Below are 461373 nucleotides of genomic sequence, written 5' to 3' on the forward strand. Positions count from 1 at the left end.
AGGAGGTTGGCTTAGAAGCAGCCATCCTTTAAAGAAAGCGTAATAGCTCACTGGTCGAGTCGGCCTGCGCGGAAGATTTAACGGGGCTAAACTAGTCACCGAAGCTGCGGATGTGCACTTATGTGTACGTGGTAGGGGAGCGTTCTGTAGGCCGATGAAGGTAGATTGAGAAGTCTGCTGGAGGTATCAGAAGTGCGAATGCTGATATGAGTAACGATAATGAGGGTGAAAAACCCTCACGCCGGAAGTCCCAGGTTTCCTGCACGACGTTAATCGGAGCAGGGTGAGTCGGCCCCTAAGGCGAGGCTGAAGAGCGTAGTCGATGGGAACCAGGTTAATATTCCTGGACTTTTTATAAGTGGTGATGTGGGGACGGAGAAGGCTAGATGAGCCGGGCGTTGGTTGTCCCGGTATGTGTATGTAGGCGGGGAGACTTGGCAAATCCGGTTTCCTATTAAACGCAGAGGTACGACATGGTTCTGACATTTCGGTGTACAGAGAAGTCATTAATGCCAGGCTTCCAGGAAAAGCTGCTAGCCATAACTTATAGAGAACCGTACCGGAAACCGACACAGGTGGACAGGTAGAGAATACTGAGGCGCTTGAGAGAACTCGGGTGAAGGAACTAGGCAAAATGGTACCGTAACTTCGGGAGAAGGTACGCCCTTGCTGGTTAGTTGCCTGCGCAACAAAGCTGGTGAGGGCCGCAGAGACCAGGTGGCTGCGACTGTTTATTAAAAACACAGCACTCTGCAAATTCGTAAGAAGACGTATAGGGTGTGACGCCTGCCCGGTGCCGGAAGGTTAATTGATGGGGTCATCTTCGGAGAAGCTCTTGATCGAAGCCCCGGTAAACGGCGGCCGTAACTATAACGGTCCTAAGGTAGCGAAATTCCTTGTCGGGTAAGTTCCGACCTGCACGAATGGCGTAACGATGGCCACACTGTCTCCACCCGAGACTCAGTGAAATTGAAATCGCTGTGAAGATGCAGTGTACCCGCGGCTAGACGGAAAGACCCCGTGAACCTTTACTATAGTTTTGCACTGGACTTTGATGATAACTGTGTAGGATAGGTGGGAGGCTATGAAGTGAGGACGCTAGTTCTGATGGAGCCACCCTTGAAATACCACCCTGTTGTTATTGAGGTTCTAACTTGGTCCCATTATCTGGGATGAGGACAGTGTATGATGGGTAGTTTGACTGGGGCGGTCTCCTCCCAAAGAGTAACGGAGGAGCACAAAGGTACCCTCGGTACGGTCGGACATCGTACCAAGAGTGTAAAGGCATAAGGGTGCTTGACTGCGAGAGTGACGGCTCGAGCAGGTACGAAAGTAGGTCTTAGTGATCCGGTGGTTCTGTATGGAAGGGCCATCGCTCAACGGATAAAAGGTACTCCGGGGATAACAGGCTGATACCGCCCAAGAGTTCATATCGACGGCGGTGTTTGGCACCTCGATGTCGGCTCATCACATCCTGGGGCTGAAGCAGGTCCCAAGGGTATGGCTGTTCGCCATTTAAAGTGGTACGCGAGCTGGGTTTAGAACGTCGTGAGACAGTTCGGTCCCTATCTGCCGTGGGCGTAGGAAAATTGAGAGGAGCTGCTCCTAGTACGAGAGGACCGGAGTGGACGAACCTCTGGTGTACCGGTTGTCACGCCAGTGGCATCGCCGGGTAGCTAAGTTCGGAAGGGATAACCGCTGAAAGCATCTAAGCGGGAAGCCTCCCTCAAGATGAGTTTTCCCATGAAGCCCGTTGAAGACTACGACGTTGATAGGCAAGGTGTGGAAGCGCAGTAATGTGTGAAGCTAACTTGTACTAATTGGCTGATTGTCTTGACCATATAATCTGAGTTACTTTGGGTTATGTACCGTAAGTATAAAGAGATAGAGAGAATAGTTTGTGTTACCTCAAGATTTACCAGACCTTTTGGCTTGGTGTGATTTATTAATCCCCCCTTACCAAACGGTATAACAGTTTTCCTGGCGACAATAGCGGTTTGGAACCACCTGATCCCTTCTCGAACTCAGAAGTGAAACGAACATGCGCCGATGATAGTGTGAGGTCTCCTCATGTGAAAGTAGGTCATCGCCAGGGTTTAATTAGTGGCTGGATACTGAAATAAATCAGTATCTTAGTTACGAAAGTAGTTTTACAACAATAAGTAAAAACAAAAATGCTGGCGTAGCTCAGTTGGTAGAGCAACTGACTTGTAATCAGTAGGTCCCGGGTTCGATTCCTGGTGCCAGCACCATCTAAGTAGAAGTGGTCGTTAACTAAGTAGTTGACTTTCCTTTGATCTTAAAAGACAATAGCGTTCTTTTTGGAGGGGTTCCCGAGCGGTCAAAGGGATCAGACTGTAAATCTGACGGCTCTGCCTTCGAAGGTTCGAATCCTTCCCCCTCCACCAGTTAAAAGAAAAAGATAAAAGCGGGTGTAGTTCAATGGTAGAACTTCAGCCTTCCAAGCTGATAGCGTGGGTTCGATTCCCATCACCCGCTCCAATAATGTAGTATAAATATTTGCTTGTTCATCGTGAGTTAGCAAGCTGATATGTTAAGCCCACATAGCTCAGGCGGTAGAGCACTTCCTTGGTAAGGAAGAGGTCGTTGGTTCGAGTCCAGTTGTGGGCACCATGTAAATATCAATTAGCAACGGGGAGAAATTCCGATGGCGAAGGAAAAGTTTGAACGTAAAAAGCCCCACGTAAATGTGGGTACAATTGGTCACGTAGATCATGGGAAAACGACACTAACAGCTGCGATTACAACGATCATGGCGAAGAAATTTGGTGGCACTGCAAAAGCGTATGATCAAATTGACGCAGCACCAGAAGAGCGTGAGCGTGGTATTACTATTTCTACAGCACACGTTGAATATGAATCTTCAAATAGACACTACGCGCACGTAGATTGCCCAGGACATGCTGACTATGTTAAAAACATGATCACGGGTGCTGCACAAATGGACGGGGCGATATTAGTTGTATCAGCTGCTGATGGTCCGATGCCTCAAACTAGAGAGCATATTCTATTATCACGGCAAGTAGGCGTACCTTATATTGTTGTGTACATGAATAAAGCGGACATGGTTGATGATGCTGAGTTGCTTGAATTAGTAGAAATGGAAGTTCGTGATCTGCTGAGCAGCTATGATTTTCCAGGTGATGATATTCCTATTATTGTTGGATCTGCGCTGAAAGCGTTGGAAGGAGACACGAGTGAAATTGGTGTCCCTTCAATTGAGAAACTGGTTGAAACATTGGATTCTTACATACCTGAGCCGGTTCGTAATATTGACAAACCATTTTTGTTACCAATAGAAGACGTGTTTTCTATCTCTGGCCGTGGAACAGTTGTTACTGGTCGTGTAGAAAGTGGAATAGTTAAAGTTGGCGAAGAAGTTGAGATTGTAGGAATTCACGACACTCAAAAGACGATTTGCACAGGCGTTGAGATGTTCCGTAAATTGCTTGATGAAGGTCGTGCTGGAGATAACGTAGGTGTGTTACTGCGTGGAACCAAACGTGATGAGGTTGAGCGTGGTCAGGTATTAGCTAAACCAGGCACAATTAAACCGCACACTAAGTTTGAAGCAGAAGTGTATGTGTTGTCTAAAGAAGAAGGTGGTCGTCATACGCCATTCTTTAATGGATATCGTCCTCAGTTCTATTTCAGAACAACAGACGTAACAGGTACTTGTGACCTACCATCTGGAATTGAAATGGTAATGCCAGGAGATAACGTACAATTAGTTATTAATTTGCATGCACCAATCGCGATGACTGAAGGTTTACGTTTCGCAATTCGGGAAGGTGGCCGTACTGTAGGCGCCGGTGTTGTTGCGAAAATAATAGAGTAAAGGGTAGCTGTGTTGGCATAAATTGTTATTTTATGCCAATGAAATTTAGGCCAGTAGCTCAATTGGCAGAGTGGCGGTCTCCAAAACCGCAGGTTGGGGGTTCGATTCCCTCCTGGCCTGCCAACTTACCAAGTAAATATGAATAGTTCAAACGATAACCAAAGTAACATAAAAGATATATTGTCATGGCTGGCAGTAATTATAATTACTGTGGCAGCCTTTTTCTGTACCTATTATTACGCTTTTTCAGGTCCAATTCAGGCTATGATATGGCTTGGCTGGTTTGTTTTAACTTTATTCTTTGGCTACTTGACTACTAAAGGTAAGCAAGTATTTTTATTTGCCCAGGAAGCAAAAGTTGAGATGCTAAAGGTTGTTTGGCCTACACGGCAAGAAACAATTCAAACAACAACTATAGTAATGGTAATGGTTACATTGACAGGATTTATACTCTGGGGAGTTGATTCCATGATGATGTGGGCTATTGCTAAAATAACACATTTAGGGTGAATACGGTGGACGAACTCAAATCTAAACAGTGGTACGTTGTTCATGCCTATTCAGGATATGAGAATTTTGTAATGCGTGAAATAACTTCACGCGCACTTCATCATAGTTTACAAGATAAAATTGGTGAGGTAGTCGTGCCGTCTGAAGAAGTTGTGGAAATGCGTTCAGGTCAGAAGCGCAAAAGTACACGCAAATTTTTTCCGGGATATGTATTGGTCAACATGATAATGGATGATCAAACTTGGCATATGGTAAGAGCAATACCCAGAGTATTGGGTTTTATTGGTGGCACAAGCCAAACGCCATCACCAATTACAGATAAAGAAGCCCAAGCTATTATGCAACGAGTTGAGGATGGCGTAACTAAACCAAGACCAAAAGTACTTTTCGAACCTGGCGAAGTTGTCAGAGTAAAAGAAGGGCCATTTGTTGACTTTAATGGTGTTGTTGAAGAAGTAAATTACGAGAAGAGTAGATTAAGAGTCGCTGTTCTTATTTTCGGACGTTCGACACCTGTAGAGCTTGAATTTAGTCAAGTAGAAAAATCATAACTAAAAAATAGATAACAGCAGTTTATAAAAACGGGGAGCCGGTTTTTTATACGATAGATACTCTAGTTATCGCTATAAGCTGGTGCATGACCCATAAGGAGTAGAAATGGCAAAAAAAGTAGAAGCATATATTAAGTTACAAATTCCAGCAGGAAAAGCTAATCCAAGTCCGCCAGTTGGTCCAGCTTTGGGTCAGCGTGGTGTAAATATTATGGAATTTTGTAAAGCATTTAATGCGGCGACACAACAAATGGAACAAGGGTTACCTACACCAGTTGTGATTACTGTATATACCGATCGTAGTTTTACCTTCGTTACTAAAACACCTCCTGCCTCAGTATTATTGAAAAAGGCTGCAGGTATTCAAAGTGGCAGCGGTACACCTAATACTAAAAAAGTAGCTAAGCTAAACGTCAGTCAACTCGAAGAGATTGCAAAGACCAAAAAACCTGATTTAACTGCGGCAGATCTTTCAGCAGCAGTTAGAAGTATTGCAGGTACGGCGCGTAGCATGGGTATTGACGTTGAAGGTTTGGAATAAGGGGTTACCATGTCAAAGTTATCTAAAAAGCAAAAAAAAATTGTAGAAACGGTTAAACTGAATCATTTATACAACGTGCAAGATGCAGTAGTGCTTTTAAAGCAATTTGCTTCAACCAAGTTTCGTGAGAGTTTGGATATTAGCGTCAACCTAGGTGTAGATCCACGTAAATCGGATCAAGTTGTGCGCTCTTCAACTAATCTCCCAAAAGGTACAGGAAAAGTTGTACGAGTAGCTGTTTTCGCTCAAGGTGATAACGCTACTAAAGCAAAAAATGCTGGCGCTGATATAGTGGGTTTTGAAGATTTAGCAGAGCAGATAAAAAGTGGCAACATGGACTTTGATGTTGTTATAGCAACACCTGATGCAATGCGTATCGTTGGTCAACTAGGACAAATATTAGGCCCAAGAGGTTTAATGCCTAACCCTAAAGTTGGTACTGTAACTACAAACGTTGAAGCTGCTGTCAACGATGCAAAATCAGGACAGGTTCGCTATAGAACAGATAAAAATGGTATCATTCATTGTTCAGTTGGCAAAGCAGATTTTCCTGCAGATGATGTACTGGAAAATATAACTGCATTAGTCAATGATCTTAAAAAAGCAAAGCCTGCTTCTTCTAAAGGTCAGTATCTGAAAAAAATATCATTGTCGACAACTATGGGCCCGGGAATACCTATTGATATTTCATCAATACCTGTGTAATATGTCCACCCATTTCGAGAATTCACGGCATAGATTTGGTTCCATGCCGTCGAAGACCGCAGGTGCTAAAGCTTAATTTCCTGCGCAGACGGTGAACCGGCTCCGAATATAATCTGAGACGGCCACCATAACTGTCAAATCCTTGTGATTTGTACAAATTAGGAGGTCAGTAACGTGACATTAAATTTAGCTGCAAAAAAAGCCGTTGTTGAGGAAGTGACTGCTGTCGCCTCTAAGGCTATTTCAGCAGTGGTTGCTGATTATCGCGGTTTAACTGTTAATCAAATGACGCAGTTACGTAGTGAAGCACGAAAATCAGGTGTTTATCTTCGGGTTGTACGAAATACTTTAACAAGAAGAGCTTTTAAGAACACTGAATTTGAATGCTTAAGTGACTTACTTGTAGGTCCACTGTTCATTGCTTTATCACTAGAAGCACCAAGTGATGCAGCGAGACTACTTAAAGACTTCATCAAAACATTTGATAAACTTGAGATTAAAGCCTTATCTGTAGGTGGTAAAGTATACAACGCAAATCAAATTGATGTTGTTGCAAGCTTGCCAACTCGTGATGAAGCAATAGCCAAGTTAATGTATGTGATGAAAGCGCCAGTTGAGAAATTTGTCCGTACTCTTGCAGAGCCACATGCTAAACTAGTGAGAACTCTGGCAGCAGTAAAAGATAAGAAAGCAGGATAACCCCGCTTAATCATTAATTTATTTTATAATTAGGAGCTAGTAATGGCTGTGTCAAAAAATGAAATTCTAGAAACAATATCAAACATGTCTGTTATGGAAGTTGTAGAATTAATCGAAGCAATGGAAGAAAAATTTAACGTATCTGCTGCTGCTGCTGCTGCCGTAGCTGTTGCTGCACCAAGTGCCGCTGCCGCTGCTGCTGAAGAGCAAACAGAATTCAATGTTGTAATGACAAGCTTTGGTGCTAATAAAGTTGGCGTTATTAAAGTAATTCGTAGCTTAACTGGTCTTGGCTTAAAAGAAGCGAAAGACTTGGTAGAAGGTGCTCCTTCAACTGTTAAAGAAGGTGTATCAAAAGACGAAGCTGCTAGCATAAAGAAAGAGCTTGAAGAGGCTGGTGCTACAGTAGAAGTTAAATAATTAAGATATAAAAGTACTATTTGACCCAGTCATGTTTACATGGCTGGGTTTACGCGTTTGAAGTCATCAATAATTTACAGAGGAAACACCATGGCCGTTGCAGAAGCTAAACCTCAATATTCACATGCTGAGAAAAAACGATTTCGCAAAAGCTTTGGTAAGCAGACTGATAAAATGGCAATACCAAATCTGCTTGAAATTCAACTTAAATCCTATAGGGATTTTCTCCAGGCTGATAGTAAGTTAAGTGAACATCTTAATACCGGGCTGCATGCAGCATTCTCATCTGTGTTTCCTATTGAAAGTTTTTCTGGTAATGCAAGGCTTGAATATGTTGGTTACAAACTAGGTGAACCAGCATTTGATGTGCGTGAGTGTAAATTACGAGGTTTAACCTATTCAGCACCATTACGGGTTAAAATAAGACTTGTTGTTCTTGATAAAGAAGCAAGCGATGATCCTAAACCAGTTAAAGATATTAGAGAGCAAGATGTATTTATGGGTGAAATCCCCCTAATGACAGATGTAGGTACATTTGTTGTAAATGGAACTGAGAGAGTAGTTGTTTCACAATTACACCGTTCTCCAGGGGTTATATTCGAACATGATAAAGGTAAGACCCACTCATCGGGAAAACTCCTTTATTCCGCGCGCATTATACCTTATCGCGGCTCATGGTTGGATTTTGAATTTGATCCCAAAGATTGTGTTTATGTTCGTATTGATAGAAGACGAAAATTACCCGTTAGTATTTTGCTAAGGGCTTTAGGATATGAAACAGAAGATATTCTCGGCGAATTTTTTGAGGTAACCAGCTGTCATCTCAAAAATGGCGAGTATCATATTGATTTAATTCCACAAAGGCTGCGTGGTGAGATTGCATCGTTTGATATCCTTGTTCCTGAAACTGGTGAATTAATAGTAGAGCAAGGTCGAAGAATTACTGCGCGACATATTAAGCAGATGGAAAAATGTCAAATGCAAGACTTGGTTGTACCACGTGATTATTTAATTGGTAAAACTTTAGCTAAGAATGTTGTTGATACGCTAACCGGTGAATTTGTCGCTAACGCTAACGACGAAATTACCGAAGAATTATTAGATACAATGGCCAGCAACGGAATACTTCAAGTTGACATGATTTACACTAATGATCTGGATCATGGATCATACATCTCTGATACTCTAAAAATTGATCCTACTTCAAGCCAATTGGAAGCCCTGGTTGAAATCTATCGTATGATGCGTCCTGGTGAGCCACCAACCAAAGAAGCTGCTGAAGCATTATTCAAAAACTTGTTCTTTGTTGATGATCGATATGATTTATCTGCTGTCGGTCGAATGAAATTCAACCGACGTGTCGGAAGAAAAAATGATGACGGCCCAGGTACTTTAACGAAAGAAGATATAATGGCTGTTATTAAGACACTAATCGACATCAGGAACGGTATCGGGATGGTTGATGACATTGACCATTTAGGGAACCGTAGAGTTCGAAGTGTCGGTGAAATGGCTGAAAATCAATTTAGGGTTGGTTTAGTCCGAGTAGAACGTGCTGTTAAGGAACGACTCAGTCTTGTTGAATCTGAGAATTTAATGCCACAGGATTTAATTAATGCTAAACCTGTATCTGCGGCTGTTAAAGAATTTTTTGGCTCCAGTCAGCTGTCTCAGTTTATGGATCAGGTTAACCCCTTATCTGGTGTAACACATAAACGAAGAGTATCAGCATTAGGCCCAGGCGGTTTAACACGTGAGCGAGCAGGATTTGAGGTTCGAGACGTTCATACAACTCACTATGGTCGAGTCTGCCCTATTGAAACTCCAGAGGGTCCAAACATTGGATTAATTAATTCTTTGTCTGTTTATGCCAGAACAAACGATTATGGATTTATTGAAACACCATGTCGTAAGGTGGTTAATGGGCGTGTTACAGATGATATTGAGTATTTGTCCGCTATTGAAGAAGTTGACCAATATATCGCCCAGTCAAGCGTTGCGCTTGATGAACAAGGTAATATTTTGGCAGACCTGGTTCCTTGTAGGCACCAAAATGAATTTTCTTTAACGACTCCAGATAAAATTAATTATATGGACGTATCTCCTAAGCAAATCGTTTCTGTAGCTGCTTCATTAATTCCCTTCCTTGAACATGATGATGCGAACAGAGCTTTGATGGGATCGAACATGCAGCGTCAGGCAGTTCCCACCTTACGTTCAGAAAAACCATTAGTAGGAACAGGAATGGAGCGTATTGTCGCTTCGGATTCAGGCGTTTCCGTTGTTGCTAAACGCGGTGGAATAATTGATTTGGTAGATGCTTCACGTATAGTTGTTCGAGTAAATGATGACGAAACAACAGCAGGTGAAACAGGGGTAGATATCTATAACCTTACAAAATACTTCCGCTCAAATCAGGATACATGTATTAACCAGCGCCCAATTGTCTCTACAGGTGACTACATCCAACGCGGTGATGTTCTCGCAGATGGTCCATGTACAGATATGGGTGAGCTGGCGTTGGGGCAAAATTTATTAGTCGCATTTATGCCTTGGAATGGTTATAACTTTGAGGATTCGATTTTAATATCGGAACGAATAGTTCAAGAAGACAGATTTACAACCATTCATATCGAGGAGTTAACCTGTATCGCGCGTGATACCAAGCTGGGTACTGAAGAAATTACTGCAGATATTCCTAATGTTGGCGAGTCTGCATTATCTAATCTGGATGAATCTGGTGTTGTTTATATAGGTGCAGAAGTAAACGCTGGCGACATATTAGTAGGTAAAGTAACCCCTAAAGGTGAAACACAGCTCACACCAGAAGAAAAATTGCTACGCGCAATATTCGGTGAAAAAGCCTCTGACGTAAAAGACTCGTCCCTTCGTGTGCCATCTGGAATGAACGGGACAGTTATTGATGTACAGGTATTCACCCGAGATGGGCTCGATAAAGACGCTCGGGCAAAAAGCATTGAAGAAGAGCATTTAGCTCGAGTACGCAAAGACTTAATTGATGAGAGACGTATCCGTGAAGAAGATATTTATCATCGTGTATCTAATTTGCTCTTAGATAAAGTTGCTAACGGTGGCCCCAATAATCTAAAGCCAGATTCAAAAATTACTGAAGTTTACTTACAAAAATTAGACAGAGAAAAATGGTTTGATATTCGACTGGATAATGATGAGGTCAGCCAACAGCTAGAGCAATTGGCAAAACAGCTGGAACTCTTATCAAAAGAAATGGAAAAGCGTTTTAATGATAGTCGTAAGAAGATTATTCAGGGCGATGATTTGGCTCCTGGCGTATTAAAAATTGTTAAAGTTTATTTGGCAGTCAAACGACGAATTCAGCCCGGTGATAAAATGGCTGGTCGACACGGTAACAAAGGCGTGATTTCAATTGTTGTTCCAGTTGAAGATATGCCCCATATGGAAGATGGAACTGCAGTTGATATAGTTCTCAATCCATTAGGCGTACCTTCACGTATGAATATTGGACAGGTATTGGAAACTCACCTTGGATTGGCAGCGAAAGGGCTAGGTATCAAAGTGTCGCAAATGCTCGATAGTAAAAAAACAGCAGAAGATATTAAGTCATTCCTGCATCAAATTTACAATCATGATGAAATTAAAAGAGTAAATCTTGATTGTCTGAATGAAAAAGAGTTATTCCGTTTAGCTGATAATTTACGGGCTGGCGTTCCTATGGCTACACCGGTATTTGACGGTGCATCAGAGGATGAAATCAAGAGAATGTTGCAATTAGCGGATTTACCTTCTGATGGAAAGACTACCCTGATAGATGGAAGAACTGGTAACAAATTTGATAATCCGGTTACTGTAGGATATATGTACATGCTGAAACTAAATCACCTGGTTGATGATAAGATGCATGCTCGTTCCACTGGTTCATATAGTTTGGTAACCCAGCAACCGCTAGGTGGTAAAGCCCAGTTTGGTGGACAGCGATTCGGAGAAATGGAAGTTTGGGCATTAGAAGCTTATGGTGCAGCATATACCTTACAGGAAATGTTGACCGTGAAATCAGATGACGTTGGAGGTAGGACAAAGATCTATAAAAATATAGTCGATGGAGACCATCGTATGGACCCAGGCATGCCTGAATCGTTCAATGTATTGTTGAAAGAAATTAGGGCGTTGGGAATTGATATCGAATTAGATCACGATTAACTGTTCAGCGATACATACTGACTAACCATTTTTTGGAGGCATAGACTTTGGCTACTCTAAGCAACAACGACCCAATGAGAAAAGCACCTGTAATGAGTGACCTATTAGGCATCCTCAAACAACAAGGGCAAAGTGAAGAATTTGATGCTATTAAAATCGCATTGGCTTCTCCCGAGCTAATACGATCCTGGTCTTATGGTGAAGTAAAAAAACCGGAAACCATTAATTATCGCACCTTTAAGCCAGAGCGAGATGGTTTGTTTTGTGCTAAAACATTCGGACCCGTAAAAGACTACGAATGTTTGTGTGGAAAATACAAAAGGCTAAAACATCGTGGCGTTATTTGTGAGAAATGCGGTGTTGAGCTGGCATTAGCAAAGGTTAGACGTGAGCGCATGGGTCATATTGAGCTTGCCAGTCCAGTAGCTCATATATGGTTCTTAAAGTCTCTTCCATCCAGAATAGGCTTGCTCCTTGATATGACTTTAAGAGATATTGAGCGCGTTCTCTATTTTGAAGCCTTTGTTGTTGTTGATCCTGGAATGACTGAACTAGAGCGTGGTCAATTACTAAATGATGAAGTCTACCTTGATGCAATGGAACAATATGGTGATGAGTTCGATGCACGCATGGGCGCAGAAGCTATCCGTGACTTGTTACGTCAAATTGATTTAGAAGATGAGATAAAAAACTTACGTGAAGAATTACCTACAACTAATTCTGAAACCAAGATTAAAAAAATTACTAAACGATTAAAGCTTCTTGAGGCATTCTATGAGTCGGGCAATAAACCCGAATGGATGATTATGGATGTCTTGCCGGTCCTTCCACCCGATTTAAGGCCATTAGTACCCTTAGATGGAGGAAGATTTGCCACTTCAGATCTTAATGATTTGTATCGCAGGGTTATTAATCGTAACAATCGTTTGAAGCGGCTGCTTGACTTAAACGCTCCAGATATTATTGTTCGAAACGAAAAAAGAATGTTACAAGAATCTGTCGATGCGTTGCTTGATAATGGACGCCGTGGACGTGCTATTACCGGAACTAACAAACGTCCGCTTAAATCTTTAGCCGATATGATTAAAGGCAAGCAAGGACGTTTTCGTCAGAATCTGCTTGGTAAACGAGTGGATTATTCAGGACGTTCCGTTATTGTTGTGGGACCTACTTTAAGATTACATCAATGCGGTTTACCAAAGAAAATGGCTCTCGAATTGTTTAAGCCATTTATATTTAGTAAGTTGGAGTTCAGGGGCTTAGCAACTACTATCAAAGCAGCAAAAAAAATGGTAGAGCGTGAAGAATCAGTTGTCTGGGATATTCTTGATGATGTTATTCGTGAACATCCTATCTTATTAAATCGTGCTCCTACACTGCACAGGTTAGGTATTCAGGCATTTGAGCCGGTATTGATCGAAGGTAAAGCGATTCAGTTACATCCATTAGTATGTACTGCATATAATGCAGACTTTGACGGAGACCAAATGGCGGTGCATGTGCCACTAACCTTAGAGGCGCAGCTCGAAGCACGTTCGTTAATGATGTCGACAAATAATATTCTGTCTCCAGCAAGTGGTGAGCCAATTATTGTCCCTAGTCAGGACGTGGTGCTTGGTCTTTATTACTTAACTCGAGAGAAAGTAAATGCTTTAGGCGAAGGCAAAATATATGTAAGTGCTCAGGAAGCGCAGAATTTTTATGAATCAGGACATCTTGATATTCACGCTAAAATTAAAATTCGCATGCTTAAAGAAGAGGAAGATTCAACAGAGCATCATCTGGTTGAAACTACGGTAGGTCGTGCGATACTTGCTGAGATATTACCTAAAGGAATGCCCTTTGCTAATATTAACCGTACGATGACCAAAAAGGTTATATCCAAGGTAATCGATAATTGCTATAGAAACTTTGGTCTTAAAGAGACCGTTATTTTTGCTGACCAGCTGATGTATACTGGTTTTAAGTATGCAACTCGCTCAGGTATATCTATTGGAATAGAAGATATGGAAATACCTGAAGATAAGGCAACTATTATTGAACATGCCGATAACGAAGTTAGAGAAATTGAGTCTCAATTCCGTTCAGGTTTAGTAACTAATGGTGAGCGATATAATAAGGTTATCGATATCTGGTCACGAACTAATGAGTTAGTTGCTAAATCGATGATGACCAAGATTGCCACAGAAGAGGTAATTAACGCTAAAGGTGAAAAAGTTCGACAAGAATCATTTAACCCCATCTTCATGATGGCTGATTCCGGTGCCAGGGGTTCTGCAGCGCAGATACGACAACTGGCTGGAATGCGCGGATTGATGGCGGCGCCTGATGGCTCGATTATTGAAACTCCAATTACAGCTAATTTCCGTGAAGGATTAAATGTATTCCAGTACTTTATTTCGACTCATGGAGCAAGGAAAGGTTTGGCAGATACCGCGTTAAAAACAGCGAACTCTGGATATCTGACAAGACGTTTGGTTGACGTAGCTCAAGACGTTGTGATTACAGAAGATGATTGTGGTGTAGATACAGGTATATTAATGCAACCTTTGATTGAGGGTGGCGACATAGTTGAACCATTACACGAACGAGTTTTAGGGCGAGTAGTAGCAGCAGATGTCTTTATCCCAAACCAAAGTGAACCTGTTGTAAAAGCAGGTACTTTATTAGACGAAGAGTGGGTTGAGCGTTTAGAAAAACAAGGCGTTGACCAGATTATGGTGCGCTCACCAATTACATGTCAAACCCGTTTTGGTTTATGTGCGGCCTGTTATGGTCGTGATTTGGCAAGAGGACATAAGGTAAATACCGGTGAAGCTGTAGGTATTATAGCTGCTCAGTCAATAGGCGAGCCTGGAACTCAGTTAACGATGCGTACCTTCCATATCGGGGGAGCTGCATCGAGAGCCACTGCTGCGAATAATATTCAGATTAAAACCAAAGGGGTTATTCGTTTACATAATATTAAAACGGTAACTCACGAGAATAAAAATCTGGTAGCCGTATCCCGTTCGGGTGAAGTAACCATCGTTGATGAGTTTGGTCGTGAGCGCGAACGTTATAAACTTCCATACGGTGCTGTAATATCCGCCCAAGATAATTCTGCTGTTGAAGCCGGGCAAGTAATTGCTACATGGGATCCACATACTCATCCAGTAATTTCGGAAGTGGCTGGTAATTTGAAGTTTGTCGACTTAATTGATGGTATGACCATGAACAGACAAACAGACGAGTTAACGGGCTTAAGTAACATTGTAATCATTGATGCGAAGCAACGTGGTACTGCTGGTCGTGATTTAAGACCGATGGTAAAGTTAGTTACAGATACGGGCGAAGACATATTCCTAGCCGGTACCAATGTGCCTGCACAGTATTATTTGCCTGTTGACGCTATTGTTAATTTTGAAGATGGTGGTTTAGTTGGTATAGGCGATGTTATTGCCCGTATTCCACAAGAAAGATCTAAGACACGTGATATTACAGGGGGGCTGCCAAGAGTAGCGGATCTCTTTGAAGCACGTAAACCTAAAGATTCAGCGGTTATGGCTGAAGTTTCAGGATTAGTTAACTTTGGTAAGGAAACTAAAGGTAAGAGAAGATTGATTATTAATGTCTCAGAAGATCAATGTCATGAAGAATTGATTCCAAAATGGCGTCATATATCAGTTTTCGAAGGAGAACATGTTGAGCGCGGAGAGTTAATTGCTGAAGGTGCACTTAATCCTCATGATATTTTGCGTTTGCTTGGCGTGGGTGCATTAGCTAATTACATCGTAAACGAAGTACAAGACGTATATCGCCTACAAGGTGTAAAAATTAATGACAAGCACATAGAAACAATTGTCAGGCAAATGCTACGTAAACGGGTTATTACATTTGCAGGTGATTCAAAGTTCCTCGTTGGAGAGCAGATAGAAGAAAGTGTGATGCTTGAGGAAAATGACAGACTTATTGCAGAAGGAAAGCAAGTTGCCAGAGGAACACCAATTTTATTAGGTATTACCAAAGCATCTTTGGCTACAGAATCATTTATTTCTGCAGCATCTTTCCAGGAAACAACAAGAGTTCTGACTGAAGCTGCTGTAAGTGGTAAAGTCGATGATTTACGTGGTTTAAAAGAAAATGTGATGGTTGGTCGCTTGATTCCGGCAGGAACAGGTTATACCTATCATCAGAGCCGAAAGGCAAAAAGAGCAAGGGCTGCAGCAGGTGGTGACCATGCAACGCATACAGTTACTGCAAGTGATGTTGAGCACGCGTTAAGTGAAGCACTGAACGCGGATAATCATGATCATTAATCTGGATTCAAATTCGGCAGGTTTAAACTTGACAAATCTGCCGTACCTATATAGAATCCGGCCTCCTTATGCATTCGAAATATTCACAAGAGACAGATCGGAGTTAAGTACAAATGGCTACTATTAATCAGTTAGTAAGAAAGCCTCGTGTGGACGTAAAGAAAAAAAGTAACGTACCAGCACTAGAGTCATGTCCACAAAGACGCGGAGTATGTACACGCGTTTATACTACTACACCTAAAAAACCTAACTCAGCTATGCGTAAGGTTGCCCGTGTACGGTTAACTAATGGATTTGAAGTTTCATCATATATTGGTGGCGAAGGCCATAACCTACAGGAACACTCTGTTGTTCTAATTAGGGGAGGTCGTGTTAAAGACTTACCTGGTGTGCGTTATCACACAGTTAGGGGTAGTTTGGATACATCAGGAGTTAACGATCGTAAACAAGGTCGTTCTAAGTATGGTACAAAAAAACCTAAAGATAAAAAATAACTGATTGTAGGAAATTGAGATGCCAAGAAGAAGAGAAGTTCCCAAACGTGAAATTTTGCCAGATCCAAAGCATCATAGTGAATTGTTAGCAAAATTTATTAACGTATTAATGGTCAGTGGTAAAAAATCAACTGCTGAGAAAATTATTTATGGTGCTTTGTCTGTAATGGAAGAGCGCGTAAAGAAAACTAAAAAATCTGATGAAGAAGGTGATTCAGGTACTGGAAGTAATTCTGGTTCCGTTCTTCGCTATTTTGAAGATGCCTTAGATAATGTACGTCCCAGCGTGGAAGTTCGTTCACGTCGAGTTGGTGGTGCAACATATCAGGTGCCTGTTGAAGTTAGAAATGACCGTAGCATTGCATTGGGAATGCGTTGGATAGTTCAAGCAGCCCGCGGACGTGGTGAGAAAGGTATGATGCTACGTTTGGCCGGAGAACTGATGGATGCGTTCGAAAGTAAAGGCTCTGCAGTGAAGAAACGTGAAGACACACATAAAATGGCAAAAGCTAACCAAGCGTTTGCACATTTTAGATGGAACTAAGAGAGAGAACCGCCGTGCCAACTACTCCATTAAAACTGTATCGAAACATAGGAATTGCAGCTCACGTTGATGCTGGAAAAACCACAACAACTGAGCGTGTACTTTATTACACCGGTATGTCTCATAAGATTGGTGAGGTTCACGACGGAGCTGCAACTATGGACTGGATGGTTCAGGAGCAGGAGCGCGGCATTACCATTACCTCAGCTGCAACAACTTGTTACTGGTCTGGTATGGACAAGCAGTTTGAATTACATAGAATTAACATCATTGATACCCCTGGGCACGTTGACTTCATGATTGAAGTTGAGCGTTCATTACGTGTTCTTGATGGAGCCGTAGTTGTGTTTGACTCAGTATCCGGGGTAGAGCCTCAATCTGAAACAGTATGGCGTCAAGCAAATAAGTATGGCGTTCCAAGAATAGTATTTGTTAATAAAATGGATCGAATGGGTGCAAATTTCCATCGGGTTGTTACTCAGATTAAGCAACGTTTAGGTTCCACTCCTGTTGTAGTACAAATTCCTATTGGCGCAGAGGAAGAATTTAAAGGTGTTATAGACATCATCAAAATGAAAGCCATTCATTGGGATGAAGACAACAAAGGGATGACATTCAAGTACGTAGAAATCCCAAACGAATTAAAAGCGGAGTGTGAAGAATATCGTTCTCTTGCTATCGAGGCGGCTGCAGAGGCTTCAGAAGACCTGATGGGTAAATATCTTGAAGGTGAAGTGTTCTCTGAACAAGAAATTAAGCAAGGCTTACGGGAACTTACTGTTACCAATAAAATCGTTCCGGTATTTTGCGGATCTGCCTTTAAAAATAAAGGCGTTCAGGCTGTTTTGGATGGTGTAATTGAATATTTACCTTCTCCTATTGATATCCCTGATATCCAGGGAATAGATGAAGATGGTGAGGAAACTCATCGTGCAACCAGCTACGATGCACCATTCTCAGCCTTGGCATTTAAGATTGCAACTGACCCGTTTGTTGGAACACTAACCTATTTCAGAGCTTATTCAGGAGTATTAAAATGTGGTGATACCATTTTAAACTCTGTAAAGGGTAAAAAGGAGCGTATTGGCCGTCTACTTCAAATGCATGCCAATTCGCGTGAGGAAATAAAAGAGGTAAGGGCTGGTGATATCGCAGCGGCAGTAGGTTTGAAAACTGTAATGACGGGAGATACTCTTTCCGATGTAAACAATCCGGTTATATTAGAAAGAATGGATTTTCCAGATCCGGTGATTGCAGTAGCAGTTGAGCCTAGAACTAAGGCAGACCAGGAAAAAATGGGTATCGCTTTAGGTAAATTGGCTCAGGAAGATCCTTCTTTTAGAGTTCATACTGATGAAGAATCAGGCCAAACAATTATTGAGGGTATGGGTGAACTCCATCTTGAGATTATTGTCGATCGCATGAGAAGAGAGTTTAATGTTGAAGCTAACGTGGGTAAACCCCAAGTGGCTTATCGTGAAACATTGAAACAAGCAGTAGAGCAAGAAGGTAAGTTTGTAAGGCAATCAGGTGGTCGTGGTCAATACGGTCACGTATGGTTGAAAATTGAGCCGCAAGAATCAGGTAAAGGCTACGAATTTATCAATGCGATTGTAGGTGGTGTGATTCCTAAAGAATACATTCCCGCAGTAGATAAAGGAGTTCAGGAGCAATTACAAAATGGTGTTATTGCTGGCTACCCGGTAGTTGATGTTAAAGTCACTCTGTTTGATGGTTCATTCCATGAAGTAGATTCTAGTGAAATGGCATTCAAAATTGCAGGTTCTCAGTGCTTCAGGCAAGGTGCGTTAAAAGCTAAACCAGTCCTGCTTGAGCCTATTATGGCTGTAGAAGTTGTTACTCCCGAGGACTACATGGGGGATGTTATGGGTGACCTTAACAGACGCCGTGGTTTAGTACAAGGTATGGAAGATTCACCAGCTGGTAAAATTGTTAGAGCAGAAGTGCCACTTGCAGAGATGTTTGGTTATTCAACCGATTTACGTTCTGCTACTCAAGGAAGAGCAACATACACGATGGAATTTTCTAAGTACGCTGAAGCACCAAACAATATTGCTGAAGCAATTATCAAGAAACAATAAAAGTTAATGAGGTTATTGAAATGGCGAAGGAAAAGTTTGAACGTAAAAAGCCCCACGTAAATGTGGGTACAATTGGTCACGTAGATCATGGGAAAACGACACTAACAGCTGCGATTACAACGATCATGGCGAAGAAATTTGGTGGCACTGCAAAAGCGTATGATCAAATTGACGCAGCACCAGAAGAGCGTGAGCGTGGTATTACTATTTCTACAGCACACGTTGAATATGAATCTTCAAATAGACACTACGCGCACGTAGATTGCCCAGGACATGCTGACTATGTTAAAAACATGATCACGGGTGCTGCACAAATGGACGGGGCGATATTAGTTGTATCAGCTGCTGATGGTCCGATGCCTCAAACTAGAGAGCATATTCTATTATCACGGCAAGTAGGCGTACCTTATATTGTTGTGTACATGAATAAAGCGGACATGGTTGATGATGCTGAGTTGCTTGAATTAGTAGAAATGGAAGTTCGTGATCTGCTGAGCAGCTATGATTTTCCAGGTGATGATATTCCTATTATTGTTGGATCTGCGCTGAAAGCGTTGGAAGGAGACACGAGTGAAATTGGTGTCCCTTCAATTGAGAAACTGGTTGAAACATTGGATTCTTACATACCTGAGCCGGTTCGTAATATTGACAAACCATTTTTGTTACCAATAGAAGACGTGTTTTCTATCTCTGGCCGTGGAACAGTTGTTACTGGTCGTGTAGAAAGTGGAATAGTTAAAGTTGGCGAAGAAGTTGAGATTGTAGGAATTCACGACACTCAAAAGACGATTTGCACAGGCGTTGAGATGTTCCGTAAATTGCTTGATGAAGGTCGTGCTGGAGATAACGTAGGTGTGTTACTGCGTGGAACCAAACGTGATGAGGTTGAGCGTGGTCAGGTATTAGCTAAACCAGGCACAATTAAACCGCACACTAAGTTTGAAGCAGAAGTGTATGTGTTGTCTAAAGAAGAAGGTGGTCGTCATACGCCATTCTTTAATGGATATCGTCCTCAGTTCTATTTCAGAACAACAGACGTAACAGGTACTTGTGACCTACCATCTGGAATTGAAATGGTAATGCCAGGAGATAACGTACAATTAGTTATTAATTTGCATGCACCAATCGCGATGACTGAAGGTTTACGTTTCGCAATTCGGGAAGGTGGCCGTACTGTAGGCGCCGGTGTTGTCGCTAAAATAATCGAGTAATTATAATGAGTAGCAATCAAAACATTAAAATAAGATTAAAATCCTTTGATCATCGGTTGATAGACATATCAACCGCTGAAATCGTTGAGACAGCAAAGCGTACTGGTGCACAAATTCGTGGACCAATACCGTTGCCTATCCGCAAGGAAAAATTTACTGTATTAACCTCACCGCATGTAAACAAAGATGCGCGAGATCAATACGAATTACGTACTCATAAACGCCTGATCGTTATTGTTCATCCAACTGAGAAAACAGTAGATGCATTGATGAAGTTGGATCTGGCTGCTGGGGTTGATGTTCAGATAAGCCTTGATGACTAAACATTAAGGTGAAGGATATTAAAGAGGTGCTACAATGATCGGTTTATTAGGCCGTAAAATCGGTATGACACGTGTCTTCACGCCAGAGGGAATTTCTGTTCCTGTATCGGTGGTTGAAGTGCATCCAAATCGTATTTCTCAGATAAAAACTGAAGAAGTTGATGGTTATTCTGCTGTTCAATTAACAGGCGGAATCAAAAAAGCAAGTAAGGTGAGCAAACCTATGACAGGTCACTTTGCTAAAGCAGAGATAGAAGCAGGTGATATGCAAGTTGAATTTCATCTTGATTCTGAAGATGCTTTCAAATTAGGACAAGTAATTTCTGTAGCGGATATATTCACTGCAGGACAGCATGTTGATGTATCTGGCGTCAGTAAAGGTAAAGGATTTGCGGGTACTGTGAAAAGATATAATTTTAGAACTCAGGATGCAACTCACGGTAATTCGAGATCGCACCGTGTTCCAGGTTCTATCGGTCAAAACCAGACCCCAGGGCGTGTGTTCAAGGGTAAAAAAATGGCTGGACACATGGGTAATGCTCGTTGTACGGTTCAAAGCCTTGAACTTGTGCGAGTTGATGCTGAAAGGAACTTATTACTTATTAAAGGTGCAATTCCTGGTGCCCCTGGTACTCGAGTAGAAGTTAAGCCTGCAGTAAAAAAGCAAGCAAGAGGTGAGTGATGGAAATTACTACTATAGATACAAACAGCCAACTACAACTTAATCAAGATGTATTTGCTTATGCTTACAACGAAGGTTTGGTTCACCAAGCTGTTGTAACATACATGAATAATGCGCGAAGTGGTAATAGTGCGCAAAAATCCCGCTCTGAAGTCAGAGGTGGGGGTAAAAAACCTTGGAATCAAAAAGGTACTGGTCGAGCAAGAGCAGGTACTATTCGTAGTCCTCTGTGGAGAAGCGGTGGAGTAACCTTTGCGTCTAAGAAACGAGATTATTCACAAAAACTTAATAAAAAAATGTACAAACGTGCATTACGTAGTATAATCTCCGAACTTTGTCGTACCGGGAACTTAGTTGTCGTGAGTGATTTTCAATGTGAAACCCACAAGACAAAAGACTTTATCAGCAAGATGAATCAGTTGAACATTAAAAATGCACTGATTATTATGAACGAAGTTGGTGAAAGTGAGTACTTAGGTTCAAGAAACTTAATTGACTATGATATCTGTGATGTTACAACTATAGATCCTGTTTCGTTACTCAGATTTGAAAAAGTTGTTGTTACAGAAGCTGCAATTAAAAAAATTGAGGAACAGTTACAATGAATGCTGAGAGATTGATGATGGTTCTGCGTGAGCCACATACTTCTGAAAAGGCTACTGTCATGGCCGATAAGTTTAAACAGTTCACTTTCAAAGTACTGAAAAATGCAACTAAAACTGAAATTAAAATGGCTGTAGAGCATATATTTAACGTTAAAGTTAGAAATGTATCTGTAATTAATGTGAAGGGAAAATCAAAACGTTTTAAACAAACTTCTGGAAAACGTAGTGATTGGAAAAAAGCTTTTGTATCTCTTCATGCTGATCAAGATATAGACTTTACAGTTACCGAATAAGGCAGATTAAGATGGCACTATTAAAATCTAAACCGACTTCGCCTGGAAAACGTGGCGAGATTCGCGTTGTACATCACCATATCCATAAAGGTAAGCCACATGCTGCCTTAGTTGAAAAACTAAAGAAATCAGGTGGACGGAATAATCAGGGCCGAATTACTGTAAGGCATATAGGTGGCGGTCAGCGCCAGAAATACAGACTCGTTGATTTCAAGCGTGATAAAGATGGTATCGCAGCTAAAGTAGAACGTATTGAATATGATCCGAACAGAACCGCTCTTATAGCACTGATAAGTTATATAGATGGTGAAAAAAGATATATAATTGCACCTGCTAATTTAGAGGTCGGTGCTACTGTCATTAGTGGTGCAGATTCACCTATAAGTGTTGGTAATTGTTTGCCATTAAAAAACATACCGGTTGGTACAACCATACACTGTGTTGAGATGAAACCTGGTAAAGGTGCCCAGATGTTACGAAGCGCCGGATGTAGTGGACAAATTGTTGCCAAAGAAGGAATTTATGCAACGTTGAGATTGCGTTCAGGTGAAATGCGTAAAATTCTAGTGTTGTGTCGTGCTGTAATTGGCGAAGTTAGTAATAGTGAACACAGTTTACGTTCACTAGGAAAAGCGGGAGCCAAACGCTGGAGAGGAATTCGTCCAACTGTTCGTGGTGTTGCAATGAACCCTGTTGATCACCCACATGGTGGTGGTGAAGGTCGTACTTCTGGCGGGCGTCATCCTGTCTCACCATGGGGTATGCCAACTAAGGGATATAAAACCCGAAGTAATAAACGCACTGATAGCTTCATTGTCAGACGGCGAAAAAAGAAATAATTATTGAGAGGATATCAAGTGTCTCGTTCTATAAGAAAAGGTCCATTTATCGACCAACATTTGATCAGCAAAGTTGAAGCTGCTATCGAATCTAAATCAAAAAAACCAATTAAAACCTGGTCTAGACGTTCGACAATCGTTCCTGAAATGATTGATTTAACGATAGCTGTGCATAACGGTAAAGACCACATTCCTGTTTACATTACAGATAATATGGTTGGTCACAAACTAGGTGAGTTTGCCATGACTCGTACATTCAAAGGCCACTCTGGTGACAGAAAGGCTAAAGGCAAGTAAGAGGATATGATGGAAGTTACAGCTAAGTTAAAAGGCGCTCCTTTATCCGCTCAAAAGGGCAGATTGGTGGCCGATATGATACGAAATAAAAAAGTATCTGGTGCGCTTGATATTCTCAAGTTTACGCCAAAAAAAGGTGCTCAATTAATGCTTAAATTGTTAGAATCAGCCATTGCTAATGCTGAAAATAATAATGGAGCTGATATTGATGATCTTAAAGTAGGTATGGTCTGCGTTGATGAAGCAACAACTTTAAAACGTATTAGTCCCAGAGCTAAGGGTCGTGCAAATAGAATTTGTAAACGTACCTGCCATATCATGATTAAAGTTTCTGACGAGGAATAGCAATGGGACAAAAAGTTAACCCAATAGGCATACGCCTTGGAATTATCAAAGACTGGAACTCTAAATGGTTTGCAGGTAAACGTTATGCTGAGTTTTTGATTCAAGACATTAAATTACGAACTGAACTAAAGAAGAAACTAATGGCAGCTGCTGTTAGTAAGATTCTAATAGAGCGGCCGGCAAATAATGCTGTAGTAACCATACTCTCAGCTAGACCTGGTGTGATTATTGGAAAAAAAGGTGGCGGCATTGAAACTTTGCGTAAGGAAATTTCTGCTAAGTTAGGTGTTCCAGTTCACTTAAATATAGAAGAGATAAAAAAGCCTGAATTAGACTCTACTCTTGTTGCTGAAGGTATTGCTCAACAGCTGGAACAACGCGTGATGTTTAGAAGAGCTATGAAGCGCGCAGTAACTTCAGCTATGAAATCAGGGGCAAAAGGAATAAAAATTTGTGTAAGTGGTCGTCTTGGTGGAGCTGAGATAGCCCGAAGCGAGTGGTATAGAGAAGGTCGCGTACCATTACATACATTTAGAGCTGATATCGATTACGGTACTGCAGAGTCTAAAACTACCTACGGAATTATTGGTGTTAAAGTCTGGATCTTCAAGGGCGAAATTCTCCCTCAAAAGAAAAGATTGTCAGACAGCGCCCAGTGAGTGAGGATTAAGAATCATGTTACAACCAAAGCGTACTAAATACCGAAAACAGATGAAAGGCCGAAACAGAGGTTTAGCTTTAAGAGGCAGCAAAATTAGTTTTGGTGAATTTGGTCTGAAGGCACTAGAGCGTGGTCGTCTAACCGCGAGACAAATAGAAGCAGCACGACGAGCTATGACACGTCACATTAAGCGTGGTGGTAAAATTTGGATTAGAGTATTTCCAGATAAACCTATCACACAAAAGCCTTTAGAAGTGAGACAAGGTAAAGGTAAAGGTAGTGTTGAATATTGGGTGGCTCAAATTCAACCAGGTAAGGTTTTATTTGAAATGGAAGGCGTAACAAGAGAACTGGCTATTGAAGCGTTTGATCTTGCCAAAGCAAAACTTCCTTTCAAAGTAATATTTGAAGAACGGACGGTAATGTAATGAAAAAAACAGATGAATTGCGCAATTTATCAATTGAAGAATTGCAAACTGAATTGCTTTCATTACGTAAAGAACAATTTAATTTACGAATGAAAAAAGCAAGTGGCTCACTAGATAAAACACATCTCATTACTATGGTGCGTAAATCAGTGGCAAAAGTAAAAACAATGTTGACTGAAAAGGCAGGTAAGTGACATGTCTACTAATGAATCAAACGCCAGAACAATGGTTGGAAAAGTAGTTAGCGACAAAATGGACAAGACTATAGTTGTGATGATTGAACGAACTGTGAAACATCCCAAGTATGGAAAAATCATGAAACGTAGAACAAAAATTCACGCTCATGATGAAGAACAAGTATGCCAGATTGGTAATACTGTGAAAGTCCGTGAGTCAAGACCACTCTCTAAAACGAAAAGCTGGGTATTAGTCGAAGTAATTTCTTAATCAACTGAGTTGATTTACTTTTAAAACCCTAAAAGGCCTGATATAATCAGCAACCTTTTTCTGGTCGAAATTAGAGCTGGAGAATAAAATGATCCAAATGCAGACAGTGCTCGAAGTGGCTGACAACAGCGGAGCACGAAAGGTAATGTGTATAAAAGTACTTGGTGGCTCACATAGGCGGTATGCCCGCGTAGGTGATGTAATTAAAGTAAGTATTAAAGACGCAATACCAAGAAGTAAAGTAAAAAAAGGTGCTGTAATGAAGGCCGTTGTAGTACGTACTGCTCAAGGTGTTAGAAGAGACGATGGTTCGCTAATCCGCTTTGACGGTAATGCAGCTGTACTTTTAAACAACCAAAACGAGCCAATTGGTACTCGTATATTTGGCCCCGTTACTCGCGAGCTACGAGAGAGATTTATGAAAATAATATCTCTGGCTGAAGAAGTTTTGTGAGAAGGATTAGATATGAAACGTATTAGAACGGGTGATGAGGTGATTGTCATCGCTGGTAAAAGCAAAGGTCATGTGGGCAAAGTTCTGCGGGTACTTGTTGATAGCGTAGTGGTAGAGGGTGGTAACTTAATTAAGAAACACGTTAAGCCTAATCCTCAAAAACCTGAAAATAAAGGTGGAATAATCACTCGTGAGGCTCCACTACACGTTTCAAACGTTGCTCATTACAACCCCATAACTAAAAAAGCAGATAAAGTCGGCTTTAAGTATCTTGAGGATGACGGCGTTAGTAAAAAAGTTAGATATTTTAAATCTAACGATGAAATAATTGACCGCGTTTAACTAGGTGATTGAAATGGCGAGACTTAAAGAATTTTACAAGAAAGACGTCGTCTCTATGATGATGAAACGGTTCAACTATTCCAGCGTTATGGAAGTCCCTAGAGTACTTAAAATTACTCTAAATATGGGGGTTGGTGAGGCTGTAGGCGATAAAAAAGTGATGAATCACGCTGTTGAAGACATGACTCTGATTTCTGGACAAAAGCCAGTTGTTACCAAAGCCAAGAAATCAATTGCCGGATTCAAAATTAGAGAAGGTTGGCCTATAGGATGTAAAGTAACGCTTAGGCGCGAACGGATGTATGAGTTTTTAGATAGATTAATTTCTGTAACTTTACCTCGTGTAAGAGATTTTCGTGGTTTAAATCCAAAATCTTTTGATGGAACGGGTAACTACAGCATGGGAATACATGAACAAATCGTATTTCCAGAAATTGATTATGATAAAACTGATGGTATACGAGGTTTAGACATTTGTATTACTACAAGTGCTAAAACAAACGAAGAAGCAAAAGCTTTATTAGAAGCGTTTAATCTTCCATTGAAAGATAGAGATAGAAAATAAAAGGGTGAAATTGTGGCTAAAAAATCAATGCTTGTGCGAGAGTTAAAGCGTGGAAAACTTGTAGAAAAATACAGAAAACGCAGAAACGAATTAAAACAATTGATTAAATCATCTGATGATTTCCAAGTTATTATGGACAGTCAGGCAAAACTAGCAAAATTACCAGTTAATTCAAATCCTGTTCGTCATAGTACTCGATGCCAGCAATGTGGAAGACCACACGCAGTTTATCGCAAGTTTAGTCTTTGCAGAATTTGTTTAAGACAACAGCTTATGGTTGGCAATGTACCTGGCGGTAGAAAGTCAAGCTGGTAAATTTTTTTGATTGGAGAACGATTGTGAGTATGCATGATCCAGTTGCTGATATGCTGACCAGAATAAGAAATGGTCAACAAGCTAAACATCAGCAGATAACATTAGTTTCTTCTAAGTTAAAAGAAGAAATTGCACGTGTTTTAAAAGAAGAAGGATATATTGAGAATTTCTTTGTGGAAACTTTAGATAATAATCTTAAGTCGATCACTGTAAAACTTAAATATTATCACGGAAAGCCAGTTATTGAGCTAATTAAACGAATTAGCCGACCTGGTTTAAGAGTGTATAAGTCATACAAAGATTTATCCTCTATTCCCGGTTGTGGTGTGGCAATATTATCTACATCAAAAGGTATAATGACTCATATATCTGCAAAATTAAAAGGTGTTGGTGGCGAAGTCATTTGTGAAGTGGCTTAATACTTGCGAGGAATGATATGTCTAGAGTAGCAAAAGCCCCAGTTGTTCATTCGGCAAATGTTGAAATAACTATTGTTGAAGGTTCGATTACTGTAAAAGGGCCTAAAGGAACACTAACCCAAAAAATTAATAGGTTAGTTAGTATAACTAAGAGTAAAGAGGCTAACCAATTAGAGTTTGCCCCTGCAGTTAATGAACCAAAAGCCTGGGCTCAGGCAGGTACTGCACGAGCATTGGTCAATAATATGGTTCATGGTGTTACTGAAGGTTTTATAGTAACTCTGGAACTGGTTGGTGTAGGTTATAGGGCGCAGGCTAAAGATAAATCTATTACCTTATCTCTCGGATTTTCGCACCCAATTGAGTACGTTTTACCAAATGGTGTTACTGTTGAAACTCCAAGTAATACTACAATAGTGTTGAAGGGTGTTGATAAGCAAATTTTAGGGCAAGTTGCTTCTGAAATTAGAGCTTTTAGACCCCCAGAACCTTATAAAGGTAAAGGAGTTAGGTACGCCGGTGAAGTAATTGTTCGTAAAGAAGCGAAAAAGAAATAAGGTATAAGTTATGAATAAGCAAAACTCACGAGATAGACGTGGATTAAAGGCTAAAGCTTTAATTCGTAAATCGGGTAGATCCAGATTAGTTGTTTATAGAAGCGGAGTACATATCTATTCTCAAATAGTTAAGTCGGACCAACTCGGTGATAAGGTATTAGTAGTCTGTTCAACTAATGATAAAGAATTAAGAGGCAGCTTGTCTGGAAAATGCAAAGTAGAACAAGCCAGTCAGGTTGGCAAGTTACTTGGTAAGCGCGCTAAAGAGCAAGGCATTACCCAGGTTGCATTTGATCGTGCTGGTTATAGATATCATGGCCGAGTGAAAGCCCTTGCTGAAGGTGCACGCGAAGCTGGATTAGATTTTTAAGGAACGATTATGGCATTCGAAGATTCTCCTAAGTCAGATGGATATCAAGAAAAGTTGGTATCAGTAAATCGTACCGCTAAAGTAGTTAAAGGCGGACGTGTTTTTGGCTTTGCTGTTTTGGTCGTTGTTGGTGACGGAAAAGGTAAAGTTGGTTTTGGAAGAGGTAAAGCACGTGAGGTTCCAATCGCAATTCAAAAGGCGATGGATCAGGCTAAGAAAAATATGGTTTATATTCCCCTTTCCGGTACAACTATATTCCATGAGATTACCTGGAATTATGGTGCTTCTAAAGTATTTATGAAGCCTGCTAGTGAAGGTACTGGAATCATTGCCGGTGGTGCCATGAGAGCCGTGCTGGAAGTATTAGGTGTACACAATATTTTAGCTAAAAGTATTGGTTCTACTAATCCAAGTAATATTGTTCGTGCAACTATCGGTGCACTAACTAACATCGGTACTCCTGATTACGTAGCAGCCAAACGTGGTAAAACTGTTGATGAAGTAATGGCGGGCTAATTATGGAAAAGAAAATAAAGATAACTTTGGTTAAAAGTCTAATAGGTAGAAAACCAAAACATGTTACTATAGCGAAGCAATTGGGATTAGGTAAAACAAACTCAAGTGTATCTCATAATGATACACCTGCAATTCGTGGACTAGTTAATATGATTAATTATCTATTGCTAGTTGAGGAGACTGTATAATGAATTTAAATTCACTATCACCAGATCCCGGCTCAAGACCACCTAAGAAACGTTTAGGTCGGGGTATAGGCTCGGGACTAGGTAAAACTAGTGGTAAAGGGCACAAAGGACAAAAAGCCAGAGCTGGAGGATATCATAAAATTAACTTTGAAGGCGGTCAAATGCCAATCCAAAGACGTCTTCCTAAAATGGGTTTTAAGTCTCGTATAGGCAGAACTGTTGATCAAATCTGTTTAAGTGAGCTGGTCAATCTAAAGGCAGAAGTTATTGACCTCCAGGTTCTTCGTGATGCTGGTTTAATTAACAGCTCAATTAAGCATGTTAAAGTCATTCTTTCTGGTGAATTAACCGGTGCTGTAAAGCTTAAAGGTTTAAGAGTCACTAAAGGGGCACGTTCAGCCATTGAAGGTTTGGGCGGCAGCATAGAAGAGTGACTATGAAAAACCAAAAACATAATGGAAGTCAATCACGTGGTGGATTGGCGGAGTTAAAATCCAGGTTATTATTTGTGATCATTGGAATTTTAGTCTATCGTTTGGGGGCTCACATACCAGTACCTGGTTTGGATCCCACCAAACTGGCTAACTTCTTTAATGAACAGCAAAATACAATCTTTGGGTTGTTTAATATGTTTTCTGGTGGTGCTTTATCGCGTGTAACGGTATTTGCAATTGGTATCATGCCCTATATTTCAGCATCGATTATAATCCAGTTATTTTCAGTTGTTTCTCCGAAATTAGAGCAACTTAAAAAAGAAGGAGAGGCTGGCCGTAGGAAAATAAATCAGTACACAAGATATTTAACCCTCTTGTTGTCGGTATTTCAATCTTTAGGAATGGCACGGTGGTTGGCTGGACAACAAATTGCTCTGCAGCCGGACTTTTCTTTCTATTTCACAGCAGTTGTTACCTTAGTAACTGGTACTATGTTTTTAATGTGGCTAGGTGAACAAATCACTGAGAAGGGGATTGGAAACGGTATATCTCTGATTATTTTCTCAGGTATTGTTTCAAGTATGCCTAGTGCTATAGCTTCTGTACTTCAGCAGGTAAAGGAAGGGCAGATGCAGGCCTTAACCTTGATTATAGTGGCTGTTGTTGTGGTTGTAGTTACGGGTTTTGTTGTGTTTATGGAACGAGCACAACGGCGCATAAGAGTTAATTATGCACAAAGAACCCAAGGCAGGAAAGTATATGCTGCCCAGACAAGTCATTTACCTTTAAAGATAAATATGTCTGGAGTAATACCACCAATATTTGCATCCAGTATCATATTGCTGCCCGCAACTTTAGCTCAGTTCTTTTCACATACTAAAGGAATGGGCTGGTTGTCTGACGTTGGAATGGCGTTATCACCTGGCCAACCTTTGTATTTAATTGTTTACGCACTGGCTATACTGTTTTTTGCTTTCTTTTACGCGGCATTAGTGTTTAATCCTAAAGATACTGCAGAAAATCTAAAAAAATCTGGAGCGTATATTCCAGGAATTAGACCGGGAGAGCAAACAACTAAATATATTGATTCAGTAATGACTCGTTTAACTTTGGTTGGCGCACTATATCTAGTTCTAGTTTGCCTGTTGCCCCAGATTTTAATGTATACATGGCATGTTCCCTTTTATTTCGGTGGAACATCATTGCTGATTATCGTTGTAGTCGTGATGGATTTTGTAGCTCAAATACAAGCTCATTTAATGACTCAACAATATGATTCTTTAATGAAAAAGGCTAATTTTAAAGGTACAAAACTACCTGGTCTACTATGATTTTTATCGGAGTTTAGTAATGAAAGTGAGAGCATCAGTAAAACGAATTTGTCGCAATTGCAAAATTATTAAAAGAAGTGGCACTATACGAGTAATTTGTAAGGATGCCCGACATAAACAAAAGCAGGGTTAATATCTGCTTGATTTTATTTTATAAAAATAGTATTCTTCTGTCCCTTTCGACAGAACAAAATAACGTTCGGAGAAGCTAATGGCTCGTATTGCGGGAGTGAACATACCTGATCACAAACATGTGGTGATTGCTTTAACAGCTCTATATGGTATTGGTAAAACTACATCATTAAAATTATGTGCAGCAGTTGACATTGATCCTGCTGCCAAAGTTTCACAGTTAACGGATGCTCAATTAGAGTCATTAAGAACTGAAATTGCAAAAATAACTGTGGAAGGTGATTTGCGTCGCGTAGTTACAATGAATATTAAGCGACTGATGGACTTAGGCTGTTATCGTGGGCTAAGACATAGAAGAGGATTACCCTTGCGCGGACAACGTACCAAGACTAATGCTCGTACGAGAAAAGGCCGTAGAAAAGGCACAAGTAATTGATTTTTCATGTAGGAAAATAAGATGGCAATAACTAAGTCAAAGCAGCAAAAAGTAAGAAAAAAGGTAAAACGTGTCGTATCTGATGGTATAGTTCATGTTCATGCTTCTTTTAATAATACTATTGTTACCTTTACTGATAGACAAGGTAATGCATTATGTTGGGCAACATCAGGTGGATCAGGCTTTAGAGGTTCTAGAAAAAGTACCCCTTATGCAGCTCAAGTTGCAACTGAACGTGCTGCGACTGTTGCAAAAGAATATGGTATGAAATCTGTTGCAGTATTTGTTCATGGTCCTGGTCCTGGTAGAGAGTCCACTATTCGTGAATTAATAACCCAGGATTTTAAAATTGTTGAAATAACCGATGTTACTGGCATACCCCATAATGGATGTAAGCCACCTAAAAAACGTCGTGTGTAAGACTCAGGAGTAATTAATGGCTAGATATCTTGGTCCAAAATGTAAATTATCACGTCGTGAAGGTTGTGATTTATTACTTAAAAGTGGCGTTCGTGATCATAAGTCCAAGTGTAAATCTGAAAAATTGCCAGGACAACATGGTGATAAAAAACCACGGTTAAGTGGCTATGGAATTCAGCTTAGAGAGAAACAAAAAATTAGAAGGCTGTATGGTGTTCTCGAAAAGCAATTCAGAAACTACTACAAAATGGCTGCTCGTCAAAAAGGTTCGACAGGTGAAAATCTGATGTCCCTATTAGAAAGGCGCCTGGATAATGTTGTTTTTCGTATGGGTTTTGCAAGTACACGTGCTGAAGCCAGACAATTAGTAACCCACAAGGCAATACTTGTTAATGATAAAATTGTTAACGTTCCCTCTTTTTTAGTTAATCCAGGGGACACTATATCTGTTCGTCAAAAAGCTAAAAGTCAAGGTCGTGTTGGCGCCGCTTTAGCATTGTCCGAACAAAGAGCTCCATGTGATTGGATTACTGTAGATTCTGCTTCCTTTAAAGGTACGTTCTCTACAGCTCCAACGTTAACGGACTTATCTTCAGACTACAACGTGAATCTAGTTGTAGAACTTTACTCTAAGTAAGCTCGGAGAAATAGCTGAATGTATACTGAAATCAATGAAATGCTGACGCCCAAAGTGCTCAAAGTACAGGCTGAGTCACCTTATAAAGCTAGAATAGTTCTAGAGCCCTTGGAGCGAGGTTTTGGTCACACTCTCGGCAATGCTTTGAGACGTATATTATTGTCATCTATGCCCGGAAGTGCGATTACTGAAGCATCAATAGATGGTGTTCTTCACGAATACAGTACTATTGAAGGTGTTCAGGAAGATGTGGTTGACTTATTGCTAAACCTCAAATTGGTTGCCATCAAACTCAATGTTGGGGAAGAAGCACTAATTAGCCTGGATAAACAAGGTCCTTGTCAAGTGACAGCTGGAGATATTCAATTAACTCATGGTCAGGAAATTATTAATCCTGAGCTGGTTATTGCCAACTTGAATGAAAAAGGCAAATTGAATATGACTCTTAAAGTTGAGAGAGGAATAGGTTTTCATAATACTGATTCTTTTATTAGACATCTAGACGATGAAATTGAAAAGAAGTCAGTAGGTAAACTCAAGATTGATAATAGTTTTTCTCCCGTTAAAAAAGTTGCCTATTTTGTTGATAGTGCAAGGGTAGAAAATCGTACTGACCTTGATAAGTTAACGATAGAATTAGAAACAAATGGAACAATTGATGCTGAAGAAGCGATTCGCATTTCTGCAAGTATTCTTCAAAGACAGCTTCATTCTTTTGTTGATATGAAGTTTGAAGAATCACGTGCTGATAATAAAGAGCGCAATGACTTTGATCCTGTTCTGTTACGTTCTGTTGATGATTTAGAGTTAACTGTTCGTTCTGCTAATTGTTTAAAAGCAGAAAACATTCATTATATAGGCGATCTAGTTCAAAGAACTGAAAATGAACTGTTAAAAACACCTAATCTAGGTAAGAAATCTTTAACTGAGATTAAAGATGTTTTAGCATCTCGTTCATTATCGCTGGGAATGAAACTTGAGAATTGGCCGCCGGCAAGTCTTGGCGAGTAATATTTAGGAGTCTTTGTTATGCGTCACCGTAATTCTGGCCGTAGTTTTAGCCGCACAAGTAGTCACCGTAAAGCCATGTTTTCTAACATGTGCTGTTCTTTAATTGAGCATGAGTTAATAAAAACTACTCTGCCTAAAGCTAAAGATCTACGTCGCTACATAGAGCCTTTAATTACTGTTAGTAAAGCTGATTCAGTTGCATCACGGCGTCAGGCTTTTGATGTTTTACGTTCAAAATCCGCTGTGGGAAAGCTGTTCTCTGATTTAGGCCCACGCTTCGTTGAGCGACCAGGAGGATATGTTCGTATTATTAAATGTGGCTTTAGAGCAGGCGATAATGCGCCTATGGCTATTGTTGAATTACTCGATAGACCAGCCGCTAATAGTGCAACAGAAGAATAATCAGTCTCGTTTAAAAGGCCCGCTTTATAAGCGGGTTTTTTTTATCTTTATTTGAGCTCAGATTGACTTAGCTTGTTTTGGGTCTCAATTTTCATTTTACATAAATAAAAAAGCCCATTAGGTTATGGGCTTAAAACCAAATAATCAATACGTCACTCATGCATTTTCTTAGAATGGGATATCGTCATCTAATTGATCAAACGCATCTTGGGCTGTTGTTGATGGTTGTTGTTTGCTTGCATTTTGGCGTTGTTGTGGTTCTGTAAACTGTTGCGCTTGCGGCATCTCATCATAATTAGATGAGCCGCCGTTGCCTTTGCTGTCAAGCATCTGGATATCAGCGGCAATTATTTCAGTTGTATATTTGTCTTGACCCTGTTGATCTTGCCATTTTCGTGTTCGTAAGCTGCCTTCAACATATAATTTTGAACCTTTACGTACATATTCTCCTGCTATTTCACCTAAGCGATTAAAACAAACAACGCGGTGCCACTCAGTTCGCTCTTGTTTTTCACCTGATACTTTATCTTTCCATGACTCACTAGTTGCTATTGATAGTGTGGTTACTGCATTGCCGTTTGGTAGATATCGAACATCAGGATCCACACCTACGTTACCAACCAATATGACCTTATTAATTCCTCTAGCCACTTATTATCTCCTGTGCAAAGTTAGACAGAGATTATACCTAATTTATATAATATTGCGTAGCAACTGTACTAAATTAAATATAACTATCTCTTAAATTCTCGTCGTAGCGCCTGTTCTGCGCCACCAGTTTGGTAATGTTCTTCATCTACACGCAAGAATAACGTGTTTTCGTCTTTTATCAGTGCGACCTCTTTAACTCCAGGAACTTTTAGAAGTGTCTGAATAATGACCGAATCTTCTAAATCAGAAGCAGTATTATTTATAATCAAAGAAGAAAGGGAAACATTTGGCTTCATAAAGCAGGCCACTACAAACCAAATAGTCCCAATAAATGCATTAGCTATAAAAATACCATAGCTACTGCTCCATTGGTAAATAATGCCGGCAAGTGAGCCACCTGCAAAAATTCCCAAAAACTGTCCCGTGGAATAAATCCCCATTGCGGTGCCTTTATTATTGGGATTTGCTTGTTTTGAAATCAATGAGGGTAAAGATGCTTCGAGTATATTGAATGCAACAAAATACATAAACATGAGCAGGCAAAGACTTAACCAATATAGGTGAATAAATGCCAGCGCTCCCTGAGCGACAGTAGTTACAAGTACTGAAGCAAGAAATACGGATTTCATCCGTTTTTTCTTTTCAGCTAATATTATAAACGGGATCATAAAAATAAAAGAACCTACCATTAACGGTAAATAAAAGTGCCACTGTTGCGCTAAGTTCCCAGCCCTAACCTGTTGACTCAAAATCATGGGGATTGCAAAAAACGTCGCGGTTAAGATAAAGTGTTGGCAGAAAATTCCCAGATTTAATCGTTGTAAATGAAGATTATTGATAACTGATTTAAATAAGACGGGATTGGTTTCACTGTCTGCGTGAAATCGTTCTTTTAGCGGATTTGGAATAACCAGGTGTAGTATAAGTATACCCAAGATGGCTAAAACAGTTGTTAAATAAAAAATACCAGCCAGCCCAAAACGATGAGAAAGAGCAGGACTAATAATCATTGCCAGGCTAAAGGATGTGCCGATAGTCATGCCGATGACTGCCATTGCTTTGGTACGATGTCTATCAGAGGTTAAATCAGCAAGTAAGGCAATAAGTACCGAGCCTATTGCTCCCGTACCCTGCAGTGTTCTAGCTAATATCATTCCATATATTGAATCGGTGAGTGCTCCGATTAAACTTCCAGCAGCAAAAAGTAATAAGCCCAGGGTAATGATCGGTTTTCTACCCACTTTGTCTGACAACATTCCAAAAGGTATCTGCAGTAAACCTTGGGTTAATCCATAACCACCTAATGCAACACCAATCAAAGTGGGTGTTGCACCCTGAAGGTGAGCCGCATAAATCGTGAATACGGGGATAAGGAGAAATAATCCCAGCATACGAAAAGAGAAAATTGCGGCAATAGGGAAAACAGTTTTAGACCATGAATAAGTCATTACTTCTGTATATTAATATGAGGGTGTGCAGATGGTACAAAGTTTGGGCTGCGGAAACAAGACAATTTGAAAAATAGCAAGTAGTGGCACAGTCACTTAACGTATTGATTTAGAATTTTTGGGACTTGAAGTATTGGTTTATGAATGGGATACCTCCAAAATGTGAGATGCAAGTCGCTTAAAACCCCCTGGTTAAATAAATACTCCTGCGCCAGTTTAATATTGATTGGGGTATACCTATATAGAAAGAAGAGTACTTATAATATCATTGACAGGTTAACATAATCACGGTAGTTTGATGCCTTTTTATACTAAAGGATTACTCTATGAGTTTGATTTTTGCAGGTAAAGTAGGATTAATTACCGGAGGCGCGCGTGGCATAGGCAGGGCTACAGCGCTGAAATTAGCACAAGCAGGATGTGACATTGCGATTGTCTATTATAATAGTTCTGATCAAGCGAAAAATCTGGTTCAAGAAGTTCAGGATATGGGACGCAAGGCAGTTGCTCTGCAGGCGAATGTTGCTGATCATCAATCTGTAAAAGAGATGTTTACTCAGTTTCGAGAATATTTTACCCACCTTAATTTTCTAATTAGTAATGCTGCAAGTGGGGTGTTAAAGCCAGCATTAAAGATGTCTACCAAACATTGGCGCTGGTGTATGGAGACGAATGCTCTGGCCTTAAATCACCTGGTTGCAGAAGGGTACGAGATGATGCCCAAGAATAGCCGAGTAATAGCTTTATCCAGTTTAGGTGCCTCCAGAGCGATACCTAACTACGCGTTTATAGGCGCTTCAAAAGCGGCATTAGAAGCTTTGGTCCGATCTTTAAGTCTTGAATTAGCCGTTCATGGCATTACGGTGAATACCGTTTCAGCCGGCGTAGTTGATACGGATGCACTCAAACATTTTCCTAATAGGGAGCAATTACTAGACGAGTATCAGGCCCATGCTTTGGCGGATAGACCCTTGAACCCTCAAGATGTTGCTAATGCCGTTTATCTGCTTTGTCTACCTGAAGCATCAATGATTAACGCACATACTTTATTTGTTGATGCGGGATATAGTCGGGTTGGATAGGTTAAATATTATCCTTTTTTCCGTTTTAGATGATTAAAGAAATTTTTATGATATAATCGGTAGCTTTGTAATCTAGGTGAGCTCTGAGGACGAATTATGAATGTGGCTGGTGTTTACCCTAAAGTTAGGGAAATTATTGCTGATGTATTAGTGATTGATGAAGAGGAAGTATCGTTAAACAGCCGTTTAATTACGGATTTAGGTGCAGAATCCATTGATTTTCTTGATTTGGTTTTTCAACTGGAAAAAGAATTTAAAATTAAAATCCCCCGTGGTCAATTAGAAAAAAATGCGCGTGGTGATTTGGCAGAAGATGAATTTGAAAAAGGTGGTTCATTGACTCCAGCAGGTCTTGAGGCATTAAAGGATTATTTAAGCGAAGTTCCAGCGGATCAGTTTAAACCCAATATGAAAGTTAATGAAATTCCTATGTTATTTACTGTGGAAACATTTTGCAAATTAGTAATCGCTGCAGTGACTCAACAACAATCTTTGGAAACTGTTGCCTAATGCGGTTTTTATTTGTTGATAGAATTGTTCAGCTATCCCCGGGTGAGTGGATCCGGGGATTGAAGCATGTGACCAGGGACGATGTTTATTTAACTGTTGATGCGCATGGTAAGCTCTGCTTTATTCCTTCTTTAATTGGTGAAACCCTCGGGCAATTAGCCGCCTGGAATGTGATGCAGCATAATGGATTTACTTCAAGGCCTGTTGCTGGAGTTGTTAGCTGTTCAAAATTAAATCGACCTGCTTATGTGGGGGAAACCTTATTGCTTGAGTCCTATATAGATGTAGTTGATGACAGAGCAGTTCAGTACCACAGTGTGGCCAAGGTGGGAGAGGAGCTGATATTTAGTATCGAGGGGGCATTGGGCCCGCTACTGCCAATGGCTGATTTTATCAGTTTTGAAGAAGTCAAACGTCAATTTAGTGAAATCTATAATCCTGGTGATTGGTCCACAATAAACACCTTGAATGCAGAACCTATGAGTTTTGAACTTGAACATCGACCTGCGTCAACGGTAGCGCCTATGATGTTTGATAGAATTCTTTCTTGTGAACCAGGCGTAAATCTGGTCGCTGAAAAGCGGGTCACTAAAGCGGCTGCGTATTTTCCCGATCATTTTCCAAATAAGCCAGTTTTACCCATGACGGTTTTATTGGAATGTAAATTAAATTTAGCACAAGATTTTGTTGCACGGGGGGGGTATGCATCTAATTTCCAAGTCAGTGAGTTACGTAGAATAAAAATGAATGAATTTATTTTGCCGGGTGATGTAATCGTTTGCCATGTAAAAGTAAAGCAACAGACTGATGAAGAATTAATTTTGACTTATCGTAGTGAGGTTGAGGGTAAGCGAGTATGTATTGTAGACGTAGTGCTTACCTCTAAAGGTAAATAACATGAAGAAAAGACGAGTAGCAATTACAGGATTAGGAGCAGTTTCAGCAATAGGTCATGATGTCCAATCGATTTGGAACAATTTGATCGAAGGGAAATCGGGAGTTGCGGAAATTACACATTTTGATGCCAGCGCTTTTCCCACGTTTATTGCTGCTGAGGTCAAAAATTTTAGTCCAAGCCCTTTGATAAAAAATAAACACACGCGCTTTGCGATGTCGTTTACTTATTATGCCTTGGAGGCAGCACGCCAAGCATTTGATGATGCAGGAATTTTACCTACACAGCAAACCTCATCACGATGGGGCGTTGTAACTGGGAGCGGTATGATGACCGCTGAATTTGAGTATCTAAATAGATTTCAACAAGCTTGTGCTCTAAACGGTGAGACAGATTGGGGACAATTAAAAGCCAATACCAGAGAATTTTATAAACTGGTTGATTTTGGTAAAACCACCTCAAATTCGGGTTTGTCTTTGTTAATTCAACAATTTGGTATTACAGGATATGCCTCTTCGGTTCACACTGCTTGTGCCTCTGGTGGTCAAGCTCTTGGATTGGCTATGCAAGTCATACGGCGTGGTGAAGCTGATTTCATGCTGGCAGGAGGATTTGATTCCATGATTAATCCTTTGGGTCTATCCAGTTTCTGTTTGTTAGGCGCATTGTCTACTTATAACGATACTCCAGAAACAGCTAGTCGTCCTTTTGATGCAACACGTAACGGTTTTGTATTGGGTGAAGGTGCTGCATTTTTAATCCTGGAGGAATGGGATAAAGCAAAGGCTAGAGGTGCTCATATCTATGCTGAGTTGGCTGGTGAGGGAAATTCTTTAAGTTCTTATCGAATCACTGACTCACATCCAAATGGTGATGGAGCGATTCAAGCAATAGAGCGTGCACTTCATGATGCAGGAGTGACGCCCAGAGATGTGGATTATATTAATGCTCATGGCACGTCAACAAAGATGAATGATTTGAGTGAAACTAATGCGATTAAAGCGGTTTTTGGCGATACAGTTGCCAATTTGCCGTCCAGCTCGACTAAAAGTCAAACCGGACATTTAATTGCTGCGGCCGGGGCGCTTGAGGCGGTGCTCTCGGTTAAATCTATAGAGCACGCCCAAATTCCCAAGACAGCGAATTTAACGACACCGGATCCTGAGTGTGATTTGGATTATGTCATCGATGGACCTCGTGAAAAATCCTTGGGCGTGGTTTTATCAAATTCTTTTGGATTTGGCGGCTCAAATAGCTGTTTGTTATTTAAGCATCCCGAATTTGAAGGAGCAGATAAATGAGCAGTTTCAATAGAGTATTTATTACCGGTCGTAGTGCATTAACCGCTTCTGGACCTACGGCGGATGAGACTTGGAAGGCTGTACTTGCTGGCGAAAGCGGCATTGATGAGATTAAACAATGGGATTTGTCGCAGTGGTCTCACCGCCTGGGAGGCGAATTAAAAGATTTTCAACCGGCTAAAATGCTACCTGACCGCAAATTAATCAAAGTCATTTCCCGCCAGGATGTAATCGGTTTGAATGCAGCTATCCAGGCTGTTGAGCACAGCCAAATGATCCCTTATCGAGATGCTCTTGATTGCCCGGATCTATTTAATGAGCAAACAGCTATTTATGTTGGTTCACCAGGCAATAAATATTTTCAACAATACGATTTTTTGCCTTTACTAGCGAAAACACAGGGTGATATGCGGGGTTTCGCCAATCACTTATTTGATGAAGTACATCCCATGTGGTTATTACGTATTTTACCTAATAATGTTCTTGCTTATACCGGCATCACTTATGGTTTCAAAGGGCCAAATCACAATGTGACTAATCATGCGGTGGGTGGAACCCAGGCTATTTTAGAAGCTTATCATGCAATTCGTACAGGTCAGGCAGACCGAGCCGTTGTAGTAGCTTACGATATAGGTTTAGAGCCCCAGGCTTTATTTTACTATACCCAATTGGGTGTAGTGAGTGAGCGTCATTTAAAACCTTTTGATAGAGAGCATGATGGCACCCTCTTGGCCGATGGTGCAGCTGCGTTAGTTTTGGAAAGTGAAGCCAGCGTCCGGGCGAGATCAGCGGCTTGTTATGGCGAGCTTCTTGGTGGCTTAGCTGCCAGCGAAGCAGCAGGTTTGTTCTCCATTGAGTCTGATGGCCAGCATTTGACTAGTTTAATTGATCGTACACTTAGTATTGCCGGGTTATGTAAGGACGATATAGGTTTAATCGTACCCCATGGTAATGGAAACAGTAAATCTGACGACAGTGAAGCACAAGCAATTAGAACGGTATTTGGCCAAAATGAAGTTCCAATTACCGGATTTAAATGGTCAGTGGGTCACACATTGTGTGCCTCTGGTGTCTTGGATGCCGTAATGACTACCTATGCTCTTGAAACACAGTGTGCACCCGGTATTGCTAATTTACAGCAAATTGCCTCAGCGTGTGAACCCTTATCTGTCAGTGCAAATCATCAGAAAGTTAATGCCAATAGCGCGGCGTTGATGATTAACAGGGGTTTTTCAAGTATGAATGCCTGTTTGGTGATTAAATCCTGTGACTAAGATAGCACAACAAATTAAAGCCTTACCTGTCAGTTTCGCAGGTCGCTTTTTATATCATTTTCTGCCCTACCGGCGACGCCTAATCCTGGCTAACATCAACCAGGTTTTTGGTAATCAACTGGATGATAGGCAAAAAGAATACTTGGCTAAATCTTATTACTCGCATTTGATAAAGTCCGTCAAGGAAACCTTGCAATTACGATTTATGAGTGAAAAAAAATTACGTGATTGTGTTGAGGTTAAAGGTCATGAGCAGATGTTATCTGTAGTGGCCCAGCAAAAGGGGGTTCTAGTTGTCACGGGTCACTTTGGTAATTGGGAGTTTGCTCCCTTGGGTGGTGTTCTGAGCTTCAAAGAGTTCAAGGGACAATTTCATTTTATCCGGCGTACATTAAGATTCAAAACCCTTGAGCGAATCATGTTCAAAAACTATTATCAAGCAGGTTTAAACGTGATTCCCAAAAAAAACTCATTAGAGCAGGTTTGCGTTGCTTTAGAAAAAAATCATGCGGTAATTTTCGTATTGGATCAGCATGCCTCGCTGGTTAATCGCGATGGTATCGCCGTAGAGTTTTTTGGAAAAAAAGCAGGAACATATCGCAGTTTAGCAACTTTAGCCCGGTATACAGGGGTTCCTGTTGTACCGGCTGCTGGTTATAGACTACCCAATGGCAAGCATGTTTTGGAGTTCTATGAGCCTATTCCCTGGCAAGACTGTGGCAATACGCATGAATCTCTTTACCAGAATACTTTAGCCTACAATCAGGCATTGGAACGTATCATTTTGGCTCATCCAGAGCAGTGGAACTGGATGCACAAGCGTTGGAAACTATAAGTGTAGAATAAACGTTTAAAAACCACTTTATATCCTTTGCAGAAGAGCATTACAAGACGCTTTAAGTTTTTTACAGGTCTGTCTATAAATAATGTTGAACAGGGTAATAATTTACTCAGAGGTCATATTTTGTTCATTTCTTAAATTTTTTAGTACCAACAACAGCTTATCCCTCTCCTCGTCCTTTTTGAAAATCAGGACCATGGTGTATTCCTCTTCTTTTAAAATTTCATAGCTAATATTCATTAAGAAGTTATGGATCGTTAATTCCAGTAGCCTATGTTTTGTTAGATACTGATTTTTTTTATTAAAACACCGGTTGCTGATATATCAATAACATCTAAAGTGTTCTCAGCTACTTTAGCAAGTATTTTTAATCCTGAAAAACTGCCTATTTTCTTCCATTAACTTACCAGCAACAAAAAGTTGATTGTTTGATTGTAGGTTCATTTTTAAAGAAACATCAAGGAAGAGTCTTCCATTGATGTGATAGGGATTTGAACCATCACTTCTCTGGATGGTTCAATTTGATTTGGTTTTCCATTCAAGTTGTAAGCAGCCTTTTTGATATTAAACAACCAATTCCGTCGTACCGGTTTCCTTGGAAGAACTCTGGGTTAAAGGACTACTGTGGGGATTAAAAAAAGTTCCCAGTCCGTCTTTAGCCCAATTTATTGCACTGTATGCCAACTCCGAAGTGGTTTCTAAAAGAGTTGACTCAATAACCGGCGGAATAGTCAGTGTTGTAGTTTTTTCCTCTTGCTGCTCAGGGAAGACATCGGTCAGTTCAAGAGTAATGTGTTGGAAGTGAGACGAATCTTCATTGATTTTTGTTAATAAAGAGGCAACTGCTGATTGAGGGCCGTTGATCAACGTTAATTCTAATAAGCGATAGCAATTAACAGTCACATGATGTTGATTATTAATTATCCAGTCAGTAATTTCTCTGTTTTTTTTGTTGTTACTAATCAGCTTATGAAACAAAACCTGTACTTTTTGTCTAATCTCAAGCTCATTATTTGATTTTTCTTTTAATGAAAAAAGATTAAGCGCTTCTATTAATTCATCGAGACTTTCTAGTGTTAATGGTGATCTCATTTCGTTTAATAAACGCTGTAAATTCGGTTCGGTTTTATAGGGCAATGATTGCACAGCCTGGTTGGTTTCAGCAACTTGATTTTGTCCGCCATGCGATGACACTGGAGCAACGTAAACAGGTAAGTTGGGGGAAAAAAAACCGCTCCACCCTGAGACCCAGCATCGCTTTAAATGCATGAATAAAGATGCAAAAAAACCATTACCTTCATTGAAGCTTAGTTCAAGCCTGGCTTCGGAGCGAGCAGTTGCTGCCATATTTATAATTTCCCGATGCTTATCAGGGTCTAATTTGCTTAGTGCCAAAGTGCATAAATCTATTACTTGGGTATAGTTCTGCTTCCCACCTTTCAGGCCAAAGTATTGAATGATTCGTTTGGCATCAAATAAAAATAAAGTCAAACTGATTTGCTCATCATATAAGTTAGGGTAACGTAAAAAAGAAATGAAGATCTCCTCTCTAATCGTATGCTCCAGATCAGATCTACCTATTAAATCAGCAAGCGGATATAAAGATTGATATCGACTTACTTTACCTTGTTCATGTACAAAATAGCTTAAGTAAGCATGAATTAGTTTAGTGATTCTAGAATAATCACCATTAAAATGGATTAAAAAATAAACAATAGCGATTGTATGTTTTTTACGCTCAGCAAGTTGTTCAATCAAAGGATGTTCGGGAATAATAGGGAGAACTGCTTGTTCAGTGACCTTGTCAGGTTGATTAGCACTTAATAAGTTAGCAAAAAAACCTTTTGCTGGAAGTGCTGCTTTAGGAGTCCAAGCTTTTAAATGGATCCGTTTCGTCATGGCATCGATATTTATTCGAGCAGACTGGTAAAATAATTCTGTTTCTCCAGCTTGGGCATTTGTCCTTAAATAGTGATTTATTAAACAGGTGGTTTTATTGGTTAACTCAGTAAACTCTTGTTTGCCATGCAGGGAAAGTAATCCCTGAATGGCTGGTAAGGAAAATTGATGATTTTGAAGTACTAGTTTATTAGCTAACCGATGAATATAAGTTACATAAGTTTTATTCTGATGACCATTAAGGAAAAGGCGAATTGCCAAAATGAGATGTATTTCTTCATTTTGCTCGTATAATATTTTAGGGACAGGATCAAATAACTCCAAATGCTTTATCATGTTTGTAATAATAGCCTCTCTTTTAATATTGTTCATTTTGGTTAATTGGGTGCTGATATGAGTATCAGCCACTTTGAGCAAATGAGCGAGAGTGAAAGAGGCATTAGGCATAGAGGAGTAATGATTTAACCAATAAAGAATTACCTGAGGATAGGGGTATTTTTTAATTAAGTTGTTGACCTGCTCTTCGCTTAACTGGTGAAAATGGGGAACCGAGCAAAGAATACTCACTGCTGTTTCGGGGGGTAATTTATCAATTACCGTTTCAGACAATATTGTTATGTCTAATTGATGAACTAAGGCATTTAAGCGTGAAGGGATGAACCTCTCGGCGTTGGCCAATCGAGCTAAAACCGACTCTCCCTTTAAGCTCGTCAGATATTCTTGTTGACTTAATAAATGAATAATTAATAACGATCGAACCTGTTCATTTCGGGTGAGCGTCATAAGCTCAAGTATCTGTTGACAGGTTAACTTATTGTTGCCCAGCATAATAAGGAAGTCTAATTGATTTTTTTCATCCTCAATAATATTTCTTAGATAAACTTTATTTCCCATTGCTGCTTTTAGTAATTCAAAATCCTGCAGTGAACCTTTTGTCATAGAATTCTCCAGCCAGCTAAAGTTAATAAGGGGGAAAACAGGTCTGGCAGGGAGTTACTCTCTTGTTTGATATTGGATAAACAAAATTAATCACGTGATCCTCCTTGACCATGACTTAGCAGAAGTTCTTATCTACTCTTCATCCTGAAAAGTTTTTTACCCCTGCACTTATTTTTTAGTTGTCTCGTTATAAGTCTACTGTCGAACAAGGAAAAAAAATAAGAATTAGCTGTAATCAGAATAACGGTTTGAAAAAAAAACTCAATAGTTGTTTTAATTTTGTCAAACAGCTATAAAAGCAGAGTTCCTTCATAAACAAAGGTGGCAGGTCCGGTTAATCTGATTGAACCATTGATTTCTGGCCAATCAATGACTAGATCACCACCCGGTAAGCTTACGGTAATTTTATTGGCGAGGCGGTGGTATAAATGACCGATTGCAGCAGCTGCAACAGCACCGCTTCCACAAGCCAGTGTCTCTCCACACCCTCGTTCGTAGACACGTAGTTTGATTTGATGACTATTAATTATTTGCATGAAACCAGTATTGGTTTGTTCGGGAAATCGGGGGTGGCGACTAATTTGTGGCCCCCAAACGTCCACTGGTGCTGTGGTTATATCGGATACTAATAATACAGCATGTGGGTTACCTACACTGATGGCGTGCATTGAAACGGTTTTACCAGCAGGTAGTTCGAGAACATATTCTGGTAGTCGCTTTTCTGCCAGAAAAGGAATATTTACTGGCTGTAGCTCAGGAGTACCCATATCTACACTTACGCTGTTATTGTTATTAATCTTTAAATCCATCTGAGTGGTTTTAGTGGCAATAGTTAATTGATTTTTTGTGGTTAAGCCATAATGTTTGACAAATAATGCCAAACAACGAGCCCCGTTTCCACATTGGCCAACTTCCTGGCCGTCTGCATTAAAGATTCGGTAATTAAAATCAATCTCGCCTTTAACACTGCGCTCAATGAGCAGGCATTGATCAAAGCCAATTCCAGTGTTGCGTTTGGCAAGATGAGCTATTTTCTCCGAGGTTAGGTTTATATTTTGGTTAATGCCGTCAACAACCATAAAGTCATTACCTAAACCATGCATTTTTGTAAATCGTATGTTCATCTTTGCTCTCTCTTCCTATTCACTATTCATACCAGTAATAAATATTATGGTGCTTTGGCAGGGACGGTTTTTCCAGGTGAAGGAAGATATAAAGGGCCTTTTTGGCCACATGAAGATAAAAATAAAAAAGTTAAAGAGGCAAGAAAAACGCAGCAAACAGATTTCATTAAGATTAGCCAAGGGTTAAAATTTAATTATATGAAATTTAATCTGGAAAAAGCAATTCTTAGCTGTATTAATACAGCTAAGAATTGCCCGGCAATTGAGATAAACTTTATGGCTTGATGCGCATTAAATTGTTGGCATTATGCTCATCAGCATCCATTTCAGTAGATGAAGCTATGTCCCCTGCTTCTCGTAACAGGGCAATGGATTGATGCATGCTTTTGGTAAGACGGAAGTGAGATTGTGGGTTAATGAAAAAGACTTCGTTATGTTTTTCATATTCCCCATTTAAATCACATTCAATCCAGTCAAGAGTGTAAACCAGAGAGTCCGGAATTAAACGTTCTTCACTGTAGATTGGTTGCACATGAATATGGATTTGATCCGTTATTTCGTCCATGAGTTTGTCTTTGATAAATAGCTCAATTGCTTCAAGGGTATTATAATTTGCTTCAGCAGTAGAAGGGATCAAATTAATAACTTCTTGCTCAGGGTCTTTAGTAAGAATGTCCTGCGGTTCGGCAAGAAAATGAGCAATGAGATGTGCCCAATGTTTAAAACGGCTGTGAGCGGGAATAATGGCTATTCCATGTGCTCTGAATACATCTGCAGCACTAGCACCTGCTACTGCGCGTTGCGTTTGTCTTCTCACCATCCCAGAGCGCTCGAGAATAGATTCCAGGTTTGCAATATATTTTACAGGTTCAGCTCTGCCAATTCGTAATCGAGGGAGGTTTTCAGCAATCTGCTCTTGTGATACGTCTTGAATATTCACTCTACATTTGATCGGGGTCAAGTGTGTAAATAAAGTGCACCGAGCTGTTGTGAAAACAGGTCTTACTTTAGTTCCACCAGGAGTCTGCTTGACAATAGGATAACCTCTTTCTGGAGTTGCTGGAGATAAGGGGGGGACAACTCTGACTCCGGTGGCCTCGAGTTTATCTTCTAAATCAAGATTTTTAGTAAGGCTTTGGAAAATTAAGGGATTGACACCGAAATCCTCTCTGTAGGGATGGAAAACTCGTTTACTAGATATTTCCTTATCTTCAGGATGTTTTCTTTTGCTTTTACGAGCAGGCTGCTCCCTACTTAAGGCGGCGTTTAAATTGTCAACGCTGGTTTTTTTAATAGCACTTAATGTGGATAGAAAAAAACTCTGAGTAACATGTGCTCTGTGTTGTTGTTCGAATCGGGTAATTAGTGTATTCCATTGGGCTCTTGAAATGGATAAGCTGTCCAAGTCCATGTTTTTGAAAATCTGGTGTTGTTGAAAATCATTGATTTTTAATGTGGTGGTTCCTTGTGCTTTTTGAAGGCGGGTATGTATTTGTTCTTGTTCTGCACGGGATAAAAAATTATTATTTAGCGAAGCAAAAGCTGCCTGAACTTGTACAATGGGTACCCCGCTGTGAGCAGAAAGAGCTCTAATAAAGACAGTACGTTTTAACTCATCAGGTTCTTTCGCGAAAGCATGGCTTAATTTATGCCACTCAGCCTTGTCAATCTCTGTGAAACAGTTTTGTAGGGCAAGGTCTTTAATGATGTCATCTAGCATGGGTAAAAACTCATAAGGCTAAGGTATATGGTCAATAGGATTGAATGCTTTTTTGAAAAATACTCAAACCATTATTACTAAATACCCAAGTGTGTTAGTGCTTAAGAGAGAGATTATACCATAATTTTGTTATTTTTAATAATCAACCCGATAAGAATTAAGACAATAAACTGCGCATTTGTTTGGTTGGCGTTATTCGTGAGCACTGTATAACGTATACTAAAGTGCAGAGTAATTATGCTTTTAGATTTATTTAATCATTACGACAAAAATTTACTAAATGTTTCGATACGAAACTTGCACTGCTCTCTCGCATTGGCGATAATTTGTTTTTTTTTGTGGAGACCCAGCCTTGAGCGTTTATATGAAAGAACCACAAGAGCAGGCACAAGCATGCGTTATCTGGATGCATGGATTAGGTGCTGATGCTTCTGATATGGCCGGCTTAGCCGATCAATTGATGGTCAATGATGTAACTTTACGACATGTATTTATTGATGCCCCATCACGACCTGTTACCTTAAACGGAGGAATGGTCATGCCTGCATGGTATGATATTTCAGGAATGGAATTGGTAGACAGGGAAGATAAACAAGGAATAGAGCAATCGGAAGTATTAATTCGCCAAGTGATTGAATCTCAATTAAATGATGGCTTTGGATTGGAGCAAATTATTCTGGCAGGATTTTCTCAGGGAGGGGCTATGGCTATTCATACAGGCCTTCATACGCAAGGCCGATTGGGCGGTGTGATTGCTTTGTCTGGTTATTTACCCCTTGCAGGTGAGACTACTCCTGTTTTAGATACCAAAACGCCATTTTTTATAGGTGCTGGACAATTTGATCCACTTGTTCTGCCGAAGTGGACGCAACAGAGCAAGGATTGGTTATTAGACAGGGGATATGAGTATTTATCCTACCATCAATATCCAATGGAACATTCCATTTGTTTTGAAGAAATAAAAGATCTTGGTCTTTGGCTCAGTACGCAGGTTCTGGGAGTTATGCAATGACTATAGTAAAACGATCACGAATTGTAACATATTCATGTGAGCAAATGTATGGTTTAGTGAATGAAGTTGAACACTATGCTGAATTCTTACCCTATTGCTCTGAAAGTAAAGTGCATCATAGAAATGGAGATGAAGTTCAGGCTACTCTGGTCATTGGAGCTGCCGGCATGTGCAAATCCTTTACTACTCGTAATTTGCTCCAGGCGAATAAAATGATCGAAATTCGCCTGGTTGATGGTCCATTTAGTCATTTGGAAGGATTTTGGCGTTTTGATGAAGTGGGTGGAGGATGTAAGATTTCTTTTGACCTGGAGTTCGAGTTTGCTGGAAAAATATTTTCTATGCTTCTGGGGCCTGTGTTTGATCAGGTAACAGATAAAATGGTTGATGCATTTTGTGATAGGGCTGTAACTGTATATGGTAAAAATTGAACTAGTCTATGTACCCAAGCATGGAACCACCTTGCAAGTCAGGATGGATTTAAAACAGGGCTCAACAGTTTCCGAGGCATTAATTCAATCAGGAATATACGATTTATATCCTGAAACCAAAAAGCTTTCGGTCGGTATTTACGCAAAGCAAGTGTCCTTGGATACCGTACTCAAAGAAGGAGATAGAGTTGAGATATATCGATTTCTGGTCTTGGATCCTAAAGAGAAAAGGCGTCAACGAGCCCGTTTAAAGCGATAATCTGCCACCAATTTCATACCGATCTTCAATGCGATTGATTTCATATCTAATCCTTGTTAGATGATGTCCCAATCAGTAGACCGCTTCGCTAAATTATAATTTTTTATAAGAGTAGGAGCATTAATGCTAAGTACAACCGCTCTGGTCGCTACGGTGATTGGTATAGCAATGTCACAAGAACAATATGATCTTGGAACTAGCTCTGTAGAAGAGACACTAGTAACTGCCGGCGTTGCTAGTCACAGTTATAGGTTATGGATTATATGACTTTTTTATACCAGGTCAGCACCTAAAACTCAAAGAGAATCAGAAGTAGTGCAGGATCTCTCTGCTCATTTGTCAGAAAAAGAATTTATTTAGTGAGTCCTAGCAGATAAACCGCCAGGAAAACAGTTTGACTTGTTTTATCTCGTAAGGTTAATCAATTAATGATAAACGTAAATTAACCTTACGAAATATAATATTAGTTAGGGGTTATGTTCTATACGTGCTAAAGAACCTCTAACAAAATATAAACTGGCGTTGCGGATTTCCATAGGCCCGCTTCCCCTGCGCCATGTGTAAGCATAATCCCAGCGGTCGTTATTGAATGTCGGACTCATAATGCTGCTACCCATTAAGATTGCTGCGTCTTCTTTACTCATTCCGACTTTTAAACGCGCAGTTTTTTCTTGGGTTAGTAAATTTCCTTGTTGAGCGATTCGTCTCGAAAAATCATAAGAAACGCATTGAGTTAATGTTAATGTTATGATGATACTTAAAAGCAGGGTAATTATTCGCATTGTTTTGCCTACAGTGAAAAATTTCGCCATAATAACATGCCATTTATTGAAAGACACCTGCAAGCAGGTCAAATTCATTTCTGTTAAGGAGTGTCCAGTGGAAGAAAGTAAGCAGTTAAAAAATGCCGGATTAAAAATTACTTTACCACGACTTAAGGTTTTGCAAATTTTAGAACAGTCCCCTAATCACCATTTAAGTGCGGAGGGTGTTTATAAATCATTATTGGAAACTGGTGAGGATGTAGGTTTAGCTACCGTTTATCGAGTACTGACTCAATTTGAAGCGGCAGGATTAGTTTCACGCCATAACTTTGAAGGCGGTCACTCCGTTTTCGAGTTGAGTCAAGGCGAGCATCATGACCATTTGGTGTGTGTCAAATGCGGGCGTGTTGAAGAGTTCGTTGATGAGATAATCGAGTTAAGACAAAAAATAATTGCAGAGCGTGCGCATTTTAAAATGACAGATCACGCGCTAAATATTTATGGCATTTGTCCAAATTGCATTTAAATATATCGTTCAGGCGAGTTGTGATTTTTGGATTATACTTAACATATTTGGTTTACAAGGATATTACTCATGTATGACGACCTGCGTATTCCCTACCATGTAGGTAGTTTTCCCTCTTTATTAGTCGGTGGAATTATAGTCAAAGATCAGTTGATTGCCGATGCACCTGTTAATTTGGTTTTAAAGTCGTTCAATAGACATGGCTTGATTGCTGGAGCTACAGGTAGTGGTAAAACAAAAACCATCCAGGTTTTAAGCGAACAACTTTCATTAGCGGGTGTACCTAGTTTAGTCATGGATATTAAAGGGGATGTATCAGGGTTGGCCATGCCAGGCGAGGCAAATGAAGCAATCGAGGCACGAGCTAAATCTTTAAATCTGACTTTTAGCCCTCGAAGTTTTCCTGTTGAATTTCTAACTTTAAATGACGCTCATCCTGGAGTGCCTCTTCGCTCCACCGTATTTGCTTTTGGCTCGATATTATTTTCGCGTATGTTAGGGCTAAATGAGACTCAGGAGGGAGCTATAACAGTCCTTTTTGAATACGCAAAAGAAACTAAATTACCTTTAATTACTTTGACCGATGTCAGGAGTTTATTACAGTATCTGCAAACTGATGAGGGAAAAGAGAAAATAGAAGCTCGATTTGGTAGTTTGGCATCCTCTTCTGTTGGCACAATCATGCGTAAAATTTTAGAGTTGGAAGCTCAAGGCGGAGATGAGTTTTTTGGAGAGCCGGCGTTTGACGTAATGGATTTAATAAAAATTAATAGCCAGGGGCTGGGGGTTATTTCTATTTTGCGATTATTAGATATGCAGGATAAGCCTAAATTATTTTCTACGTTCATGTTGAAATTATTATCTGATCTTTTTGCAAAAATGCCAGAGTCAGGCGATCCTGAAAAGCCGAAATTGGTTCTATTTATCGATGAAGCCCATTTGATTTTTTCTAATGCGAGCAAGGCTTTATTGGGGTTATTGGATACTATGGTAAAATTGATTCGTTCTAAGGGTATTGGCTTAATTTTTTGTACACAAACCCCTAATGATATTCCTGAGAATATTCTTAGTCAGTTAGGATTAAAAATACAACATGCCTTACGTGCGTTTACGGCAAAAGACCGAAAGGCCATGAAACTGGTGGCTCAGAACTTCCCACCATCGACTCATTATCAAACAGAACAATTATTAACCGCTCTAGGTATAGGCGAGGCTTTAGTCAGTGGATTAGATGGTAAAGGACAACCTACTCCTTTAATCCAATGCATGATAAGGGCGCCGGAATCAAGAATGGGTGTTTTGACAGAACAGGAGTTAGCGCAAGTTATTGGCTCATCTGCTCTTTATCCACGCTATAGTCAAAGACAGGAACGCCCTTCTGCCAAAGACGTTTTAGCTGCTCAAAAATCTGCTAAAGCGGAATCACAGCCATCAACCAAGGCAAATCAAAAGAGCTCAAATGAGCCCTCTATAATTAGTGTCGTGACTAAAAACACTTTGTTCCGCCAAATTGTGCGGCAAGTGATCCGAGACATGACACGTGCAGTGATGTCTGCTTTGGGAATTAAGAGGCGTTAGCTCTTGCCCTGCGGATCTTAACAGAATAGGTCAGCACCTTAGTTTGACGGCACTAATGTCGACCTGATGAATATCCGTTTCATCAGGTGCTGTTTTTTTAGAGAAAAATGAAGCCATCCCCTTTTTTGTGGGTTTTTTTAATGGTGCGACATGAGTGGTTGCTTTCGAGGGAGGGGTTAAGCAATGAGCGATAGTATCTTTCAACGCAGATAAATCCTGCCTCAATAATTTAGTCTCTTCGTCCTTTTTTCTGACTTCGGTTTCTAACAAAAATACTTTTGAGCTAAGTTCTTCAATTTGTTTTGCATTTAGGGATGATTCCTCCAAAAGACCTGAGTTTTGCCTCGTTACTCTGTTCATGGCAATTGATGCACAGACTACTAGATGCTCCGTTTTGGCCATTGTTTGACGAATAGTTTTAGTACCCTCATGTACACTGGTTTTAAGTGATGGTTGAGCATTGTGTAATCTGGATTTTCGGGTGGAAATTTCACAAGATATCTCTTTGCTAGCTATTTCTTTTAATGCCGCAAGAAAAGTCGTAATTTTATCGTCAACAGGATTATCCCTGCACTCATATATTTTACCTTTAATTGATAAGTCATATATTTGATTGCTATACAGGGTTGCTGTGGATTTAATATTTTTAACATCCCAGGTTTGAATGTCCACCTGATAACGTAGCGTTAGGGATCGAGCAAATAATTCAGCCGCTTTTTTGGCATGATCTGGATTTTGGATTACTTCTAAAAGGTGTTCCGCTTTTTTATTTTCAAAATACCCTATAACGGCTCCACCTGCTTCTTTTAAGGCGAAAGAGGTAATGGTATCGAGTAACGGTCCAGCAAACGGTACGCTCCCCAAAAGGCCGCCTATTAGAGAAGAGGAAAGCTCCACCGTTTTATCCGCAAAACCTGCCTTTTTTTCAACCAATCCACTAAATACTGATAGAAATCCAGTTACTTTTGCCCAAAAGACGGTATAGCTCGTATTATAAAATAACCTGGTTTTCTCATCGCCTTGAATTTTTTTAAGCTCAGCCAGCTTTTTTGTTTTGCCTTCCAAATATTCCTGGGTTAATTCATCCTGAAGAGGCATTCTTTCTTCTAGTTCAGCATGTAATGTCTCTTGCTCTTTCTGGATAATTTCAGTGAATTTTACTTCAAGCTCGCTGGTTAAGTTCGAAAAAACGTCTCCGTCCAACAGTTGATTAAAGAGCTCAAATATATTTTCTTGAACCAGCAGGGTTTTTTCATTAACTTGTTTTTCTATTTCGACAGAAATCTCTCCAGTTTGTTGTTGTAAGCAAAGCTCCAACTCTTTCATCTTAAGATGCAGAAAATTAATTTCGGGAGTTTCTGCTATTGTGATGGCACATGACTCTAATGCATCTGTATAGAGTAGGGTCTGCTCTTCTTTTGCAGCTGTTTTATTCAACCAATCAGCTAAGGAAGAGTTCTCATTTTGCAAGAGGATATTATTTTTTTGGAGGAGGGTGACATTTGTATTTAACAGCTGCTTACTTTCTTCTGTTAAAGTAAGTTGTTCTTTTATTAATTTAAGTTGCTGTCTCAAAACAGAGTTACTGATGTTTAATTGCTCATTATCTCTTTTTAATAATTCAATTTCTTTTTGAAGACATGCATTGACCTCAAGCTCTATTGACTCAGGGGTGTCAAAAACTGAATCATACGTAGGTGGTTCGTCCAGTAATTCATTAATTGCTTCATCGGACAGCATACAACAATCTCCCTTTGTTGAGTACGAATTAAATCATAATAAATAAAGGGCAAAAAATATATAGTCATCAAATGATACGGATTTTAGATTTCAGAGGAGCAAAACTGCAGAGGCAAATTAGGACGTCAAGGAGTAATTGTTGGGCTTTCGCCCAACTAAATATGTTAGCGACCTGCAAGAACTTTGTTGCAGATTAAATCTTAATCCATGTTTATAGAATAAGAATAGCTGCCAAGGCCATCGTAGGTGGTATTGACATAACGCATACCGTTACAAGAAGCACTAACAGATGGGTGGTTCATAAAAGGGCCGTCCTTAATATCCAGTACGCACCAATGTTCTTGGTCATAAGCAACTGTAACATGAGCATAACCTGAGCGGCAGAAATAGGAATCTCTTATAATGAAACTACGTGGTCCTACTATTTGTAAAATAACATCCTGCTCACTAAAACCACTAACAACATAAATACCTGGGTGTGACTGATCACTTAAATGGAAGTAGTCTTTATAATCACAATACATTTTATTATCATTGGCATACGCATTCATTATAAAAACACTGCTTGCTGCCAGCAATATCCATTTTTTCATTTGAGAGTACCTTATTATTGTTAGAGTCAGGAGAGAATTATAGGCAAACATTGTCTACGAAACAATCGCTGCCAGCCAAGGAAGCGAGGAACGAGCGAGGCTGGTAGTCCCTGGTAGCCTTAGAGCCGGATGTTTTGCCGCAGGCAAAATATAAGGCATCCGAAAAGGCGTCAGTCATTGGGGTAGCGTTGTTTTTGAACCCCGAATGGGGTGAAAAAACAAGCGGACACAGGACGGCCAGGGCCGCCGGAGGCATACTTGTCGCGTTTGCGAGTCGATTTCAGCCATGGATGGCTAAAATCAATCACGAGCTTAGCGACACTATCGCATGTTGTTCCTTTTATTTCTGTTTTTTTTATAAGTCTTCTTGCTTCTATTTATTTTGCTAAATGGATTGCTCAGAAAAATGGGTTTAGCAAAACTTGATTTTTATTCCTAATCGCACTACAACCGCAATGGTATTAAATTCTGGAGACTAATAATGAGCATTAATGATGATTTTTATAAACTGATGCTGGAAATGGGAGAGCACTTTAAAGCGATGGGGTTGGAGTTGGAAATGCCGCCGAATTCTATTAATCCTCATGGCACTGTAGACACCTATCAAGCCATGCGGGAACAAATCGAACAAATTCAAAAACATGATAATTTTAACGAAAATTACGTACTCTTAATGATGAAAAGACAAGGATTGCATCAGAAATTAAACAATTAAATAAAAGATGCTAATTTTAAAAAGGGACAAGAAATCACTATTAAATTGAAAGAAAAAGATTAAGCAAGCAACGACTAGCGATATAAAAAAATTATGTAAATCAGGGCTCCTCAATCCATCACGTCTGGAAAAAGTTGCTACTGCCATTTTTCCTTTAAGAGTCATAATCGATTCATCCTCTCTTTAATGACCAAATTAAGAAGACATATTTTTGTCTGCTTAATAAGCAGTTTGATATAATGACCATTCCTGCCGATGAATTTCGGATTTGATTATGGACAATGAGTTAAAACAATTATTAACTGCGACTTTGGTAATGATATTGCTTTTTTGTTCTCTGGATAAAATGGGGATAAATAGGGGTTATTGTGTGTGATTATTAATGCAGTACCAATCTATGTTTTTCTTCGGATACGTGATCAGGAGTAGTCTGCATCCGCTGAATAAAGACGAGCATATTTTTTCGGCTTTTGGTATCCCCTTCGTTGGCAAGATTTCTATTTGCTTTCATCTCAATTTGATCAGTATTAGTTTCAATGTCTGGCTCTTTAGTATCTACTTCAAGCAGGGGGAGCTCCTCAGTAGTACTTGAGGCTGCAAATAAACCAAAGCGTTTGGTGAGCTCATTAATTTTAGGCTCATTATTTACTGCGCTCCTCAAGCTGTTAAAAAGGGCTTTTCGTGTAGGCGTATAGAGGTGAAGGATTTCTAATAAAGAAATAAAACACTGTTTGAGGTAAATGAAACTAAAATAATTTTCTTGTTTATAAGCCAGTACTATTCTTTCAAAGTTAGGGTTTCTAACGTGAACTATTATTTGTTTGAAACGCTCATCAATGCTTAGTTTTTCGTTATTTGCAATGGTAATCAGGTTATTTATATATTCTGATTTTCTTTCCAAAGTCGCTTCGTTTTCAAAGACAGACTTCTTATTTTCAATGGCTGAATTAGAGAGACTAAAGTAGTTTTTAAATTGGGCTAAAGCAACGCGTACTGTGTCGAGGTGATAATGTTGAGCAAAGTTATCTTTTTCAAACAGGCTAATTTTTTCTTTCAGTAAATTTCTGATTGTGAGATTAATATCTTCAGCAGTTCTTGAGTCATTGATGATCTTGTCTTTGAAGGTTAGTAAATAACGTTCAAGCTTCTTGCAATATTCCTTATCAGTATATTGTAAGCCTATATGACGGTTACATAATGCGTCGAGGTGCTTATTAAATGACTTCTGGGTATAGTTCTCTACAAAAAGAGGATTATAAAATTTCTCTTGTTTTTCTTTTAGCTTGTTGAGATACGTTAACTTTTCCGTACCAGTATTTAACTGCATTTGATAAGTGGCGTTTATTCCTAAATAATAATGATGGCTTGCGGTTACCAAGGTTTTTATTTGAGTTAATTTTGGCTCATATTCAGAGATTCCTGAATTGAATAAGTCATCTAATTGGTGGTCAGTGACTTTTTTACTTGCTTGTATGTCCATTTTTTTTTGTAGTCTAACTAATTTGGGTAAGGCTTTTTTATAAGTTTCGAGCAAATCGTCCTGGGTTAGAGCTAAAATTAAGGGGGATGAAGGAATCAGGCCTCCTTTAAAATTTTCATATTTGGAGATGAGCTCATATAAGTTTTCTACATGTTTATAATTTTTTTCCAATTTAGCAATGTGTTGGACTGCACTATCAATCTTTTTATTAGTTATGTCTATTCTTTTTTCTATGGGGGCTTTATCACAAACCAGTGCAATATGAGTTGCAGAATTCAAACTAAGAGAATCGAGTAATCCTTCATAATAATCATCGGTCATTTGCTTTAGGGGCTTAGATAAAGTGCCTGGTTTTAATCCTAATTTATCTTCCCATAAATCAGCTTCAAGAAGCATTGGCGTAATAAATTCAGCTCTGAACTTATCTAAATTATCCATCATTGTATCATGAGAGGTACTGATGAATTCATTGAGTTTATTGGTGAGGTCTCGGTATAACCGATACATATTCGGTGTTTGTAGGAACAATTTAAAATAGGAGTTTGAGCTACTAATTATTTTTTCTATTCTTACAGCCGAGTTTTTAGCACTCACATGTAACGCATCAAGTTCCTCTGTAGTAAGATAATTACTATTGTTTAAGGCTCTAATATGTTTGGGAATGATAAAGAATGCGTTAAGTGCATACCACAAGCCACTATATTGTACGGTTCCCTCAGTAGGTACTTCATCAGGTGAAACCTGATAGGGATCACTGTGCTCCTGGATAGTAGCAAAAATAGTTTGTGTTTTTTCCAATAGCTCACGGCCTATGAGTCCAAAATGAGGGTCAGCAGCAAGTTCCTCAGTTAATTCCTTGATCTCATTAATATGTCCATAGGCTTTTAATAAATGATAGACATAAACACTTTCATATTGACGATTAGTCAGTTCTTCTAATTCACGAACTATGCCTTCAACATGATAAAGAGCATTGTATATTCTTTTTATTGCTACAACCTGCTTACTTTGAGTCAATGTCTGGTTTTTATCTTCTAATTCAGGAAAGGGTATGGTATTGATCTCATCGTTAATAAATTTATTAAACGCTTCAATCAGCTCCTCAACAGGAGTTGCAGGCTTTGGATAAAGAGGTATATTTTGCTTGGGGGTTAACTCTGTTCGCATTGCTTCGTTAAATGTTGCTGTCTTCTCAAACAGTGTGGTTCTGAATTTTTTGATAAATTTAGAGTATTTAGTATGGGGAATTAAATGGTATGCTCTATTTTCCGTATTGGTTTCAGATTCTAGTGGAGACGCTTGATTTTCACTTTCAAATTTTTCTCTCGCACATCTTAAGTAAGATCGACTTTTTTTATTCCAATTTATATCAATCTGAGTAAAATACACTTGAAAATGTTCATTCATTTCCACAAACAGATTCACGGGAGGAGCAGTAGTAGAGAAAGCTTTATTCGACAAGGAGTGAACCAGATAGCTATCAAAACTTAACGCGCAAGCGCGACGTTCTTCGGGCATTCCATTAATGAAATAAGGTTGGAAGAGGTTATATAAGTTGCGACATTTAGCTTTTACCGCGTCATCAAGATGATTAATATGAAGAACATCACTCTGAGTTTGCGGATGTTGCCTTAACAAGGCAATAAATTCATTATAAGCATTTCGTGCGATCATAAATTTACTGTGTTTATTTCGATACCATTGGTATAAATCAAGGGCGTGATCAGCACGTAACTGTTCTGGATTACTCAGTAAATTATGTCCTTCTTCTTTTTTAAATTGCAATAAAGAGGTAGGCTCATTGGCTATTTTTTCAGAGATTAAATCCTGTAAATTATTTTTTTGTTCTAAAATATAACTGACATGGTCTGCAGGAAGTTTGGTTTTCGTCCACGACCAGGTTTTGGAGAGAAAAAAAACCCAGCTTTCTTGTTTAAATAAAATCTGATTGATCAATTTATTGAGATTTGGATCAATCTGGATAATATAAGGCTCAAGAACTTCAAAATGCTTAATAAGTTGCTCGTTTGTTCCCGGAGGCAAGTTATAAATTGTCTCGGTTCTATACTGAGGATCATTGAGTATCAGATAAAAGGCAGCCAAAGCTTCTTGTGCTTTTTTATGTTGGAGCAGAGGTTTAAAATTTAGCGCGGTTGATTCATCAAGAGTAAAGACATTTGTTTTTTCACTGTAAGGGAATAAAACTAAATTGGTTTGTTTTTGAACCGAATCAATCAAATCCTTATTCAAGGCAATATGAAATTCCTGAGTTGCTCTTTTTTGGGAGATTAAATTCTGTACTGCATTTTTCTTTTCTAAAACAAAACTGACATGGTTTGCAGGAAGTTCCCCTTTTAACCAACGCCATTGTGCCGATAGAAAAGAGGTGATATTTTCCTCTCCAAGTCCCTGGAGACTTCGGAGGATAAGACTATTAAAATCCCCATCAATTTGCATCATATAAGGTTTAATCAGCTTATAAAGTTTAATCAGTTGATCTATGGTTTCCTGAGGGAGTTGATGAAGCGCCATATCCCTGAACTGGGGATCATCAAGGATTAAATAAAAATCAGTTAAGGCGTCTTGGGCTTTGTTGATTTTAAACAGGGCGTTATTGGATTTATCAATTCGTTTGAACGTGTCTTCTAATCTTAAAGCAAGAAAACGAGAGTCTTCTATACTGAGTAATTCTTCGCCTTTTTCCTGAAAATTAACCGGCTTGGATGCATAATAGATCAATAATTTATAAAGAGGTTTGATTTTCTCCATTAAGGGAGTAGAAAATGTGCCAGGTCTTAGCATGGCATTGTCTTCAATTTTATCGACCAGACCAAATAATGCAGGTAATACAGAATATTTTAACTGAGCTAAATTATCACGAATGACATCTTGAGAGGAGTCACTTAAATTCCCCATTTGTTCCAGGGAACTCATGGATAAAGTAATAATATTGCGAATGATGTGAATGTAATTTAAAACTTTAAATGAGAGGAACAGTCTGTTGCCCTTTAAATTTTCCAAATCATTTAATAACTTAAACGCTGCATCTTGCAGCTCTTCTATTTTTTCTTTACTAAGTGGTTCTTTCTCTATGATTTGAGAGGAGTATTTGGAGATGTATTGGGTTAATTTGTCTATATGCCCAGGTAAATCAGCGCTGAACTGAGTCAGAAAATTATAATCCAAATCCCCGCTATTGAGTTGCATTTGTTCTATAGCAATTCCGGTAACTTCTCCGGCTTTATAGCTTAAAGGGTAAACTTTAGATTTTTCGGCCATTTCTTTGGGAGTAACTGAATTTTTCTTTGCGAACGCTTTAAGCTTATGAATATACTTACTAATGAGAGACTCTTCATTAGACATGTCTTCAATATCAACATCTACCAGTGTCTCAGCGATTTCTTGTGTCGTCGCCGACTGCCTTTTTACAAAGGCGTGAAAGTGATTAATATGAGGAACAATGAGGGCAAGTTCTTCGCTAAACATGTCTTTAATATCAACGTCTAAATGGGTTAATAAATAACTTGCTTCATAAGCCTCATGGATTGTTTTGCCATAGAGCAATTTCAAATCAGCACTAGTACGTGAAGGGTTTCTTAAATCTACATGCTCTAAGTCTAAAAAAGTTAATCGAGCATGATATAAAGCATTGATGATCTTTTTTATTTGAGAAATATTAACCGGATCAAGTCCAAAATCAGTAAAGGGAACCCCTTCTTTATTTCTATTTTTGAAATATGGCGCAATTCGAGGATTAAATTTAGGGCTGTCCAGGGTTTCTAATATTTTTGCGTTAATTGTTTCAATTATCTTGGAGATCTGATTTTTCTTAAATGATTCAACCAGCTCTATATATTCGGAAACATAGCCGGATTCTAATATGTATTCTAGAATATGTTTTGAAAAGATTTCTGAAATCATCAAATTACCGAAAGCATGAAGTGCTGATTATTCTAATAGAACTTAATTAAGTTAATATTAACATATTAGTTTTAATAAGCTAATTGTTAAAATATTTTTTAAAGTGTCGAGATTTTGAGTGTTTTGGGTTAATTCCTGATTTGCCTCCACTTCAATTCCCAGGTATTGTTCGCTTGTATAGACCTTTCTCATCATGCTAGTGAAACCATCACTCACCCCTCGATAGGGGTAATTCATTCTAATTTTGTATATCGGAGTTTGGGTGTGGATTTCTTTTTTCCACTGACTGGCCAGAGTTTTTTCTGGAGAGCGTTGCGGATCATACAGTAATCCTATATCTGTATTGCGGACAATGTTATGTAAAACAGGAGTAAAGCTATGAATGGACAAATGCCACACTTGTGAGCCCAGATCAATATTTTTTTTAATCAAGGCCATGACCTGTTGGCGAAACGGCCAATAATACAGGTCCATAATTTTTTGTTTTTCTTCAGGCGATAAATCTCGGGTAATCTCAGAGAAACAACGGGGGTGATTCATACTTTTGTTGCAATCGACAAGAAGTCTTGTGGTCGTCGCCTGAATAAAATCACAGGAAAGCTTTTTTGATAGATGCTCTGCTATGGCTAAGGCACCAAAGTCAACACCTCGATGACTGGCTAAAAGGTTTTTAAACGGAGCAAATAAAGTATGGTACGGTTCTGGTACGATATCAACAGCATGCTCACAACTGATTATTAAAGCTATTTTTTTCATCATGGCATAAATTGCTGATTGGAAATAAGGCAGTGAGTCAGTTGATAATATATTTTTTGTAACAAGTTTTTATCCATATCGTTACCAATAGCACGCAGAATACGCTCGCTTAAACTCCCTTGACTTAATATCAGCTCAAGAGCTAACTGTTGTTTGTGTTCTAATTCAGAACAGATTTTTTCTATCAATTGTGACCATATCTCTCTAAGAGTCAGAGCACGATGAGGTAATTGCCACTGAGTCATTAGTTCTCTGTCATCAACTTTTACCGCCAGTCCTTTTGTTATGCTTTGATCAAATACCTGTTTTAAACGCTCAGTGTCACAAGGATTATCGAGATAGTATCCAGAGGAGGCTTGCCAATACTTTAAGATAGCATTGATGGCCGTTGCTATGGCAATATCAGCATCTACACATTCCTGGCTGTCCAAAATACGAATTTCTATGGCTTTATGATCAAATTTTGGAATTGCTGCCCGTGAATTTAACCATTGGTGTTGTAATATCTTGTTTGGATCATGCGGGTTAATATCTTGATACATCGGAGCAAGAATTTTTTGATGGTATTCCTCTTCTGTACGAATAAATTCAGGAATAATGTCCCCACTTATGGAGGGAATGCGTCTTTGGTTTCGACAATAGAAATACAGCCTTGAGTCCAATAATCCGGTAGCTTTTCCGTCAAGTAAAGGAGAGCTCGCTGCAAGGGCCGGCAATAAGGGTAGGAGAAGGCGAATAATATTATGCAATTGACAAAATTCCTCCTGATTGGAGTAGGGAAGGTTAACATGCATGCTTTGTAAATTCGCCCAGCCGTGGCCTTGACAGTCAAATATAGTGTCAAATTGATTATAAATAGCGTGACTACCATGTGGCCAGCGCACTGTTTCAGAATGTGGGTTCATCCAGGGATGGGTTCCAGTAGGTAATAGTAACAGGTTATGTTGCTCAAGAAGAGGTTGTAATCTCAAAATGGTATTTTGAAAGGATTCGGCAATGGGTGTATCAGGGGATTTGGGACCATTATTTTTTAGTTCTAATACATGCATCACCAATTCATTACTAATAGCAATGTCGCCTAACTCTACTTGATTGACCAGCTCCCCAGCTAAAGCACTTAAAATCAAATCGCTTTTAGGTTGAACATTTAAAGTGTCTCTATCAACTAACATATACTCTATTTCTATACCCAATACAGAAAAAATAGGGAAGTTAGACATAACCGTGTTTCCTGCGAATACGTTGTAAAAAGACGTTCATAATTTGGTGGTATATATTTTCACCCAAAATTTGATCTTCAAGACCGTTGTCTATATTGGGATTGTCATTGACCTCTATGACGTAATGCTTATTACCATGACTTTTGATATCTACGCCGTATAAGCCATTTCCAATTAAGCGTGTACTTTTTAAAGCGATTTTAAGAATTGCCTCTGGTACTGCATGGATGGGAAGTGTTTCATGATCCCCCTCCTTTTGTTCCTGTGTACCGTGCCAATCATAGATCTGCCAATGCCCTTTGGCCATAAAATAACGGCAGGCAAAAAGAGGTTTATTATCCAGAATACCAATTCGCCAATCGAATTCAGTAGGAATAAACGGTTGGATTACAACTAAATCTGATGTTTTGAAAAATTGGCCTAGTGATTTTTGTAAAGATTTTTCATCGTCAATTTTAACGACTCCATGGGAAAAGGCGCTGTCTGGTTTTTTTAAAACACAGGGGAATTCTATTTTTGGCAATTGTTCATCATATTTACTAATAAACAGGGTGTCAGGGGTCATGATTTGGTGGCTGCTTAACAGTTCAGCAAGATATACTTTATTGGAACATTTGATGATCGATTGGGGATCATCAATAACCACCAGATTTTCCTGTGCAGCACGGCGTGATAAGCGATAAGTATAGTGGTTTACCGAGGTGGTTGCTCTTATAAATAAGGCATCATATTCTGCAATCGACTTACTTTCATTTTTATCAATAATATCAACGTTTAATCCTAACTCTTCACCACAAGAAGTAAAGAATTCCAATGCTTTTTTATTTGAGGGGGCATTGGGTTCTGTTGGATCTACAAGGATAGCCAGATCGTGAAAGCGTTGTTTTTTGCGCCATTGGTGGACTCTTTTTTTCGATAGATAATTTTCAGCAGCTTCACGCATAAATTCCAAATGTTGTACTGGAACATCGGATAGAGATAACGGCGTTAATGATTTAATTTTCCATTGTTTTTTCTTTTCCAGTGTAAAGCGAATCAAGGGCAATGGAAATAGACCATGTAATTGTTTGGCTAGAGTGGCGTATTTTTTGGCCATATTTTGACCAAAATACAAACTTAAGGTAAATTCATTACCCTTAAGATCGTGTAAACTATGCTGAATTTCTTCATGAGTATCTTGCGAGATTAATTTGGATAGACTGACATTTAAAACATCCTGAATGCTGTGAACAGAAGGCAAAGCTTTATGATCATGGGCCTGTGCCAACAGCGATACGTAATAACCTATAGTTTGATAATTATACGATTGGCAAAGATTAATGACTCGAAAAGATTTACTCTGGTGGTATTCATCGCCACTAAGGTAGTCTCTGGCATGTACTATAGGAGCAAGTTCACTTAAAAAAGACCAACTTTTAAGATTATCAGTAACTATAACTGTTTGCATTTATCTCTCTTTGGGTTCAATGATGAGTAAATTGGCATCGTAAGTTAGTACACCAAGCATTATCGAGTTAATCAAGCGATTTATACTTACTTTATAATAATTATTATGAAAAAGTGGGTTTTTTGCATGAGGGTCAGCAATCACTACAAGTCGTTTTTTTTGATCGTACCCACAAAGCACTACAAAATGTCCACACGGCGTGCCACGAATGTCATCGTAAACTGATTTACCTTCCGGAGTAAAGTATTCCCGTGAACTACGATATAAGTATGTGGCACTTAGAGCAGTTAAAATGGGGATACCTTTTTTAAAGTATTTTTTTAATAAATCCACATTGAGTGAGTTCATGCTAATTTTGCCGTCCAACTTTAAATAATCAAGGTAGGCCAGGGTTTCTTCTTTCATGTAGGGATCAGTTTTGTATTCCATTTGGGTGCCAAGTTTTTCTATTAAAAATTGATTATCGGCCTGGCCGTGGTGAAACCAGGTGGGATCAAAAAGATTTAAATTATAAATATAAATACGGGTTTGAAAGCCATTTAGTAAGGCATGCTTTGCTAACATGGGTGTTAATGTGCCACCAGAAAGGGAGCGATCAGTGCCGTGAATAATTTCGTCCAAGGGTATATTGACACCATAAAATTTATAGATAGCATGCAAGCTTGTTGGACCACAACTCTCATCATCAGGTTGGGTTTGGATTATAAGATCTATCATATATTCCGGCCTCAAGGAGGTGAAAATAAAATTTCACCATGATTTTAAATTAGACTTGCTTGGATATTTTGTCAAATTCAGTAATGCGGCGGAGTACGTGTTATTTTTTTAGCGTCAGGATAAATTCATTGTATTACTTTAAGTGAAAGCTCCAGAGTAAAATTGGCGACCTCTTCTGGTTGATTGTAATAATTAATATAGGCTTTGATGTCAATTGGTTTATTGACTCGTTCTCCTGAAACCTGAGATTCTGCTATCATATTTTTGACTGTTTCTCCGGCAGTGCAGACGAAATAAACATCAGACTCCGGTCGGCGCAAAAATTGGGCTTGAAATGATTTAAAGGCTAAAGATACTTTGCACTTTGCCAGATCAGCATAATAAAATCCATGTAATCCAGCAGCTAAATCAGCACCTACAGCCAAAGCACCAAAATACATTGAATTTAAATGATTACGGCTACGTTTTCTTAATGGGATGCGCAGTACTAATTCGTTATCCGATAACTTAATTAAACGGGGTTTTAAATAACCGATTAGGGCTATTTTGAAGTGGCCAAAATACCATAAGAACAATTTAAAACGAGTCAAGAGTTTCATTTATTATCCTTAATTTCTAAAAGGGTAATGATTTTCTTGACCCCCCGTATTGCATTGACTCGTTTTATAATAAAGGTAACCGATTGAGCACGGATAACATTCCCAGATAACGTCACTACGCCATTGGTTGTTGTTGCGTTAATTCCTACCAGAGGGATGGATTCATCGTCCAATACTTTGGCCTTGAGTACCGCAGTTTCAACCTTTGCGGTAATGAAAGCATCGGTAAATGCAGTATTAACTTTTTTGATATACAAAGTATTGGCGCGAACTGATTTCACCCCTTGAGTGGTTTTAGCTATACGCAATGCCTCAACAAATGCTTGCCTGTCTTTGACATGGCCACGTAACCGAACCACTCCCTGCGATGTTGATACCGAAACCTTTAATGGATTGATGTTTTTATTTTCGGTAAATTGGGCAGTAATTTTAGTAGTAATTAAAGAGTCACTTAGGTCTTGTTCTATTTTTTTAAGATTATTGGCTTGAGTCTGACTTATAAAGGAAAGTAACGTGAGAGAAATAAAACAATAAAGGATATAACGCATTGTGCTCTCCACTTAATATTCGTTCGTTCGTTCGTTCAGATTTCAGATTAGTATACTCGTATAGTTACTTATACCCAATGCCCATTTAACGAGAGTGACCAAAAAATTAAGCATTGTCTGTAATTGTTAATAGTCACTTTTTATAATATCCATGCTTTGAATAACATAGGGTTCCTCACTATCGGCACTTCTTAAAAGAACTATGATTGAGAAAAAAAGCTCTATTTTTAATTCGGGCAATACCACTGCTTGATTAACGCGCCAGAAATGGATGCCTGATGATAACCCTTGGCCAACTACGATGGGCTCGTCTTTTAAATAAGGATGTACAATGAGTTGCTGCTTGCGTGAGGTATCGATATAGTTACTCAGAAATCCGAGCAGGGCATTCCAGGAGTCGTAGGAATAATTATTACGAATTGGTGCCAAGTTATCTTGTTTTTGCTCAAAATATATTGAGAGAGTATCTGACAGAGTTTGCTTTACCCATTCACCTACATCGGGATTTGGATTGGCATGTGAAAAAGATGAATACACCAGGAGAGTTATACTAATTGCACGCAAAAGAAATTTCATCTTTAAATTCCTTTTTTCAGTAGAATGACCGTTTGTCTTATTAGTATAGCAGAGCTATACTTGTTTCTTTTTAAATCAAAATATGAACTATATGCATACTATCAGTATTCGGGGCGCAAGAACTCACAATCTTAAAAATCTGGACCTGGATCTCCCGAGAGATAAATTAATTGTAATTACTGGCTTGTCTGGATCTGGAAAATCTTCCTTGGCTTTTGATACCTTATACGCTGAAGGACAGCGACGTTATGTAGAATCTTTATCTGCTTATGCAAGACAATTTTTATCCATGATGGAAAAACCAGATGTAGATTCTATTGAAGGTTTATCTCCTGCTATTTCTATTGAACAAAAAGCAACCTCACATAATCCTCGTTCTACGGTGGGAACAATCACTGAAATTTATGATTATTTACGCTTGCTTTATGCTCGAGTTGGTGAGCCGCGCTGTCCAACTCATCACATAAGTCTGCATGCTCAAACTATTAGTCAGATGGTCGATCAGGTTTTAACTTTACCCGCTGACAGCAAGGTAATGATTTTAGCCCCTGTAGTGCGCGATCGCAAAGGAGAACATGTGCAATTAATCCAACAATTGCAAGCTCAGGGTTATGTTCGTGCCCGGATCGACGGTGAGCTTTGCGAATTAGATTCCCCGCCCAAACTGGGTTTGCGCACCAATCATACTGTTGAGGTTGTTGTAGATAGATTTAAAGTGAGACAGGACATTGCTCAGCGCTTAAGTGAGTCTTTTGAAAATGCGTTGAATTTAGCAGACGGTATAGCCATCGTTTCCTCAATGGATGCTGAGTTTGGAGACCTGCTTTACTCCTCCAAGTTTGCCTGTTCCGAATGTGGTTACAGTTTAAGTGAACTAGAGCCGAGGTTGTTTTCTTTTAATAATCCTATGGGAGCCTGCTCTGCCTGTGATGGTCTGGGTGTGGATCAGTTTTTTGATCCTGGGCGAGTGGTTCATAATGAAACCGCCAGTTTAGCGGAGGGAGCCATTCGAGGATGGGATAAGAAAACCAATTACTATTTTAGTATGCTTGAATCACTTGCTACTCATTATGAATTTGATATCAATACAGCTTTTTGTGATTTATCTGCAGATACGCAGCAAATTATTCTTTATGGAAGTGGTCGAGAAGTAATTGAGTTTAATTATCACAGGCCTAATGGTGGTTACATGGTGAAAAGGCATGCTTTTGAAGGAATAATCCCAAATATGCAGCGTCGTTACCGTGAATCAGATTCCAGCATGATAAGGGAAGATCTTGCGAAATACTTGTCGTCGCGGCCTTGTCAATCTTGCTATGGTGCAAGATTGCGTGAAGAAGCTAGAAATGTTTTTATTGATAATAAAAATTTACCTGAAATTTCCGCCTATTCTATAGAAAAAGCGCATGAATTTTTCAAAAACTTACAGTTAACCGGTTATAGAGGCGAAATTGCGGCAAAAATAAATAAAGAAATTATTGAGCGTTTAGGTTTTTTGGTGAATGTCGGTCTAGATTACCTTTCATTAACTCGAAGTGCTGAAACATTATCAGGAGGTGAGGCGCAACGCATTCGTTTAGCCAGTCAAATAGGCTCTGGATTGGTTGGGGTGATGTATATTTTGGATGAGCCCTCAATTGGTTTACACCAACGCGATAATGATCGATTACTGCAAACACTCATGCATTTACGCAACCAGGGCAATACCGTCATTGTCGTAGAGCATGATGAAGATGCAATTCGTAGTGCCGATTTTGTGCTCGATATAGGCCCCGGAGCTGGCGTGCATGGGGGAGAAATCGTCGCCAGCGGCACTCCAGGGGAGGTGATGCAAAATCCAGCGTCGTTAACCGGGCAATATTTATCTGGCAAGCAAGCCATAGTAATTCCTGATACACGCTTAGCGATTAATCCAGAGAAGATGATCCATTTGAAAGGGGTTACATGTAATAATTTGCAGGAAGTTAATGTTAGTATTCCCTTAGGAGTATTGACTTGTATTACCGGGGTTTCAGGGTCGGGTAAATCCAGTTTAATCAACGATACCTTATACCCCTTAGCTGCGAATACGCTTAATCGAGCCAGTTTATTTATGCCTGGTGCGGTAAAAGAAATTTCAGGTTTGAATTTATGCGACAAAGTAATAGACATTAATCAAAGCCCAATTGGGCGCACACCACGTTCAAATCCCGCAACTTATACCGGCTTATTTACCTTTATAAGAGAGTTATTTTCCGGGACACCTGAGTCTCGGGCTCGTGGTTATCAGCCTGGACGATTTAGTTTTAATGTGAGAGGGGGGCGTTGTGAGGCCTGTCAGGGTGATGGTCTTATTAAGGTAGAAATGCATTTTTTACCTGATATTTATGTTTCCTGTGATGTATGTCACGGTAAGCGTTACAACCGGGAAACTTTGGAAATTCAGTATAAAGGTAAAAACATCCATGAAATTTTAGAAATGACGGTGGAAGATGCTAATGCTTTTTTTGCCGCGATACCCTCACTTGCTAAAAAATGCAAAACGCTGATGGATGTTGGGTTGTCCTATATAAAATTGGGACAAAGTGCTACAACGCTGTCCGGGGGCGAAGCTCAACGGATTAAACTAGCTAAGGAATTATCGAAAAGGGACACTGGAAGCACTTTATATATTCTTGATGAACCAACAACCGGGTTACATTTCCATGATACCAAGCAGTTATTAGCAGTGCTGTTTCGGTTACGCGAACAGGGTAATACGATTGTGATCATTGAGCATAATCTGGATGTGATTAAAACTGCTGACTGGATTATTGATTTGGGTCCTGAAGGTGGAAGTAAAGGGGGGCTTGTTATTGCAACTGGAACTCCTGAAGATGTTGTTCAATGCAAACAGTCTTATACCGGACAGTTTTTAAAGCCAATTCTGGCTTCTTGCCATAAACAACTTCAGTTTTTATAAAATACATTTTATTAATTTAATGGCCATTATATTTCCCGGTTACAGCGCTAGTTTTCTACCGGGCTAGATGACGATCCAGCAGGCTAGTTGCACAGAGCGTCAACTTCCAGTCGTTTTTCTTAGCAAGAATAGTTTTATTATTGCCCGCTGTCATTTTTATTAATTTCAAGCTATAACTTAATTAGGAAATCTTTGCATAGGATAAAAAAATGGGTACATTTTTTATAGCTATTTTAGTACTGGTCGCGCTGTTATTTATCTGGGCTATTAGTATTTATAACACCTTAATTGCTTTAATAGAGGCGATAAATAACAACAAAAAACAAATTGATATACAGCTGGATCGCCGATTTAAAGTATTTGAATCTTTGATTGCGGCAGTTAACCAATATATGGATTATGAAAAAACCACTTTAAAAGATGTAGTGGCTTTACGTAATCAGGCACAGGCAGCCAAAGCCTTAGGGGATGAACAAGGACGGATCGCTGCAGAAAATGGAATCTCTCAGATTGCATCGGGTTTAAATGTTGTTTTTGAGCAATATCCTGATCTAAAAGCCAATCAAAACGTGTTGCAATTACAAGAAGAAATAGTGAACACGGAAAATAAGTTAGCTTATTCCAAACAGGCTTATAACGATGGTATTGAGCGTTATAATGCCAAGAAAAAATCTTTTTTTGAGTCCATTATTGTGTCTCTTTTTGCTTCTTCGTTGGACAAGGAATTTGTTTATTGGGGGCTTCCAGAAGATCAAATTCAAGCTAAGGAAGATTATACGGTTAAATTCTGAGTATAAACTATGGCCATCGCAGAATATCACGCCTCAGCAGGGGATTGGCGTGAACAATTAAAAAAAAATGAGCGTAAGACTCGAGGGGTCATTGCGCTCTTTTTTTTAGTTTATTTGCTTGTTGGTCTGGTGGCTGATACTTTTATTTTACAGTCTGCTTATCCTCAAGCACATCTTTCTCTGGAACAATGTTTTCTTGCTTTAGTTACCTTTAAGGTGGTTCCTTACGCCACATTGCTCATGGTGGGGTTGGCTGTGATTTCTTTATGGATTACCTATGCTTTCTATGACCGGATTATGCTACTAGGCACCGAATATCACGAAGTCACCCCTGAAAAAGCTCAGTCATTGCAAGAAAAGCAACTGTATAATGTCGTTGAAGAGATGAAAGTTGCAGCGGGATTGCAGTATATGCCCAAAATATTTATTATCGAAGCAGATTATATGAATGCTTTTGCCAGTGGCTATAGTGAAAAATCAGCTATGGTAGCGATTACCCGTGGTTTAATGAAAAAATTAGACAGACCAGAACTCCAGGCGGTAATGGCTCATGAGTTAAGCCATATCCGTCACCATGATATTAAATTAACCTTAATGGTGGCTGTACTAAGTAATATTTTATTGATAGTTATAGATATCTTGTTTTATTCAGTAATTTTTCGCCGTGATAAACGTGGGGATAATCGATTAGCCATGGTAATCATTGTCCTACGTTATGTTTTACCCATTATAACAGTATTATTAACCCTGTTTTTGAGTCGAACCCGAGAGTATATGGCGGATTCGGGATGTGTTGAGTTAATGCGTGATAATGAACCCATGGCTCGGGCTTTGCTTAAAATCAACGATGATCATCAACAAAATGCAGAAGAATATGCGCAGCAATACGGTAATACAGCTCACGAGCAAGTAAGGCAGGCTTCTTATTTGTTTGATCCTTCCGGAATTGATCCCGTAAAGTCTTTAAGTAGTGCCTTTTCTACCCATCCATCAATCGATCAACGTTTAGCCGCTCTGGGGTTTAAGCCAAAATAAGGTTCCTGATAGTAAAAACCAGTAAAATAATAAACTATTATTCACGCAGTCCGACTCCTTTTTTCAACAAAATCATATTAAGCACGGTTAGAGCGACAAACATGAGGCAAATAATACTCATAGCCAACGTCATATTTACCTCCTCTTGACCTATCATGGCATGCCTTAAGGCATTCACCATGTATAAAATTGGATTTAAAAAAGAAATTTTCTGCCAAAATACAGGGAGCATACTCGTACTGTAAAATACTCCGCCCAAATAGGTGAGTGGTGTCAAAACAAAGGTTGGGATTAGCATAATCTCATCAAAATTACGAGCCAGCATTGCGTTGGTAAATCCCGCCAGGGAAAATACCGCAGAGACGAGTAAAACCACCAGTAAGGTCATGGGTAAATGATCTAACTCCAGCGTCAAGAAAAAGCTTGCGATAAAGAAAACGAGGATGGCAACAATTAACCCCCTAAAAACCCCCCCCAAAACATAACCCAGTAATAACAAACCATTATGCATGGGGCTTATCAGCATTTCTTCTATACTCTTTTGAAAGCGCACACTAAACAGTGATGTGGAAACATTACCATATGAGTTTACGATAACCGACATCATGATTAAGCCTGGTGCGATAAACATCGGGTAGCTTACCCCCTGTATCGTGCCAATCCGAGGCCCGATCAGACTCCCAAAAATTAAAAAATAGAGTGTGGTGGTAATCACGGGAGGTAAAAATACTTGACTGGCAATACGAACCATACGAACCAGCTCGCGTCTGACCAGAGTATAAAGGGCTATGAGTTGTTGTTTAATGACCATTTTTGATGAGATCCAGAAAAAGCTCTTCCAAGCGGTTGGTTTTATTACGCATACTGTGAACATTAATTTTGTGTTGTGTTAATACTGAAAATACTTCATTTAAGCTTAGATTATTATCAATTCGTAATTCAAAGGTATTTGCGTCAATAAGAATGGTTTTGAATGGGCTCAAATCAGGTAATACTTCTATAGGTTGCTCGGTATTAAAAATAAAAGTCTGGTGATGTAAGGTCTGTAATAATGAACTCATCGACGTATTTTTAATGATTTGTCCTCGATCAATGATGGCAATATTTTTACAAAGTTGCTCGGCTTCCTCCAGATAATGAGTGGTTAGAATAATAGTCGTTCCCTCCTCATTGGTGCGAGTTAAGAATTGCCACATGCTACGCCTGATTTCTATATCAACTCCGGCAGTAGGTTCATCAAGGATGAGTACTTTCGGTTGATGGATCAAAGCTCTTGCTATCATGAGCCGACGCTTCATACCACCGGACAGGTGGCGTACTATAGAGTGTCGTTTGTCCCAAAGTCCCAATTGCTCCAGTAATGATTCAGCTCTGGCTAGGGCTAGTTTTCGAGAAACGCCGTAATAACCGGCTTGGCTCAACAAAATCTGGATGCAATTTTCAAAAATATTGAGGTTTACCTCTTGAGGAACAAGACCCAGACAGGATTTGGCCTTTTCTGGTTCATTATCTAAATCATAGCCATGAATACAGATGCTACCGGACGTTTTATTGACCAAAGTAGTAATTAGGCCAATAGTAGTCGATTTTCCGGCACCATTCGCACCTAACAAAGCAAAAAAATCCCCTGTTTTCACTTTTAAATCAATGCTTTTCACGGCATCAACTCCATTGGCATAAGTTTTAGATAATTGTTTAATGTCTAAGGCATACATAAAGGCTTTTATGAAATAAAAATATCATTATACACGATAATATTTATTCTTCAGCTGAATAAGATATTGAAAAGGCAATCCGGAGCCTACTCCAGTAAGAGAGTTCCTCCCAAAGCTAATCGTCTATGGCTGCGCAAAACAGACGAACGCAGTTTTTTAGGATCTGAATCTAGTCAAAGTTATTTCGTATCATGGTATATTAATAATATCCAGCTGATATTTCAGGATATTGTAGTGTCTCTAACTCATAAAAGTAACACCGATTTATTTAACCCCACTCAATTAGGTGACCTGACACTTTCTAATCGAATTGTTATGGGACCTTTGACTCGCTCCCGTGCTGGAAAAGGAGATGTCCAAGGCCCAATGAACGCAGAATATTATAACCAGCGAGCCTCCGCTGGATTAATTATTTCAGAAGCCACTCAAATTTCCCAACAGGGTAAAGGGTATGCATTCACCCCGGGCATTTATAATGAGCAGCAAACTTTAGGTTGGAAGCTGTCTACAGATGCAGTTCACGCAAAAGGCGGGATTATTTTTGCTCAATTGTGGCATGTGGGTCGAATCTCGCATCCTGATTTGCAAGTAGATAATCAGCCTCCGGTAGCCCCCTCTGCTATTCGCCCAATAGGAAAAGCTTATACTGAGACAGGTTTTCAAGACTATGTCACTCCTCGGGCATTGGCGATCAGCGAAATTCCTAATATTATTGAGCAATATGTTCACGCCAGTGAGTGTGCCAAACGAGCAGGTTTTGATGGTATAGAAATTCATGCGGCAAATGGGTACTTGATTCACCAGTTTCTAAGTGATAAAACCAACAAACGCAAGGATACCTATGGAGGCAGTATTGCTAATCGAGCGCGTTTTCTATTGGAATTGGTCGAGGCATTAATTGCGGTATGGCCAGCAGAACGTATTGGTATTCGGCTCTCACCAGTTACTCATTCAAACGATATTGATGATCATGATCCTATGGCCACTTTTTCTTATGTTGTGAACCAATTAAATCATTTTGGTTTGTCTTATATTCATTGGGTGGAAGGTGAGACCATGGGTCCTCGTACTATTCCTGCTCATTTTAGTTTTGCTGCATTGCGGAAGTTGTTTAATGGTATTTACATAGCAAATAATGGTTATGACTTGCAGTTAGCAGTCAAAGCACGTGAAAATAATTTAGCCGACTTAATTTGCTTCGGTCGTCCTTATATTGCAAATCCTGACTTGGTAGCATGTTTAGAAGCCGGAATAGAATTAATACAGGCACCAAAAGAAACCTGGTATGGTAACGGCACCAAGGGGTATACAGATTGGCCTGCACGCTGCTCGAGATGATCGCAGACTTGGAGCAATACTATAGAACCATCTCAGACATAGAGCGAGTTTTCATCCACCCTGCAATACTGTATCGTGGTTGATGGGTTAAGCACACCTCGTGAGGTAATTCACTCTTAAAACAGATAAAGCGGTTTGCCAGTGGGGAAACTTTTTGTATAAGTTGCTGTTCTTTATCATAGAGAGTCAGTTCACCCCCAAACTCTTCCCGCCAGTCTTCATTAAGATAATAGACACATGAAATTTTTCTGGTTTTTTTCGTTGCAAACTGGTCAATATGTTTTTTATAAAAAGCGCCGGATTGATAGGCTGCGAAATGTGTTTCAAATTCAATCAAACCCAAAAATAGAAATTGATTTAGGATGTTTGCAACTTGGGTCGTTTGTTTTAAATAGGCATGCACTGAAGGTTCCACCGAACCTTCATCCAACCAATAAATTTCATCAGTTCTAATCGTTTTATCATGTTGAACATGAACTAAAGGACCTACTCTAGCGCTTTTAAATAAACCCTGATGATGCATTTCTTTAGCTAGTTTGTGTAATGACCGGCAGTGTTGTACTTCAAGAAAATCATCAATGATGTGAAATCCATGCATATGGAGATTATGGGTCATGAGATCGCTATCAATCAATGTAAGTACCTGATAGAAAAATGAGTCAAGAATGTTACACTAAGACGAAATTCTTGCAAGCGGTTGTTTGGTAGAGAGTCTCACCACGCGATGAAACTCATTTGATTAACTAGCGTAAATTTCTAATCATTTCAGATGTAGCCAGAGCTTTAGGGGGTGGTGCATCCATAATTGGAAATGAATGATGGTGGGTTTGCTCCAGTAAGCGATTTGTCCATGCTATGGCTAAAGCTGAAATGATTAGAGTTAGATGAATGATCACTTGCCACATGACGGAATAGTTGCTTAGTTTAGTAGGGTCAATAAAAGTTTGTAATAAATGAATGGATGAGATACCTATCAAGGAAAGGGCTAGTTTGATTTTCATCGCCCCAGCATCTAAATGATCCAGCCATTCAGGGTTGTCGGGATGTGAGCCTAAATCCAGATGCGATACAAAGGTTTCATATCCCCCCATAACTACCATAATAAGCAGGTTAGCTATCATGACCACATCAATAAGATCCAGAACCCCAAGCATAATATGTGTGTCATCAAACCCATTTAGATGAATAATCAAGGAAAATAACTCACCGATAAATCGATATACATAGGCTGCAAGTATTAGAATAAGGCCTAAATATAAGGGGAGTTGAAGCCATCTTCCCATAAAAATTACTCTGCTGATGTTTTTTCTTACGTTGTTCATTTTATCCTCAGTAAGATATTATGAGAGCGGGAATAGTAACCCTTCTTCATCCAATTGTTAATGCCTGGTTGGCCACTGTTACCAATTTGTGATCATTTAATTGAGATTTTATTCCAAATGCTTCTCATCTCCACAACGTTAATTTTTTTAAATTTTGAAAATAACTCATATTTTGTTATAAAGGTGAGACTCGTGAAGTACGGATAGTAATACTTATTACTTAAAATGTTTATAACGAAGGATTTAAAGATGGGATGGAGAGATCGATTGTGGTCAGCTTATGGTGTGGTTGTCGATACAACTATTGAATCCGTGTCAAATACATTTAATGCAACGGGCTCGCTTGCTTGCATTGCAGGAGGGGCTGTATTTGCTATTTCATTTAAAATAGATGAAGCATTAAACGCATCGTATTATGGAGCTGTCCATGCGATGGGCACAGTTATACTCAGTGCTGAATTTAACGAGTTTAACTACAGAGTAAACGAAACCATACCCTTTGAGGATTCTTTGCAAAAGAGTGGTGGAGTTGCTTATTTAATGAGCGATTATCTTCATAAAGATGTTGTATACACTACAAGTGCTCTTCTTATTTCTTCTGGAACCGTTTTAAGGGCCTTAGGTGCCAATATAAAACAATGGCAGCAGGGAAGGACTGATAAAGCTTATTATAACACTCATCATGGAGTTATGATTTCAAGTCCTGCGGTACAAGAATTTTTATACACCAATGCCGAGTCCTTGTCTGGCTCTTTAGCTTATACCTGTTTAAGTGCGGCTATCGCGGGTACTTTTATTAGTTCTCAAGTAATTAGCCCACGTCAGAGTCTTACTTATCCTTGCGAGGGAGAGTTTCTGGTAAATGAAACAGATTATAATGGCCCTGTAACTGGGGTATCAATCCCGTTGGCATTTATGGTTACTCGTAATATAACGCTTGATTTGTTGGGAGTGGCTTTGATTAAGGCTCAAGTCGAAGGATTGGCTAACGCCACTTATGGCGGGGGGTTGTTCCTTAAACCTGCTGACAAGCCTTCCGACAATGCTTCGGAACCGCCGAGCACGCTTCCTGCAGTGATAGGCGTTAGTGCTTATCTGGCGAATAGTTTTTTTACAAAGAAATTAGTGCACTTACGTGATGAGAGGATTATGCAAGAAACTAATTATAATCAAATTAGTATTAATATCAGTTGAGGCTAAGGGTTATTCGCAATTTATTTTCTTGAGTGTTTGCCCTCAAGTAGATATTGATACTCTCGCCATTGCGGCATAAATTGAGTCATTAAAGTATAAAAGCGTTTATTGTGGCTTGCTTCTACTAGGTGAACTAACTCGTGAACCAGAACATATTCAAGACAGAGCACAGGTTTTTTGATTAGGTTCAGGTTTAGCCAAATCCGACGTGCACGAGTATTGCATGAACCCCAACGAGTTTTCATTTTCTTAATACCCCATTGAGCTACGGTAACACCTATAACTGTTTCCCACTGCTTAATTAATTCAGGTATTAATGACTCCATTTCTCGCCTGTACCAGCGTTCAATAAGCATTTGTATTTGCATTGGGGATGGATTTTGTTGGATATAACAATGAATGAGTTCGTCTTTGACTTTAATGTGGGAAGGGCCATTGTGTTCTTCAATAAGTAACAAATAGCTTTGTCCTTTAAATTTTATCGTAGCCCCTGTTTGGAATACTTCTTCCTGATAAGAGGAGCGCTCTCGAATACGATTGCGTTGGTTGCGAATCCAGTCATTTTTTTCCTGCAAATACTGTCGGATGAATTGTTCACTAAAGCTCAAGGGTGCACTAACCTTGACCAACCCGTTTGGGGGGTAAATACGTAAATTCATATTTTTAATTGGTTTTTTTATAATTTCTATGGAGATGCCATCAATTTCAATAATCATAATAAGGGGGAGTATTGGGCAATTAGCCCGATTATATAGGACAAAATGTTTGGGATATAGGGTTTTACCGCATATCCAGCCAAACTGGCAATGGGCTAAATATGCTTCAGAAAATGTTATCTCAGCTGGACACTCGATTCTTCAACTATTTTATTTCCAGTATCTTGGGGATCAGTATTTAAATTTCCAAATAATGTTTTTTCAATTCCTGTAATAGTTGCCTCAACGACTTCAAAAGATTTAAATCCAAGGGTATATTTTGTGATATTTTTAATACCCCGATGGTCTTGTTCAATCCTATTGTTCCAATATTTTATGCACCTCTCTTCAATCAATAAATGCCATAATCCGCGAATAAAAAGTAAGGTTTTAATTCGCTCGAGAGCTGCGGGATTGGAGCCGGATTTATCAATATTCACCTTCTCTGAAAGCCCACTAGAACCAATGGCTTTTTTGAAAAACTTCAAGACAGCAGGGCGGTCTCCCCTATCTGAAAGCATAAAATCAATGGTCTGACCTTCTCTATCTACTGCCCGATAAAGATAAACCCACTTACCATTCACTTTGATATACGTTTCATCCATTTTCCAACTGCTGATGTAGCCTTAAACCACCACAACCACGGTGAGGTTATTATTCATTTTGGTCTAATGCCGGAATGATTGTAACTATGATATCAATTTCATAGTGTTATTCTCCAGACCAGAAGATAACCGAATGGGTCGATACCCCAAATAGTGTCCATAGGTTATAATTCCGAATCGCTAATAACGGATTGGTTTTACAAAACGGCATTTTACAAATTCAACTAACATACGCGACAACAACGCGGCAGAGGGAAGATTTCAATGAAAATTATTCATGATGGTGACGCGGCATTTGATGATGTTACAGCATTATGTCTTTTACTATGTAGTAAAAACGTAAGTGTAGAAGCGATTACTGTGTCAAATACTGGTGAAGCACATGGGCTTAACGGAGCAGAAAACATGGCAAAGGTATGCTTCCTGCTTGGAATACCAGAGATTCCAATTGCTTATGGTAGTGAAGAGTCATGTGATTCCTCAGGAAAACCCTTTCCAGAGTATATTCGAACAGAGGCTGATAATCTTTTTTTAGGGATCGAACTCCCAAAACATCCTAATCCTAACATAACTAATTCTGCGGTTGATTTGTTGGTTAAAACCCTTGAGGATAGTAATGAAAGAATAGCTATTCTAGCCACAGGACCGCTGACGAACATTGCTGAACTTATTAAAAAATATCCTCAGCTTGCAAAAGAGAAAATTGAAAAAATTGTTATTATGGGTGGAGCTGTACACATTGAAGGAAATATAAAAGCGCTTGATACCAAATCGAATAATACCGTTGCTGAATGGAATATTTATGCCGATCCAAAAGCCGCAGATATTGTTTTCTCATCAACTATACCAATTACGCTTGTACCGCTTGATGCGACGAACCAGGTGCCTATGACAAAAGAATTTTTTGATTCGTTAATCCATAAACAACAACCGGCTTTGAAGCTTATATATCAAATGCTTAAAAAATTGATTGATGATTTGAGTATGGAGACCTTTCTTCAGCAATTTTGTTTATGGGATCCACTAGCAGCTATGATTTGTATCGATCCTCAAATAGCGATTACCGAGCGAATGTTACTGGCCGTGGATCTTGAAACGGCTCAGACCAAACATGTAAGTGGAAATGAAAAAAACTCTTCAACCATAGACGTTGCAATTAAAATTCCAGACGCTGATTTGATTTTAAGAAAACTTATAGACCAAATTATAGACTATTCTTTACATGCTCGACCGAACATAGCGGATACGAATTTCTTTAGAAAATCAGTCAAAGAACGTGTTTTTATGCGAGATGATGGGCTTCAGAATCTATACAATTAAAATTAGCTGAATTTTAAGTTTGTGATGGATAAGGTACCGACCTGTTGTAAAAGATGCTAACGCTTTACACAACATGTAAAAAATGATCTAATTCCGCTAATTTCAATTGATAACTATTTTTGGTGCATTAAAGATGCATACAAATCGTTTCTATTGGAAACAAGCTGACAGGTGAAACGTCAACTTCATCAAGTAAGCCCAGACAAAAAACTAATTATCATTTTAGACAATGGTTCCATACATAAAAGCAGAAAAGTACGGGTTTTTGTTAAGAAACAAGGATGGGGAGAGTTGTTTTTTCTACCACCATACTCACCAGATTATAATTCTATTGAGCGTTTCTGGCTTTGATTAAAACAGAACGTTTATGGCTGTAAATCATTTAAAAAAATGGAAGATCTGATCCAACGATTACGAAAATAAATATGGCATTTTCATGAGGGGACGACTGTTTCGACAATCAGTTTTAATTATGATGCTTATGCTACATTGTTATAGATACTTAATGAGGTCTGATTATTTCCATATCAGGGATTAGCGTTCAGCCCCTTCACATGGACTATCAACATATTCCCCATTAATATCCAACACCATATTCACACTGGCACGTTGATAACGAGTTAAAACATCGTATTGTTTTTTTGTGATATAGCCATAGGAGTTCCCGCAATAAACCAGGGATGAAGCCGACGGCTTTGCTCTTACCTGGACTGGAATATCGCAGTCCCAACGGAACTTACTTAAGTCGCAGTTTGCAAAAACCATAGTGATCGGTAAAAGAAATAAGATCAAGGTGATATGCCATTTATTATTCATTTTATTCTCCACCTGTTTTTTTTATTTATTTTAAGTATAGGATAACAATTAAGGAGATGATGATGTTTCACGTGAAATAAATTCCAATAAGATTTATAGTATGATTTATGATATAAATTAGACAGTTAGATTCCAGAAAGGAATTGATATGCTCTCTTCCACTAAAGAATACGTGCAAGCTCTTCGTGAAGGAAAATATCTTCTTTTTTTAGAGTGGCCCCAATTTATCGCAGAGCTTTATAAAGACGGTGATAATCCTCAAGATGCCGACGACACTATAAATTTATTGGTTTTTGAATGGTTAAATAATGGTTTTTGTTATGAGGATGCAAAAAAAATAGCCCTTTTATTCGCAGTCTCTGATCATTCATCAAGACCGTTAAAAAACAATTTATCTTATGCCATAACTGCTATAGCAATAGCTGTTTTTCAGTGCATGCTCTACCAAGACAATAACTTACAAGGCCATTTTCTGTCTAATGAAGAAAAGAGCAGAGCAGAGATAATAAAATTGATGAATAGTCCCATAGCATATTCGCATGAATCAACTTTAGTTAATTTGGATGATTTAACTTTTCAGCATTTATTAGCAAAGCAACAAGCTATTTTTTTTAGCTGGGTTGAGAGCATGCCAAGCAAAGAGATAGAAGTTGCTCGTAGCTTAATCAGCTCTCTGGCAAATTTGAGGTATCTTGTTGAGGAATACAGTACTCAATTAGAATTAAGTGAAATTTGTGATGAGCTTAAGTCTTCTCGGCTGAGCGTGGCAAAAAGACTTGCTCAGTATTTAAATGGACAATCAGAGCTAAGCGCCACAGTTACAGCAGAAATTAAACTTTATGTAGATAAAATAATGAATATGCAACCTACTGATTTTGAGAAACAATATTTACTGACCCTCTCACCCCAGTCGTTTGACAAAACCTGGCGAATGATAACCAGCATAGGGATAAGTTTTTTTAAAATAATACAACCAATGTCTCCAACTATCATACCGATTGAGTCAGCTCGATTATAAATACATTGCTAATGTATTTTTTTATGCAATCAGCTAAACCTCTTAATGTATAGTGGACCCCAAAAATGAGACAGTGGTGTAAAATAGAAACCATTGTTAAACGGGGTACCAAGTGGCTAAAAAAAAATTTACATCTGACTTCAAAGCAAAGGTAGCAATTGAGGCATTAAAAAGTCACAAGACGACCAATGAATTGGCATCTGAATTTGAGGTGCATGCAACACAAATCAATCTGTGGAAAAAACAATTACTGGATGGAAGCAAGCAATTGTTTAGCGGCAAGCATGACAAAGACATGGACTCCATCATACAAGAACGAGATCGATTATACACGCAAATAGGCCAGCTAGCGGTTGAGTTAGACTGGCTTAAAAAAAAGACCGGTCATCTAAGTTGAGCGTGCGGGAGAAGCGAGCCATGATTGATGTCAATCACCCTACACTCAGCATCGTACGCCAATGTGCATTGGTTAATTTGTCACGCGCTAGCTACTATCGCACTGCTGGCGAAGGAATATGTACCGAGAGCCCAGAGAATCTGGCTTTGATGGTCTTGATTGATGAGGAATACATGCGCCATCCTTTCTATGGAAGCAGAAAGATGCGTTCTTATTTACGTCGCCTTGGCCATGACGTTAACCGTAAGAGAGTGCAGCGTTTGATGCGGATCATGGGTCTGGTTTCAGTGGCACCAAAGCCGAATACGAGTAAAAAGAACAAGGAACAAAAGGTTTATCCCTACTTGCTACGTGGTTTAGTGATTGATCGACCCAATCAGGTTTGGTGCACCGATATTACCTACGTTAGGATGCAAGGAGGCTTTGTATATTTGGTGGCAATAATGGACTGGTATAGCCGCAAGGTGCTCTCTTGGAAGGTATCAAACAGCATGGATGATGACTTTTGTGTAAGCGCGTTGGAGAGCGCCATCAGGCTCCACGGCAGGCCTGATATTTTTAATACGGATCAAGGCTCCCAGTTTACCAGTAAGGCGTTTACCGATGTTTTAAAAGACCATGACATCAAAATTAGCATGGACGGGAAAGGTCGATGGATGGATAATGTGTTCATTGAACGGCTATGGCGTTCAGTCAAATATGAAGATATTTACATAAAAGAATACGGAACAGTTTTAGCACTACGAAATGGTTTAAGGGTGTATTTCAAGTTTTATAACGACGAAAGACCTCATCAATCATTTGGAATATACACGCCGTCAGAGGTTTATGCTGGCCTATATGAGGCTGCAGCGTAATGGAATGCCTGTGGATATGTGGACGCGTCCTGCGGATCAGCCATCGCCCTTCGGGACATGTGGACAAGCCATGGATAACAAAAAGACGTTATCCACCGCTTGACCACACTCGATGGCTTCGCGCCCACATACCCACAGGCTCAATAACAGGTGTTTCATTAACTGCTATTGTGGTTGACTCGTGTGCTACGCACCCTCGTCAACGAAAGAAAGTAGAATTAAAGTTATATCTTAAATTAAACGGATCGCTGTCTTGACAATGGGGTCCACTGTAATGCTTTATGCAGTAACATCTTAATTTTCGTAGCGCAATTATTATATTTGTGCTTCATGAGTAAGCAATGATTCTTTATAGAATAGGGCTTGAGGATTTCCCATATATCCACCTAAATCATTTTGTCCCACCACTCGATGGCAGGGAATAAATAAAGCTAAAGGATTGCGTTTGCAGGCTTGTCCGATAGCTCTCGGGCTGCTTTGCAGTTTTAGAGCCAGCTCCCCATAGGTTAAAGTTCGTCCTACAGGAATTACTAATAAAGCACTCCATACCTTTTGCTGGTAAGCACTGCCTTGCGGCTTTAATGGTAATTGAAAGCGGTGATGTGGATCTGCAAAGTAAGTATTTAATTCGTAGGTAATTAACTGAGTGAGGCTATTTGGAGAAGATTTGACTGCTTTTTTAGTAAAGGAAGAATTATAAATAAAGTGCTCATCATGTACTATCTCAAGCATACCAAAAGGGGTAGTAAAAATAGACACGATGAGCTTTTCTTTCAAGAGTTAGTCGCCTTTTTTCCCAGCTAATTTTTCTTTAATTCGAGCCGCACGTCCAGCCAGGTTACGCAAGTAATACAGTTTGGCACGACGAACATCCCCACGTCTTTTAACAGTGATGCTATCAACAATCGGGCTATAGGTTTGGAAAACACGCTCAACGCCAACGTTGTGGGAAATTTTACGTACAGTAAATGCTGAGTTTAGGCCACGATTACGTTTTGCAATAACAATACCCTCAAAGGCTTGCAAACGCTCACGGGTACCTTCAATTACTTTTACTTGAACCAGAACAGTGTCGCCTGGATTAAATTCAGGAATTTCCTTGCCTTGCATCTGCTCGGCATTTAATTGGTCAATTATATTCGTCATGGACTACTCCTCAAATTGGTTTATCCTCAACAGGAATCACCGTGTTCGCATTTAAACTCAACAAGCAATTGCCTGTCTGTTTCACTTAACTGTATGTGTTCAAGTAAATCCGGGCGTTTAAGCCAGGTTTTACCAAGAGATTGTTTTCTGCGCCATCTCTCAATATCCTTATGGTTCCCTCCTAACAAAACGGGGGGGACTTCCAGCCCTTTGATGGTTGCAGGTCGGGTATAATGAGGGCAGTCGAGCAAGCCATTCATAAACGAATCCTGCTCTGCTGAACCAAGATGCCCAAGACTACCCGGTATTAAGCGAATGATCGCATCAACAAATACCATAGCAGCCAATTCACCACCGCTTAAAACAAAATCTCCTAACGACCATTCTTCATCCACATGATGGCTAATGATACGTTCATCAATTCCTTCATATCGCCCTGCAATAAATAGCAAGGACTGTTTTTCATTCGCCACTTTACTTAGGTCATGCTGGCGAATTACCTTGCCCTGAGGACTTAGGTAAATCGTTTTGCAGCTGCTGGGCAATTGACTTCGTGCATGCTCTATAGCTGTATGCAATGGCTCATACAGCATAACCATTCCTGGTCCACCACCATAAGGCTTATCATCGACCTGTCTGTAAGGTCTTAATGCCCAGTCTCGTGGATTCCAACAATCAATTTTAGCTAAGCCTTGCTCAATTGCCCTGCCTGTTATACCAAAATTTAAACTTTCCAGTATTTCGGGAATTAAGCTGATTACTCCAAAACGCAGCACCACTAAAAATCCAAATCCCAGTCAACGGTAATTATTTGTTGGCTGTCGTTAATATCAATAATAAACTGGCCAGGTAAATAGGGAATTAAATGTCTCTTTTCACCTTGCACTACCAGCACATCATTTGCACCAGTAGGCATGACTTCAACAACGGCTCCAAAAGAGTCTCCTTTTTGGTTAACCACGTTCATGCCAATGAGCTGATGCCAGTAATATTCACCGGTTTCAAGTTCAGCAAGCTGATCTTTTTGTACGGCGATTTCAGTGTTAGTCAAGCGAGCTACTAATTCACGATCCGGGTATCCTTCAATCTGAGCTACAATAGCCTTATTGTGGACTTCGATACTTAATATCTTTACAGGTTGCCATGAACTGCTTAAAAAGGCATGCCAGTCAGTATAACGCAAGATATTATCACGAGGCTCTGTAAAGGAATGAACCGTTACAAATCCTTTGATACCATGAGGTCGGCCAAAACGGCCGATTACTATCCAGTTCGCTTGATTACTCACGTGCTTAAGCAGCTGACTCAGCTTTATTAAATTCTTTAACTAATGCATTAACACGATCGGATAATTGTGCACCAACATTTTGCCAATGGCTCAATTTTTCCAATTCAACGTGAAGACGCACTTCTTGTCCACGTGCTACAGGGTTAAAATAACCAATACGCTCAATGTAACTACCATCGCGACGCTTGCGGCTGTCAGTAACAACCATGTGATAAAAAGGACGCTTTTTTGCGCCGGCTCGTGATAAACGTATAACGACCATTGTTTTCCTCTACTTTAGAGTGGTTACATAAAAATGCCGTGTATTGTACGAAAATTAACTCGACATGTGAAGTAATTCTTGCGAATTATTTTACTAACTATTCAGCACACCCATTTGAACGCCTATACTGGGTACTTCCTGAGAGGTTGTTATGCATAAAAAAGCCTACATTACAAACTGGTTACGCAACATCTCTTAGTCTGCACTCAAATCTGAACGTTCATCAGGACTTTATATTCGTGATGAATAAATACTATTTTAAATCATCTGGAAACATACCCTTCATCCCAGCCATACCGCCAAGTCCTCGCATCATTTTTTGCATTCCGCCAGGCTTGGTAAACTTTTTCATCATCTTTTGCATTTGCTCAAATTGTTTTAATAATCTATTCACATCCTGGATTTGAGTTCCTGATCCGAGAGCGATACGCTTTTTACGTGAGCCAACAATTATTTTAGGAATACGTCTTTCTTTCGGTGTCATTGAGTTGATAATAGCTACAGTTTGAGCCAATGCTTTGTCATTTACCTGTTGCATTGCCTGTTGCGGCATTTGGCTTATACCAGGCAATTTACTCATCATGCCAGCAACTCCTCCCATGTTATTCATTTGCAGGAGTTGTTGTTTAAAATCTTCCAGATCAAAGCCCTTACCTTTTTTTAATTTGTTAGCTAATTTTTCACTGGCCTGTTTATCAGCCTTGCGCTCAACTTCTTCAATGAGAGTGAGAATATCGCCCATACCAAGTATTCTAGAGGCGATACGCTCCGGATGAAAAGGCTCTAAAGCTTCTACTTTCTCACCGCTACCTATAAATTTAATCGGTTGACCTGTAATTTGTCTTACGGAAAGAGCTGCTCCACCCCGAGCATCACCATCGGTTTTCGTAAGAATTACTCCAGTTAAAGGTAAGGCTTCGTGGAAGGCTTTAGCGGTATTCGCTGCATCTTGCCCTGTCATGCTATCTACAATAAACAGAGTTTCAATTGGATTTACTTCATGATGCAGTGCTTTAATTTCATCCATCATGTCTGAGTCGATGTGCATGCGGCCTGCAGTATCGATGATTAGTATGTCCATATACTGCTTTTTGGCACTGTCTAATGCTTTTTGCGCAATAGTTATGGGCTGTTCACTGGACTCTGCCGGGAAGAACGCTACATCAATCTGATCGGCCAGTACTTTAAGTTGCTGGATGGCGGCTGGTCGATAAACGTCAACACTGACCAGCATTACTTTCTTGTTCTCGGTTTCTTTTAAATAGCGGGCAAGTTTCGCGGTGCTGGTTGTTTTACCCGAGCCTTGTAAGCCCGCCATCAAAAATACAGCGGGCGGCTGTGTTTTAAAATTAAGCTCGGCGCGTTCGTCACCCATCACATGGATTAATTCATCATGGACTGTTTTAATAAATGCCTGATCAGGATTTAAGCTGGTTAGGACATCTTTCCCCAGGGCTTTTTGTTTAACTTGTTCAATAAATTCTTTAATAACAGGGAGCGCTACATCTGCCTCAATTAGCGACAGTCTTACTTCGCGCAAGGCTTGTTGGATATTTTCTTCTGTTAAACGACCCAGCCCTCGGAGGTTTTTAAAGGTGCGGGTCAAACGTTCGGTTAAGTTGTCAAACATAAATAGTACCCGAAAAAAATAGGCACTATAGCACAGAGAGATAAAGTTATGCCACTTAATGGGATTGGGAAATAATACTTTAAATTGATAAGATGAACTTTTTAATACAGGTAGCTTGAATAAGCGTTACTTGGTGAGGTTATGTACAACTTAGACCTGTAGATTTATCTTGATTGAAAAGCTGAAGAGATGAGGGGTATTTGATGGTGAGGGTGTTAATCCATTTTTTTTGTCGTTATTTTGGTTTATCCTAGGCCTCAGGCTGATAAATGTCATGGGTTTATTTTTTAAGGAAGAGTGATGAACAAAACAATGAATTGTTTCTTCTTTTCTATTGCCTTCTTGGTTAGTACCAAAGGCGTTACAACGAGTGAGCCATTTAAAAAATGGATGTTAACCAGTTATGAGTTATTTCCTGGTAAAGCACTCATGCTGAGGAACTCGCTACCTAACACCATTACCTCACTATGTCATATGAATGTTGTTTCAAGCCAGAGTCATAATATTTTAATCAAAGTCCTAAGTGGGAGCGGTCAAATCAATGGCACCAGTGTAGCTAAAGGGCAAACTTTAGTGCAGACGGTTCAGAATATGCAGGTTATTCCTGTTACTGCCAATTCAGGAGCAAAAGCTGAGTTGACTAATCTGGGACCATATACAGTAACTGCTTCTTGCGGCTAAAATTAAAAAATACAGAGTATCGGCGTTATCGATTAAATAATCTTATACTCAGGTTTGCTATGAATTGTATGCGAGCGATCAGACATGAATGTTATTCTGCTTTATCTTTTGGGAATTTATATAACATTCATTTTAACTCTGCTTCGGATAATGCCAGCTAAACCCCCAGCTCCCGACGCATTGACTCATGATGCAATCACCACCATTTTAAAAAGTTTGGGACATCCAGAGTTTGAGGGAGTGTGTTATGGTTTTACTCTTAATTGGGCACTGGCAGCTGCCACTCATAAGGAAAAATTATTTTATCGTCAAATCCACCTTCTCAGAGTCCATCAAACAAATCTTCCTGCTGCCATAAAGCGAGTGCAAGATAAAAAACTACATAATAAATTTTTGACAGCAGACGAGAAAATCATCGAAACCCTGCCTGCATTATGTAAACGCATCTGTGTTGCCCAAGAGCCGTTAGATTATAAAAAAAAATATCGCAAACTCGTTTGGCAATCTGATGTATCGACTATTTTGGCCACAATCAGTTCCGCACCAGCCAGGCCCAAACAAATTTTCTATAAAACCCATACATTTGCTTCCAGGAAGGAGGCAGAGGCTTATTTCAATCTATTGAAAAACATAGGAATTAATAGCAAGATAGCCGTGATGATTAGCTCGGATGATCATGCCATGGGATTTAGGCGTTCCGGCAATTTATGGCGATTTATCAATATCAATGATTTATATGAACAACAGGTCAAACAACCTTATTTTATGTTCACCTCAAAACAATTGGTGAATGAACTGTATCGGGTGAGTACTTCAGAGCCAGCAATACAAAGACTTACGGTGAGTACCGATTTTATTGCCTTAAAATATGATGGTCAATTGTTCCAATTATTACTCAACGTATTTCCATCCTATCCCGTGAAGTCTAGGATTTCCTACCCTGAAAAAATATCGTTTTTTACGATGGCCGCTTTACAAGGTGATGTTTCAACCGTGAAAAAATGTCTGAATGCTGGTTGGTCGATTTCTTTAAATTGCAAGATAAGCGATCACTCACCTCTATTGACTGCTGTACAGCATGGCCGACGGGAAGTAGTTAAGGAAATGATTTCATTAACTCATTACCGCATTAATCAACGGCGCAAAAAAGATGGGGCTACCTTGCTTCACATAGTCTGTAAATTCGGAGGTACAGATATGGTGGAAGATGTGTTGAAGATTAAGGAGATTGATATTAACTCCCGGGATAAGAAGGGAAGAACTCCTCTAATGATTATCTGTAAATCAACAATTATTACTAGTGAATCCAAACTGTTTGAACTATTGCTGGGCAAAGGTGCCTCACTTCGTATTAGAGATAAAGAAGGGCGTACTGCTTTGGAGCATGCTGTTAAGTACAACAATAAGGTTGCCATCAAAGCGATCCAGACTCAACTTAAAGAGAAAATAAGCGTTTCCAAAGCAGCTTTTTTTAATCAAATGCATCAAAAATTCTCCGTTACCAACTCTATTGGGCACCATCCGAATGAACAGGACTATGATCAAAATGGCTGTTGTACACCTGCTAAAAACATCAGTTTGATGCATTTAGCTTCCTCTAGGAACCTGATATGATGCCGATGAATAATTTTATTAGATAAGGATCTCTATGGAAATACAATCTAACACTCTATTGAAGGACTAATAATGACTAGGCCCGCACGATTCTCTTATTCCTTTCTATTGCGCAAGCCTCTGTAGATTTTAAGTTTGGCCTTATTTGCAATCTAGTATGCCTACCTCACTATGTGGGCAAAGTATAGGCCGATAAGTTTTAAAAGCTGATTAAGAATAATGTAGTATTTGCCTATTTTTTATGCGATTATTAAGATTTACTTAAGCTTGTTTCTATATAATAAGCATTTGATCTGATAAAGACTGTATTGAAGGAATGAAATGAGTAATAAAAAACACTCACTTACAATTTTTAGCTTGACTATGATTACAGTCGGTTCTGTGGACAGTATCCGTAATTTGCCCGCCACGGCTTTATTTGGTAGCCAATTAATATTTTATTTTGTTTTAGGCGCCTTATTTTTCTTAATTCCTACGGCTTTAGTCTCAGCCGAGCTGGCTTCAGGTTGGGCAAAGCAAGGTGGTATCTATATTTGGGTAAAAGAAGCTTTCGGGAAGAAATCTGGTTTTTTAGCCATTTGGCTGCAATGGATTGAAAATGTGATTTGGTATCCGACAATATTATCTTTTGTTGCTGGAACAATTGGTTATTTGATAAATCCTGCTTTAACCAGTAACCCCTATTTTCTTTGGGCTGTTATTGTCAGTTGTTTTTGGGGGGCAACCGCTCTTAATTTACGTGGTATGAGTTCTTCAGCCCTCTTTAGCAATGTCTGTTCTTTAGCCGGTTTATTATTGCCTATGTCCCTGATTATTGGTTTAGGCGTGGCATGGATTACCCAGGGTAATCCCTTGCAAATTCAATTTGACATCCCAAGCATTGTTCCCCACTTGGCCGATAAATCGGTGTGGGTGTCGTTAACTGCAATTATCATGTCTTTTTGTGGAATAGAAATAGCTACGGTACATGCTAATGATGTCAAAAATCCTCAGCATGCTTTTCCAAGGGCCTTAATTTATTCTGTAGGTATTATTTTAAGTACCTTGATTCTTGGTTCTTTGGCCATTGCTGTGGTTTTACCCGGAAAAGATATCAATTTAGTCGCGGGAATTATGCAGGCTTTTGAAGCATTTTTTACTAGTTACCACATGCATTGGATGATGCCCGTTGTGGCTGTAATGTTGGTATTAGGGGGGCTTGGAGGGGTGAGTAACTGGATTATTGCTCCTACAAAGGGGTTATTAGTCGCGGCTGAAGATGGTAATTTACCTGAGGTTTTCCAGCGTACAAATGCTAAAGGCGCACCGGTGATGATGTTGGTAACCCAAGCAATGATTGTTACCATATTGTCAGCTTTATTTTTATTTATGCCCAGTGTTAATGGATCGTATTGGTTATTAACTGCTTTAGCAGCGCAATTGTATATGCTGATGTATTTTATTATGTTTATTGCGGCAATTAAATTGCGACTAAGCCAACCCAATCATATCCGGGCATTTAAAATTCCTGGAGGAATGCCAGGCATGTTATTTGTAGCGGGCATCGGTATTGTGGGTGTGGTTTCTACTTTAGCAGTTAGTTTTATTCCACCAGAAGGTATTAATGTAGGAAGCACTGCTCGTTATGAATTGACTTTAATTGTAGGCTTAATATTGATGTGCTCCCCTCCATTTATCAGTGCCTGGTTAAAATCAAGAAATACTGCTCTGGAACCCGCGACTTAATATATTAATTCAACAGACAGGGCTGTCAACAACTCATGAATGACCTATGAATTACATTAATGAACAGTTAGCGGAGTTAACTTCGCGCTTACCAGAACTGGAATGGAAAATCAGTGGATTAAGTTCATTAATCTCAAGGCAGAGTGTACCTAGAGGTTTATTTCGTTCGAGTAATGAGCTAACTGCCACCGTCTGTGTTGATGAAATTAAAACGGATATTAATGCATTAGCTCACCAGAAAAATGAGCGTAGCGCCCATTATCTTGCCAATCGTATCAAACAAAAGGTAAATGTTTTAGTAGCTCTATGTCAAATAGAAAGTCGAAAAAATAAGGTAGGGGATAAGCCACATTTTGGCGTAAAAATGCTTAGTACACGGCAGCAATGGATAGAAACCCTTGAAAGGGAGGTGTCTGTTCTGGAGAATCAGCAACAAGCAATTGCAAAAGCTTTATCTCAGATGAAACAGGGCAGTAATGCTGCGGCAATTTTAAGTGTACAGGGTGAGTTGGGTGAAGTTCAAAGACGATTAACATTAGCAAAAGAGGCATTAAATCAAGCCATTTGCTAAGAGACGGAAAGAAAGAGCAAACAAAAGCCTGCTCATTCACCAATTGTCCTTTTGTAGAATATAATAATACGTTAAATTAACGTGAGTTATGGATAAGGAACTCAGATTTTACCATGCTCCGTTCGGCCTGAGGAGGGCTTTAGCCCGTCTCGAAGGCTAGGCACTGGGCCAAAACCCTTCGAGACGTCGCTAAAGCGACTCCTCAGGGCGAACGGATCGAGGTAGTGACTGGGTTTAATAAGCTTCTTATCCATAACTGAAGTTAAATTAGGAACGCTAATTTCATTAATCAACAAGGAGCTTACGTTATGTCAGATAAATTTTCTCATATCACCAAGGATATAAGTACCCAATTAGCTAAAATGCGCAAGGAAATGCCCGAGGTTATGGCTGGTTTTTCTGCTTTATCACAAGCGGTAAACAAAGAGGGAGCATTAGATAAAAAAACCAAAGAGCTTATTGCTATGGCTTTAGCTGTTTCTAAACAATGCCCTGGCTGTATCGGCTTTCATTCCCAAGCTCTGATTAAATTACAAGCGACAAGAGAAGAACTACTGGAAACATTAGGTATGGCTGTGTATATGGGGGGTGGTCCTTCTTTGATGTATGCAGCAGAAGCTTTGGAAGCTTTTGAAGAGTTCAGTAAGTAGTTGGTTGGTGGTAAAACGTCAGTTAATAGGAGTAATCTCGCAGTCTTGGTTTAAGCGAGCCCAAGACTGCCGAATAAGATGAGATATTTATTTACCTAATAAGGAGCTGACATGAGCTACTTGATTGCTGCTATTTTGACATGAATATCGTTTACTGACTCCCAACCAGGCTATTTGGGACACCGTCATTTTATCTTTATCACTTTGCTGACTGGAGATTTCTTTGTAGGTTTGTTGAATCAACTCATTTAGGTTCGCCGAATTCAGCTGCGTTCCCGCTGGCAAACAAAAAATGGGCTTTCCTAGGCTTTTGGCAGTTTCGTTAGCTTGTATCATTGTCTCTGCAATGCTTTCGCAGGTTATTGTAAGCACATGATGAGCTGATCTGGCCCATGCTTGAGCTTGTGGATCCGCTTTGATCTCCATTTGTGGAATATTATTCGCGATACTCATGTAATTATTAATGGTATCGGCATGCAGAAAGCTACAAAATGAAATTAAACTGAGCAATAACAAGCGCATAATGAATCCTTAAAGTCTCAAATGGATACTTAAAAATAATATTGAGCAGGGTTATCAGGACAAGTATATGGTCCACATAATATGAATGTACTGACTCCATTCACAAGAATCAAGAAAAGAAATAAAGCAACTAATCCCTTGAACCAAGTATTTTGGATTTTATATTCAATATTAAAATCCTAATAGATGTAGTCTTCCTTGTTTGTTCATAGATTTACCAAATGACTGTGACAGTTGAACTGTAAAGAGAAAAAACAAGGCAATAAGGAATTGCAATGGGATGGTTTTACTGGGCTTAAAAATTATTTGTAAGCCAATCATAAAACAAAACAACATTTATACACTCATTAACATGTATGCTCCCTTTCCTTTAGGAATTGAAAATCCCAACCATGGTTGGTTGTATCCATTTTTTTCATGCTCATCAGTTCAGCAGACTATTAAATCCCATGAGGCTGAATCAGTCCTAATTTAAACGCAATAAATAAAAAAATAAATAAACTCAGTGAAATAGTTATTCTTATAGTTAATGCTTTAACCGTTCGTTTTGAGTTTCCCGTATCTCGAACAAGAAAAAACAAGCCACTTGCCAGGGAGCCTGCGATAATAATCATGATAAAAATGATGAACAGCTTAGTGATCATTTGTTATACTCCTCAAATTGCTACCCTCAGTCAGGAGCTAGCTAACTTACAGAGCAATGAATAGACGATGCCTAGTTTAACTTGTTTTAATTTTCGTTTCACCCCAAATTGGTTAATGATTATACTCACAGGGGTATTTATTTCGTTATTTATACGCCTGGGTTTTTGGCAAATACAACGAGCTGATGAAAAAACAAAGATGGTTGTGGCTGAGAAGGCTCTCGCCAAGAAACAGCCTCTAGTTTGGAAACCAAATCAAAAATTACCAATGCAATACCAAAGGATCACATTACAAGGTACTTATTTGTCATCAATTTTTTTGCTTGATAATCAGCATCATCAACACCAGTTTGGTTATGATGTATTGTCACCGTTGCTCCTTGCAGAGGGCTCAGTTGTTATGGTTGATCGGGGGTGGATACCTGGAGATACCACAAGGCAATCTTTTCCTGCAATTCAAAGACCGAGTGGACTAGTGCAATTGAAGGGTAGTGCTTATTTTCCCAGCAAAAAACAATGGGTTTTAGGGCCGGGGCTTGAAGAAAAAGAAAATGGGATTACTATTCTTGAGCTTTTGGACACAAAAATGATAAGCCAAATTTTGCAAAAAAAGGTCTATCCGTTTATTATTCGTCTCGGTAAGCAAGACGCATATGGATTTGTGCGTGAATGGGCGATAGTATCCATGCCACCGCAACGTCATTTAGCCTATGCGCTACAATGGTTTGCAATGGCATTGGTTATTTTGATTATATTCGTTGCATTAAATCTGAAGAAAAAAACATGAAGAAACAAGTATCTAAATATTATATTTTATTGCTCTTGGCTACAATGTTCGCCGCCCCTGGAGTGGCTGCTTACTTATTATACCAACACCCAACCTGGATAGGTGCTACCAAAGTAAATAAAGGGACTTTGCTCACCCCACCAGTTCCGTTAATCTCTATGAGTAATAAAACAAAATGGCAGCTCGTACTTTGGAGTCCGGGTGCATGTAACCAGAGTTGCCAGAAGCAACTTGATATGTTGGCAAGAGTACGCCTGGCTTTGGGGCGTAAATTGTATCAGGTTGATCAACAGTTGATTCTAGGTGATGAGCTTAATTCAATAACCGATAAAATGAAGTCAGTGTTCCAAGAGCGAGATTTCAATGTAGTTCAATTATCAGCAGACGATATGAAGAAGTTAAATACCATATCCCCTGGCACAAAAATTTTTATTGCGAATCCCGATAATTACCTGATTCTAAGTTATCAGTCGCAGGTCAATCCAGATGACATATATAAAGATCTGAAGCTTTTACTAAGTACAACTGAAAAGAAGAGTGGTTAAATTGATGCAGAACAATTCAATACGTAGAGCGGCAACGATTGCCATTCTATTGGCTTTATTTGTAGTGATGCTTGGAGCTTATACTCGTTTAACTGACGCAGGTCTAGGTTGTCCCGATTGGCCTGGCTGTTATGGAAAAATGGTACTCCCGGGTGCTCATACTGGTCTGCAGGAAGCTCAATCAAAATTTCCCCAGATTCCTATTGAATCGCGAAAAGCATGGACAGAAATGGCGCATCGTTATGCCGCAGGTACTTTAGGACTCTTAATTTTTTTTATTGGTTTTAGTGTACTACGAAAAGGTTTTCAAGGGGTTCAGCTACCTTGGCATTTGCCTGTAGCTTTATTGATACTAGTGGTTTTTCAGGCTGCTTTAGGAATGTGGACGGTAACTTTAAAACTGTTACCAGTGGTGGTGATGGGACATCTTTTAGGGGGAATATTAATTTTCGCCTGCTTAAGTCGATTCCGTTTACAACTGAGCAATATTTTAGGACAGAACTTACCTCAGTGGCGGCCATGGCTAAGATTAGGTGTCCTTATTGTTTTCTTTCAAATTGCATTAGGTGGTTGGGTAAGCTCAAATTATGCCGGCATCTCTTGCATTGGATTTCCTTTGTGTAATGGCGTTTGGTTTCCCGAACTGCAGTTTACCAAGGGGTTTAATCTATTTTCATCAGTTGGTGCCAATTATCAAGGTGGATTGCTGGATAATGAAGTTCGGGTCACTATTCAATTCATCCATCGCATTGGAGCAGTTTTGACTGCATGCTACGTTCTGACCCTTTCCTCGCTCATTGTATTGAAAGCACACTCAAAATATTTAAGAGCAGCAGCTTGGTTATTAGCTCTATTAGCGGTGGTGCAATTTATATTAGGCGTGATGAATGTGATTTATTTATTACCCATAAAAGTGGCCGTCGCTCACAATGGAATAGCGGCGCTCTTACTAGCTGTCATTTTCAGCATGTTGCATTTTACTCGAGGAGAGCAGAAGCATGCCTATTGAAATGGTTTCGCGCTTACCGGTTGACTGGCGCGATTATATAGAGCTTTGTAAACCTCGAGTTGTTTTGCTGATGCTATTGACTGTAGTAGTTGGAATGTATTTAGCAACATCAGGCTGGATAGATTTATCTCTAATTAGTTTTACATTGATAGGTATAGGATTATGTGCCGGGAGTGCCGCGGCAATTAATCATTTAGTTGATAGACACATCGATTCTATTATGGCCCGAACTAAAAAAAGGCCAGTGGCTCATGGTAGAGTTTCAGTTATCCAAGCTCTATGGTTCGCCCTGATATTAGGGATTATAGGTTTAACGATCTTGGTTGTTTTCGTAAACAAACTGACAGCTTTGCTTACTTTTGTCACTTTAATCGGATATGCTGGTGTTTATACCGGGTATTTAAAGCGAGCTACGTCACAAAATATTGTCATCGGTGGATTAGCAGGTGCCGCTCCACCATTATTAGGTTGGACTGCAGTTACCAATCATTTGGATCCCCAGGCTTTACTCCTGGTATTGATTATTTTTACCTGGACACCACCTCATTTTTGGGCCTTGGCGATTTATCGTTTTGAAGAGTACCAGCATGCACAAATTCCCATGTTACCTGTGACCCATGGCATCCAATATACGAAATTAAATGTTTATTTATACACTATTTTATTGATAGTAGTTAGCGCTCTGCCATTTACTGTTGGTATGAGTGGCTGGTTTTATCTGGCCGGTGCTTTAGGACTGGGTTTCAGATTTTTGTTTTGGGCACATAAACTATATCATACAGATAAACCGGTAATTGCCATGCGAACTTTTAGATTTTCAATTGTGTATCTGATGTTATTATTTGTATTCCTGTTAGTAGATCATTATTTGTAAGGAGATTTAGAATGAGTATAAAAATAAAGGGTGTTACTTTAACCGTTACCATTTTATTGGCCCTTGCTGGATTATTTGCGGGTATTTTTTTGTCACAACATCTTCATTTTAAGAAAAAAATAGACCCCGCAGTATTTCATGGGACATATCTTGAAAATCCTCGGACGGTAAATCAATTCAGTTTGACGGGTATCGATCAAAAACCATTTGATAACTCCAGCTTACAAGGCCGCTGGACTTTAGTCTTTTTCGGGTTTACAAATTGTGGCTATTTATGTCCTACTACTATGGCGGAAATAGGTAAGATGTATCGCATTCTTGATGAGAAAGGGCTTAAAAATTTACCCCGTGTGGTAATGATATCTATCGATCCGGATCGAGATAGCCTGGAGAAATTAGATCATTATGTTACTTCCTTCCATCCTGCTTTTTATGGAGCCAGCGGCGAAGAAGATGCAATTAAGTTAATGACCCGAGAAATGGGTATCGCTTATGGGAAGGTAGCTAATAAAGACAGTACAGATCCCCAAAACTATGATGTTCAGCATAGTGGTGCTTTAATGTTATTTAATCCACAAGGTGAATTAAATGCGTTCTTTACTACCCCGCACCATGCTGATTTATTGGCTAAGGACTATTTGTTACTGGTTTCTTAGCTTCGTTCATCACGACTTTATTTAGATTGATTCATCAGTAAAGTTGGGTACGCTTATAATTCTTTACATGCTTTGTTATTAAACTCCTTTATTTCGATAAAGTGGGATGAGATTTTATACTTTTTAAACTAGGCTTTACTTAGAGATAGAAATAATAATTGAGGAACTATTCATTCATGAAAATTGCAATATTAGCCACTAACCCACATTTGTATTCGCATAAGCGTCTGAAAGCCGAAGGGGAAGCGGCTGGCTATGAGGTTAAAATTATTAACCCTTTGTATTGTTATATGAATGTCGCCGCTTCCAATCCCAAGGTTCATTACCGGGGAGGTGCTCCTTTGCCTTATTTTGATGCAGTGATACCAAGAATTGGCGCCTCAACTACCTACTATGGCACCGCTGTATTGCGTCATATGGAAACCATGGGGATTTATACTGTAAACGAGTCTATTGCTATATCGCGCTCAAGGGATAAATTTCGTTCGTTACAACTGTTGGCGCGCAAAGGCATCCCTATGCCTTTAACCAGTTTTGCCCAATCTCCGGATGATACAGAAGATTTGATTCATATGGTTGGCGGGGCACCGTTGGTGATAAAACTTTTGGAAGGAACCCAAGGGAAAGGGGTGATTCTTGCAGACAGCCATCAATCTGCTGTTAGCATTATTAATGCCTTTAAAGAAATGCATGCTAATATTTTAGTTCAAGAATTTATTGAGGAATCAAGAGGAACTGATATTCGTTGTTTTGTAATTGGTGACAAAGTTATTGCGGCAGTGAAACGCCAGGCAAAAGATGGCGAGTTCCGGGCCAACGTTCATCAAGGTGGTAAAGCAATGAAAGTAAAACTGTCGCCTCAAGAACGAGCTATTGCTATTAGTGCTGCTAAAACCATGGGATTAAAAGTTGCTGGAGTGGATTTGATTCGATCAAATCATGGTCCCTTAGTTTTAGAGATTAACTCTTCACCGGGCCTTGAGGGTATAGAAAAGGCAACGGGTATTAATATAGCTGGAAAAATTATTGAATATATTAAAAAAAATGCAAAACCGATTAGTCTCAATCATCGCTTTCACGGATAACGCTTTAGTGGGCATCTGATTTAGAGTCCGTTTTACCTAATAACCAATCAGCATTAACCTCTAACTCCTGAGCTAAAACAGTTAATAATGTCGCATCCGGAGTAGTGCTGCCATTAAGTAGCGCTTCTGCTTTAAATTTAGGGACTTTAATGAGCTTTGAAAGAACCTCTATTCGTTCTGCAGTGGTTTCTGGAGCCCCGATGCTATCCAGTTCTTTATTTAGTCGTTCTGAAAACCGTTTATTAAGCATCTGTTGCTCCTAAAATGATCTTGAGTTTAAGGTCATAACGAAATAAATACATATTATTTGATATAGCATAAAAATGGAGTTTTGCAATGTTCCTTTTTTGGTAACTGTTACGGGAGAGCATAAGGTTAATATGCTGCAGTGATGTTATGGTATTGAGTATGGATAAGATGAACGATAAAAGAACTTAAAGTAATAAATACCCCTAAACCTAAGCTCAGATAGAGAGAATGGAGATAATTTATGTTGTTTAGTTCACCAATTCTCGAAGGAAGTATCGATTCGTCTATACGGCTAAGAAGATAGGCGATAATAACCAGACCATAGAAATAGGGTGAGTAGATGGTTAATTTGTATATAATCGAATGCATGGAACTACTTTCAATATAACCAAGAGGAAAATTAATAAGAAATAAAGAAAGTACCCATGGCAACACCACGTTATTTGATCTTAATTTGTCGTGATTAAATGACTGCCAGATTATGGTAAGGGGCATGATCAGCAATGAAAAATAGTAAAGCCACCCTAGTGGGCTCATTAGTAACATCATGACCAGCGTCAGGCAAAATGCGCGATGATCTGATTGAGGATTGGATTTTGTTGTTTTTCTAAAGAAATTTATCGTATAACCATACCAAATAGATAAAATAATAAAAAAGAGAAGAAAAATTATCTTGATCATCTCCAAATTCTGATACGACTTAATATTTACAAAAAGACGAAATATAAATCCATAAAGAGATCCATTCCAATTATCCCCAAACCATAACATACGAGTCAGCATGTTAAAATAAAGAGAGTAAAGTTCGGGCCTATCGAACAATGGCAAAAGAGATGCCAATACAGAACAGATGGCGGTGATAAAAAAAACCAGGTATCTTTTTTGACTCAGCATAAATATAAAAAGTAACGCGGGGAATAATTTTATTGCAATAATAACGCCCCAAAATATCCCCGTAATGCAATCCTGTTTTTGCAGGTAAAAATAATAACCGGCCATGACAAAAAACAATAAAAAACCGCCGATTTGTCCAATACCAGTATTCATCACAGTGGAATACATCCCTAAATAAACAAATACTAAGAATAGTCGGTTTTTTTTGAAGAACTCCTCAGAACAAGACAGCTTGAAACACAATAACGCTCCTATATTGCCGAAAATAAGAGAGCAGAGGAACCAAAGTGAAGAGGCCCATTTAAAATTCAGGTATGTAAAAGGACTAAATAGTTGCAAGAAGAAGGGGGGATTTAAATTTGCAGGCAATTTAATCGGTATTAGAAAATAGGAGGCTACTATTGAGTGATAAGGATTAGTTCCTTGGGTATATGCTAGAGCAGAGGCATAAAAAGAAGAAAAGTCCATTCTAAGCTGTGCTGTCAATAAAAAATAAAAAAGTAAACCATACATCGATAAAAATATAACTGACAAGATTATTTTTTTTGCAACGTTATTCATGATTTTAGACTTACAGAAGAGATTAGGTTGGTAATATACAAGGGCTCACCTAGTACTGCAGACATGAAGTACTTTTGAAAAAAAGCCGGAGACTTTAAGGCGCATTCATCTGCCAATGAGTATAAAAACAGCGGCAGCTAAAGCAACGATACCAATAACTGCAGAGGGTATAAGTGCACCCAGGGCAATAAATGCTACCAGAACTAAGTAGACTGCAAGAAGTATAAAACCAATGTTATTAATTACTCTCATCTAATCATCCTTGAAAAACTCTAAATTTATTGGTTCTATAAGAGCAATTATTATGCGCTATAGTATGATACCTTACCTTGTTTTGAAAAAATGAGCAAAATAAAATATTGGATATCTATGAGGTATGACAAATAAGAATCATTTAGCCAAATAAAAAACTTGTTTGAAATTTTTGTTGAAATTTGTAAATTTGATTGACGCTTAATTAGGGTCATGTAAAATCGAAACAGTTTTGTTATAAAATGTTTTTTTTCATATTAATAATGTTGTTTTCAGGGCGCTCAAAAACACAGTAATTAAGGTTGGAGTTAACGGAACAAAGAATGTTTAGGATAAAACATGCTCGAAAAAGCAGTCTCCAAATATCCCTGTGATATTATCTTGTTCGGCACTTTGGGTGATCTATCCTGTCGTAAATTATTGCCCGCGCTATATCAATTGGAATATGCTCAACTTCTGCATCAAGATACCCGAGTTATTGGATGTGCTCGAGAAGATTTAACTCAATTTGCCTTTCTTGATTTGCTTCAATCTAAAGTTCAAAGTTTTTTATCAGAGCCGATTGATGAAACCGTTTGGTTACGTTTTATCGCTAAAGTGACCTACCGCCAATTGGATTTGACTCAGTTTGATGATTATCAAAAATTAGCTGAGTATGCTAATCCTGCTGAGCGGATAGTGATTTCTTATTTTGCAATTCCTGCTTTTTTATATGCTCAGGTTTGTCTGGGTATTTCTCAGGTGGGTTTAAATAAGCAACCTGCCCGTGTTGTTTTGGAGAAACCTATTGGTCATGATCTGGCATCTTCAAAAGAAATTAATAATCAGGTGGCACATTTTTATTCTGAAGATCAGATCTATCGTATTGATCATTATCTTGGCAAAGAAACGGTATTGAATCTTTTAGTACTTCGCTTTGCTAATTTAATCTTTTCCTCAAATTGGGATAACCAATTTATTGATAAGGTAAAGATAACTGTTGCTGAAGAAATTGGTGTTGAAGGACGTTGGAATTACTATGATCAATCGGGTCAAGTCAGAGATATGCTGCAAAATCATTTATTACAAATCCTGTCTCTAGTTGCGATGGAGCCTCCGTTGGATCTCTCTGCAGAAAGCATCCGTAGTGAAAAGTTAAAAGTACTCAAATCATTGCGTATGATTAGTAAGGCTAATATTCAGGATCACGCGGTGCGCGCTCAATATGCAGGTAACGTAATAAAAGGTAAGATAATTCCCGGATATTTGGAAGAAAAGGGAGCGAATCAAGGTTCAAAGACCGAAACTTTTGTTGCCATTAAAGCATATATCGATAATTGGCGGTGGTCTGGCGTTCCCTTTTATTTATTAACCGGTAAAAGACTGGAAAAAAAGCAGAGCGAAGTGGTGATTTATTTTAAATCACAGCCTCATAATATTTTTGCTCACATCAAAAAAGAATTATCTCCCAATCAATTAATTATTCGCTTACAACCCGATGAGGGACTTGGAGTAAAAATTATCAATAAAACTCCAGGACTAGGTGAACGAATGGAGTTGCGGGAATCTAAGTTAGATTTGAATTTTAATCACCTGTCTCATGCCTTGAGAAGTCCTGATGCCTATGAGCGATTACTTTTAGAAATCATGTTAGGAAACCAGTATTTATTTGTAAGTCGAGATGAAATAGAGCAGGCATGGACATGGATCGACAGTATAAAAACTGCATGGGAAGTTGAGCAATCCCCTCTGTACACTTATGAGTCTGGAGCATGGGGGCCAGTGGAAGCCCTTCGTTTATTGAGTGAGGAGGAATATGCAGGGGATGAGCAAAATGCAATTTCATAGCTTTGGTGATGCCCAGATATTAAACAGTATTTTGGCTGAACAAATTAAAGAAATTTTAGAAAAAGCCGTGAACCAGCGAGGGCAGGCATATCTGGTGGTATCGGGAGGAAAAACTCCTGTTGATTTATTTGGAATTTTAGCAAAAAAAAAGCTGCCGTGGGATAAAGTTACAATTACCGTAGCTGATGAGCGTTGTGTTGGTGCTGACGATATCGACCGGAACGAACTTTTGGTTAAGCATTTTTTATTACAACATGAAGCAAAAGGGGCAAAATTTCTTAGCTTGTATGACGAGCACACACACCCTGCCGATAGTCTAAAAAAGACAGCCGGTGTCATAGCTTCGTTACCTATTTTTGATGCAGTAATTTTAGGGATGGGAGAAGATGGTCATACCGCTTCATTATTTCCCTGTAGTAATGAGTTAGCTCAAGGTCTGGATGATAACAGCGAGGCGGTGCTTTACGTTACTCCCCAAACGGCTCTTCATCAACGAGTGAGCTTATCAAAAAAACGACTACTTGATAGTCGTATTATTTTTTTACATCTGGTCGGTCAGAAAAAACGTTCTGTTTTTAATCAAGCATTGGCAGAGGGTAATCCGATGTTCATGCCCGTGAGTGCCATTTTAAATAATCAGAATACAAATGTGCAGGTGATGTATGCACCATCGTGAGGAATAAGTATGCACCCAGTTGTAGCCCAGGTTACAGATAATATCAGTAACCGCAGTAAGGAAAACAGATTATTATATTTAGAACATCTTGCGAAAGCGCGAGTGAAAGGCCCTCAGCGGGGTAGTCTTCATTGCGGTAATCTGGCTCATGGATTTGCAGCGTGTACCAAACAGGATAAACTCAATTTACGTGGTGAAGTCAAAGCAAATATCGCTATTATTTCTGCTTATAACGAGATGTTATCAGCACATCAACCTTATCTCGCCTTTCCGGAGTTGATCAAAGAAGCAATATATAAAGCTGGAGGTGTTGCCCAATTTGCTGCTGGTGTTCCAGCTATGTGCGATGGTATTACTCAGGGTCAACCTGGGATGGAGTTAAGTTTATTAAGTCGTGATGTCATTGCTATGTCAGTGGCTATTGGTTTGTCTCATAATATGTTTGATGGCGGCTTGATGCTTGGTATTTGTGATAAAATCGTTCCCGGTTTACTAATGGCGGCACTGAGTTTTGGCCATTTGCCCTTCATTTTTGTTCCAGCAGGTCCTATGCCTTCAGGCATATCCAATCAAGAAAAAGCTCGAGTTCGTCAATTGTATGCCGAAGGTAAAGTTGATAAAAACGCATTATTAGATGTAGAGGCTGCATCGTATCACTCTGCAGGAACTTGTACCTTTTATGGTACAGCAAATTCAAATCAATTAATAATTGAAATCATGGGATTACAATTACCAGGTTCTTCCTTTATTAATCCCAATACCTCCCTTCGGGATGAGTTAACCAAAGCTGCCGCACGCCAGGTTCTTTCTTTAACTGATTTAACCAGCGGTTATATGCCAATTGGTCAGATGATTGAGGCAAAAAGTATTGTGAACGGTATTGTTGGTCTCCTGGCGTCAGGAGGATCAACCAATCACACGATGCATCTTATCGCTATAGCAGCCAGAGCCGGATACTCTGTTAATTGGGATGATTTCTCCCAATTATCAGCAGTAACCCCGTTGATTACTAAAATTTATCCCAATGGACAGGCTGATATTAACTATTTCCAAAGAGCTGGCGGTATGGCCTATTTTATTCGAACCCTATTGGAAGCAGGATTATTACATCAGGATGTGAATACTGTTATGGGCTTTGGTTTGGATAAATACACGCAGCAACCCCTGTTAGATAATAATAACCTGGTCTGGGTTGAGGGGCCTGTTGCCTCTAGTAATCCAGATGTTTTAACCTCAGTTTTGACCCCCTTTAAACAGCAGGGGGGATTGCAAGTATTAAGCGGTAATATTGGTCGAGCGGTAATTAAAACTTCTGGACTTGCTGCGGGCAAAGATGTGATTGAAGCACCAGCCGTTGTCTGTGCCAGCCAGACTGAGTTTGAACAGATGTTCCAAGCGGGATTGCTGGATAAGAATTGTGTTGTTGTTGTTCGTTTTCAGGGACCGAAGGCCTGTGGTATGCCCGAGCTTCATCAATTAACCCCCAAAATTGGGGTGCTTATGGACAGAGGATATCAAGTTGCTTTGGTAACGGATGGTCGCATGTCTGGCGCATCAGGAAAAATTCCTGCTGCAATTCATGTTACCCCAGAAGCATTAGATGGTGGTTTAATTGCCAAAATTGAACAAGACGATATGATTTTAATAGACAGTGTTCGAGGCATTCTACAGGTTTTAGTTTCCGAGGATGAATTGGCAAAACGTAACTGTGCAACAATTCAGAGTGTGGTCCATGGGTATGGAATGGGGCGTGAACTTTTTAGTAGTTTAAGAACTCACTTCAGTGGGGCAGAACAGGGCGCATGTAGTTTATTTATGGGGAAAGAGTCTTATTATGATGGATTATAAGATGCCGCACTATGCCATTGTCGCTGACATTGGAGGAACTTTTGCTCGTTTTAGTCGTGTGAACCTGGACAATTTACACTTGGATAAAATTGAAATTTATCCCTGCTCGGAGTTTATTAGTCTTGAATCTGTTTTAATGACCTATCAAACGCAGCATTTGTTGCAAGATGTCAGACAAGTTGCCATTGCTATCGCTTGTCCTGTGATTAATGATGTTGTTTGTATGACTAACTGCCACTGGCGTTTTTCTATTCAAGCGTTACAGCATCGCCTTGGCTTATCTAAATTAGCAGTTATTAATGACTTTACAGCAATTGCCATGAGTCTGCCTGCTTTGGAAAATCATGAAGTGATTCAAATAGGAAATGGACACGCAGATGTAAGTAAAACCAAGGTTGTTTTAGGTGCTGGAACTGGTTTGGGTGTGGCTTATCTCCTTCCGGAAAAGCAAGGTTACAAATCTTATGCGGGAGAAGGGGGGCATGCAGATTGGGGCGCGAAAACAGAACAAGAGTGGTTTATTTATTCTTATTTAAAAACTACATACGATCATATCTCCCATGAAAGGCTACTCTCAGGGCAGGGATTAGAAAATTTATATCAGGCAATAGCGGCCTTTCACAAGAAGGGAGTAGACCCATTATCCGCAGCACAGATTATTTCTTTAGCAAAGCAACAATGCCCTATTGCCCAAGCCAGCATAGGACAATTTTTTGCAAGTTTAGGGGCTTATGCAGGTGATTTAGCGTTAACCTTAGGCGCATTTGGAGGTATTTATATTGCTGGGGGCATTGTGCCACGCTTACTTTCTCTTATTCAACAAAGTGATTTTAGAGCTCGATTTGAGAGTAAAGGACGTTTTAGTGATTTTAATAGATTGATTCCAACTTATGTCGTTACAGCAAAGCAGCCTGGAATACTAGGTGCTGCGGTATATTTAAAACAATCCTTGGTGGGAGAATTTGATGTCGTTTCCTGATTGGAGCTTGCAACCTGCGACAGTTTTTTCTACTTCGCCTGTAATACCAGTTATTGTGATAAAGGATTTGGCGCATACCATACCCTTAGCTACAGCTCTATTGGCTGGTGGAATCAACGTTCTTGAAGTAACTCTGAGAACAGCTATAGCTTTAGATGCTGTAAAATTACTTACTCGAACATTTCCTCAAGCATTAGTTGGGGTGGGTACCGTGTCAACTCCTGACCAATTACAACAGGCTATTGATGTTGGGGCAAAATTTGCAATTAGTCCTGGCCAAACTAATGCTTTATTAAAAGCAGGACTTGAAGGAGACATTCCTCTGATCCCAGGAATAGCCAGCGTTTCAGAGTTGATGGCGGGTTTGAGTTTAGGTTATACCCATTTTAAATTTTTTCCGGCTGCAGCAGCTGGTGGAGTGCAGATGTTAAGGGCAATGTACGGCCCTTTTCCCCAAGCAAGATTTTGTCCAACTGGCGGTATTAATGAAGAAAATTATAGGGATTATTTAGCATTACCAAATGTATCTTGTGTTGGGGGATCATGGATAGTTCCTGATGAAGCACTAAATAAAGAAAATTGGCCATTAATCTCAACATTAAGTCAGTCGGTACAAAAAGAATTACCCAATATTCGGTAGTTGAATTAATTGAGAAGTAAAAGTAGAGCGATTCTAATCAAGGAGTGAGCCATGGCATGGATAGTAGCGATAATTGGGTCTGTCGCAGGGTTTTTATTTGGTTACGATGAAGGCATTATTGCAGGCTCATTAGATCTGGTTAAAAATCATTTCGATCTGACGGCAACCCATATTGGAGTTATGGCATCTGCTTTACCTTTCGGTGCTTTATTTGGCTCTATGCTGATTGGGGCATTTATGGCCTCACACGGTGTTAAACGTTTTGGCCGAAGATCATTATTGTCCTTTGCAGGCTTTCTATTTTTCTTTGGGGCATTAGGTGCCGGTTTTGCTGACTCAATACTAATATTGATCGCATCAAGGCTAATTCTTGGTCTTGCTATTGGGATGGCCTCGGTGCTAACTCCCTTGTACTTAGCTGAAACAGCAACTATCGAAGCTCGAGGAGCTGTAGTTGCTATTTATCAATTGGCAATGACTATAGGTATCGTTTGCTCTTATTCAATGAACTATCTTCTTATTGAGCATCATGCCTGGCGGACTATGTTTGCTTCGAGCGCATTGCCTGCGTTGATTTTAAGTATTGGCATTTTATTAATGCCTGAATCACCAAGATGGTTATGCAGCATCGGGCGACATGATGAGGCAGTTAAATCGTTAAAAAAATTACGTAAGAGTCAGTCGGTGGAACATGAATTGCAGGATATTGAAATGACCTTGGCTAATGAACCTAAGAAAGGTAGTTGGCTCTTGTTATTCAAAAAACCCTTATTGCCAGTACTGATGCTTGGAATGGCATTGTTTTGCCTACAACAATTAAGCGGGATAAATGTGACAGGGCTATGCAGTTGACTAACCCAACCACTATATATAGTATTCGGCCACATGAATATCTACCCCAAAAATGTGGTTGAACTGATGGATCTTTTTCCAACTGAAGAAGCTTGTTTAGAATATTTAAGCCTTATTCGTTGGCCTGATGGCTATGTGTGCATGCGTTGCGATGGAAAGGATGTTTGTAAAATGAGCAGCGGGTTATACCGTTGCCAAACGTGTCGGTATGCCGGATCAGTCATTTCTGGAACGCTTTTTCAAGATACACACAAACCTCTTCGGCTATGGTTTCAAGCCATCTGGTATGTAGTGAGCCAAAAAAACGGCGTTAGTGCACTTGGGCTGCAGAAGGCACTTGGACTGGGTAGTTATCACACGGCTTGGGAGTGGTTACATAAACTTCGTAGAGCTATGGTGCGGCCTGGTCGTGATAAGTTGAGTGGTATTGTTGAAGTAAATGAAACCATGATTGGTGGCGAGCACGCAGGCACACGGGGTCGTGGTGCGGGCGGTAAAACATTAGTGTTGATAGCAGCAGAAGACACAGGCGGTGGCATTGGACGCATTAGGCTTTCTACTATCAGTGATGCATCCGGTGGCGTATTGACCGACACTATTCAGAAAATGGTTTCACTAGGCAGTACAATCCGAACAGATGGCTGGAGTGGATACAGTGGTTTGAGCAGTAACGGGTATACACATTTGTCGATTAGTAATAATAACGTGAAAGAGACCGATGCAATTCAGATTGCTCATCGTGTTGCGTCGTTACTTAAACGCTGGTTGGTTGGCACACACCATGGTGCTATTAACCACAAGAATTTACCCTACTACCTTGATGAATTTACGTTTCGATTTAATCGAAGGACATCCACATCAAGAGGTAAGCTTTTTTTGCGATTAATACAGCAGGCGCTTGAAATTGATCCAGTGCCAGCAAAATCGCTAAACACTATATGTAGTGGTTAGGTTAGTAAACTGCATAGCCCTGAAATGTGATTATATATTTTGCTCCTGAAATTTTTAAAAATTTAGGATTAGATAGCACTACGGGCCAAATATTGGCAACAATGGGAATTGGTCTGGTTAATTTATTGGTGACTGTGATTGCCATTTTGTGTGTTGATAAAGTAGGTCGTCGTAAATTATTACTTTTGGGCTTTTCCGGGACTTGTTTAAGCTTATTCGCTTTGTGTTTATTCTCATTAAATCATGTGCCGTGGCTACCCATTTTATCGGTAATTTGCTTAACCGTATATATATTCTCCTTTGCAATAAGTGTCGGTCTAATATAGGCGCGGTTTTCTGGACACAAAAAAAGGTTTTTTAAGAGCTATTCTTCTTAATACAAAGAGGAGAATAAAATGTCTAAAAAGCGAGCTTATTATACGGCGGCCAAGAAGGCAAAAATAACGCTAGCTGCGATTGAGGGGAAACTCACACAAGCGCAAATTACCAGTGAATACGGTGTTCACGCAACGCAGGTAAAAACTTGGAAGCAATCGGCCATCAAAGCCATTAACGATTTATTCTCTGGGGCTAATGAAAAAGAAGCCAAGTCCCAAGAGCAGCTTGTTGAGGCATTATATCAAGAAATTGGTCGACTTCAAGCGCAGCTATCTTGGCTAAAAAAAAAGCATGAACTTTAGTCTGGATGAAAAGCGCGTCATGATTGATCCTCTTGCCGAGCTCACCATTCGTGAACAATGCTTGCTATTAGACTTGCCTGTTTCAAGTTATTATTATAGTGCCAAGCCCATTTCTGTCGAAGATGAAGCGCTTATGGCGCTACTTGATGAGCACTATCTGCAGTATCCATGTGAAGGTAAAATTAAGCGGGCAAGATGGCTGTCAAAAGAAGTAGGCTATCCTGTTGGTAAACGTCGAGTAAAAAAGTTGATGGAAATGATGGGGTTATCGACTGTTTACCCAAAGCCAAATACAAGCGTTCCCAATAAGGAGCATGAGGTGTTCCCTTATTTATTAAAAGAGGTGGATATCACCAAACCAAATCAGGTTTGGGCCGCAGATATCACCTACATCCGCATGAAAGGAAAGCATGTGTATTTAGTAGCTATTATGGACTGGTATAGTCGTTATGTGATTGGATGGGCTATTTCACCTACTATGGAGGCTGAATTTTGTATTGAGGCGCTTAGAAACGCTTTGCTGCATTCGCGTTGTGAGATCTTTAACACGGATCAGGGTTCTCAATTTACCTCAAAAGATTGGATAAATACGCTAAAATCTCACCACATTTCTATCAGCATGGATGGGCGAGGACGTTATTTAGATAATATATTTATCGAGCGATTGTGGCGTAGTGTTAAGCAAGAAAAAATCTACCGGTATGATTTTGATACAATTGAAGAGGTTGAGCTGGCCTTAACGGAGTATTTTGAGTATTATAATAACCGAAGGCTTCACCAGTCCTTTAATTATTTAACGCCCGCAGAGGTGTATTATGGCCGGAAAAGACCATAAACCCTAAATGAGAGCGTCATGACTTACCCACAAGGCCCACAGGCCTATACGAGAAAGTGAAGCTCTCCTGACCTGTGGACTTGTGGATAAGTCATTCTGATAGAGTTGTGGTAAAATGACCTAAGACAATTCGTAGTAGCAATCACTATTCATACGGTATTGAGTAGGTTTAAATAGGTTAATTTGAGTGAATTTTTAACTATAAATGATGGATGAATAGCTCTTATTTTTCCTTAATTTTGTTCCAGACATGCGGACCCATATCAGTCCTATTCCTCATATTTCAATGGCAGAAATTTTCCCGCTCCATGTTCGTGGAGCAGGAATGGGTTTATCCTCCATGAGTAATTGGACTTTCAATACAGTAGTAATCTTTAGCTTTCCTTTATTACAGAGTTCGATGGGAATCGAGTATACTTTTGCCTTATATGCTGCAATCTGCTTTGTAGGTTTAATTTACACTTATTTTTATATGCCAGAGACAAAAAATATTAGTTTGGAGCAGATTGAAAATTATGTGATGTCCGGTAAACCATTGAGGTTTTTAGGTCGTGAGCGAGAGAGTATGGTGACCGGTAGTGTTAAACCGGATTCATCATTAGTGCCTTCAATTAACTAATAAAATTAGGGCTTCTACTGAACGCATCAATTATTACAAACCTGGGTGGAGCGAGCTGCAATACGAGAGAAACATGAAAATTCCATCGTGTTCTAATATTACGAGCGGGCCGCAGCAATCCAGTCTGGTTTTTTGTTAAAAATCGTACTTGAATTGCTTCGACATATTGGCAACGGCAGTTAGCCGCTTTCTTATGGCTGATGTCTGCCGTATTTTGCATATCCATCTTAGCTTAATTTTTCCGTGTACCCCTGCCTTGATGCTGTTCTTGGTAACCCAATTTCTTTTCCAGCTTCTCTCTTATATCTATTGCTTGCAACAAAGATACATAACTCCATGTTAGTGATGCTGCACCCTGCTGGATGCCTGTGTTTAAATTAATCTGCTCGCTTAAATGCATTTTAGGAGCATATTTTTTAATGAGTTTCAGATAATTATCACCCAAGTACAGGTATTTCATTATAAGAGGCTTATTTTCTGTAGTTAAGGCTAATTTTTCAGCTACTGTGAAATAATATTCAGCCATAGTTGCAGTTAAGATAAACCAGGGATTACCCAAACCATCATTGCGATATCCATCATAGGTATCCCCTGGATAACGACCAAACAAGATTGCACCGGGGTTATTTTTATTAATAGGAAACATTAAATTGAACTGTTGATGTAAGGCGTTCACTGTATTTTTAACCAAGATATTTTGAGGTGAAAAGAGGCCATCGGCTTGTTGATTAATCAATATTCCCAAGATGACTGATGAGTCAAGCTCCAATGTTTTTTGTGGACCCGCATGAGGGGGTAAAGTTGCTTGGATCAAATTATGAATGGGATCAATATGCTGTTTTAATCGGTTATTAATCAAGTCCGCTTGAGTTATATAAAAAACAGCGGCTTTATGATCATTAAGACGACGTGCAAGAATTGCCCCCTCAGTTAATGCCTTCGCTTGGGCCATCGCGGTAAAAAAGTGATGGCCAAATACTTCTTCCCAAAGATCGTAATTTTCATCTTGCCAATGGTGTGCTGTATATTCCAAATCCATTTTTATGGCACCCATAGTGTTGGGGTTCATATCACCGTTATAAAGATGGTTGTGAACGTAATCATCCTCATGATGGTCTAATAGTTGATGAGCAAAGCGAATTAACACCGAAGCACGCAGAGCTGGCCCATCATTTTGAGGTCTGCCCCATGCTCCATCAAATGGATATCCATCGACATAAAACTTAGGTTCCCCCAAAATATCCTGTCCTGGAAGAGGATTATTTTGATGTTGGATCTGTTCTGTCCAGGAGACATAATGAGACAAACTATTTTTATAGTGAATTGATTGGGTGGATTCATACCAGGCTTCTACTAATCTCATCGCTATGGCTGAATCACGTATCCAGTCATAATAATAATTAGGATTTTGTTTTGAAGGAGAGGCGACTATGGCTCCATTAGAGAGAACATTGGCAAAAAATTGTTGTTTTAAAAGAGTCACGTCTTTATGATTGAACACCGAACTCGTTGCTTGCGATACCATAAAAATCATTAAAAAAAAGATCCGTTTCAACATGGCCTCCATAGGATTAAAAGTGATAAAAAACAAAAAGATTCATAGTACAGCAAATAAAAACAGCAAACCATAGTGTCTGAATAGCAACTAGAGCGCACCTTGGGAGATAAATAATGCCTTTTATACTTGATGACTGACTCGCCAAAGAGCCAATCAATCGGGCTAAATGCTCTCTAGCTCACAATAATTGCGTTCCGATCATTCTTTAATAATGGTTGTAATTGCTTTTACCCACAATGGGTGAGCATTTAAACAAGGAATCATGGTGAGTTGTTCCCCACCAAGCTTTTCCCATTGCTCTCTGGCGCGTATTCCGATTTCTTCCAGGGTTTCTAGACAGTCGGCAACAAAGGATGGACATGAAATGATCAGTCTCTTAATTCCCTTTGTGGCCAGTTCAGTAAGCACTTCTTCGGTGTAGGGCTTTATCCACGGTGTTTTACCAAGTCTGGATTGAAATGAAGTACTGTATTGGTTAGAACTCAATTTTAATTCGGTCGCCAATAATAAGGAGGTTTGGTGGCATTGTGCTTTATAGCAGCCTTGATTATGCTCAGATATTGGTGGGCATATTGATGAGCATACCTTCTCACATCCTGCTTTTTGGATTTGGCGCTCTGGTATTCCATGATAACTAAATAAAAGATGATCGTGTTCATTAAGATGCGTTTTTATAATTTGTGCTTGTGAGGAGATATAAGCTGGAAAGTGGTAGAAATCTCTAATGATATGAAGAGAAGGAATAACCTCTTGAGCAGCTATTATCCGCATTACTTCGTCTATTGAGGAGCCAGTAGCTGCTGAAGAATATTGTGGATATAGAGGAAGAATAGTAATGGATTCACAATCTTTTAAATCATGAATAGCACTGGCTAAAGAGGGATTCCCATAACGCATGCCCAAGACAATTTTATATTCTGCACCAATAGCCTCTTGAAGATGCCTCACCAAATTTTTACTATGGACTAATAAGGGAGAGCCTTCCTCAGTCCATATCGCCTTATATGCATGAGCCGATTTTTTTGATCTAAAGGGTACAATCAAGGTATAAACCAATAAGTAGCGCATGAGGGCCGGGATATCGATAACTCGTTTGTCGCTAAGGAATTCGCGCAAAAAAAGGCGTACATCAGACACATCCGTGCTATTAGGAGTGCCAAGGTTAATGAGTAATAAACCGCGTTTCATCAATAAGGCCGATAAATTAAAAATACCATTATATCTGAAGAAAGCATGCGCAGCAGCACAATTATTTATTGGGATGCTGCGTATAATAGCGTATTACCATATTTTGATTAAGCCGTTTCCGCTTCGGCGACCTCGGTAAGAGAAACTACGTTAGAGGCATGAAGTCCTCTTTCGCCATTTTCCACATCATAAGTGACCGCTTGCCCTGGAGTTAGTGTTTTGTACCCAGTGCCGTGAATGGATGAGAAGTGAACAAAAATATCTTCACCACCACCCTCTGGAATGATAAACCCCCAACCTTTGGCGTTGTTAAACCATTTGACTTCGCCTGTAGCCATGACTCCTCCTTTTGCTAAAGCTTATCAATCGTCGACTGGTATCTACTACCAGCAGATCAATTGCATTCGTCCTTAAATGACAATTGTTAATTCCTATTTTATAATAGGATATTCAACATAACGCAAAATAGGTTCATTACTCAATAGGTTTATTAAAATTTATCCAATAGGAACTTAAATATCAATTCAACGGTTACATTTACAGTAAACTGAGAATGATGAGTATGACTTGTTCACTACAATTGATTGACGAATTTAAATTTAATAAAAGTTAATTTTGTTACACCACTGTAATATATTATTTTGGGGTCTGTTTTGTTTTGTATTGATGAACGAATTCAATCCACGTGTTTTTCTCTTGGTGATTGGCCTTTGTCCCGAGTTTTGCTAAAGAATGAGGGCTGTTATCCTTGGTTTATACTGGTTCCCAGAAAGGAGAACATTCAGGAACTATATCAGCTGGATAAACCAGACAGACATAGGTTGATAGAAGAAATCAGTCATTTGTCTCTTTTGGTGAATACCTATTTTAAACCAGATAAGCTAAATATAGGGGCACTAGGTAATGTGGTTCCGCAATTGCATGTGCATGTGGTTGCGCGATTTAAACATGATGATTTATGGCCACAAGGGCTTTGGCAAAAGTCCCTGCAAACAACTCCATATGATAAAAAAATAGATGATTTACTACCGATTTTACGAGATTTAGTCCTATCTAAGGAGCCAGATATCAAGCTAAGACAGGCTTAGGTACCCATTGCTTTATTCAGAATGAAAGCCTTACTTTCTGTTCAATATACTAAAAAGTGATTGGATTTTATGCTTGGTGAAATCGCCCTGATAAATAAATAAATTGTTTATTCTTAATAATTCCTTAAGTTGGGTATGTTATCGTGATTATATAGAAGTTTCGTAAGGGGTTCAGATGACTATTCATAGTAGTTACTCGAAAATGTTACCAAGAATGGATGGAAACAGTAACTCTAAAATGACTGATAAAGTTGACACGATCACCCCTGAGACTGAGACTGAGACTGAGACTGAGACAAAGGAGCACTTGCCAAGAGAGTTTACTAAACCTCAATTAACTCCTTCTATGGAAATGGGAAATCTTCTTACAAAAATTCTTGGACCTTCTGCTTCAAAAAAACATTCTCCGATGGATTAATGTTCGGCCCTGAATCGGATACAACTCTAATTTTTGTTAAAAGTATTCAAGAATCTCAGGTGCTAAAGGTGGTTTTTAGGTATATACTTTTTTTATGAACATTTTTTGCTAAAGGTTTGGATATGGCTGGAGAATTTGCCTCGACAGCGCATTGGCGTGATTCGGCTCGAAGTGCTCGCTTTTTTATCGTTGATGCTCGAGCTGCTTTTCCGATTTTTTTATTTTTAATGCACATAAGAATATGGACTGGAGTGTTGGTTATAGTGTCAGCTATATTTTTTGGCATTATTGAGCATTATGGCTTTACGGTGCCTGTCTTTTTACGTTGGATCAGAAGTTTTTTAGCAGGATCTGTCAAGTCTTCGCAACCGTGGTGGAGATAAATGGAACGAGATATAAGTAAATGCATGATAACAATTGCAAACAATATGAATGCCAAATTTTATCTCAATGATAGATTTGTTAGTTTTGAAGAGGTTTTCGTAGATACAGGATTGTTGCCTGCTATAGCGAAACGAGCCGATCAATTGTGTTCCTTGTGCCTGGGTTATGGATTAGGGGCAACATTCGATGAAGCTGAGGGGGCATTATTAGGTATACGAGTTGTATTTGATGAGGTAACTCCAAATGTTTTGCGCTTATTGTGTATGACTGATGTTTTGAATGAATTAATTCAGGGTGGTCCCAGTAAAGATTATACTCCCCTGGATGAATTAATGTATGACTAGGTACTTTTTAAGTTTATTGTAAAGAAATCGAAAGATATGCAAAAGTTTAATCAACTGGTGATTTAATTTGTTACACTTGTTAAAATAAAATAACAATGTTTTGGAGTTGTAAATATGTCAAGATCTGGTGATGATAGTGCTTCAAATAGATATGGTTTTCTAAAGCCCGCAGGCCAGTCTACCCTGAATCACCCAGGTGTTAATTCAGAGTTTGCTCATCAAATACATGATCGCGTAAAGAGTTTAGTAAACAGTATAGTAACTGTTCAAAAATCTGGTACTAGATATGACGCAACTGAAAAATCTGATTCGATGAAGGCACAACTTGAAATTCTAAAATCTGAATCTACCGATCCTAAACAGGAAGCTCGTGAGGTTTTAAAGGAATGTCTCTTAAAGATAGAAGAAGTAAACAATACAAACCATAAATTGACACTCTAAGGTTTATAAAATATAACCAATTTCTGACGTCGCTTTTGATAAATACTGTTATACTTTCTATATATCCTTCTTAATTTGGGGTACTGTACCCTATGACTATAAAGTATTAATGTTATGAAAGATCAACTCTCTGATGAACAAAATGAGGCTATTTTAAAAGCATTAAACGATGCTATAGAACAAGGACCATGGGAGAAGTCAACTTTTCTAAAGGTAATTGGTAAGAATTTAATTGAAATACGTGATGATTTCTTAAAGCAATTAGGTGCCAGCAGTAAAGCCCAATTAAAGGCTGAGTCTCATTTGGCTAATCGAATTGCCTTAAGGAGCGGTCAGCAAGAAGTATTTATTTCCTTGTATTCATCAGATGGAAGTAATATGCAGTCCTGGGAGCGAATCGTTGCCAATTTGCCAAGACAAATGATTTCCCGACCCATTTATGCAGATGAAGAAGACGTAAAAGCAATATTGAAAACTAAAGAAAACAAACAAAATGAAGCTTATGTCGCCATCTATATCAATCAATTGGATATTCTGCCTCTCTCGCAGGATAAAGCCTCAGTAGATAAATTAGGTAAAGTGCTGCTAAGTTTAAAAGATAAATCGTTGAATTTGGATAATATCAGTCGTTTTGTGCATTCAAGCGGTGTTTATCGCTATGCCAGCGGACGGTTAAATAAAAACTGATCCTATTTTTTCTTTGTGACTCGGATCTTAATAATTGCTCAAAATGTTTTATTATTTAAGAATTCCTGGCGAAAATATCGCAAAAAGACATCAGAGCAGTATATACTTGAATTAATTAATCTTATTAAAAGTTTTTTACGATGGCTCAGCAACAGCAGGCACAAGGTTCAGATAATGGGATGGCTCCGGTATGGATTATCATCCTGTTATTCTTTACTGGATATATTATTTGGGTGACTGGCCATCAACATATCGTGAAATTTGTTTTTTTTATTAATATCTGGCAAGCCAAGTTTCTTAATTTATTTCTAAACAACCAAGTGTTAAGCAATCAAATTAATTTGATGCAAACCATAGATCCCAGAGCCGTGGGATGGAATGATTTAGTGGATGTGACTCGAAGTGTTGGTGATTTCATGCGCTATCCTGTGGTGGTTGTCATGGTCATTTTGGCTGTAGTTCTTTATAAATCTAATATAACTCTAAAATTTCGTAAAGCTCATGACATGAAAAGTTTAAGAGCCCAGGAGCAATTCAACTGGCCTGCCATCATGCCTATTGTTAAAGAGGATTTAGTGAGCCAGGATGTGAATAAAGGCCCTTGGGCTATGGCTTTAACACCCATGGAGTTTGCTCGTAAGTATAAACTGTTAAAAAAAGATGATGTCTTACTGGACAATCCCGTACCTGGCCAGGAGATGACTGCTGGAGTGAGGCGTGGGGATGCAAAACGTGTTTTTACCATGCAATTAGGACCCTATTGGGATGGGTTTGAGCATTTGTCACCTCAGGCTTATGCATTGGCTTCTGTCTTTATGGCGCGAATGAACAGGGACAGGGATGCGGCAAATAATATTTTAAAAGTATTGGATCAAACCTTTGTGACTGGCAAACCTGATTTTTCCGTAGCTAAACCCACAATGAAAAAATATCAAAACAGTGAGTTGGTGCAAGAAGTAGTGGCTAAACATGCTTATGTACTAACCGTAATGGGCTCCTTACTCGTGGCTGCTCGTAATGACGGGGTTGTTCCCAGCTCGGAATTTTTATGGTTAAAGCCCATAGACAGGCGATTATGGTATATGCTTAATTGTATGGGGAGACAAACTCCTTATGCAGAAGTTGGCGGACCTTTTGCTCATTGGCGCGCGGAGAAAGAAATGGGACGACGATGTTTGGTGCCCATGATAGATGAAGCAATCAGGGCTTTAGAAGTTGCTATTAAAGAGATTAAATTAACACCACGTCAGATGGAGGAGTTAGAGCCATGATGCGCGGTATTGATACTCGTCATGAATTAGATCCAACCCTTCTTTTAAGGGATACGAGAAGCATGACTCAAAGGATGGCAGATTTTTTTGCTGATCCTACTAATATTTCGATTATGCTGTTTACCCTGGCAGCCGTTGCTTATTACTTTTCTGAATCCGCTACAACACTCATGATTCTCGGCTGTTTGTTTTTTGCGTACAGTTTTACTCGCAAGCAAAAACTCCCTTTTCGTCTTCCGCAAATTGCGCGGGTTAAAGATTATAATGATTTAAAGCCTGGCATCAATAAACCTAATATCGCTCGAGGTATTGCTTTTTTTGGTAATGATCGCAAGAGTGGAGAAGAATTGTGGTTCGCAAATGATGATATGCGTACCCATGCGCTAATCTTTGGTTCTACCGGTAGTGGTAAAACAGAAGCACTGGTATCGCTGGCCTATAATGCATTGGTTCAGGGAAGCGGGTTTATTTATGTGGATGGAAAAGGAGATAATTCGCTGTATGCTAAAGTCTTTTCTCTAGTAAGAAGCATGGGGCGTGAAGATGATTTATTGTTAATCAATTTTATGACTGGTGCACGAGATATAGTTGGGCCTCAGGAAAAAAGATTATCGAATACGTTGAATCCTTTTTGCCAGGGTTCTTCCAGTATGTTAACGCAGCTCGTTGTAAGCTTGATGGGTTCTTCTCAAGGTGGCGGCGATGGAGATATGTGGAAAGGCAGAGCCATTGCATTCGTTGAAGCATTAATGCGCTTGTTAGTATATATGCGAGATGATGGAGCTATTCTTCTTGATGCAAACTCCATTCGAAATTATTTTGATTTGCAGCGATTGGAATCAATCGTTATTGATAAAGTATTTCCACGTGACGATATGGAAAGTATCAACATAGAGCAGGTCCCTAAACTGGTAACAGACCCATTAAGGAATTACCTTAATACCTTACCCGGATATAACAAAGAGAAAAAAGGAAAGCAAGTATCGCAAGTTTTAGAACAGCACGGTTTTATCACGATGCAACTTGTAAGAAGTTTCTCATCACTTGCTGATACTTACGGCCATATTATTCGTACAAATTTAGCAGAAGTAGATTTTAAAGATGTCGTATTGAACAGAAGAATTTTAGTGGTTTTATTACCGGCATTGGAAAAATCCCCTGATGAATTGTCTAATCTGGGCAAGATTATTGTTTCTTCATTAAAAGCGATGATGGCTGCAGGTCTTGGTGAGGAAGTTGAAGGAGATTACCGCGACGTAATTTTGAGAAAACCAACAAATGCACCAACACCGTATATGTGTATTCTTGATGAGTACGGATATTATGCAGTTCAAGGCTTTGCTGTTGTTCCTGCTCAAGCAAGGTCTCTAGGATTCTCCGCTATATTTGCCGGACAAGATTTGCCGGCATTCCAAAAAGCATCAAAAGAGGAAGCTGCTTCTATTGGCGCCAATACAAACATCAAGATTTGTATGAAATTGGAGGACCCTACTGAAACATGGGACTTCTTTACGAAAACGGCCGGTGAAGCATATGTGACCAAGGTGGATTCATTCCAAACAAAAGAAGGGGGTATTTCAAATAATTATATGGATACCAAAAGCTCTTCTTTTGAAAAAAGAGCTCGTGTAGATCTTCTTGATTTAAAAGAGCAAACGGAAGGCGAAGCTCATATCTTTTTCAAGTCAAAAATTGTCCGCGCTCGGATGTTTTATGCAAATCCCAAGCCCGTCAAACAATTGAAAATTAATCAATTCTTGAAGGTAGAGCCACCTCCGGATGATTATCTAATGAAGTTACAAAAACAATTGGCCTCATTCCAGAGGATACTCGATAGTGGTGATTTAAGCATCAATAAAGTGGTGGAAAATGAAGAAATCACTCTAATTACCAAGGTATTGCATGAAACAAATATAGAAGAGCCTATTGAGCGGGGAGTAGCTGCTTTAATCGCATTTCATGGGCATAATGCCCCTGAGCCTGTTGAGGATTTAATTGAAGAAGAGGTTGAAGGTGCGTTAACTATATTCAGTGCACTCCGAATGACTGCTAATTCTCCGCCAATTTTAGCTACAGACAAAGCAGCATTTGCTGAGTCCCTGCTACCAATTAATGAAACTAGAAATCAGATGATGATGATCGAGCGATTAGCTGGAGCCAAAGATAAGTATGCCGGAACCGTGGCAAATGAATTGATTAAAGACTTCCAAATGGCAACGAGCTATCCTCCGGAGGAAAGAGATGCAATCGCTCCTCAAGAGTTGACTGATATAGTAACAAGTTTATCAGCAAAAATTGCAGCAGAACGTGAGAAAGCAATAAAAAAAAGCGAAGAGCAATTGACGTAATGTGAATATTAGTTGCGCTTCAATTTATTTCCCCTCTGAACTACTGTTAGAGCAATATCAAACATTTGAGAAAATTGTTCTAAAATTCAATAGGGTAGTCAGACCTGTCAGTTACAACCCCTCCATTAATGTGGTTAGACTCTGAGCACACCCCATAAATAATTATTTTAAAAAAATAGCAATTTTGTTAAATTCATTGTAACGTAATGATTTGTATGTTTTTATTATTGAATCAATTAAAGATAGTTAGACAGCGATAAAGCAAAAAGTCTATTTTTGGTATATGGGGATGACGGTTGAGATCAGTGCTTATTAACTACATAATCGCAATAAGCCGTATTCTGGGTTTAATTGCTTTACTTCAGGTCAGTGCTTGTCATCGTGGTAATGAGTACATCCCTGAAAAAGAATATCCTAAATTACCGTGCAAGGTACGTGGTGCTTGTGACGCCACCGTAATGAAATATCTAAAAAAATTCAACAAAAGAGGTATAAGAGTAGTCACCATTGGACAAGATTATCTAATAAGTATTCCAGCCAGTGCATTATTTGAAGATCAAACGCCCCATTTAAAATGGGCTTCTTATGGTTTGTTAAATGAAATAGTAATATTTCTTAAGCAATTTCGTAAAGTTGCAATAAATGTAACGAGTTACAGTAATAAATATATATCAGTACATCGAGAACGCGCATTAACATTAGCAAGGTCGAGGGTGGTTGGTGAATATCTATGGTCACAAGGGATTGATAGCCGTTTTGTCTTTACACAAGGATTAGGTAGTGATAAACCTATAGTAAGTTTTACTCAGGGCGGTGATACGTCACCAAATGCTCGAATAGAAATTACATTTAGAGATGCTGTTGCATAATAGAGGAAGAAATGAGTCGTGAAACCTGGGCTTTAATTAAACATAAAAAAAACTTCAATGTCCATGTTTATAGGCGCGGATTGTTTTTGGTTATGATTTCTCTTTCATTGAGTAGTATCATTGGTCTATTGATGTTTTATATCTATATAAATGAACCTGAAAGAGATTATTATGCGACTAGTGGGATAACACCCCCAATTAAGCTTAAACCCATGTTGGCACCTAATGCATCATCAAATGCATTGCTTCCTCCTGATCCACCAACGGATGATGTACAAAGGTTTATTCCGCAATAATTAGAGGATACTATGGCTGAAGATGCCTTAACTGTTGTTGCCTTACGAAATAAATTTTATAAAGATAGTCAGCGTAAGGTTATATTCGCGCTTTTGATCGCTATTGTGGTTAACCTGGTTTTGGGTTCGATGTTGGTTTACATAATTACTCATCCACCAGCACCCAAATATTTTGCGACGAGCATTAATGGGCGCATTACACCGTTATTTCCATTGGATCAGCCTAATCAATCTGATTCAGCTGTGTTGCAATGGGCTAATCAGGCAGCTATAGCTTCATTTACCTATAACTTTGTTAATTACAGAGATGAATTACAGGCTTCATCCGGATTTTTCACTCCAGAGGGTTGGGATCAATTCCTTAGTGCATTGCAACAATCTAATAATCTCGATGCTGTGAAGGCCAAGAAATTAATTGTTTCAGCCGTAGCAACACGTGCTCCGATTATCCTCCAAAAAGGAGTCTTAAATGGTAATTTTTCCTGGCGGGTGCAAATGCCTATTCTGGTAACTTATCAAAGTGCCAGTGAGTTTACTCAGCAGAATAATGTGGTTACCATGTTGATTACTCGAGTTTCAACTTTAAATTCACCTAGAGGAATAGGTATATCACAATTTGTAGTTGGACCTGCCAGTGGTGGGGTAAGCTGATGATGCGTTGTAACTTATTTAAATGGTGCCAGTTTTTTGCATTGGTTTCTTTAATAGCAGGTAATGCCTATGCGGCAAATCAGGCAGATGATGCCCAACAAGCATTACAGCAATTACGATTACTGCAACAACGTCTTTCTCAGAATCAAGGCCCAGACTCACAATCTCCCAACGATGCAAATGCAGCTGGAGCAGGTTCAACTGGGCCTGGCAAATCTCCGGCACCTGCACAGCCCACTCAAAATACTTCCAATTATCAAGGTTCTTCTGGTAACGAAGAGCAAGTAGTCAGTCAAAATGATGCGGAAGTTATTGATAACAAATCATTTAAAGATATGATCCGTAGTTTATACCCGCTAACCCCTGAGCAAATTGTACGTTTAAAACAAATCTATCAAACCAATGAATATGCTCAGGCTTCCACCCCGGGCACACCACCAAAGCCAACCGCTACGTCGCAATTTGTTAATCTCTCACCTGGATCTACACCTCCAGTGATTCGTTTATCTCAAGGATTTGTTTCTTCTTTGGTTTTTCTTGATTCTACAGGTGCTCCCTGGCCCATTGCTGCATATGATTTAGGTGATCCTGCGGCATTTAATATTCAATGGGATAAAACCAGCAATACATTAATGATTCAAGCGATGAAATTATATAATTATGGCAATTTGGCTGTCCGGTTAAGAGGTTTGAATACACCAGTCATGTTAACTTTAATACCTGGACAAAAAGCAGTGGACTATCGAGTGGATTTAAGGGTTCAAGGATATGGTCCAAATGCTAAAAGTATGCCTCTGGAAGAAGGAATCCCCCCCTCGGCGAATGATTTGCTTCTTCATGTTTTAGATGGAGTGCCACCTCCAGGAAGTCAACGCTTGATAGTGAGTGGTGGAGATGCTCGTGCCTGGCTTTTTGGTGAAAAAATGTACGTGAGAACCGGTCTTACTATATTATCACCAGGCTGGTTAGGCAGTATGACCAGTGCAGACGGAACGCATGCGTATGAAATGCAAAAGTCGCCGGTGCTCTTAGTGTCCTGGCATGGTAAAGTGATGCAACTCAAGGTAGAAGGTTTATAAACAATGGCAAGCAAAAAAGAAAATATAAAGTCACTGTTTTCCAATACTCGAACGCGAGTAATTATCATTTTTACAATGATACTTTTAATAGTTGCGGTAGTAATTGGATATGTAAAACTGCGAAGTGTTTCTGAAGGCCCTGAGGGAACCTCTCAGCTTCCTCAAGGCCCTACCGGGATTCAGTCCATTCCAGGGGTGCTTGATCCCACAGCTCAGTATGCAAAACTACAAGAGCAGCAAAATATTAGTCAGGCAAAACAAGCAGAAACCACAGGCGGTAGTGCCATTCCTACAATTATAAGAACTCAGGCATTAGGGGAAGGAGTAGGTGTTGTTGGCTCTAAAGATGGTCAGAGTGGCATAGGATTTACAGCCCTTGCGCGTGAGGAAGAAGAAGGTAGTCAAAACAGTTTATGGATTCAAGCTTTAAAAGATGGGAGTTGCAGTAAAAGTATAGTTGCTCAGGTTGTAAGCCAGGGAGCTCAATTAAGTGATTTAAAAGCAGGCTGCACCTGCGTTCAATTAAAGGATAATGGCTATACACTTCAGGATTTGGACCAAATATGTCAATGCAAGGAATTAAGAGCGGCTGGCTATAATGCCAGGCAGTTAAAGGATGCCGGGTATTCCGCAGGTCGATTAAGAGAGTGCGGCTTTGATGCATGCGAACTACGCAATGCAGGTTTTACCGCTCAGCAGATGAAAGATGGTGGATTCTCTGATGGTGAATTAAAAGGTGCAGGATTTTCTGATGCTGAAATAGCAAAGGCAAGTGGTTTACCAGATGGCATTACTGCGGCAGATGTTAGAAATGCAGGGTGTAGTGCCGCAGCATTAACCAAGCTTCGTAATGCAGGAGTAAGTGCTTCAGCAATAAGACGCATTAGTGGGTGTAGTGCAGAGCAATTAAAAGCAGCAGGCTTTACGGCTGCGGAATTGAAGGATGCAGGTTTTAGTGCTGCAGATTTAAGAAAGGCAGGTTTTACCCCGGAAGAGTTAAAAGCAGCAGGTTATAGTGCAAGAGATTTGTTGAATGCAGGCTTTAGCCCTGCGGATCTGGCTAAAGCAGGCTTTACAGCTGCACAGATTAAAGCGGCTCAAATGGAGCTCCCACCGGGTATTACTCCCGCTGATGTAAAAAATGCTGGTTGTGATGTTGATGTATTAAAAAAAGAAAGAGCTGCAGGGGTTAGTGCGGCACTTATCAGGCGATACGCTGGCTGTAGTGCCCAAGCTTTGAAAGCAGCAGGTTTTAGCGATGCAGATTTAGCTAATGCTGGCTTTACTCAACCGCAAATTAGTGCTGCAACTCCTCTTTCAGATGATGATATTAAAGCAGCAGGTTGCGATCCTGATAAACTAAGAAAACTAATGGCTTCTGGTGTTTCAGCCAAACGAATTAAGGACTTAAACGGTTGTAGTGCTCAAGCCCTTAAAGATGCAGGATTTGATGCACAATCATTATTGGACGCAGGATTCACACCTGCACAATTACTGGCGGCGGGCTTTACCCCTAAACAATTAGAAAATGCAGGTTTAAATCCAGCGGCAATAATTGCCGCTGGACGTGTTACTGATTGCAGTGTGGATTCATTAAAAAGAGCCCGGGCAGCTGGTATGTCCGCTTTAACTATTAAACAAACCTTGGGTTGTTCTGCACAAGCTTTAAAAGATGCAGGTTATAGTGCTAAAGAATTAAAAGATGCAGGTTTTACCGCCGCAGAATTAAAAGCAGCAGGCTTTAGTGCGAATGATTTAAAAAACGCCGGCTTTACTGCAAAAGAATTACATGATGCAGGATTTAGCGCCGCAGAGTTAAAAGCGGCAGGCTTCAGCGCCAAAGATTTAAAGGATGCCGGTTTTTCAGCAGCGGAATTAAAAGCGGCTGGCTTCAGCGCAGCGCAACTCAAGGCGGCTGGTTTTAGTGCAAAAGACTTGAAAGATGCCGGCTTTTCAGCTGCTGATTTAAAAGCTGCAGGATTTGATGCCAAAGATCTTAAGGATGCCGGTTTTTCGGCTGCTGACTTGAAGGCTGCAGGATTTAGTGCCAAAGATCTTAAAGACGCAGGTTTTTCTGCGGGCGAGTTAAAAGCTGCCGGATATAGTGCCAAGGATTTGAAGGATGCTGGATATAGTGCACAGCAGCTAAAAGATGCTGGATTTACTGCAAATCAACTTCTTAATGCAGGATTCTCTCCACAGGATTCTGCTGTAGCTGGATTACAAGGTCCTAATCTGCAGCAAGATGGATCAAGTCTTAGTGGAGTGCCCAGTTTACCAAGTGGAACCCAACCTACAGGCGCTTCACTAGCGGCTGCAAATAATGACAAATTACAAGCAATTTTGAATAAACAAAATGACCAAATGGCCGAGCAAAAATATCAACAAAAAATTCAGCAAAGAACAGCTGATATGTTATCTGCAGCTAACCAATCGGTCCAAGCATGGAAACAAGTATCAACTCAGGTTTATACGGAAGGTAATGCCGAGACAGTAGCGGCAGGTGCTGCTGTTCAGGGAGTAAGTTCTGCTACGATGAATAATCAAAGTGGAGCGGTTACAGATGCTACTCAGAAAGGAAATATGATAAAAACAGGGGATATCGTTTTTGCTGTAATGGATACCTCCGTTAATAGCGATGAACCGGGCCCCATTTTAGCGACTGTAGTTTCCGGTAGATTGAAGGGCTCCAAGTTAATTGGAAGTTTCAATTTGCCGTCTACAGCAGACAAAATGATTATTACTTTTAATACCATGTCTATTCCAGGCGCCGCAAAAACAATATCGATATCCGCATTTGCTATTGATCCAAATACAGCCAGAACAGCATTGTCCAGCCGTACTGATCATCATTACCTGATGCGATATGGCTCTTTATTTGCTTCCTCTTTTCTACAAGGCTTTGGTAATGCGTTTCAATCAGCAAATACTACTGTAACAATTGGGGGAACTGGTGGTGGCAATAATATTACAGTTTCAAATGGTATTGGTCGTTCCGCTCTTGAAAATGCTGTAATCGGGTTAGCACAAGTCGGTCAAAACTGGAGTCAACAAGCACAGCAATTGTTTAATACACCAACTACAGTTGAAGTGTATTCCGGCACAGGAATCGGTGTTTTATTTACACAAGACGTTCAATCTATTTAATTTGATGGCAGATAATGATGGCAGACAATGATCAAAATAATGATGAGTATCAATTCGCAGAATTAGATGCTCTTGATAATGAATCCATGCAAGATGAATCCAGCTTAAACAGCGCAACATCTTCAACTCAAGGTCGTTATTCTGAAAGTAAGAATGTTAAGCGTAATGCACTCATCGCTGTTGGTGTACTTGTCTTGGCGATGGTTATTTACAAAATAGTAGGTTGGATTTATTCCGGAAAAACTGATGTTGATTCCAGTCAAACTACAGTTACGCCTATAGCCCAGGTAACACCTCAGCCCGTCCAAACCACTATTACTCCTACACCTGTCCCAACTATTCAACAGCCACAACCTGTCGTAACTAAAAGCGATACTGAATTAAGACAGAAAGTATCTGCCATTGAATTATCGCAACAAACCGTTAGAGCGGAAGTAAGTTCTGTCGGTCAGCAAGTCGGAACCGTCAATAACAATATAAATAATTTAAATGCGCAAATTGCTAATTTGAACCAGGTCATTGGAAATCTATCAACTCAAGTAGCTGAACAATCAGCAGAAATCAACATGCTAATGTCTCGTTATAAGCCCAAACCTGTTAAACGAGTAACTCCACATATAAGAGTTCAACGCATTGTTTATTATATCCAGGCAGTAATACCCGGTAGGGCATGGCTAATTGGTTCAAATGGTTCTACACTTACAGTAAGAGAAGGGACGAAAATTGCAGGGTATGGGACAGTTAAATTAATAGACTCCATGCAAGGTCGAGTATTAACTAGTTCCGGGCAAGTGATAAGATTTAGTCAAGAAGATAGTTGAGGTAATTATGGCTGCTGGAACTTGTACGGGTGGTACAGTCGCATGTTGGATAGCTAGTCAGGCGAATCTATTAACAAATATAAGTAATTCTTTAGCTCCTGTACAACGTCTGATTACAGGCGGAGCTTATCTGATTGGTTGTGCTTTTATATTTAAAGCAATTTATAGTTTGAAAGTCTATGGGGAAGCTAGAACCATGATGTCCAATAGTGCTAGCGTTAAAGAGCCTATTGTGTACTTAATGGTGGGTGCTTTGTTGATATATTTTCCTACTGGCTTTGCAATACTGATGCAAACAACTTTTGGTTATCAAAATATACTTCAATATGCTCCAGTGAATAGTGGCAATGCGGCTCTGGATACACTTTTTGGTTCAGGTAGCGTCGTAGGTAAGCCTTTAATGATGTTAATTCGTGTTATTGGTTTAATTGCATTTGTCCGGGGTTGGGTCTTAATTGCTCGTTCTGCTTCACAAGGACAACCTCCCGGAGGTACAGGGAAAGGATTGATGCATGTTTTTGGAGGAATATTAGCAATCAATATTGTAGGTACTCTCAATATGATTAATAATACTTTATACGGTACGTAGTGAAAAGAAATTAAAGTAGGAGAAATAAGTGAAAGGCACTATTAATATTAACAAAGATTATAAATCCTGGCTCATTTTTGCAGCATCGGCTAGTTTAATTGCGTTGGTGAGTCAAGACGCGTCGGCTGGAGCCCTCACATTGGGGGGAATGGCATCCTCAATTACCAAGTCATTTACTAACTTGGCTAAATTAATCACAGCCGGTTCTTATTTGGCAGGTTTGGGATTCTCTATAGGTGCTATTATGAAATTTAAGCAGCACAAAGATAATCCAACCCAAATACCCATAGGTACTCCTATTGCTTTGGTTTTTATAGCGGCAGCTTTATTGTTCCTGCCAACAATTTTAGGAGTAACAGGACAAACTATGTTCGGTGGAGCTGGGAAAACAGCTGGTCCTACAGGAAGCGTTTTCCAATAATAGTTTCACTTTAAAGGTCGATGGATCGACTCAAATGCTGCAGATTCTAATGGGAGAAGGTATTTAGCTCATAAAATGTCGATTGGCACATCAATAAAAAATATTTTATGGGCTGGATACTTAAATCCAGGATTATAGGTAATATTGGACTAATGTATTAGTATCAGGAGAGTACAGTGAACTATAAAAGCTTCAATCAATCGGATAAATTCTGGCTGATTTGTGTTGCTTGCATTGGCTTTCTTGCTATTGTGTGTCAAGAAACGGCAGCGAGTCCCTCCGTGGGAAAAATGGCCTCTTCTATTACTAGTTCTTTTACCAACGTGGCTAAATTAATAACTGCAGGTTCCTATCTGGCTGGTTTAGGATTTTCTATTGGTGCCATTATGAAATTCAAACAGCACAAAGACAATCCAACCCAAGTTCCTGTTGGTACTCCAATAGCCTTGGTTTTCATAGCGGCGGCCTTATTATTCCTACCTACTATTTTAGGAGTAACCGGTATGACTATGTTTGGCGAGGCAGGTAAAACTGCAGGTCCTAGTGGATCTGCCTATACGTCAGGTTAGTTTTATTTTGTAATAGATGTTTTTTGTTGCGCAGTTTGATTAAGGAAAATTGACGATTTTAGCTATGATTTTAAAAAATATTGAATGTTTTTTAATCTATTTAAGTGTACTGATTGGAGCTATTTTTTGTGTAAATAATGGAACAGCATCAGTTAAGGAGAGATATGGTGAATAATAACTTTATGAGTAAATCTGATTATAAATCATGGTTAATCAGTGTGGCTTGCATCAGCTTAATAGCTCTGGTAAGCCAGGATGCGGCCGCGAGTAAAAGTTTAGGAAATATGGCCTCGGCAATGACTGGTTCATTTACGAATGTTGCCAAATTAGTAACAGCTGGTTCGTACTTGGCGGGTTTAGGGTTTTCAATAGGTGCCATTATGAAATTCAAACAGCACAAAGACAATCCGACTCAAGTCCCTATTGGAACACCCATAGCGCTCGTTTTCATAGCGGCAGCTTTATTATTCCTACCCACTATTTTAGGGGTGACCGGTACGACTATGTTTGGTGAAGCAGGAAAAACAGCAGGTCCTACAGGAAGTGTTTTTCAATAGTTATTGTTTGTTGCTAATGTTGATGGTGATGGTAGAGTTTTTCTTGCTTTACCATCACCATTATTTTATGGTTCAAACTGACTGATGAGAAATATAATAGTATCATAGTAAATAGATGGATTTGATGTTGTTGGGTCTATTGAGATAGATTTATTATGAGACAATGCCCCAATTAATCAGGTTAGAGTGAGCCAAGAATATGGCGGAAAATCAAGAACATTGTAAGTTGAAATTAAATGCTACACCGGGTTCCTGGCGTCTGTATTCATCCAGGAAGGTTGATGAGCGATTTAGATCATATGAACAGAAAATATTTCATAGGGATAGGTACACCTGCCAATTTTGTGGTTTTCAAGCCCGTTTATTTCAAGAAATAGTTAATCTTGATAATGATTATACAAATAATCGATTGTCAAATTTAGCAACAGCATGTTGTTTTTGTGCTCAATGTTTTTTTATCGAGTCAGTGGGCGTTGGTGGTTATGGCGGAGGAACATTAGTCTATCTTCCCGAAATGACTCAATCAGAATTGAATAGTTTATGTCATGTATTATTTTGTGCAATAACTAATGATACGGGTTATAAATCAAGTGCTCAAAACATCTACAGATCATTTAAATTTCGGTCACAAGTAGTTGAAGAGAAATTTGGAGAAGGAACCAGTGACCCTGCAATATTTGGTCAATTAATGATTGATGCAGGTATTAACAAAGAAGAAACCCGAGTGCAGCTGTTCAAGAATATACGTTTGTTGCCTTCAAGAGCTAAATTCCGCAAGCAAATCGAGAAATGGGCTGCCAGTGCATTAGAAGAAATTGCAGATTGAATAAAATTAAGATACATCATTCAGATTGAGGATATGGGATGGCAAAATGGTCAGAATCGTTTTTTGAAGGTATAGATACCTTCTTTGCCTGGTTAAGTACGTCTTTGCGACAAACGACAGAGTCTTATATTGATTTGGAAACAGCCGATAGCCCTACTGTATTAGTTAACCATGATGGAAGTTTAATATCGATATTAAAAATAGAGGGGATAACTGCCCTTGCTGGCTCAGATGAATTCGATCATCTGGTTGAGGGATTAAATAATTCATTTCAAGCTGCTATGGGTAGGCCAGGACACGCCTTACAAGTGTATTTCAGTCACGATAAACAAAATATTAAAAAACTGATTCAGGATATCTATTCCCCAGCAGAGGCATCAGCTGAACGTCTGGAACTTAAATTGGGGGATTTGTTTGAAGAGCGAGTTAATTATTTGTCACAATATTGCGCGGAGGAGCGCTTGTATTTTGTATTAATTACTCGACCATTCAATTTAACCAGCGATCAATTAAAGGCTGCTAATAAAGCTAAATTGAAGATGTTGAAGGATAACAAAGCCCCTCCATTTAAAAACAGTCAGACAATTTTTGCAGCGGTTCCTGAATTACGAGATACGCATGATGCTTATGTGCGCGCCATTATTAATGATATAGACTCATTGAGTATTTTTGGCAGGTTACTGGATGTTCATGAAGCAGTTCATGCAATACGGATGACTGCAGACCCTGATTATACTGCGGATGATTGGAGGGCAACCCTGCCTGGAGATAAGTTGCCTGTACGTGAGATAAACAGTTTTGAGGGGGATGCTTCTGACTTGCTATGGCCGTCACTGGCAAAACAGGTGATACCCAGAGATGCTGAAGCCATAGATTTGCGTACAGTAAGAGTCGGGGATAAGATTTATTCCTCAACTTACATTGATTTATTTCCCAAAGATGTCAGACCTTTTATTAATTTGTTTTCACGCATTCTCCCTTCCCATATACCATGGAAAATTTCTTTTCTAATAGAAAGTGAAGGGCTTAGTACGATAAAACTCAAAGGGCTGTTAGCGGCAATTTTGAGCTTTAGTTCGGCACAAAATCGTTTAATAAGTGATTCAGTAAATTTATTAAAGTATTTACAGCTAAATACCGATGAAGCGATAGTTCGTTTGCGTGTAGTTGCTGCAACTTGGGCTCCTGAAGGCAATCTACCCTTACTCAGACGCAGGAGTTCTGAATTAGTTAAAGCAATTCAAGGTTGGGGATCGACCGATGTGTCTGAAATTTGTGGTGATCCATTTGCAGGTTTTGTTTCAACGATGCTGGCTACAACGCTTAACAGTGCAGGAGTACCCAGTGTTGCACCACTGACTTCAGTTATTTCGATGTTACCTATTACACGTCCAGCATCACCATGGAAGACAGGAGCGTTACTTTTTAGATCTCCGGATGGTAAACCTTGGCCATTTCAACCTGGTTCAACAGAACAAACAACCTGGATTGATTTGGTCTATGCGCGCCCAGGTTCTGGTAAATCAGTATTATCCAACGCTATAAATCTGGCTTTATGTTTATCAGGCGGATTAATACGCTTACCACGTATCGCAATTATTGATATAGGACCATCCAGTAGCGGTTTAATTTCACTATTAAAAGAAGCATTACCTGCTTCCAAGCGCCATTTAGTGGCATATCATCGCTTAAGAATGACTCCTGAATATTCAATAAATCCTTTTGACACTCAATTAGGATGTCGTTATCCAACTGCTCTGGAACGATCCTTTCTAGTTAATTTTATGACTTTATTAACTACTCCATTAGGTGCAGAAAAACCTTACGATGGTATGCCTGATTTGGCCGGTATGGTGGTAGATGAACTGTATAAAAGTATGGCTGATGAGTTTAATCCTACTCCTTATGCTCCTGGAATAGAGGAGTTTATTGATGGCATTTTGGAAGAAATAGGCTTTGTTCGTGATTCAAAGTCTACTTGGTGGGAAGTTACTGACTCTCTTTATTCTGCAGGGTTTATCCATGAAGCATTGCTGGCACAGAGATATGCTATGCCCCTGTTGGCCGATGCGGCCTCAATTTGTAGAACTCCCTCTATTGAGGATCTTTATGAAAAAGTGACCGCACCCACCGGAGAGTCATTGATCAATGCATTTTCAAGAATGATTTCCGCAGCGGTTCGAGAATATCCTATATTGTCGCGCGTCAGTAGTTTTGATATTGGTGATGCCAGAGTAGTTTCGCTGGATCTTGATGAAGTAGCTAAGAGTGGTGGTGATGCTGCGGACAGACAAACCGCTGTTATGTATATGCTTGCTCGCTATGTCCTGGCCAGACATTATTATTTAACTGATGAAAGCTTGAGCAGTATTCCAGAACAATACAAAGAATATCATAAAGAAAGAATTATGCAGATTAGAGAAGATCATAAACGTATTGTATATGACGAATTCCATCGTACTTCCAAATCCATGGCAGTCCGTGAACAAGTCATTATCGACATGCGAGAAGGGCGTAAATGGAAAGTGCAAATTGCGTTGCTGTCCCAATCAGTAGATGACTTTGATCCTGTGATGATAGATTTTGCAACTGCTATTTACATTATGGATGCAGGCCCATCCCAAGCAATTGATAAAACAACAGCGATTTTCGGACTTTCTGAGACTGCAAAAGTAGCCTTACGAACCAGAGTACATGGTCCCCGGCAGGGGGGAGCAACATTCCTGGCGCAATTTTCTACTAAAACAGGGGTGAACGTTCAATTATTAACTTTGACCTTAGGCCCTGTAGAATTATGGGCATTTAGTACAACCGCTGAAGATGCGACCGTACGAAATCATCTATACAGACATCTTGGCCCATCTGAAGCAAGACGTCTCTTAGCCGCGTTGTTTCCTAATGGTTCCATAGCCAAGGTAATAGAAACTCGTTTATCCGGGATGAAAGAGAAAGGTGGCTTGATTGAAGAGGAAGACAAAGAGGGGATTATTGATCAGTTGGTTAACGACATTCTGGAAGCCTACTCTAAAGATCCTAATATTAAAAGTTTACCTGTAAAAGTTTAACTATTATTCCCCGCGGCTTGCCACGGGGTTGTGCTTGAGGTAGGTTCCAGGGGGTGTCAGCCCCTAAAATAAATTTCTTCTTCAGTGAAAGCCACAACAACAACTTGGGCAACTACCTATATTATCTATGAATAAAGCAATATTTTCTAATTTTGTTCCGTCCTTAACTACAGGTGCGTACTTAGCATCCAATTCATGTGCTGTATAAGTTAAAGTATTCGCTTTTTTGTCATAAATTGGATTACTAAGTACCATCACCACACTAATTGGTTGACTACGTGAAAATGCATTTAATTTTATACCTTCTATTCCTACATTAGGCGCATCTTTTTTAAATCCGCTCGTTACATTACTCTGCCACTCTTTTAAAAAATTATCGATAGACATCAAACCTGTGATTCGATTTGGACGGTCTGAAAAGTAAGTTACATAGGGTTGTACATTGGTTAGTATTAGTTGGTAAATACCCTGCTTTTTAGTTGATTTTAGTATCCCTAATTTTGCGTTTTGCAAAAACATATAGTTAGGAGGTACAGAAACATCTCTATGTTTGCTACTAGCGAATGCAGTGCAACTAATTAAGAAAAAGACTAAAACAACACTATTAATAAGCAAACGTTTATAATATAAAATCGACATAAGTTTTCCTTTCTAAAACTATTAGTTATAAACCATCAAAAATGAAGAGTATTAAACGAATGGTTGTTGGGTATCAGTTTCTACTTCGGTTGTGATAGGCAAGGTACTCGCCTTTCCGCTCGAATAGCTAAACACAGGAGAGTTGCTTGCTGTACTCGTTATTAAACGAGACATTTCTGGTTTGTTACAGCAATTACTGGTTATTGTATCAACCATTGTGGCTACTACAGGACCCACTAGTACAGCAGAAATGACAGCTGCCGCATAATCATGGCTTAATAATTGTTTTGCCTCTATAGCTAATCCACCAATATAGAGGATATTTCCAATAAAGCGTGTATGCATACTGATAGTATCCCAGTTTTGTTTGACGGTATTCATCATTGATATAGCCGTATCCCTATCATACCCTTCCTCTGCTTGGGATTTGATTATCGACGGAATTATTATCCGAGCCATGCCAGCAATTACCCCTACTGTTGCCTCTAAGATTAACATGTATGGACCAAAAGTTTCATAAGAGGGAGGATCCATATTCATTTTCAGCAAACGATCAATTTGGGCTATGAAACCGGCTGCCGTAACACCGGAAATCATACCATTAGCCACATCCCGACGTGTAATCATTGTTAATGGATTCACCTCACTTTTTGTTCCTAAATGCGTTAGAACTCCATTAATTAATGAGACTGCAAAAATACTACCAATGAGACTGAGCATTGCAGCATTATCTGGCAACCTAGGGGCAAAATCGCCCAGAGTCTTAAAACAAAGCAACATAGTATAACTACAAACCGGAGCACCATTAGGTGATTTAAGAAAATCAACAAAGGATTTAAAACTACAATATTTTTGAGAGTCGGTGTTCTTGTTGCTATAATTTTGCCATGCAGTAATGAGCGAGTTAGCTAGTGATGCTGCCAGCGCAGAAGAGGCACTGGCTGATAGACGATCCTGGGGGGATACAAACTCTGGGAAAATACTTGTTGAAGTATTCACAGGCACCAGACAAGCAATGGAACTGTTGGTATTATTTTCAAACTTTCCCAATATGTCTATTAGTTTTTCATAAATTCTGCTTGCATTTTCTAATTGCATACTGGTCAAGTCTTCATTAGTCTCTTCGTTTGACTGTATCAATGGAGTTGATTCGGTGGGGGCTGGGGTTGATATAGGCATAAAGCTTCTCTCTATAATTATTTTAGAATTAATATGATAAATAGGTTAAAATTTTACCATTTAAAGCTTAAATAAATATTAAGGTTTGAATCAGGCACAAAACCCTTCTTTTTGCCGGACAAAAAATGGGAATAGAAAAGAAGGAATAGAAATAACTCGCTGATTTACAATGTATTTTATATGCCCAGATTAGTATCCTGTCAGAATCGCCGGGTAAGTGTCTGCCACTGAGCCCGGACTAATCCGAGCCGCGCGCGTCAGCAAGCGGAATTATCTCGAGATGCTTATGTGGTGCATGGAACCTGCCGCACTTTAAGTAAGATTAATTCAGCCAATGATGGCATTTCAAATTTTTTAGTCACCCTATCGTAAATATACTGATAAACGTTAACTTTCAGTTTTCTGGCCGTCTGTACAATCGTGGCAAACGTATCCTTTGATTTGGTGCCATTTTGGGAGACCGTTTGGAGATTGATGTCGCGTATCCTTGCTTGAAACCGTGTCCCTAATTCAGAGGCATTGTTGTGCAATGGCAGAAATGGATGGTCTAACACCAATAATAACGCTTGTTTTTTAGCACGTGTCTTTGCAATGCGTTGATCTAAAACATCATAGCCTGTCGTGGTTGCGAACAAAGTATCAAATTGCATTGATAGTTGTTGGGCCATTGATTGAGATGGAGCCGTCTTGTAAGTCAATAATGCATGGTAGAAATCCCATAATTGCTCAAGAAATACAGCCAATATATTCTGATTCATATCTGAGAATGGAGTGAGTTTTTTATAATGACGACCTTCATGGATCCAGCACAGCGCATGATGTAGGGCCAATTTATTAAACTGAGGCGCATCATCTGTCATTAAATAATGGATGAAGTATTTCGAGTGCTGATAATAGGCAAGAGCTGCTGACTCAAGAATTATGCGTCGATTCGTGCTGTGTTTTTTTGGATTTGGAAAAAGTGTTCCCATCAAACTATCGATTGATTCACGTGTGAGGGGTTGTGCATGCAGCATTGGTTTAATTTGATCCAACCATTTTTTTGCGAGACCAAACTCATCCATTAACTCATAAGCCTCCTGATTAAACATAAACTTTAATTGGTCTCGACACAGCAACTCCAATAAGGTCAAGCGATCTTTTTTACGACGAGTGAAGTATGCTGTAAAAAAGTCATTACATAAAACATGGGTGTAGTGATTTTTGCCGTTAACACGACTGCCTGTGTCATCCATCTGCTGGTACAAGCCTGCGTTGCTACCGGCATCGACAATATCTTCTTTTTCCTGATGAAAAATATCATTGCCTTCTGTCAGCATGGAAGCAATTTTACCATGTGATATTTGAATACCACATGTTTTTAAAAAGCGCTCAATGGCGCTCTCCGTCATCCCTGCATCACGGTATAATGTGATGACCAGCGCTTTAACCCCAGGACCAAATTCACTGCCCTTATATTCGCCAGGAATCGGCGCAATAAAGGTTTTTTTCAAAGATGGTGAGTAATACGTTTCCAGCTTGAATTCAACATTATCCGTGATGATTTTTAGATCCTGGATGATTCGAATCTCAAAACCCTTGAACTTGGCGTCATCTGGCAGCGTTGCTTTGTCCAGAGCAATCGTAACACGTCTATCAATACGTACGTTTTTTTTGTCTTTGCCTGTGTTTTTATTGTTCCCTTTACCACGTTTATTGCGATCTCCTTCAGATGAATGATTGGAATTGCCTGTATTATCGCCATTGCTACCTTTGGATTGACCGCGAATATTAGGTTTGCCCTGTTCACCCTTAAGGCGGTTTATCTCATCACGTAATACTTGGTTTTCCTCTCTGAGCAAAGCATTTTCTTCGGCAAGCATTTCGACCAAATTAACCAATACCTTAATGATAGTCACGGCCTTTTTGTCGGCAAGACTATCGATATCTTTTGTTAACTCATCTAAAACTTGTTTGATTTCTTGGCGTTTCATCATCTACCACTGCGTTACTAATGCTGATACGGCAATCATAACATGACTTTTTTTGAACGCATTTTTCGAGTTTTAACGCCACTAAGGGCTAAGAAAAAATCTGACCTCAGGAGGGAGATGTTTTATTAGTGAAAGGGGCTACATTGTGATCTTGGGGATCTTAGGGCATGCATATTGCATGACTTACGTTTGATATGGAAAAACATCAGTTTTACAGAAAAACCGTGTCAATAGGTATTTTGAATATTTTTAAAGAATTCCGCTTGCTGACGCGCGCGGCTCGGATTAATCCGGACTCAGTGGCAGACACTTACCCGGCGATTCTGACAGGATACCCAGATTAGATCAAAAAAGGAGCATGTGTGAAGTATATCAGCGAGTTAAGTGGGATTTTAAGCCGGCAATTAAATTGGCACAAGTCACGAATAGACTGTTTTGCACAAATGTTGTTGGCTTTATTTATAGTAAGAAGTGTTAATTTAAGTGAAGTCGCGGTTGCGATGGATGGTAATAAAGCAAGCATCGATTCAGGTTGTAAAAGAGTGTATCGTAAAGGTGGACTGAATAAATAACCTAGAACCATGATGACATGGGTACGCTTGTAAATATAGAATTAAATCATAATCATCAGCGACACAAGTTAAATCTAATGATTTTGCCATTGCAATGCTTGCTCTAGCCATCGCTGCTGTTTTGGAACCTGATTTATCAATGTTAACTTTTTGAGGCAGCCCGCAGGATCCGATGCCTTTTTTGAAAACTTCAATACAGCAGGGCGATCCCGTTTATCTGACAACATGAACTCAATGGTATATCCTCCTTTGTCTACAGCTCTGTTTTCTAAAAGTATTTTCAAGGTAAGGGGCATAATGAATAACCCATTTTTGTATGGTTGAATAGTCTAGCGTAGCACCACGTGCTTCCATTAGTTCTTCTATGTTTTGATAGCTCAGTGGATAAGAAAGCATCCATCTCACCGACATGAATATCATGTCTTTGGGAAAATGCCGGTCTTTAAAACTGATCATTACTCAACCTTGATTCTTATTTTTGGCTGCACAGTATAAATCACGTCTTCTATTTTCGACAGAGCCTAGAGCACTACACGGTCATAGATAATGAAACTGGAGTATCCTTAGATTCTGTATTCAGTTGATTTATTTCTTTCTCCATTGTTTTGATTTTTCTACTGCAGAAAAAAGATGTCCCCATGCCACAACCCACCGTACCAATTACAGTACTCATACCAATACAGACTCCATTAGCTCCTAAATAGTTAGCAAGTGGAAATATAGACATTGTGGAAGGTAGAGCTACTGCAAGAGTGAGCAATACTCCTAAATTAAGAGCTTTGTCCTCATTAGTAGTAGCGCATTGATTTAAACACAGATTATCGTCTAAACATTTTTCTTTAAATTTATAAGTAATAGTATTTTTCAGTTCCAAAAGTCTTCTTTCTTTCGTGGTGATTAAATCTAATTTTTTGATGATTTCAGAATACGTTCCTGGTATTGTCTCTTCTACACCATTTTTTTTTGAAAAAATGAGCTCATACTTACTAACATTACGTTTTACAATACTATTCATTTTGCTACTAACTTGGGCTAAATTAGCAATTCCTTTCAAATCAAGATGTGAAACGACTCCAGAAATTAAAGGTTCGGGAAGGTGACTTAACTTATCTAACTTATTACGCGATATTTCGTTTGATTTCATCCTGAAAGTCCATATTTTCTATCCAGTTAAGATAATACCATATATTACAATCATACTACGGCCTCATTTAAAGTGAACCCATTTAAGATCCCCGGGGTAAAGGGATTAATCTGGTTATTGGTTTTTAATAAGTATCGACCGGAGTTACTATTTACTTCAAATAGGATTTGTAAACTGGAACTGTCTTGTTCATCTACCAAAACATTAACCTTCTCAAGTAGTTTAAATAGAGCCCAAGTGCCTTGTTCGGCGAGCTCGTAGTGGTTTCCCTCAATAGAATTCAGGGACAATCTGGCATTGTTTTGTGGCCAGGTAAAACGAATAAATGAATCGCTTCCTTGGGTATCAGTCAATTTTTTCTCGCCAATCTCAAGATTTAAACTGGCGACAACAGGATCAAGGCTTATTTTTTGTAAGCTGAAATCAATCTTACTTTTATCACCATGATCTGGAAAAAACATATTGGTTATAATATTGGCACGTATAATTTCATCAAGCGTTTCTGTCGAGATAGGCAAAACAAAATCATTAACAGCTTTAGGCTTCCATTCGGCACTTGAAACATCCAGGAAGGGTTTTATATAGTGTTCACTAAACGTATTTAATACGCCATGGGTTGCAAAAAAACGGTTGAAATCAACGATCGAAATTTCTTCTTGCTTAGATGAGTCAAAAGGATAGCGTTTGGCTATGGTGTTTTGGAATTCCCGGTAAACTGTCTGTTGCCATTGTTGGTTGATATACTGGCGGCTGTCTTTAATCAGAATAATCCAGGTATCCCCTGCTATTTGTTTAGTCCATGAGCTTAAAGGCTCTGGTAACTGGCGTGCCTGGCCGAAGAGTAAACTGAGCGGATCAGAAGAATTTTCATTAATAAATCGTGATTTGGTAATGGTAAATGCTGTTTTCCCTCCATCATTGATTACAGATAATGTGGAAATAAACTGCTCCAATTCTGCCATTTTGATGCTTAACTCTCTAGTGCTGGATTGACTCATAAGATTTAAATCAGTAAATTTATTTGCAATAAACTGATTAAAGGTAGAGAGGTTGTCGCTTAAATCGGGCTTTGTTTCCTGCTGTATTAAATTCACTAATATATTGATAGCGTTGGATTGTTGCAGCAGCTGAGTTACTTGTTTTCCTTGCTGATAGTCTTGATAATGTACCGGCTGTGACTTGCGCATAAAAGTTTGCCACCAGGTTACATAATCAAAACAGTACGCCTGGGTTAACATATTTTGTAATTGCGATAAGTCCTGGCGAGCAAGTACCCAATTTTCTGTTTGTAAGGTGCTGCTGATTTTAGGAATATCCTGCATGACTTCTAGAAAGCCAGTTTTTGTAAAATAAACAGGTAATTCATCAGTTGCCAGATTAAATCCTTGAATAGTAATTTTTTGTTTATTTAAAGGAAAGAATTCTTTCGCTATGGAATAATATAGGTAACTGGTGGGGAGTGCATTTAAATAATTTCTGGCATCGCTAATTATTTGTTGTTTAACAAGTACACCTTGTAAAGGTTTGCTTAAGGCATGTGTTAGCAGAGTCAGTTGGTTTTGGGAGCGATTAGCTGGCTCTCCTTTCCATTGATTTGTAAACCAATTCTGAACTTCCGTTGCAACCAAATGCTCAGGCTGAGCAAGCATCAAGTATATTTTAAGCGCTTTATAGCGAACTATAGGAGTATTACTGGGATTAGTAATGGCTTGTTCCAACTCATTCGTTAAAGAAGGTATAAATTCACCTTGTAAACGATTCTGGGTGTTATGTTGGAGATTTAATTTTAATTGATGAACGGTAGGAAGTGATATGGAGTTACTCGAAATGTGGTCAACTTTATTTGCAGCTTTTGATAAATGATAGAGGGCTTGAGCTCTACTGTTCCCCTGACTATTCAGTGCATCATAAACAAGTAACTCTTTGCTTGCTTCGTCCAATAAATGAGCTGTTTTGTAATGATTATAACTTAGAACGAGCAAACTAACTCCTGCGATGCTTGCGACAATTGCAATTAGCGGTTTTTGAGAAAATTTTCTTAGCTGAGGCACCTGGCTGCATTGTTCTTGTATTTTTTTTAAAGCACCTTCAACAAAGTATGCTCTAAAGTTAGTTGCTTGAGGAAATGTGTCCTGCACGACTAGCGCATATTCATGCTGAATTTTCTTATTCAATCGGTCAATACTTACTCCACCTTGCTCAGCGCTGGTAAAATAAATGGAGTGCAGATGAAACAGTTTTGTAGAAACACCTTGAATCAAAGCTTGAACTGGTGCACGTAAACTGGCTAATTGAAGAGGAAATTCGCGTATTAAACTGCGCTTAATAGTGGATCGTGCGGGATGCATTTTATTAATGACCTGCTGGGCGAGAACTTCGATTAACTGATTAAATTGAACCTTGTATGCTTCAATTTTTTTGTGTGACTGATTCATGCAATCCAAAGAAAACCCCAGAGGTTTAGATAAATCGGTAACATGATCCATTTGACAAAACTCAGTAAAACCTGCCAAAGTATCCATTTTAGTAAATACAATTGCTAACTCAGCTTGATAGCCCAAATTAGAGCCTAAACGATCCAGTAATTGTAAATGAGCCTTTTTTTGTTCTGTAAACTGGGTGGGTTCAGATATCAACAGATCATTTACATCCATACACAAGATGAGTCCGGTGATTTGGAGGTGGCGGTTGCATCGATTTAGTTGTTTTAGCGTATTCTGTAATAATGTTTTGCTGTTAGTAAGCCAGGTTTCACCAAGTTCGACAAGGATACCTTGCTGATTAAAATAAATTTTTGCATGTTGCTCACTAAAGACAGGCATCTCTTCCATGTTACTCTGTTTTAAAAGAGCTGATTTACCCTGTTCATTTTTACCTGTAACTACAATAAACGACAGCTGATTCACCTGGGGCTTTAGTTGAGATAGTATTTTTTTAATAGCATCACATAATGCCCGTAAAGAATTGTCCATTAGTTATCCAGCATTGCAAGTTGGGTATGTCCAAATAAAACGGATTTAGCTTTATTTTCCAATAATATCTGACTGGTCAAGAAAGCACAAACTACGATACTCGCAGCGATCATTGTACACACTATGGCTGCTTTATAATTTTTCTTAATTGTTTTAGGTATGGGGTTTTCGTTAAATAACCGATGGGGTTTATTAAAACGATATTGCTGGATTATTTGATATAAATCTTCAATAGTATTGTCAAGAACCTGTCGCCCATCCGCCTTCAAATGATATTCCCCTTCAAAGCCTGCAATAAGACAAAAATAGATTAGTTCTATTAAATCAAGGGACTGATTAGGTCTTTCTCTAAGGTAATTAAGAATTTCAAAAAAACGCTGTTGGGGTTGAGCCCCATCACTGGTTAAGGGAGTAAAGGATTTAAATTCTGCAGCCAGGTTATATATACGCAGATAGCTTTTTCCAAGTATTTCATCGATGGTCGCAGAGAGAATATAGTGAGCAATGCTCGTCAGATCTGCGGGATATTTAGAGGCCGCGAGTTTACTGTGAAAAGCCCTCAGTTCATGGTCAATGTTCTCCCTTATGTTTTCAATGGGAGGTAACGATGGACTCAAACAGAGCCTTTCTAATAAAGACAACAATGGTCCTGCTGCTGCGACCAGGGTATTTGTTGTAAAAGGGGTAATGAATAATTTGGAACGATAGTATCCTTGCGGTGCTAATGGAGTACCGGAAATAGCAAGACGACTGACAAGTGAGGTCGAATAGTGTTCAGTTGTCATTTATTTGCTCCAAATGATTTTTTATTGCGCACAACTGCATTGACAAAAGCTTTAAATTAAAAAGAAGATGATATGTTATATACCGCTTTTTGTTCAAGTGAGTCAAGTCCTCATTTCGTATCAATTCAGAGCATAATTGAGGCTAGTGTTTAAAATGACGCGTACCAGTGAATACCATGACCAGACCATGTTCTTCCGCACATGCAATTATTTGTTCGTCCCGGATTGAACCTCCTGGCTGGATAATGGCTGTAATACCTGCTTGTGCTGCGATTTCAATTGTATCAGTAAACGGAATAAAGGCATCGGAAGCCATCGCCGCATCCGTAGGGCTAAATCCCATTTGCTGCATTTGCAAAAGGCCAATACGTGCACTCATCACCCTGCTGGTTTGACCCCCACCGATTCCGATAGTCGCGGAATCTTTAGCATAAACGATAGCGTTAGATTTCACATGTTTTGCTGCTACCCAGGCAAAGATTAGATCATTCATTTGTTGTTCTGAGGGTTTTTTTGAGGTAACAGTTTTTAAGTCGCATGTGACAAGAGAAAGAGAGTCGTGTTCCTGGACCAATAAACCTCCGTCTACTTTTCTCATATTTAATCTAAATACGTTATCTTGTTGCCAGACTCCTGTACTCAGTACACGAATGTTTTCTTTATTAGCAAGAATTTTTTTTGCTTCTTCGCTAATGCCTGGGGCTATAATGACTTCGACAAATTGTTTTTCAAGTATGGTACTGGCTGTATCTGCCTGTAACGTTTGATTAAAGGCAATAATTCCTCCATAAGCGGATGCAGGATCACTTTGAAAAGCCTTTAGGTAAGCATTTAAAGTTGTGTCACTCAAGGCTATCCCACAGGGATTGGCATGTTTTACAATGACGCAAACGGGTGTATTGTTTGGATAGGATTTAACACAATCAAGTGCAGCATCCGCATCCAAAATATTGTTGTATGACAAGTGCTTGCCCTGAACTAAATGGGCCGAACCCAGAGAGCCGGGTGCATTATTTTTATCAGCATAAAAAATGGCCTGTTGATGTGGATTTTCTCCATAGCGAAGATCACTTATTTTAATGAATTGGCATGTAAGCACATCAGGGAACCCACTTGGGGTATAATCATCATCCAGAGTGGTCAGATAATTGGCTATTGCTGCGTCATAAGCTGCAATCTGGACAAACGCTTTTTTTGCCAGGGTAAATTTCCAGTCAGAGGGTGCTTTTTTAGTTTGCAGATATTGCATGAGTTCGGAATAATCATCAGGAGTAACCACAACATAGGTATGGGCATAATTTTTTGCTGCCGAGCGGACCATGGCTGGGCCACCAATATCAATATTCTCAATGGCATTGTTGAAGTCACAGTCGGGTTTACTTATAACTTGTTCAAAGGGATATAAGTTTACTATGAGTAAATCAATAGGCTGTATGGCATGTTGTTCCAAGGTTTTGCTGTCATGTTGCCCTCGAGCTAACAACCCTGCGTGAATCGCTGGGTGAAGTGTTTTGACCCGACCATCCATCATTTCAGGAAAACCAGTACATTCGCTGACATCGGTTACAGGTAGTCCGTGTTCTTTAAGTAAGGCTGCAGTATTACCTGTTGCAATTAACTCTACACCCTGTTGATGCAGAGCTTGGGCAAGTTTGTTGATGCCCCTTTTATCGGACACGCTAAGTAATGCTCTTCGTGGCTTAAAAGAAACCAGTTGTTTAGCCATAATAATATGCCTTAGTAAAGATAATTACGCTCGTATAAAAACTAATAGAGCCCACCCATCACGAATTTCAGTAGAAATGGGGGTGAATGTCGTTTGGTAAGCATCGATAAGGAATGGGGCTTGTTCTTCGAGTAAGCCGGATACGACCAAGTATGCATCGTTATAGAGCAATTGGTGAAAACGATCTTTTAATGAGATTAATGGAGCTAATAAGATATTGGCGATAATTAAGTCTACAGGATCCTGTAAAGATTCGGGCATGCTTATAAACAACTGCTTATTAATATTGTTTGTGATAGCATTGTTTTGGGTGGCTAATAACGCTTGATTATCAATATCCACTGAATGAACACCTTTGGCACCTAATTTTAATGCCGCCAAAGAGAGAATTCCCGATCCACAGCCATAATCAATAACTGATTTATTATGGAGATCTGCTTGTTCCAGCCAGGTTAAACATAATGAGGTTGTTGGGTGCGTTCCCGTACCAAAAGCTAATCCAGGATCCAGCATTAAGTTCACGGCCTCAGGTTCGGGGGGAGTCGACCATGTAGGACATATCCAAAGCCGTTTGCCAAAGCGTTGTGGTTTAAAGTCATCCATCCAGGCTCTTTCCCAATCCTTGTCAGCCAGGATTTCCAAATTAAATTCTAATTGCGGCCTGGTTAGAGCTAATTGTGTTTTAGTGTGCTGGGCTTGTGGAGCTTGTGCAAACAAGGCGTGAATGATGACCTCTGGCCATAAGGGAGTAGTACCGGGTTCTGGTTCAAGAACAGGATTGTCATTTCTATCAGTAAGCATGATAGATAATGCACCAAACTCCTCCAATTCTTCGCTAATTGGTTCTACCTCTTCACTTGGACAATGTTCTATTTTTAATTGAAACCACACAGTATTAATCCTTCAGGATTTTTTCTAAATAATGGATATTAGTACCGCCGTCGATAAAGGATTTGTCATGGAGAATGCGTTGATGTAGTTCAATATTGGTTTTTATACCATCAATAATAATTTCATCGAGGGCATTTCGCATTCTGGCAATAGCCTCAGCACGATTTTCGCCATAACTAATGAGTTTGCCTATCATTGAATCATAATTTGGGGGGACGGTATAACTGCTGTAAATATGAGAATCAAAACGGATCCCTGGCCCGCCTGGTTGATGTAACAATTTTATCGTTCCTGGAGAAGGCATAAATGTTTTTGCATCTTCTGCATTAATTCTACATTCAATGGCATGTCCGCGAAATGTGATGTGATCCTGAGTTAATCCAAGAGGAATATCACTGGCAATTTTGATTTGTTCTTTAATCAAATCGAGACCGGTAATCATTTCCGTTACAGGATGCTCCACCTGAATACGCGTATTCATCTCAATGAAATAAAAACAACCGTCCTGATACAAGAACTCAAAGGTTCCCGCTCCACGGTATTGCAAATCGCTACAGGCTTTGATTACAGAGTCACCAATTTTATTTCTTAATTCAGCGGTAATTCCTGGCGCTGGAGCTTCTTCTACAACTTTTTGATGGCGTCTTTGCATGGAGCAATCACGCTCACCTAAATGGATGGCATGACCTTTGCCATCTCCAAGCACTTGAAATTCAATGTGCCTTGGGTTTTCCAGGAATTTCTCCATGTACACAATTGGGTTATTAAACGCAGCTTTAGCTTCACTTCGAGTAAGTGCTATGGAACTCAACAAATTAGATTCGGTGTGTACCACACGCATACCACGCCCACCGCCGCCACCAGCCGCTTTGATAATGACCGGGTAACCAACTTTACGGCCTATTTCCAGATTGAGACTGTCATCATCACCTAAAGGGCCGTCTGAGCCAGGAACACATGGCACACCTGCTTGTTTCATTGCAGCTATGGCAGATACCTTATCACCCATCAGGCGGATGGTGTCGCCTCTTGGACCGATAAATCGAAAGCCACTTTGTTCTACTATGTCTGCAAAGTCAGCATTTTCGGATAGGAACCCATAACCAGGATGAATGGCTACAGCATCTGTAATTTCAGCAGCAGAAATAATGGCGGGGATATTGAGATAACTTTTTTGTGCAGGGGCTGGTCCTATGCAAACGGTTTCATCAGCTAGACGAACATGCAACAAATCTTTGTCGATATCAGAATGAACAGCGACAGTCTGAATGCCGAGTTCCTTACAAGCACGTAATATACGCAGTGCTATTTCACCTCTATTTGCAATAACAATTTTACTGAGCATAGACACTTATCCCTATTCTATAATAAATAAAATTTGGTCATACTCAACAGGCTCGCCATTTTTAACTAATATATCTATGACTTTACCTGCACGATCGGATTCAATTTCATTGAACATTTTCATGGCTTCAACGATACACAAGGTATCGCCAACTTTAACTGATTGACCAATGGTTACAAATGCAGGCGTCTCAGGAGATGGCGAAGTATACATCGTTCCAACCATAGGGGAGCGAATTTTATGCCCTGAAGCTATAGGCACCGCTGGCTTATTCTCATGATGGGCAGGGATCGTATTGTTGGGTTCAGGATTAGATGCAGGTTGTTGCGCAGGCGCAGATACATAACGAATTTGTGGTGCTTCCATCGAAACACTACTATGGCGACTTAATCTTAGTGATTCCTCACCTTCTTTAATTTCAATTTCAGAAATGCCGGTTTCTTCCAACAGTTCTATTAGTTTTCTAATTTTTCTGATATCCATTGTTTATTCTCTCTACTTGAATTCTTCAATAATTGCCTGTAATGCTAATAAATACCCTTGGACACCAAGACCACTGATTATGCCTTTGGCAATATCAGAAAAGTAGGATTGGTGGCGAAAGGATTCACGGGAATAAATATTGCTGATATGTACTTCGATAAATGGGATTGCAACAGCAGACAACGCATCACGTATTGCAATACTGGTATGAGTGAATGCTGCAGGGTTCAGTATAATATAATGAACTTTATCAATACTTGCCTGATGAATCGTCTGAATTAAATCACTTTCTGAATTACTTTGGTAGCATGTTAACTGTATTCCTGCTTGGTTGGCTTCTTTTGCTAAATTTGTATTAATTTGAGTTAAGGACGAAGAGCCGTATATGGATGGCTCACGCGCACCTAAGAGGTTTAAATTTGGACCATGTATTACGAGAATTTTTTTCATTAAACTGGTGTTTATTAGGATTTTTGCAGATTTTGCCTCATCTTAAAGAATATGTCCATATATCTGCGAGGATATCGGCAAGATCAGGACAATTTAGCTTCACAGTTTCAGAATTGAGAGTCACTGGATGCCGTCCCTTGCCAATAAAAATGAACTACCCCACAATCTAGAAGATCAATTACAGGTTTGAATGATTCGGATTTGCATAACAACTACCTACAGTGCTGTGGACAAGTCAACGAACGCAGGTATAGGATTATAAAAAAATCCGGATAAAGTATGAATAAACAAAATCCATGGGTGTCCAGTGGTTTGGATTATGATATTGTTTTCAGATACAAAAAATCAGGGATAGCTTTATGGTAAAAACTCTTATAACGGATGTTACTCTGCGTGATGCTCATCAATGTTTGATCGCTACTCGATTACGAACAGAAGATATGTTACCCATATGCAAACAAATGGATGAAGTTGGCTTTTGGGCTATGGAAGTATGGGGTGGGGCGACTTTCGATTCTTGTTTGCGTTTTTTGAAGGAAGATCCCTGGAGTCGACTCCGTCAACTCCGCCATGCTTTGCCTAATACACCTTTATCCATGTTACTTCGCGGTCAGAATTTACTGGGTTATCGGCATTATGCCGATGATGTGGTGAAGACATTTATTCAGCTGGCAGCAAATAATGGCGTAGATGTGTTCCGAGTGTTTGATGCGTTGAATGATGCACGAAATATCAAGGTTGCCATAGAGGCGGTTAAAGCAAATGAAAAACATGCACAAGGTGCAATTTGCTATACCACAAGCCCAGTGCATACTTTAGAGGGTTTCCTGGATTTGGGAAGAACGTTGGCCGATATGGGTTGTGATAGTCTGGCAATTAAAGACATGGCAGGCTTATTAACTCCTGCAGTGACTGTTGAATTATTCACCGGTCTTTCTAAAGCAACAAATTTACCCATTCACTTACATAGTCATGCTACCTCTGGTTTGGCTAATATTTGTCATTATCAGGCAGTTCTTGCTGGATGCCATCATATCGATACGGCCATTTCGTCATTTTCTGGCGGCGCCTCTCACCCGCCCACTGAAGCCTTAGTTGCAGCTCTTGCCGGTAGTGAATATGACACAGAGCTGGATTTGAATTTATTATTGCAAATAGATGACTATTTTAAAACTATTCGTAAAAAGTATTATCAGTTTGAAAGCGAGGCGCGCGATATCGATCCCCGTGTTCAATTCTATCAAGTTCCTGGAGGGATGATATCCAATTTATACAATCAACTTAAAGAACAAAACGCATTGGATAAAATTAATGCAGTCCATCAAGAAATTCCTCGTGTTCGTAAGGATTTGGGATATCCTCCTTTAGTAACCCCCACTTCTCAGATAGTGGGAACGCAAGCCGTAATAAATGTGTTAACCGGGGAGCGCTACAAGACTATAACAAACGAGGTAAAACTTTATTGCCAGGGCAAGTATGGCGCGGCTCCTGGTAAGATAAGTCCTGGCCTGCGTAAAAAAGCAATTGGTCATATCGATGCGATAGAGGTAAGACCTGCTGATTTGTTACCTCATGAATTGAAGCAATTGCAGCAAGAAATTGGTGCACTTGCCTTAAGTGAGGAAGATGTACTTATTTATAGTATGTTTCCTGAAATTGGTCGTCAATTCCTGGAGCAACGTCAAGACGATTCTTTGATCCCTGAACTGTTACTACCTGAAACTACTTCAACGGAAAATAGTGCTCTATCAGAATATGAAATTACGCTTCATGGGGAACATTACCGTGTGAAAGTCGCAGGATTCGGCACTCCTGAACATGGAAAACAATCTTGTTTCTTATGGGTTGATGGCGTTCCAGAAGAGGTCGTGGTTCATCGAGCTGAATTTGAAGACTCTTCCCCCATAGTCGCAGCCAGATCCAGGGGCCCTGGTGATATATCGGTCTCTATGCCAGGAACGGTTATAAAAATTGATGTCACTGTTGGTGAACGGGTAAAGAAAGGACAGACATTATTGGTTCTTGAGGCAATGAAAATGGAAACCGAAATACCAGCACCTGCAGACGGAGTGGTGGGGGAAATAGGGTGTAACAAAGGAGATAAAGTGACGTCAGAGCAAGTATTGATTCGACTCGATTTAAATAATAAAGAAAAACAATGATGGAATTATTAATTTCAAAAAAATTAAAACTATGCTAATTTTGTATGGTTTTAAAAAGATCTATTTGTATTTTATACACTAAAAAATTGGTTCTGTGCCTATATGCAGTTAGAATAATACGATTTCATCGTACTATTTATTAAAACGGGCTGGTACTCAGTGTGGGGATACTTATATTGAGACTAAGCTAAATTTTGGATTGTCCTTAATTCGAAAGCTGATATGGTAGTATTCATTCAGGGTCGTTAAAAATTAATGGATAATATAACACTATGGACACTCCAGGAAGAGTCGTCTCATGCGAATTACGTCTAAGGAGTTACTATCAATGCATCCAAATTATTATCTGTCACCTTTAGCTTTAGCTTTAGCTTTAGGATTAGCATCACCAGTAAAAGCAGCAGCACCTGTGTTTTTACAAAAAGCATCCTTTGCTGAATTAACGCAAAAATTTCAATTGTCTCTACCTGGTGTTATGAAGAGCGCTACTTTTTCTAAGGATAGTTTGCAATTCTTAAGACAACATACAGATAGCAATAAAGTAACTCACGTTCGCATGCAGCAACAATATGCTGGTTTTCCTGTTTTTGGTGGTTATGCCATTATGCACAGTAAACATAGTGCAAAATTGCTTGCTACGGCCCGCGCTGATGTCCAGATGAACGGTATAGTTTATGAGGGCTTAGACGCAGAGTTAGGGCAACCCCAAGCTTCCTTTGTAAATAACGCCGATGTTGCTTTGCAACAGTTTAAAGAAAAATATGCCAATAAACGGGTTAGCGAAGAACAAGTAATGCCCATGGTTTATATAGATGATAAGCATCAAGCACACTGGGCTTATAAAGTCAGCGTATTTGTAAGTCATGATGATAAAATTCCTGAACGCCCAACAGCGATTATTGATGCGCAAACTCATAAGGCCTTTGTTCAATGGAATGATGTGAAAACCGAAAAAGCAGTAGTGAAAGGAACTGGATTTGGCGGAAACGATAAAACAGGCGAATTTCAGTATGGTAAAGAACTGCCTTTACTGGATTTAACTCGGGATACTGATAAGCAAATGTGTTTCATGGAAAACACCGATGTTAAGGTAGTGGACATGTTACATAGATACAGTTCAAAAAATGCTGCAATGAAGTTTTCTTGCAAAACCACCCCTGATAATCAGTCTGACACTACTTTTTATACCGGATACTCTTCAGACGGTTACGATAGGGAAAATGGCGCCTCTTCCCCGACTAACGATGCCTTATATGCTGGTTACGTGATTAAACATATGTATCATGATTGGTATGGCCTAGAGGTTTTAACCAAATCTGATGGGTCACCAATGAAATTGGTAATGCGCGTCCATTATGGTGAGGGTTATGAAAATGCTTATTGGGATGGAAAGCAAATGACTTTTGGTGACGGTGATACCATGATGTATCCATTAGTTTCTCTTGGGGTTGGCGGTCATGAAATCAGCCATGGCTTTACTGAGCAGCATTCTGGTTTGGAGTATTTTGGTCAATCTGGCGGAATAAATGAAGCGTTCTCGGATATGGCGGCTCAAGCGGCTGAATTCTATTCAGCCGGAAAAAGTAGCTGGCAAATCGGCTCTGAGATTATGAAAGAAGATAGTGGTTATGATGCTTTGCGCTACATGGACAAACCCAGTCGTGATGGTGAGTCTATTGACACAGCTGATGATTATTATGGTGGTTTGGATGTACATTATTCCAGTGGGGTTTATAACCATTTATTTTACATACTATCCAATCAGCCTGATTGGAGTATCCGGAAGTCATTTGATGTAATGGTAAAAGCCAATATGGATTATTGGACTCCTTATGCCAGCTTTGATGAAGCAGGTTGTGGCGTACTTAGTGCAGCCAAAGATCTGGGATACTCGCTTGATGATGTTAAAAAATCTTTAAGTGATGTAGCAATAGATTATCAAACCTGTCTTATTGATATTAACAGTTAGTTATAACGAAAGATAAAAATCAGTCAGGAGTTTGCAAACAACTTCTGGCTGCTCCATATGAATATGATGCCCCCCATCCAAATGCTTGATTTTCAAATGATCAATCGCTTTTATTCGTCCTTGCATAAGTTTTGAGTTAAATGAAAATCCTTTGCTTGCCCATATTAACAAGGTTGGAGCACTAATTTGCTCTAGGCAAGAAATAATTTGCCTTTCTGTCATACGTAAAGGGGAGGGTACTAATAATCTCCGATCATGTCGCCAGTAAAAAGAACCCTGTTTTTCTATGAGACCTCTTTCGCATAATATTTTAGCAATATCCAGAGAGACGTACCCTTTTAAAGAGCGTGCAAGTGCGGCACTTTCAAATTGACTATACCCTTTGGCCTTTTTAGTATTTGTTTGGGTAAGGTGTTTTAAATAGGCAGATAACTGTTTGCATGCAGTTTTTTCAGGATGAGAAAATGGACCTAAACCTTCAATCAAACTAAGGGATAAAAAACGATCCGGGGCTATTCCGCCTATGATACTTGCTAAGCAGGCCCCCATGGAATGGCCTAATAAATGAACTTTATCTAGTTTTAAGGCATCAATAATTTGAACTACAGTCAATATTCCGTCAATGAAATGGTAATTACTACTTTGAGGGATATGGGAGGAGTGGCCATGACCTGGCCAGTCTACTGCGATAAAATAATAATTATTTTCTAAAAATGGTGCAAGCGGAGCAAAGCTGTTTGCATTATCCAGCCAGCCATGAAGTGCAATAATGGGTGGGTTCTCAGGATGCCCCCAAACTTTGCAGGCAATGGATAAACCAGAGATGTTTAATTCTTTTGTGCTCATTTTAGTGGTGACTGTAGTGAAGACGGTTACTTATTAGCGCATGTGTAGTTAGATAAATCCAGTTATTTAATTGATTTTGTTAGGTAAAAACGCTACTTAATTAGGGTGATGTGTTAATAATAAATCAGGTTAATGCTATGCTTAACAGACACCTGGTAAAGGTACAAAGAAAATGCATAAAGCTGTGAACAGCATATCGCTGATAACATACAACATCCATAAAGGATTTGGTGTGGGCGCAGTGCGTTTTTTACTTCCCGAAATGCGTGCTGCCATTACCGGATTAAATCCAGATTTTGTTTTTTTACAAGAAGTGCAGGGGAAACATAGGAGAAGAGCAAAACGAATAGACTCCTGGCCGGAAGCTCCTCAATTTGAATATATTGCTGAAAACATATGGCCGCATTATATTTACGCCAAAAATGCGGTATATCAATCTGGACATCATGGAAATGCTATTTTAAGTAAATATCCTTTTGACAGTTTTGAGAATATAAATCTATCAAATATTAACAGAGCTTCCAGAGGAATATTACACAGCCAGTTGAAAATAGATAACGCCACAATTCATTTATTATGTGTGCATCTGGGGCTTTTTAAGGCAGAGCGTGCTGAACAATGTAAAGCATTAATGAAACGCATCAAAGATGTGGTTCCTCAAGATGAGCCGTTGTTAATGGCTGGTGACTTTAACGATTGGCGTACAATTATTTCCAAAACTCTGGCTGATGATTTGAATATAGAAGAAGCTTTTGTCACGGTTGAGGGACAGCATGCCCGTTCTTTTCCGGCAATCAGACCTGCATTATGTGTCGATCGAGTCTATTTCCGGGGGATGAAAGTACAAGCGGTTGCCTGTTTGCATGGTAAACCCTGGCGTATGTTATCCGATCATTTACCTTTATATGCCCGTTTTGAGTTGCTATAATGTTCGCAAGCCTCTCGTCAGTTTTCAATCCAGCTCAAATCATGGTTCACAATAACACCTATCCCGTTGTCTCTATGAAGATGTTCTGTCAGTAATCGATATGACGTATGTTCATCAAGCTCATTCATGGATTTATCTAAAGTAAGAAAATGTGGACTACACATCATTCCGGAACCATCTGATTGTGCTATAATAAGTCATTATGTTGATAATTAGAGCATAGATTGTCTTTAATGCTTAAAAAATTATATAAAAATAAATTTTTTAGAAAGATACTTGCATGGAGGGCACTTTTTTATTTTGTTGAAAAATCACCGAATGAAATCAACACGATAAAGTATCTGTACTTTTTGTCAGACTCTAACAAAATAAGAAAAAATAAAATGGTATCCTCTATGAAAGCCGATGAGCATTGTCGCGCGTTAATTGATGGGCGCAGAAGGCTGGAATGTTTTTCGGATACAACTCAATTAAAAAATTGCAATGAAAATACACTTGGATTTTTATACGCAAAACATCTGGAAGAAAATAACATAATTGAAGTAGTTCCAATGAATCAAAGGATATTCAGCGATTATCAATATATTGTGCATCCTATTATTACTACGCATGATATTTACCATGTCGTGCTGGGGAGAGGTGTAAGCTTTAATGATGAAGGCGCGGTAGCTGCTTTCACGGTGGCCCAGATACCACACTATATGCCAGCAAACTTCCACATTGCAGCTGGCATTTTAAGAGTGGTCTGTAAGGAAGATTTCGATTTATCCGTGTCTTACAGTGTCATGTATGATGCTGTGATGCAGGGCAGAAAAGCCAAGCAGCTATTTTCAGTGAACTGGGATGAATGGATAAATACAGATATTATGGAGCTGCGTGCATTTTTAAATATTGATAGGTTTGATTGATAGCCATCGTTTCAATCAATTTTTAAATCCGGTTCTAAGAATAAACAAGTCAAAACATGGTAACATCTCATGCGCAATTTTCTTGTGAGGAAGTGGGCGCAGAGAATTAAGGATATGTGTTAACTATGGGGCCTGTTAGATATAGGCCTGCCCTATAGGAGCAGGCCATTAATTTGGGATTTATTCCAGAGTGCTCTCATAGTCACCAAAACATGCCATGCTGTTTAGGCGAGCACGTTTTAGTAATGCATCTTGAGCGCGGCTATTATTTTCTTTCTTCCCACCCCAAGCTTTTAAACAATCTTCTTGCAAGGCTCTGCCAAAAGAAAAACTTAATAACCAGGGTTGATCTCCAATAGTATTCATGGCATTGAGATTAGCTGTGGCTTGTTGTGGCGATTGTCCGCCAGACAAGAAATTAATGGTTGGAACAGATGCAGGTACATTATTGCGGAATACGCTAATAGTGTAGTCGGCTACTTCATCTGGCTCGCTAAAAGGTGTTGTCTCTTTGCCGCAAGTCACCATGCTTGGCTTTAGTATAATATGTTCTAGCTCAACCTGATGGATAAATAAAGCATGGAATAATTCGTGTAAGATCATTTCACTTACTTCAGCACATAGTTCCAGACTGTGGTTACCATCCATCAGAACTTCGGGTTCAACTATAGGAACGATACCTACAGACTGGCATGTTGCGGCATAGCGAGCGAGATTTTCAGCCCCCGCTTTAATCGCTGTGATACTGGGAGCATGTTCTGATATAGAATAGACATTACGCCATTTGGCAAATTTTGCCCCTAGTTTTTTGTATTGAAGCAGGCGATCAGTTAAGCCATCCAAACCTTGAGTGACCTTCTCTTGTTCTGTGTTGGGTAAATCAACTAATCCCTTGTCTACTTTAATCCCAGGAATGATCCCTTTTTTGGCAAATAATTCTGCGATAGGAACTCCATGGTCATCTGTTTGATGGAATGTTTCTTCAAACAAAATGACTCCATTGATATACTGCTCCAGATCAGGCGTGGTAGCGAGCAATAATCTGTAGTCTCTGCGATTTTGTTCCGTGTTTTCAGTACCAATTGTTTCAAATCGTTTGCCTATAGTGCCATTGCTTTCATCTGCAGCTAAAATTCCTTTCCCATTTTCCAGCATATGTTCCATAATTTCTGATAATTCTTCGTAATGCATGATTTGTTGCTCTCCTAATTTAGATTCGGCTGTTATCGGGAAATATATTTTTCACGGATAATTTGTTGCATAGCAAAACCCTGGTCTTTTAAATAGTTAAATGAGTCATCGATCATACCTGGATTCCCACATAAATAAACAACATCTTTTTCAGGATTAAGATTAAGTTCAGGGAATGAGTGCTGAACGTATCCACAGTATTCATTAGCGTGTAACTCATGTGGTAACTCACGACTTAAATGGGCTCTAAAACTTACCTGAGGGTATTTTTGAGCAAAGGCACTGAATTCCTTGGCGTATAGAATTTCATCTCTTTTTTGTACTCCTTGAAGAATGACTACCTCCAGATGTGGATTCTGCTCGATACGCATAGCTAATTCGTTGAGCATCGCTTTGTAAGGTGTTATTCCCGTACTGGTGGCGACTAAAATATAACGTCCCGGAATTTCGTCTTTAAAAATTAATCGACCAAATGGACCGTTAATATAGATTGTATCACCTGGTTTTAAATTAAAGAGTAGTTCGGTACCAGGACCGTTTTCAAAATATCCTGCTGCGAATTCAATTCGATTATCCAGTTTCGGTTCGTTAGCTATACTATAACTACGCTTTAAAGTTTTACCATTGTGTTCAAAATGAATAGTAATAAATTGACCTGGTAAAAAATTAAAGACAGGGGATAATTGGCAACTAAAAACAAAATGTTTCACTTTGGGAGAAATCATGAAAGATTCTATTAAGGTGATAGGAAAGGTATTTACGAGCATGACGAATATCAACTTTTATTATAAAGTGCCTAATATAGGGGAAATATTAGGCATTGCAAGTGCTGAGATAATATAATTAATATATGACTACGATTGATTTTGTAACAATTATAGGCAATGTAAGCCAATCTTTATATCCCATACAAAAACTAATATCGGGAGTCGCTTATCTATTGGGGATTTTATTTTTTTTAACTGCCATTGGCAAATTAAGAAAAATAGGTGATAAAAGAGCCCAATCTTCTTCTCAAGAAAAAATGTTCACGCCCCTGATGTATATGCTGATGGGGGCTATGTTACTCTATTTACCTTCAGTCCTCCATATCATGGCTAACACGGCTTTTGGCGTAGGCAATGTTATATCCTATACCACCTATAATCCAACTGATATTTATAGCTCTATGGGCCTCTTGATTCGAACTGCGGGCATCCTGTGGTTTGTGAGGGGATGTGTTTTGGTTGCCCATGCTAGTGAACCCGGAACTCAGGAAGGACCTAAGGGGTTGGCTTTTATCTTTGCGGGTATCCTGGCCATGAATTTCGATAATACTATTTCAGTAGTCAATTATATTATGAACTCTCTGGTTACTTGGACTGAGGCGATAAAAACCAGTCAAGGATATTAGTAACTATGGGGAGGTTTTGTGTTGTAAAAGATATCAATGAACTATTCTTCCTCACCGCAAATCCTAAGATTGTTCGTTTTAGCAAAATCCAGGATGGATTGATATACTTGAGGGCTTGATTCTTTGAGTTTGGGGTCGAGTAATACGCAATGATATCCTTCACTATTCACGCTAGGTTGAAGTAGTGGAGAGTAATAAATTCGGCTGTTTTTAAAGCTCGCTAGGGAACCACTCATGCGTTCCGCCCAGTCGCGAGGCCTGAATGTTTTACCTTGGGCGGTTATTCCTTCAATAACGATTGTTTTACGGGTGATTGTTTTATTTTCTGGTTCAGACATAATTCCATGCATTTTAAATACAGTATGACAATTATAGCATCATCATGGTCCCTCTGTATGGAGATTTAGCAATTTTGGAGTAATATATTTATAATATACGGTTAAAACTGGTTTTCAATAGTAGTTTTTGTTGCGATTATGTTAGCATATCGATGAATTAGATATTGTGAGGCTTGATAGCGAATGGAAAAAGAAAGTCATTCTGGGATTTATTTGTTGCCCAATTTATTAACAACTGCCAGTTTGTTCGCAGCGTTTTATTCTTTGGTTGCCTCCATGAAGGGGCAATATGAGGCTGCTGTTGTAGCAATGTTCATAGGCATGATAGCTGATGGTTTGGATGGACGAATCGCTCGGCTGACAAATACACAAACTGAGTTTGGCGCCCAATATGATAGTTTGTCAGATATGGTTACATTTGGTGTAGCGCCCTCATTATTGCTCTATAATTTAACTCTAAGCTCTCTAGGGAAGTTGGGCTGGTTAGTTGCGTTTGTTTATACAGCCGCAGTTGCATTACGTCTTGCACGTTTTAACACTCAGCTCGAAACAGCTGACAAAAGATTTTTTCAAGGACTTCCTTGTCCGCCTGCAGCAGCAATAATGGCTTCTTTTGCCTGGCTATGTTATCAAAATGAATGGCAGAATATGTTTGTTTCCATATTAACAGCCGGTTTGGCTTTATGTGGCGCGGTCTTAATGGTCAGTAATTTACGCTATTACAGCTTTAAAGAAATAGACTTCAAAGGAAAGGTACCGTTTTTATATGTATTAGTTATGATCATTTTATTTGTAGCCATAGCTGCAAACCCGGCTATCGTTTTGTTTGCAGGTTTTATTCTGTATGCCTTATCTGGGCCAATACTCACTTTAGTTTATTTACATAAGATGAAAAGAGGACGGGGCAAGAAATAGTTCTACAAAGGCGTAACTACTCACCTTCACCAAAGAAGTTATTGATTAATTGTACTAAAGCCTCATTCATAGCTTCTTCATCTGGCCCGTCAATCTCCAGGGTGAGGTCACTTCCTTTATTGGCCGCAAGCATCATCACACCCATAATGCTTTTTCCATTAACGGTTTGCGAGTCTTTGGTTACATCAATATGACTTTGAAATTTTGCTGCGGTTGAGACAAATTTCGCAGAGGCACGTGCGTGTAAACCTAATTTATTTATTATCTTAATTTGAGTCTTTATCATAACCCGTACAATGTATCACGACTCCTGGGTAAGGTATAGAGGTATTGTGCTTAAAAGGTGGTATTCATCGCTGCATAAGCTGCGATGAATACGGTAAAGAATAACTAATTATTGCCTGTCGTCATCTCGAAGTGCAAGAAGCTTTTCTTTATGCTTTATGAGTTGTCGATTGAGTTTATCAACTAAAGAATCTATAGCCGCATACATATCTTCTGATTCAGAACTTGCGTGTAGTTCTCCTTTAGCAACTAAGACAGTTGCTTCTGCAATTTGTCTTATTTTTTCAACATCAAAGACTACATTAATAGCAGTGATGTGATCAAAATGACGCTCAAGTCTATCGAATTTTTCTTCGGTAAATGCTCTGAGTGCAGGAGTAACATCCAAACGATGTCCAGTGATGTTGATTTGCATAAGGCTCTCCTTTATTGCTAATTAATAATTAATTTCGAATAGCTTTTCGCTCGTTAGATGGGGCAATTCCCAAGCCTTCGCGATATTTTGCTACCGTACGTCTGGCTACTTTAATCCCTTGCGCAGCAATCAACTCGGCAATTTTGCTATCACTCAAGGGTTTCTTTCTATTTTCCGCTAAAATTAACTTTTTTATTACAGCACGGATTGCGGTTGAAGAGCATTCACCCCCGGTATCGGTATTAACATGGCTGGAGAAAAAATATTTGAGTTCAAATACGCCACGAGGTGTATGCATAAATTTTTGGGTAGTCACCCGGGAGATTGTTGATTCATGCATATCCAGTGCAGTAGCTACATCATTTAAAATTAAGGGTTTCATGGCCTCTTCCCCAAACTCAAGGAATCCTTGCTGATATTCGACGATGCATGTAGCTACTTTGAGTAACGTTTCTTGTCGACTTTGAATGCTTTTTAAAAACCAGCGCGCTTCTTGCAGGTTATTTTTTAAGAATTGATTATCAATACTGTTATCTGCACGTTGAATTAGTGCTGCGTACTGGTTATTGATACTTAAATTGGGAAGTACACTTTGATTCAGATAAACCTTCCATTGATTATCTGTTTTTTTTACAGTGATATCGGGAATAATATATTGTGTTATGTCTTGGTGAATCAAATTGCCTGGCTTGGGATTAAGTCCTTGAATAATTTGAAGGATGTCATCAACTGTTTTTTCATTAATTTGATGATTTTTCATTAATTGTCGATAGTTATGTTGTCCTAACAAATCAATATCTTCAATAATGATTTTTTTGGCTATTGCCAAATGAGCAGTGTTTAAAGGAAGTTGTTCCAGTTGAACGAGAAGTGTTTCTGCCAAGTTTGCAGAGCCACAACCAACAGGATCAAAAAGCTGTAGTCTATGTCTTACTGCCTCTATCTCTTCCAGGTCGAGGGGGAAATCCTCGCTGTTTAAGCTTGTGTATAATTCACTTACAGGTATGGTGAGAAAGCCATCATCATTAATGGCATCTATAATTGTAGTGGCGATTACTCTATCTATATCGCTCATAGGCGAGAGATCAAGCTGCCAGTGTAAGTGGTCTTGTAAGTTAGTGGTGGTGCAGTGTAAATTATCAAAATTATAATCGTTATCTTCATAATTATTGCGTTTGCTCAGATTATTATAGAGTTGTGACCATTGAAAATCAGCAAACTCGTCATTATGTTGCTGTTGACTTTCAGTTGGATGTTCTTCTTTATCTTCACTGGGTGTTGCTTCAAGCATAGGATTAGATTCAACCAGCAGTTGAATTTCCTGCTGTAAGTCTATGGTTGATAACTGCAAGAGTCTTATTGCTTGCTGTAGCTGTGGGGTTAGCGTTAAATGTTGACCAATACTGAGCTGCAATGATGGTTTCATTCAAATCCTCTTTGTTTTCACTGCTATTATTTATCAGTTTAAACGATCCATGAGGATTATCCAGTATTTACAAGGGTAAATTTGAATTTAACAGAGAGTAAATTTTTATTTTTTAACAAGAATAAGGGGTTGAAGTATTGAATAGGAACGAAGTCTTTATTTTAGCTAAATATGAAGAAATAAGCCCCAAATTATTTAGGGCTTATTTAATTATTTTACTTTTTTCTCTTTAAAAAGCACATGCTTACGTACTCTTGGATCGTACATCATAAGCTCCATCTTTTCAGGATGGTTACGTGGGTTTTTAGTAGTGGTTTTATAGTATCCAGTTCCTGCTGTGGATTCCATTTTCACTTTTACAGTAACAGCTGCCATGGCTTATCCCCTTGAATTATACTTTTTCGCCGTTAGCTCTGATTTTATCCAGAACTGCTTTTATGCCTAATTTGTCTATAATACGCATACCTTTGGTAGTGAGTTTCAATGTGACAAATCGGTTTTCTTCTTCAACCCAGAACTTATGGTTCTGAATGTTAGGCAGAAAGCGTCTTTTAGTTTTATTGTTAGCGTGCGACACTTTATTACCAGTCATGGGTCGCTTGCCAGTTACCTGACATACTCTAGACATTGTGTTACTCCAAAATAAGTTTTATATCGTGTTCGTCTTTGTAAAAATTCGGGGCTTTCGTTAAACAAAATAGCCGGATGTGTAATACAAGAGCGGTTTTATAACAAAAAAACTCAAATATTGCAATATTTTTACGTTGCTTTCCTAAGAAAGATGCTCATCAAGGAAAAATAAGAAATACCGAAAGGCATAATTTATCAAATAATTGCTCCATATGGAAGCTTGGGTATGATAATAAACCGGAACGGGTGGCGGGTTTTAGTTAAAGACAATAATGACAGCAAAATAGCCTATCAATTTTTATCCTTTAAAGGTATATCGGCAGTTATACATTGAGAACATTGTTATTTTACAGCGATCTATTAATTTCGTTCTGGGTTTTCGTAAGTCCTGCGTTAATGTGCTTATAAATAGACTTGCTCCATCAAGAAGCAAGTCTATATCCATGTAGTGCTAAACAGTAAAGCGAATCCCCCGACACCCATGTTGTAGTGTTGATCCCCTAACTTTGCATTCCAACTGCTAGTTGGTACGTGAGTCGGATAAACTGTAGAGCCATCGATATTCGGCAAAGAGACTTAAATGTTCACTAAAGGCAAAATTCAATCCAACCTTAGTTGGAGCAGCAAAAGTGGCTACCGTATCATTGGGATTACTATTATAGTGATTCATATTTGCTTCAAACGGAGCCGTTTGTAATAAATCTGCATTTGAGATGGATAAAACAGCTGCACCAATTAATTCAATAGCAGGTGACAAACTGGTTTGATCATTGAGTGCGTTTAAAACATACCTCCCATTGATAACCAACGTGTCCACCAATAATTCCAACATTTCGACTGTTTGAATGGCCAAAGGCATTTACGGCTAAAGGACCACCACTTTCTTCGGGAGGAAAAGCGGTGCCATACTGGCTAATGTTTAGTTGGTTGGATGATCCCCCCCGCCAAAAATACTGAAGTAAACCTTTTCAGTGGCTGTGACTTGAGCCGGTCCCATTGCACTCGCCCGTATTTGAGCACTAATTAAAGCTAATAAAGCACCTAAAAGTGAAGCAGAGTAATTTGTACTATTTAATTTCATTCAAGATCTCCTTTTGATAATTTTAACCCCAGTAAAACCTACAGAATTGCTCTATCAAAGCGCAACGATTTTATCTACAGGACTTACCAATTTTTATCACTTCATAAATCAGCTTAACTTGGTCAGTAATTTATTTTGTTGATGGGTATGTGTTTTGCTCCATATGGGCATTACCTCTTCGTTAGTCCTGTATCCTTTAGTCATAAAAGCTCGATGACAAAGTACATCCTGGACTAGTACTTCATAAGAATGTGACAAATTTGTCAGCAAATAGGGCGCTAAAAAAAATTCATTATCCATTACACAGTTCTTTAGTAGAAACTTTAAGCAAAACCAGTATAATTTAGGGCTTTGAAATTTGAGTAATTATCATGCAACGTCGGATTAAAAGTTATGTTTTACGTGCCGGGCGAGTGAGTAACCGACAGCAGCAAGGGTTAGATCTTTGGCTTAAGGATTATGAATTGGTGATCTGTGATGAGCCTTGGTCTTTTTTAAAGGAATTTGGTCGCACTGCTGAAACAGTGGTTGAAATCGGTTTTGGTATGGGGACTTCTTTGTTACGCATGGCTAAAGACAATCCGCAACTGAACTACATTGGTATTGAAGTTCACCAGGCAGGGGTGGGAAGTCTGGTAGCTGATTTGCGTGAGTATCAGTTATCTAACGTACGGATAGTGGCTCATGACGCTGTGGAAGTATTTCAAACTCAACTGGAGGATAACTCCTTAGGGGGAGTGCAGATTTTTTTCCCCGATCCCTGGCATAAAAAACGTCATCATAAAAGACGTTTGATTCAACCTGATTTTATCCACTTACTAGTTAAAAAAATCAAGCAAGGTGGTTTTATTCACTGTGCTACTGACTGGCAAGGATATGCTGAGCATATGTTAGAAGTATTATCTGAAGAACAGGCTTTAGATAATCAACAATTAACTGGGGGCTATTCACCAAGACCTGAGTCAAGACCCCTTACCAAATTTGAACAGCGCGGGGAACGCTTAGGGCATGGCGTATGGGATTTAATTTTCATTAAAAAATAGAAAAAAGGACTGATTAGAACAGTATCCTTAAGAATATTTATTCGGTAAATTAATACCGGACGTAACCCAAAAGGAAGTAATATCATGGATTTTACAACTGAGATGAATGAAGCAATAAACAGGGGATTAGAGGGTTTTAAACTTTTTATTCGCGATAAAATTAATGAGAATTCAGACTATCTGAGCCAATTTTTTTGGTCACCTCCAGATGGCCTACAAATGACCGTTATCAATTTTTTGGTTTCTGCTCATCATGAGCAAGATGAAGATGCACCAACGAATGAATCTAGGAACGATTTAACTGCATTCATTGATTGTGTATTAGAGTTATCTGAGGATAAAAATGTTGGCGAGCCGTTACATCAAGCAATTTTAGCTGGAAAACTGCAATTAGCATTACATTTGTTAGGTATTGAACGAGGTGTGGAAGAAAAAACCAGCTTCGATGTGGTTACTTTATCAGAACCAGTTAGTACAAAAATTAAAGTCAGTAAATATAATATGGATAGACGAGATAACGAAGGCCGTACCTTATTAGCAATAATTCTAAATATAAAAAACATAGAATTATTAAGAGCAATATTAATGATTAAACCTAACGTTCATGCAACAACCTCCATGACTGATTTTCGGGTGATGTTTCAACCCATACACCAGGCGGTAGTAATGGATTTTGCTGAAGGGGTAAGAATGTTGGCTGCTCAAGGAGCTCAATTGGCTAACCCTCTGGGGCCAATGAAAGATACGCCATTAATCTTGGCTGCTCGTTTAGGTAAAATCACTGCTATGGAGGCTTTGTTAGATTTTCCTGGAGAAAATCTGCTGCTGGAAGCGACAAACAATAATTTCCTCGAAGATACAAAGACTGGTCATACTGCTCTGGAGGAGCTGTGTAATCGTATAGCCAATAGTAAGGAGAAGGTTGACGCAATCCGCGGAGTAGCAATGTTATTGTGCCAAGGAGCAGAACCTCCTGTTGGAGAGGAAATGCGTGAATTATTAAGCAGGAATCGTATTGCTTTATTAAAAGCGATTGATAGTTATCTGGAAAAAAAAACTGAGCTTGTCGATGCTTTTGTAAATCGTTGCCATGTTACTGAAAGCCCTTTGCACAATATAGTCTATGCCGATCATTCATGGGGTAGTTCTATTCGTCATCTATTTGGCAAGCCTAGCGATGCGGCTTTTCTTATTGAAAATATGGTAACTAGAAAATATAACAGGCCATATGTTGAACATTCACATGGAACTCCTCTGTCGTCTGCAACAGCCGAGAGTTTATTAGGAGAAAAAAATTATCTTAAATTATATGCTGAGTTTGTCAGACGCTATACTCAGGCATATGATAGCCAAATATTTACTAACCGTTGGAGTACGATGAGATGGATGATCGCTGAAGGTCGTTGCGATTGGGTAACGGTTGTCAATTATGCGAGAAATCACCCCACAAGTCGCACACGAATTATCTGGGGCGAAATGTTCCACCCCATGCCTAAGCTCCATGAAGATATTGAGGACCGAGTGGATGAAACTTTTGAAGACACCCGTCCTGAAGGCTCTCAAAGGCAATCTGCAATGAACTGATTTCCATAACCCCTTGTGAAATTAGAGAACAAGGGGTGTTTTCTTATTCCAATTAATTTGCATAGTTAAACCTCAAAGCAGTATCTACTTGCTTAAACTCAATATACCCCATAGAATTCTAGCTTTCTTAGAAATTATCAGGAGTAGTAGATGGGGTGGAATGAGCCGGAAAAAGGCAAAGATCCTTGGAAGGGTAAGAATCAGCCTCCAGATTTAGACGAAGCTTTTAAACGTATCCAGGAAAAATTGAAAAAAGCTTTTGGTGGCGGAACTGGGCAATCAGGTAACAAATCATCCAGCAGTTCCAATGGTGGTTTGTTAGCTGGAATGGTGGTTTTAGCCGCATTCGTTATTTGGGTTCTGTCAGGTATCTTTATTGTTGACCCTGCAGAACAAGCCGCGATATTGCGTTTTGGCAAATATGCAGAAACGGTTGGACCAGGCCCCCATTGGATACCTCGATTTATTTCCTCCAAAATAGTAATGAATGTGGATAGGGTTTTAGATTACTCCTACTCAGCTCAGATGCTTACTCGTGATGAAAATTTAGTAGCTGTTTCATTAGCAGTACAATATCGCATTAATGATTTGCAACAATATTTATTTAACGTAGCGAATCCTGAAGAAAGTCTCCAGCAGGCAACTTCCAGCGCATTGAGACAAATTGTAGGTACCACCACGCTGGATCAAATCATTACTGAAGGACGTGAAGTCTGGGGTAACAGTGTACAAGATTCTCTTATAAAAATCCTGGGTATGTATAAAACGGGTATTTTAATTGTCAATGTATCGCCCCAGCCCGCACGTGCACCCGAGAGTGTGCAGGATGCTTTTGATGATGCAATTAAAGCTCAGGAAGATGAAAAGCGCTTTAAAGAACAAGCATATGCCTATGCTGCTAGAGTAGTGCCTATTGCCGAAGGAAATGCAAGCAGGATAAAACAAGAGGCAGAAGCGTTTTCTAAACAAGTAGTTCTGCGTGCACAGGGTGAAGTTGCTGAATTTTTGGCATTGCTTCCTCAATACATGATCGCACCAAAAATTATGGTTGAACGTATGTATCTGGAAACTATGGAAAAAGTATTAAACAGTACCAGTAAAATCATCGTTGACGGTAAAGCAGGAAATTTGCTGTATTTGCCGTTAGATAAATTATCCATGAACCAGCAAGATTCTCAAAGTGATTCAACGGTGAAAAAAGACAGTGCTGCTGATAACAACGATGGAGATAATGGGACATTAATTGGACGTGATCTCACCAGACCTATTTATCGTCAAGGGAGGGATTAAGAATGAATGCGACTAAAACAACCCTGAGTATCATCACCTTTTTTATATTATTGCTGTTTTTTTCCAGTGTCTTTACAGTGACACAAGGACAGCAAGGTATTATTTTGCGTTTAGGGCGATTAATAACTGAAGGTGAAACCCAACAGGTTAAAGTGTTAAATCCTGGATTGCACTTTAAAACTCCGTTTATAGAAAGTGTCCGTATTTTTGATACCCGTATTCAAACGATGGATATCAAATCAACGCGTATTGTTACTAAAGAAAAAAAGGATGTTATGGTTGATTATTACGTTAAATGGCAAATTGCTGATTTAGCGCAATATTTTAAATCTACAGGTGGCAATGAGTTTAAGGCGGAAACATTGCTTGAGCAGCAGTTAAATACTTTGTTGCGTGCTCAATTTGGTAAACGGACTATTTCCGAGGCAGTTTCAGGCGGCCGTGATGATGTGATGGAGATATTACGTAATGCGGCAGAAAAGCAAGCCAGTGAGCTGGGGATTAATGTAGTTGATGTGCGTCTTAAAGGCATAGAGTTACCAGCAAATACCAGTAATGCAATTTATCAGCGTATGAGAGCTGATATGCAAAAAATTGCTAATAGACATAGAGCTGACGGGCAGGCCGCTGCAGAGGAAATTCAGGCCAAGGCAGATGCTGATGTTATGGTATTATTAGCTAAAACCAAAAGTCAGGCACAGCGTGTGCGAGCCGTAGGACAAGCAGAAGCAGCAACCATTTATGCCAAAGCGTATAGTCAAAATAAAGATTTTTTTGCTTTATATCGCAGTTTAATTGCTTATGAAAATAGCTTTCATAGTAGAAAAGATATTTTTGTTTTAGACCAAAGCAGTGCTTTTTTTGATTATTTCAAACAACCCACACCAAAAAATGATGGTGTGGTTTTGAAAAAGTAATTATAATATTCGATTTTGCTGAAATTGGGTTCAAATTCAATCAGCACTTCGCAAATTAAAGAGTGGATCATGGGTAAGAATGTTGTTGTTATAGGTACACAATGGGGTGATGAAGGCAAAGGTAAAATTGTCGATTTGCTAACTCAGGATGCGCAAGTTGTTGTCCGTTATCAAGGCGGTCATAATGCTGGGCATACTTTGAAAATTAAAGGGGTAAAAACTGTACTTCGTTTAATTCCTTCAGGTATGCTTAGGCCTCATGTGACCTGCTACATTGCTAATGGTGTAGTGCTTTCGCCGCAGGCTCTACTTTCCGAAATAAAAGAACTTGAAGAAAAAGCCATCAGCGTTAGGGACCGTTTACGTATTAGTTTGGCTTGCCCCCTGATTCTTCCCCATCATGTGGCTTTAGACAAAGCACGAGAAGGGCACATGGGAAATTCTGCTATTGGAACGACAGGGCGTGGTATTGGTCCGGCTTATGAAGATAAAATTGCCAGACGTGCCCTAAAGGTTAGTGACTTGTTTCATCCTAAACGTTTTGCTAAAAAATTGACTGATCTTTTGGACTACCATAATTTTGTTTTAACGCAGTATTATAGACAACCCGCTGTAGAGCTACAGCCTATACTGGATGAAGCATTACTTTGGGCTGAAGAGTTGAAGCCTATGGTTTACGATGTATCTGCATGCCTCCACGAGCATAGAGAAAAAGGCGATAATATCTTATTTGAAGGTGCTCAGGGTGTATATCTTGATATCGATCATGGAACTTACCCTTTTGTAACTTCATCGAATACCTGTGTAGGTTCTGTAATTAACGGTGCAGGGTTTGGTCCTAAATATCTTGACTACGTTTTAGGTATTACCAAGGCCTATACCACACGCGTAGGCGGTGGTCCTTTTCCGACAGAGCTCACTGATGAGATTGGGGAAAAAATCGCGGAGCGTGGCCAGGAGTTTGGGGCTGTTACGGGTAGAGCCAGACGATGTGGTTGGTTTGATGCGGCTCTATTGAAGCGCTCAATTGAGCTGAATAGCATTACGGGGCTTTGTATCACCAAATTAGATGTACTGGACGGTTTGGATGTTCTTCGCATTGCGATAGCTTACAAAGATAGCGAAGGTAATCTTTTATCTCGCCCTCCTCAGGCTGCGGATGATTTCGCAGGTTTGGTCCCGATTTATGAAGAAATGCCAGGATGGCAGGAAGATACAGCTGATGTTACTGTGATGAGTGACTTGCCTGCTAATGCTATAGCGTACTTAAAGCGAATCGAGCAATTACTGGGTATTCCTATTGATATGTTGTCAACAGGACCAGAAAGAGATTCAACTATCATCTTACGTGATCCCTTTACCGCTTAGGGTTTCTTTTTGTTAATTCAATTACTTGCGTGGGGCTGTACAGATCAGCCCTTACCAAAATATATTCAATGGCTTTCTGCAGGGCGCTACTCATTCTCAACTAAGGTAAATTGGTCACTAAGAGCGCAGCGAATTGATCCATGAAGACGTGTCTTTGATTTTACAATTACGAGAATGGATACATCACCAGCATAACCATAAAGGATTTTCATGTCAATTAGTATAAAAAAAGAACAATTAATATCTCATTCTGTGACCACTCAATCAGTTGAAATGACCATGCAAAAGATTGCAGCCAGGATAAAAAAGCAAGGTGATAAACCCCACGCAACAGTAACTCTTCAATTAAAACTGCTTGAACAACTCGGTGAATTTGCGTTTGGTCGCTATTTAATTCTTAATCAGGGAATCAATGGTTACTGGACCCATTATATGTTAACTCATCCTTGGTATGGCCGAAAAACCGGACAGAGCACCTCTGGTGCCCCTCTGAAAGAACTAGAGATTTTTCTTCTTGATAAGGCGCCATTGATTCTTGCCACACAACAACGTTTTGGTATTTTTCTTCAAAAAAATCAGGAGGTAGTTAAAAATGACGCTCTTCTCGCTTGTATTCCTTGTGGCATGATGGGGGAGCTTTTGTATCTTGGTTTCGAAGACATTACCAATATTAAATTAATGGGATTAGATTATGATCCGGCTACTTTAGAAGAGGCTAAAGAACTTGCAAAAAAACAAGGGTTGTCTCATTTTGTAGAATTGAACCAAGGTAATGCATGGAAACTGGATGTAGATAGGCAATTTGATTTGATTTCCAGTAACGGGCTGACTATATATGAACCAAATGAAAAGAAAGTTACGGAACTTTATCAGCTATTTTATAATGCTTTAAAACCTGGCGGAAGATTAGTTAGCAGCTTTATTACTCCACCACCTTCTTTAACCATTAAATGCGAATGGGATATGGAACAGCTCAATCAAAATGATTTACTGCTCCAAAAAATTATATTTACAGATATTCTTGAAGCAAAATTTCAATGTTATCGATCGACATCACAAAGCAAACAGCAACTGGAGTCGGTAGGTTTCAAGGACTTTGAATTTATTTACGATAAGGCCAGATTATTTCCTACCGTTATTGCCTATAGATAATCTAGGGTTTGATTGCCTTTGAGCGCAACCAAAATAATCGTTTTTTATTTAATAATTTGCTCAGCCATGTTCTTCTGACATACCATTGCATGAAGTTTACAATGCATCCTCATAGAGCCAGACTAGTTAAGAATTCTGTGATAGCCTTAATCCCCTTGCTTTATTCAGCTGTTTTTCTTGACCTGGCACAACGCCATTAACAGTACTGCAAGCCCTTACCGTATGAAGTTACTTATATGTATTAAAACTACGTCGTAATGTTTTCCTGTCAATCTGGTTCTATCAATTCCTGGGGCTTCTAGTTTTTTAAAAGGTGTCAGTAAGTCTGCTTGCATGTTGCCTCTATAAAAAAACATTTGATCCTGTCTGCTTTAATTGGTCTCCTACATAATGGTTGATGCTTTTTCACAAGAAAATTGATTTATAAATGGTTTAACGGATTAGAATATTCAGGCAGTTGAGATGAATTAGAACAAGCCGCATATTGTTAGGTCTCTTACCCATTCATCGCACCATAGCAATAGTTTTCCATGTATTTTTAAAAAAATTTTCATGAGTCCTCCTGAATAAACAAAGAATCAATTCCTGCGTCCAAGAGCGGAGAACTGATTAGACTTTGATGATTTCGATAATTCTATGGAAAAATCGATGTTTATAAGCATATATCAAGGTTTTTTTTGCAGCGGCTCTTAACTTTGACTATCCTTAGTGGTGTGCTAATATTAATTAAATTGGTCTATAATTGTTACGTCTGGAGTTCACGAGGACTTGATTAAATGGGTATTTACAGTCAAACAGAGCTCCATTTAGGGAGTGGCTATGATAGATTTAGAGCTTTTAGCACTACATGAAATCGATAGAAATGGAATGAGCGTACACTTAAAGCCTAATACAACGGCGATGATGACGCCCAAACTAGTTGACGAAATAAGGGCACTTCAAGATTCTCTCGCTAAAAAATACATGAATCAATCTTTCGATAATTATTATGTCATCTGGTATCTTAATAAAAATATAAATTTTTCCTGCTGTGGTCTCGATTTTCGATTTGTTCATGATTGCTTTAAATACAACAAAGAGCACGATCTGGAGCATTATATCGATCGAATTTTTAATATAATTTTTCTTAATTACATTGGCTTGGGGCTTCCTATTATTAACTGTTCCATATTGACGAAATATTTATCCGGACTCTCAAAAGAATTTTTTTTAATGAGCAAGATATGTTTTATCTATCAAAGAAAATATAAGGGATTAAGTAAAATAGAGATCTGTAACGAAATAGCTAATTTGACCTTTAAAAAAGAGCATTATTGTAAAAATGACTATTATTTTTATAACCCAATCCATATTGGACAAATGAAAGAAATTATAGAAAATACAGTCTATGAAATTCCAACTAAGCTCACTATTGAGGCAGCGAAAATTGAGTTTGATGCCTTTAAAGAATTAATGCTTTTAAGACTTTATAAAATTGCATCGAGAGATATTAAAATTTTAGACCGCTTTGCCCGTAATGATATAAAACGGATGTTTCACTGATATTCTTTAGCTGATGCCTGGTGCAAGAAAGGATCTATTTTAGATGGATGGATCGCTATCTTTTTTGATTAATCAAGGAGTCATAATGGGTATAAAAACTGAGTCAATTGCTGCTGACCAGTACAAGCTCTCTAACAGAGTGATCTTGTACTGTTTAACCTGAGGGTATGGAACCAAAACCAACCTATATTTTTAAGCTGCATTTTATATCAAGACAAGTTGCTAGCTGTATCGATTTTCAAAGGAAATTAATTTTCGCTCCAAATTCCATTGCAGTGTCGCCTTTTCGTTATTGTTAATAAAGTGCTTACAGCTATTACTATTTAAATCCTTGCACTCTTGAATAAGTTGGCCCTTGTTTGCATCTGCCCATATACTTTTTCCAGGAAGAAATGAATACGTTAAGGTATTTCTGTTGACTTGCTTTAACTCTGCGTAGTCTAAACCGTGTCCGATAACCGCCTCAACATACTGACGGGTTAGGTTTGTTCTCAATACCCCTTCATCATCGGTAGATAAAACTACTGGAACATGATGAGAAAGATAGGACTTAAGAGGGTGATTGCGACCTGAAAGATTAAGTATCTTTAAGTTGCTGATGAGATTAATTTCAACGGGTAAATGATGTTCTTCCATGTACTTTAAGGTGTCATCAGCTTTTTTTTCATGGGCTATAGCAGCACCATGTCCGATTCGCTGAGCATGGCCGGTAAATAGGGCATCACGAATATGATAGCCTAAATCTTTAGCTACAACTTTACCTGGCTCCAGTTCTCCTGCGTGCAGCGCAATGTTTACATTAGGATATGCTTGGTGAAGATACTGAAAAATAAGCATTTGTTGGTGGTAATCACGTAAAGAAATAATACCATCTTCTGGTTGCACTAAATTAACACCTACCAAACTTCCTTTTGAGCGTGAAACAGCTTCAAATGCATTGAGTGTTTGGGCAAAAAGGTTATCATTTGATTGTTCACGAAGGGAGTAGTAAAGAAATTTTATGGTCACTTTGCAGCGTTCAGCCTGAGGAGTAATATGACATCCTAAATGCAGGCGGGCTTGGTTAATTATTCGATCACTTTCTTCAACGGTCTTGGTGATATTGTTTTGAAAATCCTTATTAGCCAATAATATCTGCCTCTTTTGGGCATAAGACGAAATATTGTTTATTAAGGTTCCAAAGCGTGTTGATTGAGCATTATCAGGGATATCCATAACTTCCAGATACTGTTCCTGTTGTGCTGCAGCTCTTTGGATAACATTTGCCAGCAATTCTGGTCGATAATCAAACACGATAGGCATATATTTCATAAATCCATTGAAAAAATGATCGTGGCCTGATTCTTTTCCGGGAATAAAATCCTTCATGGACCAGTCTTTTATAATTTGAGAATAAAGTTCTGGTTGATTCACGATGTCTTTAGATTTAACCCCATTGCAATTGGGGGAGCTGGGACTCAATACCAAGGTTTTTTTATTTAAACAATAGTCGCCCTTGGACGCTAGCAATAACATAGTTTCTGGGTAAGGGCCTCCTGCTAAATGATAATGCAACTCTCCTCCTTTAGGCATTATTTTAAAAAATGCATAAAGTGCCTTGGGATCCTTTTTTATTTCATTAAAATACGCAGTGACATTTGCTTGCAATGAAGAAATAAAGAAAACACAGAACAGAGATAAAAATGGTCTAATAAAGATCATAGTGGCCTGTTGTCTATCATCAAAAAAGAAATTATCGCATAATCTGTACGGATTCCCAACAGTTTTGAGTATTAAATTACGCTTATATCCCGATTATTTACGAAAAACAACAAATGGTGCATTGATAATGTATAGAAAAGCGATGAATAGTTATAATCGGTTCCTATATCTAATAATGATTGTATTTATAAACTATTCATAGCAGAATATTTATCATGTTTATTACTCTGGTGAAAGTAAATATGATACGAATACTGCTAAAATCTGCCCCGACATTCTCCAGTTTTATTTTATCACTCTGGTTAACTGGTTTACATGCTGCTGGCCATGATAAAACGATGGATAAAGACCAGGTTGATATCAATATCGGGATTTATGCCCCGTTTTCTAATCAGCATGCCTTTATTGGCCGGAATATATTAGGCGCTATGGAGATGGCACGCGATCAGTTAAAGCCTTCGAGAGTCAAGTACTCGTTTTATACCTTGGATAAAGTACCTGAAAATCGTAATCCAGTCAGTACTCTGCAAAAATTTATCAAGGCGCATAAGATTAAAGTACTTCTAACCGAAGGTTCGGTAAATGGAAGATTATTAGCCTCATTTGCAAAAAAAAATAATCTTATTCATTTTAGCATGGCTAGTGATCCAAAAATTGCTGACGGTAAGAATAATTTTCTTGTCTGGAGTCCAGCTTACGAACAAGCCTCTGTTTTAGTAAAAACTCTCAAACAAAAAAAAATTAACCAGTTAGGCATCATCACCACAAATCACCCATCGGATAGAGTGTTGACCCAAACTGTTATGAAGCAATTAAAAACTGATTCGTCAATAAAAATTGCTGCCTATGAGAAATACGAAGTTGGGACCAAGGATTTTTCTGGCATGATTGATAAAATTAAAGGGAAAAACTCGGATCTGTATTTTATTATGGCTTCTCCTGAAGATATTGAGCTAATCCAATCGGAAATGAAGAAGGCTCATATTAATAAACCGGTTACAAGTATTGTAGAACGAGTAACTCCTAAGGTGATGCAGGTTTTTAATGGCCAATGGTACATAGATACTCATGAAATGAAACCTGAGTTTGTAAATCAATATCAAGAGACCAATTTAAATTATCCAGTCACTGAAGCAGGCTACGCATTCGATGTGTTTCATCTACTGAATCAAAGTGTCATCATGGCAGCTAAAGTCAGATCTAACTTCACCAGTCAGGATCTTGCAGAGCAAATTAATAGTTTGGCATTCGGCACAGGGGTAATGGGGCCGTTCAATCTGGATAAAAATGGAGTTTTATACACTCAATCTCAGGTGAAGCAGGTAAACAAAGGGGTGATACATACCGCCTGATAGTGACCTAGTTCATATCATAAAGTCAGCAGTTCAGTGAACTGCTGACTTTAATAAGCAGCACTATCATTATCTGTTTGCCAAAGCCATTCCTTCCAATACAGTTAATGCCGCGTAGAGCTGATAATCCTCATGGATTAAGTCTGTAGTTTTAAAATTTGACTTTTTAAGGATTGTACTCTCAGGGTTGTTTTTGTTAAGTAAATGTCCGCTAAGTTCGGCTTCACTGAATCCTGTTACATCCACTTTTTTGTTGGCATCTTTAGGCACATCCAACTCTTCTACCACGATATCAGGAATAATTCCCTTAGCCTGAATAGAGGTTCCAGAGGGGGTGTAGTAGAGAGCAGTAGTTAGCTTGATCCCTGTTTTACTATCCAAAGGCAAGACAGTTTGAACAGAACCTTTGCCAAAGCTTTTCGTTCCCAATATGATGGCTCTTTTATTATCTTTAAGGGCCCCAGCAACTATTTCGGAGGCGGAAGCGGAACCATTATTGATTAAAACGACTATAGGAGCACTGTCTACTGCATCTATAGGGTGAGGTTTAGCCAAAGCTGTAAATTTTGATCCAGGCTGACGTCCTTCGGTATACACGATCATTTCTGGTTTGCCTGATTTGTCATTACCAAGAAAGGCATCAGAAACTTGAATGGCGGAATCAAGTAGACCTCCTGGGTTATTTCTTAGATCTAATACCAGTCCTTTTAATTTTCCATTTGACTGTTGCTTTAATTGCTCAATTGCCTGGATCATATCTTTGCCAGTTAAAGCCTGAAATTGAGTCAGGCGAATGTATCCATAGCCATCACTGAGCATTTTACTTTGCACACTTTTAATTTGAATGACTTCACGTATTAGGTCAAAAGTTAGCGGTTTGCTTACTCCCTTGCGTAAAACAGTCAGCTCAATAGTGGAGCCTGCTTTACCACGCATTAAATTAACTGCATCTTTAAGAGAAAGACCTTGCACAGACTCCTTTCCCAATTTAATGATGTAATCACCGGATTTTATTCCAGCTTTGAAAGCCGGAGTATCAACCAGAGGAGTAATGACCTTTACTACGCCATCTTCCATAGTGACCTCTATACCCAGTCCACCAAATTCACCACTGGTTGACGTTTGCAGTTCTTTAAATTCTTCTTCGCTCAGAAAGCTTGAATGAGGATCCAGACCGCTTAACATACCACGAATGGCATTATCAAATAGTTCTTTGTCATCGATGGGTTTTACATAATATTTTTTTATCTCACCGATAGCATTAGAAAATCTTTGTACGTCTTCCAATGGAATTCGCTTTGTATTAGAGTTACTAGTATTCGTTTCATCAGCTGAAAAAGCAGTTAAAGGAAGCATTAAACTAAATGCATAAACAACTGCTAAAGTGCGTGGAAATATTTTCTGAATAACCATAGCGATCTCCTCGGATGCAAGGCCACAAAATCAGCCGCTTCTTTTTTGTTTTTGTTAAATATTGAAATGCAATTTGAGTGCCAGAGGCAAAACCTAAGACAACCAGCCTAGCGGGGATACCGCTTTTCCTCTAAGTCTTATTTCAAAGTATAGACCGTTTTGTTTAATTCCACCGCTATGACCTACACTGGCGATTTGCTCTCTTTGGTGAACCATTTGTCCTTTACGTTTAAAGAGTGATTGATTGTGAGCGTATAACGTCATAAATCCCTGCCCATGGTCAATGATAAGCAGTAAACCATAACCTTTTAACCAGTCACTAAACACCACTTTACCAGGATAGACGGCAGTAACTACCGTTCCTTCATCGGCAAAAAATGTCACCCCTTGATTCATCTTCTGCAGGGATCTGTGTTCAGTTTGTATTGGTAACGGCAATTTTTTGCGCATTTGGGCAAAGGGTTTGCTGCTTTGGACAACACTTTGTTGTGTTAATGACTTTAATAAGCGCGATAAATTGTCTTTATCTTTTTGAAAGTCTCTTAAGGTGAGTTGATTTGTTTGAATCTCATGATTTAGGGAATCAATTAAAGTAGTATGATAGCTTTTACTTTGCTGCAGTTGTTGTTGATGCTGTGTCAGTTGTTCTTGTAAGTGTTGATTTTTAGCTAATTCGTTATGGAGCTTATCTTTATTTTCATTGATTTTTTTACGTGTTTCATCAATTTGATCGATTAATTGCTGACGGGATTTAATCAGATATTGATAATAGGTCAAAATCCGGCTGACTTTGTAGGGATTATCCTGATTCAATAGCCATTTAAGCGGTTGATACTCACCCATTTGGTAACGTGCTCGTACATGGCTAGCCAATAACTGTTGCTGTGTCACTAACTGCTGATTCAAAGTAATAACTGAAGCTTGCAATTCGGTAATTTTACGCTCTTTAGAACTCATATCATGCTGGATTAAGCGAAGTTTCTGTACACATTCTCCAATTTGCTTCTCTGTTTCGGATAATTCTTTGTTTAATACGCCACGTTTATCATGAGCAGAGTTCAAAGTTTGTCGAAGATTATGAATTTTAGTATCTAACTGTTTAAGTTTGCTCTGAGTCTGAATCATGGGGGATGTTGCTTTTGCCTCAAGACAAAAATAAAACATCATACTTAGTATTATTCCATAGAGGTAAATGACATGCCTGTTTGAAATGAGATAATTTTTACTACGCAAGGACATGGTTTTTTTCCAATAGAACATGGCCAGTCATATCTTTTGGTGGGGAAATTCCTATGAGGGCAAGCAAGGTTGGTGCTATATCGATTAAACTTCCTGCTAATTGAGTAAAATGCCAATCACCGCCCACGAAGACAAAGGGGACTGGTTCGCTCGTATGTGCTGTATGAGCTTGATGAGTAATGTTGTCGAACATTTCTTCGGCATTGCCGTGATCGGCTGTAATTAATAACATACCCCCCTGCATAGTGAGCGTTTGCCAAACTTGGCTCATGCATTGGTCTAAACATTCAATGGCCTTTACTGTGGCTGCAAAATTACCACTGTGGCCGACCATATCGGCATTAGCATAATTACAGATTATGACATCGTAAGACTGGCTGTTTATGGCTTCTATTAAGGCAGTTGTTAATTCAGGGGCGCTCATCTCTGGTTGTAAGTCATAGGTTGCAACTTTGGGTGACTGGATCATGATCCTTTGCTCATTAGGAAAAACAAGTTCGTTTCCACCGTTAAAGAAAAAAGTAACGTGAGCATACTTTTCTGTTTCTGCAATACGAAGCTGTCTTAGACCATGCGCTGATAATATTTCTCCCAAGGTATTATTGAGAAGAAGAGGAGGAAATGCATTGATGGCAGGCAAATTTTTATCGTATTGAGTCATAGTAACAAAGCAAGACAATTGAGGGCAAACTGTCCGTTTAAATCCATTAAATGAGGGATCAAGAAATGCTGAGGTTAATTGTCGTGCTCGGTCAGCACGAAAATTAAAGAATAAAACAGCATCCCCATGTTCAATTGGTTTCGTATCTCCTATTCGTGTTGGGGGAATAAATTCATCCGACAGGTTTTGCTGATAACAGAGTCTTATTGCGGTTTGTGCATCAGTTGCATGATCTTTACTTTGGCCTTGGGTTAATAAGGTATAAACAGGTTCCACTCGTTCCCATCGTCTATCCCTATCCATTGCATAATAACGGCCACTAATTGAGCATATTTTACCTACTGGATGGGTTTGGAGTACTTTATTTAAACGCTCAATGCTTTCAAGAGCGCTTTGTGGAGGGGTGTCTCTACCATCGAGAAATAAGTGCAAACAAACTGAGTTAAATTGTTTGTTATCGCAAAGAGCCAGGAAGGCAAATAAATGTTGTTCATGACTATGAACGCCACCCGGGGATAATAAACCCATAATATGTAGCGATTTACCTGTTTTTTTTAAATTATCCAACATGCCATGGAATACAGGATTATTAGAAAATTCGTTTTTGACTATAGCTTGATTAATTCGGGTAAAGTCTTGTTGGATGACTCTTCCTGCACCGATGTGCATATGCCCTACTTCTGAATTACCCATTTGTGTATCCGGTAAGCCAACGGGCAATCCTGAAGCTTGCAAAAGAATATGAGGGACATTCTCCCACCATTCATCCCATTGCGGGGTATGAGCCTGAGCAATGGCATTGTGCGTGTTAGTTTCATTAAAGCCCCAGCCATCAAGAATCATGAGCACCAGGGGGGCATTTTTTGTCATGGAAGATAATCCTAAATGTATCAATAGATTGGCTTTTCAAGATTATACCTATGCTGATCAAAGAGGTATATAGTTCCCGCCCACTCAATCACAAGTTTGAGTGGTAATGCAATTGCCATTGGGGTTACATTGTTGGATTTGGCAATTATCATTATCATTTGCTGGCTCTACTACAACGGTTGGTGATCCCCAACCGCTTCCTGGTACGTAGTTGCCAATATTTGGAGCGGTATAATAATTAAGCTCATCAGTGCTTTGATGATAGCCGTAATTTGGACGGTATCCACCATTATGATTGTATCCGCTACTCAGATGGTTACCTGCATCTTGATGATATCCACCAGCACGTTCGGCAAAACATACCGAGCTGCTAGAGAAAATTAGTGCAAGAAAAAAAAGGCGGTATTTTGGATAACTCAATTTTGATGTATTCATAATCACTCCGTTTAACATGTCCAAAGACTATCCTTTTTAAAAGTATATTCTTTGATAATTAGTTTATTTAAAGGTTGGTTATTTTTCTGACTAAGTCGTGGTTAATAAATGTTTTGAATTGCTGGCCATTCATTAATAAAATGTTTTCTCCCAAGGGTAGTGAGATAGCTCCTAATAGCGGAGCTGGGGCATAAGATAACGAAGCAAAGACTAAACTATCGGGCTGTTATCAAACTCTTCAGGTTTAAATTGTGACAGGTATTTAGTTAAACTGAGTTGTATGGTTGAGGTAATTCCATAGTGGTTTTTTAATAAAACCAAAGTACTCCAACCCCACCAGCTGCTCGTAACTTTTTTATCATAAGGATTGGACAGATCTGTTCTTCTATAGAGTTGTTTATTCACATCGTCCCAGAAAAACATCGGCGTAATGTCTAAATTATTTTCATCAGTCAACAGATCGACTTGAGGGAGCATTTCTAACACTCTGCTCTGCTCTGGTATTGCTCCAGAATTATAAGCATCAAATACTTCATCAGCTGATTGTTGCAAAGTTTTTAATAGCATTTGTTGGTTTAATTGATTCATTGGGTTGAAATAGGAAAAATCACCATAGACTATCCAGTGGTCGCCCAAGGCATTGTGTACGTGTAAACCGTATTTATTTTCTTCGTTATGCATGTAGCTGGCTAACAAAGATCCGAGTACTGCAGGACTCACCTTATTTTTTAATTCTCCTCTAGGGGTTCTTAAATGTCCTGCTGCAAAATGATCTGATAAATAATGAGCAGCAAAAGCTTCCATTGCATAAGCAATCTCCAAGTCAGAACGGTCCCCTGTTTTTTGAGCTTTTAAAGCCTGTTGCAGGGCAACTTGATGTCCAGCTTTATAGGCATTAATATCATTGGGCGAAAAGTGATCGTAATTTTCCATTGCCAAGAGTAAATATCGACCTGGATAGAGCCACCATCCATAGGTTGTGCATCCTCCGCCAGTAATACAGTTCACTTGTCGACCGATTTCGTTTCCTAATCGCTTATATATTTCTTCAGCAGTTTCACCTTTTTCGATACTTGCTTCAATTTCACGTATTTCGTTCTGGATTACCAAAGTGAGTTCCGTAACTTCACCGACGGCAGCAAAGCTTTTTGCAAATGTTTTAAAGGCCTCTTTAAATCGTAATTTTTTTTCATTTTTATCAAGACCATAACTGATGGGTTTTCCCAAAACTCCATAAAGATCCCCTAAGCTGATAATGTCGCCAAAGGTCAGGATTAAACCATTTTTTAAATGTAAGGGAATTGCCACTTGAGATGGTTGGGTTACATCAAATTTAAGTGCTATTTGTTGTCCTATAGCCCAATGTTCTGATAATGCAAAGCCTGATGAAGAGTAGGCATGAGTTATTGGGGAAGAGCATAATCCCCAGCAAAGTAACAAAATGGAGTTGAAAGTTGCAGCCAAGGATAAATATGTTCTCATCGTGTGCCTCATTAGAAATAAGATAAAAATTGAACCAGTTTTTTTACCTTGCTGGAAAACAGCTTGGGTGTATAAAACTGACTGGCTACTCGTTTACTTAGTTCACTTAACGTTGGGTAAGCAGCAGTGGTGTCAGTAAACGTTCTTAACGTTTTCCCTTCTCGAATGGCTATTACCCATGGAAACAATAACTCTCCTGCCCCATGACCAACTATGGTGACCCCAAGTATTCTACCTTTGGGAGTGGCAATGACTTTAATAAAGCCTGTGGTGTTTTGATCAGTTTGTGCTCTGTCATTACTCGAGTAATCTGACTTTAATACGATATGACTGATACCGGTTGCAGTGCACAATGACAGACTTTTACCTACATGTGCCAGTTCTGGCTCCGTGTATGTTACCCAGGGGATTGCTGTTTCGTCCATCTTTGCGGGGAGCTTAAATGCTATATTGCGCAATACAACACCCGCATGACTATTAGCTACATGAGTAAATTGAAACGCTCCGGCAACATCCCCAATGGCATAGATTTGTTTATTTGTAGTACGTAATCGCCGATCAACGATGACTCCTTTTTTATTGAGCTCTATCCCTGCCCGTTCGCAATGAAGCAATTCTGTATTCGGTTTTCTGCCGGTTACAACAAGCAAGTGAGTTCCTTTGAAATTCAGTTGTGTTCCTTCCCGGTTAGCATGGATCATAATGTGACCCTCGCCATCAGAGCTAATCTGATTTACAGTGACCAACTCATTAAGATGAACGCCAGTTTGAATTAACGCCTCTCGGACAATTTCCACAGCCTCAGGATCATCATTCCCTAAAATACTGAGCTCTTCAACTAAAGTGACTTTAGAACCCAGCATAGCAAATGCCTGTGCCAACTCGCAACCTATAGGTCCACCACCTAAAATGAGTAGATGAGACGGCAGAGCATTGATACTAAAAATGGTTTCATTGGTGTAAAAGCTAATTTCTTTTAACCCGGGAATAGATGGAATATTTGCAGACGAGCCAGTAGCAATGACAAAGTGTTTTGCTTTAATTTCTTTTGTTCCTGCCCTCAAGGTAGTCTGATCGATAAATTGACCTGTTTCTTGAATTACCTGGACGCCAAGATTTTCAAATCGTTTAACAGAGTCATGAATGGCAATAGTGGCGATGACTCCTTTGACATGTTGCATCACTATTTTGAAATCAACGGAAGTATCAGGTGGCGATATGCCAAAAGTCTTGCTATGGCGGACTTGCCAATTTGCTTTGGCTGCTGCGAGTAATGATTTTGAGGGAATACAACCGTAATTCAAGCAGTCACCCCCCATTAACCCTTTTTCAACCAAGACTACATTAAGACCTAATTGTGAAGCACCTGACGCCAGGCTCAAGCCCCCTGAGCCGGCGCCAATAATTGCCAGATCACACCGAATTAATTGTTTCATGTTGAACCCTTGATTTTTTTATAGAGTACTGGTGACAGGGAAAGTAGTGCCAATCCAAGCAAGGGTAAAAATAGTTCCGGTGAAAAAATAATTTTTAAATCGGGTGTTTGTCCCCTTTCGAACAGGTAATTTAAACTCCCTCCAACAGATGAGTAAATCAAAGAACCAGGGATGATACCAAGGAAGGTAGCAAGGATAAAAATTTTTGTTTCAATACCGAGTAAGGCGGGTACTATGTTTACTACCCAAAAGGGAAAGAGAGGAATTAAACGTAATATGAGCAGGTAAGAAAAAGCATGATGTTTAAAACCACGACGCATTCTATTTATCCATTTAGTTGCTCGTTTCGCAACCCAGTCGCTAAAAGCGAATTTCACCATAAGAAATACAAGGGTTGAACCGATAGTCGCACTAATGACTACGTATACAGTCCCCCAAATCGGCCCGAATAGAAGGCCGCCAGTCAGGGTGAGAAAGAGGGCGCCGGGTATAGAGGCTGCAATACAAAGGATGTAGCCAACCATAAATATCAGAACTGCATAGAAATAGTGGTTATTCGTCCAGGAGATTAATTGTTTGTGATGTAATTTTAAACTCGAGAAGTTTAGATATTGATTTACTCTGAAATAATAGAAAATAAATATTATCAAAGGTAATAGCAGCAATGGCCAAATACGGCGTAGGACACTAAAGGTCATTAGTTTATCTCCCTGACGCTATTTATTGACGAGCAGTGATCAATCATTTTGATAATGATTAGCTACCAATAATGGAGTTTTTAAACACCAAGGTCAATCGATTTATTAGCAGCACTTAAATTTTAGTATTAAAAGGGGTAGACTATGGACCATTTTTGAATGTTGGAAGAGTAGTCTTGGATCATAAATTACCTCAGCATATTGCCATAGTTATGGATGGCAATGGACGTTGGGCTGAAAATCGTGGTTTGGCGCGCATTGAAGGGCACAAAGCAGGTGTTGAGTCAGTTAAAAAAATGATTAGTTGTTGTTTGGAAAAAAAAATCCCCTGCCTAAGTTTGTTTGCTTTTAGTTCTGAAAATTGGTCGAGACCTGCTGATGAGGTTAGCTTTCTAATGGAACTATTTTTAGAGGCGTTGAAGAACGAGTTGGCAGAGTTAAATCAGCACGGTATCCGAATGTATTTTACAGGAGATAGAAGTCTGTTATCTGCCTTACTGCAAAAACAAATGCATGAAGCGGAGAAATTGACTCAGAACAATCAGCAATTAATTTTGAATGTGGTAGTTAATTATGGTGGGAAGTGGGATATAGTTACTGCTGCAAAAAAAATGACTCAAGCTGTAGTTAACGGTCAGCTTACTATGGATGATATTAACGAAGAAGTTTTTGCTCAATTCCTGGATACCAGGGTTTTGCCAGAACCTGATCTCTTTATACGAACCAGCGGCGAATTACGAATTAGTAATTTTTTTCTTTGGCAACTAGCTTATACGGAGCTTTATTTTACAGAAGTACATTGGCCAGACTTTAGTGAACATGAACTTGGTTTGGCATTAGCATCTTTTAGTAAACGGAAAAGACGTTTTGGCCACATTTCTTTATCTAAATAGCAAGGGTACGCTTATGTTTATGCAACGTTTAATCACCTCACTTGTTCTCGTACCCTTGGTCTTGTTACTTCTTTTTTTTGCTCCCGCCTGGTTTTTAGGGGGAGTTACCCTCGTTATTCTTTTGGCTGCTGGCAGAGAATGCTGGGGTTTAATACCGTTAAATACACTGGCTGTTCAAATCGGTTATCTCGTTCTTATCATAGTGGGTTTGTGGGTTTGCGGTTCTCTGTTTCCTTATTGGTTGATTCTGGGATTAGTGGTTTGGGTTTTCAATTGTATTGCCATATTAACCTTTCCCAATTCACAGCGTTATTGGGGCAATCCCGCTGTAGTGGCCGGGGTTTGTTTCCTGCTATTACCTTTGTTTCTTCAAACTCTTATTCATCTCTATTATCTACCTCAAGGTAAAACCTTGCTTGTTTACTTGCTTTTTTTAATTTGGGCTTCCGATATAGGTGCCTATCTCACTGGAAAGCGTTTTGGAACACATAAATTAATTCCGCAAGTTAGTCCTGGCAAATCATGGGAAGGAGTGTTAGGGGGCTTTATTTTAGCGATGGTTGTTGCGGTAATCGGTCTTATTTATTTTAAACCGAACTGTATTGTTTGTTGGCTTGGCTTAGCGATGGTGACCGTGGTCATTTCGATTTTTGGTGATTTATTCATCAGTATATTAAAACGCCGTTGTCACTTAAAAGATACAGGGACTCTTATCCCGGGCCATGGAGGTATCCTTGATCGTTTGGACAGTTTGATTGCTGCTCTGCCTTTATTCTATTTTGGATTAACTTATATACCGTTAGGAGTCTAGTCTCTTGTGTATTAACTTTGGATAGTATGATGCTTATAACCCTTTTGTATTTTCTATTAGCTTTATTATTGCTGGTTATTGTGCATGAGTATGGCCATTTTCAGGTTGCACGTTGGTGTGGTGTCAAAGTATTACGTTTTTCTTTTGGCTTTGGAAAGATAATTGCTCGCTGGCACGATAAAAGAGGAACTGAGTATGCCTGGTCGCTGATTCCCTTGGGTGGCTATGTTAAAATGCTTGATGAATCTGAAGGGGAAGTCGATGAGAAAGAAAAGCATTTGGCATTTAATAATCAATCCGTATGGGTGCGCATCGCCATTGTATTGGCAGGTCCTTTGTTTAATTTTATTTTTGCTTTTATCGCATTGTGGTTGGTTCTAGTTATTGGAATGCACTCTTTAGCGCCGATGATTGAGTCGGTGAAGCCCAATAGCATTGCTGCAAAAGCTGGTTTGACACCAAAAGAAGAAATTATTGCGCTTAACGATGTCAAGATAAACAGTTGGCGAGACTTTCAGTATGCAATGATGCCTTTAGTTGGTTCTCGGGAAACAGTTCGTTTAACGGTTAAGTCTTTAGTCGATGGGCATCAAACGACAGTCTCTCTTCCTTTAGTTAACTGGAAATTGGATGATAAACGACCTGATCCCCTTAACAGTTTGGGAATAGAACCATTTATTCCAAGTGTCCCCCCGGTGGTTGGTGAAGTAGTACGTGACTCCCCAGCTGAAAAAGCCGGATTGCAGGTTGCTGATAAAATTTTAAGCGTTGATGGTAAGTCTTTTGATGATTGGCTGTTTTTAGTTGATTATGTTCGACAACGTCCTAATACCCTGTTAACTCTTCTAATCAAAAGAAATGGAGCTGACCAGACCATTAAATTACTTACTGGCAGTCAACAAAATAAAGGTAAGCATGAGGGGTTTATTGGGGTTCGTTCACAGAAAGTAGATTGGCCAGCCCACTGGTTACGTTTAGAGCGCCAGGGCCCCATGGAAGCGATTGGTACCGCTTTTAAGCAAACCATCCATCTTACAGGAACAACATTTACTCTAATGGGTCGACTGGTAACTGGGAAATTGGGTTTAAACAGTATTAGTGGTCCAGTAGGGATAGCTCAGGGAGCAGGTGATTCAGGCCGTGGTGGATTAGTATCATATCTGTTTTTCCTGGCTTTAGTAAGTATCAGCCTGGGAGCTTTGAATTTATTGCCCATTCCTATGCTGGATGGAGGACATCTGTTGTATTATGCGTTCGAAATTATCAGACGCAAACCGTTATCTGATGGAGTAAAATCCATAGGTATTTATATTGGTATATTTCTCTTGGTCGCCTTAATGTTTGTAGCACTTACTAACGATATCTCGAGATTAACGGGTTAGGACTCTGGAAAGAATGAAATGACTTGAGTTTTTTTTGCCCTTTTGGCTGTAAGTTACTCGTTTTTGATTGAGTAATAATGGGACATTTATTGGCTTATTGACCTGTTGCAATTGAAGCGCGTGTCAAGGTCGCAACTGGGTTTGGAATAAGGGTAATAAGGTGATTAAAATAGCATATTAGGGATAGAGAAACTTGACAGCTGTTTCTACTTCCTATAAAAGGGTTTCAATTTTTGGCGTGACTGAATCGATTTTCAATTCAGGAATGCACGTAGTACTGGACGTAAAATAATAATGAAAAAAGTTGGTAATAAATTAATTTTAGGTGTTTGTTGTTCTACTCTTTTAGCATGGTCTGCACAGACTATAGCTGAAGGTGGATTTATTGTTCGTGGTATCAAAGTTACCGGCTTGCAAAGAGTATCCACCGGAACAGTATTAAATTACATCCCTGTTCAGGTTGGTGAGGAAATTAGCCCAGGCTCAACTGGACAGATCATCAGAACTTTATACGATACAGGCTTTTTTCAATCTGTGACGCTGGAACGGCAAGGCAACGTATTAATTGTTAATGTGGTAGAAAGGGCGACTATCGGAAGTATCACCGTAGTGGGAAATAAAGAAATTCCCGCTGATAAAATGAAAGCTTTTCTCAAAGAAATGGGATTAGCTAAAGGTCGAGTATTTCAAAAGTCTTCTTTAGAGCGTCTGGAGAAAGAGCTAAAGCAAGCTTATACCGCCAGAGGAAAATACAATTCACGTATTGAAACCAGAGTGAACTCTTTAACTGACAATAGAGTAGGTATAACGGTTACTGTTTCAGAAGGAAGAGTCTCGCGAATTAGAGAGATAAAAATAATTGGTAATCACGATTTTTCAACTAACGAACTACTTCCTGAATTTGCATTAACAACGAGCAATGTCTTTACGTATTTCACTAAAAAAGATCAATATTCCAAAGCAGGGATGGATGCTTCTTTGGAAGCTTTGCGTTCCTTCTATTTGGATAGAGGCTATTTAAAATTTAATGTGGTTTCATCACAGGTATTATTGTCTCCGGACAGAAAAGACGTTTATATCAATATCCATATTGAAGAAGGACCTCAATACCGTTTTTCGGGCTATGCATCAGCGGGTAAAACGATATTGTCCAAAGAAAAAATAGACTCTTTAGTTCAGGTTAAAAAAGGGGATGTATTTTCCCGTAAAAAAGTGACTGAATCAATTTCAGCGATTGGTCTGGCTTTGGGAGACGTAGGCTATGGTTTCCCAGCAATAAGTGCTGATCCTCGAATAGATGAGGACAATAAAACAGTATTTATCACGTTCATGGTAGAGCCGGGTCGTCATGTTTATGTTCGTCGAATTAATTTTCATGGTAATACCAAAACGGGTGACTTTGTTTTACGGAGTATGATTCGTCAGGATGAGGGTGGATTATTATCATTACATAATATTAAAGAATCAGAACGACAATTACGTTTACTGGGTTATATAAAAAATATTGATGTTAAAACAAGTCCTGTAGCCGGAACGAACAATCAGGTTGACCTGGATGTACAGGTAGAAGAGGCACCTTCTGCCGAGGCCAGCGCCTCGATAGGATATGGTACTAATGGTTACCAATTTAACACATCAGTGACTCAACATAATTTCATGGGTTCAGGTCGCTCCATGGGGGCTTCTTTTAATGCCACCAAGTGGGGACAGGATTATTCTTTGAATTACTATAATCCCTTTTATACAGAAACCGGCATTGGTCGCGGGGCAAGTCTGTATTACTCTAAGATTGATCCTCAAAACCTTAATGTGAGTACATTTAGTTCTGATCGTTATGGTTTTGATGTCAGTTATAATTTTCCTCTTGGAGAAGCAAGTAGTTTTCAATTAGGTTATGGATATCAGGATGTAAATATCAAAACAGTCGGTCCTGTAATCCCCATTCAAAATTTTGTTAATTTATTTGGTTCGCATTTTCAAGAGGTTCGCTTGACTTCTGGTTGGAGTAGAAACAGCTATGATCAACTACCTTACCCAAACCGAGGTATAAATCAGCAAGCGATTGCAGTTGTTGCCTTGCCTGCAGCATCACAATCATTAACTTATTATAAAGGTTCTTATCAAGCACACGCTTATTATCCTTTGGGTCGCGGATGGATATTTTCTATTTTAGGGAACATAGGTTATGGAAATACATTCGAAAGTAACGGCCTTCCATTTTTTGAAAACTACTATGCGGGTGGAACGGCGACACCGGGTCAGGTTCGCGGCTATGACAGCTTCTCTTTGGGTCCAATAGATAATTTTGGGAATGCTATTGGTGGTAACTTCCTGGTTAATGGAAGTGCGGGTCTTATTCTACCTTTTCCATTAAGCCGAGATAATATAAGGACTACAATTTTTGCGGATGCGGGTAACGTCTTTTCCAGAGCGACTCCTGCAGCTTTAACTGGAGTTTTCGAAGGTCCATTACGATATTCAGCGGGTGTATCGCTAGAGTGGCGCTCTCCCTTTGGACCACTGGCATTTAGCATTGCCAAGGCCTTAAATCCACAGCCTTTAGATAAAACTCAATATTTCCAATTTGCCTTATCTTCAGGATTTTAGAAGCGCTAAAGAGGTTTCTGAAAACAACTGCTTCATCCTGAGGCAAGAGAATCTGCAAAAGCTCATTTGCTTATTTTATAATCAGCTTTTGCAGATATATTTTTTTTAAGGTGCTTGTCAACAGAACCAATATAAGCAACATTATTCACAAATAATTTACAGTTTTTGGTAAGTTTTAGGGAATTGTTGAAAACTAACGCTGTACATATCGCAACCTTTTTCGAATTGTGCTAGCATCACGATCTTTACATTAGGAGATAATTATGAAGCGTATTAGTGCGGTCTTAGTCGCATTGGTTATTAGTTTATTTGGCACAAGTTTATTTGCTGATTGGGCAAAAATAGGCGTGGTTGATTTACAAAAAATCATGCAGACTTCTACCCAAATGAAGGCTATTCAACAAAAGCTGGAAAAAGAATTTAAGCCTCGTCGTGACAAATTGGTTGCAGTGGAAACAAGCCTGAAAAGCGATATGGAGAAATTCAAGCGCGACAGCACTATTATGAGTGCTACTCAAAAGAAAGAGCTGGAAAAGAAAATAGTTGCCTCACAACAACAATTTGAACGAGATGGACAACAGTATCAGCAAGAATTAAGTACTGCTCATAATGAAGCAATGGAAGGTTTGTATTCCAAAGTTCGCGGTGCGATCGGTAAAATTGCCAAAGATGAAAAATACGACATTATTGTTCAGAAAGATGCTGCTCCATTTAGCTCTGAAGCTCTTGATGTTACTGATAAAGTTATCAAAGCAATTAACTAGTCTGGCGAAGATGAGTTGCTGACTTTAACGCAATTAGCAGATTATCTGGGGGGCGTGTGGCATGGCAGTGCCAATCACGCCATTTTCAGTTTATCCTCCTTGAGCCGTGCCACCTCTAAAGATGTTGCTTATTTCGATAATCTAATATTACAAAAGACGTTAGAAACTACTGCAGCAGGTGTAGTTTTATTAAAATTGGAACATAAATTTTTGTGCCCTGTGAATTCCATAATCGTACCCAATCCGCTAATGGCAATGAATGAAGCAGCAAAGTATTTAACCTGTGCTAAAAAAAATAGTTCGGAAATACATCATAGTGCTCAAATTCATCACTCCGTACAATTAGGTCAGCGAGTTTCCATAGGTGCGAATACTGTGATAGAGGAGCAGGTTGAACTGGATGATGACGTTTGCATCGGTTCTAATACTGTTGTTGAATCTTATGTTCGTATTGGAAGAAACAGTCAAATCGGTCATGGGGTGACCATTCACTCAGGTAGTCGAGTTGGACAAGATGCATTATTCAATGATGGATGTATCATTGGTGCTTCACCTTTTAATTACTCAAAATGCCATGGTACTTGGCGACAAGGAGCAGCTGTAGGGGGGGTGGTTATTTCGCATGGCGTTCATATTGGTGCGAATACGGTCATTGACAGGGGGGCATACAGCGACACTTATATGGCTGAAGGAGTTTGTATCGATAATCTCGTCCAAATTGCCCATGATGTGGTTATAGGATCGAATACTGCAATAGCAGGTTGTGTGGCTATTGGTGCTCATGCTCAGATTGGTTCTGATTGCATTATTGGTGGTGCAAGTTGTATAGCAGCAAATGTTCAGTTATCCGATGATGTAGTGATTACCGGAATGTCTACCGTTAGTAAATCAATTGCAAAGTCAGGGATTTATTCTTCAGGAACTTTAGCCCATGAACATCAACGCTGGCGTCGCAATGCGGCACGTTTCAGACGTTTAGATGATTTCATAACAAGGCTTGGAGTATTGGAGAGGAAAATAGAGACTTCCTAGCTCCATAAAAATTGTGTACTTCGTTATTTGTATTATATTATTGTTGACATAGCTCGATTCTAAATAACGATGATGTGATAAATTTTGAAATTTACGATTGATTAGAGCTGATGAAAACAAGATAATGCTCTTTCTTTAAAGAAATTGATGATTAAATGAGAAACAGTGTATGAGTGAACTTATAGATATAAATCAGATTTTCAAATTGTTGCCACACCGTTATCCATTTATTCTGGTTGATAGAGTGCTGGAATATAAAACATTGGATTATTTGACAGCAATTAAAAACGTTACCATCAATGAGAATTTTTTTACAGGTCATTTTCCAGGTAACCCAATAATGCCTGGAGTACTAATGCTTGAAGCTCTGGCCCAAGCCTGTGCTATTCTATCCAGTTTATCTCGTGAACCTACAGAAGGACACGATGTGTTGCATTTTTTTGCTGGCATTGATAATGCGCGATTTAAACATGTCGTTACTCCGGGCGATCAATTACGCCTGGAAGTGAAGTTGACCGGAAGAAAAAGAGATTTTTGGCGTATGCATGGCGAGGCTTACGTAGGTGATAAACTAGCGTGTTCCGCAGACTTATTAAGCGCAGCAAAGGAAATTAAAAAGTGATAGATGAAAGAGCGATGATTCACCCATCTGCAAAATTGGCAAAAGGGGTATCAGTAGGCCCTGGAACAGTAATAGGTGCGGACGTTGAGATTGGTGAAAATACCTGGATAGGTCCCCATGTAGTAATCGAAGGTCCTACCACCATTGGTAAAAACAATAAAATTTTTCAATTTGCTTCAGTAGGCGATGAGCCTCAGGATATTACCTATAAAGGAGAGCCAACACGACTTGAAATTGGCGATAATAATGTGATACGTGAGTATTGCATGATAAGTCGTGGCACCGTGAAAGGCGGAGGAGTCACTCGGGTTGGTAATGGTAATTTTTTAATGGCTTACTCGCACATAGGACATGATTGCATGGTTGGCGACCAAATTATTATGGTAAATTATGCAGCTTTGTCAGGCCATGTAACTGTTGATGATTATGCAATTATTGGTCCTTACGCCGCGATTCATCAATTTTGTCATGTGGGGGTTTATGCTTTTATTGCAAGAGCTACTTATGTGACTAAAGACGTTTTGCCTTATGTAATGATCGCAGGGCACACAACTTCCGCGTGTGGTATTAATACCGTAGGTTTACGAAGAAGAGGATTTTCGTCTTCAGCAATCGATTGCTTGCGACGCGCCTATAAAATAATTTTCCGTAAGGGACTGACAGTACAACAAGCCGTTACTGAGCTGGAGTTGATGCAGCAGGAATGTCCTGAAGTAATTCCTATGATTGATGCATTAAACAAATCCACCCGCGGCATAGTGAGATAAGCAATGATTGCCACCTATCTGGCGGTAGCCCTTGGTGGATCTATCGGGGCAACGGCACGATATTCCGTAGTGATTTTTGCACAGAAGGTATGGGGTTTACAATTCCCGTATGGTACTTTAATAGTCAATACAGCAGGATCTTTGCTGGCGGGTTTTTTTCTTACTTTATTCGTTGGACGTTTTAATGCAGAAATTTATTGGCGCTTATTCTTTTTTACCGGTTTTCTGGGTGCTTTCACTACTTTTTCCAGTTTTGCAGCTGAAACCTTGGTGCTGTTTGAGCAAGGACAATGGCTGAAGTTGCTTGTGAATATATTAGTAAATAATGTTGGTTCATTAGCGATGGTGTTGATAGGAGCTGGATTGGCACGCTATTTAGTTTTAGCTTATTTGGATCAATTTTAATTATTTGAGTGGTAGCATAATGTTAGATAGTCAATTACTACGAGACAAGACAGAATTTGTAGCATCTCAATTACTAAAACGTGGTTTTAAATTAGATGTTACTGCCTATACTTCTTTAGAAGAAAGACGTAAAGCCTTACAGGTGGCCACCCAGGCACTTCAAAATGAACGAAATATGCGTTCAAAATCTATAGGCGAAGCAAAATCCCGGGGTGAAAATATAGAGCCTATGCGCGAAGAGGTAAACCGTCTTGCTATTGAGCTTGAGAAGAATAAAACAGCATTAGATTTAGTACTCCAACAAATTGAAGCTATAGCATTAACTATGCCTAATATTCCACATGAATCGGTACCTGTGGGTAAAGATGAACAGGATAATAAGGAGATAAGAAGCTGGGGAGAGATCCCTGTCTTTGATTTTCAGGCCAGATCTCATGATGAATTAGGTGAATCTTCAGGACAAATGGATTTTGCCCTGGCAGCAAAGATTACCGGCAGTCGTTTTGTAGTGATGAAAAATCAATTAGCCAGGCTACATCGTGCCTTAATTCAATTTATGCTGGATATTCATACGCAAGAGCATGGTTATCAGGAAATATACGTACCTTACATAGTCAATGCTGACAGTCTGTATGGAACTGGACAACTGCCCAAATTTGAAGATGATTTATTTAAATTGACTGGCGATAATGCTTATTATTTAACGTCAACGGCGGAAATTCCAGTAACTAATACGGTGCGTGATACTATTCTGGCAGCAGAAACACTTCCTGTTCGTTATACGTGTCATTCACCTTGTTTCCGCAGCGAAGCCGGTTCTTATGGCAAAGATACCAAAGGAATGATCAGACAGCATCAATTTGAAAAAGTGGAGTTAGTCTGGATCACCAAACCACAAGATTCATATGCCGCTTTAGAGCAATTAACTGCTCATGCTGAAACGATTTTACAGCGTCTGGAATTACCTTATCGAGTACTTACCCTTTGTACAGGTGATATGGGGGCTAGCTCTGCCAAGACCTACGATCTGGAAGTATGGCTACCCAGTCAGAATACCTATAGAGAAATTTCATCTTGCTCTAATATGGAAGCCTTCCAGGCACGTCGCATGAAAGCTCGCTACCGAAATCTGGAAACGAATGAGATAGAGCTGGTTCATACTTTAAATGGCTCTGGATTGGCCGTAGGTAGAACCTTGGTGGCTATTATGGAAAATTATCAAGACAAAGACGGTACTATTCGTATACCTGAGGTCTTAAAACCGTATTTACCGGGCATGGGAGTAGTTTCAAATTCTTTAGGTATAGGTCCGACATCTTAATCAAATTCTTGATAGCTACCATTCCCTGACCGTTCATAGGTTCTGCTACTTGCCATATGCATTCAATGCAGACCGGGTGTCGTGAAACCTATCCCGGGATCAGATTGCTTGGGTTGGAGTCCCTCTTTTCTTTACACCGAAGCCTCTGGCGAGATCCTTCGTTCGCTGGTTGCAAACTCTTCGATCTTTACCTAAGATTTAGGTGGGATAGTATAAAAGCCCTCTTACTGTTGACAAGGAACAACATGCGGGTACCAAAAATTTATGCTTTTATAACAAATAATCACAAATTTGTAAGGACTATTTTTATTGCCCTGGCGATCATAATACCTTTGCTGGTTTATATATTTATCCCCCGAATTCCACAATGGAGCAGTTATCATCAATTCGTTGATGTACGTAAAACATGGGGAATCCCAAATTTTTGGAATGTTGTTTCGAATATACCTTTCTTTTTAGTCAGTATTCTGGGGCTCATATCAGTACAGCAGCAATGGAAAAATAATAATTTAACAATAAAAGAAATCATTGTTTTTTTAATATTATTTATGGGTATCTTACTTATCAGCATTGGATCATCTTATTATCATTGGTCGCCAGATAATAATAGATTAGTATGGGATAGAATTCCGATAACGATTGTTTTTATGTCTCTGTTGGCTTTGACTATCATGGAGCGAGTCAATTTTCACTTGGGGCTTTGGCTTTTAATTCCACTTATAGCCTTGGGAATTTACTCTGTTTTATATTGGCATTGGACTGAACTATCAGGACAAGGTGATATAAGACTTTATGGTTTAGTGCAGTTTTATTCGATTTTTTTAATTTTGTTTATTCTACTTCTCTTTCCTAAACCTTATCCTCCATTATATCTCTATATATGGATGTTTATTTTCTATGTCCTGGCAAAATTATTTGAATACCTTGATCCGATAATGGATGGATTGCTAAGCGGACATACTTTAAAACATCTTTGTGCCGCAATAAGCACATATTTTATAGTGGTCATGGTAAATGTTCATCAGAGAGACAAAACAGGAAGTTACCGGGTTAATTAATCTTAAGTTTTATTTGGAGTACTGAGCTACTGTTATTAAATAGATTAAATCAATCAACCGGAAAAGAAAAATAATCTTCACTAACCTATGGAACACTGATACATTGATCTTATCTCATTTCCTGGGGCTGTGAATAGTTGATTTTGAAATCCCGACTGTACGGGGTAGACCCAACACTCGTACAAAATAGAATCATTGGGCTCGATGAGAGTGAAGATCTCTCGAACAAGTCGCGGGACATCGAAGATTAATTATCAATAGACCTGGAAGGATGAGTGATAAAGTAAGTAAATTAAATTAGATAAGGATTATTTAATTAATATTTTCAATGGAAGCTGTCTATGACATGCTCAGGGCGACACAATAAAAACACCTGGTTTTGGAAGCCATTCTGCTGGTTGACGACGCTAATCAAATTTCTCTTTAAACTGGGCCTCATCGTATGGGCTGGTTTGGCCATTTATTATTCCAATCTGCCATGGATTGCTGTGCGGTTTAGCCTATCGATAACGTTTACTCTATTTGGAATTTGGACTTTATGGTTTGCAGACAAACCACGTATGCTTATGATTTATATGGCATTATACATGGGGTTGCTTGTATGGTGGAGCACTATCTTGCCTTCCCATGATCGTATATGGCGCCCTGAAGTTGCCGTAATGCCAAGAGCTATCATCACTGGAGATAAGGTACGATTTACTGGTTTTCGTAACTTTGACTATCGAAGCAGAGATGATTTCACGGTCAGATATGAAGAGCGTGAGGTATCTCTGTCGCACTTAATTGGACTGGATCTCTATATTTCTTATTGGACCCCAGGGCCTGTAGGACACACATTCCTGAGCTTTATCTTTGATAATGCAGCACCTGTTAGTATTTCAATCGAAACAAGGCCAGAAGTCGGCGAAGGGTTCTCGCCAATCGGCTCGCTTTTCAAGCAATTTGAACTGATTTACGTAGTAGGAGACGAGCGTGACCTGGTTCGTGTTCGTACGAATTTCCGGGGTGAGAAGACCTACCTCTACCACATCAAGATCTCATCCGAAAATCTTCGTAAACTCTTTATGGTCTACCTCAAGCGGATCAATGAACTTGCTGATAAACCGGAGTTCTACAATTTGCTAAGTAACAGTTGTACTATAAATATACTACGTTATGCAAACAAGGCGGGAAGGGTTGGACGCGTAGACATCCGCCATTATTTAAACGGCTGGATCGACACATATCTCTATGCTAAAGGATGGCTGAAAACCACAATATTTTTTGAAGAGTTACGTCAACGCTCTCTGATTAACAGGGCCGCTAGAGCCGCTAATAAAAGTGTGAGGTTTTCTCAACGTATTCGCGCTTCGCTGCCACTAAATGATTAATGCTGTTTTCTTTAAATTTGCAGTCAGACCAATGAAGTGGCACCTAAAAATATGAAGCAAATATTTTTTTTTTATTGCTATGGGGTATTATTATAATTTAACAGATTTTCCTCCGTTTAAAATTTATTGAGGACAAAAATTTGAAACAGTGATACATAGCTTTGTTTTGCGCTTAAAATTAGTAAAAAAAAGTTAATTAGATTCCTGAAAATTAACTTGACGGCGCCCTTACTTAGGATTGAATTAGGTTCTACACTAATATTATAAAAATATATGTATCCTGTCAGAATCGCCGGGTAAGTGTCTGCCACTGAGCCCGGACTAATCCGAGCCGCGCGCGTCAGCAAGCGGAATTATCTCGAGATGCTTATGTGGTGCATGGAACCTGCCGCACTTTAAGTAAGATTAATTCAGCCAATGATGGCATTTCAAATTTTTTAGTCACCCTATCGTAAATATACTGATAAACGTTAACTTTCAGTTTTCTGGCCGTCTGTACAATCGTGGCAAACGTATCCTTTGATTTGGTGCCATTTTGGGAGACCGTTTGGAGATTGATGTCGCGTATCCTTGCTTGAAACCGTGTCCCTAATTCAGAGGCATTGTTGTGCAATGGCAGAAATGGATGGTCTAACACCAATAATAACGCTTGTTTTTTAGCACGTGTCTTTGCAATGCGTTGATCTAAAACATCATAGCCTGTCGTGGTTGCGAACAAAGTATCAAATTGCATTGATAGTTGTTGGGCCATTGATTGAGATGGAGCCGTCTTGTAAGTCAATAATGCATGGTAGAAATCCCATAATTGCTCAAGAAATACAGCCAATATATTCTGATTCATATCTGAGAATGGAGTGAGTTTTTTATAATGACGACCTTCATGGATCCAGCACAGCGCATGATGTAGGGCCAATTTATTAAACTGAGGCGCATCATCTGTCATTAAATAATGGATGAAGTATTTCGAGTGCTGATAATAGGCAAGAGCTGCTGACTCAAGAATTATGCGTCGATTCGTGCTGTGTTTTTTTGGATTTGGAAAAAGTGTTCCCATCAAACTATCGATTGATTCACGTGTGAGGGGTTGTGCATGCAGCATTGGTTTAATTTGATCCAACCATTTTTTTGCGAGACCAAACTCATCCATTAACTCATAAGCCTCCTGATTAAACATAAACTTTAATTGGTCTCGACACAGCAACTCCAATAAGGTCAAGCGATCTTTTTTACGACGAGTGAAGTATGCTGTAAAAAAGTCATTACATAAAACATGGGTGTAGTGATTTTTGCCGTTAACACGACTGCCTGTGTCATCCATCTGCTGGTACAAGCCTGCGTTGCTACCGGCATCGACAATATCTTCTTTTTCCTGATGAAAAATATCATTGCCTTCTGTCAGCATGGAAGCAATTTTACCATGTGATATTTGAATACCACATGTTTTTAAAAAGCGCTCAATGGCGCTCTCCGTCATCCCTGCATCACGGTATAATGTGATGACCAGCGCTTTAACCCCAGGACCAAATTCACTGCCCTTATATTCGCCAGGAATCGGCGCAATAAAGGTTTTTTTCAAAGATGGTGAGTAATACGTTTCCAGCTTGAATTCAACATTATCCGTGATGATTTTTAGATCCTGGATGATTCGAATCTCAAAACCCTTGAACTTGGCGTCATCTGGCAGCGTTGCTTTGTCCAGAGCAATCGTAACACGTCTATCAATACGTACGTTTTTTTTGTCTTTGCCTGTGTTTTTATTGTTCCCTTTACCACGTTTATTGCGATCTCCTTCAGATGAATGATTGGAATTGCCTGTATTATCGCCATTGCTACCTTTGGATTGACCGCGAATATTAGGTTTGCCCTGTTCACCCTTAAGGCGGTTTATCTCATCACGTAATACTTGGTTTTCCTCTCTGAGCAAAGCATTTTCTTCGGCAAGCATTTCGACCAAATTAACCAATACCTTAATGATAGTCACGGCCTTTTTGTCGGCAAGACTATCGATATCTTTTGTTAACTCATCTAAAACTTGTTTGATTTCTTGGCGTTTCATCATCTACCACTGCGTTACTAATGCTGATACGGCAATCATAACATGACTTTTTTTGAACGCATTTTTCGAGTTTTAACGCCACTAAGGGCTAAGAAAAAATCTGACCTCAGGAGGGAGATGTTTTATTAGTGAAAGGGGCTACATTGTGATCTTGGGGATCTTAGGGCATGCATATTGCATGACTTACGTTTGATATGGAAAAACATCAGTTTTACAGAAAAACCGTGTCAATAGGTATTTTGAATATTTTTAAAGAATTCCGCTTGCTGACGCGCGCGGCTCGGATTAATCCGGACTCAGTGGCAGACACTTACCCGGCGATTCTGACAGGATACAAATATATTTACCTTGTAGTGGAAGTAATTAGATTAGGTTAGCTGATATGGACTAATTTAAAGGACTAAAATATGAAACCCATTCTTTTCCTCCTCTTCGTGCTCACGGTTTCTCAATGCTATGCACATACGTTACACGTAGGCACTACCGGTCAATTCCCACCGTTTAGCTATAACGCGAATAAAGAAAGTAACTTATTTGGTTTTGATGCAGAACTAATAGAAGAAATATGTAAACGGTTAAACACAAGGTGTATATTCGTTATAATTCCTTATAATGATCTATTCACTCAATTAAAGAATGGAAAAATTGATCTTGCTGTTTCCGCTATTATCAGCACCCCGGATAAAGAGAAACAATTTCTCTTTAGTATCCCTTATTTAAAGAGTCATGGAAGATTTTTGACAACCAAGAAGTCAAATATTAAAACAATTAAAGATATAGGTTCTAAAAAGGTGGGGACTCGTATAGGTACTCCTTTTGAAGATGCAGTTCTTCAGTTATTCCATAATAAAGTACAGGTTCAAGTGTATCCTATGTTATTTGATCTGTTAGATGCACTCAAACAAAAGACTGTCGATGTTGTTTTTATCAACAATGAAGCAGCAGAATATTGGCATGCTAACGGTGGTGATCTGTTTATACTGCTCGGGAATGAGATACCAGTTGGCAATGGTTATGTCATAGTGGGCAATAAGACACAAAAAGGACTGATGCAAAAAGTTAATGAAGCCATTCGCAGCATCACTGCGGATGGAACATTTTTGAAAATTTACAAACGCCATATTAAATAAATCCATTGATTTATATGGTCGGAGTGACAGGAATTGAACCTGCGACCCCTGCCTCCCGAAGGCAGTGCTCTACCAGGCTGAGCTACACTCCGTTGTGTGATGGTAGTTTTCGCTGTTATATAAAAACTTTCTCTAAATATTTAGCCAAAATTCAAAGACAGGTGATTTTTTCGTTTTCTAGCGAGTTATATTAATAACTCCTTTCCAATGCAAAATTAGCCAGATCGATTAAGGCATTTTTGTATTCAGACTCAGGAAGTATGGCCAGCGAAGTTAAGGCAGAGTCAATTTCCTGAGCGGCAGTTCTTTTAGTAAATTCAATCGCTTTTGTTTCTTCAAGTGCTACAAGAATTTCCGGTAAAAAAATCAGACTGCCTAATTGTAAGCTTTCCTTGATTTGCATTTTTTGCTTTTCGCTGCCGTTCTGCAAAGCGTGGATAAGAGGAAGAGTAGCTTTTCCATCGGCCAAGTCATCGCCTATATTCTTACCTATGGTTTTTGCATCGGAACAATAATCCAAGGCATCATCGATAAGTTGAAAAGCATTGCCTAAGTGTAAACCATAAGCATACAGGCTGTGTTGTATTTCCAGTGATGAGTTACTAAGAATGGGTCCGATACAGGCTGCCGCAGCAAATAAAAGGGCAGTTTTAGCGCGAATGACATCAAAATAGTCATCAAAATTCAAGGCAGGATTATGCCGGTTAGCCAGTTGTTTTACTTCACCACAACTGATTTGATGAGAGGTCCTGGCCAAGAGGTTAAGAATCTCCGTAATACCCACTTCTACCATTAATTGCACGGATTGAGTAAAGAGATAATCGCCAACGAGAACACTGGCTTTTGAACCCCAAATACTGTTGGCAGTTTGTCGACCTCGTCTTAAGGTAGATTCGTCTACTACATCATCATGTAATAAGGTCGCGGTATGAAAAAACTCAACCATGGCCGCCAGGGAAATATGATCTCTGCCTTTATAGCCACATGCATTACTTGCCAGAAGAACAAGTAAAGGGCGTAATCGTTTTCCCCCGCTTTCAACTATATGTTGGGATAAATCGTGAATTAAACCCACTTCAGATTGGATTTTATCAATAATTAAATTATTAACCGCGTCAAAATCTTCACTTACCAGAGCGCGTATACGGTCAATAGTCATTCGATGTCCTCTCTATTTAATCTACGAATGCTAAGGTGGGTCATGCTAATTGTCAAGGGGAAGCTAGGAACTTGTTGGCTAGCGAGGGGGCCTACTTAGTTTTGCTGATTAATCTGGTATTTCAATTTTTTATTTTTATACATGGCTTCATCAGCGATTTTTAATAATTCATCCGAATACGCAGCATCTGATGGATAATTTGCTTTACCCACGCTGATAGTACATTGTATTTCCAAGTCTTTTATAATAAAAGGCTGCATAAATTCACTTTCTATCCTCTTAGTTAAATCCTCGGCTATAGAATCGTGCGGTTTATGGTTAATTACGGCAGTAAATTCATCCCCACCAAGTCGTGCAATAAAGTCATTTTCTCGAAAACACGATTGGAGGCGTTTGCTTGTTTTCAATAAAAGACTATCACCAATTTCATGTCCGTATATATCGTTAATTTTTTTAAATCCATCCAAATCCATAAAATAAAGGGTGATTGTGTTTTTTGTCGTGTTAGTCGAATCCAGGACGCTTTGTAAGTAGTGATTAAAATAGGCACGATTAGGTAAATTGGTTAAAGAGTCATGATTTGACAGATAGTGAAACTTTTGTTTGTCAGCATAAAGTAAATAGTTCTGTTCAGTTAAAAGTGTTTCATACAGTTTATTTTGGGTTAAGAGATTATATAGGGTGGTAAAAATGAGCAGAAATATAAAAATATAATTGAAGCTATTTATAATCCACAAGTAATTTTCTGGAAGAAAGTAAATTGTATCCTGTCAGAATCGCCGGGTAAGTGTCTGCCACTGAGCCCGGACTAATCCGAGCCGCGCGCGTCAGCAAGCGGAATTATCTCGAGATGCTTATGTGGTGCATGGAACCTGCCGCACTTTAAGTAAGATTAATTCAGCCAATGATGGCATTTCAAATTTTTTAGTCACCCTATCGTAAATATACTGATAAACGTTAACTTTCAGTTTTCTGGCCGTCTGTACAATCGTGGCAAACGTATCCTTTGATTTGGTGCCATTTTGGGAGACCGTTTGGAGATTGATGTCGCGTATCCTTGCTTGAAACCGTGTCCCTAATTCAGAGGCATTGTTGTGCAATGGCAGAAATGGATGGTCTAACACCAATAATAACGCTTGTTTTTTAGCACGTGTCTTTGCAATGCGTTGATCTAAAACATCATAGCCTGTCGTGGTTGCGAACAAAGTATCAAATTGCATTGATAGTTGTTGGGCCATTGATTGAGATGGAGCCGTCTTGTAAGTCAATAATGCATGGTAGAAATCCCATAATTGCTCAAGAAATACAGCCAATATATTCTGATTCATATCTGAGAATGGAGTGAGTTTTTTATAATGACGACCTTCATGGATCCAGCACAGCGCATGATGTAGGGCCAATTTATTAAACTGAGGCGCATCATCTGTCATTAAATAATGGATGAAGTATTTCGAGTGCTGATAATAGGCAAGAGCTGCTGACTCAAGAATTATGCGTCGATTCGTGCTGTGTTTTTTTGGATTTGGAAAAAGTGTTCCCATCAAACTATCGATTGATTCACGTGTGAGGGGTTGTGCATGCAGCATTGGTTTAATTTGATCCAACCATTTTTTTGCGAGACCAAACTCATCCATTAACTCATAAGCCTCCTGATTAAACATAAACTTTAATTGGTCTCGACACAGCAACTCCAATAAGGTCAAGCGATCTTTTTTACGACGAGTGAAGTATGCTGTAAAAAAGTCATTACATAAAACATGGGTGTAGTGATTTTTGCCGTTAACACGACTGCCTGTGTCATCCATCTGCTGGTACAAGCCTGCGTTGCTACCGGCATCGACAATATCTTCTTTTTCCTGATGAAAAATATCATTGCCTTCTGTCAGCATGGAAGCAATTTTACCATGTGATATTTGAATACCACATGTTTTTAAAAAGCGCTCAATGGCGCTCTCCGTCATCCCTGCATCACGGTATAATGTGATGACCAGCGCTTTAACCCCAGGACCAAATTCACTGCCCTTATATTCGCCAGGAATCGGCGCAATAAAGGTTTTTTTCAAAGATGGTGAGTAATACGTTTCCAGCTTGAATTCAACATTATCCGTGATGATTTTTAGATCCTGGATGATTCGAATCTCAAAACCCTTGAACTTGGCGTCATCTGGCAGCGTTGCTTTGTCCAGAGCAATCGTAACACGTCTATCAATACGTACGTTTTTTTTGTCTTTGCCTGTGTTTTTATTGTTCCCTTTACCACGTTTATTGCGATCTCCTTCAGATGAATGATTGGAATTGCCTGTATTATCGCCATTGCTACCTTTGGATTGACCGCGAATATTAGGTTTGCCCTGTTCACCCTTAAGGCGGTTTATCTCATCACGTAATACTTGGTTTTCCTCTCTGAGCAAAGCATTTTCTTCGGCAAGCATTTCGACCAAATTAACCAATACCTTAATGATAGTCACGGCCTTTTTGTCGGCAAGACTATCGATATCTTTTGTTAACTCATCTAAAACTTGTTTGATTTCTTGGCGTTTCATCATCTACCACTGCGTTACTAATGCTGATACGGCAATCATAACATGACTTTTTTTGAACGCATTTTTCGAGTTTTAACGCCACTAAGGGCTAAGAAAAAATCTGACCTCAGGAGGGAGATGTTTTATTAGTGAAAGGGGCTACATTGTGATCTTGGGGATCTTAGGGCATGCATATTGCATGACTTACGTTTGATATGGAAAAACATCAGTTTTACAGAAAAACCGTGTCAATAGGTATTTTGAATATTTTTAAAGAATTCCGCTTGCTGACGCGCGCGGCTCGGATTAATCCGGACTCAGTGGCAGACACTTACCCGGCGATTCTGACAGGATACAGTAAATTGGAGTTAAATAACCTGAAATAAAAAAAGCAAGAAATGTTGCGGAGAGAATGCTGTAAATAATCAGTCCGTGTAAACCAATAGTCGTTGCGGCAAGGATTGGCGAGACATAAAACCATCCTACATAAGAATTTGCTATTCCGCCTAACCATAAATTTCCTAAAAAAATAATTGATAAAGCAAGTAAGTTAATGATATGTCCACAGAGCAAGAAATTGTAATTTTTTTTTAGGAGGATTAAATTTATTGACGCAATAATAAGTCCAATAATTAATAAACTGGATATAAACCAAAAATGCAGATAAATATGCACACACACAAGTATGGTGCCCAAGATAAGTAGTTCAAAAGTAATTGTGTTGATCAATTCACGTTTTCTATTCTGTTTATCAGAAGATAACAGGTGTTCATGTCCCCATGCCCAGAGCTTTTTAAATAGTGACATTTTATACCTCAATGTTATCTTGGATGAGAGGTTTTAATTGGCTCATAATAGTTGAATTATAGAATAAAAATGAACCAAAAATATTTTTATAACGCAAAATATATCTTATAGTAAATTCGCTGTGAATCTGAGAGGGGCGATAGTATACCCTGATGGGGTTCATGCAGTACTAACTTGAGAATAGTACCTCTCCAGTTAGCACAATAAGAATTTGTGGATGTAAGAGATAGACTTGAGCAAGACGTGTTACACGTTAAAACGAAAATGCATTACATCTCCATCACATACGATGTATTCTTTACCTTCAAGGCGTAATTTTCCTGCTTCCTTGGCTCCTTGTTCACCGTGGCAATTGATAAATGCTTCATAAGCTATGACTTCTGCACGAATAAAACCTTTTTCAAAATCGGTATGAATAACCCCAGCAGCTTGAGGTGCCGTTGCCCCTTTGTGAACAGTCCAGGCTCGGACCTCTTTCACTCCAGCGGTAAAATAGGTTTGTAAGCCTAAAAGCTCATAGCCCGCTCTGATAACTTTGTGAAGTCCGGGTTCGCTTAAGCCCAGATCCGCCATAAACTCCAGCCGATCATCATCTTCTAATTCAACAAGCTCCGCCTCTGTTGCCGCACATAGGGCAACGATGCTTGCATTCTCTTTTACTGCAAGAGTCTGTACTTTCTCGAGAAGAGGATTGTTTTCGTAACCATCATCATCCACATTGGCGATATAAAGTACGGGTTTTGCTGTAAGTAAAAAAAGGCGACGGGAAACTTGCGTTTCTTCAGGGGAAAGTTCCAAAGTACGTACTGGGTGCCCTCCATCAAGATGAAGTTTAATTTTCTCCAAGGTTTTCATTTCAAAAATGGCCTCTTTATTACCACTTCTACTGTTTTTTCCAGCTTTGAGCATTGCCTTGTCTAAAGTATCCATATCGGCTAAGGCCAGCTCAGTATTAATGACCTCAATATCGCTGATGGGATCTACTTTACCTTCCACATGAATGACATCTGTGTTTTCAAAACAACGGACAACGTGAGCAATAGCATCTGTTTCACGAATATTCGCTAAAAATTGATTACCCAAACCCTCCCCGCTAGACGCTCCCTTGACTAAACCAGCAATATCCACAAACTGCATGGTGGCGGGAAGCACTTGCTGTGGTTTTACTATTTCGCTTAAGGCAACCAGACGTGGATCGGGAACGGTAACTATTCCTACATTGGGCTCAATGGTACAAAAGGGATAATTGGCTGCTTCTATACCGGCTTTAGTCAATGCATTGAATAATGTTGACTTACCTACATTGGGCAAGCCCACGATTCCGCATTTAAATCCCATGAGTAATACCTCTGTTAAGTGTTTAATTGATTCATTGCCCTGGCAATATCACCGGACAATATGAAAGGCATTACTGCTATGCCTCTGTCTATAGCGTCATAAATCTGCTGTCTGTCATACACTGCGGGCTTTGTTAGTACGTATTGATGCACTAAGTCCCTATGTCCCGGATGACCTATGCCAACGCGTAAACGGTGGAATTCAGCGCTTCCCAATTGAGTCGTAATATCGCGTAAGCCGTTATGACCTCCATGCCCACCACCTGTTTTCAGTTTGATACGTCCGACCGCTAAATCCAGTTCATCATGAACTACTAACAGTTCTTCTGGTTGAATTCGGTAAAATTGGCTAATTGCTCTGGTGGGTTGGCCACTATGATTCATAAAGGTTAATGGCAAGGCTAATTTGCACGCATTATGATCAGCTAATTCTGCCTGCATTTTCTTATCGACTTTGAAATGAGCGCCATGTCGTTGTGCTAAAGCAATAACTAGCCATCCACCTGCATTATGCCTGGTTTGTTCGTAGGCTGAACCGGGATTACGTAAACCAATGATTAGTTTAATGGTCATGGACTGTCAATTCTTTGTTTTAGATTAAATTGTTTGCGATAAACCAGACATATCTATCGGGATATTGTAACTGTTATTCACATTTACCCAAGGTACAATCCCGGCTGCATGCAGCCGGGTTATAGCCTGAAAATTTAAAGGGGAAATTTATTCCTCGCTCTTCTCTTCAGTGGCAGGGACATCTGATGCTGGAACAGTTTCGGTTACTTCTTCTACTGCTCCGAGTTTAGGTGCATGAATACTAACTACAGGAGCGTCATGACTACCATCTGCCACATCAACGGTCAGGTGAACGCCTTTGGGTAATTTCAAATTAGATAAATGAACTATATCATTCATACCTACTTTAGCCATATCCACTTCAATAAATTCAGGTAAATCTTTAGCTTGGCAACGAATTTCCACCTGAGTCATTGTATGGTTAATCAGGCCACCTGCTTTCACTCCAACAGATTGCTGTTCATTGGTGAAATGAAGAGGCACTAATTTAGTCAGGATGTCTTTTGCAGAAACACGTTGTAAGTCCATGTGCATTACAATTGGCTTGAAAGGATGACGTTGTAACGCTTTTAAGATGACATGCTCAGTTTTTCCATCTACAGAAATATCAAAAACACTGGAATATATACTTTCTGTTTCCAAAGCTTTAACAACTTTATTATGTAAAAAATGGATAGACTTAGGTTTTTTATCTCCGCCGTAAATAACTGCAGGTACTTTATTTTCAAGACGACGTAGGCGGCGGCTCGCACCTTTCCCCATATCCGTTCTTGATTCGGCTTCTAAAAGAATAGTTGACATGATAATAAACTCCAAAAATTTAAGGATCCCTTATTTAATCCGCGACCAGATTAAACACCCGAAAGGCATAAAAAAATCGGGAAAGGGTGGCGAAGTATACAATATTTTAAAATGAACTTGAAGTCATAGCCATAATTTCATAGAATATGGCACTTTGTTGCAATTGTAATAGCCAATCAGGCGAGTTGGAGAAGATTTATGTATGCGGTAATTAAAACAGGCGGTAAGCAATATACCGTAAAAGAAGGTGATGTGCTCAAGATTGAATTGCTGCCTGAAGATGTTGGCAACGTAATCGAATTTGCAGAGGTGTTGATGTTGGCAGATGGTGATAAAGTCGTTTGTGGCACACCCTTTGTAGCTAAAGCACTGGTTAAGGCTGAAGTGCTGGATCATGGACGTCACAAGAAAGTTAAAATTATCAAGTTCCGTCGTCGTAAGCACCACATGAAACAAATGGGGCATAGACAATATTATTCGCAAGTTAAAATTACTGCGATTAGCAAGTAAGAGGAGATAGCAATGGCTCATAAGAAAGCAGGTGGTAGTACTCGTAACGGCCGCGATTCGAATCCAAAGTTTCTTGGTGTAAAACGTTTTGGTGGTCAATTTGTTAATGCTGGTGAAATTATTGTAAGGCAACGTGGTACACGTTTCCATCCTGGAACTGGTGTTGGCTGCGGTCGCGATCATACTTTGTTTGCCTTGGTTGAAGGTTTGGTTCAATTTACTGTTAAAGGTGCAAAGAATCGTAAATATGTAACAATAGTTGCAGAGCAAAAAGAAGAATCTGCAAGCTAATTTGATTGTTATTAAGTAGTTAACCCCGGTAACGGGGTTTTTTTTTAGGTTTAAGGTTTGTTATGAGATTCGTCGATGAAGCAATTATTAAGATAGATGCCGGTAATGGTGGAAATGGTTGCTGTAGCTTTAGGCGTGAAAAATTTATCCCTCGGGGAGGTCCTGATGGCGGTGATGGTGGTGATGGCGGCAGTATCTACTTTGAAGCGTCCAGCGATCTAAACACTCTGGTTGATTTTCGATATATGCGTCATTACAAGGCTCAGAATGGTCAACAGGGTATGGGTAGCAATTGCAGCGGGAAAAAAGGCGAAGATTTAATTCTTAAAGTTCCAGTCGGTACAATGGTTTACGATGTCGACACTGGGGAGTTACTTGGAGATATAAATAAGCCTGGTGAGCCGGTGCTTATTGCTCAAGGTGGATTTCATGGCTTGGGAAATACCCGTTATAAAAGCAGTGTTAATCGCTCTCCCCGACAAACTAGTCAGGGAAGCCCTGGCGAATCAAGGCATTTGCGTTTGGAGCTTCGTGTATTGGCTGATGTTGGCTTACTTGGACTTCCTAATGCTGGAAAATCCACTCTGATTCGGGCGGTGTCGAGTTCAAAGGCTAAAGTAGCCGATTATCCTTTTACAACCTTGCACCCAGGTTTAGGGGTGGTTAGTGTTTCATCCCATAAGAGTTTTGTGATGGCTGACATACCTGGCCTGATTGAAGGGGCTGCTATGGGGGCTGGACTCGGCCATCGGTTTTTAAAACACTTATCACGTACTTGTGTTTTATTGCATGTGATTGATGTGGCTCCATTAGACGATAGTGATCCGGTTGCTAATGCAAAAGCAATTATTAATGAGCTTGCTGAGTACAGTCCTGAGCTGCTAAGTAAACCAAGATGGCTGGTCTTGAATAAAATAGATATGTTACCTGATGAAAAAACCAGGGAAGATAGAATTCAAGCGATAGTGAAAGGCTTGAAATGGAAGGATAAAGTGTTCGCCATTTCAGCTATAAGTGGCCAGGGAACCCAGCAGTTATCCTACTCATTGATGCAGTTGATTGATGAGATGAAAGAGTCTGAAGCTTAGCCATTCAACAGCATGAAATAAAACAGAGGGGCTGCGATAGGGGATCAAGTGAGTCTCTCTACCTTGCTTGATGTGATTATTGAACTGGATAGTTAATTGTGTCTGAGCTTTTACCGGTTGTTGAGACCAGTATTCTGCCAAACCACTAAGATGAAAAGATAAGGTTGACTTGTTAGTGGAGTGAAAATTTAAAAGATGGTGGACCTCTGGTCTTGTGAGAGTATATTGTAACAAGCCTCCGGTGGCCTCATCGATAATGCTTATGGGCTCATTAGAACTTAACACAAGATCACGTAATTTATCAGAAGCTTTCTTTTCTGTTGTAGCAATAACATGAGGCGCTAAAATAGGATCTACAATAGTTCTTGCCTCTTCAACTAAATCGCTGGTACAACGTACTTTAAACTCAATATAAGGCGTATCCAGTCTGTATCCTGTTTGGCAGTCCAGCTTGGCCAGGGCATTCTCTAGAGTTTGTCCTATTTCACTTTCTGCAACACCAAAAATTCGCCATTTGAGAATTTGTTTATTACTGTGTTGGGTGTTTTGGAGTAAAGGAAGTACGTAATTATTAAACATGGGCAGGCATTCACGAGGAGGGCCGGGTAATAATATAAATAATTTATCATGCCAATGGTAGTAACAACCCATTGCTGTACCATTAGGATTTGGTAACAGTGTTGCCTGGTCTGGAAAAAGACATTGTTGCAGGTTGCCTTGGTTTATTATCACTTGTGCGTTATACAGACGATTTTGAATGTGAGTTAACGCCTCTGCATGCTCAACCAAAGTTGCCCCAATAAATTGAGCTAAAGCGAAACGGGTGAGGTCATCGGTTGTTGGCCCAAGCCCACCAATCAATATGATGATGTTGTGCTTCTCAGCTAAAAAGTGTAAACAATCGATGATGTCTTTTTCTTTATCGCTGCAGGATAACTGAAACCCTAGTGATAAACCTTCAGAGCTGAGGGCATGGGCAATTTCATGGCTATTTGTATTAAGGGTATCACCATGTACTATCTCATCACCCGTCGCTAAAATGGCTATTGTCATTTTTGATTTTCCTATAATTAGGTTTATGAACTGAATTCTATAGCAGAATTTGAAAAATCAGTAATAATTAATATAGTGAATATTGACATTTAGTACGTCGTTGGGTAATTACTTGAACTAAATTTTATTATCCGATATGCCAACTTTTGATTTATTTGAGTGAGGGGAGTTTTATGCAATTTTCTAGTAGTTATGTAGCACATGTACCCGACACTCAAGGATTTGTTAATTATTCAACAGAAGAAAACAGAGTCTGGACTATTTTATTCGAAAGACAGATGAACCTATTACCTGATAGAGCCTGTGATGAATTTATATCCGGCTTGCAGACCTTGGGTATTACGGCGGATGCTATTCCCCAACTACCTGTGTTGAGTCAACGTTTAATAGAACGGACTGGGTGGCAGGTAGCGCCAGTGGAGGCTTTAATTTCCGCTCGAGAATTTTTTGAATTACTGGCTAAAAAACACTTTCCGGCTGCTACCTTTATTCGTCGAGAGGAAGAGTTGAACTATGTTAAAGAACCCGATATTTTTCATGAGCTATTTGGCCATTGTCCGATGTTAACTGACAAGGTCTATGCAAATTTCGTTCATGATTTTGCATCTAAAGTATTAACCTTTCCTGAGTCAGATTGGGCATTGTTACAAAGAATGTTTTGGTTTACGGTAGAGTTTGGTTTAGTTAATACCCCCAATGGATTAAGAGCTTATGGTGGTGGGATATTATCTTCTATTAGCGAAACAGTATATTCCGTAGAAAGTGATATTCCTGTGCGCATAATATTCAATCCTGTTACAGTATTCCGAATGCCTTATCGAATTGATAAGTTACAACCTGTATATTTTGTTATAGATGACTATCAGACGTTATATAATTTTGTACTTTCTAATATAGAGGATTTACTAAAAAGAGCACGTGAGATTGGTGAGTTGCCTCCATTTTTCGCGGTTGATCCTGATAACCCCAATATTCACATCAGAGCATGTTAATGTAGAAAACTGCATTAATCGACAATAGTAGAGCATTTTAGGTCTAGTGGGAGGTACCATGTATTGTAAAGACAGACGACTCTTGTTAACATCGACCAATGCGCTTTGTTCATTGGCTGTTAGGTCAAGGAGCATCATTTGATTAAAGTATTAATTGTTGATGACCATGCATTGGTTAGAATGGGTATTCGACGATTGCTTGAAGATATGTCGGACGTAGATGTTGTTGCTGATGCTGAAAGTGGTGAGCAAGCTTTACTATTAGTAAAAACACATGCACCTGATGTAGTCCTTTTAGATATGAAAATGCCTGGTATTGATGGATGGGAAGTCACTCGTCGATTAAAAAAGTCAAACCCGCACATTAAAGTAATTGCCGTTACAGCAATGTCCTCTGACCCTCTCCCAACTCGTGTTTTGCAATTAGGTGCCATGGGCTACCTGACAAAAGAATCAGGGGCTGAGGAGATGGCTGCTGCAATACGAAAAGTAGCTAAAGGTGAAAAGTACCTCAGTGCTGAAATTGCCCAAAAAATGGCAATTAACAGTTTACAAGAAGCCCAGGACTCCCCTTTTGATATGTTGTCAGAGCGAGAGATGCAAGTCATGCTAATGATTACAAGTGGCATGAATGTTCAGGATATTGCAGATAGACTGTTTTTAAGTAGTAAGACAATTAATGGATACAGATACAGGATGTTTGAGAAGTTAGGAATTAAAAATGATGTCGAACTTACTTATTTAGCGATGAAACATCGCATCATAGAGCGGCCTTCAGATTTAACGCAAGACGAGTAATTTTTTATTCCATGAATAATCAATATCCTTCTGTTGAATTAGCTTTATTTCTTTCCAAACTCCCCAGTGAGCCTGGTATTTATCGCATGTTGGATGAGGAAGGAATTGTTCTTTATGTTGGCAAGGCTTCTAACTTAAAAAAAAGAGTAACCAGTTATTTCAATAAACAAAACACCGGTGCTAAAACCCGTTCTTTAGTCAATCAAATTGCCTCCATTGAAATATCAGTTACCAGAAGCGAGACTGAGGCTTTACTTTTAGAAAGTAATCTGATTAAAGCCTTAAGACCAAAATATAATATTTTACTAAGAGATGATAAATCTTATCCTTATATTCATCTTTCCAATCATCCAGAGTTTCCTCGCGTTGAACTTTATCGAAGTAAGAAAAAACCCCTCTCTGGAGATTTTTTTGGTCCATATCCCAGCAGCATGGCAGTTAAAGAAACCATAGTGACTATTCAAAAGGTGTTCAAAATCCGAAATTGCCGTGATAGTTATTTTAATGCACGATCACGTCCTTGTTTGCAATATCAAATAAAACGATGTACCGCACCCTGTGTGAACTATATTACCCCTAAGGATTATCGGCAATCCATAGATGATGCAATGCGTTTTTTACAAGGTAAGTGTCAGGCAATTCTGGATGAATTAACCCAGCGCATGGAGACGGCGGTCAGGCAATTAAATTTTGAAGACGCTGCAATATTACGTGATCAGATCAAAAATTTACGATTAGTGCAAGAACAACAAGCTGTAGTACAGTTACGGGGTGATGCCGATGTAATAGCTATAGATGTACGTCCGGGTTTTGCATGTATTCAATGTGTCACTATTCGAGAGGGACAAGTATTAGCCAGCCAAAGTTTTTTCCCTACGGTTCCTAATCAAGGACTTGAAGCTCCTGAAGTTGAAGAGTTATGGCAACAAACGTTTGAAGCATTCATTGGATTTTATTATCTAGATACTCCCGAAAGGATACCAGCTTTGATAATTACTAATCAATCGCTGATGGACCATCACACCTTAGAGGCGGCTTTGTCGCAGCAGCGTGCAAAATCATCTAAAATTCAGGTTAATCCTCGTGGAATAAAGTCACGCTGGATGGATTTTGCTCTAAATAATTTACGTATTTCCGTAGCGGAGCATGTAAGCAAACATGCAACCATCAGGGCTCGTTATCAGGCATTAGAAAACGTATTATCCCTTCCTAAAAGCATAAAGCGGATGGAGTGTTTTGATATTAGTCATACCCAAGGAGAGGCGACAATAGCCTCTTGTGTTGTGTTTGATGATCAAGGACCTTGTGCTGGTGAATACAGGCGTTTTAATATTGAAGGCATTACTCCAGGAGATGATTATGCTGCCATGGAACAGGCGATAACACGGCGATTTAAACGTTTGGTAGAGGTTCAATCTCTTCCTGATGTATTGATTATTGACGGTGGGAAAGGTCAGGTAACCGTAGCACAAAGAGTTCTTGCCTCTTTAAATGTTTCTGATGTGACCCTCTTGGGAGTCGCAAAAGGGCCTGCGCGTAAAGCAGGTTGGGAAAAGCTGATCCTGGTAAATGAAGCCCGGGAGTTTACCTTACCGGAGGATTCAAAAGCGCTGCATCTATTACAACACATTCGCGATGAAGCCCATCGATTTGCTATTACAGCCCATCGTAAAAAACGGCAGAAGGTACGCCTTGATTCTACCCTTGAAAGTATTGAAGGGGTAGGAGCAAAGCGAAGACAGGCATTACTACATCGTTTTGGTGGGTTACGTGAGCTGGCAAAAGCTTCAATGGAAGAAATTGCAAAAGTTCCAGGAGTTAGTGATAGTTTAGCGCAACGTATCCATCAGCATTTCCATAGATTATAATTGAATCTCTATTCGGATATATCGCTGCTTTATAATCAGATGAAACTCTGAAGTTAGTTAGGGAGCTCATTTTAAAATAAATCAGTGAGATTTTTCGCTTTGATAGTTAATCCAACCTGCAGATTGAACTTCTTTGCCAGCTTTAAATTGTGAATGAACTGTTGGTGTCCCTAGGTATAATGCTCCATTTTTGCCAACCACGTACATATAAAGTTTATCAGGAAGCAATTTATTGGAGTTAATATAGCTATTTCCGGGTTGAATCGTTCACCCTTTTTTGCAGTAAAGTGGCGGAGAAATATAAAGACAGGCAAAAATTAGTCGAAAATGTCATAAAATAACCGCTATGTGTTATTTTAAGGTATTAGTCGTTTCAAGTGATCATTCCATTATTTGACCTAAAGAAAATGCAATGTATTTTGTGCAAAATTCATAAAAGTTAAGTGTATTTCTTCATTATTTATCATAGTATTAGACGTAAGGGGACCATTAAATATGGCCGTATTGTTCGTTCAGAAAAGGGGTCGATGTTTGTATTTATCAGCCATGATTTATCTGGGTGCCTGGATGTTTTGAAAATAAGAAATTTAGATTTAGAAGAATTTAGTTAAATGAAACATCTCATAATTTCTGGGGAAAAAATCACTTCGGTTGAGAAGATGTTTCCTGGTTTTCATTGAGAAGATACGTCAAATATCTAAATAGCTGAAAATTATGATTTTATTTTTATTCATTCGAGACATGTTTTTTTTAAACCCGTTAAATTTTTTTAATCCAGTAATAGCAACTAAATTTGAGATTCGAGCTAAACTTATTATAAAAATGACCGACAAAAGAGAAGAATAAGAAATTTAAATTTAAGCACAAATCTTGCATGTAATTATAAAAATAGGCATGAGGGGGCTGCACCATGAAAAAAATATTTCTAACAGCATTCATGATGTCAATGGTGACTGTAGTTAATGCTGCAGGTTTCTACGGGACTGCATTATGTGGCTATCCTCAATATGATTGCATTAAAGTAAGCAGCGGGGAAAGTTGGGAAAAATTATTTCCTGATCCGGAAAAAAGGGATTTAGTGCAGAGAGTTAATCGCAGCTATAACAGTTTATGGACTGGAAGGGTAATTGCTGTTCCCAAAAATCTAGCCCACATCAATATTTATGATATTGCACCTTTCCCAGTTAAATTAGAGGGGGAGACGGAAAAACAAATTATCATCGATCAGGAAAAGTTGGCCTGGGGTGCCTATGATGCTCAGGGTAATTTAATGTGGTGGGGTCCTATATCCTCAGGAAGAGATAAATGTTCTGATTCTAATCACTCGTGCAGAACATTAACCGGGATTTTCAGAATATTTAGTAAAGAGAATTCTAAATGTACCTCGAATGTTTTTCCAATAGGAAGGGGTGGTGCCAAGATGCCTTTTTGTATGTATTTCCATAAAGGATTTGCCATGCACGGTTCTGACGATATCCCCGGACAAAGAGCAAGCCATGGATGTGTTCGTATGTTTGTTGAAGATGCCAAATGGTTAAATCTAAATTTTGTTGAGTTGTCTAGTGAGCGTAACAATTTTACGGGTACTAAAGTGATTGTCCGTCCATTAAACGATAGTGAGAAAAGAATATGAATATCATAACTAAAAAAAGGTCACTCACGATATCATTAGTTCTTCTGGTTGGGTTGCTTAGTACGCATGGTCTAGCGGCACGTCAAAAAAATAGCGATGATCAAGCCCAAACAAAGGATAATGCTCGTTTTCCTATTGGCTGTAGGGCTGTGGGGTATCAGCAAAGTTTAAAAATCATCTCCCTGTTTCCTGGTAAAGAAGGGGCTCTGCAATCGATGTATTTTTTCTTTAATAAACTACCTGAGACAGTAAGCTTATATCAAATGAGGGAGAAAAACAGTGAGTATTCTACGCGCTATAACCACACCATCAGAGGAAACTCCTGGGCAGTTTTGGCTACTGGTGAACCCTTAGTTAAATTTATCTGCACCTTGGGTGATGGCAAATCATCTTATGGAAAAATCGTTGATTGTGCAGAAACAATTAAAATTTGTGAATACGTCAATGTAAAATTTGGATTGAATAATAAAGGTAATTTCTGGATAGTAGATAGTAATACAAGAAACGGGGCCGTCAATCAAGTAGTACATTATGGCATAATACCCGGAGTATAAAACGCCATTGCAAGAGGGGAATCTTCATGAAATCATTAGTACCTTGGATTTGTTTTGTTGTGGCATCAGCGAGTCAGCAAACTTTTGCTGACGACTATTTTAACGCGTACCGCCTAGGCAATTATAACAAAGCTGCTGAGCCTTTACTGAGTAAAACAGGAAAAAATGCAATAGCCGATTATTATTTAGGTCGATTGTTTCTTTATGGCTACGGTCAGTTAAAAAATAACGACTTGGCCATGCGATATTTCGTTAAATCTGCAGAAAAAGGCTATTTACCAGCTGTTCAACTTATGGCTAAATACAGTTTGTTTCGGGATAAAAACTCCGAGCAAGCAATTCGTTGGTTCAAGCAGGCAGCTTCTATGGGCGATGTGAATGCGCAACTTTTTATGGCAGCTGCTTATTTGTATGGCATTGGCGTAAAGCCCAATGCTGACATTGCCAGACGCTTTTATATCGATGCGGCAAAAAATGGTAATGCCACCGCTCAATTTGCACTCGCTGAGAATTTTATAAATAGCCGTCACTCATCAAATAATAGATTAGGTCTGATCTGGTTAAAAAAATCGGCTAATAATGGTAATCCCCGCGCACAAACAATGCTCGGTCGCCTTTCTATTGAAGGAAATTTAGTAGAGAAAGATAAAGTTGAGGGAATAGAATTATTAACAAAAGCTGCATCACAAAACTATACACCTGCAATGGTAGCTCTGGGTGATGCTGCTCTGGTAGAAAATAATCCAGAAGAGGCGGTTAATTGGTACAAAAAAGCAGCTGGTTTGCATAATCTCTCAGCTTATCTGCATTTAGCTAATGCCTATTTACAGGATAAAAGCCCTATTTATGATGCACACTCAGGTTTTTTATGGACTCTCAAAGCAGCTCAGGAAGGATTAACAAAAGCAAAAAGTGAATTAGCCAATTTATATCAAAAAGGAATTGGAGTAAGTGCTGATCCGGTTTTAGCCAAACAGTGGTCTGATCTAGCGATTGAAGATGCCAAGAAAAAGCCCCAAATATCCTCATTAGCACAGGCCGCATTATGGCTGAGCAATGATTTAACTGATAAATTGGAAGAAACCAGCTATCAGATGGATGGGATATTTAGTCCTTGGAAAAATCCTGCCGTATTAAGAAATAACACGTATAATCAGGCACCTCAATTGGAAGTGATTACTCGCCAACAGATTTTTAAGCCTCAATTCGAGCTGATTCAACCAAATGGAATTCCTATCAATAATTACTATGACGCACTCGGCACTAAAAATGCTGATTTGCCAGCAAATCAATGGTCTTATCCCAACTATCGTTTAAATCCTCAAATAGAAGCATTAGAAAAAGTAACCAGTTCAGTTGTTGCTAGAACTAATTTGCCAGCACCTTATAAAGATGCCAATTATTACCTAGACCACGATTTTTCTAATGCCAGTTTAATGGACATATGGACGCAAGGCTGGCAACAACAAGTTAATTATATGTCTGTGTTCAATCAAATGTACTTCAAAGCGATCTTGGGTGATTCTAAATCCCAGTTTGAAATTGGACAGATGTTTCAATTTGGTCTAGGCGTGGCTCAAAATGATGAGGCAGCGATTGCGTTCTATCAAAATGCTGCAGAACAGCAACATTTAGCTGCGCAATATAATTTGGGTATCTTATATCTCGAGCGTGCCCAAGATGAAAAAGATTATCAAACCGCCTTAAACTGGCTTACTGTTGGAGCCTTTAAAGGGAATAAAAGATGTCAATATGTCCTTGCCAGAATTCTTAATGAAGGAAAAGTAGGACCGGATGGAAAAGAGTATATTAAACCTAATCATGAACAAGCGTTATCCATGCTTTACCTTTCCGCGGCGAATAATTATGGGCCTGCAGAGTATGAATTGGGTGAACATTTGGCTCGAGAGCTTAATAGTGGTTTAAGTGTTGACGTTAAAAAACATAAACGAGCTTTAGTACGTCAACTGTATCAAGGAGCCGCTGCAAACGGAGTCGCTCAGGCCTTGTTACCTCTGGCGTTTTATAATGCGATGGATGGGGATAAGCAAAGACAGGCTAATGCCTTTACTGTTGCTGAAGAACAGGCACAAGCAGGAGATGATAAAGCAGCATTATTATTAGGATTGCTTTATGATCGGGGAATAGGTGTGCCCAGTGATCCTGCTAAAGCCATGTATTGGTATCAGCAATCAGGCCAAAATCCGGTAAGTCAGTTTATCCTGGGTACTTATACTACTGAGGGAAGAGGTATTTCTAAAGATAGAGAAAAAGGCATCGAGCTTCTTCAACTCGCTGCTGAGGCCAAATTCTCATACGCTGACTTTAATCTAGCTGCACTCAAGCAACAGGAACAGCAGGATTTCTTACCTAACTTGATTAAGGCTTATAGTTTAGGTAATAGCCATGCTGGTATCGTTTTAGCGGATTATTATTTATCAGAAAATAATGATCCGGAACATTCGGATACAAATAAGATGATGCAAGCAAAACAAATTTATGAAGGTCTCGCAGAAAAAGGAGATCAGTACGCTCAATTAAAATTAGCTTACATGCTGGAAAAAGGATTAGGTGCTGCTCCTGATCCAACCGCAGCTCAACGCTGGTATACTGCTTCAGCAGAGCAAGGTAATCCAGTAGCGCAATATTTGCTGGGACAATTCTATCAACTTGGATTAGTTGGGCAACCTGACTATACCTTAGCGAAAGAATGGTATAACAAATCTGCAAGTCAGCTCTCCAAAGCATCAGTAGCTTTAGGATTCATCTATGAGACTGTAGAGGATAACTATGCTGATGCCTTAAAAGCTTATGAACAGGCAGCAGCTAAGGGAGATGTATTGGGTGAGTATAATCTGGCATTAATGTATGAGTACGGTAAAGGCGTGCCAGTTGATTACACTAAAGCCAAGTCATTATTTATTGAAGCGGCCAATAAAGGGGTTGATGAGGCGATGAATCAACTTGGCGGTATGTATTTTTATGGCTTGGGTGAGGAGCGGAATGAGCAGCAAGCTTTGGCTTGGTACAAAAAAGCGGCTGCTTTAGGGAACGGGAACGCTTTGTACTCTTTAGGATTGTTATCAGAAACAGGAGTCGCTACTAAACTTGATTTCCCTGATGCTTTGAAATACTACCAGCAGGCATCTGACCAAGGAAATGAAAAGGCAATGTTGGCTTTGGCACGAATGTACCATTATGGTTTGGGGGTGGAAAAGGATAATAAAATGTCAGCGAGTATTTATCAGAAATTAGCCAATAGACAGAATGCTTACGCTCAATATCAATTAGGTACTTATTATTTGGAAGGTACAACAGGAGAAAGTTTACCTGAAAAAGCAAAGCAGTTACTAAAGGAAGCTAGTGAAAATGGTAGTCCACAGGCACGCCAGATATTACAGCGCCTAGAGGCTCAAAATCAGGATCGAGTTAGTTTTATAGAGCCTGTAATGATGAATCGTGTACGTGCATTATCAGGTAAGCCGGCTGACTTGATATATCTTGATGCTTTGAATGAATGGAATAGGGGGGATGAAGTTTTATCCAGAATGATTTTACATCGATTGGTGACTCAATACCCCAACTTTGTTCCTGCTAAACGTGTTTATCAGAAATTGATAGAGGCAAAGAGACTCAGTAACTACAGTTAACCAAGTGCATTAAAAAAATGGGTGCCTTGGTGCACCTAATTTTTCAGTTTGTTTACAAAATATTAAAGAATTCATACACGATGATAAGAATCCTCATTTAAATCCAATTAGATAATTCAGCAAAAAGAACCGAACCGGGCTATGCCGGTTCGGATGTTTTCGAACTTAGAGCGACGGAAAACACAGGATTAAGCAGCCATCGCCTTAACTCGAGCGACCAGACGGCTTTTAATACGAGCAGCTTTGTTTTTATGGATTAATCCTTTACTGGTAGCTTTATCAATAACTGGTTGCGCTTTAACGAAGGCAGTTTGAGCAGCTTCTTTATCACCAGCCTCAACTGCTTTAAGCACATTTTTAATATAAGTGCGGAACATGGAACGTGCACTGGCGTTGTGTTGGCGCAGTTTCACGTTTTGACGAGCACGTTTGATCGCTGATTTAATATTTGCCACTTAAAAATCTCCACTCATTCAGATAGTACAAAAGATGTTGATCATGCACAATGAGTTAGAATTTGTCAATATAGTCCTTGATGTAACTTTAATAATTTCGGTATATCATAGGATAAATCCACTTTTTTCAATGAAAGATATGTCAGCGACGGATATTATGGTACCAAAACGACAAAGTTTACTACGTTCAACCACTCTTGTTTCAGTAATGACCTTTATATCTCGTATGGTGGGATTTATTCGCGATATGGTCCTTGCTAATTTTTTTGGTGCTCAAGCCGGAATGGATGCTTTTTTTGTAGCCTTCAGGATTCCTAATTTCATGCGTCGTCTTTTTGCCGAAGGTGCTTTTGCTCAAGCTTTTGTTCCTGTTTTGGCTGAATATCAGAAAACGGGATCTGCAGAGGATGTCAGAACTTTTATTGCACGAATTGCTGGATATTTAAGTTCCATTCTCACCCTGGTAACGATAATAGGAATTATTGCCTCTCCATTGATTATCTTTTTGTTTGCCCCAGGTTTTAGTCATGACAGTATTCGTTCTGATTTAGCCACGGTGATGCTTCGAATTACCTTCCCGTTTTTGATGCTTGTTTCTTTAACCGCAATGGCAGGAGCCGTTCTCAATACATATGGATATTTTGGAGTGCCTGCTTTTACTCCAGTGCTGCTTAATATCAGTATGATTTTAGCTGCTATTTTTTTGTGTCCTAATTTGCCACAACCCGTTGTAGGTTTAGCCTGGGGCGTTTTAATTGCAGGAATAGCTCAATTGCTTTTTCAGTTACCCTTTTTATATCAAAAAAATCTGTTAATCAGGCCTCGAGTAGTCCGCGATGACCCTGGTGTTAATAAAGTACTAAAATTGATGATACCCGCGTTGTTTGGTGTCTCAATTGCCCAACTTAATTTAATGGTTGATAGTATTTTTGCTTCTTTTTTGAAAGTAGGAAGTGTGTCCTGGCTGTACTATACAGATCGATTGACTGATTTTCCATTGGGTGTTTTTGGCGTAGCTATTGCCACTGTAATACTACCTCATCTTTCAAGAAAACATGCTGAACAAAGCGATGTGCAGTATTCTCGAGCCTTGGATTGGGGCTTACGATCCATTTTATTAATAGGAATACCAGCTGGTTTAGGTTTGGCTCTTTTTGCCATGCCCTTAATTGCCAGTTGCTTTGCTTACGGTAAATTTCACGTTTATGATTTAATGCAAACCCAAAAAAGCCTTATCACGCTTGCATCAGGGGTTCCTGCTTTTATGATGGTAAAAGTTTTGGCTTCTGGTTTTTATGCTCGTCAGGATATCAGTACTCCGGTTAAAGTAGGTGCTGTGTCGATGATAGTGAATACGATATTGTGCTCCATTTTTATTGGTTTTTTTGCTCATGCAGGATTAACTTTGGCTTCGGCACTTGCAGGTTACGTCAATTGTGGCCTGTTACTCTATTTGTTGGTTAGACGCGGCGTATTTCAGCCATCCCCAGGATGGCTGAAATACGGTGTGCAATTGATGATTGCTAACGGAGTAATTACTGTATATTTATGGTTCATGAGCGGAACAGTAAATTATTGGTTGAGTTTCCCTCCTGTAGCGCGCTTAAGCCTATTATTAACTCATGTTTTAGCAGTTGTGGTACTATATGTACTTGTTTTAGGTCTTACGGGACTTAGATTCAGTCATTTACGCGGTCAGATGAAGGAATAAGAACGATGCAAGCTGATGTATTTTATGAAACACATGGTGATAGAGCGGTCCCACTTTTTTTAATTTCCCAACATCAATGGGAAAAACAAATTCAAGCTATATCATCGGTTGAAAGAAATTGTCTTGCTGTGCGCCAATTCAAGGGGAGAACAGGCGATTATTGTTTGATCAACAATGCTGACGGCTTGGTAGATAAGGCCTATGTGGGCTCTGGTTCTGGCAATCAGGAGTTAGCATTAGCCAATGCTGCGCTGTCTTTACCGCCAGGGAGTTATCAACTACAAGATAAGTTAACCCAGGAAGGAGCAGTGGCCTGGGGATTAGCACAATATCGTTTTGTTACTTATAAAAAATACGATCTGCAGCCGCGACTTTTAGTCGTTAATGGAGAGGAATTACCCAATTTAATCGCGTTAACCCAATCCATCTATCTAGTCCGTGATTTGATTAATACCCCCGCTAGCGATATGGGGCCTAAACAAATGGCTGAGACGGTAGAGCAATTGGCTAAAACCTATAAAGCTCAATTTAAGCAATGGATTGGTAATGAATTACTTATCGATAATTTTCCAGCTATTCATGCTGTTGGCAGGGCCTCTGCTTCGGCCCCGCGATTATTGTCTTTAACCTGGGGTGATGAGCGACATCCGCGTATTACTTTAGTAGGAAAAGGAGTGTGTTTTGATAGTGGCGGATTAGACATTAAACCTTCCTCCGGGATGCGCTTGATGAAAAAAGATATGGGGGGAGCTGCTCATGTAATCGGTCTTGCCCAGTGGATTATGATGCGCCGTTTACCGATTCGATTGCAAGTGCTTATTCCTGCAGTTGAAAACTCTATTGGCCCTGATTCATTTAGACCAGGTGATGTTTTAAAGATGCGGAATGGCTTGACGGTAGAAATTGATAACACCGATGCTGAAGGACGTTTAGTTCTGGCAGATGCTTTAGTGAATGCCTGTGAAGACCATCCTGATCTGATTATTGATTTTGCCACCTTAACAGGTGCAGCTCGTGTTGCATTAGGTACTGAAATTGCTGCGGTGTTCTCAAATAATGATCAAGTGGCAGCGGAGTTAACTGCTGCTTCTTCTAGAGCAGGGGATCCGATTTGGCGACTTCCTCTATTTGCAGCTTATGAGGACTTATTGAGCTCAAATGTTGCAGACTTGGCAAACTCCAGCACTTCAGCATATGGTGGTGCCATCACAGCTGGGTTGTTTCTGCAGCGTTTTGTGACTCCCGCAACTCCCTGGGTGCATTTTGATGTCATGGCTTGGAATACAAGTAGCAAGCCAGGTAAACCTGAGGGTGGGGAAGCTATGGCCTTGCGTGCGGTTACGGAGTACTTGTTGCACGTTTATAATAAGTAAACACAGTTAAAGAGGGAGAATTGTAATTGATTACATTTAGTTCGGATGCTTATGAAAACATTTCTTATTTTAGTGATGTTGCAAAAAGTTTATTATCTTTAATGGGGCATAGTGGCACTGTTCCCGGTGCGTTTAAGGCAGCAGAGGTTCCTCATGCTTTATCTAGCCTGCAGCAAGGTCTTGGACAGGATAAGAATAAAACAAGTCCATATCCACAGGACAATGATGATGAGAGTGAGCCACAAATCGGTTTGGCAAAACGAGCAATTCCTTTGATTAATATGTTACAGGCTGCTATAAAAAAGAACTGTGATGTGATGTGGTCATAGTATGTTTGCACATCTCTCCTGCCTTTAAGCGCGAGATGGGAAATACGATAGTAGTGACGAGCGGTCACTACCGATTACTCTATTTGATGCGTATTGAGCTCACAGCCTTGGGATCGATATTCTTTATAATGAGTTCTGCTTTGTTCTTTCTCTTCTTCCCGGTTAGAAACCAACTCCATGATCCTTTTGAATTTAGGATAAAAAGAGGGAATTTCTGGAGCAAGATTTAGCAATATGTCATTAAATCCTCTAGGCTCTTTTCCAAAACCTATTTGCACTGGTGGGGGTGGTTCAGGACCCTCACCCAAAAGGTTATGGGGAATAAAGCTATCGTCTCTAAATGACCACAACAAATCATCTAAAAGCTCAGCATCTCCTCGATTAGCACAATGTACATATACTCTATGGCCACGGCTGTAGGCTTTCTCCAGGAGACGGCAAGCAATCAACCAGCGTGCATCAGGTTGGTCGCTTGCCAGTAAATAAAAATCAACGCGAATTGGCGACATGGCGTATTAATTGGGTGAGTAAAGGGACAGGTCTACCAGTTGCATTTCGTTTTTTACCGGAAATCCATGCAGTACCGGCAATATCTAAATGAGCCCAGCGGTATTTTTTGGTGAAGCGGGATAAGAAGCATGCAGCAGTAATACTTCCTGCACTCCGATCGAAACCTGCATTAATCATATCTGCCAAGGGGCTATCTATAGCATCTTGATACGCCTCTTCCAGTGGCATGCGCCAGATTTTATCTTCGCTTTCCTGGGCCGCACGCTCAAGAAGTTTTGCTAACTGGTCATCATTAGTCATAAAACCTGTAGCAACATTCCCCAGAGCCACAATTATGGCACCTGTCAAAGTGGCAATATCAATCACAAACTCTGGGCTATAACGCTCCGCATAAGTAAGGGCATCGGCTAATACCAAACGGCCTTCTGCGTCGGTATTAATAACCTCAATTGTTTGGCCTGACATACTGGTGATGATATCACCGGGTTTAATGGCTGCACCACTTAGCATATTTTCAGCGCTGGCAATAAGACCAATTACATTAATCGGTAATTTCAGCAGTGCGCAGGCTTTCAATATTCCTAAAACACTTGCCGCTCCTGACATATCATACTTCATTTCATCCATAGCATTAGCAGGCTTAATAGATAAACCTCCAGAATCAAAAGTAATTCCTTTACCCACCAGAATTATAGGCGCAGTATTTCCTGCTCCTTGATATTGAATATCTATAAGTCTTGGTGGTTGTTCACTACCTTGGGAGACTGCTAATAAAGCCCCCATACCCATTTGGCGTATTTCCTCAGGACCCATAACCTTACAATGAATAGCCTCGAACTGTTCGGCTAATTGTGTTGCTTGTTCGCCCAGATAGGTAGGAGTGCAGATGTTCGCTGGCATGTTGGCTAGATGACGAGTCAACTCAACACCTTGCGTAATCGCTAATGCCAACTCCAAAACCTTTTCAGTTGCCCCGGGTAAATAAAATGTAATTGATTCCAATTTATGCGGTTTTGAACTGTTCTTTTTAAAATCAAGAAGTTGATAACGTAAATTGTCTATCTGGATTATCATTTGTTCCAACTGCCATTCTGCAGTATGTTTCATTAATAGGGGAAGACAAAGGGTTGCTGAGCTAAAGCGTTGTTTGAGCAAAGATTCAGTTATTTCCGTTAGTCTTTTTTGTAGCCTCGCAGGAGTGAAATCCGCTTTTTCCCCACATTGAATAATTAACAGGCTATGTCCCTGAACATCTGTTTGCCATACTGCATCCCCAGGTTCAGTCGCTCGTTTAGCTAATTTTGAAATGATTTGATGGTGTTCTTTGTCTAGAGTATGTGCAAATTCAGGCAAGTCTGTATCTGAGAAAATGCCCAGTACCAGACATTCACTGTGATTTAGTAAGGGTTTTTGAGTTAATCCATAATTCATTCTATTGCTCAAGAGTACTAAAAGAGTTTAGTTTACCTAACCATCATGAGTGGCGCAAATTAATAAACCCTTAATTTTAGGAAATTCGGAATATAAATCAGTTTGTGGAACAAATGGTATTTTTAATTTAGCCCATCATGAATTATCATGAGTGAATGTCTTTTGTGTTATTCTGAATAAGCAAATTTAGTAGTTGAATTGAGAATAGGTAACTTTTCAATAAGTATCGGGAAACGTCATCTTGAATGCGAGAGAGTTTTACCAGATTGGAACTGTGCCTGCAACTGGAGCTCCTGCACTTGAGATGATAGCCCTCAAAAAGGGCTTGTAGGCTCAAATCATTCAACCGCCCAGTTCAGTAAAAAAGTGAGTCAGCATGCAGCATCCTCATGACAGGGGTATTGAGTGATAATTTTTCGTTATTTGGCTAAAGAAGTGTTTTTCACCTTAATTGCATTAACTGCGGTACTAATGTTAATTTTTTTGAGTAATCAGTTCGTCCAATATTTAAATCGCGCTGCATCCGGTAAAATACCGGGCATGATTATCATGAAACTGATGATGCTGGAATTACCCAATCTGATGGGATTACTCTTGCCCCTAGGGTTTTACATGGCCTTATTACTTGCATACGGGCGTTTGTATGCTGAGAACGAAATGACTATCTTGCGTGCTTGCGGTTATGGTCCAAAGCAATTATTAAAACATAGTTTTATTATGGCAGGTTTTGTGGCTGTTTTTGTTGGGGTGGTCATGATTTGGGTAAGCCCTTTCATTGCAGTAGAACGGGCTAAATTGTTACGCTCTACAGGGATACAAACACTGATTCAAACCATTATGCCGGGACGGTTTCATGCGATAAACTCAGGACAACAAGTTTTTTATGTCCAATCCATGAGTCGTGACCACAGCAAGGCGGAGCAGGTGTTTTTAGCAAAAAAAAGTAATAAGGAGGAAAAAATACAATGGGATATATTATGGGCTGATAAGGCATATGCTGAGACTGATCCTAAAACCCTAGAAGAATATATCGTGCTGCAAGATGGAAAAGAATACCAAGGGACTCCAGGGAATGCTGATTATCAGATAGCTCAATTTGCTGATTATAAAGCACGTTTGCCTCATCCAACGGTCAGAGATCTCAACGAAGATTTGCGTACGGCCAGTATTACCAGTCTATGGCCGTTAAATAATTCTGATCCTCAAAAAGGGGCTGAACTGCAATGGCGTTTATCTATTCCACTCATGGTTTTTACCTTAACTTTTGTTGCAGTTCCATTGAGTCGAGTTAATTCTCGTTCGGGAAAGTTTGCCAAATTATTACCGGCTGTAATCCTTTATATTCTTTATGCTAACTTTATGTTCGTAGCTCGTGATGCAGCAGCTTCAGGAAAAATTCCTTTATGGATAGGAATGGGGTGGATACATCTTCTTGTAGTAATTATCGGTTTGCTTCTGATCTGGCGTAATCAGGTGAAATTATCATGAGTATGAGAATACTCGATCGTTACATTGCTAAAACTGTCCTGTTGGCAATTGGTCTAGTAACTTTAATGTTGGCTGGATTACAGATTTTTATTTTGTTTGTAAGTCAAATGGACGATTTGGGTAAAGTTGATTATGGAATCACCCAGACTACCTTATTTGTCTTGCTACAACTGCCCTACCAGGTGTATTTATTTTTTCCCATAGCCAGCTTATTAGGATGTTTAATTGGTTTGGGCGTTCTGGCCAATCATAGTGAGCTAATTGTAATGCGTGCCGCAGGAATGTCGATTGGGCAGATAACCTGGGCTGTTTTAAAAGCATCGGTAGTTGTAATTATTCTGATAACTACGATGGGCGAAACTTTGGTTCCCTGGATGTCTCACTATGCTAACGATTATAAAACAGCAGCATTAACCGGTGGACAAACGATACGAACAGCTCACGGCATCTGGTTGCGGTACGGTAATGATTTTATCTCCATAGGTACCATTCTTCCTGATAACGTGCTGCAAAATGTATATCAATTTCGCTTTGATGATCATCATGAATTAAAAGTTGCTCGTGAAATTCGTGAAGCAAAGTATGTTGATAATTCATGGATTGCTTATGATGTGAAGCAAACAGAATTTCAGGTAGACCATACCAAAGCAATGAAATTCGCCTCCCTGCCTTGGGATGTTTTAGTTAAACCGCACATTTTAAAAATTAGCGGTACAAATCCTGATGAAATGACTTTGCATGAGCTTAATCGTTATTTGCGGGAGCAAAAACGCAGTCAACAAAATGCTCATAGTTATAAATTTGCTTTTTTACAACGGATGATCCAACCCTTTACGACTATGGTAATGATGGTATTGGCCATTCCTTTTATATTTGGTCCTTTAAGATCTTCTACCATGGGATCAAAATTATTAGTAGGAACAACTGTTGGTTTTGGTTTTCATATTGTTAATCGTTTTTTTGGCCCTGTCAGTGCCGTATTTCAATGGCCTCCGGAATTGGCTGCTTTAGGCCCTACAGTTATATTTGCTTTAATCGGACTTTTTTTAATGAGACGAGTAAGATAATGGCTTTTCTAAGACATGTGATTGAATTCGTAATTAACCCTTATTTTTTGTGCCTGCTGATCTTAGGACTATGTATCTTTTTTTTATGGCGCCGGACTTATCTTGTTTTTGTTCGGGTCATGTTGAGCATGGTCTTTATATTATTAATGGTTATTAGTACAGGTTGGTTACCAAATTATATAACCAACAAATTAGAAACACAGTATCCTATAGTGCAGCAAATTGATCCCAGGATTAATTGGGTCGTTGTTTTAAGTGGCGGCCAAAATCCATTGGAAGGGATGCCAGCAAATCTCCGATTATCGTCTGCTAGTATCAAGCGTTTGGTAGAAGGCGTACGATTATTTAGAGCACTGCCGAGGGCAAAATTAGTATTATCAGGAGGAGGTTCAACGGGTGAACAACCCGAAGCCTTACTTTTAGCTCAATTAGCAAAGTGGTTTTCTATTCCAGAGCAAGATGTGGTTCTTGAATTGAAATCGATTAATACAGCTGATCAAGCACGAGAATTAGTTTCAATAGTTCACAACCAGCCATTTTATTTAGTTACTTCGGCAATTCATATGCCTCGATCTATAGCTTTATGTCGTCAGCAAGGACTCCATCCAATAGCCGCTCCTACTGATTATACTTTTTTTTGGAGTACCTCTGACAAGGTAAAAATGATTATCCCTAATGCTTATAATTTATCCTATTTTTCAATTGCTATGCACGAGGTTCTTGGTCGAATTTGGGCTGTTTTAACTCAGAAGTTATAGATAAACCTCAGGCTGTGAGGAACTCTCGGGAGCAAGTAGCGGGAGTTTGCCAAGTTAGCGGTCAACAACCGCTAATGCCCATTCAACTCCTTAATTGGGAAAGGAGGTAGTTCGGAGTGTGTCTTTAAAAAGGCAGTTATTTGAGTTACATCATTTACAGTAGCTGAGGAATAGATTTTACTAGTGCATGATGTTTTATGACGGCCATCTGAGACAATCACATAATTACCTTTGTTTTTCACTAATGAACAAATACAGGATGCTTTGCTCGAGTCATTGGGATTAACGACACAAGGACTGTCGAGACAAAAAGCCCAGAGTCGATCATTGGCGCAATTTTTATATGCTTTAATGGGGAAGTAGCGAGAACTAACTGCTTTTCCGGCTTTTGTTTTGATGATGCCAGTACATGGTTTAGTACCTGCAGAATAGCCTGTTTTGACCTTACATGCACAGGTTGCGAACCCTGCTTTGCCAGGTAGTGGTTGGCAAACTGCCGTGGTACATAATGCGTAAGTACTCTTGCATAGAGTAAAATCAGACGATGAAGCGCTGGCATGCAAATGAAGGCATAACATTAAAAAAGTAGAAAGAATTTTTTTCAATTTAAACTCCGTGTAATATCTTTAGCTTTCGTTAGTGTAACACATGAAAATAGAGTGTTTACCAAGTAATTATACCGCTTGACCTGCCGCCCAACCAGAGGACCAAGCCCACTGAAAATTATACCCTCCTAACCAGCCTGTAACATCCAAGGCTTCGCCAATAAAAAAAAGACCTTGGATATCATTAGCTTCCATTGTCTTTGATGAAATTGCATTGCAATCTACGCCACCGATAGTAACTTCTGCAGTTCGATAACCCTCCGTACCATTGGGTTTTACAATCCAGGATTGCATTTGATGACTAATGGCCTCTATATCGCGATTGGAAATTGCTGCCAGCTTTGTTTCTGCAAGTTTTTTGGGAATAAAAACGTCAATTACTCGTTTGGGTAAATACAAGGAGAGGATTGAACTTAATTGTTTTTGGGGTGTATCCATACGGGCTGATTTTAGTTCTTCCTGCAGATTTTGCTCCGGTAATAAATTAATGCTAATGGCTTCTCCGGGCGTCCAATAAGAGGACAACTGTAAAATTGCTGGACCACTTAAGCCTCGGTGAGTAAATAATAGATTCTCGCGAAATTGATTTCGTTCATTTTGAACCTGGCTATCGACGCTAATACCAGACAGCACGGAAAGTTTTTCTTTTTCAAGAACATCCAAAGTTAATGGCACAAGACCTGCGCGGGTTGGCCAGATTTTTATTCCAAATTGTTCTGCTATCTTATAGGCGAAAGGACTGGCACCCATGGTGGGAATTGACAGGCCTCCGGTGGCAATCACTAATGATTCGCAATGGATTGTACCTTTGTTGCTATAAATTTTAAACTGCTGATCCTTGGTTCGTTGAATTTTTTGAATAGAGGTATCTAAATGAATTAATGCCCCTCCTTGATGACACTCAGCCAAAAGCATATCGACAATATCTTTTGATTTGTTATCACAAAATAATTGACCTAACGTTTTCTCATGAAATGGAATAGCATGTTTCTTTACCAGTGCTATGAAATTCCATTGGGTATAGCGTGTTAAAGCGGATTTAAAAAAATGGGGGTTATGGGAAAAATACTTACCTGGTTCAATATAATAATTTGTAAAATTACAGCGTCCTCCACCTGACATGAGAATTTTTTTACCTACTTTGTTCGCATGATCCAGAATCAGAACTTTACGTTGGCGTTTGCTGGCTTCAATAGCACACATCAAACCTGCAGCACCAGCTCCTATAATAATCACATCAGCTTGTTCCATATCAAATACAACTCTTTAAAAAGCAGCGGGAAGACTGGGTCTAAGGTTAAACTAAAATGATCAATATTTAAATGCCTTGATTATTGATGAAGCTCCTGATTCAATCTTTATCTTCAACAGAGAAGAACCCAAAGATGGTCAGGGATTTTTTTGACATGAACAGGTTGACTTAATCGCTATTTTTTTGTACATTTCGTTACTCAATAAAAATAATTCCTAAGTGTACATATGACTTATCTGCGGCGTTTAATCGCGATGTTTTTTGCGGTTACTGTATTACCTCTTCGATCACTTTATCATAGCTTGGAATTTGGAATCGCTGCACTTTGTGTAGGTGCTGTATCGTTGATAGGCGCGCCTGTTTTAGCTGCATATTTATTTTACAGAGGTGGTTTCTCATGGCCTGTGAATCTTCTACTTAATCTTTTTGTAGTGTTTCCAGGTGCAGCTGTTTTGGTTTCATTGGGTCTTGTTGTTGCGGCATCTTACTTGGCCTATACCACTGTGGTAAATACCTTTAAGGTTGCCTGGGTTGGTTTAAAGAATGGATTTAATGATGGCATGGAGGGTTTTTGGCGCACATGGAATAATCAAAGCTCGCCTCTAGACCTTGTTTCCAATCATCTAAGAGCTTATAGCAATAGAGTTGGAGTTGAAAATCAAATTAACAACGAGGATGATTTTAGTGAACTCTACCTCTCGATAGAAAGAGAACCAATGGACAAAGCAGAGTTGAATGAACTAGATCCAATGAGCCTGTTAGATGCATCAAGCAAGATGCCTCAAGCCCCTGACTTGCAAGATTCAACTAATAAATTGTTATCTTTTGAAGAAGAGAAAGGCGCTGAAGATTTGATAAATGAATGTTCAGCCCTAACTCTTCCTTTGTCCTCAGGCTTAAAGGAGCAAGTTCGACTCCTAGCAACAAGAACTGATAATTATAAACAGTTATATAAATACATGAGCCAAGTTCAGAAAGCATTAACAGCCAACGATCTTTCTGAAGTAGAAGATCAACTTATAGTAGGTTTAGAGGTTACCAACCCTATTATTGTGATGAAGCAATATCAAACTGCTAATAGCAGATGGCATTGTGTTCCAGCGAACAGTTATATAAGCGATAAAGAAAACTTTCTCACTTGGCTAAAAGAAAAATCCACCCATCCTCTGAATAATGATGTTTTGAAGAAACCTACTCCTTATGAGGGGAATCCAGCTCGTTATAGATGGGGTTTACTTACTACGAACAACTGTTTTTTAGTGCAAGAATTGCATGAAGGGGCGTCAATAGTTCGTGATTTGTTAAGTACACTACCTGCCCAATTAAACGCAGCGAAAGAAAACACCTCTAGTCCCGGCTCTTCTTCCCATGCTCTTTTTGGAAGGGGCTTATCGCAAAAAAATCAGGAACAACCTGTTGGGGATCAAGTTGTTGAGTTTAACCTTTTTAACCAGCGTGGTCTCGTTTAAGTTCTGATTTTCTGATCTTGCTTGCGAAAAAAATTCAATCGTAACAGCATTTATCCTGGTAGGTCTAAATTCCCAAGTCGGAAATGGGGGGGTACGGTTGTACTTGAGGTTCTATTGATAGATTTTCCGGGTGAGCAATGATAGCCATTTTTTGTTTTCTGGAGAGTTTTTTAATCTCTCGCTCCAGCTGCATTGCTAATAATTTATCATTATTGATTTTCCAGCATTGGGCAATGGAGAGGGGTTTAAAGCTTCGGGTGTATTTGCACCCCCCCGTTCCATTAAGGTGCGAACGGTAGCGCCTCTCAAGATTATCAGTATAACCAGTGTAATAACTTTGATTTTCACAAAGTAAGATATAAACCCAATAATCTTTATTATTCATAGTAGATATCCTTAGATAGTACCTGTCTTGCTAAATTGATAGCGAAGTAAGTTTAGGAAGAAATAAGGGATTTCTCAAAAGGGAGATAGTACCACTATATTTTAAAGTAAAATCAATACATCTGTCCAAGTTAAATAGAGATACTTTCAAACACGTCTTTTGCAAGCGAAGTAAACCCATGGACCTGATAATCCCGACTGTGCTCATCAGGTTCGTAATAACAATAATCAATGCTTATCCCACTGACTATTTAGGCAGGGGCATAAACTGGCCTTTAACAGGCTGATAGTGAACTATGTTCAAGGCGCGTTATTGAAGGTCTTGGTTCCATCCTTGTTGACTCTAAATGAGGAGCCATCGACATTAGTGATTATTTTTGAACCATCAGGGTTTGTCGTTATCAACGAGCCGTCTCTATTTCTGACAACAACAGTCCCATTGGGACTAGTCACAACTACTGAGCCGTCATTTTTTTGAGTGATTGTTGTTCCATCGGGATTGGTCTGAACAGCTGTACCGTCGTTTCTATAGAGAATTTTAGTTCCATCTGACTGGGTATGGATAGATGTTCCATCCGGATTTTTAATAATGACTCGCCCTTCAGAAGGGACATCAACAGGATTTGACTGGATTGGCAGGTTTGGCGCGGGACTATTAACGGCAAAGAGTATGGTGCTCATAGGGAGTTCTATTAGTAATATTCCTAGAATTAATAGAAACAATTGGATTTTTTGAGACGAGATGAATTTGTTCATTTCTTAATTCTCTCCATGTAATTAAATTGTAAAGGGAAACTTATACCTAATCCAAGGTATGTGTATATTATATTCCAGCTGTTCATTTAATTCCATATTGATTTATTTTTGGATATTAACCGGGTGTTTATCTGTCCGCAGATAATTCCAACCTGTCCTTTTCCCAACTCAATTAGCAGCAGGATACTTTCTTTTTGTTTGGATATAAGGGGTTACAGATAAGGTAGATGCTTTTTAATATGCAGCAGAGATTATCCCTGAATAAGGCGCTAATTTTAGAGTTACCTCAACCGAAATTAAAAAAGAATACCAAGGCTATGGCAAAGAGAAATTCCAACATAAACAGCAATGGGTATGCTTTTAATTAGTTTATAATTATTGTTCATAACATTCTCCAGTTTTTGAGAATAAAGATCATTCAAAATTTGTGCCTGATTTGCTTAATTTTAATAAAAAAATCGATGTGCTTAGTAGCAGGTGTTGGCAGTTGGTATCTAGGATAAGGATTATTTTCCTGAGCCAACCTCCAAAATTATAATCATGAGTTGCGGTTTAGGTTTATACACAGCACATTTTTGCCGTCATTACGGCAATGCATCAAACGGATCCTAATGCTGGCATAATTTGGCAGCTTTGATTCATCAAAAGCTAGCTCAATTTACCCGCATGGAGCGTTAGTTTGAATTTAAATTTTACGAAGGCATCGTTTTACCCCATCAGTAGGGCAATGTGCTACGGAATTGGCGGTAGGGATAGTACCGATTAAGCAAATAGCTGCCATAATTAAACGTTAATCAAATCCAGGTCGAACATTGTCAAGCTTGGCATTTTCCTCTACCACTTGATTTACAAAGGTATTCCCATAGCCTATCCAGGCTCCTCGTTTAATAGTAGTTCCTGGACCAATAATCGTCGACATGCCAATAAAAGCATCATCTTCAATCACTACTGGTGCCAAATAAAGTAAACTTCCAACATCCGAATGGCAACTCACGGACACTTGGCTACCTAATGTGACTCCTTTGCCAATAGTAATCAAGGGACAATCCACAAAATCTATATCATATGCATTCATTATCTGAAAAGAAACCTTGGCCCCTAATGCTCGCCAATATAGAAATTTAAGCGTATTAAATGATTGTAATATAGGGGTAAAACCAATGATTTTAGCGGCACGGGACAAGGCAAAATGACAAAACCAGGAGAACATAGCTTTATTCAATTCACGTTTATAACGCCCTGGCTTTAGAGTAGGCAAACAAATTCTAATTAATGCGATAATAAAGATAAAACTGAGAAACAAAATAAATGGGGCCAAAGGCAATACCCACCAAGTATGAGTATATCCGTGGTAAATAAACATACCGGTTAAACAAAATGCAATAACCCCAGGCATCAGACTAAAAAAAAGTGAGAAAACATCAAGAAAAATAAGCATGGGTATACTTAATTGCTTATTTTTACGGGTTCTTTTTTTCTCTTTAATTTCGGGCTGCTCTGCCATCATTTAGGATACCTTATGTACAGTTACTTGGTGCACGTTTTTTATTTCTGGGTAATAACGTGCTGGGAAATTAACTTAGGTTTACTTTGCGCATGATGTTCCGCCAATAACACCTCTTTGGGTAATTGTAATAAGACCATGGGCAATATTTCCTTAACGGTAATACCATGAGCATAAGCCTGATTGATTTGACCTAATCGTTCATGCATTTGCATTAGTAAAGAATCAGAGATGCTTATATTTTCCTCAGTGACTAAAACGACGCAGTTACCCAGACTATTACGTGCAAAGTACCAATAGGACTCCATATTAAAAGATAAGTCATCAATCATTTGTTGCAGCTCTTGGCCTGCGATAGCACAATACTCTAATTTTAATTGTTGTACTTTATAGCAAAATACCAGTCTGGGTGATTTATTTAAAAATCCAAGACAATGCACTACATCCTTTAGCTGATAACGTACTAGCCCCATGGCTGTAGTCAAAAAAATTTCATAATTCTTCCCTGTCTCTAATTCCCAGGATTGGATGATATTTTCTTTACAAATCTCTTTACCTTCTTCTATAAACTCAGCAATATGCCCCCCTGGGTGTAAGTAACCCCCTGGATTGGTATCGACGGGGACGGTCATCCAACCCTCGGTTGCAGAATAAGTGCCATCAATTACTGTAATCTTTGTTCCTAGTAATTTCTTTAACAACTGGGCAGGATATTCACAGAGTCCAGAAGTCCAGCATCCGACAAAAAGCAAAGAGGGCCATAGTTCTTTAAAAGAATGTGGGGCATTTTTAGCTAATCCACTCAAATATCTCCGACGGCTTTTGCTAATTTGAACGGGGGGTAACCATTCAGGAACAGATTGTTCACCTAATAAATAGGGCAAAAAATGGGAAAACCTATCAACACACCGCCTGTAAAAAATATCGATGACCATCGGTGTTACCGAAAAAAAGGCATTAAGATCAGAGGCTAAAGCATAAAGAGGAGCCCATTGTTCGTAGACTTCGATGTTAGTAAATACTTCATCTGGCAGGGCATAGGAACGTTTAACAAACCCAGGTAAATTACGATAATTAAAATTACTTACCCATCCCAGAGGAATACCTGCAGGAGTTGTTTTTGTTGGATTTATGGCTACTAAATAAACTAATTTTTTTTCAAAAAACTCTGGGAAAAGTTGCGTAATACCATAAATAAAAGGAGGCATGGTGCGCTGAAACTGCTTTTGAAAAGATCGGGTAATAGGAAAAAATTTTCTAACACCCGAAGTTCCAGAGGTCTCAGACCAAAAAATTATTTGTTCCCCATTTAATGGTTGAGTCTGGTTTTCCTGAGCGAGCAAAAAACTTTTTTCGTAATCTTGATATGTAGTGATAGCAAAATTATTTAAACTCTCGTAATGCAGTTCTTTAAGTATTGGCGGCCAATAAACAGATTTTTTCAGTAAGGGTAAAATTTCACGTTGCCATAGTCTTTCACGGGCTATTTCGGGATATTTGGTGTCCTCAAGAAAGGCTTTGTACTTCTTTTTTGTTATAGCCTCTATAAGTATTCTTTTCCAATTCATTATTTAATATCTCAACACTTAGGTATTTTAGTTGGTAACATGGAAAACATAATATTTTCTTCATAAAAAGCAACCAATTGTTCTGCCATAGACTCTTGTAATAGATTGTCTATGTTTGAAGTCGCCTGTAATTTATTAAGAATTAATTGAATTGCCAAAGTAATCCAATCCGAATTCCGAAATAATTTAGACAACCGCTCTCGATTATAATGCCAAAAGTGTAAACAGCAACTTGCTGCAAAAATCCAACAATAGCGCTCTGCCAAACGAAAAGCGGTTAAACTGCGTGGTTCGAATAGTTTCTGCTCTTTCAAATACAGTACTTGCTTATCCAGTTTCTCAATTTCCGCTTGAATTGCAGTAATTAACGGATTAATGGATTCACATTTCAGGTATGCCAGACTGCCGAAAATATCATCTTCAGAATGGGTAAATAATCCCAATCCTGTTCCAGAAAACTCAGGGCAATCTATACTAAGATTAAAAATTTGCTCTATTTGAGGCAAACTATCTATTGAAAAAGTGGCACGCATTCCTACTTGTGGCAATAAATTGCCTGAAATTAACGATAAATTTACCTGGCTGCTGCCATCAAATAAACCTACTACTTGAACATCGCGCTTGATTTTTTGAAACATGGCCCATTCAGTAGTGCGAAGATAACCACGAGCACCCATAACGATCCCACATTGTTCGACAATATTTTCGCAGATTGTGGGAATAATCGATTTAAGGATCGCTGACCAGAAACTCAATTTTTGAGGCATTATGGAGCATGCTCGAATCATGGCTAAAGTAGTACAGTCAGCAATCAATAATTGCGTAAACTGCTCACCCAAACGTTGTTTTACCACAGGAATATTATAAGCAGTATTACCATATAATTGTCGTTGCAAACTAAAAGAAAGCGCCATACGCAACGCAGTGTCCGTACAACTAATAGCAAAACCAGCACATAACGCTCGTGATACTTGTAATGTTTTATAGGCGATTTCCAAACCACGTTTTTCTTCACCAATCAGGGCCTCAGCAGGCAAAAAAACATCTTTTAAAGTAAAACCGCTAATATCCAAACCTCTTACACCATACGTCTTAAGTTTAGGAATGGGAGTCAACCCAGTTATCCGAGACTTGTCCAGGGTGAATACGGAAAAACCTAAAGGACCTCCCTTAGGATGAGTCCGGCATACAATCGTTGCAAAATCACTCAAAGTTGCAAAATTAATGCACCATTTTTTACCTGATAACTGCCACCCGTTATTGTAGGGCTTAGCGTTTACTTCATTAGCAGCTACATCCGAACCATGTTCTTCTTCAGTTAAGGCAAATGCGCCGATTTCCCCCCTGCGTAAACAGTCAGCCATTTGTTGTTTCTGCTTCGAGTTTCCTGCAATCCAAACGGGAAGAGTGGCAAGATAGGATATGCCTAAAGCAATGGCTGTAGTCAAATCACGTCGGCCTATTGCTCTGGTTATAAAAACAAGCTCATTCAACGAATTAAGTTTTCCACCCAACACTTGAGGAATTAAATACTCCATAAAGCCCCATTGCTGAATAAATTTGATCTGTGGCCATGCAAGTGAATCTTGCTCATCGCAGCGCAAGCTTTCTTTAAAACTCATCGGTGTTTCTTGAGTTGCAGGATTTCCTAAATAAGCCTCAAAAGAACCAGTTAGTTGCAGCAAATCATTATAGGACGGCATTATAACCCTTAAACGATAGAATGTTTCGCGGTCGGTAAATTATCCATTTTACGGTACATATATTCCAAATGCTGAGCTAGGCGCCCACGCATTTGTTGTATTTTAATAATTTCATCAATTAATCCCGAAGAGTATGCGTCTGCCAAAGATTCATCAATACATGAAGAGTCATTTGCTGTCTTTGATTCTATCTCAGCAGATACTTGCCTATCCGAACTTTGCACTTTTTTAGTGGTTTCTTTCCCCATAACACCCAGACTTGCTGTTTCTAAAGCTAAGACTAAATCACCTTGTTGTGACGTAGTTTGCATCATTAAAAAAGCAGCTGCCCCATAACATTTACGAACAATGACACTAAGCCGTGGAACTCGAGTTTGCATAGCAGCACATAAGCGAGCTCCATGCTGTAATAAGCCTTTTTGTTCTTCTCGTTTTCCGGGCATAAAACCAGGAACATCAATTAAAGTTAGGATAGGGATAGAATAAGCATCGCAAATGCGTATAAATTTAGCTGCTTTTTGTGCCGCTTCTGAGTCAATAGCGCCACTAACTCGAGTGCTTTGATTAGCTACTATACCTACTGCATAACCATGGATGTGTACAAAGGCACAAATCATGGCCTGTCCATATGCAACTTTGTATTGCCAGACATCGGAATTATCCACAATACCCTTAATCAACTCGAGCATATTGAATGGTAATCTGGGGTTTACCGGTATCTCAGGTAAAGCATGCAAAGGCTCTTGCACAGGATGTAGTGGAGGTTTTTCACCTTGATGCGCTGGAAAAAAGCCCAGCATTGATTTTACATGGTTAATTTGTGCTGCCATGCTGTCATTCACAAAATCTGCAATACCCGTAGTAGTGGCATGCATGGTGGTGCCGCCTAATTCACTCATGGTCACCTTTTCACCTATAGCCTGTTGAACCACCATAGGACTGGTGACCATAAGGTAACTACGATGTTTATTAAAAAATAATAAATCCATCAATACTGCTGAATAGGCTGGAGCTCCTAACGTAGGAGCAGTAATTAGTCCAAATTGGGGAATAAATCCTGATAAACTAATGTTGCGCGCAATGATTTGGGTGTATTCATCACCACTTAACATATTTTCTTCCAGGGAAATACCCGGAGATGCTAAAAATGCAATAATCGGGATGCGTAACTCCCTGGCTCTATCCATTAAACGCAGGATTTTTCTGGCGCCTTGGGTCGTTACATAACCTCGATTAATTGCGGTATTGTGCGCATAAATTGCCACAGGTCTTTTATTGACCTTAGCTAAACCGCTAATAATTTCAGCGCCAAATTGCAGCTGCGGTTGATTTTCTGGAGAATATTCGGCGAGTAAAGGTAGAAAACTATGCTCATCAATAAGACTTTCTATCCATTTCATTGTGCTTTTATCGATAGATAATGAAGACAAAATATTCTCTTTTTTTTTGAACAAGGAATATGGTAAAATATACACCCTGACCCTAACAAGGTCAATTTCAAGAGTTGTTTTAGCAAAACTAATGATCTAACCGAGAGGCGTGAAAATGCCGTACTGAACGAAGATGTTTTGCGCCAGGTGCTGTGTTAATTGGTCTTCCTGCATTTCTCCAGGCTCTCCTTATGCAAAAAAAGCAACCTATGGACATTTTACAGCCCAATATACGTTTCAACATTCTCGCAGCTTCTAGAATAGTACCCAACTCGAACTCTATTACAAATTTCGAGATTCTGAAAAACTTTCCAAGAACATCAGAACATACAGACGTTTTTTTAGAAAAATTTGCCGAGAAAATAAGCGAAGAATTTGGTTTTAACACGCGCTATTGGTGTCATAAACCTTGGGAATCGTTGGAAGCATCAAAGGACTTTACTGCCGAATCTTTAGCTATTTCTGCCGTGCAAAAATTATTGGCAAACCCGAACTCTAAACCCCCTCAAGCTTTTTTACTTGGTTCTACTACCAATAAACGCTTCACGGGTTCACAGGCTGCTGCTGTTTTAGGCGAATTAGGAATAGATGCTCCCGCTTACGATTTAAAAACTGGTTGCTCCACTTCACTGTCTACCCTGCATATGGCCTATGCTTTGATGGCTTTAGGTTATGGGAATGTCCTGGTAAGCTGTGCTGAGACTTTATCGAAAGTTATTGATCCTGAAAATGAAAAAACCTGGATAGGATTAGCTGATGGCGCAGCTGCGTTACTTTTGGAATACCATACAGCGGGTTCATTTACTGTAGAAAAAACTTTTTTTTCTACAGATGGTCAATACGTTGATGCCTTCACAACTCATGGCATTTTCCCACCGACTCATGAGCAAATCAGTAGCGTGGGTTATCATTTAATCGGTGATGAAACCCTGATGAAAGAGCTCGCTTACATCAAATACAAACACATGTTAACCCATTTATTACCTAATGAAGAAGAAAGAAACGCCATTACCTGGGTTATCCCACATCAAGTCAATCGTAAGTTAACGGATCAAGTGCTTCAAGAAAATCAGATAAACAATAAAACGATTATTTGGGATGCGGACCGCATCGGTAATATTGGGGGAGCTTCAGTCCTCTACTCATTAGCCAGAGCGGTAGAAGAAAAGATTTTTGACCGTCCTGGAAAAATACTCTTAATGAGTGTGGGCGGTGGCCTTTCTTATGCGGGGCAAGTTCTTCAATTTCACCAGTAAGATTAGGAGGTAATGATGCACGCAGAGATCCATAATTGCCCATCATTGGTTGATGTAGTTCAACTTCGCGCCTTAGAAAGTCCTCAAAAAGTATGTTGTCTTTTCGTAAATAAAGAGTCAGAAAACAAAATGACTTATGCTCAATTGGATCAATATGCCAGAGCTACTGCAGCACAATTAAAAGCCCAGGGCGTACAAACTGGAGACCGCGTTCTATTATTGTTTTCACCTGGATTGCCACTCATACAGGCATTTTTTGGCTGCTTATATGCAGGTTGTATTGCCGTGCCAATTTACCCGCCAGCCCAGGAAAAACTATTAGAAAAAGCACATCGTATTATTGCTAACTCAAAACCGGTAATCGCTTTTATGAGTGCCGAGCATGTGCTGAAATTTGCTACCAACGATAAGCTTGGTTCGCCGTATTTTAATGATCTCCCTTGTTTGGCAATAGAAACTATAGAATTAGCCATGAGCGTCCTTTGGCAATCAGCGAATATCAGCAAAAATGATGTCGCTTTTCTCCAATACACTTCAGGATCTACCATGCACCCCAAAGGCGTGATGATAAGTCATCATAATCTGATGGATAACATGGATAAAATTTACAATGCTTACGCCATGAATGAAGAAACAATTATCTTTAGTTGGTTGCCGCCACATCATGACATGGGATTAATTGGCTGTATCCTGACACCTATTTATGCTGGTATCCCAACGGTTATGATGTCCCCCTTTTCCTTTTTACAAAATCCGCTTTCCTGGTTACAAAATATTAGTAAATACAAAGCAACTATTAGCGGCAGCCCTAATTTTGCCTATGATTACTGTGTAAAAAGAATCAGAGAAGAGAAAAAACAAGGACTGGATTTAAGCTCTTGGCGTATTGCGTCAAATGGTGCCGAACCTATTCGTAAAGAAACTTTGGAAAAATTTTACCAGGCATTTAAGGATTATGGATTTTGTAAGGAAGCATTTTATCCTTGTTATGGATTAGCTGAGGCTACGTTACTGGTTACAGGGAGTACACCAGGAACTCAATATCGAACGCTTAACATAGCCAAAGAACACTATCAGGATCATCGAGTGCATTTTGCTGAGGCCAACAGCCCCCATAGTCATAATTTAGTTAGTTGCGGTCGATTAATACAAACTGTGAAAATCGTCGATCCTGACAGTTTCACTCTTTGTGAGCATGACCAGGTAGGTGAGATTTGGGTGAATAGCAATAGTGTCTCTCATGGATACTGGAATCAAGAGGAAGAAACCAAACATGCATTCAACGTGAAAATAGCAGGCAAAACATCATCTCAACGGTATCTGAGAACAGGCGACCTGGGATTCATTCATGAAAAAGAGTTGTACGTTACCGGTCGAATAAAAGATTTGATTATTCTCTACGGAAAAAATCATTATCCTCAAGATATAGAATACTCAATCTTACACGCGCCAATTCATACTCAATTAGGAAAATGTGCTGCTTTTATCATGCAAGTGGATCAGGAATATCAGCTGGTAGTGATGTGTGAAGTAAAGAATCGTTTTATGAAGCCTGACGAACAAGAGGTTTTATTCAATGAAATTTTTGAGTTAGTTTATCACTCCCATCAATTGGATATTCATCGGATTGTTCTTGTACCACTTAAAGTGATGCCTCACACTACCAGTGGAAAAATCCGCCGGAATTTTTGTCGTAAATACTTGTTAGATAAGTCACTTCCTATAGTTGCAACTTGGCAATTGACTAAGATTGAGGAAAGATGATGCAACTCTTATCACCTCGCTTTGCTACAAATACCGCATTAAGCAGTGCAGATCAGAATCTTAGTTTTGCACAATTAGACGATGCTATAGAACAGATGTCTCAACAACTAAAAAAACTTCCTGAAGGGATCCTGATTTTAAAAGCAGCGGCTACTCCACTATTTGTAATCCAGCTTTTAGCAGCGTTTAATATTGAAAAACCTGTTGCCCTAAGTTCAGAACAGGATCTGGAACAAAGAAAGCTTCTTTTAGGCACATGCATGACCGTAAATTTCAAAGGTGAATTAATAAATCTGTATGAAAACAGCAACATGAATCATCATCCCCAATTAGCACTGGTTCTTTTTACTTCAGGCACTACCGGACAGGTTAAGGCAGTACAATTATCTGCACAGAATATTTTAGTTAATTGCCATTCTGTGATGAAGGCATTAGAATTCTCCAGGGTGCAAAATCAACTATTATTTTTACCATTGACTTACTCCTTTGGTTTGCTCGGTCAATTACTTCCAGGCTTAGTGGCAGGAATCACAACAAAACTTATCTCCCAATTTACAGACATTAAAATGCTTTTGGAAACAGGAGAAATCCCCCAAATGTGGAGTGGTGTGCCTTCGCACTGGGTAGCTATCAGCAGAATGGCTAGCTTTTATCCAGAAAGCGCGGCTCAAATCACTGCAATTATTTCTGCTGGCGCACCGTTAGTCACCCCTTTACGTGCCAGCTTAAAACAAACTTTTCCTAATGCCGTACTGTATAACAATTACGGTTTAACTGAAGCTTCCCCTAGGGTCCTCACTTACTCCAGCAAAGATCCTTTATTTTTTGATGAATATGCCGGATATCCTGTAGGCGATTGGCAAATTAAGCTCTCAGAAAATAATGAGTTACTTCTCAAAGGCAAACAGGTGATGCTGGGCTATCTTGGTGAGGAATCACTGACGCGAATACAAGACGGGTGGTTGCATACAGGTGATCAAGCAGAAGTGTTGCCCTCTGGACTGGTCGCAATTAAAGGAAGGCAGGATACATTAGTCAATATAGCTGGCGAAAAAGTAAACTTGACGGAAATAGAGCAGAAATTTTGCCAAATTGACGGCATTAAAGAAATGATTATTTTACCCTTAAAAGATAAACTTTATGGTGTGCGTCTGCTGGTGTGCCTGGAACAAGATCCCCTTACTGCTGTACAAACAGAGCAGGAGCTTGCTGAGCAGTTGCGAATGCATCTTTTACCTAAAAAATTACCCATTCGCGTCCAGTTTTTCGAAGAACTTCCTCGCACTCAACATGGAAAACCAGACCGAAAAACCCTGCTTTTAAATTATAAGGATAAAGACCATGCTTCTTGAACGAATTCAACAAACGATAGGAAGGATTGGGCTTACCGACTTTCCTCAAGATGTTCATGCACAACTGGAACAGGGAGGTTTGGACAGTTTGATGCTTGCCTTATTAATTATCGAACTTGAACGGGAGTTCAAGATCAAAATCCCGGTGATGCCTTTAGTAAAAAAACACTATGAATCGGTAGCAACCATAGAAAAATACTTAATTGATTTGGGAGCAAAATGAATATCCTCATCACGGGCGGCTCTTCAGATATAGCTCAAGCTATAGCCAAGCGACGGCTGCAGCTCGGAGATAAAGTCACGATTACCAGTTCTAATGAAGACAGTCTAAAACAAACATTGGCTCGTTACTCACAACAAAACCTGCCGGTTACAGGTTTTGTATACAATTTTTCTAATCCAGAAACCTCCCAAGATCGACTACAACAATTAGTGCAGGAGCCCTTGGATGGGATCGTTCTTAATGCATTTACCCGAGTGAGCCAATTACGCAAATTACACGCGCTATCTTATCCTGAGCTGCGTACTTACATTGATAATAATTTACACGGCAATATTTGGCTCATCCACCAATTATTACCTGCTCTATTAGGAAATAAATTCGGACGTTTGGTTCTAATTTCGAGCCTTTCATCAATTACTGGAACCAGTCGTTACAGCGCTTATTGCGCTACTAAAGCAGCATTAGAAGGATTGTTTTTAAATTTGGCCGTTGACTACAGTGCTCATAATATCTTGTCTAATATTCTCCGTGTCGGGTTGATTAAAACCTCCAGAACTAAACAGTTTTGGTCCAACTCTACTTATCGAGATAAAATGGCTCAAATTATCCCCCAAGGTATGATGGGGGAGGCAGCGCAGGTTGCAGAAGCAATGGATCCCTTGCTGTCCCCCACCACATTCATGACTGGTTCAGTAATTACAGTAAGCGGTGGTTTACCCCTTATGCGCTCTGAAGGACTTTTATCATGAATTTCCTGTATGCGGAAAAAAATATTTATTTGAAAGGTCCATATGCTGCACTTCCAGATAAAGTGATGAACAATCAAGGTGTTCTGGATTGGATGGGCAGCACCCAAAATCCCGCCATAATCAGTTTTTCAACGGGTATTAGAAATCGACATTGGGTGAATGAAGATCAGGCTTGTAGTGATCTGGCTGTGCTTGCAGCAGAAAAATTGTTTGCTGAGAAGCCTCTAGAAAAAAACAGGATAAATCAAATTATTCTGGCTACAATCTCGGGGGACTATGTTTCGCCACCAACCAGTCCTTTTGTTCAATATCGACTGGGTTTGCAAAACACCGGGGCATTTGATGTAGGGGCTGCTTGTGCGGGTTTTGTTGTGGGATTACATACCAGCGCTGCCATCAATCAAGCCAGTATGGGGTCTGTGTTACTAATAGCTAGTGAAGTACGCTCAAAATTTTTAAATAAAAATAATTTCGCAACCAGCGTGTTATTTGGTGATGGAGCGGCAGCTTGTATTGTTTCCGCAGATAAAGAAAATGCGGAATTTCGTTTTATCGCCTCAGCATTATTTGCTGATGGTGAAGTCAGTGACACGGTATCAACGCCTGCTGGAGGCTCACGGCTACCTGCTGCACAGTGCATGCTCCCTGAGCAATTTTATATTACTATTAAAGAAAACACGGCCCTTTTTGTCAAAGCAGTGCACGGTATGGTATATGGTGCTGAAGATTTTCTTAAAAAATTAGAACTAACAGTTGCTGATATCCAATGGCTGGTACCTCATCAAGGTAATAAAAACTTGGTTTTGTCGGTTGCCAGCGGTTCCCGCTACCAGTTTCTCCCCACCGATAGGTAATAGAATATTCCCTATCTATTCCTCATGGGCAGCAACAAGCAATTCACAAATCATCTGATTGCAAAACAAGCACTAATCGTTATCAAAACTCAAAAACTCATTTAAAACCAAAACAATAGCCGTGTTCAAAAATAAGATGCTATGAGGTATTAATGGGATTAAGTTTGATTTTCTCCTGCCCATGAATAATTGCGTTAAATAAATCATTCCAATTATCAACAAAATATTCACTGAATAGGCGTTTCATTTTATCCCAGAGACCAATTTTTGATTGGCGCATTTTTAGTGCTTTTTGGAACATATTACAACAAAGCTCCTGAACCTGATCAACAAAGAAAGCGAGCATCATCAATAAGGCTAGCATGGTCGAGAGATTTTTATATCCATGTCCAAAATTATGACCAAAGTGGTAGTTTAGGTTTTTGAGTGTATTAAATATGGGATTTTCTATTTTCCAGTTCGCACGTCCTCCTCGCATAATGTCATAAGCATTGTTATTGGTAATCGTTATGTCAGTGACCCAGCTAAAATGTTGCTTGCCACCCTTTTTATTTGTTTCCCAGTACTCCATGAAATTTACTTTAAAATCATAATGGCTTGTATTGAGTGGTGCGCCATTAATATAACGGTAACTGTGCGTCACCCCGTCTTCTGTTTTGTGCTCATAAGTAATACACTCATGTTCGTTGAGCCATTTAAATAGTGCTTTGTGATCCCCTTCTTTAGCACCCGTTATGAACTGCATATCCAGGTTTTTAAGCTCATTGAGGTGAGGGTAATTTGAAGCCAAGCTGTCTTCAACGACAATGACTTTTAAGTGTGGGTGTTCTCGTTTCAAATCCCTATATAACCGTTTGGAAGCGTTGCGTTCACAGTCGTTTTTAGTATCGCCATCTTCTTTCATGATAAGTTCTGGTACAAATGGAATAACCACTTTTTTATCCGGGTGAACTATGGCTGCGCAATACATATTGTGGTAATACGAGACCTTCTCGTCAGGAAATCGAGCATAATGATAGGATTTGATGGCCAGCTCTATTTCCGCCTTAACTTCTTTTGATAATTCCTTATACATTTTTTTATCATGCAGCAATGTAGGCAAACTATCGATATCTTTAATTGGAATCAAAGTAATTTTTTTGTGGTCATCTATATACCATAATGCAAAATATGTTCGTAGTGGATTAGCTAAAATATAACTACGTGCTTTCAGAGATAGGTCGGTAATAGATTGCTTTGTGGTTAAAACTACAGATAATTTGTGATCATGCTTAATACAACATTGGTCGCAATGAATTACATTGGATGCAAAAAATCCAGTTCCATCCCCAGCCAGTAAATAACGACCGTTTAGGTAACGATAAGATTCCAGGGATTTCCCTCTTTGAAGAAAGGCAAATAACCGCTTATAGACTTTACGCAGAGTAGATGGGGCTCCTTCATCCAATCGCTCGCGCATGTACGTATCACTAGGGATCTGTTCAATGCCATAAAGAGTTCCTAAATTATGTTGAACTTGGGGATCCAGTCGGTGACTCCTATCAAATTGGAGTAATGAAGGGTACTTGAGATTAAACATCGCAAAGGCAGACATCAAACAATCCGTCAACGAAATAACATTTTTCCCTGGCGCAGCATCACGGGGAGATTTGATTTTCTGAAACTCTTTACGAACTACAGTGATCAACCCAACTGCAGACAAAAATTTTCTTATTGGTAACATCTTTGGACATTCTATCATTCAGTTTTAAATTAAAGATAAAATAGCAAAAAAGTTTACGAAATAAAATAGTTGGGATGCAGTACTGGCGCACTGTTGAGTAGGTTACGGGAACTGCTGGTCGGTTGCCAAACAACTGGGTTTTCCTAAGGAGCAGGTAATTAAAACAGTAGAAGAAACTGGAAATACTTCGGGATCAAGTGTTGGTATTGCTCTGGATTACCTAAGAGAACATGCTGAAATTAAATCAAAGGACAAGGTGCTTCTTGTTGCGGCAGGTGGTGGTGGTATTGCTGCGTGCGCACTACTGGAAGTACTTTAATATGCTTGAAGGTTGGAGAGGTCCAGGGGCATGTAATTATGTCTCAAGCAGTTTGCAACTTTAGGCGTGCGCAATATAATAAACAGCTTACTGCTGTGTAAAATCCAACAAATCTTTATAGGTATGAAAATTCATCGCATCTTCTTCACTCACAGTCAAGTTATACTCTTCACTTAGAATGGCTAACAACTCTCGCTGCCAGCCAAGGAAGCGAGGAACGAGCGAGGCTGGTAGTCCCTGGTAGCCTTAGAGCCGGATGTTTTGCCGCAGGCAAAATATAAGGCATCCGAAAAGGCGTCAGTCATTGGGGTAGCGTTGTTTTTGAACCCCGAATGGGGTGAAAAAACAAGCGGACACAGGACGGCCAGGGCCGCCGGAGGCATACTTGTCGCGTTTGCGAGTCGATTTCAGCCATGGATGGCTAAAATCAATCACGAGCTTAGCGACACTATCGACAATTCTCAAGGAGTCCAGATGTAAATCTTCGATTAAGGCGGTGTCATACTGAATTTCAGTCACTTTGGCACCAGACAATTTACTTACAATTTTTTTTAATTCACCTTCACTAATTTTCATATAACCTCTTGCTCGTTTCGAACACTTAAACTCCAGGCTGCTAAGGCACCTAAACCTAAAATGAGAAGTGCTATTGCTAAAGAATATTGATCATAACCTTTGAGAGCAGCAATAATACCACTTGTCAACGCAGCACTTAAATCCTGCATGGTGGCATATAAAGCCCCTACTGTTCCTGCAATTTGCGGAAAAGGATGAAATGCTCCAGCAAAAGCATTAATAAAAGTAAAACCTGCTCCCATACTGAAGAAAGCAATAGGAACCATAATGCTAAGAATGTGTTTGATTCCCAACAAGGTAAAAAACAACATACTTGTGCCGCCTATAATCATGAAGAACACGCCAACGAATACCATGAAAGCTATCCCCTTGTGCATTACTAATTGACTGTTGATAATTCCGCTAAGGCAAATTGCTCCAGCAATAAAAACTGTCAATTGACCAAACTCAATGGGGCTTAGTCCCAATACATCTTGAAACACAAAAGGGGCAATAGTAAAGTAAGAAATGATACCTGCGTATGCAAAACAAGCACACAAAGTGTAGCCTAAGAAAATTTTAGATCGCAGCAAAATAATATAATTTGCTCGCATCACCTTTATTTTAGTGGCCTTGGGATTAAGATTTTTGTTTGTTTCAGGTAAAATTTGAAGCGCCATTATCCAAATTATTATGCCGAAACAGAATAAAAATAAAAAATTAGCACGCCACCCAAAATGCTCCTGAATATATCCACCTAGAGTAGGTGAGGCAACCATAATGAAAATACTCACTATGCCCACATAAGAACCTATCTTGGCTAAAATTTTACCGGAAAAAAGATCGCGAACTAGAGAGCGGCCGACAGAATTACAACAACCTATGCCAAATCCCTGAATAAAACGACCAATAATCAACACCAAAACTGAGGGCGCGAGAACACAGCATAAGCTACCCAAAATACTTAAACCTATCCCAAACATTATCGGGGGTTTACGGCCAATCTTATCGGATAAAGGACCATAAAAAACATGGGATATACCTAATCCCAACATAAAAAGTGACAATGTAAGTTGAATGGAAGCGTTATTACTGTTAAACACTTTAGTGATGGCCGGTAAAGACGGTATATACAGATCAGTGGTGGCTTGCATTAAGACCATCAACATCAAGATCAAAAAAATTAATAAACCCGATACTTTTTGGCTGTCTTTTGGAAACATTAAAACCCTTACAAATCTTCAAAATCAATTTGCCACACAAATTAAAAGGAGCCAAGTCTGGTTATCTATATTAAAGAAACCTTTAGGAATTCGGATCATAACGTTCAAAACGATATTTTCAAAGTTTATTCTAAAGATTTAATCAATCAATTCGTATTTTTTTATAATTTCCCTAAGGAAATAATTGTCTGATTGAAGTTCAAGCGCGGCAAGTCTCATTAGGAACATACATCTTGGATTATGTATGCCTGGAAAAACACTTTATATTGGTGCTATCCTTTATTTTTTTGACTGACATTCTGATTTAATCGCTATTTAAAGTTACAAAAACAAAGTTTTCACACCCTAGTGAAGGATGGGACCAAACACTTTCCAGCCAATAATAGCTAATAAGATGAATAACATGAAATGACCGCCAACAATTCCATAGCTGCCCCGTGTAAACTCATTTCTATGCCAATAAATGCCAAAAAGTAACCAAATAATCATCAACACCCAAAATAAAACTCCAATAGGCATTTTGCTCTCCTTAGTGGTTTAGCCAGAATTAATCTGGTGTTATTTTAAAGCAAGAAGACTAATATCAACTGCTGCTATTGCTCTAAAAATAGTTTATTAACAAAGTATAGCGTAGGTTATAATAAATATGGGGAAATAATTAGAATAATGCGGCCAGCTTTATATAATCGAAACAAAATAAAAAGAAATTAATCTATAATATGAATAGCTCGGTATTTTTTAATGGAAAAATTATGAATGAAATGGATATTTTGAAATTATTTTATGATGAAATGACGGTTAAAAGTATGACCCGCGATATGGTTTTTTTGAGTATTGAGGAAGAGGCTGCAGCAGAAATTTCCCAAAACTTAGGCACGAATATCCCAACAGAGGTAGTGCAAAAAATGACGGATCTTTGCATTGCAAATGAATGGTTGGAACGGACTACTGCAGATCCAAATTATAAGTATCTCTCTTTAACTGAAAATGGGCTACAGGTTCTTTTAAATTACTTATACAGGTAACCTGCTGATCATTTGCATTTTATTTAAAGATTTTACTTCATGGGGTATAATCTTTAGGCAAAAATCGGTAAAATACATCACTTTATTCTTTTTTTGTTGTTACCATGCCAAGACGAACTGATATTAAATCCATTCTTATCCTGGGAGCCGGCCCCATAGTCATCGGACAAGCCTGTGAGTTTGATTATTCAGGTACTCAAGCAGTGCGTGCATTAAAGGAAGAAGGTTATCGGGTGATATTGGTCAATTCAAATCCAGCAACCATAATGACTGATCCTGAACTTGCTGACGCAACTTATATTGAACCTGTGCAATGGAAAGAAGTGGCGCGAATTATCGAGATAGAACGTCCAGATGCCCTTTTACCCACCATGGGCGGTCAAACTGCTTTAAATTGTGCATTAGATTTGGTGCGGGAAGGGGTTTTGGCTAAATACTCAGTGGAAATGATTGGTGCCACTCGTGAGGCTATAGATAAAGCAGAAGACAGAGAAAAATTTCGCCAATTAATGATTCAAATTGGTTTGGACATGCCGCGCTCTGCTATTGCTCATAGTTTGGAGGAAGCAATACAGGTTCAAGCTCGATTGGGTTTTCCCGCCATTATCCGTCCTTCCTTTACGATGGGGGGGAGTGGAGGTGGCATTGCATACAATCGAGAAGAATTTGAAGAAATTTGTACTCGAGGTTTAGAGCTATCACCCACCCACGAACTTCTAATTGATGAGTCGGTTCTTGGTTGGAAAGAATTTGAAATGGAAGTTGTGCGGGATAAAAATGATAACTGCATCATCATCTGTACTATAGAAAATATTGATCCTATGGGGGTACATACCGGGGATTCTATTACAGTTGCCCCAGCGCAAACTTTAACTGACAAAGAATACCAACGCATGCGTGATGCTGCAATTAAGGTGTTAAGAGCTGTTGGGGTGGATACAGGTGGCTCAAACGTACAGTTTGCTATCAACCCCGAAGATGGCCGAATGCTGGTAGTTGAAATGAATCCTCGAGTTTCTCGAAGTTCAGCGTTGGCCTCAAAGGCTACTGGCTTCCCTATAGCCAAAGTTGCCGCTAAATTAGCGGTGGGTTATACCCTTGATGAATTAAAAAATGAAATTACTGGGGGTAAAACTCCCGCATCCTTTGAGCCTAGCATTGATTATGTAGTCACTAAAATACCTCGATTTAATTTTGATAAATTCCCCCAGACCCCGACTACCCTGACCACTCAGATGAAGTCAGTGGGAGAGGTTATGGCTATTGGTTCTAATTTTCAAGAGTCGTTACAAAAAGCGATTAGAGGATTGGAAATTGGCCGCAGCGGCTTACACTCCCTTTTTGAAAAGGGTGGTGATATGGCACGATTAAGGGGCCACTTGCGTGAGCCTACTCCTGATAGATTATGGTATATCGCCGATGCATTCCGCCAAAAACTATCTTTGGAAGAGATTCATGCGGAAAGTCGGGTTGACCCTTGGTTTTTGGCTCAGATAGAGGAGCTGGTTCTTTTAGAGCGAACTGTATTTGGTAAATCCATTCATGAATTAGATACATCAACATTACGTTTGTTAAAGCGACGAGGGTTTGCAGATAGTTATTTGGCCAAGCTCATGTATTGCACTGAATCTCAGGTGCGTACAAGGCGTTTGGAATTGGGTATTATTCCCGTTTACAAACGCATTGATTCGTGTGCAGGTGAGTTTCCCAGTGACACCGCATATCTATATTCTTGCTATGAAGGCAGCTGTGAAGCTCGACCTGAAAAGGGTAAGAAAAAAATTATGATCCTGGGTGGAGGGCCTAACCGTATTGGTCAGGGAATCGAATTCGATTATTGTTGTGTTCATGCTGCCATGGCGCTAAGGGAAGCAGGTTATCAGACTGTTATGGTCAATTGTAACCCGGAAACTGTATCAACAGATTTTGACACATCCGATCGCTTGTATTTTGAACCGGTAACTTTGGAGGATGTTTTATCAATAACTGATATAGAACAACCAGATGGAGTGATTGTGCATTATGGCGGACAGACTCCATTAAAATTGTCTCGAGCCTTAGAGGCCAATGGTGTAAAAATAATAGGAACTTCACCTGATGCTATTGATCGAGCTGAAGACAGAGAGCGTTTTCAGCAACTGGTTACCGAGTTGAAGCTTCATCAACCCGATAATGGCACTGTTAGAAGTGAAGCAGAGGCAATTGAATTAGCCAGCCGTATTGGTTATCCTCTGGTTGTTAGACCTTCCTATGTCCTGGGGGGGCGAGCTATGGAAATAGTCTATCAGGAAGAGGATCTACGCTATTATTTATCGCATGCGGTATCCGTTTCCAATGATTCACCGGTATTGCTGGATAAATTTTTGAATGATGCTATTGAAGTAGATATTGATGCGATTTGTGATGGTAAAGAAGTATTTATCGGTGCCATTATGGAACATATTGAACAGGCTGGGATTCATTCAGGCGATTCTGCTTGTACCCTGCCACCTTTTAGTTTGAGTGTGGTAGTACAACAGGATTTAATGGAGCAAATGCGCCAAATGGCATTGAAGTTAGGTGTGGTCGGTTTAATTAATGCGCAATTTGCAATCCAGGCTGATGATATTTATGTGTTGGAAGTAAATCCTCGCGCTTCACGCACGGTTCCTTTTGTTTCCAAAGCTACGGGTTTACCTTTGGCTAAAATTGCAGCTTTGTGCAAAGTAGGTATCAGTTTAAAAGATCAGGGCTTAACTCAGCACCATCATATGCCCTCATTTTATTCCATAAAATTACCGGTATTTCCATTTGTGAAGTTTTCTGGAGTAGATTCCATTCTTGGGCCCGAGATGAAATCCACGGGTGAAGTAATGGGTATTGCCAAGCGGTTCGGACAGGCTTATGCTAAAGCTCAGTTGGGTGCTGGTTGCCATATAGCTAAGCGACGACGAGCTTTTGTTTCTGTTCGTGATGCAGATAAAACACGAGTAGGAGAAATAGCCAAAAGATTAATTGAATTGGGTTTTGAAATTTTTTCAACACGTGGAACAGCTCTGGCATTACAAGCGGCGGGTGTAGATTGCAGAAGAGTCTTTAAAGTCGCTGAGGGACGGCCGCATGTGTTGGATTTCATAAAAAATAATGAAATTGATTTTATTGTGAATACGACCGAGGGCAAGCAAGCTATTGCGGATTCTTTTGCGATTAGACGCAATGCATTACAGCATAAGGTTAGTTATACTACGACATTATCAGGGGCTGAGGCAGCTTGCCTTGCTATGAAATATGAAGATAGAGAAACAGTAACTCGATTACAAGACTTACATTAGAGGTGGATATGAGTAAACATCCGATGACAGTATTGGGTGCGGAAGCACTAAAAGAAGAATTGCAACGCTTGAAATTTGTAGATCGTCCTCGCATTGTAGAGGCGATTGCTGTGGCGCGGGCTCATGGTGACTTGAAAGAAAACGCTGAATATCACGCTGCTCGTGAACAGCAAAGTTTTAATGAAGGTCGTATTCAAGAGCTCGAGGCAAAATTATCTAATGCTCAAATTGTTGACATTAGCAAATTACCAAATAATGGAAAAGTCGTTTTTGGTGCCATAGTTACTGTATGTCATCTTGCAACTGATGCGGAACTGACTTACCAAATTGTCGGCGAAGATGAAGCAAATATTAAATTGAACAAAATATCATACAGCTCACCTATAGGCCGTACTTTGATAGGCAAACAATTAGATGATACCGTTACAGTAAATACACCAGGCGGTTTGGTGGATTATGAAATTATTGATGTGCAGTACAGCTAATTTAATCATACTGGGTTGTAAAACCTGAGGGCTCGTCATATTTAAATTGTTTTAATTTAATAGAAACCCCCTTGTCCCGTAGCTTGTCTCTGAAGAACGCTCCTTCACACAAAATTTAACGGCCTGCGTACTGCGTTTTGTGCGCAGTATCCAGAGGAAATTTATCAGTGCACAAGGGCTACTTATTAATTAGAAACATCGTAATGGATACCGCGCATGAAGCGCGGTATGTAGGGATATGAAGAGGGATGTATTCAGGTGATTTTGTTCTATGGGCGAACGACTTCTTGCTGGATTCCGCCAACAACCCATTCTTTAGTGTTTCCAAATTGACGAAAATGCCAAATTTCATCTAACTGAGTAGAGGGTTCGTCATTTTCTTTAATAGTTCCAGTAAAGCGAACACTGGCAATAGTAGAATCAAATTGTTTTGAAACATCGAGTAACTCTGCATTCAAATCGATTACCTCAGTCTTATTTGGTGCATCACCCCGTTCATCAAGTTGCATCTTAATTTCCCCAAATACTTCCGGTGCAGTAAAAGCAGTTAAGTCGTGCAGATTTTTTTGATCATAAGCCGCTTGAAGACGGATAAAACTTACCTTGGCATCACGTAAAAAATTATCGGGAGTAAAGCCTGCTGGGTATTCGGAACTATTGCCATAGTTGTTGCTACTGCTGTTAGCAAAAGGTTGAGTGAAATTGTTAAACGAGTTTTGTCTGAATGCGCTGGAGCTAGCCGTTTGCATTCCTGGCTGCATCCTTCTTCGAATAAAACTGACCACAAAAAATAGTACTGCACCAAGGATTAACCAGGTTATTATTCCAGTACCTAAGCCATGTCCCATAAACAGACTCGCAAGTAATCCACCTACTAATAGTCCACCGAGCATCCCACCCCATTTATTTCCAGTAGAACGTTGTCCTGGTGATGCAGTTTTTTGTGCTTTGGGAGATGAAAAAAGACTGCTTTGCGAACGTTGGACACCAAAGCTTCTGCCCCCGCCGAAGCGTTTGGCTGATGCCTCATTGATTACCAAACCGAATGACAGTAATGCAATTAATAAACATGAAAAAAGATTACGCATTTGACAAGCCCCCTTCTTTAATTAGTAGCCAAAGTATACCCGAATCCAAACGAAGTTGCTTGCAATGGATTATGAAAAGGAATTTATTTATTGGGAACTATCAGCATGAATATACCCAGGCTTATATCTTTGGCGCAAGCTGAACACTAACCGTTTATAAACAACACAGCTAATCCGGGTTTTATAGCAGGGCAAGAGGCCGGGGGCCTCTTGGTTGTGAATAAATAGAGATTAAAGGGATTTATGAAATGCAAATAACTCTTCCTCTTCTTTACTGCAATCCGGTGGAGCTATTGGAATTGGCTGGAAAAGAGTATTGGGTTTAGGGCCTGTACCCATTGGATGGTATCTAAGGGGAAAAGCAATAAAGCGGATCATTTCAACAAAAAGTTTATCATTAAGTTGCGGTCCTGCTTCCATAGATAGCAAACGTGTTAATCCCTGTTCTAATTTTCCAAGAAATAGCTTGGCATCCTCGCCTAACATCCCCTTAAACTTCAAAACCCTGGACTGATCATCATTCATTAAAAGCAAGAATGACTTCACAACATTCTTATATGCGGCGGCATCTTTAATAAACGCGTCTAATTCGTTTATTGTCGCGAAATATTCCAGCAGGCTGTTTAATTCAGCGGTAAACTCCTCTAGTGAAGGATTTTTATTGATAAGTTGCGTCACTTGCTCTATCCCCGTTTCGAGTACTATGGGGTAACGTGTATGCGGATAACCTTTTGTATGATCCATGCTGTAAAACACGTCTGTTAAGGTAAAGAGCAAGTCAAGTTTTTTAGACAAAACCTCAATACACTGGGTATCGTCAAGTTTTAAATTTTCAATAGATTGCATAATTGCCGCAAAACTGATCTCTGATTGATTTAAATCTGGAAAACCCTTAAAAAGTAAATTGTCCTCCTTGATAAGGATAGAAAATTTGATTAAATATGATGCCAAGGTATGGTATTTTTCAAAATACTTAGAATCATTAGGAAACTGCCCAATGATTGCATTCTCGGAAATTTCTGTAGCCCAATCATTAAAATCTTGGGAAAAGTTGTCTTTTAATGAGAATACATTCTTAAATTGATCGAATAAATTACTTAACTCTACCATGCACTTAAACTGCTGATTAAATACGTGGGCGGCTAAAGGTAATTGTTTTGCCCATTGGGTAAATTGCATCTTTGATAGGAGCTTAAGGGAGCTAGTCAAGTGCCCAAGCAGGGATTCATCATCGTCTCTAACCTGAATACTTAAAATAGAGCTGACATTGTTTTTAAACGTACTAATTTCCTCGCAAAATGATTCATCTATTACAGTCAATTGGATAGGCAATTGGTTTAGATATAGGTCAAAAAATTTCTTCCACGTCTCGTTTAAGGGATAGGGCGCTCTTAATGGCGCAGTGAGTTGCTCGTTACGAAGCAATAAACGAACACAGGCGTTATCATCGTATTCTTCGATTAAATTAAAACGCATTAAATCGTGAATATATCTGCTGCGAACTACCGGATTTTTAGAAGGTATGGGATTAGCTTCCGCGCTCTTCAATAAACACAATTCCCGATAGCGTTTGATCCATACTTTGATAGTCGTTCCTTTATCCAGTCCGAGCTTCTCGTCTGTTGAGATTCGATGCTCCAGTTTATACTCTACCCAGTGTTTCAGAGCTTCAGCGTCAACTTCTACTGTTTTTGAAGCAGGGCTGCTTCTTTTTTGCAATAAATCCGGGGTGTTTTTTTGAACGGCAAGTAAAATTTCTTTAAATTCATTTAAGGCTTCATCGCGAGAGATTCGTTGGCTTCTGTCATCAGTGATCATCCGCCCTATTAAAACAATCAAATTCTTTTTTGTTATTGGATCAAAGTCCATATGGTCAAAAATACCGATAAGATCAGGATTTTTAAAATCGTCACGCTTTGTATATGATGTTCGGGATGGGGCACCAGCAAGTTCGGCTATGGTTATATACAAAGCATATAAATCAGTTTGAGCATCATAAGTTATTGGAGTTTGTTTCAGGGAGTCATAGAACATCCGGGTATCCCATACTTTCTTGTTTCCCTGACAATACCAGGAGCTGTATCCATTTCCCTGCATTGTTTTAGCTAAACCCATGTCAACTGCAGTGACCGTCCATTTATTGTTTTTCCATTCCGCCATAATATTTTCAGATTTCAGATCACAGTGAACAATTTGTTCTCCTTGATGCTTTCCTGATCTTACTGTTTGGTGAATCTGTTGGGGAATTTCTTCTAATAAAGTACAAGCAAGGGACAAAAACTGTTCTGCATTTAGACTGTTTACATAAGCCTTAAGAGGTAAGCCTGGAGCGCGATTCATATGTAAAAAAGATACCTTTTCTTCTCTTATTAATCCGTAGTGCATCCCTAATGTGGGCAGCTGACTTCCCAGATAATGCTCTCTATTTGCTGATCGAACAAACCAGTTGGGTTTGTCAGTTTTGTCAGAAAGGCCCTTTTGATTTGCAATAATTTTTTTGACCACGTAAGAGCCCTCTGATATGGGTCCGCATGTCTGGAACAAAATTAAGGAAAAATAAGAGCTATTCATCCATCATTTATAGTTAAAAATTCACTCAAATTAACCTATTTAAACCTACTCAATACCGTATGAATAGTGATTGCTACTACGAATTGTCTTAGGTCATTTTACCACAACTCTATCAGAATGACTTATCCACAAGTCCACAGGTCAGGAGAGCTTCACTTTCTCGTATAGGCCTGTGGGCCTTGTGGGTAAGTCATGACGCTCTCATTTAGGGTTTATGGTCTTTTCCGGCCATAATACACCTCTGCGGGCGTTAAATAATTAAAGGACTGGTGAAGCCTTCGGTTATTATAATACTCAAAATACTCCGTTAAGGCCAGCTCAACCTCTTCAATTGTATCAAAATCATACCGGTAGATTTTTTCTTGCTTAACACTACGCCACAATCGCTCGATAAATATATTATCTAAATAACGTCCTCGCCCATCCATGCTGATAGAAATGTGGTGAGATTTTAGCGTATTTATCCAATCTTTTGAGGTAAATTGAGAACCCTGATCCGTGTTAAAGATCTCACAACGCGAATGCAGCAAAGCGTTTCTAAGCGCCTCAATACAAAATTCAGCCTCCATAGTAGGTGAAATAGCCCATCCAATCACATAACGACTATACCAGTCCATAATAGCTACTAAATACACATGCTTTCCTTTCATGCGGATGTAGGTGATATCTGCGGCCCAAACCTGATTTGGTTTGGTGATATCCACCTCTTTTAATAAATAAGGGAACACCTCATGCTCCTTATTGGGAACGCTTGTATTTGGCTTTGGGTAAACAGTCGATAACCCCATCATTTCCATCAACTTTTTTACTCGACGTTTACCAACAGGATAGCCTACTTCTTTTGACAGCCATCTTGCCCGCTTAATTTTACCTTCACATGGATACTGCAGATAGTGCTCATCAAGTAGCGCCATAAGCGCTTCATCTTCGACAGAAATGGGCTTGGCACTATAATAATAACTTGAAACAGGCAAGTCTAATAGCAAGCATTGTTCACGAATGGTGAGCTCGGCAAGAGGATCAATCATGACGCGCTTTTCATCCAGACTAAAGTTCATGCTTTTTTTTTAGCCAAGATAGCTGCGCTTGAAGTCGACCAATTTCTTGATATAATGCCTCAACAAGCTGCTCTTGGGACTTGGCTTCTTTTTCATTAGCCCCAGAGAATAAATCGTTAATGGCTTTGATGGCCGATTGCTTCCAAGTTTTTACCTGCGTTGCGTGAACACCGTATTCACTGGTAATTTGCGCTTGTGTGAGTTTCCCCTCAATCGCAGCTAGCGTTATTTTTGCCTTCTTGGCCGCCGTATAATAAGCTCGCTTTTTAGACATTTTATTCTCCTCTTTGTATTAAGAAGAATAGCTCTTAAAAAACCTTTTTTTGTGTCCAGAAAACCGCGCCTATATTACTCTTTATCAAAGTCAGGTTCACCATTTTTGAAAATAATTGATTTAATTACTGGCAAAATTTGGCCAAATTGACCCTTACCCTCAGAAGTAGGCTCCACTACATCCAAGCGAAATTCAGGTGTTGGATAGCCGGGTACAGAATCCTTGACGAATTGCAGTACAGGTAGTGTTAAGGAAAAGGACAATTTTTGCCCCATGCCATCATCTAATGTGTAGACTTCATAGGGGTGTAATTGGCCAGTTTTTACCCCATATTCAGACTTCATTAGGGCGACAACAGTTGGAATGTTTTCTGATAAAGTTGGATTAATTAGATGGACTTCAGGCATGGTGCTCACTTATTGTTGTATATAAAAAATTAATAATGGGCAATATAATATCATGTATGTTCGTTTTAATCGATTTTTTTCAAACTGAAATTAATCAGTTAAAAATACGAAAAAATGGAACAATTTTAATTTATTGCATTTACTTTGACTCTTGATATGATTCTTGAAGGTGTTTAAATTAAAGGGATGTAATATATGAGTAAATTAATTAAAATAACAGTATTCTCCTTATCTTCTTCGCTTGCTTGTGCCAGTCACGTTACTTTAAAAGGTGAAGTTGATGTCAATATCACTCCTAAAAACCAGCAGGGTGTGGTGCAACAATTGAAATTTCGCCTGCCAAAATATGCGTTATCTGACAGCGCCAAATCTTATTTGCATGATCAATTAGCACAATACCCTAAAAACTCAATAAATTCGGCTTCATTTTCTTCTGAATTACCATCAAAAATTAAAGTAGGTATGCAACTGACTCCCGTTTTGGATCAGGGATATCACGGAAGCTGCGTCACCTTTGCAGTAACTGCTGCATTAGATGCAGCTTTGGGTGCGGGAGATTATATTAGCCAACTATGTAATCTTGAATTGGGTAGTTATTTGGCAATTCATGACAAAATAAATGCAAGTGGTTGGAATGGTTCTTCCGCTCCCTGGGTTTTGCAACAAATCTCTGATTACGGCATTATCAGTCAGAACTATCAAAAACTAAATGGTTGTGCTGGAGTAAGACAATATCCGTTACATAGCGAGACTGACGAAGGAACACCCATGTCGGAAAGTGAGTTCCTTTCACACAGTATTCCATTGTCTAATTTAATCAGCTGGGAAGCTTTATTATCTGATGAGGAAGCATTAACTACTCAAGCTAATATGGATGAGGTTATCTATAAAATTAAAGAAGAACTGGCAAAAGGTAATCGTTTGAATGTAGGTATGTTGCTGGATATTAATTATGGAGATGCTGGAGCAGTAGGTACTAATCGGGTATTGAATGATACGTGGATGTTAACTCCTGAAATCATAATCGATGCGATGAACGGTGACATTGATGCGGGGCATGAATTAATCATCACAGGATACGACGATAATCTGGAGGTAACCGATGATAACGGTCATATTAATCGCGGCGTATTTACCTTGCGTAACTCCTGGTCCCGGTTAGCTGGTGATTCTGGTGATTATTATGTTTCTTATGATTATCTGAGGTTTTTAGCGCTGGAGGTAATGGCCATTCGGATGAAAGCTAAGGCTGCTTAATGAGAACGAATTGGAACAAAGCGGGGGCTAAGCCTGTAAAGCCTGATGTTAGATGTAGCCTGGGTGAAAGCGCAAGCTGTAGCCCGGGAGCGGGAGACTACGTAATCCCAAATGTAGGTCGTCATCTTGGATAGTACACCTTCATCCGAATCTCACGGCTATTTGTTAACGTGAGTTATGGATAAGGGACTCAGATTTTCCTTGCTCCGTTCGGCCTGAGGAGGGCTTAAGCCCGTCTCGAAGGCTAGGCGCTGTACGCAAAACCCTTCGAGACGTCGCTAAAACGACTCTTCAGGTCGAACGGTGGGTTTAATAAACTTCTTATCCATAACTCACAACTTAATGGCAGTGAGGGTTGGGGATGGCCTATAACACATCTTGTGTTTAGGCTTGCACGATTCTCAGGGTAAATAATAATAGGGGTTAGGTAACTTAAATCCTTTTTTGGCATACCCGCCATGAATATCACTAAACTGATCGCCAATTGATGCAATTATTGTAAAACCTTGTTTACTTATCATCGCTCGTGTTTGCGATTTAAAGGGAATAATGGATGGGGACGAATATTTATCAGGGCGTACATAGAGACCAGCCCAATTTTTGTATCCAGCTTTCATTAAATTGCGCTTTGTTGCAGCACGTTCTGATTCACCTCTTCCTGTGACGAAAAATACGTTAACCCCATGTTTTATCGCATCCTGATAGAGAGCCAACATCGGCTTTATGACAGGAGAATCTGCACCTAGAATTTCCCTATGGATTTCTGCGCGAGTGCCAGTAAAACCATGTTTCACCATTTTGTCATAGTTTGATAAGCTGGTTTCATCAATATCTAAAACCAGTGCCAGTTTCTGTTGCTCTTTCTTTTGGTCATTAGCTAATGCTTCTCTAATAATGTATTGATGGGCCTGTTGAATCTTTTTCGTTAGCTCTTGTTGATATAAACCTGAATCATGATAGTGAATCAGTTCTTTTTTTACCAAAGAAAGATTAGGTGGTTCAGGATATATAGGGTAAGAAAAAAAAAGAGAAAGACCGAAGGTCATTAGAACTAGAGGTAATACTGTTAATCGGCGCTTCATTGGCCATCCATAAGTAGAGAAATAGAAGCATTATATAAGGTTAAGTCTGTTTGTCAATTGCTCATGTTGGCTTTAACTGTTGCAAAAAATCCGAGCACCTACTGTAAAATAGTCATCCATCACATCATCAGTTATAATAGGTGATTATTATTCCTGTGTCGCCATCAATATGCATCTGAAGCAATTGAAATTAGCTGGTTTCAAATCTTTTGTTGATCCCACCGTGGTTCACTTTCCCAGTCAATTAGTAGCAGTTGTTGGCCCTAATGGTTGTGGCAAATCAAATATTATCGATGCCGTTCGTTGGGTTATGGGTGAAAGTTCAGCTAAAAATTTACGTGGCGAGTCGATGATAGATGTCATTTTTAATGGGGCCTCTAATCGTAAACCAGTAGGTCAGGCATCCGTTGAGCTTGTATTTGATAATAGTTTGGGACGCATAACCGGCCCTTTTGCCAGTTATGGTGAAATTGCGGTTAAGCGGATTGTCACTCGGGATGGGGATTCTTCGTATTATTTAAATGGCAGTCGATGCAGACGCAGGGATATTACCGATATTTTTCTTGGGACGGGAGCAGGGGCTCGAGGTTATTCAATTATCGGTCAAGGTACTATTTCACGTCTTATTGAAGCCAAACCTGAAGAGTTAAGAGCATTTTTAGAAGAAGCAGCAGGGGTTTCAAAGTATAAAGAGCGACGTCGTGAAACCATCCAGCGCATTTTGCATACTCGTGAAAATTTAACCCGGGTTGCAGACATTCGAGAGGAATTAGATAAACAATTACAACGTTTAGAGCGGCAGGCAAAATCTGCTGAGCGATATACTCTGTTTAAAGAGGAAGAAAAAATATGTCGTGCGGAAATACTGGCGCTTAAATGGCAGGAGTTTACGGCGCAACAATTAGTGAAACAACGTGAGTTACAGGATTTAGCTCTACGCTATGAACAACAACAAAGTTTATTGGCGGGATCTAATAGAGAACGAACCTTGTTAAATGAAAAACTGCAAGATGCAAACCAAGACTTGCAGCAAATCCAGTCCTCCTTATATCAGTCAGGTACCGAGATCGCCCGCATGGAGGAGACCATTCAACAACAAGATCGCGAAAAAAAACGTTTAGAACATGATAGACAACAAATGCAGGAAGATTGGCAGGCGGCTGAAGAGCAGCTAAAACAAGATAAAGAGGCGTTGCAAAACAGCCAACATCATGCGCAGCATTTGGAAGAACAAGTACAACAATACAGAGTTAAATTTGAAGAAAGGGACTTACAATGGCAAGAGACTCAAAAACAACAGATGCAATGGGAGCGGCATTGGCAAGAGGTGCAAAGCGCTACCAACACGGTTAAAAGTGAGTATCAGGTCGCTCAGATTAAATTGCAGCATCTAGAGCAAAGACGCGAACAGACCCTGTTAAGGCTTGAGAAGTTGAATTTAGAACGAAATGCCATTTCTTTAAAGGATTTGCAGCAAATCAAATATAAATTAGAACAAAAACTAATTAAATTAAAGGAAACGCAACAATTTAATGAGACTCAGTTAAAACAAAGCAACGAGAGTTCGAATAGACTGCGTACTCAATTACAGGAAACAGAACAAAAGTTGCATCAATTGCAGGATGAATTTCATCATTTAAATAGTGAGTATGCAGCATTAATCGCTTCCCAAAAAGCCGCAAGACAAGGCACCACACTCAATAAGCAAGAGATTAAAGCGTGGGAGGATAAACCGAGACTTATGGATATACTTCAGGTTGAATCAGAATGGCAATCAGTGTGTGAAATGATCCTTAATGATGCGCTGCACTCCTATGTTCTGGATGATTTCGATGAATTATGGCCTCAATGGCCTGCTTGTGAAAGCCAGGGGGAAAGCATTGTCACGATGCGATCGGTGTTAGGTGAACAGCAAAAATACCCGAGACTGGTTGATAAAATCCAAGGAAACATACCTGCTTCAGTACCTAATCTGGAGCATATATACATTGCAGAACATCTGGAACAAACAAAAAATTGGCTGCCTTTTCTGGCAGAGCATGAGTCTATAGTTACTGCTAATGGTTGTTGGATAGGCAAAGGTTGGGTGAAACTCGCTAATCCAGGAGAGCAGAATGAGCTGGGTTTGCTAAGTCGACAACAAAAGATTGGTGCGTTAGCAGGCATTGTCGACGAGTTGCAACAAAAAATTGAAGAGGTAAGATTCCTAAGAGATGAATATCATGTGCAATTACAGCAAAATTTAAGTAATACAGAACTCTTTCAACTCAATCTTACTTCAGGCAATGAGGCATTAAGCAGTAATATTAACGCACTGAATGGCAACGAGCAGTCTCTTCAACATGCTGAAAAACTTTTAGCGACTATGTCCCTGGAAATTGATGAATTACATCTTGTGTTGGAAGAAACAGCAGCAGAGCACTTGGAAATTAAAGAAAAGCTGGGATTTCTTGAGAGTCAGACTAAAGTTTATGAGCAGCAAAGAAATCAATTTGTTAAAGATAAGGAAGTCTGGCTTGAGGACTTGGAAACCCAAAAAAAAGAATTAGAAGAGGGCCGTACCGTACTCCATCAATCTGAAATGGAGTACGGTAAAGAGATGAGCAAAAAACAACAATTGACCGACAGAACTAATAGAGAACAAGAGCGATTGGATGTATTGCAGGAGCGCTTAGAACACCTAGCACTTCTCTGTTTGCAATCCACCACACCCGAAACGGAACTTCGTGAGCAACTCGCAGAGCAATTAACGAAGCATAGCGAAGTGGAGTTGCAATTAACTTTAAGTCGTGAACAATTAACGCAATTAATGAAAGAACTGGAACACCTTGAGCAATTTACCTTAAACTACGACATTGAAGTCAAGCGCGTACAAGAGGTTATTGCTCAAACGAGAATGCAAGAGCAAGAGTTGGCTGTCCGAGCAAGTTCAGTGCAAGAGTCTCTTGATGAGTCAAATTTGCGTGCTCCGTTTTTATTGGAGCATATTCCTGAAGGTACCACTCAAAGCATACGCGAAGATGAGTTAATTGGCATTACAGAGAAAATCAAACGTTTGGGAGCAATTAATCTTGCTGCTATTGAGGAATTTGCGACAGAGCAGCAGCGTAAACTTTATCTGGATGAACAATATGACGATTTAAGCCAGGCTCTGGCGACTTTAGAAACGGCCATTGAAAAGATGGATAAAGAAACTCGAACACGGCTTGAAAATACCTTTGATGAAGTGAACACTTCTTTTAAAGCACTTTTCCCCCGTCTTTTTGGGGGTGGAAGAGCACAGCTTGAATTAACTTGTGATAATCTATTGGAAGCTGGTATTGTAGTAATGGCACAACCCCCCGGAAAGCGAAACAGTACTATTCATTTGTTGTCCGGGGGTGAGAAAGCGATGACTGCTGTTGCGTTGGTGTTTGCGATTTTTCAATTAAATCCCTCACCATTTTGCATGTTAGATGAAGTAGATGCTCCTTTAGATGACGTAAATGTGGGGCGGTTTTGCGCTTTGGTAAAAGAGATGTCACAATTCGTACAATTCCTTTTTATTACACATAACAAGGTGACTATGGAATTGGCAGATCATTTAATTGGGGTAACTATGCGTGAGCCTGGGGTGTCGCGTTTGGTTACGGTTGATGTGAAAGAAGCTTTGACTATGGAGTAAATGATGCAGGCAAATTGGAGTTTAATTCTTAATGTCCTGTTGTTAGTTGGCGTTATAGTAGCTATTGGTCGCATAATGAAGGCTAGAAAGCAGAGCTTTAATACAGATCGATATCAACCTTCTCTTGGCCAAAAAGAAAAGAGTTATGACGTGCAGCCATATAACGATGATATTATTGCGGTTCGCAAGGTGAACATAGATAATTTGTTTAATATGGAAACTGATCCTGAGTCCGGACTTGACGCCCAATTATCTATAAAACCAAAGGCAACATCGTCCCAACCAAAACTAGTACCGGAAGATGATCGGGTAGCGGAATTGCAAGAAGAGTCTAAAGCAATCGCTTCTTCAACTTTAATGATGTTTTTATTAGCAAAGGAAAACCGACAGTTTGCCGGGTATGAACTATTACAAACCGTACTTGCTGCGGGATTGCGTTTTGGAGAAGGGCATCTATTTCATCGCCACCAATTTGCCAATGGTCAGGGCCCGGTTTTATGTAGTTTGGCTGCTGCAACACCAACAGGGGTTTTTGATTTGCAAAATATAGGTGCTTTTAGTGTGCGTGGCTTATGTCTGTTCATGCAAGCATCCAAGAATCCGAGCATTGATGAAGAACGTTTTTCTATTATGCTAGAAACGGGAAGACAATTAAGTGATGGACTGGATGCCTACTTGCTTGATGATCAACGAAAACCGATAACTGAAGAACGCATTTCTCGTTATCATCGCTTGCTTGAGATAGATGAAAAGGCGCTGGAATTTGCTACAGCGTAAGTCATCAATTGTTGTATATTGTCTAATTAGTTAGATGGTCTGGTACTTGCAACCGGGATAGAGCCTGTGAGAATCTTATACACAAACCGAACATCAAAATTCGGGTTGCATGTAACAAACATTAGTTACAAATTTCAACTGGAAAGTTTGATTTGAGTTTAAGTTGAAAGAAAATGCTTCACAAAAACGTGCCTCTGGACTTAGGACTTTACCAAGCTAATAGTGTAAAACGTATATGCAGGTCCTGGTGAACTTCGTTCGTAAAGACGACTGTTTTCGCCATTTTTGAAAAAACCTTGTTCCTATTTTACCTCGTCTCAGGACTTATCAGCGCTCTTTGAATACTTGCTCTATACAAATTAAATCTTTCTCATAGCGATTCATCTTGAACTATGAGCGTGAGTGTTAGTACACTAGACTTTTAGCCTTGTCTGAATACTATGAATCTAAATACCATTGCATCGCTTCTTACCCAAACGTGTCAGATAAATACTGATGTTACCGGTATTTGTATTGATAGTCGTCAAATCAAACCCGGAAATTTATTTATTGCGCTTCAAGGGGAACATTTTGATGGCCATCATTTCGTTAAAGAAGTAGAGGCAAAAGGAGCTTTGGCGGCTGTGGTTAATCATTTTATTGAGGGAGTTCAAATCCCTCAATTTATTGTTGCAGACCCTTTGCTGGCTTTAGCAAAAATTGCAGCGGCTCATCGACAAGATATTACCTGTCCCGTGATTGCCTTGACTGGATCTAACGGCAAGACAACAGTCAAAGAAATGATTGCTGCTATTCTGCCTCCTCCATCACATGCTACCAAAGGAAATTTAAATAACCATATCGGTGCGCCTTTAAGTGTCCTGGAGTTAAATCATCAGCATCGTTATGCAGTTTTTGAATTGGGCGCGAATCATGTAGGTGAAATTGCCCATACGGTGGCAATAGTACATCCTGATGTTACTTTAATTAATAATATCGCTCCGGCGCATGTGGAAGGTTTTGGTTCAATCGATGGGGTTGCTCGTGCCAAAGGAGAAATCCATCAGGGGTTATCTTCTGCTGGAATTGCGGTAGTTAATGATGATGATGCCTACGCTCATTTTTGGGATGAACTCCTCGCAGATAAACGAGTACTCCGTTTTTCTGCATCCCACTCGGCAGATGTTTATGCTCAGGATGTCAGATTAGACTCTCATGGTTGTGGCCAGTTTTCTTTAGTATTACCAAATGGTCGTGCTGACGTTGAGTTACAGGTTCCCGGATTACATAATGTTCGCAATGCATTAGCCGCAGCAGCATGTTGTCATGCCGTAGGGATTTCAACTAGGGATATTCAAAGAGGACTAAGTCATTTTGGTGGCGTAAAGGGCCGTATGACCATTCTCACTGGCAAACATCAAGCAACGATTATAGATGATACTTACAATGCGAATTTACGCTCTGTCTTAACTGCTCTTGAAGTATTGGCTGCTCGTCCAGGAAAAAAAATCTTTGTGTTTGGGGATATGGGGGAGTTAGGTGACTGGGCAACGAAACATCATCAAGAGGTAGGGTTGGCTGCTCGTCAATTAGGAATTGACAAGATATTGAGCTGTGGTAACTACAGTGCATTAACCACCGAAGCATTTGGAATAGGAGGCCAGCATTTTTCGAGCCAAGAGGATTTAGCCCAAATTGTACTCAAGGAGCTGTCCTCTGATACTACAGTTTTGGTAAAAGGCTCACGTTCCAGTGCTATGGAAAAAATTGTCTATAAACTGCTTAATTGATGTCGAGTGAGTATGATATGCTTGTTCGCTTTTTGCACCCATCATGGTGCGCTTGATTTGTGAATTGACCACAGGCTTTATTAACAAGAGGAACAATTATGCTCTATTGGCTAACGCAGTTATTTCAAGGACAGTATCATGCGTTAAGAGTTTTTCAATATCTAACCTTTAGATCCATTTTAGCATCATTAACTGCACTTATGGTAGGTTTATTATGTGGTCCACTGATGATCCGATGGTTACGTGGATTACAAATTGGTCAGATGGTCCGGGAGGATGGTCCCCAGACCCATTTGTCAAAAGCAGGAACTCCTACTATGGGTGGAGTTTTAATTCTATTGGCTATTACCGTCAGTTGTTTACTTTGGTGTGATTTACGGCAATCAAGTTTATGGCTTGTTCTTTTGGTCACCTTAGCTAATGGTTTGGTTGGTTGGGTCGATGATTACCGTAAGCTCGTATTAAAAAATAGCAAAGGCTTACCCGGACGCTGGAAATACTTGTGGCAGTCAGTGATAGCAATTACTGCAGTAATATATCTTTATATGAATGCAAGTTTGCCCGTACATACCCAACTTGTCCTTCCTTTTTTTAAAACAATAACCTGGGATCTTGGCCTTATATTTCCTGTTCTTGCCTATTTTGTTATTGTAGGATCCAGTAATGCTGTTAATCTGACTGATGGTTTAGATGGCTTGGCCATTATGCCAATTGTTATGGTTGCAGGTGCTTTGGGTATTTTCGCTTATGCCTCCAGTAATGCATTATATTCTAATTATTTGGCTATACCTTTTGTACCTAATACTGGCGAATTAACTATTTTTTGTTCTTCTATAGTAGGCGCAGGTTTAGGCTTTCTTTGGTACAACAGTTATCCGGCGCAGGTTTTTATGGGGGATGTAGGCTCCCTGGCCCTGGGGGCTGCTCTTGGCATAGTGGCTATAGTAGTTAGACAAGAACTTGTGCTATTAATAATGGGTGGGTTGTTTGTCATTGAAACCATTTCCGTTATTTTGCAAGTAGGCTACTTTAAATATACTCATGGTAAGAGATTGTTTCGTATGGCTCCCCTACATCATCATTTTGAATTAAAGGGATGGTCAGAACCTAAAGTAATAGTCAGATTCTGGATTATTACTGTTGTATTTGTGTTATGCGGATTGGCTACTTTAAAACTTCGATAGGCAAGGTGCATTCATGAATCATTCTTTATATTTGGTTGCGGGTCTAGGTAAAACTGGGCTTTCTATAGCTCGCTATCTGCATAGAAAAAATAAGTCATTTATCGTATTTGATACACGTAAAGAAGCACCTGGTTTAGCAGAGTTTAATGCTGAATTTCCTGATGTTCCGGTCCATTTGGAGCACATACCCGCAGAAGTGTTAAATCAACTGACTGATGTAATTGCTAGCCCTGGATTGCCGCTGGATACTCCTTTCCTGAAACAGGCACGGCAAGCAGGGGTAGAAATCTATGGGGATATAGAGTGTCTGGCCAGAGAGATTAATGCCCCTATAGTCGCGATTACTGGGACTAATGGCAAGTCGACGGTAACCACATTAGTGGGGGAGATGGCCAAAGCGGGGGGATTTCGTGTGGCTGTGGCGGGGAACATTGGCACTCCGGTACTGGACCTTTTGGAAGATGAGCACCAATATGACTTGTGGGTTTTGGAGTTATCCAGCTTTCAGTTAGATTTAACCCTCTCTCTATCCCCAGTCGTCGCCACTATTCTGAATGTGACGTCCGATCATTTAGACAGACACCATACTTTAGAAGCTTATACACAAGCCAAGCAGCGCATTTATCATCAGGCAAAAATTGCGTTATATAATCGTGATGATTCTTATACTGTTCCAACGGAACATAATTCCAATCAGCAGCGCGTCACTTTTGGTGAAAGTAGTCCTTCAGCCGGAAACTGGGGGTTAATTAACCAAGACGATAAAATTTTTCTGGCCAAAGGCCGCGATTGCTTGTTGCCGGTGGATTCTCTATTAATCAAGGGAGTGCATAATTGGCTAAATGCGCTTGCCTCATGTGCTTTAGCTGAAGCCGCAGGGATATCTATTGAGCATATAATTAAGGTTTTAAAAGCTTTTGGAGGATTAGCGCATCGTTGTCAATGGATAAGAACTTTGGATGATGTAGATTGGATTAATGATTCAAAAGGAACAAATGTGGGGGCAACAATCTCAGCCATAAATGGAATAGGAGGCTCTATGCAAGGAAAAATTGTACTTATCGCCGGTGGACAAGGAAAGGGGGCAAATTTTCAGGAGCTTGCCCAACCGATTGCAGATTTTGTTCGTACCATAGTACTGATAGGTGAGGATGCTGATCAAATGGAAGCAGTGCTTGCTGATGTTGTTCCTGTTGTGCGTGCATCTTCTCTGGAAGGAGCCGTTACCATGGCAAGATCTGAGGCTAAACCTGGTGATGTGGTTTTGCTATCTCCAGCCTGTGCCAGTCTGGATATGTTTCGCGATTTTAATCATCGAGGTGACGTGTTTACGTCCTCAGTTGTTGGATTATAAACACTATGCGGCCGAGACATTTAAATCAACGAGGTAAACCCGTCAGTAAACCGATCTCACTCTATGACAAATGGCTAATTGGGGCAGTTATAGGTTTGTTAATTATTGGTTTAATGATGGTAGCTTCCAGCTCGGTTATGATTTCTACAAAATATTTTCATCAACCGTTCCATTTTTTGATTCGACAGGCCTGTTATTTATTTGTAGGTTTGATGGTCGCCTTAGTTGTTATTCGAACAGACAGTAATTTTTGGGAAAAAATAAGTGTTCCGATGCTTATCGTCTGTTTGTTTATGCTTCTCATCGTATTAATTCCAGGAATTGGGCGATCTGTGAATGGTAGTCGAAGGTGGCTGGCGTTTGGCCCTATAGGGATTCAAGTATCAGAAATGGCTAAGTTGACGATGATATTTTATCTTTCTGGTTATTTAGTTCGTCAACAAAAAGCCGTAAGTGACAGTATTTTGGGCTTTATTAAACCTATGATGATACTGGGTATTGTATCTATATTATTGCTTCTTGAACCTGACTTTGGTGCAACTGTAGTCATTTCTGGGACTGTCATGGCTCTGCTTTTTTTAGCAGGGGTAAAATTACGTTATTATATTGGCTTAATGTTATTGGTAGTCTGTGCACTTGCCTTATTAGCAGTGTCTTCTCCTTATAGGGTTGCTCGCTTAACCGCATTTCTAGATCCTTGGGCTGATCAATACAACAGTGGCTACCAGCTTACCCAGTCTTTGATAGCTTTTGGACGGGGCGGCTGGTTTGGCTCTGGTTTGGGGGAGAGTATACAAAAATTATTGTACTTGCCTGAAGCACATACAGATTTTTTATTTGCAGTACTAGCTGAAGAGCTAGGTCTCGTTGGAATTTTAGTTGTAATGGCTTTATATAGTATACTTGTTATTAGAGGACTTACAATCGGATATATTGCCCATACTCAAGAGCGCTTGTTTGCATCGTTTACTGCCTATGGTCTGACCTTCTGGCTCGGTTTGCAAGCAGCGATCAATATGGGAGTAAATGCTGGTTTGTTACCAACAAAAGGATTAACGCTGCCATTACTTAGTTATGGTGGTGCCAGTATGGTAATTAATTGTGTGGTCATCGCAATTTTATTGCGTATTGATCATGAAAATCGTTGGCAGTCTCTTGGATTGAGGACGCTGGCAGCATAAGGGGGAATTGTGAATAATTCAGGACAATTTGTATCTCCAAGGATGGGGCATGTTGAGCAAATTCATTTTGTTGGTATTGGTGGGGTCGGGATGTGTGGTATTGCTGAGGTATTGCATAATCAGGGCTATCGTATCACAGGCTCTGATGTTGGTGAAAGCAGTACGGTGCAGCGCTTAAGAGCCCTGGGAATTGAGGTTTATATCGGTCATCGAGTGGAAAATATCAAGGGTGCCGATGTTGTAGTTCGTTCTTCAGCTGTTGATATGAATAATCCTGAAATTTCAGCTGCTCGAGAATTAATGATTCCAGTACTTCCAAGAGCTGCAATGCTTGCAGAGTTAATGAGATTCCGACATGGGATCGCTATAGCGGGAACTCATGGTAAAACAACAACGACCAGTTTAGTCAGTAGTCTACTCGCTGAAGGCGGGCTAGATCCCAGTTTTGTGATTGGTGGGAAATTAAATAGCTGTGGTGCCAATGCTCAATTGGGTAAATCGGCTTATTTTGTGGTTGAAGCCGATGAAAGCGATGCCTCCTTCTTATTTTTAAAACCCATGATGGCAGTAGTTACTAATATAGATGCTGACCATATGGATACTTATGAAGATAATTTTGATAAATTAAGAACCACTTTTGTTGAGTTTCTCCATCATTTACCATTTTATGGTTTGGCTGTAGTGTGCATTGAGGATGAAGAAATTTGCCGAATCCTTCCTGCTATTCAACGACCCACTCTAACCTATGGATTCAAAGAAGAAGCACATTATCGTGCAGTAGACTGGACTCAAAATGAAATGTTAAGTCAGTTTACAGTCATTAGACCCGAACCGCACTTACCATTAACTATCGAGTTTCAGTATCCTGGCCGTCATAATGTATTGAATGCGTTAGCTTCAATTGCTATTGCTACGGAAGTGGGTGTTGATAATAATTCTATTATCCGTGGTTTGAAAAAATTTCAGGGTGTGGGGCGCCGTTTCCAAATGTTAGGAGAAAAGCAGTTTGAGAAGGGCTCTGCTATCGTTGTTGATGATTATGGACATCATCCGCAGGAAATATTATCTACCATTGATGCATTCAGAAGGGTATGGCCTAATAAACGTTTAGTACATGTGTTTCAACCGCATCGCTATACCCGAACCCAGTCTTTACATAGTCAGTTTGTTGACGTGTTAAGTCTTGCTGATGAACTATTACTGTTTGACATTTATGCTGCAGGTGAAGTAGCCATTCCTGGTATTAGCAGTGAAAGTCTGGCGGTTAAAATCAGGGCTAACGATAAAAATGTGATTTTGGTGAATGAACAATCTCTAAGAGAAAGACTTGATGAGTATATCAAAGATGGTGATGTTATTCTGATGCAAGGTGCTGGAAGTATTGGTCAAATGGCAGTGAACCTGATGAGCAAAATGTGAGAATGAACATGAGCTCAATGGAGAAAGGTAATGTTGCAAATCAGTGCCAAGGTACTTTGCTTTTTAATGAACCTCTGGCAGATTACACCACTTGGCGTGTAGGAGGGCCTGCGGCCAAGCTTTATAAGCCAACAGATGTTGGCGATTTGAGCCTGTTTCTTCATCAACTTCCTCCACACGAGCCCTTATTGTGGTTGGGTTTAGGTTCTAACTCTTTAATTCGAGACAAGGGATTTGCAGGTACGGCTATTCTTACCCAGGGTTGTTTAAAAGAAATTACCTTGTTAACGGATCAGACGATCAAAGTAGAGGCGGGGGTATCCTGTGCCAGCATGGCTCGTTTTGTTGCGCGAAATAATTTGTCTGGAGGCGAATTCTGGGCCGGAATCCCCGGAACCATGGGAGGTGCCTTGCGAATGAATGCAGGCTGTCATGGCGGGGAAACATGGCAATCGGTAGTTGAGGTGCAGACGATTAATCGTCATGGTGAAATAACAATACGCAAACCTGAAGAGTTTGAAATAGGGTACAGACATGTTTTTGGGCCAAATGATGAGTGGTTTGTTTCTGCTACTTTCAAATTTCAACCCGGTAGCAAAGAGACCTCTTTGCAAGCGATTAAAGAATTGCTGGCACATAGAGCAAGTACACAACCTACTAACGAGTATAACTGTGGGTCGATATTTAGAAACCCCCCGGGAAATTTCGCAGCACGTCTTATTGAATCCTGTGGTTTGAAGGGGTTTAGCTTAGGTGGGGCTATGGTATCTCAAAAACATGCTAATTTTATTATAAATCAACAGGGTTCTGCATCTGCTGCTGATATTGAGGCATTGATTTATTTGGTGCAAACTAAAGTTCGTGAACAAACAACTGTTGCGATGATTAACGAAGTACATATTATTGGAGACTGTTAATGTCTAAATCGGTCAACCTCGTTTTGTTGTACGGTGGTAAATCCGGAGAACATGAAATTTCCTTAATTTCAGCTGCATCAGTTCTTGCTTATTTGAATGCAGATAAATACACTATTATCCCAGTAGCAATGGATAAAAGTGGCCAGTTTCATCTGCATGACTATCATGATTTACTCGCTTATAAAGATAAGCTTCCTGTAGTAACAGAGCTGTCCAGGCCTTTGGAGAGTTTGCTAATTAATGGTCGTTTGTCCGTTGAAGCTGATGTTGTTTTCCCCGTAGTCCATGGACCTTTATATGAAGATGGGTGTTTGCAGGGATTACTTGAGCTGGCTGATGTTGCTTATGTAGGTTGTGATGTATTGTCTTCTTCTATCAGCATGGATAAGGATATGGCAAGAAGATTAGCCTGCATTAATGGACTTAAATCTGCGAGGTATAAATTACTCTCCTGGCACAAAAGCGCGAATGAGAGACACCAGTTTTGTAGTGAGGCCGCAGCTGAATTTGGATGGCCATTATTTGTTAAACCTTGCTCTTTAGGTTCCAGTGTTGGTATTCACAAGGCAAAAAATATAAATGAATTAATTGTCGCAGTTGATGATGCCTTAAGATATGACGAAGAAATTTTAATTGAAGAATTTATTCAGGGTCGAGAAATTGAATTGGCCGTTCTGGAAAATACAATACCTTCCGATGAGCCAAGAGTATCAAATGTGGGTGAAATTCGAGTACACCACCCCGATGGTTTTTATTCTTATACAGCCAAATATTTGGAAAGTGGTCAAACAGATTTAATTATCCCAGCTTCTTTGAATAAAAGTATGAATGAGCGATTAAAACAGGCTGCGGTGGATATTTTTACCCGCCTAAAATGTAAGGGTATGGCCAGAGTTGATTTCTTTGTCAATGATGAGACAGAAGAGATTTATTTTAACGAGCTTAACACTCTGCCGGGCTTTACTTCCATTAGTATGTATCCTAAATTATGGCAGGCCACGGGTTTGGCTTATCCAGATTTGCTTGATGAGTTAATTCGTATTGCTAGAACCCATCATCAATGCCGTCAACAATTAGTGACTAATTACTTGTGAGTGAGCATACTAATAAAAGGGGAAATAAATCAAGTGGCCTGGGCTATACAGGGGTATTGCTGTTATTAATTGTGAGCGCCTTGTTTTTAGCTGGTCGATTGGGTTATTTGTATCTGGCAGACTCGGATCTTTTCCCCATCACTACGATTAAAGTGGCTGCAAGTTATCAGCATGTAACTCACAAAGAATTAGAAACAGTATTAGCTAAGTACCTGGATGCAAGTTTTTTTTCTTTACCTGTTAATCAATTACAAAACGATTTAAATTCCATTAACTGGATCGATACGGTTTATGTAGAACGGGTTTGGCCAGATACCTTGAAAATAAAGCTTGTCGAGAAGACCCCTGTTGCGGTTTGGGGTGAATCTTTAATGACAGAGGATGGCAAATTATTTAATCAAGGGGTAATTCCAGCCGATTTGAATGTACCCAGACTAAAAGGTCCACTATCTCAGCAGCTAGAGGTCTTACAAGTTTATGAAAAATTGAGTAAGATATTATCAGCGTATGGATTAAATGCATCTGGATTGCACTTAAGAGACAATCAGACGTGGATATTAATTCTAGGTAATGACATGAAAATATACTTGGGAAAGAAAGAGTTAGAAGCACGATTGCAGCGTTTTTGTAAAGCATATCCTGCAGTATTTGCTGAAAAAGCAGATCAGTTGGCTAGCGTGGACTTACGATATTCACGTGGAATGGCAGTGCAGTGGAAACAACAAACGGGACAATAATGGCTAAAAAATCAGAAAAAAATATTATCACTGGATTGGATATTGGCACTTCAAAAATTATTGCCTTAATTGGTGAAGTAACTACCGATGGAGCCATTGAAATCATCGGAATTGGTCGGCATCCTTCTCGTGGATTAAAACGCGGGGTTGTTGTCGATATAGAAGCTACAGTGAACTCTATTCAGCGAGCTGTGCAAGAAGCAGAGTTAATGGCTGGCTGTGAAGTAAGAACGGTTTATGCAGGTATTGCTGGCAGTCATATTCGCAGTTTAAATTCACACGGAATTGTAGCAATCCGTGATAAAGAAGTTTCTCCAGCCGATGTGGAGCGGGTCATTGATGCTGCTAAAGCAGTCGCGATACCTGCTGATCAAAAAATTCTCCATATCTTGCCACAGGAATTTATCATTGATCATCAGGGAAGCATTCGTGAGCCAATAGGGATGGCTGGGGTGCGACTTGAATCTCGAGTACATATTGTCACAGGGTCAGTAAGTTCGGCACAAAATATAGTTAAGTGTGTAAGACGCTGTGGATTGGAAGTGAATGACATTATTCTTGAACAGTTGGCATCAAGTCATGCCGTGCTCACTGAAGATGAAAAAGACCTGGGTGTTTGTTTAATTGACATTGGGGGTGGGACCACAGATATAGCCATATTTTCTGAAGGAGCAATTCAACATACGGCAGTGATACCAATAGCTGGGGATCAAGTAACTAACGACATCGCTATGGCTTTACGCACCCCTACCAAAGCCGCAGAATCAATTAAGATCAGTCATGCATATGCTCTGCCTGAGTTAGCCAATGCAAATCAAATGCTGGAAGTTGCCAGTGTTAACGACAGACCCGGAAGAAAAATTTCAGCTAAGGCTTTATCTGATGTGGTAGCTGCGCGATATGAAGAGTTATTTTCTCTGGTGCGTAATGAGCTGCGGCGGAGTGGGTTTGAAGATCTAATGGCGGCAGGTATTGTTTTAACTGGCGGAGCTTCAAACATAAGAGGCGTAATAGAACTTGCTGAACTTTGTTTCGAGATGCCGGTAAGAAAGGGATGCGCTCACTATGTATCCGGTTTGTCAGAGGCTACTGAAAATCCTTCTTTTGCCACTGGTGTTGGATTATTGCTTCATGGATTTCAACAACAGTATGAAGGGGGGTATAATGTGCCTGCAATGAGCGATAATAGCAAGGGCATTTGGTCTCGAATGAAAGAATGGTTTCAAGGCAATTTTTAACGAATCATCTATATTTTTACCAACAGTTTGAAATATACTCAATTGCTATGAGTACAAGATCTGGGGTTGCATCATTTTGCAACAAATAACGTATTAAGCAGAAAAAAGCAGCACACTAGGGGAGACAGGGGTATGTTTGAATTAATGGAAAGCAGCCAACTAGATAATAATGCCGTCATTAAAGTAGTTGGAGTTGGCGGTGGCGGAGGAAACGCTGTTGAACATATGGTTGCTGAAAACATAGATGGCGTCGAATTTATTTGTGCCAATACTGACGCACAAGCATTAAAAGCGTCTAATGCCAAAGTACACATTCAATTAGGTGATGAGCTGACTAAGGGTTTAGGAGCTGGCGCTAATCCGCAAATTGGTCGTGAAGCAGCAGAAGAAGACAGAGATCATATTAGAGAAATTCTAAGCGGTGCAGACATGGTGTTTATCACAGCTGGAATGGGTGGAGGTACCGGTACAGGTGCAGCTCCGGTTTTTGCTGAAGTAGCAAAAGAGCTTGGTATTTTAACCGTGGCTGTAGTGACCAAGCCATTTTCTTTCGAAGGCAAGCAACGTGCATTAGCCGCTGAAGAGGGTATTCGTCGCCTGGCAGACCATGTTGATTCACTAATTACCATTCCTAATAACAAACTATTAAGCGTTTTGGGTAAAAATATCAGTCTACTCAATGCATTTAAAGCAGCTAACAATGTATTACTTGGTGCGGTAAAGGGGATATCTGATTTAATTACTCGTCCGGGCTTAATTAATGTTGATTTTGCTGACGTACGCACTGTAATGTCCGAAATGGGCATGGCAATGATGGGTACAGGTAGTGCAGTAGGTGAACAACGAGCTCGCCAAGCAGCTGAAGCAGCGATTGCATCTCCTTTACTAGAGGATGTGAACTTCTCCGGTGCTCGTGGAATATTAGTTAATATTACTGCTGGCCTTGATATGTCCATTGGTGAATTTGAAGAAGTGGGTGATGTTGTTAAAGAATTTATTTCTGACGATGCAACTGTAGTTGTGGGAACGGTTATTGATCCTGAAATGACAGAGGAGATGCGTGTTACGGTGATTGTCACTGGACTAGGCGACTCAAGACAGCGTCATCAGCAGCCCCAGCAGCAACATAGAACGCGTATGGTTGAATCTATACGAAGTGATGGCTCTTTGGATTATCACCAACTAGACAGACCTGCAGTTACTCGTAAACAGGCACAAGCCGCGGTCACATCTTCCAGTAGTACAGCAAAACAGAACAGTGATGGTGTTCCTGATGTGGATTATCTCGATATACCTGCTTTTTTACGTCGTCAAGAGGAAGTTGAATAAACTGGCCACGGTTTTATTGAGCAATTTGAATTAATAAAAACGAGATATTTTTTATTACTCAAATTGCTTAACTTACACCAAGCCTATTGTTGATGATACTGAATAAGATTCTACCAGTTCTTAAACATTGTATCTTTGATGAGCACTTTAATTGATTTAGGATAATAATAAGTCAAGTACTGTGGAAAAATATAAAAAAATTAGACTAATCAATTAATTGTTGCTAAAATCAGGAAGTTTTTGCGTGCAAAATAAATACAGGAAAAAGGTGAGCACTGAATGATAAAACAAAGAACTCCTAAAAAGGTAATCCAGGCTACGGGCGTTGGATTGCATTCCGGTGAGAAAGTGCTTTTAACCTTACGTCCAGCACCTGTGAATACAGGTATTATTTTTAGAAGAGTAGATCTGTCGCCAGTAGTAGAAATTCCCGCATCTTATGAGTATGTTGGTGACACCATGCTGTGTACTACCTTACATCATGGAACGGTTAAAATCGCTACAGTAGAGCATCTTTTATCTGCCTTAGCTGGCTTGGGCATAGATAATGCCTATATCGATGTCAATGCCCCCGAGTTGCCCATTATGGATGGCAGTGCGGCTCCTTTTGTATTTCTTATTCAGTCTGCGGGGATTAAAGAACAACATGCCGCCAAGAAATACATTCGAATTCTCAAACCCATTCGTGTCGAAGAAAATGGAAAATATGTCCAATTTAATCCTCATAATGGATATAAAATTTCGTTCACTATTGATTTTGATCATCCTGTGTTTAATGACAAGCCGCAAACAGTAAGTTTTGATTTTTCTGGCACCTCTTATGTGAAAGAAGTCTGCCGGGCAAGAACATTTGGATTCCTTTCCGATTATGAAAAATTACGTGAATGTGATTTAGCTAAAGGTGGTAGCCTGGATAACGCCATAGTGGTTGATGATTATCGTGTTCTGAATGAAGATGGTTTACGTTTTGAATCAGAATTTGTCACTCATAAAGTGCTCGATGCTATAGGCGATCTCTATCTCTTGGGTTCCAGTTTAATTGGAGCATTTGAAGGGTATAAATCAGGCCATGAATTGAATAACAGGTTGTTGCGTGAATTAATGGTGAGACAGGATGCTTGGGAATATACTTATTTTGATACAGAAAATTATTTATCTATTCCACAACCTGATTTTTATCCTGTTGAGGCCTAGTGTTGTTAACACAACCCCGCTTTTAAAAACTCTACGCGTCGCGATTTGTTCGCGAAATTAAATAAGAACTCTTTTATGAGCAAAAAGTCTGTTTTTCGAATGGATTTGTGGATGTCGCGAACAAGACATGGCACCTGGATTTGTTAATACTAATTGTCAACTGCCTCAAGAGAAGCAAATTTTATAATTAGGAAACACTGCGAATATATCCAAATTAAATATTTAAAAAACAATAAATTAGAAGCCAGGGAATTGCCTAATGAAAATCAATGTAAAACTTTTGACCCTTAGTTTAATTTTTAGTTCTTCTGTAGGTTCAGCAAGTCCTGCTAAAAATACTAAAGCCATTGATCCACTCCATCTGGATTGGTTAAATAGCAGCGTATCGCCTGCTCAAGATTTTTATGCTTATGCTAATGGTAATTGGCAAAAAAAACACCCTATTCCAGCCGAATACTCCTCCTGGGGTACATTTAATCTGGTCAATGAGAAAGTCCTGGATATTATTCATCAAATGCTTATAAAAGCTGCGAAAAATACCAAAGCTAAACCAGGAAGCATAGAGCAGAAAGTAGGCGATTTTTACTATAGTGGTATGGATGAAGCGAGTATTAATCGATTCGGCATTACTCCGTTGCTCGCTGAATTTATTAAAATCGATGAGGTTTATACTTTAGCTGATTTGCAACATGAACTAACCCATTTACATCAAATTGGTGTGGATGCTTTGTATGGTTTTGGCAGTATGCAAGATTTTAAAGACAGTAATTCAATGATTGGCGCTTTGGTGCAGAGTGGATTGGGATTGCCAGATCGTGATTATTATTTGAAAGATGATGCTAAATTCAGGCAGATTCGTGAAGCATACCTCAATCACATCGCTAAAATGTTTGAGTTGTTAGGAGATGAACCAGATAAGGCAGCAAACGAAGCTAAAATTGTAATGGATATTGAAACCAAATTGGCTGCTGCTTCTATGTCCCAAATTGATCAGCGTGATCCGCATGCGATTTATCATATGATAACTCTCTCTGAACTGGATAAAATAACGCCGAATTTCTCTTGGCCTCAGTTTTTTAAAGCTTTTGGTCAAGAAAAAAATAAAAATATAAATTTGGCTATGCCAGAATTTTTTAAAGAGGCAAATAAACTCTTAAAAACAATTCCCATTGACGAATGGAGAATTTATTTGCGTTGGCACCTGATTGATGCCTTTGCTTCTTACCTTTCAAAACCCTTTGTTGACCAGAATTTTAAAATGGTTACTGCAATAAGCGGTGCAGAGAAAATATTACCCCGCTGGAAACGGGTAGTGAGTGTTGAAAATGGTGCTCTGGGATTTGCAATTGGAAAATTGTATGTTCAAAAATACTTTTCTCCTGCTTCGAAAGAGGCTGTCCTGGATATGCTAAAGAACATCAGAGCGGTTCTTCGTGAGGATATAAGTACTTTGAGTTGGATGACCCCGGAAACTCGCAAAGCCGCACTTAAAAAACTGGATTTGATGGAAGAACGAGTTGGGTATCCTGCCAAGTGGAGGGATTACTCTGCTTTAAAAATAGATAGAGGTCCTTACGTATTAAACATCATAAGAGCTAATGAATTTTTGATTAAGCGCGATGTGAATAAAATTGGTAAGCCTATAGATAGAAGTGAGTGGGCGATGACACCACAAACGATTAATGCCTATTACGATCCCTCTATGAATAATCTAAATATACCTGCGGGTATATTGCAAGCACCATTTTTTGATCCCAATGCACCTGCAGCGTTGAATTATGGTTCGATAGGTTTTGTTATGGGGCACGAAATGACTCATGGTTTTGATGATCAGGGGGCAAAATTTGATGGACATGGTAATTTAAAGGATTGGTGGACTCCAAGTGATTTGGCCAAATTCAATAAAGCCACTCAATGCATTGTCAATCAATTTTCCGGATATGTAGTTGATGGTGATATGCATGTACAGGGAAAATTGGTTGTAGGTGAGGCTACGGCTGATTTAGGTGGCATTATTCTGGCTTACCAGGCGTTTCACCGCTCAAAGGAATATAAAAACGCCAAAACCATTGACGGGATGACTCCTGATCAGCAGTTCTTTTTAGGTACAGCACATGTCTGGGCAACGAATATCAGACCTGAGCGACTTCGGAATCAGGTAACTACTGATCCTCATCCTCCTGCTCAATTCAGGGTGAATGGAAGTCTGGCTAATATCCCTCAATTTCAACAAGCGTTTCATATTCCGGACCACAGTCCTATGGTCAATGAAAATAGATGTATTATTTGGTAATTTTGACTTTGTATAACTTAGAACATATAACATATAACATATAACGGCCTCGGGAGACGTTACAGTCTCTAAGTTTCTTCGTCAAGACCGCTTCAAGACAATGTTCCAACACTTTGTAAACCTGAACGGATTGAGGATTGAAAACGGCAAAAACTCCTTATCTTAAAGCTATGTTGTTTGCTATAGTTATAATGAACAAAACCAGTCATTAATGGAGCTGACAAGGAACCTAAAGTAGGGAGCCATTATTATGTGTCGAATAATTGCGTATTTAGGACGTCCTGCGGTACTACAAGATATTTTGGTTACTCCTAAAAATTCTATAGTAATGCAGAGTCTTCATGCCCGTGAGACTAATTTGCGTGTTAATGGAGATGGCTTTGGATTGGGCTGGTATGTACCGGAAATTAGTTCTGATCCTGCTTTATTTACATCTATTTCTCCCGCCTGGAATGACAGAAATCTACTGAATATAACAGCAAAAACCCAATCCCCATGTTTTTTTGCTCATGTTTGTCAATCAGCATCCAATTTTGACCCTCAAACCGCATCCAAAATTGACCCTCAAAAACATATCACATTGATTATTTACTTTACTGTTTTAGCTTCGATTTTTAAAGCGATAACTTTCATTTCCAGTCTCAACAATAGAGCAATGATGAGTCAATCTGTCCAGCATGGCTGCGGTCATTTTTGTATCACAAAACACCTTTGGCCATTCACCAAAATTTAAGTTTGTTGTAATGATTAATGATGTTTTTTCATATAATTTGCTAACTAAATGAAACAACAGAGCTCCGCCCGCTTCAGAAAATGGTAAATATCCAAGCTCATCCAGGACAATAGCATCAAAATTTTGCAGGCGATTAGCTAGCCGTCCTGTATTAACTTGTTTTTTTTCTTGTTCTAATTTGTTGACCAGATCAACAACATTATAAAAACAAGCCCGCTTTCCTTGCTTAATTAAATTAGTTGCTATAGCAATAGCTAAGTGCGTTTTACCAGAGCCCGTGCCACCCACAAAAATAATATTGCGCCCAGCATCAACAAAGCTCCCTGCGTGCAATAAACTTATTTCTTCTTCATTAACAGGATGTTGCGTAAAATCAAATTGGCTTAAATTACGATTGACCGGGAATTTTGCGACACTCAGTTGATAATTAATAGCACGCGTTTTGCGTGTTATTTGTTCTGCTTCTAATAGCATAGATAACCACTCATAATGAGTTAGTTTCACCAAAGGCTTCGACTCTTCATAGGCTAGCAACCTATCTAACATGCCTTGTAATTTTAATATCTTAAGCAACTCAGATAATTTAGTGAATGGCATGATTTGCTCCCGTTAAGAGTAAATTATATTTATGACAATTACTTGTGGGTTCTTCCTTTAAGATTAATCCAGCGGGCATTGTCGTTGCTTGAGGAAGTGCTGTAGGCCGTAATCGATGCAACGCATTAAGAATATAATCACGGCTAACCACCTGCTCTGTTAGCGCTAATTCACAGGCTACACTCACCGCCTCAATGCCATGCTCACTCATTGCCAACAGCACCTCAACGCATTCTCTGTCACCACCACGGCGCTTCATGAGAATGCTTTTGATTTTTAAAATGGCTGGTGGTAATTGCCAGTCTTTGAATGGAGCACCATTGCGTAATGCCCCTGGCTTGCGCTCCAGTAAAGGTAAATAATGCCATGGATTAAACAGTGTTTTATTGCGGCCAAAGGTGCGTTGGTGGCAACCGATGGACTCATTACCTGAAAATACCTCTATAGTTAATGCGTATATCCTGAGCGTCACCATCTGGTTGGCATAGGCACAATCAACGCTATAACGATTTCTATCGCAATGAATCAAGCAGGTTGAATGTACTAGAGTTGAAACTTCTTTATACCCATCAAATGGATGATTTAACGCTCTAAAATGAGTTCTTTCTTCTTGAAATACAGCGTCAACAGTTAGTTCTTGTTGTTCTGGGTGATGCCTTTTCTCGGCCAATAATTGGCATTGCTGCTGAAGATGTTCATTTAATAACGACAAGGTTTCATATTTAAGACGTGGTTTAAATACCCAGTCACGTACATTATCAACTTGATTTTCAATCTGCCCCTTTTCCCATCCGGCTGCGGGATTGCAGGCTGTAGGTTCAATTAAGTAATGATCCATTAATGCCAAAAATCGCCGGTTAAAAGCACGCTCCTTACCCTTGAAAACACTATCTACCGCCGTTTTCATGTTGTCATAAATACCTCTTAGCGTTAAGCCACCAAAAAATTTGAAGGCTAAATTATGCGCATCAAATAACATTTCTTGAGTTTCTCGAGGATATGCTACAAGAAAAAATTTACGGCTGTAGCTTAAACGAAATTGAGCTACTTTGATTTTTTGAACAACGCCTGCAAGCTCTACAGTTTCTTCACTCCAATCAAACTGATAGGCCTCTCCGGGATGATAGTATTGTGGAATATAGGCTTTTAATGACTCTCGACTCGTACAGCGCCATACTTTAACAAAACGCTGGACACTATCATAAGAACCGCAATAGCCACTTTCTTTTAGTTGAGTGTAGTACTTCATTGCACTACGGCGTTCCTTTTTCGATAACTTGTGGTCGTTGTTCAACCATGATACCAACGTCTCTTTGAAGATATTCAGTGCAGGTAGTGGTTGAATGGAGCGTTGATAATTTTTCCCAGACTTTTCTGCTCGGATTACCCGTCTAACTGTATTACGCGATAATCCTGTTGTGCGAACAATTTCCGCAATAGTTAATTTTTGCACATGAAACATGCGCCTAATTTTTGCTTCTGTTTCCATGATCAACATCCTCTAATTCCCTCTAGATTATTAAAATCTAGAGTACACGTTTTACTCGATTTTAGAGGGTCAAAATTGGATGCTGATTTACCCTAAAAGGGGGTCATTTTTGCATGCTGATTTACACATGTTCGCTCAGCGAGTTCCGGTGGAGTTACCAAATTCAATTGCCACCCGTTTATTCATGGGGACTGGATGTTTATGCATAATGGAGAAATAAATAATTTTATTTCCGTGAAGAGACACATACGCCATTTGTTAGATGATGATGTTTATGATTGGATTCAAGGAGAGACCGACTCGGAACATCTCTTTGCTTTATTTTTACAACTGGCAAAAGGTAGAGATTTAAACCAGTTATCTGTTGTTGGAGATGTGTTACAGGAAACCTTGCTAAAAATTGGGGATATAATTAAAAAGTTTGGAAAAAAAGGGCCTTCCTATTACAATATTTGTATGACTGATGGGCAAAGAATTATAGCAACGCGTTACTGCACCCATGAAAAGAAAAAAAATCTCACTTTTCATTTTCTTGAAGGCTATGTTTTTGCGAAGGAGGGTAAGTGGATAAAAGAAGAGGGGCCGCCTTCGTTCATTATCGTTTCCTCTGAAAAATTTAATGATCTTTCCGAAGGTTGGGAGGATATCCCCCCTCAACATATGATGTTAGTTGACGAAAACAAAATGATCCAATTGCGTCCTTTATAAACATTAGGTTAGACTACGCAATTAAATAAAATTGAGAAACGATGATGACTAAAGAAGAAATGATATGTAAAATTGTTCGGCACATTACTCAAAAACCTAGTGCTAAAAAATCCTGTTGTAGATAATGAGTCTGGATTTACCCGCTCTGCTTCAGTATAAAAATAAGCAGGTAGTGACTCATTTCTACCACTCTCATTCTGGATTTTCCTTCTGTGATGCACAGCAGCTGTTTGAAGATTTGTTAGCCTGGATGGGGCTTAGCTGGCAGAGAAGTTTGCTGGAAAAAAAGACTTATCTTTTTGGTCCGCTAATCATTTTGGATGAGATGTGGCATACCTTCATTTTACATACTCAAGATTATTACCACTTTTCAATTACTTATTTTGGTGAGTATTTTCATCATCATGTTGAACCTATTGGTTTAGAGCATGTCCTGGAAGAAGATGAATTATGCGATTTTCTAGAGGATTGTTTTAAATATTTAAATCCTGAATGGGTTGAGCGTCGTTTTTCCGGAGCGCTCACTGATATTATTTAATAGGATCTTCATCTACCTCCCCCTTGGCTAAATGAAGTAATGCCTTTTGAAGCGGCTGGTAAGTGCAGTTTTGACTTTCGCTAATGATCGTGGCTTTTGCTTTTTCTGATAACTCGTGGGTTTTAGGTTGATCGGTTTTCTTGTAGGGGTTTGGAGATTCGGTAATGTTTATTTTTATTGAGGAAAGTTGATACATGCCTGCTTCTTTTCGCAAACGGTCTCGTAATTCAGGAATTGCATAGCGTAATTGAGATGCCCAGGCTGCATCAGTGGTTGTTAAAATCAAACAGCCTTTGTTAAAACTGCCAACGTGACAGACTAAAGCTAAATTAGCGGGAAGCAATTGAGTGACCTTATTAGATAACTCTTCCAACTGCACCGAACGCTGACAAAGGTCAGCTAGTTGTTTATTCAGGCAACGACTAATGGAACGCATTATTTTTGCCTTTTATAGTTTTCATGCACTCATGACCAAAAGTTAGAGCTATCGTTAAATACTGTTTTATGTATAGAATAGCAAATTATCGCTAAGTGCAATATCATATTTTTTTAGGATATCTTAAAGGTGAGCAATGACTGTAACTAAAAAAGACAATATAATCGATAACAATACGATTTATTTCACAAGACTACACCGGGTGATATTTTTTTGGCCCTTGGTGTCTTTATGTTTTGCTTTTGCTATATATATATACATCGATCAACTTCGACAAGCCAGCATGTTTTTAGCTCTTTTTTGCCTTCTTTGGATAGCAATGACCTGGGTAACTTATTATTTTTCTTCAATAACGATAAAAAGAAAACAAGTTATTTTACGGACGGGTCTTATAGTGAGACAAACTGTTGATATTCCCTTAAGTAAAATTGAAACCATAGACATCCGCCAATCTATTTTGGGTAGCCTTATGCGTTATGGAGCTTTAGTGATAACCGGGACTGGGGGGACACGTCATTTAATCAATTATATCGATAGGCCTCTGACATGCAGACGTTATATCGAGCAGATGATGAACGAGCAGCCACATTAATCCCGATGCGAGACTTTAATTCGAAGACTAAAGTCGCATGCATGGTATTTATTCTTCGTTGGTAGAGTACCCACACCCATCCTGTGGACAAAGAGTCTTGCGTCCAAACTTCTTGCTTTCCTTAATTGTTAATATAGGCCATGCGCACTTAGGGCAGGGTTTATCAACAGGTTCATTCCATAAAGCATAATCGCATTTGGGATAGTCGCCGCATGAATAGAAGATTTTCCCTTTCCTGGATTTTCGTTGCAGGATTTTTGCATGATTGCATTTGGGACAAATCACCCCTGTATCTGCTGGTTTTTCTAAAGGTTCCATATGTTTGCATTGCGGATAACTACTGCAACCAATAAATCGACCGTAGCGACCTGTTTTAATATGCAAAGCGCTAGTACAGAGAGGGCACCCCCTGCCTTCAATTACTTCTGGTTCTGATTTTTCTTTGTCTGGACCACCCATATCCTGGGTGTAATCACATTCAGGATAACCGGTACAGCCTATAAAACGTCCTCGCTTCCCAAGTCTAATAGATAGTGGTTGTTGGCATTTGGGGCATTGGGTGTCCAATATTTCGGTAGTCACATCTTTGCGTTGCACTTGCTCGTCAGTATTTTGAATTTGTTGAATAAAAGGCTGCCAAAACTCTTCCAGAACCGGAATCCATTCTTTTTCCCCACGGGCAACTGCATCAAGGGTGTCTTCAAGTCCTGCAGTAAATTTATAGTCTACATAGCGAGTAAAATAACTAGTTAAAAAACGATTGACTATGCGCCCCACATCTGTTGGAAAAAATCGTTTCTTATCCACAACAACGTACTCTCGTTGTTGTAAAGTATGAATGATGGAGGCATAGGTCGATGGTCGGCCAATCTCATATTCCTCTAATGCTTTAACTAATGTTGCTTCTGAATATCTTGGCGGTGGCTCAGTAAAATGCTGATTAGCCAGGATATCCAAGACCTTTACTTTTTCCCCAACTGTAAATGCAGGTAAAAGAGTTCCATCATTATCTTCATCTTTAGAATCATCTCGCCCTTCTTCGTAGACTGCCAGGAATCCAGGGAAAGTAATTGTTGAGCCATTAGCACGTAATAGATTACCTTCGCCGCAACTAAAATCTACAGCAACGGTATCCATTATGGCATCTGCCATTTGACAAGCCAAAGTACGCTTCCAAATTAAACTGTACAGCTTGAATTGGTCAGTGGTTAGTGCTTCCTGTACCATATCTGGTGAACGTTTAATGGAGGTAGGTCGGATAGCTTCATGTGCTTCCTGTGCGTTTTTTGATTTTGTTTTATAGAGCCTTGGCGTTTGGGGACAATTGTCTTCGCCATAACGTTGCGTAATGTATTCTCTTATTTCATCAATTGCTTCGGTAGCCAAGTGCACCGAGTCAGTACGCATGTAACTGATCAGACCCACCGTACCTGTGCCTATATCGATACCTTCATATAGCTGTTGGGCAACCATCATTGATTTGCGTGCGGTAAACCCCAGTTTTCTGGCTGCCTCCTGTTGCAGGGTCGAGGTGATAAAAGGGGGGGATGGTTTTCGCTTCCGTTGTTTTTTTTCAATTTGGGTAACAGATAAGAGGCCTTGAGCTTGTTGAAGCAGGTGATCTTTTACCTGGTGGGCTTTTTCCTGGTGATTAATAGTGAACTGTTGTAATTTCTCGTCTTTATAATGAGTTAAGCGTGCTTCAAAAGGGGCACTTGAATGAGTGCATTGAGCAAGTATTTTCCAGTATTCCTGGGAGACAAAACGTTCAATTTCTTCTTCCCGTTCCACGATCAACCTAAGGGCAGGGCTTTGAACCCGTCCTGCTGAGAGTCCCCTTCTGATTTTTTTCCACAGCAAGGGAGAGAGATTAAAACCTACCAGATAATCCAAAGCACGTCTTGCTTGCTGTGCGTTGACTAAATCCATTGAAATGGTGCGTGGGTTGTTTACGGCATCCTGAATTGCAGACTTGGTAATTTCGTTAAAGAAAATTCGATGTACCGCTTTTTCTTTAATCAGATTTCGTTCCTTCATCAACTCAAAAATATGCCATGATATCGCCTCACCTTCTCTATCAGGGTCAGTTGCCAATAAGAGTGAGTCGGATTTTTTCAGGGCTTTTGCTATGGTTTCGATATGTCTTGCATTTTTTTCAATAGGTGCGTAAGTCATATGAAACTGCTGATCTGGATTAACTGAACCTTTTCTGGGCGGTAAATCCCGAACATGACCATAAGAGGCGAGTACTTCGTAATCGTCACCAAGGTACTTTTGAATTGTTTTAGCTTTTGCGGGTGATTCAACAATCACCAAGTGTTTACTCATATGAAATAAACCTTATTCTGTAATGGTTGTATCGATTCATCGTCATTCAAGTTAATGTTTAAATCGATACCTGGTTATCAATGTATGGACAGTTCATCTTCTGTTCGGTATAGCATCCACTCAAGAAAAGTCAATTGCTCATCATCTAAATCGGTTGCTAAAACATTCCTGATAGTCCATTTAGTTTCCTGTAACGTTACAATTCGTGATTCAGAATATTGCAATTGATTGAGGATAGTTTCAAAAGCGTCTATGTCAATTATATTCCATAATTTCATGCGCATGAGAAATTGATAACTGGCTTTAGTCAATTTCATTTGCTCTTCGTAGGTGAAAATTCGTGTTGATTTTTGTTGAGCGGATCTGATAAATAATGCCTGATCTTCAGCGTGTAGGATATCTTCATCGTTGATGTGCTCTGCTGATTCTGTATCAACGGATTTATGGCTTTTTTGAAGTTGAGTCAGACTTTTTTCAAATAAATTTAATAACATTTCAAATAAGTTATCTTTCATATTAACACCTCATATAGCCGCCAGGGACCGACATAATTGTTCCCAGTAATTCTAATTTTGCAAGCTCACCAGTGACTTGTTCCACACTGCACCCACTGCGCATTATGATTTGATCGACACTTGTCATTTCAAAGCCAATGAACTTTACTAGGTTTTCGTTCCCGCTGGCAAGGGAAAAAATAGGTTTATCACTAGTTAACTGGTGATGTTCTATTCTTAGTTCGTCAAGAACGTCTTTAACAGAAGTCACAAGTTTAGCTCCTTGCTGTAACAAGTGGTGACAGCCACGAGCTAGAGGGTTATGAATCGAACCGGGAATAGCTAAAACATCTCTGTTTTGTTCCAAAGCCATTCTTGCTGTAATTAAGGAACCGCTCTTAATTGCCGCCTCAACAACCAAAATGCACAATGATAAGCCGCTTATTATACGATTTCTGCGTGGAAAATGTCCAGCAATTGGTGGGCTTTTTAACGGAAACTCAGATATCAACAAGCCATTTTGGGCGATTTGCTCAGCTAGTTTTAAGTGGCGACGTGGGTAAATGCAATCTATTCCTGTTCCTAAAACGGCTATAGTTTGACCATATGCCTCCAAACACCCTATGTGTGCCTGGGCATCAATACCCAAAGCTAAACCGCTTACAATGGTAATAGGGTGGAGAGAAAGCTCTTTCGCAAACTGTCGTGCATTTTCACTTCCGGTCACTGAGGGATTACGACTCCCTACAATAGCTAATTTGGATTGATCCAGACAAGATAATTGCCCCTTGGCGTATAGAACTACCGGTGGGTCAGCAATTTCTTTTAACAGATCCGGGTAGTTTTTGCAGTTCCAGGTTAGTAAATGATGATCATCTCCTTCCTCTAACCAATTTAAATCAGCATCAACTTGATTTAAATCAAAGCGGGTTATCGTTTGAGCCAGTAGGGGAGGTAACCCGGCACTTTCCAGTTCCTGGGTTGACAGTTGAAACATATTGTACAAATCAGGCCAGCGTTTTTCCAGTTTAGCCACTGTGCGCGGACCAATTTGATTCATTCTGTTTAAAGCGAGGTAGTAGCGTAAGTTTTTCATGGGTTAGACACAACATCATGTAAGTAAACGGGGCGCGTGGAGCGAACAATCAAAGCAAAACTGGTCTTGGTGAACACTCGAAAAATCATTGCCTCACCAATACGTTCTGGAGGAAGAACTATCGGGATAAGATGATGTTTGGAATCTGGGATTACTCGTTCTTTTTTGAATATTCCCAATACATCTCCAGATTTAAGACCAGACTCGGCACCGATACTAATTATCGCCACACTGCCAATAGCTGATTGGCTGTTCCCGTCTGGCATCCCATCGGGAAGCTCAATAATATACCCTTTTACTTGATTTGTAGGTGTTGCAGGCTCGAAAGTGAAGTCAAATTCAGGACTGTCATTAATCAGTACCTTATCATCTATTTTTATGCCAGCTCTGATGTTAGTAAGTAGAACAGTAGCAGGTTCGCCTCCAGCTATTAGCTCACCATAACCAACCAGAGCGGCTTTAAAACCTAATATTTTTTTGTTTATCGGATCAACGTAATTTTCCCCTCCTCTAAATAAGGAGTAGGCAATAGTCCCGCCTTGTGGCAATTCTCTGGAAGGATGTAATCCTTTAACATACACCTCATCACCCTGGCCTCCGAGCATGCGTTCTCCCATATAGGCAACTACGTAGGGGGCGCGAAAAAGAACATCTTCATCCAGAATTAATGACGCGTCTAGAAAAGGCCTTATCTGATTTAAGGGGATTGGTGGTATGGCGTCATCAAGAGGATGAGCGCGAATATCAGGAGACAATTTAATCGTGCCATTAGATAACACTCTGATATAAGGTGTGCTTTTATAGTAATCCAGAATAAGGATTGCCCCGGGATACAGGCGATTAGGATTTTTTATGTGGGGGTTTGCATGCCACAATGCTTTCCATTCCCAGGGGTTTTTCAGATACCGACTGGCAATATTCCACAAAGTGTCTCCATTCTGAACTACATATCTTGGGGGAAAATCTGCTCTAAGACTTAATGCATGGTTTGCGGAGGATAATGTGAAACAGAAAAAGAGGAGAAAAAATCTCATGCACCATTCCTTTGTTAAGCAGTGACATCTTGCAGCATTACTGTATATGAGGGATAATATCATGATTATAATGTGGAGAACCAGACACCCGATGGCTATTCGTAAGATTCTTTATTTACCTGACGAACGATTAAGAAAAATTGCAAAAAAAGTCGAAATTTTTGATGATAATCTGCAAACTTTAATCGATGACATGTTTGATACTATGTATCATGCCAGGGGAGTTGGCCTTGCTGCGCCCCAAATTGGTGTCAGTATGCGTTTATCTGTAATCGACATTATTGGGGATAAAGCAGAACAACTGGTGATTATTAATCCAGAAATTACATCTTCCTCAGGTCAGAAAGAGTTTGATGAGGGATGTTTATCTGTTCCTGGAGCTTATGACAAAGTGATTCGAGCGGAGAAAGTTACAGTTAAAGCGCTGGATCGTCTTGGCAAGCCTTTTGAACTCAGTGCCGATGGTCTGCTTGCTGAATGTTTGCAGCATGAAATTGATCATTTAAACGGAAAATTATTTGTTGATTTACTATCTCCTCTAAAAAGAGCCATGGCACGGAGAAAATTGGATAAATTCAAGCGACATCAAGCTACTAGAAAATCATGAGTGGTTTGAATATCATATTTGCAGGGACTCCTGAATTTGGTTTACCTTGTCTTGATGCCTTATTGCAATCGTTACATCAAATTAAGGCCGTTTATACTCAACCGGATCGTCCGGCAGGTCGCGGCCGTAAATTGCAGGTTTCTGCTGTAAAGGAATGGGCATTGGAGCATCAAATTCCTGTCTATCAGCCTCTTAATTTTAAAACCCCAGAATCTATTTCCGAACTTGCTCTTTTAAAACCTGATGTTTTGCTGGTCATTGCTTATGGATTGATTTTACCGCGAGCTGTTCTGGAAATTCCCCGATTAGGCTGTATTAACGTCCATGCCTCTTTACTTCCTCGATGGCGCGGAGCCTCACCCATCCAACACGCTGTTTTGCATGGTGATTGTGAATCAGGCGTCACTTTGATGCAAATGGATGCAGGGATGGATACGGGCGATATGCTTTATAAAGCAAAGTGTCCGATTAGTACCTCAGATACTGCCGGCAGTCTGCATGATCGTTTAGCCCTGATTTCAGCAAAGCCATTACTGGCTACCTTAGACGCACTTGCTACTAATCAGGCTCTACACGAGGTACAAAATAATGAGTTGGCAACTTATGCGGGTAAAATAGATAAAAAAGATGCGCATATTAATTGGCAAGACTCTGCCTTGAGAATTGATAGACAGATTCGTGCATTTAATCCCTGGCCTATTGCTTATGCTGTTATTGGTGAGGATATACTTCGTATTCATCAAGGCCAGGTAATTGAAATGGAGTGCTCGCAAGCACCAGGAACTGTTATAAGCATAGACAAAAAAGGAATGTTGGTCGCTACAGGAAATGACGGTTTGTTAGTAACAAAGATTCAGTTTCCAGGGGCTAAAGCAATTTCTGTAGCAGATTGGTTAAACTCCGGTAAAAAACAGTTGCATACCAACTTGGTATTGCAATGAAAAGTAATGAAAGACTTCATGCCCTGAAAATTCTTACGGGGTTACTAGTAGATAAGGTTTCTCTATCTCAGTTGATGCCCCCATCTGCAAATGTATCTCCCATGACCAAAGAAATTTGCTTTGGTTTTTGTCGCCATTATTTTCGATTGCAGGCTATAGCCAATTGTTTACTAGAAAAGAAACCTAAAGAGACAGAGGTTTGGATCGCTTTGTTAATTGGTCTTTATCAACTGCATTACATGAATATACCTGATTATGCCGTAGTTAAGGAAACCGTGGCCCTACTTGAAAAAATAAAAAAAGGATGGGCTAAGGGCCTGGTTAACGCTGTTTTAAGAAATTTCTGTCGCAAACAACAGGAGATTCTGGCAACTCTGGCTAATAATAAAGCGTTTGTATATGGCCAACCCCAAGGACTGCTTAAACATTTAAAATCGGATTGGCCAAATGACTGGCAGAACATCGCGCAGGCCAATGATGCTCATCCACCAATGACCCTAAGGGTCAATCTTAGAAAAAATTCAGTAGCTGAGTACCTGGATGTCTTACAAGAGGCTGATATTGAAGCTGAGACACATCCTGTAGCCACAGCGGGTATTACTTTAAAGTCTCCTTGTGATGTATATAGTCTTCCGGGCTTCAAAGAGGGGCAAGTATCAGTACAAGATGGGGCTGCGCAACTAGCGGTGTCTTTATTAGACTTAAAGCCTGGCCAACGTGTATTAGATGCCTGTTGTGCTCCAGGAGGTAAAACCTGTCACATTTTGGAGTCTGAACCCAATCTTGAAGCGTGTCTAGCTCTGGATGTTGATCCTAAAAGACTCAAAAGAGTCAGCGAGAATTTAGAGCGATTGCATTTGGCAGCCACCTTGTTACAAGGGGATGCTTTATTTCCTGAGCGCTGGTGGGATCGAAAACCTTTTGATCGTATTTTATTAGATGCACCTTGCTCTGCCACCGGAGTGATTCGGCGCCATTCAGATATTAAGCTGTTACGTACTGACGAGGAGATTGTAGCCGTTTCTAAAATTCAATACTCTATGTTGCGTTCCTTATGGCCCTTGCTCGCTCCTGGTGGTTTGATAGTCTATGCTACCTGCTCAATTATTGCTGAAGAAAACGAAAAGCAAATAGCTGGTTTTGTAGCAACACAAGCCGATTGCACGTTGATAAAAAATAAGGGATCGTGGGGGAGGCCAACAGGCCATGGTCAACAGATTTTACCCGGGGAACATGGGATGGATGGATTTTTCTATAGTGTGTTACTTAAGGACAAAAAATGATAATCAACTGGCCATTAATTATTGTTTTATTTGGCGTTTCTTTGCCTGGTGCATTTATTGCAATGAAGCGGCTAATGTATTTTTTGTTGTCCAATAATACGGATGAATTAAAAAAAAGAATGAGTCGCTTTGCGATTCTGCAAACCTTGTTTATGGTATTTGTAATGAGTCTAGCTGGAACGGCTCTATCGTTACGCACCGGTTTGCATGCTCCTTTGCTTGAAGCTCTTTTACTGGGAAAAGCAGGATTAGGAGCATTTTCCCATATTTTATTGCCTACCTTATTATACTCTCTGTTGAGTTTAATCGTGTTTTTAGGTCTTTATTATGGTGTTGTAGCAAGTATTTTGGATGATCACAGTTTTAGAGTAATGGCAAATCTTCGTCACGCTTTGGGTATAGATGGTTGTGTCCTCTATGGTGTTGTCGAGGAAGTAATCGCACGCTGGGGCTTAATGAATTTAATTGCTTTTTTTGTCCTGTTTTTTTCCCAGCAGCATAATCAAATTATGATTTGGATATCCATAGTATTTAGTGGCGTGGTGTTTGGAGTAGGGCAAATTCCAGCTTATCTCGCGGCAGGATGTTTGACTACGCGACGCTTGGTTTATTCCCTTTTATTACTTTATCTATGGCCGTCATTAGTGTTTGGCTTTTTATTTTGGCAATATGGGATACTCTCAGCAATATTAGCCCATATGTTGTTCCATTTAGGCTGGTCGTTTTACGATAATCGCTGGAAGTAGCAAAACAATTAAATATCCCTCACTGGACTTTGGCCATTTTCCAAAACCTGCTATGAGATAATTTAAAACCTCAAGCAATATATCGAACCCAATTCTACTCACCTCGCCTCAACCATAGCATGGAATTCGAAATGATAAATATAAATTCACTATGTACTTTTTTTGTGATACTGGTTATAATATGTGAATTATTATTAAGAGAGAATGGGTATGAAAAAATCAATCTACGATTTACCTTCAGAGATAGGAAAGGAAATTTCGGGTCACCTACCTTCGATAAAAGCCAAAACGAATGCTATATTAGATAAACATACCCGAACCTTATTTCAACCCCCTGCCATTTTATCCAAATTCCTGGAGTTTGTGGCTCATGGAAAGCAAGACCATGCAGAAAAAATATTTACAATAAGGAAAAAAAATCCCCACCAGCTCCAGGAGTTATTACTTGAACGAGGCACAGTGACCGACTATTCAGGTCGAACCTTTACCAATATTTCAGCGTATGAATACGCTTATTGGGCAAAGGACAAGCATATGTGCCGGATGCTTGAATCGCATATGGACGAGAATACAAAAGCGGCGATGCTAAAGCGCTGCGAAGCGATAGAGAGCAATGGGTTAACCTATAAGCAACATGGGGTCGAGGTTAAGAATTCAAAGCATTTTGACTTAACCCCACTCAAAACAGCACTGAACAATTATATTGATGGTTATGATAACTGGGAGAGCTCCCAGAATTGTGACGCCATGAAGGCGGCATGGATGGAGGTTGGAAAAGAGCAGCGCGATGTTCCAGTCCATGTGGCTAATGAATATTGCCGTAAAGACCGCTCGTTTGACCCAACACCTCAGTTTAATGAGGACAAATTACCCCGTAAGTTAGCGTTCCACAATTATAATACAAACAAAGGCGAATCGTGGTTCCCCTTGGTTATTTCTGATTCTTCCGGGCTTGCGGTTGATTTTGCATTAATTAGGGCGGGGCGTGGGGTGGGCGCGGCGGGGCCGTGGGGGTTGGACGCTTTCGGCGGCGCCGGATGATTTGGCGGCTATAATCCGCCTTGATGAAGTAAGAACATTAGATCTCACGCAGTCGCGTAAAAACCTGGAGCCGACAAAACCTGGGCTTGAGATTGATAACCGTATTTTTTAATGGCGTGCGTGAGCAGACCGGCGGCATAGGCCGCCGGGCTAAAATCCCAGCACACATTTAAAAACCATTCAAGTAGCTCCTGGTACTGCCAACTTTCTGTTGTTCTTACCCACCACATGACCCAGAGATGTAGGTACCTTCTGATCTTTTTGGGAGACACCCCATCTTTGACCATAAGATTAATCTGCTCTCGTGCTTTTCGTAACGTCCTTGCGTGCGGGACAATAGTGTCAAGCCCAGGCGTTTGATGATTAATTGCAATCTCTGTACCCCCCCCCACAATGAGGTTAGATTTTGCGCAGTACCCGCCGGGATAACTGCTCTATCATTTGCCTGTATCACATGGGTGTTATCCTGGGTTTGCGTCCCAGGATAGTGTATTCCGAGAAAGTGGAATCCTTTCTCAATGTTGCCTATGCGTGTCTTTTTGCGCGATAAACTGAGCCGTCTTTCATGCAACACCTCCATCATGCGCTGTTTGCAACGGTTAAGCTGACGGCTGGTTTGGCACAGAATAAGAATGTCATCCTGATACCGGATATAGGTTACATCCATCGAATTGAAGGCATCATCCAATGGCTTTAAATAAATGCCACTAAAAAACTGAGACAGCGGCCCACGTAGCGCAATTCCCTGATCGGGATTTTTATATCCGCGAGGGGTTTCAATGGGATTGATAATAATTTGTTCTAGCATGGATTGGACATTGAGATCGTTATAGTGCTTTTTGATATCTTGAATCAATTGGTGATGCGGGATGGACTTGTAAAACGATTTGATGTCAGCGCGGATGATGTATTGTGGTTTTTTTTCCAAAAGCACTTGCCGGATACGCCGCGTGGCAAGCCGTACACCACTTGGTCCATGAAGATGGTAGCAATTGGGGTTCATCACGTAAGGGAAGGTAGGTTTTATTTGTTTGAGCAAAATATTTTGGAAAATCCTGTCCGATAAATGCAGCTGATCAACCATTTCATCTGGAAAATAATGGCGCTTAAGATGGCGCGGTGTATAGCTGCCATTCACCATGGATTCAACACCCCGCACCAGCCAATCATCTATTTCTCGTGCCATGAAATGCACGTCGTGATTAGGGTTTGCATGATGTTTTTGTTTGTGAATTTTGGCGAACAACTTGCGGCCAATATTCACCATGTCGGCAATACTCCATCGTTTCATGTTGATTTTTGTTCTGTATGTTCGTGGTGTGAGGCCAAGAGCGGGATGACTCCTATTTAAAAAAATTGCTAAAGCGGATAAAGCGAGTATCTTGATGTTCGCAAAAACAATAAGGTACAAGGAGTTGCTCAACAATGACACCCGAGATTATATCCGTTTTAGCTGCTTTTGCACCTTTATTTACACGTCCTACCTGGAACAATATCAATACGCTTTTCATTGGTGCCATCCTTTGTCGAGGGGCAAGGCGTATTACGAGTATTTTACGTGTTATGGGCTTAAGCGAGGTTAAAAATTTCTCAAAATATCATCGTGTATTGAGTCGTACACAATGGAGTGGTTTAACTGCCAGCAAAATTTTATTTGGTCTTTTAATCACACTGCTTCCTGAATCATGGCCCAAGATTGTTGCTGTTGATGAAACACTGGAGCGCCGACGCGGAAAGAACATCAAAGCCAAAGGAGCATACCGTGATGCTGTTGCGTCCAGCCAATCACGGGTGGTTATTTGTTTTGGTTTGAAATGGGAATGCATGACCTTGATAGTACCGCTTCCTTGGTGTAAAAGACCATGGGCTTTGCCTTTTATGGTTATCCTTTCACCATCAAAAAAGTCAGATGAGGCCTCAGGAAAAAGACACAAAACATCGATAGACTGGACCATACAAATGGTGCGTTGTGTCAGCCGATGGTTGCACCGTACCCCTTGGATTTTGGTTGGTGATGGCGCCTATGCTTGTATGGCCCTTGCAAAAGTCTGTATAAAAAATGGTGCAACACTCATATCCAGAGTACGAATGGATGCGCAGTTATTTGAATTTCCTGAGGTCAAGCCAGCGGGAAAGCGTGGAAGAAATCAAATTAAAGGACAGCGTATCCGGCTCAAGGAATTACTAGTAGATACTAAGACATGGGATACACTTCAGGTAAAGTGGTATGGTGGTGAACAAAAAACTATTGAGTGCTTAACCTTTGAATGCCTATGGTATCATGCAGGCGTTCCACCAATAAGGCTACGCATAGTGCTTGTTAAAACACCCGATGGTAAGAATGAGGCGGAGACATTTTTCAGCACCAATACGGAAAATTCACCGACACAAATTATTGAGTGGTTTGTTTTACGCTGGAACATTGAAGTTACCTTTGAAGAAACCCGTGCCCACTTAGGCATTGAAACACAGCGTCAGTGGTCAGATAAGGCTATTGCAAGAACTACCCCTCTGCTTATGGGACTACTTTCGATATTGGTACTGGTTGCCATTAAAATGCATGAAACTAAAAAATTGTTAGTGCAAGAAACTACATCATGGTATGACAAAAAGGGCGAGCTCACCTTAGTCGACATTATTACAGCCATAAGAAGATCAATCTGGGTGAAGATGTATTTTTCAATGTCTAAAAATTACGAAAATAATACGGATTCTTTAAAAATAACCGAAAAAACTGCTAACTTATTGATTTATCAACTGGCTTTGGCTGCATAATTGGCTAAAGTCGAGCCTCATTAATTTGCAAAAACAAAAATAGCAACTATATTAAAAACACCATTTAGAAAGGACTATTCAAAATTATTTCAGGAGGCATTTAAGTGCTTCATCTGTTGTTTTGATAGGAATTCATGCTTATTCCGTTTTAACAAAGCCGAAAAAATTAAACGAAAGTATCGCCCTTAGAGTGTAAAAAAAATGTAAAACTGTCTCAACTTAATCATGCCTTAATCTGGATTATTTATTCTGTGAATAACAAAAACTATAGGGGAAGGTGGAGATATGGCGAACCTATTAAATTCAAGTCATGAATTTGTTACTTTAGTGACCCAGTTACATCAGTCGCCTGATGATTATGCGTTGAAGCAAGCCGTAGTTGAAAAACTACCTAAAATGAGGGCTCTCGCTAAGGCGAATCCCTTGGATTTGTATCGCTTAGCGCAAATTCATGCCCCAACATCACCTCAGTATAAACAGATGATGAGACAAGCTGCTACCATGGGTTGTACTAATGCGATGTTAGCCGCAGCTGAGATTTTAGTCAATTCGAAAGTGCCTGCTGATTTACAAACCGCAGCTCATTATCTGTCAATGATTGCTCGCTCTAAAGATTCTTTTATTATCGCTCAAGGTAGAACTTTATTGGAGTCATACCCCCAAGTCGCAGCACTTATGAAAGCAGACTCTAAAAGTGATTCTTATAATACCAATATTCGCTTTTTTACTCAGCCAGACAGAGGTACACAGGCTGAAAGTTGCGCTAAACAAGAAGTCGAAGAACCAAGCCAGCGTTTTTGCGGATAAAGTTGTGGTGATAGCCCCGCATTAGCACAACGGAGTATGGGGCATTTGTATTTACCCCTGATGCTGCTTTATTTGGAACTCGCTGTTAGAGGTAATAAAATGCTATGAACTCACCAATTAAAGAGTTAATCCAGGATCGCTATACGAGGTTAGTTCTATGTCTGAACTCTTCGCAGATTATGGAACGATGAAATTAATCAATAATAATCCTTTTTCATCAGAAATTCTTAAAAAAATAGCTTCATAACTTACCTGACGCGGGTTTACTAATGAAAGATACATGTTGATTAAGGGTTACAATAATCGCAATGCGTAGAATCTGCTGTAAACAAACCATCGTGTCGCATTTTATATTCCTGATGATCACACCGAATACACCCCCATACCTCTTCTTCATAAAATGAGGTTGGAGAACCACAAAGAGAACAAGGCAGTTTGCCTCGAGTCGCTTTAAATCCAAAACCTGGACAGGTACATTGAACACACAAAGTAGCAATCCGCAGCGCTAATTTTTCGGCTAACTCAGCAATACCTTCCATTCGAGTGGGATTCATCATAGCCCTCATATCCGTTGCTAAAAGAAGTTCTTTTTCAGTTTTAAAACCAATAGTTAAATGATGAATCAGGGTATCTATATCGTTAATGCCTTTAGCAACAACACGGTTATCAGAATTTGCTTGTACAATAAGTGCATGAGGAGGAAATTGAGCTCGCTTAAGAAAGCTATCAATCTCAGTCTGCTCATTAATGGTTATCATTGCATAGTTTGTTTTTGGGCTAACTGACTGCTCTGCAATCACCCAATTATGCTCTCTATCAATAAATACCATCAATTCATGAGCGCTTGGTAGAAGGGGAAAGGCTGGATGAGGTCCAAAACTTCCTTCAGAGGCAACCGCTAGCACACAGTCAAAGTGCTCTGCTGCCGTTTTTGCTTTTAAGAGGCAGGTTTGATAGGGGCTTAAGGTTCGCGCAATCTCTCCTGTAAACGTGCCAAATTGGTCGGTGTCAAAATCGCGCACCTTCAAGGTGCACGATAGTTTATTCATGAAAGGCTTAGCAATAGCTTGTTCTTTTTCATGTTTCGATGCTAATAAAACGCTCTGATCTTTATAGTACATGATTAAGAATTCATAATATGAAAATAGTCAAGCCTTGCAACCGAAACATCGGAAACAAACATGACTCCAGACTCGTTTTGAAACAAGGTTTTCATGCCTAAAGCAAGGGTCACAATCACCTCTTCAGGTGCGACTGCAATAAACAACACTAAAGAGGATTTGTCATTAAACATCATTTTCCCTTCATGAAAGCCATGATGCCCTTTTCCAGAGACATTTCTTATCAGTGTATATCCTGTAACCGATGCTTCGTCCATCATGGAAATAATCAGGTGCTCGTGTTCTCCAGCAACAATAATCTCAATTTTTTTCATTGGATGTAAATTAATCCCAATATCTTTTTTCTCTTGAACTTTAATCACACTCATTTTTTTATCTCCTAGTTAGTATTCTACTAAACTCCAGTCACCTGATTGGTTTAATTGATAAGAAACTTGATTCATGGGATCGATAACTACCAGATGCACCCATTGGTTAAAAAATAAGTTTTTTAAGATGGGGTGTTTGTCAATCGCTTGAGAAACCATCTCTCTGGGTGCATAAACAACCGTCAATAAACGCTGTGGTTCATGATAGGCTTGGTCATCAGAGCTCATAACTGATTGAAGGGGAAGACCGTGCAAGAGGTCGCTTCCATTGCCTTGCATTACCCCAATGGTTCCAACCACATTTTGGGTAATTTTGCTACCACTTCCAAAAGCGACGTTATTTAAGGTAGAAAACAAATATTGTGTATTTATCCATTCAGCGACCACCATAGGTGCCGTCAAAATCGTCTCGAGGAATGCTCCTTCGAGATCTTGCTCAAAACGATACGAATGTAAGAAACAACGACCATCAAGAGAGATGTTTTTTGTCAAATGACGAGGGGCCACAATAAAGGCAGCATTTCGTGCCAAGCCCCATTCAGGACGTGTTTCAGACCAGTCCAAACTTCTTCGTGTGATGTCTTTATGAGAACTACAACTATGTAAGTTTGCTGCCCGTTCTTGATTAGTTATAATCCTGGCTTTTTTTAAATCATTGTGAAGTTGATTTATAAGTTCAGGATAAATCGATGTTGTTACCTCTTCTGTATAAAGTTCTATGGAGTCAGTGGTTGTATTGTGTAAGGCTCCGTAAAATCGGGTATCTAAAGGAATGTGCATGCCACAGTCTTCCAGGCCTCTTCGAACCTCTGGTTTATTGAGAATGGATGCTAATAATCGAGCATTAATACCGCCATGATTTCCGCCACAAGCACCGCAATCTAGAGCAGAAGCGTAAGGATTATTTTCGGTACTACTTCCATGGCCGCAGAGAATAATGAGTTTGGCAAAACCGGAAGTCAGCCCCATGAGACGTAATACCGTTTCGGCGTAACTAATCTGCTCTTGCAACGATAAACCTTGCTCCGCATCGTTTTCACTTAACTCATAAGCCACTTTGGTGAGGAGAGGAGGTTTTAACCAATTTTTGATTGCTGATCGTGAATTGTTACTTAATTTTGGTGACAAGGATTTTAAAGTCATGTTCAAACCATACCAAAACCCTAAGGATTCCACTAAGGCAAATGGTGTGGATACATTATTTTTGAGTTGTGTATAAAGGCTTTTACAACTACTAATCAAAACTTGTCCTCTTCGATAACGCTCAAAATCGTCTTTATTTGCAGCCGATATTTCTTTGATTTTATATTTAGGTTTTAATAAAACCGGGCAACACTCTTTGTTTTTATTGCTATCTAATTCATTGATAAGAACAGGAAGGCCAAAAAATCCGGCAAAACCAAAGGTTTCATATGCTCCTAATGACTCGATGGCGCGACGAAATGGTTCGGAACGAACATCAATGCAAAAAACCAACTGCGCATTTCTTCGCAAGGAATGAGAGGCTTCTTTTTTTACCTCTGGCAAAAGCAGATTTAGTAGCTTTTTCCGGTAGGAGGCCTCATTGCTTTCTAATTGTGCCAGCATTTTTTTAACTAAAGTGCCATCTTCGGCGCTTTTTTTTTCTTTGGCTGCATCGGGCCAAAGTAAGCAGGTCAGCACTAAGCGCACTGCAAGAAAATCAGTAAGAGTGACTGGAGTTTCTCCTTGCTTCTTTACATTCTGCCAATCGGTCTTCCATTTCACAAATCCTGCCCAGCCAGGTAAATAGCAAAATGTTTGTGAAAAAAAAGTCTCTTCTTGTCCTTGAGGAACATGAAGCCTTAAAAGGCATGTTTTAATGGCTTCTTCTGCAGACTCTGGTAATTTCTGCAAAAAATCTTTTGCTTCTTTTTTATTGTTGTGCAATTGCTTATCAAAATATGCTAATTTTAGGAATCCAAAATAAAAGCCCTTGTCGCGATGAGGCATGTCAATACTGCCTTGTCCAGCATCAAAAAAGCCACCACACCATTTAATCATCTGAAGATTAACCTCTTCCAATTGCAGGTTGCGTTCGGCTCTTTGGCGCCTAAATCCCCCCTGAGCGAGCGCTTCTTCAAACGTTTGTGCTTCAAACCCTTGTAATGGATTACAAGCAATAAAAGTTTCAAGTGGCCAAACCGGAGCGATGCATTTTGCAGCGTTGTGCACCAAGGCTTGTAGTTCAAGGCCTATGCTTTTACCTGGATGGTAGGTCACCTTTGCCTTTTTAATTTCTGTCCTTGTCATATCTTGTTTAGTTAACATTTTTGCACCAGTCATAAATACTCCTCAATACCATTAGTAGTTGTAATCGTTTCGTAAAGCAGTCATTGTTTTTCTAGAAGGCTGGCTTGAATTAAACAAATTCATATAAAGCCAACAGCCCAGTTTTGATTGGCTCATGGTTTTATGCGATCCAAGATTAAATACAGCCCAAAAGACACCAAACAAACTCATCATGGCCCAATGGATTAAAGATAAGTGGGGTGCTTGTAGTGTTGATAGTCCTGGAATCAACCATTGAATAAGTTGGATGCTTGCGCCATACATAATCCCGGAAAATGAAGCAAGAACAAGCCCTGAGACTCGACTTAAAACTGTTTGGTGAACGCGAATCCAAGTGAGCATGAGTTGCGCACCAGCAATGAAGGCAAAAAACAAGACGAAAGCACTTGCTTGATACAACGAGATGGTTTTATTGGTGACAAGAGCAAAACAAAACATTGCGGCCATGCCACCGACAAGAGAGGTGATGAGCATCATCGGTGATGCTTTCGAAAAACTGGCATCTGATTTTTTTTGTTTCACTGCAGAGCCTGAGCTTAGAAACAGATAAGCTTTGAACAAACCATGCCAACACAGATGGGCAATGGCTGCAGCAAATAAACCCACACCACATTGCATCATCATAAAACCCATTTGCGCCATAGTAGAGCAGGCCAACATTTTTTTAATATCATGTTGCATCAGCTTCCAGATAGTACCAAGTAACGCTGAGATGGAACCGACTATAAACAGTACAGATAATAATCCTGGATAAAGCATCATCAGTGGTGCAAATTTCACGACGAGAATTCCTCCTCCATTCACAAGACCTGCGTGCATTAATGCAGAAACTGGAGTTGGCGAATTTAAAGAGCTGATAAGCCATCGATGAAAAGGAAATAATCCAGACTGGATCATCGCTGCAACTAAGATTAGGCTCATGGAAAGAGGAAACAATGAGGCGTGACCAAGATTGGATAGTTGAGTCAGGGCTGAAATAGATTGAGTAGAATAAGTTAAGTTTAAAAGAGCAAATGCTACGAGTAAGCACGCACTGCCTGAAGCCAGGGTATAAAAAGCCAAAAGGCCAGAATTTTTCGAGGCAATCCACTCTTGTTTATGCACCATCAATAGTACTAGCAATACATTAGAAAGCGACCAAGCAGACCAGAACAAAAATAAATTATCGGCAAGAACCATAAGTAGTGCCGTCAATGTGAGTCCTGATAAAAGAAGAAAAAAGCGCCTGTAGAGTTTGTCCCCATACATGTATCTTAATGAAAAGCGATGCACGACAAAACTGACCAATAAAACCAAACTACATAACAACAAGCTCAGTGTATTAAGGCTGATTAACAAGTATACTGTAGGATTTTGTGATAAGGATAAATATAAAAGTAATCCCACCCCAATCAAAAACCCTACCCCAATACAATATCCTGCGAAACGCGCTGCAACGACTTGTCGAGAAATTAAAATGCAGTTAAATACAAGTGCTATAACCGGACAGGCTAACATGAGACATAAAAAAATTTGAACTATTGTATTCACATCATTCCCCATTAGAAATTGTTTTGATACAATGAGAATATATTAGATATTCTGATATAAGTTAAATTAAAAATATTTATGTTTATTATTAGGGATTCTAATGTCACTAGATACAGTAACCTTACAATGCTTTTTAGCTGTGGCTGAAACTCAAAGCTTTACAAAAGCTGCCTCTCGTGTGGGCCGAACTCAATCCGCTATCAGTCAGCAAATTGCTAAACTTGAAAATCTAATTGAAAAAAAATTAATTACTCGTGGGCGAGAATTATCGTTAACTCCAGATGGAGAGCTTTTTTTAAGCTATGCCAAACGAATTTATGAACTGCACCGCGAATCACTTGATCGATTTAAAACTCCTGAGCTTAAAGGTGAGCTTCGCTTTGGTCTACCTGAAGACTTTGCATCGATGATGCTCTCCGATATCTTGGTTGAATTTTCAAGACTTCATCCCAGAGTAATGCTTAATGTGGAGTGCGATCTAACTATGAACTTAATTGAACGATTTCAACAAGACGAGTTTGATTTGATTTTGATAAAAACGAATGAAAAAAATCAAATATCTGAAGGCGTCATGGTATGGAATGAGCCGGTGGAATGGGTCGGCAAAAAAGAGCTATTACCAGCTCTTAATGAAAAAGCCATAATTCCTTTAATTCTCTCACCGATTCCTTGTGTCTATCGGGGCGATGTGATTGAGTCACTAAATCAACATCATCTAAAATGGCGCCTGGCGTTTAGCAGCCCCAGTTACGCGGGTAAAATGGCAGCGGTTCAGGCAGGTCTTGGGATTACAGCCATACAACGCAGTATGATTCCTAGCTACTTAGATAGGCTGGATGATTATTTTCTACCTTCTTTAAAAGAGGTCCATGTGTCCTTAATTAAAAAGGAAGTGGCAAATAAAGCAATTGATTCTCTGGCGTTTTTTATCATGGATAAATTAAAGCATTAACCAAAGGATATGAGGAACTTGATGAAGAAAAAATGAACTCAATTGTTGAGGTTTGAATAAGGCCACATTTCATCGATAGTAATGGTCAAAGTGATAGTGAGCCTACTTATCAAGTCTTTTATTCTATGGAGTGAAATTAAATTTGCAGTTGTTTGGTTTAATTTGGATTCTTTTTATCATCCACTCTTTCTCGTATTTCGCGGATTCATTGCATTAAGTATTATTTTGATTGTATTTTTATCTTATCGTAAAGCAATAGCAACTGACGAAAAAGAGTGTACTGAAACAAACATCAAAATGGCTTTAGCTGTTTCTTTTTTTTACGAATTGTGAAACAATTATTTGTCTAATTATCAGGTAACTTCTTCATGCCAACCGAGTTTATATATTTACCTATTGAATGTTTGCAGGCTGGTCAATATCAGCCCAGGCAGGATTTTAATTCTGTCGCCTTACAGGAATTAGCACAATCTATAGCGGCACAGGGATTAATTGAACCATTAGTGGTCCGTTCAATTGCTAAACAGCTTTATGAGATTATTGCTGGAGAAAGACGCTGGCGAGCTGCTAAATTAGCGGGATTGCAGGAGATTCCCTGTTTAATTGGTGAGTATACTGATAAACAGGCCTGTGCCCTGACCTTAATTGAAAATATTCAGCGGCAGGATTTAAACTTAATTGAAGAGGCCAGTGGGTATCGACGTTTGATCGACGAGTTTCATTATCAACAAGATGAAATTGCTGTTTTGGTTGGGAAATCACGCAGTCATGTTGCTAATATTTTACGTCTACTCACCCTGACTGAATTAGTTAAATCATTTATTCGTGACAAAATTCTGTCTTTGGGCCATGCCCGAGTTCTTGTTGGCTTAAATCCAGAGCAGCAAGAATGGTTTGCCAATCAATCTAGACAAGAACAGTGGTCGGTAAGACAGCTGGAACACGCGATAAAATCCTATAAAAAGAAACCTCTGGATGTCCCTAAGAACGCTAAAAAGGACAGAGATATTGAGCGGTTGCAAACCATATTATCAGAGCAAGTAGGTGCTCCTGTACAAATTATAAACGATAATGAAGAAGGCGGTTGGTTAAACGTTAAATTTTTTGATAATGATACCCTCGCAGGGCTTTTGGAGCGATTGGGCTTGAGATATGATTAATCATTAGAAATATTATTTGTTTCATATTTAAAGGAATCTACCTCGATGAAAAGGACATTAACAGGCATTTGTTTGTGGGTGTTAGGGTTCATGTCATCGTTTGGTGCAAGCATGCAGATCAGTGTGGACAGGCTAATTAATCGTCTCAATCCACACGTCAATCTAGGAATGGTAGTTGTCGATTTGTCCTCGGGTCAAACTCTTTATAGTAGAAATGCCGAACGTTTGTATATTCCTGCCAGTAATATGAAACTCTTTTCTGAGGCGGCTACTCTAATGGCGCTTGGCCCAGACTATCGATTTAAAAATCAGTTGAGTACCAGTGCCAGTCAGTTACAACAAGGAGTTCTTCAAGGGAACCTTTATTTACATCTAAGTGGCGATCCTTCGTTCACCAGTGATGATTTAAGAATTTTACTCGCCTCACTCAAAGAGTGGAATATCATTGCTATTCAAGGGGATGTGGTTATTGACAGCAGTCTGGCTTCAGTAAACGCTTATCCTCCCGGTTGGCTAACCTCCGATTTAATTTATAGTTATGGTGCTCCTGTAGCACCTCTAATGCTGGACTCCAATCGGTTGACTGTCACGGTTAACCCTGGAGCCAAGGTTGGTGATCCCGCTATAATTGAAGTGAGTGATGATAATGAAGGGGCAATTGTTATTAATAATCAAACTAAAACTGCAGCCAGTGCTAAGGATTGCGGAGTAGGCTTTACTTTGGATAAAATAATAATTTAAGCGTGCGGGGTTGTGTCGCTCTTGGACAGTGGGCGGTGCAACAACGTTTGGCTATAAAAAATCCATTAATGTACGCGCAAAGAGTGATCAAAAATCAATTAATGAAAGCTAATATTATACTTTATGGTCAAGTGAATTTAGGCACAGCGCCTACTGGCTCATTGCTTATCGCTACAGAACACTCCAAACCTGTTTCCCAGCTCATGGCTGATACGTTAAAACCATCAGACAACTTATATGCTGATAGCCTGTATTTACACACCGCTTCTCAAATAAATGGCTCCCCTCTCAATTGGGATGAAGCACAACCAGTGATTAAAAAATTTTTAGAACAACAAACAGGAGTTGATTTGAAAAAAGCCATTTTTACTGATGGCTCAGGCTTATCTCGCTATAATTTAGTCACTCCAGAACAAACTATTTCTTTATTAAAATTTTTGTACCAACGTTTTCCTTTGTCTTATGAATACATAGCGTCATTACCTATATCAGGGCGTGATGGCACATTACAAAAACGATTCAAAATCCCAACTCAGCAAGGATTTGTTCGGGCTAAAACAGGAACCATGACAGGAATGAACAGTCTTTCTGGTTACTTATATACGACTAACGGTCATACTCTGGCTTTTGCGATGTATATAAACCGATTACCAGGAAAATCAGCAGGCCCTGGCCGTCCTTTGTTAGATGCCTTATGTACTTATTTTCTGCAGCAAAGTCCTGGATCAAACCACTTAGCCCGCGTTTTTGGACCCCATAGCCGTATTAAATTCCAAACGAATCCTACTCAGGGAGACGTGCAAAGAAGTCATCAGGCCAAGTGGCGACGTCTGGAATCGTTAATCAGACTTGCTCTTAGAGGTCAGGCAGTAAATGTTGTCTATCGAGGAAATGAATTGATTGTTACTGATAACCAACCTGATGCAAGTAAAGTATGGTCTGCTTTGCGCACAGTAGCTCAGAAATATTCTTTTGCTGTTGCTTTGTCCTCCAAGGTTTTATCCATTAGCCCTACTGGTAAACCCATGATGCTTTGGATGCAGACCCCAACAGTTTCAGATATAGGACAGCGTTCATGGATTATTCGGGAAGCGGTATAATTCAGAAGGGAAGCTTTTTCTGGCACTGAATTTCTGGATACCACAAACGAGTTGCAGTATGAAGGATTGTAAGAGCCTCTGGGTGATGTTTAGAAAAATTGGAGAGTTAATTGAGTTTGATCTTGCAAGTGGTTTTATTGACCTTAAGTTTATTGTCTTCTACTTTTGCCAATCCAAGGTTTTTAACCATAAGTGATATTCATTATGGAAGTGAAAACACCTCAAAAGAAGGTATGGATACGGGTAGTGAATTTTTAGAAATAACCTTAAATAAGTTTAAAAAATTAATTAATGGCGTCGATTTTATTCTCTTTTTGGGAGATATACCGACTCACTCCCTATTTGTAACGCCTAAAAAAGAGGAGTTCGAGAGAACGGTATTTCATGGATTATACGAAGCGGATAAACGATCAAAACCGATTTTTTATATTACGGGTAATAATGATTCATTGCTTGGTAATTACCAGCCTTTTGAGTTTGAAGATAAATCTCCGTTAACTTTTGCAACGGATTGGACGGGTGCTTGTACTCATTGTGATGGATTGATGATTGATGACTCGCGGATGCGTAAGGAAGGATATTATTCCAGTTATGTTATTCCCGATGACAAAGGCATTATATTAATTGCGCTAAATTCGACGCAATGGGTAAGAATGCCTTTTTTTTCACCTAAATATCCTAATCAGGAGCGAGATGCATTAGCACAATTAGCATGGCTGGAAGATCAGTTAAAAAGAAATCATGCCAGGCAATTATTAATTGCCATGCATATTCCCCCAGGTAATGCCTACAACGGAACCTTATTTTTTCAAGAGCGGTATACTCAAATCTTTCTAAATTTGTTAGAAAAATATCATTCTTCTTATGATCAGGTGACTCTGCTTAGCGGGCATACTCATATGGATGAGTTAAGAAAAATTCATTTAAATGATAATTCCAATATATATGTTTACTCAACTCCTTCAATTAGCCGTAATCATCACAATAATCCGGGAATGAAAATTTTTAGTCTGGATAAACAAAGGGCCATTAAAAATTATACTACCTATTACACAACTAGTTTAAATGGATGGGGGGAAGAACGGTATCAGGCATTAGGCTCTTCAGACGCTATTTTTCCTGTTTGTTCCAACCAGACTTTATCTCAATGTCTGGATGATTTAAGCGACCAACAAACATGCGATTTTTTAGAGCAGGATTTGTACTATGGAGTAAAAAGTTCGCGGGTACCAAAGAATGTGTGTCATATAACCTATAAAGTTAATTAGCAGTGGTACAGACCTTATAAAATGCGCACTTTGTCTTGGGACTGGTGTTTTTGTCGTCTTGGCAAAGCAAGTTTGGGCGTGTTGTATCCTCACAGTTCGCAAGGTCGCTTGAATCGAGTGAGAAAAGGGTTCTCACTCGATTTTCTTGGATCCAGAGGCTATGTTTATTCGGAGGGATTTTCTTCATCGTCAGGAAGATTGCGGATCCGCTGAGCTTCAATCACCAGTACTTTAAAGTAATCATAAGACATGTAGAAGTTACCTTTGTTGCCTACATGCTCTCCCCATGAGTTTCGCAAAGTAAATAAACCTCTGTGTTGTCTGCCTTGATCATCTGTGGCAATCGCATCATCATCATAACCAGTAATGATCATTTCATGCCCGCCAAATAATGGACGCAGATAAATATCTCGAGCTATTTCAGGAGTTAAAACCCAGGAGTCGAAATTAGTTTTATGAGTACCAACAGCACCGGCCATACCCAGATCAAAATCTAAAAGCAGAACTCCAAAAGTAACTCTATCCTTTTCATTCAATGCCACTTTAATATCATTAATGGTTTTATCGGTATTTGTTCTATCTAACAATGCGTTAAAGACATCTAGAATAGGAGACCAGGTTACTGTGATATCAGCAAGATTTTCGCTCAATTGATGGAATTGTTCAGGTGACATTGCCGTATCCTGGGAAGGCATTTCTGTTGTGGGGTACTCAGTTAAACCGCCACACCCTTGTGTTTTTTGTTTTTCTTTACTAACGATGCCAAAGGTGTCCATTTGATTTAAAACCAGACGACCATAAGAGCCATCCCAGCCACTGGGAGTATAGCCATTTCTTTCTAAATACAGTCCTAGCTGTAATTGGCATACCTGACTTATATAGTCTCCTTTATTTAATGCAGCATCGATGGCGGCAGTGTTTGCAAAAGTAACACAAGATCCAAAGGTACCCTGGTTTAAAACGGGTACGTTATTCATTCCAAGGTCCAATTGGTGAGGAAGATTGGCAGGAGTAGACTGAGCAGTGGTTTTATTAATTGTTGCTGTAGTTCTTTGGGTCAGAGCAAGAAGCGCTGTATCAGATAATTGTATTTTTAGTAACTTAATATGTTGAGTCGCGGGTTTCGCATTTATGTTTTTATTTTGCGGTATAGTAATAGTATGTTCTATAGTTCCGACTACTTTGACATCTTGAGCAAATGAGTTAGCGCTAAGTGCCAAAGAGAGCAAAAACAGTTTGGTCATACGCATTTTGAATTCTCCGAAGGTAATATTATCTGGATAAACGGATAACGATGATACTTGATGATCTAAAAATAATCAATGTAGTTTTTTTGTGATCATTTGAATCCCTTGAATTAATTAACAGGAAAATCAAAATAAGTACTGGGATAGGGTTCATTGTTGAGGGTGTAATGCCACCATTCATATAAGTAGGGTCTGAATCCATGACGGAGCATTAATTTTTTTAATAACAAACGGTTTTTTTGTTGGATTTTACTTAAATTGGGGTAATAAATATGGGCGCTTTTATCAAGACAATCAAATCGGGTTCCCATATTAATGGAATCATCATCAAGGTAGTTGGGTGAACGATCATAACAACGCATTAAATTAGTTTTGGAGGTATTTTTAGACGGATTACTTGATTTGACAAGGGTTAAATCAATTGTGCTGCCCCGAGAATGACCGGAATAAAGAGCAATGTAATTGTTCTTAAATAAATTTTTTTTTATTTCACGCGGATAGAATGCGGTCTTCTGTTGTTGTTTTTCAGGATTCTGGCTCCATTGATAAAAATAATTTACTGCCTTTTGCGGTCTATAACAATCATAGACTTTAAGGCTGTATCCTTTAGCCTTTATTTTCTGTTGTGCTTTTCTTAATTGTTCTCCTGCTTGTCTGGTAACAATGCAGACTCTTTTTTCATATCCAGGAATAGGACTGCCAATAAAATTATTAGCAGTCGCGTAACGGATGTCCTGAATGATGTCTGGGGCAATCTCGTGAAGATAAACAAAACCATTGGGTAGCCCATAACTGGTTGTATTAATTAATAATAAAAGGATAAAGAGTGTGATTTTTTTCATGGACAATTTTATAAAAAACAATACCCGTTGTTTAGCATGGAAAAACATTCAATGTCCAGACTGATGAACCACTTAAATTAAGCAGGTACCATGATGGCTGATTTACAGAATTAAAATTTTACGTTTATTGAGGGGTGTATCCGCTATCCTCATTATCTTCCGCATCTTTTTTCATGCGGGTAGATGAGATCCCGATAGGAGCTGTAGTTTGCAGACTCGCTGCTATTGTTAAACCAGGATGGGTATTTTCTTTTTGGTGAGCCTCATCCTCTATATAATCAGGTGTTCTTATCCCTTTTGGATGTTTATGCCCCCTACTATTGTCTAATTTACGGTCAATACGTGCATAGCTGTTTTCATTTTTTTCAACACCTGTTGTATGCGTATTAGCGCTACCTTGGATGTCGAGTATCTCATTTTCCTTAGCTGCTCTTTCAATGTTGTCAATTGCGTTATATATCCCAACTCCAATTGCTATGGGAAGAATGACAATAGCGATTACTCCGCCCACTGCACCAAGAGGGCTTGATTTCAATCGATCCCACCAGCTTTTGGGGCCAAAATCCCATGCTTCTTTCATCAATTGGGTTAATGATTTGTGCGCTTGCATACTTCCTGCTTTACTTTGATGAAGATTATCCATTACCGTGTCAGGTTCTTCGGCATAATTTCTAGAGGTCCACCACCAGAGGAATCCATTTTTTGCTTCAACCTTCGCTGAGGCACCTTGGTCAACCAGACTGACAACGGATGCAGCACTTTGCAGGCCTACTCTATTGTATTCAGTATCTAAAGCCTCTTTAAGAACTTGGGCTGTTTGAGGAACATTATTTCCCCCTTTAGCCAAGGCAGAAAGAGCCTCTTTAATCTTTTGCATTCCTTCAGAATTTTCGTTTCCGCCTGATAAACTATCCAAGATCGCGACACGACCATTAATCGCTTGAGCACGCTCATTACCGCTTTTACATCCACCAATGGACGCTTCTTCAGCATAGACTGACAAAGCTTGAAAGAGTTTGGAATATCCATGATCAAAATGTAAATTATTGGCCATTAGATTTTTCAATCCGTTGTTTACATTCTCCTGAATATTGTCAGATACTGGGTTAACTTTATCTTTCCATACGCTTTTTAGAGACTGGATCATTTCTTTAGCCTCTTTCCCTGCTTGAGAATTGGAAAAATAAGACGGACGATGAGGAGTCTGGAGATATTTTTTGTATTGATCAAATACCTTACCTATCTTATTTTGTTGTTCAGGAGATGCATCATAAAGAGTATGCAATAAGGCCATCTCGGTCATCAGGGTGGATTCTTCCCTTAATGGATTGCCGGTATCATAGCCTAAAGTATCGCCAAAACCATTGACCGAGATGTTTTGGACAAAACAAAATACTGGATCGGGATTATTGTGTAGTTGTCGTGCATTATAACGATGCGCCCCACGTAAAATATGATCAGCGCTTTGAGTTTGTAAGTTCCCATTTATATCACCCAGGGTATCGTTTAAAGCAGTATAACTATTGTAAATAAATGCTTTGGGTTTGTTCTCATCACTGGTTAGATGTTTATCTAATTTGTAATCTGTTGTAATGGTGGTCAGTTTAGTCACTGCGTCATTAATGTAAGCATTATCGTCCGCCAGGCCCTCCTTTAAGACTGGAGATGGAGTACGAATTTGGATGCGAAGGTTTTTATTTGCTTCAATACGGCCATCAGCCTTTAAACTATGGGTAATGAGTTGACGATGGGCGAACTGATTCCCTTCGATTCGGTCATGGGCTGTATTTTTCGAGCCGGCAATTAGGGTGGCTAAACCTACTTCCGAATCTAGATGTACTATATCGTTGGATGTTGCAGTAGTTCCTTCAGCCACATGTTTTATAGTTTCTTTAATTCCTTTGGGATTGGTAATTTCTTTAAGTTGTTTTTTTGTTAAAATAACGCCCGTATGGCTTACTATTGCTTTCATCATGATGTTGTGAGCTTTGGGTAATAGTTCTTTTCGGGCTTTATCTAATGATTTATTTAATTTGGCCATGTCCAGAGTATTGCCTCTCATGGCTCCTTTCAGAGCTTTGGCATAGGCTTCTATCACTAGGCTATTTACTGCAGCAGTAGCTGCATGGTGTATTGACGCCATTTTTTCGCTAGATAAATCTTCAGGGGCTGCTTTTTCGTAGACTCGCGCGACTAGGGCTAGATGGAAATAGTACTCCTGTTGCAGAGCAATCAGACTACCTTTAGGCTTTGTAGTGAGTTGATTCATTATTTGTGTTGTAACTTGAGGTGTCTCAATTTTCTTTAGAGCATTTTCTAACTGAGTATCAAATATATTTTTTAACCGGGGATTAGTTTTGATATCCAGGCTAACTGTTGTAGTCGGTGTAACCATTTTGCCAACAGCCTCATTTAAAGTTAAGGCTTGTATATCTATTTCTAACTCCCCTGGAGGCGCTATATTTTTTATTTTTTCCATTATGCGTTGTTTTTGTTTGGCATCAGGAGTGACCTCGATTAGCACTCGTCCTTGGGGATCAAAGGAAAGCAAGTTGCTTTCCTTTACTGCCTCCTCCTGAGCTATTTTAGCCAGTTCACTCATATAAACAGCTTGAGCCTGGGCCTGGAAAATTGTTAACGGAGTTGCCATCGGTTGCCTCGAATACTGCTGTCTCTTCTTTATATTATAGACAGGTTTGGCTTAAGAGCAGATTAAGTCATTGTCAACCAAAGACTATGTGATGTGAGTAATTGAAGAAAAATCTAAGCGTCAATAATAATCAATGGTTGTTGTAGTGACATCCATGGGGCCAGGGTATTCGATACCTAAAATTACTGGTTCAACCACTGGGGCAACGGTCACTTGTCTGAATTGAACAATCTCGGTAGTTCTGCAGGCGCACCCAGTGGTAAGTAAAAAAATTCCTAATACAATTAATCCTTTCATTATGACTCCACACCTCTATATTTAACCAAATTGTAGATTATAAGTCCATCTATTGCCAATAAGGATGCAGAATATTTATTCTTTTGGTTGTTTGCCATTAACATAATAAAGAAAAGCTAATATCTGAGCTACAGCCGTGTAAAGCGGTTGAGGAATTTCTTCATTGATGCTTACAGCTGATAATAAAGTGGTCAACTCTTCGTTTTGCTCCAGAGGTATGCCATGCTCTTTTGCAGTGGCAATGATTTGCTTGGCAATCATGCCTTCTCCTTTGGCGGTAACGAGAGGAGCTCCTTTACCATCATAGCGTAAGGCAACCGCCAGACTTTTCTTTTTTTTCATATGCGTATATCCAATAATCGTAAGTTGGTTACATCAATATGATTACTTTCCAATCCAAGTTGCAATTTCCAATGATGCAAGTTAAGACCAAGTTTACTGAATAGCGTTCCGATTTCCTGTTGATGTTGATTGAGTATGTCGATAGTAGATGATTTTTGCACATTAATTTTAATGTCTATATTGTTACTATGAAGTGATACAGAGGCTTGTATATCTCCCAGTTGGGACAAGTTTAGAGCAAAGGACAGACACCATCTCGATGGATGCATGGGTTTTGCCTGATGCTGCTTAATCATCAATGGAATCACCTCAATGGACTCTGGTGTTCTTATAGGCAGATCGAGCATAATAAAATAACCATCCTTATTGCCATTAGATAAATGATTAATTTGACTGGCGGTAATTCTCGCAAGCACTTGGACTAGTTGCTCTGCCAAAATAGATTGTAATTCTTCTGGAGATTGTTCCAATAGATAGACAAATGAATCTTTATGCAATGATTGTGGAATTGCACCAGGCAGCGGTAATGAATCTTGTTCTAATAGGGGTGACTCCGGTTTGGGTAATAAGCTGCTGTTTTTTTTATTGGAAGTCGGTAAGCTACTTAACAACCTGAGACATTGTCCTTTGAAATCAGTCCTCAATCCTCTCGGATTCATGCTGCGTTGCCATTTTAATAATGCAGATTCTAAAAAAAGTCCACTTTGATTGATAGCATATCTTAATTGTTGGGGTAATTCCGTAAGAGAAACAAAGTTATTCAAAATGCCAGTAATCTGTTTCTGAATGTTTTCAGGCAAGTTTTCAAAATGCACTAATTGATTCATCGTATTGATAAGACCGGTGGGAGGTGCCTGTTTGGGTAAGGTCAATAATAGGGTATTTTGTAAAATGGTAGATGAACGATGAGGATGCTGTACCTCAAGAATGGTTTCATCGGTATTAGCGATTACTTTTACTTGTAATAATTCTCCAGGTATAAAATGGTGAGAGGATTTTGCATTGAGATTTTGGCCATTAATGTTAATGAGCACTTGATCGTTAGTTAACGCGGTTACGACTACGGTTTTTAAAATTTGCCCAACATAAAGTTCTGTTGCAGGTTTGGCCAGTTTGATCTCTTGCACAGGGGTTAGGCGAACACTGGGTGATTTATTCATTTCAATGGCCATACACCATCCTTTCGGTTCATTTTGAATGAGTATATACTTCTCTTCTTTGTTATCGGCAAAGTGATGAATTGCTTTATAATTCACCAGGAAAGGACGCCAGAATTTGAGCTGGGAGCGTTATCATTTTATTAGTTTTAATTTAAAATCATATGGTTATAAATAACTAATTTTTTGAGGGCATCCCAAAGTTCTACTGGTCATTGCGCAATCTTTATAAGGTGTAGTGATGTTAGATAGAGCCAGAGTAGTTGATGAACAGTTTCTTAAACGAGTAGTGCGGGCAGATTTTCCAGAACTTAACAGTAATATCAGTCCAACAATGGCAGAATTAGAAAAAAAAACTGCCCTGGATCTCTTCGACTCCCAGATTAAATCACGACTTCTTGATTTAATATCCAGACAATTAAAAGAAAAAGGGTTGGCCTTTTATACGATTGGCAGTAGTGGTCATGAAGGTAATGCAGTGCTGGGGCAAGTATTCAAAATTACTGATATGGCCTTTTTGCATTACCGCAGCGGGGGATTCTACTTACAACGTGCCAAGAAATTATCCAGCACGAATGGAGTCAAAGATATTTTGCTGTCACTGGTTGCCGCCGCGTCTGACCCGATTTCTGGTGGTCGGCATAAGGTTTTTGGCAGTGTTCCATTGTATATTCCTCCGCAAACATCGACTATCGCCTCCCATTTGCCCAAGGCCTTGGGTGCGGCGTTATCCATTACACGGGCAAAAGAATTAAACCTTCGCAGTAAGCTTGCTGCAGACTCTGTGATACTCTGTTCTTTTGGGGATGCTTCAACGAATCATGCCTCAACCCAGACTACTTTGAATGCCTGTTCCTGGATAAGCCAACAAAACTATCCTTTACCAATAGTATTTATTTGTGAGGACAATGGTATTGGTATCTCAGTACCTACTCCCGCTAACTGGATAAAATCCTCAGTTAGCTCACGCCCAGGGTTACACTATATTGCCTGTGATGGATTAAATATTGCTGATATATACGCTAAAGCCCACGAAGCAGAATATTTAGCACGAATTAAAAAACAACCGGTTTTTTTACACATGAATTGTGTGCGTTTATTGGGACACGCAGGTTCTGATATTGAATCGCAATACAATACTCAGGCTGAAATTGAACAACGAGAAGCTCAGGATCCTTTATTACATACTGCAGGTATCCTCTATAAAGAAGGTTGGATGAGTTTGCAAGCCATAGTAGACCTGTATCAGGATAATCGTTCTTTGATTGAAGCTAAAGCGGTTGAAGCGATAAGAGAACCTCGAATGGGCAGCGCTAATGAAGTCATGGCTTCTTTGGTTCCTAAGAGAGAAAAAAAACCAGTCCTGTCCATTCCTGATGAACTCCAACGAGCCCAAGTGTTTGCTAATACATACAGTCAGTTAGGGCAAAAAAGAAACTTGTGCCAACACATTAATTTTGCCTTGACTGATTTGATGATGCAGTATCCTAATATGCTGGTCTTTGGTGAAGATGTAGGTAAAAAGGGTGGGGTTTATCGAGTTACTGCGGAGCTGCAAGAGCGATTTGGCCAACGCCGGGTTTTTGATACCCTTCTTGACGAAACCACTATTCTGGGAACGGCAATTGGATTAGCCCATAATGGATTTATTCCAGTTCCGGAGATTCAGTTTTTAGCTTACCTGCATAATGCAGAAGATCAATTGCGTGGTGAAGCATCCACGTTGTCTTTTTTTTCCAATGGCCAATATCAAAATCCCATGGTACTCAGAATCGCTTCTCTTGCTTATCAGAAAGGATTTGGCGGGCATTTTCACAATGATAATTCCTTCACGGTGCTTCGTGATTTACCGGGAGTGATTGTTGCCTGTCCTTCCAGCGGGCCGGATGCTGCAAAAATGCTTCGTACTTGTATGCGTTTAGCTTATCAGGAAGGGCGGGTAGTAGTATTTTTAGAGCCTATAGCCTTGTATATGACTAAAGATTTACACTCTCCAGGAGATAATGGCTGGCTTTTTGATTATCCCTCCCCCCAAGAAATGATTTCTTTGGGGGAGGTAGGGATTTATGGTGAAGGCGATACAGTTATTTTGACCTATGCCAACGGTTATTATTTATCCCGACAGGCGGCTAAAATAGTGCAGGAGCAATATGGTATCGAGGTAAAAATTGTTGATTTGCGCTGGTTGAGTCCATTACCTAAAGAGGCTATTTTAAAAGAAGTAGCTTCGGCGAAGCGTGTTCTCATAGTTGATGAAGGAAGACAAAGTGGTTCGCTTAGTGAAGGATTGATGACCTTATTGATGGAAGAAACATCATCCAATTTGAAGGTCAAACGAATCACAGGGAAAGATTGTTTTATTCCATTAGGTACCGCCTGGCACTATTTATTACCAAGTCAGGAAAGTATAGTAGAGGCGGTAATTGCATTACAGTCAGAAAAAAGGGAGACAGAAAGTGGACGACTTGTTATTTCTTGATGAGCAACTGCATGATGACGAGCGCATGATACGAGACAGTGTGGCGCGTTTTGTAAGCAATGATGTGGTGCCTTTAATGGCAGAATCTTTTGAGGATGCACAGTTTCCTCCTGAGCTTATTCAAAAATCTGCAGATCTGGGTTTATTGGGTTTAACCTTGCCTGTGCAATACGGAGGTGCTGAAGCATCCTATGTGGCTTATGGTCTTGTATGCCAGGAGCTGGAGCGAGGAGATAGTGGCCTTCGCAGTTTTGTTTCAGTGCAAAGCTCTTTATGCATGTATCCTATTTTTCGGTTTGGTAACGAAGAGCAAAGAATGCGTTTTTTACCTGCTATGGCTGCTGGCAAAGTGATTGGATGTTTTGGTTTAACCGAACCCGATTCAGGTTCAGATCCTGGCAGTATGCGCACTAATGCAAAAAAAATAGAAGATGGCTGGATCTTAAATGGCGCAAAAATGTGGATTACCAATGCTCCGATTGCCGATATTGCCATTGTATGGGCCAAAACAGAGCAGGGCATTCGTGGATTTATTGTTGAAACGAAATCCAAGGGAGTGAGTTGTCCTGAAATCAAATTAAAAATGTCACTCCGAGCCTCCGTAACTGGCGAACTAGTATTCGATAATGTTTTTATTCCTGATGAAAACTTTTTGCCAGGGTCTGATAAGGGTTTGGGAGCTGCTTTAAGTTGTTTAAGCCAGGCGCGTTACGGCATTGCCTGGGGGGCAATGGGGGCGGCTATGGATTGTTTTGATATGGCTCGAGGTTACTTATTAGAGCGCAAACAATTTGATAAACCTTTGGCCTCTTTTCAGCTAATTCAAAAAGACTTAGCGGACATGTATACAGAAATTATTAAATCCCAGTGCCTTAATCTTCAAATAGGCCGCTTGAAAGATCAGGGCAGAGAAACTCCTACTATGATTTCCCTAGCTAAGGGGAATGCCTGTCGTGAGGCATTGAAAATTGCTCGAAAATGTAGGAATCTTATGGGTGGGAATGGAATAAGTCTTGAGTATCATGTCATTAGACATATGCTTAATTTGGAATCTGTCTTTACTTATGAAGGTACGGATAACGTTCATACCTTGGTTTTAGGAAGACACATTACTGGAATTAATGCTTTTGGTTAAAAGAATTATTGGTTTTATCGAGTTGCTCCTGAACTTCGCAAGATAATAAATCTAAAAATTATTTCTTGCGAACTAAGTTTCACCGTTGTTAGGTTAAGTAAAATCGTAGTTTGGGTCGCGACCCAACGAAGGCTATTGACTTAGAACAGGCTATAAATTTGGCTGCTTGTTCTTAGCTTAATGGCTGTGATGTCAGGTTAATGATGCTGGAGTTTCCCTGAATGTTTTTGTCCTGGAATGAGGTATAAGTCATAGATACATTGAAATGGTTCAAATCCAGATTCACTATTCATTTTATTAAAGGGATATTAATTTTAATAACGGTTATCTTAAGACAATACAGGAGTTGATATGAATAACGTGAGTTTAAAAAAAGCCCTAATTCTCTGTTTACCCATATTATTTTTTAGCATTAATGCTGATGCTTTAGGGAAAAAGGAAGTATTAGCCCAACAATGTCAGGATTTATCTGCAACAGTAGCCTCATTGGTGTCAAGCCAGGTGAGGGCTGACTGCGCAGAAAGACTGGGGTTGTCCTCGGTGTCAATTGAGAAAGCAGGGTATTTGATTCTTGACTACTCTTATCCGACTGCAAAAAAAGAGCTTAACCTGGCGGTTTCTCATTTACGTTATGCCGAACTTAACAGCTGTAATCGCTACATTCAGATATCACATTCTAAATTTGAAGCTCAAAAAATAAAAAATTCGCTAATAGACACCCACTCATCAGTTTAATCGGGATAAATTTCATTCCCGCGAAGGCGGGAATTTTAATCGGACCACCAAACGCATGTGTTACTTGTCATAAAGGATTGAGGCGCAAGCCCCAAATAACTCAAAATCCTGCTAAAATTAATGGATAAATAGTGTTTTATTAAGGCATTAAAATGGTAGATTTAGAAAAGGAACCGGATACCATCATATCCCCCACAGACGCGCTGACTGAAGAAATGAAGTTAGAAGGCACCTCAAATGATTTGGATCACAATCAATTTATTGGCGGTGATGAGGTTAATTTACTTGGCGATGGAGTCCCTGGATACGAAACAACCGGCGTAGACGGCACAGACGATGAAATTGCCGAACAACAAGAGGCCTCTACAGTTCCAATGTCTCCCAGGCCTAAGTTAACACCCTAGCTCTTGTTATTTTCTTCTGATTTCGATATGATTCGCTACCAGTCGGGGCGTAGCGCAGCCTGGTAGCGTACTAGCATGGGGTGCTAGTGGTCGAAGGTTCAAATCCTTCCGTCCCGACCAATAGAATCAATGAGTTACGTTTCAATAAACATGCTAGAAATTTTTCAGGGTACACTTCGGGGTACACTTAAAGAAAAGTGTACATGAGTACTTTCAATATTTCTCTAAGTTAAAATTACAAAAAAAAATCTTTTGGCGTCGATAAGTACCTACTTTTATCCGGCAACAACAATTATTCATATTTCCAAAGCTCTCCCATATTCCATAATAATTCAGCTCCTTTTATGTTTTCATTGTATGCCAGCCTACACCAATGAGCAGCTTGTTTGTAATCTTTTAATGTGCCAATGCCCATGTAATACATAACAGCTAGCCTTAAGTGCGAATAAGCATTACCTTTGTCAGCTGCTTTTTGAAACAATTTAAAAGCTTCATTGTAATTTTTTAATGTGCCTTGGCCATTAAAATACAGCTGTCCTAAATTGGCCAGCGCAAAACTATGCCCTTTCTCTGCCCCTTGTTTATACCAGTAAAATGTTTGTTTAAAATCTTTTTTTACACCAAAACCATTCTGATACATATACCCCAACGAATTTTGAATATAACCCTTCTCAGAGGTCATCTTAGTAGTAGGAGATACCGTAGATAAAGTATTGGCAGCATAAGTATCTAAATCCGCGGGCATATCTACTGTCGCAGCTTTTTTATACCAATAAAGTGCTTTGTTATTATCTTTGATTGTACCAAGTCCATTAAAGTACATGTACCCAAGAAAGCTCCACGCATAACTGTTGTTATTGGTAGCTGCTGTTTTGAACCACTTGAAAGCTTTTGAATGATCTCTCAATGTACCTAGACCCTCAAAGTACATAACGGCTAAACTATATTCCGCATAAGCAACACCTTGCTCCGCAGATTTTTGTATCCAGTAAAAAGCACGAGTTCTATCTTGAGCTATACCTTGCCCATTAAGATACATTAAGGCTACGGTATACTCCGCTTCCAGCATACCTTGCTCCGCAGATTTATTGAGCCAATAATACGCTGACTTATCATTATGAATACTCCCAGAACCTTGATAGACCAATCCCAAGAAACATTGCGCATCTGCATTTCCCTGCTCCGCAGATGTTCGAATTAGATTAAAACCTTTCTTTTCGTCAGTAGAACAACCTATGCCATAACTGTACATTACTCCAAGATGAAATTTTGCTGTAGGGTTTCCTTGATTTGCTGCTTTATCGTACCAATAAAATGCTTTTTGATAATCTTTATCAGTGCCCAAACCTTGTAAATACATAAAAGCCAACCCTGATTGACCATACATATTATTTTGCTCAGCCGCTTTTTTATACCAAAACAACGCACGTTCATAATTTTTTGGAGCTTCAAGAGATCCTGTTACATAAAGATCTGCTAAATTAGATTGGGCATCAGCATCACCTTGGTCAGCCTCTTTAGAGCATATTTTAAAAGCATTTTTATCAGTGGATAGAAAAAATTTATCGCATTTTGAGTGCTCTGCTTTTCCTAATATAGAAGCATGAAGTGCTGAGAAAAGAAATAAGGCAGAAATTAATACGGATGATATTACTCTAATGATCATTGTTGCTTCCATTGTTTTAGATATTTTTCAGAATTATTTTTTATCAAAATTACTTAAAACAACATCAGCATTCAGGGAGCCGCTCACTTGATTTTTGTACATTTTTATAGCAAACGATGTGGATGGCCTTTCTGTTGTAATTACATCTCCACCAGTTATGGTTGTAGTACTGTTTCCAGTAACACTGCCATATCCATAACCGCCGTAACCATTATAATTTGATTGAGTGTTTGCCCTTAAGGGAGTTACATAAGTACTTCTATCTACAGCAGATGAGGATTTTATGATTTTAAAATATTTATATCCTTTTTCTTTGGTCAGCTCAGCAGAACGTCTAATAGCATATTTATAGGCACGATCACCACTAGTGAAACCATTACCAGAAAATCGAACTATGTAAGAGTCATTTGATAACTTGAATTCGTCAAAACCACCCGATAAGCCCACGGAGTGATAGCCAGTAGCACAAGCAGATAACAAAAGAAAAAGAGGAGCAGCCACTAAAATTTTTTTCATACAATAACCTTTCTGTTCGCTATTAATTAAAACGAATATCACATCTTGATTATTGTTGTTATTTTAGAGACTGAATTTTCGCAAAACGTTTCTTATTTTGTAACATCCATATCGCTAAATGGCATATGGTGTTTTTTGATCATGTCGATTCTATATTCTGATCAGCATATTGTCAAATTACATAATCCTAAAAAAAGCAGTTGCATAGAAATTCAAAGACAATTTTGATTTTTTCATCGCCCACAAACAACAAAAAAGACGGTCTCATTGAACCAAAAAATCCAGTCCGATTTCCAAGAAAATATCGTTAATTTTCTGCGATAAATTATTTTAAGCAGGTGCTTCCAAAAAAATCGGTTCAAACAAGCGTCTTCCTCCCAGGAATTGCTCAACGGCTTTACTCAATATGCGAGACCAGCGCTGTTCTACTGTTAACTGCTCTGCATTAGCCTTTAATTCCTTAAAAAAGACCACAATACGACGTAACATTTTCTCAATGCTACCGCTTGCTCCATGCGTGCTTGTGATTCGGATGGATGTTTGCCCTGCATGTGTTGTTTCTTTACCAATAGCATGTAGTAGTAAGGGCCGACTTGTAATAGCTTCCATGTGTTTATCTGGCTTGGCCAGACGAACAAATAAATTCCACCAATTATAAATCAGTGCAACCGTTCGTGATAAAAGACGACACCGCTTAAGATCTTGAGTGACAAAGCCTCCACAACCCCATTGGTTTTTAAGTTCATCAAAGACATTTTCACTGTCAGCACGATCGCGATAGTGTTGGGTTAGGGCAATAATATCATCGGGCAATGATGTAACTAATACTGAGTATTTATAGGCTGTTGCCTTATCTTCCTTCTCATTACCAAAATCAATCTGAAGCTGGGTGTCGTTCGTTGCTTGTGTGAGAGAAGGTGCGTCTGCTGCGATCCGTTGCCGAAGTATGATAACGCGACGTGGTGTCTTCCAGCCCATTAGTTGAAGGACTGACTCCTGCCCATCAAAGCCATGATGGGCTTGCGTCCATGCATTATTTGATTCTATTTTTTTAATTAATCGCTGAACGTTTTTTGTCATTTTTAATTTAAACAAATAGGGCAATTGTCTTAATTCAGCCTCGCTCATTATTTCATTTGTTCCATAAGCATTATCTGCGCGCATAAATTTTGGCCACTTCGTGCGCGGGAGATTATCCAATAGGGCCCATAGGTCTTGGGCTGAATAATTAGCTGAAGTTTGGTTGCCCGGTTGTACTTCTGAATCAAGGACTAATCGTAAGTTAGCGATAGTGTACGTATGGTAGGCGTGCGAAGGTCGCCCAGGTTTCGTTGGATTGTAGCCACGAACCGCCCCTTCTTGATTGCCATATAAGACTTTTACTGTGACATCCATATCTAAAATCCAAGGCTCGCTGAGTAATGGGGCATAACATTTATTAAGATGCGTTTGCAGCCAAGATATGGCCGCCTCTTCATCCAGCTTCAGTAGTGATCGACGCAGTGAATCTTCACTCACAACTTTACTCATACCCAGTAGCTTAGGATTAACATTATCAGAGCGTATCGATGTAACATGAGCATAGCGTTTATGACCCGATAAAATGGACAGTAATAATGTGCCTAAAATATCGCGTTTAGACGGCGCATTGGGGCTTGTGAATTCTAATGGACAATCATCTACCCAAGAATCAAACAAACCTCCCAATTTCAGGAATTCAATAAAAAATGGTAGTTGACCTAGGGAAGTGACCGATGCTGTTTGATCCCATTCCACATGCACTAAACCTTGGAAGGTATCAACAGGTATTCTGATATTTTCAACAACCAAATTAGGCTTTTTTATCGGAAAATGAGACTCACCTAATGGGTGAGTGGTTTTAGAGGTGATTATCACTGTTTTTTCTATATTAATTAATGAGTTGACCTATTTTAACACATTTCAACTGCTTTTTTTAGGATAATGGGTTTAGGATCTATTGTTGTCGCGCCAAAATAATAATGTCCTCGGGAACATGCCTTAAAAAAAATTGTATTTATTTTATCATCCGATGAAACATTCCTATCAGTGTTGAAGGAAGGTGATTCTCGATTAGTCCATCGATTAGCGGAAAAAGGAGATTATGGATATTTTTTATTGGGTACAAAAGTCACTGGTAGAGAAACTCGGAAAGTTGTGTGCCACCGGATGACCACTACGACCCCAAAACCCCGGCTACCCCTGTCTCACCCCTGTAAACTTTCCAAATTGAATTACATTTTATGCTTGGCTAAACAAGCTCTTTGATAAACCTATTGCTACGCTTAATTGCCAGCCTAATATCCTCCCTGAATGCCTTAGCCTCACCTGTTGTATACCCGTGCTTTAATGCGTTGAGATTGTAGTGTGGAGCGCCTGAGCCTCTTGCTCCTCCATGTACACGACAACGGGATTTACCTCTGATTGCTGGGCAGCGACAAGGTTCACCATTATTACTTTTTGTTCGTGCGCCGCATCGGGGCGCAGAGTCAAACGAATAGAGTTTTTTCTCGGTTCTTGAGGTTGTTTTCATGTTTCTTCCTTTTTACCCATGCCCCCCTGGATATTACCGACAACAGCTTGGCCTCCTTGGTGAACATCGACACGCTCAACAATAATTTTTTGACCTCCAACACCTTGTAACTTTGCTAGTATGGTGGCTTGTTGTACAAAGCAATTGGCTAATTTTACTGCTGTGTTAGTGTAGTACTTCTTTAACTCCAAGCTATCAATGGCGTTAGCATAGGCCATTGTTCGCTGTTGTAACTCATGAATAGAAATCCCGTATCGTCCTATAAACCACAATCATTTACAACAATTAACGATAATAAAATCAAAAGGTTGCGATCTTTTTAGTGTTGCCAACTTTGGTAATTAGTTGCCTTTATTCGCGGACAAGTGTCCCGTAATTGTCCCACGCATTTCATCATTAATTTTGTGATTTGATTTCATCGTACATTGAAATGAATCTCTTATAATCTTGACTCAATTTCATATGTCCATGGCTAGGTTCATTGCCATGACATCTCACACATAAGACCTTCAAATTGTATTTCTTATTATTATTCTTTTGACCATCAATATGATGAACATGAAGGTATTGACTATGATTCCCAGTTAAACTGACACCACATGGCTCATTTGTACATCGATAGCCAGCCTTTCTCTTTGCTTCTTTACTAATTTGATTCCAACTAGCAGTGTAGTCATTTAAAGGGGCATTATCAGCGTCATACCTTGGTTTAACTGACAGCAGGGACTTGGGAAATGTTTCAAAAAACTCAGAAATTGAAAACTCAGATACAATCTTGTTCCTTAGCGGTTTTTCATCACTATAACTATTCCAGTTAAGGTTAGTTAAGCAATTCCTACATACATTTAGTTTTTCATGCCTGATATCTATTTTACCGTCTCTTATTACATTAACTTGAAATATACCATTTTCCCTACGATATAAAACATAACGCTCGGCACGCTTTCTTTTCCACATTTTAACCAATGTATCGCATGTGGATATATGAAACCTAGGCAAGCTTACTTTCTCTCTGTATGGGCTAACGTCTCTTATATAAATCAAAACACGCTGGCCTTTATAGCCCAATGTTTTATCGCCACGAAAGTCTATCTCATCAAGGCCATCAACCTCAATACCATCACCATCTAACCTGCTTATAAAATCATCATCTAGCAGTAAAATACCTGAATCAAACTTAAACTCTTGAATAAGATCAGCACCCATTGAATGCCTTAGCTGATTCAAAGAAGCAAAATCAAAGAAATTTACAAGCTTATCCATTATTTAGATTTCTCAGTTCTTTATAAATAGCATCCATGTTGGATTCGGAGTTGGTAACAATCACAAACTCAACTCGTTGTGACCGATCATCATCAACCATATGTTGCTCATCATATATCGGCTTGGAAGAAGAAAACCCACTTGATGTCAGATATGTTCGCATCCATTTTTCATGTTGATTAAGCGTTGATAAATTAAGGATGTATTCGAGCATTGATTGCGCTCTTTCCTGCGATAGGCGCATGTTTTTTATAAATGCTGTCTTATCATCTGTACCAACCGCCCATTTCTTTGAGGTATGCCCTTCAATACGAATTTCCTTAATTGACTTAGCATATTTTTTCGAGGTCACCAATGAAATATAGCGGGGAATAACATCATTTAAAATATCTTTAAAAGCAGGTTTAACAATAGCCGACCCAGTATCAAATAAGACATTAGGATCATCAAACCGAATAGTCATATCACCGAGTATTTCAGCATTCCACTGCTTCAAATTTTCAGCAAATTCTTTTTGCAAAGCCTGCGCAAGATCACTTTTAGTTTCTTCATACTCCTTAACCACAAGCGTTGTAGTCTGCTCAACACGTAGCATAAAAGTGACGGCAATCAACATAAATACCATCATAAGCCCCGTCATTAAATCACTTAACGGTATCCAGTGGGACTGGTTAGAAGTATCCATGCTTATGCGTCCTCACTGTGCTTAGCTAAACGAACAACTTCACGAAGCCTCTCTGTTAACGGCAGGTAGTCATGTACAAATTTTTCAGATAACGAAGCAAGCTGCTTACCTAAGCTGGTGAGCGAATCAGTCAGGCTTTTTTCTAACTCTTTATCCAAGGCAAGAACACCTTCTTTAATGATTCTCGCATTTTCCTGCAAGCCCGCATTTACTTCATGTTGTGATTTATTAATGCCATCAATAAGTATGTTCTTCATTTCAGCCTGGGTAGATTGTAATTGCGCCCCATGATTTTTTATTATTTCAGCGGTTTGCGACTGAAGTTCTGTAATGCTTTCTTGGATGGTTTTCACGCTGGCTTTAATGCCATCAGATAAGGAACTATGTGTCCCTTTAATTACATCCGCCAAGGTATTTTTCATGTCATTATTTACAGTCTTAATCTCTGAGCTGTAATCAGAAATTACTTTTACTGTTTCCGCTTGAACATGTTTTACACCATTAGAAATTTCAGAAATCATTTTTCTGGTATTTTCAGAAAACTCAGGGATATGATCCTTCATAGTAACCAAAAGCTCACTTAATGCTTTTTCCTGTATAAACAGTACATCTTTTTGTTTATCCATTGATTCAAGTAATAGCTTCAAATTTTGAGCAATCTCGGTGAATTGTTTGGCGTGATCTACTATGGTAGTAAATGCCTCTGAAGCTTGCTTCATATCACCGGTGAACTGTGACTGGTATTGTTTGATAACTTCAAGCTCATCTTTATATTGCTGTTGCCAAGTAACCAGCTTCTCAACCGCTTGATTCAAGTGTTTAAAGTTCTCGCCAAATTGCTCAGTTAAATTTTGATTAAAGTCTTTCATTGCTTCTTTAAGGGCTTTTATGAATGCTTTTTGATTATTTTCAGTCATGTGTTTTGCAAAATTATCAAAAGACTCTTGGAGTTTCTTTTGTTGATCATTTGAGTCTTGCCTCAACATTTTGACCTGCGAAATCAAGGAACCTTCCTCGTCACCTGACAGGGTTTTTCTTAGATTAGTAATTTCCTTTACTAAATCATCCATTGAAGACGCCCCATCTCCTTTGCTTGACTGATTAAAGTTACTCTTACTAAATTTATGCCGTACTCTGATGCTCAATGCCCCTACAACACCAATGAAAGAAGAGCAAAAAGCAGTCTTAATACCATCTAGCAATGATGGAATACTTGCGGTTACGTTATTACTATTAAAATGTAACAATGCTACTGCTATACTAGCGAAACAGCCCACAATCCCCATTGTAGTTAATATTTCCGGCCCGTACGAAACAGCAAATCGATCAAATTTAAATAAAAAATACATCAAGCAACAAATGATCAATCCCATCCATGAAAGCTCAAGGGGTGAAAATTGTGACAATAATGAAATAATAGTTAGGTTAGGTATGGTGCTCTCAGCAGCTAGCGCAGATAGCGAAAGCATAAGAAGCATGAAAAAAACAAAAATTCTATTCATTGTGTGGTCTCAAGTTTTATTTACAACAACAACTTCGACCACCTCGAATTATTTATTATTCTGAGATTATTATTAAGTACAGTTTCGTACCTATATCTAAGCAATCTAAGCAAGCCGATCTTAATCTATAAGCAAGTTAATACTTATAGCGCTCGACATTGTATGACAAAACACCTAAAATGTAAATAGTATGCCCGACTAGGCTTGTGTTTGATCATAATTGTCTGGTAAAATACAAGGTTATGTTGGACTGGCAGGATTACTCAGAAAATTACGTGTCACCGGACTCCCCTAATAACATCAAAACCCCGACACCCCCCTCCCGCCACTTAACCAGATTGGGATTTGATTTCAAAATTTTCATTCAGATTCATCTAGCCAAGCTCTTGAAGTAGTTTCTTGTTGTATTGAATGGCTTGCCTAAGCTCTCGTCTGAACGCTTTAACTTCTACAGTTGATTCGCCATGTCTTAGAGCGTTCGTATTTCCTAGCTTGGCTCCTGAGTCCTTGGCACCCCCATGGACACGGCATCGAGCTTTTCCTCTAACAGCAGGACACCGACATGGCTTACCGTGGTTGCTTTTAGTTTTCGCGTCACATCTAGGCGCATGATCAAACGCATACATATTTTTCTCGGTCTATGAGGTTGTTTTCATAATTTTTATCTTTTACCCATCCCTCCTTGGATATTACCCACAACGGCTTGGCCTCCTTGGTGGACATCAACTCTTTCTACAATTATTTTTTGACCTCCAACACCTTGTAACTTTGCTAGTATGGTGGCTTGTTGTACAAAGCAATTGGCTAATTTTACTGCTGTGTTAGTGTAGTACTTCTTTAACTCCAAGCTATCAATGGCGTTAGCATAGGCCATTGTTCGCTGTTGTAGTTCATGGATAGATAGCATTTGCGCGGCAAGCATTGATTGCAAGCCACCATTTACATCAAGCGCTATCAAAGCATCACTGCTTTTTTGCTTGGCCTTATCCATATCAAATTTTTCGGCTCGGATATTGTTGGTTGCAATAGCATTTTCATCAATGATATGCCTATTAAACTTCTCTTTTGCCTCAGTTATATCTTGTGGGCTATAGAGATGTTTATCGTGCGCTGTTTTAAGGTTCGGCATAATTCCTCCTTTATTATGATTATAAATTATTTATTTCGTGCTTTGCCTGAGTAATGCGGCTTACCTGCGGATATCCATAGTTCTATGTGTAATCGTAATGATTCCGCAGGCATATCGCCGTTGATTATATCTTGTTCGTCATCGGTGGATAACAGCCCATCAATAACTTGCTGTGGTTCAATTTGTAGGTTAACGCAACATTGCTCGACAAAGTTAATAAGATCGAATGTTACTGCATTATTTTTATCGAAATGTGCCGAAGTGGTGCTGACAAAACCGACAGAAGATTGTGTCAGTTTTGTCGGTTCGCTTATGTCCATATCATCTAATTTTTTTAGCCAGCGTCCCATATTAATTCCCCTTGGCTTGTTTAGAGTTAATCCATTGATAAACAATTTTGGGACGCCCATTTGTATCTGCTGCGCTTAACGTTTTTGCTTGAATATGGCCATAATCAAGAAGCCAATTTAAAGCATCATTAACCGCGTCAATACTATCAAGCCCTGACCATCCTTTGCGTTGTATATCGCGCGCTGTTAGGGGGCTAGGCAGCTTGGATTTACGTTCCAAAATGAGTCTTGCGCCATCAAGACTATGATTTATAGCAAGGCTATAAAGGCGTTTAGCATGGCTCAGTAAATAGTCTGCCCAATCTAACGCGCGCGCAGTAGCTTCTATTCCAACAGTTTTACGACCACCATCAATTATTTCAAAGAGCAATGCTAAACCAGCAACGGTTTGAGGCATTTTTAACATATGGCTTTCAAGGGTTGGATGAATATCAGGGTTACGCGCAGTATCTTGAATTTCCTTCATCCATGTAATAAATAACTGTTGTGCTTCATCTGTAAAACGGAAGCAATATGGTTCTTCATTTTGGGTATTAAAATGGAGTTTGTGAAGCATTTCAAATACAGCGTAATACTTTGTCCTTGCCTGTTGATTAGGCGCACGATCAATCCACGCCCAGCTGCCAATATCATCCGGCCATATAGCCAATTGAAAACGCTGAATCAATCCATCATCAGAAGTGCCTCTTATCGCATCTCGAACCAGCGTGGCTATTTTGCTTGGCTGAATCCCTCCGATAATTGAAAGAGTGCAATTTTGAATTTCAATTGTGCCACGACCAATGCGGTCATAGGTGTAATGACCATTACCATCAAAGCATTCGAGGTAAAAGGCGCGATCAGATTGATGCTCTTCTTTATTTAGTTTCGCCAGCCAGCCTGATAACTCATCACGCACCAGTATTAAACCGTTAGTATTTTCGTTTAATAATTCACCCAATTTTTCTATGGTGGCATCATTCACTACTAATCTTTGTCGTACAGGTGAAGTAGCGCAATCCATTATTTTAAGAGCTTCTTTTGCCTGTTGACGATTGTTAGCCTTTATAGCTTTTTTTGCCTTCTCTTTTGCGGCAAGTTTTTCTAATTCATTTAACTGGCATTCTTCTTCGTAATTTTTTTTGTCTTCCTCAAACTGCTGCGCAGCCTTTGTATCAAACTGGCGCAAGGGTTTGAGAGCTTCTTTCATGCTGGGACTTTTCATTGCTGATGGTCGCCCGATGATTGCCCCCCATTGATTAGGAGTTACTGACCAATCATCAAGTTGCTTGGGACAAATTAATGCTTTGCGTCCTAAGAGGCCAGATAACCCTACTATTGCAGCCACAGCTACAAAATCAGGTAAGCTCTGTTGACGATCGGCCACATCAAAAACATAGTCCCTGATCGCTTCTGGTAGCATACAGGATTGAAATGGCATAACAGCAGGCCTCGGCTCCGGTAAGGGTTGAGGGGTTGTATGTTGTGGCCATTGACTAATCATGTGATTGTTAATACCAGATCTATCATTTTGTGTTGTAACTTTCGGTGATACTTTAATGATGGCGTCTTTTTCTGATAGTCCTTCTCTACCCTTCATGAGGTCAAAGGCATCATGCCAGTAACCATCATTGAAGAGATCATTATGATGGCTAAAAAATTTATTACCTCTGACTGTGATACCAGCAACACCGGATGAAGATTCTGGTGATAACCATTTTTCATGTTCGCTCGTTATTAACTTACGTTTATATCCATACTGAATCAAAAGATCGCCCAGTTGATGCTCTTCATTAAATTTTTGTATGGGCGATCGCCCCTCTCCTGATGCTTTCTGCTTATTACAAAGAGGAGTTTGAGTGCTTGGTGGCAAATCCTGAGGTTCAATTACTGCTACGGGCAAACCTTCCAGATATTCAAAATACAGCAATGTAGATTGACAGCCTACTGGTTTACGAGAGTAGTACCATGCTTGAGCAAATACATTATTTTCCTTAGCGTATGCCAGTAAATGCCCTTCAATATTTTCATTAACCAGTAAAATCACAGCTTCTGCTGTAGCGGGTAATTGTGATTTAGAATAAGGTTGCTCGACTGCCAGAATAATCCGGTATCGATTGCCTTTATTTCCAGTGTAATGTGAATACGAACCATAAATCACATGCCCAATATTCATCATTTTTAAGGTTTGATGAATTAATAATGGATCGGGTGCGCCATCAATTTCGCAGCCGTTATCATCGATGCGTTTATCACAATCAATCATAAGCAGATTGGCCATGCTATCGGTGTTGGCATCATTCCGAGGCATACACCGCCCCTTCTCAACTTCGTTCAAAGAGGTTCTTATAAAATGGCTTCCATCCTTATTGCCATACGGAGCTTGTCTTAATTTATCGAGTAGCTCATCGCCATTGATGTTTTTAAATTGATTGGTTACTGTAACTCCGGTTTCTGTCGAAGACACTACAGTATTCTTCAAAATTGATATAAAATCTGTCATGTTAAATCCCTATAATGAGGGGGCGGTCACCCCCGATGCCCAAACTTTATTGGTTAATGCTTTTCTCATTGCTGAGGAGGGCATTAATCTCAATCCTTATTTCATCCAGCCTAAATGGAAGGTCACTCCAAAAGCTCCAAAGGGCTGGAAACTCAATTAAGCGGTTAAGAAATGTTGATACATCCTCAATAAGTTTTTGTTGGCGTTCACACTCAATAAGGGAGGCCATTTCCTCTTGCTGTTTAATTCGTTGAATAGGGTCTTTATAACGGGCAATCTCTTCTGACAGCATAAAATAATCACAAGTCCCATTAGGGTTCTTGGTGCTTTCTATTGGGATAAATCGCTTGTTACGAAGGTATGAGGCATAGGAATGGAGTGAATCATTATTATCAGCAAGCCCCATGTCGCCCAGTCTTTTTCGGTTAAGTATTGATCCGCCAAGCATGGCTTTTAGACATTTAGACGCTTTTGTTTTTGTATTGTTATTCATGGTTGTTCATCCTGTACGTTTTCGTTAATCCATTGTTGAATAGCTGTTGCGTGCCAAACCAGCACTGAGCTATGAAGTTTTGTGGGTTTAGGGAAGGCTCCCTTCTCCCACCATCGTCTCAGGGTCAAGCGGTTGCGTCCTGTGATTTGTTCAACGTCATTGATATAGAGCAATTGACGTTCGAGGGTATTATTCATTTAATGCCCTCCAATTGAGGGAAGATATCTATCCGGCATTGGGCAAGGTAATTATCCAGATCGGATTTCAGGTACATGAATCTGCGTTTACCAATGCGATAGCAGGGTAAGGGAATGGGGGTGCGATTACGCCACTCCCATAATGTTTTGGGTTTAATTCCCAGATATGCTGCTGCTTCGTTAGTATCGAATCGTTTGTCCACTGTTTACCTCCGTTAGATCGTTTAAATCGGGATAGTTAACAGAGTAAACGGGTTTAAAAATTGGATGTGAGGGAGTCCAAGGGACTCCCTTCTTTAGTGAGAATTAATATTTTTCAATGTGGTGCGTGTCAATTTGTTTATGGGTTAAAAACGAGCATCAATACATGGAAGGTCTTTTCTGTAGGCAATTATTAATATTGTTTTGAAACGCTTTCTAAAAGCGTCATAACTTATATTAAATGACTCATCATATTCATCTTTACCTGCTATGTATGTTTCTTTGCGGTTTTTCATTTTTTTATAAGTAGTTACGATTCCATTTTTTCCTAACATGTCTTGTAAGTTTTGAAAGCAATCCCAGCATAATTTGTTTAGTCCATCTGATGTAAGCTCTGCTTGTTTATCTGGAAGAAGCAAAGGCAAAATCTGTTGAATTACTGCTATATTGATCGCATTTCCCGTATATTGGATTGGCTCAAGGGCATTAAAAGTAGGTGCCGATTTTTTAAGTTTAATTGGTTCAGCTTTATCCTGTTTAGGGCGGGAGTGCTGAATGTCTTTAAAATTAGCATTAATAAGTGACGATACTACCTCTGGAGGCATTTCATAGCTAAGCTTATCAACACTCGTTACCCCAAAAACAATATCCGATTCTTGGAAATATTTAGGTTTTAATTCGTGAATGATTCCATCTTCATGGAGAGCTTCTATCAGTTGGCTGGTTAATGTGTGTTGAAGCGAATTTAAAGTTAAATCTTTAAAATCAATGTCAGCAAAGCGGTCGTAATTTTTTTGACAAATTGCAATAATCCATGCCAAATTTATCGATTGAATTGGGTTTTTAATTTTATCTATAACTATTTTAATCGGGTGCTCAGTACAAGTTTCTAGAAGTAAAGCCAATACTTGGTCAATTCGTTTTAAGATGTTCGCTTGTCGGACATGTGGGAGCATATTTGGTTGACCCTGATGATTCGGTTGTATGGCAGACGATTCGAGTTTTTGTGAAGGGTAATGGTTTATCAAGCAGTCTTTTAGCATGGGTATGGCTTGAATAAGCTCTAGTAATAACTTTTTTCGGATAGTGTAATTCCAGGCGGTTCTACCATTGAAGTCATAATAAATATCGTGACCTTCAATGCCCTTTTCTAGTAGCATTTTATCAAGCAGTTGTTTTTTTTCAGACGGGGTTAAGTTAGGGTTGGGATTTCCGTCATTGCAGGATAATCCATTATTTGAATTTAAGTCGATAAGATATACTTTTTCAAATAGAAGTTTATTAACGGCTCTTGCCTCTTCATGCAGTTTAGTCCCATCCCATAATATCTCAGTTCTACTTTTGAATAATAGTGGTACGGCTAGTAACCAAGAGGCGACACCTAACTGTATAATTTCAGGCAGTTTTGAAGGGTCAAGTTTTAAATCGGCATCCGCATATTCCAAATGTTTTGCGCTTATGTTGTCTCTGAATTTTTGTTTAGCTTCCTCAAATTTTGTACTCGCAGATATTTCCTGTATAAACACCAGTATGGCTCCATCAAAGCAATATCATCACTTGAATGTGCCAAGCAGAAGAGGTGATGAAACCCTTGATTCTCCTCGCGAAGGATAGCTTGGCGTGAGCATTATACAGGGCTGATTAAGCTCAGCAAGATGATTTTATTTCTTTTTTGCCTGTGTTTTCTTTAGGGACTCTACTTGTTTCAATTCCTTTTCGGCTTCAATAAAGTGTTCTTCAACTTTGGTGGGTTGAGTAAGCGCGTTTTGGCGAAATTTTTCATATTCCTCATGTGCTTTTTTTAATGCTTTGTTATGAGTTATTTTCCCTGAGTGGGTTAGGAGATCCCGATCAGAAACTCTAAGGAAATCATCTAATTTTTTAATCCAGTCATTCATCGTCATTGGCTTGTGGCTCAGTGCTTGCATTTCTGCGAACTCTAAATACATGGTCACAATCCGATTGAGAATATCAAGCTCTTGTTCATTCAGATAATTTTTGGCAACTTCGGCTTCATTCTTACGAATCGTTGCGCCAATCCAGCTAGTCATGCCCATATTGGGTTTGGTAGCGTCAGCGCGTTGATGAATAATTTCTGCTGCGGTGTGACCATGTGCTGCCCAATGCATTTTATTTTGGATGATTTTAAAAAAATTCCGGGATGTTTCTGCGCTGCCATCATAATCAATACTGGTTGCGTAAATGTCTAATACCTTACGCCAAAATACTTTCTCTGAGGAACGGATATCTCGAATACGGGCAAGTAATTCGTCAAAGTAATTACCACCACCTGCGTTTTTAAGTCGTTCATCATCCATAGTAAAGCCTTTAATGATGTATTCACGTAAGCGTTGGGTTGCCCATATACGAAACTGTGTACCGCGAAGGCTATTCACTCGATAACCGACAGAGATAATGGCATCTAGGTTATAATATTCAATGACCCGCTCTATTGGCCTGTTGCCTTCATTTTGAACTGTTGCAAATTTTGCAACAGTTGAATTTTTATCCAATTCGCTGGTTTCATAAATATTTTTTAAATGACGGCTAATACCTGATTTATCAACACCAAATAACTCAGCCATTTGATTGATGGTTAACCACACAGTTTCATTTTGCATTCGGGTTTCAATACGAATATTCCCATCTGTTGTTTGGTAGAGTAAAAACTGTGTATCTGTAGGTTGGATTTCTTGAGTCATACTTCATCCTTATTATTAATTTTTTAGTAATCCAAAAGGGGGGTGACAATTTGCCCCCTCCCTTTACTATTTTAACAATGTATAAATTCAATCTGTGACAATATGTCACGGGTTAAATATTTATCTTATGAACATTTACTTAATGTAATGGGTATTACATTTTCTTGTAATAAGCACTCAAGATAGTCACTCCATCTAGTTAATGCCTCTTTGCGTTGGTGAAGCATGTCATTTCTGTTATAAGTCGCCATGATTTTGGGCATCTTATGCCCTAAACATTTTTCAATGACCACTGGATCAATGTGTAGAGTTTCACCAAGCTGGGTACAAAAACTTCGTCTTAGATCGTGTGCTGTCCAGTGAGGAATGCCAACACGCTCTTGAATACGATTAATAGCTCGGGATAGTGCTTTGGGGCTTAAAGGTTCATTTGCTTTGGCAGACAATATAAATTCAGAATCTGATACAGATTGAAGTTCCTGAAACATTGTCTTTACGGGTTTCGTTAAATGAATCCGCATGATTTCTTCTTGTTTGGTATGTTCTTTAGGTATTGTCCAAAGGGAGTTTTGATAATCAATTTCAGACCAAGTAGCTAGCCTGAGTTCACCGGATCGTATTCCGGTATGTAGGATTATTTTTATGGCGAGTTTGGTGTGTAAGGACATACGATTATTATTGCTATCTAAAAATAATAACAGAGTCTTAATTTCGCTCGTGGTTAAATATCGATCTCTTGGCTTTTCGATTCCCCCAATATCACGTGCTTGTAAAAGCATGGCTGGATTTTCGGTCATTGCGCCACGTCTAACCCCATAGCTAAAGGCTTGTTTTAATGCGGCAAGTACTTTATTGGCATGAACAGGGGAGCCTCTTGTTACTATTTTATCAAGGGCACTTGTGACTAAGGCATGAGAGAGTTTGGTTAATTCAATGTCACCTAGTAAAGGCAGTATGTCAGCATCGATGAGCTGCTTAATTTGCTGTGGTTGTTTCCGTTCTTTTTCAATATAACCAGAGTACCAAGCCAGTACTAGCTTTTTTACGGTGTTACTCTCTTTTTCTTTATCCTGTTGAATCAGTTCTTTTGGGTTTTGTCCTTCGCGGCGTAATTCACTGAGTTCAATAAATCGTTTTTTGGCACTAGCCAAGCTCATGGCTGGATAATGTCCTAGTGTTATTCTGTCAGTTTTGTCAGCTATCTTATAACGATAAATCCAAGATTTTATACCGTTGGTGGTGACTCGAATACCAAAGCCACCACCCTCGTATTCTTCATAACGGCTTGCTTTAGGTTTCATGCCTTTAATGTAGGTATCAGTAAAATTGCCCATTACAGCCTCATCAGGTTGGGGTACACTTCGGGGTACACTTAAATTAGTGCTTACATGAAGTTTGTTGAAAGTAGTTGAATGTGATGATAGGGTTAAAGGCAATATATATCAAGGGTGTTGAGGAGTATTTGAAGCCATTTGATATCTCTTGAAATAGTTAATAGATAGCATGGGGTGCTAGTGGTCGAAGGTTCAAATCCTTCCGTCCCGACCAAGCCCAGTAAGGGTTTTATTAAATCTACTTCCCCTCATAAATATTATTGGCTACACTTCTGGCTACACTTTTAAACTTTTTGGCTCTTTCGGCTCTTTCCCATTTAAGGGGGCAGCTTTAATCATCCGCAGAGCACCTTAACACGCACTCTATAATTTTCAAAATTCCTAAACCCATACGCCCTTCGTTGTATTAGTTTCATCTTTCGATGGAAGCCTTCAGTTATTCCATTTGATTTAGTAAATCGCCACATTCTAGCCACTTCATCTTTCCAAGTAGTCAACGTTTTACCTAGAGCAGCCAAAGCTTTAAAAGGACTTTGTTTTAAATCATTAAGCATCTCCAGAAAGATAGGTATCACTTCACGACACTTGTTTTGATTTAAAGCCTTGTTCATTAAAAGTTGATGAAGTTGCTGTTGAAATTGATAAATAGCGTCTATGGCTGGATTTTGGGCCAAGAAGGCGTCCCGTTTTTTTTGTTTATCAGGAGTGAGGCGGTCTGCTCTTGTTCTTAATAGTGCGAGGATGCCCCGATTATTTTTGACCTGATGAGAGAGTTCTCGATAGGTCATCATGCACTGATGCTGCATTAGACGTATGACATGAAACCTATCGGCCACTATAAGCGCATTAGGAAAATACTTTTTTACCAGTGACCGATAAGTACTGCTTAAATCCATACAAATGACCTTAACTTTTTCTTTGCCGGGCAATTGATTTAAGTAGGCTGATAAGTCCTGTTCACTACGTCCAAGAACGACATCAAAGATTTTATGTTTCCTTAGGTCACATAAAGTAGTAGCAAACCCCTCTTTTTTACTAAAGAAATGTTCATCGATACCTAATACTTGCGGACAAGGTCTATTGAGTAATTCTTGATGTTCGAGACGATAACGACGTTGGTACCAACGTTCTATGGTCGCTTTCCCTTTCTTATAATAGTTCGCCAAGTCTTTCTGAGATACGCCCTTAGTATGGCTATGAAATACTTCTCCTTGTAACCGCTCAGTTGACCTTTGGTGTTTGGCTATTCCGGGAAATTGCTGGTTTCCGTAGCGTTTACAAACATTACAATACAGCTTATAAGCTTTAAATCGCAATAAAGTTCTTCTATGACCGATTAACTCATGATGTACTTCTCTTATCTTGCTGGATTTCTTCCTTACCTCTTTGCTTTTACAATGGGAACAGCGGGCTTTTCGTTGATACACCACATCTAGTATTAATGGGTGATAACCACTCACTTTTACTATGGCAAACCCAGGTAAATTTAGGATAAGATTATATCCAGGCACTTTAATCTCCTTTTTGACCGTCAAATCAATAGGTTAGTTTAGACTAATACGATTAAAGTGCCCCCTTAATTGGTGTAGAGCCATTTTGGGCCAAGAAGGCGTCCCGTTTTTTTTGTTTATCAGGAGTGAGGCGGTCTGCTCTTGTTCTTAATAGTGCGAGGATGCCCCGATTATTTTTGACCTGATGAGAGAGTTCTCGATAGGTCATCATGCACTGATGCTGCATTAGACGTATGACATGAAACCTATCGGCCACTATAAGCGCATTAGGAAAATACTTTTTTACCAGTGACCGATAAGTACTGCTTAAATCCATACAAATGACCTTAACTTTTTCTTTGCCGGGCAATTGATTTAAGTAGGCTGATAAGTCCTGTTCACTACGTCCAAGAACGACATCAAAGATTTTATGTTTCCTTAGGTCACATAAAGTAGTAGCAAACCCCTCTTTTTTACTAAAGAAATGTTCATCGATACCTAATACTTGCGGACAAGGTCTATTGAGTAATTCTTGATGTTCGAGACGATAACGACGTTGGTACCAACGTTCTATGGTCGCTTTCCCTTTCTTATAATAGTTCGCCAAGTCTTTCTGAGATACGCCCTTAGTATGGCTATGAAATACTTCTCCTTGTAACCGCTCAGTTGACCTTTGGTGTTTGGCTATTCCGGGAAATTGCTGGTTTCCGTAGCGTTTACAAACATTACAATACAGCTTATAAGCTTTAAATCGCAATAAAGTTCTTCTATGACCGATTAACTCATGATGTACTTCTCTTATCTTGCTGGATTTCTTCCTTACCTCTTTGCTTTTACAATGGGAACAGCGGGCTTTTCGTTGATACACCACATCTAGTATTAATGGGTGATAACCACTCACTTTTACTATGGCAAACCCAGGTAAATTTAGGATAAGATTATATCCAGGCACTTTAATCTCCTTTTTGACCGTCAAATCAATAGGTTAGTTTAGACTAATACGATTAAAGTGCCCCCTTAATTGGTGTAGAGCCAAAATAACTCATCATTAAATATTGAGAGTTAAATGACCTATAATTCATAAGTGATAGACTTTTAAACAACAAATAATTGGGATAGCAAACTTAATACAATGTCTCGTGCTTACTATGCTTCTGACATCGAACAATTTATCAAAGATTCCCCAAGTTACATTCTTGGCGAGTTATCTACCTTCCATTCCTTTTCTCTTGATGAGTTACAGCGTAACGCTTGGCTAAAACAGATCGAGATCTGTAAAACCATTGGATCAGCCTTAGCGAGTTCCTATATTGTATTTGAATTCTCTATTCCAAGAATGGGAAAAAGAGTGGATGTTATCCTTCTTCACAAAGGAATCATCTTTGTTTTAGAGTTTAAAGTAGGGGAGAAACAATATACAAACAACGCGTTAACCCAAGCACTTGATTATGCTTTAGACTTGAAAAATTTTCACGAGCAAAGCCATTTTCGCTACATAGTACCAATTCTAGTGGCAACTGAGGCGCCGAATTTCTATAACAATATAGATGTATACGATGACAGAGTATATTCTCCGCTTAAGGCAAATAAGGAAAATCTTCTTGCAATTATAAATGATGTTACTAGGTCGATATCAGCTGCTAATCTTGTTTCAGAAATATGGATGGACTCAGTATATAAACCAACACCAACAATTATTGAAGCTGCACAGGCGCTCTATAAAGGGCATAGTGTTTCAGAAATATCCCGTTCAGATTCCGGTGCTATTAATCTTAGTCTCACGTCTAAAGCAATTTCAGAGATAATTGATAGTTCCAAGCTCAACAATCGTAAATCGATTTGTTTTATTACTGGGGTTCCTGGCGCTGGAAAAACTCTTGCTGGCCTTAACATTGCAAATGAAAGACATGATATTGATGCTGGTGAACATGCGGTATTTTTATCAGGAAATGGACCATTAGTTGCTGTACTTCAAGAGGCACTTGCGCGCAATGAAGTTGCAGACGGGAAAAGAACTAAAACTAAAATATCTAAAAAGGAAGCGCAGTCTAAAACCAAGGCATTTATACAGAATATTCGTATCCTGTCAGAATCGCCGGGTAAGTGTCTGCCACTGAGTCCGGATTAATCCGAGCCGCGCGCGTCAGCAAGCGGAATTCTTTAAAAATATTCAAAATACCTATTGACACGGTTTTTCTGTAAAACTGATGTTTTTCCATATCAAACGTAAGTCATGCAATATGCATGCCCTAAGATCCCCAAGATCACAATGTAGCCCCTTTCACTAATAAAACATCTCCCTCCTGAGGTCAGATTTTTTCTTAGCCCTTAGTGGCGTTAAAACTCGAAAAATGCGTTCAAAAAAAGTCATGTTATGATTGCCGTATCAGCATTAGTAACGCAGTGGTAGATGATGAAACGCCAAGAAATCAAACAAGTTTTAGATGAGTTAACAAAAGATATCGATAGTCTTGCCGACAAAAAGGCCGTGACTATCATTAAGGTATTGGTTAATTTGGTCGAAATGCTTGCCGAAGAAAATGCTTTGCTCAGAGAGGAAAACCAAGTATTACGTGATGAGATAAACCGCCTTAAGGGTGAACAGGGCAAACCTAATATTCGCGGTCAATCCAAAGGTAGCAATGGCGATAATACAGGCAATTCCAATCATTCATCTGAAGGAGATCGCAATAAACGTGGTAAAGGGAACAATAAAAACACAGGCAAAGACAAAAAAAACGTACGTATTGATAGACGTGTTACGATTGCTCTGGACAAAGCAACGCTGCCAGATGACGCCAAGTTCAAGGGTTTTGAGATTCGAATCATCCAGGATCTAAAAATCATCACGGATAATGTTGAATTCAAGCTGGAAACGTATTACTCACCATCTTTGAAAAAAACCTTTATTGCGCCGATTCCTGGCGAATATAAGGGCAGTGAATTTGGTCCTGGGGTTAAAGCGCTGGTCATCACATTATACCGTGATGCAGGGATGACGGAGAGCGCCATTGAGCGCTTTTTAAAAACATGTGGTATTCAAATATCACATGGTAAAATTGCTTCCATGCTGACAGAAGGCAATGATATTTTTCATCAGGAAAAAGAAGATATTGTCGATGCCGGTAGCAACGCAGGCTTGTACCAGCAGATGGATGACACAGGCAGTCGTGTTAACGGCAAAAATCACTACACCCATGTTTTATGTAATGACTTTTTTACAGCATACTTCACTCGTCGTAAAAAAGATCGCTTGACCTTATTGGAGTTGCTGTGTCGAGACCAATTAAAGTTTATGTTTAATCAGGAGGCTTATGAGTTAATGGATGAGTTTGGTCTCGCAAAAAAATGGTTGGATCAAATTAAACCAATGCTGCATGCACAACCCCTCACACGTGAATCAATCGATAGTTTGATGGGAACACTTTTTCCAAATCCAAAAAAACACAGCACGAATCGACGCATAATTCTTGAGTCAGCAGCTCTTGCCTATTATCAGCACTCGAAATACTTCATCCATTATTTAATGACAGATGATGCGCCTCAGTTTAATAAATTGGCCCTACATCATGCGCTGTGCTGGATCCATGAAGGTCGTCATTATAAAAAACTCACTCCATTCTCAGATATGAATCAGAATATATTGGCTGTATTTCTTGAGCAATTATGGGATTTCTACCATGCATTATTGACTTACAAGACGGCTCCATCTCAATCAATGGCCCAACAACTATCAATGCAATTTGATACTTTGTTCGCAACCACGACAGGCTATGATGTTTTAGATCAACGCATTGCAAAGACACGTGCTAAAAAACAAGCGTTATTATTGGTGTTAGACCATCCATTTCTGCCATTGCACAACAATGCCTCTGAATTAGGGACACGGTTTCAAGCAAGGATACGCGACATCAATCTCCAAACGGTCTCCCAAAATGGCACCAAATCAAAGGATACGTTTGCCACGATTGTACAGACGGCCAGAAAACTGAAAGTTAACGTTTATCAGTATATTTACGATAGGGTGACTAAAAAATTTGAAATGCCATCATTGGCTGAATTAATCTTACTTAAAGTGCGGCAGGTTCCATGCACCACATAAGCATCTCGAGATAATTCCGCTTGCTGACGCGCGCGGCTCGGATTAGTCCGGGCTCAGTGGCAGACACTTACCCGGCGATTCTGACAGGATACCATGCTTTTGTTTTTCTACTTTTGCTAAGGTAAACAAAATGGATGGGAGCCCGTCTTGACTTTTTCTTTTCAGATCTCTTTAATTTTTTTGATTCTCAATTGCATAGGAATGAGGTGATATTAGTTGGGAAAATGACAAGTGTTCCTCTAAGACCACTTCTTTACTGATAAACTGCATTAGCTTCCTGTTGGAGGGGGGCATGTATTCTGGTTAAATTGACTTTGTGGGATACTTATAAGCATCTAGGTTGTTTTAATTAGTTTTGTGTATTATCAAGCCATATTTTTTGACCCAACCAACTTGCAGGATAAGGCCAATAAGAGGTTGATGGATTAAGTTGAGCTAGCTGTTCTTGTAAACCATCCATAATCTGTGCAAAAAGACTCTCATCAGGATTAATTTGCTGAAATTGCTCCCAAGCTTCTTTTTTATAGTTGGGTAGGGGGTAGTATTGCCAGAATTGATCGAATTTTTGGTATAGATCATTTAGATTGCTGCTGGGCTTAGCTTTGAAAGATGATTTTGATAAATAGGCTGGTTTTCCGGTTTTCATTGATTTCAGATTTTCTGGTTGTATTGGTTGGTTCTGCTCTACTTGGTTTGATGGACTTTTTCCAGATTGAGATTTATTTTCAATGTCTACAGGCTCATGTGGGTTAGCTAGAAGACATTTCACAATGAGGTTTTTGGATGTTGAGCAAATTTCTATGATGTCTTGGCGTGCCAGAGATTTAATGACGCGTTTCATTTGCTGGTGGCTAGGGCAGCCTGTTTTTACGCCTTTGATGGGGGCGACATAAAGTGTTTCTCTCAGTGACTGGTAACTGATTTTTCGTTTGATGCCGACCATGAAGGTCTTTCTGTCCATGTAGGGGCGGATGCCCATGAGATAGACCACTCTTTGCATGAGAGGGATTTCTCTGAGTGCGTCCAGTTCGTATGTGGTGACGAATAAGAAATCCATTTTTTCTCCTCTTTTAACCCTGTAATTTTTATTTCAATTGATATCAAACGCTATCAATCAATGATATTTAGATAACCAAGATGCATTAAGCTTGATTGATTTTAGGAAATTGGTGGAGAGTGTCAATAGGGAAAATGAGCTTGATAGTAAATGATATTAAATGAACCTTATTTTTTTTATTATTTGAATGTATCGTAGTAGCCAGCTTGTTTTTGTTTAAAATAGTTTCAATTTTTATGCTTCGCGCGCATAAACATACACATAAAAGATCTGGAGTTATGAGGTGGGTCGGCCTTGAGAGTTTCCATGTGTTGGGTTTTATGATTTGGTTTGTCTTTTCTCTTTGTTGGTATTGGTTCGTGCTATGTCGGGTTTGTGTCGGGTTGATGTGTCGGGTTAAGGTCGGCCTTGTTTTGGTCGGATTTATGCTCATTGATTTGGGGAGTTAAAAAAATTGTGGTGAAATTTTAGTTTAATGGTCATCTATTGATGATGTTTATTTAAATCGGGGTGTTTGTCAAAGGTTTTTTCCACTTGTTACTGATTGAATATATATGAAGCTATTTTCAAACTGTGACAAATTGTCACGGTTTAGTTTAATCAAAATCAGACAAAGTCTGACCATTTATTTAAATTTGGTAAGGTTATGTCTGATTTTGATTAGATCCGGGGTGAGTCGTTATGCACAGAGATTTAATCGAATTGGCTTGGGATTTTTGCGTTCAGCATTCACAAATACTTTGCTTTTTTTAAAATTTGAATAGAAATTCTCTTGTTCGGCTTGGGTCTTAGTCTGTGTCTGTTCAATAATGTAAATTCGTAACACTTGCTCGGTATTTTCATTCATGTTGGTTATATCATTACCGCACTTTTCCCACTTACGGACTGCGGTATGTGATTCATGAACCACTGTTTTACCAAATTCTCGCAGAGGCATAGAAAAATAAGAGCGAATGAATTTAACTTGATTGCCAGTTAATCTTTCTTCTTGAAGGACTAATTTTTTTATTACCTCATCGGCAATGTATTGGACATCAATTTTTGGAAGCCATTCATCATTGAATTTAATCATTTCTACATTTTCTAACTCGATAGGAAAACCAAGTCCTTCATATAGGACGTTAGGTTTTACTTTAGTTTTCATGATGTTTTCCTTGCTCACATTGCTCATAGTAATAATAGGCATCACAATTTTTTTTGTAAACTTAGTTTACATTTATATACTGGACTGAATCCAGCGGTTCCCGCTACCAGTTTCTCCCCACCGATAGGTAATAGAATATTCCCTATCTATTCCTCATGGGCAGCAACAAGCAATTCACAAATCATCTGATTGCAAAACAAGCACTAATCGTTATCAAAACTCAAAAACTCATTTAAAACCAAAACAATAGCCGTGTTCAAAAATAAGATGCTATGAGGTATTAATGGGATTAAGTTTGATTTTCTCCTGCCCATGAATAATTGCGTTAAATAAATCATTCCAATTATCAACAAAATATTCACTGAATAGGCGTTTCATTTTATCCCAGAGACCAATTTTTGATTGGCGCATTTTTAGTGCTTTTTGGAACATATTACAACAAAGCTCCTGAACCTGATCAACAAAGAAAGCGAGCATCATCAATAAGGCTAGCATGGTCGAGAGATTTTTATATCCATGTCCAAAATTATGACCAAAGTGGTAGTTTAGGTTTTTGAGTGTATTAAATATGGGATTTTCTATTTTCCAGTTCGCACGTCCTCCTCGCATAATGTCATAAGCATTGTTATTGGTAATCGTTATGTCAGTGACCCAGCTAAAATGTTGCTTGCCACCCTTTTTATTTGTTTCCCAGTACTCCATGAAATTTACTTTAAAATCATAATGGCTTGTATTGAGTGGTGCGCCATTAATATAACGGTAACTGTGCGTCACCCCGTCTTCTGTTTTGTGCTCATAAGTAATACACTCATGTTCGTTGAGCCATTTAAATAGTGCTTTGTGATCCCCTTCTTTAGCACCCGTTATGAACTGCATATCCAGGTTTTTAAGCTCATTGAGGTGAGGGTAATTTGAAGCCAAGCTGTCTTCAACGACAATGACTTTTAAGTGTGGGTGTTCTCGTTTCAAATCCCTATATAACCGTTTGGAAGCGTTGCGTTCACAGTCGTTTTTAGTATCGCCATCTTCTTTCATGATAAGTTCTGGTACAAATGGAATAACCACTTTTTTATCCGGGTGAACTATGGCTGCGCAATACATATTGTGGTAATACGAGACCTTCTCGTCAGGAAATCGAGCATAATGATAGGATTTGATGGCCAGCTCTATTTCCGCCTTAACTTCTTTTGATAATTCCTTATACATTTTTTTATCATGCAGCAATGTAGGCAAACTATCGATATCTTTAATTGGAATCAAAGTAATTTTTTTGTGGTCATCTATATACCATAATGCAAAATATGTTCGTAGTGGATTAGCTAAAATATAACTACGTGCTTTCAGAGATAGGTCGGTAATAGATTGCTTTGTGGTTAAAACTACAGATAATTTGTGATCATGCTTAATACAACATTGGTCGCAATGAATTACATTGGATGCAAAAAATCCAGTTCCATCCCCAGCCAGTAAATAACGACCGTTTAGGTAACGATAAGATTCCAGGGATTTCCCTCTTTGAAGAAAGGCAAATAACCGCTTATAGACTTTACGCAGAGTAGATGGGGCTCCTTCATCCAATCGCTCGCGCATGTACGTATCACTAGGGATCTGTTCAATGCCATAAAGAGTTCCTAAATTATGTTGAACTTGGGGATCCAGTCGGTGACTCCTATCAAATTGGAGTAATGAAGGGTACTTGAGATTAAACATCGCAAAGGCAGACATCAAACAATCCGTCAACGAAATAACATTTTTCCCTGGCGCAGCATCACGGGGAGATTTGATTTTCTGAAACTCTTTACGAACTACAGTGATCAACCCAACTGCAGACAAAAATTTTCTTATTGGTAACATCTTTGGACATTCTATCATTCAGTTTTAAATTAAAGATAAAATAGCAAAAAAGTTTACGAAATAAAATAGTTGGGATGCAGTACTGGCGCACTGTTGAGTAGGTTACGGGAACTGCTGGACTGAATCTAACTTTATTCTTTTAATCGAAAGGGAGGTGGCAATTTGCCCTTATCCTTTGAACTTATAAGTATTAAGTGATTATCTATCGAACAGTTTCCAAAATGGAAATAGTTGCTTGGATCAGTTTTTTCCATTTTGGAAATAACTGATGTCCATGGCTTTATTTTTTGCTCGGTAAGGTTTTTTTATTAGGTAAGAAATTATCTTTGCTTACGACCTTTTTGCCAGTTTTCTCTTCAAGTTCTAAACGTGCCTTTTTAGCTATGCCACCACCTTGTTTACTGGCCTTCTGATTTTCAGTCATTCCTGTGGCATTTGTAGCCTCCGCAATTTGTCTAGTGGATAGCTCAGCAAGTGCTGTAAAGATTAGCTCTGCTTCACTCATATGATCTCGTAGGTTCTGGGATTTTAGTCCTTTTGCCTGTTTGTGTTCTTTTACACTCATCCCTGTCCATTCTTGATGAATGATGTTGGTCAAGATTGCAAATTCATTAGGTTCGTGAATGTCGTGTTCTTTCCAATAATCCGTGAGCTTATTGCGGGTTTCCTGACCCGTCATGCGCTGTTGTATCCATTTTTCACTGTAGCCATGTTGTTTCCATGTTTCTCTGGCTCTATCAAGTGCTTGAGAGGGGTCGGACATTTCTTGCATGCGTTCGTAGCCGACTTTTGCTAACCATAATTTAATGGGTTCAGCTTTCGGGCTTGGGATTGATTGAATGAGACGTAGCAATGTTTCGGCATTTGCAACGTCGGTGAGATATTTTTTGCCATCAGCTGCTTCCAATTTCAGTCGGTGACATTTTGTCACCGACTCACTACCCTCTTTGACTAGGCGCTCTTTTAGTTTATTCCAATACTTTCTCGCTGTTTGATATTCAGGTTGTTGTATCAAAGCCTGAACTACATCGACAACTGAAAAAAACCATATTCCAGTTTCTTCATCATATAAGCGTCTAATGTGATATTGCTCAAAATTGGCTGGGTTACTTTCCATATAAATTCCTTATTGTTCTGATATTCTTTTGGGTTGGATTATTACTACATTGTCCTGCTGCATATTTTCAATTAGCTCTGACCAGGCATTTAAAGCTTCTTTCCGTTGAGGCAGCATTTCATTTTTATTGTAAGTGGCCATGATCTTCGGCATTTTATGTCCTAGGCATTTCTCAATTACCACTGGATCAACATGCAACGCTTCACCAAGCTGAGTTGCAAAGGTGCGTCTTAAATCATGAGCTGTCCAATGCGGAATGCCGACTCGTGATTGTATTCGGATTACTGCTCTTGGCATAGCTCGGTCGGATAAAATACTTTGGCTGTCTGCACCTGTTATGACGTATTCAGAATCGCTGTGTGCTTGAAGTTCTCGTAATACTTTTTTGGTCAGTTCTGTTAGGTGGATTCTCATGACTATGTTTGTTTTGGTATTTTCGGCAGGGATCGTCCATAAGGAGTTATCAAAATCGAATTCTGACCATTTGGCTACTCGGATTTCTCCTGTTCTAACTCCTGTTAACAGGATGATCTTTAGGGCTGCTCTAATCTGGAAAGAGGTGCCGTGTTCTTCGCTATCGAGGAATTGCCAGAGGATTTTTACTTCATCAAGGGTTAAATAACGTTCTCTGGGCTTTTCTATACCGCCTATGTCTCTGGCTCGTATGGTCATGGCAGGATTTACTAGCATTTCACCTCTGCTTACTGCGTAGTTGAATGCTTGTTTTAGCGTACTTAAGACTTTATTGGCATGCACTGGTGAGCCACGGCCTACAATTTTATCCAGGGCTTGGGTGATTTCTCTTGTTTTTAAGTGTTCCAGTTTCTTATTGCCCAATAGGGGAATGATATCCACTTTGATGTGTTGCCATATTTGCAGCGGTTGGGCGCGGTGTTTTTCAATGTAATTGGTATACCAATGGAGTATCAGATTTTTTATTGTGCTTTGCTCTTTCTGTTTTTGTTCTGCAATCTGCTCTTTGGGGTTTACCTCGCCATGGCGTATGTCGCTTAAATCGATAAAGCGTTTTTTGGCTTCCGATAAACTCATAGCAGGGTAGTGGCCTATGGTGATGAAATGCCTTTGACCGTTGATTCTGTAACGATAAAGAAACGTCTTTAGCCCTTTGGGGGTTACACGAATACCAAAACCTCCATCTCTGAACTCTTCATAGCGAGAAGATCTTGGTTTTAGCGATCGAATATAGGCGTCTGTAAATTGTCTTTCCATCATTGCACCACTTAAAAATTAGGTGTACTTCTAGGTGTGCTTTCGTGAGTTCTCACATGAAATCGTTTGATATTTTTTGAAGTATAGCAGATGGTAAAAATTAATAAAATACAATAAGTTAATTATACTTTTTGATATCAATTGATACTGTTTGAAAACGGTATTTTTAAGAATGGGGTGCTAGTGGTCGAAGGTTCAAATCCTTCCGTCCCGACCAAGCCCAGTAAGGGTTATACGGAACAATCACCCTTCTCAAAATAATGGGGTCTTTCCCAATTACGGGGGCACTCATCAGTTAACCGCACAGCACCCTAACACGGGTTCTATAATTTTCAAAGTTACGAAAGCCATAAGCTCTTCTTTGTATCAACTTCATCTTTCTATGAAACCCTTCTGTAATGCCATTAGACTTCCTAAAACGCCACATACGTACTATCTCTTCTTTCCATTGGCAAAATGTTTTTCCGAGAGCTGCCAACGCTTTAAATGGACTACTTTTCAGGTCATCGAGCATATTTAAAAACTGAGGAATCTTTTTTTTACACCAATCCTTATTCATGGACTTGTGTAGGAGCAATGAATGAACTTGTTGCTGGAACTGATATATAGCGTTTATAGCCGGATTGTCTTCAAGAAATGCATCACGCTTAATCCTTCTTTGAGGAGTCAATCTATCAGGTCGTGTACGCAGTAAAGCTAATATACCTCGGTTACTTTTTACTTGGCTCGATAGCTCGCGGTAAGTCATCATACATTGATGTTGCAGCAAGCGAATGACATGAAAACGATCTGCCACTATTTTTGCATTGGGAAAATGTTTTTTAACAATGGAGCGGTACGTACTACTTAAATCCATACAGACTGGGTATTCCTGCCCATCGTGATCAGTCATTATCGCCCTACCGTGATCAGTGATTATCGCTTGATCGTGATCACCGATTATCGCCTGATCGTGATCACTTTTCCCAAAAAACAGGAATAGGTGATCACGATGCCACCACTCCATATGGGGCGTGGCTTTTGCAAGCATTAGCACCGGTTATACTAGTTAGTTTAATCGGAGAGTAAAAATGTCAGCAAAAGGAACATCTATGCGTAAATTGATTCAGATACTGCGTCTTCATTTTGAGTTAAAATTAAGCAGGCGCCAAATAGCAAACAGTCTTAGTGTATCGGTTGGTGTGGTTATCAAATACATCAATCGAGCCCTGGATAAAAATCTTTCATGGCCTCTTCCTGAGGGGATGGACGAGCCAGCTTTACTTGAAATTTTAAAGCCGAAAGCCGCTCATGCCAGCCTAAACAAGGCGCTAGACTTAATAGATTTCGCAAAAACTCACCAAGAATTAAGCCGAAAAGGCGTCACATTACAGTTGCTTTGGGATGAACATCAATCAGAACAAGAAGGCGCTTTAAGCTATTCTCGTTATTGTTACCACTATCGTGCTTATAAGCAAAGCCTAAAACGCTCGTTGCGTCAGACACATAAGGCGGGAGATAAGGTTTTTATTGATTACAGCGGTGTTACGTTCAGTATTATTGATCCTGAAACAAATGACATCAGGGCTGCTGAAATTTTCGTAGGTGTTTTGGGTGCCTCTAAGTATACGTTTGCTGAAGCCACATGGTCTCAGCAACTTCCTGACTTTTTGGGTTCTCAACGCCGGATGTTTGAGTTTTTTGGCGGTGTTCCAGCACTTGTTGTGCCAGATAATCTCCGTTCAGCCATCAGTAAATCATGTCGATATGAGCCTGATACGAATCCAACATACGCACACTTCATTGAGCATTATGGCACAGCTGTACTTCCAGCAAGGCCTTATCGTCCTCAAGACAAAGCATCTGTTGAATCAGGTGTTCAAGTTGCTCAACGTTGGATATTAGCCCGATTACGACATCAAACCTTTGTGGGTCTTAATGAACTCAATGCAGAGATTGCACGGCTATTAACCATAATGAACCAAAAACCATTTCAAAAACTACCTGGATGTCGCGAGTCAGTCTTCATGGAAATGGACAAACCTGTATTAAAACCGTTACCAGCAGATGCCTATTATTACAGGCAGTACAAAGCGTCTCGCGCAGGTATTGATTACCATGTTGTGCTTCAAGGGCATTATTACAGCGTGCCTCATAGGTACTGCGGCCAGCTCATTGATTTATGGTTTAACCAGCATACGGTTGAATGTTATTTTGAAGGAGAGCGCATAGCGATGCATCTGTATTCAAGCATACCAGGTAAACAATCCACGATTTCTCATCACATGCCCAAGAGGCACCGCATACACACCGAGCAATCAAAAGAGAGATATTTACGGTGGGCGAGCGAGATAGGTGCTTGCACACACATGGTCGTAAAAAGAATATTTGATGAAAAACCTCACCCCGAACAGGCTTACCGTTCCTGCCTTGGTATTTTGAAACTAGCGAAACGCTATGGAGAAATCCGTTTAGAGCAAGCCTGCTCCTATGGTGTACACCAGGGGGCATACAGCCGTAAAAGCGTGTTATCCATTCTAGAAAATAACCTTGACCAAGGAGCAAAAATTCATGCATCACGTGACGTGAACCTACATGGATTAACGCATGACAACATTAGGGGCTCTCAGTATTACCACTGAGTCTGTATCAACAATTTTTAATTAAAAAACAAGGAAAAAAATGAACAATGAATCCGTATTAGAACAAATGAGACAACTAAAAATGACGGGCATGCAGGAGGGCTTTCGTGAACAACAAAGCCAACCCAAACACGCCGACTTAAGCTTTGAAGAGAGGTTAAGTCTCTTGTTGGACCGCGAAATACTACGCAGAGACAATAATCGTGTGCAGAGTTTACAGCGGCGAGCAAAACTCAGGCAATCTGCAGCCATTGAAGATGTTTGTTATAAAAATAAGAGGGGTTTGGAAAAGGCAAAAGTGATGGCTCTTGCTAAATGTGACTTTGTTCGTCACCATCAAAATTTACTTATAACCGGACCTACCGGCTGCGGGAAAACATATCTTTCATGCGCTATCGGAAACCAAGCTTGCCGTCTAGGTTATAAAGTTCGCTATTTATTGTTAACGCGATTTTTAGAAGAAATGAGCATCTCACATGCCGATGGAAGCTATGCCAAGTTAATGACGCAATTACACAAGGATGATGTACTGATTCTTGATGACTTTGGATTAACAGCAATCAATGCAGCACAACGCCACGACTTGTTTAATCTTATTGAAGATCGGTATCAGCTAAAATCGACCATTATTACAAGCCAGTTTCCTGTGGCTAAATGGCATGAGTATTTAGGTGAGCCAACCATCGCCGATGCCATACTCGATCGCATCTCTGAAAATGCACATCGAATAGAACTCAACGGAGAGTCCATGAGAAAAAAAGAAATTGCTTCATCGTGATCACTTTGTAATAATCTCACCGCTTGTAAAAACAGCGCAGTAATAGGTGATCACGCTAGGCGATAATCGGTGATCACGTTCGCAGGAATACCCACAGACTACTTTAACGCGTTCCTTACCTACAAGGGATGCAAGATAACTGGAAAGGTCTGCTTCACTTCGTCCTTTAACGATATCAAAAATTTTATGCTTTTTGAGGTCACACAGTGTGGTTGCAAATCCCTGTTTTCGACTAAAGTGTTCATAAATGCCAAGCACCACGGGGCATGGTGTGTTCATTAGCTCTCTTGCTTGCTCCTGATAATGGCGATGATACCAACGTTCAATGGTGGCTTTTCCTTTCTTAAATTGTTGGGCAAGGTCTTTTTGAGAAATACCGCGTGTATGATCATGAAACACTGCAGCCTGTAAGCGCCAGGTTGAACGTTGATGTTTATTAATACCAGGAAATTGTTGATTACCATAACGCTTGCATGTATTGCAGTAAAGTTTATAAGCCTTGAAACGTAATAGACTGCGACGATGGCCAATTAGTTCATGCGACACTGTTCGAGTATAGGAGGCCTTCTTTCGCACCGCTTTACTCTGACAATGGGCACAGCGAGGTAACCGATGATAGGATATGTCTAATATAAGAGGTTGATATCCACTCACTTTTACTATGGAAAATCCAGGTAAATTTAAGATAAGATTATACTTGGGCAGCAGTTCCCGTAACCTACTCAACAGTGCGCCAGTACTGCATCCCAACTATTTTATTTCGTAAACTTTTTTGCTATTTTATCTTTAATTTAAAACTGAATGATAGAATGTCCAAAGATGTTACCAATAAGAAAATTTTTGTCTGCAGTTGGGTTGATCACTGTAGTTCGTAAAGAGTTTCAGAAAATCAAATCTCCCCGTGATGCTGCGCCAGGGAAAAATGTTATTTCGTTGACGGATTGTTTGATGTCTGCCTTTGCGATGTTTAATCTCAAGTACCCTTCATTACTCCAATTTGATAGGAGTCACCGACTGGATCCCCAAGTTCAACATAATTTAGGAACTCTTTATGGCATTGAACAGATCCCTAGTGATACGTACATGCGCGAGCGATTGGATGAAGGAGCCCCATCTACTCTGCGTAAAGTCTATAAGCGGTTATTTGCCTTTCTTCAAAGAGGGAAATCCCTGGAATCTTACGCTGCCAGCCAAGGAAGCGAGGAACGAGCGAGGCTGGTAGTCCCTGGTAGCCTTAGAGCCGGATGTTTTGCCGCAGGCAAAATATAAGGCATCCGAAAAGGCGTCAGTCATTGGGGTAGCGTTGTTTTTGAACCCCGAATGGGGTGAAAAAACAAGCGGACACAGGACGGCCAGGGCCGCCGGAGGCATACTTGTCGCGTTTGCGAGTCGATTTCAGCCATGGATGGCTAAAATCAATCACGAGCTTAGCGACACTATCGTCGTTACCTAAACGGTCGTTATTTACTGGCTGGGGATGGAACTGGATTTTTTGCATCCAATGTAATTCATTGCGACCAATGTTGTATTAAGCATGATCACAAATTATCTGTAGTTTTAACCACAAAGCAATCTATTACCGACCTATCTCTGAAAGCACGTAGTTATATTTTAGCTAATCCACTACGAACATATTTTGCATTATGGTATATAGATGACCACAAAAAAATTACTTTGATTCCAATTAAAGATATCGATAGTTTGCCTACATTGCTGCATGATAAAAAAATGTATAAGGAATTATCAAAAGAAGTTAAGGCGGAAATAGAGCTGGCCATCAAATCCTATCATTATGCTCGATTTCCTGACGAGAAGGTCTCGTATTACCACAATATGTATTGCGCAGCCATAGTTCACCCGGATAAAAAAGTGGTTATTCCATTTGTACCAGAACTTATCATGAAAGAAGATGGCGATACTAAAAACGACTGTGAACGCAACGCTTCCAAACGGTTATATAGGGATTTGAAACGAGAACACCCACACTTAAAAGTCATTGTCGTTGAAGACAGCTTGGCTTCAAATTACCCTCACCTCAATGAGCTTAAAAACCTGGATATGCAGTTCATAACGGGTGCTAAAGAAGGGGATCACAAAGCACTATTTAAATGGCTCAACGAACATGAGTGTATTACTTATGAGCACAAAACAGAAGACGGGGTGACGCACAGTTACCGTTATATTAATGGCGCACCACTCAATACAAGCCATTATGATTTTAAAGTAAATTTCATGGAGTACTGGGAAACAAATAAAAAGGGTGGCAAGCAACATTTTAGCTGGGTCACTGACATAACGATTACCAATAACAATGCTTATGACATTATGCGAGGAGGACGTGCGAACTGGAAAATAGAAAATCCCATATTTAATACACTCAAAAACCTAAACTACCACTTTGGTCATAATTTTGGACATGGATATAAAAATCTCTCGACCATGCTAGCCTTATTGATGATGCTCGCTTTCTTTGTTGATCAGGTTCAGGAGCTTTGTTGTAATATGTTCCAAAAAGCACTAAAAATGCGCCAATCAAAAATTGGTCTCTGGGATAAAATGAAACGCCTATTCAGTGAATATTTTGTTGATAATTGGAATGATTTATTTAACGCAATTATTCATGGGCAGGAGAAAATCAAACTTAATCCCATTAATACCTCATAGCATCTTATTTTTGAACACGGCTATTGTTTTGGTTTTAAATGAGTTTTTGAGTTTTGATAACGATTAGTGCTTGTTTTGCAATCAGATGATTTGTGAATTGCTTGTTGCTGCCCATGAGGAATAGATAGGGAATATTCTATTACCTATCGGTGGGGAGAAACTGGTAGCGGGAACCGCTGGCCTTTTTCCAGACGTTTATAAATCAGGACAAAGCCATTCTTGTCCCAGTACAGCAACTTCACTTTATCACGAGCCCGATTATAGAATAGAGTCAGTGAACCATCTTGTACTATATGGCTCGATAGGTCACTAATAATATAACTCAAGCCGTTAATTGATTTGCGCATATCTATGGGCTGGCTGTATAAATAAATCTGCTGCTGGTCAAATGATATCATCGTGCATCGCCTAATAGCTGGATAAGCGCACTGGCTTTGCTGATGTCTGCTTCAGTTTTAATGTGCAATTTAATACCCGTAGGTAGGATAACTTCCAGACAGGATGTCGGCGCAGCTTTAACTTGGGATAGTTCACGTGCTGGGGTCGTTGATACCTTCAACAGCTTCGGCTCAGCGTTCCCGGAGATCTTTTTATTAAGTCTTCCGCGCCAATAAACAAATTGCTTATATACCAGACCTTGTTGTTCACAAAATTTTGGTTGCGCTAATCCACTTGATTCCCAGAGGCTGTTTTGCTCTGACCAATAGGCCTGTCGATTTGAACTCATACTCATGTCTCCTTTGTTTGTAATTTAAAGGAGTTTGAGTTAATTCACTTGTCCTGTGTAGATGGGGTTGCTTTGGCGCTTACATTTAGCGAGTACATTGGCTTGTTGTACGAAACAATTAGATAGTTTTATAGCAGAATTAGTGTAGTATTTTTTTAGTTCAAAATGGTCGCAACCATTAGCAGATGCCATTGTTGTCTGCTGCAATTGATGAATGGAAAGCATTTGTGCAGCCAACATGGCTTGCAAGGTACTCTGCGCATTCAAAGCAACCAGCGCATTATCACTGTCTTCTTTGGCTACACTGATATCAAAATTAACGGATCGAATATTATTTGACGCCATGGCAGCATTATGAATAAGATGTTGATTAAAGCTTTCTATTGCTTTGGCTTTAACCTCAGTGGTATCAAGATGCTTGTTTTGAATAACATTAAGATTTGCCATTAGTTTCTCCATTGTCTCTGTTTAATTTTTTACCTGAATAGTGGGGCTTACCTGCATTTATCCATAGTTGAACATGCAACCGTAATGATTCAGTAGGGATATCTCCATTGATTATGTCTTGTTCATCCTCCTTTGATAGCAAGTCATCTATGATTTCTTGGTGGTTCCTTTCATAATCTGGGCAACAATTTTTAATAAATGAAAGAATTATTCGATTTCTTTGAAGTCTCAATAAGATTTCAGGTTTATGGCTACTAATATCAGCCTTCAGTTTCTCAATTGAAGCTTGACTACCTTTAACATTTAACTTATTCCAATCAGATGACAACTCAATAGAGACATTAGCATCAGAGGCTTTTCGCAAGACATTGTTCCTATTCATAACACCACCTCGACCATATCGTCTGCAACATCCGCAACATCCGCAACATCCGCAACACCGCAACAACTCAAATCAGTCGTAGGGTTTTTTGTTGCGGATAGGTCAAGTGTTGCTGCAACATTAATAGAATGAGAAATGCTATGATTGGTATGGATATTGACTTGTTGCACTGTTGCGCATATTTCGGGATTAATGGAGTTTAAATATCGATTAAATGCTTCTGCAAATTGGCACTTTTCAAATCCTTTTGGTGTAGCGTTTCCTATGCGAATACCTTTACTTTTAATACCATAACCTTTTAATAAGTTAGCAAGTTGTCGTGGAGTAATAGGTTGTCCACGATGATAAGTTGCCCAAGGTTGCTCATCGTCCAAACATAAGGCCTGAATTAAGTCTGTGGTGCTGAAACGTTCAATTTTTCTTTGTTCAAATACATCTTGGATATTGAATAATAATTCTGTTCCTATGCTTGCAATGGAACTATCTTGATTAGAAAGGCTAATAGCTGCTTTTCTAGCTTGTTCTGGCCATTTGCCTCCAACAGCATCAGCTATTGCAAGTAATGGCTCCCAATTATCTTGTGCTCTATCATTAAGAATTTCAGGTAGGTGGGGTCTTGCTGAAGAAATTTTATCTGAGCAATCTATAGCGAAACGAGATAATTTACTTTTTAAACTAGCAAACAGACCATGATCAATATGACGCAAACGCTCCACTTTTTCATGTGGAAGTTTTCTTCGTAACTCTAAAGTAATGGCTCTATCCATCAATGTTTCAGGGAGATGGCCGATCCCTGCTAATGCTTTTGCCCCCCATACATTGAATTTTCGTGGATAATGATCTTTACCAATGGCAACTGCACGTACAATAAAGGCACTATCTCTTGTATGTCCACAATTCAATATACCGCGCAGTTCCTCATTGTCTTTCATAAAAGCATCTGCTTCATCAATTAAAAGGGTAGGACTCCATTCATCAATAGCTCTAAACAATGCTGCTGGAGTAATATTGGAAGCAGGTAAAGGGTTTTTAACCATCTTGGCAAGCAGAAAAAGTAATTGAGATTTTCCACAACGTTTCTCTGGTGCTGTAATTACTGCTAATGGGGCGACCTGAACACTATCCATAAACCAAGTCATTGTTGTCCACAATGTAGCAGCAATTACAGTATCTGAATTGCATACGATACAACGTCTAATCAAATTTTCGATTTCCATTAATAGCTCATTTGGATTGATCATCACTGGCCAAGGTTCGACATCATCAATAACGTCATATTCCATCGATGATATTTTAGTTTTATCTTTTCGTGCGCTGCCAGCCAAGGAAGCGAGGAACGAGCGAGGCTGGTAGTCCCTGGTAGCCTTAGAGCCGGATGTTTTGCCGCAGGCAAAATATAAGGCATCCGAAAAGGCGTCAGTCATTGGGGTAGCGTTGTTTTTGAACCCCGAATGGGGTGAAAAAACAAGCGGACACAGGACGGCCAGGGCCGCCGGAGGCATACTTGTCGCGTTTGCGAGTCGATTTCAGCCATGGATGGCTAAAATCAATCACGAGCTTAGCGACACTATCGAGGCGTTTTTAATTAGGCTTTTGTTGTATTCATCTACAGACTTACCATTAGGTGCTATAGTGGTCTGTGCTGCTCTGATAATTGCTTCATGCCTTGTTAGGTTCTCGTGGTATTGCATTAAGTCAAAAGGACTATGCCAATAGCCATCGTTAAAGACATTACTATGATGACTAAAAAATCGATTATCTCTAACTACTATGCCTGCTGTACCAGAAGTAGAATCGGGAGATAGCCATCGTTCTTCATTATTTTTTATTAATTTCTGTTTATAACCATATTGTGCTAATAGAGCACTGAGATGATTCTGCTCATTGAATGCTTTTATGGGCAATAATGAATCATCTGAATGGTTAGGCTCAAGTATAATATGGCTAGTCGGTGGCAATGTTTCTTGCTCAAAAACTTTGACTGGATTTCCATTGAGATATTCAAAATATAATGGTGTAACAGTAGAGTTATAGGGTTTTCTTGGGGTATACCATGCTTGAGCAAATACGCCGTTCTCTTTGGCGTATGCCAGTAATTTTTCATCAAGATTTTGGTTAATAAGCAAGACTAATGCCTCTGCAGTAGCTGCCAATTGTTCCTTATGATATGGCTTTTCAGTAGCTAATATAATACGGCAACGATTTCCTTTGTTTCCTGAATAATGAGAGTGTGAGCCATAAATAATGTGTCCGATATTAAGCTTTACTAAAACCTCATGGATAAGTCGAGGATCAGGTGATCCTTCAATTTCAAGCCCCTCTTTATTTATTCCCTTGTCGCAGTCGATTATCAAAATGCTTGATGCACTTTCAGCATTGTTTTCAGCGCGAGACATACATTGATTATTGTCTAAAGTTTTTAATTTAGTACGTAGGAAATGGCCACCGTCTTTTTCACCGATTGGAAGTTCTCAAAGTCTAGCCATCAACTCTTCACCCTTAATGTTTATGTACTGATCGGTTGTTCGTACTCCCTGCTCAGAAAAAGCTAGTTCTGTATTATTGATTATTGTTGTAAAATTCATAGTGGTTAATCCTTAACTCATCTGTGGCGGTAATTTCAAAGTGCCTAACTTGCTTGTTACCGCTGCCTAATGTTTTGTAGTCCGTTGTACTCTTTAAGCCCGGTTGTAATTTAGATATGAATTTTTGGTATGTTTTCTTTAACCCAGTGCTTAATCGTTTCTACTTGCCACACTAGGGTTGTTCCGTTTAATTTGTGAGGGGGCGGGAATTTACCTTCTTTCCACCATCGACGCAGATTGGAGCGATGAAAGCCTGTTATTTCTTCAACATGAGAAATTTGTGCTATTTGAGATTGATTCATGATAAATGTTCCTAATTGTGTTTAATTGACAATCAGGACGATAATGTAAGTACTACGCACCTACCCGCACAGTGCGTATAAGTGCGTACCTCTGTATCAGTTATAACTATTCATTTTTTGACTAGATAAATAGTAATCAAGTACATCCAATATTCTTTTACGGAACGCTTTATAATTGTTTGCTGGGATAGCTAAAGTTTGATGTTTGGCCATGAATTCACGCATATCCAGCTCTCCTTTCAAATCTACTTTAACTTCAGTACAGCCTATAGCAAGGAGTGTATCAGGAAGTTTTTCCCAGCAGATCATTGCTAACTTATTAGAAGCAAGTTCATTCGTTTTGAGGCTGGGAAATATTATTTTTAATAAAGCCTCAGTGATAATATCGTGGCGAATGGATTTGTTTTTTGTCTTGTTTTGCTCTGCGTTGTAAACATCCTGATTATGTATATAAATGTCTTCTAATTTGATGATACATGCTGGCTCTAAAAAGCGTACATGCCCATCCTTTTTAGATTTCACTATTCGCGTAAATAACCCTTCATTTTCAAACAAATTCTCTAGATTTTTGTTTGGGTCAATAGAATGTTCATCGCACAACTCTATAAAATCATCATGGAGTACATCGAAGGCATCTACTCCTAAGGCAGGAATTCTAACTTTTTTAAAACCATCACTATTATCAATAAGGAAACACATAGTTCCTTTAGAGACTTGATATAAATTGGGTTCAAGAGAGTTTAAGATAAAGCCTTGTTTTTCCAACTCCTCATTGGTTAAACTTCCAAATCTTTTCAAATCCTCGCCTGTAGCAATATTAATTTTTGTTTCACGTACTTTAACTTGCTGGTTAAATGCACCTCCTTTCTTGCCAGTAATACAAGCATATAAAGGAATTGCTTTTTTTGAGAAAAAATCACGCATTTGTCTTAAGTCAAAATGCCAACGTTCACAAAGTTGCATTATGCTGTAATAAGTAGGAATAACCTTATCATTCATTTGAATCACTCCATCAAAGCTACATCACCATTGAAGTGCCAAGCAAAAGGGATGATGAAACCCTTGATTCTCCCCGTCGGGATAGCTTGGCTAAGAAATTATATGACGCAGTAATACAACTGAATAGATAATTCGGAAATTCCGAACTTGTTATTTATTTGAACTGTTGCAATTTTTGCAACGGTTAAGCTAACAGTTTAGAAGCTGTATTCTTTTTATTCGTGATTTTATTCTACATCTACGGGCTAATTTATAAGGTTTTTATAGTCAAGATAGTCTATTTGCTAACATATATACTAGCATTACTGTTATCGCTGGAAGATGATTCTCCAGATATAGTTGTATTAGCTGTCAAACTGTAAGTTCCTACATTAGAAAATGAAGATGTTAAGTATAAGTTGGTATCATTGTAATATGAACCACCTGAACTTACATTGTAGGATCTAGAATCATATATACAGTTACTAGAGTTTGCGCACAGCTTCATCGCAACATTGAACTGTTTTGTTTCCTTTGATGTATTCTGCATTGAAAAGGAGTGATGTCCATTCATGTATATATTTTGATAAATTTTCCCATAGAAAGAACTCGTTGATGCTCGAGCACTTGCTGAAGAAAAAAAAACATCGTTGCTATCCTCTACATGTCCTGAAGCATTTCCAGTTGTCCAAGTTTGATGCGAAGTCATCTCAACTCCTGGTGCAACCATTTCAGCACTAACATTTGTGATTGCTCCGAATAAAGCTAAGGATAGTATGATTTTTTTCATTAAATATTCCATTAATTAAGATTTTTAGAAAATACGGTTTAAGTTATTTATTGTCAATCCTTAAGAGTTAATTTTATAGGTACTTCTAAATATAAAAAAACACTTACTGATCTTTAGCAAGACTAATTGACTTTAGCTGTAACTTATTGAGCTGATGATGAAGTAAGTTGCTATATGAAAGGATAGGGACAAATTGTCCCCACCCTTTATCTGCACGATAGCGAATTTTGATTTTTAGGAGGCTTCTTTACGCTCATCGATATGGTTGAGCGTCCTTTATTTTAGTACGGACGGCAACTATGTATTATCTTTTTTTAAGCTTAATTACGTTTTCACCCACATGTTCCAAAATGGAACTCGTGTTATTTTTAATTCATTAATTGGTTTTTTACGATCTCATTATGAACTGTTTCCAAAATGGAAATAGTTCATATAGAACGCATAAGGAATTTTTTCCTTAAGTTAATTGGTATCCTGTCAGAATCGCCGGGTAAGTGTCTGCCACTGAGCCCGGACTAATCCGAGCCGCGCGCGTCAGCAAGCGGAATTATCTCGAGATGCTTATGTGGTGCATGGAACCTGCCGCACTTTAAGTAAGATTAATTCAGCCAATGATGGCATTTCAAATTTTTTAGTCACCCTATCGTAAATATACTGATAAACGTTAACTTTCAGTTTTCTGGCCGTCTGTTGTCATGGGTCACGATTACTAGCCCACCCTCTGGCCACTCAAAGTAGCCCACTTAGGGTAAATTTTTTTAACTCACTTGTCATCTACTAAATTAAATTTCGGTATAAATTTTTTCCTGTATGACTCCCCATCAAGAACAATTCGATAAGCTTTATTTACGATACGATCTAATGCTGCGTTTGCCATAACCGGATCATAAAATAGCTCCATCCATCCTTCTATTTTACGGTTAGTAGTTATAATTAGCATAGAGTTTACATGGATAGCTGCTATTAAATCATACAGATCAGTGGACTGTTCTGGCGATAATGCTTTCAGCCCGAAGTCATCTAAAATAAGCACATCGTATCGTGAGTAACGTTTAAAAAGCGCAGTCCATGTTTCATCCGCTCTTGCTTGGTGGAACTGATTTAACAGTTCATTCGCTCTTATAAAGCAGACTTTTTTATGTCGTTGACATGCCATTAGACCCAGGGCTTGAGCCAGGTGAGTCTTTCCGGTGCCAACAGGTCCCATGATGATGACATGGTTTTTTTCTTTGATAAACTTCCCTGTCATCAGGGTGCGGATGGCTTGTGTGACTTGTGTTGAATATCGAGCCAGTTCAAAATTTTCAAAACACTGAGGCTCCTCAAATCGAGCTTGCCTTACACGCCCAGCAAGCAATTTTTGTTGACGAGCCTCATCCTCATCCTGAAACAACATTGAGAGCAACTCTTCATAAGAGAGGGACGCTGCGCGAGCCTGTTCTACTCTTGCTAGCAGTGTGTCTGGGATCCCTGTCAAACGTAGTTTTTTTGCAAGCTCTAACATATTGATATCACTCATAATGAGCCTCCATCGTTGAGCTGTAATCACTTGCTGCGCGAATATAGGCAAAGTTCTCATGATTGGCCGAGCGCTTAGTGGAGAATGTTCTCGTGTCTTTTTTATCCAGGCCTTCCGTGAGGATTTTTTTCAATGATTGATGAGTATAATTATCAAATAAAATCGCGCGTAAACATGCATTTTCAAGGCGCTCATTACCGTATTCCTCAACCAAGCGGATGATAGCCTGGGCTTTTCTTAAGCTCGTTCTAGAGCCTTCAGCCAGTACCTTTGTGACCATTTCCTCCGTTGCCTGACCAATTGCTTTGGCCGCTTCAATACAAACGCCAGCAGTATTTTCTAAGTAATACTTTGCAGAATTATGGTAGTCATTGGGATCCGTTTCCCACTGTCCACGCCCGTAGTTACGAATATGGGTCTTAATCAAAGCATGATTCACATAGGCCTGAACGGTCTTCAAGCCAACTCTAATTTTAACCTTTGTCCCGATATGTATCGTTGGCACAGAATAAAAATTACCAGCAACAACAAAATGATGGTCACGATGAACTTGAGCATCCATCCAAATGGGCATATCAAAAGCGCCTGCTGGCAGTGGGTTTAATAAATTAAATTCTTCATTTTTAAATACGTCAATTGGCTTTTCACCAGTGGTACTGCAGATGACGTGCGATACCTTATTAGCGCACCAATCACGTGCAAAGGCGTTCATCGAGGCCAAATCATCATAGGTTATCCCCGCGATAACCTGTTCTTTTACCAATTGAACACTACGCTCAACCTTCCCCTTGTGCTCGGGCGTTCGAGCCTTCGCCGGATCGGCTATAAAGTCATAAAAGCGAGATAACTCTGCATAGGTTTCATTGACCGTTGGATCATAAATATGTGCTTTAATAATTCCCGATTTCAAATTGTCTAAAAGAATGCAGTTGGGCACGCCTCCAAAAAAATGAAAGGCATTGATATGGCTTTGCGCCCATGATTGCTGATTTTGAGAATGTACAAACTCAACATATCGATACCGACTATGTGATAACGTCATAATAAAAGCGTATGTTTTTTTATTATTGATAAACCCAACAAACGCATAGTCAACTTGTGCTTCATGCCCAGGCTTTGTTAACAAATGTACCGTAGCCTTAGGCAACGAGGGGAAATGACGTTCAATATAACGACTAAGACTTCTTCGACTGCTAACAAGACCATTATCGCTTAAAATTCGGTGTATCTGCATATGGGTAATCCACTTCTCAGTGAGGAGTGATGCTATTTTTTCGTGATGCGCCTCAAGTTCTTTTTCTGATTTATTGGGTCTGTTGTTGGCTGTAGTATTAACGATTTTATTATGTATCTGCAAAGCGATAACTTCGAGCTCATCATTGGAAATATCCTCCTGATAACCCAAATCCTTGGCCATTGAAACGTACTTGCGTATGCTCATTCGTGAAACGCTTAGAGACTTTTCAATATTGCGTTGAGTCATCCCTTTTTTGTGCTGATATAGCACCTCTCTAATTTCTGCCATTGTTTTAATCCTCATCTCATAACAAATCCGTTAGTTATTGGTAATGACCAAACTAACACTGTTTATTTGCTACTCAAAGTGGGACTCAGAGATGGCCATGGAGTGGGCCATTAATCGTGGCCAAACCCGACCTTTAGTGGGCTAGTAATCGTGGCCCATGACATCTGTACAATCGTGGCAAACGTATCCTTTGATTTGGTGCCATTTTGGGAGACCGTTTGGAGATTGATGTCGCGTATCCTTGCTTGAAACCGTGTCCCTAATTCAGAGGCATTGTTGTGCAATGGCAGAAATGGATGGTCTAACACCAATAATAACGCTTGTTTTTTAGCACGTGTCTTTGCAATGCGTTGATCTAAAACATCATAGCCTGTCGTGGTTGCGAACAAAGTATCAAATTGCATTGATAGTTGTTGGGCCATTGATTGAGATGGAGCCGTCTTGTAAGTCAATAATGCATGGTAGAAATCCCATAATTGCTCAAGAAATACAGCCAATATATTCTGATTCATATCTGAGAATGGAGTGAGTTTTTTATAATGACGACCTTCATGGATCCAGCACAGCGCATGATGTAGGGCCAATTTATTAAACTGAGGCGCATCATCTGTCATTAAATAATGGATGAAGTATTTCGAGTGCTGATAATAGGCAAGAGCTGCTGACTCAAGAATTATGCGTCGATTCGTGCTGTGTTTTTTTGGATTTGGAAAAAGTGTTCCCATCAAACTATCGATTGATTCACGTGTGAGGGGTTGTGCATGCAGCATTGGTTTAATTTGATCCAACCATTTTTTTGCGAGACCAAACTCATCCATTAACTCATAAGCCTCCTGATTAAACATAAACTTTAATTGGTCTCGACACAGCAACTCCAATAAGGTCAAGCGATCTTTTTTACGACGAGTGAAGTATGCTGTAAAAAAGTCATTACATAAAACATGGGTGTAGTGATTTTTGCCGTTAACACGACTGCCTGTGTCATCCATCTGCTGGTACAAGCCTGCGTTGCTACCGGCATCGACAATATCTTCTTTTTCCTGATGAAAAATATCATTGCCTTCTGTCAGCATGGAAGCAATTTTACCATGTGATATTTGAATACCACATGTTTTTAAAAAGCGCTCAATGGCGCTCTCCGTCATCCCTGCATCACGGTATAATGTGATGACCAGCGCTTTAACCCCAGGACCAAATTCACTGCCCTTATATTCGCCAGGAATCGGCGCAATAAAGGTTTTTTTCAAAGATGGTGAGTAATACGTTTCCAGCTTGAATTCAACATTATCCGTGATGATTTTTAGATCCTGGATGATTCGAATCTCAAAACCCTTGAACTTGGCGTCATCTGGCAGCGTTGCTTTGTCCAGAGCAATCGTAACACGTCTATCAATACGTACGTTTTTTTTGTCTTTGCCTGTGTTTTTATTGTTCCCTTTACCACGTTTATTGCGATCTCCTTCAGATGAATGATTGGAATTGCCTGTATTATCGCCATTGCTACCTTTGGATTGACCGCGAATATTAGGTTTGCCCTGTTCACCCTTAAGGCGGTTTATCTCATCACGTAATACTTGGTTTTCCTCTCTGAGCAAAGCATTTTCTTCGGCAAGCATTTCGACCAAATTAACCAATACCTTAATGATAGTCACGGCCTTTTTGTCGGCAAGACTATCGATATCTTTTGTTAACTCATCTAAAACTTGTTTGATTTCTTGGCGTTTCATCATCTACCACTGCGTTACTAATGCTGATACGGCAATCATAACATGACTTTTTTTGAACGCATTTTTCGAGTTTTAACGCCACTAAGGGCTAAGAAAAAATCTGACCTCAGGAGGGAGATGTTTTATTAGTGAAAGGGGCTACATTGTGATCTTGGGGATCTTAGGGCATGCATATTGCATGACTTACGTTTGATATGGAAAAACATCAGTTTTACAGAAAAACCGTGTCAATAGGTATTTTGAATATTTTTAAAGAATTCCGCTTGCTGACGCGCGCGGCTCGGATTAATCCGGACTCAGTGGCAGACACTTACCCGGCGATTCTGACAGGATACGTTAATTGTTTTTATAATATTTAACTCTTTTATTTTTAAAGTTTTTAATAGATTTATTTCCTAATCTTATCCCTTTTTATTCCTAATTTTTGCTTCATTTAATTGGCAAGTAGGTATTCTTCGAGAATCAATATTTTTTATTATTATTTGGATTTGTCCTTTTTTGCATGTGTAATTGTTTTAATCGTTTTCTCAAAGTCGCTATCACCATCTGCTAAAGTCTCTATTTGTTTTTGATGAAATAATTCGTATTTTTGTTCAGCAAACTGCTTGGCTAAGTCATGCGAAATCTTTCCAGCATGAGATAATATTTCACGATCATTTAAGGTCAAAAAGCCATCTAATTTTTTTATCCAATCAGCCATCGTCATTGGAATGCGACGCATTGCTTGGCCTTCAGCAAATACAAGATATTGTTCAACTAAGTTATTTAATGCGGTTAATTCGGCTTCATTTAGATAGTTTTTAGCAATGCTTACATCATGTTTTCTTGGTAGATTGCCCCGCCAATTCGTGAGTCCCATATTGGGTTTAGAGCTGTTTGCTCTTGTTTTGACAATCTCTGCTGCTGTTTGGCCTGTAATAGCCCAATGCAGTTTATTTTGAACAGTTGTAAAGAATTTTATGCTGATATCTAGCGTTGGATCATAGTCTACACTGGTCGCGTAAATATCAGTGATTTTCCTATAAAAACGTTTTTCTGAAGTGCGGATATCCTGAATGCGGCGAACTAATTCTTCGAAATAGTCAAACGGTTGATCTGGATTTTTTAGTCGCTCATCGTCTAACACAAAGCCTTTAATGATATATTCATGAATTCGTTGCGTAGCCCATTGTCTGAAACGCGTAGCCACATGAGATTTTACTCGGTACCCAACAGAAATGACCATATCCAGATTGTAAAATTCAATATCACGAGTAACATTGCGCTTACCTTCAGTTTGAACTGTCAAATAATTTTTGACAGTTGCCTCTGGATATAATTCTCCTTCATCAAAAATACTACTGATGTGATGGCTGATGTTTTGTTTACTACTCTGAAATAACTCGGCCATGTGTTTTTGTGACAGCCAAACGGTTTCATTTTCCAAACGAACATCAATTTTGGTCTGTCCATTTTCTGTTTGGTAAATAATAATTTGAGATTTCTGCTCCATAATGCCTTCCAATTAATTATCTATATTTCAGTTCGTGACAAATTGTAACGATCACATGTTTTTACTACATCGCTGTTTGCTTAATGGGAATTGGTACTACATTGTCTTGTAATAAATTTTCAAGGTAATGACTCCATTTAATTAATGCTTCTTTACGCTGAACAAGCATTTCATTTCTATTATAAGTAGCCATGATCTTAGGCATTTTATGGCCTAAGCATTTTTCAATAACCACAGGATCAATATGAAGTGTTTCACCAAGCTGTGTGCAAAAGCTACGTCTTAAGTCGTGTGCTGTCCAGTGAGTGATACCTACGCGCTCTTGAATACGGTTAATGGCTCTTGAGAGCGCCTTGGGACTTATTGGTACGTCTTCCTTGGCAGATAATACAAAATCAGATTTGCAGCCGTATTGAAGCTCCCTAAACATTGTTTTCACAGGTTCAGTTAAATGGATCCGCATTATTTCATCTTGCTTCGTATGTTCTTTGGGTATCGTCCAGAGTGAGTTTTGATAATCAATTTCAGACCATGTTGCGAGCCGCAGTTCACCGGAGCGAATGCCTGTATGTAAGATAATTTTTATAGCGAGTTTTGTCTGTAGAGACATGCGGCTATTATCGCTGTCTAAAAATAATAACAAGATTTTAATTTCACCTGTTGTTAGGTAACGATCCCTTGGCTTTTCAATTCCCCCAATATCTCGGCCTTGTAATAATATGGCTGGATTTTCTTTTAAAGCACCACGTCTTACTCCGTAGTTAAAAGCTTGTTTTAATGCCGACAAAACTTTATTGGCATGAACACGTGCGCCTCGTTTTACGATTTTATCGAGTGCAGTTGTTACTAGAGCAGGGGAAAGCTTGGCTAATTCAATGTCGCCCAGTAAAGGAATAATATCTGCATCGATGAGTTGTTTGATCTGCTGAGGTTGTTTGCGTTCCTTTTCGATGTAATTTTCGTACCATCCTAAGACAAGTTTTTTAACGGTGTTAGTTTTAGCTTCATCAAGTTTGGCTAAATGAGCTTTAGGATCAACGCTTGACTGCCAAAGATCAAAAAGCGTTTGGTAGGCCGCTCGTGCTTGGCCGAGACTCATTGCAGGATAATAGCCTAGTGTGATGCTGTGATCTTTCTCTGCATAGTAATAACGATATAGCCAAGCTTTCTTCCCTTGAGGTGTTACGCGAATATAAAAGCCATTTCCTTCGGTTTCACGATAAGTCTTGTCTTTGGGTTTTAAACCATTGATGTAAGAATCTCTAAATACAGTTTTCTTCATATTAACTTTATTCTCTTCGATCCAAGTCGATCCAAATAACGATCCAAATTATTTTGGATCGACATGAAATTATTTGGTAATAATTGGAAACGATGATATAGATATAACCTTCATATATCAATGGTTATAGGTATTATTTGGAAATTTATGGAATCATTTGAAAACGTCAGGAAACAGCATGTGGTGCTAGTGGTCGAAGTTTCAAATCCTTCCGTCCCGACCAATCCCAGTAAGGGTTTATAGAATCTCCCCCGCATCAGAAACACATCTTGGCTACACTTTTAAATTTTTTTTGGTCTTTCCCAATTACGGGGTTGCTAAATCAAGAACACAATATAATTGACTACTCTCTCTCTCTGCACTAATGAGTTTGTTTTTGCAAAGCTATGAAATCATTAAGAGTCATATCAATTATACCAACACAGGTATAAAGCCATCTAGTCGATGCACTCCAACCAGTTGCCTTCTGCAGCTCTTCCTGTGAAAACTTCTGTGAACAGGATTTTTTCTCACAAAGAAAATAAAATGCTTGCCTCGTTTTGCCATGTCATGTCGTTAGCGGATATAGTTATCTTAAGCATGATGTTGCTCTTAGGTTAAAAGACTGGCTCTTAATCGCTATTGGTTAATAGACAAGTCGTAGTGTTAAGAAAATTCAGGATAAATATCGTTCAGATGCAAATCCTTCCGTTCTGACCAATCCCAGTATTGTTTGGGATGAATTCCGATTAGCGAAACACTCATGCTACACTTTTTATAAAATTAGTTATACAATTGACCTTAAAGTGATAAATAACTATGCCCAAAATAATTGCAAACAACATCTCTCTATATTATCAAACTAAAGGCAAAGGTTATCCAGTTATTCTAATTAGCGGTTTGAACGGCGACCATCAGAGCGTTTGGCCTGATTCTGTGGTAGATGCATTAACCCGGCACTATCAGGTCATTCAATTCGATAACCGTGGGGTTGGTAAGTCAGATCAGCCCGACATCCCATACAGTATAGAAATGATGGCAGATGATGTAGCGGGTTTAATGCAGGCGTTGCAACTTGAACAAGCTCATTTGGTAGGCTATTCCATGGGCGGACAAATCGCCGCGAAATTTGCTGAGAAATATCCTGCGAAAATAAATAAAATGATTGCTTGTGTCAGCTATGCAAATATAAATGCTCATGTACGATTATTTGTGGAAACGCTGATACAGTTACATGAGTTAAATTTACCAGAGAACCTAATTGAAAAAATAGGGCTGTCCTGGGTTTTCTCAAATCAATTTCTGGAAAAAAATTTCACCGCGTTGGCACAACCGTCAAAAGAGCCGCAGCCAAAATCATTGATAGGGCTCAAGAGACACTTTGCCGCACAATGTGCGTTTAAATATGAGTATCCGTTCGGTGAAATACACCTAGAGGAATAAGTGAAAATTGAAGAAGATCGCTACACCATAACTATTGGAGTAGACGATGACAAAAAGAGATGAGTACTGGAGTGACATGGTTAAATCCTATGAGGAAAGTGGTTTAGCACCAGGATTATTTTGCCGTAATAAAGGAATATCAGACTCCAGGCTCAGATTTTATCGCAATAAATTCAAGAAAGAGTCTAAAGCAGTTACCCCAGCCAAAGAGGCTTTATTTGAGCCACTTATTATTACTCCATTACCTTCTGCTAAGGCAGTGTTTAAATTAGTTATTGAACTCCCTAATAAAATACGCTGTGAACTTGATGCAGCTGACCATCAACACCGACTGATATTATTAAGGGAGTTGATGACCTTATGTTAATTCCAGATGATGTTCAAGTGCATTTATATTGTGGAATAACTGATATGCGCAAATCCATTAATACTCTAGCCATTCTGGTGCATGAAGTTTTTGGAATGGAGCTTAGTGCAGGTCATTTATTTTTGTTTCGTAGCAGAGGAGGAGATAAGTTAAAAGCACTGTACTATGAAGAGCAGAGTTTTACCTTATGGTACCGCAGATTAGAGAAAGGGAAATTCATTTTCCCCCGCAATACCCAAGGTCATATTGAGCTGACAAAAGAGCACTTAAAATGGCTCATGGCCAGCAATAAATTCACCTTTCATCAAGGAGGAAACCCGGTGATTTACCGTGATTTTCATTGAAAAACACTGAAGAAATCATGGTGGTTATGGTATAATATCACCATTAAAACAAGCACTAAACCAGCCATGATTTCCTCAAAAGACCAATCACTTTTAATGCCTTTGCAGGAAGAAATTAATCAATTAAAAAAAGAAGCTCTGGAATGGAAGCAAAAGTATTTTAATATGCTAGAGCAATTCAAACTGGCTCAACAGCGTAAATACTCTCCCTCATCTGAACACAATATTCTGCAAGGCGAGTTGCAATTTGATGAAGCAGAAAGCATAGAGGTCACAGAGCTGCCGCAAGAAGATAATACAATTACGGTCACCTATACTCGCAAAAAACCAGTACGACGCCCATTACCTCCAGAGTTACCCCGTGAAACCATTGAGCATGACATTGCAGAAGAAGAAAAACTGTGTGCTTGCGGCTGTATGAAGCAACGTATTGGCGAAGAGGTCACGGAACAGCTAGAGTTTGTTCCTGCAAAGCTGACGGTCATTGCCCATGTGCGACCCAAATATGCATGTAATCGTTGTGATGAAGGGGTAAGCATTGCCCCTATGCCGCAATTATTCCTTCCTAAAAGCATTGCCACACCAAGCCTTGTAGCTCATGCCATTATTAGTAAATACCAAGACCACCTCCCTTTATACCGTCAAGAGCACATCTGGAAACGAATGGGCATTGAGATGGCTCGCAATACAGTATGTGGATGGATAATGGCAGCATCTGAGGTATGTAGCCCAATGAGGAACGCTCTAATCAAAGAGCTGGTTGCATCAAACTACCTTCAGGCCGATGAAACACCACTTCAGGTGATGGATGAGCCTAATCGAAAAAATACATCCAAGAGCTATATGTGGGTATACCAGAATCACAAACCGGATAAAAAAATCATTGTGTTTGATTATCGTGAAACCCGACAAGCCCAATGGCCTAAAGAACTACTTAAAGAGTTTAAAGGCTATTTACAAACAGATGGGTATGTTGGTTATGACTGGGTTGATGACCATCCTGATATTATTCATTTGGGATGTTTTGCACATGCCAGACGTCCTTTTGCTGAGCTTGTCAAACTGGCTAAAACCACAGGTAAATCACATCAGGCCGTGGCGTATATTCAAAAGCTCTATGCCATTGAAAAAATTGCTCGGGATGGGAACTATACGGCAGAACAACGCTATCAGATAAGGCTCGAACAATCAAAACCCATTCTTGACGCTTTAAAGACTTGGCTTGACCAATCCTTAAAAAATGCGGTACCCAAATCAAAGCTGGGTGATGCCTTAGTTTACATGTCTCAGCGATGGAAGGAGCTTACTGCTTATTTGCTTGATGGGATGCTCGAGATTGATAATAATGCCATTGAAAACATCATTAGGCCTTTTGCTCTGGGCAGAAAAAACTGGCTCATGTCTGGAAGCCCTAGAGGGGCTCATGCTGGGGCATTATTCTATAGCCTTATTGCAACAGCTAAGTCCAATGGCCTTAATCCTTTTGATTACCTCAAAGTCCTCTTCGAAAAAATCCGCTTCTGTAAAACCGCAGAAGACTTCACGAATCTTCTTCCTTTTAATCTCAAGATGAATTAACCCCTTCTTCTAATGCAACCCGTAGTTCACCGAACGGATACAAATATGAAGCTGAATGTTTTAGAAATATTAAAGCTCCCTCGCTATTTATAGCTGGTGATGAAGATAGGATTTGTTCCCCAGATGAAGTTAAGACCTTCGCGGATTTAATACCTGATTCACAGATGCTGACATTCTCGGAGGCGGGGCATTTACTTTCATTGGAACACCCAGATAAGTTCGCACAAGTTATCTGTGATTTTTTGGTCAAGTAGTAAACTGGCAAATAAATTATGATATATCAATACACTACGAATGTACCTGGTTCTTTCCCATTTCTATGGCGGTATGTTCATGTGCTGCCCTGGAAGGATGCCTAACCCTCTTGAATCGGTTAATGGCTCTTGATGATAGCAGTTCCATTTCAAAAGCCCCGTGGGTTCAAATAATTTATCTAGTCAGAGTTTACGCTTTTATTCGCATTAATAGTCCGAATTTTTCTATGCACAATCAAGAACAGCCCTGGTAAAACAAGTAAGGTTAAAAAAGTAGATGACAAAATACCACCAATAACTACTGTCGCAAGTGGTCGCTGCACTTCGGCGCCTGTGCCAACATTTATAGCCATAGGTACAAAACCAAGACTTGCGACTAAAGCTGTCATTAAGATGGGTCTGAAACGAGTTAGCGCTCCTTTAATAATAGCAATTTGCAGCGCCTCTCCTTCTTTAATTAGACTGCGGATAAATGAGACCATCACGACACCATTTAATACTGCTACACCGGACAATGCAATAAAGCCGACACCTGCCGAAATAGAAAAGGGTAGCCCTCTTAACCACAGGGCTACGATTCCTCCTGATAATGCTAAGGGAACGCCCGAGAAAATGAGTAATGCTATGCGTACAGAGCCAAAAGCCATAAATAAAAGACCTAAGATAAGTAATAAAGTAATAGGTACTACTATCATTAACCTTTTTTCAGCGGAAATAAGCTGCTCAAATGTACCACCATAATTTACCCAGATCCCGGCAGGCAATTTAATCTGTTCATTAATAACACCTTTAACCTCTTCAACAAACCCACCTAAATCACGTCCTCGAATGTTTGCCGTAACTACCACACGACGCTTACCATTTTCACGGCTAATTTGATTAGGGCCATAAGCGAAGGTTAATTTCGCCACCTCTTTCAAAGGGACATAGCTGGGATTAGATTTGCCATGATTACTCTCTAGGGTCAATGGAATTGGTAATTCTTTTAAAATATTAATGTCCGTTCGGAGAGCCTCGGGTAATCTCACCACAATATCAAAACGCTGATCGCCTTCGAATAATTGTCCTGCCTGTTTACCGCCCAAAGCAATTTGTATTAAATTTTGTACGTCTGCAATATTTAGCCCGTAACGTTGAAAGGCTGTTTTATTGGGGATTATCGATAACACGGGTAAACCACTGGCTTGCTCAATTTTAATATCAGAAGCCCCCCAGGTTTTTTGCAACACTCCCTTGACTTGACTCGCTAAAGCCAGTAGCTGCTCAATGTCATCACCAAAAATTTTTATCGCTAAATCACTTCTAACGCCAGAAATAAGTTCATTAAATCGCATTTCAATAGGTTGAGTAAACTCATAGTTATTGCCTGGAATTTCTTTGACCGCAGTTTCCATCTCATTAACTAATACCTCTTTGGATTTTTTAGGATTGGGCCATTTTGAGCGAGGCTTTAGCATGATAAAGGTATCTGCCACGTTAGGAGGCATTGGATCAGTAGCCACCTCCGCTGTGCCAATTTTACTAAAAACCTCCTTTACCTCTGGAAATTGTTTAATGCGCTTTTCTAAGGTACCTTGCATTAGAATAGCCTGAGATAAACTCGTACCAGGAATTCGCATGGCATGTAATGCAATATCTCCCTCATCAAGACTTGGAATAAATTCAGCGCCGATACGTGAAAGCAATAATAAACTTACTGCTGTTACAGCTACAGCACCGCAGACCATGCTCCACGGATTATCCATACTCCAATTTAATAGAGGTTCGTACCCTTGTTTAATAAAGCGGATAATAAAATTCTCTTTTTCCTCTACACGACCACTTATAAATAACGCGACAGCTGCGGGTACAAAAGTTAAAGAAAGCAATAAGGCTGATAGAAGCGCCATTACCACGGTTAACGCCATTGGGTGAAACATTTTTCCTTCAACACCTGACAAAGTAAATATGGGGAGATAAACAACAGTTATAATGACTACCCCAAAAATACTTGGACGAATAACTTCAGCAGCTGCGACTGAGGTTAGATTAAATCGCTCCTCTTTAGTTAAGATGCGTCCCAGTTCATGTTGCGCTAACCCAAACCGGCGTACGCAGTTTTCAATAATAATAACAGCCCCATCGACAATTAATCCAAAGTCTAATGCGCCTAGGCTCATTAAGTTTCCAGATACTCCTTGTGCCACCATTCCAGTAATAGTCATGAGCATTGAAATAGGAATAACGGCTGCTGTTATTAGAGCCGCGCGAATATTACCCAAAAGGAGAAAGAGAATCACAATAACCAGCAATGCCCCTTCCAATAAGTTTTTCACGACTGTGGCAATCGTTCTATCCACAAGGTTAGTTCTATCGTAAACTGGTCTGGCTATAACACCTTTTGGCAGGCTGCGATTGATTTCGTCTAACTTACTAGCCACTCGAACAGAGACCTCGCGGCTATTTTCACCAACGAGCATCATGGCAGTCCCAAGAACGACCTCTTTACCATTTTGGATGGCAGCGCCCGTTCTTAATGGGGAACCTAACTTGACGTCAGCTACTTCCTCAATACGAATAATCACCTCATCTTTTTTAGCAACAATTATTTTTTTGATGTCTTCAATCGTTTTCACCTGCCCTGGTATTCTAATCAAATACTGTTCACCATTTTTTTCAATATAACCTGCGCCCATATTGGCATTGTTTTTTTCTAATGCACCAATGATATCTTCAATCGTTAATTGATAGGCCAGTAATTTCTGTGGAAAAGGCATGACATGAAACTGCTTTTCATAACCTCCAATTGAATTAACTTCAATCACCCCTTTGGTATGACGCAGCTGTGGTAAGATAATCCATTTATGTACTGTCAGTAAATCCATTGGCGTATAAGCACTACCATCCTCTTTGACTGCTCCAGGTATTGCCTCAACCACATACATAAAAATTTCACCTAATCCTGTAGCAATGGGTCCCATTTTAGGCTCCAAACTACCGGGCAATTGACTTTTAATTTGTTGTAATCTTTCTGTGATTAATTGGCGCGCAAAATAAATATCAGTGCCTTCGTCAAACACTACCGTCACTTGGGAAAGCCCGTAGCGTGAAAGAGAGCGAGTGTAGTCAAGCTTAGGAATACCTGCCAGGGCTGTTTCAATAGGGTACGTAATGCGCTGTTCTACTTCTAATGGAGAATACCCTTCAGCCTCTGTATTAATTTGCACTTGCACATTGGTAATATCAGGTACTGCGTCTATGGGCAATTTTTTAAAATTGTAAACGCTAAACCCCATGAGAAATAGAACCACCAACAGGACAAACCAACGGTTGCGAATGGAAAAATGAATAATATGTTCTAGCATAATCTTCCTGATTTAATGCTCATGCTCAGCATCTGACTTTTCAATATCAGCCTTAATTAAAAAACTGTTGCTGACTACGTAGCTTGCACCTGGTTTTAAACCACTTTCTATTTCCACCCACTGTTCATCTTGTTCACCTAATTCAACTTTACGCATTTCATATCGATTTCCTGCTTTAATAAAAATGACCTTAGCGTCATTGATGTTTTGTATCGCTGAAATTTTAACCATTAATGAGACTGGTTTTTCTTCAATAAGTACATCAGCTTTTACAATGGTCCCAGGACGCCATTTTTCAGTCGGGTTGGGAATAGTAACAATGGCAATTACAGTTTGACTAAGAGGATCGGTAGTAGGCAAAATCATAGTAATAGGTGCGCTCACCTCCCTGTCCTCTTCCTGCGAATGAATGGTGACCATTTGCCCCTCATTGATTTTACCTAAATCAAGCGGAAAAACATGAAGTTCCGCCCAGACATTTGCCAAGTTTGCAATGGTAAAAAGGGGCTCTGTTCCAGCCACATTTCCAGGTGTACTGTTTCTGGTAAGAATACGGCCATCTGTTGGTGCACGAACCTCATACTCTTTCAAACTTTCATTACTTTCAATCGTGGCTAATAAGTCGCCTTTTTTAACCGAGTCACCCCACTTGACGAATACATTTTTGACGACCCCTGGAAAACGAGCTCGAACTTGAGTCGTTGTATTGCGATTTAGCGTAATACGTCCATTAAGATGAACATATTTTTTTATTACACCAGGTCCTGCTGTATTGACTTTAATACCCGCCTCTCCTGCTGTTTTATCACTTAACGTAACCCTTCCTTCATAAGAGGAATAGCTCCAGGTGTAGTGTTTGTTCTCATAAATTGCATTAATTTTGACATCAAATGAACGAGGCTCTTGAATATCCTGCTTACTAACCAAAGCGTCATTTTGAGGGGCAAAAGTGATGGTAGTTACATCTCCATAAAGACGTTTTAATTCAACAGTAAGAGTTACTTTGGACGGCGAAATTGCATGGCCTTTTGACGAGAGGTAAGCCTTAAATTTAGCTTCTTGACCTTCGTGTTCTGTAACGAGCTCCAAAGTGAAACCCTTATCATGGAATAAACGGCCCATATGTGGGCCAAGCTCTTCCCCGAGGCTAGTAATATTAGATGAAGCAACGGTTGCAACTGTATATTGGGCAGAAAACCACCATAACGCGCCTGCAATAAGGAGTGCTGCGATGATTGGAAGATAATAGTATTTTTTCACAGAAATTCCTTTTTTAAATGGTTATTTTTCCTGAGATTTATTATTCATCAACAGCCCTTGGATTTTAATAATTGCTTTATGATAATTGGCATGCGCTTGAGTATAGTGTTTTTCTTCACGATTAAGCATAAGCATGGCGTTATTTAGAATAAGATAGCTATAACGACCTTGCTCAAAACCCTCGCGAGCTAACTCCACCGCTTTATTGGCATTAGGTAACATTCTTTTAGTCACCCTCTCGGTCTCTTCTTTTAATTGCAATCCATCTAAAAAAGTTCCGTACAAGGCAGTATTTAGATTTAATTTTAATTGATGTAAATCTTTAATTGTCTCAGTATGTTTTGCTTGCGCCGAATAAACATTGCCTTGATTTTGGTTGAAAATTGGAATTGGAGCATTAGCAGAAATGACAACGGCTTTTTGATCATTTAGACCAAAATGACGGAAACCTAATTGCAGATTTAAATCTGGCCAGACTTGTTTGGCGGTTGCAGTAATGCGAGAGCCCATCGCCTTAACTAAAGCCATTTGAGCTTGAATCAGATTGCTGGCCAGGATGCGTTTTTTAATAGAAGGCCATGTGTCAAGCTGGTGGGAGAGTCCATGTTCGTTGATAACTCGTTTTCTAAGGCTCTCCACACCTACTAAATTAGCTAAAGTAATTTTAGATTTTAATTCATTTCGGCGAGCTCTGTTAAAGACAATGATAGCCTCATCAAGTCCTATCTCTGCTAATCTTAAATCAACTTCCGAGTTAGCGCCAATTTCTAATCGTTTTTTAATACTTGAAACCACCAATTGATTAAGTTTAACCAGACGTCTTGAGGCGTTGGTCCAATACTGAGCGTAATAAGCATCCACAAAAGCATTTCCTACATCGATATAGAGTGAGGAACGAGTAACTTCTAGTTTCAAACAGGCTGCATAGAAATCCATTTTGGCGGCTTCACCCTGATAATATAATCGGTTTCCCAAGGGGATTGGTTGCCCGATTGAAATGGTTTCTTCTGTTCCAGTATACCCCGATTCCAGAGTGGAAGGGGTACCAATATTTTCAGCCTGTATGACTACAGAAGGATTTGGATATAATCTCGATTGGATAAATAACCCTTTTGCTTGTTCAACGACAGCAGATTGAGCCTGTAAGTTAGGATTGTTTTGGTAGGCTAGTGTTATCGCTTGATTGAATGTCAGCGTGCTAGCTCGAGTTACTAGTGAGCTCATCATTAGAAAAGCAATAAACCGATAATTACAGCGCATCCAATCAATCCTTTAATCTTTAGAGTAATTACAATTAATTATTAGGTAATAGTTTAAAATACTCACATTAGCGAATCATTTCAAATAAAACAGTTAATAGATGCTTAGGTATCCTGTCTCTTGAATTAAAGAGGGTTTCGAGTAAAATTCTTGTGGTCTTGGTAGATGGTATTTAAAAGCCAGGAAAAAATACGATTTTTCCTGATATTTTTTTGATGCGCTAAGAATGGTTAAGATTAAAAAATACCTCATCAAATAAAACAGGTGATATTTATCTTTTCTTTCGCTGGCTCGCCTTCAGCTACATTAGGGGCGGTTGCTTTCCATTCTTAAATTAACCTACTATCGCATCATATTTGTGATTTATTTTCGAATCATTGGAACTATATGAAAACTGTTTGCGTTTATTTGGGGGCTCAATTTGGTAATGTTAATGAGTATAGTGAAGCGGCAATTTTATTGGGTAAGCTAATAGCTGTTGATGGTTTTACTCTGGTTTATGGTGGTTCAAGTTTAGGGATGATGGGGCTTCTTGCCAATACTGTAAAAGAAAATGGTGGAAAGGTGGTGGGAATAATTACTCATCATCTGATTGACCAAGAAAAACCGCTAAAAATATTAGATGAATTACATATTGTAGACTCCATGCAGCAACGAAAGGCCATGATGCAAAAAATATCTGATATGTTTCTTGTAATGCCAGGCGGCCTTGGGACACTGGAAGAGGCAATTGAGACATGGAACGCAATAAAAATTGGAGAATTATCAAAACCCATAGGTTTTTTAAATATAAAAGGATATTTTGATGGGTTGTTTTCATTTTTAAATTCATGTGAGCAAGCTGGATTTCTATCTAGTCAGGTTATTAATATCCCTGTTTCAAGATCGAATATTCAGTTGCTTTGGAATGAAATGTTTGATAAATACAAAGCGGTCAGCGATTAAATACAAGTTAAAACAATTATTTTTCGGTAAAAATCACCAATGCTTGAGCGATTGCTCATATATCAGAGATTAACGTTCTTTGAGTCGCTGCCTGGGCGGATTCAGAAATTTATTCGAAGGCCTGACTCACATTGCATCATGATGGTCTAAGTGTTTAAAGGGGAAGCTTCTTGAAGATTGAGGTGTTGTTTATATAGAGTAATGAGTTTATTCATCCTCATTTTTAACCCAATAATCGGCGGGGCCACCGCCAGGTGTTGGCCTGGTTGATAATGGGCTTAGCTTATAAATGGATCCTTTCTCGTTGCTACTGGATCCGCTAGATTCTTTTTTTCGATTTGCAAGGATAGTTTTGTTTGCCGTATCAATTAAAATTTTATCTTTAAACAGTAAGAGTAAATCGTCATTATGTAACGTATTATCATCCTCAAATTTACAAACGACAAATAGAGTGGCATCATTTTGATCATTAAATTGAGCAATGGTTTCTCTTTCTAAAGAATCCATGGTTTTTATCATGACTTGGTAAATAAATGGAGCTGCATTGTTAAAATCACTAGTACCGTCTGCGTATTTGGCATGGGTAATAGAGAGGTTTTCTTTGTTTAATGCATGCAATAGTTCATAGTCATCATATAGCCTATAGATGGTTTTTTTTCTCTCCAGATCGTCTATAGATGATTTTTTTGTCATAAAAAAACGCGCATCATTTAACTCATTAAACTCAGCGATGAATTTTTCTTCGCCTCTGGCATAATGTCTGGTAATTTTATAGTTCATGTGACATCTCAATTAAATAGTATTAAAATCTGATAGCTGGTTTGTAGAGAGTTCAATAGAGGCTCTTCTGTTAGAGGTACCTTATCAATATCATTTAATAAATTAAACCTATTTTTATTAAATGATTTAATTAGATAAGGTGAGTCGTAGGGTATGTTACTGCTCTGGGGCCATACAGCGCTCCAGATTGCAGCTGTTGATTTCCTGCGAGGAGAGTCCTTAAAGTATTTCAGCAGTGTTTATTTAATAAATTTAGCAAAAAGATAACCTATGCCTGCTGCAATCATTACTGAAGTAAGTGGTTGCTTTCTGATAGAGTGAGCCAGGGAGTCAATTGAATCCTCTATATAATCTTCTGCTTGAAATAGTTTTACCTTACCTGAATCGTATAAATCAGATGCAGTATCACTAATTTTTGCTGCTAATTCGTCAGCTTTGGGTTTGGTTTCAGTATATGCCTTTGACGCCTTTTCTTTAGCAGTATCATATAAAACATTAGCCTTATCTTTTATTTCCTTTGCATTGTCATTGAAGTCGGACATGATGATTCTCCTTGACTATTAACTTCTGGTGCAGCATTCCTTAAAATTTTCTGCACTATAATTAAGCATATTAGATTTTGGGGCGATGTCAAATCGGAAAATACTGTTTGAAAATCTTTGCCATACATTTTGAGTGCGTGCTTGTCACATCGCAGTTACATCTATTCATCGGGACTTCTCTGAGTAGCGCTTAATCCTCCACAAATAAGTTAAAGGATTACTCTTGGATTCTCCGAACGTTGACCTATTTCTTCCTGGACGTTATTTTGCATAATCAGGTTAATCATACATCTTGGGAAAGGCCGTGATTGGTAAATTGCGCCAGGTTTTTCCATGTGCAAACAGTCTCCAACGTTTTATATCTCTGTTGTGCTGTCATGTTTAAGACCAAAAAATTTATATTGATTCCCTTTGCCGACCTTGTTAGAGTTTTGATGGTGTTTTTGCAACTCTGTTTCGGTTTGTCAGGTTTCAGGGCAAGTTGTGGGTCCTTGCGATGCACAATTGGGGCTCAATTTAATGAACCAGAGGGTGTTATTTTAAGCCCCCTTGGTAGACATGCATATATAAGTAACGCAGGAAGCAAGTCTGTAACTCTCTGTGATGTTCGAGAAGACGGAACGGGCTTATTGGAAAACTGTGCGGTTACAGCAGGCATGTTTGATGGTACTGGTAATATTGGCTTAAACTCTCAGGGAACATTAGCATTTGTTCCTGATGAAGTATTACAACAATTATTTGTTTGTAATGTGTCACTCCCAACGGGGCGGTTATCCGGATGCATACCATCTCAGGGTACAGGCTTTGTCGGTCCGTCCGGCGTTGAGCTGCATAGATAGGCGTTATGGTATAAACCCTCTCACCTCTGTGTTCGTTCTACGGCATTCCCCCCAGAAAAAAGGCACCCTTGGATGAGCGTTAGTGTAAGTTGTTTAATTAACATCAACATCAATGTTCTTCGTTTGATTTGGAGCAAAAAATAACCCGGTTCAATCAGGGGATAGCTGTCTTTGGCTTTGTTTCCCAACTCAATTAGCTATTGTTTTTTGAACAGAATTAAAACCAGGATATAGAGGACAAAAATATGAGTATAGTGTATTATAACCAACCAATTTTATAATTCAGCAAATGATGATTATCTCTGATTTAATGAGTGCCAAGCTGTCCAATCTTGAGAATAAGATAACGGATGAACCCAAGGGAGCATTAAGTTCACCCCTTCGTCTGATTGTTTGGGGAATAAATCTTGGCCACGTTCAAGGTGAAGAGGCTGAGTTGCGTCAATTGATTCTGTCATACCTTACTGATCCAGCCGCTATAGGAATCATAAATAAAGCAGGTGAATATTCAACCAGCGTCATAAGTGCACTCCTTTATAACTTTTCTGGTTTTGGGCGTACTGCTGAAGTAAAAGCTAATATCCTCAGTGCATTTCGTATACTTTTTGAAAAAAATCCATGCTCTATTATGTCGCATGTTTTGGTAGAACTCGAAGAGGGGGAGGGGAAAACTGTTACTGAATCAGCAATTGAAAGAATTGGAAATTTCAATCTTCAAGAAGAGCTTGAGCCCGAGTTGTTATTTTTTATAAAAGAGCATGCTTTAAATCTAAACGAAATTGAATTGAGGAGATTAGTTTATGGGATACACAATAATCCAAGACTGATGCAACAAGTGACATTATCCTTGGGACATGTCGATTCATCCTGTTTTGAGAGAAATGGGATGCCTGCAGATAAGCTGGAACATTCCATATTGAATCATTGGTTTTCAGACCATCGTGGTGATTTGGCGTTTTTTTTCCATGATTTTCCTGTAATTGAGATGTGGCGATTATTTATGGATGGGGATCAACAAAAAAATGGATGGAGATATTATGAAGCACGTGAAAAGGGATGCATTAATCAACTATATCAAGGTTGGGTTTATATCAGACAAACAATGAATATGCGGTTAACCCCAGATTATTTTAAAACCATTCATGCTATTTGTGCTAAAGGTATGTAAATCAGCATGCAAAAATGACCCCCTTTTAGGGTAAATCAGCATCCAATTTTGACCCTCTAAAATCGAGTAAAACGTGTACTCTAGATTTTAATAATCTAGAGGGAATTAGAGGATGTTGATCATGGAAACAGAAGCAAAAATTAGGCGCATGTTTCATGTGCAAAAATTAACTATTGCGGAAATTGTTCGCACAACAGGATTATCGCGTAATACAGTTAGACGGGTAATCCGAGCAGAAAAGTCTGGGAAAAATTATCAACGCTCCATTCAACCACTACCTGCACTGAATATCTTCAAAGAGACGTTGGTATCATGGTTGAACAACGACCACAAGTTATCGAAAAAGGAACGCCGTAGTGCAATGAAGTACTACACTCAACTAAAAGAAAGTGGCTATTGCGGTTCTTATGATAGTGTCCAGCGTTTTGTTAAAGTATGGCGCTGTACGAGTCGAGAGTCATTAAAAGCCTATATTCCACAATACTATCATCCCGGAGAGGCCTATCAGTTTGATTGGAGTGAAGAAACTGTAGAGCTTGCAGGCGTTGTTCAAAAAATCAAAGTAGCTCAATTTCGTTTAAGCTACAGCCGTAAATTTTTTCTTGTAGCATATCCTCGAGAAACTCAAGAAATGTTATTTGATGCGCATAATTTAGCCTTCAAATTTTTTGGTGGCTTAACGCTAAGAGGTATTTATGACAACATGAAAACGGCGGTAGATAGTGTTTTCAAGGGTAAGGAGCGTGCTTTTAACCGGCGATTTTTGGCATTAATGGATCATTACTTAATTGAACCTACAGCCTGCAATCCCGCAGCCGGATGGGAAAAGGGGCAGATTGAAAATCAAGTTGATAATGTACGTGACTGGGTATTTAAACCACGTCTTAAATATGAAACCTTGTCGTTATTAAATGAACATCTTCAGCAGCAATGCCAATTATTGGCCGAGAAAAGGCATCACCCAGAACAACAAGAACTAACTGTTGACGCTGTATTTCAAGAAGAAAGAACTCATTTTAGAGCGTTAAATCATCCATTTGATGGGTATAAAGAAGTTTCAACTCTAGTACATTCAACCTGCTTGATTCATTGCGATAGAAATCGTTATAGCGTTGATTGTGCCTATGCCAACCAGATGGTGACGCTCAGGATATACGCATTAACTATAGAGGTATTTTCAGGTAATGAGTCCATCGGTTGCCACCAACGCACCTTTGGCCGCAATAAAACACTGTTTAATCCATGGCATTATTTACCTTTACTGGAGCGCAAGCCAGGGGCATTACGCAATGGTGCTCCATTCAAAGACTGGCAATTACCACCAGCCATTTTAAAAATCAAAAGCATTCTCATGAAGCGCCGTGGTGGTGACAGAGAATGCGTTGAGGTGCTGTTGGCAATGAGTGAGCATGGCATTGAGGCGGTGAGTGTAGCCTGTGAATTAGCGCTAACAGAGCAGGTGGTTAGCCGTGATTATATTCTTAATGCGTTGCATCGATTACGGCCTACAGCACTTCCTCAAGCAACGACAATGCCCGCTGGATTAATCTTAAAGGAAGAACCCACAAGTAATTGTCATAAATATAATTTACTCTTAACGGGAGCAAATCATGCCATTCACTAAATTATCTGAGTTGCTTAAGATATTAAAATTACAAGGCATGTTAGATAGGTTGCTAGCCTATGAAGAGTCGAAGCCTTTGGTGAAACTAACTCATTATGAGTGGTTATCTATGCTATTAGAAGCAGAACAAATAACACGCAAAACGCGTGCTATTAATTATCAACTGAGTGTCGCAAAATTCCCGGTCAATCGTAATTTAAGCCAATTTGATTTTACGCAACATCCTGTTAATGAAGAAGAAATAAGTTTATTGCACGCAGGGAGCTTTGTTGATGCTGGGCGCAATATTATTTTTGTGGGTGGCACGGGCTCTGGTAAAACGCACTTAGCTATTGCTATAGCAACTAATTTAATTAAGCAAGGAAAGCGGGCTTGTTTTTATAATGTTGTTGATCTGGTCAACAAATTAGAACAAGAAAAAAAACAAGTTAATACAGGACGGCTAGCTAATCGCCTGCAAAATTTTGATGCTATTGTCCTGGATGAGCTTGGATATTTACCATTTTCTGAAGCGGGCGGAGCTCTGTTGTTTCATTTAGTTAGCAAATTATATGAAAAAACATCATTAATCATTACAACAAACTTAAATTTTGGTGAATGGCCAAAGGTGTTTTGTGATACAAAAATGACCGCAGCCATGCTGGACAGATTGACTCATCATTGCTCTATTGTTGAGACTGGAAATGAAAGTTATCGCTTTAAAAATCGAAGCTAAAACAGTAAAGTAAATAATCAATGTGATATGTTTTTGAGGGTCAATTTTGGATGCGGTTTGAGGGTCAAAATTGGATGCTGATTGACACTAAAGGTATCCTATGGGACTGGGAAAAATCTGCGGGTGAATATAGGGAATATGGTGCCTCATTCGGTGTTAGCACCAATTCGATGTCTTTTCTTGGTTATTTGGAACAAATGCAGACTTTAAACGACCTTTGCTCTTTAAAAAGACATCCCAGGTTTGGCTTTGATGTGGAAAGCAAGATAAGCACTGATCAATTAGACGTAACTATTGATGGTTTTATTAAAGAGTATGAGTCAACCATTTTTGCTCATCCCGAAGATCCTCACGCTATATTGCGGTCTATCATTCTATTTTGTAAAAAATTAGTACTTATTCACCCTTTCAGTGATTGTAATGGACGATTGTTTTGCAATCTCATTTTAAACCGTGAATTAATTAGAAATGGATTTTCTCCTACATTGCTGGATAACCCCAACCGTATAGATGGATACAGTTTAAATGAATCCATATTTGAATTGATAAGAGGGATGGATAGTTTTCAGTTTCTTAAAAAAGAAGGACTGTTTAAGGACACTATAAGGACCAGTAAGCTAATGCAAACAGAATCTTACCCTATCCAGGATATTTGGAATTTATTTGAACAATCAAAAAATAAGACTGATGGGGTTTCTGGACGTCTTGATCGATATGGCATATTTGTCGTGCCGAAAGAAGATACTACTGTTATTGAAACAGACAGTTTTAACCACTCGTTATCATAGAGGATTCTACTCATTGTTTTGATTGAACGTGTGATATAAAAATTTATATGCAAACTGTTAAAAAGCGTAAAATCCTGGATGCTGTTTCATTAAATGAAAAAAATAATGAAATCCAAAATTCTCTGAATTTAATGTAGTGGAAATTGTTGTGTCGCACATTTTCTGATAGTCATTATGCCAGGTTTTGTGAACCAATTTTCTAACGCATCCATAGTAAGTGCCCCTGCAGCAGTTCCCGTAACCTACTCAACAGTGCGCCAGTACTGCATCCCAACTATTTTATTTCGTAAACTTTTTTGCTATTTTATCTTTAATTTAAAACTGAATGATAGAATGTCCAAAGATGTTACCAATAAGAAAATTTTTGTCTGCAGTTGGGTTGATCACTGTAGTTCGTAAAGAGTTTCAGAAAATCAAATCTCCCCGTGATGCTGCGCCAGGGAAAAATGTTATTTCGTTGACGGATTGTTTGATGTCTGCCTTTGCGATGTTTAATCTCAAGTACCCTTCATTACTCCAATTTGATAGGAGTCACCGACTGGATCCCCAAGTTCAACATAATTTAGGAACTCTTTATGGCATTGAACAGATCCCTAGTGATACGTACATGCGCGAGCGATTGGATGAAGGAGCCCCATCTACTCTGCGTAAAGTCTATAAGCGGTTATTTGCCTTTCTTCAAAGAGGGAAATCCCTGGAATCTTATCGTTACCTAAACGGTCGTTATTTACTGGCTGGGGATGGAACTGGATTTTTTGCATCCAATGTAATTCATTGCGACCAATGTTGTATTAAGCATGATCACAAATTATCTGTAGTTTTAACCACAAAGCAATCTATTACCGACCTATCTCTGAAAGCACGTAGTTATATTTTAGCTAATCCACTACGAACATATTTTGCATTATGGTATATAGATGACCACAAAAAAATTACTTTGATTCCAATTAAAGATATCGATAGTTTGCCTACATTGCTGCATGATAAAAAAATGTATAAGGAATTATCAAAAGAAGTTAAGGCGGAAATAGAGCTGGCCATCAAATCCTATCATTATGCTCGATTTCCTGACGAGAAGGTCTCGTATTACCACAATATGTATTGCGCAGCCATAGTTCACCCGGATAAAAAAGTGGTTATTCCATTTGTACCAGAACTTATCATGAAAGAAGATGGCGATACTAAAAACGACTGTGAACGCAACGCTTCCAAACGGTTATATAGGGATTTGAAACGAGAACACCCACACTTAAAAGTCATTGTCGTTGAAGACAGCTTGGCTTCAAATTACCCTCACCTCAATGAGCTTAAAAACCTGGATATGCAGTTCATAACGGGTGCTAAAGAAGGGGATCACAAAGCACTATTTAAATGGCTCAACGAACATGAGTGTATTACTTATGAGCACAAAACAGAAGACGGGGTGACGCACAGTTACCGTTATATTAATGGCGCACCACTCAATACAAGCCATTATGATTTTAAAGTAAATTTCATGGAGTACTGGGAAACAAATAAAAAGGGTGGCAAGCAACATTTTAGCTGGGTCACTGACATAACGATTACCAATAACAATGCTTATGACATTATGCGAGGAGGACGTGCGAACTGGAAAATAGAAAATCCCATATTTAATACACTCAAAAACCTAAACTACCACTTTGGTCATAATTTTGGACATGGATATAAAAATCTCTCGACCATGCTAGCCTTATTGATGATGCTCGCTTTCTTTGTTGATCAGGTTCAGGAGCTTTGTTGTAATATGTTCCAAAAAGCACTAAAAATGCGCCAATCAAAAATTGGTCTCTGGGATAAAATGAAACGCCTATTCAGTGAATATTTTGTTGATAATTGGAATGATTTATTTAACGCAATTATTCATGGGCAGGAGAAAATCAAACTTAATCCCATTAATACCTCATAGCATCTTATTTTTGAACACGGCTATTGTTTTGGTTTTAAATGAGTTTTTGAGTTTTGATAACGATTAGTGCTTGTTTTGCAATCAGATGATTTGTGAATTGCTTGTTGCTGCCCATGAGGAATAGATAGGGAATATTCTATTACCTATCGGTGGGGAGAAACTGGTAGCGGGAACCGCTGGTGCCCCTGCAAAATGAAAGAAGCCTAAAAAGGAGGAAGCTGTTTAATCAAATCAAGAAAAAACTCTTAATTTTAGAGGTAAAAGTCTCAATTATAAATCATTCTTTGTACTGCTCTGTATGTAAGCGCCAAAGCAACCCCATCTACACAGGACAAGTGAATTAACTCAAACTCCTTTAAATTACAAACAAAGGAGACATGAGTATGAGTTCAAATCGACAGGCCTATTGGTCAGAGCAAAACAGCCTCTGGGAATCAAGTGGATTAGCGCAACCAAAATTTTGTGAACAACAAGGTCTGGTATATAAGCAATTTGTTTATTGGCGCGGAAGACTTAATAAAAAGATCTCCGGGAACGCTGAGCCGAAGCTGTTGAAGGTATCAACGACCCCAGCACGTGAACTATCCCAAGTTAAAGCTGCGCCGACATCCTGTCTGGAAGTTATCCTACCTACGGGTATTAAATTGCACATTAAAACTGAAGCAGACATCAGCAAAGCCAGTGCGCTTATCCAGCTATTAGGCGATGCACGATGATATCATTTGACCAGCAGCAGATTTATTTATACAGCCAGCCCATAGATATGCGCAAATCAATTAACGGCTTGAGTTATATTATTAGTGACCTATCGAGCCATATAGTACAAGATGGTTCACTGACTCTATTCTATAATCGGGCTCGTGATAAAGTGAAGTTGCTGTACTGGGACAAGAATGGCTTTGTCCTGATTTATAAACGTCTGGAAAAAGGCCGGTTTAAAATCATAAAATATGATGAAAATATGGATGTTGCAACACTTGATAACAAGCAATTAAGTTGGTTATTGGCAGGCCTTGATTATGACCTGATGGCTCAGAATAAAGCCCTTGATTACAGTGGTTTTTATTAATGAAACGTGTTGGTTTTATTGGGTCAAATGATGGTTTGGCCACTGGTTTTTTGGTATAATAAGCCCATGAAAAAGACCAATTACATCACTCAAAAAGACTCCAAAACCATGGAACAAATGGTGGCTGATTTACAGCTGAAATTGGTCGAGTCCGAGAAAAAACACCAAGAACATATTCAATCAAAAGACATTATTATTTCTGCGCTGCACCAGCAGTTCCCGTAACCTACTCAACAGTGCGCCAGTACTGCATCCCAACTATTTTATTTCGTAAACTTTTTTGCTATTTTATCTTTAATTTAAAACTGAATGATAGAATGTCCAAAGATGTTACCAATAAGAAAATTTTTGTCTGCAGTTGGGTTGATCACTGTAGTTCGTAAAGAGTTTCAGAAAATCAAATCTCCCCGTGATGCTGCGCCAGGGAAAAATGTTATTTCGTTGACGGATTGTTTGATGTCTGCCTTTGCGATGTTTAATCTCAAGTACCCTTCATTACTCCAATTTGATAGGAGTCACCGACTGGATCCCCAAGTTCAACATAATTTAGGAACTCTTTATGGCATTGAACAGATCCCTAGTGATACGTACATGCGCGAGCGATTGGATGAAGGAGCCCCATCTACTCTGCGTAAAGTCTATAAGCGGTTATTTGCCTTTCTTCAAAGAGGGAAATCCCTGGAATCTTATCGTTACCTAAACGGTCGTTATTTACTGGCTGGGGATGGAACTGGATTTTTTGCATCCAATGTAATTCATTGCGACCAATGTTGTATTAAGCATGATCACAAATTATCTGTAGTTTTAACCACAAAGCAATCTATTACCGACCTATCTCTGAAAGCACGTAGTTATATTTTAGCTAATCCACTACGAACATATTTTGCATTATGGTATATAGATGACCACAAAAAAATTACTTTGATTCCAATTAAAGATATCGATAGTTTGCCTACATTGCTGCATGATAAAAAAATGTATAAGGAATTATCAAAAGAAGTTAAGGCGGAAATAGAGCTGGCCATCAAATCCTATCATTATGCTCGATTTCCTGACGAGAAGGTCTCGTATTACCACAATATGTATTGCGCAGCCATAGTTCACCCGGATAAAAAAGTGGTTATTCCATTTGTACCAGAACTTATCATGAAAGAAGATGGCGATACTAAAAACGACTGTGAACGCAACGCTTCCAAACGGTTATATAGGGATTTGAAACGAGAACACCCACACTTAAAAGTCATTGTCGTTGAAGACAGCTTGGCTTCAAATTACCCTCACCTCAATGAGCTTAAAAACCTGGATATGCAGTTCATAACGGGTGCTAAAGAAGGGGATCACAAAGCACTATTTAAATGGCTCAACGAACATGAGTGTATTACTTATGAGCACAAAACAGAAGACGGGGTGACGCACAGTTACCGTTATATTAATGGCGCACCACTCAATACAAGCCATTATGATTTTAAAGTAAATTTCATGGAGTACTGGGAAACAAATAAAAAGGGTGGCAAGCAACATTTTAGCTGGGTCACTGACATAACGATTACCAATAACAATGCTTATGACATTATGCGAGGAGGACGTGCGAACTGGAAAATAGAAAATCCCATATTTAATACACTCAAAAACCTAAACTACCACTTTGGTCATAATTTTGGACATGGATATAAAAATCTCTCGACCATGCTAGCCTTATTGATGATGCTCGCTTTCTTTGTTGATCAGGTTCAGGAGCTTTGTTGTAATATGTTCCAAAAAGCACTAAAAATGCGCCAATCAAAAATTGGTCTCTGGGATAAAATGAAACGCCTATTCAGTGAATATTTTGTTGATAATTGGAATGATTTATTTAACGCAATTATTCATGGGCAGGAGAAAATCAAACTTAATCCCATTAATACCTCATAGCATCTTATTTTTGAACACGGCTATTGTTTTGGTTTTAAATGAGTTTTTGAGTTTTGATAACGATTAGTGCTTGTTTTGCAATCAGATGATTTGTGAATTGCTTGTTGCTGCCCATGAGGAATAGATAGGGAATATTCTATTACCTATCGGTGGGGAGAAACTGGTAGCGGGAACCGCTGGCGCTGCACCATCAGCTCTTTGTATTAAAAAACGCTAAATTTGGCCGAAAAAGCGAGAAGCTTGAAGAAGACAAACAGCTGGATTTAGGCTTTGATGAAGCAGAACTGTTGAGCTCACAAGATGTTACATCTGAAGAAGTTATTGAAACCAAAACCATTACGATTAAAAAGAAAAAACCTGGCCGCAAGCCACTCCCCTCAAACATGCCTTATATCGAGCACATTCATGACATCAATGATGCAGACAAACACTGTGCTTGCGGTTGTGCCTTAACACACATTGGCAATGAAACCAGTGAGCAACTTGATGTATTGCCTCAAGTCACTTATCGCGTGATTCACATCAGAAGAAAATACGCCTGCAAGTCATGCGAAGATACTATTAAAACAGCCAAGCCACCTAAACAACCTTTTCCAAAGAGCATTGCCACGGCAGGTCTTGTGGCAGCGGTCATTGATGCTAAGTTCAACCGTCATTTACCTCTATATCGCCAAGAGGATATGTTTAAAAGCATGGGCGCTGAGATTAGTCGTACTAATTTGGGTAACTGGGTGGTAAAAGCTGCCGAGCTGCTCAAGCCCATCGTTGATAAAATGGTGACACAAATACAAAGCTATGATGTAGCCTATGCTGATGAAACCGTACTTCAAGTCCTTAATGAACAAGGCAAGTTATCAACCAGCACCTCCTACATGTGGCTTTTTGGTGGGGGTCCACCAGATAAGCGCTGTTTTGTTTATCAATATCATTCGAGTCGCCAAGATGCGATTGCCAAGCAGTTCTTTGATTCGTTTGAAGGCTATCTTCATGCCGATTGCTACAGTGCTTATGTAAATCTTGATAAGTCGCGCATTAAGCATGTTGCTTGTATGGCGCATGCCAGACGTTACTTTGTTGATATTGTCAAAGCCACTAAAAACAAACCCGGTATTGCTAAATCAGCGGTTGAGTGGTTCGCGAAACTTTATGCTATTGAAAAGCGCTTAAAAGAAGACAAGGCAACAAATGAGCAAGTTAAACAGGCACGAATGACTGAAGCCAAGCCGATTTTAAGTGAGTTCAAGCAGTGGTTGTTAACACAACAAAAAACCACCTTGCCAAAGTCGCCACTCGGAAAAGCACTTTTTTATTCAATAAAGCACTGGGATAGTCTCACGCAATACATTAATGATGGTCGGCTTGAAATAGATAATAATCGTTCTGAACGCGCCATCAAACCCTTTGTGATCGGGCGGAAAAATTGGTTGTTTAATACATCAACTAAAGGTGCTGATGCTTCGAGTATTCTCTTTTCTCTAGTGCAAACATGCAAAGAGCATAGCGTGGATGTCTTTGCTTACTTTAAATTCGCGCTTGAGAGTGTCGCCAAATGTAATAATGAGCATGATATTCAACTCTTATTGCCCTACAACGTCAACCCAGAGTTACTCAAGGATCAAAGAATCATTCCTGTTTTACAGTATGAAGACAAGTAGGTCTTTGGTTTGGCGCTTACCTCTGTATCGATTTTCCTTGGTTTTTTGCGTTCTTTTTTGAAGGGGTGACTGCAAAGCGGCCTTGTTCTTCTAATCTATCAATAAAGGCCTGTAAATCATATCCCTTATCAGCAAGAACGATGGTATCGCGCTGTTCTTTTAGACGTTCTGCCTCTGAATATCATTTTTTTAAGTAAAGCTCCATCGATAACTTACCCATAAAAAGTGTCCCTTATTATTGTATTCTTCGGAGGCAACTTGAGCAACCAGTTCAAATTTGATTTTTTTGATATTTTTTGATAAAATAAAGAACAACTTGTTCCAATTAATTTTATTTTGATTCGAAATTCAATTAATTCTTATTTTTATAAGGTTAAATAAAATGGGTATAGAAAATTTACTGCAACAAATAAATGAAAATGCGGGAAATCTTTCAGGTAGCACAGTAAAAATTGAGGGAATAAAAACTACAAAAGATGTTGACCAATTAATTGAATTATTATCAACAGACTCCTTAAAAATGGGTAATTTAAATATTAAAATTGATGATGGAGTTTCTGATTACTTCATTTCAAAATTCATAAATATGGAAACCAAACCTGCAATTACAAAATTGACATTATCTGATATCAAATTATCTCACGAAAGTTGGAAAAATTTCTTTGTGGGATTAAAAGGTTTTAAAGGCTTAAAGGATCTTCATCTTGAAAACAGTAACTTTGATTATAGTAATGATCTCAAGTACTTAGGTGAGTATATAGCTGGCAACCCAACATTAAAAGAAACCAATCTATGTAGTGATGAAAAAATAGGTGACACAACTTTTGAATCTGGCAGCAAGGCTTCAGAATTACTTAGCTATTTGCAAACAAATACAAATTTAATTTCTATTAAATATGGCCATCCGTTTGATGACATACTTAGCACGAATTTAAGTAATGCAATAAAACAAAAACTTGATGCCAATGCCTTAGTAAGCTTAAATGAAAAAAGAATTTCAGAATCGGTGTCTTTATTAAAGAATGATACCTATTTACTAAAGTTAAGGGGAAAATTAGAGCAATTTGTAATCGCAAGCATTGAAGACTCTCTACTTAAAGGCACAGAAAATGAGAGTAAAATCGAATTAGATGTTTACGGTCTACCTATGAGTATTAAAAATATAAATATTGAGCTTGCTAAACTTCAAGAAAATTTTCATATGGCTATGCAAGATGAAGATTTTAGTAAAGGTAGCCAGATAGATAGAATAAAAAACCTGGGAAAATATTACTATTCGCAGTATTGTTTAATTGGCGTACTCAATGAAATGTATCAACAGGAGTTGGAAGCAAGCTCACATGATAAGCCTATCTTGCATAATCTTCGTGAAGACTTTCTTAAAAACTGGAAAGCTGCTGCAAAAATTGAAGATATAAATTTACGAAATCAAAAAATAAATGAAGTAGTCGAAAGTATGTTGCAAAACTGTGGGCACGCAAAAGGAGAAGTTAAAGATAAGGCTAGCGGAGCCTTAATCAAAAATGCGCTATTGATTCTTAGTGCGATATTGACTTTTGGTATATCCCTAGGTATTTACGCTGCTGTGACTAAACAATCAAGAGCAGAAAGAGGCAGCTTTTTCTTCAAAGATACTGAATTAAGTGGAAATAAAATTGATGAAGTGAAAAAGAAACTAGAAGACGTACAAACGGAAGTAAAAAAATACCAAAATAATCAATAAGCCCGAGAGTCAGCCCACGGCTCCTCCCCATTGGCTGACTCTCCTATAAAACCATTAGGGTGAAACAAGAATTCTGTCGCAATAATAATTACAGTTGAGGCAGAATCTTGGCAACTCTATTAACCTATCCCCAAAACTGCGTTAAGAAAAATTTTGTCTTTTTTGAGAAATAATGGCAGAGTTGATTAATCGGATAATAGGCCACCGGCTAAAATGGAAAATTGCTGGCCAAAACCCCATAATGACTGAATTTAATATGTTTATGCCCTTGGAATGAGTTATGAAGCCATCGGCGATCACTTAACAGAGATGTATAGTCTTGAAGTATCACCAGCAAAAATCAGTCAGATTACAGACCGATTAATCCTTGTTAGTACAGAAACGAAATCGCCCTTTAGAAACTCGCTACCCAATTATATTCTTGGCTGCCAACAGGGAAGCGTTATCACAATATTTAAGTATTCAGAAGCGCTAAGACGGATTATTTATACCACCAATATTGTTGAAAGATTTGTAAGCGCCAAACCAAAGACCTACTTGTCTTCATACTGTAAAACAGGAATGATTCTTTGATCCTTGAGTAACTCTGGGTTGACGTTGTAGGGCAATAAGAGTTGAATATCATGCTCATTATTACATTTGGCGACACTCTCAAGCGCGAATTTAAAGTAAGCAAAGACATCCACGCTATGCTCTTTGCATGTTTGCACTAGAGAAAAGAGAATACTCGAAGCATCAGCACCTTTAGTTGATGTATTAAACAACCAATTTTTCCGCCCGATCACAAAGGGTTTGATGGCGCGTTCAGAACGATTATTATCTATTTCAAGCCGACCATCATTAATGTATTGCGTGAGACTATCCCAGTGCTTTATTGAATAAAAAAGTGCTTTTCCGAGTGGCGACTTTGGCAAGGTGGTTTTTTGTTGTGTTAACAACCACTGCTTGAACTCACTTAAAATCGGCTTGGCTTCAGTCATTCGTGCCTGTTTAACTTGCTCATTTGTTGCCTTGTCTTCTTTTAAGCGCTTTTCAATAGCATAAAGTTTCGCGAACCACTCAACCGCTGATTTAGCAATACCGGGTTTGTTTTTAGTGGCTTTGACAATATCAACAAAGTAACGTCTGGCATGCGCCATACAAGCAACATGCTTAATGCGCGACTTATCAAGATTTACATAAGCACTGTAGCAATCGGCATGAAGATAGCCTTCAAACGAATCAAAGAACTGCTTGGCAATCGCATCTTGGCGACTCGAATGATATTGATAAACAAAACAGCGCTTATCTGGTGGACCCCCACCAAAAAGCCACATGTAGGAGGTGCTGGTTGATAACTTGCCTTGTTCATTAAGGACTTGAAGTACGGTTTCATCAGCATAGGCTACATCATAGCTTTGTATTTGTGTCACCATTTTATCAACGATGGGCTTGAGCAGCTCGGCAGCTTTTACCACCCAGTTACCCAAATTAGTACGACTAATCTCAGCGCCCATGCTTTTAAACATATCCTCTTGGCGATATAGAGGTAAATGACGGTTGAACTTAGCATCAATGACCGCTGCCACAAGACCTGCCGTGGCAATGCTCTTTGGAAAAGGTTGTTTAGGTGGCTTGGCTGTTTTAATAGTATCTTCGCATGACTTGCAGGCGTATTTTCTTCTGATGTGAATCACGCGATAAGTGACTTGAGGCAATACATCAAGTTGCTCACTGGTTTCATTGCCAATGTGTGTTAAGGCACAACCGCAAGCACAGTGTTTGTCTGCATCATTGATGTCATGAATGTGCTCGATATAAGGCATGTTTGAGGGGAGTGGCTTGCGGCCAGGTTTTTTCTTTTTAATCGTAATGGTTTTGGTTTCAATAACTTCTTCAGATGTAACATCTTGTGAGCTCAACAGTTCTGCTTCATCAAAGCCTAAATCCAGCTGTTTGTCTTCTTCAAGCTTCTCGCTTTTTCGGCCAAATTTAGCGTTTTTTAATACAAAGAGCTGATGGTGCAGCGCAGAAATAATAATGTCTTTTGATTGAATATGTTCTTGGTGTTTTTTCTCGGACTCGACCAATTTCAGCTGTAAATCAGCCACCATTTGTTCCATGGTTTTGGAGTCTTTTTGAGTGATGTAATTGGTCTTTTTCATGGGCTTATTATACCAAAAAACCAGTGGCCAAACCATCATTTGACCCAATAAAACCAACACGTTTCATTAATAAAAACCACTGTAATCAAGGGCTTTATTCTGAGCCATCAGGTCATAATCAAGGCCTGCCAATAACCAACTTAATTGCTTGTTATCAAGTGTTGCAACATCCATATTTTCATCATATTTTATGATTTTAAACCGGCCTTTTTCCAGACGTTTATAAATCAGGACAAAGCCATTCTTGTCCCAGTACAGCAACTTCACTTTATCACGAGCCCGATTATAGAATAGAGTCAGTGAACCATCTTGTACAGTGGACCCCATTGTCAAGACAGCGATCCGTTTAATTTAAGATATAACTTTAATTCTACTTTCTTTCGTTGACGAGGGTGCGTAGCACACGAGTCAACCACAATAGCAGTTAATGAAACACCTGTTATTGAGCCTGTGGGTATGTGGGCGCGAAGCCATCGAGTGTGGTCAAGCGGTGGATAACGTCTTTTTGTTATCCATGGCTTGTCCACATGTCCCGAAGGGCGATGGCTGATCCGCAGGACGCGTCCACATATCCACAGGCATTCCATTACGCTGCAGCCTCATATAGGCCAGCATAAACCTCTGACGGCGTGTATATTCCAAATGATTGATGAGGTCTTTCGTCGTTATAAAACTTGAAATACACCCTTAAACCATTTCGTAGTGCTAAAACTGTTCCGTATTCTTTTATGTAAATATCTTCATATTTGACTGAACGCCATAGCCGTTCAATGAACACATTATCCATCCATCGACCTTTCCCGTCCATGCTAATTTTGATGTCATGGTCTTTTAAAACATCGGTAAACGCCTTACTGGTAAACTGGGAGCCTTGATCCGTATTAAAAATATCAGGCCTGCCGTGGAGCCTGATGGCGCTCTCCAACGCGCTTACACAAAAGTCATCATCCATGCTGTTTGATACCTTCCAAGAGAGCACCTTGCGGCTATACCAGTCCATTATTGCCACCAAATATACAAAGCCTCCTTGCATCCTAACGTAGGTAATATCGGTGCACCAAACCTGATTGGGTCGATCAATCACTAAACCACGTAGCAAGTAGGGATAAACCTTTTGTTCCTTGTTCTTTTTACTCGTATTCGGCTTTGGTGCCACTGAAACCAGACCCATGATCCGCATCAAACGCTGCACTCTCTTACGGTTAACGTCATGGCCAAGGCGACGTAAATAAGAACGCATCTTTCTGCTTCCATAGAAAGGATGGCGCATGTATTCCTCATCAATCAAGACCATCAAAGCCAGATTCTCTGGGCTCTCGGTACATATTCCTTCGCCAGCAGTGCGATAGTAGCTAGCGCGTGACAAATTAACCAATGCACATTGGCGTACGATGCTGAGTGTAGGGTGATTGACATCAATCATGGCTCGCTTCTCCCGCACGCTCAACTTAGATGACCGGTCTTTTTTTTAAGCCAGTCTAACTCAACCGCTAGCTGGCCTATTTGCGTGTATAATCGATCTCGTTCTTGTATGATGGAGTCCATGTCTTTGTCATGCTTGCCGCTAAACAATTGCTTGCTTCCATCCAGTAATTGTTTTTTCCACAGATTGATTTGTGTTGCATGCACCTCAAATTCAGATGCCAATTCATTGGTCGTCTTGTGACTTTTTAATGCCTCAATTGCTACCTTTGCTTTGAAGTCAGATGTAAATTTTTTTTTAGCCACTTGGTACCCCGTTTAACAATGGTTTCTATTTTACACCACTGTCTCATTTTTGGGGTCCACTATATTGTACTATATGGCTCGATAGGTCACTAATAATATAACTCAAGCCGTTAATTGATTTGCGCATATCTATGGGCTGGCTGTATAAATAAATCTGCTGCTGGTCAAATGATATCATCGTGCATCGCCTAATAGCTGGATAAGCGCACTGGCTTTGCTGATGTCTGCTTCAGTTTTAATGTGCAATTTAATACCCGTAGGTAGGATAACTTCCAGACAGGATGTCGGCGCAGCTTTAACTTGGGATAGTTCACGTGCTGGGGTCGTTGATACCTTCAACAGCTTCGGCTCAGCGTTCCCGGAGATCTTTTTATTAAGTCTTCCGCGCCAATAAACAAATTGCTTATATACCAGACCTTGTTGTTCACAAAATTTTGGTTGCGCTAATCCACTTGATTCCCAGAGGCTGTTTTGCTCTGACCAATAGGCCTGTCGATTTGAACTCATACTCATGTCTCCTTTGTTTGTAATTTAAAGGAGTTTGAGTTAATTCACTTGTCCTGTGTAGATGGGGTTGCTTTGGCGCTTACAAAGATTTCACCGAAAAATTCGTAAGTATATTAAGAATAAGGGGGCTTTCACCCGTGAAAACGTCTTACTTAAATTAACATACTGTGCATGCCAAAAAATTCTGGAAAAGTAGAATCAACCTATGCATAATTGGGCACGTAGTGCATCTCGGCTCCAAATTTTCTTCGATGGAAGATTGGATTTAGAGTTGAGATGAATCAGAAGCTGACAGTTAAATGAACACTCTCCACCTGCATGATGTTCCTTTGTAACAAGGGATGCATTTGATCCTTTCTGCGCTAGTTTGTCGATCCTTTACTGTAACAAAATCGTCTGAATTATGGCGTCAGCCATGATTTAGATGATCTTGTCCTGAATTAGCGGTTTATTTTTGCAAATATATTGTTCTCTATGATATTATATTTCACCTATTTTTAGCTTGTTATGTATATTGTATACCAAAAAATCGAAGATTTACTTCAGAATTACGGTAAGGTGCTAACTGCAACATTGAATGACTCTTTGGCTTCTAAACCTAATTATAGTGAAATTTGGCCTTGGGCCGCGCATGCTGTGGATATATTCAATGGAAATCAAAGTAAATTTTCTTGACAATTTAAGACTCGAAGCCAAGTTTGATGACTTTACTGTCACATCCGATCAACCCATTCGTTATAAAGGTGATGGATCAGCTCCGAGCCCCTTTGATTATTTCTTGGCGTCATCAGCTCTTTGCGCCGCTTACTTTATTAAGGTGTATTGTAAGGCCCGTAATATCTCCACTGAAAACATTCACTTATCGCAAAACAATATTGTCGATCCAGAAGATCGCTATAACCAGATTTTCCAAATTCAGGTTGAGCTGCCCGATGATATTTCAGGCAAAGATAGAGAAGGTATTTTACGCTCTATCGACCGCTGTACTGTGAAAAAAATAGTGCAAACTGGTCCAGAATTTAAAATCGAAACCGTTAAAAACATGGGTGCTGATGCTAATGCCATGTTGATGGGCCAACCAGAAGGGGAGCAAAGCACTTTTATTCGAGGCAAAGACTTGCCCCTTGAGCAAACTATTAAAAACATAACCGCTATATTAGCCGACCTTGGCATGAAGATAGAAATATCCTCATGGCGTAATATAGTGCCTAATGTATGGTCTTTACATATTCGTGATGCCGCCTCGCCTATGTGCTTTACTAACGGTAAAGGCGCCACTAAAGAAAGCGCACTATGCTCGGCATTAGGCGAGTTTGTTGAGCGCCTAAATAATAACTTTTTCTATAACGATCAATTCTTCGGTTTAGAAATCGCCAACAGCGAATTTGTTCATTATCCTAACGAAAAATGGTTTGCATTAGATAAAGATTCTCTGCCAGCGGGTATTCTGGATGACTATTGTCTGGATATTTACAACCCAGATAATGAATTAAAGGGATCGCACCTGGTTGATACCAACTCAGGCAATAAAGATCGCGGCATTTGTACCATTCCCTACACTCGTAAATCGGATGGAGAGACCGTCTATTTTCCTTCAAACCTGATTGAAAATTTATTCTTGAGTAACGGCATGAGCGCGGGTAATAACCTACACGAAGCCCATGTGCAATGCTTATCAGAAATATTTGAGCGCGCCATAAAACGTCAAATCATTGAGCAAGAAATTGTTCTGCCAGATGTGCCAATGAGAGTGCTCGAAAAGTACCCTGGTATTTTAGCGGGCATTAATGGCTTGGAGGAGCAAGGCTTCCCCATTGTTGTGAAAGATGCCTCATTGGGCGGACAATTCCCTGTAATGTGTGTCACCCTGATGAACCCAAGAACCGGTGGTGTCTTTGCTTCTTTTGGGGCCCACCCAAGCTTTGAAGTGGCGCTGGAGCGCAGCCTTACCGAGTTGCTGCAAGGTCGCAGTTTTGAAGGCTTAAACGATGTACCAAAGCCAACCTTTAATAGCATGGCGGTTACTGAACCTGAAAACTTTGTTGAGCACTTTATTGACTCTACAGGAGTGATTTCTTGGCGTTTCTTTAGCAGTAAATACGACTATGAGTTCTGTGAATGGGACTTCTCTGGCACCAGTGAAGAAGAAGCAAACGGGCTGTTTGGTATCTTGGAAGCCATGGGCAAAGAAGTGTATATTGCTGAGTTCACTGACTTAGGAGTATCAGCTTGTCGTATTTTAGTGCCTGACTATTCAGAAGTTTATCCGGTTGATGATCTTATTTGGGACAACACTAACGCGGCGCTAAATTACCGTGAAGACATCTTAAATCTCCATTCATTAAACACTGAAGCCTTAGGCAAGTTAGTTAATCGCTTAGAAGAGAGCCAGTTAGATAACTATACCGATATTCGCACCTTGATTGGCATAGTGTTCGATGAAAATACTGTCTGGGGCAAGTTGACTGTAATTGAGCTTAAAATCCTGATTTATCTGGCACTAGGCTCCCTTGAAGACGCTTTCGAATTAGTCGGTGAGTTCTTGCAATTTAACGTTAATACAATCCAGCGCGATCTGTTTTATCAAGCGGTAAATGCAGTACTTGAGGTCACCTTGGACGAAGATCTTGAGCTTGAGCACTTTATCGAAAGCTTCAACCGCATGTTTGGTATCGAGATGATGGAAAACGTGGTTGGCTCAGTCACAGGTAAGATACGTTTTTACGGCTTAACCAAAACCAGCATGGCACTTGAAGGCATAGAGCCTCATCTACGACTGATTGAAAGCTATAAGAAATTACACCAAGCGCGCAAAAGTAAAAGCAGGGGGCTAAACAGATGTTAGCGTCAAGAAAAGGGGAATCGAAGTTATTAATATCAATCGTAACAGAAAGATTACTATTATTTTAGGTAAATCAAATTATTCCATTTGATAAATAAGTTTTTAAATTACTTTTTAACTATTTGCCTCCCTGATACCAGATATGGAATTTTAAAATTATATTATTCGGAATCTGCTTGAAAAGGTAGTTTCAGTCTGAATGTAGCGTATCCGTTCGGTGAACTACGGGTTGCATTAGAAGAAGGGGTTAATTCATCTTGAGATTAAAAGGAAGAAGATTCGTGAAGTCTTCTGCGGTTTTACAGAAGCGGATTTTTTCGAAGAGGACTTTGAGGTAATCAAAAGGATTAAGGCCATTGGACTTAGCTGTTGCAATAAGGCTATAGAATAATGCCCCAGCATGAGCCCCTCTAGGGCTTCCAGACATGAGCCAGTTTTTTCTGCCCAGAGCAAAAGGCCTAATGATGTTTTCAATGGCATTATTATCAATCTCGAGCATCCCATCAAGCAAATAAGCAGTAAGCTCCTTCCATCGCTGAGACATGTAAACTAAGGCATCACCCAGCTTTGATTTGGGTACCGCATTTTTTAAGGATTGGTCAAGCCAAGTCTTTAAAGCGTCAAGAATGGGTTTTGATTGTTCGAGCCTTATCTGATAGCGTTGTTCTGCCGTATAGTTCCCATCCCGAGCAATTTTTTCAATGGCATAGAGCTTTTGAATATACGCCACGGCCTGATGTGATTTACCTGTGGTTTTAGCCAGTTTGACAAGCTCAGCAAAAGGACGTCTGGCATGTGCAAAACATCCCAAATGAATAATATCAGGATGGTCATCAACCCAGTCATAACCAACATACCCATCTGTTTGTAAATAGCCTTTAAACTCTTTAAGTAGTTCTTTAGGCCATTGGGCTTGTCGGGTTTCACGATAATCAAACACAATGATTTTTTTATCCGGTTTGTGATTCTGGTATACCCACATATAGCTCTTGGATGTATTTTTTCGATTAGGCTCATCCATCACCTGAAGTGGTGTTTCATCGGCCTGAAGGTAGTTTGATGCAACCAGCTCTTTGATTAGAGCGTTCCTCATTGGGCTACATACCTCAGATGCTGCCATTATCCATCCACATACTGTATTGCGAGCCATCTCAATGCCCATTCGTTTCCAGATGTGCTCTTGACGGTATAAAGGGAGGTGGTCTTGGTATTTACTAATAATGGCATGAGCTACAAGGCTTGGTGTGGCAATGCTTTTAGGAAGGAATAATTGCGGCATAGGGGCAATGCTTACCCCTTCATCACAACGATTACATGCATATTTGGGTCGCACATGGGCAATGACCGTCAGCTTTGCAGGAACAAACTCTAGCTGTTCCGTGACCTCTTCGCCAATACGTTGCTTCATACAGCCGCAAGCACACAGTTTTTCTTCTTCTGCAATGTCATGCTCAATGGTTTCACGGGGTAACTCTGGAGGTAATGGGCGTCGTACTGGTTTTTTGCGAGTATAGGTGACCGTAATTGTATTATCTTCTTGCGGCAGCTCTGTGACCTCTATGCTTTCTGCTTCATCAAATTGCAACTCGCCTTGCAGAATATTGTGTTCAGATGAGGGAGAGTATTTACGCTGTTGAGCCAGTTTGAATTGCTCTAGCATATTAAAATACTTTTGCTTCCATTCCAGAGCTTCTTTTTTTAATTGATTAATTTCTTCCTGCAAAGGCATTAAAAGTGATTGGTCTTTTGAGGAAATCATGGCTGGTTTAGTGCTTGTTTTAATGGTGATATTATACCATAACCACCATGATTTCTTCAGTGTTTTTCAATGAAAATCACGGTAAATCACCGGGTTTCCTCCTTGATGAAAGGTGAATTTATTGCTGGCCATGAGCCATTTTAAGTGCTCTTTTGTCAGCTCAATATGACCTTGGGTATTGCGGGGGAAAATGAATTTCCCTTTCTCTAATCTGCGGTACCATAAGGTAAAACTCTGCTCTTCATAGTACAGTGCTTTTAACTTATCTCCTCCTCTGCTACGAAACAAAAATAAATGACCTGCACTAAGCTCCATTCCAAAAACTTCATGCACCAGAATGGCTAGAGTATTAATGGATTTGCGCATATCAGTTATTCCACAATATAAATGCACTTGAACATCATCTGGAATTAACATAAGGTCATCAACTCCCTTAATAATATCAGTCGGTGTTGATGGTCAGCTGCATCAAGTTCACAGCGTATTTTATTAGGGAGTTCAATAACTAATTTAAACACTGCCTTAGCAGAAGGTAATGGAGTAATAATAAGTGGCTCAAATAAAGCCTCTTTGGCTGGGGTAACTGCTTTAGACTCTTTCTTGAATTTATTGCGATAAAATCTGAGCCTGGAGTCTGATATTCCTTTATTACGGCAAAATAATCCTGGTGCTAAACCACTTTCCTCATAGGATTTAACCATGTCACTCCAGTACTCATCTCTTTTTGTCATCGTCTACTCCAATAGTTATGGTGTAGCGATCTTCTTCAATTTTCACTTATTCCTCTAGGTGTATTTCACCGAACGGATACTTTTAAACATATCCTCTTGGCGATATAGAGGTAAATGACGGTTGAACTTAGCATCAATGACCGCTGCCACAAGACCTGCCGTGGCAATGCTCTTTGGAAAAGGTTGTTTAGGTGGCTTGGCTGTTTTAATAGTATCTTCGCATGACTTGCAGGCGTATTTTCTTCTGATGTGAATCACGCGATAAGTGACTTGAGGCAATACATCAAGTTGCTCACTGGTTTCATTGCCAATGTGTGTTAAGGCACAACCGCAAGCACAGTGTTTGTCTGCATCATTGATGTCATGAATGTGCTCGATATAAGGCATGTTTGAGGGGAGTGGCTTGCGGCCAGGTTTTTTCTTTTTAATCGTAATGGTTTTGGTTTCAATAACTTCTTCAGATGCAGCAGTTCCCGTAACCTACTCAACAGTAATATAGGCGCGGTTTTCTGGACACAAAAAAAGGTTTTTTAAGAGCTATTCTTCTTAATACAAAGAGGAGAATAAAATGTCTAAAAAGCGAGCTTATTATACGGCGGCCAAGAAGGCAAAAATAACGCTAGCTGCGATTGAGGGGAAACTCACACAAGCGCAAATTACCAGTGAATACGGTGTTCACGCAACGCAGGTAAAAACTTGGAAGCAATCGGCCATCAAAGCCATTAACGATTTATTCTCTGGGGCTAATGAAAAAGAAGCCAAGTCCCAAGAGCAGCTTGTTGAGGCATTATATCAAGAAATTGGTCGACTTCAAGCGCAGCTATCTTGGCTAAAAAAAAAGCATGAACTTTAGTCTGGATGAAAAGCGCGTCATGATTGATCCTCTTGCCGAGCTCACCATTCGTGAACAATGCTTGCTATTAGACTTGCCTGTTTCAAGTTATTATTATAGTGCCAAGCCCATTTCTGTCGAAGATGAAGCGCTTATGGCGCTACTTGATGAGCACTATCTGCAGTATCCATGTGAAGGTAAAATTAAGCGGGCAAGATGGCTGTCAAAAGAAGTAGGCTATCCTGTTGGTAAACGTCGAGTAAAAAAGTTGATGGAAATGATGGGGTTATCGACTGTTTACCCAAAGCCAAATACAAGCGTTCCCAATAAGGAGCATGAGGTGTTCCCTTATTTATTAAAAGAGGTGGATATCACCAAACCAAATCAGGTTTGGGCCGCAGATATCACCTACATCCGCATGAAAGGAAAGCATGTGTATTTAGTAGCTATTATGGACTGGTATAGTCGTTATGTGATTGGATGGGCTATTTCACCTACTATGGAGGCTGAATTTTGTATTGAGGCGCTTAGAAACGCTTTGCTGCATTCGCGTTGTGAGATCTTTAACACGGATCAGGGTTCTCAATTTACCTCAAAAGATTGGATAAATACGCTAAAATCTCACCACATTTCTATCAGCATGGATGGGCGAGGACGTTATTTAGATAATATATTTATCGAGCGATTGTGGCGTAGTGTTAAGCAAGAAAAAATCTACCGGTATGATTTTGATACAATTGAAGAGGTTGAGCTGGCCTTAACGGAGTATTTTGAGTATTATAATAACCGAAGGCTTCACCAGTCCTTTAATTATTTAACGCCCGCAGAGGTGTATTATGGCCGGAAAAGACCATAAACCCTAAATGAGAGCGTCATGACTTACCCACAAGGCCCACAGGCCTATACGAGAAAGTGAAGCTCTCCTGACCTGTGGACTTGTGGATAAGTCATTCTGATAGAGTTGTGGTAAAATGACCTAAGACAATTCGTAGTAGCAATCACTATTCATACGGTATTGAGTAGGTTTAAATAGGTTAATTTGAGTGAATTTTTAACTATAAATGATGGATGAATAGCTCTTATTTTTCCTTAATTTTGTTCCAGACATGCGGACCCATATCAGTATGTGCAGGTGGGCTAAATCCAGGAAACAGTAATGATCAACAGCCAGTGTATTCGCCAACTGATCCAAATGGTACTACAGGCGACACTTGTTCATTTGATACTGATTGTGGTCCGGGTTCAACTTGTTATAAAAGCGGTGGTTCTATATACGGTACTTGTCTTCATAACTAGGCTCGAGCAATTAAAAACGATATAGAAATCATAACGGTTATCTTCTGACTTTTAGCTCTTGACAGTAATGTTGTTCTACTGTGATGTTAATTCCTGAGTAGTGAAGCCTAAAATAGGGGAGGATCTTTTAAAGCAGGTGTGTAATCAAAGCTAAATCCTAAATCTCTTTCGTTCCACGACTCGTTGGCTCAGTTATTTTTATAGTTAGAGCTCTTTCATCACTTAACAACTCAACCAAGCGCTTACGTATGAGAGCAAGCTCCATATTCAAAATTCCATGAGCCATTGGTGAATATGCCCCCTTTTTTAGTATTACTTTATCAAAGTCATACGAAAAATATTTGGACATACTGTACAGCAAGTCTGTGAAATAATTTATTCTATTTTCTTCCCATCTTTCTTGAGCATTCTTGTCTTGGTTTTGTGGATAGGAGTTTAGGTGATCACGATATATATTCCAAGTACCTCTAATTTCTTTTTCATTATAAAATTCAATATCAATAAGATTTAATGCTTGGACATGTTCAAGTGAAACTGTATCAGCTCGAGTAGCAAGGAGGGTTTTGAAAATATACAGTTTTCTTTGGTTTTGCTCATTGAATTTTTCAATTTTTTTCTGAATCTTTAAGGCAATTACCGGGGAAAATAAAATAGCAAAAATAGTTATTAAGCCGACTATAGCAGTTATCAATCCTACATGGGCATCGAAAAAACCTATCATGAATTATCTCCCTAACATAATGGTTAATCGAACGACCTCTATTAATCTGTCTACATTGCGTCTACATGGAAAATTCGAGATTTCCTAAAACTACCGTAACTACTTGATTTTATTGGTGGGCCCACTAGGACTTGAACCTAGGACCAACGGATTATGAGTCCGCTGCTCTGACCAACTGAGCTATGGGCCCGGAGAGGGTCTCATTTTAAACTTAATTTTACTGATCTTCTAGTGTTTTTTTCTTTTTTTTAACACTACTTTCTTAAAATATCTAATGGATAGAGTAAAAGGAGACTTAGCTGTTTCGTCATTACAAACTCTGATCCATTTTAGTTCAAATTTTGGTTCTCAAAATGAATTATTTAAATTACTGCTTAAACAGCAGCAATTTAAATTAGCTTTCATCGCCTTCCAGGAAGCTTCTTAACTTCTCTGAACGTGATGGGTGGCGTAGTTTACGTAGCGCTTTTGCTTCGATTTGTCGAATACGTTCACGGGTCACATCAAACTGTTTGCCTACTTCTTCCAGGGTATGGTCGGTATTCATTTCGATACCAAAACGCATGCGCAGTACTTTAGCTTCACGTGGCGTTAGCGTTTCCAGAATTTCCAGTGTTGCTTCGCGTAGCCCTTCAGCTGTTGCCATATCAATGGGTGATTCAATGTTGTTGTCTTCGATAAAGTCACCCAGGTGGGAGTCATCGTCATCACCAACGGGTGTTTCCATTGAAATCGGCTCTTTAGCAATTTTCAGGACTTTGCGAATTTTATCTTCGCTTAATTCCATTTTTTCTGCTAATTCTTCAGGAGTTGCTTCACGGCCTGTTTCCTGGAGAATTTGGCGGGAAATACGATTGAGTTTGTTAATGGTCTCAATCATATGAACCGGAATACGGATAGTACGTGCCTGATCCGCAATGGATCGGGTGATGGCCTGTCTAATCCACCAGGTTGCATAGGTAGAGAATTTGTATCCACGACGGTACTCAAATTTATCTACTGCTTTCATCAAGCCGATATTACCTTCCTGGATCAAATCAAGGAATTGCAAGCCTCGGTTGGTGTATTTTTTAGCAATCGAAATTACCAAACGTAAATTGGCTTCAACCATTTCTTTTTTAGCCCGTCTGGCTTTAGCTTCACCAATGGACATTTTACGGTTGATGTCTTTAATTTCACTAATGGTCAAGCCATATTCTATTTCAAAAGAGGCCAATCTGGATTGCAGGCGAAGAATTTCATCGGTATATTCTTCAATGCGTTGCATGTCGAGTTTTTTACTGTTCTTACTGGTCAGTGTTTCTAACCATTTAAGATCTGTTTCCTGGCCGGGGAAGGTATCTATAAACAGTTTGCGTGGAATGCGTGCTTTTTCTATGCACAGACGCATGATACCACGTTCAAATTCTCTAATATGATTACGTAACTGGCGGAAGTGACGAGTTAATCTGTCAACTTGTCTTGAAGTTAATTTCAGTTTCAAAAACGAGTCTGACATGGTTTCAAGTAACAGGAGTGTCTTTGCATTTGTACGACCGTGCTCTTTTAAAGCGACCATAGCATGGTCGAAATTCTCACGCAGTTCATCAAAATAAATTTTGGCTTGTTCCGGATTAGGGCCGTCATCAACCTCAGCCAAACCACCTTCGCCATCTTCGTCTTCTTCGTCATCATTGGCAAGGCCTACTTCTTGCTGAACGTCATCAAGCATAGAACCGATGCTCGCTGCGGGAGCTATTTCTTCTTCTGAGTCTGCAAAACCACTGATAATTTCGTTGAGACGAATCTCTTCTGCATTGAAACGATCGTAATCGTCAAGAACCAGTTGTACGGTTTCCGGATAATGAGCCAATGCTCGGAGAACCTGGTAAATACCTTCTTCAATACGCTTGGCGATGCGGATTTCACCTTCTCGAGTCAGTAATTCTACTGTACCCATTTCACGCATGTACATACGTACTGGATCAGTAGTACGTCCTGTTTCTTTATCCACGGAAGCAAGTACCATCGCAGCTTCTTCGATATCAGGCACTTCTTCTGTATTTAACAGGAGTGCCAGTTCATCATCACCTGGTGGTTGCTCAAACACTTTAATGTTCATGCCTTCCAGCATGCTTATAATGACATCAAAATGTTCCGTATCTACTATATTAGGCAATAGATCATTGATTTGACTGTAAGTCAGGTAACACTGTTCTTTTCCCAGGCTGATGACTTTAGTTATCTGCGAGCTCTGCTGTTCTTGGTCATTTATGGTCATAGGCACTTCTTTTAGGGACAATTAGGAATTACAAAAAGGTTTTGATTATAAACTGGGTAGCGGAAACATGCCAGTAATTCAGTTTTTATTTTTCCATGTTCATATGGATATGCTTTTCCTTAATCATATTCAATAATTCAGTTCTTTCAGCTTCAGTCAAGCCTATCTGGCGTGATTTATCCATTAATTGTCTGATAAATAATTCTCGATTTTGTTTTTGTAACAACAATATTATATCAATAAATTCTTTAAAAAGCTCTTGTTCCGGAACTTGATGATCCCAGGCGGCCAGTTTGTTAATCGAGTCAAAATAACTGCTGTTTCGCCATGATTCAATCAAGGTGGCCGTATTTGCCTGAGGATTACTTGCTAATTGTTGCAGTAGCTTAAGTAAAATGGGGTGTTCCTTGTCATCAAGTAAATCAGGATTAATATGCTGTAAACTTTTAGTATAAATTTCCGGATTTTGCAAGAGTAGGGCAACGGCAATACGTGCAGGGGTACGAGTAATATTTGTCACGTGATCCTGCGGTTTAATCTGGGTTTGATCGGTAAGAAGTAAATTTAGTCTATGACTTTCTATATGGGTTAATCGCGCCAAATCATCGATAAGCAATTGTTTATAGGAGCTTTCTGACATTTTTTGCAATAAAGGCTTTGCCAAATTGATTAATTGGGTTTTCCCCCCGGGACTTAAAAGATTAATATCTTTTGCCAAGGTATCATAAAAAAAGTGATGGAGGGGTGTTGCGTGTTGGAGACGAGTTAGAAAATTCGCCGTTCCCTCTTCCCTGACTAAACTATCGGGGTCATGACCATCGGGTAAAAACATAAAGTTGGCATCTAATCCTGCATTGAGATGGGGCAAGCTGCTTTCAAGCCCTCTCCATGCCGCATGTTTTCCCGCAGCATCCCCATCAAAACAAAAGATAAGTTGTTTGGTATGTTTGGCAAGTAATTGAATATGATAGGAACTGGTCGCTGTCCCTAAGGTAGCTACCGCATTTGAAATACCATGTTGCGCCAGAGCAATGACATCCATATAACCTTCAACAATGATGATGCTGTCAACTGTTTTTTGCTGGCTTAAAATTTGATGCAAGCCATAAAGTTCGCGACTTTTTTGAAAAATTACAGTTTCTGGAGAATTAAGATATTTGGGTTTGTGATCCTCATCCAAAACACGCCCACCGAAACCAATGATTCGGCCGTGGCGGTCATGGATGGGGAACATAATTCTGTTTCGATAGCGGTCATAGATTTTCCCGTCGTCATTTTTAACCAACATTCCCGTGGTGATGAGTTCTCGTTGAGACAGGGGAAATGTTTTTTCCAGATGATGCCAACCCTCGGGGGCAAATCCTAGTTGATATAACTTTGCTACTGTCCCGCTCAGTCCTCTCTGACGTAAATAGTCTATGGCAACCTGACCATCGAGTTTTAATTTTTTTTGATAATAGGCACTGACTTTGTTGAGCAATTTGTAGAGATCGTTCGATGAATTATTTTTTTCTAATTGACCCTCGCGGGGAACACTCAGACCCAAACGTGTAGCCAGAGTTTCTAGGGCGTCAATAAATCCCAGGTTTTGGTAGTTCATCACAAAACTAATTGCATTACCTGATGCACCACATCCAAAGCAGTGATAAAACTGTTTTTTGGCGACTACGTTAAATGAAGGGGATTTTTCATTATGAAAAGGGCAACAGGCAACATGGCTTGTTCCTCTTTTTTTTAGAGGAACATAGCTATCCACTAGTTCAACCAGTTCGGTTCGATGCAGGAGATCATCAATGAATGGCTGCGGGATTAAGCCAGACATAGCTATTCTCAGCTCAACTGGGCCTTGATTAAGGCACTCACTTGAGTCATATCAGCCCGTCCCTGCAACTGGGGTTTAAGCTGCCCCATTACCTTGCCCATATCAGCCATTTTTTCAGCGCCGGTTGATTTGATAGCTTCGTTTATCAGTTGCTCTATTTCTGCTGCAGATAAAGGCTCAGGAAGATATTTTGCGAGGATGGCCAGTTCATATTGTTCTTGAGCCACCAGGTCATCACGATTTGCTTTCTCGTATTGGGCAATGGATTCTTTGCGTTGTTTACTCATCTTGTCTAATATGACTAACATGCGGTCTTCATCTACTTCAATACGCTCATCCACTTCAATTTGTTTTATTGCAGCAGTAATTAAACGCAAAGTAGTGAGCAGATTTTTATCTTTCGCACGCATGGCATCTTTAATATCATTATTGAGACGTTCTTTAATGGTCATGTTTTATTTTCCTCAAAAACGAAAAGGCCACATAAAATGTGACCTGAACTTAAAGCATATTATTCACTAAAATAGCTAAATTTTGGTGAATGGCTTGGTAAATCTTATTTACGTCGGTGTTTCATGCTGCGTCGTGACGAAGTATCACGAGAAATCTTTTTCAGATGACGCTTTACTGCAGCTGCTTGTTTACGTTTACGCTCAGCAGTTGGTTTCTCATAAAATTCTCGACGGCGTAATTCGGTTAAAATACCGGCTTTTTCACAAGAGCGCTTAAATCGGCGCAGTGCATATTCTGGGTTCTCGCCTTCTTTTACACGAACGGTAGGCATTAAACTAATCCTCTGGTTATTTGATCTTATAGGTGGGCAATTCTAGTGCTAGTTTTAGTACGCGTCAAGTTAAATTGAAGTTTAACACAAATCTTCTTCATATTTTATTAGCAAGACTACGATTAAGCTTATGATATAATCAAAAATTACGAAAATTTGTTGTTTGTATGAATGTTTTTTGAGGTTAGTCATGTTGGTATTAGGTATTGAGTCCTCTTGTGATGAAACAGGACTGGCTGTTTATGATTCGGATTCAGGTTTATTAGCTCATGCACTGCATTCACAAATTGAAACCCACAAGGTGCATGGCGGGGTTGTGCCCGAACTGGCATCCAGAGATCATGTTAATTATTTAATCCCTTTAGCAGACCAGGTTCTCAAAGAGGCCCAACTTAATAAAAAAGATCTGGATGGGATCGCTTATACAGCTGGACCGGGTTTAATTGGTGCCTTACTGGTAGGCTCCTGCTTTGCAAAAAGTTTGGCGTATGCCTTAAATATCCCTGCCTTGGGAATTCACCATTTAGAAGCACATTTATTAGCCGCAAAAATGGAAACTCCTGCACTGGAATTTCCATTTATTGCCCTTTTGGTTTCTGGAGGTCACTGCCAATTAATTGAAGTAATCAACTTGGGTGAGTATCGGTTATTGGGTGATACTCTGGATGATGCAGTAGGAGAGGCTTTTGATAAAACAGCCAAACTTATGGGTATTCCTTATCCGGGTGGGGCTGTACTTGCCCGACTTGCCGACCAATGCAAGTCAACCCCTTATCGTTTTCCGCGCCCTATGACCGATAGGCCTGGATTGGACTTTAGTTTCAGCGGATTAAAAACCCATGCCTTGACTACCTGGAATCAAAGCGGGAAAGAAGAAAAAGATCGATTGGAAATTGCTAAAGCATTTCAGCAAGCAGTGGTAGATACATTAATTATTAAATGTAAAAGGGCAATAGAACAATCTTCTTGTACCCGTTTGGTAGTCGCCGGAGGGGTAGGAGCTAATAAAGCCTTGCGGCTTGCCCTGCAGGAATGGATTAAAAGTATTAATGGACAGGTTTATTTTCCTGCTCTTGAATATTGTACTGACAATGGGGCTATGGTCGCTTATGCCGGTTGTTTGCGAATGTTGCGTGGGGAAAAAGATGCAGGATCTGGGGTCGATGTCAAAGCTCGTTGGCCTTTGGCTTGATATTCTTTACTTTTGAATGCTAACAACCTGAGGGTTACTGAAGCCAAATAATTATTTTACCCTTTTATTAATTATACCCGCTTGCTCTTACATTGAGTGTAAGCAAGAGAGTTTTGAAGTAGATGTAATGCTGCATTGAGGGGCTCTCTTGCTAGTGCTCGAGGTGACCTACATCTATTGAGCCTGGGATGTCATATAGTTGGTTCGAGATGTCTTGTGTTGCCATCTAAGTACCAATAGAGGAATGAGCAGAAACAGCCTGATGATTTGGTTCACTTTGGGCCGTGAGTGCAGGGAGCACTGCATTTTTGAATGCCTCTGCGTAGGCATCAGGGCTTTGTACAAGATGAGCATATACATCATAAGGCAGGTTTTTAGCATTGTCGCTATTTCCCCCTAAACGAATATCCCCGAGATTGACTTTGCCATCAGTGTAGTATGAGACCATACTCCTCGCTTCCCATTGCAAAATAGCTCCCGTACCTCTGATAAATGGATAAGAGCGAACAAGATAGAAGATTAGGTTACCTAATTCAGTTACAAACTCCTCATTATTGTATTCCTTGTTTCTACATTTTTCTAAAAAATGATTATCGAAAAATTGCAACATCTTTTCATAATCATTTCGGTTCAGTATAGAAAATTGAACAGCCACTTTGGTGGGTTTGAGAGTGGAATTTTTGGATCTTTTAAATGTTGTTGTCATCACTTCATCTGGAAGCTCGATCTCATCACCATCATTAAGTTTTAGAGACAATTTATGAATTTGTTTCACCTCAAATATATCTTGGGATTGTTCAAGATCAGCCACACCCGTTAAAGCAGAATAATCATATTCCCTGCATATAATTTTGGAAACAAAAGGAAATAAGGAGGTGTTTATTACTGATTTATTATCGTTGGCATAAGTATCTATGTTGGATTTTCTTATTCTATCACCGCCAAAATTCCGAAAAATCGCAGACTCTTTACGGAGTGAGGCAATAGTTTGTCTTGTTTCGGCCGCAAATTTTAACAGTTCTGCCAAAGATTTGTTTTCTTTGAGCATGGTGACAAGCCTGTTCTCAACACCTATGCAGAAAATACTCCACATCCGTTTATAGCTTTCTTCATCCTGACTTGCAGAACCAAAAAACATGTAACCAGTGACCGAGGTTCTGGCAGGGCAGGATTTATCTATAAACGAATCAGTCGCCAGAAGGGGGATGAGAGTCTCCTGCATTAAAAGACTAAGTTGCTCGAGAGAGCTGATCTGCTTACGAAGTAGGATTAATTTTTTATGTGCGTCCTCTGCTGGTAACTGTAATATTCTCTCTAGTGCCTCAAAATTAGCATCATTAAGCAGATCATATTCAGACAGTACGGTTAAGATTTCCGAAATACGGTTAAAATTTGCATAAATCGATTTTAATTCTTCTATTTCTGTTAATTGAGTGTGCTCTGGGGCAAACTTCGAATATATTGTTTGAATGAACGCTCTATTTTCCTCATCATGTCCTGGAATACAAGTTAATAAATCAGCAAAATTAAGTTCATATTGTTGAATTTTTTTTGAATAGTAGGCAGGTGTTAGTTTTTCGGCACACAATGTTAGTTCCTTGATACATGCAACAGTAGCGGCTTTAAACAGGTTGATACCCAGGAGATTCACGTCAAAAGAAGCAGAGTAACCTTGTTCTAAAGAAATAATATCACTATCTGCATGAGGATAATCGGCCTCCAGTTGTTCAAGTACTCTTTGAAGTTCCTCAATGTCTTTGATTAATAACTTATGGATTAATGTAACCTCTTCACCTGATGGGATTTTTGACATATCCCGGGCAAAGTTAGAACCTTTCAGCCAATCAGTTGATAATTTCTCTAGCAAGTATTTGGGGGTGTATTTCTGTTCGTATTCTTTCAATACTGCAGACAAGCCAATTATGTAGTTTTTTAAAACGTTTGCTTCTGAATCAGCTTCTCCAGTTTGGGCATCATTTATAGTCAGCATTTTATTTAATGATAATTGACGGATGATTTTTTTGATTTGTACTTTCTCCAGAAAGTCTAATCTGTAGCCGGCACCATCCATAACTATTTTTTTAAATTGATGTTTAGTTTGCGAATCGACAAGATAAGTAACAGGTTCTTCTTCAGCAATGGAGAACCTTTCTAGAAGGATTTTCTCAGTTATTTGGTCTGGATGACTGTTGTCAAGAATAAATTCAATTGCCTCTAATCTCAGATAGGGGATCAGTCCCCAGTGGCTAAAGACATCTGATGTGAATCGAAAATTAATTTTCATTTTCTTTTTTCTGCAGCAAAGAATTGTTATTAATAATTATAGTTGGTTCATTTACTCCTTGGGGCTTTCTAATGGAGTTTTTCTATTCGGTTTAGCAGTTTTTATTGGTTTTTTTGCTACTTTCTTGGTGGGTTTCTCGTTAATGACTGGCTTATCAGCTGTTGTTTTTATTTTCTTTGATGGTTCCTTTCTATTGCTCATTTTTTTTGCTTTAATGTTAACTGATTTTATTTCTTTAATCGGCGTTTTTGTTTCAAGAAGTGGTATTTCCTGAACCATCTGCTCCTCTGTTTCTTTACCATTCATATCCGGTGATGCTTCCATCACTTCTTCTATCACATTGGTTTTTAAGTTGATTTTAGGTTCTATACCATCGAGAAGCCGGGTAATGTTATTTCTATGTTTGAAGAGCACAAGCAGAGCCATAATAATCAGTGGGGGAAAAATACCAAAATGAGGTATTAGTAATAAGGTATAAAAAGGCGCCAGAGTAATGGCAACCATCGATGCTAAAGAGGAGTAACGGCTAAATTTAGCTACTAATAGCCAGGTAGCAGCAACCATAACACCAATTATGAAGTGAAAACCTAACAAAGCGCCTATAGCTGTAGCTACACCTTTTCCACCTTTGAATTCAAAGAAAACTGGATACATATGGCCAACTACTGCGGCTAAAGCAGTAAAGGCTACAATGACTGCATCGGCATCGAAAATTTTGGCTATTAATACAGGAATCGTTCCTTTAAGAAGATCTGCAAGCATTACCAAGGCAGCATAATTTTTACCGGCAATACGCAAAACATTGGTCGCTCCAGGATTTTTAGAGCCTTTCATGCGCGGGTCAGGTAATGCAAACAAACGACAAACGATGACCGCGGAGCAAAAAGATCCCATCAGATATCCAATAGTTACAAATAGTATAAACCAAATCACCGATCGCTCCTTTTTGGAAGTAATTTTATTATCAGGGAAACTTTATTTGCAAGCAACTTAAAGTTTTTTAATCACTTAGAAAATATTAAAGAACCTATCTAAAAGCTTAGCAGAGTACTTAAGGTAAAAACAGAGCCTGGAGATCATTAGTATAACGTCTGCCCAGTGCGGTAACCTGCCAATAAGCATTAGTTAATAAAACAAGGTTTTTATTTTGGGCGAGCTTGAGCTTCGGTAAAAGAGTAGTTATTTCCAATCCTGTTGTTGCAGTGAATAATTCCAAGGGAACAGGCTGCTCTAGTCGTGTGGCGTTTAACATAAATTCAAATACGAGCTCATCGCCTTCAACATGCTCCAGGCCTGCGAGAAAGGGCTTTTCCGGATTTTGATAATCTTTCGGTTGGCGTTGTTTGCGTGTTCTCAATATGCCCGTAGGAGTTGAGAGTTTTCCATGAGCTCCTGCTCCTATTCCAAAATAGTCGCCGAATAGCCAATAATTTAAATTATGTTGTGCCTGGTAATTGGGTTTAGAAAAGGCAGAAATTTCATAGCGCGTTAATCCTGAATCTTGTAAAAGGAGAAACCCTTGCTCCTCTAGCCAATATGCATCGTCTTCAGAAGGAAGAGGGGGCTTTTCTTTGTAAAACACGGTGTTTGGTTCAATAGTCAACTGATACCAGGAGAGATGTTCCGGTTGGTAGGTTATGGCAGCAACAAGATCTGCAATACCTTGAGAAATGCTTTGATTCGGTAAACCATGCATGATATCCAGATTCAGGTTGTCAAAGCCTGCTTTTCGTGCGGCCTCGATGGCGCAATGGGCTTGTTTTTCATCATGAATTCGTCCCAAGGCCTTTAAGTGAACTGGATTGAAACTTTGAATACCTAAAGACAGGCGATTAATGCCCAGTTGTCTGTAATCAGTAAAACGTTGTTGCTCTACACTTCCTGGATTAGCTTCCATTGTGATTTCAATGTGTTGAGCAAAAGGCAGAATTTTTTTTAATTCAGTAAATAAGATGTCGTACGCTTCTGCAGAAAAAAGACTGGGCGTGCCGCCGCCAATAAAGATGGAGCTAATTTCTCGTGCATTGAAACGTGAAACGTCCGTTTGTAAATCAGCAATTAGTGCCTGAACATAGTGTTGTTCAGGTAATTGTTCCGGACTCTTATGGGAATTAAAATCGCAGTAAGGGCATTTTCGAATGCACCAGGGAATGTGAACATACAAAGATAAAGGAAGCATTAATTTTTTTAGACTGGCTTGTTTGGGAATGCAATAGTATCATGATAGCAGTTTTGTCACCAAATAAGTGATACCAGACCATGCGGGAAAAACCCATATGCACAAGGAAAACAGTGATTGCTAAATCGCGTTTGTTTACCGTGGAAGAGATGCATTTGCAGTTTTCTAATGGTGCCCAAAGAGTTTTTGAGCGGTTAAAAAGCCATGGACATGGAGCTGTGCTTATAGTTGCACTAACTCCAGGTGAGTCATTACTGTTGGTCAGGGAATATGCCGCAGGTACTGATCGCTATGAGTTGGGTTTTCCAAAGGGAATTATCGAGCGTGGCGAAACTCCTGAGGAGGCCGCAAATAGAGAATTGCGCGAGGAAACGGGTTATGCCGCAAAAGAAGTGCACTGGGTTCGTTCGATGACGATTGCACCTGGTTATTTGGGCGCCCACATTGAATTAGTGGTCGCCCAGGGTTTGTATTCGTCCCCTTTACCAGGGGACGAGCCAGAACCTCCTGAACTTGTAGAATGGCCCTTAAATGCAGGAATGGAGCTATTAGAAAAACCAGATTTTACAGAGGCGCGCAGTATCGCTGCGCTATTTTTAATTAAAGAGTGGTTGAATAAGAGGAAATAATATGGCGAGTAATCGAATTAGAGTTGCTGTTACAGGCGCTGCAGGACAAATTGGCTATGCTTTACTATTTCGTATTGCATCAGGTCAAATGTTTGGCGCTCAAACCGAGATTGAATTAAATTTGCTTGAGCTTGAGCCTGCTCTTCCTGCTTTGGAAGGGGTTGCTATGGAGCTTGATGATTGCGCATTCCCATTGTTAAAGAGAGTCATGTGTACTGCTGATATGAACAAGGCAATGGATGGTGTCAATTGGGCCTTGTTAGTAGGTTCGGTGCCGCGTAAACAAGGTATGGAGCGTTCTGATTTACTACAAATTAATGGTGGGATTTTTACGAAACAAGGTCAAGCTATCAATGATAACGCTAGTGATGACGTAAGGGTATTTGTCGTTGGGAATCCTTGTAACACCAACTGCTTGATTGCGATGCATCACGCGAAAGATGTGCCTAATGACCGATTTTATGCAATGACCACCCTGGATGAATTAAGGGCACGTACTCAATTGGCAAAAAAAGCAGGAGTCGATATTACTGTTGTAACCCAAATGACGATTTGGGGGAACCATTCGGCTACTCAATATCCTGATTTTTATAATGCCAAGATTAATGGTGTTTCTGCTGCTCAAGTAATTACTGATGAAAGCTGGTTGAAAGATACTTTTGTTTCTACGGTACAACAACGTGGGGCTGCGGTTATCAAAGCACGAGGTTCTTCTTCAGCTGCTTCCGCTGCAAATGCTATTATTACGGGGGTGAACCATTTAGTAAATGATACCCCTGCTGGAGAATCATTTTCCATGTGTCGGCGATCTAACGGTGAGTACGGGGTAGATGAAGGGTTGATTTTCTCTCTTCCCTGCCGTCGTGAGCAGAGTGAGTTAAAAGTGGTTGAGGGCTTAACACTGAATGCTTACAGTCAGGAAAAATTCAATCTGACTTTAAATGAATTAAGACAGGAACGTGACACGGTTAAATCTTTAGGATTATTGGATTAATTCTCTAGCGCTTTAAGCCTTCTCGGGTTCAGGCTCGAGAAGGTTGCTCATAAATGCGGTTTTAACAATTCACTTTCCTGATGAGAATCAGATGTTATTGGCTGGGTCTGACGACTTGTATAACGTTCACTTTGATATATTTGAAAAAATGTAGAATTCAGCAAAATAGGCTTGGCTTCAGCATTTCGTAATAGAGTAGAGACCGATCGGCCATTAGACATAATATCGTTAAGGGTATTAACCAGTTGCTCTGCTTGTTCAAATGGCTGCCCTGATCTGGGTGAAAAATGTGCAATGTGTTGTATTATAGATTTTGCAATTTGTTGATCGGTTAAATAGAAAATTAATCGGCTGCGGCATACTTTGATAAAGTTTTTTTCTGAATCGATAATCAAATGAAACAAAAAGTCCGGATATTTTTTTAAATGAGCACTTAATTTTTGGCTAAATCTATCCTCATTGCTATTTTTAATCAGCGCCTGAATAATCTCACTGGGTTCCAGTTGAAAAAAAGGTTTTCGGGTTTTGGCTGACAGCCAAGTACTCAGATCGGGTTCTTGTGCTAACGGATTAAATTGGAATGTAGGTGAGATTTTAGGGTGCGATAAAACCTTATTCCAGTCGATGGTTGGCATTTCATGCATTCTTGCCAAATTATCCATACAGCTTTTAATCGAATTAAAACTTATCCGCCACCGCCATTTTTCAATACGGGGAATTGCTTCTTCAATCGCATTTAAAAGGTCAATAAATGTATTTTCTGAGCCAGGATTATACCGTTCCGAGGCCTCTTTTAGCCGCTGAACTTCTGGATAAGTAAACTTTCCATTCCTCTTAGCCTCCAGGTGAAATATAGTTTTTAAAGATTTTAGCAAATCTGAGAAGGGATCTTCCATACAAATATTCCTTATTAGCCCTTCTTTAAAAATAGTTTATAAAAACCATAAACGCCAAATTTTTCGCACAATGATTTTAAAAGCTCATTATCAATCAATTAAAACTATTGGTTTAATAAAGATAATTGATTTTATTTATTGATTGATTTAATCCAAGCTTAACGATGAGACAAGAATTTATTTAACGAGGAGAAACCAATGATTACTTTAGGTAATAAATTCCCCGCATTTCAAATAAAAGCAACAGTGAGTAATGACCTGAATGATATGGGTCCGCATGTCTGGAACAAAATTAAGGAAAAATAAGAGCTATTCATCCATCATTTATAGTTAAAAATTCACTCAAATTAACCTATTTAAACCTACTCAATACCGTATGAATAGTGATTGCTACTACGAATTGTCTTAGGTCATTTTACCACAACTCTATCAGAATGACTTATCCACAAGTCCACAGGTCAGGAGAGCTTCACTTTCTCGTATAGGCCTGTGGGCCTTGTGGGTAAGTCATGACGCTCTCATTTAGGGTTTATGGTCTTTTCCGGCCATAATACACCTCTGCGGGCGTTAAATAATTAAAGGACTGGTGAAGCCTTCGGTTATTATAATACTCAAAATACTCCGTTAAGGCCAGCTCAACCTCTTCAATTGTATCAAAATCATACCGGTAGATTTTTTCTTGCTTAACACTACGCCACAATCGCTCGATAAATATATTATCTAAATAACGTCCTCGCCCATCCATGCTGATAGAAATGTGGTGAGATTTTAGCGTATTTATCCAATCTTTTGAGGTAAATTGAGAACCCTGATCCGTGTTAAAGATCTCACAACGCGAATGCAGCAAAGCGTTTCTAAGCGCCTCAATACAAAATTCAGCCTCCATAGTAGGTGAAATAGCCCATCCAATCACATAACGACTATACCAGTCCATAATAGCTACTAAATACACATGCTTTCCTTTCATGCGGATGTAGGTGATATCTGCGGCCCAAACCTGATTTGGTTTGGTGATATCCACCTCTTTTAATAAATAAGGGAACACCTCATGCTCCTTATTGGGAACGCTTGTATTTGGCTTTGGGTAAACAGTCGATAACCCCATCATTTCCATCAACTTTTTTACTCGACGTTTACCAACAGGATAGCCTACTTCTTTTGACAGCCATCTTGCCCGCTTAATTTTACCTTCACATGGATACTGCAGATAGTGCTCATCAAGTAGCGCCATAAGCGCTTCATCTTCGACAGAAATGGGCTTGGCACTATAATAATAACTTGAAACAGGCAAGTCTAATAGCAAGCATTGTTCACGAATGGTGAGCTCGGCAAGAGGATCAATCATGACGCGCTTTTCATCCAGACTAAAGTTCATGCTTTTTTTTTAGCCAAGATAGCTGCGCTTGAAGTCGACCAATTTCTTGATATAATGCCTCAACAAGCTGCTCTTGGGACTTGGCTTCTTTTTCATTAGCCCCAGAGAATAAATCGTTAATGGCTTTGATGGCCGATTGCTTCCAAGTTTTTACCTGCGTTGCGTGAACACCGTATTCACTGGTAATTTGCGCTTGTGTGAGTTTCCCCTCAATCGCAGCTAGCGTTATTTTTGCCTTCTTGGCCGCCGTATAATAAGCTCGCTTTTTAGACATTTTATTCTCCTCTTTGTATTAAGAAGAATAGCTCTTAAAAAACCTTTTTTTGTGTCCAGAAAACCGCGCCTATATTAGAATAATGCGTTCCATGTTATTTCTAACGAGAGCTACCCGGGAAAATGGCTGGTAGTATTTTTTTGGCCGAAAGATTTCACTTTTGTTTGTCCCACAGAAATTGCAGAGTTTGGCAAACTTAATTCAGAGTTTTTAGAGAGAGATGCGCAGGTACTAGGTGGAAGTACGGATAGCGAATTTGTGCATTTAGCCTGGAGAAATCAACATCCGGATTTAAGAAATCTACCGTTTCCTATGTTAGCTGATGTGAAACGCGAGCTGACTCAAAGCTTGGGAATATTAGATGAGGAGGAAGGGGTTGCCCAACGAGCAACGTTTATTATCGATCCTCAAGGGATTACTCGTTTTGTCATGGTTACTGATTTAAATGTAGGGCGTAATCCGCAAGAAGTGTTGCGTGTTCTTGATGCACTCCAGACAGATGAACTATGTCCTTGTAATTGGAAAAAAGGTGAAGAGACCATTGACATAAAATAATCCAGATGGAGATATAATCATGCCAGATGGAAGATACCATAACCGATGTAACCCGTATTATTGAGGTCATACGGGTTAGGTCACTACGACGAGATTTGCTGCTTGCTTGAGTCTTGGTGTTTTAAGTTTTGGGTTATTTAATAACACCACAGGCTTCTCGAGCACCTCCACCACCTAAAGAAGGGGTATCACTGTAATTATCACCGCCAGCGTGAACCATTAAAGTCAAACCAGTTAAATCTTTTAATTTTAAGCGTGGGGCTAGAGTAGGTGTGTTGGCCTTACCGTCACTAGAAACATAAAGCACAGGTAAATCCCCAAGATGCCCATCGCCGTATGGGCCTTTATGGCTTTTGGTATTCGTTGGATCATAATGACCACCGGCACTCATTCCGTGATCTCCGCAATCAGGCAGTTGGTGAATGTGAAAGCCATGTAGTCCCGCCGGCAGCTTTATCAAGTTTGGACTAATCAATAGACCATAAGGGGTTTCTTCAAACTCCACTGTGCCAATAGCAGTTGGATTTGTATCAGTGGTATAAAGAGTTGTGGTCATTGGGGCTGCATGAAGCGCATTGAAACTTAATAAAGAACTAATTAATGCAGTGGTTAATTTATTCATTTTTATCCCTGTTATTGTTTTTATGTAGTATTACCTAAGAATACATTTTATTCCAGCAGGGTTGAAATTAAGGATGGTTTTACTTCATTTCAAGTAGGGTTTATTGGGGGTCTCCTGCAATGTGCTAATATTAATTCTTTTAAATTAGTAATTGCATTTTTGAGTTGACCTCCCTTGTCCTCTGTCATTTTTCATCGAACTACTTATTTGTTCATATTAATATTAATTGGATTTATTGACAATCAACAACATAATTACCCGGAGTAAATACTGCATGGCAAGTGTAACCTTCAGGCATTGAAGTCCAGCATGAAGCTTCAAAAGTATATAAATCAAAGCTATGCATCAATTCCGGTGAAAGAGCAAACTCGAAAAAATGATTATTATCAATGTGAAGCATCTTATTCCACGACTCCGTGACAATGGTGCTTCCAATGTTGCGATTTTCCAAACGGCAGCTTAAATGGGTTCTCTCAGGATCGATGAGCTCTTTGACATTTTGAGTAAACTCATTGAACGAAGGCGGCATCTGAATTAAACGTTCTTTTTGATTAGCAATTGCCGGGGATGAGGCACAAGTCAACAAGGCTAAAAGGATTAAAATTTTTTTCATTGTGTTACTCCGGCTTCATTCTAAAATTTAAAGAATTAAATAATGAGTACAATTTGTTTGATTATGGATAAATAATAAACATTATACCCGAAAGTAATTCAGATGGCCAGCACATTGCACTATTTGTCTGCCCTCATCAAAGTCAAGGGGAGTACCCATATCGAATATCCTGATTTTCTTGCAATTTAGTCGTAAACAGACAAATTTCAATAGACCTTTCACCTGTCCTTGATTGGAAATATCCTAGGTAAAATCTGTTGACCCAGAATCGATGCAAATTGAAAACCACTTATTTGATATCGATGGTCAAGCCATACTAATCTGTCAATTTCATTTGAGGGTTTAGGCTCTCCATCAAGACTGACAATGTATGTTCGCATGATTAACCATTTATCCTCATAAATTGCCTTTGCCTGAAACTCCGCATAATATTCGAAAGTTTTGATCTTCGTGTTTAACTCTTCGGCTATTTCTCGACGTAAAGTTTGCTCATCACTCTCATTTTGTTCCATACGTCCACCTGGCACAATCAATTCGTTTATAGGTTTTCCAGTCTTATGTACAGCCAATAAGCGATGGTTTTCATCGAAAATGATTGCGCCAATTTTCAAAATAGTTTCTTGTTTATTCATGGGGGATTCCATTTTCCTGAATAGTTTTTAAGAGGTGCAGTGCGGGATTGCTTATGGCTTTCGGATGTTCAAAGCTCCGGCTACATTTTTGGCATACTCTTGTTGTATGCGCTATAACTGCGTGCATTTCCGTATCAAATTGTGCACTATCGCAAACGGGGCAATAGACTGTTGTAATGTCTTTGGTTAAATTAGGCACAGCCTTTTGAATTTGTAATACCCTTATCATCTCTATGTTCAAATATTCGCCATTTACAATTACCTGGCTGTAAGTATTGTCAACAATTCTTTTATGGCATGCGTTATAAGCATGTACATGTATCGCGCTTTCTTCAAGTCTCTTGGAAGTCCAAAGTATAGAAGGATTTGACCCCCATAGCTGAATTCCTCCTGGGTATTTATCGGGTGTCAAAATAATGCTGCGTTTAGGTAAGAACGCTTTTCTTTTGATGATGGGATCTCCGATTTTGTTTTTCAACGCGATAACGGGATTGATAACACAGGAATAGTTTGTTTCGTTAATCATTCCACAAACCTGGCAGACATGGATAAACCCTGGGATAACAGCCTTTATACCGGTTGAGATAATACTGGAATGACAATAATTACAGGTGAGTGAACTAATTGTGATATCGAAAATTGATGCCATGGTGAAATGTACTGCTGCACTTTCATCAATTTCAAACACATGTCCTTGCCACTCTACCTCGACCTTGCTATAGGTCGCATCAATGCTCTTTTGGGAGCGGTCGTTTTTACGGGCATGCACATGAACCCCTCGATCAAACTCTTGATTCTTTGTATCAAAGACAGCCGGCAGAGCTCCCCATATAGCTACTCCCCCTGGGTAATTAGAAATAGAAAGACTAAGAACTTTATCAGCTGTATTCTGGGTATAGGATGAGATGGCTTGGCTGGGGTTACACATGGGGATACCTCAATATAGTTATATTCAAGTATCCCTCGACATAGAGTCAGGTATCACATCAGCACCGGAGGGAATCGAGAGTTGCTGAATAACATGACTACTAAGTTTTTATAGACTATCGGATCGTAAAAAATAATTCAAGTGGTTAAACCGTCCTTGATTTACTGATCAAAAAATAAGATTCAGGTGTCAGGACATCATCTTTTCCTGACTTGCCTGGATGTTTAATTTTCATAAACATCACTTATTTTTTAGGTTGGTGGAGGAATCACGTTGTGCGGTGCTTCAGCGGCTTATCGTTCCCAGGTATCTAACAGATTAAATGTTGTGTTACCTAAAAAAAGTGGTTGCTGTATAACTGGCAGGGTTTATACTTTGTTTTTTATGCCCTTAACTATTAGATAGAGAGTCCTCATGGAATTGAGAATTGATAATACCCCTTTTAAAGCCCTGTTCCAACCTTTGGATTTGGGATTTACTCAGTTAAAAAATCGTATTCTAATGGGATCCATGCATACCGGTCTGGAAGAAGAGAAAGAGGGCCTAAAACGTTTGGCGGAATTTTATCGTGCAAGAGCGCTTGGCGGAGTGGGTTTAATGGTAACGGGTGGTTTTGCCCCAAATCGTTCGGGTCGTTTAGCGCCGTTTGCTGCCAAATTAACTAATAGTAAAGAACAACACAGGCATGAAGTAGTCACTCATACGGTACATGAGGCGGGTGGCAAAATAGCACTGCAAATCTTACATGCCGGTCGTTATGGTTACCACCCGTTCATTGTCGCCCCTAGCGGCATTAAATCACCAATTAGTCCTTTTAAGCCTTGGGTGATGAGCAAATGTCGCATTAAAAAAACCATCAAACATTTTGCTCGCTGCGCACGTCTGGCTCAACTTGCCGGTTATGATGGGGTAGAGATTATGGGAAGCGAAGGTTACTTACTGAATCAATTTATCGTTTCACATACCAATCATCGTCAGGATGAATGGGGAGGAAGTTATACTAATCGTATCCGCTTTCCGGTTGAAGTAGTTCGTCAGGTGCGGGAAGCCGTAGGCGAAAAATTTATTATTATTTACCGTTTATCAATGTTGGATTTGATTGCGCAAGGAAGTAGTTGGGAAGAGGTGGTTATTCTTGCTAAAGCTATTGAACAGGCTGGGGCTTCACTAATTAATACTGGTATCGGTTGGCATGAAGCACGTATTCCGACTATTGCTACCATGGTACCTGCAGCAGCCTTTATTCAAATCACCAGGCATTTGAAACCCGAAGTAACCATACCCGTTATTACTTCGAATCGTATTAATACCCCTGAACTGGCAAATCAAATACTCGAATCGGGTATGGCCGATATGGTGTCTATGGCAAGGCCACTATTAGCAGATCCGCAGTTTGCTGAAAAAGCTAAATTGGGTGAAAGTCAGGCCATTAATGTATGTATCGCGTGTAATCAAGCCTGCCTTGATCGGGTTTTTGTGAACAAAACCGCATCGTGCCTGGTTAATCCGCAAGCTTGTAATGAAACAGAATTAGTATACCAGACAGTACATAAGCCCAAATCAGTCGCAGTTGTAGGTTCCGGACCGGCAGGGCTTGCTTTTGCTGCTGTTGCAGCGGAACGTGGACATAAGGTTACTTTATTTGAAAAAAATGGGGCCATAGGCGGACAGTTTAATTTGGCAAAAAAAATTCCTGGCAAAGAGGAGTTCCAGCATACGCTTAATTATTTTGATTATCAGTTACAAAAATACAAGGTAGAAATACATTTAAATACCCAAGCCACTGTGGATTTATTAAACAATTTTGATGAGGTTGTGGTTGCAACTGGAATTAAACCCAGAGTCCCCAACATTAAAGGCATCGATCATAAAAAAGTGGTGAGTTACATTGATGCTATTACGGGTAAGAAAGAAGTAGGTGATCGGGTAGCTATTATTGGAGCAGGTGGTATTGGTTTCGATGTCGCCGAATTTTTGACCCATAGGCATCAGGCGGATAAGGAGCAGTTTTATGACGAATGGGGAATTGATGTAACAGGACGGCATCGGGGAGGGATTAAAACTCCAGAGATCACACCTAGTTCTCGTGAGGTTTACTTATTGCAGCGTAAAAAAGAAAAAATGGGGAAACGTTTAGGTAAAACTACCGGGTGGATTCATCGATTAAGCTTGAAACATAAACAAGTGAACATGATGTCGGGCGTGGCTTATGATTCTATAGATGATGAAGGATTGCACATACTCGTAGAAGATAAACCGCAATTGTTAGCTGTTGATACAATTATTATCTGCGCAGGACAAATGGAATTAAAAGACTTGTACGAGCCTTTAAAACAGGCAGGTAAGTCTGTTCATTTGGTAGGAGGGGCTTACAAGGCTTTAGAATTAGATGCACGCCATGCGATTGACCAAGCCTGTCGTTTGGCTGCTTTAATCTAAGGATGCTCGGATTATTGAATGAGCATATTGTATCTACCGGTTCACATGCTGCTCCATGAAATCTGGTGGATTCACTTATAACCTGGTTCGTAATACGAATTGATTTCCGACATGCCGGTCTGACGAAGCAACTCAGGAAGCTGTGCTCCATCCTTCTGGTTTGATTCTCAGGCTCGGAATAACAACATTTTTTTTATCAGGGCTAAGCTTTTACCTAAAGTTATTGCTTGTGCACAATCTAAAAATAATAACGTTTATTCCGAATGAAGACATCGCCAATAGAGCAATTTATATTGATACGAATAATTGCAATCAACCAACCCTGTTTGTTAAAAAAAAGACTTATTCGTTTTAATTATAAACTAATTTGATTGAAAAATTACTTTTTATTTAATAACAAAGAAACCCTTTTTTAAGAGAAAAATAATAAATATCGTGCATAATCCTGTTTATTTTGTTATTATACTGAGCAATTTTTATATTACTTAACCTTTTTAGGTTTACGCTTTACTTTATCAGGATCCTTATGACTCAAGAAATAACAAACTTCGCCTCCTTTAATTTTTCAGATGCACTGAATAAAGCGCTAGAGGACATGAAGTTTACACAGCCTTCACCAATTCAGGCTCAAACCATTCCTCTGCTATTAGAAGGTCGAGATGCTATTGCTTTAGCTCAAACAGGCACAGGTAAAACTGCTGCTTTTGCCTTACCAATTTTGCAGAATTTATCACCTACTGTTCAGGGTACGCAGGCATTAATTTTAGCCCCTACTCGTGAGTTAGCCATTCAGGTAGCAGAACAATTTGAACTATTAAGTGCTCATCAGCGCGGCGTTACCATTGCCGTACTGTGTGGTGGACAAGAATACAGTCGTCAATTAAAGCAATTACGTGGCGGAGCACAAGTCGTGGTCGGTACACCTGGCCGTATTCTGGACCATATAGACCGCGGTACCTTGCCTTTGGATAATTTACGTACTTTCATTCTTGACGAAGCAGATGAAATGTTGCGTATGGGTTTTATTGAAGACGTTGAAACTATTCTGGCAAAATTACCTGAAAAGAAACAAATGGCCTTGTTCTCAGCAACAATGCCCCATCGTATTCGTCAAATAGCAAATACTTATCTTGATAATGCTGCTTCTATTGAAATTCGTATGGAAACAGCAACAGTAAAAAGTATCGAACAACGCTTTTTATTTGCTTCCGGTCATCAAAAATCTGATGCACTTATTAGAGTTCTGGAGGTCGAAGACTATCAAGGTGCAATTGTATTTGTGCGCACCAAGAGCAGTACTGAAGAAGTAGCAGAAGTACTTCAGCAGCATGGATTAAGAGCAATGGCCATTCATGGCGATATTACCCAAGCCTTGCGTGAACGTATTATTGCTCAGTTTAAACAAGGTGCTATAGACGTTCTGGTCGCAACTGATGTCGCTGCACGTGGGTTGGATGTAGAGCGTGTCACTCATGTAATTAATTATGATATGCCACATGACAATGAAACTTACGTACATCGTATTGGCCGAACTGGAAGAGCAGGCCGTTCAGGAGTTACCATTTTATTTGTGACACCTAAAGAGTCTCGTTTAATAAGTAATATTGAACGCCATACTCGACAACGTATTGAAAAAGTAAATGTGCCTAATGATCATATGATTCAAGTGGCTAGACAACAACGTTTTATGGCGAATATTACCGCACGATTAGAGCATGCCAATCTTCATTCATATAAACGTATCGTTGAAGAGTACATTAAAGAGCATGAAGTTTCAGCTTTAGATGTTGCAGCTACACTTGCTTTATTGTTACACAAAGATATGCCTTGGCAAAAAGAACTGTCTTTACCTAAAGCAGTCTCTCGTCCTGCAAGAGAAGGACAGGGTAAATTTGAGCGCTCTCGATCTGGTGATGATAGAAAAAGTTTTGGCGCAGATCGCAAGGGTTTTGGTGGTGATCGCAAAGGTTTTGGTAATGACCGAAAGAACTTTGGCGATGATCGGAAAAAATTTAACGAAGAAGCGTCAGCTCAGGATTTATTCCGTATTGATGTAGGTAAAGTACATGGAGTAAAACCAGGAAATATTGTCGGTGCAATCGCAAATGAAGCGGGTTTACAAAGCCGATTTATCACCGGTCTTAAAATTCATGATGATCATTCTACCGTTCGTTTACCAAAAGGTATGTCCAAAGAAGTGGTAAGAGATTTAACAAAAGCCTGGGTTTGTGGTCGGCAATTGAACTTAACTTTGATTGGAAGTGGCGCTTAATTTTGTGCCATTTTTGGTGATGAGACTGTGAGTTTTTAAAATTTTTTGGGTGTAGTGCTTTTGCCTATACCCAATCACCCTTGTAAGTGCTTACTTCAACTATTGGTTAGTGAAATCTTTTTTACAATTTCTTCTTTGAGAACAACAGCCAGATCATGGTAAATAGCTGTGATTGACATTTCTCTTGTATAAAGAAGTTCTTTAGATGTCTTAGAACTAAAGAGGCTAGGGTTTGGTACTTTGAAACTTTTGGCCATGATTAACTCATCTAGAAGTTTCTCAAAAGAGGAAAATTTAATCGTCTCCCCAATACTTTCTTGAAAAGCCAAAAGAATAGCGTTGGCTTCCTCTGGCATGAAATTAGTTTTATTCAAAGCAAACCATAAATGCCCTTTAATCAAATGATCAAGACTGTTTGTTAGAAATTGTATCTTATCCATTAATTGAGGAAGATTCTCAAAAGTATCTTTATAGAGTGTCTTCTTATTTGTTATTATTTGGTAATCATACGTCCCTTGCAGGTTTCTTTCGGCATGATTATAAGGTGCTTTTGATTGGAACGAGGACTCTGCCGCCTCTAACAGACAGATAGAAACACTGTTTTCTACTCTACCTTGCAGTCCAAAATCATACACTTCTTTATCTTGATATAATGTGATCGGATGTGCTGCTCCACCAATAAAAATTGGAAGAGTATCTTTATCACAATATTTCTCAACTAAACTGGCAAACACCTCATTTGTTTTGGTGATTCGTTCACGACTTTTTTGATATCTCTCCATAGCTCTGAGGATATCAATATTCATCTGGCTTTTTTTAATACAACCAAATGGATCGCCCTGCCCAGTAAAGCTAAATGAAAAATTATTGAGTTAGTGACAATGCGGATACAGCTGCTACGCCCACAACTACAGCAGTAACTGCTGAAAAGAAGATAAATGGATTATTTTTAATTGAGTATACCTCTTGTTCTTCATTCATTTTAGTTTCTATTTCTTGGTCAATTTGTAATCTAATCTGAGAAATATTCTTTTTTACGGATGATAATCTATCCTTTGATTGAGTATGTTCAGTAATTAAAGGCAAATATTTATTTAATAACAAAGTAGTCGCTTCTTCGATGACTTTGATATAGATATCTTTGGAACAAAATTTGTAACTATTATGAGCTACGGCTTCAAAAACAGCACTTGAAATTGCAATTTTTTCCTGGGGGAGCCAAGATTTCGCGTCAGTAATTTTTGAGTCGAGTTGATAACGTGAGTTATTCGTATTGTCTTGGGTGTAAATCAAGATTGCAGCTTTTAATTTTTCTTGATCAGAAATAATAATATCAATTGAGTCCAGACATACTGATATGAATTGTCTTTGTAATTTATTCATCATGATCCCTCGCAAAAATATTAACTATAAAGAGGTTATACTTTTAGAGCAAGAGGGGTTATTTTATGGATAATCTCTCTTTTGTGAGGGAGGCTTGAAATTGATTAATCACTTTGTTTTATAATATAATAACCAATGTTTTTTTTTTTAAAAAAATCAATTAATTAAGGGTATTCATGAAGCTATTAGCAACCTTAGGTGCTTATTTATTTTCGGGAATTGTTGCAGCAAATCCGCTTCACAATATTGTCGTCTTTGGTGATAGTTTATCTGATAATGGTAATCTTTATGAGTTCATGAAACATCAGTTGCCTCAATCACCCCCTTATTTTGAAGGACGTTTTTCTAATGGTCCAGTATGGATTGAGTATTTAGTTAAATCTTATTTTCCTGAAAATCCCTCAGAGCATCTCCTTGATTACGCTTTTGGCGGGGCGGGGGTGTCGGAAGAAGAGGGCGACGATGTATTATTTACTTTAAGAAGAGAGGTAGACAGTTATTTATTAGCACATGACGATAAAGCAAGCACAGACAGTCTTTTTGTTGTATGGATTGGGGCTAATAATTATCTTGGTATGCCTGGTGATGTGGAGCAAACATTAACAGATGTTAATACTGGGATCGCTCATAGTCTGGATCGTTTGGCAGAAAAGGGTGCAAAACAGATTTTATTGCTTAACCTGCCTGATCTGAGCAGAACACCTGCAGCGCTTGAGTTTGGTTCCGTTGAATTATTTAGTTATTTCACAACGCAACATAATAAATTATTAGAACAGACTATAACTAATTTTAAACAAAAATATCCCGATATAAATTGGTTGTTTTTTGATTTAAATCAAGCACTTAATCTTCTTTTGGAAAATCCTGAAGAATATGGATTTGATAATATAACAGGGACTTGTGCTAACGCTGTAGTAGATGAATTGACTAAGAAATCAGTTTTAAAAATGGTTGCCAGAGTTACCCCAAAGGAGGGTGAACATGTCTGTGACGGATATTTGTTTTTCGATTTAGTGCACCCTACTGCCCTTGCTCACAAAATTTTGTCAGAGAAAGCCCGCATGATGTTGGATGAATCCGGGGTGAGCTTTACTGATTAGTACTGGCACTTAATACCGGGATTGATCGATCCCGCGAATGATACTACCAATTACTTTAGGGAAATATGAATCACATCATTAGAATAGTTCTGGTATTTTTTTTGATCTCACCCTGTGCCATATCAGATGTTCTTGAAATCAAAGTGGAGCAAAAACAAATCAGTTTGCCCTATTGGCTATCTGAAAAAACACAGCATGGTGGTGTTATGATTGTCAGAGGTGGTTCAGATGCAGCTCAGGCCCCTATGTTGTTAACAAATTTTGCACAGCAACTGGCTCATAATGGATGGTCTGTTGTTTTACTGAATTGTAATAATGACAATACCGTTCCCTGGGTGAAACAGATACCCGAAACGATCAGCGCTCTGAGAGAGAGTAAGAACAAGCGTATTGTGTTAGTACACTACGGTGAACAGTTGAACCAATCTTTGGAGTATTTTAGTCAGCCTCAATCTAAAATGATTAATGGTTTAGTGATGCTCTCTGCTTATGACGAACAGAGTAGTTTGGATATACCGCGCAGTTTACGCTTTCCATTGTTCGATATTGCCGGGCAGTTTGATTATGATACGGTGTTACGTCAGATGAAGCACAGAGAAAAGGAATTTAAACAGTTTAAATATATGGCTGTAGAAATGCCAGGAGCCCATCATGACTATCTATACAACCAAAAAATGTTGTTGGCATATATCCATGGCTGGATGAGCAAACTGCCTGAATCTGAAACCCATCCCCCCCCAATTTTAGTTTCTTTCATAGAGCCCGTTCATTCATCAAAAAGCCTTATCGCAGAAATAGATGAATCGAATTGGAGCGGATTTATCGATGATCCTGTTGAGCCAGAGCAATAATCTCATGAGTGATGGTTACCAGCCTTTACTTTTACAAATTAATTCATAAGCTTTCATTATTTTTTGGGTTTTATCATTAGCCAGTTTGATCATTTCCTCAGGTAGGCCTTGAGCAATTAATTTATCAGGGTGATTGCGACTTAATAAACGCCTATATGCCTGTTTTACTTCGTGCTTGCTCGATTTTTCGTTGACCTCAATTAAGGCATAAGCATGGCCTAGGGTATTAGGGGATGGTTTTGCCTTATAATAACGTTGTTGATGGGAAGATGATGAGGATTGCGAATGGTTTTGCTGTGATTTCTGTTGCTCCTGATAACGATGATAGGAGGTATAACTAAAATCTTCGTAAAAACGGTACTGTTGGTGTAATGGGGCAAAACCAAGACGTGCAAATATGATATCCAAGGCCTGAATTTTGTTAGTAGTTAACCCATCAACTTGTGATGCTCGATATTGAATATCAACAAATAATTTTAATAACTCGCGGTTATCTCTACAGGCATTTTGCAACTGGGTAAGCACTGCTTCTAATTTAAAATAATTTTGTTTACCTTCATTAAAAAATCGTTTAGCCAAATCTTTTTGTTCGCGATTTAACCGCATTTCACCCATGAGTACTTTTGCCATCCTGATTTCTTGCTCGGAAACTCGTCCATCAGCTTTTGCAATATGTCCTAAAATAGAAAAAGTTGCCTCGAAAAAAATTTTTTGCACCGTTTTTCGTTTTTCAGCGTGATATATAAAGTGCGGGTTAGAAAAATGACTGGCTAGTCCTCTATCAAAAAAATTACCAATTATAATACCAAATAATGCTCCGATTGCTCCACCACTCAGATAGCCAAAGCATGCTCCGAGAATTTTCCCCCACCAAGTATTTATTGTAAAAAAATCTCTAAAATTCATGGTTAAAGGGGTTCCTTTAAAGTCAAATATTAATCGAAGCTGTTTTTATACTCTAGGTCATACCATGGAAAAGTAAAGTACTAAAGACTGGGTTATTAAACCTAAATTTGGCAGATGAATCTACTGCTAACAGTTTATTCGATAAAGGGTAACTGTTCTTGATACTATAATACAGCCAAATTTTTTATTAAAGCCTCAATTAAATTGTAACATATCGCCTAAGAGCCTGCTTTGGGTATATACTCCCCCTTTTTGTCGGGTATTGATTTATGCGTTTTGTTTACTCTTTTTTAATGTATTTGCTCACGCCGTATCTGTTAATTCGTTTGTGGTGGAAAGGCAAACGTTTGCCGGCGTATAGAAAGAGAATAATGGAACGTTTTTGCCTGGGCAAGAAAGAGAATAAAAATTTTGATGTATGGGTGCATGCTGTTTCACTGGGAGAAGTGATTGCTGCTACTCCTTTAGTCGATGCGATGCTGTATAAGGGGTGGTCTGTTTTAATGACTACGATGACCCCTACAGGATCCGAACGTGTTCAAGTGCATTTCGGCACTAAAGTTTCCCATCGATATGTACCTTATGATTTACCTGCCGTTCTGAAAAGGTTTTTTAAGCAACAAAAACCAAAGGTTGGTGTGATTATGGAAACTGAATTATGGCCCAATTTAATTTACCAGGCACGTGCAGCACAAGTGCCATTATTGCTGGCCAATGCTCGTTTATCGGAGCGTTCATTAGCCGGGTATCTGAAGGTTAAGTTTTTATTTAAGCCGATTTTAAATCAATTTTCGGCCGTTTTAGCACAGAGTGAAGATGATGCGAAACGTTTTATTGCTCTAGGAGCCAATGAAGACCGAGTTCACGTATCAGGTAATATCAAATTTGATTTACAAACTCATTCTGTTGATAGTGTCAAATTTCAGGAATTAAAAAAACATTGGGGCTCCGATCGGATAGCGGTAATCGCTGCAAGTACCCATGAAAATGAAGAGTCCCAGATTTTATTACATTTAAAAAGATTGCAAAAAGCTATTCCTCAAGTAGTTTTGTTAATTGCTCCACGTCATCCTGAACGGTTTCAAACCGTTTATCAATTATGTATTCAGGCTGGATTTAATACCGGATTGAGAAGTACTGTGAAGACTCTTTCTTCAGAAAATGAGGTGGTAATATTAGACAGTTTAGGCGAGCTTTTGGGATTATTTCAAATTAGTGATTTTGCATTTATCGGAGGAAGTCTTGTGCCCGTAGGCGGTCATAATGTTTTAGAGCCTATAGCAATGAACATTCCGGTCATAAGTGGTAATCAGGTTCATAATTTTAAAACTATTTGCAGAGATCTTGAAGAGGCACAGGCAATCCAGTTAGTCAGTCAAGCGAATGAATTAATAGATGCAATCATCAAACTCCACACGGATCAAGAACTGCAAAAGCGCATGGTTAAAAACGCAACTGCAGTTCTGGAAAGTAACAAAGGAGCTTTAGTAAAGCATTTGGAGAAAATAGAATCTCTCTTTTTTCTAAAGTAGTTATCCTACCTTCGTATGCTGGGATGCTATCGAAGTTATCCGGGTAATTTCAGTAATCCTGTGGATATTGAACTCGGATCAGATTTTTACTCGACCGGGAAAAGTTCTCTTAAAACTTGAGTCATTTTATATCATTATCCAGCTTCTTACTCAGCCTCTTATCCAAATGCATTTTCAATTGCAGGCTCCATAGACAGCTGTTCAAAAATAGTAAGAAGTATCTGATCTTCAAGAGATTTTGCTGTATTTATGGGTTTATTAACCCCATTGATTACAATAGAAAAAATCAATGATCTGGCTTGTGGATTGATAATATAGCCAGACAAAGACGAAATATCATGCATGGAACCTGTTTTAGCAAATACCTTTTTTTCCAGCGGTGTTTTTTTCATTCTATCAATTAGTGTTCCTGACACACCTGCCTGGGGTAAAGCATTCAGAATAATGGGACGCATAGTTTTATCGTTATATAGATGGGTAAGAAGCAAAACAATTTGCTCAGGAGTGATTAAGTTATATCGTGATCCCATGCCGTCGGTTAGCACGACCTGTTTCATATCAAGATGAGTATGTTCAGCTAGTATCTTTTTAATAGCAAAAGCGCCTTGCTTAAAACTTCCCTCTTTAGTTAAAGAAAAAGCCAACTCTTTGGTTAAACTATTCGCGTAGAGATTATCCGATTCTTTAAGCATGTGGGCAATAAGGGCAATTAAATCTCTGGATTTATAGCTTGTAACAATCCTGGCATCAGATGGAGTACGTCCAATAATGATACGACCTTTAAAAATTAGACTGTATTTTTTAAGTGTTTTTTCAATAATTTGTTTTGCCATTAATACAGGATCGGGAATCGCTAATTTAATCAGTTTGGTTTTGCTTTCCTGAGCCATGCATCCATATAAGCGTAGGGTATTATTCGGTTGAATTTCGATATTTAAATTACAATGTTCTTTTTCTTGTTCTTTATTTACGGTGATTATCTGATTGATCACAGTTAAATTTGGTGCAGCCGATCTGGGTTTTATGGTAACAGGCATTCCTAATTTTTTTGCGCTAATTACATCATAGGCTTCAGCGTTTTCATCCAATATCACTGCAGTATCAGGTGCAGAGTAATACCAGCCAAGATCATCATAGGATTCACCTCCTGGATAATAAGGAGCTTTAAATCTTGAAGTATCCAAAATGATATCGCCGTTTATTTTTTTTATATTATTTTTTTTCAAACTAAGCAGTAAATCAGTAAAATTATCAATTGTCAGGGAAGGAGAACCACTGAAAGTAATATAAAAATTTTGATTTTTCTGGGATAGTGTGGTTAAAAAATGATGTTTTGGCTTTAAATGATACAATGCAGCGGCAGCAGTAAATAATTTCACATTACTTGCGGGATATAATAATTTATCTGAATTGCTCCGGTAAATTACATCACCTGTTTTGGCGTCTTTAACAAGAATTCCAATCGTCGCATGAGGTAATTGTTTCTCGATGAGGGCATCAATTCTTGTTGACAACAGGTCGGACCAAACAACGTTGCTGAAGAAAAAACCAACAAAAAACGCTAAAAAAATTGATCGCTTCACCAAAATATCCTTCTATATAGCCAGGGACTGATGACAATAGATCCCTTGTCATTCTGCTGAGTGTTCGCTGGATTCTGTTACAACTCCTGGAACATATCGGAGGTTTTAAACGACTAATTGTCAACAGCATCTAATATTTATTCCTTTATTATCAAGGATAAAGCAATATTTGGCAAACGCAGATCTATACTCCCCTTCTCTCATTGCAGAAAGCCTGGATTCTAATCTTTATTTTTTCTATTCCAGGAAGTGCTTCATTTGTTAACAATTAATCATTGCAACGGGTATTTGAAACCTATAGAAGGCTTTATTTTAAGTTAAAATGTTACTGATAATTGGATAGTATGATGTTTAGTTGCTACCTTTGAAGTAACCGATATGGAACTATACAGGAAATATATGTCAAACCAGAACACTCAGCGTTATCGATATAATCCTCATCACCATGTAAAAATTTGGTTTAGTAATAAACCGGATGTATTTTTAAATGATGAAAATCAGCTGCGCTTGATTAAAATGCGTGATAAAAATCCAGATGATTGTATCAGTTTAGTGTTTGACTCCTCTGTGTTAACTCATAACGCCCTTTTGGATTTAAAGAATTTTTGTAGCGAACATGAAATTATTCCTGTAGATGCAGATCAGTTGGAAAACTCACTTAAATCAGAGAATGAAAAGAAATTATATGAATATTACAAAGATGAAATGACTCATTTAAGTGACGGGGGAAGTTTGGCTGTAGCTAGTGATATTATTCGATGGATCTCTTCAGTTTATCGTTTGGGAACGTACACTGATTTTGATGTTACTGTAGATACGAGTCAACTTCCTCCAACTCTTCTTGTTGATACTCCTTTATTATTAAACATAGGGAGTTTGAAAATAAAAAAAAAGGAAATAGTTCTTTCTAATAATGACTGTATTGCAGTAGTCGATCCCATTGCAGCAAAAGGAAAAATAGAAGAGATCCAGAATGGATTTCTTAGCGTTTTGAGCATATATACTAATGATTTCATTGATAAAACAGAGCAGGCTTTTAGGCAAGGTGGATTTCTGTTTCGTTTCGTTAACATGTATCTTTTAAATTTTTTGCGAAATCGTTCCGAGGCGTTTTATATTGCCCGATCGAAATCGATTTTTCCCACATCTAATCCTCAAAGTTCTCGCCAACTTAGAGCATTTATTAATCAGGTCATGACTAACTACGAAAAGTATCTGAATTTTAATAAAATTTCTCCCGAGGAAACTGATAAGTCAGTAATACAACGACTAAGAAAAAATATTAAAAGGCAACGTGGAATAATTAAATGGCTGTTCTTCAGGAATGAATATAGTGAAATAAAAAAAATATTGGCACTATCTGATCGAGAGTTAATTACAGGCTTTATGAAAAAAGAGTATTCACTTTATTTAAGATCAATCGTTGTTTGTACAACAGGTCCCATTGCAATTGCCAAATCATTATTCAAAGATTATTTTTTCGATACTAAATACTTTTATGAAAAAATACAGCCGTTTTCTTTTTATAACTATGATTTAACAAAAGCATTTTTATCAAAAAACTCAATTCCTTTGCATGAAAATGTGCTGAGAATGTTGTATTTTCTTGGAGCTGGTGAAGGGGAACTCAATGATTCTTCATGGTTAGAAGAAGGGGCACGATTACAAGAAACACGGGACAAAATTATTGCTGAGCGCAGAAAAGTACTTCAATTAACGTTACCGAATATTTTAGAAGAACTAAAAAAAGATCTGGTGTGGCATATAAAGAAAATTGAAGACGACTCAAAAACATACTGGACTTTTATTGGAGCAGTGCAAAGAGAGGTAAAAATAAATGCCCTTCGCGATACTTTGGCCTGTTTTAGAGTAACTCCACCTAATGTTTTTGATATACGAGAGTTTAAAAAAGTGTTACGTACTAAGAAGTTAACTAAGAACGGATTCTCAGGATTGTTTTATAACGAGACTCAAAAGCTCATCAAGAAATTAGAGCACTATTCTTACGAAGCATTATTTTATGGTTTAACTAAAAACCATAAAATACAGTCAGAAGAAGGGGCTGAGTCTATTTTTAGGAAGCCAACTGAGAATACTACATCAGAAAATATATTTGCCCCTGTGGGTGATGTCCCTGATACTGTACATTTAGCGATCTGTTCTTCCAAGGCTGGAGGCATCGAGCGCTTGGTCCCGGGTAATTCTCATCCAGTGGATAATACTGGAAATTAGACCGTTTACAATCAGATTCTCATAAGAACTTTGATTCGGAACTTTACAAAAAGAGCCTATGTATCGTACTGAACGTACAGACAAAATCGGTTTCATTGACTACTTTTATGGTTGAGAGTTCATCGCTAAGCATCATAGAGCCATTGGGGAAACGGTTACCTCCTGTACAGGCATGTCAGGGATTTTGTCCTTTAAAAAAACACCCTGTTTAAAAATAGACTTTTTTAAAAACTCGCCGGTTTATTAGTCATTAAGTAAAAAACTATAATTAAGCTCATAAAAGCGGGCCAACCCAAATAAAACCAATATCTAAAATATCGAAAGTACCTGGGGGAGGGGGCTATTATTTTGTTCTGCTTCAACAGCAAAATTACGCATTTTAATTTGAAGATATAATACCGGGAACCAGCAACAAGCGGCTATTAAATAACCAATAATGGAACCCATGATCCATAATGAAGTCCAGGAGTAACCGACTAAATATACCATCCAGAGCCCAGTCAGGGGCTGAAGAAATCCGGATGTGCCAGTAAAAATCCAATCGGCCATCACTACATAGCGAGTGCTGGCAGCAATCACCTGAATGTTTTTTGTCTGATAACTGTCACATATACCAATTAATCCCCCACAAAATCATGGGCCGCGGTAAATAGCTCGTGACTGTCTGAATAGTCTATTGGAATTTCCACTAATACTGGGCCTTCTGCCTGCATCGCTTCTTTTAATACTCGAGAAAACTCACTGGAGTGACTGACTCGCAGACCCAGAGCACCAAAGCTTTCAGCGTATTTTACAATATCTACTGGACCAAAATGGACCGCACTATCACGTTTATATTTCATTAACTGTTGTTCCCTGACCATGTCGTAGGAGCCATCACACCAAACAAAGTGGATAAAATGAACTTGTTCCCGTACTGCCGTTTCCAATTCGTTAGCAGAAAAAAGAAATCCGCCATCGCCAGACACAGAAATAACCGTTTTTTTGGGGTACACCAGGCATGCTGCAATCGCCCATGGCAATGCCACTCCAAGTGTTTGCTGGCCATTACTAAATAATAAATGGTGGGGTTGATAACAATAAAAATAACGAGCCAGCCACATATAATGAGTACCGATATCGCTAATTACCATCATGTTATCATCGACAACCTGATTTAATTCATAGATGAATCGTAAGGGATGTAATAACTTGCCCGTAAATTTCGCTCCACTGGATATTTTTTCTTTCAATTCTTTTTGGTACTCGAAAATATGCCTGGTATAGTCCTCCGCAATCTTTAAGTTTAATTCCGGCGCCAATTTTCTAAGACTCAAAGCGATGTCACCAATAACCTCTAATTCGGGCATGTAGGTTGTGTGTATCTCTGCAGGTTTATAGTCTAAATGGATAATTTTTTTGCTGGCGCTACTCCAGATTTCCGGGTCATATTCAACGGGATCATAACCGATAGTGGCGATTACATCGGCTTCATCAATTAATCTGTCACCAGGTTGATTTTTGAATAGTCCTACCCGTCCAACAAAGCAATGTAGTAGTTCCCGTGTGATTACTCCAGCTGCCTGATAAGTGCATACTACGGCAAGGGGTGTTTTTGTTAACAGTTGGCGGATGGCTTGTGTATTCTCAGCTCTGGTTGCTTCTAATCCCAAGAGCAAAACAGGGCGCCTGGCTTGGTTAAGCAGTGTTGCAGCTTTTTGAATCGTTTTGTCAGGAGCTGGGCCGTAGTTAATGGCTGGTAAGACCTTAGGTGCTTTGATTGTTGTACTTTGATGAGAAATATCTTGGGGAATACTAATAAATACAGCGCCACTCCGTGGCTCAGTGGCGATGCGAAATGCATTTTCAATAATTTCAGGAATGTTTTCCGTCATCAGAATTGCCATACGCGCTTTGGTGACGGCTTCCATTAATTTAATGTTATCAGTACTTTGGTGAGAGGATTTTAAACTCATATTACGCGCAACATTCCCTCCAATGGCGACAATAGGATCACCTTCAGTGGTAGCTGTTAACAATCCTGTAGCGAGATTTGAAACACCTGGTCCAGAGGTTACCAGTACTACTCCGGGTTTACCTGTGATGCGTCCATAAGCTGCAGCCATAAATGCCGCATTTTGTTCATGTCGACAAACAATAACTTTAACAGGACTATCTATTAATGCATCATAAACAGCATCAATTTTTGCTCCAGGTATGCCAAAAATATATTGAACCCCTTGTTGAACAAGACAATCAACCAATAAGGTCGAACCATTTTTTTCATTTTGCATACACTAGTCCCTATTATCCAATTCATCAAAAACCTCTTGCGCTGTGAGCAGAGCATTAGTTGCTGCAGGAAAACCACAATATGCTAGCATTTGGGTGATGATTTCGAGAATTTCTTCACGGGTGACGCCGTTATACAGAGCCCCTTTGATATGTACTTTTAATTCGACTTGCGAATAACCTTGAACTGTTAAAGCAGCAATAGTAAGCATTTCCCTCATTTTGGGATCCAGGATATCTCGTGAATAGAGATCGCCAAAAGGAAACTCCACATTGATTTTAGCAAAGATCTCGGACATTCCTTTGATTTTTTTAGCATAATCATCAGCTTCTGGACCAAGCTGTCTGCGCATTATTTCCATACCTTTTGTATAACGTTCACTATCCATATTTATTCCCTATAAATAATCGATTAGTCTATCCTATAAGAATATAGGCCAATGTTGATAAAATCTATTTTTTTGCAAATTAAAATATTGAGCAAGAACTCACATAATGGTGGCATGATATTACATTGAGCTAACGCTTGGATTATGCAGTGTCATGGTATTTAGTTGATTTAGTCAGTTAAATAAATAGTTTATTGCTTGCATAATAAACATATAGATAAAGCTGATATAGAAAATGGCACCAATGTATACTGCAAGGATGAAGAGCCCATCTTTTTCTATCAAACCCAGACTCAAAAAGATAATTAATGATGAGAAGATAAAATTACTTAATGGGATAGGCAGCATTAAGAGCAGAGCCAAACAAAAAATAAGAGTCCCGTTGATTATTTCCATAAAGCGAGAATTCATAAAGGACAGCCGAGGTTTCAAAAAGTACTCTATTTTGATTAAATAAGGTACAGTGTTATGAACAATTTTTGCAATGGTCTCTTGATGAATAGTACGACAAGCAAGAATTTTCGGTATCCATAATGTTTTTCTGGCCAATATCATTTGCCATGCAAACAGTATTATCGGCACACTAAAAATTGCTGAAACACCAGGGACAGCTGAAAATGGCAAGGCACTAGGTAAAGCAAAAAACAACAGAACAACCCCAAACGCCCTGGCTCCAAGGGTGTCTAAAATGCGCTGATAGGTTAATTCCCCGCTTAAATCTTTATTGTTCGCAATTTCTAAAAGAGTATCGGAAGAGCGCTTGATATTTTTTTTCAAATTAATGTTCCATCGCCATGTACGTACCTGTTTGTTTTTGGCATATCATCCTTCCAGGTAGGGATGGATGCCATAATTTTCTCGGCTAATTTTGTAGCCACTTTTTAAGCAACTATTAAAAATTGTAACTTATGTTGGTTTCTCGCAGTCTATACTTAATAAAAAAACGACGAGGTTCATTATGTTTGAACACTACCATATTGAGAAAATGAATCAAGAAGAAGTTACTTTGGCAGTAGCCTGGGCGGCAAAAGAAGGCTGGAATCCTGGTTTGCATGATGCAGCCTGTTTTTATCAAGTCGATCCCCGTGGTTTTTTTGTTGGGAAACTCAAGGGTCAAATGATCGCTGTAGGATCGGCGGTTATCTATGACGAACATTTTGCTTTTTGCGGTTTTTATATTGTTGCTAAACCATATAGGGATCAGGGGTACGGTCTGGAACTTACCCGTGCACGGTTAGACTATATTGGGAAACGTAATGCCGGTATTGATGGTGTACTACCCATGTTGGATAAATATGCCCGTTTAGGTTATCAATTTGCGCACAATAATATCCGTTATAGTTTGGAAAAAAAAATTGATCCAATACCTTATAACCCTTCACTAGTCCTGCTCGGCCAAATTGATTTTTCTCTGTTATGTGACTATGACCGCCTGCACTTTCCTGCACTACGTCCAAAATTTCTTAAGTGCTGGATACAACAAAAGCAAAGTATGGCTTTAGGGTTTGTACAAGAGAAGCAACTTAAAGGTTATGGTGTCATCAGGGCCTGTCAACAAGGATATAAAATGGGACCTTTATTTGCTGATACTCCAGAAATTGCAAACACACTATTTTTTCAATTGACCCAATACGCACAAGGAAAGGTTATTTTTTTGGATATTCCTGAAAATAATTCATTTGCTCTAGATCTGGTTAAACATTACCAAATGACCAAGGTTTTTGCCACAGCTAGAATGTATTTAAAAGGAGAGCCACAATTAATAAAGGAACACATTTTTGGCATTACTTCTTTTGAATTAGGATAGTTGGAATTGGCTTGTATGCTTTGATTAGTGGAATAATTTAAAAAATTACTAAAATAATCTGAGTTAATACTGTTTTTTTATTATTATTTTGTTAAGATGTCCGACCCAATATCCATTTTTTCTAGTAAAACTTTTTGTGGATATTTAATTATCCTGCCTTTATTTTTTTAAATAGTCTTCCCTTATTTTTTTTATGAGGCCTTATTATACAAGGCTTATCGCTATCAATTCTGCTTATTTCATCTTTTTAGTTACCCACAAATTCTGTGGATAACTCTGTGCATAGTTGTAAAACCCTATGTAAATTAAGGGAGTTAAACAGATGCTTCAGGTTTTGCCAATAGACAACCAGATCAAATACTGGTTGGCTTGATAAATGAATCTCCCTAAAGGTTGAAATAACCTTGGGAGATTCCGAAAATAATGTTTACAGTGAGTTTGTAGGAGGTAACATCTCTTCTCGCTTACATTGCATGCCGCAGCAAGCTCCGATACAGCTTGAAAGTGCTCCCACAAAAAACAGTGCAAATATAACCCACCCACTCCAAGCTAACTCAGTTGGTGTAACTTCAACAGCTTGTGAATCGGCATTCTTATTATTTTGTATACGGGGTGATGTAGCTTCTTTAGTCACCTTAACCTTAGAGGTGTCTGTTAGTGCAGATCCACTGACATAGTTTGTATTTAATGAGACATAATGCATTACAGGTCCTGCCATTATGGCGCTCATTACTAAAATCAAACTCCAGGTTATAAAGCCAAAAATTATTCCACCTTTAATATGATGGTAATGAAAGCGACCTAAATAACCCGCCACAAAACCTGCTGTAGCCATAGATGCAATTACTCCCAACAACATTCCAAGGAATCCGCCAATTGCAATGACAGAGGCCCCATCAGGTGAAGAGCTAAATGCACTTAAACTAATAGCCACGCCATATAGATGGAGTAGAAATGCAAGACCCAATCCAACAAAAGTTCCTGCAAATATTGCAGACCAACAAATACGGTAATGATGGTGGTTTTGGCCTTCCCGTTCAGTTACAATCAGATTTTCATTAGTCATGATAACTCCCTGTCAATTTTAAAAGATACGTGCCAGTATCCAAATGATAATAAGTAGAGTGAGGGGAACACCCAGTAGCCATCCAATAATATACATCATTTTAATCTCCTTATATGAGGACTCTCCCTTCTAAATATAGTAGAAAAAAAACATAGTGTTTAACTATTGATAATTGGGCTGGCAGGTTTACCCAATTTTTGTTATTTAATATAACACGGTAAAATAGAGGGTTCTGTCGCAAAAATATATTTATGCAACAAACGGACTTATTTTGGACGAGCTTAGGCCACTAGTCCATAGAACTGTTCAAAAATAGTTTGATTGGCCGATTGATTATGCTGGCCTTTTCTAAGCATATGATGTAATTCAATGCCAGCTAAGGTAGCAGCGGCCGAGTGAAACTCTTTAAAGCCCTTCATTGGCTTGGTGATTTTCTTAATGAATCGATGGTCTTGTTCCACGATATTATTGAGGTATTTAATTTGTCTCACAGTCATTTGGACGAACAGCCCGCCCACCATGAACAGCAGCGCCAAGTGTAAATTAATCGTATCAATTCCAGCTTTATTAGCGCCACTTTTATCCATAGTTACCTTGTCAGGTAAGCCATTAGAACCAATAGCTTTCTCAAAAAATGCTCGTGCAGCAGGCTCATCCCTTTTTTCTGAAAGCATGAAATCAACCGTTTTACCTTCCTTATCAACGGCTCGATACAAGTACACCCATTGGCCCTTCACCTTGATATAGGTCTCATCCATACGCCATGAAATCACAACAGGACGCTTGTGGCGCTTGCGAAATGCTTCTTCCAATTGAGAAGAATAGTCAATAACCCAGCGATTGATGGTGGAGTGATCTACTTTTAGCCCGCGTTCCAGAGCCAATTCTTCAACATCTCGGTAACTCAATGAATAGGCCAAGTACCATCTGACCAGCATCAAAATAATATCCTGTTTAAAATGACGCCACTTAAAGCTAATCATCGTTGACCATTCCTATGCAAAAACCCAGATACTATCTTAGAGGATAACTTTTTGCGACAGAACCAAAATTCGCGAGTGTTTAACTTAACCATCTTTATTTTTTGAAACGACCCTTGCCTTTAATTTAAACATCAAAGCGAAGGTTTAATTCAACCGAGTGGGTTAACAATCCCTTGGTGTCATGCTGTCCTGCATAGAATTCCGTTTGCCCAGCCATACCTGGATTGGTGATAATAGTACTCTGACTTGCTTTAAAATCAGTGGTTTTAAATAAGCGATATTGCAAAATAGCTGTTGCTTTCTCGCTCACCGCATAATTGATACCTGCTTTAAACTGCCAAGCAAAGGCTGTTCCATATAGAGATGGACTATTTTGCATAGCTGGTGCTGTTTCGATTAGAGGGGTATTGGGATCGTCAATATTAATGGCGTTATTGGTTTGCGTACTACCCGATTTTAACCAGGAAAGCCCTAAACCCGCCCCTAAGAAAGGTTGTACGTTTCCAATATTAATTAAATCATAACTTGCATTGGTCATAAAAGAATAAATGTTAGCTCTTGTTGTTATCTTACTAATGAGGTTATTAGCCTGTTGGGCGTATATTGCTCCAGTTGTACTGTTTTGTTCCAGCCAATTATAAGTACCAAAAGTGTCTCTTCGTATGTTTTGATACAAAAACTCTAAGTCTCCATGCCAGTTGGGACTAAAATATTTTCCGACCGCCAGATTTATCCCATAGCCATTGTTAAATTTATTTTGCCAATTGATATCAGGCAGGGTAAATAAACTAGTCCCTATTGCGGTTGGTGCATACAAAACCGAGTTGGAATTTGAAGTATTACTGGTAGTAGTATTGGAAAAAACAGCACCTAAACCAGCATTAATATAAAAACCCATGGATGGTGCTGAGCCCAAGGTTCCTGCCGTAGCATTGTATGCTAAACTCAAAAATGCAGATGAAATTAGAACTGATTTATAAAATTTCACGGCTAAATCCTTTTAATTCTTATAGCTAACAATGAGGTTAACTTATATCATGAATCAGTACAAGAATAGTAGGCTTAGTGCAATGGAGCTTGCGCCCTGATGTAAAAACTATAAGCCCAAGAGTTTCTTTAAATTTTAAGAAGTCATTTTATCAGCAGGAATATAAGGAATGATGCCTTGGTAATAAGCTTGTTCTTGTATTTCATAAGGAGCCTCCCGCACATCAACTATGAACCCATTAACACTAACCATCAAAATAAAAGGGTTATCCTCTATTCTACTGGGTAATGTCCACTTGGGATCCATCTGCCTGATTTTAAACAGATCGCGGATGGATTTACTTTTTGCACTAATAGTGCTTTGAGACAGACCAAACCAAGAAGATAAATCGGCTCTTGGCGTCTTCGCGTTGAAGGCTAATTTTTAGTACAATAGCAAAGATAAATACTTAAGAGCTAATTGCCAAAACAATGAACAACAAATCCAAACAATCACTCACCATTCCAGCAGAGATTTTAGGTTTATCTGATGTAGAGATAGAGACTGTCACAACAGACCTTCGCGCACGGCAAATTACAATCCGAGTTGTCAGTACAAAAGAAGAGATTTTATGTCGACAATGTAACCGCCCAACCAAACCACATGGTCGTGGAAGACTGTTACGATTAAGTCATTTACCCATTTTAGGGAAAGAAACGACCATTGAAATTATCCCACGGCGCGGACGATGTCCTGATTGTGATGGAGGTCCTACAACAACGCAGCGCCTTGACTGGTATGATACGAACAGTAAATTTACCCGTCCTTATGAGCAGCATCTTTTGTTTGAGTTGATTAACTCGACCGTGGCAGATGTGAGCAGAAAAGAGGATGTTGAATATCATTCACTGGAAGGGTTGGTTGATAAGTACATTGAAGAAGAGGTCGACTTCAACAGCATTGATGATATTGGGGTTCTTGGGCTTGATGATATTAGTCTTAAAAAAGGCTACCGTGACTTTGTCACTATAGTAAGTTATCGGTGCAACGATGAAGTTAGGTTGCTTGCAGTGCTTGATGGTAGGGAGCGAGCAACAGTAGAAGCCTTTCTTCGAAAAATACCCGAGCGTCTAAAACAGACTGTCCGTGCGGTCTGTTGTGATTTATATGAAGGATACATTAACGCCAGCAAAGCCGTATTTGGTGACACAGTTCCTGTTGTTGCCGATCGCTTTCATGTAAGAAAATTATACGAAAAAGGTTTGATTGCCTTGAGAAAATCAGAGTTGAAGCGCTTAAAAAAAGAATTATCTGAGGCAGATTATAAGGATCTCAAACCCGCAATTGCACTACTTCGAAAGCAAAAGGATTACTTCACAGATGATGAAAAGAAAGTCGTAGAACCCTTATTTAACTTATCGCCAAAGTTACATTTGGCCTATCAATTAAGTCACGAATTGACTGCTGTTTTTAACAGCCATTTAACACCAGCAGAGGCAAAAGCACTTTTTATTGAGTGGATCGATCGCGTTTCAGCGTCAAAAATTAAATGTTTTAATCGGTTTGTAAAAACGCTCAATAAGCATATGGATATCATCGCCAACTACTTTATTGCTCGTAATAACAGTGGTTTTGTTGAAGGGTTTAATAATAAAGTGAAGGTGCTAAAAAGACGATGCTATGGTTTGAGTAATGTAACTCGGCTATTTCAACGACTCATGTTAGATCTAACTGGCTTCGAAAGGTTTAATCCATCTATGGCGTAATATTATACACTTCCACGCGAAGACGCCAAGAGCCAAAAATTTTCGACAGAACCGATGAAACTTGTTATTGTTAAGGAGAATATTAATGTATTTTATTAAAGGATTACAACTGTTCGTATTAATCACCTTTTTAAGCGCTTCCCTTTATGCTGAGAAGCCACCCACAGCGACTATTACGTTGAGCAATTCTTATGAGACAATCGGTTTGATTAAAGAAGCTCATAAAATAATTTTGCGGGTAGATGAGAGCATAGCTAAGCTTATGTATTTAGCTATGAATGTAATAGCAATGGAAGAATTTCCCCCAGAGATAGAAGCGAAATTTCAAGCCAAAAAATATAAGATTGCAACGGAACTGCATCAATTGCAACTGAACTTAAATGTTTTTAGATCGGATATAACGATTACTACTTATGATGATGACACTAAGAGTTACTTAAAATTTGGTTTACCTAATTTAACGGAAGAGGCTGCCAATCTGTATCGTACTCGTATTAGAACGAAACAAGAAGCTGTTGAAGCGATTGATGTTTTAAAAAATCTGTTAAATAGAGTCAATGTTAGTTTACCTTCGGACTTAAACGACGATTCTTTAAAAAATTTTTTGGTCTTGAAGCCTACACTTGTTAATTCGGACTTGACTCAAATCAGTTTCACTCATCGCGAAGATACTGTTTCTTTAATCAATGCTTTGGTTGATCTGAAATGGCGTGTGACAGAGCATTTAAATGCGGTGATTCGTCTTGCAAAAATTGCAGCTAAAGGAGAGCAAACACAAGAAACATTAGAAGCATTAGATCTTGAGTATCAAAGTAAGGTTTCTGATTTTTTTTGGCCTTTGATCATGGAAGGATATAAGTTAAATACTAATATTTCTGTATATCATGATATTAAGCTTGTTTTACCTTTACCCAAAGGAATGCATAAAGACTACTTCTTCCCTCAAATAGATTTGGTGACCTTACAACTTGAAGCGGATAATATATCGAGCTTTACTTCAACACTGAGTTCATTGGAGCATCTTCGAGTTGCATTTTCATGGTCTTCATTATGGATTATTACTAATGATGCTGTGTTAAGTGATGTGGTAGATTCTGTATATGATTTTTCAAAAATACTGTCGTCTTTAAACTTAAATACGTCTCAAAAAGCACTTATTTTGAAAAGAATAAAAAGTTCTAAATAGTATTTATTGCGGGATGGCGGGTTCTGTCGCAAAAAGTTATCCTCTAAGATAGTATCTGGGTTTTTGCATAGGAATGGTCAACGATGATTAGTTTTAAGTGGCGTCATTTTAAACAGGATATTATTTTGATGCTGGTCAGATGGTACTTGGCCTATTCATTGAGTTACCGAGATGCTGAAGAATTGGCTCTGGAACGCGGGCTAAAAGTAGATCACTCCACCATCAATCGCTGGGTTATTGACTATTCTTCTCAATTGGAAGAAGCATTTCGCAAGCGCCACAAGCGTCCTGTTGTGATTTCATGGCGTATGGATGAGACCTATATCAAGGTGAAGGGCCAATGGGTGTACTTGTATCGAGCCGTTGATAAGGAAGGTAAAACGGTTGATTTCATGCTTTCAGAAAAAAGGGATGAGCCTGCTGCACGAGCATTTTTTGAGAAAGCTATTGGTTCTAATGGCTTACCTGACAAGGTAACTATGGATAAAAGTGGCGCTAATAAAGCTGGAATTGATACGATTAATTTACACTTGGCGCTGCTGTTCATGGTGGGCGGGCTGTTCGTCCAAATGACTGTGAGACAAATTAAATACCTCAATAATATCGTGGAACAAGACCATCGATTCATTAAGAAAATCACCAAGCCAATGAAGGGCTTTAAAGAGTTTCACTCGGCCGCTGCTACCTTAGCTGGCATTGAATTACATCATATGCTTAGAAAAGGCCAGCATAATCAATCGGCCAATCAAACTATTTTTGAACAGTTCTATGGACTAGTGGCCTAAGCTCGTCCAAAATAAGTCCGTTTGTTGCATAAATATATTTTTGCGACAGAACCCCTGAAAAGTAGTCCATTTAAAGCGTTGGCAGCTCTCGGAAAAACATTTTGCCAATGGAAAGAAGAGATAGTACGTATGTGGCGTTTTAGGAAGTCTAATGGCATTACAGAAGGGTTTCATAGAAAGATGAAGTTGATACAAAGAAGAGCTTATGGCTTTCGTAACTTTGAAAATTATAGAACCCGTGTTAGGGCGCTGTGCGGTTAACTGATGAGTGCCCCCGTAATTGGGAAAGACCCAAAATAACTCCGCTCGTAGTCTAAAAATATTTTTGCGACAAAGCCAAAAAAATGCGATGATTGCGGGCTGATGTGTTTATAAACGCGAGCCGTTACAGTTACCATTGTTTTAATTTTTATTCTCTGCTAAGTTATGTACAGATGTTTCTTTTAACGGCTTGATTTTAGAAAATTTCTTTTTTTGATTTGGCTTTAATACGTATAATAGCATTTAACATTCCTCGCTTAATAAAATTAAAAAAGTAAGCGTTTTGATGAAGCTTTGGTAAATGTTGTCAATTAAAAAAAATTTATATCGGAGAATAAATTATGGATAATATGGGGCTCGTAGGGTACAACCTGCTTTATAACGTTTTTTCATTTACATTTGCTTTAATGATGGCGGCAACGCTATTTTTCTGGTTGAACTTGGCCCGTGTTTCTGGGCGATATCGTATAGCCATCTCGATCACCGGGTTGGTTACTTTTATTGCAGCTTACCACTACCTTCAAATCTTTTTCTCATTCGAACATGCTTATAATGTCATGGGTGATACCGTTACTTTATCGAGTAAACCTTTTAATGATGCCTACCGTTATGTGGACTGGTTGTTAACTGTGCCACTACTACTTATAGAGCTTATTCTTGTCATGAAGTTAACGCATGAAGAGACTATCTCTCGCTCAATCAAGTTAGGATTTGCAGCTGCTGTGATGGTTATACTCGGTTACCCTGGTGAGATTTCAGTTGACATGACATCACGCTTGCTATGGTGGGTACTGTCTATGATTCCTTTCCTTTATATTATTTACGAGCTTTTCTTTGGTCTGCGTGCCTCCATTTCCAAACAGCCTCAAAAAACACAACCCTTGGTAAGAAAGGCTTGTTATTTGACTGTCTTAGCTTGGTGTTTTTACCCTATTGTTTATTTGCTACCAAACTTGGGGGTTGGAGGCGGTCATGGTTTTGTTGCTCTGCAGGTTGGTTATTCTATCGCTGACATCCTGGCCAAAGCTGGTTTTGGATTACTCATTTTCTTCATTGCCCGATCCAAATCAAGCGAAGAAGGGTACGCTGAACTTTAATTTAAACCATACCCAATGTTATTAAGAACATTGGGTATCTCTCTCACCGTCTTGACTCAGGGTACAATGCCAATGTTTGACTCTCATGAGTTTATGGCTCTATTCAAACAGGTCATAGAAAGCGATTTAGATGAAGGTATGCGGCAGATGAGTCGTTTTCATTTTCAACACCCCGGCAGCCTGACCCGAGCACGACTCACCTTTAATTGTTCGATAGCGATGCAACTTCCCTATGATGCAGCCACCCATTGTGCTGCTCTTGTTGAAATGCTTCACAATGCGTCTTTGATACACGATGATATTCAAGATAATGCTGTTTTTCGTCGAGGTCAGGAGTCTATGTGGCAAAAGTTTGGTCTCGCTAAAGCACTTGCTTATGGTGATTTGCTTATTTCGATCGCTTATAATACAGCATCTTTTCTACCCTATGGTTATATTGGTAGCTCTGTGCGACTAATTCATAATTTTGTAACAAAGACGATTATAGGCCAAGTTCGGGATATTAACGCAATGGCGCTAAATAAACCTCAGCTTGTTCATTATACCAACATTTTCTGGCTTAAGTCCGGCCAGTTAATGATGCTTGGCATTAAGCTGGCATCACTCCTCAGCAAGCATGTCACTTATTGCTCATTATTTGAAGGAATTATTCGTCACTTAGTGATTAGTTATCAAATTGTTGATGACATAACAGACATTGAAGAAGACAAAGACCAGCACAACTTTTCTATTTTTACTGTATTTGATCAGGACAAACCCATCATGTTGACTCAAGCACATGAGTTGGCCAATAGCCACTTATGTCAAGCTCAATCGATGATACACCATTTACCGCAGGACATGAGGCAGCCTTTTTTGCAACTATACCGTAACATTCAGCCTCGATTGATTAAGGATCTAGCGTGAACAAAAAATTATCGGTTATAGGTGGTGGTTTAGGGGGTATGGCTGCGGCCTTACGTGCCAGGGCGAAAGGGTATGATGTTGATATATATTGTCAATGCCCGATGTTGGGAGGTAGAGCGCAAGTCTACAGTAAAGATGGTTATATTTTTGATGCTGGGCCAACCGTAATAACCGCACCATTTCTTTTAGAAGAATTGTTTCAGTTATTTGATCGCCAACTGAAAGACTACGCAACATTGGTTCCCATCGAGCCTTGGTATCGTTTTTTATATCCGGACGGCATGATATTTAATTATGGCGGCTCAATAGAGGAATTGCTGGCTGAAATTTCTCGTATCTCAGCTGAAGATAAAGATAATTACCTCCGATTATTGTCTCATTCCAAAGAGATTTATGAAGTCGGATTTGAACAGCTTGCCGATCATCCTTTTCATCAATTTACTCAGATGGCAAAGGTGATACCAAGCTTGATTCGTTTAAAATCTTACAAAAGTGTCTGGCAGTGGGTAAGCCAATTTATCAAGCACCCAGCGCTTAGAGAAGCATTTTCTATACAGCCTTTGCTTGTAGGGGGAAACCCTGTGGAAACAACCTCTATTTACAGCCTCATCCATTATTTAGAGCGTAAGTGGGGTGTTCACTATGTGATGGGGGGAACAGGGCAGCTCATTGAAGCCATGACGATACTGATGAAAGAAGTAGGTATCAAAATCCATTTAAATTGCTCTGTAGAGCACATAAAAATAGTTGATAAAACGGTCCGGTCAATTGTTTTGCAAACGGGTGAGCATATTTCTTGTGATGTTGTTATCTCAAATGTAGATCCTCTATATTTGTATCGTTACATGATTGCAGCGAAGCATCAGCCCTTAGTATCAAAGTGGAAAACGGCTTTAAGTAAGCCATCCATGGGGCTTTTTGTTTGGTACTTTGGTACGAAAAAGCAATACACTGACGTGCCCCATCACACGATCATTATGGGAGATGACTATAAACGTCTGTTGGCTGATATTTTCAATAAGAAAGTCCTGTCAAACGAATTGGCCATGTATTTGCACCGGCCTACGGCCACAGATCCTAGTATGGCACCAAAGGGACATGACACTTTCTATTGTTTGTGCCCTGTTCCCAACCTCAGCAGTAGAGTTGATTGGCAAAAACAATCAGGCCCTTTTATCAAGCGAATGATAACAAAATTAGAGCAGACCTGTTTGCCGGGGTTGTCTGAAGAACTGACTGTCAGCATCAGCAAAACACCAATGGACTTTAAGACTGATTACAATGCGTTCCAAGGAAGCGGATTTTCTGTCGCTCCCTTATTTTATCAATCAGCCTGGTTTCGACATCATAATAAGGCTGAAGGAATTAATGGACTGTATTTGGTTGGCGCTGGTACACATCCGGGTGCCGGGATACCTGGGGTATTATCATCTGCCAAGCTGGTAGAGAAACTACTTCCTCAAGTCGCGATTTAGGAGCACCACATGAATGCTGAGACTGTCTTTAGGGCGCACGCTAAAACCTTTAGTTTTGCAGCCAGATTATTGCCGCAAACGACACATGCTCATGCTTCTGAGCTGTACGCTTTTTGCCGCTATTGTGATGATTTAGCAGATGATGCTTTAGATGATAATCAAAAAAGGCTTGCAAGATTAAAGTTAGATTATATCTCTAGTGCGTTATCTATGAGTGGGTCTGATGATGTAAATCTTCAAGGTATGATCCAACTCATTAATCACCAAAACGTTCCATTAAAATCAGCCTTAAATTTGGTTGATGGAATAAAACAGGATCTGGGAACGGTGAGAATTCTCAATGAGCGTGAGCTTTTTCAATATGCTTATCAGGTAGCTGGAACTGTTGGTGAGATGATGTGTCCCATATTGGGCTGTGTTGACCCGCTGGCAACTCAGTATGCTTCTCACTTAGGTGTTGCGATGCAATTAACCAATATTGTTCGTGATGTAATGGAGGATGCATGGATTAATCGGTTATACCTGCCGGTTGAGTGGCTGGGATTTGATGAACCAAGCTTAGTGCTAAAGGCTCAGAATCGATTTGCCACTCAGTTGGCAATGAAAAAAACCCTAAGTTTGGCTGAGACCTACTACCAAAGTGCATGTCATGGCTTAAAATTTATACCTGCGAGATCTCGTTTTACTGTTCTTGTTGCCATGAGGCTCTACCGGCATATTGGGCTAAGTGTTGCAAAAAATGAATATGAATACTGGAATGGTCGTTTATCAATACCGTATTTAAAAAAAATTTCCCTTGCAAGCTGGGCCGGTTTTAATTTTGTTTTTGGAAAATACCACCATGCCCTCGCACAACTGTGATGTTTTAATTCTTGGTGGGGGCTGTGCTGGCTTGGCAACTGCTTTTTTTTATAGCCAAACTCAGGGAGAACAGACCATCGATATTATAGAACAACGTGAATTTTATGACGATGATCGAAGCTGGTGTTTTTGGTTGAGCATGGCCAAGTTCCCCCATACAGACATCATTTTTCATCAGTGGCCTACGTGGACCTTAAACAAAGGCTCCGTAGTTATTGAACACACTAACCCTGCTACTCCTTATGCTATCATCAAGAGTAAAGATTATTACAATAAAGTTTTGGCGGCTATTGAGGATGATCCAAGGCAAAAGTTACACTTGAACACAAAAGTGTTCGCTATAAACAAAGAAAAAAAATGCTTCGTTGTGGATACCTCTATTGGTCAGTTTATTGCCCGTCAGGTGATCGATACAAGACCCAACCAATATATCCTTAGAGAAAAAGCGCCGCTGCATCAAATCTTTTATGGTATTGAGATCAAAACCAAACAACCTGTGTTTGACCCAACATCAGCTCATCTTATGCATAATCTTGTTGCTAACAATATTTATTGTCAATTTGATTATGTCTTACCTTTCAGTCCTTATCATGCATTACTTGAAGTGACACGATTTAGTTCGATGTATCATGGGCCTGAACAGCTCATGCAAGAATGTCTTAAACTCATTCATGAATATACGACTGAATTTGATACGTTACGGGATGAGGCTGCTGTTTTGCCTATGGGCATTGCTAAAGGTGCTCAAGACTCAAAGTCATGCCATGTTTTTGCCCAGCACCAAGGGTCATTAAGAGCTTCTAGCGGCTATGGTTTTTTACGCATCCAACAACGAGCCTGGTATCATGCCCAGCAAATTGGAATGAACAAAGCATTAAAGGAGCCGGTGTTAGACTTAGCTATAGATAGATGGATGGATCTTTGTTTTTGTCGTGTGCTTTTGCGTCAAATGCCACTTTCTCCTGAGATATTTATACTATTGGCCTCAAGATTGAATCCTTCTCAGTTTGCCCACTTTATGAATGGAACTCTTGGATGGGCTTTACGCTGGAAAGTGATAAGAGCGGTGCCAAGTTGGCCATTCATCAAGGCAGTGTTATGAAGTCCATTGTCTTAATTGTAAATTTCATCATGATGTCTTTGTTCACGGTGTGGTTTCCATCATTTGCTATGGTTGTTTTTTTAGTACTGGTGATTCTTATTGGCATGCCTCATGGTGCTTTAGACTTGTGGATTTTAAGAAAAAGATTTGCAATTAGCACTTTTAAAACAACTGTATTATTCATTGCCTATTTGTCATTGGCGATTGCAGTTTTTCTGGGCTTTTACTGGTTTTCTTCTTTCTTTTTTGGCATTTTTTTATTGTATTCTGCCTATCATTTTGGCATGGATTACTATGATTCAAGTGTGTTTCAGACAAAAGTATACTGTTATTTTTTAGCTTTCATTATTGGTTTATCTATAATATGTCTGCCTGCATTACTTCATACACAAAAGATATGTGTCTTATTTTCCTACCTAATCGGCTCAGAACAAGCTATGTTATACGCTCATTTTTTGCAGTGGGCTGCATGTTGTTTATTACCAGTAATTGGTCTAGGGCTTTTCACTTTAAAAAAAGATTGTGCTCAAGAGGTTGTTATCGTGCTTATGGCTGCATTTTTAACGCCACCACTGGCTTTTTTGACAGTTTATTTTGTTGGAATTCACTCTTGTAAATATTTTGCCATGCTCTATGAAAAGATAGGTTATTCATCATATCGAACATTTGTTAAGGATTTATTGCCAATGACTTTGTTAACTTACACCTTTTCAATAACGGCATATGCTTTTTTACCAAGCACCTTGGATTGGCAGGGAGCCGGGTTTTTCTTAACAATATATATGTTGGCGTCACTTACTTTGCCTCACTTAATACTGGTAGAGGTGTTTAAAAAAAAAGAAGTGTGTTACGGGGATTATTTGCATTAAGGTACGTAATTCCCTAAACCGCTTTATGTCGACCAGCCAGAGTAATCGGAACCAAGACCTTTCGCGTAATGCATCGATACACCTGATATTTCTTTGCCTTTTTTTGGACCTTCACCATCGGTGAAACTACGGTTCAGCATTGTTTCTGGGTTCTGTCGCAAAAAGTTATCCTCTAAGATAGTATCTGGGTTTTTGCATAGGAATGGTCAACGATGATTAGCTTTAAGTGGCGTCATTTTAAACAGGATATTATTTTGATGCTGGTCAGATGGTACTTGGCCTATTCATTGAGTTACCGAGATGTTGAAGAATTGGCTCTGGAACGCGGGCTAAAAGTAGATCACTCCACCATCAATCGCTGGGTTATTGACTATTCTTCTCAATTGGAAGAAGCATTTCGCAAGCGCCACAAGCGTCCTGTTGTGATTTCATGGCGTATGGATGAGACCTATATCAAGGTGAAGGGCCAATGGGTGTACTTGTATCGAGCCGTTGATAAGGAAGGTAAAACGGTTGATTTCATGCTTTCAGAAAAAAGGGATGAGCCTGCTGCACGAGCATTTTTTGAGAAAGCTATTGGTTCTAATGGCTTACCTGACAAGGTAACTATGGATAAAAGTGGCGCTAATAAAGCTGGAATTGATACGATTAATTTACACTTGGCGCTGCTGTTCATGGTGGGCGGGCTGTTCGTCCAAATGACTGTGAGACAAATTAAATACCTCAATAATATCGTGGAACAAGACCATCGATTCATTAAGAAAATCACCAAGCCAATGAAGGGCTTTAAAGAGTTTCACTCGGCCGCTGCTACCTTAGCTGGCATTGAATTACATCATATGCTTAGAAAAGGCCAGCATAATCAATCGGCCAATCAAACTATTTTTGAACAGTTCTATGGACTAGTGGCCTAAGCTCGTCCAAAATAAGTCCGTTTGTTGCATAAATATATTTTTGCGACAGAACCGAAGTCTATTCATTGCTCGTTCGTTTTTATCGTCAGGACCCACTGGGAGGTGTTAATTCATGAAAAAAGTTCACTAATCTGCTGGTCATATTCCTGGTTTGCCCTTTCTAAAGCATCAATGTTGTCCCCACAAAGATGATTTTTTAAGACTTTAAATTTTTCCTCTTGCCAGTCGTAAACTTTTAATCTGAGAATTCTTTTTATAACCTCATCATCAAATCGTTTTCTAATGACCTTTGCAGGGCTTCCGGCAACAATGCTGTATGGAGAAACATCTTTAGTAACTACAGTACCTGCGGCTATAATTGCCCCTTCTCCTATAGTCAAACCAGGCATTATCATGGAGCGCATACCAAGCCAGGCACCATCTTGAATAACGGTGTCACCTTGTTTTTCATAACTCTCAATATATTTATCTGCAAAGGGATATAAGCTAAACCAATCAATCCGGTGATTATGATTACCTCCCAACATAATAATGGCTTCCGCAGCGATACACACATAGTCCCCAATATCAGCGGTTCCCGCTACCAGTTTCTCCCCACCGATAGGTAATAGAATATTCCCTATCTATTCCTCATGGGCAGCAACAAGCAATTCACAAATCATCTGATTGCAAAACAAGCACTAATCGTTATCAAAACTCAAAAACTCATTTAAAACCAAAACAATAGCCGTGTTCAAAAATAAGATGCTATGAGGTATTAATGGGATTAAGTTTGATTTTCTCCTGCCCATGAATAATTGCGTTAAATAAATCATTCCAATTATCAACAAAATATTCACTGAATAGGCGTTTCATTTTATCCCAGAGACCAATTTTTGATTGGCGCATTTTTAGTGCTTTTTGGAACATATTACAACAAAGCTCCTGAACCTGATCAACAAAGAAAGCGAGCATCATCAATAAGGCTAGCATGGTCGAGAGATTTTTATATCCATGTCCAAAATTATGACCAAAGTGGTAGTTTAGGTTTTTGAGTGTATTAAATATGGGATTTTCTATTTTCCAGTTCGCACGTCCTCCTCGCATAATGTCATAAGCATTGTTATTGGTAATCGTTATGTCAGTGACCCAGCTAAAATGTTGCTTGCCACCCTTTTTATTTGTTTCCCAGTACTCCATGAAATTTACTTTAAAATCATAATGGCTTGTATTGAGTGGTGCGCCATTAATATAACGGTAACTGTGCGTCACCCCGTCTTCTGTTTTGTGCTCATAAGTAATACACTCATGTTCGTTGAGCCATTTAAATAGTGCTTTGTGATCCCCTTCTTTAGCACCCGTTATGAACTGCATATCCAGGTTTTTAAGCTCATTGAGGTGAGGGTAATTTGAAGCCAAGCTGTCTTCAACGACAATGACTTTTAAGTGTGGGTGTTCTCGTTTCAAATCCCTATATAACCGTTTGGAAGCGTTGCGTTCACAGTCGTTTTTAGTATCGCCATCTTCTTTCATGATAAGTTCTGGTACAAATGGAATAACCACTTTTTTATCCGGGTGAACTATGGCTGCGCAATACATATTGTGGTAATACGAGACCTTCTCGTCAGGAAATCGAGCATAATGATAGGATTTGATGGCCAGCTCTATTTCCGCCTTAACTTCTTTTGATAATTCCTTATACATTTTTTTATCATGCAGCAATGTAGGCAAACTATCGATATCTTTAATTGGAATCAAAGTAATTTTTTTGTGGTCATCTATATACCATAATGCAAAATATGTTCGTAGTGGATTAGCTAAAATATAACTACGTGCTTTCAGAGATAGGTCGGTAATAGATTGCTTTGTGGTTAAAACTACAGATAATTTGTGATCATGCTTAATACAACATTGGTCGCAATGAATTACATTGGATGCAAAAAATCCAGTTCCATCCCCAGCCAGTAAATAACGACCGTTTAGGTAACGATAAGATTCCAGGGATTTCCCTCTTTGAAGAAAGGCAAATAACCGCTTATAGACTTTACGCAGAGTAGATGGGGCTCCTTCATCCAATCGCTCGCGCATGTACGTATCACTAGGGATCTGTTCAATGCCATAAAGAGTTCCTAAATTATGTTGAACTTGGGGATCCAGTCGGTGACTCCTATCAAATTGGAGTAATGAAGGGTACTTGAGATTAAACATCGCAAAGGCAGACATCAAACAATCCGTCAACGAAATAACATTTTTCCCTGGCGCAGCATCACGGGGAGATTTGATTTTCTGAAACTCTTTACGAACTACAGTGATCAACCCAACTGCAGACAAAAATTTTCTTATTGGTAACATCTTTGGACATTCTATCATTCAGTTTTAAATTAAAGATAAAATAGCAAAAAAGTTTACGAAATAAAATAGTTGGGATGCAGTACTGGCGCACTGTTGAGTAGGTTACGGGAACTGCTGCCCCAATATAGAGTTGATCAACTTCCCACTGAGGGGTCCAATTGTTTAAACTGAACTCATCCCCATACAGATATCTCACAACGGTCTCTTCAAAGCTTCCTGTCCAGGCATCACTGTAGTAACTGTGTTTGCCTTTGATATGAATATTCGGGTTTTTGACCATGTGATGCAGTAGTTCAACCTTTGACCAATGTTTCTCTTTTTTTGTTTCCATTAATAAAACCCATTACTTTTTGATTCATGTTAGCAAAATATCAAGTTTAAAACGATTAACGGTTGGCAAAATTAAAATTATATGTTCCTATAGTTGATTATTTGTATCCTGTCAGAATCGCCGGGTAAGTGTCTGCCACTGAGTCCGGATTAATCCGAGCCGCGCGCGTCAGCAAGCGGAATTCTTTAAAAATATTCAAAATACCTATTGACACGGTTTTTCTGTAAAACTGATGTTTTTCCATATCAAACGTAAGTCATGCAATATGCATGCCCTAAGATCCCCAAGATCACAATGTAGCCCCTTTCACTAATAAAACATCTCCCTCCTGAGGTCAGATTTTTTCTTAGCCCTTAGTGGCGTTAAAACTCGAAAAATGCGTTCAAAAAAAGTCATGTTATGATTGCCGTATCAGCATTAGTAACGCAGTGGTAGATGATGAAACGCCAAGAAATCAAACAAGTTTTAGATGAGTTAACAAAAGATATCGATAGTCTTGCCGACAAAAAGGCCGTGACTATCATTAAGGTATTGGTTAATTTGGTCGAAATGCTTGCCGAAGAAAATGCTTTGCTCAGAGAGGAAAACCAAGTATTACGTGATGAGATAAACCGCCTTAAGGGTGAACAGGGCAAACCTAATATTCGCGGTCAATCCAAAGGTAGCAATGGCGATAATACAGGCAATTCCAATCATTCATCTGAAGGAGATCGCAATAAACGTGGTAAAGGGAACAATAAAAACACAGGCAAAGACAAAAAAAACGTACGTATTGATAGACGTGTTACGATTGCTCTGGACAAAGCAACGCTGCCAGATGACGCCAAGTTCAAGGGTTTTGAGATTCGAATCATCCAGGATCTAAAAATCATCACGGATAATGTTGAATTCAAGCTGGAAACGTATTACTCACCATCTTTGAAAAAAACCTTTATTGCGCCGATTCCTGGCGAATATAAGGGCAGTGAATTTGGTCCTGGGGTTAAAGCGCTGGTCATCACATTATACCGTGATGCAGGGATGACGGAGAGCGCCATTGAGCGCTTTTTAAAAACATGTGGTATTC

At 39.4% G+C, this 461373-nt stretch carries 435 protein-coding genes, 8 tRNA genes, 2 rRNA genes and 16 pseudogenes (2 of these 461 only partly in view); 253 read left to right on the forward strand and 208 right to left on the reverse strand.

The annotated features are described in order from the left end of the window. The 48 genes from HRS36_RS01765 to rplQ all read left to right on the forward strand — a co-directional run. Nucleotides 1-1841: ribosomal RNA gene (locus tag HRS36_RS01765) — 23S ribosomal RNA — on the forward strand; it begins 1057 nt to the left of the window's first position. A gap of 138 nt (nt 1842-1979) precedes the next feature. Beyond that, nucleotides 1980-2095, forward strand: a 5S ribosomal RNA gene (rrf, locus tag HRS36_RS01770). 81 nt (nt 2096-2176) lie between these two features. Continuing rightward, nucleotides 2177-2252: transfer RNA gene (locus HRS36_RS01775), tRNA-Thr, on the forward strand. A 71-nt stretch (nt 2253-2323) separates the two neighbouring features. Next, nucleotides 2324-2408: transfer RNA gene (locus HRS36_RS01780), tRNA-Tyr, on the forward strand. A gap of 20 nt (nt 2409-2428) precedes the next feature. Beyond that, a tRNA-Gly gene (locus tag HRS36_RS01785) sits at nt 2429-2502 on the forward strand. Between the two features lie 56 nt (nt 2503-2558). Then, nucleotides 2559-2634 (forward strand) — tRNA-Thr (locus tag HRS36_RS01790). 34 nt (nt 2635-2668) lie between these two features. Further along, nucleotides 2669-3859: an elongation factor Tu gene (tuf, locus tag HRS36_RS01795; protein ID WP_173235947.1), complete on the forward strand. Its 1191-nt coding sequence runs from the start codon at nt 2669-2671 to the stop codon at nt 3857-3859. A gap of 47 nt (nt 3860-3906) precedes the next feature. Beyond that, nucleotides 3907-3982 (forward strand) — tRNA-Trp (locus HRS36_RS01800). Between the two features lie 15 nt (nt 3983-3997). After that, nucleotides 3998-4369 (forward strand): preprotein translocase subunit SecE, encoded by a 372-nt coding sequence (gene secE / locus HRS36_RS01805; RefSeq protein ID WP_173235949.1) that lies wholly within the window; start codon nt 3998-4000, stop codon nt 4367-4369. Between the two features lie 5 nt (nt 4370-4374). Then, nucleotides 4375-4920, forward strand: coding sequence for a transcription termination/antitermination protein NusG (gene nusG, locus HRS36_RS01810; RefSeq protein ID WP_173235951.1), 546 nt, complete (start codon nt 4375-4377; stop codon nt 4918-4920). A gap of 106 nt (nt 4921-5026) precedes the next feature. Continuing rightward, nucleotides 5027-5461, forward strand: a complete 435-nt coding sequence (gene rplK / locus HRS36_RS01815) for a 50S ribosomal protein L11 (RefSeq protein WP_173235954.1) — start codon at nt 5027-5029, stop codon at nt 5459-5461. Between the two features lie 9 nt (nt 5462-5470). Then, the gene (gene rplA, locus HRS36_RS01820; RefSeq protein ID WP_173235956.1) at nt 5471-6166 is read left to right on the forward strand and encodes a 50S ribosomal protein L1; all 696 of its coding nucleotides are present in this window, start codon (nt 5471-5473) and stop codon (nt 6164-6166) included. Nucleotides 6167-6340: 174 nt separating this feature from the next. After that, nucleotides 6341-6865, forward strand: a complete 525-nt coding sequence (rplJ, locus tag HRS36_RS01825; RefSeq protein WP_173235958.1) for a 50S ribosomal protein L10 — start codon at nt 6341-6343, stop codon at nt 6863-6865. A gap of 42 nt (nt 6866-6907) precedes the next feature. Next, nucleotides 6908-7285, forward strand: a complete 378-nt coding sequence (rplL, locus tag HRS36_RS01830; RefSeq protein ID WP_173235960.1) for a 50S ribosomal protein L7/L12 — start codon at nt 6908-6910, stop codon at nt 7283-7285. Nucleotides 7286-7375: 90 nt separating this feature from the next. Next, nucleotides 7376-11482 (forward strand): DNA-directed RNA polymerase subunit beta, encoded by a 4107-nt coding sequence (gene rpoB, locus HRS36_RS01835; RefSeq protein ID WP_173235962.1) that lies wholly within the window; start codon nt 7376-7378, stop codon nt 11480-11482. 92 nt (nt 11483-11574) lie between these two features. Then, complete coding sequence (gene rpoC / locus HRS36_RS01840) at nt 11575-15780, forward strand: DNA-directed RNA polymerase subunit beta' (RefSeq protein ID WP_173235964.1); 4206 nt, start codon at nt 11575-11577, stop codon at nt 15778-15780. 113 nt (nt 15781-15893) lie between these two features. Further along, on the forward strand, nt 15894-16274 hold the full coding sequence (rpsL, locus tag HRS36_RS01845; RefSeq protein WP_010654837.1) for a 30S ribosomal protein S12: 381 nt from the start codon (nt 15894-15896) through the stop codon (nt 16272-16274). 19 nt (nt 16275-16293) lie between these two features. Next, nucleotides 16294-16818, forward strand: a complete 525-nt coding sequence (gene rpsG, locus HRS36_RS01850) for a 30S ribosomal protein S7 (RefSeq protein ID WP_173235966.1) — start codon at nt 16294-16296, stop codon at nt 16816-16818. After that, nucleotides 16809-18920: an elongation factor G gene (gene fusA / locus HRS36_RS01855; RefSeq protein ID WP_173235968.1), complete on the forward strand. Its 2112-nt coding sequence runs from the start codon at nt 16809-16811 to the stop codon at nt 18918-18920. Before rpsG ends, fusA begins: the two co-directional genes overlap by 10 nt. A gap of 20 nt (nt 18921-18940) precedes the next feature. After that, nucleotides 18941-20131, forward strand: a complete 1191-nt coding sequence (tuf, locus tag HRS36_RS01860; RefSeq protein WP_173235947.1) for an elongation factor Tu — start codon at nt 18941-18943, stop codon at nt 20129-20131. Nucleotides 20132-20136: 5 nt separating this feature from the next. Then, complete coding sequence (gene rpsJ, locus HRS36_RS01865; RefSeq protein WP_173235970.1) at nt 20137-20454, forward strand: 30S ribosomal protein S10; 318 nt, start codon at nt 20137-20139, stop codon at nt 20452-20454. 34 nt (nt 20455-20488) lie between these two features. Continuing rightward, nucleotides 20489-21136 (forward strand): 50S ribosomal protein L3, encoded by a 648-nt coding sequence (gene rplC, locus HRS36_RS01870; protein ID WP_173235972.1) that lies wholly within the window; start codon nt 20489-20491, stop codon nt 21134-21136. Next, nucleotides 21136-21741 (forward strand): 50S ribosomal protein L4, encoded by a 606-nt coding sequence (gene rplD / locus HRS36_RS01875; RefSeq protein WP_173235974.1) that lies wholly within the window; start codon nt 21136-21138, stop codon nt 21739-21741. Before rplC ends, rplD begins: the two co-directional genes overlap by 1 nt. Next, nucleotides 21738-22034 carry a 50S ribosomal protein L23 gene (gene rplW, locus HRS36_RS01880; RefSeq protein WP_173235976.1) on the forward strand — a complete coding sequence of 99 codons (297 nt, stop codon included), beginning with the start codon at nt 21738-21740 and terminating at the stop codon, nt 22032-22034. Before rplD ends, rplW begins: the two co-directional genes overlap by 4 nt. 11 nt (nt 22035-22045) lie before the next feature. Beyond that, entirely contained in the window at nt 22046-22873 is an 828-nt protein-coding gene (rplB, locus tag HRS36_RS01885) for a 50S ribosomal protein L2 (RefSeq protein WP_173235978.1), read from the forward strand. A gap of 18 nt (nt 22874-22891) precedes the next feature. After that, entirely contained in the window at nt 22892-23170 is a 279-nt protein-coding gene (rpsS, locus tag HRS36_RS01890) for a 30S ribosomal protein S19 (protein ID WP_173235980.1), read from the forward strand. Between the two features lie 9 nt (nt 23171-23179). Next, on the forward strand, nt 23180-23515 hold the full coding sequence (gene rplV / locus HRS36_RS01895) for a 50S ribosomal protein L22 (protein ID WP_173238415.1): 336 nt from the start codon (nt 23180-23182) through the stop codon (nt 23513-23515). 2 nt (nt 23516-23517) lie between these two features. Next, nucleotides 23518-24174 (forward strand): 30S ribosomal protein S3, encoded by a 657-nt coding sequence (gene rpsC / locus HRS36_RS01900; protein WP_173235982.1) that lies wholly within the window; start codon nt 23518-23520, stop codon nt 24172-24174. A 16-nt stretch (nt 24175-24190) separates the two neighbouring features. Next, nucleotides 24191-24604: a 50S ribosomal protein L16 gene (gene rplP, locus HRS36_RS01905; protein WP_173235984.1), complete on the forward strand. Its 414-nt coding sequence runs from the start codon at nt 24191-24193 to the stop codon at nt 24602-24604. Next, nucleotides 24604-24798 (forward strand): 50S ribosomal protein L29, encoded by a 195-nt coding sequence (rpmC, locus tag HRS36_RS01910; protein WP_173235986.1) that lies wholly within the window; start codon nt 24604-24606, stop codon nt 24796-24798. The genes rplP and rpmC overlap by 1 nt, the downstream gene beginning before the upstream one ends. A gap of 1 nt (nt 24799) precedes the next feature. After that, nucleotides 24800-25051 (forward strand): 30S ribosomal protein S17, encoded by a 252-nt coding sequence (rpsQ, locus tag HRS36_RS01915; RefSeq protein WP_173235988.1) that lies wholly within the window; start codon nt 24800-24802, stop codon nt 25049-25051. A gap of 88 nt (nt 25052-25139) precedes the next feature. Further along, nucleotides 25140-25505: a 50S ribosomal protein L14 gene (gene rplN / locus HRS36_RS01920; protein ID WP_173235990.1), complete on the forward strand. Its 366-nt coding sequence runs from the start codon at nt 25140-25142 to the stop codon at nt 25503-25505. A 12-nt stretch (nt 25506-25517) separates the two neighbouring features. Then, nucleotides 25518-25847 carry a 50S ribosomal protein L24 gene (gene rplX, locus HRS36_RS01925; protein ID WP_173235992.1) on the forward strand — a complete coding sequence of 110 codons (330 nt, stop codon included), beginning with the start codon at nt 25518-25520 and terminating at the stop codon, nt 25845-25847. A 13-nt stretch (nt 25848-25860) separates the two neighbouring features. After that, a complete protein-coding gene (rplE, locus tag HRS36_RS01930) occupies nt 25861-26412 on the forward strand; it encodes a 50S ribosomal protein L5 (RefSeq protein ID WP_173235994.1) in 552 nt (183 codons plus the stop codon). 12 nt (nt 26413-26424) lie between these two features. Continuing rightward, on the forward strand, nt 26425-26727 hold the full coding sequence (gene rpsN / locus HRS36_RS01935; RefSeq protein WP_173235996.1) for a 30S ribosomal protein S14: 303 nt from the start codon (nt 26425-26427) through the stop codon (nt 26725-26727). A 29-nt stretch (nt 26728-26756) separates the two neighbouring features. After that, nucleotides 26757-27146: a 30S ribosomal protein S8 gene (rpsH, locus tag HRS36_RS01940; protein WP_197933222.1), complete on the forward strand. Its 390-nt coding sequence runs from the start codon at nt 26757-26759 to the stop codon at nt 27144-27146. Nucleotides 27147-27163: 17 nt separating this feature from the next. After that, a complete protein-coding gene (gene rplF, locus HRS36_RS01945) occupies nt 27164-27703 on the forward strand; it encodes a 50S ribosomal protein L6 (RefSeq protein ID WP_173236000.1) in 540 nt (179 codons plus the stop codon). Nucleotides 27704-27713: 10 nt separating this feature from the next. Further along, the gene (gene rplR, locus HRS36_RS01950) at nt 27714-28073 is read left to right on the forward strand and encodes a 50S ribosomal protein L18 (RefSeq protein ID WP_173236002.1); all 360 of its coding nucleotides are present in this window, start codon (nt 27714-27716) and stop codon (nt 28071-28073) included. A 9-nt stretch (nt 28074-28082) separates the two neighbouring features. Continuing rightward, nucleotides 28083-28589: a 30S ribosomal protein S5 gene (gene rpsE / locus HRS36_RS01955; RefSeq protein WP_173236004.1), complete on the forward strand. Its 507-nt coding sequence runs from the start codon at nt 28083-28085 to the stop codon at nt 28587-28589. Nucleotides 28590-28591: 2 nt separating this feature from the next. Then, nucleotides 28592-28777 (forward strand): 50S ribosomal protein L30, encoded by a 186-nt coding sequence (gene rpmD / locus HRS36_RS01960; RefSeq protein ID WP_173236006.1) that lies wholly within the window; start codon nt 28592-28594, stop codon nt 28775-28777. After that, complete coding sequence (gene rplO / locus HRS36_RS01965) at nt 28777-29211, forward strand: 50S ribosomal protein L15 (RefSeq protein ID WP_173236008.1); 435 nt, start codon at nt 28777-28779, stop codon at nt 29209-29211. Before rpmD ends, rplO begins: the two co-directional genes overlap by 1 nt. Nucleotides 29212-29213: 2 nt before the next feature. Then, a complete protein-coding gene (gene secY / locus HRS36_RS01970) occupies nt 29214-30542 on the forward strand; it encodes a preprotein translocase subunit SecY (RefSeq protein WP_173236010.1) in 1329 nt (442 codons plus the stop codon). Nucleotides 30543-30561: 19 nt separating this feature from the next. Then, the gene (rpmJ, locus tag HRS36_RS01975) at nt 30562-30675 is read left to right on the forward strand and encodes a 50S ribosomal protein L36 (protein ID WP_010946099.1); all 114 of its coding nucleotides are present in this window, start codon (nt 30562-30564) and stop codon (nt 30673-30675) included. A gap of 78 nt (nt 30676-30753) precedes the next feature. After that, nucleotides 30754-31110 carry a 30S ribosomal protein S13 gene (gene rpsM / locus HRS36_RS01980; RefSeq protein ID WP_173236012.1) on the forward strand — a complete coding sequence of 119 codons (357 nt, stop codon included), beginning with the start codon at nt 30754-30756 and terminating at the stop codon, nt 31108-31110. Nucleotides 31111-31131: 21 nt separating this feature from the next. Beyond that, nucleotides 31132-31530, forward strand: coding sequence for a 30S ribosomal protein S11 (gene rpsK / locus HRS36_RS01985; RefSeq protein WP_173236014.1), 399 nt, complete (start codon nt 31132-31134; stop codon nt 31528-31530). A 16-nt stretch (nt 31531-31546) separates the two neighbouring features. Further along, on the forward strand, nt 31547-32167 hold the full coding sequence (gene rpsD / locus HRS36_RS01990; protein ID WP_173236016.1) for a 30S ribosomal protein S4: 621 nt from the start codon (nt 31547-31549) through the stop codon (nt 32165-32167). A gap of 18 nt (nt 32168-32185) precedes the next feature. Further along, nucleotides 32186-33178 (forward strand): DNA-directed RNA polymerase subunit alpha, encoded by a 993-nt coding sequence (locus tag HRS36_RS01995; RefSeq protein ID WP_173236017.1) that lies wholly within the window; start codon nt 32186-32188, stop codon nt 33176-33178. An 18-nt stretch (nt 33179-33196) separates the two neighbouring features. Next, a complete protein-coding gene (rplQ, locus tag HRS36_RS02000) occupies nt 33197-33580 on the forward strand; it encodes a 50S ribosomal protein L17 (protein ID WP_173236018.1) in 384 nt (127 codons plus the stop codon). 168 nt (nt 33581-33748) lie between these two features. On the opposite strand, the gene ssb is transcribed toward rplQ, so the two are convergent. Both ssb and HRS36_RS02010 read right to left on the reverse strand, forming a co-directional pair. Continuing rightward, complete coding sequence (gene ssb / locus HRS36_RS02005) at nt 33749-34231, reverse strand: single-stranded DNA-binding protein (protein WP_173236019.1); 483 nt, start codon at nt 34229-34231, stop codon at nt 33749-33751. 83 nt (nt 34232-34314) lie between these two features. Further along, a complete protein-coding gene (locus HRS36_RS02010; RefSeq protein ID WP_173236020.1) occupies nt 34315-35679 on the reverse strand; it encodes an MFS transporter in 1365 nt (454 codons plus the stop codon). Nucleotides 35680-36005: 326 nt separating this feature from the next. Here HRS36_RS02010 and fabL point away from each other — a divergent pair, with 326 nt between their 5' ends. The 6 genes from fabL to HRS36_RS02040 all read left to right on the forward strand — a co-directional run bounded on the left by fabL (nt 36006) and on the right by HRS36_RS02040 (nt 41576). Then, entirely contained in the window at nt 36006-36761 is a 756-nt protein-coding gene (gene fabL / locus HRS36_RS02015; protein ID WP_173236021.1) for an enoyl-[acyl-carrier-protein] reductase FabL, read from the forward strand. Nucleotides 36762-36857: 96 nt separating this feature from the next. Next, the gene (locus HRS36_RS02020) at nt 36858-37271 is read left to right on the forward strand and encodes an acyl carrier protein (protein ID WP_173236022.1); all 414 of its coding nucleotides are present in this window, start codon (nt 36858-36860) and stop codon (nt 37269-37271) included. Beyond that, nucleotides 37271-38167: a 3-hydroxyacyl-ACP dehydratase FabZ family protein gene (locus HRS36_RS02025; RefSeq protein WP_173236023.1), complete on the forward strand. Its 897-nt coding sequence runs from the start codon at nt 37271-37273 to the stop codon at nt 38165-38167. The genes HRS36_RS02020 and HRS36_RS02025 overlap by 1 nt, the downstream gene beginning before the upstream one ends. Nucleotide 38168: 1 nt before the next feature. Continuing rightward, nucleotides 38169-39467 (forward strand): beta-ketoacyl-[acyl-carrier-protein] synthase family protein, encoded by a 1299-nt coding sequence (locus tag HRS36_RS02030; RefSeq protein ID WP_173236024.1) that lies wholly within the window; start codon nt 38169-38171, stop codon nt 39465-39467. Beyond that, entirely contained in the window at nt 39464-40741 is a 1278-nt protein-coding gene (locus tag HRS36_RS02035; protein ID WP_173236025.1) for a beta-ketoacyl-[acyl-carrier-protein] synthase family protein, read from the forward strand. Before HRS36_RS02030 ends, HRS36_RS02035 begins: the two co-directional genes overlap by 4 nt. Then, nucleotides 40734-41576, forward strand: coding sequence for a lysophospholipid acyltransferase family protein (locus HRS36_RS02040; RefSeq protein ID WP_173236026.1), 843 nt, complete (start codon nt 40734-40736; stop codon nt 41574-41576). The genes HRS36_RS02035 and HRS36_RS02040 overlap by 8 nt, the downstream gene beginning before the upstream one ends. A gap of 111 nt (nt 41577-41687) precedes the next feature. On the opposite strand, the gene HRS36_RS18995 is transcribed toward HRS36_RS02040, so the two are convergent. The 5 genes from HRS36_RS18995 to HRS36_RS02060 form a co-directional block, all read right to left on the reverse strand. Continuing rightward, nucleotides 41688-41822: a PilZ-like domain-containing protein gene (locus tag HRS36_RS18995; RefSeq protein WP_420814312.1), complete on the reverse strand. Its 135-nt coding sequence runs from the start codon at nt 41820-41822 to the stop codon at nt 41688-41690. Between the two features lie 324 nt (nt 41823-42146). Next, nucleotides 42147-44420 (reverse strand): hypothetical protein, encoded by a 2274-nt coding sequence (locus HRS36_RS02045; protein ID WP_173236027.1) that lies wholly within the window; start codon nt 44418-44420, stop codon nt 42147-42149. Nucleotides 44421-44710: 290 nt separating this feature from the next. After that, nucleotides 44711-45544 (reverse strand): diaminopimelate epimerase, encoded by an 834-nt coding sequence (dapF, locus tag HRS36_RS02050; protein WP_173236028.1) that lies wholly within the window; start codon nt 45542-45544, stop codon nt 44711-44713. A gap of 44 nt (nt 45545-45588) precedes the next feature. Further along, nucleotides 45589-45711 (reverse strand): LPS translocon maturation chaperone LptM, encoded by a 123-nt coding sequence (gene lptM, locus HRS36_RS02055; protein ID WP_173236029.1) that lies wholly within the window; start codon nt 45709-45711, stop codon nt 45589-45591. Between the two features lie 107 nt (nt 45712-45818). After that, nucleotides 45819-47264 (reverse strand): hypothetical protein, encoded by a 1446-nt coding sequence (locus HRS36_RS02060; RefSeq protein WP_173236030.1) that lies wholly within the window; start codon nt 47262-47264, stop codon nt 45819-45821. A 364-nt stretch (nt 47265-47628) separates the two neighbouring features. Here HRS36_RS02060 and HRS36_RS02065 point away from each other — a divergent pair, with 364 nt between their 5' ends. The 4 genes from HRS36_RS02065 (at nt 47629) to HRS36_RS02080 (ending at nt 49233) form a co-directional block, all read left to right on the forward strand. Further along, on the forward strand, nt 47629-48276 hold the full coding sequence (locus HRS36_RS02065) for an alpha/beta hydrolase (RefSeq protein ID WP_173236031.1): 648 nt from the start codon (nt 47629-47631) through the stop codon (nt 48274-48276). Further along, nucleotides 48273-48707 (forward strand): type II toxin-antitoxin system RatA family toxin, encoded by a 435-nt coding sequence (locus tag HRS36_RS02070; RefSeq protein WP_173236032.1) that lies wholly within the window; start codon nt 48273-48275, stop codon nt 48705-48707. Before HRS36_RS02065 ends, HRS36_RS02070 begins: the two co-directional genes overlap by 4 nt. Beyond that, nucleotides 48694-48966, forward strand: a complete 273-nt coding sequence (locus HRS36_RS02075; RefSeq protein WP_173236033.1) for an RnfH family protein — start codon at nt 48694-48696, stop codon at nt 48964-48966. Before HRS36_RS02070 ends, HRS36_RS02075 begins: the two co-directional genes overlap by 14 nt. Nucleotides 48967-49089: 123 nt before the next feature. Then, the gene (locus tag HRS36_RS02080) at nt 49090-49233 is read left to right on the forward strand and encodes a hypothetical protein (protein WP_173236034.1); all 144 of its coding nucleotides are present in this window, start codon (nt 49090-49092) and stop codon (nt 49231-49233) included. A gap of 200 nt (nt 49234-49433) precedes the next feature. Here the strand turns inward: HRS36_RS02080 and HRS36_RS02085 are convergent, their stop codons facing one another. Next, nucleotides 49434-49778, reverse strand: a complete 345-nt coding sequence (locus HRS36_RS02085) for an outer membrane protein assembly factor BamE (protein WP_173236035.1) — start codon at nt 49776-49778, stop codon at nt 49434-49436. A gap of 67 nt (nt 49779-49845) precedes the next feature. On the opposite strand from HRS36_RS02085, the gene fur reads away from it, so the two are divergent. Next, nucleotides 49846-50256: a ferric iron uptake transcriptional regulator gene (gene fur / locus HRS36_RS02090; protein WP_173236036.1), complete on the forward strand. Its 411-nt coding sequence runs from the start codon at nt 49846-49848 to the stop codon at nt 50254-50256. 69 nt (nt 50257-50325) lie between these two features. Beyond that, nucleotides 50326-51834 (forward strand): helicase HerA-like domain-containing protein, encoded by a 1509-nt coding sequence (locus HRS36_RS02095; RefSeq protein WP_173236037.1) that lies wholly within the window; start codon nt 50326-50328, stop codon nt 51832-51834. Between the two features lie 30 nt (nt 51835-51864). On the opposite strand, the gene HRS36_RS02100 is transcribed toward HRS36_RS02095, so the two are convergent. After that, the gene (locus HRS36_RS02100; RefSeq protein ID WP_173236038.1) at nt 51865-53574 is read right to left on the reverse strand and encodes a hypothetical protein; all 1710 of its coding nucleotides are present in this window, start codon (nt 53572-53574) and stop codon (nt 51865-51867) included. A gap of 200 nt (nt 53575-53774) precedes the next feature. Then, the gene (locus HRS36_RS02105; RefSeq protein WP_173236039.1) at nt 53775-54167 is read right to left on the reverse strand and encodes a hypothetical protein; all 393 of its coding nucleotides are present in this window, start codon (nt 54165-54167) and stop codon (nt 53775-53777) included. A gap of 258 nt (nt 54168-54425) precedes the next feature. Here HRS36_RS02105 and HRS36_RS02110 point away from each other — a divergent pair, with 258 nt between their 5' ends. After that, entirely contained in the window at nt 54426-54593 is a 168-nt protein-coding gene (locus HRS36_RS02110; protein ID WP_173236040.1) for a hypothetical protein, read from the forward strand. A 55-nt stretch (nt 54594-54648) separates the two neighbouring features. Continuing rightward, entirely contained in the window at nt 54649-54882 is a 234-nt protein-coding gene (locus HRS36_RS02115) for a hypothetical protein (RefSeq protein ID WP_173236041.1), read from the forward strand. 379 nt (nt 54883-55261) lie between these two features. Here HRS36_RS02115 and HRS36_RS02120 read toward each other — a convergent pair whose 3' ends face one another. The 8 genes from HRS36_RS02120 to HRS36_RS02155 all read right to left on the reverse strand — a co-directional run bounded on the left by HRS36_RS02120 (nt 55262) and on the right by HRS36_RS02155 (nt 66146). Further along, a complete protein-coding gene (locus tag HRS36_RS02120) occupies nt 55262-60283 on the reverse strand; it encodes a protein SdhA (protein ID WP_173236042.1) in 5022 nt (1673 codons plus the stop codon). 57 nt (nt 60284-60340) lie between these two features. Further along, nucleotides 60341-61042 (reverse strand): N-formylglutamate amidohydrolase, encoded by a 702-nt coding sequence (locus HRS36_RS02125; protein WP_226905545.1) that lies wholly within the window; start codon nt 61040-61042, stop codon nt 60341-60343. Beyond that, nucleotides 61039-62259, reverse strand: a complete 1221-nt coding sequence (locus HRS36_RS02130; RefSeq protein WP_173236043.1) for a glutamate-cysteine ligase family protein — start codon at nt 62257-62259, stop codon at nt 61039-61041. The genes HRS36_RS02125 and HRS36_RS02130 overlap by 4 nt, the downstream gene beginning before the upstream one ends. After that, the gene (locus HRS36_RS02135) at nt 62252-63706 is read right to left on the reverse strand and encodes a RimK family protein (protein WP_173236044.1); all 1455 of its coding nucleotides are present in this window, start codon (nt 63704-63706) and stop codon (nt 62252-62254) included. Before HRS36_RS02135 ends, HRS36_RS02130 begins: the two co-directional genes overlap by 8 nt. Then, nucleotides 63707-64423, reverse strand: a complete 717-nt coding sequence (locus tag HRS36_RS02140; protein ID WP_173236045.1) for a C39 family peptidase — start codon at nt 64421-64423, stop codon at nt 63707-63709. A 125-nt stretch (nt 64424-64548) separates the two neighbouring features. Next, entirely contained in the window at nt 64549-65022 is a 474-nt protein-coding gene (locus tag HRS36_RS02145; protein WP_173236046.1) for a DUF4442 domain-containing protein, read from the reverse strand. Beyond that, a complete protein-coding gene (locus tag HRS36_RS02150; protein ID WP_173236047.1) occupies nt 65019-65570 on the reverse strand; it encodes a BON domain-containing protein in 552 nt (183 codons plus the stop codon). Before HRS36_RS02150 ends, HRS36_RS02145 begins: the two co-directional genes overlap by 4 nt. Nucleotides 65571-65696: 126 nt before the next feature. After that, nucleotides 65697-66146, reverse strand: coding sequence for a DotI/IcmL/TraM family protein (locus HRS36_RS02155; RefSeq protein WP_173236048.1), 450 nt, complete (start codon nt 66144-66146; stop codon nt 65697-65699). 91 nt (nt 66147-66237) lie between these two features. On the opposite strand from HRS36_RS02155, the gene uvrA reads away from it, so the two are divergent. The 3 genes from uvrA (at nt 66238) to htpX (ending at nt 70913) form a co-directional block, all read left to right on the forward strand. Further along, nucleotides 66238-69087 (forward strand): excinuclease ABC subunit UvrA, encoded by a 2850-nt coding sequence (gene uvrA, locus HRS36_RS02160; protein WP_173236049.1) that lies wholly within the window; start codon nt 66238-66240, stop codon nt 69085-69087. Nucleotides 69088-69296: 209 nt separating this feature from the next. Next, a complete protein-coding gene (locus tag HRS36_RS02165; RefSeq protein WP_173236050.1) occupies nt 69297-69878 on the forward strand; it encodes a LemA family protein in 582 nt (193 codons plus the stop codon). 9 nt (nt 69879-69887) lie between these two features. Then, a complete protein-coding gene (gene htpX, locus HRS36_RS02170; protein ID WP_173236051.1) occupies nt 69888-70913 on the forward strand; it encodes a zinc metalloprotease HtpX in 1026 nt (341 codons plus the stop codon). 37 nt (nt 70914-70950) lie between these two features. On the opposite strand, the gene HRS36_RS02175 is transcribed toward htpX, so the two are convergent. Both HRS36_RS02175 and HRS36_RS02180 read right to left on the reverse strand, forming a co-directional pair. After that, nucleotides 70951-71724, reverse strand: coding sequence for an ABC transporter permease (locus tag HRS36_RS02175; RefSeq protein WP_173236052.1), 774 nt, complete (start codon nt 71722-71724; stop codon nt 70951-70953). Next, on the reverse strand, nt 71714-72628 hold the full coding sequence (locus tag HRS36_RS02180) for an ABC transporter ATP-binding protein (protein ID WP_173236053.1): 915 nt from the start codon (nt 72626-72628) through the stop codon (nt 71714-71716). Before HRS36_RS02180 ends, HRS36_RS02175 begins: the two co-directional genes overlap by 11 nt. 234 nt (nt 72629-72862) lie before the next feature. Between HRS36_RS02180 and HRS36_RS02185 the strand changes: the two genes are divergently transcribed. Further along, entirely contained in the window at nt 72863-73966 is a 1104-nt protein-coding gene (locus HRS36_RS02185; protein ID WP_173236054.1) for an alkene reductase, read from the forward strand. A gap of 19 nt (nt 73967-73985) precedes the next feature. Here HRS36_RS02185 and HRS36_RS02190 read toward each other — a convergent pair whose 3' ends face one another. Together HRS36_RS02190 and HRS36_RS02195 are read right to left on the reverse strand one after the other, a co-directional pair. Continuing rightward, nucleotides 73986-74600 carry a 2OG-Fe(II) oxygenase gene (locus HRS36_RS02190; protein ID WP_173236055.1) on the reverse strand — a complete coding sequence of 205 codons (615 nt, stop codon included), beginning with the start codon at nt 74598-74600 and terminating at the stop codon, nt 73986-73988. 109 nt (nt 74601-74709) lie between these two features. Next, nucleotides 74710-75288, reverse strand: a complete 579-nt coding sequence (locus tag HRS36_RS02195; RefSeq protein ID WP_173236056.1) for a TIGR00645 family protein — start codon at nt 75286-75288, stop codon at nt 74710-74712. Nucleotides 75289-75537: 249 nt separating this feature from the next. Between HRS36_RS02195 and HRS36_RS02200 the strand changes: the two genes are divergently transcribed. Continuing rightward, nucleotides 75538-76482, forward strand: a complete 945-nt coding sequence (locus HRS36_RS02200; RefSeq protein WP_173236057.1) for a hypothetical protein — start codon at nt 75538-75540, stop codon at nt 76480-76482. 20 nt (nt 76483-76502) lie between these two features. Here HRS36_RS02200 and HRS36_RS02205 read toward each other — a convergent pair whose 3' ends face one another. Beyond that, the gene (locus HRS36_RS02205) at nt 76503-77198 is read right to left on the reverse strand and encodes a M48 family metallopeptidase (RefSeq protein WP_173236058.1); all 696 of its coding nucleotides are present in this window, start codon (nt 77196-77198) and stop codon (nt 76503-76505) included. Between the two features lie 116 nt (nt 77199-77314). Then, nucleotides 77315-77782 carry a DDE-type integrase/transposase/recombinase gene (locus HRS36_RS02210; protein ID WP_173236059.1) on the reverse strand — a complete coding sequence of 156 codons (468 nt, stop codon included), beginning with the start codon at nt 77780-77782 and terminating at the stop codon, nt 77315-77317. 264 nt (nt 77783-78046) lie between these two features. On the opposite strand from HRS36_RS02210, the gene HRS36_RS02215 reads away from it, so the two are divergent. Then, nucleotides 78047-79102 (forward strand): nucleoside hydrolase, encoded by a 1056-nt coding sequence (locus HRS36_RS02215; RefSeq protein ID WP_173236060.1) that lies wholly within the window; start codon nt 78047-78049, stop codon nt 79100-79102. A 171-nt stretch (nt 79103-79273) separates the two neighbouring features. Then, the gene (locus HRS36_RS19000; RefSeq protein WP_173236061.1) at nt 79274-79453 is read left to right on the forward strand and encodes a transposase; all 180 of its coding nucleotides are present in this window, start codon (nt 79274-79276) and stop codon (nt 79451-79453) included. A gap of 183 nt (nt 79454-79636) precedes the next feature. On the opposite strand, the gene HRS36_RS02225 is transcribed toward HRS36_RS19000, so the two are convergent. After that, entirely contained in the window at nt 79637-79918 is a 282-nt protein-coding gene (locus HRS36_RS02225; RefSeq protein ID WP_173236062.1) for a hypothetical protein, read from the reverse strand. Between the two features lie 148 nt (nt 79919-80066). On the opposite strand from HRS36_RS02225, the gene HRS36_RS02230 reads away from it, so the two are divergent. After that, nucleotides 80067-80936 carry a helical bundle domain-containing protein gene (locus HRS36_RS02230; protein WP_173236063.1) on the forward strand — a complete coding sequence of 290 codons (870 nt, stop codon included), beginning with the start codon at nt 80067-80069 and terminating at the stop codon, nt 80934-80936. Nucleotides 80937-81048: 112 nt separating this feature from the next. Beyond that, nucleotides 81049-82190: pseudogene (locus tag HRS36_RS02235) on the forward strand (IS3 family transposase). 315 nt (nt 82191-82505) lie between these two features. On the opposite strand, the gene HRS36_RS02240 reads toward HRS36_RS02235, so the two are convergent. The 6 genes from HRS36_RS02240 to ffh form a co-directional block, all read right to left on the reverse strand. Then, nucleotides 82506-82922 carry a methylated-DNA--[protein]-cysteine S-methyltransferase gene (locus HRS36_RS02240; protein ID WP_173238417.1) on the reverse strand — a complete coding sequence of 139 codons (417 nt, stop codon included), beginning with the start codon at nt 82920-82922 and terminating at the stop codon, nt 82506-82508. 48 nt (nt 82923-82970) lie between these two features. After that, complete coding sequence (rplS, locus tag HRS36_RS02245; RefSeq protein ID WP_173236064.1) at nt 82971-83336, reverse strand: 50S ribosomal protein L19; 366 nt, start codon at nt 83334-83336, stop codon at nt 82971-82973. Nucleotides 83337-83362: 26 nt separating this feature from the next. Beyond that, nucleotides 83363-84115 (reverse strand): tRNA (guanosine(37)-N1)-methyltransferase TrmD, encoded by a 753-nt coding sequence (trmD, locus tag HRS36_RS02250; RefSeq protein WP_173236065.1) that lies wholly within the window; start codon nt 84113-84115, stop codon nt 83363-83365. After that, complete coding sequence (gene rimM / locus HRS36_RS02255; RefSeq protein WP_173236066.1) at nt 84115-84624, reverse strand: ribosome maturation factor RimM; 510 nt, start codon at nt 84622-84624, stop codon at nt 84115-84117. The genes trmD and rimM overlap by 1 nt, the downstream gene beginning before the upstream one ends. A gap of 4 nt (nt 84625-84628) precedes the next feature. Beyond that, complete coding sequence (rpsP, locus tag HRS36_RS02260) at nt 84629-84886, reverse strand: 30S ribosomal protein S16 (RefSeq protein ID WP_173236067.1); 258 nt, start codon at nt 84884-84886, stop codon at nt 84629-84631. A 253-nt stretch (nt 84887-85139) separates the two neighbouring features. Next, nucleotides 85140-86516 (reverse strand): signal recognition particle protein, encoded by a 1377-nt coding sequence (gene ffh, locus HRS36_RS02265; RefSeq protein WP_173236068.1) that lies wholly within the window; start codon nt 86514-86516, stop codon nt 85140-85142. 300 nt (nt 86517-86816) lie between these two features. On the opposite strand from ffh, the gene HRS36_RS02270 reads away from it, so the two are divergent. From HRS36_RS02270 to HRS36_RS02290, 5 genes are all read left to right on the forward strand, one after another. After that, the gene (locus tag HRS36_RS02270; RefSeq protein ID WP_173236069.1) at nt 86817-87197 is read left to right on the forward strand and encodes a hypothetical protein; all 381 of its coding nucleotides are present in this window, start codon (nt 86817-86819) and stop codon (nt 87195-87197) included. A gap of 84 nt (nt 87198-87281) precedes the next feature. Next, entirely contained in the window at nt 87282-88811 is a 1530-nt protein-coding gene (ankG, locus tag HRS36_RS02275; RefSeq protein WP_173236070.1) for a Dot/Icm T4SS effector AnkG/AnkZ/LegA7, read from the forward strand. A 321-nt stretch (nt 88812-89132) separates the two neighbouring features. Then, entirely contained in the window at nt 89133-90536 is a 1404-nt protein-coding gene (locus HRS36_RS02280) for an APC family permease (protein WP_173236071.1), read from the forward strand. Between the two features lie 46 nt (nt 90537-90582). Then, on the forward strand, nt 90583-91107 hold the full coding sequence (gene priC, locus HRS36_RS02285; RefSeq protein WP_173236072.1) for a primosomal replication protein PriC: 525 nt from the start codon (nt 90583-90585) through the stop codon (nt 91105-91107). 308 nt (nt 91108-91415) lie between these two features. Next, nucleotides 91416-91757: a carboxymuconolactone decarboxylase family protein gene (locus HRS36_RS02290; protein WP_173236073.1), complete on the forward strand. Its 342-nt coding sequence runs from the start codon at nt 91416-91418 to the stop codon at nt 91755-91757. Nucleotides 91758-91844: 87 nt separating this feature from the next. Here the strand turns inward: HRS36_RS02290 and HRS36_RS02295 are convergent, their stop codons facing one another. Both HRS36_RS02295 and HRS36_RS02300 read right to left on the reverse strand, forming a co-directional pair. After that, entirely contained in the window at nt 91845-92279 is a 435-nt protein-coding gene (locus HRS36_RS02295) for a phosphatase (protein ID WP_173236074.1), read from the reverse strand. A gap of 440 nt (nt 92280-92719) precedes the next feature. After that, the gene (locus HRS36_RS02300; protein WP_173236075.1) at nt 92720-92923 is read right to left on the reverse strand and encodes a twin transmembrane helix small protein; all 204 of its coding nucleotides are present in this window, start codon (nt 92921-92923) and stop codon (nt 92720-92722) included. 67 nt (nt 92924-92990) lie between these two features. Here HRS36_RS02300 and HRS36_RS02305 point away from each other — a divergent pair, with 67 nt between their 5' ends. The 6 genes from HRS36_RS02305 (at nt 92991) to rimK (ending at nt 97879) form a co-directional block, all read left to right on the forward strand. Continuing rightward, nucleotides 92991-93710: an SURF1 family protein gene (locus tag HRS36_RS02305; RefSeq protein ID WP_173236076.1), complete on the forward strand. Its 720-nt coding sequence runs from the start codon at nt 92991-92993 to the stop codon at nt 93708-93710. Further along, nucleotides 93707-94255 (forward strand): hypothetical protein, encoded by a 549-nt coding sequence (locus HRS36_RS02310; RefSeq protein ID WP_173236077.1) that lies wholly within the window; start codon nt 93707-93709, stop codon nt 94253-94255. Before HRS36_RS02305 ends, HRS36_RS02310 begins: the two co-directional genes overlap by 4 nt. 4 nt (nt 94256-94259) lie before the next feature. Further along, nucleotides 94260-95264 (forward strand): COX15/CtaA family protein, encoded by a 1005-nt coding sequence (locus HRS36_RS02315; protein ID WP_173238418.1) that lies wholly within the window; start codon nt 94260-94262, stop codon nt 95262-95264. Then, nucleotides 95254-96138 (forward strand): heme o synthase, encoded by an 885-nt coding sequence (cyoE, locus tag HRS36_RS02320; RefSeq protein WP_173236078.1) that lies wholly within the window; start codon nt 95254-95256, stop codon nt 96136-96138. The genes HRS36_RS02315 and cyoE overlap by 11 nt, the downstream gene beginning before the upstream one ends. Before the next feature lie 11 nt (nt 96139-96149). Further along, nucleotides 96150-96794: an SCO family protein gene (locus tag HRS36_RS02325; protein WP_173236079.1), complete on the forward strand. Its 645-nt coding sequence runs from the start codon at nt 96150-96152 to the stop codon at nt 96792-96794. A gap of 176 nt (nt 96795-96970) precedes the next feature. Continuing rightward, nucleotides 96971-97879: a 30S ribosomal protein S6--L-glutamate ligase gene (gene rimK / locus HRS36_RS02330; protein ID WP_173236080.1), complete on the forward strand. Its 909-nt coding sequence runs from the start codon at nt 96971-96973 to the stop codon at nt 97877-97879. A 4-nt stretch (nt 97880-97883) separates the two neighbouring features. Here the strand turns inward: rimK and HRS36_RS02335 are convergent, their stop codons facing one another. The 3 genes from HRS36_RS02335 to HRS36_RS02345 all read right to left on the reverse strand — a co-directional run bounded on the left by HRS36_RS02335 (nt 97884) and on the right by HRS36_RS02345 (nt 99835). After that, nucleotides 97884-98129, reverse strand: coding sequence for a hypothetical protein (locus HRS36_RS02335; RefSeq protein WP_173236081.1), 246 nt, complete (start codon nt 98127-98129; stop codon nt 97884-97886). A 125-nt stretch (nt 98130-98254) separates the two neighbouring features. Next, nucleotides 98255-99583 (reverse strand): glycosyltransferase 87 family protein, encoded by a 1329-nt coding sequence (locus tag HRS36_RS02340; RefSeq protein WP_173236082.1) that lies wholly within the window; start codon nt 99581-99583, stop codon nt 98255-98257. Nucleotides 99584-99688: 105 nt separating this feature from the next. Beyond that, complete coding sequence (locus tag HRS36_RS02345; RefSeq protein WP_173236083.1) at nt 99689-99835, reverse strand: hypothetical protein; 147 nt, start codon at nt 99833-99835, stop codon at nt 99689-99691. A gap of 339 nt (nt 99836-100174) precedes the next feature. Here HRS36_RS02345 and zwf point away from each other — a divergent pair, with 339 nt between their 5' ends. The 11 genes and pseudogenes from zwf to HRS36_RS02400 form a co-directional block, all read left to right on the forward strand. After that, nucleotides 100175-101662, forward strand: a complete 1488-nt coding sequence (gene zwf / locus HRS36_RS02350) for a glucose-6-phosphate dehydrogenase (RefSeq protein ID WP_173236084.1) — start codon at nt 100175-100177, stop codon at nt 101660-101662. After that, a complete protein-coding gene (gene pgl, locus HRS36_RS02355) occupies nt 101649-102338 on the forward strand; it encodes a 6-phosphogluconolactonase (protein ID WP_173236085.1) in 690 nt (229 codons plus the stop codon). The genes zwf and pgl overlap by 14 nt, the downstream gene beginning before the upstream one ends. 9 nt (nt 102339-102347) lie before the next feature. After that, a complete protein-coding gene (gene edd / locus HRS36_RS02360) occupies nt 102348-104186 on the forward strand; it encodes a phosphogluconate dehydratase (protein ID WP_173236086.1) in 1839 nt (612 codons plus the stop codon). Further along, nucleotides 104173-105165, forward strand: a complete 993-nt coding sequence (glk, locus tag HRS36_RS02365) for a glucokinase (protein ID WP_173236087.1) — start codon at nt 104173-104175, stop codon at nt 105163-105165. Before edd ends, glk begins: the two co-directional genes overlap by 14 nt. Further along, complete coding sequence (locus tag HRS36_RS02370; RefSeq protein WP_173236088.1) at nt 105152-105805, forward strand: bifunctional 4-hydroxy-2-oxoglutarate aldolase/2-dehydro-3-deoxy-phosphogluconate aldolase; 654 nt, start codon at nt 105152-105154, stop codon at nt 105803-105805. The genes glk and HRS36_RS02370 overlap by 14 nt, the downstream gene beginning before the upstream one ends. 51 nt (nt 105806-105856) lie before the next feature. Further along, a pseudogene (locus HRS36_RS02375) lies at nt 105857-106639 on the forward strand (MFS transporter); the annotation flags it as partial. A gap of 51 nt (nt 106640-106690) precedes the next feature. Then, on the forward strand, nt 106691-107608 hold the full coding sequence (locus tag HRS36_RS02380; RefSeq protein ID WP_173235413.1) for an IS1595 family transposase: 918 nt from the start codon (nt 106691-106693) through the stop codon (nt 107606-107608). Between the two features lie 23 nt (nt 107609-107631). Further along, a pseudogene (locus HRS36_RS02385) lies at nt 107632-107931 on the forward strand (MFS transporter); the annotation flags it as partial. A 72-nt stretch (nt 107932-108003) separates the two neighbouring features. Then, on the forward strand, nt 108004-108288 hold the full coding sequence (locus HRS36_RS02390; RefSeq protein WP_173235475.1) for a transposase: 285 nt from the start codon (nt 108004-108006) through the stop codon (nt 108286-108288). Further along, nucleotides 108278-109123: an IS3 family transposase gene (locus HRS36_RS02395; RefSeq protein ID WP_173235473.1), complete on the forward strand. Its 846-nt coding sequence runs from the start codon at nt 108278-108280 to the stop codon at nt 109121-109123. Before HRS36_RS02390 ends, HRS36_RS02395 begins: the two co-directional genes overlap by 11 nt. 262 nt (nt 109124-109385) lie before the next feature. Then, a pseudogene (locus HRS36_RS02400) lies at nt 109386-109742 on the forward strand (MFS transporter); the annotation flags it as partial. Between the two features lie 232 nt (nt 109743-109974). Here the strand turns inward: HRS36_RS02400 and HRS36_RS02405 are convergent. The 3 genes from HRS36_RS02405 to HRS36_RS02415 form a co-directional block, all read right to left on the reverse strand. Then, on the reverse strand, nt 109975-111276 hold the full coding sequence (locus HRS36_RS02405; RefSeq protein WP_173238419.1) for a glycoside hydrolase family 15 protein: 1302 nt from the start codon (nt 111274-111276) through the stop codon (nt 109975-109977). A gap of 222 nt (nt 111277-111498) precedes the next feature. Then, on the reverse strand, nt 111499-112488 hold the full coding sequence (gene hemH / locus HRS36_RS02410; protein ID WP_173238420.1) for a ferrochelatase: 990 nt from the start codon (nt 112486-112488) through the stop codon (nt 111499-111501). Between the two features lie 107 nt (nt 112489-112595). Continuing rightward, nucleotides 112596-112826 carry a cold-shock protein gene (locus tag HRS36_RS02415; protein WP_173236089.1) on the reverse strand — a complete coding sequence of 77 codons (231 nt, stop codon included), beginning with the start codon at nt 112824-112826 and terminating at the stop codon, nt 112596-112598. A gap of 315 nt (nt 112827-113141) precedes the next feature. Here HRS36_RS02415 and HRS36_RS02420 point away from each other — a divergent pair, with 315 nt between their 5' ends. From HRS36_RS02420 to HRS36_RS02515, 20 genes are all read left to right on the forward strand, one after another. Continuing rightward, a complete protein-coding gene (locus HRS36_RS02420) occupies nt 113142-113576 on the forward strand; it encodes an HIT domain-containing protein (protein ID WP_173236090.1) in 435 nt (144 codons plus the stop codon). A gap of 175 nt (nt 113577-113751) precedes the next feature. Beyond that, complete coding sequence (locus tag HRS36_RS02425) at nt 113752-113994, forward strand: hypothetical protein (protein ID WP_173236091.1); 243 nt, start codon at nt 113752-113754, stop codon at nt 113992-113994. A gap of 122 nt (nt 113995-114116) precedes the next feature. Continuing rightward, nucleotides 114117-114377 carry an IcmT/TraK family protein gene (icmT, locus tag HRS36_RS02430; RefSeq protein ID WP_173236092.1) on the forward strand — a complete coding sequence of 87 codons (261 nt, stop codon included), beginning with the start codon at nt 114117-114119 and terminating at the stop codon, nt 114375-114377. Further along, nucleotides 114378-114722, forward strand: coding sequence for a type IV secretion IcmS family protein (locus tag HRS36_RS02435; protein ID WP_173236093.1), 345 nt, complete (start codon nt 114378-114380; stop codon nt 114720-114722). Between the two features lie 114 nt (nt 114723-114836). Next, nucleotides 114837-115163, forward strand: a complete 327-nt coding sequence (locus tag HRS36_RS02440) for a hypothetical protein (protein ID WP_173236094.1) — start codon at nt 114837-114839, stop codon at nt 115161-115163. A 114-nt stretch (nt 115164-115277) separates the two neighbouring features. Then, nucleotides 115278-115850, forward strand: coding sequence for a Dot/Icm secretion system protein IcmQ (gene icmQ, locus HRS36_RS02445; RefSeq protein ID WP_173236095.1), 573 nt, complete (start codon nt 115278-115280; stop codon nt 115848-115850). A gap of 140 nt (nt 115851-115990) precedes the next feature. Continuing rightward, nucleotides 115991-117121, forward strand: coding sequence for a type IVB secretion system coupling complex protein DotM/IcmP (gene icmP, locus HRS36_RS02450; RefSeq protein WP_173236096.1), 1131 nt, complete (start codon nt 115991-115993; stop codon nt 117119-117121). Then, nucleotides 117118-119469 carry a TraM recognition domain-containing protein gene (locus tag HRS36_RS02455; RefSeq protein ID WP_173236097.1) on the forward strand — a complete coding sequence of 784 codons (2352 nt, stop codon included), beginning with the start codon at nt 117118-117120 and terminating at the stop codon, nt 119467-119469. Before icmP ends, HRS36_RS02455 begins: the two co-directional genes overlap by 4 nt. A 296-nt stretch (nt 119470-119765) precedes the next feature. Then, nucleotides 119766-120338, forward strand: coding sequence for a type IVB secretion system protein IcmN/DotK (icmN, locus tag HRS36_RS02460; RefSeq protein ID WP_173236098.1), 573 nt, complete (start codon nt 119766-119768; stop codon nt 120336-120338). Between the two features lie 11 nt (nt 120339-120349). After that, nucleotides 120350-120634, forward strand: a complete 285-nt coding sequence (icmM, locus tag HRS36_RS02465; protein ID WP_173236099.1) for a type IVB secretion system protein IcmM/DotJ — start codon at nt 120350-120352, stop codon at nt 120632-120634. A gap of 12 nt (nt 120635-120646) precedes the next feature. Continuing rightward, nucleotides 120647-121285 carry a type IVB secretion system apparatus protein IcmL/DotI gene (locus HRS36_RS02470; protein ID WP_173236100.1) on the forward strand — a complete coding sequence of 213 codons (639 nt, stop codon included), beginning with the start codon at nt 120647-120649 and terminating at the stop codon, nt 121283-121285. Then, the gene (locus tag HRS36_RS02475; protein ID WP_173236101.1) at nt 121285-122364 is read left to right on the forward strand and encodes a DotH/IcmK family type IV secretion protein; all 1080 of its coding nucleotides are present in this window, start codon (nt 121285-121287) and stop codon (nt 122362-122364) included. The genes HRS36_RS02470 and HRS36_RS02475 overlap by 1 nt, the downstream gene beginning before the upstream one ends. 3 nt (nt 122365-122367) lie before the next feature. After that, a complete protein-coding gene (gene dotG / locus HRS36_RS02480; RefSeq protein WP_173236102.1) occupies nt 122368-125511 on the forward strand; it encodes a type IVB secretion system protein DotG/IcmE in 3144 nt (1047 codons plus the stop codon). A 14-nt stretch (nt 125512-125525) separates the two neighbouring features. Further along, nucleotides 125526-126332, forward strand: a complete 807-nt coding sequence (gene icmG / locus HRS36_RS02485) for a type IVB secretion system protein IcmG/DotF (protein WP_173236103.1) — start codon at nt 125526-125528, stop codon at nt 126330-126332. Between the two features lie 7 nt (nt 126333-126339). Next, on the forward strand, nt 126340-126921 hold the full coding sequence (locus HRS36_RS02490) for a type IV secretion protein IcmC (RefSeq protein ID WP_173236104.1): 582 nt from the start codon (nt 126340-126342) through the stop codon (nt 126919-126921). A gap of 40 nt (nt 126922-126961) precedes the next feature. Next, nucleotides 126962-127342 (forward strand): type IV secretion protein IcmD, encoded by a 381-nt coding sequence (locus tag HRS36_RS02495; protein ID WP_173238421.1) that lies wholly within the window; start codon nt 126962-126964, stop codon nt 127340-127342. A gap of 176 nt (nt 127343-127518) precedes the next feature. Continuing rightward, entirely contained in the window at nt 127519-127911 is a 393-nt protein-coding gene (locus tag HRS36_RS02500) for a type IV secretion protein IcmD (protein ID WP_173236105.1), read from the forward strand. Nucleotides 127912-128075: 164 nt separating this feature from the next. Beyond that, on the forward strand, nt 128076-128468 hold the full coding sequence (locus HRS36_RS02505) for a type IV secretion protein IcmD (RefSeq protein WP_420814313.1): 393 nt from the start codon (nt 128076-128078) through the stop codon (nt 128466-128468). Nucleotides 128469-128667: 199 nt separating this feature from the next. Next, the gene (gene icmJ, locus HRS36_RS02510) at nt 128668-129294 is read left to right on the forward strand and encodes a type IVB secretion system protein IcmJDotN (RefSeq protein ID WP_173236106.1); all 627 of its coding nucleotides are present in this window, start codon (nt 128668-128670) and stop codon (nt 129292-129294) included. A gap of 38 nt (nt 129295-129332) precedes the next feature. Further along, complete coding sequence (locus HRS36_RS02515) at nt 129333-132359, forward strand: type IV secretion protein IcmB (protein ID WP_173236107.1); 3027 nt, start codon at nt 129333-129335, stop codon at nt 132357-132359. Between the two features lie 81 nt (nt 132360-132440). Here HRS36_RS02515 and HRS36_RS02520 read toward each other — a convergent pair whose 3' ends face one another. The 3 genes from HRS36_RS02520 to HRS36_RS02530 all read right to left on the reverse strand — a co-directional run bounded on the left by HRS36_RS02520 (nt 132441) and on the right by HRS36_RS02530 (nt 136153). Then, nucleotides 132441-132998 carry a hypothetical protein gene (locus HRS36_RS02520; protein ID WP_173236108.1) on the reverse strand — a complete coding sequence of 186 codons (558 nt, stop codon included), beginning with the start codon at nt 132996-132998 and terminating at the stop codon, nt 132441-132443. 51 nt (nt 132999-133049) lie between these two features. Next, nucleotides 133050-134177 carry a hypothetical protein gene (locus HRS36_RS02525; RefSeq protein ID WP_173236109.1) on the reverse strand — a complete coding sequence of 376 codons (1128 nt, stop codon included), beginning with the start codon at nt 134175-134177 and terminating at the stop codon, nt 133050-133052. A gap of 284 nt (nt 134178-134461) precedes the next feature. Continuing rightward, the gene (locus tag HRS36_RS02530) at nt 134462-136153 is read right to left on the reverse strand and encodes an IS66 family transposase (protein WP_173235423.1); all 1692 of its coding nucleotides are present in this window, start codon (nt 136151-136153) and stop codon (nt 134462-134464) included. Between the two features lie 359 nt (nt 136154-136512). Here HRS36_RS02530 and HRS36_RS02535 point away from each other — a divergent pair, with 359 nt between their 5' ends. Continuing rightward, entirely contained in the window at nt 136513-136722 is a 210-nt protein-coding gene (locus HRS36_RS02535; protein ID WP_226905547.1) for a hypothetical protein, read from the forward strand. 74 nt (nt 136723-136796) lie between these two features. Here HRS36_RS02535 and HRS36_RS02540 read toward each other — a convergent pair whose 3' ends face one another. From HRS36_RS02540 to aroQ, 9 genes are all read right to left on the reverse strand, one after another. Further along, a complete protein-coding gene (locus HRS36_RS02540; RefSeq protein WP_173236110.1) occupies nt 136797-137018 on the reverse strand; it encodes a hypothetical protein in 222 nt (73 codons plus the stop codon). 233 nt (nt 137019-137251) lie between these two features. Further along, a complete protein-coding gene (locus HRS36_RS02545; protein ID WP_173236111.1) occupies nt 137252-137866 on the reverse strand; it encodes an F-box protein in 615 nt (204 codons plus the stop codon). Nucleotides 137867-137916: 50 nt separating this feature from the next. Further along, nucleotides 137917-140838 carry a type IVB secretion system protein IcmF gene (gene icmF / locus HRS36_RS02550; RefSeq protein ID WP_173236112.1) on the reverse strand — a complete coding sequence of 974 codons (2922 nt, stop codon included), beginning with the start codon at nt 140836-140838 and terminating at the stop codon, nt 137917-137919. Then, the gene (gene icmH / locus HRS36_RS02555; RefSeq protein ID WP_173236113.1) at nt 140838-141623 is read right to left on the reverse strand and encodes a type IVB secretion system protein IcmH/DotU; all 786 of its coding nucleotides are present in this window, start codon (nt 141621-141623) and stop codon (nt 140838-140840) included. Before icmH ends, icmF begins: the two co-directional genes overlap by 1 nt. A gap of 142 nt (nt 141624-141765) precedes the next feature. Continuing rightward, nucleotides 141766-143349, reverse strand: coding sequence for a bifunctional phosphoribosylaminoimidazolecarboxamide formyltransferase/IMP cyclohydrolase (purH, locus tag HRS36_RS02560; protein ID WP_173236114.1), 1584 nt, complete (start codon nt 143347-143349; stop codon nt 141766-141768). Between the two features lie 24 nt (nt 143350-143373). Then, nucleotides 143374-144240: a 50S ribosomal protein L11 methyltransferase gene (gene prmA / locus HRS36_RS02565; protein ID WP_173236115.1), complete on the reverse strand. Its 867-nt coding sequence runs from the start codon at nt 144238-144240 to the stop codon at nt 143374-143376. A gap of 4 nt (nt 144241-144244) precedes the next feature. Then, a complete protein-coding gene (accC, locus tag HRS36_RS02570) occupies nt 144245-145585 on the reverse strand; it encodes an acetyl-CoA carboxylase biotin carboxylase subunit (RefSeq protein WP_173236116.1) in 1341 nt (446 codons plus the stop codon). A 12-nt stretch (nt 145586-145597) separates the two neighbouring features. Beyond that, on the reverse strand, nt 145598-146068 hold the full coding sequence (accB, locus tag HRS36_RS02575) for an acetyl-CoA carboxylase biotin carboxyl carrier protein (RefSeq protein ID WP_173236117.1): 471 nt from the start codon (nt 146066-146068) through the stop codon (nt 145598-145600). Nucleotides 146069-146080: 12 nt separating this feature from the next. Next, nucleotides 146081-146518 carry a type II 3-dehydroquinate dehydratase gene (gene aroQ, locus HRS36_RS02580; protein ID WP_173236118.1) on the reverse strand — a complete coding sequence of 146 codons (438 nt, stop codon included), beginning with the start codon at nt 146516-146518 and terminating at the stop codon, nt 146081-146083. A gap of 359 nt (nt 146519-146877) precedes the next feature. On the opposite strand from aroQ, the gene oadA reads away from it, so the two are divergent. Both oadA and proA read left to right on the forward strand, forming a co-directional pair. Then, nucleotides 146878-148680, forward strand: coding sequence for a sodium-extruding oxaloacetate decarboxylase subunit alpha (gene oadA / locus HRS36_RS02585; RefSeq protein ID WP_173236119.1), 1803 nt, complete (start codon nt 146878-146880; stop codon nt 148678-148680). A 328-nt stretch (nt 148681-149008) separates the two neighbouring features. Beyond that, nucleotides 149009-150649 carry a zinc metalloprotease ProA gene (gene proA / locus HRS36_RS02590; protein WP_173236120.1) on the forward strand — a complete coding sequence of 547 codons (1641 nt, stop codon included), beginning with the start codon at nt 149009-149011 and terminating at the stop codon, nt 150647-150649. On the opposite strand, the gene HRS36_RS02595 is transcribed toward proA, so the two are convergent. Continuing rightward, nucleotides 150650-151495 carry an alpha/beta fold hydrolase gene (locus tag HRS36_RS02595; RefSeq protein WP_173236121.1) on the reverse strand — a complete coding sequence of 282 codons (846 nt, stop codon included), beginning with the start codon at nt 151493-151495 and terminating at the stop codon, nt 150650-150652. Between the two features lie 172 nt (nt 151496-151667). Between HRS36_RS02595 and HRS36_RS02600 the strand changes: the two genes are divergently transcribed. Beyond that, nucleotides 151668-152423 (forward strand): endonuclease/exonuclease/phosphatase family protein, encoded by a 756-nt coding sequence (locus tag HRS36_RS02600; protein WP_173236122.1) that lies wholly within the window; start codon nt 151668-151670, stop codon nt 152421-152423. A 17-nt stretch (nt 152424-152440) separates the two neighbouring features. Here HRS36_RS02600 and HRS36_RS02605 read toward each other — a convergent pair whose 3' ends face one another. After that, on the reverse strand, nt 152441-152590 hold the full coding sequence (locus tag HRS36_RS02605; protein WP_173236123.1) for a hypothetical protein: 150 nt from the start codon (nt 152588-152590) through the stop codon (nt 152441-152443). Nucleotides 152591-152656: 66 nt separating this feature from the next. Between HRS36_RS02605 and HRS36_RS02610 the strand changes: the two genes are divergently transcribed. Beyond that, a complete protein-coding gene (locus HRS36_RS02610; protein ID WP_173236124.1) occupies nt 152657-153331 on the forward strand; it encodes a Coq4 family protein in 675 nt (224 codons plus the stop codon). Nucleotides 153332-153511: 180 nt separating this feature from the next. Here the strand turns inward: HRS36_RS02610 and HRS36_RS02615 are convergent, their stop codons facing one another. Beyond that, nucleotides 153512-154522, reverse strand: a complete 1011-nt coding sequence (locus HRS36_RS02615; protein ID WP_173236125.1) for a class I fructose-bisphosphate aldolase — start codon at nt 154520-154522, stop codon at nt 153512-153514. 32 nt (nt 154523-154554) lie between these two features. Beyond that, nucleotides 154555-155289 carry a ferredoxin--NADP reductase gene (locus HRS36_RS02620; RefSeq protein WP_173236126.1) on the reverse strand — a complete coding sequence of 245 codons (735 nt, stop codon included), beginning with the start codon at nt 155287-155289 and terminating at the stop codon, nt 154555-154557. An 83-nt stretch (nt 155290-155372) separates the two neighbouring features. Here HRS36_RS02620 and HRS36_RS02625 point away from each other — a divergent pair, with 83 nt between their 5' ends. Then, the gene (locus HRS36_RS02625) at nt 155373-155915 is read left to right on the forward strand and encodes a type IV secretion protein IcmC (protein ID WP_173236127.1); all 543 of its coding nucleotides are present in this window, start codon (nt 155373-155375) and stop codon (nt 155913-155915) included. 41 nt (nt 155916-155956) lie between these two features. Here HRS36_RS02625 and HRS36_RS02630 read toward each other — a convergent pair whose 3' ends face one another. Beyond that, complete coding sequence (locus HRS36_RS02630) at nt 155957-156253, reverse strand: DUF3579 domain-containing protein (RefSeq protein WP_420814314.1); 297 nt, start codon at nt 156251-156253, stop codon at nt 155957-155959. A 183-nt stretch (nt 156254-156436) separates the two neighbouring features. Between HRS36_RS02630 and pssA the strand changes: the two genes are divergently transcribed. After that, nucleotides 156437-157168 carry a CDP-diacylglycerol--serine O-phosphatidyltransferase gene (gene pssA / locus HRS36_RS02635; RefSeq protein WP_173236129.1) on the forward strand — a complete coding sequence of 244 codons (732 nt, stop codon included), beginning with the start codon at nt 156437-156439 and terminating at the stop codon, nt 157166-157168. A gap of 16 nt (nt 157169-157184) precedes the next feature. Here pssA and HRS36_RS02640 read toward each other — a convergent pair whose 3' ends face one another. The 7 genes from HRS36_RS02640 to HRS36_RS02670 form a co-directional block, all read right to left on the reverse strand. After that, entirely contained in the window at nt 157185-157454 is a 270-nt protein-coding gene (locus HRS36_RS02640; protein ID WP_173236130.1) for an HPr family phosphocarrier protein, read from the reverse strand. A 108-nt stretch (nt 157455-157562) separates the two neighbouring features. Beyond that, the gene (gene hpf / locus HRS36_RS02645) at nt 157563-157868 is read right to left on the reverse strand and encodes a ribosome hibernation promoting factor (RefSeq protein ID WP_173236131.1); all 306 of its coding nucleotides are present in this window, start codon (nt 157866-157868) and stop codon (nt 157563-157565) included. 28 nt (nt 157869-157896) lie between these two features. After that, nucleotides 157897-159294 (reverse strand): RNA polymerase factor sigma-54, encoded by a 1398-nt coding sequence (locus HRS36_RS02650; RefSeq protein WP_173236132.1) that lies wholly within the window; start codon nt 159292-159294, stop codon nt 157897-157899. Nucleotides 159295-159504: 210 nt separating this feature from the next. Continuing rightward, nucleotides 159505-159669, reverse strand: coding sequence for a 50S ribosomal protein L33 (gene rpmG, locus HRS36_RS02655; protein ID WP_058533194.1), 165 nt, complete (start codon nt 159667-159669; stop codon nt 159505-159507). Between the two features lie 16 nt (nt 159670-159685). Continuing rightward, nucleotides 159686-159922 (reverse strand): 50S ribosomal protein L28, encoded by a 237-nt coding sequence (gene rpmB, locus HRS36_RS02660; RefSeq protein ID WP_173236133.1) that lies wholly within the window; start codon nt 159920-159922, stop codon nt 159686-159688. 522 nt (nt 159923-160444) lie between these two features. Then, entirely contained in the window at nt 160445-160756 is a 312-nt protein-coding gene (locus tag HRS36_RS02665) for a hypothetical protein (protein WP_173236134.1), read from the reverse strand. An 87-nt stretch (nt 160757-160843) separates the two neighbouring features. Beyond that, a complete protein-coding gene (locus tag HRS36_RS02670) occupies nt 160844-161005 on the reverse strand; it encodes a hypothetical protein (RefSeq protein WP_173236135.1) in 162 nt (53 codons plus the stop codon). Nucleotides 161006-161376: 371 nt separating this feature from the next. Between HRS36_RS02670 and trmB the strand changes: the two genes are divergently transcribed. The 7 genes from trmB to HRS36_RS02705 all read left to right on the forward strand — a co-directional run bounded on the left by trmB (nt 161377) and on the right by HRS36_RS02705 (nt 169901). Next, nucleotides 161377-162048, forward strand: a complete 672-nt coding sequence (gene trmB, locus HRS36_RS02675; protein ID WP_173236136.1) for a tRNA (guanosine(46)-N7)-methyltransferase TrmB — start codon at nt 161377-161379, stop codon at nt 162046-162048. 84 nt (nt 162049-162132) lie between these two features. Beyond that, the gene (gene ankC, locus HRS36_RS02680; protein WP_226905548.1) at nt 162133-163632 is read left to right on the forward strand and encodes a Dot/Icm T4SS effector AnkC/LegA12; all 1500 of its coding nucleotides are present in this window, start codon (nt 162133-162135) and stop codon (nt 163630-163632) included. A 150-nt stretch (nt 163633-163782) separates the two neighbouring features. After that, nucleotides 163783-164922: an FtsH protease activity modulator HflK gene (gene hflK, locus HRS36_RS02685; RefSeq protein ID WP_173236137.1), complete on the forward strand. Its 1140-nt coding sequence runs from the start codon at nt 163783-163785 to the stop codon at nt 164920-164922. A gap of 2 nt (nt 164923-164924) precedes the next feature. Further along, nucleotides 164925-165839 (forward strand): protease modulator HflC, encoded by a 915-nt coding sequence (gene hflC / locus HRS36_RS02690; RefSeq protein WP_173236138.1) that lies wholly within the window; start codon nt 164925-164927, stop codon nt 165837-165839. A gap of 69 nt (nt 165840-165908) precedes the next feature. After that, nucleotides 165909-167207: an adenylosuccinate synthase gene (locus HRS36_RS02695; protein WP_173236139.1), complete on the forward strand. Its 1299-nt coding sequence runs from the start codon at nt 165909-165911 to the stop codon at nt 167205-167207. 210 nt (nt 167208-167417) lie between these two features. Then, nucleotides 167418-168359: an SAM-dependent methyltransferase gene (locus HRS36_RS02700; protein WP_173236140.1), complete on the forward strand. Its 942-nt coding sequence runs from the start codon at nt 167418-167420 to the stop codon at nt 168357-168359. 819 nt (nt 168360-169178) lie between these two features. Beyond that, nucleotides 169179-169901, forward strand: a complete 723-nt coding sequence (locus HRS36_RS02705) for a hypothetical protein (RefSeq protein ID WP_173236141.1) — start codon at nt 169179-169181, stop codon at nt 169899-169901. A gap of 222 nt (nt 169902-170123) precedes the next feature. Here the strand turns inward: HRS36_RS02705 and HRS36_RS02710 are convergent, their stop codons facing one another. Beyond that, a complete protein-coding gene (locus HRS36_RS02710) occupies nt 170124-171599 on the reverse strand; it encodes an adenosine deaminase (RefSeq protein ID WP_420814321.1) in 1476 nt (491 codons plus the stop codon). A gap of 245 nt (nt 171600-171844) precedes the next feature. On the opposite strand from HRS36_RS02710, the gene HRS36_RS02715 reads away from it, so the two are divergent. Continuing rightward, nucleotides 171845-172954: an ABC transporter substrate-binding protein gene (locus tag HRS36_RS02715; RefSeq protein ID WP_226905549.1), complete on the forward strand. Its 1110-nt coding sequence runs from the start codon at nt 171845-171847 to the stop codon at nt 172952-172954. Between the two features lie 69 nt (nt 172955-173023). Here HRS36_RS02715 and HRS36_RS02720 read toward each other — a convergent pair whose 3' ends face one another. From HRS36_RS02720 to HRS36_RS18580, 7 genes are all read right to left on the reverse strand, one after another. Continuing rightward, nucleotides 173024-174367 carry a S41 family peptidase gene (locus HRS36_RS02720; RefSeq protein ID WP_173236143.1) on the reverse strand — a complete coding sequence of 448 codons (1344 nt, stop codon included), beginning with the start codon at nt 174365-174367 and terminating at the stop codon, nt 173024-173026. Nucleotides 174368-174460: 93 nt separating this feature from the next. Continuing rightward, entirely contained in the window at nt 174461-175534 is a 1074-nt protein-coding gene (locus tag HRS36_RS02725; RefSeq protein ID WP_420814322.1) for a murein hydrolase activator EnvC family protein, read from the reverse strand. Between the two features lie 58 nt (nt 175535-175592). Further along, entirely contained in the window at nt 175593-177137 is a 1545-nt protein-coding gene (gpmI, locus tag HRS36_RS02730) for a 2,3-bisphosphoglycerate-independent phosphoglycerate mutase (RefSeq protein ID WP_173236144.1), read from the reverse strand. A gap of 84 nt (nt 177138-177221) precedes the next feature. Then, entirely contained in the window at nt 177222-177572 is a 351-nt protein-coding gene (locus HRS36_RS02735; protein ID WP_173236145.1) for a hypothetical protein, read from the reverse strand. A gap of 210 nt (nt 177573-177782) precedes the next feature. Next, the gene (locus HRS36_RS02740; protein ID WP_173236146.1) at nt 177783-179054 is read right to left on the reverse strand and encodes a phospholipase; all 1272 of its coding nucleotides are present in this window, start codon (nt 179052-179054) and stop codon (nt 177783-177785) included. Between the two features lie 11 nt (nt 179055-179065). Then, a complete protein-coding gene (locus tag HRS36_RS02745; RefSeq protein WP_226905550.1) occupies nt 179066-180490 on the reverse strand; it encodes a dihydrolipoyl dehydrogenase family protein in 1425 nt (474 codons plus the stop codon). Further along, nucleotides 180487-181014, reverse strand: a complete 528-nt coding sequence (locus HRS36_RS18580; RefSeq protein ID WP_226905551.1) for a TVP38/TMEM64 family protein — start codon at nt 181012-181014, stop codon at nt 180487-180489. The genes HRS36_RS02745 and HRS36_RS18580 overlap by 4 nt, the downstream gene beginning before the upstream one ends. Nucleotides 181015-181364: 350 nt before the next feature. Between HRS36_RS18580 and uppS the strand changes: the two genes are divergently transcribed. From uppS to HRS36_RS02805, 12 genes are all read left to right on the forward strand, one after another. Further along, entirely contained in the window at nt 181365-182081 is a 717-nt protein-coding gene (uppS, locus tag HRS36_RS02750) for a polyprenyl diphosphate synthase (protein ID WP_173238426.1), read from the forward strand. Nucleotides 182082-182094: 13 nt separating this feature from the next. Then, nucleotides 182095-182892 carry a phosphatidate cytidylyltransferase gene (locus HRS36_RS02755; protein ID WP_173236147.1) on the forward strand — a complete coding sequence of 266 codons (798 nt, stop codon included), beginning with the start codon at nt 182095-182097 and terminating at the stop codon, nt 182890-182892. A 29-nt stretch (nt 182893-182921) separates the two neighbouring features. Then, nucleotides 182922-184274 (forward strand): RIP metalloprotease RseP, encoded by a 1353-nt coding sequence (gene rseP, locus HRS36_RS02760; protein ID WP_173238425.1) that lies wholly within the window; start codon nt 182922-182924, stop codon nt 184272-184274. A 294-nt stretch (nt 184275-184568) separates the two neighbouring features. Next, the gene (gene bamA / locus HRS36_RS02765) at nt 184569-186881 is read left to right on the forward strand and encodes an outer membrane protein assembly factor BamA (RefSeq protein ID WP_173236148.1); all 2313 of its coding nucleotides are present in this window, start codon (nt 184569-184571) and stop codon (nt 186879-186881) included. Between the two features lie 263 nt (nt 186882-187144). Next, the gene (locus HRS36_RS02770) at nt 187145-187645 is read left to right on the forward strand and encodes an OmpH/Skp family outer membrane protein (protein WP_173236149.1); all 501 of its coding nucleotides are present in this window, start codon (nt 187145-187147) and stop codon (nt 187643-187645) included. Between the two features lie 15 nt (nt 187646-187660). Beyond that, nucleotides 187661-188677 carry a UDP-3-O-(3-hydroxymyristoyl)glucosamine N-acyltransferase gene (gene lpxD / locus HRS36_RS02775; protein WP_173236150.1) on the forward strand — a complete coding sequence of 339 codons (1017 nt, stop codon included), beginning with the start codon at nt 187661-187663 and terminating at the stop codon, nt 188675-188677. Between the two features lie 169 nt (nt 188678-188846). Continuing rightward, nucleotides 188847-189299, forward strand: coding sequence for a 3-hydroxyacyl-ACP dehydratase FabZ (gene fabZ, locus HRS36_RS02780; RefSeq protein ID WP_173236151.1), 453 nt, complete (start codon nt 188847-188849; stop codon nt 189297-189299). Beyond that, complete coding sequence (gene lpxA / locus HRS36_RS02785; RefSeq protein WP_173236152.1) at nt 189296-190066, forward strand: acyl-ACP--UDP-N-acetylglucosamine O-acyltransferase; 771 nt, start codon at nt 189296-189298, stop codon at nt 190064-190066. Before fabZ ends, lpxA begins: the two co-directional genes overlap by 4 nt. A 3-nt stretch (nt 190067-190069) precedes the next feature. Continuing rightward, complete coding sequence (gene crcB / locus HRS36_RS02790; protein ID WP_173236153.1) at nt 190070-190471, forward strand: fluoride efflux transporter CrcB; 402 nt, start codon at nt 190070-190072, stop codon at nt 190469-190471. A gap of 19 nt (nt 190472-190490) precedes the next feature. After that, the gene (gene serS, locus HRS36_RS02795; protein ID WP_173236154.1) at nt 190491-191792 is read left to right on the forward strand and encodes a serine--tRNA ligase; all 1302 of its coding nucleotides are present in this window, start codon (nt 190491-190493) and stop codon (nt 191790-191792) included. A 245-nt stretch (nt 191793-192037) separates the two neighbouring features. Beyond that, nucleotides 192038-192850: a ceramidase domain-containing protein gene (locus HRS36_RS02800; protein ID WP_173236155.1), complete on the forward strand. Its 813-nt coding sequence runs from the start codon at nt 192038-192040 to the stop codon at nt 192848-192850. Between the two features lie 341 nt (nt 192851-193191). Continuing rightward, nucleotides 193192-194220: an Lnb N-terminal periplasmic domain-containing protein gene (locus HRS36_RS02805; RefSeq protein ID WP_173236156.1), complete on the forward strand. Its 1029-nt coding sequence runs from the start codon at nt 193192-193194 to the stop codon at nt 194218-194220. Between the two features lie 367 nt (nt 194221-194587). On the opposite strand, the gene HRS36_RS02810 is transcribed toward HRS36_RS02805, so the two are convergent. Beyond that, complete coding sequence (locus HRS36_RS02810; protein ID WP_173235423.1) at nt 194588-196279, reverse strand: IS66 family transposase; 1692 nt, start codon at nt 196277-196279, stop codon at nt 194588-194590. Nucleotides 196280-196683: 404 nt separating this feature from the next. Between HRS36_RS02810 and HRS36_RS02815 the strand changes: the two genes are divergently transcribed. Next, entirely contained in the window at nt 196684-197406 is a 723-nt protein-coding gene (locus HRS36_RS02815; protein ID WP_173236157.1) for a transporter substrate-binding domain-containing protein, read from the forward strand. A 15-nt stretch (nt 197407-197421) separates the two neighbouring features. Here the strand turns inward: HRS36_RS02815 and HRS36_RS02820 are convergent. The 8 genes from HRS36_RS02820 to HRS36_RS02855 form a co-directional block, all read right to left on the reverse strand. Continuing rightward, a tRNA-Pro gene (locus HRS36_RS02820) sits at nt 197422-197498 on the reverse strand. Nucleotides 197499-197596: 98 nt separating this feature from the next. Beyond that, nucleotides 197597-198565: a polyprenyl synthetase family protein gene (locus tag HRS36_RS02825; protein ID WP_173236158.1), complete on the reverse strand. Its 969-nt coding sequence runs from the start codon at nt 198563-198565 to the stop codon at nt 197597-197599. Nucleotides 198566-198660: 95 nt separating this feature from the next. Next, entirely contained in the window at nt 198661-199302 is a 642-nt protein-coding gene (locus HRS36_RS02830; RefSeq protein WP_226905552.1) for a GGDEF domain-containing protein, read from the reverse strand. 117 nt (nt 199303-199419) lie between these two features. Further along, nucleotides 199420-201111 (reverse strand): IS66 family transposase, encoded by a 1692-nt coding sequence (locus HRS36_RS02835; protein ID WP_173235423.1) that lies wholly within the window; start codon nt 201109-201111, stop codon nt 199420-199422. Nucleotides 201112-201393: 282 nt separating this feature from the next. Continuing rightward, the gene (locus HRS36_RS02840; RefSeq protein WP_173236159.1) at nt 201394-201894 is read right to left on the reverse strand and encodes a hypothetical protein; all 501 of its coding nucleotides are present in this window, start codon (nt 201892-201894) and stop codon (nt 201394-201396) included. A 246-nt stretch (nt 201895-202140) separates the two neighbouring features. Next, a complete protein-coding gene (gene ychF, locus HRS36_RS02845) occupies nt 202141-203232 on the reverse strand; it encodes a redox-regulated ATPase YchF (protein WP_173236160.1) in 1092 nt (363 codons plus the stop codon). Nucleotides 203233-203246: 14 nt separating this feature from the next. Then, on the reverse strand, nt 203247-203804 hold the full coding sequence (pth, locus tag HRS36_RS02850) for an aminoacyl-tRNA hydrolase (protein WP_173236161.1): 558 nt from the start codon (nt 203802-203804) through the stop codon (nt 203247-203249). A gap of 147 nt (nt 203805-203951) precedes the next feature. Continuing rightward, nucleotides 203952-204605 carry a 50S ribosomal protein L25/general stress protein Ctc gene (locus tag HRS36_RS02855; RefSeq protein ID WP_173236162.1) on the reverse strand — a complete coding sequence of 218 codons (654 nt, stop codon included), beginning with the start codon at nt 204603-204605 and terminating at the stop codon, nt 203952-203954. 198 nt (nt 204606-204803) lie between these two features. Here HRS36_RS02855 and rplU point away from each other — a divergent pair, with 198 nt between their 5' ends. From rplU to cgtA, 3 genes are all read left to right on the forward strand, one after another. Beyond that, nucleotides 204804-205115: a 50S ribosomal protein L21 gene (gene rplU, locus HRS36_RS02860; protein WP_173236163.1), complete on the forward strand. Its 312-nt coding sequence runs from the start codon at nt 204804-204806 to the stop codon at nt 205113-205115. A gap of 12 nt (nt 205116-205127) precedes the next feature. After that, nucleotides 205128-205406 carry a 50S ribosomal protein L27 gene (gene rpmA / locus HRS36_RS02865; protein WP_173236164.1) on the forward strand — a complete coding sequence of 93 codons (279 nt, stop codon included), beginning with the start codon at nt 205128-205130 and terminating at the stop codon, nt 205404-205406. A 62-nt stretch (nt 205407-205468) separates the two neighbouring features. Further along, the gene (gene cgtA / locus HRS36_RS02870) at nt 205469-206494 is read left to right on the forward strand and encodes an Obg family GTPase CgtA (RefSeq protein WP_173236165.1); all 1026 of its coding nucleotides are present in this window, start codon (nt 205469-205471) and stop codon (nt 206492-206494) included. On the opposite strand, the gene HRS36_RS02875 is transcribed toward cgtA, so the two are convergent. Further along, nucleotides 206450-207547 carry a competence/damage-inducible protein A gene (locus HRS36_RS02875; RefSeq protein WP_173236166.1) on the reverse strand — a complete coding sequence of 366 codons (1098 nt, stop codon included), beginning with the start codon at nt 207545-207547 and terminating at the stop codon, nt 206450-206452. The genes cgtA and HRS36_RS02875 overlap by 45 nt on opposite strands. A gap of 173 nt (nt 207548-207720) precedes the next feature. Between HRS36_RS02875 and phhA the strand changes: the two genes are divergently transcribed. The 6 genes from phhA to HRS36_RS02905 all read left to right on the forward strand — a co-directional run bounded on the left by phhA (nt 207721) and on the right by HRS36_RS02905 (nt 217042). Continuing rightward, nucleotides 207721-208539 (forward strand): phenylalanine 4-monooxygenase, encoded by an 819-nt coding sequence (phhA, locus tag HRS36_RS02880; protein WP_173236167.1) that lies wholly within the window; start codon nt 207721-207723, stop codon nt 208537-208539. Nucleotides 208540-208677: 138 nt separating this feature from the next. Beyond that, nucleotides 208678-209337 (forward strand): two-component system response regulator LetA, encoded by a 660-nt coding sequence (gene letA / locus HRS36_RS02885; RefSeq protein ID WP_173236168.1) that lies wholly within the window; start codon nt 208678-208680, stop codon nt 209335-209337. An 11-nt stretch (nt 209338-209348) separates the two neighbouring features. Next, nucleotides 209349-211205, forward strand: a complete 1857-nt coding sequence (gene uvrC / locus HRS36_RS02890; RefSeq protein ID WP_173236169.1) for an excinuclease ABC subunit UvrC — start codon at nt 209349-209351, stop codon at nt 211203-211205. A gap of 910 nt (nt 211206-212115) precedes the next feature. Further along, complete coding sequence (locus HRS36_RS02895; protein WP_173236170.1) at nt 212116-212838, forward strand: L,D-transpeptidase; 723 nt, start codon at nt 212116-212118, stop codon at nt 212836-212838. Beyond that, nucleotides 212835-213392 carry an endopeptidase IV gene (locus HRS36_RS02900; protein WP_173236171.1) on the forward strand — a complete coding sequence of 186 codons (558 nt, stop codon included), beginning with the start codon at nt 212835-212837 and terminating at the stop codon, nt 213390-213392. Before HRS36_RS02895 ends, HRS36_RS02900 begins: the two co-directional genes overlap by 4 nt. A gap of 26 nt (nt 213393-213418) precedes the next feature. Beyond that, entirely contained in the window at nt 213419-217042 is a 3624-nt protein-coding gene (locus tag HRS36_RS02905) for a tetratricopeptide repeat protein (protein WP_173236172.1), read from the forward strand. 188 nt (nt 217043-217230) lie between these two features. Here the strand turns inward: HRS36_RS02905 and rpsT are convergent, their stop codons facing one another. Continuing rightward, nucleotides 217231-217497, reverse strand: coding sequence for a 30S ribosomal protein S20 (rpsT, locus tag HRS36_RS02910; RefSeq protein WP_173236173.1), 267 nt, complete (start codon nt 217495-217497; stop codon nt 217231-217233). A 139-nt stretch (nt 217498-217636) separates the two neighbouring features. Here rpsT and murJ point away from each other — a divergent pair, with 139 nt between their 5' ends. Genes murJ through HRS36_RS02925 form a run of 3 tightly spaced genes read left to right on the forward strand, consistent with a single transcriptional unit; the run spans nt 217637 to nt 220910 of the window. Further along, a complete protein-coding gene (gene murJ, locus HRS36_RS02915; RefSeq protein WP_173236174.1) occupies nt 217637-219208 on the forward strand; it encodes a murein biosynthesis integral membrane protein MurJ in 1572 nt (523 codons plus the stop codon). A 5-nt stretch (nt 219209-219213) separates the two neighbouring features. Further along, complete coding sequence (locus tag HRS36_RS02920; RefSeq protein ID WP_173236175.1) at nt 219214-220581, forward strand: leucyl aminopeptidase family protein; 1368 nt, start codon at nt 219214-219216, stop codon at nt 220579-220581. 26 nt (nt 220582-220607) lie between these two features. Next, the gene (locus HRS36_RS02925) at nt 220608-220910 is read left to right on the forward strand and encodes a DUF1840 domain-containing protein (protein WP_173236176.1); all 303 of its coding nucleotides are present in this window, start codon (nt 220608-220610) and stop codon (nt 220908-220910) included. Between the two features lie 74 nt (nt 220911-220984). Here HRS36_RS02925 and HRS36_RS02930 read toward each other — a convergent pair whose 3' ends face one another. Both HRS36_RS02930 and HRS36_RS02935 read right to left on the reverse strand, forming a co-directional pair. Further along, entirely contained in the window at nt 220985-221419 is a 435-nt protein-coding gene (locus HRS36_RS02930) for a DNA polymerase III subunit chi (RefSeq protein WP_173236177.1), read from the reverse strand. Beyond that, a complete protein-coding gene (locus HRS36_RS02935; RefSeq protein WP_173236178.1) occupies nt 221400-222851 on the reverse strand; it encodes a leucyl aminopeptidase in 1452 nt (483 codons plus the stop codon). Before HRS36_RS02935 ends, HRS36_RS02930 begins: the two co-directional genes overlap by 20 nt. Before the next feature lie 405 nt (nt 222852-223256). Here HRS36_RS02935 and lptF point away from each other — a divergent pair, with 405 nt between their 5' ends. The 3 genes from lptF (at nt 223257) to HRS36_RS02950 (ending at nt 226164) form a co-directional block, all read left to right on the forward strand. After that, nucleotides 223257-224339 carry an LPS export ABC transporter permease LptF gene (lptF, locus tag HRS36_RS02940; protein WP_173236179.1) on the forward strand — a complete coding sequence of 361 codons (1083 nt, stop codon included), beginning with the start codon at nt 223257-223259 and terminating at the stop codon, nt 224337-224339. Beyond that, nucleotides 224336-225406, forward strand: a complete 1071-nt coding sequence (gene lptG / locus HRS36_RS02945) for an LPS export ABC transporter permease LptG (RefSeq protein ID WP_173236180.1) — start codon at nt 224336-224338, stop codon at nt 225404-225406. Before lptF ends, lptG begins: the two co-directional genes overlap by 4 nt. Nucleotides 225407-225534: 128 nt before the next feature. Further along, nucleotides 225535-226164, forward strand: a complete 630-nt coding sequence (locus tag HRS36_RS02950; RefSeq protein WP_275940998.1) for a YdcF family protein — start codon at nt 225535-225537, stop codon at nt 226162-226164. Nucleotides 226165-226235: 71 nt separating this feature from the next. On the opposite strand, the gene HRS36_RS02955 is transcribed toward HRS36_RS02950, so the two are convergent. Continuing rightward, nucleotides 226236-226769, reverse strand: coding sequence for a hypothetical protein (locus HRS36_RS02955; protein ID WP_226905553.1), 534 nt, complete (start codon nt 226767-226769; stop codon nt 226236-226238). 69 nt (nt 226770-226838) lie between these two features. Next, on the reverse strand, nt 226839-228020 hold the full coding sequence (locus tag HRS36_RS02960; RefSeq protein ID WP_173236182.1) for a BaiN/RdsA family NAD(P)/FAD-dependent oxidoreductase: 1182 nt from the start codon (nt 228018-228020) through the stop codon (nt 226839-226841). A 228-nt stretch (nt 228021-228248) separates the two neighbouring features. On the opposite strand from HRS36_RS02960, the gene HRS36_RS02965 reads away from it, so the two are divergent. Then, a complete protein-coding gene (locus HRS36_RS02965; protein ID WP_173236183.1) occupies nt 228249-229490 on the forward strand; it encodes an MnhB domain-containing protein in 1242 nt (413 codons plus the stop codon). A gap of 64 nt (nt 229491-229554) precedes the next feature. Here HRS36_RS02965 and HRS36_RS02970 read toward each other — a convergent pair whose 3' ends face one another. From HRS36_RS02970 to HRS36_RS02995, 6 genes are all read right to left on the reverse strand, one after another. Further along, nucleotides 229555-229875: a GIY-YIG nuclease family protein gene (locus HRS36_RS02970; RefSeq protein ID WP_173236184.1), complete on the reverse strand. Its 321-nt coding sequence runs from the start codon at nt 229873-229875 to the stop codon at nt 229555-229557. Nucleotides 229876-230174: 299 nt separating this feature from the next. Beyond that, complete coding sequence (locus HRS36_RS02975; protein WP_173236185.1) at nt 230175-230630, reverse strand: hypothetical protein; 456 nt, start codon at nt 230628-230630, stop codon at nt 230175-230177. Nucleotides 230631-231420: 790 nt separating this feature from the next. Further along, the gene (locus HRS36_RS02980) at nt 231421-232134 is read right to left on the reverse strand and encodes a hypothetical protein (protein WP_173238429.1); all 714 of its coding nucleotides are present in this window, start codon (nt 232132-232134) and stop codon (nt 231421-231423) included. 41 nt (nt 232135-232175) lie between these two features. After that, nucleotides 232176-233702 (reverse strand): GH3 family acyl-acid amido synthetase, encoded by a 1527-nt coding sequence (locus HRS36_RS02985; protein ID WP_173236186.1) that lies wholly within the window; start codon nt 233700-233702, stop codon nt 232176-232178. Between the two features lie 11 nt (nt 233703-233713). Further along, nucleotides 233714-235405 carry an acyl-CoA dehydrogenase family protein gene (locus HRS36_RS02990; RefSeq protein ID WP_173236187.1) on the reverse strand — a complete coding sequence of 564 codons (1692 nt, stop codon included), beginning with the start codon at nt 235403-235405 and terminating at the stop codon, nt 233714-233716. 8 nt (nt 235406-235413) lie between these two features. Next, nucleotides 235414-236835 (reverse strand): acyl-CoA carboxylase subunit beta, encoded by a 1422-nt coding sequence (locus HRS36_RS02995; RefSeq protein ID WP_173236188.1) that lies wholly within the window; start codon nt 236833-236835, stop codon nt 235414-235416. Between the two features lie 209 nt (nt 236836-237044). Here HRS36_RS02995 and HRS36_RS03000 point away from each other — a divergent pair, with 209 nt between their 5' ends. The 6 genes from HRS36_RS03000 to HRS36_RS03025 are packed head-to-tail and all read left to right on the forward strand — an operon-like array spanning nt 237045 to nt 243033. Next, nucleotides 237045-238091, forward strand: a complete 1047-nt coding sequence (locus HRS36_RS03000; RefSeq protein WP_173238430.1) for a 3-oxoacyl-ACP synthase III family protein — start codon at nt 237045-237047, stop codon at nt 238089-238091. 15 nt (nt 238092-238106) lie between these two features. Further along, nucleotides 238107-239855, forward strand: a complete 1749-nt coding sequence (locus HRS36_RS03005; protein ID WP_173238431.1) for a fatty acyl-AMP ligase — start codon at nt 238107-238109, stop codon at nt 239853-239855. Next, a complete protein-coding gene (locus HRS36_RS03010; RefSeq protein WP_173238432.1) occupies nt 239855-241207 on the forward strand; it encodes a class I adenylate-forming enzyme family protein in 1353 nt (450 codons plus the stop codon). Before HRS36_RS03005 ends, HRS36_RS03010 begins: the two co-directional genes overlap by 1 nt. After that, nucleotides 241197-241430, forward strand: a complete 234-nt coding sequence (locus HRS36_RS03015) for an acyl carrier protein (RefSeq protein ID WP_173236189.1) — start codon at nt 241197-241199, stop codon at nt 241428-241430. The genes HRS36_RS03010 and HRS36_RS03015 overlap by 11 nt, the downstream gene beginning before the upstream one ends. Next, nucleotides 241427-242179, forward strand: coding sequence for an SDR family NAD(P)-dependent oxidoreductase (locus HRS36_RS03020; RefSeq protein ID WP_173236190.1), 753 nt, complete (start codon nt 241427-241429; stop codon nt 242177-242179). The genes HRS36_RS03015 and HRS36_RS03020 overlap by 4 nt, the downstream gene beginning before the upstream one ends. After that, nucleotides 242176-243033: a 3-oxoacyl-ACP synthase III family protein gene (locus HRS36_RS03025; RefSeq protein ID WP_173236191.1), complete on the forward strand. Its 858-nt coding sequence runs from the start codon at nt 242176-242178 to the stop codon at nt 243031-243033. The genes HRS36_RS03020 and HRS36_RS03025 overlap by 4 nt, the downstream gene beginning before the upstream one ends. Nucleotides 243034-243172: 139 nt before the next feature. Here the strand turns inward: HRS36_RS03025 and HRS36_RS03030 are convergent, their stop codons facing one another. Beyond that, nucleotides 243173-244756 (reverse strand): hypothetical protein, encoded by a 1584-nt coding sequence (locus HRS36_RS03030; protein WP_173235428.1) that lies wholly within the window; start codon nt 244754-244756, stop codon nt 243173-243175. 118 nt (nt 244757-244874) lie between these two features. On the opposite strand from HRS36_RS03030, the pseudogene HRS36_RS03035 reads away from it, so the two are divergent. After that, a pseudogene (locus tag HRS36_RS03035) lies at nt 244875-245075 on the forward strand (3-oxoacyl-[acyl-carrier-protein] synthase III C-terminal domain-containing protein); the annotation flags it as partial. A gap of 297 nt (nt 245076-245372) precedes the next feature. On the opposite strand, the gene HRS36_RS18585 reads toward HRS36_RS03035, so the two are convergent. The 3 genes from HRS36_RS18585 to HRS36_RS03050 all read right to left on the reverse strand — a co-directional run bounded on the left by HRS36_RS18585 (nt 245373) and on the right by HRS36_RS03050 (nt 247372). Next, the gene (locus HRS36_RS18585; RefSeq protein ID WP_226905555.1) at nt 245373-245651 is read right to left on the reverse strand and encodes an acyl carrier protein; all 279 of its coding nucleotides are present in this window, start codon (nt 245649-245651) and stop codon (nt 245373-245375) included. Further along, nucleotides 245648-246853 carry a multidrug effflux MFS transporter gene (locus HRS36_RS03045; protein WP_173236192.1) on the reverse strand — a complete coding sequence of 402 codons (1206 nt, stop codon included), beginning with the start codon at nt 246851-246853 and terminating at the stop codon, nt 245648-245650. Before HRS36_RS03045 ends, HRS36_RS18585 begins: the two co-directional genes overlap by 4 nt. Before the next feature lie 345 nt (nt 246854-247198). Further along, nucleotides 247199-247372, reverse strand: a complete 174-nt coding sequence (locus HRS36_RS03050) for a hypothetical protein (RefSeq protein ID WP_173236193.1) — start codon at nt 247370-247372, stop codon at nt 247199-247201. Nucleotides 247373-247605: 233 nt separating this feature from the next. Between HRS36_RS03050 and HRS36_RS03055 the strand changes: the two genes are divergently transcribed. From HRS36_RS03055 to greA, 3 genes are all read left to right on the forward strand, one after another. Further along, on the forward strand, nt 247606-247878 hold the full coding sequence (locus HRS36_RS03055) for a hypothetical protein (RefSeq protein WP_173236194.1): 273 nt from the start codon (nt 247606-247608) through the stop codon (nt 247876-247878). Nucleotides 247879-247982: 104 nt separating this feature from the next. Then, nucleotides 247983-251189, forward strand: coding sequence for a carbamoyl-phosphate synthase large subunit (carB, locus tag HRS36_RS03060; protein ID WP_173236195.1), 3207 nt, complete (start codon nt 247983-247985; stop codon nt 251187-251189). A gap of 8 nt (nt 251190-251197) precedes the next feature. Next, complete coding sequence (greA, locus tag HRS36_RS03065) at nt 251198-251674, forward strand: transcription elongation factor GreA (RefSeq protein ID WP_173236196.1); 477 nt, start codon at nt 251198-251200, stop codon at nt 251672-251674. A gap of 269 nt (nt 251675-251943) precedes the next feature. Here greA and HRS36_RS03070 read toward each other — a convergent pair whose 3' ends face one another. The 5 genes from HRS36_RS03070 to HRS36_RS03090 all read right to left on the reverse strand — a co-directional run bounded on the left by HRS36_RS03070 (nt 251944) and on the right by HRS36_RS03090 (nt 257072). Beyond that, the gene (locus tag HRS36_RS03070) at nt 251944-252762 is read right to left on the reverse strand and encodes a Tim44 domain-containing protein (RefSeq protein WP_173236197.1); all 819 of its coding nucleotides are present in this window, start codon (nt 252760-252762) and stop codon (nt 251944-251946) included. Between the two features lie 231 nt (nt 252763-252993). After that, complete coding sequence (locus HRS36_RS03075) at nt 252994-255333, reverse strand: protein kinase domain-containing protein (RefSeq protein ID WP_338033730.1); 2340 nt, start codon at nt 255331-255333, stop codon at nt 252994-252996. A 212-nt stretch (nt 255334-255545) separates the two neighbouring features. After that, nucleotides 255546-256391, reverse strand: a complete 846-nt coding sequence (locus HRS36_RS03080) for an IS3 family transposase (RefSeq protein WP_173235473.1) — start codon at nt 256389-256391, stop codon at nt 255546-255548. Then, nucleotides 256381-256665: a transposase gene (locus tag HRS36_RS03085; RefSeq protein ID WP_173235475.1), complete on the reverse strand. Its 285-nt coding sequence runs from the start codon at nt 256663-256665 to the stop codon at nt 256381-256383. The genes HRS36_RS03080 and HRS36_RS03085 overlap by 11 nt, the downstream gene beginning before the upstream one ends. A gap of 74 nt (nt 256666-256739) precedes the next feature. Further along, nucleotides 256740-257072, reverse strand: a complete 333-nt coding sequence (locus HRS36_RS03090) for a hypothetical protein (protein ID WP_173236199.1) — start codon at nt 257070-257072, stop codon at nt 256740-256742. A gap of 195 nt (nt 257073-257267) precedes the next feature. Here HRS36_RS03090 and HRS36_RS03095 point away from each other — a divergent pair, with 195 nt between their 5' ends. Next, on the forward strand, nt 257268-258329 hold the full coding sequence (locus tag HRS36_RS03095; RefSeq protein ID WP_173236200.1) for a C1 family peptidase: 1062 nt from the start codon (nt 257268-257270) through the stop codon (nt 258327-258329). A 401-nt stretch (nt 258330-258730) separates the two neighbouring features. Here HRS36_RS03095 and HRS36_RS03100 read toward each other — a convergent pair whose 3' ends face one another. Further along, the gene (locus tag HRS36_RS03100) at nt 258731-259411 is read right to left on the reverse strand and encodes an HAD family acid phosphatase (RefSeq protein ID WP_173236201.1); all 681 of its coding nucleotides are present in this window, start codon (nt 259409-259411) and stop codon (nt 258731-258733) included. 169 nt (nt 259412-259580) lie between these two features. Between HRS36_RS03100 and smc the strand changes: the two genes are divergently transcribed. From smc to HRS36_RS03170, 14 genes are all read left to right on the forward strand, one after another. After that, a complete protein-coding gene (gene smc / locus HRS36_RS03105) occupies nt 259581-263075 on the forward strand; it encodes a chromosome segregation protein SMC (RefSeq protein ID WP_173236202.1) in 3495 nt (1164 codons plus the stop codon). 3 nt (nt 263076-263078) lie between these two features. After that, nucleotides 263079-263852 carry a cell division protein ZipA C-terminal FtsZ-binding domain-containing protein gene (locus HRS36_RS03110; RefSeq protein ID WP_173238433.1) on the forward strand — a complete coding sequence of 258 codons (774 nt, stop codon included), beginning with the start codon at nt 263079-263081 and terminating at the stop codon, nt 263850-263852. 440 nt (nt 263853-264292) lie between these two features. Further along, nucleotides 264293-265621 (forward strand): UDP-N-acetylmuramoyl-tripeptide--D-alanyl-D-alanine ligase, encoded by a 1329-nt coding sequence (locus tag HRS36_RS03115; RefSeq protein WP_173236203.1) that lies wholly within the window; start codon nt 264293-264295, stop codon nt 265619-265621. Nucleotides 265622-265719: 98 nt separating this feature from the next. Then, nucleotides 265720-266805 (forward strand): phospho-N-acetylmuramoyl-pentapeptide-transferase, encoded by a 1086-nt coding sequence (gene mraY, locus HRS36_RS03120; protein ID WP_173236204.1) that lies wholly within the window; start codon nt 265720-265722, stop codon nt 266803-266805. A 13-nt stretch (nt 266806-266818) separates the two neighbouring features. Then, nucleotides 266819-268159, forward strand: coding sequence for a UDP-N-acetylmuramoyl-L-alanine--D-glutamate ligase (gene murD, locus HRS36_RS03125; protein WP_173236205.1), 1341 nt, complete (start codon nt 266819-266821; stop codon nt 268157-268159). Between the two features lie 5 nt (nt 268160-268164). Continuing rightward, complete coding sequence (gene ftsW / locus HRS36_RS03130) at nt 268165-269340, forward strand: putative lipid II flippase FtsW (protein ID WP_173236206.1); 1176 nt, start codon at nt 268165-268167, stop codon at nt 269338-269340. Between the two features lie 9 nt (nt 269341-269349). Further along, nucleotides 269350-270759, forward strand: coding sequence for a UDP-N-acetylmuramate--L-alanine ligase (gene murC / locus HRS36_RS03135; protein WP_173236207.1), 1410 nt, complete (start codon nt 269350-269352; stop codon nt 270757-270759). 8 nt (nt 270760-270767) lie between these two features. Continuing rightward, nucleotides 270768-271676, forward strand: coding sequence for a UDP-N-acetylmuramate dehydrogenase (gene murB, locus HRS36_RS03140; RefSeq protein WP_420814315.1), 909 nt, complete (start codon nt 270768-270770; stop codon nt 271674-271676). Continuing rightward, the gene (locus HRS36_RS03145; RefSeq protein ID WP_173236208.1) at nt 271676-272770 is read left to right on the forward strand and encodes a D-alanine--D-alanine ligase family protein; all 1095 of its coding nucleotides are present in this window, start codon (nt 271676-271678) and stop codon (nt 272768-272770) included. Before murB ends, HRS36_RS03145 begins: the two co-directional genes overlap by 1 nt. Further along, nucleotides 272767-273507, forward strand: a complete 741-nt coding sequence (locus tag HRS36_RS03150) for a cell division protein FtsQ/DivIB (RefSeq protein WP_173236209.1) — start codon at nt 272767-272769, stop codon at nt 273505-273507. Before HRS36_RS03145 ends, HRS36_RS03150 begins: the two co-directional genes overlap by 4 nt. Beyond that, nucleotides 273507-274745, forward strand: coding sequence for a cell division protein FtsA (gene ftsA / locus HRS36_RS03155; protein WP_173236210.1), 1239 nt, complete (start codon nt 273507-273509; stop codon nt 274743-274745). The genes HRS36_RS03150 and ftsA overlap by 1 nt, the downstream gene beginning before the upstream one ends. Nucleotides 274746-274877: 132 nt before the next feature. Next, nucleotides 274878-276074, forward strand: a complete 1197-nt coding sequence (gene ftsZ, locus HRS36_RS03160) for a cell division protein FtsZ (protein WP_173236211.1) — start codon at nt 274878-274880, stop codon at nt 276072-276074. A 279-nt stretch (nt 276075-276353) separates the two neighbouring features. Beyond that, entirely contained in the window at nt 276354-277268 is a 915-nt protein-coding gene (gene lpxC / locus HRS36_RS03165) for a UDP-3-O-acyl-N-acetylglucosamine deacetylase (protein ID WP_173236212.1), read from the forward strand. Nucleotides 277269-277527: 259 nt separating this feature from the next. After that, nucleotides 277528-279561, forward strand: coding sequence for a M13 family metallopeptidase (locus HRS36_RS03170; protein WP_173236213.1), 2034 nt, complete (start codon nt 277528-277530; stop codon nt 279559-279561). A 601-nt stretch (nt 279562-280162) separates the two neighbouring features. Here HRS36_RS03170 and istB (HRS36_RS03175) read toward each other — a convergent pair. Together istB (HRS36_RS03175) and istA (HRS36_RS03180) are read right to left on the reverse strand one after the other, a co-directional pair. Next, nucleotides 280163-280891 carry an IS21-like element helper ATPase IstB gene (gene istB, locus HRS36_RS03175; RefSeq protein ID WP_173235816.1) on the reverse strand — a complete coding sequence of 243 codons (729 nt, stop codon included), beginning with the start codon at nt 280889-280891 and terminating at the stop codon, nt 280163-280165. Then, nucleotides 280878-282389, reverse strand: coding sequence for an IS21 family transposase (gene istA / locus HRS36_RS03180; protein WP_197933184.1), 1512 nt, complete (start codon nt 282387-282389; stop codon nt 280878-280880). The genes istB (HRS36_RS03175) and istA (HRS36_RS03180) overlap by 14 nt, the downstream gene beginning before the upstream one ends. 171 nt (nt 282390-282560) lie before the next feature. Between istA (HRS36_RS03180) and HRS36_RS03185 the strand changes: the two genes are divergently transcribed. Beyond that, the gene (locus HRS36_RS03185; protein WP_226905619.1) at nt 282561-283088 is read left to right on the forward strand and encodes a class II glutamine amidotransferase; all 528 of its coding nucleotides are present in this window, start codon (nt 282561-282563) and stop codon (nt 283086-283088) included. A gap of 124 nt (nt 283089-283212) precedes the next feature. After that, nucleotides 283213-283626, forward strand: coding sequence for a glycine-rich domain-containing protein (locus HRS36_RS03190; RefSeq protein ID WP_173236214.1), 414 nt, complete (start codon nt 283213-283215; stop codon nt 283624-283626). Here HRS36_RS03190 and HRS36_RS03195 read toward each other — a convergent pair. Continuing rightward, nucleotides 283619-284062, reverse strand: a complete 444-nt coding sequence (locus HRS36_RS03195) for a DciA family protein (protein WP_173236215.1) — start codon at nt 284060-284062, stop codon at nt 283619-283621. The genes HRS36_RS03190 and HRS36_RS03195 overlap by 8 nt on opposite strands. A 136-nt stretch (nt 284063-284198) precedes the next feature. Here HRS36_RS03195 and HRS36_RS03200 point away from each other — a divergent pair, with 136 nt between their 5' ends. Further along, nucleotides 284199-284654, forward strand: coding sequence for a PH domain-containing protein (locus tag HRS36_RS03200; protein ID WP_173236216.1), 456 nt, complete (start codon nt 284199-284201; stop codon nt 284652-284654). Between the two features lie 48 nt (nt 284655-284702). Here the strand turns inward: HRS36_RS03200 and topA are convergent, their stop codons facing one another. The 4 genes from topA to HRS36_RS03220 all read right to left on the reverse strand — a co-directional run bounded on the left by topA (nt 284703) and on the right by HRS36_RS03220 (nt 289606). Beyond that, nucleotides 284703-286982, reverse strand: coding sequence for a type I DNA topoisomerase (topA, locus tag HRS36_RS03205; RefSeq protein WP_173236217.1), 2280 nt, complete (start codon nt 286980-286982; stop codon nt 284703-284705). A gap of 77 nt (nt 286983-287059) precedes the next feature. Next, nucleotides 287060-287497 carry a DUF494 family protein gene (locus tag HRS36_RS03210; protein WP_173236218.1) on the reverse strand — a complete coding sequence of 146 codons (438 nt, stop codon included), beginning with the start codon at nt 287495-287497 and terminating at the stop codon, nt 287060-287062. A 1-nt stretch (nt 287498) separates the two neighbouring features. After that, complete coding sequence (gene dprA / locus HRS36_RS03215) at nt 287499-288572, reverse strand: DNA-processing protein DprA (protein WP_173236219.1); 1074 nt, start codon at nt 288570-288572, stop codon at nt 287499-287501. Continuing rightward, nucleotides 288569-289606, reverse strand: a complete 1038-nt coding sequence (locus tag HRS36_RS03220; protein ID WP_173236220.1) for a LysM peptidoglycan-binding domain-containing protein — start codon at nt 289604-289606, stop codon at nt 288569-288571. The genes dprA and HRS36_RS03220 overlap by 4 nt, the downstream gene beginning before the upstream one ends. Before the next feature lie 91 nt (nt 289607-289697). On the opposite strand from HRS36_RS03220, the gene def reads away from it, so the two are divergent. The 5 genes from def to HRS36_RS03245 all read left to right on the forward strand — a co-directional run bounded on the left by def (nt 289698) and on the right by HRS36_RS03245 (nt 294224). Then, nucleotides 289698-290213, forward strand: coding sequence for a peptide deformylase (gene def / locus HRS36_RS03225; protein ID WP_173236221.1), 516 nt, complete (start codon nt 289698-289700; stop codon nt 290211-290213). Next, nucleotides 290210-291154, forward strand: coding sequence for a methionyl-tRNA formyltransferase (gene fmt, locus HRS36_RS03230; RefSeq protein ID WP_173236222.1), 945 nt, complete (start codon nt 290210-290212; stop codon nt 291152-291154). The genes def and fmt overlap by 4 nt, the downstream gene beginning before the upstream one ends. After that, nucleotides 291151-292437, forward strand: coding sequence for a 16S rRNA (cytosine(967)-C(5))-methyltransferase RsmB (rsmB, locus tag HRS36_RS03235; RefSeq protein WP_173236223.1), 1287 nt, complete (start codon nt 291151-291153; stop codon nt 292435-292437). Before fmt ends, rsmB begins: the two co-directional genes overlap by 4 nt. Continuing rightward, entirely contained in the window at nt 292434-293183 is a 750-nt protein-coding gene (locus HRS36_RS03240) for a CPBP family intramembrane metalloprotease (protein WP_173236224.1), read from the forward strand. The genes rsmB and HRS36_RS03240 overlap by 4 nt, the downstream gene beginning before the upstream one ends. A gap of 210 nt (nt 293184-293393) precedes the next feature. Then, complete coding sequence (locus tag HRS36_RS03245; protein ID WP_173235463.1) at nt 293394-294224, forward strand: hypothetical protein; 831 nt, start codon at nt 293394-293396, stop codon at nt 294222-294224. Between the two features lie 44 nt (nt 294225-294268). On the opposite strand, the gene HRS36_RS03250 is transcribed toward HRS36_RS03245, so the two are convergent. After that, on the reverse strand, nt 294269-294454 hold the full coding sequence (locus HRS36_RS03250) for a hypothetical protein (protein WP_173235382.1): 186 nt from the start codon (nt 294452-294454) through the stop codon (nt 294269-294271). Then, entirely contained in the window at nt 294442-295515 is a 1074-nt protein-coding gene (locus tag HRS36_RS03255) for a reverse transcriptase/maturase family protein (protein WP_173235461.1), read from the reverse strand. Before HRS36_RS03255 ends, HRS36_RS03250 begins: the two co-directional genes overlap by 13 nt. Before the next feature lie 134 nt (nt 295516-295649). Here HRS36_RS03255 and HRS36_RS03260 point away from each other — a divergent pair, with 134 nt between their 5' ends. Further along, the gene (locus HRS36_RS03260; RefSeq protein WP_173235460.1) at nt 295650-296999 is read left to right on the forward strand and encodes an IS701 family transposase; all 1350 of its coding nucleotides are present in this window, start codon (nt 295650-295652) and stop codon (nt 296997-296999) included. Nucleotides 297000-297284: 285 nt separating this feature from the next. Next, nucleotides 297285-297806, forward strand: coding sequence for a type IV secretion protein Dot (locus HRS36_RS03265; RefSeq protein ID WP_197933206.1), 522 nt, complete (start codon nt 297285-297287; stop codon nt 297804-297806). 287 nt (nt 297807-298093) lie between these two features. Here HRS36_RS03265 and HRS36_RS03270 read toward each other — a convergent pair whose 3' ends face one another. The 4 genes from HRS36_RS03270 to HRS36_RS03285 are packed head-to-tail and all read right to left on the reverse strand — an operon-like array spanning nt 298094 to nt 303135. Beyond that, the gene (locus HRS36_RS03270) at nt 298094-298927 is read right to left on the reverse strand and encodes a DUF6671 family protein (protein WP_173236225.1); all 834 of its coding nucleotides are present in this window, start codon (nt 298925-298927) and stop codon (nt 298094-298096) included. A 2-nt stretch (nt 298928-298929) separates the two neighbouring features. After that, on the reverse strand, nt 298930-299295 hold the full coding sequence (locus HRS36_RS03275; RefSeq protein WP_173236226.1) for a P-II family nitrogen regulator: 366 nt from the start codon (nt 299293-299295) through the stop codon (nt 298930-298932). A gap of 15 nt (nt 299296-299310) precedes the next feature. Continuing rightward, the gene (locus tag HRS36_RS03280; RefSeq protein WP_173236227.1) at nt 299311-301599 is read right to left on the reverse strand and encodes a DUF2309 domain-containing protein; all 2289 of its coding nucleotides are present in this window, start codon (nt 301597-301599) and stop codon (nt 299311-299313) included. Between the two features lie 18 nt (nt 301600-301617). Next, nucleotides 301618-303135 carry a proton-conducting transporter transmembrane domain-containing protein gene (locus HRS36_RS03285; RefSeq protein WP_226905557.1) on the reverse strand — a complete coding sequence of 506 codons (1518 nt, stop codon included), beginning with the start codon at nt 303133-303135 and terminating at the stop codon, nt 301618-301620. A gap of 100 nt (nt 303136-303235) precedes the next feature. Between HRS36_RS03285 and HRS36_RS03290 the strand changes: the two genes are divergently transcribed. The 4 genes and pseudogenes from HRS36_RS03290 (at nt 303236) to HRS36_RS03305 (ending at nt 308356) form a co-directional block, all read left to right on the forward strand. Next, nucleotides 303236-304087 carry a LysR substrate-binding domain-containing protein gene (locus tag HRS36_RS03290; RefSeq protein ID WP_173236229.1) on the forward strand — a complete coding sequence of 284 codons (852 nt, stop codon included), beginning with the start codon at nt 303236-303238 and terminating at the stop codon, nt 304085-304087. A gap of 368 nt (nt 304088-304455) precedes the next feature. Next, on the forward strand, nt 304456-305247 hold the full coding sequence (locus HRS36_RS03295) for a ParB/RepB/Spo0J family partition protein (protein WP_173236230.1): 792 nt from the start codon (nt 304456-304458) through the stop codon (nt 305245-305247). Nucleotides 305248-305292: 45 nt separating this feature from the next. Continuing rightward, nucleotides 305293-307088: pseudogene (dacB, locus tag HRS36_RS03300) on the forward strand (D-alanyl-D-alanine carboxypeptidase/D-alanyl-D-alanine endopeptidase). 110 nt (nt 307089-307198) lie between these two features. Continuing rightward, the gene (locus HRS36_RS03305; protein ID WP_173236231.1) at nt 307199-308356 is read left to right on the forward strand and encodes a metallophosphoesterase; all 1158 of its coding nucleotides are present in this window, start codon (nt 307199-307201) and stop codon (nt 308354-308356) included. Between the two features lie 164 nt (nt 308357-308520). Here HRS36_RS03305 and HRS36_RS03310 read toward each other — a convergent pair whose 3' ends face one another. The 6 genes from HRS36_RS03310 to fliK all read right to left on the reverse strand — a co-directional run bounded on the left by HRS36_RS03310 (nt 308521) and on the right by fliK (nt 314990). Continuing rightward, on the reverse strand, nt 308521-309606 hold the full coding sequence (locus tag HRS36_RS03310; RefSeq protein ID WP_173236232.1) for a C1 family peptidase: 1086 nt from the start codon (nt 309604-309606) through the stop codon (nt 308521-308523). Between the two features lie 107 nt (nt 309607-309713). Continuing rightward, nucleotides 309714-310445 carry a M15 family metallopeptidase gene (locus tag HRS36_RS03315; RefSeq protein ID WP_173236233.1) on the reverse strand — a complete coding sequence of 244 codons (732 nt, stop codon included), beginning with the start codon at nt 310443-310445 and terminating at the stop codon, nt 309714-309716. Between the two features lie 124 nt (nt 310446-310569). Beyond that, a complete protein-coding gene (locus HRS36_RS03320; RefSeq protein ID WP_173236234.1) occupies nt 310570-313095 on the reverse strand; it encodes a hypothetical protein in 2526 nt (841 codons plus the stop codon). Nucleotides 313096-313215: 120 nt separating this feature from the next. Further along, complete coding sequence (locus tag HRS36_RS03325) at nt 313216-313392, reverse strand: hypothetical protein (RefSeq protein WP_173236235.1); 177 nt, start codon at nt 313390-313392, stop codon at nt 313216-313218. A gap of 75 nt (nt 313393-313467) precedes the next feature. Next, on the reverse strand, nt 313468-313734 hold the full coding sequence (locus tag HRS36_RS03330; RefSeq protein ID WP_173236236.1) for an EscU/YscU/HrcU family type III secretion system export apparatus switch protein: 267 nt from the start codon (nt 313732-313734) through the stop codon (nt 313468-313470). Beyond that, on the reverse strand, nt 313731-314990 hold the full coding sequence (fliK, locus tag HRS36_RS03335) for a flagellar hook-length control protein FliK (protein ID WP_226905558.1): 1260 nt from the start codon (nt 314988-314990) through the stop codon (nt 313731-313733). Before fliK ends, HRS36_RS03330 begins: the two co-directional genes overlap by 4 nt. Nucleotides 314991-315132: 142 nt before the next feature. Here fliK and HRS36_RS03340 point away from each other — a divergent pair, with 142 nt between their 5' ends. The 5 genes from HRS36_RS03340 (at nt 315133) to HRS36_RS03360 (ending at nt 319764) form a co-directional block, all read left to right on the forward strand. Beyond that, entirely contained in the window at nt 315133-317370 is a 2238-nt protein-coding gene (locus tag HRS36_RS03340; RefSeq protein WP_173236237.1) for a thiamine pyrophosphate-dependent enzyme, read from the forward strand. Next, the gene (locus tag HRS36_RS03345) at nt 317348-318505 is read left to right on the forward strand and encodes an acyl-CoA dehydrogenase family protein (RefSeq protein WP_173236238.1); all 1158 of its coding nucleotides are present in this window, start codon (nt 317348-317350) and stop codon (nt 318503-318505) included. The genes HRS36_RS03340 and HRS36_RS03345 overlap by 23 nt, the downstream gene beginning before the upstream one ends. Nucleotides 318506-318856: 351 nt before the next feature. Then, nucleotides 318857-319240, forward strand: coding sequence for a hypothetical protein (locus HRS36_RS03350; protein ID WP_173236239.1), 384 nt, complete (start codon nt 318857-318859; stop codon nt 319238-319240). A 152-nt stretch (nt 319241-319392) separates the two neighbouring features. Then, entirely contained in the window at nt 319393-319644 is a 252-nt protein-coding gene (locus tag HRS36_RS03355) for a hypothetical protein (protein WP_173236240.1), read from the forward strand. A 43-nt stretch (nt 319645-319687) separates the two neighbouring features. Next, a tRNA-Pro gene (locus tag HRS36_RS03360) sits at nt 319688-319764 on the forward strand. A gap of 172 nt (nt 319765-319936) precedes the next feature. On the opposite strand, the gene HRS36_RS03365 is transcribed toward HRS36_RS03360, so the two are convergent. The 20 genes and pseudogenes from HRS36_RS03365 to HRS36_RS03455 form a co-directional block, all read right to left on the reverse strand. Further along, entirely contained in the window at nt 319937-321310 is a 1374-nt protein-coding gene (locus HRS36_RS03365) for a tetratricopeptide repeat protein (RefSeq protein ID WP_173236241.1), read from the reverse strand. A 33-nt stretch (nt 321311-321343) separates the two neighbouring features. Beyond that, entirely contained in the window at nt 321344-321826 is a 483-nt protein-coding gene (locus tag HRS36_RS03370; RefSeq protein WP_173236242.1) for a CC0125/CC1285 family lipoprotein, read from the reverse strand. A 330-nt stretch (nt 321827-322156) separates the two neighbouring features. Beyond that, nucleotides 322157-323722 carry a transposase gene (locus tag HRS36_RS03375; protein ID WP_173236243.1) on the reverse strand — a complete coding sequence of 522 codons (1566 nt, stop codon included), beginning with the start codon at nt 323720-323722 and terminating at the stop codon, nt 322157-322159. A 373-nt stretch (nt 323723-324095) separates the two neighbouring features. Then, nucleotides 324096-324377: an HGGxSTG domain-containing protein gene (locus HRS36_RS03380; RefSeq protein WP_173236244.1), complete on the reverse strand. Its 282-nt coding sequence runs from the start codon at nt 324375-324377 to the stop codon at nt 324096-324098. Further along, the gene (locus HRS36_RS03385; RefSeq protein ID WP_173236245.1) at nt 324374-324649 is read right to left on the reverse strand and encodes a hypothetical protein; all 276 of its coding nucleotides are present in this window, start codon (nt 324647-324649) and stop codon (nt 324374-324376) included. The genes HRS36_RS03380 and HRS36_RS03385 overlap by 4 nt, the downstream gene beginning before the upstream one ends. Before the next feature lie 124 nt (nt 324650-324773). Further along, nucleotides 324774-325640, reverse strand: a complete 867-nt coding sequence (locus tag HRS36_RS03390) for an HNH endonuclease (RefSeq protein ID WP_173236246.1) — start codon at nt 325638-325640, stop codon at nt 324774-324776. Continuing rightward, entirely contained in the window at nt 325633-326325 is a 693-nt protein-coding gene (locus tag HRS36_RS03395; protein WP_173236247.1) for an OmpA family protein, read from the reverse strand. The genes HRS36_RS03390 and HRS36_RS03395 overlap by 8 nt, the downstream gene beginning before the upstream one ends. Nucleotides 326326-326327: 2 nt before the next feature. After that, nucleotides 326328-327827 carry a hypothetical protein gene (locus HRS36_RS03400; RefSeq protein ID WP_173236248.1) on the reverse strand — a complete coding sequence of 500 codons (1500 nt, stop codon included), beginning with the start codon at nt 327825-327827 and terminating at the stop codon, nt 326328-326330. Nucleotides 327828-328201: 374 nt separating this feature from the next. Then, nucleotides 328202-328453, reverse strand: a complete 252-nt coding sequence (locus HRS36_RS18905) for an HGGxSTG domain-containing protein (RefSeq protein ID WP_275940999.1) — start codon at nt 328451-328453, stop codon at nt 328202-328204. A 35-nt stretch (nt 328454-328488) separates the two neighbouring features. Then, a complete protein-coding gene (locus HRS36_RS03405) occupies nt 328489-328956 on the reverse strand; it encodes a hypothetical protein (RefSeq protein ID WP_173236249.1) in 468 nt (155 codons plus the stop codon). Between the two features lie 26 nt (nt 328957-328982). Beyond that, a complete protein-coding gene (locus HRS36_RS03410) occupies nt 328983-329306 on the reverse strand; it encodes a hypothetical protein (protein WP_173236250.1) in 324 nt (107 codons plus the stop codon). 1 nt (nt 329307) lies between these two features. After that, nucleotides 329308-331788 (reverse strand): YfjI family protein, encoded by a 2481-nt coding sequence (locus HRS36_RS03415; RefSeq protein WP_173236251.1) that lies wholly within the window; start codon nt 331786-331788, stop codon nt 329308-329310. 46 nt (nt 331789-331834) lie between these two features. Continuing rightward, nucleotides 331835-332281, reverse strand: a complete 447-nt coding sequence (locus HRS36_RS03420) for a hypothetical protein (RefSeq protein WP_173236252.1) — start codon at nt 332279-332281, stop codon at nt 331835-331837. Then, nucleotides 332278-332478, reverse strand: coding sequence for a helix-turn-helix transcriptional regulator (locus HRS36_RS03425; protein ID WP_173236253.1), 201 nt, complete (start codon nt 332476-332478; stop codon nt 332278-332280). The genes HRS36_RS03420 and HRS36_RS03425 overlap by 4 nt, the downstream gene beginning before the upstream one ends. Beyond that, nucleotides 332475-332681, reverse strand: coding sequence for a helix-turn-helix domain-containing protein (locus HRS36_RS03430; protein WP_173236254.1), 207 nt, complete (start codon nt 332679-332681; stop codon nt 332475-332477). Before HRS36_RS03430 ends, HRS36_RS03425 begins: the two co-directional genes overlap by 4 nt. A gap of 144 nt (nt 332682-332825) precedes the next feature. After that, nucleotides 332826-334205: a hypothetical protein gene (locus tag HRS36_RS03435; protein WP_173236255.1), complete on the reverse strand. Its 1380-nt coding sequence runs from the start codon at nt 334203-334205 to the stop codon at nt 332826-332828. 135 nt (nt 334206-334340) lie between these two features. Further along, complete coding sequence (locus HRS36_RS03440; RefSeq protein WP_173236256.1) at nt 334341-335381, reverse strand: virulence RhuM family protein; 1041 nt, start codon at nt 335379-335381, stop codon at nt 334341-334343. Nucleotides 335382-335506: 125 nt separating this feature from the next. Continuing rightward, nucleotides 335507-336715, reverse strand: a complete 1209-nt coding sequence (locus HRS36_RS03445; RefSeq protein WP_173236257.1) for a tyrosine-type recombinase/integrase — start codon at nt 336713-336715, stop codon at nt 335507-335509. 335 nt (nt 336716-337050) lie between these two features. Further along, a complete protein-coding gene (locus tag HRS36_RS03450; RefSeq protein ID WP_173236258.1) occupies nt 337051-338226 on the reverse strand; it encodes an ISL3 family transposase in 1176 nt (391 codons plus the stop codon). 82 nt (nt 338227-338308) lie between these two features. Further along, a pseudogene (locus tag HRS36_RS03455) lies at nt 338309-339157 on the reverse strand (ISL3 family transposase); the annotation flags it as partial. A gap of 180 nt (nt 339158-339337) precedes the next feature. On the opposite strand from HRS36_RS03455, the gene HRS36_RS03460 reads away from it, so the two are divergent. Together HRS36_RS03460 and HRS36_RS03465 are read left to right on the forward strand one after the other, a co-directional pair. Further along, entirely contained in the window at nt 339338-340333 is a 996-nt protein-coding gene (locus HRS36_RS03460; RefSeq protein ID WP_226905560.1) for a DNA/RNA helicase domain-containing protein, read from the forward strand. A gap of 282 nt (nt 340334-340615) precedes the next feature. Then, entirely contained in the window at nt 340616-342307 is a 1692-nt protein-coding gene (locus tag HRS36_RS03465) for an IS66 family transposase (RefSeq protein ID WP_173235423.1), read from the forward strand. 349 nt (nt 342308-342656) lie between these two features. On the opposite strand, the gene HRS36_RS03470 is transcribed toward HRS36_RS03465, so the two are convergent. The 6 genes and pseudogenes from HRS36_RS03470 to HRS36_RS03495 all read right to left on the reverse strand — a co-directional run. Next, complete coding sequence (locus HRS36_RS03470) at nt 342657-343364, reverse strand: Vir protein (protein WP_173236259.1); 708 nt, start codon at nt 343362-343364, stop codon at nt 342657-342659. A 679-nt stretch (nt 343365-344043) separates the two neighbouring features. Beyond that, nucleotides 344044-344508 (reverse strand): hypothetical protein, encoded by a 465-nt coding sequence (locus HRS36_RS03475; protein ID WP_173236260.1) that lies wholly within the window; start codon nt 344506-344508, stop codon nt 344044-344046. 270 nt (nt 344509-344778) lie between these two features. After that, nucleotides 344779-346362 (reverse strand): hypothetical protein, encoded by a 1584-nt coding sequence (locus HRS36_RS03480; protein ID WP_173235428.1) that lies wholly within the window; start codon nt 346360-346362, stop codon nt 344779-344781. A gap of 280 nt (nt 346363-346642) precedes the next feature. Continuing rightward, nucleotides 346643-347479 carry a BRO-N domain-containing protein gene (locus HRS36_RS03485; protein WP_173236261.1) on the reverse strand — a complete coding sequence of 279 codons (837 nt, stop codon included), beginning with the start codon at nt 347477-347479 and terminating at the stop codon, nt 346643-346645. A 9-nt stretch (nt 347480-347488) separates the two neighbouring features. Then, the gene (locus HRS36_RS03490) at nt 347489-348712 is read right to left on the reverse strand and encodes a tyrosine-type recombinase/integrase (RefSeq protein WP_173236262.1); all 1224 of its coding nucleotides are present in this window, start codon (nt 348710-348712) and stop codon (nt 347489-347491) included. 292 nt (nt 348713-349004) lie between these two features. Beyond that, nucleotides 349005-349571: pseudogene (locus tag HRS36_RS03495) on the reverse strand (transposase); the annotation flags it as partial. A gap of 208 nt (nt 349572-349779) precedes the next feature. On the opposite strand from HRS36_RS03495, the gene istA (HRS36_RS03500) reads away from it, so the two are divergent. Both istA (HRS36_RS03500) and istB (HRS36_RS03505) read left to right on the forward strand, forming a co-directional pair. Next, nucleotides 349780-351330 (forward strand): IS21 family transposase, encoded by a 1551-nt coding sequence (istA, locus tag HRS36_RS03500; protein WP_173236263.1) that lies wholly within the window; start codon nt 349780-349782, stop codon nt 351328-351330. Nucleotides 351331-351370: 40 nt separating this feature from the next. Next, complete coding sequence (istB, locus tag HRS36_RS03505; protein ID WP_173236264.1) at nt 351371-352108, forward strand: IS21-like element helper ATPase IstB; 738 nt, start codon at nt 351371-351373, stop codon at nt 352106-352108. Nucleotides 352109-352201: 93 nt separating this feature from the next. Here the strand turns inward: istB (HRS36_RS03505) and HRS36_RS03510 are convergent. Continuing rightward, nucleotides 352202-352813, reverse strand: a pseudogene (locus HRS36_RS03510) (helix-turn-helix domain-containing protein); the annotation flags it as partial. A 114-nt stretch (nt 352814-352927) separates the two neighbouring features. Here HRS36_RS03510 and HRS36_RS03515 point away from each other — a divergent pair. After that, entirely contained in the window at nt 352928-353377 is a 450-nt protein-coding gene (locus HRS36_RS03515) for a hypothetical protein (protein WP_173236265.1), read from the forward strand. Between the two features lie 16 nt (nt 353378-353393). Here the strand turns inward: HRS36_RS03515 and HRS36_RS03520 are convergent, their stop codons facing one another. After that, on the reverse strand, nt 353394-353606 hold the full coding sequence (locus HRS36_RS03520) for a hypothetical protein (protein WP_173236266.1): 213 nt from the start codon (nt 353604-353606) through the stop codon (nt 353394-353396). A 176-nt stretch (nt 353607-353782) separates the two neighbouring features. Between HRS36_RS03520 and HRS36_RS03525 the strand changes: the two genes are divergently transcribed. Further along, the gene (locus HRS36_RS03525; RefSeq protein WP_173236267.1) at nt 353783-354772 is read left to right on the forward strand and encodes a transposase; all 990 of its coding nucleotides are present in this window, start codon (nt 353783-353785) and stop codon (nt 354770-354772) included. Nucleotides 354773-354915: 143 nt separating this feature from the next. On the opposite strand, the gene tnpB (HRS36_RS03530) is transcribed toward HRS36_RS03525, so the two are convergent. The 14 genes from tnpB (HRS36_RS03530) to HRS36_RS03595 all read right to left on the reverse strand — a co-directional run bounded on the left by tnpB (HRS36_RS03530) (nt 354916) and on the right by HRS36_RS03595 (nt 368528). After that, nucleotides 354916-355170: an IS66 family insertion sequence element accessory protein TnpB gene (gene tnpB, locus HRS36_RS03530; RefSeq protein WP_173236268.1), complete on the reverse strand. Its 255-nt coding sequence runs from the start codon at nt 355168-355170 to the stop codon at nt 354916-354918. Further along, a complete protein-coding gene (gene tnpA / locus HRS36_RS03535) occupies nt 355167-355499 on the reverse strand; it encodes an IS66 family insertion sequence element accessory protein TnpA (RefSeq protein ID WP_173236269.1) in 333 nt (110 codons plus the stop codon). The genes tnpB (HRS36_RS03530) and tnpA (HRS36_RS03535) overlap by 4 nt, the downstream gene beginning before the upstream one ends. 39 nt (nt 355500-355538) lie before the next feature. Beyond that, on the reverse strand, nt 355539-355946 hold the full coding sequence (locus HRS36_RS03540) for a hypothetical protein (RefSeq protein WP_173236270.1): 408 nt from the start codon (nt 355944-355946) through the stop codon (nt 355539-355541). Further along, a complete protein-coding gene (locus HRS36_RS03545; RefSeq protein WP_173236271.1) occupies nt 355933-356328 on the reverse strand; it encodes a hypothetical protein in 396 nt (131 codons plus the stop codon). The genes HRS36_RS03540 and HRS36_RS03545 overlap by 14 nt, the downstream gene beginning before the upstream one ends. Then, complete coding sequence (locus tag HRS36_RS03550) at nt 356325-357752, reverse strand: DUF3631 domain-containing protein (RefSeq protein WP_173236272.1); 1428 nt, start codon at nt 357750-357752, stop codon at nt 356325-356327. Before HRS36_RS03550 ends, HRS36_RS03545 begins: the two co-directional genes overlap by 4 nt. Before the next feature lie 126 nt (nt 357753-357878). Continuing rightward, complete coding sequence (locus HRS36_RS03555; protein ID WP_173236273.1) at nt 357879-358724, reverse strand: hypothetical protein; 846 nt, start codon at nt 358722-358724, stop codon at nt 357879-357881. A 299-nt stretch (nt 358725-359023) separates the two neighbouring features. Next, the gene (locus HRS36_RS03560; RefSeq protein WP_173236274.1) at nt 359024-359215 is read right to left on the reverse strand and encodes a helix-turn-helix transcriptional regulator; all 192 of its coding nucleotides are present in this window, start codon (nt 359213-359215) and stop codon (nt 359024-359026) included. A 96-nt stretch (nt 359216-359311) separates the two neighbouring features. After that, complete coding sequence (locus HRS36_RS03565) at nt 359312-360214, reverse strand: hypothetical protein (RefSeq protein WP_173236275.1); 903 nt, start codon at nt 360212-360214, stop codon at nt 359312-359314. Nucleotides 360215-360491: 277 nt separating this feature from the next. Beyond that, on the reverse strand, nt 360492-360983 hold the full coding sequence (locus HRS36_RS03570) for a hypothetical protein (protein WP_173236276.1): 492 nt from the start codon (nt 360981-360983) through the stop codon (nt 360492-360494). 763 nt (nt 360984-361746) lie between these two features. Further along, the gene (gene istB / locus HRS36_RS03575; RefSeq protein ID WP_173235440.1) at nt 361747-362502 is read right to left on the reverse strand and encodes an IS21-like element helper ATPase IstB; all 756 of its coding nucleotides are present in this window, start codon (nt 362500-362502) and stop codon (nt 361747-361749) included. Continuing rightward, nucleotides 362495-364042, reverse strand: coding sequence for an IS21 family transposase (istA, locus tag HRS36_RS03580; RefSeq protein ID WP_173235442.1), 1548 nt, complete (start codon nt 364040-364042; stop codon nt 362495-362497). The genes istB (HRS36_RS03575) and istA (HRS36_RS03580) overlap by 8 nt, the downstream gene beginning before the upstream one ends. A 95-nt stretch (nt 364043-364137) precedes the next feature. Next, the gene (locus HRS36_RS03585; RefSeq protein WP_173236277.1) at nt 364138-365757 is read right to left on the reverse strand and encodes an IS66 family transposase; all 1620 of its coding nucleotides are present in this window, start codon (nt 365755-365757) and stop codon (nt 364138-364140) included. Between the two features lie 475 nt (nt 365758-366232). Beyond that, nucleotides 366233-367246, reverse strand: coding sequence for a virulence RhuM family protein (locus tag HRS36_RS03590; protein ID WP_173238436.1), 1014 nt, complete (start codon nt 367244-367246; stop codon nt 366233-366235). A gap of 64 nt (nt 367247-367310) precedes the next feature. Continuing rightward, nucleotides 367311-368528 (reverse strand): tyrosine-type recombinase/integrase, encoded by a 1218-nt coding sequence (locus tag HRS36_RS03595; RefSeq protein ID WP_173236278.1) that lies wholly within the window; start codon nt 368526-368528, stop codon nt 367311-367313. Between the two features lie 798 nt (nt 368529-369326). Between HRS36_RS03595 and HRS36_RS03600 the strand changes: the two genes are divergently transcribed. The 5 genes from HRS36_RS03600 to HRS36_RS19005 all read left to right on the forward strand — a co-directional run bounded on the left by HRS36_RS03600 (nt 369327) and on the right by HRS36_RS19005 (nt 372493). After that, nucleotides 369327-369950, forward strand: coding sequence for an alpha/beta fold hydrolase (locus HRS36_RS03600; protein WP_173236279.1), 624 nt, complete (start codon nt 369327-369329; stop codon nt 369948-369950). A 46-nt stretch (nt 369951-369996) separates the two neighbouring features. Beyond that, a complete protein-coding gene (gene tnpA / locus HRS36_RS03605) occupies nt 369997-370317 on the forward strand; it encodes an IS66 family insertion sequence element accessory protein TnpA (protein WP_173236280.1) in 321 nt (106 codons plus the stop codon). Then, nucleotides 370311-370661, forward strand: a complete 351-nt coding sequence (gene tnpB / locus HRS36_RS03610) for an IS66 family insertion sequence element accessory protein TnpB (protein WP_173236281.1) — start codon at nt 370311-370313, stop codon at nt 370659-370661. The genes tnpA (HRS36_RS03605) and tnpB (HRS36_RS03610) overlap by 7 nt, the downstream gene beginning before the upstream one ends. A gap of 66 nt (nt 370662-370727) precedes the next feature. Next, nucleotides 370728-372239, forward strand: coding sequence for an IS66 family transposase (gene tnpC, locus HRS36_RS03615; RefSeq protein WP_173236282.1), 1512 nt, complete (start codon nt 370728-370730; stop codon nt 372237-372239). A gap of 89 nt (nt 372240-372328) precedes the next feature. Next, a complete protein-coding gene (locus tag HRS36_RS19005) occupies nt 372329-372493 on the forward strand; it encodes an alpha/beta fold hydrolase (RefSeq protein ID WP_420814323.1) in 165 nt (54 codons plus the stop codon). A 179-nt stretch (nt 372494-372672) separates the two neighbouring features. Here HRS36_RS19005 and HRS36_RS03625 read toward each other — a convergent pair whose 3' ends face one another. The 3 genes from HRS36_RS03625 to HRS36_RS03635 are packed head-to-tail and all read right to left on the reverse strand — an operon-like array spanning nt 372673 to nt 378324. Beyond that, nucleotides 372673-375837, reverse strand: coding sequence for an efflux RND transporter permease subunit (locus tag HRS36_RS03625; RefSeq protein ID WP_173236283.1), 3165 nt, complete (start codon nt 375835-375837; stop codon nt 372673-372675). Nucleotides 375838-375849: 12 nt separating this feature from the next. Beyond that, nucleotides 375850-377097, reverse strand: coding sequence for an efflux RND transporter periplasmic adaptor subunit (locus tag HRS36_RS03630; protein WP_173236284.1), 1248 nt, complete (start codon nt 377095-377097; stop codon nt 375850-375852). A 21-nt stretch (nt 377098-377118) separates the two neighbouring features. Further along, nucleotides 377119-378324 carry a TolC family protein gene (locus tag HRS36_RS03635; RefSeq protein ID WP_226905562.1) on the reverse strand — a complete coding sequence of 402 codons (1206 nt, stop codon included), beginning with the start codon at nt 378322-378324 and terminating at the stop codon, nt 377119-377121. 420 nt (nt 378325-378744) lie between these two features. Here HRS36_RS03635 and HRS36_RS03640 point away from each other — a divergent pair, with 420 nt between their 5' ends. Continuing rightward, nucleotides 378745-379302: an LOG family protein gene (locus tag HRS36_RS03640; RefSeq protein ID WP_173236286.1), complete on the forward strand. Its 558-nt coding sequence runs from the start codon at nt 378745-378747 to the stop codon at nt 379300-379302. Nucleotides 379303-379509: 207 nt separating this feature from the next. Here HRS36_RS03640 and HRS36_RS03645 read toward each other — a convergent pair whose 3' ends face one another. Both HRS36_RS03645 and HRS36_RS03650 read right to left on the reverse strand, forming a co-directional pair. After that, on the reverse strand, nt 379510-380082 hold the full coding sequence (locus HRS36_RS03645; protein ID WP_173236287.1) for a hypothetical protein: 573 nt from the start codon (nt 380080-380082) through the stop codon (nt 379510-379512). A gap of 239 nt (nt 380083-380321) precedes the next feature. Beyond that, a complete protein-coding gene (locus tag HRS36_RS03650; RefSeq protein ID WP_173236288.1) occupies nt 380322-380624 on the reverse strand; it encodes a hypothetical protein in 303 nt (100 codons plus the stop codon). A 377-nt stretch (nt 380625-381001) separates the two neighbouring features. Here HRS36_RS03650 and HRS36_RS03655 point away from each other — a divergent pair, with 377 nt between their 5' ends. From HRS36_RS03655 to tnpC (HRS36_RS03705), 11 genes are all read left to right on the forward strand, one after another. After that, on the forward strand, nt 381002-381463 hold the full coding sequence (locus HRS36_RS03655) for a lactonase family protein (protein ID WP_173236289.1): 462 nt from the start codon (nt 381002-381004) through the stop codon (nt 381461-381463). Between the two features lie 289 nt (nt 381464-381752). Further along, on the forward strand, nt 381753-382631 hold the full coding sequence (locus HRS36_RS03660; protein WP_173236290.1) for a hypothetical protein: 879 nt from the start codon (nt 381753-381755) through the stop codon (nt 382629-382631). A 112-nt stretch (nt 382632-382743) separates the two neighbouring features. Continuing rightward, on the forward strand, nt 382744-384255 hold the full coding sequence (gene istA / locus HRS36_RS03665) for an IS21 family transposase (protein ID WP_197933184.1): 1512 nt from the start codon (nt 382744-382746) through the stop codon (nt 384253-384255). Continuing rightward, nucleotides 384242-384970 carry an IS21-like element helper ATPase IstB gene (istB, locus tag HRS36_RS03670; RefSeq protein ID WP_173235816.1) on the forward strand — a complete coding sequence of 243 codons (729 nt, stop codon included), beginning with the start codon at nt 384242-384244 and terminating at the stop codon, nt 384968-384970. Before istA (HRS36_RS03665) ends, istB (HRS36_RS03670) begins: the two co-directional genes overlap by 14 nt. 74 nt (nt 384971-385044) lie before the next feature. Next, a complete protein-coding gene (locus tag HRS36_RS03675; RefSeq protein ID WP_173236291.1) occupies nt 385045-385758 on the forward strand; it encodes a hypothetical protein in 714 nt (237 codons plus the stop codon). A gap of 343 nt (nt 385759-386101) precedes the next feature. Further along, nucleotides 386102-387685 carry a hypothetical protein gene (locus HRS36_RS03680; protein WP_173235428.1) on the forward strand — a complete coding sequence of 528 codons (1584 nt, stop codon included), beginning with the start codon at nt 386102-386104 and terminating at the stop codon, nt 387683-387685. 383 nt (nt 387686-388068) lie between these two features. Continuing rightward, entirely contained in the window at nt 388069-388401 is a 333-nt protein-coding gene (gene tnpA, locus HRS36_RS03685) for an IS66 family insertion sequence element accessory protein TnpA (protein ID WP_173236269.1), read from the forward strand. Then, entirely contained in the window at nt 388398-388754 is a 357-nt protein-coding gene (gene tnpB, locus HRS36_RS03690; RefSeq protein ID WP_173236292.1) for an IS66 family insertion sequence element accessory protein TnpB, read from the forward strand. The genes tnpA (HRS36_RS03685) and tnpB (HRS36_RS03690) overlap by 4 nt, the downstream gene beginning before the upstream one ends. A gap of 27 nt (nt 388755-388781) precedes the next feature. Then, nucleotides 388782-388979 (forward strand): hypothetical protein, encoded by a 198-nt coding sequence (locus HRS36_RS03695; RefSeq protein WP_173236293.1) that lies wholly within the window; start codon nt 388782-388784, stop codon nt 388977-388979. Nucleotides 388980-389081: 102 nt separating this feature from the next. Continuing rightward, entirely contained in the window at nt 389082-390665 is a 1584-nt protein-coding gene (locus HRS36_RS03700; protein ID WP_173235428.1) for a hypothetical protein, read from the forward strand. A gap of 182 nt (nt 390666-390847) precedes the next feature. After that, entirely contained in the window at nt 390848-392320 is a 1473-nt protein-coding gene (gene tnpC, locus HRS36_RS03705; RefSeq protein ID WP_226905621.1) for an IS66 family transposase, read from the forward strand. A gap of 17 nt (nt 392321-392337) precedes the next feature. Here tnpC (HRS36_RS03705) and HRS36_RS03710 read toward each other — a convergent pair. Further along, nucleotides 392338-392492 (reverse strand): annotated as a pseudogene (locus tag HRS36_RS03710) (transposase); the annotation flags it as partial. A 210-nt stretch (nt 392493-392702) separates the two neighbouring features. Here HRS36_RS03710 and HRS36_RS03715 point away from each other — a divergent pair. Beyond that, nucleotides 392703-394043, forward strand: coding sequence for a leucine-rich repeat domain-containing protein (locus tag HRS36_RS03715; protein ID WP_173236294.1), 1341 nt, complete (start codon nt 392703-392705; stop codon nt 394041-394043). A 258-nt stretch (nt 394044-394301) separates the two neighbouring features. Then, nucleotides 394302-394473, forward strand: a pseudogene (locus HRS36_RS19010) (transposase); the annotation flags it as partial. 103 nt (nt 394474-394576) lie between these two features. Here the strand turns inward: HRS36_RS19010 and tnpC (HRS36_RS03720) are convergent. The 4 genes and pseudogenes from tnpC (HRS36_RS03720) to tnpA (HRS36_RS03735) form a co-directional block, all read right to left on the reverse strand. Continuing rightward, on the reverse strand, nt 394577-396226 hold the full coding sequence (gene tnpC, locus HRS36_RS03720; RefSeq protein ID WP_226905466.1) for an IS66 family transposase: 1650 nt from the start codon (nt 396224-396226) through the stop codon (nt 394577-394579). Nucleotides 396227-396253: 27 nt separating this feature from the next. Beyond that, the gene (gene tnpB, locus HRS36_RS03725) at nt 396254-396514 is read right to left on the reverse strand and encodes an IS66 family insertion sequence element accessory protein TnpB (RefSeq protein ID WP_173236295.1); all 261 of its coding nucleotides are present in this window, start codon (nt 396512-396514) and stop codon (nt 396254-396256) included. Between the two features lie 259 nt (nt 396515-396773). Continuing rightward, nucleotides 396774-397915, reverse strand: a pseudogene (locus HRS36_RS03730) (IS3 family transposase). A 174-nt stretch (nt 397916-398089) separates the two neighbouring features. Next, nucleotides 398090-398422, reverse strand: a complete 333-nt coding sequence (gene tnpA / locus HRS36_RS03735) for an IS66 family insertion sequence element accessory protein TnpA (protein ID WP_173236269.1) — start codon at nt 398420-398422, stop codon at nt 398090-398092. A gap of 79 nt (nt 398423-398501) precedes the next feature. On the opposite strand from tnpA (HRS36_RS03735), the pseudogene HRS36_RS19015 reads away from it, so the two are divergent. Both HRS36_RS19015 and HRS36_RS03740 read left to right on the forward strand, forming a co-directional pair. Next, nucleotides 398502-398702, forward strand: a pseudogene (locus tag HRS36_RS19015) (IS256 family transposase); the annotation flags it as partial. Nucleotides 398703-399071: 369 nt separating this feature from the next. Then, nucleotides 399072-401267 (forward strand): OsmC domain/YcaO domain-containing protein, encoded by a 2196-nt coding sequence (locus HRS36_RS03740; protein ID WP_173236296.1) that lies wholly within the window; start codon nt 399072-399074, stop codon nt 401265-401267. Nucleotides 401268-401511: 244 nt separating this feature from the next. Here HRS36_RS03740 and tnpC (HRS36_RS03745) read toward each other — a convergent pair whose 3' ends face one another. The 4 genes from tnpC (HRS36_RS03745) to HRS36_RS03760 form a co-directional block, all read right to left on the reverse strand. Beyond that, entirely contained in the window at nt 401512-403023 is a 1512-nt protein-coding gene (gene tnpC / locus HRS36_RS03745) for an IS66 family transposase (protein ID WP_173236282.1), read from the reverse strand. Nucleotides 403024-403089: 66 nt separating this feature from the next. After that, the gene (tnpB, locus tag HRS36_RS03750) at nt 403090-403440 is read right to left on the reverse strand and encodes an IS66 family insertion sequence element accessory protein TnpB (protein WP_173236281.1); all 351 of its coding nucleotides are present in this window, start codon (nt 403438-403440) and stop codon (nt 403090-403092) included. Then, nucleotides 403434-403754, reverse strand: coding sequence for an IS66 family insertion sequence element accessory protein TnpA (tnpA, locus tag HRS36_RS03755; protein ID WP_173236280.1), 321 nt, complete (start codon nt 403752-403754; stop codon nt 403434-403436). Before tnpA (HRS36_RS03755) ends, tnpB (HRS36_RS03750) begins: the two co-directional genes overlap by 7 nt. 54 nt (nt 403755-403808) lie before the next feature. Beyond that, nucleotides 403809-404141 carry an IS66 family transposase zinc-finger binding domain-containing protein gene (locus tag HRS36_RS03760; RefSeq protein ID WP_226905563.1) on the reverse strand — a complete coding sequence of 111 codons (333 nt, stop codon included), beginning with the start codon at nt 404139-404141 and terminating at the stop codon, nt 403809-403811. 181 nt (nt 404142-404322) lie between these two features. On the opposite strand from HRS36_RS03760, the gene HRS36_RS03765 reads away from it, so the two are divergent. Further along, entirely contained in the window at nt 404323-404607 is a 285-nt protein-coding gene (locus HRS36_RS03765) for a transposase (RefSeq protein ID WP_173235475.1), read from the forward strand. Next, a complete protein-coding gene (locus HRS36_RS03770; RefSeq protein WP_173235473.1) occupies nt 404597-405442 on the forward strand; it encodes an IS3 family transposase in 846 nt (281 codons plus the stop codon). The genes HRS36_RS03765 and HRS36_RS03770 overlap by 11 nt, the downstream gene beginning before the upstream one ends. A gap of 597 nt (nt 405443-406039) precedes the next feature. Here HRS36_RS03770 and HRS36_RS03775 read toward each other — a convergent pair. From HRS36_RS03775 to rpsU, 6 genes are all read right to left on the reverse strand, one after another. Beyond that, nucleotides 406040-406603: a DUF6680 family protein gene (locus HRS36_RS03775; protein ID WP_173236297.1), complete on the reverse strand. Its 564-nt coding sequence runs from the start codon at nt 406601-406603 to the stop codon at nt 406040-406042. Between the two features lie 113 nt (nt 406604-406716). After that, nucleotides 406717-406793: transfer RNA gene (locus tag HRS36_RS03780), tRNA-Ile, on the reverse strand. A gap of 204 nt (nt 406794-406997) precedes the next feature. Beyond that, a complete protein-coding gene (rpoD, locus tag HRS36_RS03785; RefSeq protein ID WP_173236298.1) occupies nt 406998-408863 on the reverse strand; it encodes an RNA polymerase sigma factor RpoD in 1866 nt (621 codons plus the stop codon). 85 nt (nt 408864-408948) lie between these two features. Further along, nucleotides 408949-410685 (reverse strand): DNA primase, encoded by a 1737-nt coding sequence (gene dnaG, locus HRS36_RS03790; RefSeq protein WP_173236299.1) that lies wholly within the window; start codon nt 410683-410685, stop codon nt 408949-408951. 8 nt (nt 410686-410693) lie between these two features. Next, nucleotides 410694-411137, reverse strand: a complete 444-nt coding sequence (locus HRS36_RS03795; RefSeq protein WP_173236300.1) for a GatB/YqeY domain-containing protein — start codon at nt 411135-411137, stop codon at nt 410694-410696. A 104-nt stretch (nt 411138-411241) separates the two neighbouring features. After that, a complete protein-coding gene (gene rpsU / locus HRS36_RS03800) occupies nt 411242-411469 on the reverse strand; it encodes a 30S ribosomal protein S21 (RefSeq protein ID WP_018576467.1) in 228 nt (75 codons plus the stop codon). A gap of 190 nt (nt 411470-411659) precedes the next feature. Here rpsU and tsaD point away from each other — a divergent pair, with 190 nt between their 5' ends. After that, nucleotides 411660-412661: a tRNA (adenosine(37)-N6)-threonylcarbamoyltransferase complex transferase subunit TsaD gene (gene tsaD / locus HRS36_RS03805; protein ID WP_173236301.1), complete on the forward strand. Its 1002-nt coding sequence runs from the start codon at nt 411660-411662 to the stop codon at nt 412659-412661. A gap of 226 nt (nt 412662-412887) precedes the next feature. Here tsaD and HRS36_RS03810 read toward each other — a convergent pair whose 3' ends face one another. The 3 genes from HRS36_RS03810 to hemW all read right to left on the reverse strand — a co-directional run bounded on the left by HRS36_RS03810 (nt 412888) and on the right by hemW (nt 417124). Further along, nucleotides 412888-414945, reverse strand: a complete 2058-nt coding sequence (locus HRS36_RS03810) for a hypothetical protein (RefSeq protein WP_173236302.1) — start codon at nt 414943-414945, stop codon at nt 412888-412890. 51 nt (nt 414946-414996) lie between these two features. Further along, nucleotides 414997-415878 (reverse strand): glycerol-3-phosphate 1-O-acyltransferase PlsY, encoded by an 882-nt coding sequence (plsY, locus tag HRS36_RS03815; RefSeq protein ID WP_173236303.1) that lies wholly within the window; start codon nt 415876-415878, stop codon nt 414997-414999. A 118-nt stretch (nt 415879-415996) separates the two neighbouring features. Continuing rightward, complete coding sequence (gene hemW / locus HRS36_RS03820) at nt 415997-417124, reverse strand: radical SAM family heme chaperone HemW (protein WP_173236304.1); 1128 nt, start codon at nt 417122-417124, stop codon at nt 415997-415999. Nucleotides 417125-417204: 80 nt separating this feature from the next. On the opposite strand from hemW, the gene nudE reads away from it, so the two are divergent. Then, nucleotides 417205-417753, forward strand: a complete 549-nt coding sequence (gene nudE / locus HRS36_RS03825; protein ID WP_173236305.1) for an ADP compounds hydrolase NudE — start codon at nt 417205-417207, stop codon at nt 417751-417753. Nucleotide 417754: 1 nt separating this feature from the next. Further along, nucleotides 417755-418747 (forward strand): malate dehydrogenase, encoded by a 993-nt coding sequence (locus tag HRS36_RS03830; protein WP_173236306.1) that lies wholly within the window; start codon nt 417755-417757, stop codon nt 418745-418747. Between the two features lie 47 nt (nt 418748-418794). Here the strand turns inward: HRS36_RS03830 and HRS36_RS03835 are convergent, their stop codons facing one another. The 3 genes from HRS36_RS03835 to HRS36_RS03845 form a co-directional block, all read right to left on the reverse strand. After that, a complete protein-coding gene (locus HRS36_RS03835; RefSeq protein ID WP_173236307.1) occupies nt 418795-419643 on the reverse strand; it encodes a hypothetical protein in 849 nt (282 codons plus the stop codon). A 529-nt stretch (nt 419644-420172) separates the two neighbouring features. Continuing rightward, a complete protein-coding gene (locus HRS36_RS03840; RefSeq protein WP_173235473.1) occupies nt 420173-421018 on the reverse strand; it encodes an IS3 family transposase in 846 nt (281 codons plus the stop codon). Continuing rightward, nucleotides 421008-421292, reverse strand: coding sequence for a transposase (locus HRS36_RS03845; protein ID WP_173235475.1), 285 nt, complete (start codon nt 421290-421292; stop codon nt 421008-421010). The genes HRS36_RS03840 and HRS36_RS03845 overlap by 11 nt, the downstream gene beginning before the upstream one ends. 78 nt (nt 421293-421370) lie before the next feature. On the opposite strand from HRS36_RS03845, the pseudogene HRS36_RS03850 reads away from it, so the two are divergent. Next, nucleotides 421371-421847, forward strand: a pseudogene (locus tag HRS36_RS03850) (peroxiredoxin); the annotation flags it as partial. 133 nt (nt 421848-421980) lie between these two features. On the opposite strand, the gene HRS36_RS03855 reads toward HRS36_RS03850, so the two are convergent. The 4 genes from HRS36_RS03855 to HRS36_RS03870 all read right to left on the reverse strand — a co-directional run bounded on the left by HRS36_RS03855 (nt 421981) and on the right by HRS36_RS03870 (nt 424642). Next, complete coding sequence (locus HRS36_RS03855; RefSeq protein WP_173236308.1) at nt 421981-422469, reverse strand: superoxide dismutase family protein; 489 nt, start codon at nt 422467-422469, stop codon at nt 421981-421983. A gap of 232 nt (nt 422470-422701) precedes the next feature. After that, complete coding sequence (locus HRS36_RS03860; RefSeq protein ID WP_173236309.1) at nt 422702-423082, reverse strand: hypothetical protein; 381 nt, start codon at nt 423080-423082, stop codon at nt 422702-422704. Between the two features lie 218 nt (nt 423083-423300). Next, complete coding sequence (locus HRS36_RS03865; protein WP_173236310.1) at nt 423301-423714, reverse strand: NUDIX domain-containing protein; 414 nt, start codon at nt 423712-423714, stop codon at nt 423301-423303. Next, the gene (locus tag HRS36_RS03870) at nt 423707-424642 is read right to left on the reverse strand and encodes a hypothetical protein (protein WP_173236311.1); all 936 of its coding nucleotides are present in this window, start codon (nt 424640-424642) and stop codon (nt 423707-423709) included. The genes HRS36_RS03865 and HRS36_RS03870 overlap by 8 nt, the downstream gene beginning before the upstream one ends. A gap of 414 nt (nt 424643-425056) precedes the next feature. Between HRS36_RS03870 and HRS36_RS03875 the strand changes: the two genes are divergently transcribed. Both HRS36_RS03875 and HRS36_RS03880 read left to right on the forward strand, forming a co-directional pair. Continuing rightward, nucleotides 425057-427081, forward strand: coding sequence for an NADPH-dependent 2,4-dienoyl-CoA reductase (locus tag HRS36_RS03875; RefSeq protein WP_173236312.1), 2025 nt, complete (start codon nt 425057-425059; stop codon nt 427079-427081). A 526-nt stretch (nt 427082-427607) separates the two neighbouring features. Then, a complete protein-coding gene (locus tag HRS36_RS03880; RefSeq protein WP_173236313.1) occupies nt 427608-429353 on the forward strand; it encodes a DEAD/DEAH box helicase in 1746 nt (581 codons plus the stop codon). A gap of 95 nt (nt 429354-429448) precedes the next feature. Here the strand turns inward: HRS36_RS03880 and HRS36_RS03885 are convergent, their stop codons facing one another. Continuing rightward, entirely contained in the window at nt 429449-430159 is a 711-nt protein-coding gene (locus tag HRS36_RS03885; RefSeq protein WP_173236314.1) for a hypothetical protein, read from the reverse strand. 58 nt (nt 430160-430217) lie between these two features. Further along, complete coding sequence (locus tag HRS36_RS03890) at nt 430218-430736, reverse strand: hypothetical protein (RefSeq protein ID WP_173236315.1); 519 nt, start codon at nt 430734-430736, stop codon at nt 430218-430220. Nucleotides 430737-430912: 176 nt separating this feature from the next. Here HRS36_RS03890 and plaA point away from each other — a divergent pair, with 176 nt between their 5' ends. Beyond that, nucleotides 430913-431836 carry a GDSL family lysophospholipase PlaA gene (gene plaA / locus HRS36_RS03895; protein WP_173236316.1) on the forward strand — a complete coding sequence of 308 codons (924 nt, stop codon included), beginning with the start codon at nt 430913-430915 and terminating at the stop codon, nt 431834-431836. A 143-nt stretch (nt 431837-431979) separates the two neighbouring features. Then, nucleotides 431980-432687 carry an alpha/beta hydrolase gene (locus tag HRS36_RS03900; protein WP_226905564.1) on the forward strand — a complete coding sequence of 236 codons (708 nt, stop codon included), beginning with the start codon at nt 431980-431982 and terminating at the stop codon, nt 432685-432687. Nucleotides 432688-432702: 15 nt separating this feature from the next. On the opposite strand, the gene djlA is transcribed toward HRS36_RS03900, so the two are convergent. Further along, on the reverse strand, nt 432703-433593 hold the full coding sequence (djlA, locus tag HRS36_RS03905; protein ID WP_173236318.1) for a co-chaperone DjlA: 891 nt from the start codon (nt 433591-433593) through the stop codon (nt 432703-432705). 269 nt (nt 433594-433862) lie between these two features. On the opposite strand from djlA, the gene waaA reads away from it, so the two are divergent. Next, a complete protein-coding gene (gene waaA, locus HRS36_RS03910) occupies nt 433863-435125 on the forward strand; it encodes a lipid IV(A) 3-deoxy-D-manno-octulosonic acid transferase (RefSeq protein WP_173236319.1) in 1263 nt (420 codons plus the stop codon). Between the two features lie 158 nt (nt 435126-435283). Here the strand turns inward: waaA and dacB (HRS36_RS03915) are convergent, their stop codons facing one another. Continuing rightward, the gene (dacB, locus tag HRS36_RS03915) at nt 435284-436708 is read right to left on the reverse strand and encodes a D-alanyl-D-alanine carboxypeptidase/D-alanyl-D-alanine endopeptidase (RefSeq protein WP_173236320.1); all 1425 of its coding nucleotides are present in this window, start codon (nt 436706-436708) and stop codon (nt 435284-435286) included. A gap of 399 nt (nt 436709-437107) precedes the next feature. Between dacB (HRS36_RS03915) and HRS36_RS03920 the strand changes: the two genes are divergently transcribed. After that, complete coding sequence (locus HRS36_RS03920) at nt 437108-438940, forward strand: glycosyltransferase family 88 protein (protein WP_173236321.1); 1833 nt, start codon at nt 437108-437110, stop codon at nt 438938-438940. Nucleotides 438941-439164: 224 nt separating this feature from the next. Here the strand turns inward: HRS36_RS03920 and HRS36_RS18925 are convergent. From HRS36_RS18925 to HRS36_RS03940, 4 genes and pseudogenes are all read right to left on the reverse strand, one after another. Continuing rightward, nucleotides 439165-439558 (reverse strand): annotated as a pseudogene (locus tag HRS36_RS18925) (DUF2269 family protein). Next, complete coding sequence (gene alsS, locus HRS36_RS03930; protein ID WP_173236322.1) at nt 439558-441213, reverse strand: acetolactate synthase AlsS; 1656 nt, start codon at nt 441211-441213, stop codon at nt 439558-439560. Before alsS ends, HRS36_RS18925 begins: the two are co-directional and overlap by 1 nt. A gap of 3 nt (nt 441214-441216) precedes the next feature. Next, entirely contained in the window at nt 441217-441600 is a 384-nt protein-coding gene (locus HRS36_RS03935) for a carboxymuconolactone decarboxylase family protein (RefSeq protein WP_173236323.1), read from the reverse strand. Between the two features lie 174 nt (nt 441601-441774). Continuing rightward, the gene (locus HRS36_RS03940) at nt 441775-442377 is read right to left on the reverse strand and encodes an exopolysaccharide biosynthesis protein (RefSeq protein WP_173236324.1); all 603 of its coding nucleotides are present in this window, start codon (nt 442375-442377) and stop codon (nt 441775-441777) included. A 181-nt stretch (nt 442378-442558) separates the two neighbouring features. On the opposite strand from HRS36_RS03940, the gene HRS36_RS03945 reads away from it, so the two are divergent. Then, a complete protein-coding gene (locus tag HRS36_RS03945) occupies nt 442559-443407 on the forward strand; it encodes a GNAT family N-acetyltransferase (RefSeq protein ID WP_173236325.1) in 849 nt (282 codons plus the stop codon). A 427-nt stretch (nt 443408-443834) separates the two neighbouring features. Here HRS36_RS03945 and HRS36_RS03950 read toward each other — a convergent pair whose 3' ends face one another. From HRS36_RS03950 to HRS36_RS03965, 4 genes are all read right to left on the reverse strand, one after another. Next, nucleotides 443835-444473 (reverse strand): hypothetical protein, encoded by a 639-nt coding sequence (locus HRS36_RS03950; protein WP_173236326.1) that lies wholly within the window; start codon nt 444471-444473, stop codon nt 443835-443837. A gap of 281 nt (nt 444474-444754) precedes the next feature. Then, nucleotides 444755-445456, reverse strand: coding sequence for an IS6 family transposase (locus HRS36_RS03955; protein WP_173236327.1), 702 nt, complete (start codon nt 445454-445456; stop codon nt 444755-444757). A gap of 124 nt (nt 445457-445580) precedes the next feature. Next, nucleotides 445581-446444 (reverse strand): outer membrane protein, encoded by an 864-nt coding sequence (locus HRS36_RS03960; RefSeq protein ID WP_226905565.1) that lies wholly within the window; start codon nt 446442-446444, stop codon nt 445581-445583. A gap of 135 nt (nt 446445-446579) precedes the next feature. After that, nucleotides 446580-446750 carry a hypothetical protein gene (locus tag HRS36_RS03965; protein WP_173236328.1) on the reverse strand — a complete coding sequence of 57 codons (171 nt, stop codon included), beginning with the start codon at nt 446748-446750 and terminating at the stop codon, nt 446580-446582. A gap of 164 nt (nt 446751-446914) precedes the next feature. On the opposite strand from HRS36_RS03965, the gene HRS36_RS03970 reads away from it, so the two are divergent. The 11 genes and pseudogenes from HRS36_RS03970 to HRS36_RS04020 all read left to right on the forward strand — a co-directional run bounded on the left by HRS36_RS03970 (nt 446915) and on the right by HRS36_RS04020 (nt 457645). Continuing rightward, entirely contained in the window at nt 446915-448189 is a 1275-nt protein-coding gene (locus HRS36_RS03970; protein WP_173236329.1) for an ISL3 family transposase, read from the forward strand. Between the two features lie 85 nt (nt 448190-448274). After that, nucleotides 448275-449375, forward strand: coding sequence for a hypothetical protein (locus tag HRS36_RS03975; protein ID WP_173236330.1), 1101 nt, complete (start codon nt 448275-448277; stop codon nt 449373-449375). 83 nt (nt 449376-449458) lie between these two features. Continuing rightward, a complete protein-coding gene (locus tag HRS36_RS03980; RefSeq protein WP_173236331.1) occupies nt 449459-450160 on the forward strand; it encodes an IS6 family transposase in 702 nt (233 codons plus the stop codon). A gap of 54 nt (nt 450161-450214) precedes the next feature. After that, nucleotides 450215-450421: pseudogene (locus HRS36_RS03985) on the forward strand (transposase); the annotation flags it as partial. A 341-nt stretch (nt 450422-450762) separates the two neighbouring features. Beyond that, a complete protein-coding gene (locus HRS36_RS03990) occupies nt 450763-451518 on the forward strand; it encodes a bacteriorhodopsin-like (RefSeq protein WP_173236332.1) in 756 nt (251 codons plus the stop codon). 66 nt (nt 451519-451584) lie between these two features. Continuing rightward, the gene (locus tag HRS36_RS03995; protein ID WP_173236333.1) at nt 451585-452424 is read left to right on the forward strand and encodes a polyprenyl synthetase family protein; all 840 of its coding nucleotides are present in this window, start codon (nt 451585-451587) and stop codon (nt 452422-452424) included. Further along, nucleotides 452421-453899: a phytoene desaturase family protein gene (gene crtI / locus HRS36_RS04000; protein ID WP_173236334.1), complete on the forward strand. Its 1479-nt coding sequence runs from the start codon at nt 452421-452423 to the stop codon at nt 453897-453899. The genes HRS36_RS03995 and crtI overlap by 4 nt, the downstream gene beginning before the upstream one ends. A gap of 9 nt (nt 453900-453908) precedes the next feature. After that, nucleotides 453909-454760: a phytoene/squalene synthase family protein gene (locus tag HRS36_RS04005; RefSeq protein WP_173236335.1), complete on the forward strand. Its 852-nt coding sequence runs from the start codon at nt 453909-453911 to the stop codon at nt 454758-454760. Next, entirely contained in the window at nt 454741-455862 is a 1122-nt protein-coding gene (locus HRS36_RS04010; protein WP_173236336.1) for a lycopene cyclase family protein, read from the forward strand. The genes HRS36_RS04005 and HRS36_RS04010 overlap by 20 nt, the downstream gene beginning before the upstream one ends. After that, nucleotides 455796-456731: a Brp/Blh family beta-carotene 15,15'-dioxygenase gene (locus HRS36_RS04015; protein WP_173236337.1), complete on the forward strand. Its 936-nt coding sequence runs from the start codon at nt 455796-455798 to the stop codon at nt 456729-456731. The genes HRS36_RS04010 and HRS36_RS04015 overlap by 67 nt, the downstream gene beginning before the upstream one ends. A 212-nt stretch (nt 456732-456943) precedes the next feature. Beyond that, the gene (locus tag HRS36_RS04020; RefSeq protein WP_173236327.1) at nt 456944-457645 is read left to right on the forward strand and encodes an IS6 family transposase; all 702 of its coding nucleotides are present in this window, start codon (nt 456944-456946) and stop codon (nt 457643-457645) included. A gap of 110 nt (nt 457646-457755) precedes the next feature. Here the strand turns inward: HRS36_RS04020 and HRS36_RS04025 are convergent, their stop codons facing one another. The 3 genes from HRS36_RS04025 to HRS36_RS18590 all read right to left on the reverse strand — a co-directional run bounded on the left by HRS36_RS04025 (nt 457756) and on the right by HRS36_RS18590 (nt 460307). Continuing rightward, nucleotides 457756-458199 carry a CatB-related O-acetyltransferase gene (locus tag HRS36_RS04025; protein ID WP_226905566.1) on the reverse strand — a complete coding sequence of 148 codons (444 nt, stop codon included), beginning with the start codon at nt 458197-458199 and terminating at the stop codon, nt 457756-457758. A 193-nt stretch (nt 458200-458392) separates the two neighbouring features. Continuing rightward, nucleotides 458393-459976, reverse strand: coding sequence for a hypothetical protein (locus HRS36_RS04030; protein ID WP_173235428.1), 1584 nt, complete (start codon nt 459974-459976; stop codon nt 458393-458395). Continuing rightward, on the reverse strand, nt 459921-460307 hold the full coding sequence (locus HRS36_RS18590) for a hypothetical protein (protein WP_226905567.1): 387 nt from the start codon (nt 460305-460307) through the stop codon (nt 459921-459923). The genes HRS36_RS04030 and HRS36_RS18590 overlap by 56 nt, the downstream gene beginning before the upstream one ends. Nucleotides 460308-460742: 435 nt before the next feature. Here HRS36_RS18590 and HRS36_RS04040 point away from each other — a divergent pair, with 435 nt between their 5' ends. Beyond that, nucleotides 460743-461373: the 5' end (the start) of an IS66 family transposase gene (locus tag HRS36_RS04040; RefSeq protein WP_173235423.1), read on the forward strand. 1061 nt of this gene lie beyond the right edge of the window; the window shows 631 of its 1692 coding nt (coding positions 1-631); its start codon is at nt 460743-460745; the stop codon falls past the right edge of the window.

This window comes from Legionella antarctica (genome assembly GCF_011764505.1).
Classification (GTDB): Bacteria; Pseudomonadota; Gammaproteobacteria; order Legionellales; family Legionellaceae; genus Legionella; species Legionella antarctica.

Excerpts from the sequence above, each read along its gene's own strand:
- tuf (WP_173235947.1), top strand. The coding sequence starts at position 2,669 with ATGGCGAAGGAAAAGTTTGAACGTAAAAAGCCCCACGTAAATGTGGGT.
- secE (WP_173235949.1), top strand. The coding sequence starts at position 3,998 with ATGAATAGTTCAAACGATAACCAAAGTAACATAAAAGATATATTGTCA.
- rplK (WP_173235954.1), top strand. The coding sequence starts at position 5,027 with ATGGCAAAAAAAGTAGAAGCATATATTAAGTTACAAATTCCAGCAGGA.
- rplA (WP_173235956.1), top strand. The coding sequence starts at position 5,471 with ATGTCAAAGTTATCTAAAAAGCAAAAAAAAATTGTAGAAACGGTTAAA.
- rplL (WP_173235960.1), top strand. The coding sequence starts at position 6,908 with ATGGCTGTGTCAAAAAATGAAATTCTAGAAACAATATCAAACATGTCT.
- rpoB (WP_173235962.1), top strand. The coding sequence starts at position 7,376 with ATGGCCGTTGCAGAAGCTAAACCTCAATATTCACATGCTGAGAAAAAA.
- rpoC (WP_173235964.1), top strand. The coding sequence starts at position 11,575 with ATGAGTGACCTATTAGGCATCCTCAAACAACAAGGGCAAAGTGAAGAA.
- rpsL (WP_010654837.1), top strand. The coding sequence starts at position 15,894 with ATGGCTACTATTAATCAGTTAGTAAGAAAGCCTCGTGTGGACGTAAAG.
- rpsG (WP_173235966.1), top strand. The coding sequence starts at position 16,294 with ATGCCAAGAAGAAGAGAAGTTCCCAAACGTGAAATTTTGCCAGATCCA.
- fusA (WP_173235968.1), top strand. The coding sequence starts at position 16,809 with ATGGAACTAAGAGAGAGAACCGCCGTGCCAACTACTCCATTAAAACTG.
- tuf (WP_173235947.1), top strand. The coding sequence starts at position 18,941 with ATGGCGAAGGAAAAGTTTGAACGTAAAAAGCCCCACGTAAATGTGGGT.
- rpsJ (WP_173235970.1), top strand. The coding sequence starts at position 20,137 with ATGAGTAGCAATCAAAACATTAAAATAAGATTAAAATCCTTTGATCAT.
- rplC (WP_173235972.1), top strand. The coding sequence starts at position 20,489 with ATGATCGGTTTATTAGGCCGTAAAATCGGTATGACACGTGTCTTCACG.
- rplD (WP_173235974.1), top strand. The coding sequence starts at position 21,136 with ATGGAAATTACTACTATAGATACAAACAGCCAACTACAACTTAATCAA.
- rplW (WP_173235976.1), top strand. The coding sequence starts at position 21,738 with ATGAATGCTGAGAGATTGATGATGGTTCTGCGTGAGCCACATACTTCT.
- rplB (WP_173235978.1), top strand. The coding sequence starts at position 22,046 with ATGGCACTATTAAAATCTAAACCGACTTCGCCTGGAAAACGTGGCGAG.
- rplV (WP_173238415.1), top strand. The coding sequence starts at position 23,180 with ATGGAAGTTACAGCTAAGTTAAAAGGCGCTCCTTTATCCGCTCAAAAG.
- rpsC (WP_173235982.1), top strand. The coding sequence starts at position 23,518 with ATGGGACAAAAAGTTAACCCAATAGGCATACGCCTTGGAATTATCAAA.
- rplP (WP_173235984.1), top strand. The coding sequence starts at position 24,191 with ATGTTACAACCAAAGCGTACTAAATACCGAAAACAGATGAAAGGCCGA.
- rpmC (WP_173235986.1), top strand. The coding sequence starts at position 24,604 with ATGAAAAAAACAGATGAATTGCGCAATTTATCAATTGAAGAATTGCAA.
- rpsQ (WP_173235988.1), top strand. The coding sequence starts at position 24,800 with ATGTCTACTAATGAATCAAACGCCAGAACAATGGTTGGAAAAGTAGTT.
- rplN (WP_173235990.1), top strand. The coding sequence starts at position 25,140 with ATGATCCAAATGCAGACAGTGCTCGAAGTGGCTGACAACAGCGGAGCA.
- rplX (WP_173235992.1), top strand. The coding sequence starts at position 25,518 with ATGAAACGTATTAGAACGGGTGATGAGGTGATTGTCATCGCTGGTAAA.
- rplE (WP_173235994.1), top strand. The coding sequence starts at position 25,861 with ATGGCGAGACTTAAAGAATTTTACAAGAAAGACGTCGTCTCTATGATG.
- rpsH (WP_197933222.1), top strand. The coding sequence starts at position 26,757 with ATGCATGATCCAGTTGCTGATATGCTGACCAGAATAAGAAATGGTCAA.
- rplF (WP_173236000.1), top strand. The coding sequence starts at position 27,164 with ATGTCTAGAGTAGCAAAAGCCCCAGTTGTTCATTCGGCAAATGTTGAA.
- rplR (WP_173236002.1), top strand. The coding sequence starts at position 27,714 with ATGAATAAGCAAAACTCACGAGATAGACGTGGATTAAAGGCTAAAGCT.
- rpsE (WP_173236004.1), top strand. The coding sequence starts at position 28,083 with ATGGCATTCGAAGATTCTCCTAAGTCAGATGGATATCAAGAAAAGTTG.
- rpmD (WP_173236006.1), top strand. The coding sequence starts at position 28,592 with ATGGAAAAGAAAATAAAGATAACTTTGGTTAAAAGTCTAATAGGTAGA.
- rplO (WP_173236008.1), top strand. The coding sequence starts at position 28,777 with ATGAATTTAAATTCACTATCACCAGATCCCGGCTCAAGACCACCTAAG.
- secY (WP_173236010.1), top strand. The coding sequence starts at position 29,214 with ATGAAAAACCAAAAACATAATGGAAGTCAATCACGTGGTGGATTGGCG.
- rpmJ (WP_010946099.1), top strand. The coding sequence starts at position 30,562 with ATGAAAGTGAGAGCATCAGTAAAACGAATTTGTCGCAATTGCAAAATT.
- rpsM (WP_173236012.1), top strand. The coding sequence starts at position 30,754 with ATGGCTCGTATTGCGGGAGTGAACATACCTGATCACAAACATGTGGTG.
- rpsK (WP_173236014.1), top strand. The coding sequence starts at position 31,132 with ATGGCAATAACTAAGTCAAAGCAGCAAAAAGTAAGAAAAAAGGTAAAA.
- rpsD (WP_173236016.1), top strand. The coding sequence starts at position 31,547 with ATGGCTAGATATCTTGGTCCAAAATGTAAATTATCACGTCGTGAAGGT.
- HRS36_RS01995 (WP_173236017.1), top strand. The coding sequence starts at position 32,186 with ATGTATACTGAAATCAATGAAATGCTGACGCCCAAAGTGCTCAAAGTA.
- rplQ (WP_173236018.1), top strand. The coding sequence starts at position 33,197 with ATGCGTCACCGTAATTCTGGCCGTAGTTTTAGCCGCACAAGTAGTCAC.
- HRS36_RS02010 (WP_173236020.1), bottom strand. The coding sequence starts at position 35,679 with ATGACTTATTCATGGTCTAAAACTGTTTTCCCTATTGCCGCAATTTTC.
- fabL (WP_173236021.1), top strand. The coding sequence starts at position 36,006 with ATGAGTTTGATTTTTGCAGGTAAAGTAGGATTAATTACCGGAGGCGCG.
- HRS36_RS02020 (WP_173236022.1), top strand. The coding sequence starts at position 36,858 with ATGAATGTGGCTGGTGTTTACCCTAAAGTTAGGGAAATTATTGCTGAT.
- HRS36_RS02025 (WP_173236023.1), top strand. The coding sequence starts at position 37,271 with ATGCGGTTTTTATTTGTTGATAGAATTGTTCAGCTATCCCCGGGTGAG.
- HRS36_RS02030 (WP_173236024.1), top strand. The coding sequence starts at position 38,169 with ATGAAGAAAAGACGAGTAGCAATTACAGGATTAGGAGCAGTTTCAGCA.
- HRS36_RS02035 (WP_173236025.1), top strand. The coding sequence starts at position 39,464 with ATGAGCAGTTTCAATAGAGTATTTATTACCGGTCGTAGTGCATTAACC.
- HRS36_RS18995 (WP_420814312.1), bottom strand. The coding sequence starts at position 41,822 with ATGAATATTAGCTATGAAATTTTAAAAGAAGAGGAATACACCATGGTC.
- HRS36_RS02045 (WP_173236027.1), bottom strand. The coding sequence starts at position 44,420 with ATGACAAAAGGTTCACTGCAGGATTTTGAATTACTAAAAGCAGCAATG.
- dapF (WP_173236028.1), bottom strand. The coding sequence starts at position 45,544 with ATGAACATACGATTTACAAAAATGCATGGTTTAGGTAATGACTTTATG.
- lptM (WP_173236029.1), bottom strand. The coding sequence starts at position 45,711 with ATGAAATCTGTTTGCTGCGTTTTTCTTGCCTCTTTAACTTTTTTATTT.
- HRS36_RS02060 (WP_173236030.1), bottom strand. The coding sequence starts at position 47,264 with ATGCTAGATGACATCATTAAAGACCTTGCCCTACAAAACTGTTTCACA.
- HRS36_RS02065 (WP_173236031.1), top strand. The coding sequence starts at position 47,629 with ATGAAAGAACCACAAGAGCAGGCACAAGCATGCGTTATCTGGATGCAT.
- HRS36_RS02070 (WP_173236032.1), top strand. The coding sequence starts at position 48,273 with ATGACTATAGTAAAACGATCACGAATTGTAACATATTCATGTGAGCAA.
- HRS36_RS02075 (WP_173236033.1), top strand. The coding sequence starts at position 48,694 with ATGGTAAAAATTGAACTAGTCTATGTACCCAAGCATGGAACCACCTTG.
- HRS36_RS02080 (WP_173236034.1), top strand. The coding sequence starts at position 49,090 with ATGCTAAGTACAACCGCTCTGGTCGCTACGGTGATTGGTATAGCAATG.
- HRS36_RS02085 (WP_173236035.1), bottom strand. The coding sequence starts at position 49,778 with ATGGCGAAATTTTTCACTGTAGGCAAAACAATGCGAATAATTACCCTG.
- HRS36_RS02095 (WP_173236037.1), top strand. The coding sequence starts at position 50,326 with ATGTATGACGACCTGCGTATTCCCTACCATGTAGGTAGTTTTCCCTCT.
- HRS36_RS02100 (WP_173236038.1), bottom strand. The coding sequence starts at position 53,574 with ATGCTGTCCGATGAAGCAATTAATGAATTACTGGACGAACCACCTACG.
- HRS36_RS02105 (WP_173236039.1), bottom strand. The coding sequence starts at position 54,167 with ATGAAAAAATGGATATTGCTGGCAGCAAGCAGTGTTTTTATAATGAAT.
- HRS36_RS02115 (WP_173236041.1), top strand. The coding sequence starts at position 54,649 with ATGAGCATTAATGATGATTTTTATAAACTGATGCTGGAAATGGGAGAG.
- HRS36_RS02120 (WP_173236042.1), bottom strand. The coding sequence starts at position 60,283 with ATGATTTCAGAAATCTTTTCAAAACATATTCTAGAATACATATTAGAA.
- HRS36_RS02125 (WP_226905545.1), bottom strand. The coding sequence starts at position 61,042 with ATGATGAAAAAAATAGCTTTAATAATCAGTTGTGAGCATGCTGTTGAT.
- HRS36_RS02130 (WP_173236043.1), bottom strand. The coding sequence starts at position 62,259 with ATGTCTAACTTCCCTATTTTTTCTGTATTGGGTATAGAAATAGAGTAT.
- HRS36_RS02135 (WP_173236044.1), bottom strand. The coding sequence starts at position 63,706 with ATGCAAACAGTTATAGTTACTGATAATCTTAAAAGTTGGTCTTTTTTA.
- HRS36_RS02140 (WP_173236045.1), bottom strand. The coding sequence starts at position 64,423 with ATGATAGATCTTATAATCCAAACCCAACCTGATGATGAGAGTTGTGGT.
- HRS36_RS02145 (WP_173236046.1), bottom strand. The coding sequence starts at position 65,022 with ATGAAACTCTTGACTCGTTTTAAATTGTTCTTATGGTATTTTGGCCAC.
- HRS36_RS02150 (WP_173236047.1), bottom strand. The coding sequence starts at position 65,570 with ATGCGTTATATCCTTTATTGTTTTATTTCTCTCACGTTACTTTCCTTT.
- HRS36_RS02155 (WP_173236048.1), bottom strand. The coding sequence starts at position 66,146 with ATGAAATTTCTTTTGCGTGCAATTAGTATAACTCTCCTGGTGTATTCA.
- uvrA (WP_173236049.1), top strand. The coding sequence starts at position 66,238 with ATGCATACTATCAGTATTCGGGGCGCAAGAACTCACAATCTTAAAAAT.
- HRS36_RS02165 (WP_173236050.1), top strand. The coding sequence starts at position 69,297 with ATGGGTACATTTTTTATAGCTATTTTAGTACTGGTCGCGCTGTTATTT.
- htpX (WP_173236051.1), top strand. The coding sequence starts at position 69,888 with ATGGCCATCGCAGAATATCACGCCTCAGCAGGGGATTGGCGTGAACAA.
- HRS36_RS02175 (WP_173236052.1), bottom strand. The coding sequence starts at position 71,724 with ATGGTCATTAAACAACAACTCATAGCCCTTTATACTCTGGTCAGACGC.
- HRS36_RS02180 (WP_173236053.1), bottom strand. The coding sequence starts at position 72,628 with ATGTATGCCTTAGACATTAAACAATTATCTAAAACTTATGCCAATGGA.
- HRS36_RS02195 (WP_173236056.1), bottom strand. The coding sequence starts at position 75,288 with ATGAACAACGTAAGAAAAAACATCAGCAGAGTAATTTTTATGGGAAGA.
- HRS36_RS02200 (WP_173236057.1), top strand. The coding sequence starts at position 75,538 with ATGGGATGGAGAGATCGATTGTGGTCAGCTTATGGTGTGGTTGTCGAT.
- HRS36_RS02205 (WP_173236058.1), bottom strand. The coding sequence starts at position 77,198 with ATGATTATTGAAATTGATGGCATCTCCATAGAAATTATAAAAAAACCA.
- HRS36_RS02210 (WP_173236059.1), bottom strand. The coding sequence starts at position 77,782 with ATGGATGAAACGTATATCAAAGTGAATGGTAAGTGGGTTTATCTTTAT.
- HRS36_RS02215 (WP_173236060.1), top strand. The coding sequence starts at position 78,047 with ATGAAAATTATTCATGATGGTGACGCGGCATTTGATGATGTTACAGCA.
- HRS36_RS02225 (WP_173236062.1), bottom strand. The coding sequence starts at position 79,918 with ATGAATAATAAATGGCATATCACCTTGATCTTATTTCTTTTACCGATC.
- HRS36_RS02230 (WP_173236063.1), top strand. The coding sequence starts at position 80,067 with ATGCTCTCTTCCACTAAAGAATACGTGCAAGCTCTTCGTGAAGGAAAA.
- HRS36_RS02240 (WP_173238417.1), bottom strand. The coding sequence starts at position 82,922 with ATGCTTGAGATAGTACATGATGAGCACTTTATTTATAATTCTTCCTTT.
- rplS (WP_173236064.1), bottom strand. The coding sequence starts at position 83,336 with ATGACGAATATAATTGACCAATTAAATGCCGAGCAGATGCAAGGCAAG.
- rpsP (WP_173236067.1), bottom strand. The coding sequence starts at position 84,886 with ATGGTCGTTATACGTTTATCACGAGCCGGCGCAAAAAAGCGTCCTTTT.
- ffh (WP_173236068.1), bottom strand. The coding sequence starts at position 86,516 with ATGTTTGACAACTTAACCGAACGTTTGACCCGCACCTTTAAAAACCTC.
- HRS36_RS02270 (WP_173236069.1), top strand. The coding sequence starts at position 86,817 with ATGAACAAAACAATGAATTGTTTCTTCTTTTCTATTGCCTTCTTGGTT.
- ankG (WP_173236070.1), top strand. The coding sequence starts at position 87,282 with ATGAATGTTATTCTGCTTTATCTTTTGGGAATTTATATAACATTCATT.
- HRS36_RS02280 (WP_173236071.1), top strand. The coding sequence starts at position 89,133 with ATGAGTAATAAAAAACACTCACTTACAATTTTTAGCTTGACTATGATT.
- priC (WP_173236072.1), top strand. The coding sequence starts at position 90,583 with ATGAATTACATTAATGAACAGTTAGCGGAGTTAACTTCGCGCTTACCA.
- HRS36_RS02290 (WP_173236073.1), top strand. The coding sequence starts at position 91,416 with ATGTCAGATAAATTTTCTCATATCACCAAGGATATAAGTACCCAATTA.
- HRS36_RS02295 (WP_173236074.1), bottom strand. The coding sequence starts at position 92,279 with ATGCGCTTGTTATTGCTCAGTTTAATTTCATTTTGTAGCTTTCTGCAT.
- HRS36_RS02300 (WP_173236075.1), bottom strand. The coding sequence starts at position 92,923 with ATGATCACTAAGCTGTTCATCATTTTTATCATGATTATTATCGCAGGC.
- HRS36_RS02305 (WP_173236076.1), top strand. The coding sequence starts at position 92,991 with ATGCCTAGTTTAACTTGTTTTAATTTTCGTTTCACCCCAAATTGGTTA.
- HRS36_RS02310 (WP_173236077.1), top strand. The coding sequence starts at position 93,707 with ATGAAGAAACAAGTATCTAAATATTATATTTTATTGCTCTTGGCTACA.
- HRS36_RS02315 (WP_173238418.1), top strand. The coding sequence starts at position 94,260 with ATGCAGAACAATTCAATACGTAGAGCGGCAACGATTGCCATTCTATTG.
- cyoE (WP_173236078.1), top strand. The coding sequence starts at position 95,254 with ATGCCTATTGAAATGGTTTCGCGCTTACCGGTTGACTGGCGCGATTAT.
- HRS36_RS02325 (WP_173236079.1), top strand. The coding sequence starts at position 96,150 with ATGAGTATAAAAATAAAGGGTGTTACTTTAACCGTTACCATTTTATTG.
- rimK (WP_173236080.1), top strand. The coding sequence starts at position 96,971 with ATGAAAATTGCAATATTAGCCACTAACCCACATTTGTATTCGCATAAG.
- HRS36_RS02335 (WP_173236081.1), bottom strand. The coding sequence starts at position 98,129 with ATGCTTAATAAACGGTTTTCAGAACGACTAAATAAAGAACTGGATAGC.
- HRS36_RS02340 (WP_173236082.1), bottom strand. The coding sequence starts at position 99,583 with ATGAATAACGTTGCAAAAAAAATAATCTTGTCAGTTATATTTTTATCG.
- HRS36_RS02345 (WP_173236083.1), bottom strand. The coding sequence starts at position 99,835 with ATGAGAGTAATTAATAACATTGGTTTTATACTTCTTGCAGTCTACTTA.
- zwf (WP_173236084.1), top strand. The coding sequence starts at position 100,175 with ATGCTCGAAAAAGCAGTCTCCAAATATCCCTGTGATATTATCTTGTTC.
- pgl (WP_173236085.1), top strand. The coding sequence starts at position 101,649 with ATGCAATTTCATAGCTTTGGTGATGCCCAGATATTAAACAGTATTTTG.
- edd (WP_173236086.1), top strand. The coding sequence starts at position 102,348 with ATGCACCCAGTTGTAGCCCAGGTTACAGATAATATCAGTAACCGCAGT.
- glk (WP_173236087.1), top strand. The coding sequence starts at position 104,173 with ATGATGGATTATAAGATGCCGCACTATGCCATTGTCGCTGACATTGGA.
- HRS36_RS02370 (WP_173236088.1), top strand. The coding sequence starts at position 105,152 with ATGTCGTTTCCTGATTGGAGCTTGCAACCTGCGACAGTTTTTTCTACT.
- HRS36_RS02380 (WP_173235413.1), top strand. The coding sequence starts at position 106,691 with ATGAATATCTACCCCAAAAATGTGGTTGAACTGATGGATCTTTTTCCA.
- HRS36_RS02390 (WP_173235475.1), top strand. The coding sequence starts at position 108,004 with ATGTCTAAAAAGCGAGCTTATTATACGGCGGCCAAGAAGGCAAAAATA.
- HRS36_RS02395 (WP_173235473.1), top strand. The coding sequence starts at position 108,278 with ATGAACTTTAGTCTGGATGAAAAGCGCGTCATGATTGATCCTCTTGCC.
- HRS36_RS02405 (WP_173238419.1), bottom strand. The coding sequence starts at position 111,276 with ATGATTTTTATGGTATCGCAAGCAACGAGTTCGGTGTTCAATCATAAA.
- hemH (WP_173238420.1), bottom strand. The coding sequence starts at position 112,488 with ATGAAACGCGGTTTATTACTCATTAACCTTGGCACTCCTAATAGCACG.
- HRS36_RS02415 (WP_173236089.1), bottom strand. The coding sequence starts at position 112,826 with ATGGCTACAGGCGAAGTCAAATGGTTTAACAACGCCAAAGGTTGGGGG.
- HRS36_RS02425 (WP_173236091.1), top strand. The coding sequence starts at position 113,752 with ATGACTATTCATAGTAGTTACTCGAAAATGTTACCAAGAATGGATGGA.
- icmT (WP_173236092.1), top strand. The coding sequence starts at position 114,117 with ATGGCTGGAGAATTTGCCTCGACAGCGCATTGGCGTGATTCGGCTCGA.
- HRS36_RS02435 (WP_173236093.1), top strand. The coding sequence starts at position 114,378 with ATGGAACGAGATATAAGTAAATGCATGATAACAATTGCAAACAATATG.
- HRS36_RS02440 (WP_173236094.1), top strand. The coding sequence starts at position 114,837 with ATGTCAAGATCTGGTGATGATAGTGCTTCAAATAGATATGGTTTTCTA.
- icmQ (WP_173236095.1), top strand. The coding sequence starts at position 115,278 with ATGAAAGATCAACTCTCTGATGAACAAAATGAGGCTATTTTAAAAGCA.
- icmP (WP_173236096.1), top strand. The coding sequence starts at position 115,991 with ATGGCTCAGCAACAGCAGGCACAAGGTTCAGATAATGGGATGGCTCCG.
- HRS36_RS02455 (WP_173236097.1), top strand. The coding sequence starts at position 117,118 with ATGATGCGCGGTATTGATACTCGTCATGAATTAGATCCAACCCTTCTT.
- icmM (WP_173236099.1), top strand. The coding sequence starts at position 120,350 with ATGAGTCGTGAAACCTGGGCTTTAATTAAACATAAAAAAAACTTCAAT.
- HRS36_RS02470 (WP_173236100.1), top strand. The coding sequence starts at position 120,647 with ATGGCTGAAGATGCCTTAACTGTTGTTGCCTTACGAAATAAATTTTAT.
- HRS36_RS02475 (WP_173236101.1), top strand. The coding sequence starts at position 121,285 with ATGATGCGTTGTAACTTATTTAAATGGTGCCAGTTTTTTGCATTGGTT.
- dotG (WP_173236102.1), top strand. The coding sequence starts at position 122,368 with ATGGCAAGCAAAAAAGAAAATATAAAGTCACTGTTTTCCAATACTCGA.
- icmG (WP_173236103.1), top strand. The coding sequence starts at position 125,526 with ATGATGGCAGACAATGATCAAAATAATGATGAGTATCAATTCGCAGAA.
- HRS36_RS02490 (WP_173236104.1), top strand. The coding sequence starts at position 126,340 with ATGGCTGCTGGAACTTGTACGGGTGGTACAGTCGCATGTTGGATAGCT.
- HRS36_RS02505 (WP_420814313.1), top strand. The coding sequence starts at position 128,076 with ATGGTGAATAATAACTTTATGAGTAAATCTGATTATAAATCATGGTTA.
- icmJ (WP_173236106.1), top strand. The coding sequence starts at position 128,668 with ATGGCGGAAAATCAAGAACATTGTAAGTTGAAATTAAATGCTACACCG.
- HRS36_RS02515 (WP_173236107.1), top strand. The coding sequence starts at position 129,333 with ATGGCAAAATGGTCAGAATCGTTTTTTGAAGGTATAGATACCTTCTTT.
- HRS36_RS02520 (WP_173236108.1), bottom strand. The coding sequence starts at position 132,998 with ATGTCGATTTTATATTATAAACGTTTGCTTATTAATAGTGTTGTTTTA.
- HRS36_RS02525 (WP_173236109.1), bottom strand. The coding sequence starts at position 134,177 with ATGCCTATATCAACCCCAGCCCCCACCGAATCAACTCCATTGATACAG.
- HRS36_RS02530 (WP_173235423.1), bottom strand. The coding sequence starts at position 136,153 with ATGATGAAACGCCAAGAAATCAAACAAGTTTTAGATGAGTTAACAAAA.
- HRS36_RS02540 (WP_173236110.1), bottom strand. The coding sequence starts at position 137,018 with ATGCCCCTTACCTTGAAAATACTTTTAGAAAACAGAGCTGTAGACAAA.
- HRS36_RS02545 (WP_173236111.1), bottom strand. The coding sequence starts at position 137,866 with ATGAAATCAAACGAAATATCGCGTAATAAGTTAGATAAGTTAAGTCAC.
- icmF (WP_173236112.1), bottom strand. The coding sequence starts at position 140,838 with ATGGACAATTCTTTACGGGCATTATGTGATGCTATTAAAAAAATACTA.
- icmH (WP_173236113.1), bottom strand. The coding sequence starts at position 141,623 with ATGACAACTGAACACTATTCGACCTCACTTGTCAGTCGTCTTGCTATT.
- purH (WP_173236114.1), bottom strand. The coding sequence starts at position 143,349 with ATGGCTAAACAACTGGTTTCTTTTAAGCCACGAAGAGCATTACTTAGC.
- accC (WP_173236116.1), bottom strand. The coding sequence starts at position 145,585 with ATGCTCAGTAAAATTGTTATTGCAAATAGAGGTGAAATAGCACTGCGT.
- accB (WP_173236117.1), bottom strand. The coding sequence starts at position 146,068 with ATGGATATCAGAAAAATTAGAAAACTAATAGAACTGTTGGAAGAAACC.
- aroQ (WP_173236118.1), bottom strand. The coding sequence starts at position 146,518 with ATGAAAAAAATTCTCGTAATACATGGTCCAAATTTAAACCTCTTAGGT.
- oadA (WP_173236119.1), top strand. The coding sequence starts at position 146,878 with ATGGTAAAAACTCTTATAACGGATGTTACTCTGCGTGATGCTCATCAA.
- proA (WP_173236120.1), top strand. The coding sequence starts at position 149,009 with ATGCATCCAAATTATTATCTGTCACCTTTAGCTTTAGCTTTAGCTTTA.
- HRS36_RS02595 (WP_173236121.1), bottom strand. The coding sequence starts at position 151,495 with ATGAGCACAAAAGAATTAAACATCTCTGGTTTATCCATTGCCTGCAAA.
- HRS36_RS02600 (WP_173236122.1), top strand. The coding sequence starts at position 151,668 with ATGCATAAAGCTGTGAACAGCATATCGCTGATAACATACAACATCCAT.
- HRS36_RS02605 (WP_173236123.1), bottom strand. The coding sequence starts at position 152,590 with ATGATGTGTAGTCCACATTTTCTTACTTTAGATAAATCCATGAATGAG.
- HRS36_RS02610 (WP_173236124.1), top strand. The coding sequence starts at position 152,657 with ATGCTTAAAAAATTATATAAAAATAAATTTTTTAGAAAGATACTTGCA.
- HRS36_RS02615 (WP_173236125.1), bottom strand. The coding sequence starts at position 154,522 with ATGCATTACGAAGAATTATCAGAAATTATGGAACATATGCTGGAAAAT.
- HRS36_RS02620 (WP_173236126.1), bottom strand. The coding sequence starts at position 155,289 with ATGCTCGTAAATACCTTTCCTATCACCTTAATAGAATCTTTCATGATT.
- HRS36_RS02625 (WP_173236127.1), top strand. The coding sequence starts at position 155,373 with ATGACTACGATTGATTTTGTAACAATTATAGGCAATGTAAGCCAATCT.
- HRS36_RS02630 (WP_420814314.1), bottom strand. The coding sequence starts at position 156,253 with ATGTCTGAACCAGAAAATAAAACAATCACCCGTAAAACAATCGTTATT.
- pssA (WP_173236129.1), top strand. The coding sequence starts at position 156,437 with ATGGAAAAAGAAAGTCATTCTGGGATTTATTTGTTGCCCAATTTATTA.
- HRS36_RS02640 (WP_173236130.1), bottom strand. The coding sequence starts at position 157,454 with ATGATAAAGACTCAAATTAAGATAATAAATAAATTAGGTTTACACGCA.
- hpf (WP_173236131.1), bottom strand. The coding sequence starts at position 157,868 with ATGCAAATCAACATCACTGGACATCGTTTGGATGTTACTCCTGCACTC.
- HRS36_RS02650 (WP_173236132.1), bottom strand. The coding sequence starts at position 159,294 with ATGAAACCATCATTGCAGCTCAGTATTGGTCAACATTTAACGCTAACC.
- rpmG (WP_058533194.1), bottom strand. The coding sequence starts at position 159,669 with ATGGCAGCTGTTACTGTAAAAGTGAAAATGGAATCCACAGCAGGAACT.
- rpmB (WP_173236133.1), bottom strand. The coding sequence starts at position 159,922 with ATGTCTAGAGTATGTCAGGTAACTGGCAAGCGACCCATGACTGGTAAT.
- HRS36_RS02665 (WP_173236134.1), bottom strand. The coding sequence starts at position 160,756 with ATGTTGGAATTATTGGTGGACACGTTGGTTATCAATGGGAGGTATGTT.
- HRS36_RS02670 (WP_173236135.1), bottom strand. The coding sequence starts at position 161,005 with ATGAAATTAAATAGTACAAATTACTCTGCTTCACTTTTAGGTGCTTTA.
- trmB (WP_173236136.1), top strand. The coding sequence starts at position 161,377 with ATGCAACGTCGGATTAAAAGTTATGTTTTACGTGCCGGGCGAGTGAGT.
- ankC (WP_226905548.1), top strand. The coding sequence starts at position 162,133 with ATGGATTTTACAACTGAGATGAATGAAGCAATAAACAGGGGATTAGAG.
- hflK (WP_173236137.1), top strand. The coding sequence starts at position 163,783 with ATGGGGTGGAATGAGCCGGAAAAAGGCAAAGATCCTTGGAAGGGTAAG.
- hflC (WP_173236138.1), top strand. The coding sequence starts at position 164,925 with ATGAATGCGACTAAAACAACCCTGAGTATCATCACCTTTTTTATATTA.
- HRS36_RS02695 (WP_173236139.1), top strand. The coding sequence starts at position 165,909 with ATGGGTAAGAATGTTGTTGTTATAGGTACACAATGGGGTGATGAAGGC.
- HRS36_RS02700 (WP_173236140.1), top strand. The coding sequence starts at position 167,418 with ATGTCAATTAGTATAAAAAAAGAACAATTAATATCTCATTCTGTGACC.
- HRS36_RS02705 (WP_173236141.1), top strand. The coding sequence starts at position 169,179 with ATGATAGATTTAGAGCTTTTAGCACTACATGAAATCGATAGAAATGGA.
- HRS36_RS02715 (WP_226905549.1), top strand. The coding sequence starts at position 171,845 with ATGATACGAATACTGCTAAAATCTGCCCCGACATTCTCCAGTTTTATT.
- HRS36_RS02720 (WP_173236143.1), bottom strand. The coding sequence starts at position 174,367 with ATGGTTATTCAGAAAATATTTCCACGCACTTTAGCAGTTGTTTATGCA.
- HRS36_RS02725 (WP_420814322.1), bottom strand. The coding sequence starts at position 175,534 with ATGATGTTTTATTTTTGTCTTGAGGCAAAAGCAACATCCCCCATGATT.
- gpmI (WP_173236144.1), bottom strand. The coding sequence starts at position 177,137 with ATGACAAAAAATGCCCCCCTGGTGCTCATGATTCTTGATGGCTGGGGC.
- HRS36_RS02735 (WP_173236145.1), bottom strand. The coding sequence starts at position 177,572 with ATGAATACATCAAAATTGAGTTATCCAAAATACCGCCTTTTTTTTCTT.
- HRS36_RS02740 (WP_173236146.1), bottom strand. The coding sequence starts at position 179,054 with ATGAGAACATATTTATCCTTGGCTGCAACTTTCAACTCCATTTTGTTA.
- HRS36_RS02745 (WP_226905550.1), bottom strand. The coding sequence starts at position 180,490 with ATGAAACAATTAATTCGGTGTGATCTGGCAATTATTGGCGCCGGCTCA.
- HRS36_RS18580 (WP_226905551.1), bottom strand. The coding sequence starts at position 181,014 with ATGGTTGGCTACATCCTTTGTATTGCAGCCTCTATACCCGGCGCCCTC.
- HRS36_RS02755 (WP_173236147.1), top strand. The coding sequence starts at position 182,095 with ATGTTTATGCAACGTTTAATCACCTCACTTGTTCTCGTACCCTTGGTC.
- rseP (WP_173238425.1), top strand. The coding sequence starts at position 182,922 with ATGCTTATAACCCTTTTGTATTTTCTATTAGCTTTATTATTGCTGGTT.
- bamA (WP_173236148.1), top strand. The coding sequence starts at position 184,569 with ATGAAAAAAGTTGGTAATAAATTAATTTTAGGTGTTTGTTGTTCTACT.
- HRS36_RS02770 (WP_173236149.1), top strand. The coding sequence starts at position 187,145 with ATGAAGCGTATTAGTGCGGTCTTAGTCGCATTGGTTATTAGTTTATTT.
- fabZ (WP_173236151.1), top strand. The coding sequence starts at position 188,847 with ATGAGTGAACTTATAGATATAAATCAGATTTTCAAATTGTTGCCACAC.
- crcB (WP_173236153.1), top strand. The coding sequence starts at position 190,070 with ATGATTGCCACCTATCTGGCGGTAGCCCTTGGTGGATCTATCGGGGCA.
- serS (WP_173236154.1), top strand. The coding sequence starts at position 190,491 with ATGTTAGATAGTCAATTACTACGAGACAAGACAGAATTTGTAGCATCT.
- HRS36_RS02800 (WP_173236155.1), top strand. The coding sequence starts at position 192,038 with ATGCGGGTACCAAAAATTTATGCTTTTATAACAAATAATCACAAATTT.
- HRS36_RS02805 (WP_173236156.1), top strand. The coding sequence starts at position 193,192 with ATGACATGCTCAGGGCGACACAATAAAAACACCTGGTTTTGGAAGCCA.
- HRS36_RS02810 (WP_173235423.1), bottom strand. The coding sequence starts at position 196,279 with ATGATGAAACGCCAAGAAATCAAACAAGTTTTAGATGAGTTAACAAAA.
- HRS36_RS02815 (WP_173236157.1), top strand. The coding sequence starts at position 196,684 with ATGAAACCCATTCTTTTCCTCCTCTTCGTGCTCACGGTTTCTCAATGC.
- HRS36_RS02825 (WP_173236158.1), bottom strand. The coding sequence starts at position 198,565 with ATGACTATTGACCGTATACGCGCTCTGGTAAGTGAAGATTTTGACGCG.
- HRS36_RS02835 (WP_173235423.1), bottom strand. The coding sequence starts at position 201,111 with ATGATGAAACGCCAAGAAATCAAACAAGTTTTAGATGAGTTAACAAAA.
- HRS36_RS02840 (WP_173236159.1), bottom strand. The coding sequence starts at position 201,894 with ATGTCACTATTTAAAAAGCTCTGGGCATGGGGACATGAACACCTGTTA.
- ychF (WP_173236160.1), bottom strand. The coding sequence starts at position 203,232 with ATGGGATTTAAATGCGGAATCGTGGGCTTGCCCAATGTAGGTAAGTCA.
- pth (WP_173236161.1), bottom strand. The coding sequence starts at position 203,804 with ATGACCATTAAACTAATCATTGGTTTACGTAATCCCGGTTCAGCCTAC.
- HRS36_RS02855 (WP_173236162.1), bottom strand. The coding sequence starts at position 204,605 with ATGTCAACTATTCTTTTAGAAGCCGAATCAAGAACGGATATGGGGAAA.
- rplU (WP_173236163.1), top strand. The coding sequence starts at position 204,804 with ATGTATGCGGTAATTAAAACAGGCGGTAAGCAATATACCGTAAAAGAA.
- rpmA (WP_173236164.1), top strand. The coding sequence starts at position 205,128 with ATGGCTCATAAGAAAGCAGGTGGTAGTACTCGTAACGGCCGCGATTCG.
- cgtA (WP_173236165.1), top strand. The coding sequence starts at position 205,469 with ATGAGATTCGTCGATGAAGCAATTATTAAGATAGATGCCGGTAATGGT.
- HRS36_RS02875 (WP_173236166.1), bottom strand. The coding sequence starts at position 207,547 with ATGACAATAGCCATTTTAGCGACGGGTGATGAGATAGTACATGGTGAT.
- phhA (WP_173236167.1), top strand. The coding sequence starts at position 207,721 with ATGCAATTTTCTAGTAGTTATGTAGCACATGTACCCGACACTCAAGGA.
- uvrC (WP_173236169.1), top strand. The coding sequence starts at position 209,349 with ATGAATAATCAATATCCTTCTGTTGAATTAGCTTTATTTCTTTCCAAA.
- HRS36_RS02895 (WP_173236170.1), top strand. The coding sequence starts at position 212,116 with ATGAAAAAAATATTTCTAACAGCATTCATGATGTCAATGGTGACTGTA.
- HRS36_RS02900 (WP_173236171.1), top strand. The coding sequence starts at position 212,835 with ATGAATATCATAACTAAAAAAAGGTCACTCACGATATCATTAGTTCTT.
- HRS36_RS02905 (WP_173236172.1), top strand. The coding sequence starts at position 213,419 with ATGAAATCATTAGTACCTTGGATTTGTTTTGTTGTGGCATCAGCGAGT.
- murJ (WP_173236174.1), top strand. The coding sequence starts at position 217,637 with ATGTCAGCGACGGATATTATGGTACCAAAACGACAAAGTTTACTACGT.
- HRS36_RS02920 (WP_173236175.1), top strand. The coding sequence starts at position 219,214 with ATGCAAGCTGATGTATTTTATGAAACACATGGTGATAGAGCGGTCCCA.
- HRS36_RS02930 (WP_173236177.1), bottom strand. The coding sequence starts at position 221,419 with ATGTCGCCAATTCGCGTTGATTTTTATTTACTGGCAAGCGACCAACCT.
- HRS36_RS02935 (WP_173236178.1), bottom strand. The coding sequence starts at position 222,851 with ATGAATTATGGATTAACTCAAAAACCCTTACTAAATCACAGTGAATGT.
- lptG (WP_173236180.1), top strand. The coding sequence starts at position 224,336 with ATGAGTATGAGAATACTCGATCGTTACATTGCTAAAACTGTCCTGTTG.
- HRS36_RS02950 (WP_275940998.1), top strand. The coding sequence starts at position 225,535 with ATGGTCTTTATATTATTAATGGTTATTAGTACAGGTTGGTTACCAAAT.
- HRS36_RS02960 (WP_173236182.1), bottom strand. The coding sequence starts at position 228,020 with ATGGAACAAGCTGATGTGATTATTATAGGAGCTGGTGCTGCAGGTTTG.
- HRS36_RS02965 (WP_173236183.1), top strand. The coding sequence starts at position 228,249 with ATGACTTATCTGCGGCGTTTAATCGCGATGTTTTTTGCGGTTACTGTA.
- HRS36_RS02970 (WP_173236184.1), bottom strand. The coding sequence starts at position 229,875 with ATGAATAATAAAGATTATTGGGTTTATATCTTACTTTGTGAAAATCAA.
- HRS36_RS02975 (WP_173236185.1), bottom strand. The coding sequence starts at position 230,630 with ATGAACAAATTCATCTCGTCTCAAAAAATCCAATTGTTTCTATTAATT.
- HRS36_RS02980 (WP_173238429.1), bottom strand. The coding sequence starts at position 232,134 with ATGGCAGAGCAGCCCGAAATTAAAGAGAAAAAAAGAACCCGTAAAAAT.
- HRS36_RS02985 (WP_173236186.1), bottom strand. The coding sequence starts at position 233,702 with ATGAATTGGAAAAGAATACTTATAGAGGCTATAACAAAAAAGAAGTAC.
- HRS36_RS02990 (WP_173236187.1), bottom strand. The coding sequence starts at position 235,405 with ATGCCGTCCTATAATGATTTGCTGCAACTAACTGGTTCTTTTGAGGCT.
- HRS36_RS03000 (WP_173238430.1), top strand. The coding sequence starts at position 237,045 with ATGGACATTTTACAGCCCAATATACGTTTCAACATTCTCGCAGCTTCT.
- HRS36_RS03005 (WP_173238431.1), top strand. The coding sequence starts at position 238,107 with ATGCACGCAGAGATCCATAATTGCCCATCATTGGTTGATGTAGTTCAA.
- HRS36_RS03010 (WP_173238432.1), top strand. The coding sequence starts at position 239,855 with ATGCAACTCTTATCACCTCGCTTTGCTACAAATACCGCATTAAGCAGT.
- HRS36_RS03015 (WP_173236189.1), top strand. The coding sequence starts at position 241,197 with ATGCTTCTTGAACGAATTCAACAAACGATAGGAAGGATTGGGCTTACC.
- HRS36_RS03020 (WP_173236190.1), top strand. The coding sequence starts at position 241,427 with ATGAATATCCTCATCACGGGCGGCTCTTCAGATATAGCTCAAGCTATA.
- HRS36_RS03025 (WP_173236191.1), top strand. The coding sequence starts at position 242,176 with ATGAATTTCCTGTATGCGGAAAAAAATATTTATTTGAAAGGTCCATAT.
- HRS36_RS03030 (WP_173235428.1), bottom strand. The coding sequence starts at position 244,756 with ATGTTACCAATAAGAAAATTTTTGTCTGCAGTTGGGTTGATCACTGTA.
- HRS36_RS18585 (WP_226905555.1), bottom strand. The coding sequence starts at position 245,651 with ATGAAAATTAGTGAAGGTGAATTAAAAAAAATTGTAAGTAAATTGTCT.
- HRS36_RS03045 (WP_173236192.1), bottom strand. The coding sequence starts at position 246,853 with ATGTTTCCAAAAGACAGCCAAAAAGTATCGGGTTTATTAATTTTTTTG.
- HRS36_RS03050 (WP_173236193.1), bottom strand. The coding sequence starts at position 247,372 with ATGCCTATTGGAGTTTTATTTTGGGTGTTGATGATTATTTGGTTACTT.
- HRS36_RS03055 (WP_173236194.1), top strand. The coding sequence starts at position 247,606 with ATGAATGAAATGGATATTTTGAAATTATTTTATGATGAAATGACGGTT.
- carB (WP_173236195.1), top strand. The coding sequence starts at position 247,983 with ATGCCAAGACGAACTGATATTAAATCCATTCTTATCCTGGGAGCCGGC.
- greA (WP_173236196.1), top strand. The coding sequence starts at position 251,198 with ATGAGTAAACATCCGATGACAGTATTGGGTGCGGAAGCACTAAAAGAA.
- HRS36_RS03070 (WP_173236197.1), bottom strand. The coding sequence starts at position 252,762 with ATGCGTAATCTTTTTTCATGTTTATTAATTGCATTACTGTCATTCGGT.
- HRS36_RS03075 (WP_338033730.1), bottom strand. The coding sequence starts at position 255,333 with ATGAATAGCTCTTATTTTTCCTTAATTTTGTTCCAGACATGCGGACCC.
- HRS36_RS03080 (WP_173235473.1), bottom strand. The coding sequence starts at position 256,391 with ATGAACTTTAGTCTGGATGAAAAGCGCGTCATGATTGATCCTCTTGCC.
- HRS36_RS03085 (WP_173235475.1), bottom strand. The coding sequence starts at position 256,665 with ATGTCTAAAAAGCGAGCTTATTATACGGCGGCCAAGAAGGCAAAAATA.
- HRS36_RS03090 (WP_173236199.1), bottom strand. The coding sequence starts at position 257,072 with ATGCCTGAAGTCCATCTAATTAATCCAACTTTATCAGAAAACATTCCA.
- HRS36_RS03095 (WP_173236200.1), top strand. The coding sequence starts at position 257,268 with ATGAGTAAATTAATTAAAATAACAGTATTCTCCTTATCTTCTTCGCTT.
- HRS36_RS03100 (WP_173236201.1), bottom strand. The coding sequence starts at position 259,411 with ATGAAGCGCCGATTAACAGTATTACCTCTAGTTCTAATGACCTTCGGT.
- smc (WP_173236202.1), top strand. The coding sequence starts at position 259,581 with ATGCATCTGAAGCAATTGAAATTAGCTGGTTTCAAATCTTTTGTTGAT.
- HRS36_RS03110 (WP_173238433.1), top strand. The coding sequence starts at position 263,079 with ATGCAGGCAAATTGGAGTTTAATTCTTAATGTCCTGTTGTTAGTTGGC.
- HRS36_RS03115 (WP_173236203.1), top strand. The coding sequence starts at position 264,293 with ATGAATCTAAATACCATTGCATCGCTTCTTACCCAAACGTGTCAGATA.
- mraY (WP_173236204.1), top strand. The coding sequence starts at position 265,720 with ATGCTCTATTGGCTAACGCAGTTATTTCAAGGACAGTATCATGCGTTA.
- murD (WP_173236205.1), top strand. The coding sequence starts at position 266,819 with ATGAATCATTCTTTATATTTGGTTGCGGGTCTAGGTAAAACTGGGCTT.
- ftsW (WP_173236206.1), top strand. The coding sequence starts at position 268,165 with ATGCGGCCGAGACATTTAAATCAACGAGGTAAACCCGTCAGTAAACCG.
- murB (WP_420814315.1), top strand. The coding sequence starts at position 270,768 with ATGAGCTCAATGGAGAAAGGTAATGTTGCAAATCAGTGCCAAGGTACT.
- HRS36_RS03145 (WP_173236208.1), top strand. The coding sequence starts at position 271,676 with ATGTCTAAATCGGTCAACCTCGTTTTGTTGTACGGTGGTAAATCCGGA.
- ftsA (WP_173236210.1), top strand. The coding sequence starts at position 273,507 with ATGGCTAAAAAATCAGAAAAAAATATTATCACTGGATTGGATATTGGC.
- ftsZ (WP_173236211.1), top strand. The coding sequence starts at position 274,878 with ATGTTTGAATTAATGGAAAGCAGCCAACTAGATAATAATGCCGTCATT.
- lpxC (WP_173236212.1), top strand. The coding sequence starts at position 276,354 with ATGATAAAACAAAGAACTCCTAAAAAGGTAATCCAGGCTACGGGCGTT.
- HRS36_RS03170 (WP_173236213.1), top strand. The coding sequence starts at position 277,528 with ATGAAAATCAATGTAAAACTTTTGACCCTTAGTTTAATTTTTAGTTCT.
- istB (WP_173235816.1), bottom strand. The coding sequence starts at position 280,891 with ATGCCATTCACTAAATTATCTGAGTTGCTTAAGATATTAAAATTACAA.
- istA (WP_197933184.1), bottom strand. The coding sequence starts at position 282,389 with ATGTTGATCATGGAAACAGAAGCAAAAATTAGGCGCATGTTTCATGTG.
- HRS36_RS03190 (WP_173236214.1), top strand. The coding sequence starts at position 283,213 with ATGAGTCTGGATTTACCCGCTCTGCTTCAGTATAAAAATAAGCAGGTA.
- HRS36_RS03195 (WP_173236215.1), bottom strand. The coding sequence starts at position 284,062 with ATGCGTTCCATTAGTCGTTGCCTGAATAAACAACTAGCTGACCTTTGT.
- HRS36_RS03200 (WP_173236216.1), top strand. The coding sequence starts at position 284,199 with ATGACTGTAACTAAAAAAGACAATATAATCGATAACAATACGATTTAT.
- topA (WP_173236217.1), bottom strand. The coding sequence starts at position 286,982 with ATGAGTAAACACTTGGTGATTGTTGAATCACCCGCAAAAGCTAAAACA.
- HRS36_RS03210 (WP_173236218.1), bottom strand. The coding sequence starts at position 287,497 with ATGAAAGATAACTTATTTGAAATGTTATTAAATTTATTTGAAAAAAGT.
- dprA (WP_173236219.1), bottom strand. The coding sequence starts at position 288,572 with ATGAAAAACTTACGCTACTACCTCGCTTTAAACAGAATGAATCAAATT.
- HRS36_RS03220 (WP_173236220.1), bottom strand. The coding sequence starts at position 289,606 with ATGAGATTTTTTCTCCTCTTTTTCTGTTTCACATTATCCTCCGCAAAC.
- def (WP_173236221.1), top strand. The coding sequence starts at position 289,698 with ATGGCTATTCGTAAGATTCTTTATTTACCTGACGAACGATTAAGAAAA.
- fmt (WP_173236222.1), top strand. The coding sequence starts at position 290,210 with ATGAGTGGTTTGAATATCATATTTGCAGGGACTCCTGAATTTGGTTTA.
- rsmB (WP_173236223.1), top strand. The coding sequence starts at position 291,151 with ATGAAAAGTAATGAAAGACTTCATGCCCTGAAAATTCTTACGGGGTTA.
- HRS36_RS03240 (WP_173236224.1), top strand. The coding sequence starts at position 292,434 with ATGATAATCAACTGGCCATTAATTATTGTTTTATTTGGCGTTTCTTTG.
- HRS36_RS03245 (WP_173235463.1), top strand. The coding sequence starts at position 293,394 with ATGAAAAAATCAATCTACGATTTACCTTCAGAGATAGGAAAGGAAATT.
- HRS36_RS03250 (WP_173235382.1), bottom strand. The coding sequence starts at position 294,454 with ATGTGGTGGGTAAGAACAACAGAAAGTTGGCAGTACCAGGAGCTACTT.
- HRS36_RS03255 (WP_173235461.1), bottom strand. The coding sequence starts at position 295,515 with ATGAAACGATGGAGTATTGCCGACATGGTGAATATTGGCCGCAAGTTG.
- HRS36_RS03260 (WP_173235460.1), top strand. The coding sequence starts at position 295,650 with ATGACACCCGAGATTATATCCGTTTTAGCTGCTTTTGCACCTTTATTT.
- HRS36_RS03265 (WP_197933206.1), top strand. The coding sequence starts at position 297,285 with ATGGCGAACCTATTAAATTCAAGTCATGAATTTGTTACTTTAGTGACC.
- HRS36_RS03270 (WP_173236225.1), bottom strand. The coding sequence starts at position 298,927 with ATGTACTATAAAGATCAGAGCGTTTTATTAGCATCGAAACATGAAAAA.
- HRS36_RS03275 (WP_173236226.1), bottom strand. The coding sequence starts at position 299,295 with ATGAGTGTGATTAAAGTTCAAGAGAAAAAAGATATTGGGATTAATTTA.
- HRS36_RS03280 (WP_173236227.1), bottom strand. The coding sequence starts at position 301,599 with ATGACTGGTGCAAAAATGTTAACTAAACAAGATATGACAAGGACAGAA.
- HRS36_RS03290 (WP_173236229.1), top strand. The coding sequence starts at position 303,236 with ATGTCACTAGATACAGTAACCTTACAATGCTTTTTAGCTGTGGCTGAA.
- HRS36_RS03295 (WP_173236230.1), top strand. The coding sequence starts at position 304,456 with ATGCCAACCGAGTTTATATATTTACCTATTGAATGTTTGCAGGCTGGT.
- HRS36_RS03310 (WP_173236232.1), bottom strand. The coding sequence starts at position 309,606 with ATGCGTATGACCAAACTGTTTTTGCTCTCTTTGGCACTTAGCGCTAAC.
- HRS36_RS03315 (WP_173236233.1), bottom strand. The coding sequence starts at position 310,445 with ATGAAAAAAATCACACTCTTTATCCTTTTATTATTAATTAATACAACC.
- HRS36_RS03320 (WP_173236234.1), bottom strand. The coding sequence starts at position 313,095 with ATGGCAACTCCGTTAACAATTTTCCAGGCCCAGGCTCAAGCTGTTTAT.
- HRS36_RS03325 (WP_173236235.1), bottom strand. The coding sequence starts at position 313,392 with ATGAAAGGATTAATTGTATTAGGAATTTTTTTACTTACCACTGGGTGC.
- HRS36_RS03330 (WP_173236236.1), bottom strand. The coding sequence starts at position 313,734 with ATGAAAAAAAAGAAAAGTCTGGCGGTTGCCTTACGCTATGATGGTAAA.
- HRS36_RS03340 (WP_173236237.1), top strand. The coding sequence starts at position 315,133 with ATGTTAGATAGAGCCAGAGTAGTTGATGAACAGTTTCTTAAACGAGTA.
- HRS36_RS03350 (WP_173236239.1), top strand. The coding sequence starts at position 318,857 with ATGAATAACGTGAGTTTAAAAAAAGCCCTAATTCTCTGTTTACCCATA.
- HRS36_RS03355 (WP_173236240.1), top strand. The coding sequence starts at position 319,393 with ATGGTAGATTTAGAAAAGGAACCGGATACCATCATATCCCCCACAGAC.
- HRS36_RS03365 (WP_173236241.1), bottom strand. The coding sequence starts at position 321,310 with ATGATCATTAGAGTAATATCATCCGTATTAATTTCTGCCTTATTTCTT.
- HRS36_RS03370 (WP_173236242.1), bottom strand. The coding sequence starts at position 321,826 with ATGAAAAAAATTTTAGTGGCTGCTCCTCTTTTTCTTTTGTTATCTGCT.
- HRS36_RS03380 (WP_173236244.1), bottom strand. The coding sequence starts at position 324,377 with ATGAAAACAACCTCAAGAACCGAGAAAAAACTCTATTCGTTTGACTCT.
- HRS36_RS03390 (WP_173236246.1), bottom strand. The coding sequence starts at position 325,640 with ATGGATAAGCTTGTAAATTTCTTTGATTTTGCTTCTTTGAATCAGCTA.
- HRS36_RS03395 (WP_173236247.1), bottom strand. The coding sequence starts at position 326,325 with ATGGATACTTCTAACCAGTCCCACTGGATACCGTTAAGTGATTTAATG.
- HRS36_RS03400 (WP_173236248.1), bottom strand. The coding sequence starts at position 327,827 with ATGAATAGAATTTTTGTTTTTTTCATGCTTCTTATGCTTTCGCTATCT.
- HRS36_RS18905 (WP_275940999.1), bottom strand. The coding sequence starts at position 328,453 with ATGTATGCGTTTGATCATGCGCCTAGATGTGACGCGAAAACTAAAAGC.
- HRS36_RS03405 (WP_173236249.1), bottom strand. The coding sequence starts at position 328,956 with ATGCCGAACCTTAAAACAGCGCACGATAAACATCTCTATAGCCCACAA.
- HRS36_RS03410 (WP_173236250.1), bottom strand. The coding sequence starts at position 329,306 with ATGGGACGCTGGCTAAAAAAATTAGATGATATGGACATAAGCGAACCG.
- HRS36_RS03415 (WP_173236251.1), bottom strand. The coding sequence starts at position 331,788 with ATGACAGATTTTATATCAATTTTGAAGAATACTGTAGTGTCTTCGACA.
- HRS36_RS03420 (WP_173236252.1), bottom strand. The coding sequence starts at position 332,281 with ATGAATAACAATACAAAAACAAAAGCGTCTAAATGTCTAAAAGCCATG.
- HRS36_RS03425 (WP_173236253.1), bottom strand. The coding sequence starts at position 332,478 with ATGAATAATACCCTCGAACGTCAATTGCTCTATATCAATGACGTTGAA.
- HRS36_RS03440 (WP_173236256.1), bottom strand. The coding sequence starts at position 335,381 with ATGACTCAAGAAATCCAACCTACAGATACACAGTTTTTACTCTACCAA.
- HRS36_RS03445 (WP_173236257.1), bottom strand. The coding sequence starts at position 336,715 with ATGGGCAATTTTACTGATACCTACATTAAAGGCATGAAACCTAAAGCA.
- HRS36_RS03460 (WP_226905560.1), top strand. The coding sequence starts at position 339,338 with ATGTCTCGTGCTTACTATGCTTCTGACATCGAACAATTTATCAAAGAT.
- HRS36_RS03465 (WP_173235423.1), top strand. The coding sequence starts at position 340,616 with ATGATGAAACGCCAAGAAATCAAACAAGTTTTAGATGAGTTAACAAAA.
- HRS36_RS03470 (WP_173236259.1), bottom strand. The coding sequence starts at position 343,364 with ATGGATTTCTTATTCGTCACCACATACGAACTGGACGCACTCAGAGAA.
- HRS36_RS03475 (WP_173236260.1), bottom strand. The coding sequence starts at position 344,508 with ATGAAAACTAAAGTAAAACCTAACGTCCTATATGAAGGACTTGGTTTT.
- HRS36_RS03480 (WP_173235428.1), bottom strand. The coding sequence starts at position 346,362 with ATGTTACCAATAAGAAAATTTTTGTCTGCAGTTGGGTTGATCACTGTA.
- HRS36_RS03485 (WP_173236261.1), bottom strand. The coding sequence starts at position 347,479 with ATGGAAAGTAACCCAGCCAATTTTGAGCAATATCACATTAGACGCTTA.
- HRS36_RS03490 (WP_173236262.1), bottom strand. The coding sequence starts at position 348,712 with ATGATGGAAAGACAATTTACAGACGCCTATATTCGATCGCTAAAACCA.
- istA (WP_173236263.1), top strand. The coding sequence starts at position 349,780 with ATGTCAGCAAAAGGAACATCTATGCGTAAATTGATTCAGATACTGCGT.
- istB (WP_173236264.1), top strand. The coding sequence starts at position 351,371 with ATGAACAATGAATCCGTATTAGAACAAATGAGACAACTAAAAATGACG.
- HRS36_RS03515 (WP_173236265.1), top strand. The coding sequence starts at position 352,928 with ATGTTACCAATAAGAAAATTTTTGTCTGCAGTTGGGTTGATCACTGTA.
- HRS36_RS03520 (WP_173236266.1), bottom strand. The coding sequence starts at position 353,606 with ATGCAAAAAATCCAGTTCCATCCCCAGCCAGTAAATAACGACCGTTTA.
- tnpB (WP_173236268.1), bottom strand. The coding sequence starts at position 355,170 with ATGATATCATTTGACCAGCAGCAGATTTATTTATACAGCCAGCCCATA.
- tnpA (WP_173236269.1), bottom strand. The coding sequence starts at position 355,499 with ATGAGTTCAAATCGACAGGCCTATTGGTCAGAGCAAAACAGCCTCTGG.
- HRS36_RS03540 (WP_173236270.1), bottom strand. The coding sequence starts at position 355,946 with ATGGCAAATCTTAATGTTATTCAAAACAAGCATCTTGATACCACTGAG.
- HRS36_RS03545 (WP_173236271.1), bottom strand. The coding sequence starts at position 356,328 with ATGAATAGGAACAATGTCTTGCGAAAAGCCTCTGATGCTAATGTCTCT.
- HRS36_RS03550 (WP_173236272.1), bottom strand. The coding sequence starts at position 357,752 with ATGACTGACGCCTTTTCGGATGCCTTATATTTTGCCTGCGGCAAAACA.
- HRS36_RS03555 (WP_173236273.1), bottom strand. The coding sequence starts at position 358,724 with ATGTCTCGCGCTGAAAACAATGCTGAAAGTGCATCAAGCATTTTGATA.
- HRS36_RS03560 (WP_173236274.1), bottom strand. The coding sequence starts at position 359,215 with ATGAATCAATCTCAAATAGCACAAATTTCTCATGTTGAAGAAATAACA.
- HRS36_RS03565 (WP_173236275.1), bottom strand. The coding sequence starts at position 360,214 with ATGAATGATAAGGTTATTCCTACTTATTACAGCATAATGCAACTTTGT.
- HRS36_RS03570 (WP_173236276.1), bottom strand. The coding sequence starts at position 360,983 with ATGAAAAAAATCATACTATCCTTAGCTTTATTCGGAGCAATCACAAAT.
- istB (WP_173235440.1), bottom strand. The coding sequence starts at position 362,502 with ATGAGTGATATCAATATGTTAGAGCTTGCAAAAAAACTACGTTTGACA.
- istA (WP_173235442.1), bottom strand. The coding sequence starts at position 364,042 with ATGAGGATTAAAACAATGGCAGAAATTAGAGAGGTGCTATATCAGCAC.
- HRS36_RS03585 (WP_173236277.1), bottom strand. The coding sequence starts at position 365,757 with ATGATGAAACGCCAAGAAATCAAACAAGTTTTAGATGAGTTAACAAAA.
- HRS36_RS03590 (WP_173238436.1), bottom strand. The coding sequence starts at position 367,246 with ATGGAGCAGAAATCTCAAATTATTATTTACCAAACAGAAAATGGACAG.
- HRS36_RS03595 (WP_173236278.1), bottom strand. The coding sequence starts at position 368,528 with ATGAAGAAAACTGTATTTAGAGATTCTTACATCAATGGTTTAAAACCC.
- HRS36_RS03600 (WP_173236279.1), top strand. The coding sequence starts at position 369,327 with ATGCCCAAAATAATTGCAAACAACATCTCTCTATATTATCAAACTAAA.
- tnpA (WP_173236280.1), top strand. The coding sequence starts at position 369,997 with ATGACAAAAAGAGATGAGTACTGGAGTGACATGGTTAAATCCTATGAG.
- tnpB (WP_173236281.1), top strand. The coding sequence starts at position 370,311 with ATGTTAATTCCAGATGATGTTCAAGTGCATTTATATTGTGGAATAACT.
- tnpC (WP_173236282.1), top strand. The coding sequence starts at position 370,728 with ATGATTTCCTCAAAAGACCAATCACTTTTAATGCCTTTGCAGGAAGAA.
- HRS36_RS03625 (WP_173236283.1), bottom strand. The coding sequence starts at position 375,837 with ATGCTAGAACATATTATTCATTTTTCCATTCGCAACCGTTGGTTTGTC.
- HRS36_RS03635 (WP_226905562.1), bottom strand. The coding sequence starts at position 378,324 with ATGATGAGCTCACTAGTAACTCGAGCTAGCACGCTGACATTCAATCAA.
- HRS36_RS03640 (WP_173236286.1), top strand. The coding sequence starts at position 378,745 with ATGAAAACTGTTTGCGTTTATTTGGGGGCTCAATTTGGTAATGTTAAT.
- HRS36_RS03645 (WP_173236287.1), bottom strand. The coding sequence starts at position 380,082 with ATGAACTATAAAATTACCAGACATTATGCCAGAGGCGAAGAAAAATTC.
- HRS36_RS03650 (WP_173236288.1), bottom strand. The coding sequence starts at position 380,624 with ATGTCCGACTTCAATGACAATGCAAAGGAAATAAAAGATAAGGCTAAT.
- HRS36_RS03655 (WP_173236289.1), top strand. The coding sequence starts at position 381,002 with ATGTTTAAGACCAAAAAATTTATATTGATTCCCTTTGCCGACCTTGTT.
- HRS36_RS03660 (WP_173236290.1), top strand. The coding sequence starts at position 381,753 with ATGATGATTATCTCTGATTTAATGAGTGCCAAGCTGTCCAATCTTGAG.
- istA (WP_197933184.1), top strand. The coding sequence starts at position 382,744 with ATGTTGATCATGGAAACAGAAGCAAAAATTAGGCGCATGTTTCATGTG.
- istB (WP_173235816.1), top strand. The coding sequence starts at position 384,242 with ATGCCATTCACTAAATTATCTGAGTTGCTTAAGATATTAAAATTACAA.
- HRS36_RS03675 (WP_173236291.1), top strand. The coding sequence starts at position 385,045 with ATGCTGATTGACACTAAAGGTATCCTATGGGACTGGGAAAAATCTGCG.
- HRS36_RS03680 (WP_173235428.1), top strand. The coding sequence starts at position 386,102 with ATGTTACCAATAAGAAAATTTTTGTCTGCAGTTGGGTTGATCACTGTA.
- tnpA (WP_173236269.1), top strand. The coding sequence starts at position 388,069 with ATGAGTTCAAATCGACAGGCCTATTGGTCAGAGCAAAACAGCCTCTGG.
- tnpB (WP_173236292.1), top strand. The coding sequence starts at position 388,398 with ATGATATCATTTGACCAGCAGCAGATTTATTTATACAGCCAGCCCATA.
- HRS36_RS03695 (WP_173236293.1), top strand. The coding sequence starts at position 388,782 with ATGATGGTTTGGCCACTGGTTTTTTGGTATAATAAGCCCATGAAAAAG.
- HRS36_RS03700 (WP_173235428.1), top strand. The coding sequence starts at position 389,082 with ATGTTACCAATAAGAAAATTTTTGTCTGCAGTTGGGTTGATCACTGTA.
- HRS36_RS03715 (WP_173236294.1), top strand. The coding sequence starts at position 392,703 with ATGGGTATAGAAAATTTACTGCAACAAATAAATGAAAATGCGGGAAAT.
- tnpC (WP_226905466.1), bottom strand. The coding sequence starts at position 396,226 with ATGATGGTTTGGCCACTGGTTTTTTGGTATAATAAGCCCATGAAAAAG.
- tnpB (WP_173236295.1), bottom strand. The coding sequence starts at position 396,514 with ATGGGGTCCACTGTACAAGATGGTTCACTGACTCTATTCTATAATCGG.
- tnpA (WP_173236269.1), bottom strand. The coding sequence starts at position 398,422 with ATGAGTTCAAATCGACAGGCCTATTGGTCAGAGCAAAACAGCCTCTGG.
- HRS36_RS03740 (WP_173236296.1), top strand. The coding sequence starts at position 399,072 with ATGGAAATCAAAGTAAATTTTCTTGACAATTTAAGACTCGAAGCCAAG.
- tnpC (WP_173236282.1), bottom strand. The coding sequence starts at position 403,023 with ATGATTTCCTCAAAAGACCAATCACTTTTAATGCCTTTGCAGGAAGAA.
- tnpB (WP_173236281.1), bottom strand. The coding sequence starts at position 403,440 with ATGTTAATTCCAGATGATGTTCAAGTGCATTTATATTGTGGAATAACT.
- tnpA (WP_173236280.1), bottom strand. The coding sequence starts at position 403,754 with ATGACAAAAAGAGATGAGTACTGGAGTGACATGGTTAAATCCTATGAG.
- HRS36_RS03760 (WP_226905563.1), bottom strand. The coding sequence starts at position 404,141 with ATGCCTTATATCGAGCACATTCATGACATCAATGATGCAGACAAACAC.
- HRS36_RS03765 (WP_173235475.1), top strand. The coding sequence starts at position 404,323 with ATGTCTAAAAAGCGAGCTTATTATACGGCGGCCAAGAAGGCAAAAATA.
- HRS36_RS03770 (WP_173235473.1), top strand. The coding sequence starts at position 404,597 with ATGAACTTTAGTCTGGATGAAAAGCGCGTCATGATTGATCCTCTTGCC.
- HRS36_RS03775 (WP_173236297.1), bottom strand. The coding sequence starts at position 406,603 with ATGATAGGTTTTTTCGATGCCCATGTAGGATTGATAACTGCTATAGTC.
- rpoD (WP_173236298.1), bottom strand. The coding sequence starts at position 408,863 with ATGACCATAAATGACCAAGAACAGCAGAGCTCGCAGATAACTAAAGTC.
- dnaG (WP_173236299.1), bottom strand. The coding sequence starts at position 410,685 with ATGTCTGGCTTAATCCCGCAGCCATTCATTGATGATCTCCTGCATCGA.
- HRS36_RS03795 (WP_173236300.1), bottom strand. The coding sequence starts at position 411,137 with ATGACCATTAAAGAACGTCTCAATAATGATATTAAAGATGCCATGCGT.
- rpsU (WP_018576467.1), bottom strand. The coding sequence starts at position 411,469 with ATGCCTACCGTTCGTGTAAAAGAAGGCGAGAACCCAGAATATGCACTG.
- tsaD (WP_173236301.1), top strand. The coding sequence starts at position 411,660 with ATGTTGGTATTAGGTATTGAGTCCTCTTGTGATGAAACAGGACTGGCT.
- HRS36_RS03810 (WP_173236302.1), bottom strand. The coding sequence starts at position 414,945 with ATGAAAATTAATTTTCGATTCACATCAGATGTCTTTAGCCACTGGGGA.
- hemW (WP_173236304.1), bottom strand. The coding sequence starts at position 417,124 with ATGCTTCCTTTATCTTTGTATGTTCACATTCCCTGGTGCATTCGAAAA.
- nudE (WP_173236305.1), top strand. The coding sequence starts at position 417,205 with ATGCGGGAAAAACCCATATGCACAAGGAAAACAGTGATTGCTAAATCG.
- HRS36_RS03830 (WP_173236306.1), top strand. The coding sequence starts at position 417,755 with ATGGCGAGTAATCGAATTAGAGTTGCTGTTACAGGCGCTGCAGGACAA.
- HRS36_RS03835 (WP_173236307.1), bottom strand. The coding sequence starts at position 419,643 with ATGGAAGATCCCTTCTCAGATTTGCTAAAATCTTTAAAAACTATATTT.
- HRS36_RS03840 (WP_173235473.1), bottom strand. The coding sequence starts at position 421,018 with ATGAACTTTAGTCTGGATGAAAAGCGCGTCATGATTGATCCTCTTGCC.
- HRS36_RS03845 (WP_173235475.1), bottom strand. The coding sequence starts at position 421,292 with ATGTCTAAAAAGCGAGCTTATTATACGGCGGCCAAGAAGGCAAAAATA.
- HRS36_RS03855 (WP_173236308.1), bottom strand. The coding sequence starts at position 422,469 with ATGAATAAATTAACCACTGCATTAATTAGTTCTTTATTAAGTTTCAAT.
- HRS36_RS03860 (WP_173236309.1), bottom strand. The coding sequence starts at position 423,082 with ATGAAAAAAATTTTAATCCTTTTAGCCTTGTTGACTTGTGCCTCATCC.
- HRS36_RS03865 (WP_173236310.1), bottom strand. The coding sequence starts at position 423,714 with ATGAATAAACAAGAAACTATTTTGAAAATTGGCGCAATCATTTTCGAT.
- HRS36_RS03870 (WP_173236311.1), bottom strand. The coding sequence starts at position 424,642 with ATGTGTAACCCCAGCCAAGCCATCTCATCCTATACCCAGAATACAGCT.
- HRS36_RS03875 (WP_173236312.1), top strand. The coding sequence starts at position 425,057 with ATGGAATTGAGAATTGATAATACCCCTTTTAAAGCCCTGTTCCAACCT.
- HRS36_RS03880 (WP_173236313.1), top strand. The coding sequence starts at position 427,608 with ATGACTCAAGAAATAACAAACTTCGCCTCCTTTAATTTTTCAGATGCA.
- HRS36_RS03885 (WP_173236314.1), bottom strand. The coding sequence starts at position 430,159 with ATGAATATTGATATCCTCAGAGCTATGGAGAGATATCAAAAAAGTCGT.
- HRS36_RS03890 (WP_173236315.1), bottom strand. The coding sequence starts at position 430,736 with ATGAATAAATTACAAAGACAATTCATATCAGTATGTCTGGACTCAATT.
- plaA (WP_173236316.1), top strand. The coding sequence starts at position 430,913 with ATGAAGCTATTAGCAACCTTAGGTGCTTATTTATTTTCGGGAATTGTT.
- djlA (WP_173236318.1), bottom strand. The coding sequence starts at position 433,593 with ATGAATTTTAGAGATTTTTTTACAATAAATACTTGGTGGGGGAAAATT.
- waaA (WP_173236319.1), top strand. The coding sequence starts at position 433,863 with ATGCGTTTTGTTTACTCTTTTTTAATGTATTTGCTCACGCCGTATCTG.
- HRS36_RS03920 (WP_173236321.1), top strand. The coding sequence starts at position 437,108 with ATGTCAAACCAGAACACTCAGCGTTATCGATATAATCCTCATCACCAT.
- alsS (WP_173236322.1), bottom strand. The coding sequence starts at position 441,213 with ATGCAAAATGAAAAAAATGGTTCGACCTTATTGGTTGATTGTCTTGTT.
- HRS36_RS03935 (WP_173236323.1), bottom strand. The coding sequence starts at position 441,600 with ATGGATAGTGAACGTTATACAAAAGGTATGGAAATAATGCGCAGACAG.
- HRS36_RS03945 (WP_173236325.1), top strand. The coding sequence starts at position 442,559 with ATGTTTGAACACTACCATATTGAGAAAATGAATCAAGAAGAAGTTACT.
- HRS36_RS03950 (WP_173236326.1), bottom strand. The coding sequence starts at position 444,473 with ATGACTAATGAAAATCTGATTGTAACTGAACGGGAAGGCCAAAACCAC.
- HRS36_RS03955 (WP_173236327.1), bottom strand. The coding sequence starts at position 445,456 with ATGATTAGCTTTAAGTGGCGTCATTTTAAACAGGATATTATTTTGATG.
- HRS36_RS03965 (WP_173236328.1), bottom strand. The coding sequence starts at position 446,750 with ATGGATCCCAAGTGGACATTACCCAGTAGAATAGAGGATAACCCTTTT.
- HRS36_RS03970 (WP_173236329.1), top strand. The coding sequence starts at position 446,915 with ATGAACAACAAATCCAAACAATCACTCACCATTCCAGCAGAGATTTTA.
- HRS36_RS03975 (WP_173236330.1), top strand. The coding sequence starts at position 448,275 with ATGTATTTTATTAAAGGATTACAACTGTTCGTATTAATCACCTTTTTA.
- HRS36_RS03980 (WP_173236331.1), top strand. The coding sequence starts at position 449,459 with ATGATTAGTTTTAAGTGGCGTCATTTTAAACAGGATATTATTTTGATG.
- HRS36_RS03990 (WP_173236332.1), top strand. The coding sequence starts at position 450,763 with ATGGATAATATGGGGCTCGTAGGGTACAACCTGCTTTATAACGTTTTT.
- HRS36_RS03995 (WP_173236333.1), top strand. The coding sequence starts at position 451,585 with ATGCCAATGTTTGACTCTCATGAGTTTATGGCTCTATTCAAACAGGTC.
- HRS36_RS04005 (WP_173236335.1), top strand. The coding sequence starts at position 453,909 with ATGAATGCTGAGACTGTCTTTAGGGCGCACGCTAAAACCTTTAGTTTT.
- HRS36_RS04010 (WP_173236336.1), top strand. The coding sequence starts at position 454,741 with ATGCCCTCGCACAACTGTGATGTTTTAATTCTTGGTGGGGGCTGTGCT.
- HRS36_RS04015 (WP_173236337.1), top strand. The coding sequence starts at position 455,796 with ATGGGCTTTACGCTGGAAAGTGATAAGAGCGGTGCCAAGTTGGCCATT.
- HRS36_RS04020 (WP_173236327.1), top strand. The coding sequence starts at position 456,944 with ATGATTAGCTTTAAGTGGCGTCATTTTAAACAGGATATTATTTTGATG.
- HRS36_RS04030 (WP_173235428.1), bottom strand. The coding sequence starts at position 459,976 with ATGTTACCAATAAGAAAATTTTTGTCTGCAGTTGGGTTGATCACTGTA.
- HRS36_RS18590 (WP_226905567.1), bottom strand. The coding sequence starts at position 460,307 with ATGGAAACAAAAAAAGAGAAACATTGGTCAAAGGTTGAACTACTGCAT.